The sequence below is a fragment of the Pantoea sp. X-Soil-ISGK-275 genome (assembly GCF_059730795.1).
In genome coordinates, this window is record NZ_AP035976.1 from 632539 (window position 1) to 1093911 (window position 461373).

The window sequence follows — 461373 nt, forward strand, 5'->3', positions numbered from 1 at the left end:
CCACGTGGCTGGCAAGATCCGAGGCGAGGAACATCACGTTAGCAACGATCTCCTGCGGTTTAGCGATCTTACGCAGCGGGATCCCCAGCTTGTACTGATCCGGGAAACCATTAATCATCTCCTGCTCGGCTTCTGGCGTATGCCACAGGCTGCGTTGCATATCGGTATCGGTGGAACCTGGCGAGACGATATTGCAGCGTACGCCGAACGGCGCCATTTCCAAACCCACGGTCAGACACAAGCTGCGCAGTGCGGCCTTGGACGCGCCATAAGCGGACATCCCAAGACGTGGCGCATGTGCCGCATTGGACGCGATGGTGACAATCGCGCCCGCACGCTGCTGGCGAAACACCGGCAAGGTTTGCTGGAACATGTTGAACGCGCCGCCGGCATTCACCGCCAGACACGCTTGCCAATCTTCAAACGCCAGTTCATCGGTGCTGCCAATACGCAAGATGCCGGCACCGTTCACCAGCACATCCAGACGTGGCTGGTCCGCCAGCAAACGCTGACAAACCGCTTTCACCTCGGCGGCGTTCGCGACATCCAATACCTGCGTGTTGAACGGATAGTCGGCTTGATCGAAACGCAGATCGAAGCCGATAACCTGCGCACCTGCCTGATGGAAGCTCAGCGCGGTGTGATAACCAATCCCTTTGCCCGCGCCGGTCACCCAGACAATCTTTCCGCTAAAGTCGAACGTCGCACTCATTTAGTCGGCACCCTTGATAACAGCGTCCACCAGCCATTGATGGTCGGATTTTTTGCCAGACTGACGAAGTCGATATCGCTGTGCACCTGACGCCAGCACGCCGCCAGCGCCATTACGCGTACCGAATCCAGACCGTAATCGATTAGGTTCTCGTCATCTTCCGGCACATCGTCATCTTCCAGCAGCGGCAGAATCAGCGCACGCAGATCGTCTTTGCTCAACGGCAGCGGCATCAGATCGGCGGTCATCACCACTTTACCGCTGCGACCCGCAGTGTAAGTCAGCGCCATCATGTGCTCTTCACGCGTGAAGTCAGCCAGCGCATCCGCCACCATAAACGGCTGGATGTTACGCATAAAGGCGTCAGTCGCGGTGGTCAGGCAGCCGATATGTGCGTACACGCCGGTGATGATCAGCTGATCGCGGCCCATCTCCTGCAGGATCGATTCCAGCGGTGAGCGCACGAAGGCGCTGTAACGCCATTTGGTCAGAACCTGGTCGTCCTGATCCGGTGCCAGCGCATCAACGATCTTCTGTTGATCGGGATGTTTGTTCAGGCCCGGTCCCCACATGTCGTTAAGCAGCGCACGATCGGCATCGCTCTGCTCGTTCGGCTGGGCGGTGTAGAACACCGGAATGCCCTGCGCTTTGCAGTAAGCACGCAGGCGAGCGATGTTTTCCACCACCTGATTAACCAGCGGGCTGTTTTCGCCCCAGAAATTGAGGAAATAAGCCTGCATATCGTGAATCAGCAGCGCGGCACGCTGAGGTTCCACCGCCCACTTCACTTTATTGGTTGGCAGTTCAGTCGCTGCAGGCAGCGCGTAAGCGTTCAGTTTTGGAATAGCCATTACAATCTCCGGAACAGGTCAGGCTTGCGCTTGTTGATCGGCAAGCTGTTGGCGTAAACGTTTTTTATCCACCTTGCCGACAGGCGTCAGCGGCAGGGCATCTACGCAGGTAATACGGTCAGGTAATTTGAACTCGGCTACGCCCAGTTCACGCAGGTGACGACGCAGCGCCACTGCTTTAATCGGTTGGCTGGCGACAATAAAGGCGCAGCTCTTTTCACCCATCAGTTCGTCGTTCATTGACACCAGCGCGGCGTGGATCACATCCGGATGGCGCTGCAGCAGGTTTTCGATCTCTTCTGCGGCGATCTTCTCGCCACCGCGATTGATCTGATCCTTTTCGCGCCCTTGCACGGTGATGTAGCCCTGAGCGTCGATCTCAATCAGATCGCCCGAACAGTAATACCCGTTGGCGTCGAAGCTGGCGGCGTTATGTTCCGGGCTCTTGTAGTAGCCTCGGAAGGTGTAAGGGCCGCGCGTCATCAGGCGGCCGATGGTGCCGGTTGGCAACGCGTTGCCATGTTCATCGGCGACCCACACTTCATCATCTTCAGAGATCGGGCGGCCTTGCGTGGTGAGAATGATGTTCTCATCGTCGCCAAAGCGGGTGTAGTTCACCAGACCTTCAGCCATGCCGAACACCTGCTGCAGCTGACAGCCAATTTCACGCTGAATACGTGCCGCCAGGGTTTCGCCCAGTTTGGCACCGCCCACCTGAATACGCTGCAGCGAGGCCAGCTGTGTATTGCTGCCCCATTCCTGAATCGCCTGTAACCACAAGCTCACCGCCGGCGGCACCAAACCGGTATCGGTGACCTGATGCTTCTCGATCAGCGGGAAGCAGAGCGTGGCGCTGGGATCGGCGGCCAGAATCACCTGACCACCGGCATAAAACACGCCGAGCGAACCCGGTGAGCTCATGGCGAAGTTATGCGGTGCGGGCAGGGCGATGAGATAGCGCGTATCGGCGGTGACTTCACAGATCTCATCACTGGCGCGAATGCTGTAGTAATAGTCGTTGTGGGTGCGCGGAATCAGCTTCGGCGTGCCGGTGCTGCCGCCAGAGAGCTGGAAAAACGCCACTTCATCGGCGGCGGTTGGCGTGGCGACGAAATCACCCGCAGCTTCCGCCATCAAGGATTCCAGCGTGTTTTCCGGCTGGTTGTCATTGCGCAGAATCACCTGCTGCAGTGAAGGCTGCGCATCGCATAGCGTGCTGATAAAGCTATCGTCAGCAAACAGCGCGTGAGTGCGATCGGCAATCAGCAGCTTAGGTTCGATCTGCGCCGCATAGGCGCTCAGCTCGGTACGCTGATGGCTGAACAGCGCAAATACCGACGCCACGCCGAGCTTAAACAGCGCAAATACCGTGACATAAAAATCAGCCACGTTGCCAAGCTGCACCAGCGCCGTATCGCCGTTTTGCAGGCCACGACGCTGCAGCGCGGCGGCCAGATTGCTGCTCAGCACATCCATTTCGCGATAGCTGATCTGACGATCGCCATCAATCACCGCGATGGCATCATTGTGCTGATGACGCACCAGAATGTCGGTCATCGGCACATCCAGCCAGTAACCTTTTTCACGGTAGCGCGCAGCCAGATCGTCCGGCCAGCGAGTATAGGGAATGCTCATGCTCTTTCCTTTATTGCAGTCCAAAGGCGCGCAACATGGTGTCCAGCTTCACGCCGGTTTCACGCCACTCTGATTCGGGTTGGGAGTCGGCGACAATGCCCGCGCCAGCAAACAGGCGCACGCGCGTACCCTGCACGGTGCCGCAGCGGATGGTGACCACCCATTCGCCATTGCCTTGGCTATCGCACCAGCCGACGATGCCGCCAAACAGCTGGCGATCAAAAGGTTCCAGCTGCTGAATCAGCTGCTGCGCGCGCTGATGTGGGAAGCCGCTCAACGCTGGCGTGGGATGCAACAGGCAAGCCAGCGACAGCGCATTTTCGCGCTCATCCTGCACTTCACCGTCGATCTGCGTGGCGAGATGCCACAGCGTGGCGGTGGTGATCAGCGATGGAATGGTTGGCACCGACAGCAAACGGCTGCGCGGCTGCAGGGTGTCGCGCATCGCATCGGTCACCAGTTTGTGTTCATGACGATCTTTGCCGGAGTCCATCAGCGTATCGCCCGCAGCACGATCCTGTTGAGCATCCTCATGATTACGCCGCGCCGAGCCCGCCAGCGGACAAGAGCTAAAATCGCGCCCCTGTTTGCGCAGCATCAGCTCCGGACTGGCGCCAATCAGCGCACCGCCTTGCGGCAGCGGCAGATGGAAATGGTAGCTGTTGGGGTTCTGCGCAATCACGCGCTGCATCAGTGCGGCGGTATCAACCGGCTGTTCGGTGACGATATCCATCAGACGCGACAGCACCACTTTATCCAGATCGCCGCGCTGCGTGGCCGCCACCGCATCGGCCACCATGGTGGTAAATACGTCGTGGTCCGGTATCGCTGCGCGACGACGCACCTGCGGCAGATCGCTGACGTTTTGCGGCAGCGCGCTTTGCAGGTCGGCGCGGTTAAACGTCTGATAGGTTTCAGGAATAAACAGCGCAGCCGGTTGGCTGACGTCAAACGGGATCGCGCCGACCAGAATCGGATTGTCGATGCCCTGTTTTTTTGCCGCCGCAAAATGCTGACGCAGCTGTTGTTGGAAATCACCGTCCAGCGACGCGGCGTCTGCTACCGGCGCGGTAATGGTGGTATAGCATCCTTGCGTTGCCAAACTACGCCACGGCGAGGTAAAGAGGAAACCACGGCTTAGCGCGGAATAATCCTTCAGCCAGGCATTTTCAAACGTGGAAGATTCCACCATAATTTTCACCTATAAATGATAAGATTATTAAGAATGATTATCATTTTTATTATGGGCCTGTAACCTACGTCGATTGGGCAAAGGTGTCAATCCATTCGCGGGATTTCAGCTGCGTTTAAACGTAATCAGGCGCTGACGCTAAGCAGGGCAATATGCTAAAAAGTGGACCAAAACTTATGAATAAATGCGGTTTTTGGGGCATTGCAGCCCTTATATGTGTTTTCCAGATTTTCACCAGCATCGCCCACGCTGAACAAGGTTGGCCGCGCACCGTGCAGGGCGCCAACGGGTCAATCACTCTTGATCACGCGCCGCAGCGCATTGTCTCGACCAGCGTCACGCTGACCGGCTCGCTGCTGGCCATTGATGCACCGGTCATCGCGTCCGGCGCAACCGCACCAAACAGTCGTCTTGCCGACGATCAGGGTTTCTTCCGTCAGTGGAGCGATGTTGCCAAAAAGCAGCATCTGCAACGTCTGTACATCGGTGAACCCAATGCCGAAGCGGTTGCTGCGCAAGCGCCGGATCTGATCATCGTCAGCGCTACCGGCAACGATTCTGCTATTAAACTCGCCGAACAGTTCTCGGCTATTGCACCGACGCTGGTGGTCAATTACGACGACAAAAGCTGGCAGGATGTTGTGACGCTGTTAGGCCAGGCTTCAGGTCACGAAGCGCAGGCGGCGCAGCGCATTAAAGCTTTCGACGATCGCGAAGCGGCACTGAAAAAAGCCATCACGCTGCCACCGCAACCGGTTTCCGCCATGGTGTGGAACGGCGGCGGACGCGCGGTCAATCTGTGGACCGCAGCCTCGGCGCAGGGCAAGCTGCTGGAACAACTTGGCTTCACCCTGGCAACGCCACCGGCGACGGTTGAGCAGGGACACAGCATGGGGCAGCGCAAAGATATCATTCAGCTGTCGGGCGAAAGCGTTGCCAGCGGCTTGAACGGTAAAACCTTCCTGCTGTTTGCCGCTGACGATAAAACCACGCAATCGGTGCTGAGCAATCCATTCCTCGCGCAAAACGCTGCCGTGCAGAACAAACAGGTGTACGAGCTGGGCGTCGATTCGTTCCGTCTCGATTACTACAGCGCCAGTAATCTGCTGGCGCGTCTGGAAAAGCTGTTCGTTAAATCATGATGCCTGTTCCGCCAGCTCCGGTGCTGGCGGGTGGTAACGACGTAAACGGCCCATCACCAACCACATCGCTATGCCCAGTAGCGCCGCCGCAAAGCCAAACACGGCGGCGGCCTGCGGTGGCAGCAGCCATGAACCCATTGCGCCAATCACCGCCGCACCAATCGCATCGCCGGTCACGTTCTGCGCGGTCCACAAGCCGTTGATACGGCCTAACAGATGATCCGGCGTTAATGCCTGAATCATCGCGTACTGCACCAGACTGTTGATGGCGCTGAAGTAGCCGAAGGCGACTAAACAGGCGAGTGCCAGCGGCAGATTCGGCATCAGGCTAAACAAACCCAGCGCGATAAACGCCGCAATCGCGCTGCCGAGCACCAGCTGTCCGGGACGCGCGGCGTGTTTCAGTCTACCGCTGGTGAATGCGCCGATAGCCGCACCAAGCGGCACGGCAGCGTACATCAGGCCAAGCTGGTCCGCGCTTACTGACCAATGCGGCGCGAGGGATGGATAGAGCACGCGCACCGCGCTGGCCAGCGTCACTAATGCGCCAATCAGCGCCACCATGCCGACAATCGGGCTGGCGAAAAGAAACTGCACGCCAGCGGCGAGGGATTTCAGCGGATGTTCACGCGGCTGCGGCGGAGGCGGCAACGTCGGCAATTTCAGCAGCGTTAACACGGTAAGCAAAGTGCCGAAGGCGGCGAAGGCGTAGTTCCAGGTTATGCCGCCATGCGCAATCACCAGACCGGCAATCGCTGGCGATAAAATCGAGCCGAAGCGCACCGTCAACATGGTGATCGCGCCCGCCTGCATAATGTTTTCCCTGCCGACCAGCGCGGGCGTCGCCGCCAGCAGCGCGGTCACGCCAATCGCGCCGAAAAAGCCATCCCAGAAACCGAGCAGATAAACCGCGATCAAAGAGGGTTCTGGCAGCGCGGCGTTGGTGGCCAGCGCGATAAAACCTAAGCCGCAGGTGGATCGGGCAAACAGAATCAGCTTTTTGCGTTCATGGCGATCCGCCAATACGCCGCCGGTGAGCAGGCCGATAAACATGCCCGCAGCGGCCAGCGTCACCGCCAATCCCACCAGCAGCGGTGAATTTGTCAGGTGCTGAATCTGCACCGGCACCGCCACGGCGAGCATGCCGAGTGCGACAATCGAGATAAAACGCGCGATAAACACCGCGCGAAAAGCCGGATGGGTTTTCAGCAGCGAGAGATCGATAAAGTGGGAAGATTTGTTCATGTGTTCGCCTTATTGCACCAATTTTCCTCATCGTCCGCGAGGCGAGTCATGGTAACATAGCTAAACGCGAGTAATAACGATAACCATTATCAAGTTACATCGCGCATGCGACGACGTTGAACAGTGAAGGTTTAGAACGCTATGCGCCAGATTCGTGCATTAGCAGGCTCAGGGATTCTGCTCTTGCTCCTCATCGCGCTCAGCTTAATGCTGGGGGAAAAATCGATACCGCTTCCCGATGTTTATCATTCGCTTACCACCTCCTGTAACAGCGCGGAGTGCGTCATTGTGCGTGACGCGCGCCTGCCGCGTACGCTGGCCGGTTTGCTGGCGGGCGTGGCGCTGGGTCTCGCCGGCGCGTTAATGCAGAGCCTGACGCGCAATCCGCTGGCCGATCCCGGCATCCTTGGCGTTAACGCCGGAGCCGGTTTCGCGGTGGTGATTGGCATTGCGCTGTTCGGTGCGGACTCGCCGGTGGATTGGCTCGGCTTCGCCTTTGGCGGCGCGCTGCTGGCTTCAGTGCTGGTAGCGATGACCGGCGCGATTGGCGGCGGGCGCGTCAATCCGGTGCGTCTGACGCTGGCGGGCGTGGCGCTGGGCGCGGTGCTGGATGGATTAACTTCTGGCCTGTCGCTGCTTAATCCTGACATCTACGATCATCTGCGCTTCTGGCACAGCGGCTCGCTGGATATTCGCAACTTCTCCACGCTACGCACGCTGTTCCCGGCGGTGCTGATCGGCAGCGTGGTGGCCATTGCGCTGTCGCAGGCGCTGAACAGTTTGAGTATGGGCGGCGACATGGCGACCGCGCTCGGTACGCGGGTGGCGCGCACCCAACTGCTTGGCCTGCTGGCGATTGCGCTGCTGTGCGGCGCAGCCACGGCGGCGGTAGGCCCAATTGCGTTTGTTTGTTTGATGACACCGCACTTTGCTCGCTGGCTGGTGGGCAACGATCACCGCTGGATGCTGCCCGCTACCGCGCTGATCACGCCGATTCTGCTGCTTGCCGCAGATATCCTTGGCCGCCTGCTGGTGGCGGGCGAGCTGCGGGTTTCCATCGTTACGGCGATGCTCGGTGCGCCGATGCTGATTGTGCTGGTGCGCCGTAAATTGGGCCGGGGTGCACTATGACGCGTCGTCTCTGGCTTCATACGCTTTGGCTGCTGTGCGCCTGCGGTCTGCTGGCCTGGCTGGCGATGACGCGCGGCGCATTGCAGATTAGCGGGGAACAAATCGGACAAATTCTGCTCGGGCAGGGCGCCAGCAACGTCAAGCTGATCGTGCTGGAGTGGCGTTTGCCGCGCGTGCTGATGGCGCTGTTGATTGGTGCGGCGTTAGGCATCAGCGGCGCGATTTTCCAGTCTCTGCTGCGTAATCCGCTCGGCAGCCCGGATATTCTCGGTTTCAACACCGGCGCTTACAGCGGCGTGCTGGTGGCGCTGGTATTGTTCAATCAAAGCGTCACGGCGATGACCGGCGCAGCGTTGATTGGCGGTATCGCCACGGCGGCGCTGGTCTATCTGTTTGCCTGGCGCAACGGCGTGGAGACCTTCCGCCTGATTATCGTCGGCATCAGCGTGCGAGCGCTGCTGATGGCGTTGAATTCATGGCTGATTATCAGCGCTTCGCTGGAGTCGGCGCTGAGTGCGGGCTTGTGGAGCGCCGGATCGCTTAACGGCATCACCTGGGCGAAAACGCCGCCGGTGATTGCGGTGCTGCTGCTGGCGTTACTGCTGATGGCGCTGCTGGCGCGGCGTATGCGGTTGCTGGAGATGGGCGATGATACCGCCTGCGCGCTCGGCGTACCGGTGGAGCGCAGCCGCCTGTGGCTGATGCTGATTGGCGTGGTGCTGACGGCGGCGTCCACTGCGCTGGTCGGGCCGATTTCGTTTGTCGCGCTACTGGCGCCGCAGATTGCCCGTCGTCTCGGCGGCGGCGTCAAAGGTGCGTTGCCGCTGGCGGCGCTGTGCGGCGCGCTGCTGCTGATAGCCGCAGACTTCGCCGCCCAGCATCTGTTCCTGCCTTATCAATTACCGGTTGGCGTGATTACCGTCATTCTCGGTGGACTTTATCTGATTGCTTTACTGGTGCGGGAGGCGCGACGCCAATGACCGAGATCCCTTCACGTCTGCGCGGCGATGACCTGACGCTGGGCTACGACAAAAAGGTGGTGGCAGAGAATCTGTCGGTGGCGATTCCGCAAGGTGAGCTGACGGTGATTATCGGCCCCAACGCCTGCGGCAAATCGACGCTGCTGCGTACGCTGAGTCGCCTGCATACGCCGCTGAAAGGTGAGGTGTTGCTGGATGGCGCGGCCATTGCCAGCTATCCCACCAAAGAGGTGGCGCGGCGTCTGGGCCTGCTGCCGCAAAGTTCCAACGCGCCGGCGGGCATTAGCGTCACCGAGCTGGTGGCGCGCGGACGCTATCCGCATCAGGCGCTGTTTGGGCGCTGGCGTGCGGAAGATGAAGCAGCGGTGCAGAACGCGATGCGCGCCACCGGCGTGGCTGATTTGGCGCAGCAGTCGGTGGATACGTTATCGGGCGGTCAGCGCCAGCGCGTGTGGATTGCCATGGTTTTGGCGCAGGAAACGCCGCTGCTGCTGCTGGATGAACCGACCACCTGGCTGGATATCACCCATCAAATTGAGCTGCTGGAATTGATGCAGGATCTTAATCAACAGCATGGTCGTACGCTGGTGGTGGTGCTGCACGATCTTAATCATGCCTGCCGCTATGCCACGCATTTGATCGCCATGCGTTATGGCAAGATCGTTGCCGAAGGGAAGCCGTCGGAGATCGTGACGCCCGCGTTGATCGAGCAGGTGTATGGCTTACGCTGCGTGATTGTGGAAGACCCGGTGGCGCATACGCCGATGATTGTGCCGCTGGGGCGCGGGAGTAGTTAAAGACAGTGCGCGCTGGCCCTCATCCCAACCTTCTCCCGCAAGCGGGAGAAGGAGCAGATTAGTTCCCTCTCCCGCTTGCGGGAGAGGGCTAGGGTGAGGGAAAGAGCGCTATTGCAACAACCGCTGCAACAACGGCCCAATCTGCTCAAACATCTGCGGTGAAATGATCTCCACGTGGGCGCAATCCATCGGCCACACTTCCAGTTCACCGACATACGGCGCCCAGGCGCGGCGCGCATCTTGTCCTGGCTGCTGCGTCTGTTCGGCGAGGAACAGCGTGGCGCGCCCGTTGAAACGCGCGCTGCGTGCCGTTGCCAGCAGGCGCACCGAACTGGCGTAGTTGGCTTCGATGGTATCGAACATTGCACGCATCTCTTCACCGGCCTGATGGCGCTGCGCGGCGATAAACTGCTCGCGCTCGCGATTGACCTCTTCAAGTACCGCCGGATCCAGCACGTTCTCGCCGCGTTTCTCATCCCAGTTTTGCGTTTCCGGCGGCCAGGTATCCAGCAGGCCGAGGAACGCCACTTCTTCACCTGCCGCTTCCAGCCGTGCCGCGATGCCTTGTGCCAACGTTCCGCCCAGCGAATAGCCGAGGAAATAGTAAGGTCCGTGCGGCTGCAGCTCGCGCAGGGTTTGCAGATGGGCATCGCACACTTCATCCAGATGCGCGCTTTGGTTCAGCGGACTGTTGATATCCGGCGACTGAATGCCGACCAGCGACCAACGCTTTTCGAGATACCGTTGCAGGATGCTGAACTGCCAGGCAAAACCCGACGCGGGATGGAAGCAGAACAGCGTCGGTCCGTTGCTCTGACGCAGCGGCAGCACCGCTTCAAAACCGGCTTGCTGGTGTGATTGCGTATCACTGAGCAGCGTTGCCAGTTTCTCCACCGTCGAGGCCACCATGATTTGCCCCACCGAAACCGGCTGTTGCAGTTCACGGCGCAGCTGCGCCGCTAAGCGCATCGCCAGCAGCGAATGGCCGCCGAGGGCGAAAAAGTCATCCTGCGCGCTGATTTGCTCGCGTGCCAGCAACTGACAGAAAGCATTGGCTAAGGTGGTTTCCAGCCCGGCGTGCGGGGCGCGACCTGCGCTGACGCCAGCGGATTGCGGCAACGGCAGCGCTTTGCGATCGAGTTTGCCGTTGTTGCTGAGCGGGAAGGCATCGAGCTGCACAATCGCCACCGGCATCATATGCGCAGGCAGGCGTTGCGCCAGCGCCTGACGCAGCGCGTCGCTATCAACCGGCTGCTCTGCAATCACGTAAGCGACCAGCTGACGCGCATCACCTTGCGCCGCCGAACCGCCGAGTACCACCGCGTGCGTGACCGCCTGTTCAATGCCGGGCTGCGCGCTGAGCACATGATCGATTTCATTCAGTTCGATGCGCTGACCGCGAATCTTCAGCTGATCGTCGCTGCGGCCAAGATATTCCACCGCGCCGTTATCCAGCCAGCGCGCCACGTCGCCGGTGAGATACATGCGCTCGCCAGGCATGAAAGGATCGGCGATAAAGCGGCTGGCGGTGAGATCGGGACGGCCAAGATAGCCCTGCGCCAGCTGCACGCCGGTTAGATAAAGATCGCCCGCCACGCCTGGCGGCACCGGCTGCATGCGGGCATCGAGGATGCGCAGGCCGGTATTCCACACCGGGAATCCAATCGGCACGCTGGCGCCTTCGACGGCGGCCAGGGTATCACCAAACGCCGGATACCAGCTGACATCCACCGCCGCTTCGGTTGGGCCATACAGATTGTGCAGCGGCACCCGCGTCAGTTTTTCCCACTCGCGTGATAAATCCGTCGGCAGCGCTTCACCGCTGCAGAACACGTTGCGCAGACTGGCGCAGCAGGCAATCGCCGGTTGATCATCCAGCGCCGCGACAAAGGCCGCCAGCATCGAGGGGACGAAGTGCGTGGTGGTGACTTGGTAGCGGGCGAACAGCTGCTGCAACGCTTCCGGGTCGCGATGGGCTTCTGGCGGTGCCATCACCAACTGCGCACCGACCAGCAGCGGCCAGAAGAATTCCCACACTGAGACGTCGAAGCTGCTCGGGGTTTTCTGTAGCACCACATCATCGGCTTGCAGCGGATAGCGATCCTGCATCCACAACAGGCGATTGACGATGGCTTCATGTCCCACCAGCACGCCTTTAGGGCGACCGGTCGAACCTGAAGTGTAAATGATGTAGGCGCCATCCTGCGGCGTCGGTGCGCTGGCCGGCTGCGGCGCATGCGGGTTGTTATACAGCACATCAAAATGCAGCTGATTGACCGATGCGATAGCGCTGAAGCGCGCGCGAAGCGCCGCGCAGGTGATCAGCGTTTTCGGCGCGGCGTCTTCCAGCATCAGCTGCAAACGGTCATCCGGATAACCGGTATCAAGCGGCAAATAGGCGGCCCCAAGCGAAACAATCGCCTGCAGCGCCAGCGAGAGTTGCACCGAACGCGGCAGCGCCACGGCGACAATATCGCCACGCTGCACGCCGGCGGCGCTGAGATCGGCGGCCAGCGCAAACACCTGCTGCTGCATTTCGCGATAGCTAAGCTGATGTTGCGCATCGGCTAGCGCCGGGGCATCGGGCGTGCGTGCTGCCTGCTGCGCTAACAGGGATGCCAGGGTTTCTGCTGGCAGCGGATAGGCGGTTTGGTTGATCGCGGCAATCTGCGCATGCTCTTCGGCGGTCAGCAGATCGAGCTCGCCGCACGGCCGTTGCGGTTGTTGCGCCAGCTGATTGAGCAGCAGAGCAAAACGGCTGGCGTGACGCTGCAAAGTTTGTTCGCTGTAGCGTTCGGCATTCGCCAATAGCTCCAGCGTCAGTTCACCGTGCTCGCTGATATAAATGGCGATCTCCAGATCGCGCACCGGCCCGGACGCCAGTTGATGTGTTATGCCTTCCACGCCAGCGAAATCGAGTTGGTAATCAAACATCTTCAGATTGATCACCGGTCCGTACAGTGGATCGCCATCGCCGAGGCGGCCGAGATCGCGCTGCACCTGCTCAGCGTCATAGCGCTGATGACGACGCATCTTTTTCACTTCACCCGCCAGCTGGGCGGCGAGCGCGCCGATCGGCTGCGCGGGATCGTAATGGATTGCCATCGGCAATACGTTGATCACCGGACCGGTGGCGCACAAGGCGGCCGAGCCGATGCGGCGCATAAAGATGAAGCCAGCGGCAAAGTCGTTTTGCCCGCTGAGACGCGCCAGCCACAGCGCCACCAGCGCAAAGGCGAGATCGGCCGCGCTGGCGTGCGGTTGCTGCTGCACCAGCGTCTGGAAAGTGCTGCGATCCAGCGTAACGCTATGGCGCAGCAGATCGGTGCTGGCATGTTGTCCGGCGAGCGGCAGCGGCGAGAGCGAAGCCGGTGAAGGCAGCGCCGCGCCTTTTTCGCGCCAGAACTGGCTGTCACGTACAAAGGAGGAGGATTCGCGATAGCGCTGATACTCGTCCACCACTTCGCTAAACGGAATAAACGGCGTCGGTTCAGCATCTTGCTGGCGTACGGCTGCGGTATAGAGATTGGCGATGCGGCGCGTTAGCGCGGTAAAGCTGAAGCCATCCACTACCAAATGGTGATAGCGCTGATACCAGAACCAATGCTGATCGTCGAGACGGAACAGGCGGTGATGCCACAGTTTTGCGCCGCTTAATACGCGCAGATCGCCATTCATGTCGTCACGCATCAGCGCACGCGCTGTGGCGGGCGCATCGGCCTCAGCACGCAAATCGACAATCTGCGGCAGGCTAAAGGAGTGTGGCTGCGGCCACTGCAACGCTTCGCCTTCCACTTCGCCAAATGCCATGTTCAGCGTGTCGGCTTCCTGCATGCCCGCGACGATCGACTGGGCCAACAGGGCGCTATCAATCTCACCGCGCAGTTCGACAAAGTGCGCCACCGCGTATGCGTTGTGGTGCGGTGACAGCTGATCGGCAATCCAGATGCCGGGCTGTGCCGCGACTAACGGCAAGGTTTTTTGGTCGGTTTGCGTATTCATCAGGGATTCGGACATGGATGCTCCGGTTTGCTCCACAGCGCTTGCAAGCCATTCAGCAGGCCGCCGCGCCAACAGAGCGCGTCATGGCCGCCTTCCACCGGCTGGTAATTTACCTGATAGCCGGCAGCACTAAGCTGCTGTTTAAGTTGTTGATTAGCTTGCAGAATCAAGCCTTCGCGTTTGCCGGCTTCGAGCCAGAAACGCAGCGGTTGGCGCGGCGCGAGACCGCTATCCAGCGCCTGCAGCAACCAGCCGTGTGGATTGCCGCGTTCCGGCCACCAGAAGGATCCGGACAAGCTGAGCGCGTTGCCGAAAGTTTCTGGCCAGTGCAGCGCGGCAAACACCGACGCCAGGCCGCCAAAGCTTTGTCCGGCGACGATGGTGCTGTCCGCCTGCTGGCGATAAGGCGTTGATTGTGCGATTTGCGGTAACAGTTCTTGCTGAATGGCTTGCCAAAACTGCGCGTTGCACGGCAGCTCGCGGCTGCGGTGTTCGCTGTCGATGATGTCGATAAACAGATATACCGCTGGCGGCAAAGAACCGGCATCGGTGAGCTGCTGCAGCGGTCCGGCAATCGGCATGCTGTGCGCCCAAAATTGCCCGTCGAGCATGATGGCCAGCGGACGCTGCGCGGGGTTGGCCTCGCCGGTGGTGTGAATCCACACCTTGCGGCTGTTGCCCAAGAGCGCGCTATCCCATTGCTGTTGTTGCAGTTCAATGGCTGGCGCTGTGCCGTGATCCACCGCTTGCCACAGCTGTTGATTGGGTGCTTGCGGCAGATGCAGCGGCGATACGCCCATGCCGCGACCACCGGACCAGCCACGTAAGCGATTCAACGGATCGGCCTGCGCCGTCGGGAATTTGTCGCGCCACCAGTTGCGCAATGTAGACATCTCGGCAACGCCGGTGAAGTCGGTGGCCTGATCATCGGGCATCAAACAGTAACTGCCGCGCCAGTTGGCGGGCAACGAAGTCTGCCAATACCAGACGTTGGTGCCCGCCACGCGCATTAACGACTGCGGCGGGCGGCGCTGGTGGTGATCGGTCACGCCGGTAATGTTGATCCACACGCGCTGGGTCGACGATTGCGTTTCATCGCCTTGCGGGTCACGCCAGAAGAAGGTGACCTGACATTGGCCATCGTCTGCTAACTCAATGCGGGGAATGCCTTGGGATTGTTGCGCCTGCCACCAGGCTTCACTGCCGGTTACATCATTTCGCCAGGTCATAGGGCTGCCAGTCGGTGTTTACGCGGAGATTTACATAAGCTTGATGAATAATACTATTGATAATAATTTGCATTTGCAATAGGGTGACTGCGCTCAAAAATGAGCACGCCTGTTCCGCCTGATGCTTACCGTTCGGTAAGGTTGCGCTACGGATGGTTTGAAGGGTCTGGAACTGGGCGCGATATGGACAGGGATCTTCTCACCGGCTCGCCAGTTAAGCATCCAACGGCTTTTCGCTGGCCATCCAGGAACGTATAAAATGAAAAATTACTCACGCTTATCATTAGCCATTCTGATTGAACTGGGGCTCAGCGCCTCACTGCTCTCCAGCAGCGCCTGGGCAGCAGAGACTTCTTCCAGCAAAACCTCAGCCAGCACCACTGACGCACCATCAATGGACGGCGGCACCTTGATGGTCACCGCGCAGCAGCAGAACCTGCAAGCGCCGGGCGTCTCAACCATTACCGCCGACGAAATCAAAAAGCATCCGCCAGCACGCGATGTATCTGAAATTATCCGTACCATGCCTGGCGTTAACCTGACCGGCAACTCCACCAGCGGCCAGCGCGGTAACAATCGCCAGATCGATATTCGTGGCATGGGCCCGGAAAACACCCTGATCATGGTAGACGGCATGCCGATCACCAGCCGCAATTCGGTGCGCCTCGGCTGGCGTGGTGAACGTGATACGCGTGGCGATACCAACTGGGTGCCGCCGGAGATGATCGATCACATCGACGTGATTCGCGGACCGGCAGCGGTGCGTTACGGCAACGGTGCAGCGGGCGGCGTGGTGAATATCATCACTAAGAAACAGACCGATCAGCAGTGGCACGGTTCCTGGAACACCTATTTCAACGTGCCGGAACATAAAGCGGAAGGCGCGACCAAGCGCACCAACTTCAGTCTCGAAGGGCCGCTTGGCGATGATTTCAACTTCCGTTTGTACGGCGGTTTAGCCAAAACCCAGGCCGATGCCTATGACATCAACGAAGGTCATGCGGCGGCGCGCACCGGCACCTATGCGGGCAGCTATCCGGCGGGTCGTGAAGGCTCGGTTAATAAAGATATCAATGCCTTGCTGAGCTGGGCGTTTGCGCCGATGCAGACGCTGGAGCTGCAGGGCGGTTTCAGCCGTCAGGGCAATCTGTATGCGGGTGACACGCAGAACACCAACACCAGCGCGCTGGTGAAAAGCCTGTACGGTGACGAAACTAACCGCCTGTACCGCCAGAACATCTCATTGAAATGGACCGGCGCATGGGATAACGGCGCCAGCACCAACACCTACGCGCGCTACGAGAAAACCCGTAACTCGCGCCTCAATGAAGGTTTGGCGGGCGGCACCGAAGGCATCTTCTCCAACAGCGATTTCAACACCATCCAACTGGATGATGTGCTGCTGCATAGCGAAGTCAGCATTCCGTTTGAACTGCTGTTTAACCAAACCGCGACGCTGGGTACCGAATGGAACCAGCAGCGCATGAAAGACGGTTCTTCCAACACGCAGGCGGCGAACTACGGTTCGGTGCCGGGCATCGATAACACCGGCCGCAGCCCGTATTCCCAGGCAGAGATTTTCTCGCTGTTTGCGGAAGACAACATGGAGCTGACCGACAGCACCATGCTGACGCCAAGCCTGCGTTTCGATCACCACTCGATTGTTGGCAATAACTGGAGCCCGTCGCTCAACCTGTCGCAAGGTTTGGGCGATGACTTCACGCTGAAGATGGGGATTGGACGCGCTTACAAAGCGCCGAGCCTGTATCAAACCAATCCAAACTACTTGTTGTACAGCAATGGCCAGGGTTGTGCGGCCAGCACCGGCGCTTGTTACCTGCAAGGTAACAGCGACCTGAAAGCAGAAAATAGCATCAACAAAGAGATTGGTCTGGAGTGGAAACACGAAGGTTATCAGGCCGGTTTGACCTGGTTCCGCAACGATTATCGTAACAAGATCGAAGCCGGTTACTCGCCAGTCAGCAAAGCGTCCAATGGCACCACCGATATTTATAAGTGGGAAAACGTACCGAAAGCGGTGGTGGAAGGGCTGGAAGGTACCGTCAACGTGCCGTTCTCCGACAGCGTGACGTGGAACAACAACTTCACTTATATGCTGCAGAGTAAGAACAAAGAGACCGGCGATCGTTTATCGGTGATTCCGGAGTACACGCTGAACTCGACGCTGAGCTGGCAGGCGACGCAGGATCTTTCACTGCAAACCACGCTGACCTGGTACGGCACGCAGACGCCGAAGAAGTATGATTATAAAGGGAATCTTTCTACCGGCAGCGCAACGGATAAAGTGAGTCCTTACTCAATTATCGGCATGAGCGGTACGTACGATATCAACAAGTACGCCAGCGTCACGGTGGGAATCGATAACCTGTTCGATAAACGCCACTATCGCGAAGGTAATGCGCAAACCACCGGTAACGCCAACACCAACTCTTATCTGTATGGTGCCGGCGCCAATACCTACAACGAATCCGGTCGTACTTACTTTATGAGCCTGAATACCCACTTCTAACGGCGTTTAGCCAATTAGTTGATGCGGTAAATAGCAGCGGGCAATCAGCCCGCTGCGATCTTCACGATTGACCAATTCCAGTCTGCCGCGATGCATCTGCACGATGCGCAGCACGATATTCAAACCCAAACCGCTGCCGCCATAACGCTGATCGCGACGACGAAACGCCTGCGTGAGCTCTTCCGCCGCGGCGGCGTCAATGCCCGGACCTTGATCCCACACTTCGATAATCACCTGCTGCTGATCCTGCTGCATCTTCACCGCGACTTCGCTGCCTTCCGGGCTGTAACGCGAGGCGTTTTCCAGCAGATTGCGCAGCATCAGTCGCAGCAGCACCGCTTCGCCTTGCTGCGGCACATCGTTATTCTGCGGCCAGTGCAGGATTTGCTGACGCTGTTGGTACAACTCGGCCATTTCTGGCTTCAGCGGCTGCATGATGTCTTGTTGCCACTGCAACTGCTGATAGTGACCGCCCGCCAGCGCTTGTCCGGCGCGCGATAACATTAAAAGCTGTTCCACGGTGTGCATCAGCTGATCGATGCGTTCAATGAGCATCTCGCTCTGCGGCACGTTCTGCTGGTGGAGCAGCTCGAGGTGCAGGCGCAACCCGGCCAGCGGCGTACGCAACTCGTGCGCGGCGTCGGCGGTGAACAGGCGTTCCTGCTGCAAGGTGTGATCGAGGCGTGAAAACAGTTGGTTGATCGAGGTGGTTACCGCCACGATCTCATCCATTTCGGAGTAGATCGGTAACGGCGTCAGATTATCCGCTGAACGATGCGCCAGGCTGTCCTGCAGCGATTTCAGCGGACGAATAATCCAGTTAATCGCCCAAAATGACAGCAGCAAGGTGAGGGCGACCATCACTAATGAAGGCAGCAGCAACGAGGCAATCGCCTCACGGATCTCGTTTTCCACGCGATCGTTACGCGCCTGCGCCGAGAGCGTTTCATTGACCAAAAAACTGATCTGCTCGCGGCTTTCATGCCACAGCCAGATGGCGCTCATCACCTGACAGGTGAGGAGAATCAGCGCCAGCATGATCAGTAATCGCTGACGCATGCTGTTCATTCGCGGATTTCCAGACGGTAACCGACGCCGCGCACGGTTTTGATGCGATCTTTCCCTAGCTTGCGACGTAAATTGTGGATGTGAACTTCGAGGGTATTGGAGCCGGGATCGTCATTCCAGCTGTAGAGATCCTGCTGCAGCGTTTCGCGATGCACGTTTTGCCCCACGCGCATCAGTAAGCGGGTGAGCAACGCGAACTCTTTTGGCGTGATCTCCAGAGGGATCGCTTCCAGCAAAACCTGCTGTGAACTGAGATTGAGCGTCAAATCGCCCTGTTGCAGCAGGTTATCGCTGTGGCCCTGATAACGGCGAATCAGCGCTCGCACGCGTGCCTGTAACTCAACCAGCGCAAACGGCTTCACCAGATAATCATCAGCGCCGGCATCCAGACCATCAACGCGATCCTCCAGCGCATCGCGCGCTGTAAGGATCAATACCGGCACCGCAATGCCGTCGCGTCGCCACTGACGCAGCAGTGAAGCACCATCGCGATCCGGCAAGCCGAGATCGAGCACAATCAGGCTATATTGCCCGCTACGCAGCAGCGCATTGCTCTCTGCAGCCGTGCTGGCGCAGTCGATGGCGTAGCCCTGCGAGGTTAGTGCCTGCGCGAGGCCCGATTGCAATAGTGCATCATCTTCAACAATTAGCAGTTTCATCAGTTGTTCTTGTTGATATCCGTATAGAGGCGGCTCTCAAAACGTACCAGCGGAATGCGGCGCGTTTTCTGATCTTCCGGCGGCACAGCATAGCCGGACAGGAACTGGACAAAGGCGACGCGCGCGCCGCTGGAGGTGGTGATGAATCCTGCCAGATTATAGACGCCCTGCAGCGAACCGGTTTTCGCCGATACTTTGCCATCCAGTCCTGCTTCGTGCAGACCACCGCGATATTGCAGCGTGCCGTCGTAACCGGCCAGCGGCAGCATCGAAATGTAATTCAGCGTCGAATCATTTTTCGCAATGTATTGCAGCACTTGCATCATGGTATCTGGCGCGATCAGGTCATGGCGCGACAGCCCGGAACCATCAACCTGAATGCTGTTACCGAGATCGACACCGGCTTTTTCGCGCAGAATGCGACGTACCGCATCCGAACCCGCGCGGAAGGTGCCCGGCACGTTGAAGTAGTGATGGCCGATGGTGCGGAACACGGTATCGGCGATCATGTTGTCTGACTTCTTCAGCATGGTGTGCAGCAGCGTGTGCAGCGGTGCAGATTGCGTCGAAGCCAACACGGTGCCCGGCGATGTCACTTGTGCCTGGCGAATCAGATGACCACTGTAATCAATATCGGCGGCGCGCAGCTCGGCTTTAAGAATCTCACCGGCCCACGCAGCCCCATCCTGCACGGCAAAGGCCAGCGGCAGCGGCTCTGAACGTTGGCGCATGCAGCCGGTTAAGGTGTAGCGATTGAGCTCGCCTGGCACCACATCCAGCTCGCAATATTGCCCATCACCGCTGTTGCGACCAATGGTGCGCACCTGACTAAACATGTGCGCCGGATAATAGGAAGCGATACGCACAAAGGCGTTTTCGCCCGGCGTGTTGGCGCTATACAGCGAAACCGAGAAACAGTTTTTATCGACGATTGCTGCGCCCGGCGGCGCACTGAAGCACTGCGTCAGATCGTTCCACGGCCAGCCTGGCGCCATATCGTGGCTGGCGAATACCGAGGTGTCGATCACCAAGTTGCCCTTGATATGCGTGATGCCCTGCTTTTTCAGCGCGGCAACCATGTTGCGCAGATCCTGGCGACCCAGCGTGGGATCGCCGCCAAAACGTGCCACTAAATCGCCATTCAAGGTGCCATCGTTAACCGCACCTTTGGTCTCCATGGTGGTCTGGAAACGGAAATCGGGCCCGAGTTCTAACAAAGCCGCCAGCGCTGTCACCACTTTCATGGTGCTGGCCGGTAACGCCATCTGTTTGCCGTGATAATCGATTATCGGGGTGGATGCGCCCACTTTTTGTACCATCAGCGCCAGGTTTGCGCCGTCTGGCAAATACTGCATGTATTCATCAACGGGGGCTGCTTGTGCCTGCAGCATAAACGCACAGGTTAATCCGGTAACAAGTCGTGAAAATCGCATAATCTCGCGGTAACTGACGGGTGAGGGCGTCAATACTACGTCCCCGGACGGTGCAAAGTAAACGATGACCCACAGGGAACTCTAGGGTAAAATACGTATCAAAATGCAAAACCGATCCTGACCCGGAAAGCTTTCCCGGTCAGGCTTCTTTTGCTTGTGAAAAGAGGTAACGCGCCGCAGAAGCTGTTTTCTGCTGTCACCGGTCAGGATGACGCCGTTAACCAGGATAGATGACGAGGAGCCAAAATGAATCAGATTCCGATGACGTTGAAAGGCGCTGAGAAGCTACGCGAAGAACTGAACGAACTGAAATCCGTGAAGCGTCCGCGCATTATCGCCTCCATCGCCACAGCCCGTGAGCACGGCGATTTGAAAGAGAATGCCGAATATCATGCGGCTCGCGAAGAACAGGGTTTCTGCGAGGGTCGTATTCAGGAGATCGAAGCCAAGCTTTCCAATGCGCAAGTCATTGATGTAACTGCCATGCCAAAAACCGGTCGCGTGATTTTTGGCGCTACCGTGACCATCCTCAATGTGGATACGGATGAAGAGTTCACCTATCGCATCGTGGGTGACGATGAAGCTGACTTCAAACAGAACCTGATTTCAGTGAATTCGCCGATGGCGCGTGGATTGGTTGGAAAATCAGCAGACGATGTCGCGATTGTGAAAACCCCGGGCGGGGATGTGGAATATGAAGTCCTGAAGGTGGAATACCTTTAAGATATTGCTACGCTTTGCAATATGTCGCTGCATTTTGTAAAGAAAGGAAAAAGGCCGCATTGCGGCCTTTTATCACATGCAGGAGCGTGGCACTTTCTTTGCCCGTCGCCGCCTTTAAAGGCATGATTAACGCGGAAGAGTAATTTTACGCTCTTTGGCAGGGCGATACAGCACCAGCGTGTTGCCGATTACCTGTACGTTGCCTGCTTTAGTCTCACGCACGATAGCGTCCACGATCAGCTGCTTAGTTTCACGATCTTCCGAGGCAATTTTTACCTTGATCAATTCGTGATGCTCGAGCGCCAGTTCGATTTCGGCGAGCACGCCTTCGGTCAGGCCATTACCGCCCAGCATGACAACCGGCTTAAGCGGATGGGCAAGGCCTTTCAGGTGCTGTTTTTGTTTGGTACTCAGATTCATCGTATTTTTTGCTTACTCAGGGATTGAAAACGGTTCATTCTACCGCCATCTCGGGTATATCGCCAAATCAACGCGACCATTGCGTGCTGATTTATCGCTACGATGACGATTTAATTGGAAAAATTATGACGGGTAAAAAGCGTTCGGCCAGTTCCAGTCGCTGGCTACAGGAACACTTTAGCGATAAATATGTGCTGCAGGCACAGAAAAAAGGGTTACGTTCGCGTGCCTGGTTTAAACTTGAAGAAATTCAGCAGGGTGACAAGATTTTCAAACCCGGGATGACAGTTGTTGATCTCGGTGCGGCACCCGGCGGTTGGTCGCAATATGTGGTTCAGCTTATCGGATCAAGTGGTCGTATCATCGCCTGCGATCTGTTACCAATGGATCCGATTGTCGGCGTTGATTTTTTGCAGGGCGATTTTCGAGATGAGGCGGTACTTAACGCCTTACTCGAGCGCGTAGGCGACCAAAAGGTGCAGGTGGTGATGTCTGATATGGCACCCAACATGAGCGGTACACCTGCGGTTGATATTCCACGTTCGATGTATTTGGTAGAATTGGCGCTGGAAATGTGTCGGGATATCCTGGCCCCAGGCGGCAGTTTTGTCGTGAAAGTGTTTCAGGGAGATGGCTTCGATGAATACCTGCGGGAAATTCGCTCCCTGTTTACGAAAGTGAAAATTCGTAAGCCGGACGCTTCGCGATTACGTTCGCGCGAAGTGTACATTGTGGCGACGGGGCGCAAACTTTAGCCCGAATTGCCGGAATCAAAGCAAGACGACCAATGCGTTTACTCTGATGTGTAATTCTGAGTTTCAGGGTAAACAAGCAAAATCATCCGCACTGCGATTCCAGGTATGAAGGAACTATAGTACCCTACGCTGTCTGTTAACATCGTTGTAATATGAGGTTAATCCCTTGAGTGACATGGCGAAAAACCTGATTCTCTGGTTAGTCATCGCGGTCGTGCTGATGTCTGTATTCCAGAGCTTTGGGCCCAGCGAGTCGAATGGCCGTAGGGTTGATTATTCAACTTTCCTATCGGAAGTGAACCAAGATCAGGTCCGCGAGGCACGAATTAACGGGCGTGAGATTAACGTTGTCAAAAAAGACAGCAATAAATACACCACCTATATCCCCGTCAACGATCCTAAGTTACTCGATAACCTGTTGACCAAAAACGTCAAAGTAGTTGGCGAACCGCCTGAAGAACCAAGCCTGCTGGCTTCCATCTTCATCTCATGGTTCCCAATGCTGCTGCTGATTGGCGTGTGGATCTTCTTTATGCGGCAGATGCAGGGCGGCGGCGGCAAGGGCGCGATGTCCTTCGGCAAGAGCAAAGCCCGCATGCTGACCGAAGATCAGATCAAAACCACTTTTGCTGACGTGGCCGGTTGTGATGAGGCCAAAGAAGAAGTGGGTGAGCTGGTAGAGTATCTGCGTGAGCCGAGCCGTTTCCAGAAACTGGGCGGTAAAATCCCGAAAGGCGTCCTGATGGTCGGCCCTCCGGGTACCGGTAAAACGCTGCTGGCGAAAGCGATTGCTGGCGAAGCGAAAGTGCCTTTCTTTACTATTTCCGGTTCTGACTTCGTTGAAATGTTTGTCGGCGTTGGTGCATCTCGTGTGCGTGACATGTTCGAACAAGCCAAGAAAGCTGCGCCATGCATCATCTTTATCGATGAAATCGATGCAGTTGGCCGTCAGCGTGGCGCCGGTTTAGGCGGTGGTCACGATGAACGTGAACAAACGCTGAACCAGATGCTGGTTGAGATGGATGGCTTTGAAGGTAATGAAGGCATCATCGTAATCGCGGCAACTAACCGTCCTGACGTACTTGACCCAGCGCTGCTGCGTCCAGGCCGCTTTGACCGTCAGGTTGTTGTCGGTCTGCCAGATGTGCGTGGTCGTGAGCAGATTCTGAAAGTCCATATGCGTCGTGTGCCGCTGGCCACCGACATGGATCCTTCAGTTATCGCACGTGGTACGCCTGGCTTCTCCGGTGCGGATTTGGCTAACCTGGTTAACGAAGCTGCGCTGTTTGCTGCTCGCGGCAACAAGCGTGTGGTTTCAATGGTTGAGTTTGAAAAAGCCAAAGACAAAATCATGATGGGTGCAGAACGTCGCTCCATGGTGATGACCGAAGAGCAGAAAGAATCGACGGCCTATCACGAAGCGGGTCACGCGATCGTCGGTACGCTGGTTCCGGGTTACGATCCGGTGCACAAGGTCACCATCATCCCCCGTGGTCGTGCTCTGGGTGTGGCGTTCTTCTTGCCAGTAGGCGATGAGATCAGCGCCAACCGTCAGAAGCTGGAAAGCCGTATTTCTGTGGCTTACGGCGGACGTCTGGCGGAAGAAATCATTTATGGTCCGGACTATGTTTCTACCGGTGCTTCATCTGACATCAAAATGGCAACCAGCGTAGCACGCAACATGGTTACGCAGTGGGGCTTCTCTGAGAAGCTGGGTCCATTGCTTTACGCTGAAGAAGAGGGTGAAGTGTTCCTCGGTCGTTCAGTGGCGAAAGCAAAACACATGTCAGATGAAACGGCGCGCATTATCGATCAGGAAGTTAAACACCTTATCGATACCAACTATCAGCGTGCACGCCGTATTCTGAATGAAAACATGGACATCCTTCACGCGATGAAAGACGCGCTGATGAAGTATGAGACCATTGATGCACCGCAAATCAGCGATCTGATGGCACGCCGCGAAGTGCGTCCACCAGCAGGCTGGGAAGAGGCGAAAGTTGCTGTGGGTAACGGCGACTCTACCCAGGCTCCACGTCCTGTTGATGACCCGAAAACACCGGGTTCAGACAAGATCATGTGATAGCGTTCTGGCGGGATACGTTGCTCACCGCCAGATTTGCAGCCGCAATACTTGTTACAATGCAAACCCCGGCAAGTCCGGGGTTTTTTACATTCTGCGATTCAGTGATTTCTCAAGGAGATTCTCGCCATGAAGTTGTTCGCCCGTGATTCCCATCTCGATCTCTCTTTTCCCCATGTGATGGGTATTTTGAATGTCACGCCGGACTCTTTCTCTGATGGTGGAAGCCACAACACGCTGGTCGATGCGCTGACGCACACCAATGAAATGGTGAATGCCGGTGCCACCATCATTGATGTGGGCGGTGAATCAACGCGTCCGGGCGCTGATGAAGTTAGCGTAGAAGAAGAGCTGGCACGCGTTATTCCGGTGGTGGAAGCCATCGCGCAGCGTTTTGAGGTGTGGATTTCCGTGGATACTTCCAAACCAGAAGTGATCCGTGAAGCGGCGCGAGTGGGTGCTCACATTATCAATGACATTCGCTCACTGTCTGAACCGGGCGCGCTGGCAGCGGCAGCAGAAACCGGTTTGCCGGTGTGTTTGATGCATATGCAAGGTGAACCGCGCACCATGCAGCAGGCACCGGAATATAGCCATATCGTGAACGAAGTGGACGCTTACTTCGCTGCGCAGATTGCGCGATGTGAAGCAGCCGGTATCAAAAAAGATAATCTGCTGCTCGATCCTGGCTTCGGTTTCGGTAAGAATCTCAGCCACAACTATGAACTGCTGGCCAATCTGAGTCATTTCCAACATTACGGCTTACCGCTGTTGGTCGGGATGTCGCGGAAGTCGATGGTTGGTCAGTTGCTAAATGTCGGTCCGGCGCAGCGCCTGACCGGAAGCCTCAGCTGTGCGGTGATTGCCGCCATGCAAGGGGCGCAAATTATTCGCGTGCATGATGTGAAAGAGACTGTCGAAGCGATGCGCGTCGTCGAAGCGACACGGAGAGCAAAAGGATAAAGGCATGAGTAATCGTAAATATTTCGGTACAGATGGTATTCGCGGCAAAGTCGGTGAAGCACCGATTACCCCTGATTTTGTTCTCAAGTTGGGTTGGGCGGCCGGTAAGGTGCTGGCGCGTCAGGGTTCACGCAAAGTATTGATTGGTAAAGATACGCGAATTTCAGGCTATATGCTGGAATCGGCATTGGAAGCGGGGCTAGCGGCGGCGGGATTGTCGGCGGCCTTCACCGGGCCGATGCCGACGCCTGCTATTGCTTATCTGACACGCACTTTTCGCGCTGAAGCCGGCATCGTGATTTCGGCTTCGCATAATCCCTTCGACGACAATGGCATCAAATTCTTCTCTGCTGAAGGCACCAAGCTGCCGGATGAAGTCGAAGAAGCCATTGAGCTGGAGATGGAAAAGCCGATCACCTGTGTGGAGTCAGCTGAACTGGGCCGCGCCAGTCGCATTGTCGATGCCGCAGGTCGTTACATCGAATTCTGCAAAGGGACTTTTCCCAGCGAGCTGAGCCTGAATGGGCTGAAGATTGTGGTCGATTGCGCTAACGGTGCGACTTACCACATTGCGCCGAATGTGCTGCGTGAGCTGGGTGCGACTGTGATTGCGATCGGCGTGCAGCCGGATGGCATGAACATTAACAAAGATTGCGGTGCGACCGATCTGCGTCTGCTGCAGCATCGCGTGTTGGAAGAGAAGGCCGATCTCGGACTGGCTTACGACGGCGATGGCGACCGCATCATGATGGTTGACCATTTAGGTCATAAAGTCGATGGCGATCAGATTCTCTACATCATTGCACGCGAAGGGCTGCGTCAGGGCCAACTGCGCGGCGGCGTGGTCGGCACGCTGATGAGCAACATGGGTCTGGAGCTGGCGCTGAAACAGCTGGGCATTCCATTTACTCGTGCGAAAGTGGGCGACCGCTATGTGCTGGAAAAAATGCAGGAGAAGGGCTGGCGTTTAGGCGCGGAAAACTCCGGTCACGTCATTCTGCTGGATAAAACCACCACCGGCGACGGCATTGTGGCAAGTTTGCAAGTGCTCACTGCAATCGTGCGCAACCATATGACGCTTCACGATCTGTGCAGCGGCATGAAAATGCTGCCGCAGATTTTGGTCAATGTGCGTTTCGCTGGCGAGCACGATCCGTTGGAAAGCGAGAGCGTGAAAGCGGTGACCGCAGAAGCAGAAAAAACGCTGGCGGGGCGCGGTCGTGTGCTGCTGCGCAAATCCGGCACAGAGCCACTGATTCGTGTGATGGTAGAAGGCGAAGATGAGGCGCAGGTCAGCGCGCTGGCGCACAAAATCGCGGATGCAGTAAAAGCGGTTTAAGTTGTTTCAGGCGGAGAGGTTTTGTACTTTCCGCCTGCAAAATCACCGGGATGGTGCTTTTTTCCGCAATCGAAAGCGATGGTGAAAATTGCACTTGCAGAGGTATGTGCCTTTGGTTAGTATTCACACCCGCTTCTGATGGGTGATGACGAGACTCCCCATCGATATTGGTTGAAGCTTTAACTGTGCAGATAACGCGCAAGGAAACAGGTTGATTATGTACGAAGCTCTGTTAGTTGTTTTCCTTATTGTAGCGATTGGCCTCGTCGGTTTGATCATGCTGCAGCAAGGCAAAGGCGCTGATATGGGAGCCTCATTCGGTGCGGGCGCTTCTGGTACGCTGTTCGGTTCAAATGGGTCTGGCAACTTTATGACTCGCATGACCGCAGTACTGGCTACGCTGTTCTTCATCATCAGCTTGGTTCTGGGTAACCTGAACAGTAATAAAACAGCCAAAGGTAGCGAGTGGGATAACCTCACTGCGCCGGCGCAGTCTGAACAGCAGACTCAGCCAGCTAAACCGGCAACGCCGGGCAATGATATCCCGCAGTAAGATCGTCAACGCTGTAGTGCGATAAAACAACGTCGCAGTCTAGTGATGTACCGAGGTGGTGAAATTGGTAGACACGCTACCTTGAGGTGGTAGTGCTCGAAAGGGCTTACGGGTTCAAGTCCCGTCCTCGGTACCAAATCTCAGTTTAACTTGCATTTTTTGCAAGGTCGGCGTATTATTCGCCACGTTTTCGGACGCGGGGTGGAGCAGCCTGGTAGCTCGTCGGGCTCATAACCCGAAGGTCGTCGGTTCAAATCCGGCCCCCGCAACCACTTTCCCTTAGAGTTCTTTTTCAAATATACTGTATGCATCGACGGACGCAATCTCAGTGATTTTTGAAAAAAATTCTTTTGGATTGTGCTCCGAAGCCGCTATGCGGCGTACAGGGTCCAGTCACAAAAAGCCCCGAATATTCGGGGTTTTTTGTTATCAGGAAATCGAAACACTGGGCTATAGGCCCTTTTTTTATGTCTTGGGGGTGGGCTTGTCCACATTAGAGCAAAAATTGACAGAGTTGATCTCTGCTCCAGTAGAAGCGCTTGGCTACGAATTAGTCGGTATTGAGTTTATTCGTGGTCGCACATCAACCCTGCGCATCTATATTGATAGTGAAGAGGGTATCAATGTTGATGATTGCGCCGATGTTAGCCACCAGGTTAGCGCAGTAATGGATGTGGAAGATCCAATTACCGTGGCTTACAACCTTGAAGTTTCCTCGCCGGGTCTCGAACGTCCTCTTTTCACTGCTGAACACTATGCACGTTTTGCCGGTGACGAGGTGAGCCTGGTACTACGCATGGCCGTACAAAACCGCCGTAAATGGCAGGGTATCATTAAGTCTGTTGAAGGCGAGATGATCACGGTGACCGTTGAGGGTAACGATGAAGTGTTCGCGCTGAGCAACATTCAGAAAGCGAACCTGGTCCCCCACTTTTAAAAGTCCGGATTGAGGCTAACCAGGATGAACAAAGAGATCTTAGCTGTAGTAGAAGCCGTTTCTAACGAAAAAGCCCTGCCGCGTGAGAAAATCTTCGAAGCGCTGGAGAGCGCTTTGGCCACTGCGACCAAAAAGAAGTATGAGCAAGAGATCGAAGTGCGTGTCAGCATCGATCGCCGCAGCGGCGATTTCGACACCTTCCGTCGCTGGCAGATTGTGGAAGAAGTCACGCAGCCGACTCGCGAGATCACGCTGGATGCAGCTCGTTATGAAGACGAAGCGTTCAATCTGGGCGAATTTGTCGAAGATCAGATTGAATCTGTCACCTTCGACCGTATCACCACCCAAACTGCTAAGCAGGTTATCGTACAAAAAGTACGTGAAGCTGAGCGCGCGATGGTGGTTGATCAGTTCCGTCAACACGAAGGCGAAATCATCACCGGCGTGGTGAAGAAAGTGAACCGTGACAACATTTCACTGGACCTCGGCAGCAATGCTGAAGCCGTGATTGTGCGTGAAGACATGCTGCCGCGTGAAAACTTCCGTCCAGGTGACCGTATCCGCGGTGTGCTGTACGCCGTTCGCCCTGAAGCGCGTGGCGCGCAGCTGTTTGTCACCCGCTCGAAGCCAGAGATGCTGATCGAATTGTTCCGCATTGAGGTGCCAGAAATTGGCGAAGAAGTTATCGAGATCAAAGCGGCAGCGCGCGATCCGGGTTCACGCGCCAAAATCGCGGTGAAAACCAACGATAAACGTATTGATCCAGTGGGCGCTTGCGTCGGTATGCGCGGTGCGCGTGTCCAGGCGGTTTCGAGCGAGCTGGGTGGCGAGCGTATCGACATTGTGCTGTGGGACGACAACCCGGCGCAGTTCGTTATCAACGCCATGGCGCCAGCCGATGTGGCGTCAATTGTGGTGGATGAAGACAATCACACCATGGATATCGCTGTTGAAGCCGGCAATCTGGCTCAGGCGATCGGCCGTAATGGCCAAAACGTGCGTCTGGCTTCCCAACTGAGCGGTTGGGAACTGAACGTGATGACCGTCGATGATCTGCAGGCCAAGCACCAAGCTGAAGCCCATGCAGCGATCGATATGTTCACCAAACATCTCGACATCGACGAAGAGTTCGCCACCATTCTGGTGGAAGAGGGCTTCTCTTCGCTGGAAGAATTGGCTTATGTGCCAATCAACGAGCTGCTGGAAATCGACGGCCTCGATGAAGAGACCATTGAAGCCCTGCGTGAACGAGCAAAAAATGCGTTAACTACCCTGGCATTAGCGAAAGAAGAGAGCCTTGGTAATCAGGAGCCCGCTGAGGATCTTCTGAATCTTGAGGGCTTGGATCGTGCGCTGGCGTATCGCCTGGCGGCGAAAGGCGTTTGCACGCTGGAAGATCTCGCTGAGCAAGGTGTTGACGATCTGACAGATATTGAAGGGCTGGATGACGAGAAAGCCGGTGCGCTGATTATGGCTGCACGTAATATCTGCTGGTTCGGCGATGACGCGTAATAACAGGAAGGAACAGCATGACAGATGTAACCGTAAAATCGCTGGCCGCCGAAATTCAGACCCCGGTCGATCGCCTGGTACAGCAATTTGCTGATGCAGGGATCCGTAAGTCTGAGAACGATGCGGTGTCCCAGCAAGAGAAAGAAACCTTACTGTCTCACCTAAATCGTGAGCACGGTCAGACCGGTTCAAGCAAGCTGACTTTGCAGCGCAAGACGCGCAGCACCTTGAATATTCCCGTCACCGGGGGTAAAAGTAAGTCGGTACAAATTGAAGTCCGCAAAAAGCGCACATACGTGAAAGGCGATGCAGAGTCTGAGCAAGCTCAGGCAGAAGCGGAAGCCGAGGCGCAGCGTGAAGCGGAAGAGCAGGCGCGTCGCGAGGCGGAAGAACAAGCCCGTCGCGAAGCTGAACAGAAAGCGCAACGTGAAGCCGAAGATAAAGCCAAGCGCGAAGCCGCTGACAAGGCCAAACGTGAAGCAGCGGAAAAAGAGAAATTGACTAATCAACCTACCGACGTAGTAGCCAAGGCTGCGCAGTCTGATAAAGCCCGTCGTGAAGCAGAAGCTGCCGAACTGAAACGTAAAGCAGAAGAAGAAGCACGCCGTAAGCTGGAAGAAGATGCGCGCCGCGTGGCTGAAGAAGCCCGCCGCCTGGCTGAAGAAAAAGCCGCTGAATGGGCCAAACCTGAAGAAGAGGATAAAGGCGACTATCACGTCACTACCTCAACTCACGCCCGTCAGGCAGAAGACGAGAACGATCGCCAGGTAGAAGCTGGCCGTGCACGTGCTCGCACTACCAAAGCTGCTCGCCCGGTGAAGAAAGGCAACAAGCATTCTGAAGCCAAAACCGATCGCGAAGAAGCGCGTGCGCAGGTTCGTGGCGGCAAAGGTGGCAAACATCGTAAGCCAAGCACCCTGCAGCAGGGCTTCAACAAGCCAGCTCAGGCTGTTAACCGCGATGTTGTCATCGGTGAAACCATCACCGTTGCTGAACTGGCCAACAAAATGGCGATTAAAGGTTCTCTGGTCGTTAAAGCGATGATGAAGATGGGCGCCATGGCGACCATCAACCAGGTTATCGATCAAGAAACCGCTCAGATGGTCGCGGAAGAGATGGGTCACAAAGTGATCCTGCGCCGCGAGAATGAGCTGGAAGAAGCGGTAATGGACGATCGTGATACCGATGCTGCGCAAGAGTCTCGTGCTCCGGTCGTTACCATCATGGGTCACGTTGACCACGGTAAAACCTCTCTGCTTGACTACATTCGTTCAACGAAAGTGGCATCAGGCGAAGCGGGCGGTATTACCCAGCATATCGGTGCTTACCACGTTGAAACTGACAACGGTATGATCACCTTCCTCGATACCCCGGGACACGCCGCGTTTACCGCAATGCGTGCTCGTGGTGCGCAGGCCACGGATATCGTTATCCTGGTTGTGGCTGCAGACGATGGCGTGATGCCTCAGACCGTTGAAGCTATCCAGCATGCGAAAGCAGCCGGTGTGCCAGTGGTTGTTGCGGTCAACAAAATCGATAAGCCAGATGCTGATCCAGACCGCGTTAAGAACGAACTGACCCAATACGGAATTCTTCCGGAAGAGTGGGGCGGTGAGAACATGTTCGTTAACGTCTCTGCTAAAGCCGGTACCGGTATTGACGACCTGTTGAATGCGATTCTGCTGCAAGCAGAAGTACTGGAACTCTCAGCTATCCGTGAAGGTATGGCGAGCGGCGTGGTAATTGAATCGTTCCTCGACAAAGGTCGTGGTCCGGTTGCTACCGTGCTGGTACGTGAAGGTACGCTGAACAAAGGCGATATCGTGCTGTGCGGCTTCGAATACGGCCGTGTACGTGCGATGCGTGACGAACTGGGTCGTGAAGTACTGGAAGCGGGTCCATCCATTCCAGTGGAAATCCTGGGTCTGTCCGGTGTGCCGGCAGCAGGTGATGAAGCGACTGTCGTACGTGATGAGAAGAAAGCGCGTGAAGTTGCACTGTATCGTCAGGGCAAATTCCGTGAAGTTAAGCTGGCGCGTCAGCAGAAGTCTAAGTTGGAGAACATGTTCGCCAACATGACTGAAGGCGAAGTGTCTGAGCTGAACATCGTACTGAAATCTGACGTACAGGGTTCTGTCGAAGCGATCTCTGATTCGCTGCTGAAACTCTCTACCGACGAAGTGAAAGTGCGCATCATCGGTTCAGGCGTAGGTGGTATCACCGAAACCGACGCAACCCTGGCTGCAGCATCCAACGCTATCATCCTCGGCTTCAACGTGCGTGCTGATGCATCTGCTCGCCGCGTGATTGACGCTGAAAACGTTGACCTGCGTTACTACTCCGTCATCTATAATCTGATCGACGAAGTGAAAGCAGCGATGAGCGGTATGCTGGCGCCAGAGTTCAAACAGCAGATTATCGGTCTGGCTGCGGTACGTGACGTGTTCAAATCACCGAAGTTTGGTGCCATCGCGGGCTGTATGGTCACCGAAGGTAACATCAAACGTCACAACCCAATCCGCGTTCTGCGTGACAACGTGGTTATCTATGAAGGCGAGCTGGAATCTCTGCGCCGCTTCAAAGATGACGTTAACGAAGTTCGTAACGGCATGGAATGTGGTATCGGCGTGAAGAACTACAACGACGTTCGCGTTGGCGATATGATCGAAGTGTTCGAAGTGATTGAAATTAAACGCACCATCGATTGATCATCATTTGATGTGTTGCAATTTGGGAGGCCTCTGGCCTCCCGAATTATTTGGGAGAAAGAAATAATGGCAAAAGAATTTGGCCGCCCACAGCGCGTTTCTCAGGAGTTGCAGAAAGAGATTGCAATCATCCTGCAGCGCGAAATTAAAGATCCACGTCTCGGTATGATGGTGACAGTTTCGGGCGTTGAAGTGTCGCGCGATCTCGCCTATGCCAAGGTGTTTGTGACCTTTTTGAATGACAAAGATGAAGAAGCGGTACAAAACGGCCTGAAGGCGCTGAAAGAAGCTTCTGGCTATATCCGTACGCTGGTAGGCAAAGCGATGCGCTTGCGTATCGTGCCGGAGCTGACCTTCTTCTACGACAACTCGCTGATCGAAGGTATGCGCATGTCGAACCTGGTCAGCAACGTCATTAAGAGCGATGTTGAGCGCCGTGGCGATAGCCCGGCGGAAGATGACAAGGAGGACTAATGAGTCGTCCTCGTCGTCGCGGTCGCGACGTCCACGGTGTGTTTCTGTTGGATAAGCATCAAGGCGCATCTTCCAATGATGTGCTGCAGAAAGTAAAACGTCTGTTCAATGCGAACAAAGCGGGCCACACCGGCGCCCTCGATCCGCTGGCGACCGGCATGCTGCCGGTTTGCCTCGGCGAAGCCACCAAGTTTTCGCAGTATCTGCTCGATTCTGACAAGCGCTATCGCGTCATTGCTCGCCTGGGTGAACGCACCGATACGTCTGATGCCGACGGTAATATTGTTGAGACGCGTCCGATTACTTTTGATCAGGCAGCACTGGATGCGGCGCTGGACTATTTTCGTGGCGACACCATGCAGGTGCCGACCATGTTCTCCGCGCTGAAGTATCAGGGACGCAAACTGTACGAGTACGCTCGTGAAGGCATTACCGTGCCGCGTGAAGCGCGCCCGATCAAAGTGTTTGAGCTGCAGTTTATTCGCTGGGAAGGGGATGAGCTGGAGTTGGAGATTCACGTCTCTAAAGGCACTTACATCCGCACTATCATCGATGATCTCGGTGAGCGGCTTGGCTGCGGTGCGCACGTTATCATGCTGCGTCGTCTGCAAGTGGCGCGTTATCCGATCGAAAGAATGGTGACGCTCGAGCAGCTGCAGGACGTGGCGGCTACCGTCAACATGGCGGAAACGCCAGATTACAGCGCGCTTGATGCGCTATTGCTGCCGATGGACAGCCCGGCAGAAGAGTTCCCGATTGTGAATTTGCTGCCCGCGGTGGCGGCGTATTTCAAACAGGGTATGCCGGTTCAGGTGGCGGATGCGCCGGAACAAGGATTGGTGCGCGTGACTGAAGGTGATGAGCACAAATTCATTGGTATGGCCGAAATTGCCGAGGATGGGCGCGTGGCGCCGCGTCGTCTGGTGGTAGAATTTCCTGCGTAATCAATCCTCTCGCATTTGACCTAACGGCGCATTTGCGTTGCTATCAGGCGAAGAGTAGAATGGCGCGGCTTTAAAAGCGGGCTGCTGAATTAGAGATCGGCACCCATACATTCATTATTTACTGGAGTTTATTATGTCTCTAAGCGTAGAAGCTAAAGCAGAGATCGTTGCTAAATACGGTCGTGGTACCAACGACAGCGGTTCAACTGAAGTTCAGGTTGCTCTGCTGACTGCTCAGATTAACCACCTGCAGGGTCACTTCTCTGAGCACAAGAAAGATCACCACAGCCGTCGCGGTCTGCTGCGCATGGTATCTCAGCGTCGTAAGCTGCTGGACTACCTGAAGCGTAAAGACGTTGCTCGCTACACCGGTCTGATCGAAAGCCTGGGTCTGCGTCGCTAAGTCTGAAGAATCTGATCAAGGGTGTAGCGCATGCACAATGCAAAAAAACGCATCTGACGATCAGATTTGTGCGAGTTTCGCGAAAAGGGGGCCTTTATGGCCCCTTTTTTCGAGCAATCCGCAGCAATCCGGACCAAACTCATGTATTGTTGCAGAGAGTGATCTTTGCTTGCAGAGGTTCGCGCGGCTAATGAGAGGCTTTACCGCATGGGCGGTTAAGGTTGTCATTAGTCGCGAGGATGCAACTGAAGATCGGTAATCCCCGGCGCGCCAGAATGGGCTGCGCCCCTGAATTTAAGGACTTAAATTTTGCTGAACCCGATCGTACGCAAATTCCAATATGGTCAGCATACCGTCACGCTGGAAACCGGCATGATGGCGCGCCAGGCTACCGCTGCAGTAATGGTGAGCATGGATGACACTGCTGTATTCGTTACCGTTGTTGGCCAGAAAAAAACGAAACCAGGTCAGGATTTCTTCCCGCTGACGGTTAACTATCAGGAGCGTACTTACGCTGCTGGTCGTATCCCGGGTAGCTTCTTCCGTCGTGAAGGCCGTCCAAGCGAAGGCGAAACCCTGATCTCACGCCTGATTGACCGTCCAGTTCGTCCGCTGTTCCCGGAAGGCTTCATTAACGAAGTTCAGGTTATTGCGACCGTGGTTTCTGTTAACCCACAGGTTAACCCAGACATCGTTGCGATGATCGGTGCATCTGCTGCATTGGCTCTGTCTGGCCTGCCGTTCAATGGTCCAATCGGCGCAGCGCGCGTCGGTTATATCAATGACCAGTACGTACTGAACCCAACTGCTGATGAAATCAACGAATCACGTCTGAACCTGGTTGTTGCCGGTACCCAGAACGCGGTGCTGATGGTGGAATCAGAAGCTGACATCCTGACTGAAGAGCAGATGCTGGGCGCTGTGGTATATGGTCACGACCAGCAGCAGATCGTTATCGAAAACATCAATGCACTGGTTGCCGAAGCCGGCAAACCACGTTGGGATTGGCAGCCACTGCCAACGAACGATGCACTGATCGCACGCATTACTGCACTGGCAGAAGCGGGCATCAGCGATGCCTATCGCATCACTGATAAGCAAGAGCGTTACACTCAGGTTGGCGCAGTGAAAGACGCGACCATCGCGGCACTGCAGGCTGAAGATGAAACGCTGGATGCTGGCGATATCGCTGACATCGTACACGACCTTGAGAAGAGCGTTGTTCGTAGCCGCATCATTCGTGGCGAACCGCGTATCGATGGCCGTGAGAAAGACATGATTCGTGGTCTGGACGTGCGCACTGGCGTACTGCCACGTACGCACGGTTCATCACTGTTCACCCGTGGTGAAACGCAGGCGCTGGTTACCGCAACGCTGGGTACCGCACGTGATGCGCAGAATCTGGATGAGTTGATGGGCGAGCGTACTGATAGCTTCCTGTTCCACTACAACTTCCCTCCATACTGCGTGGGCGAAACCGGTATGGTTGGCTCACCGAAGCGTCGTGAGATTGGTCATGGTCGTCTGGCAAAGCGTGGCGTGCTGGCAGTCATGCCTAAGCAAGCTGACTTCCCATACACCGTGCGTGTGGTTTCAGAAATCACCGAATCTAACGGTTCTTCTTCAATGGCTTCCGTGTGCGGTGCTTCTCTGGCACTGATGGACGCTGGTGTACCGATCAAAGCAGCCGTAGCCGGTATTGCGATGGGTCTGGTGAAAGAAGCCGACAACTTTGTGGTTCTGTCTGACATCCTGGGTGACGAAGATCACCTTGGTGACATGGACTTCAAAGTAGCAGGTAGCCGCGATGGTATTACTGCGCTGCAGATGGATATCAAAATCGAAGGCATCACCCGCGAAATCATGCAGGTTGCTCTGAACCAAGCTAAAGGTGCGCGTCTGCACATCCTGAACGTGATGGAACAGGCAATCAGCACGCCGCGTCAGGAAATCTCTGAATTCGCGCCGCGCATTTACACCATCAAAATCAGTTCAGACAAGATCAAAGATGTCATCGGTAAAGGCGGCTCGGTTATCCGTGCGCTGACCGAAGAAACCGGCACCACCATCGAAATCGAAGATGACGGCACCGTGAAGATCGCTGCAACTGATAGCCTGAAAGCCAAAGAAGCCATTCGTCGTATCGAAGAGATCACTGCTGAGATCGAAGTTGGCCGCATTTACTCAGGTAAAGTGACACGTATCGTTGATTTCGGTGCCTTTGTGGCAATCGGCGGCGGTAAAGAAGGTTTGGTTCACATCTCTCAGATCGCCGATAAGCGCGTAGAGAAAGTAACCGACTATCTGCAGATGGGCCAGGAAGTTCCAGTGAAAGTCATGGAAGTGGACCGTCAGGGCCGTGTACGCCTGAGCATCAAAGAAGCGACAGAGCAGAAACCAGCGGAAGAAGTTGCTACCGCTGCATCTGATGCATCTGACGCCGAGTAAGCGTTTACCGATTTACCTCTCCCTGCTTTGCGGGGAGAGGTGTTTAGATCATCGCGAGGGCGGGAATCCTTGTGCACAGCAGGAGGATGACAGGATGGTTGTCCCAATGTTTGTATTCGGGAGTGGGAAATGAAGCCTTTTTTGCGCTGGTGTTTTGTTGCGACAGCTATCACGCTGGCAGGATGCAGCAACTCCAATTGGCGTAAGAACGAAGTTCTGGCAGTACCTTTGCAGCCCACACTGCAGCAAGAGGTGATCCTGGCGCGCATGGAACAAATTCTTGCCAGTCGTGCCCTGACCGATGATGAACGCGCACAGCTATTATATGAGCGCGGAGTGTTGTATGATAGTTTGGGTCTGAGGGCACTAGCGCGGAACGATTTTTCGCAAGCGCTGTCTATAAGACCAGATATGCCTGAGGTATTTAATTATCTCGGTATATACTTAACGCAGGCAGGCAATTTTGATGCTGCCTATGAAGCGTTTGATTCTGTACTTGAGCTTGATCCAACTTACAACTATGCGCATTTAAACCGTGGTATCGCCCTCTATTACGGCGGTCGATACAAGTTAGCGCAAGATGATCTGCTGGCGTTTTATCAAGACGATCCTAACGATCCATTCCGCAGCCTTTGGCTCTATCTCGTTGAAAGCGATCTGGATGCCGACAAGGCAAAAGTTACGCTGAGACAGCGTCATGACAAAGCGGTTCGTGATCAATGGGGATGGAATATTGTCGAGTTCTACCTTGGCGACATCAGTGAAAAAACGCTGATGGAACGTCTCAAGGCGGACGCAACGGATAACACCTCGCTCGCTGAACATCTCAGTGAAACCAACTTCTATTTAGGTAAGTACTACCTAAGTCTGGGGGAGAAGGACGACGCGAAAGCGTTGTTCAAACTGGCGGTGGCCAACAACGTAAACAACTTTGTTGAGCACCGATACGCATTGTTGGAACTGGCGCAACTCGGCCAGACACAAGACGATTTATCAGAATCTGACCAGCAATAGCTGACGAACTTTTATTGCCTGAATTCCTGTAAAGTCATCATCTTCAGAGATGAGGGCTTTTCTGTTCGTCAAAACTTCTAATTTGAGCCGGTTCACACTTTTTGATGAAAATTACTGAAAGTTTTCACGACGAGTTATGTAGACTGGCCGCCGCAATCTAAGAGGCACGTGTACTACATGACTGATATTCAAACCACTTTTGCTGACCTTGGCCTGAACGCCGACATCCTCGAATCACTGAACGGTATGGGCTACGTAAAGCCTTCTCCAATCCAGGCTGAGTGTATTCCTCACCTGCTGGCTGGCCGTGACGTGTTGGGTATGGCGCAGACCGGTAGTGGTAAAACCGCGGCTTTCTCACTGCCGCTGCTAAACAACATTGATCCTACTGTTAAAGCACCGCAAATTTTGGTGCTGGCACCGACCCGCGAATTGGCGGTACAGGTTGCTGAAGCCGTCACAGAATTCTCTAAACACATGCGTGGCATTAACGTTGTAGCCCTGTACGGTGGCCAACGTTATGACGTACAGCTGCGCGCACTGCGTCAGGGACCACAAGTTGTTGTGGGTACGCCTGGTCGTCTGCTGGATCACCTGAAGCGTGGCACGTTAGATCTGTCTAACCTGCGCGGTCTGGTGCTGGACGAAGCTGATGAAATGCTGCGTATGGGCTTCATCGAAGACGTTGAAACCATCATGGCGCAGATTCCAGACGGTCATCAGACCGCGCTGTTCTCAGCAACCATGCCAGAAGCGATTCGTCGTATTACTAAGCGCTTCATGAAAGATCCACAGGAAGTGCGCATCCAGTCAAGCCTGACTACGCGCCCAGACATTTCTCAGTCTTACTGGACCGCTTACGGCCGTAAAACTGACGCGCTGGTTCGCTTCCTGGAAGCAGAAGATTTCGATGCAGCTATCATCTTCGTGCGTACCAAAAATGCCACGCTGGAAGTGGCCGAAGCGCTGGAGCGCAGCGGTTACAACAGCGCAGCACTGAACGGTGACATGAACCAGGCACTGCGTGAGCAGACGCTGGAGCGTTTGAAAGATGGTCGTCTCGACATCCTGATCGCGACCGACGTTGCTGCACGTGGTCTGGACGTTGAGCGTATCAGCCTGGTCGTAAACTTTGATATCCCAATGGATGCAGAGTCTTACGTTCACCGTATCGGTCGTACCGGCCGTGCAGGTCGTGCAGGTCGTGCGCTGCTGTTCGTTGAGAACCGCGAGCGTCGTCTGCTGCGCAACATCGAACGCACCATGAAGCTGACCATTCCAGAAGTTGAGCTGCCAAACGCAGAACTGCTGGGTGAGCGCCGTCTGGCTAAGTTCGCAGCTAAAGTACAGCAGCAGCTGGAAAGCAGCGATCTGGACCAGTACCGCGCACTGCTGAGCAAAATGCAGCCGGGCGAAGATCTGGATATCGAAACGCTGGCCGCAGCACTGCTGAAAATGGCTCAGGGCGAACGTCCACTGATTCTGCCACCAGAAGCACCGCGTCCAGCGCGTCGTGAGTTCAGCGATCGTCCTGACCGTGGTGAGCGTCGCGATTCACGTGATTCTCGTGGTCCACGCGAAAGCCGTGACAGCCGCGATGGCGATCGTCCACGTCGTGAACGTCGTGACGTTGGCGAAATGCAGCTGTACCGCATCGAAGTAGGCCGCGATGATGGTGTTGAAGTTCGTCACATCGTGGGCGCGATCGCTAACGAAGGCGACATCAGCAGCCGTTACATCGGTAACATCAAGCTGTTCGGCACTCACTCAACTATCGAGCTGCCGAAAGGCATGCCGGGCGAAGTACTGCAGCACTTCACGCGTACGCGTATTCTGAACAAGCCGATGAATATGCAGCTGATGGGTGATGCACCAGTGCACGAGCGTAGCGAACGTCGTCCATCTGCTGGCGGCGAACGTCGTGGCAATGGCGCACCGCGCGGTGAGGGTGCTCCACGTGGCGAAGGCGCTCCACGTCGCTTCTCCGAGCGTCGTGAAGGTGGCCGCGAAGGCGGACGCTTCAGCCGTGAAGGTGGCCGTGGCCCACGTCCAGAAGGCGCAGCTGCACCACGTCGTCGTGACGCATAAGCGTTAAACGCTGAAAGTAAAAAGGGACGCTGATGCGTCCCTTTTTTATGCCTGTGGAAAGTAAAGTTTACACGCCGCCGGCAATCAGCACGCGTTCACCACTAACATATGCCGCCTCTTCCGATGCCAGAAACAGCGCGACTTGCGCCACATCTTCCGGCAAGCCAAAGCGTCCAAGTGGGGTAGCGGCAATCAGCTGTGCTTTCAACTCCGGATGCATCTTCTTCACCGCCAGCAAACCTTCGGTCAAAATAATGCCGGGTGCTAACGCATTGACGCGAATATTGCGTGGCCCAAGCTCGCGTGCGAGGCCTTGCGTTAAGGTATCGATCGCGCCTTTAGTTGCCGCCCACAGCACCGAACCGGGCGTGCTGCGTTGGCTATTTAAGGCGCTTAGATTGATGATGGAACCGCCGCGTGCGGGGAAATGTTTTGCCGCCTGCTGACACACCAGCAAGGTGCCCAGCAGATTCACATTCAGCTGCTGCTGCATTTCGCTGATGCTAAGGTCGGCAAAGTCACCGTGGTGAAAAATGCCGGCGTTATTCACTACAATATCGGGTACGCCAAACTGCTCAATGCTGCTAGCGAACAGGCGCTGCACATCGGCCTCGCGTGAGATATCAGCCTGGACGGCAATGGCGTCGCTACCCAGCGCCTGGATGTCGGTCACCACATCCGCCGCACCCACTTCGTCCTGAAGATAATTCACCACCACCCGAGCACCGGCCGCCGCGAAAGTCATGGCGATAGCGGCACCAATGCCTTTCGAAGCGCCCGTCACCAGCGCAATTTTGCCTTCAAGTGTTTTCATCGTGTCTCTCCACCTGAGATTTCGGGGAAGATAAAGCATGCGCTGTCCATACAATCGGGCGGTAGCGCAATCCTGCAAGCTTCTTGCACGATCCTGCAAATCTGCTGCTCAAGGACTAGGCGCAAAGCCAGCGACAAGCGAGAATATCAACTCAGTGATTTCTTATCGCGGAGCGCAGAACGCATGATTCATCAGGAACAATGGCAGCAGTTGGTGGCAATCATTGCCCGCCACGCGCCGCAGGATGGTCGTCACTATTGCCCAATCGATTTTCTCTCTTTCGGCCGCAGCTCTCAGCCCACCAGTTTGGCGCATGTGGCGACCTGGGCCAGTTTTGCCCTGATCGCGCAGGGGCAAAAAGCGCTGCGCATGGGCGATGAAGTGATGCATTACGGGCCGGGCGATTTACTGCTGGTGACGCTCGATATGCCGGTGCAATCCTGCGTGGTCATGGCGACGCCAGAGAAGCCGAATCTCGGCGTGGGCATCACCATCAACGAAACGCGTCTGATGCGTTATCTGGAACACTTTCCACACCATCATCTCGGCAGCACGGCGGTTAGCGAGCGCGGTATCGCCGTGCATAAAGTTGCGCCGCCGTTGGTGGATGCAGTGATGCGTTTGGTGGCGTTGCTGGATCATCCGCAGGACATTGCCGCGCTGGCACCGTTAATTGAGCAGGAGATTTTCTATCGTCTGCTGACCGGGCCAGAAGGACCGCGCATTCTCAACATGGCGTTGACGGAGCGGCCAGGCAACAAAGTGGCGCGTGCCGCACGCTGGCTACGGGAAAACTTTCACCATCCATTGAAAATGGATCATCTGGCGAGCAGCGTGGGAATGAGTATTTCGTCGCTGCATCATCACTTTAAAGCGGTAACGGCGATGACGCCGATGCAGTATCAAAAGCAGCTACGGCTCAACGAAGCGCGGCGTTTGATGTTGATTGAGAAGCTGGATGCCGGAACGGCGGGTTATCGGGTGGGTTATCAAAGTGCTTCGCAGTTCAGTCGCGAATACAGCCGTTTTCACGGCCAGTCACCGGCGCGTGACGCGCGAACCATTGCGGTGGGTGCAGAGTGGGTGAACCCACCGCAATGAGGTTTACAGCGTGCGTGCCGCTTCCATTGCCAGCGCGAAGGAGCGCAGACGCGCCTGCGAATCGTAAATCTGGCCGTTAACCATAATTTCATCCGCCTGGGTTTCACGCATCAACGCGGCGAGGCCGCTGCGCACTTTATCGCTATCGCCGACAATCGACATGCTCAGCGCCTGCTGCACGCCATATTGCTCGGACGGTGACCACAGATTATCCATGTTCTCCACCGGCGCGGGCAGCGGACCCGGTTTGCCGCGACGCAGATTAATAAACTGCTGCTGCATCGAGGTGAACAGGAAGCGCGCATCACGCTCGCTGTCGGCCGCCACCACGTTGACGCACACCATCGCATACGGCTTCGCCAGACGCGCCGAAGGTTTGAATTTCTCACGGTAAATATGCAGCGCCTGGAACAGCAGATCGGGCGCGAAATGCGAGGCAAACGCAAACGGCAAACCAAGCTGTGCGGCCAATTGCGCGCTATACAAACTGGAACCGAGCAGCCACACCGGAATTTTCAATCCTAAACCCGGTACCGGTTGAACTGGCGGATGTTCACCCTCTTCGGCGTCAAACCAGCGAATCAGTTCAGAAACATCTTCCGGGAAGCTATCTGCCTGGGCGCTGGAAAGATGACGGCGCAACGCCAGCATGGTGCGTTGGTCCGAACCGGGCGCGCGGCCCAGTCCCAAATCGATACGGCCAGGATAGAGTGATTCGAGGGTACCAAACTGTTCGGCGATCACCAGCGGCGCATGGTTGGGCAGCATGATACCGCCTGAGCCGAGGCGCAGCGTTTCGGTATTGGCGGCTAAATAGCCGATCAGTACTGCGGTCGCGGCGCTGGCAATCCCCGTCATATTATGGTGTTCAGCCAGCCAGTAGCGGTGGAAACCTAGCGCTTCAGATTGACGGGCCAGCGCCAGCGAATTATGGAACGCATCGCGTGCAGCGGAACCTTGTGGAATAGGCGCCAGATCCAACACGGACAGGCGAACAGTTTTTTTCTCAGACATGGGCACTCCAAATAGGGATGGCGCAGGTGTTTAGTCGGACCTGCGCTTGTGAGTATTACTCATCGTTACCCATATTAAAACTGCTAATAACCGCAGGAATATAGCCGGAATGTGCCTTTACCGCTCGCCTTCAAGCGCCATCCCGGCCAGGCGACGCCAATATCCGTTGCAGTCGCTGCCGCGCGCCATCATCAGCGGGGCCTGACCGGCTTCGTTGGCGCGGAAGCGATCCACTTCGGCGAGCGTGCTTTCGCCCTGTGGCGACAGACGCACAATGTCGATCCAGTTATGCATGCCGCTCAAATCATTGCCGAGGTTGTAGCAATAGCCGCTCATGGTCTGAATACCATTGAGGACAAACACCTGCTGGCCTTCCTGTGAAAGCACGCGGCGGCCAGTGGGATAATTGATGCAGCAGGTTTGGCAATCATCTTTGCCACGATTCTCGGCGCGTGCGGTAAAGCAGCGCGCTGACAACGCCAGCGGCAGATGGCCATAACCAAGCACTTCCACCTCAAATTGCTGGCGCACACCCGCCGCATCGCACTGTTGCAGCAACTGAATCAGCCAGTCGCGGGACATCTCCACTGGAATGCACCAGCGCGTCATGCCTTCTTGCAGTAACAGTTGCAGCGTTTGCGCGTTATACACGTTGAGGGTTGGTCCGGCGACAAACGGCAATTTGCGCTCTGCTACCATGTTCACGGTGCCGATGTCATTGGCTTCCAGCAGAAACTCACCGTTCTCGACATAGCGTCGCAGCTCCTTAACTTCCGAGGGTGACTGCAGCAGTGCCAGCGTACTCAGCACCACTTGCTTACCTTGCAGCGCCAGCATGCGCGCAATCTCCATCCATTGATTAAACGACGTCGCGCGTCTCTTGCTGCACACCGCTTCGCCGAGATAGATGATTTCGGCACTGCTCTCGGCGGCGCGTTGATAAAAGGTTTCCAGCGTTTCTGTTGGCCAGTACCACAGCACCGGCCCGATGGCGTATTTCATGCGATCTCCTTATTGCCAGTCGCGGTGATAAGCACCGAGCGTGGTTTGGCTGCCTTCTGATAACTCGCCCAGCGCCTGCATCCAGGGGGCCTGCACGACATACTGCTCAGGCGATGCCATGCAGCGATCGATGGCCTGACGCCACACTTTTGCCACCTGCGCCACATACGCCGGGCTGCGCTGACGGCCTTCAATTTTCACCGAGGCAATGTTGGCGCGCAGCAGTTCAGGCAGCAGCGACAAGGTGTTCAGGCTGGTGGGTTCTTCCAGTACATGATAGCGCTGGTTATCCACTTCATAACGGCCCTTGCACAATGTGGGATAGCCCGCACTCTCGTCGGGCGCGTAGCGATCAATCAGCACTTCATTCAGGCGTGATTCCATGCCCTTGGGCGTCTGTTGCCAGCGGACAAATTTCGCTGGCGAGCATGCGCCTGCGCTGTTAGGCGACTCGCCGGTCAGCCAGGATGAGAGATAGCAGCGGCCTTCGGCCATAATGCACAGACTACCGAAGGCGAACACTTCCAGCGGCACCGGCGTTTCTCGCGCCAGCTGTTTGACCTGATGCATCGAGAGCACGCGCGGCAGCACAACGCGGCTAAGTTGAAAGTGACGATGATAAAAATGAATGGCCTGCAGATTGGTGGCGGAGGCTTGTACCGAAAGATGACGCTCAACCTGCGGGTAGCGCTTGGCCGCGTACTCCAGCGTGGCAATATCCGCCAGAATCAGCGCATCCGCGCCGTTCTGAGCGGCAACATCAATCGCGCTTTGCCAGCGATTCATCCCATCAGGATGGGCGAAGGTGTTGATGGCCACATGCAGTTTGCGGCGATGCTGATGCAGATAGCGCGCGGCTTCAGCCAGTTTCTTATCGGTAAAATTGAGGCCAGCAAAGTGGCGGGCATTGGTATCGTCTTTCAGGCCGACATACACCGCATCAGCACCATGCTCCACCGCCGATTTCAGCGCAGGCAAATTCCCCGCCGGACACAGCAGTTCCATAGATTTTCCTCCCCGGATTCTGAAGCCGAAGAGTGTAAATAACTGACCGGACAGCAATGTTGATTTAAGGCAGTGAAAGCGGCATTGATGATCGGGAGTGAAGCTTTTTCGTCCAGACAGGTGGCGATTTCCTTGATCTCAGTGGAGGCGACGTCGGTCAGATGTGGCAAAATAGATGAAATTTTCTGAAGGGAATATCGATAATGTTTGCGCGCTTACGCGGTCTGATTGTGGAAAAAGGCCCAGAATTCCTTGCTTTACCCGTTTCCATTACCCCTTTCCCGCTAAAAAAAGCTATTCTGCAACAACTCCTAAACTGGCAATTTCGTCATGCTTTGTCCGAAGGTGAGTTAGACTTTCTGGAAGGGCGTTATCTGGGGATCGAGGTTGCCGATGTGAATCTGCGCTGGATCACCACCCTGCAAGCAGGGCGCCTGACCGTTTCGCGCGACACCGAGGCTGATGTCTGGTTTCGTGGTGAAGCCAACGATCTGTTGCTGGTGGCAGCACGCAAAGCGGATCCCGATATGTTGTTCTTTCAACGCCGTTTGGTGATTGAAGGTGACACGGAGCTGGGACTTGAGGTGAAAAACCTAATGGATGCCATTGAACTGGATGCCATGCCCACGCCATTACGCACGGGATTGCAGCAGCTCGCTGCTTTTATTGAGGCAGGAATGAAACAGGACGCGAAGGCCGCTGAGGCGCGCGCGGGGATCTCATGTTGATTCGTACTGAAATTGGCGTTGATGCAGCAGGCATCGATAGCCTGTTAAAGCGCAGTTTTGCTACCGCTGCCGAAGCGGAACTGATACAGCAACTGCGCGAAGATGGCTTGCTGACTCTTGGTGTCGTTGCCACGGATGATGAAGGTCAGGTGCTGGGTTATGCCGCTTTCAGTCCGGTGACCCTGCAAGGAGAAGACCGCAACTGGGTAGCGTTGGCGCCGCTCGCCGTGGATGAATCGGTGCGCAAACAGGGCCTTGCTAAACAGCTGGTGTATGAAGGATTGGATTCACTTAATGAGTTCAGCTACAGCGCCGTGGTGGTGTTGGGCGATCCTGAGTTCTACAATCCACTCGGCTTTGAACCGGCGGCACGTCATGGTTTGCACTGTCGTTGGTTAGGCAGCGAAGCGGCCTTTCAGGTGTACAAACTGGCAGACGATGCGTTCGTCGGTGCAGAAGGGCTGATCGAATTCGCCGAACCGTTTAATCGTTTCGACTAAACCAGGCTACTAAGCAGGGCGGCTGCTGCGCAACCAGCAGCAGCTTTTGCGCGCGGCTAAGCTGCTTCACCTGATACTCAAGGCGTGACGCGGCAGCGCGATCGCCGGCATCGCAATGAAACACCAGCGTTAAGGGGCCTTTGCCACGCAGCGAACGCGCGCCGCGTCCTAGCTGATGCTGTTGCAGGCGACGATTAACATCGGTGGTGATGCCGGTATACAGCATGCCTGCGGCGGTTTGTAGCAGATAGAGCTGCCAGCCTTGTTCCATCATACTCATCTCGAAAATTAGCTGGCAGGCAGTGTAGCGCGCTTCAGGCCGCATCGCTATTCGCCGCACGGAGTCCGATTTTGTCCGACCATGCTCATCTGATTCGTTATTTAAAAAAACAGCATGTGCTGTCGTTATCTGCCAGCCACGGCGACGATCTGTGGTGCGCCAACTGCTTCTATGTGTTTGATGCCGCAAACATGGCGTTCTGGCTGATGACCGAGCCGGATACGCGCCATGGCGCATTAATCCAGGCAAATCCTCACGTGGCGGGCACGGTAAATGGCCAGCCGAAAAGCGTGTTGTTGATCAAAGGCGTGCAGTATCGCGGCGTAATCCAGCTGTTAAATGGAGAGCGGGAAACGCTGGCGCGTCACGCCTATCAGAAGCGTTTTCCGGTGGCGAAGAAAGTCACTGCGCCGCTGTGGGAAATCGTGCTCGACGAAGTGAAGATGACCGACAATGCGCTGGGCTTTGGCAAGAAGATTGTCTGGAGCCGGCCGTAGGGTCGCCATTTATGAACTGAACCCCATAACCTGGACCGTTTAGTTAAAGCGCTGCGTAATGCTGAGTCCTGTACGCTACCGGACTCAGCCCACCCAGCCCCATTTTTATCCGCTTAGTATTCCAGAAGTGGATATAGTCTCCGATGTCCTTCTCCAGCTCCTCTACGTCACGGTATTTCTTCAGGTAAAACATTTCCGACTTCAGATGACCGAAGAAGTTTTCCATCACCGCGTTGTCCAGGCAGTTTCCTCTGCGCGACATGCTCTGTTTTATCCCGTTTTCCGCCAGGCGCCGCTGATACTCCGGCATCTGATACTGCCAGCCCTGATCGCTGTGAAGAAGCGGACGCTGCTCGCCCGTCAGATGCTGTAAGGCTCTGCTCAGCATACCGTTTATCATCGGCATCAGCGGCTTACGCGCCGTTTCCCAGCCCACGATTTCGCCGTTATACAGGTCCAGAACCGGGGACAGGTAGCATTTTTCACCCGCAACGCTGAACTCCGTTACGTCCGTTACCCACTTCTCGTTCGGTGCCTGTGCCCGGAAGTTGCGCTGCAGCACGTTGCCGGCTGTCCGCCCCTCGGGCCCGCGACAGGACCGGTATCTCTTCTTTCTTACCGGCGACTGCAGACCCAGCGCCGACATCAGCTTCAGCACGGTTTTCCCGCTCAGCGCCCAGCCGTGCTGCCTGAGCAGGCAGCCCATGCGCCGGTAGCCATAAACACTGCGATGCTCCTCTGACAGCCTGACGATAAGCGCCTTCACCTCTGCGTACTTATCCGCTGCCTGCTGGCGGGCAAGCTGATAAAAAAAAGTGCTTTTTGGCAGCCGCGATACGCTCAGCAGCACCGGCAGGCGATGCCGCGTGCGCAGCAGCGTCACGGCTGCGGCTTTTTCTCCCGCTCCCGGCGCTTTTTTTCCAGGATAATCTCCTGCATGACCTTCAGATAGTCGTTTTCGGCACGCAGGTATTCGAGCTCCTTAAGCAGCTCTTCCGGCGTCATTGACCCGACTGGTTTTGGTGATTTTTCTTTGCCTGACATTGGTGTTCTCCGCGTGCTGTTTTCGGGCGGGAAAGCATAGTGACCTTTAAGGCTGTACTGGCGGACCCAGGATTCAACCGTTTTGTGTGAGCTGATATTAAAACGCGCCGCAACCGCAGCGTATGACTCACCGGTATGAGCCAGAGCATAATGCGCCACCTGGACCCTGAAGTCAGAAGAATAACGCCGGTGCCCGCGGGGAAGCAAAGCCTGCTCACCGTGATGCTGATAGCGCGCAACCCAGCGGCGGAGGTTAGTAGGGGCAATGCTGAAGTGCTTAGCCGTTCCATCAATACCGGCATGGCCGCTAAGAAAATAGTGAATGGCCGAGAGTTTAAATTCGATGGGATATTTTGTTGTCATAGAGCTGCACCTTCATGGAGTGACCCCATTCCCGTAGACATTCGCTGTCCTCACGACGAGGCCTTTTCGAAGGCCTCTGGACTGACGCCTCCCAGGTGGCTGTGGCGTCGGGTCCGGTTGTAGAACACTTCGATATAATCAAAGATATCAGCCCGGGCCATGTCCCGGGTTCTATAGATCCGCTTTCTGATGCGCTCTTTTTTTAGCGAACTGAAGAAGGATTCTGCCACTGCATTATCCCAGCAGTTGCCGCGCCGGCTCATGCTGGGTGACAGGTTATTAGCCTGGCAGAACCGTCGCCAGTCATCGCTGCCATACTGGCTTCCCTGGTCGCTGTGTACGATAACGGTTTCCTCAGGCCTTCGTCGCCAGACGGCCATCAGAAGAGCATCCAGCGCCAGTTCGCGCGACAGTGAGGGTTTCATTGACCAGCCCACCACATTGCGGGCAAACAGGTCTATGACCACGGCCAGATACAGCCAGCCCTGCCAGGTCCGTATGTAGGTAATATCCGTTACCCAGACCTGGTTCGGTTTAACGACTGTGAACTCCCGCTGTACCCGGTTAGGCGCGATGACTGACGGACGTCCCCGTGCTCCTCGCGGGATTTTATAGCCATGTACGGCCTTGATTCTGTTCTGCCGCATAATTTTCGCTACCCTGTTTTTACTGCATACCTCCCCGATTTCTCGCAGGTCACTGTGGACCCGCCGGTATCCATAAACGCCGCCACTCAGGGTATAAGAGTCGCGGATAAGCGTCAGCAGCCGCTGATTATCCTGCTCTCCAGTTGATACCGGGCAGTGGAGCCAGACGTAAAAACCGGAACGGGCAACCTTCAGAACCCGACACATCAGTGTGATCGACCAGACCTGACGGTGATCGTTGATGAAGCGGTACTTTAGTCGGGCTCCCTTGCAAAGTACCGCGCCGCCTTTTTCAGGATATCCCGCTCCTCCTCAGTTCGCTTGAGTTGCGCTTTCAACCGGAGGATCTCCGTCCGGGCATCCAGCAGATCCTGCGCCTGGTGCCCGCTGGCATCAGGTTTTATAGAGCGGATCCATTTATAAAGGCTGTGTTGCGAGACGCCCAGGCGTTCAGATACGTCGGCGACGGAATAGCCCCGCTCGGTGATCTGGCGGACTGCTTCTTCTTTAAACTCAGGGGTAAATCGTGGTGTGCCCATAGACTCCTCCTATGCTCAAAATATAGGGCAGATTTGTCTATGGGCTCGGGGTCACTCCATCAATGTCAGATTATGGTCCAACATTTGGGGTGCAGTTCATTTATGGCGACCTCAATGCGGGAAAAGATCAGGCCGCGTTCAAAATCCGCAGCGATTCGCGATTAAACGCGGGCAGGTCTTCAGGCGTGCGGCTGGTGACTAACTTGTCATCAACCACCACTTCTTTATCGTAAAAATCCGCACCCGCATTACGCAGATCGATAGCGATGGCTTTTACGCTGGTCATTTTGCGGTCGCGCACGCCATTCGCGCTGATCAGCAACTGTGGGCCGTGGCAAATGGCAAACACCGGCTTGCCGCTGGCGACAAACTCTTTAGTGAAGTTGATGAAGCGATCGTCACCGCGCAGAGCATCGGGAGAGTGTCCGCCGGGCAGCAGCAGCGCATCGAACTCGGCTGCATTCACATCATCAATAGACTTGTCGATGTTGACTTCAGCTTTACCCTGTTTACCTTTGACGATGTTTCCGGCCTTAAACTCGATGGTAACCACTTCGTGGCCTGCCTGAGTGTAAGCCTCCGCCGGTGAGGTAAACTCTGAGTCTTCAAATTCATCGGTAATCAGTACCGCTATTTTCTTGCTCATCTTTTTTCCTCCTTGTTGATCACGAACCTTATGTTCGTTGCACTTCTAACCCAACAAGCCTGGTAGCCATGTCGCAAAACGCAAGCCAGTCGGCAATTCTCACGGGAGGTAAATTTCCGTCCCGGATCAAGTTTAGGCGATTTCCACATGGCGGAATGAAATGACCTGAATAACACTAAGGCCTATCCGCCGCGTATCTCAACGCGGCATCGTTATTCAGTTGAATACGGAATTTTGTGATGACCCAACTCTCTTCTCACTTCCCAGCGACACGCTTCGCCTGGTGGAAACCGCTGCTGTTCCTCGCCGTGGTGGTAATCGGTCTGTGGTATGTCAAATGGCAGCCTTATTACGGCAAAGCCTTTACTGCCGCCGAAACGCACTCAATAGGTAAATCAATTTTGGCCAATGCGGCGGACTCACCGTGGCGCGCAGCGCTCGATTACGCCATGGTCTATTTCCTCGCCGTGTGGAAAGCGGCGGTGCTCGGCGTGATCCTCGGATCGCTGGTGCAGGTGCTGATTCCACGCGCCTGGCTGCTGCGTCTGATGGGCAGCTCGCGCTTTGGCTCGACGCTAATGGGCACTGGATTAGGTTTGCCAGGCATGATGTGCAGCTGCTGTGCCGCGCCGGTGACCGCTGGCTTGCGTCAGTCGCAGGTTTCCAGCGGCGCGGCAATGGCGTTTTGGCTGGCGAATCCGCTGCTCAATCCTGCCACGCTGATTTTTATGGGTTTTGTGCTCAGCTGGAATTTTGCGGCGATTCGGCTGGTGGCGGGTTTAATGATGGTATTGGGCATCGCGTGGCTGGTGCAGCGTAGTGTGCCGGATCAGACCGTTGCCGCGCCCATTATCCCGGCACGCGATGAGCAACCGTTTCTGACGCGCTGGCTGTGGGTAATGTGGCGGCTGTTCTGCAACACCATTCCGTTGTATATCATCGCGGTATTGTTGCTCGGTGCCGCCCGCGTTTGGCTATTCCCGCACGCGGATGGCGCGGTGGGCAACACGCTGTTTTGGGTGATGTTGATGGCGATTGCTGGCTGCCTGTTTGTGATTCCCACCGCGGCGGAAATCCCGATTGTGCAGACCATGATGCTGGCGGGCATGGGCGTTGCACCCGCGCTGGCGTTGTTAGTCACGCTGCCCGCCGTGAGTGTGCCGTCGTTATTGATGTTGCATCGCGCCTTTCCCGCACGGGCGCTGTGGATCGCGCTGATCGGCGTGGCAGGCAGCGGCATGCTGCTCGGCGTGCTCGCCTTGTGGCTGGCGTAGCCACCAAATCTTCTGATTGCGGCTGCCGCGCCACAGCAGCCGCGCATCTTTTTCCGCTTCGATAAAACGCCCGTCAATCAGCACATCAATTTCATCCACCACTTCGCGCTGCGCCGCACTGAGTTCCGCCATTTCGTAGCCGGTCCACAGCCAGATATCCTTATCCGGACATTCACGTCGCACGCGTTTCACCAGGCGACGCACATGCGGCACGTTATGCGGATGCAGCGGATCGCCGCCGCTCAGCGACAAGCCCTGACGCGGAATGCGCCGATCGTTAAGATCGGCGATCAGCTGCTCTTCCATCTCCAGCGTAAAAGGTACGCCGGAATCCAGGCGCCACGTGCTTTGGTTATAGCAGCCGCGACACTGATGTTCGCAGCCCGCGACAAACAGTGTGCAGCGCGTGCCGGGCCCGTTAACGATATCAACCGGATAATAGCCGTGGATGCGCATCATCCCAGCTTTCCTGTCTCCAGATGTTTAACGCGCCGCTGCACTTCTTGCTGTTTACCGGCGTTAAACGGACGCGCATCCGGGCTGCCGAGATAGCCGCACACGCGGCGCGTCACCGACACGCGCGCTGGATCGTGATTACCGCAGCATGGGCAGGTGAACCCTTTGCTGGTGCAACTGAACTCGCCGCTAAAGCCGCATTCGTAGCACTCATCAATCGGCGTGTTGGTGCCGTAATAGGGCACGCGGTGATAGCTGTAATCCCAGACGTCTTCCAGCGCTTTGAGGTTGTGCTGGATGTTGGGATATTCGCCGTAACAGATGAATCCGCCGTTAGCGATGGCGGGATAGGGCGCTTCAAAGTCGATCTTGTCGTAGGGATTGACCTTCTTCTCAACGTCGAGATGGAAGCTGTTGGTGTAATACCCTTTATCGGTCACGCCCGCCACCACGCCAAATTCGGCGGCATCGAGGCGACAGAAGCGGTCGCACAAATTCTCGCTCGGCGTGCTGTACAAGCTGAAGCCGTAGCCGGTTTCCGCTTTCCAGGCATCCACCGCGTTACGCAGATGGGTAACAATCGCCACACCTTTTGCCCGCAAGTATTCGGCGTCATACGGATGTAATTCGTTGCCGCTCAGCGCATTCAGCGTCTCATGCAGGCCGATATAGCCAAGGGAAATCGAGGCGCGGCCGTTGCGGAAAATGGTGCCCACTTCGTCATCCGCTTTTAGCCGCACGCCACAGGCACCTTCCATATACAGAATCGGCGCCACGCGCGCTTTGGTTTTTTCCAGCCGGGCGATACGCGTCATTAAGGCCCGTTTCGCCAGCGCCAGACGTTCATCCAGCAAGCGCCAGAACTGCGCTTCATCGCCTTTGGCTTGCAGCGCGATACGCGGCAGATTGAGGCTGATGACGCCGATATTGTTGCGGCCTTCGTGAATCTGCTCGCCGTTCTCCTCGTAGACGCCAAGGAAACTGCGGCAGCCCATCGGCGTTTTAAACGAACCGGTCACTTCCACCACTTTTTCGTAGTTGAGGATATCCGGATACATGCGCTTGCTGGCACACTCTAGCGCCAGCTGTTTGATATCGTAGTTAATTTCTCCAGGCCGACGATTCACGCCTTCACGGATAGCAAACACCAGTTTCGGGAACACCGCCGTTTTATGATTTTTACCCAGTCCGGCAATGCGGTTACGCAGAATGGATTGCTGGATCAGGCGCGCCGCCCAGTCGGTGCCGAGGCCAAAGCCAAAGGTGACAAACGGCGTCTGGCCATTGGCGGTGTGCAGCGTGTTCACTTCATACTCCAGCGACTGAAACGCGTCGTAGCACTCTTTCTCGGTGCGCACGCGCGCATAGGCTTCGGCATCGGGAATTTGCCACTCTTGCGCTACCGCGCGGTGTTTCTCCAGGCTGAGCGTGACGAACGGTGCCAGCACTTCATCAATGCGGTTGATGGTGGTGCCGCCATAAATGTGGCTGGCGACCTGCGCGATGATCTGCGCGGTGACCGCTGTGGCGGTGGCGATCGATTTGGGCGGCTCAATCTCGGCATTGCCCATCTTGAAACCGTTGGTCAGCATGCCGTGTAGATCGATCAGCATGCAGTTAAACATCGGGAAGAACGGGGAATAGTCGAGATCGTGATAGTGGATGTCGCCGCGCTCATGCGCCAGCACCACATCGCGTGGCAACAGTTGCTGCTGAGCGTAATGTTTGGCGACGATGCCGGCCAGCAGGTCACGTTGGGTTGGGATCACTTTGCTGTCTTTATTGGCGTTTTCATTGAGCAGCGCCGCGTTGGTTTGCTCCACTAAACCGCGAATGGCGTGATGCAGTTTACCGCGTTGCTCGCGTGCTAAATCGCGGTCATGGCGATATTCGATATAGGCGCGTGCCAGCTGCGGCCAGCGTCCGCTCATCAGCGTCTCTTCCACCGCGCACTGAATATCACGAATATCCACTTCGGCCTGTTCAGCCAGCTGCTGGCTAACCTGCGCCGCCACTTGCGCGCACCATGCCGTATCATCGATTTGTGCCGCACGCGCGGCCGCGCTTACTGCTGCCTCGATCCGCTGCGCATCAAACGGCACTCTGCAGCCGTCACGCTTAATCACCACCGTCGCCATTTCTTCTCCATGAAACTATATGTAGATAATTTTAAGGAGTGTAATCGCTATATATGGTGTTTACGCGCAAATTAATCGCAGGCGGTTTGACCTACAGCAAGGAAGCCACAACCAAGATTGAAAGCCGCGCAATGGTTAATCTGGCTAAACTACAAAAGTTTTAACCTGCCTTGATTTCAGTTTACGGCCACTTGCTTTGCAAAGCGAAACAGGTTTAATGGGCCTTTTGCCCATTTTGGTCCGCTGTTTCATTTACAAGGATGCCCAGATGCTATTGCAGAGAACCTTGCTTGCCTGTTGTTTATCCATGACTTTTTCCACCTTCGCCGCGCCCGCCGGGGATTTACCGCTGATGCCGTGGCCACAAAGCGTGGTGCAACCAAGCGGCGGCGGGGCGTATGCGTTAACGCCGCAGCTCACCTTGCATATCTCGGGCGATCATCTGGAAGGTGCTGAATCGCGCTGGCGTGCACGCATTGCGCGGCAAACCGGCTGGCCGCTGCTGCCAGCTAGCGCATCCAGCGATCATCCCAGCATTCAGGTGCAAATCGCGCAGGCGGTTGATCCGATCCCGCAGCCGGACAGCGACGAAAGTTATCATCTGCTGGTTAACAGCGACGGCGTATTACTGAAAGCCAACACGCGCTTTGGTGCGATGCGCGGCATGGAAACCGTGCTACAGCTGATTGAAAACACGGAAAAAGGCACCGAAATTCCCTACGTCACCATTGACGATAAACCGCGCTTTCCGTGGCGCGGTGTGCTGATTGATTCGGCGCGCCATTTCCTGCCGATTGAAACCGTGAAGCGGCAAATCGACGGCATCGCGGCCGCGCGCATGAACGTGTTTCACTGGCACTTAACTGACGATCAAGGTTGGCGTTTTGCCTCCAGCCACTATCCGCAGCTGCAAGAGAAAGCCAGCGACGGTCTGTACTACACGCAGCAGCAGATGCGCGATGTGGTGCGCTATGCCACGCAGCGCGGCGTGCGCGTGGTACCGGAAATCGATCTGCCAGGCCATGCCTCGGCGATCGCGGTGGCGATGCCGGAATTAATGAGCGCGCCGGGCCCGTATCAGATGGAGCGCGGCTGGGGTGTATTTAAGCCGCTGCTCGATCCCAGCAACGACGCGGTGTTCCGCTTTATCGACACCTTAATGGGCGAAGTCACGGCGATCTTCCCCGATCCCTACATTCACATCGGCGGCGATGAGGTCGATCCAACTCAGTGGAATGATTCCACGCGTATTCAGCAATTTATGCGCGACCACGGCCTGAAAGATTCGCATGCGCTGCAAGCCTGGTTTAACCAGCGCGTTGAGAAAATCCTCGAAGCGCATCAGCGCCGCATGATCGGTTGGGATGAGGTTTACCATCCTGATCTGCCAAAAAGCATTCTGATTCAATCGTGGCAAGGACAGGATGCGTTGGGTACCGTGGCGAAAAACGACTTCCGTGGCATTCTCTCCACCGGTTTCTATCTCGATCAGCCGCAAACCGCCGCCTATCACTATCGCAATGAACCCTGGCCGCAAGGGCTTAACGGTGCGGATCAGGTGCAAGCCGGTGAGCAGACGCAGAGCTGGCAATTCACCATGCCGCGTCTGAAAGGCAGCGCGCTGAAAGGCAGCTTTACGCTGGTTGAAGGGAAAAACGGCTGGCGCGGCTTTATCGATTTCAGCGGCAAAGCACGTCGCATGGTCAGCGATATCCGCTGGCTGTCGCCAACGCAGCTGACCTTCAGCGTCGATACGTGGATGGGGCCGTTCCAGCCGATGGTGACGCTGACGCAAGACAAGCTGACCGGTTATATGCTGGTGGGCAACGTGCGTTATCCCACGGAAGGCAGCAAACTGGCACAAGTGCCAGCTGGTATTGCGCCATCGCTGCCGACGCCGCAACAGCTGCAAAACAACCTGATTGGCGGTGAAGCGGCGCTGTGGGCGGAGAACGTAAATAGCCGGGTGATTGATACACGCCTGTGGCCGCGCGCCTTTGTGGTGGCTGAGCGGTTATGGTCGGCGAAGGATGTCACCGACAGCGATAACATGTATCAACGCCTGAGCGCGGTGGATCGCTGGGGCACCATTTCTGTCGGTCTGCAGCAGCATCAGCAGGCTGAAGTGCAGATGATGCGACTGGCGAACAGCAGCGACATCACGCCGCTGCGCATATTGGCCGAAGTGCTGGAACCGGCGCAGTACTACACGCGCCAGCATCTGAAATTCCAGGCAGGGCATTACGACTATTTTGAACCGCTCAATCGTTTGGCGGATGTGCTACCTGCCGAGAGCAACGCGGTGCGTTTGCTGGATAAGCAGGTTGATCGCGTGATCGCCAATCGCGCCGATCATGCGGCGGCGCATGCTATTCGTCAGCAACTGCAGCGCTGGCAGAACAACAGCGATGCGGTGATGCCACTGATTCTGGGTAGCTATCAGCTCAAGCCGCTACAGCAGCAGGTGCAGCAAGTGGCGGAACTGAGTCGGATGGGGCTGGATTTGGTCAACGCGCTGGAGCGTAATCAGGCGTATGGCGCAGGCGAAGTGGCGCAGATGCATACGCAATTGGATGCGGCAGCGCAGGTGCAAGATGAAACGGTGCTGGCGCTGGTGCGACCGCTGGAGAAGTTGTTGCGATCGTTTAAATAGGTATTGTGCTGGCTGTCCCCCTCCTCGGTCCTCCCCCATAAATGGGGGAGGAAGATGCTGCCACATGTCAGTGTGGGAGCTGCATGTGGCAGCATCTCCTTCCCCCGCTTGCGGGGGAAGGCCGGGATGGGGGACAGCCAGCACCAACCAAATCAACGACGAACCGCAATCGCCTCGATCTCAATCTTCACATCTTTCGGCAGACGCGCCACTTCCACGCAAGAACGCGCAGGGAAGCTGGCGTTATGCTCGGTGAAGAACGCTTCGTAAGTTGCGTTCACCGTGGCGAAGTCATTCAGATCCTTCACAAACACGGTAGTTTTCACGATATCGCCCACTTTCAGGCCTGCGGCTTCGACAATCGCCTTCACATTTTCCAGTGACTGACGTGCCTGCGCAGAAACATCGTCGGCAACGGCGCCAGTGGCGGGATCAACCGGGATCTGGCCTGACGTGATGATCATACTGCCGAGATCCACGCCCTGCACGTAAGGGCCAATCGCTGCGGGTGCGTTTGAAGTACTGATTTCGCGAGACATTATTTCTCCTTGAAAGTGCGCGGCCGACCGATGTCCGCCGCGAAATGAATCGTCCCATTATAGGGACGACGCAGGCGATTACCAGTGACCGAGCACCACGTGGCGCGCGAACTCTTTCTCGCAATATTTGCATTTCAGATGAACATCATCTTCGCGCTTTTTCACCGCAAAGCTGGTGAACACCGGCTCGTTGCGGCTGATGCAGTTGCTGTTCGGACAGGTCAGCACGCGGTCAATACGATCTGGCAAGGTGGGGGCGATCTTCGCGACCACTTCGTATTCGTCAATGCGGTTCACAGTCGCGAGCGGCGCATACACCGCCAGCTGATTGATCTGATCGTCGGTCAGAAAAGTGTTTTCGATTTTGATCAGATCTTTGCGGCCCATCTCGCCCGACGGCAAGTTGAGGCCGATGGTGATGCGCTGATCGGTTTCGGTCAAACGAAACAGCGACAGTAACTTAAAGCCGACCTGCGCCGGGATATGGTCAATCACCGTGCCGCGTTTAATCGCTTCAACCTGCAATTTATTATCGTGTGTCATCGCTTTGCTCCTTACAGTGCCAGTTCGCGATTCAGTACCAGCGCCAGCAGTGCCTGGCGAGCGAAGATGCCATTTCCAGCCTGCTGAAAATACCAGGCGTGCGGCGTGCTATCCACGTCGGTGGTTATCTCGTCGATACGCGGCAGCGGATGCAGCACTTTCATGTTGTCGCGCGCACCGGCTAAATCGGCGGCGCGCAGGATGAACTGCGCTTTGACGTTGGCGTATTCCGACGGATCGAGGCGCTCTTTCTGCACGCGCGTCATATACAGAATGTCGAGTTCAGGCATCACTTCTTCGATGGTGTCGTGGCGCGACCAGGCAATGTTCTGCTCATCCAGCATATCGGTGATATACGACGGCATCGCCAGCGCATCCGGCGCGATAAAGAAGAAGCGGTTGCCATCAAACTTCGCCAGCGCCTGCGTCAGTGAATGCACGGTGCGGCCATATTTCAGATCGCCGACCATCGCCACATTCAGGTTATCGAGGCGATTTTGCGTTTCGCGGATGGTGAAGAGATCGAGCAGCGTTTGCGTCGGATGCTGGTTGGCACCGTCACCGGCGTTGAGAATCGGAATGCCGCCGGAGAATTCCGTCGCCAGACGCGCCGCGCCTTCCTGCGGATGACGCATCACGATGGCATCGACGTAAGTACCAATCACCGAAATGGTATCGGCGAGGGTTTCGCCTTTCTTGCCGAGCGAGGTATTGCTGCCATCGGCGAAGCCCACCACCGATGCGCCGAGACGATGCATCGCGGTTTCAAAAGACAAGCGCGTGCGCGTTGAAGCCTCAAAGAAGCAGCTGGCGATCACGTTGTGTTTCAGCAACTCCGGCTGGGGATTGGCTTTCAACTGGGCGGCGGTGTGCAGCACCAGCTCCAGCTCGTCGCGGTTGAGATCGTTGATGGAAATAATGTGCTTGCGATATAGCGGGTTGGCCATAGCGTTCTCCTCTGCGCTGCCGGATTGCGGACAAAAAAAAGCCCCTGCTTAAGGGGCTTTTTTTACGATCGATTGATGACGGAAAGAAACAGATGCGCCGCCCGCTGTCAGGCGTCGTTGAGCGTCAAATTGTGCGCTGCGCTGTTGCATGTTTCCTCCGGCAAATTGGGCCGCATTATACGCATTCACTGATTTGCATCAAGCAAATATCGTGCGCGAGGTAAACGTTTGCGGCGCGACCAATCATAGCTTGCCGAGTGTCGCCACCATCACCGCTTTAATGGTGTGCATGCGGTTTTCAGCCTGATCGAACACGATGCTGTGCGCCGATTCAAACACCTCATTACTCACTTCCATGCCATCCTGCAAACCGTACTGCTCGGCCATTTGCCGGCCCAGCGTGGTTTTGTCGTCATGGAAGGCCGGCAAGCAGTGCAGGAACTTCACCTGCGGGTTGCCGGTCAGTGCCAGCATCGCGCTGTTCACCTGATAAGGACGCAGCAGGGCGATGCGCTCTTCCCACACCGATTTGGCTTCGCCCATCGACACCCACACATCCGTGTAAATGAAGTCGGCACCTTGCACGCCTTCGGCGATCTCTTCGGTCAGGGTGATTTTGCCACCGGTTTGCTGCGCGACCACGCGGCATTGATCCACCAGTTCCGCTTCTGGCCAGCAGCCTTTTGGTGCCACCAAACGCAGATCCAGGCCGACCAGCGCAGCGGCTTCCAGCATGCTGTTGCCCATGTTGTTGCGCGCATCGCCGACGTAAACCAGCGTCATTGCATTCAGCGATTTGCCTGGCAGATGTTCCTGCATTGTCAGCAGATCGGCCAGCAGCTGCGTGGGATGGAATTCAGTCGTCAGGCCGTTCCACACCGGCACGCCAGCGAATTCCGCTAAGGTTTCAACCAGTTCCTGGCCGTAGCCGCGATATTGAATACCGTCATACATGCGTCCCAACACGCGCGCGGTGTCCTTCATCGACTCTTTATGGCCGATTTGGCTGCCACTTGGACCGAGATAGGTAACGTTAGCGCCCTGATCGTAAGCGGCAACTTCGAAAGAGCATCGGGTACGAGTCGAGTCTTTTTCGAAGATGAGCGCGATGTTTTTGCCTTTCAGGTATTGCGTTTCGCTGGCATTTTTCTTTGCGTGTTTTAATTCACCTGCCAGGCTCAGCAGAGAATCGATTTCGGCTGGGGTGAAATCCAGCAATCTCAGGAAATGTCTTTGATGTAGCTGACTCATACAGCGCTCCGGGTGCCCACATTAAAATGAATTAAAATTCAATCTAACCGTATGAATATGCATTTTCAACCCCAGCGTTAAGAAACTTGTTGTTTTGTGTAGTGGCGCGCGAGGCAGTGTGGGAAAATAATGGTATTCAGCCGAATATTTGAGGACACACCCATGGCATATGAAGCATTGCTGGAAGAACAGCGCGAAGAGACGCGACTGATCATTGAAGAGCTGCTGGAAGACGGCAGCGATCCAGATGCGCTTTACACTATTGAGCATCATCTCTCCTGCAACAACTTCGACTCGCTGGAGAAGGTCGCGGTTGATGCCTTCAAACTGGGCTACGAAGTGAGCGAGCCAGAAGAGCTGGAGCTGGAAGACGGTACCACCGTGATGTGTGTGGATATCCTGAGCGAAGGCGCGTTGAAGCCTGAGTTGATTGATGCGCAGGTTGAGCAACTGGTTAATCTGGCAGGCAGCTACAACGTCGATTACGACGGTTGGGGCACCTACTTTGAAGATCCTGATGCTGAAGATGAAGACGACGATGGCGAGTTCATCGACGATGAAGAAGATAACGGTGTGCGTCACTAAGCATTAATGGGCGGCGCTCGCCGCCCTGAAACGTTTCCCCGTAACACAAAAGACTGCCCATGAATTACGCTCCGCTATTAGAACCAATCTATCAATTCCTGCATTGCCGCACGCCACAAGCGTGGATTGATGAAGCGCGCAAGCCGGAAAATCTGACGTTGTTGCTCACCGATCACATGGTTTGCGAATTGAAGGCCGCGCAAACGGCGGTGTTTATCATCCGTAAATACGTGGCGGATAAGCCGAGTGGTGATGCCATTCTGGCGTGGCTCAAGCCGTATGAAGATTTTATCTACCGCGACGAGCAGGACGGTAACTTCATCAATGCCCACAAGAATCTGACCAAAAGTATTATCGTGCGCAACGAACTGCCGTGGGCCGACGATCTGGTGGAGATGATGGTGCTGCTGGTGAAAGAGGAGCTGCATCACTTCTATCAGGTGTGGGAAATCATGCAGTCGCGCGGTTTGCCGTATCGCAAAATCACCGCCAGCCGCTATGCCAAAGGGTTGATTCGCGAAATTCGCACTTACGAGCCGGAAGCGCTGGTGGATAAGCTGATTTGCGGGGCGTACATCGAAGCGCGTTCCTGCGAGCGTTTCGCCAGCCTGGCGCCGTATCTGGATGAGCAGCTGGAGAAGTTCTATATTTCGCTGCTGCGCTCAGAAGCGCGTCACTATCAGGATTACCTGAAGCTGGCGCAGCAGATTTCGCCGAAGGACATTGCGCCGCGGGTGCAGGTTTTTGGTGAAACAGAAGCGCGCTTAATCAGTGAGCCGGATGGCGAGTTACGCTTTCATAGTGGGGTGCCGGCGGTTTAGGTTTGTGCGCGCTGTCCCCCTCCTCGGTCCTCCCCCATAAATGGGGGAGGAAGATGCTGCCACATGCCAGTGATGAAGCTGCATGTGGCAGCATCTCCTTCCCCCGCTTGCGGGGGAAGGCCGGGATGGGGGCAGCGAGCACATCACAGCCAGCAATCAAATCATAACACCTTCAGCATCCGCACTTCACAATCCACATGCCCGGTACAACCCATCGCGCTATCAATCAGCTCAAACCCCAATGACTCATACAACTTAATCGCACGCGTCAAACTGCCGGTGGTTTCCAGATAGCAGCGCTGAAAACCCCGTTGACGGGCAAATTCCATGGCGCGCAGCGCCAAATCGCGCGCCAACCCTAAGCCGCGCACCTGCGGCAGGAAATACATCTTCTGCAGCTCGCAGATATCCGGCGCGCTGCAGGCCAGTGGAGCAACGCCGCCGCCGCCCACCACCACACCGTCATGTTCCACAATCCAGTAGGCGCTGTTGGCTTCGCTGTAGAGTTCGAACAGGCGATCGAGATGGGGATCGGACACGGTGTAGCCTTTGTCCGGCGTCAGGCCAAATTCAGCTGACACATCACGGATCACCTGTGCGATCAGCGCGTTATCGGCAGCGGTAATGGGGCGCACCTTTAAATTGATGGAGGCGTCGGTGGTCATCATTATCTTCCGGTATAAAAAAGCCGGGCAGTGCCCGGCTTCGATGAAGCAGTTGGACTGAAGCGCTTACAATGCCGCAATCACGCCCTGCTGTTCAAACAGTTTTGCTTTTGATTGCTCAAGCTCAGCCACGCGCTCACGCTCTTTCGCGACAACCGCTTCCGGCGCACGTGACACAAAGCCTTCGTTCGCCAGCTTGGTCTGGATCTTCTCAATTTCGACATCAAGTTTCACCAGCTCTTTCGCCAGACGCTCCAGCTCGGCTTCTTTGTTGACCAGATCCGCCATCGGGATCAGCAACTCAGCGCCTTCAACAATCTTGGTGACCGAAACCGGGCCTTTCTCGCCCGCAGGCAGAATGGTCAGACTTTCCAGACGCGCCAGACGCGACAGGAAGGTGCGGTTCTCTTCTACGCGACGCTGAGCGGCGGCAGAGCAGTCACGCAGCAGCACGTCGAGCGGCTTGCTTGGTGCGATGTTCATCTCAGCACGGATATTACGCACCGCGACGATCGCCTGCTTCATCCACTCGATATCGGCCTGCGCCTCGGCATCCTCTTTCGCCGTGTCATACTGCGGGAACGGTTGCAGCATGATGGTATCGTGGTCGATGTTTTTCAGGCCTTTCACACGCTGCCAGATGGTTTCGGTGATGTAAGGAATGATTGGATGCGCCAGACGCAGCAGCGCTTCCAGCACGGTGACCAGCGTATTACGCGTACCGCGCAGTTCCGCTTCGCTATCGCTGGTCATCACCGGCTTGGTCAGCTCCAGATACCAGTCACAGAACTGGTTCCAGGTGAAGTCGTACAGAATGTTGGCCGCGATATCAAAGCGATAGCTATCCAGCGCTTCGCGATAAGCTTTCACGCTGCGGTTGAATTCGCTCAGGATCCAGCGATCCGCCAGCGACAGCTTCATTTCGCCGCCGTTTTGGCCGCAATCCTGCTCTTCGGTATTCATCAGCACGAAGCGGCTGGCGTTCCACAGCTTGTTACAGAAGTTGCGGTAACCTTCGAGGCGCTTCATATCCCAGTTGATATCACGACCGGTAGACGCCAGCGCGGCGAGGGTAAAGCGCAGCGCATCGGTACCTGAAGGCACGATGCCGTCCGGGAATTGCTTCTCGGTACGTTTGCGGATTTTCTCAGCCAGCTGCGGCTGCATCATGTTGCCGGTACGCTTCTCCAGCAGATCTTCCAGCGAAATACCGTCAATCATATCCAGCGGATCGATGACGTTGCCTTTCGACTTGGACATCTTCTGGCCTTCTTCATCACGGATCAAACCGGTCATGTAGACGGTTTTGAACGGCACTTGTGGCTTGCCGTTTTCATCTTTAATGAAGTGCATGGTCAGCATGATCATGCGCGCAATCCAGAAGAAGATGATGTCGAAGCCGCTCACCAACACGCTGGTTGGATGGAAGGTACGCAGCGCTTCGGTGTTCTCTGGCCAGCCCAGCGTCGAGAAGGTCCAAAGACCGGACGAGAACCAGGTGTCCAGCACGTCGTCGTCCTGGCGCAGCGCCACGTCGGCGGCCAGATTGTTTTCCTGACGTACTTCATCTTCGGTGCGGCCAACGTAGACGTTGCCGTCGTTGTCGTACCATGCTGGGATGCGATGTCCCCACCACAGCTGACGTGAAATACACCAATCCTGAATGTCGCGCATCCATGAGAAGTACATATTTTCGTACTGCTTCGGCACAAACTGGATGTCGCCGTTTTCTACCGCTTCAACGGCGACTTTCGCCAGCGGTGCGGTGCGTACATACCATTGGTCGGTCAGCATTGGCTCGATCACCACGCCGCCGCGATCGCCGTAAGGCACGGTAAGGTCGTGCGGTTTGATCTCTTCCAGCAGGCCGATCTCATCAACGGCAGCCACAATCGCTTTACGCGCGGCGAAACGCTCCATCTTCTGGAACTGTGCCGGGATGTCGTCGGCGCACTCGTCGCTGACTTCGCCATTGGTGTCGAACACTTCCGCGCGCTCGCGGATATCGCCATCAAAGGTCAGAATGTTGATCATCGGCAGCTTATGACGACGACCCACTTCGTAGTCGTTGAAGTCATGCGCTGGGGTGATCTTCACGCAGCCGGTGCCTTTTTCCATATCAGCGTGTTCATCGCCAACGATCGGAATGCGACGGTTCACCAGCGGCAGGATCAGCTCTTTGCCGATCAGATCTTTATAGCGCGGATCTTCCGGGTTAACTGCCACGCCAGTATCGCCCAGCAGGGTTTCCGGACGCGTGGTCGCCACCACCAGATAATCTTTGCCTTCCGCGGTTTTCACGCCGTCAGCCAGCGGATAGCGGATGTGCCACATCGAGCCTTTGCTCTCGCGGTTTTCCACTTCCAAATCGGAGATGGCGGTACGCAGTTTTGGATCCCAGTTCACCAGGCGCTTGCCACGGTAAATCAGGTTCTCTTTGTACAGGCGGACAAACACTTCGCGCACTGCGTTGGACAGACCTTCATCCATGGTGAAGCGCTCGCGCTCCCAGTCAACCGAGTTGCCGAGACGACGCATCTGGCGCGTAATGGTGCCGCCAGATTCCGCTTTCCACTGCCAGATTTTGTCGATGAACGCATCGCGGCCGTAATCCTGGCGCGTTTTGCCCTCTTCAGCGGCGATTTTACGTTCTACCACCATCTGCGTGGCGATACCGGCGTGATCGGTACCGGCCTGCCACAAGGTATTTTTACCCTGCATGCGCTGGTAGCGAATCATGGTATCCATGATGGTCTGCTGGAAAGCGTGACCCATATGCAAGCTGCCGGTGACGTTCGGCGGCGGGATCATGATGCAAAAGCTTTCCTGGCTGGTATCGCCATTCGGTTTAAAGTAGCCCTGCTGTTCCCAGTGCTCGTAGAGCGGCTGCTCGATATCTTGCGGGTTATATGTCTTTTCCATTTCTACACTGTCGTTTGCGGCGAGGGTGGCGTCGCCGTATTCAATTGGAAACCAACGCTGCGATAGGCTTTATAGCGATCGCGCGCCAGTTGTTTTAGGGATTCTTCATAAGGAACGAAGTCTATCACTTCATGGAAACCAGTAGCAAAATCTGCGAACTGTGGCAGAAGGCTGATCAGCAGATCGCGCGGTGAACTGCCGCGACGCTGCGGCCAGGCCAGCTCAACCGGTGCGCCGTAGCGCGGGCCTTCACCGGCCAGGTTGTGCGGCACAAAGGCGTTGGCCGGGAGCTGCCAGAGCGCTTCATCCAGCCGATTGGCTTGTTCTTCGTTTTCGCAGGCAATCAGGATGCGTTTGCCGTCACGCCAGCGTGTTTCGGCAAGAGAGCAAACTAAAGCCTCGATGGCGGTTAAGCCGTCGCTGGCGCTCTCAGACTCCATCACATAGAAAGTGGCGTTTTTCATGGGATCCTTTGGATGAGAAGGGGGGGCTGGGTGCTTGCTGTCCCCCACCTCGGTCCTCCCCCACAAGTGGGGGAGGAAGATGCTGCCCTATGTTAGTTGTGAATTCGCATGTAGCAGCGTCTCCTTCCCCCACTTGTGGGGGAAGGCCGGGATGGGGGACAGCCATCACCAAATCAATCGTCGCCGTTCAACCCTGCGCGATTCAGCAGGAACTGCGACAGCAGCGGTACTGGACGACCGGTTGCGCCTTTGGCTTTACCGGAACGCCATGCGGTACCGGCGATATCCAGATGCGCCCAGTTAAACTTACGCGCGAAGCGCGCGAGGAAGCAGGCCGCCGTAATCGCACCGCCAGGACGGCCGCCAATGTTCGCCATATCCGCAAAATTGGATTCCAGCTGCTCCTGATACTCATCCGCCATCGGCAGACGCCAGGCGCGGTCGCCAGACTGCTCAGATGCGCTGATCAGCTCATGCGCCAGCGGATTGTGGTTCGACATCAAACCGCTGACATGATGACCCAGCGCAATCACGCAGGCGCCGGTCAGCGTGGCGACGTCAATCACCACTTCTGGCTCGAAGCGTTCGACGTAGGTCAGCGCATCGCACAGCACCAGACGGCCTTCGGCATCGGTATTCAGCACTTCAACGGTTTGGCCTGACATGGTGGTTAACACGTCACCCGGACGCATTGATTTGCCATCAGGCATGTTCTCACAACCCACCAGCACGCCCACCACGTTCAGCGGCAGATTCAGTTCCGCCACCATACGCATTACGCCGTACACCGACGCCGCGCCGCACATGTCGTACTTCATCTCATCCATCGCGTCGGCGGGTTTGATCGAGATACCGCCGGAATCGAAGGTTAACCCTTTGCCGACCAGCACAATTGGACGTGCTTCCGGATCGTTGTTGCCTTTGTACTCAATCACCGACATCAGCGATTCATTGTGGGAACCGGCACCGACCGCCAGATAGGCGTTCATACCCAACTCTTTCATCTGCTGTTCGCCGATGACGCGGGTTGTTACATTTTTGCTGTACGCATCCGCCAGCTGACGCGCCTGCGACGCCAGATACGCGGCGTTACAAATATTTGGCGGCATATTGCTGAGGTCTTTTGCGGCTTTCACACCGGCAGCCACAGCTAAACCGTGTTGAATAGCACGTTCACCGCTGGTGAGTTCACGGCGGGTAGGCACGTTGAACACCAGCTTACGCAGCGGACGGCGCGGCTCGACTTTGTTGCTTTTCAGCTGATCAAAGTTATAGAGCGCTTCTTTCGAGGTTTCGACCGCCTGACGCACTTTCCAGTAGGTATTGCGGCCTTTCACGTGCAGTTCAGTCAGGAAGCACACGGCTTCCATCGAGCCGGTATCATTCAAGGTATTGATTGTCTTTTGAATCACCTGCTTGTACTGGCGCTCATCCAGCTCGCGCTCTTTACCGCAGCCGATCAGCAGGATGCGTTCGGAGAGGATATTTGGCACATGGTGCAGCAGCAGCGTTTGGCCCACTTTTCCTTCCAGTTCACCGCGGCGCAGCAGGGCGCTGATGTAGCCATCGCTGATTTTATCCAGCTGCTCAGCAATGGGTGACAAACGGCGCGGTTCGAAAACGCCAACAACAATGCAGGCGCTACGCTGTTTTTCCGGGCTACCGCTTTTTACACTGAACTCCATGCACTCTCCTGAATCTTAAAGACAACGGCCTAAGCTGTCGTTAGAATGTAGCGCGCTCGTAACTCATTAATTCGTTACGACGCCATGACAATTCAACGCCGGTAGTCATAATGAGTGGTGGTGACAAGTATGTTGTTTTTTCACCACGCTAACGCGTTCGTCATACTATTTTAGCTACGATGACGGCCATTGATGAAGAAAAATGGCTGATAAGCGTTGAAACTAGCGATTTTCCTGCAAAAAGACAAGTTATCACAGGCGTACTAAGCGTGATCATCATTAGATATCTGGTTCGGGAAACGCTCAAAAGCCAGCTGGCTATCCTCTTCATCCTGCTACTTATCTTCTTTTGCCAGAAGTTAGTGCGGATTTTGGGAGCTGCGGTGGATGGCGAAATTCCAACAAACTTAGTTCTGACATTGTTAGGACTTGGCGTGCCTGAAATGGCACAACTTATCCTGCCCCTAAGCCTGTTTCTGGCGATTTTAATGACCCTTGGGCGGCTGTACACCGAAAGTGAAATCACGGTGATGCATGCCTGCGGCCTGGGGAAAAGTGTGCTGATCAAAGCCGCGATGATCCTGATGCTGTTCACATCAATTGTGGCGGCGGTCAACGTCATTTGGTTAGGGCCATGGTCCTCACGTTATCAGCAGGAAGTGACGCAAAACGCCAAAGCCAACCCAGGCGCGGCGGCGCTGGCGGCTGGACAGTTCCAGACCTCCAGCGACGGCAATGCGGTGCTGTTTGTTGAAAATGTGAAGGGCAACCATTTCGGTAATGTATTCCTGGCGCAGTTGCGTCCGAAAGGCAATGCACGTCCATCGGTGGTGCTGGCTGATAGCGGTCACATGGAGCAGCACAAAGATGGCTCGCAAGTGGTAACGCTGGACAAAGGCACGCGTTTTGAAGGCACCGCCTTGCTGCGTGACTTCCGCATTACCGACTTCGTCAACTATCAGGCGGTTATAGGCTACAAAGAGGCCACGCTCGATCCGAACGATGCCGATCAGGCGGATATCAGCACGCTGTTCCAGACCAAAACCCCGCAGTTCCAGGCGGAGTTACATTGGCGCTTAACGCTGGTGTTCGCGGTGCTGATTATGGCGCTGATGGTGGTGCCGCTCAGTGTGGTTAACCCGCGTCAGGGCCGTGTGCTGTCGATGCTGCCGGCCATGCTGCTGTACCTGATCTTCTTCTTGCTGCAGAGTTCTCTGCGCTCCAACGCCGCGAAAGGCCGCTTCGATCCGGCCATCTGGATGTGGGTGGTGAACTTCTCCTATCTGGCGCTGGCGGTGCTGCTGAACCTGTGGGATACCGTGCCGATGCGTCGCATCCGTGCGCGCTTTAGCCGTGGAGGATCGGTCTGATGTTTAAGGTTCTTGACCGCTATATCGGCAAAACCATCTTCAACACCATCATGCTGACGCTGTTCATGCTGGTGTCGCTGTCGGGCATTATCAAGTTCGTCGATCAGCTGCGTAAAACCGGGCAGGGCGCCTATACCGCGCTGGACGCCGGTTACTACACGCTGCTCAGCGTACCGAAGGATATTGAAATATTCTTCCCGATGGCGGCGCTGCTGGGCGCATTGCTAGGTTTGGGCACGCTGGCGCAGCGTAGCGAACTGGTGGTGATGCAGGCATCGGGCTTTACCCGCATGCAGGTGGCGCTGGCGGTGATGAAAACGGCGATTCCGCTGGTGCTGTTAACCATGGCGGTGGGCGAATTCGTTGCGCCGCAGGGCGAACAGATGGCGCGTAACTACCGTGCGCAGCAGCTGTACGGCGGCTCGCTGGTCTCGACGCAAAACGGCCTGTGGGCGAAGGACGGCAACGATTTCATTTACATCGAGCGCATCAAAGGTGATAACGAAATTGATGGCGTCAGCATCTACAAGTTCAGCGATCAGCGTCGTTTACTGAGTGTTCGCTATGCGGCGAGTGCCACCTGGAATGCGGATAAAAAGCTGTGGGCGCTGTCGCAGGTCGATGAATCGGATCTGCAAGACGCGAAACAGATTACCGGCTCGCAAACGCTGAGCGGCGAATGGAAAACCAACCTGACGCCCGATAAGCTCGGCGTGGTGGCGCTGGATCCGGACGCGCTGTCGATCACCGGCCTGTATAACTACAGTAAATATCTCAAGCAGAGCGGCCAGGTTTCAGGGCGCTACCAGCTGAATATGTGGAGCAAAATCTTCCAGCCGCTGTCGGTGGCGGTGATGATGTTGATGGCGCTGTCGTTTATCTTTGGTCCGCTGCGTAGCGTATCAATGGGCGTGCGCGTGGTGACGGGGATCAGTTTTGGCTTCCTGTTCTACGTGCTGGACCAGATCTTTGGTCCGCTGAGTCTGGTCTACGGTTTGCCGCCGATTCTGGGTGCGATTTTGCCAAGCGGCGCGTTCTTCGCCATCAGCTTGTTCCTGCTGATGAAACGCCGGTAATGTTGAGCGGTCGCCATAAATGGCGACCCTACAACACACATACACTCCGTAGGGTCGCCATTTATGGCGACCTTTTTAATGCAACTGCTCGATCCACCCCGGCACCTGCGACAACAAATACAAAATCAGCCCAATCGTCCCGCCAACCAGCGTGCCATTAATGCGGATAAACTGCAGGTCGCGGCCAATATTCAGCTCAATTTGCTGCGACATATCGCGCGCATCCCAGCTTTTCACCGTATCGCTAATATGGCGCGTCAGGAAGGCAGCAAACTCCGGCGCCACGCTACGTGCAGCGTCTTCGAGATGCTGATTCATAGAAGCGCGCAGCGCTTCATCGGCCGCAAGGGTTTCACCCAGCCACAGTGCCGCCAGCCGAACGCGCTCCTGCACCCGCGAATCTTCGCTGTTCAGATCGTCTTTCAGCCAGCCACGTAAATCCTGCCACAGCTCGCCAATATAGCGATTGAACGACTCATCTTCCTTCAGCCAGCTCTTGATGGTTTCGGCGCGTTCCGCCATCTCAGGATCGCTTTTCAGCCGTTCAATCAGGCGCTGCACCGCGCGGTCAAAGCCGAGACGTAACTCATGTCCCTGGTCGAGCGCCACCTGATCGAGTATCGAATCCACCGCATTCGCCACCAAATCGGCGCTGTGCTCGCCCAGCCATTCGGTCGGCAGCATTTTGGCTTTGATCGGATGCTCGCGCTTCAGCCAGCGCACAATCTGAGCGGCGATAAACTCGCGCGTACCAGGCTTGTGCAGTAGGCGCAGCAGCTGTTGTACCGCCGCATCCAGCAGCTCCTGATGGCGATTATTTTTCGTCAGGCTATCCAGCAGCAGCGCGCTGGATTGGGTGAGATCAATCTTATCCAGTGCGCGATGCACTGCACGGCGCAGAAAACGCTGAATGCGTTGATCATCGGTGAGATCGAGAAAACCGCGCATCACCTGCAACAGATGGCGGCCAATGCGATCGGCGTTGCCCGGCGTGTTCAGCCACTGCGCCAGCATCTGCGAGGGATCGTGGCGGCGAATCAGCGCCAGCAGCGAATCGGTATCAAGGAATTTCTCCTGCACAAAGCGACCCAGATTCTCGCCAATGCGATCTTTATTGCGCGGAATAATCGCCGTATGACGCGAGATAAAGGGCACCGGCACGCGGCGGAACAGCGCCACCACCGCGAACCAGTCGGCTAATGCACCGACCATCGCCGCTTCGGCAATCGCCTTCAGCCCGAGTACCCAAAAGTTGGGGGGCAAAAACAGCGTTACCACAAAAGTCGCTGCCGCTATCAGCAGCAGCGACAGCGCCAGACGTTTGCTGCGCTTGAGTTGTTGAAATTTATCCATAGCTCCTTAAATACCCTAAATAATTCGAGTTGCAGGAAGACATGCAGCCAACGCACCTGCGGCTTGAAGTATGACGGGTATTAGCGACGACGTCCGCCAAGAAGGCTGCCAAGTACACCACGAATGATCTGATTGGTGACCTGGCGCGCGGCACTTTTTGCCACGCTCTGCACCACGCCGTCACGCTTGCCGCCGCGCGGGCCGGTGCTGCCGAACAATATCTCCTTCAGGCCGCCGAGAATGCCATCATCGACGGCAACATTGTTGCCTTTGGCTTCCGGTGCATTGGCTTGCTGCGTGGTGGCCTGCACGCCTTTTTGCAGCATTTCGAATGCCGATTCACGATCCACTTCCGTGTCGTATTTACCGTACAGCGGCGAGTTGTTAATCAGGCCGTTACGTTCATCCTGGCTTACCGGCCCCATGCGCGAGCCGGGCGCAATCACCATCGCCCGCTGCACCATCGATGGACTGCCTTTTTCATCGAGGAAGGAGATCAGTGCTTCGCCAGTGCCGAGCGCCTGAATCGCCTCGACGGTATCAAACGCCGGATTGGCGCGCATGGTTTCGGCGGCACTTTTTACCGCTTTCTGATCTTTCGGCGTAAAGGCGCGCAGCGCGTGCTGCACGCGGTTGCCAAGCTGGCCCAGCACGTTGTCGGGAATATCGGCGGGATTCTGCGTAACGAAATAGACGCCAACGCCTTTCGAGCGGATCAGGCGAATCACCTGTTCCACTTTCTCCAGCAGCACCGGTGGCGCGTCGGTAAACAGCAGATGCGCTTCGTCGAAGAAGAACACCATTTTCGGCTTATCGAGATCGCCAGCTTCGGGCAAGTGCTCATACAGCTCGGCCAGCAGCCACAGCAGGCTGGTGGCGTAAAGTTTCGGCATTTGATAGAGCTTTTCCGCCGAGAGGATGTTGATAAAGCCTTTGCCGTTGCTGTCGCAGCGCATCCAGTCGCGGATATCCAGCATCGGCTCGCCAAAGAAGTGCTCGGCACCTTGCTGCTCCAGCGCCAGCAATCCGCGCTGAATCGCCCCAACGGACGCGCTGTTGATATTGCCGTATTGCGTCTGGAAGGCCTTGGCGTTGTCGCCGATGTACTGCGTCATGGCGCGCAGATCTTTGAAATCCAGCAGCAACAAGCCCTGATCGTCGGCGATGCGGAAGATGATTTGCAGTACGCCGGATTGCACCTCGTTGAGGTTGAGCAGACGCGCCAGCAGCAGCGGGCCGAGATCGGATACCGTGGCGCGCACCGGATGGCCTTGCTGACCAAAAATATCCCACACCATCACCGGATTTTTCTGCGCCTGCCAGTCGGTAACGCCAATCTTCGCCAGACGCGCCAGCAGCTTCTCCGCACCTTGACCCGCAGCGGAAATGCCGGTGAGATCGCCTTTCACATCGGCCATGAACACCGGCACGCCGATATCGGAGAAGGATTCTGCCAGCTTTTGCAGCGTGACGGTTTTACCGGTGCCGGTAGCGCCGGTGATCAAACCGTGGCGGTTGGCCATGTTGGAGAGAAGATGCAGTTGAACGTCAGGCGTTTGGGCAATCAGTAACGGAGTGGTCATGATTTTTTCGCTCTCAGGCAATAGGTTATGCCAGAAAGGATAGCAAGCGGCGCGCGAGGAGGGAGGAGGATTGTGCCGAAAAAGGCGTAATTATGTGCCTGCTGTCCCCCATCCCTGCCTTCCCCCATAAATGGGGGAAGGAGATGCTGCCACATGCAGCTTCAGTACTGACATGTGGCAGCATCTTCCTCCCCCATTCATGGGGGAGGACCGAGGAGGGGGAATGCGAGCACGCTCTAAACTACTTCTGCACCGAATCAAAAAACAGCAAACTCACGCCAATCCCTTGCTGCACATGATTCACGTTATTCCGCACCGCCACCTGCTGTGCGCCTTGCAGCGTCACTACGAACGGTGAGTTCTGTTGCACGGTTTTCTGCAACTCGGTATAGAGCGCGCGGCGCTTAACGGCATCGCTCTCACCGGCGGCAGCGCGGGTTTTCGCGCTCAGATCCGGAATATCCCAGCCGACGCGCCACGCCAGGGTTTTGGAACCGCCCGGCACGTTATACGCAAAGGCGCTGGCGTTGGTGTTCGGATCGACATAGTCCGCGCCCCAATAGATGAAGATCGACTGGAAATCGCGACCGCGCATTTTGCTCCACAGCTCGGATTCCGCCACCGGCTGCAACTCAATCTGCACATCGGCTTTGGCGAAGCTGGCCTGCAGCGCCTGTGCTACGTCAATGTAGGGCGGTTGATTGATCACCGTCAGCGCAAACTTCGTCCCTGGCTTGATGCCGCCTTTGGCTAAAATCGCTTTGGCTTTCGCCACATCGTAGTGGAACGGCTGATCTTCCAGCGCGCCGTCAAAGCCCTGCGGCAGGAAGCTCTGATGAATGCGGTACTGACCTTTCAGCAAATCCTTCGAGATGGTGTTGTAGTCTACCAACCAGCGCGCGGCTTGCCACAGCGCCGGATTGCCTAATGCCGGTTGTGCTTTGTCTTTGGTATTGAAACCGAGGTAGTAAACCAGGCTAGATGGGAAGGCTTCAATGCGCAGGTTCTTGTCGCTCTTCAGCGCATCAATCTGATCCGGGCCAAGCTGATACGCCACATCGACATCGCCTTGCTGAATCAGCAGACGACGCGCACCGGCATCCGCCACGCCTTTAAGCAGAATGCGTTTCAGCTTCGGCTGCGGATTAGCTTGTTGGTTGGCGCTCAGCACCAGCGCCTGCTGCGGCACATATTGCTGAAGGATAAATGCGCCGCTGCCGGCGGAGTTGGTGTGCAGCCAGCCGTTGCCGAGATCGTTATTAGCGACGTGTTGCTGCACGGTTTTGCTATCCACCACCGAGGCCACCGGCGCGGTCAGCAGGCGCAGCGCCAGGTTCTGACCAATCTGCGCTGGCCACTGAATCTCCAGCTGATGGTCATTCAGCACTTTAAACTGGCTGGCGATGTTTTCATTGGTCCAGCCAAATTCGGCGAGAATGAAAGAGGGCGCTTTGTTGAGCTGTACCGCGCGCGTCAGTGAGAAGATCACATCCTGCGCCGTCACCGGATTGCCGCTGGAGAAGTGTGCGTCGGGTTGGATGTTGAACACTAAGCTGTGCGGCGTGCTGCCTTGTTGCCAGTGGGTGGCCAGCAGCGGAGCCAGTTTCTGTGGATCATTACGATCCGCCTCCACTAACGTTTGGTAGATGTTGTGCTGCACGCTGTTACTGACGGTTTCGAAGCTTTCAGCGGGGTCGAAGCTAATAATGCCGTCGAGCGGGACGGCGACGACAAGGGTATCTTTCGGTGTGGCGGCGTGCAGTGCAAAGCTGCTGCCCCATAAAGCGACGAGTAAAATCAGTGAGCGCATTATTATTGTCCTGAGTGATAGATAAATTCACTCTATCTCTGCCGTCGCGTTGGCAAAATGCCGGTTTGTTCTGAGCTGTGCCGGAAAATAACAATTGATTACCTTGAGGTATTATTGCGTTTATTTGTGCGCGACTTGTCATTTTCGCGAAATAGATCGTTCATATGCTGGTCAATAAAGTAAATAGGATGTTATAAATGAGAATAATTCTCTGGTATGGAAGTATGATTTTTTTTCATTGATTCATTTGTGCGATTATTTCTTCGCGCGATAATACCTGGTCAAATGCCCACTAATTAGTGCCAATATCCCATCAAATGTACGGTTAAAACCGTGTTTTTCGCCTCGAAAGCCTTTTACCTAGCCTTAACCTAAATTCAACATGATGATTGAATTTCATCTAAACACATCCTTAATTGAATTTTTACATTCAGAAATACCTATATCCCTAAGATTGCCAGGTTATTTACCGATTTATAAAGCTATTAACAAAAATAATTATCTTTCTTAGCAAGTGAGAGTCGTCGCGCCATGCTTCTAAATAAACCGACCACCAGACGTAAGTTTTTACTTGGGTCGCTTCTGGCTTTGCCATTAAGTGACCTGGTATTTAAGGGATTGACTGCGGCGCAAGCTGCGGAAATGGCAGCACCTGAGCTCGCCGACTATAAACCGATCTTTTTCAGTGCCGATGAGTGGCAATTTATTCTGGCCGCAGCCGATCGTCTGATTCCCGCCGGCGGCAAAGGTAAAGCGCCAGGTGCACTGGAAACCAACGTACCGATCTTTATCGATCAGCAGTTACACAGCCCGGAGTTTGGGGCAGAGATCTACATGCAAGGTCCTTTCAACGTGCATGCGCCTGCCACCATGGGTTATCAAATCCCGTTCACGCCACAGCAGATGTACCAAACCGGTATCAAGCTGGTGAATCAATGGACGCAAAGCAACTTCCAGAAACCGTTCCATGCGCTGTCACTGGAAGAGAAAGATGCGGTCCTCACCAAAGTGAACAAAAACGACGGTATCGACTTCGCCGCGCTGGGCGAAGAGAACCTGAAAGCCTCGCAGTTCTTCAGCCAGCTGCTCTCAGATACCAAACACGGCTACCTCGCTGACCCGATGTACGGCGGCAACAAAGGCATGAAAGCCTGGATTGCCATCGGCTTCCCGGGCGCACGCGCCAGCTTTACCGAATGGGTGAAGCAGCACAACGTGCCGTATCCGCTGGGACCGGTCAGCCTCTTGGGTGAAAGCGCGTAAGCACACCCCCGTTTTTGGTATGTGAGACAGGATTAACATGGCACAGATTACAAAGAAAGAAGTCGACGTCGTCGTTTGCGGCCTCGGTTGGGCCGGCTCGTTGATGAGCATCGAACTGGCGATGGCGGGACTCGAAGTACGCGCATTAGAGCGCGGCGGCGAGCGTGATTACCCGGATTTCGCTTACCCGAAACCGGCTGATGAATACGCCTACAACGTGCGTAACAAAGTGTTCGCCACGCCGAAAGAAGTGGCAGTCACCGTGCGTTACAACAGCAGCCAGACGGCGTTGCCCACCCGTAAATGGGGCGCGTTTGCGCCGGGTACCGGCGTCGGCGGCGCGGGTATGCACTGGACGGCGGTACTGATTCGTCCTACCCCAACCGATATCAAGCTGAAAACCTACGTCGATGAGGCCTACAAGCCAGGCATCCTGCAGGAAGATATGCGCGTGATGGACTTCCCGTTCAGCTGGGAAGAGATCGAGCCGTATTACTACAAGTTTGAGCTGATCTGCGGTCAATCGGGTAATACCGGCAACCTGCGCGGCCAGATTCTGCCGGGCGGCGATCCGTTTGAAGGCCCACGCTCTGAACCTTATCCGCTGCCTGCGCTGGAAGACACGCTGAACAACGTGATGTTCAAAGAGGCGGCCACCAAACTCGGCTATCATCCGTTCCCTAACCCTTCTGCCTGCGTATCGCGCGCGTGGAAAAACCCGTATGGCAACCAGATCGCGCCGTGCAACTACTGCGGCTACTGCTCCAAATATCCGTGCCTAAATTACTCAAAAGCCTCACCCCAAACTGCGGTGATGGATGCGCTGAAGCGCATGCCAAACTTCTCTTACGAAGTGCACGCCGAAGTGGTGAAAGTGGTGCTGCACGACGACCAGAAAACCGCCAAGGGCGTGATTTACTACGATGTGGACGGCAACGAAGTGTTCCAGCCAGCGAAGATCGTGGTGCTCTCCAGCTTCCAGCTCTACAACGTGCGCCTGATGCTGCTTTCCGGTATCGGCAAGCCGTATAACCCAATCACCGAAGAAGGTGTGGTAGGGCGTAACTACGCGTTCCTGTCGAACGGCGGCGCAACCCTGTTCTTCAAAGACAAAAACTTCAACTCTTACGCCACCGCAGGCGCCACCGGCCAGATGTTCAACGACATCTCGCCAGGCAACTTCGACGGTCCGGGCCTCGGCTTCCTGGGCGGCGCCAAGATCCACAGTTCACAGGCCACCGGTACGCCAATGGCCGCTGCGTTGCCGAAAGGCACACCGAGCTGGGGCATGGGTTACAAGGAAGGTCTGGAGGAGTGGTACAACCATTCCATGAAGATCAGCATCACCACCACGTGCCAGTCGTACCGTGATATCTATCTGGATCTGGATCCAAACTACACCGACCATCGCGGTCAGCCGTTGCTGCGTATGACGTTCAACTGGAAAGAGAACGAACTGAAGCTGCAACAGCACCTGAAAGGCATCGTCGGCAACATCGCCAAAGAGCTGAACCCAGACAGCATGAGCATGAGCTTCCTGCCAATGGGCGCGGACTTTGACCTCACCAAATACGTCTCGACCCACAACGTGGGCGGCGCGGTGATGGGCGATAACCCGAAAACCTCTGCATTGAACAAGTACCTGCAGAGCTGGGATGTTCATAACGTGTTTGTGCCGGGCGGCAACGCCTTCCCGCAAAACTTCCAGGCGAACCCGACCGATACCATCGGCGCGATCACCTTGATGGCGGCACAAGCGATTAAAGAACATTATCTGAAAAATCCCGGTCCACTGGTACAGGCATAAGCGCATGAAATTAAAATCATTGTTAATCGCCAACGCCGTGCTGCTGGGCAGCTTTGCAGTGCAGGCACACGCGGAAGATGAAGCTCAATTGATCAAGCAGGGTGAATACCTGTCGCGTCTCGGTGACTGTATGGCGTGCCATACCGTTTCTGGTAAAGGGGATTACGCCGGTGGTTTGGCGATAGAGTCGAATCTCGGCACCATTTACTCCACCAATATCACGCCGGACAAAGAGCACGGCATCGGCAACTACAGCGAGCAGCAGTTCTCGGACGCGGTGCGCAAAGGCGTGTTGCCGAACGGGTCGCGTCTCTATCCGGCGATGCCGTATCCGGATTACGCCAAAATCTCCGATGCCGATATGCACGCGCTGTATGTCTACTTTATGAAAGGCGTGAAGCCGAGCAGCGAGCAGCCGCCGGAAACCGATCTCAGCTTCCCGTTCAGCCAGCGCTGGGGCATGCGTTTCTGGAACTGGGCGTTCACCTCTGACAAGCCATTCCAGCCGATTGGTGGCGCGTCAGAAGAGGTTAATCGCGGTGCGTACATCGTGGAAAGCCTCGGTCACTGCGGCAGCTGCCATACGCCACGCGGCCTCGGTATGAACGAGAAAGCGCTGGATAGCGGCGACGATCAGTTCCTTGCTGGTGGCAGCCTGAATAACTGGGATGTGCCGTCACTGCGTGGTTTGCCGCGCTGGAGCGAGCAGGAGATCGTTGATTATCTGCAAACCGGTCGTAACGACAAAGCAGCGGTGGGCGGAGAGATGAAGTCGGTAATTGAGCATTCGAGCTCGCACATGACCGATGCTGACCTGAAAGCGATTGCCTCCTATCTGAAGTTCATTGGCGGCAACCCGGCGTTGCAGGCATACGACGTGAAGAAACAGCAAGCGACGGAAGCGAAACTGACTGCCGCGAAAGGCTTGTCGGAAGGTGAGCGTCTGTATATCGACAACTGCGGCGCTTGCCACTTTGTCACTGGTAAAGGCGCGCCGGGGATCTTCCCGGAGCTGGATCAGGCGACGATCGTCAATGCCAAAGATCCCAGCGGTTTGATCCACACCATTCTGGCCGGTGCGCAGCAGCCATCGACTGAGAAGGCGCCATCAACGCTGGCGATGCCAGGTTTTGCTAAGCGTCTGGATGATGATCAAGTGGCCAAACTGGCGACCTTCATTCGTCAGGGCTGGAGCAACAATGCGCCAGCGGTGACGAAAGATCAGGTAGCAGAAGTACGTAAGACGTTGAAGTAAAACCGTAGGGTCGCCATTCATGGCGACCTTTTTTTCATCTCACGATATCAATGATAATTGTGAATCACTTCTAACACGCCGTTAATCACGAACTGCACGCCCATACACACCAGCAAAAAGCCCATCAAACGTGAAATCGCTTCGATCCCACCTTTACCAACCAGCTTCATGATGGCACCCGAACAACGCAGTGAAATCCACAGAATCACCGACACGGTCAGAAATATCAGCACCGGCGCAACGGCAACCACCCACGCCGGGAAATCCACACCCGATTTGACCGTCGACGCGGAACTGATGATCATCGCAATGGTGCCAGGACCCGCGGTGCTCGGCATCGCCAGCGGCACAAACGCGATGTTGACGCTTTCGCGATTGCTATCGGTCGCGTCCAGCTCATCCTGCTTATGCTCGGCTTCGACCGAATGCCCCACCGGTTTGGCCGGAAACAGCATGCGAAAACCGATAAACGCCACAATCAGCCCGCCCGCCATGCGCAGGCCGGGAATTGAGATACCAAAGGTGTGCAGCACTGCGCTGCCGGCGTACCACGCCACCATCATAATCAGGAACACGTAGATCGAGGCCTGCATCGCCTGACGATTACGCTCCTGGAAATTCATCTCTCCGGCCAGGCCGAGAAACAGCGCCACGGTGGTCAGCGGATTGGCGAGCGGCAAAATCACCACCAAACCCAGCCCGATGGCTTTGAACAACTCCAGCATGAAATGTCCTCAGAATTCCTGGTCGCCATAAATGGCGACCCTACAAAAAACGGCAACGCCCAAACGTAGGGTCGACATTTATGGCGACCGTGTCAGACGCCGCACCTACCCGAACATCAATGCTTCGGCGTATCCAGTGCCTCGATCAACTCGGGGAAGAAATCCTGCAGCAGTTCTGGTGTCATCAGCTCGGGATAATTGATCAAATGCTCACGAATGCGCTCATTCACATCGGGCAGCAAACGCTGAGCGGCGTCTTGCGCGCTGATCTTCTTCTGCTTCATCAGGCGCAGCACGTCATCCGGCAGATTGTCTTCATCTTCGACTTCATCCACACCTTCGAGATCGTCCAGCTCATCCAGCAGATCCATCAACGCTTCAATCTGTGGCGTGCGTGACTGGTATTCGGATGGCTGCTCGCTCTCCAGATAACGCAGCAGCGCGCGCACCGGTGAACCATCGGGTTCGGCAGGCGGTTCGTTGGCGAACCAGGTCAAGAGATCGTGCTGCGTGACCTGATGGACGTGATAACCGTTATCCACCAACTCATCGGCGAGGATATCGGCGGTATCGTGCTCAATCAGGCAAATGTGGGTGCGATTAGGTGTGAACTGCTCCAGCCACTGATAAATCTCTTCAATTACGCTGTCGTCGTAAATAAAGGTTTGGCTGAGATAGCTATCATCCTGCTGGTGAACACAGATGTGAATCTGGTCGGGATCGAAGTAAATCGCAATGTTGATGCCTTTCATGTGCGCTGTCCTGTGTGGTGCAAAATCTCACTATAGCCTCAGGCAGCGCAGATGAACATGGTGGTGCCAGCAGCATGGGCTACTGGCGGTAAAAATTAACGTAAATCAGCACGATCCAACCCATAAGCGCTGTCCAGTGCGCCCGGCGTCATCTGCGACAGCACCATCAGGCGGTTCCAGGTGTTGATCACCGCGATGCAGAATGTCAGCTCGCTGGTCTCTACTTCAGAGAAGTGCGCGCGCACCTCGTTGTACAGCGTTTCGTCGATGCCGTGATCGCCCAGACGCGTCAGCGCTTCGGTCAGCGCCAGCGCCGCTTTCTCTTTGGCGGTGAACAGCGGCGATTCGCGCCAGATCGCCACGTGATGCAGACGCAACTCGCGCTCGCCGTGCAGTTTGGCCTCTTTCACATGCATATCGACGCAGAATGCGCATTGGTTGAGCTGCGAGGCGCGCAGATCGACCAGATGCTTCAGTGAGGTTTCTAATGAAACATTACTGACGTTCATAGAGAGATCGGACATGGTTTTGACCAGTGTCGGAACGGTTTTGAAGTGGTTAACGCGTGCAGTCATGTTTTTATCCTCAGGTCAGTCGTTTTTCAATGCGAAGGTAATGCGGGCATCTTAAACTTCCATGTCTGAGTGAAAAGGGTCAAAAAACGTGAAAACAGATAGGACATGGCGTGGGATATAAAGAGATTTATGCGCGATATCGCCAGCAAATTCTTGCAGGGCAGCTGAAGCCGGGCGACCGCGTCCCGGCGATCCGTACGCTGGCGAGTGAGTTGCAAGTGGCGCGAAAAACGGTGGAAGCTGCTTATGAAATCCTGATCGGCGAAGGCTATTTTGTCAGTCAGGGCGCGAAAGGCACGCGTGTTAATCCCGAACTGATTCTGCCGGAAACAACCGGAAAAACGGCAGTGCCTGCGCCGTCAGTGAGCGCGTTAATCCAGCGCGAGAGCAAAGGCGAGCTGCGGCTTGGCATCCCGGCACTGGATGCGTTTCCACATAAAAAGTGGCTGCTGATTTCCGGCAAAGCAGCGCGAACCCTGCGTGCGGATGAGATGATTTTGCCGCCAATTATGGGTTATCAGCCGCTGCGTGAAGCCATCGCCAGCTATCTGAATATATCGCGTGGGCTCAACTGCCAGCCGGAACAGATCTTTATCACCAGTGGTTATCGCGCCAACCTGCGACTGATTCTGGCGGTGCTGGCGCAGCCGAGCGACAAAGTGATGTTTGAAGATCCCGGCTACTTCTTCGGACAAAAACTGCTGAAGCGCATCGCGCCGAATCTGCATTACGTGCCAGTCGATCGGCAAGGTATGGATGTGGATTATCTGCTGCGCTATCACGCCGATGCGCGTTTCGCCATCGTCACGCCCACGCATCACAGCCCGCTGGCGGTAACCTTATCGCTACCGCGCAAGCATCAGCTGCTGGAGTGGGCGCAGCACAACGATAGCTGGATCATTGAAGATGATTACGACGGCGAGTTTCACTACACGCGCAAAGTGATTCCGGCGCTGAAAAGTCTCGATGTGCACGACCGGGTGATTTACACCGGCACTTTCAGCAAAACCATGATGCCGGCGATGCGCGTGGGTTATTTGGTGATGCCAAAAGAGACCATCGCGCGCTTTAGCGAGCTGGGCGAAATCCTCGAAACCGGCATGTCGCTGCTGCCGCAAAAGATTCTGGCGCAGTTCCTGAGCGAAGGGCATTTCTATCGCCACATTAAAAAGATGCGCACGCTTTATCAGCAGCGACGCCGCATGATGCTGGATGCCTTGCAGGCGTGTTTCCCGGATGTGTTTGATTTTGAACTGACCGATGGCGGCATGCACATTGTCGCCTTCCTGCCACGCGGCACGCAGGACGCGGCGTTGGCGGCGATTTGGCAGCGGCATCAGCTGCGCGTCTTGCCGCTTTCCGGCTGGTATATGCAGACGCAGAAACGTTATGGCCTGGTGATTGGCTATACCAATATTCGATCGGTGGAGCAGGCGCGGGAGTTGTTGCAGAGAACGGTGCAGGAGACGCGAGCGTTATTGGGTTAAAGAAAAGGCGCGAGGGACAGCTCGCGCCTTGATACCGGCGCGTCCTTACATGCCGATATATTTTTTGCCTTGCTTCAGAACCACGTCGCAGGCTTTGGTTTTCAGCTTCTCACCCATCGGCGAGTTGCTCAGACTCTGCAAGTTCAGCTGCTGACCGTTGCCGGTGTTGAGCAAGCCTTGCAAACCCTGCTGATAATCGGTTTTCTGCTCTTGCGCGGTGGTGCTGTTCAGGCCGAGTTTGCTCAATACCTGATCTTTCACCGACTTCACGTTGTTATCCACCACGTTGTGCTGCACGCAATACGACATCACGCCTGCAGCGTTGGTCATGCTGTTGGAACTCACCGCTTTATCGCCGCCGTTCAGCAGGCCGGTGAGCGATGAGAGCGACATGCCGCCGTTCTGCGTGGTGCTGGTGTTGCTGGTGCTGTTGTTCTGCTGCGACAGCTGCGATGCCGCGCTGCTCAGCTGATCCTGCCAACTTGCCGCGGATGCGCTCCCCGCAACCATGGCTGCCGCGATGCCCCATCCCCAAATCATGCCTTGTAATTTCATCTCAACCTCGTTGTCTTTTATGTTCTGACTGCGTCAGTTTTGGTTAAGAGAGGTTTGACTGCTGAAAGTTCCAGTTAAGCGGGCGGATTGGGGAAAATTGGGACCGTTCTGGGTTTTTGTTTTTGTAATTCGGTTAGTGGGATTGACGGTATAACAAGCAGTTATCTGCGAAACGCTGTTTTTTTCAACGCTTAGCGCACATCCCTAACGATTCCGGTTGCGCACTCTGCTCGTAACGGTATAATCCCCAACGTTTTCCGCATCCTCTTCAGTGCCGAAGTGGCGAAATCGGTAGACGCAGTTGATTCAAAATCAACCGTAGAGATACGTGCCGGTTCGAGTCCGGCCTTCGGCACCATCGATTGATGCAAAATTAAGTCGCTTACGAGCGGCTTTTTTTGTGTCTGAAATTCGGCTTATTTCCTCAGTCTCGCATAATCACTTCTGCCTTAAGATCCTGTTAAGAACTCTTCGTATAATAGCGACCATCAACGTAAACCAAGAGTTCACCATGAAAAACACCCTGATTTCCCTTTCGATTCTTTTCTCTGCCTTGACTGTAACTTCTGTACAGGCTGCCAACCCAGCCATCGGCTGCGCCGCCAAAAAACAGGATATCCAGCAAGAGCTGGCGATGGCGCGTGAGCATGGCAATCCAGCGCGCATCGCGGGTCTGGAGAAAGCGTTGCGTGAAGCTAGCGAACATTGCACCGACAGCGGCTTACTCAAAGCGCGCCAGGAAAAAGTGGCTGAGAAGCAGCTGAAAGTGCAGGAGCGTGAGCAAGATTTACAAGAAGCGCAGGCCAAAGGCCGCAGCGACAAAATTGCGAAGCAGCAGCGTAAACTGGCCGGCGCGCGTGAAGAGCTGAAACAAGCACAGGACGCTTTGACGCAATAAACCGGGCGTCCCGCCCAGAAAATTCGCGCTTTGTCTCAACATTCCCCCGCAGAGATTTTTTTCATCCAACTTTCGGGATTGCATGGCAGAATGGCGCTCCGGTGAAATCAGTGGAGTGCAGAAGCGATGACAGTTGAAATTGAGCAGCGTATCTACGAGCTGGTGAGACGTTACGACGGCGTTTACCTGTTCAAGCAGAAGACGCTGACGCCGCAAATTGATATCGATAGCGATCTCAACTTCGAACGTGAAGAAGCGGCTGCGCTGATGGATGAGTTCTTCGGCGAGTTCAGCGTTGATCGCGGCGGATTTGTCATCGAAACCTACTATCCCGATGAGCCCTCGCTGGCGCAGATTCTCAATCCATTTAATAAGCGTGAAGTGCCGGTGGTGCCCGATTTCACGCTGGGAATGTTGATTGAATCGGCGAAAGCGGGGCGCTGGCTGTACGAGTAACCGCAGGCTCAGCGCCGAGCCTGCTACCTTTCACCGCTTCACATGCACGCCAAAGCCGCTCTCTTCGGCTACACACTCCGCTTTTAGCGTCAGCGCAGGAATTTCATAGTCGCCGCCGTTTTGCTGACGGTAGGCAATTGGCGCAGTTTCTGCCAACGTATCCAGCCTTGTGGCCAGCGCATCGCACCAGCCAGAAAATCGTTCTGCTGCCGACTTTTGTACCCGATAGAAAACCAGCGGCGGCAGCACGCTAAAGCCGGGATAAAACAGCATGCCGTGCTGAATCGGGAACAGCAGATCGTTCATCGGGCCGTTAATGCCGCGCGGACTGTAATGCGATTCCCATCCGCTTGTCGTCACCACCAGCATCGCGCGTTTGCCGCTGAGATTGCCTTCGCCGTAGCGATCGCCCCAATGCTGTTCGTTGTGCTCGCCTACGCCGTAGGCAAAACCGTTGGCGTAAACGCGGTCAAACCAGCCTTTCATGATGGCGGGCATCGAAAACCACCACAGCGGAAACTGGAAAATCACCGTATCGGACCAGCGCAATTTTTCCTGCTCGGCGGCGATATCCGCAGCCTGAAGCTGATGATCGTAGGCGAAGCGTGAATCCACTGTCGCATCGTAATGGTCGCCCACTAACGGGGCGCGTGTGTCATCAGCATCGAGCTGCGCTTTCCACTGCATCGCATAGAGATCAGAAACCTGCACCTGATGTCCGGCCTTCTCTAAATGCTGCACGGCAAAGTCTTTGAGTGAACCGCTCAGCGAACGCGGTTCCGGATGGGCATACACAATCAGTACATTCATGGGCTTAATCCTGTGAGATGAAAACCACTGCAGATTATGTCGACGCTGGATATAGTAGAAATCAATTGCTGATATCTCAGGTATAGACAGAGTGAATATCAACTCGCTGGATTTAAATTTGCTGCAGACGCTCAACGTGCTGCTAACCGAACTCAATGTCACGCGCGCGGCGCAGCGTCTTCATCTTTCGCAGCCTTCGGTTAGCGCTCAGTTGGCGCGATTGCGAAGGCATTTTGACGATCCGCTGTTGTTGCCCGGACCGCGCGGCATGTTGCCCACAGCGCGCGCAGAAGCGTTACGTGAGCCGCTGCGGCTGGCGTTTGAGGCGGTGGAGCAAGCAGTCGCGCCGCCCGATACCTTTAATCCGGCCAATGCCGAAGTCACCTGGCGCATCGCTGCCACCGATTACACGTCGTCGGCGTTGGTGCTGCCCGCGCTCAACCTGATGCGCGCTGCTGCACCGCAGAGTCGTATGGCGATTCTGGCGCTCAATCCGCCGCTGATAGCGCAGCAGTTGGAAAAAGGTGAGCTGGATGTGGTGTTTCACACTGGCGATAACGCGCCGCTGACGCTGCATCAACGCAAACTGTTCAGCGAGCGCTATGTGCTGGCGGGGCGATGCGAACACCCGCAATTACAACGTCCGCCGACGCTGGATCAATTCTGCCAGCTGGAATTTGTCATGGTGTCGCCGGATGGCGGCGGCTTCAGCGCCGCCACCGATCATGCGCTGGCGAAGCTGGGACGTTCACGCCGCGTGGTGTTGTCGGTGCCGCACTTCTTGTTTATGCAGGAGACGCTGGCGAACAGCGATTTGGTCGCGGTGCTGCCTGAGCGGTTGGTGCGTCATACTTCACACCTTGCGGTTGTCGATTTGCCGCTGGAGGTGCCGGGCTTTGATATCTTGCTGTTATGGCATGAACGTCTGCACCGCGACCCGGCTCAGCAGTGGCTGCGACAGCAGATTGTGGCGGCGCTGATCCTTTCTTAATCAACGTGAACAACCGCGAGTTTTTCCGGCATTTCAGGCGGCTCTATTCTGCTTAGCATTTCGTTAGCGACATTAAAATAATCGCATCCTGCCCAAATGGCCTTACTACCGATGATATAAACTCGGTTCTGCGCACGCGTTACTGCAACGTTTAACAAATTGGGTTTTGAAGATGCCCATTTTTCTCCGCCAGAATTATTAGCCGATAAACCAAGCACAATAATGACATTTTTCTCTTCTTTTCCCTGAAAGGTATGAACGGTGCCCACCCTATCATCAATCCAACGGTTGATATCCTTGATGCCTTTTAGTTCCTGACTCAATAAGGATTTAAGTTGGTTTTTAATCTGTTTAAAAGGCGAAATAATATAGACGTCCGGCAGCGCACCATGATGTTCAAACCAGTCATTAATCATCATGAGGACTTTTTTTCCCTGTGCGGGAACGTAATGTTTTCCTTTCACTTCACCACAAACATCTAACCAGCCGCTCTCTCCCCAAAGATTATTGTCAGTTGGCCAACGCTTGTCCCGACCATGTAGCATTTTATTGTTGTAAGCAATCTTGTTGGCGATACTGAACATGGGCTCATCACAGCGTCGATGGACGCGCAGCGGACTACCGAGCCAGTTCTCATTAGATATTTGTGCTGAACCATAGGGGTTCACTCTATCTGCAAGATTTTGTACTGACTGAGTTGTTGGAGACCACTCACGCCAATCATCGGCAAAGGCGCGTTGAGCAAGAGCTTCAACGAAGGCAGGAGGAATTGTAAAAACGGGCTCAATCTGTAAGGGGTCTCCCACCACAACAGCACGTTTCGCGCGCCATAATGCTCCAGCCGCTTGTTGAGGTGTTGCCTGCCCAGCTTCATCAATAAATAACCATCCAATATCACCGGCACCTAAATGCATAAACTGACGATGAACGGATGCAAATGTAGAAGAAACTACCGGCACAATCATAAAAAGAAGTTGCCACAAAGCGAGGCAGGCTTTGGTTTCTTGTACACCACCATTTATGGCGTCGCTGACGGAGAATATAACTTTAAGTAAGTTGCACTCTTTATAAGCCTCTTTCAGCCATGATTGATGTAAATCCAGGGCGCATGCTGAAAGCTGACTACGGGCTGCATTTAATATTGCGCCATGGCCGAAAGAGGTACGCTGAATGTCCTCAGCTTCGATATTGATTTCATCTGCGGCAAAAATGGTGTCTTGATACTTAATCTGCAATGCTAAACAATGTTTATGTTTAGCATCCAATTCATCTTGGATTTGACTTAAACGTTGCTCCGCCAGTTGTAACGCGGCAATGGTAGAATTTAATCTGTTTTTTAATCCAGTAATGATGGCTTTAACCCGGAAAATTTTTCTGAATTTTAAGGTTAACCAATGCGGTTCACGCTCTGCACATCGCGTAATTCGGGCGTTGAGCATAAACCTTCGTAAACGTAGTTTTTGTATTTTTATCTGCTGTTGATGGTAATAATTGGAAAGATCGTTAAGATCTTCAAGTTGCTGAAGTTCCTGAATGATAGAATGATGTTTTTGTTGAGCGTCAATGAAAGCTTTTTTAGCTGCTGCGAAGCTCGCTATGTCTTTATTTTTTAGTGATTCAAATAGGTGTCTATATTCATCAGCTGGTGGTGAAGTCACAGCTTTCGTATGATTATGTGTAAACACTCGCTCTTTAAAGCGATCGCGATTCTTTTTCTTTCCCAAAGCTACAGCAATCAATCCCCAACAATCATCATCTGGGGCAAGCGGTTTGATAAGAAAAGTTTTTTCTGGCTGTTTTTCGCTATTTTTTAGAGGTCGTGAAAATGCCGCGAGTTTTCGCGCAGCTGATTTAAAATAATCATGATGTTGCCACTCATCTCCAAGGCTTTTTAGCTGAGGTAGTTCGCGTGAGATATTTTCGACAGCAGCATTATTGCTTGAAGCTACCACCATTTCATAGCCACAAAGTTCAGGGCGAAGACAGGGTATCTTGCGCGTGTTGCCATTGACGCTAATGCTGATTGAGCCAGAAAAAACATCCTCAACCCGATTATAATTCGCAAGAATGGCAGCGCGCTTAACGATATTGTTTGCAATGATATCACGAAGTAGAGTTGTTTTACCCGTACCTGGTGGACCATTAACTGAATAAAGTCCTTGATGAGTAAGTTCTTGCTCAAGAGTATTAATAGCAAACTGCTGCATTAAACTCATGTTGTGTTTTCTATCTGAAAGCCAGCGTCCAGCAGGAAGTTGGGCTAGTCGTAATTTCTCAATCAATAGCGTCCTTCCTGCCGGTAGAAGTAAATCTACGTTTTTCTTACGACTGCCGGTCAGATAGCGTCCTAATGGTGAGTCAATATCAAGTTTATTTCGCTTGATATCTTCTATTATCCGCTCAATATCACGTATGTAGAAGCTATTTAATATACTGATCTCATTTGAATTATCTGAAGCGGAAGTCAGCGGAAAATCAGAATCGTTTGATAATGCCAGTTCAGTCTCGTCACTAAGTTTTGAAAGTAAAGATGGATCTAGCTGAGCTGAAATATTGAGTTTATTGGGTTTTGTTTCACTTAATTTAATGAATAGTGCAGGCGTAGGGGTTTGAGGAGAAAAAGTAGTCCACTGCGCCATTGATTTTAAAAATTCAATTATTTCAAATGTGGTTAAAATAGGTGGTAATTGATGTTTTGTTTTTATATTGTCAGCGGTGGTGACAATTTCATTAAAACGCTGCTGTAATTTTTTTGTATCGACTTCATAGGCATCAAAGTTCAGTCGTTCTAATCCACCTGTAGATATCTGACCTAATGCCCAGGTCACCGTTGAAAACTCAAAACTCTCGCTATCAATAACACCATTATGATCAAGCTTACATTTTATCGAGCATGTACGACCTTCATTGCCGAGCGCGTCATTCTCTATGTCACTTTGTTTATAAATAAAAGGCTTTGCTTGCTGAAATATTTCGTCACGTTCAAAGATGCCAAAAAAGAGCTCGTAACGATATTTTTTTTCAGGTGAATAATCACTTCCTGCACGCCTGATTTGCTGAGGTTCAATCCAGGGAAGTGATGTATTATGCTGTAATTCCTCCATGCTCAGTTGAATTACGCCATCCGCATTATTTTCAAGATCTTTAATGTCAGTTGATTCGAAAAACTCTATTTTGTGCCAATAATCCAGAATACGTATAGCTTGCTGGGTGGGCAACATTTTGCTTTGATCGTCCATGAAACTTTAATCCTCTGAATGTTTACCTGCTGATTCTTATACTACCGCTTTGAATGCTTGGCATTCAATGATTGGCTCATCGGTGGAATGGTTAAAGATGAACGATCGAATAGCTGCCGATTCATTAGCCATCCACATGACCTCAAAAATTCACTTCTCCCGCGTCACAAAAATCATCACACTAGCCACCTTTACCATTATGGAGAGATGGCATGATTACCCGATTGCTGCTGGCGATGTCGCTACTTGCCAGCCTGAGTGCGCCGCTGTTGGCAGATCAAGACGGCGTCTCCTTTAGCCACAAAGACTGGGAACTGGCCTGCGACAATACGCTGACCTGTCGTGCCGCCGGTTACAGCGCCGAAGAGGGCGCGGGCGGCTCGGTGCTGCTGGTGCGTGCCGGAGGTCCCAATGCGGTGACGCACGGTCGCGTGGTGCTGGCCGATACCGGCGATGATGATTCTAAAGTGGTGAACAACTTAGCGTTGTGGATTGATGACCGTGCGCTGGGCGACGTGGCGAAAGCCGATAACGACGAATGGACGCTGACCGATGAACAAACTCAGGCGCTGATCAACGGTATCAAAGGCAACGGCAAAGTGGAGTTTCGCGGTGGTGAAGAGCCTTTTGATCTCTCCAGTAATGGCGCGTTTGCGGTGCTGCTGAAAATGGATGATGCGCAAGGTCGTCTTAGCACGCCGGGCGCGCTGGTGCGTAAAGGCAACAAGCCGGAAAACAGCGTACCGGCAGCGGTGGCGATGCCGGTGATTCAGCAGGTAAAAGTGGTGAAGGCCGATGCGCGTCCGTTGACGGCCGATGAGCTGACGCTGTTGAAGCCGAAGCTGATTGCCTCGCTCACCGATGACGACAGCTGCGACAATCTGGCACCGTCCGACGATCAGCCAGAAGAGGGCGCGGAGCCGCTGACCTTAACGCCGGTCGATGATGCGCACGTGCTGATCGCCGCATTGTGCTGGCGCGGGGCGTATAACGAAGGTTATGGCTATTGGCTGATCGATAAAGCGTTGCAGGGCACACCGCAGCTGGTGACGGATTCCGGCTCTGATTACAGCGAAGGTGTGATCTCTGAAGCACAGAAAGGGCGCGGCATCGGCGACTGCTGGAGCACAGCGGCGTGGGTGTGGGATGGCAAAGCGTTCGAGCAGAGTAGCGATGCGACCACCGGCATGTGCCGTGCGATTCGCGCGGGTGGCGCATGGCAGTTGCCAACCTGGGTGACCGAGGTGAAAGCGGCATCGCTGCCGTAAGGGGCGCAGTTATGCGCATCTCGTTGGCAGGTCGCCACGAATGGCGACCCTACAAATGGTGCTCCTACTTGCCGCAGCACTGCTTATATTTTTTACCGCTGCCGCATGGGCAAGGATCGTTGCGGCCGGTTTTCTCGCCGGCAAAGTGCGGCAGTTGAGGCTCTGGATCGGGCTGCGCCATGCGCTGTTCCTGCCAGTATTCATGCAGCTCCAGCGCCGCAGGGCGAATCGCCTCGATGCTGGCTTCAAACTCGTCCGGTGTGAAGGCTTCGCGCTTCGCCAGGTGATCTTCGCTGCCGTGCAAGGCAATCGCCTCCATCATCGGCTGCAGTGATTCGGGCAGCAGCGACCAATCTGCATCCAGCGCCACGCCGCGCAAATAGCCGTAGCACCAATCTTCCACCACGGTGAATTCCTGGCCTTCCATCTCTTGCGTGCCAAACAGCGGATCGAACTGCTCTGGGAATTCGGCCAGGCGTTCGGCGATGTCGTTGAGATGCTGGAACGTCAGCGTCATAAAGCGATCCATCTCGCGCTCATTCGACCATTTTGGAATGTGCTTTTTGCCGCCCCACATCGCCACCAGCCACTCGCTCGGTTCGATGTCGTTCGGGCCGGAGAGTAGCGCTGTCAGCATGCCGTCCAGCTCAGCGGTATCCACCACCGAGTGCTCGTTGCCGTATTTCTCCAGCATATCTTCCAGCCAGTTCAGCTCTTTTTCAGTTAACGGACCCTGGTTCATACGGCATCTCCTGCTTTCATTGATGGGCAATGCCCAAAGTTAATTGGCGGCGATTATAGCGGGAAGCGGGCGCGATTTATCGCTTTTTGCATATCGATTGCTGAACCTCTCCTAAAAAGGATTCGCCATAACTTATCACGCAACAGTATTGGCTGCTTTTGCCGACAGATGGCAGCGTAAAGGCAGAGTTTTTCTGCATAAAGGATGCAAATTATGGCCAGCACATTGCCGGTACTGGATCTAGCCCTGCTGGAACTGCCGGATGCGGAGCAGGCGCAATACCTTGCCGAACTGCGCGAAACCGCGCGTGACGTCGGTTTCTTCTATCTGGTGAATCATGGCATCAATCCGCAGCTATTGCAGAACGTGCAAAGCATCACGCGCGCGTTCTTTGCGTTGCCGGATGAAGAGAAACAGCGTGTTTCGATGATTCATTCGCCGCATTTTCGCGGCTACAACCGTGCGGGCGTGGAATACACCCGTGAGCAGCGCGATCAGCGTGAGCAATTTGATATCGGTGCAGAGCGTGCCGCGCTGACGCTGCAGCCAGACGATCCGGCATGGAAGCAGCTGCAAGGGCCCAATTTGTGGCCGCAGGCGCTGCCGCAGCTGCGTCCGGTGATTCACGCGTGGCAGCAGGCGATGACTGACGTGGCGTTGCGTTTACTGCGCGCCTTCGCCAAATCCCTGGCGCTGCCGCCGGACGCTTTTGATGCGCTGTACGGCACGCATCCCAACGAACATGTGAAGCTGATTCGCTATCCGGGGCAGGATGCCGCTGCCAGCCAGCAAGGTGTTGGCGCGCATAAAGATTCCGGCTTTTTGACCTTTCTGTTGCAGGACGATCAGCCTGGGTTGCAGGTTGAAGTCACGCCGGATCAGTGGGTTGATGCGCTGCCGAAAGCGGGCGCTTTTGTGGTGAACATCGGCGAACTGCTGGAAATCGCTACCAAAGGTTATCTGCGCGCCACTGTGCATCGCGTGGTATCGCCGCCGATAAACCAGCAGCGCATTTCCATCGCTTTTTTCCTCGGCGCACAGCTCGATGCCGAAGTGCCGCTGTATCAGCTACCGCCGCAGCTGGCGGCAGAAGCGCGCGGGCCCACCAGCGATCCCAGCAATCCGCTGCTGCGTGAAGTGGGTTGGAACTATCTCAAAGGACGTTTGCGATCGCATCGCGACGTGGCGCAGCGTTATTACGCTGACACTCTCAATCGCGTTAAATCATAAGAAACTAAGGGAAGCAGATGAATAAAAAGGTGATAGCGGCGTTAGCGATGGTTTCGGTGTTCAGCAGTTACGCGTCGGCGGCCGCGCTGCGCGTAGCGGCAGATGCCGTGCCGCACAGCGAAATCCTCAACCACATTAAACAGACCGACAAGAAGCTCGATCTCAAGGTGATTGAACTCAACGGCAACCTCAACGCCAACGAATTGCTGGCACGCGGTGACGTCGATGCCAACTACTTCCAGCATGTGCCTTACCTGCGCGATCAGGAAAAAGCGCTGGGCGAGAAATTTTCTGTGGTCGCCACCGTGCATATTGAGCCGCTTGGCATCTACTCGCACAAAGTGAAATCACTGAAAGATCTGCCTGATGGCGCGCAAGTGGCCGTGCCGAATAATGTCACCAATCTCAGCCGCGCACTTTATCTGTTGCAGGCCAATGGGTTGATCAAATTGAAGAGCAATAGCGCCAATACGCTGGTGACTTCCGCAGACATTACTGACAATCCGCACCATCTGAAAATTATCGAAGTGGAAGCGCCGCAGCTGCCGCGCGCGCTGGATGATGCGCAGTTGGCGATCATCAATGGCAACTACGCGTTGCAGGCCGGTTTAGTGCCGTCGAAGGATGCGCTGGCGCTGGAACAAGCGAAGGATAATCCGTATGCCAACGTGCTGGTCACCACGCCGAAACTGGCGCACGATCCGCGTATTCTGGAACTAGCGAAAGATCTGGAGTCAAAGCAAACCGCTGAATTTATTAACCAGCACTATCAAGGATCGGTTATTCCCGTTAATCAATAATCCCCGCCGCCACCTGTTTTTGGCAGGTGGCGCTGACTTTCTTCTGTGTTATATTTCGCCACCAACACCCGTCGCACCCACTATAAAACATAAAAATTCGCTCAATCCATTGCCATGATTATCTTTGCCAGGAATAAACGGGTGCTGTGCCATCGTTTAATAACATGCATCATTCTGTTGGGCATGAGCGTATTGCTCAGCGCCTGCGGCACCTTGTCGCAAACCTCCGCGCCCGTCAGCGATAAAGTCTATCTTTCGCACGCGACCTTTAATGAAAACGTCGATGACATCGTGCGCCATTACATGCAGCAAAAGCAGGTTTCCGGCATCAGCATCGCCATCATCCATCAACGCAGCCAGCCTAAATTTTACAGTTTTGGCGTCACCGATGCGGTGCACCGTTATCCCATCACGCCAGATACCTTATTTGCGCTCGGCTCGCTGAGTAAAGGTATCACCGCTGAGGTGATTATTGAGCTGGTGGATCGCGGCGAACTGCACTGGAACGACACGCTCGCGACGCTTTTGCCGCCCAACGTGCCGCTGAGCGCTGATGCCAAACGCATCACGCTGTTGCAACTGGTGACGCACACCTCGGGCTTGCCGCGCCAGGATATGGATTTACCGATGTTCATGAAATTTATGGGCTATCTGCGTAGCGGCGAGAACTTTTACGGCAACCTCGACAGCGACGCAGTGCTGGATTATCTGGCCGACTTTGACGCGCCCGCGCATCCCAGCGCGCGCTATTCTAATCTCGGCTATGCGCTGTTGGGCTACATCCTCAAACATCGCTTCCATCAGGACATCGAAACGCTGGCGCAGCGCAATCTGTTTCAGCCGCTGGGCATGACCAGCAGCAGCTTCAAGCCGCAGCGTCTGCGCGGTTATCCGTGGCGTGCACTCGGCCATGCGGGCGATCAGCCTAAGCTGATTCCTCGCGGGCAAATTACGCCGGATTGGGCGTTTAACAACAATATGGTGGCGGCCGCCAGCCTCTACAGCAACGCGCGCGATTTGATTCGCTATCTGGATGCGCATCTGCATGACGGCGCGGGCGCTTCGCTCAACGCGGCCTTTGCGCAGGTTAATCACGGCTACGAGCAGCACGGCAATCAGGCACAAAATATCGCCTGGGTAACCGACAGTTACGGCGATCAGCAGATCACCTATCAGGTGGGTTATATCGGCGGCTACTCGAGTTTTATTGGCTTTGATAAGCAGAACGGCAATGCGATTGTGGTGCTGCAGAACGCGTTTAACTGGAGTAACTATCTGGGCATCGCGTTATTGATGGATCTGGCGCAGAAAGCGCACGACAAAAACTAACATGGTTGCTTGCAATTTTACTGCGCCAAAAAATGCCTGAGCTGAGGTATGCTGAGCAGCGAAATTTGACGCGCTAAGCGCGCCGGGGGAACCTTCTGCGTGCTTAACTTGTCAGTTAAATGGACAGTTAATAATTAACCAGAGTGGAAATCACCCATGCGCAGGACACACGTCAATCTTCTTTCTGCAGGAATTTTTCTGGGCGCTTTAAGCCTTGCTCCGGCCGCGCTGGCTGAAGGCGAGCAAACAGACGCCGTACCGATGCCGCCCCAAGTGCAGCAAACCGCACCCGATGCCCAAACCCAGGCGCCAGCCGCAGACCCGCAAACGCAGGCTCCGGCAGCCGATGCGCCAGCCAGCAATGAACCGGCTGAATCCAGCGGCGATGTCGCGCCAATTCGCCCACCGCAAAGCGGTGATGCGGCTGCACCAAACAACTACGATCTGACCACCATCATCATCGACTACAAAGAGTACAAAGTGGGCGATGTGGTGCCAGATGAGTACCGTAAAAAGCAGTACACCATTGTTGAGTGGAAGCCACGCCATCTGCCTGCGCCGCAGCCAGGCACGCACTGGGCTTACATCAATGCCAACTACATCCTGATCACCGATGACAGCGGTAAGATCGTGATGGGTAAATCAGGCGAAATCTTCTTCCGCGGTTAATTCCCGCGCAGCAGACGCGCTAACTGCGCGACCCCCGCCGTAATCTGGCTGGTGCTGGTGTTACCGTAACCCAGCACCAGCCCTTGTTGCTTCTGCTCACCCGAATAAAATCCCGACAGCGCGCCCGGCGCGTAGCCGCTCTGGATCAGCCGATCCACCAACCGCATATCGTTTTGATCCGCTTCCAGTGATAACACCAGATGCATGCCGCATTCGCCGCCCAGCAACGGAACCTGATCGCCAAACGTATGCTGCAAAGCCTGCCGCAAAGTTGCCTGCCGTTGGCGGTACAGACGGCGCATTTTGCTCAGATGACGGCTAAAATCACCGCTGCGTAAAAACAGCGCCAGCGCCTGCTGCTCGGGACGATTGCCGCCGCGCAGCAGTTCATGTAGCGCAGGGCGCAGCGGCGTGACCAGCTGCGGCGGCAACACCATAAATCCAAGGCGCAACGCGGGAAACAACGTTTTGCTGAACGAGCCAACGTAGATCACCGGCGTTGGTTGCGTCATGCCCTGCATAGCGGCGATCGGCTCGCCGCTGTAGCGAAAATCGCTGTCGTAATCATCTTCGATAATCCACGTTTGCTGTTGCCGGGCGGCCGCCATCAGTGCCAGACGACGCGGTGCGCTCATGATCACGCCGGTGGGATATTGGTGCGTTGGCGTGGTGTAAATCAGGCGCGGCGCACGCTGTTGCCAGTCCTGTGGCTGCGGCGCCAGCCCTTGCGCATCAATCGCTACTGGTTCAATACGCATATCTCCCAACCGCATCGCCGCTTTCGCGCCGCGATACCCTGGCTCCTCCACCCAACCAATGTCGCCTGGGCTGCTGAGCAGCGCCACGCACAGCGTCAATGCCTGCTGTGCGCCTTCGGTAATCACGATTTGTTCGGGCGTACAGCGCACGCCGCGCGCCAATGCCAGATGCTGCGCCAGCGCTTCACGCAGTGTGCGTTCACCGAGCGGATCGCCGTAACCCAGCAGTTGCTGCGGCTGATGCAGCATCACGCGGTTCAGCGCCCGTCGCCACTGAGCCAGCGGGAAATGTGCCAGCGAAGGCACGCCGGGGCGCAGCGCCATCTCCTGACTGAAGCTGCGATGGCTGGATCGCAGCTGAGCGATGCGCGGCGACAAGGTGATTTCGCTGCTGGTGTGCGGCTGATTTTCCTGCGGTAGCTGCGCCATATTGCTGATGCGACTGCCCTGGCGATCGCTCAGCAAAAAGCCTTCCGCCTGCAGCTGCGCCCAGACGGCGATCACAGTATTGCGTGAAACCGCGAGATCCAGCGCCAGCTGGCGTGTCGCGGGCAAACGCGTACCGGCGGCGAGTTTGCCCGTCAGAATCGCCTGCCTGATACGTTGAAACAGTTGCTGTTGCAGCGTTAACTTGCCGTTGGTTTCCAGCGGGGCCAGCAATAATCGATGTAGCTCAATATCACTCATGTACGCAGTTCCGTGGATCCATCAATTTCATGCATTGTGGCGCTTTTTAACACGCCAGCAAAGTGGCACTCTGCATTTCTGGTCCTGACTGATAAAGGAATTGAGGAATGCCGCAACACACCAACGCTTACGGACAACCGGTAGGATTTCCGCTGCCAGATTGGCAACCCCGCGCCTGGCCGAGCTATGAAACCTTCACCGGTGACTATTGCCGCCTGGAACCTCTGAGTGCCGAGCGCCATGGCCGCGAACTGTATGCTGCCTATGCGCTGGCTGCAGATGGGCGTGACTGGACCTATATGTTCGCCGAACCTTTTGCCGATGAAGCAGCCTATGTTGCCTATGCGCGCAAGCTGGAAAATGGGCGCGATCCCATGCATTTCGCGGTGATCGATCCAGTGAGTAATCGTGCGGTTGGCAGCCTGGCGTTGATGCGCATTGATGCGACAAACGGATCGGTGGAGATCGGCCACGTCGCCTTCTCGCCGCTGCTGAAGCAAACGCGCATGGCCACCGAAGCGCACTATCTGCTGATCCGCTACGCCTTTGAGCAGTTGGGCTATCGTCGCTACGAGTGGAAATGCGACAGCTGCAATCAGCCATCACGCAACGCGGCGCTGCGTTTAGGGTTTCAGTTTGAAGGCACCTTCCGGCAGGCGATTGTCTATAAAGGCCGCAGCCGTGATACCTGCTGGTTCTCGATTATCGACAGCGACTGGCCGCAGGTGAAACAAGGCTTCGAACGCTGGCTGGCGGCAGAGAACTTTACGGTGGAAGGGGCGCAACGCGAAAAACTGGAGGCGCTGCGTTCGTAGGCTGCGCATCCATGCGCACCGGGTCGCCATAAATGGCGACCCTACGTTAGGTTTGCGGAATTATTTTTATATCCACCATGCCGATCCCCAGTTTGCGCGGATCCTGGCCGATGATATTGCCGACATTCGACTCCTGCGGCTCCGGCGGCGCAATGATCAAATTACGGCTGCCGGTTGGATTGGTGAAATGCAGCGTGGTGGTGGAGAACTCATCTCCCAAATTCAGTTGCTGCTCTTCATCGCCAACGCGCACGGGAATCGGTCGATGCGCATTCGGACCAAAAGCCCGCGCGGTGATTACCACATCAAAGCGTTCAGGCAGCGGATCGGTATACTCAATATTCACTTCCGGTGCCAGATTGGCATTCGACCAGCGTCCCCACGCTTCCGGACGTGATATCCCTTTAAAACTCTTCACGCTATTTGGCGCGCCGGGCACTGTTAACAGGAAGCTGTCGGCGTTGTAACGAATTGCATTGTCTTCGATGCGTATTTGCTGTTCGTTGAGCTGGAAGGTTGCCGCACTGACTTCTGCTTTCGGGAAGCTGACTTTACCTTTCCACTGCGCTTTATCGATGCGGGTTACGCTGGGTTTGGCGCCCATTTGTCCCATCGACACGCACAAATCGCTCGACAGCGCTAACTCTGGCTGCCACAGGCGCGCCATCTTAAAGCAGCGATCGACCCAAACGAACTTGTCGGCGGCAGCAAAACTCGCCAGCTGATAACGCAGCGGTTCGGAGTATTCCCCTTCCGGCAGCGGTTCGACATGTTTGTCGGAGACGCGGAACAGAATTGGTAACTTGAAGGTCGCGCCAGAGAAGCTGAGGGTGTTTTTCTGTTGATCGACGGTGAAGCTATCCATCTTGCTGGGGAAATTCCACAGCTGAATAATGTCCGCTTTCCACGATGTGACGCGCTTTGCCATGTCGTCGAACTCGGTGGACAGCGATTTCGAAGAGAGGCCGCTGCGACCGAGCCCAATCGCGTTATCGCCGCCGAGAATATCCAGCACCGTGGCGCCGTTATCCAGCGTGCTGCGTTTGCCATCGAGCACTTCCGCCTGTGGCTGATCGCCACGAATCACCATAAACAGGTCATGGCGCGGTTGCTTGATCAGATATTGATGCGCGGTGTTGTTCATCGCCAGATGATCGGAGGTCACCACGATGATGGTGTTTTTAAACCACGGTGAGGCTTTGATGCGCTCAATCAGACGCGCCACATGCTCCTGCGAGCAGGCGACCGCGCTAAAGGATTGGTTTGGTTTGCCATCATAGCTGTAGCTTTTGCGCTGGCAGCTGCGCGAGATAAAACCATCCGGGTGATGGGTGTCGACGGTAAGGGTGAACAATGCGAAGCGTTTTTGCGCGCGCGACAGCTCCTCGTATTTCTCAAACACCTCGTCCATTACGGTGTCATCGTAGTAGCCCCAGTTATTACGATAGCTGGGATCGGCAACGCGACTTTTCAGCTCCTGCGAGCCATACATGTTGGCCGCATCAAAACCATGCGACAGCAGGAATGTGTCTTTACCGGCGAAGCGTAAATCGGCGCCCTGAATAAACCAGTTTTCGTAGCCTGAGTTTTTCAGGATGTCGCCCAGACAAATATTTTGCGGATAGAAGCTGGAGAGCGAAGCCGAGGCATTGCCGTCAAAAGGCGCAAACAGCGGGATGCCGCACTGTGAAGCTACCATGCCGGCAATGGTGTAATCGGTGCCGGGCAGCTGTTCGGTTTGGCTGAAATCGATGCTGTTCTCTTTTTCCCGGCTGAGTTCCGGGGCCAGACCAGGAAATGCCTGCTGATCGAAATAGGTCCGTTCAAGACTTTCGCCATAAATGTAGACCAGATTGAGCTTGGGCTCGGCGATCACCTTATTGGGCGTTTTGAAGTAGGTTTCGAAATCCGAATCGGCGAGGCGTGAATGTGAGGCAATCAGCTCTTTTACCTGGCGGAACGCGGGCGTGGTTTGTACCGAACCTGCGGCACAGGCAATCGCCAGCAAACTCCAGCCGAGGTGATGCGGCCGCTTACGGCGGCGCAGTAACCACGAAAGCAGGCAAAACAGCGAGAACAGCGCGATGATCAGTCCGATGGCCGGCACCACATATTTGCTCACGCCCGCGCCGGTCAGGCTGTTGGTCAGCGTATACAGCACTGCGTCATTAATGCCATCGCCGGTAAAATAGTTGCTGGCGACCAGCGTGACGTTAAGCACGATAAACAGCGTGAGCAGCAGCAGGATCAGACTAAACCAAAATTTATTTCGCCCGGCTTTAGAGGAGTAGACCGCAATCGCGGCCAAAAAGAGTACAACCGAAACCAATTCGGACAACGTTAGATCCTCATGTTGAATGAATACGCAATCCGTGCGCCAACGACCCTCTGTGGGGATTTTGCGTCAATCTATATTGGGTGTCACAGGGCTGCAACACATCCAACCAGATTTGTGCGATGCATTCCGATTCGTTTAAGGCGGGTTAAGGCTAACTGTGGTTTCGCCTGGCAGCAACGGACGCGCTGCTGCCAGTGAGGGCAGAGAAGGGAGATTAGAGTTTTCCAGTGAGGTATTGCGCTTCGCCGTCGGCAAAGCTCCAGTCGCCTTTACTGTTGGTGATAAAACTAATCATCAAATCTGTGCCCTGAACGCCGCAACTTTCCAGCAGTTCGCGCGCTAACTCTGCCATAAACAGGCACTTCTGTTCTTCACTTCTCGGGCTGGTATACACGCGCACCATCACCAGATTGTCGGTTCGCGCAAAGCCTAAGCCGGTATCCTGAAAGACCATCTGATAACCTTTGTTTTCATGAACAATCTGATAACGATCGCGGGCCGGGACTTTAAATGCGGTTAAAACCGCGCGATGTGCGGCATCCAGCAAAGTGCGGATTTCTGATTCTGAACGGCCCTGAATAACGTCGAATGTCAGTAACGGCATAAATAAACCCTCGTTTTTGCTCACATGAAAAGAGTAGGATGTGGCTCTATGCTGCCGCTTGCTGCCGGAAAGAAAAAGCGCGCTGGTTGAAATGATTATTTATTATTTTGAACAATCGATATGAAAGAAATTAAAACAGATAGCCTTTGGGTCCATTTGCACTGGTTAACCGTGCTGGCTGAGCTCGGCAGTTTTACGCGCGCGGCGGAACGATTAGACGTCAGCAAAGCGGCGATGAGTCAGAAGATTAAAGAGCTGGAAAAGATGGCGGGTGTGGCGTTAGTACAGCGCACCACGCGCAGCGTGCGGCTGACCTCCGCCGGTGAAAAGCTGGTGGATGAGCTGCGCGATCCCTTTGCGCATATCGCGCAGAGCTTTTTCAGCGTACGTGATGAAGCGGGGCCGGTGCGTGGCATGGTACGCGTGACTGCGCCAGTGGCGTTTGCGCGTCAGCAGCTGGTGCCGATCATCGGCGATTTCTTGCGCGACTATCCGCAGGTGCGCTTGCAGCTGGACGTCACCGATCGTCTGGTGTCGCTCGGCAGTGAAGGCTTTGATCTGGCGATTCGCCATAGCGATAGCCTGCCGGAAACGCATGTTGCGCTGCCGCTGTGTGAAACCCGCGCGCTGCTGGTGGCGTCGCCGGCGTATCTGGCGCAGAACGGTTTGCCGGATTCACCGCAGGCGTTGCAGCAGCACAATTGTCTTTATTACCCGCGCGGACTCGAGTCGCCGCAGTGGCGTTTTCGATTAGCGGACGGCGGCAGCGAAACCGTGCAGGTAAAGATTCAGGGTAATTTTGCCACCAACAACAGCGAGTCGATCCGGGATGCGGCATTGCAAGGTTTGGGCATTGCGATGCTGCCGGACTTCAGCGCCAGCGCGGCATTAGCCAGCGGTACGCTGCAGCAGGTGCTGACGCAGTGGCAAGCGGTGGATGCCTTCGCCGATCGGTTGTGGGTGGTACGCCCGTATGCCGCTCAGGTGCCACGGGCGGTGACCACCTTTATCCAATGGTTACGCGCGCGCTTTGTTGATGGGTGAAGCCAGCGCGATCGGCGCAGGCGTTTGCATCATCTGGCCCAACAAACTGCTGCGGTTGTAATGGCCGAGCCGCAGGTTGAAGTCGAGGTGCAGCTGCTCATTGCCGCTGAGTTTTATTACCGGTGGTGGCGTGAGTGGACGCTGATGAAACAGCACTGCATGGGCAAACGCCTCGCTCTTCCAGCCGCTTAAACGCTGATAGTAATAGGCGTTAGCCTCGCATTTGCGCAGGTAGAGATTCACCCGGCGATGTTCGCGCATGGCGATCTGCTGCGCCAGTGAACCTAATTGCTGCTCCGGCTGCGCAATCTTCTGCGTCAGCAGGGAATAATCATCGCGCTTGGTCAATTCACTGAAGTAATTCTGTTCGCCGAGATGTTTGATCGGCGCGTAATGTTTTTGCCATTCGCGGATAAACGGATTATTGGCAGTCGCCGCCAGGAACCAGCTCTCAATCACTGGCGCGAGATAGTTGACGGTGGCGTTTTCGTGGTAATAACCAATCACATCCATACGGCGTTCCTGATGCGCGCGATGCACCCAGGAGAGATCTTCAAATAATAAGGTGCTGCAATCAATGGCAATGCCGCCATAGCGCAACAGCAATTCCAGGCGAATCACTTCGCTTCTTTGCTGGGCGGTTAATTGGCTTGAGGTGAAGATAAAATCCGGTAAAACTTCTTTTACCGTTAAACGATTTAATAAATGGATTTCATGGTCGGGATTATCCTGACGAATATTTTTAATATTTAACGCCAGTGATTTCGGTAAATATTCATTATCCCAATACATCCAGACTTTCTTTGGAATCTCTGGCAGATCTTTTTCGCCAGAAAGTAACACGATATTGTCCTCTTCGCTGGGATCGTATTCCGGCGCACAGAGCGCAGTATACTGTTTTTTCTGCAGGAAAGTCTGGCTGGTAAACGCGAGTCTTTTCCAGTTATGCCAGAGGGTTAACGCTGGCTGAAGGCGTTTTTTATTCATGATGCACCTGATTATTGTGATTATGGTGGCAAGGCGTCCCTGATCAGCGGCGCTGAGCGCTCTTGATTGTCCTTTAGGCTGTGTGTAAAAAAAAGTACTCTCCTATGCTTAATAAAACATTCTGTGCGATGCGGCTATCACTTTTTGATCCTTTCAGATAAACCGGAAAATTAAGGATCCGTTAAGCTTTAAATTAACGATAAATAATTGCGTGAATTGTTGGTGATTCTATTTTATCTCATTAAGACTATTCCTAATAAAATAAGCGTGGCATGGCGTAAGTCGCGGGTGAGATTAAAAAGTGCGCGTGAGATCACGTGTTAACCTGGCTGCATTTTTCGCTGGTCTGCCGGGAAAATCCCACCCTGAGTGAGGGTTAGCTACGCTTAAAGCAGGTGATCAACTAAAGGAGACACTATGCAGCGACACAACCGTGGATTATTGGCTGTCGATAAGCAGGGCAATCGCGTGCTGTTTCTCAATCCCGAAACCTTTGCCGTTGAGCAAGCGTTAAATGCCTTTCCGCCGCGTCCACACGAGCTTCTGATGCTGCCACAGCTGGAAAAAGCGTACGTGCCGATCTACGGCGACGGCATTCACGGCGACAATCCGCATCCTGGCCACAAAGTGGCGATCATCGATTTGCGCCTTCGGCAGATCAGCGGTTTTATCGATCTGTCGCCGTTAAAGGCACCGCACAGCGGCCAGTTAGGACGTGACGGCAAAGTTTATCTCTGCTGTGAAAACAGCGCGGTGGTGGCGGTGATTGATCCGGTTAGCGATCGCGTGGAGAAAACTATTCAGCTGCCTTCGCACAATGCGCACCGACTTACCTTGTCGCCCAGCGGCCGCAAGCTGTTTACCGAAAATGAAGAGGACGCCAGCATTACCGTGGTGGATCTGTGTGAGGCGGAAGGGCGGATTATCGACAACATCCTGATGCCCGGCCCGATTTCCGGTATCGCCGCCTCGCCTAAACATCCTTATCTGGTGGCGAGCGCTGCCGATGCCCCGCTGCTGTATGTGGTGGATCGGCAAAGTCATCGCATCCGCCAGCGCCTGGCCTTGCCGGGCCATCAGCAACCCTGTCAGGTGGTGCGCTTCAGTGGCAACGGCGAGCGGCTGGTGGCGATTGGCGATCAAGAACCGGTGGTGACGCTGTTTGACGATCTGCTCAATCCGCTCGGCGATATTCAGGTTGGCAATAAGCCGATGGATGGCTGCTTCAGTGAGGATAATCGCAGCTTGCTGATTGCGAATGAGGGCGACGGTTCGCTCAGCCTGATTGATCTGCAGCAGATGAAGGTGATTGCCACGCCGCAAGCCGGTACCGGTTGTGAGGTGCTGAGCTACTTCCAACTTAAATGAATGGACGATGATAAATCGCACTGCTCCAGTGGCGGCTGCTGGCATGTTTTTCGGCCTGCCAGCCGCGCTTGCGTAACTCGCGCGCAATCAGCTTGTTCATGATGCCGTGACCAACTAACAACACCGTGCCTTGCTGCGACAGCGCCACCAGTTTATCTGCCGCCAGACGGGCGCGTTGACGTGCATGCTGCACCGATTCGACATGGCCGGCATAGCCGCACAGCCACAACAAACGTAATAGCGCCAGCCAGACGTTGAGCGGCAGATGCAAACGCTCAAAAGGCAACGTCGGTATCGCCACTTCGCTAAAAACCTCATCCACCGCGTGCGGCTGTAAACCCAGACGCGTTAATGACGAACGGGCGCGCGGCAGCGGGCTGGTGGCGATCACACTCGCGAGGCGCGCAATGGTTTGACTGCGCGGCGGCGGGGAGTCGCAAATATCAGCCTGATCGTAACCTTCACACCAGTCGGCCAGCGCCCGAGCCGTGAAGCGCCCAGTGACCGGATGATCGGGTTTACCGTGTCGCATAAGAATAATGGTCATAGCGCTCCTGTAATATTGCTCCAGTGTAATGCAGAGGTTGAGCAACTCGCGCATCCATGACGGGATTTAAGAGTATTGCCTGCTTGTCATTAAACCTTAACTGAACTGTGCGAAAAACAGCGCGATGAAGCGTTAGCCTGCGCCGTTAAATGGTAAGCAATAATCGTCAATCAAGCTTCAATAAGACAATTCTTGCGCCATGCATTAGATGTAATGTCATGATTTGACGCCATTTTTGCCTTGTTTTCATGAGTTATAGTGAAGTTTATCTAATAAATTTCTCTATTATCACTTGATTTATCTACGCGCGTAGATAGACTGTATCCACAGTGATAACTCACGGTGCCAGAGACGAAGTTGGCCTTGAGATGACCCAGTTACATTTGCCTCACTAATGCGATCGATGAAAATTACATCGGCGGGAACAGGCGAAGAAGCGAATTCCAACACCAGGGAATTCATTACTGATTTTTCATCCAGGTTTGCCTACTGAACGTCGCCACCGGGGAGTTCCGCTTGTTGCAAGGGAACTGACCCACGGAAGGGCGTTTGCTGTTTTTACCTCATTCAGGGATTGGGTTATGACGGTTTCGCAACAAAGCTCACTGACATCCTCCTCAGCTGCCGATGCGCGGCTTGAAACATCCTCCGGCCGTAAAGATTTCTGGCGCGCCACGTTCTCCTGCTGGCTTGGCACCGCGATGGAATATGCGGATTTTGCGCTCTATGGCCTCGCCGCCGGCATTATTTTTGGTGACGTCTTCTTCCCGGAAGCTACGCCGGCTATCGCCTTACTCTCGAGTTTTGCCACCTGGTCGGTGGGCTTTATTGCCCGCCCGATTGGTGCCTTGCTGTTCGGCTGGATCGGCGATCGCAAGGGCCGCAAAACGGTGATGATCTCAACCATCATTCTGATGGGCGCCTCCACAACACTCATTGGTTTGATTCCTTCCTATGCCAGCATTGGCGTCTGGGCTCCCGCATGTTTGGTGCTGCTGCGGTTTACCCAAGGTTTGGGGGCGGGCGCTGAGTTGTCCGGCGGTACGGTGATGCTGGGCGAATATGCCCCGGTTGAACGTCGTGGATTGGTGTCGTCGGTGATTGCGCTGGGCTCAAACAGCGGCACGCTGATTGCGTCGCTGGTCTGGCTGGCAGTGATCCAGATGGACAAAGAGAGCTTGCTGTCGTGGGGCTGGCGTATTCCGTTCCTCAGCAGCGCGCTGATTGCGGTGGTGGCGTTGTGGATTCGTCGCAACCTACGTGAAACGCCGGTGTTTGAACGTCAGCAGGCGGAATTGCAGGCCGAACGTAACGCCACGCTGGCGCAGGCGAAAGAAGAAGTGGATACGCGCAGCTTCTGGCGCCGCACCCGCGCCTTCTGGACCATGGTCGGTTTACGTATCGGCGAAAACGGCCCTTCTTATCTGGCGCAGGGCTTCATTGTCGGTTACGTCGCCAAAGTGCTGATGCTCGACAAATCGGTGCCCACCACAGCGGTGTTCATCGCCTCTTTACTTGGTTTCCTGATCATTCCGTTTGCTGGCTGGCTGTCGGATCGCTTTGGTCGCCGCATTACCTATCGCTGCTTCTGCTTATTGCTGATGTTCTACGCCTGGCCTGCCTTTAGCCTGATGGACAGCCGCGATCCAGCGATTGTGATGGCGGTCATTGTGGTCGGTATGGCGCTGGCATCGCTGGGTATTTTCGGCGTGCAGGCGGCGTGGGGCGTCGAGATGTTTGGCGCGAAGCGTCGTTACACCAAGATGGCGGTAGCGAAAGAGCTGGGATCTATCCTTTCAGGAGGTACCGCGCCATTAGTGGCGGCGGCGCTGCTGTCGTTTACCGGACACTGGTGGCCGATTGCGGTTTACTTCACGGCGATGGCCAGCATCGGTTTTCTCACCACTTTCGTGGCGCCGGAAACGCGCGGACGCGATCTTAATCTGCCGGAAGATGCCATCTGACCAGCAGGATCGCGTAAATCAAAACCCCCATTGGCCGGCGATTCCGGCCAATGGCATTTACGCAGGGGCAAAGGAATGGCGAAATCTCCAACCGGAAACGTCACGCGCACCGACGTGGCAAAAATCGCCGGCACCTCGGTGGCGGTGGTCAGTTACGTGATCAATAACGGCCCGCGACCGGTGGCAGAAGCCACGCGTCAGCGCGTGCTGGAGGCGATCAAGCAGACCGGCTATCGCCCTAATGCGGTGGCGCGCGCGCTGGCTTCGGGCAGCACCAAAACCTTTGGTTTAGTGGTGCCGAACATCGGTAATCCCTTTGTTGCTTCGATGGCGCACATGCTGTTGCAGGAGTCGATGAATCACGGCCACGTCATGCTGCTGGGTGATGCCGGTGACGATCGCAAACGCGAGCTGGAGATTATTCAGGGCCTGTTAAATCGTCAGGTTGATGGCCTGTTTTACAACAGCGTCGATCGCCATCCCTATATTGATGTGATTCAGGTCAGTGGTACGCCGCTGGTGATGCTGGATCGCATTGAGCCGCGTCCGGGCGTCAGCATGCTGCGCGTTAATGAGCGTGAAGCGGCGTGTCAGGTAACGTCGCATTTGCTCAGCCACGGTTATCAGCAGGTAGGCATGATCAGCGGTCCGCTAGACATGCTTAACGCGCAGGATCGTATTCAGGGCTGGCGCGATGCGCTGGCGCAGAAAGGATTGCTGGCGGATGAGGCGATGATTTTTCCGGCCAGCTACACGCGGCAGGGCGGTTACGACGCCGCGCAGCGCATGGTGGCCAGCGGTCGTGTGCCGCGTGCACTGTTTACCAGTAACGAAGGCCAGGCGATTGGCTGCATTCGTGCGCTGTCAGAGCATGGACTGCGCGTGCCGCAGGATGTCGCGCTGGTGTGTTTTAACGGTACCGATCAGTCGGCGTTTCATGTGCCGACGCTCACCACCGTTCGTCAGCCGCTGCGTGATATGGCGCGCAGTGCGATTGCCATGCTCAAAAATTGGGATGGCGATGCGAAGCTGGCGGAATTCCCTCACCATTTAGAAATCGGTGAGTCCTGTGGCTGCCAGCTTACTCAACAACAATAAAACTATAACACTATGAAAAGATTGATTATCGATTGTGATCCGGGAAACGGTATAGCGGGCGCTAACACCGACGACGGCCTTGCGCTGGCGTTAGCATTGGCTTCAAAGTCGCTGTCGCTGGAACTGATTACCACCGTCACCGGCAACACGCCGAGCGCGGTGGGTGCGCAGGTCGCCAAAGATCTGCTACAGCGATTGGGACGCAACATTCCGGTGGTGCAGGGCGCTTTGCAGGCACTGCGCGAAGATCCTGCGCCGTGGCGTGCGCGTCTTGACCACGTTGCCGATGAAAAGCTCGGGGAACTGTGGCGCGGCGTGCGTCAGCCGCAGCGTATTCCGGCGGATGGGCATGATGCGGCTGGCGTAATGGGCCAACTGATTTGTGACAACCCCGGCGAGTTTACGCTGGTGGCGATCGGTCCGCTGACCAACGTGGCGCTGGCGCTGCAGCGTTATCCGCAAATGGCAGAATCGGTGGCAGAGATTGTGATTATGGGCGGCGTGTTTGCGCTGGATGATTACATCAAAGACACCAATTTTGGCCTCGATCCGGAAGCGGCGCATCAGGTACTGCACAGCGGCGCCACCATCACGCTGGTACCAATGGACGCCACCACGCAAACCTTGCTGACGCAGCAGGATCTCACGCGGCTTACCGCCAACGATCATCCATTGCCACAGTTTGTGCGCGAGACGTTACGCCCATGGATCGATTATTCGGTTCGCACCCGTCATTTGCCAGGCTGCTGGATTCATGATGCGCTGGTGGTCGCCTGGTTGCTGAATCAGCGTGTCGCCGACGGCGTGGATTACTATGTGGATATTGAGCTGCGTCCCGGCGCCACGCGCGGCAAAAGCTGGCGTTATCGCACGCCGCTGCGTCTGGATATCGGCGTGCCACCGCAAACTGGCGCGTTGGTGCATGTAATTCAAACCGTCAATAACGCGCTGCTGCTGGAGATGATCGAAAAGGCGTTTAATCAGTTGTAGCGTCCGTCATTGTAGGGTCGTCATTTATGGCGACCTTCCTCTTCAACATGAAACGCTTTTTTACACCGCGAATCACTCGCTGACAATTCCCGCCACAGCCCGCCTTTCTGACATGCTATATACAAACAGTTAACATAATAGTAACCCGTGAAATTATTCGCGCGGTAACTTCTACTATAAATCCGGCCATCGATCCGGAAGCTAATCAGACAGGATACCGACATGTTCAACTGGACTGCGACCCAGCGCAACGTGGCTTTTGCCAGTTTCGCGAGCTGGACGCTGGATGCGTTCGACTTCTTCATCTTAGTGTTTGTCCTCAGCGATCTTGCCCAGTATTTCCATACCAGCGTCTCCGATGTTTCCCTCGCCATCATGCTCACGCTCGCCGTGCGCCCGATCGGCGCGCTGCTGTTTGGTCGGCTGGCGGAGAAATATGGCCGCCGACCGATTCTGATGCTCAATATCGTGATGTTCTCGGCGTTTGAACTGCTTTCGGCATGGTCGCCCACCTTCACGGCGTTCCTTGGTTTCCGCGTGATTTACGGCGTGGCGATGGGCGGCATTTGGGGCGTGGCGTCGTCGCTGGCGCTGGAAACCATTCCGGATCGCTCGCGCGGCTTGATGTCCGGCATCTTCCAGGCCGGTTATCCGTGCGGCTATCTGCTGGCGTCGGTGATTTTTGGTTTGTTCTTCGAAACGGTCGGCTGGCGCGGTATGTTCCTGATTGGCGCGTTGCCGATTCTGCTGCTGCCGTTTATCTACTTCAAAGTGCCGGAATCGCCGGTGTGGCTGGCGGCGCGCGAGCGCAAAGAGAGCAATGCGCTGCTGCCGATTATTCGGCAGCACTGGAAAATCTGTATTTATATGGTGCTGCTGATGGCCTGCTTTAACTTCTTCAGCCACGGTACGCAGGATCTCTATCCCACCTTCCTGAAAGTGCAGCATCAGTTCGATCCGCACACCGTCAGCATCATTGCTATCAGCTACAACATCGCGGCGATGCTAGGCGGCATCACCTTTGGTGCATTGTCCGAGCGGATTGGTCGCAAGCGCGCAATTATTCTGGCGTCGTTCCTCGCGCTGCCGGTGCTGCCGCTGTGGGCCTTCTCCAGCGGTTCATGGATGATCGGTATCGGCGCGTTTCTGATGCAGTTTATGGTGCAGGGCGCTTGGGGCGTGGTGCCGACTTATCTCACCGAACTGGTGCCCGCTAATGCGCGCGCGGTGCTGCCGGGCTTTGTTTATCAGCTGGGGAATTTGATCGCCTCAGTGAATGCGACGGTGCAGTCACGTATCGCCGAAGCACACGGCGGCAATTACGGTTTGGGGATGGCGATTGTCGCCGGAACGGTGGCGGTGCTGATTTGCGTGTTGGTGGCGTTTGGTCGGGAGACGCGCGGCATCGAAATCTCCGGTGCCCCCGCGCGCGAGTCGCATTAAAGCGCCTCGCAGACGTCAACCCATTTCGCCGCAGTGAGTTCTGCCATGCGCTGCGGCGAAATGCGCACCGCGCTATGAATCGATCCGGCTGCCGGCAGCACTTCGTCAAAGCTGCGCAGCGACACATCACAATAAATGGTCAGCGGATTTTCCAGCCCAAACGGGCAAACGCCGCCGACCGGATGTCCGGTCCAGTTCACCACTTCATCCACGCTTAACATGCGCGCCTTGGCGCCGAGTGCGGCTTTTAGCTTGCGATTATCGAGGCGCACATCGCCGCGCGTGACGATCAGCACGATGGCATCTTTCACTTTCAGCGACAGGGTTTTGGCGATTTGCCCAGGCTGAACGCCATGAACGCGTGCGGCCAGCTCAACGGTGGCGGTGCTTTCCGGCATCTCGATGATGTCGATATCCGGTGCATGTTCGGCAAAGAAGTGCCGTACCGACTCCAGGCTCATTGTTATCTCCGGTAAAAACAGAGCCAAAAAAATGCCATAAGCCTGGAAAAGTGTAAACGGGAGAAAAGGAGAATCTGTAACAGAATGCGCGGGTGCTACACCGCTTTTAACGTGCAGTTACCACAACGTTCTACATCGGGGATGCGATAGCGCTGGCAGCAGCTGCGTCGCTCCATTTCGCCATTGCGCGGGATCATGGTGCGATACAGCGGGTTATCGCTGCCATCGAGCAGTGACTGAGTGAAAAATAGCGCCTGCTCTAACTGCAAAATCGTCTCTTCCGGCAACTGGTTTTTCAACTCGCCAAGGAACCAGTAAAACGAAAAGCCCATGTTGTTCCAAATGAGCTTTGCATTGATATCACCGTGCTGTGTCATGCCATTCACTGCCGGCATCAGGCATTGCTGAATCAGGCGATCGATACGCTGCTGGCCATTGAAGTAGCGCGCATCCTCATCTTCCTGCACATCCAGCCAGAACGCGCACGGATGGCCGTTTTCGTGGAACTCAACGTGAATCAGATGCGGCGAGCAGTTCAGCGCGCGTGGTTCCTGCAATAACGCCATCATCAGCGGTGGCAGCAGCAGACCAAAATACCATTGCGCCCACAGCGACTGCAGCGGCTTAGCTTCCTGCTGCACATCGGGATGATCGCGATAGAGATAGTCGCTGTAGCGCTGCGTCAGGCGGCGATAGTGAAGCGGACTTGACCACTCGGCCAGCGTTAAGGTCCCGGCGGGTGCCGGCTGGCCGAGCTTGAGGTTGTCCAGCATGTAGCTGCTTTGTTCGCGCATCAGATCTTCCAGCGCGCTCGCTAAGCTGCGATCGCTCTGCATAAAGATCAGCGGATGTTCGCTAAAGCGATGATCCTGACGCGTGATGATGGCCATGCCGGTCCTGAGTGATAACGGGAATCGAGAGACAAATGATAATCGTTCCCGTCGTTTTGAACAACATTTCTGCACACACGGCAAAGCTTGACGAGGTAAGCGTAGGGTCGTTATTCATGGCAACCAACAAAACCTTACGCCAGGTTGTCACTCGCCTGGGTCAATTTCGGCAAATCTTCCCACGCTAAAATGGTGTTACGTCCCTGATTTTTCGCCACATACAGTGCGCGATCGGCATTGGCCACCGCCTGATCAAAATCCTCATCGAAGATGGGCGCAATCCCCGCGCTGATGGTGACGTGTGTCGACACTTTCTCATTAAAGCGATGCGGAATTTCCAAATCCACCACGTACTGACGAATGCGCTCCGCCAGTTTCATCGCAATCGAGGCGTTCACGTTGGTCATCAGCACCAGAAACTCTTCGCCGCCGTAGCGCGTCACCACATCGCGCGATCGTACCGCGTCGCGGATTGCCACGGATACACGCGCTAGCGCCTGATCGCCCATCGCATGGCCGTAATTGTCGTTGTAAGCTTTGAAATGGTCGATATCCAGCAGCAGCACAAAGTGGCTGCCGGCGTGGTTTTCCATAATGGTATCAAGGCGGTTCTTTAATCCACGGCGGTTGTACAAGCCGGTAAGCGGATCGAGCATGCTCAAATCGCTAAAACTCTCTTTTTCCTCATACAGCTGGCTCACCAGCCGACGGGTAAAGGTATCAAAGCGACGACGCATTAAATGGTGCAGTGAAAAGCCGATTAACGGCAGCGTAATGGTGAATAAGATCATCATTAAATGCTGACCATCATCCAATAACAGCACGGTTAATACCGGCGGCGTGATGTGTAAACAAAATGCGATCAAATAATCACTCAGCGCAATGGCACTGATAAAGAAAACGCTTAACAGGCTGATAATTAAAAAGCTGCCATCAAAATAGTAAACCAGATGATATCTGTGGTTAATATGCCACGCCCACAGCGCACCCAATATAAAAGCGACAGGATTTAGTAGCGGTAATTTATGTTTTGACGCCATTAAACAAATAACCAGCAGCGTAGCGCTGAAGCCCGCCACAATGGCCACCGGCAGCGAGCGTATTGGGCTGTCGCTGCCTAAAATCGGCAGCAGGCAAAAAAGCGAAACGGCGACATTAAGAAACAGAAATAGCATCAGCGACAGCCGATATTTACTCTGTTTCAACTCATCATAAGATTGTAATTTCATTATTATTCTCGTGACAGCCCTGATATATCAAAGCGCTACCCGTAAGTAATAGTTTACCTACCCGGATAGAGAGCACGTTATTGTTGTGTTAGCGATATTGTTATCGGCGGCAATTTAGCATTTTCCAGTAATTCTGTCATCCGGCATGGCTTGCGACAAAAAATTCGCTGCAGGATGAGAAATATTATCATATGATAATGCGAATATTTATCATCTGAGGGTTGCGCAATGATCATGGCGATAATGGCCGCCTGCGGACTGTGGGGCGTGAGCTGGATAATGGGTAAACGTCTGGATAGCGGCTGGGGCGTGTTATTACCCTGCGCAGCGATGCCGGTTTTTGCGTTATGGGAACCGAGTTTCAGTCAATGGCGGATAGTGATGATTGTGGCGCTGCTGCTGACCGTGGTGATGCTGTTTCATCATCGTCTGCGTCACTATCTGTTGCTGCCGTCTTGCCTGGCATTGGCGGGTGGATTAGCAGCGGTGTCGGTCAATTTCCACGTCATCTGATCAAAACGCATAAACGACAACATCACGCTGAGAGCGTGAAGTTCGTTGAAATCTTTTTGGGAATTTACTGCTCGAAAGGAGTGACAACTGTTGGTGCGAAGGGAGGGACTTGAACCCTCACGTCCGTAAGAACACTAACACCTGAAGCTAGCGCGTCTACCAATTCCGCCACCATCGCATCTTAGTTGTCTGTTTATATCGTCGCATTGGTGCGAAGGGAGGGACTTGAACCCTCACGTCCGTAAGAACACTAACACCTGAAGCTAGCGCGTCTACCAATTCCGCCACCATCGCTCAGTGCGCAGATATAAACTGTGTGATTTTAGTTTGGTGCGAAGGGAGGGACTTGAACCCTCACGTCCGTAAGAACACTAACACCTGAAGCTAGCGCGTCTACCAATTCCGCCACCATCGCAAACTAACAACACCCTAAAGTATTGCTAACCACGGAGGCGCATTTTAGAGATTTTACTCATTGCGTCAACACATATTTCGCGACGGCAAAACGATCGCTGTAAAAAGCAACGTTTCTGCCGCCGCGCTTGAATTAACGCGTTTTGGCACCGCGACCGTAGACGGCGCGATAGACTTTGAAGCGTCCGGTTTGCGCCAGCACTTCGTGATTGCCGAAGGTTTCATCGAGAATTTGCGGATACGGCAGGAAAGCGTTAGCCACGATACGCAGTTCGCCGCCGCTGTTCAGATGCTTAAGCGCACCGCGAATCAGCGTGTTGGCCGCTTCAAGGCTGGTTTGCAGGCCATCGTGGAACGGCGGGTTGGAGATGATCATGTCAAAACGGCCGGTAACGTCAGAGAACACGTTACTGGCAAACACTTCACCTTCCAATTCGTTGGCGGCCAGCGTGGCTTTACTCGCTTCAATCGCAGCAGCATGCACATCACACAGCCACAGACGCACGCGCGGCGACACTTTCGCCATCACGGTCGCCAACACGCCGCTGCCACAACCGATATCCAACACTTTGCCACGGAAGTGCGGCGTCAGCGTGGAGAGCAGCAAATCGCTGCCGATATCCAGACCATCGCGGCTGAATACGCCCGGCAAGGTATGGATGGTGAGATCCTCGAGCTGATAGGTATTGCCGTAGCTGCTGGCATCAAAAGTCGGCTGCTTATCGAGACGACCGTGATACAGGCCGCAACGACGCGCGCTGTCGACTTTCTCCAGCGTTGCCCACTCTTCCAGCATGCCTTCGGCGCTGCGCACGCCGCTGCGGTTTTCACCCACCACGAAGATATCGCAGCCAACCGGCAGCAGAGAGAGCAGGTTTTGCAGCTGGTACTGCGCTTCGGGTTTGTTCTTCGACCAGTAATAAACCAGCGTATCGCAGCCTTCAACATCGGCAGCGGTTGCGACCATGCTGTAAACCGCACGTTCACCAAGGCGGTGGCTGAGGTTCTGCCAGTGATGATATTGCTGGGTATGCACGCGGCTCGACGCGGTTTCTAGCTGGGCGGGCAGGTCATCCTGCAAGTCGCCAGCGAACAATACGTGGCGGGCGGTAAATTCATCACTGTGGCGCAGAATCACTTCGCTGGCCGGGGTAAAAGCAGACATGGAACGCTCCTGTTAAATCAGAGCGTGGATTATAGTGCTTTGTTGGCGCATGTTCGATGGGTTTGCTAGCATAGCGTCGCATTCTGGCAGCATAACGGGTAATAGCATGAGCACAAGGCGCGACTGGCTTCTACAGCAAATGGGGATTACGCAGTATCAGCTGCGGCGTCCGCGCGTGCTGCAAGGGGAAATTGCCGTCACGCTTTTGCCCGACACACGTTTGGTTCTGGTGGCCGAACAGGCACCGACGCTACAAGAACCGCTGATTCGCGACGTGCTGCGCGCGTTAAACCTTCAACCCGCGCAGGTGATGGCGTTAACGCCAGACCAGCTGCAAATGCTGCCGGAGCAGGTCGACTGCGCTGGCTGGCTGCTGGGCGTCGAGAGCGAACATCCCTTTAACGGCATTACCTTTAACACCGCCGTTTTCAATGAACTGATCAGCAGCGGCGCTGCAAAACGCGCCCTGTGGCAACAAATGTGTAACCATGACAGCCATCTCTTTAGTCACCCCTGAAGACCAGCCGCAGCTGCTGGCGATTGAGCGCCGCGCGCATGCCTTTCCGTGGGGCGAGCAGACGTTTAGCAGCAATCAAGGCGATCGTTTTGTTAATTTCCGTATTGATGTTGAAGGTAAGCTGGCCGGATTCGCCATCACCCAGGTGGTGCTGGATGAAGCCTCGCTGTTCAACATTGCGGTGGATCCCGATTTCCAGCGTCGCGGCCTGGCGCGCCAGCTGTTGCAGCATCTGATTGCTGAGCTCGAGCAGCGCGACGTCATGACACTGTGGCTCGAAGTGCGCGCCTCAAACACGCCGGCGATTGCGTTGTATGAGCAGCTGGATTTCCATCAGGTGAGCGTACGCCCCAACTATTATCCCACTGCCAGCGGACGAGAAGATGCCATCATTATGGCGCTAACCCTTTAAGGAGCACCATGCTAAACGATTGGGACTGCATCCTGTTTGATGCAGACGACACGCTTTTCCATTTCGATGCTTATGCCGGTTTGCAGCGCATGTTTGCCCGCTATGACGTGCAATTTTCCGCGCAGGATTACACCGATTATCAGGCGATCAACAAGCCGCTGTGGGTCGATTACCAGAACGGCACCATTTCCGCGTTGCAGCTGCAAACGCGCCGCTTCACCTTGTGGGGCGAAAAGCTCAGCGTCGCGCCGGAAGTGCTCAACAGCGATTTCCTCAGCGCGATGGCCGATATCTGCCTGCCGCTGGAAGGCGCAGCGCATCTGCTGGAGACGCTGAAAGGCAAGGTGAAGATCGCCATCATCACCAACGGTTTCACCGCGCTACAACAGGCGCGCCTTGAGCGCACCGGTTTCCGCGATGTGTTTGATGCGTTGGTGATTTCTGAAGAAGTTGGCGTACCGAAACCTGACGTGGCGATCTTCGACCATACGCTGGCCTTGTTGGGCAATCCGGATCGCAGCCGCGTGCTGATGGTCGGCGATACGCCGGAATCGGATATTCTCGGCGGCATGAATGCCGGTCTCAAGACTTGCTGGATCGATCACGGTACGCGTCCGTTACCCGATCACATCACGCCGACCTGGCAAGTAAAGACGCTGGCCGAGCTGGAAGCGATTCTGACCAAAGATTAAAAGTATCTATTCACCGTTATCATTGTGATGATGCTAAAAAGCCCGCTGTGCGGGCTTTTTTGTGCAAAAAATCTATTCAAGTATCTATTCACGAATCTATTCACGAATCTATTCATGAAGGTGCTGAGGAGGAAACGGAGAGATCGTTAACGCTCTTTTTCTGTCTCTGATATTGCCGTCTGCGTCTCTTCTTCCTCTTTCTCTTTATCCTCTTTCACCGTGCGGCTCGCCGTTAGCAGGAACGGCGATTGCTGCCAGCGGGTGCGGCGGTCACGCAGCAGGGTGCGCGTCAGGATAATGCCGATGGCCAGCGCCAGTAACATCATCAGGCGCAGGATGTTGGTGGTGTTATCCACCTGACGCGATTCCGTAACCAGCACGTGGGTATCCAGCGTGACGCGCAGAAAACCTTGCGGGCCATCTTTGCCTTCCAGCGGCTGCACAATTTGATGGTTAAAGTAGCTACCGGCGCGTTTGCCATCCAGCGACAGGCGATCGCGCACATTAATGCTTTCGCCGCTGTGCGCCACCAGGCTGCCATCATCGGCGTAAACGGAGGCATCAAGAATACGGCTGTTATCGGTCATCTGATTGAGGATCGCGGCAATCTGCGTGCGGTTATCGTCGCTGTTATCCATCAACGGTTTAAGGCTAAACGCCACCTGTTTAGTCAGCGTGCGCGCCAGTTCTTCCACTTGTTCAGAGCGTGCCATTTGATGGCCGAGGCTAAACCAGGATGCACCTTGCATCAGAACCACTAACAGAGCCAGCGAGATAAGAACAATCACCGTGCGATGCAGGCGAAATTTCAGTGCGGTTTTAACCATCAGAAACCCGTGTGATGTAACAGCAGAAAGGCTGGCAATTATGTTGCCAGAACCCGCGCAGACAAGGTAGCCTCTTGCGTGGTTTTGTTGTCCCTACAGGAGCTGTAATGCCAAATCGTCTTACCTGGTGCGATCTGCCCGCCGATGTTTCACTTTGGCCGGGTTTACCCCTTTCCCTCAGCGGTGATGAAGTGATGCCGCTGGATTACCGTGCCGGTCGGACTGGCTGGTTGCTGTATGGGCGCGGGCTCGATAAACAAAAACTCACCGATTATCAGCATAAGCTGGGTGCGGCGATGGTGATCGTCAGCGCCTGGAATGTCGATGAGTATCAGGTGATACGTCTGGCAGGCTCGCTGACGCCGCGCGCCAGCAAACTGGCGCATGAAGCCGGTTTTGATGTCGCGCCGCTCGGCAAAATCCCGCATCTGAAAACCCCTGGCTTGCTGGTGATGGACATGGATTCCACCGCGATCCAGATTGAGTGCATCGATGAGATCGCCAAGCTGGCGGGCTGCGGTGAGCAGGTGGCGGAAGTTACCGAACGCGCCATGCGTGGCGAGCTGGATTTCAAAGCCAGCCTGCGCGAGCGCGTCGGCACTTTAGCGGGCGCGGATGCCAATATCCTGATGCAGGTGCGCGACGCGCTGCCGCTGATGCCAGGCTTAACCACGCTGGTGCAGAAACTGCAGGCGCTGGGCTGGCAGGTGGCGATCGCCTCGGGCGGCTTCACCTTCTACGCCGACTATTTGCGCCAGACGCTGCATTTAGCTGCGGCGGTGGCCAACGAGCTGGAAATTCGCGACGGCAAGCTGACCGGCCAGGTGCTGGGACAGATTGTCGATGCCCAATTTAAAGCCGATACCCTGAACGATCTTGCCGAGCGCTTTAATATTGCCCCGGAACAGACCGTGGCGATTGGCGATGGTGCCAACGATCTGCCGATGATTAAAACGGCGGCGCTGGGTATCGCCTATCATGCTAAACCTAAAGTGAATGAGCAGACGGAAATCATCATCCGCCATGCTGACCTGATGGGCGTGTTCTGCATCCTGACCGGCAGCCTGATTCACGAAGAGCGTTAACTGAGGATTTGATTTGGCCAAAGCGGCAAAACGCGCCTTCGTTTGTAACGAATGCGGCGCTGATTATCCGCGCTGGCAGGGGCAATGCAGCGCCTGCCATGCGTGGAACACCATCACCGAGGTGCGCATTGCCGCCTCGCCTGCGGCGGCGCGTAACGAGCGTCTGAGCGGTTATGCCGGCGGCAACGCGGGCGTGAGCCGCGTGCAGAAGCTTTCAGAGATCAGCCTCGAAGCCCTGCCGCGTTTCTCTACCAGTTTCAAAGAGTTCGATCGCGTATTGGGCGGCGGCGTGGTGCCGGGCAGCGCCATCTTGATTGGTGGTAATCCGGGCGCCGGTAAATCGACGCTGCTGCTGCAGGTCATGTGCAAGCTGGCGGAAGGGATGAAAACCCTGTATGTCACCGGCGAAGAATCACTGCAACAGGTGGCGATGCGCGCCCATCGTCTGGGATTACCCACCGAAAACCTCAACATGTTGTCGGAAACCAGCATCGAGCAGATCTGTCTGATCGCCGAGCAGGAGCAGCCGAAACTGATGGTGATCGACTCGATCCAGGTGATGCACATGGCGGAGATCCAATCCTCGCCCGGCAGCGTGGCGCAGGTGCGTGAAACGGCGGCGTACCTGACGCGCTTCGCCAAAACGCGCGGCGTGGCGATCATTATGGTCGGTCACGTCACCAAAGACGGTTCGCTGGCCGGTCCGAAGGTGCTGGAACACTGTATCGACTGTTCGGTGATGCTGGATGGCGACGCCGATTCCCGTTTCCGTACCTTGCGCAGTCATAAAAACCGCTTTGGCGCGGTGAATGAGCTGGGCGTGTTTGCCATGACCGAACAAGGCATGCGCGAAGTCAGCAATCCTTCAGCCATCTTCCTGTCACGCGGTGATGAGATCACCTCGGGCAGTTCGGTAATGGTGCTGTGGGAAGGCACGCGTCCGCTGCTGGTCGAGATTCAGGCGCTGGTGGACCATTCGATGATGGGCAATCCACGCCGCGTCGCGGTTGGGCTGGAGCAGAATCGCCTGGCGATCCTGTTAGCGGTGCTGCATCGCCATGGCGGCTTGCAGATGGCGGATCAGGATGTGTTTGTTAACGTGGTCGGCGGCGTAAAAGTCACCGAAACCAGCGTCGATTTGGCGCTGCTGATGGCGATGGTATCGAGCTTCCGCGATCGTCCGCTGCCGCAGGATCTGGTTATCTTTGGCGAAGTGGGCCTTGCCGGCGAAATTCGCCCGGTGCCGAGCGGTCAGGAGCGGATTTCCGAAGCGGCGAAGCACGGTTTCAAGCGCGCCATCGTTCCGGCCGGTAATGCACCGAAGAAACCGGTAGAAGGGATGAAGGTGTACAGCGCGAAGAAGCTGGCGGATGCGTTAGCGATTCTGGATGAGTTGTAAGTTTTCCCGGTCGGCATTCATGCCGACCCTACATTTGTAGGGTGCGCATTTATGCGCACCGTCTTAAAGGCCGCACCGCCCTTTATTCCACGCAGGAGGCACGCAATGTCATCATTTGACTACCTGAAAACAGCCATTCGCCAGCAAGGCCACACGCTGCAGCAGGTTGCCGACGCCAGCGGAATGACCAAAGGCTACTTAAGCCAGCTGCTCAACGCCAAAATCAAAAGCCCGAGCGCGCAGAAGCTGGAAGCGCTGCACCGTTTTCTTGGCCTGGAATTTCCGCGCCGTGATAAAACCGTGGGTGTGGTGTTCGGTAAATTTTATCCGCTGCATACCGGCCATATTTATCTGATCCAGCGCGCCTGCAGTCAGGTCGATGAACTGCATATCATCATGGGCCACGACGATCCGCGCGATCGTGAACTGTTTGAAAACAGCGCCATGTCGCAGCAGCCGACCATCAGCGATCGGTTACGCTGGTTACTACAAACCTTCAAATATCAGAAAAATATCCGCATCCATTCGTTCGACGAAGAGGGCATTGAACCGTATCCGCACGGCTGGGATGTGTGGAGCGGCGGCGTTAAAACCTTTCTGGCTGAGCAGGGCATCGAACCAAATTGTGTCTACACCAGTGAAGAACCCGATGCCGCGATGTATGAGCAGCACCTTAGCATTCCGGCGGTGGTGATCGATCCTAATCGATCCTTTATGAACATCAGCGGCGGCCAGATTCGTCAGGATCCGTTCCGCTACTGGGAATACATCCCAACCGAAGTGAAGCCGTTCTTCGTGCGCACCGTGGCGGTGCTGGGCGGCGAGTCGAGCGGCAAATCAACGCTGGTGAACAAGCTGGCGAATATCTTCAACACCACCAGCGCATGGGAATATGGCCGCGATTATGTTTTCTCGCACCTCGGTGGCGACGAGATGGCGCTGCAATATTCCGACTACGACAAAATCGCGCTGGGCCAGGCGCAGTACATCGACTTCGCGGTGAAGTACGCCAGTAAAGTCGCCTTTATCGATACCGATTTCATCACCACGCAGGCGTTTTGCCTCAAGTATGAAGGACGCGAGCACCCGTTTGTGCAGGCGTTGATTGATGAGTACCGTTTCGACCTGGTGATCTTGCTGGAAAATAACGTGCCCTGGGTGGCGGATGGATTGCGCAGCCTCGGCAGCTCCATGGATCGCCGCGAATTCCAGACCATGTTGATCACCATGCTGCGTGAAAACAATATCGAGTTTGTTCACGTTAAAGAAGATGACTACGACACGCGCTTCCTGCGCTGCGTCGAGTTAGTGAAGCAGATGCTGGGCAGTTGATTCAGCCATAAAAAAAGGCGCCATGCGGCGCCTTTTTCACAGCAAAAGCCTTACTTCGCCATACGCTTGTACTTGATACGTTTCGGCTCCAGCGCGTCGGCGCCGAGGGTACGTTTCTTGTACTCTTCGTACTCGGTAAAGTTACCTTCGAAGAACTCCACCTTGCCTTCATCTTGATAATCGATGATGTGGGTGGCGATACGGTCGAGGAACCAACGGTCATGCGAGATCACCATGGCACAGCCTGGGAATTCCAGCAGGGCGTTTTCCAGCGCGCGCAGGGTTTCGATGTCGAGGTCGTTGGTGGGTTCATCGAGCAGCAACAGGTTGCCGCCGACTTGCAGCAGCTTGGCGAGGTGCAGACGACCGCGCTCACCACCTGACAATTCACCAACGCGTTTGCCCTGATCGGTGCCTTTGAAGTTGAAGCGACCAACGTAAGCACGGCTTGGCATCTCGGTGTTGCCCACGCGCATAATATCCTGACCGCCAGACACTTCTTCAAACACGGTTTTGGAGTTGTCCATCGCGTCACGGAACTGATCAACCGATGCCAGCTTGACGGTTTCGCCCAGCTCGATGGTGCCGGAATCCGGTTGCTCCTGACCTGACATCATGCGGAACAACGTTGATTTACCCGCGCCGTTCGGACCGATGATACCGACAATCGCACCTTTCGGTACCGAGAAGGTCAGATCGTCGATCAGCACGCGATCGCCATACGATTTCTTCAGGTTGGTCACTTCCAGCACTTTGTCGCCGAGGCGTGCGCCAGGTGGAATGAAGAGTTCGTTGGTTTCGTTACGCTTCTGGTAATCGGTGTTGTTCAGCTCTTCAAAGCGTGCCAGACGGGCTTTGCCCTTGGACTGACGGCCTTTCGCGCCTTGACGCACCCACTCCAGCTCTTTCTCGATAGATTTGCGACGCGCCGCTTCAGAAGACGCTTCCTGAGCCAGACGCTGATCTTTCTGCTCCAGCCAGGAAGAGTAGTTACCTTCCCACGGAATACCTTCGCCGCGGTCCAGCTCCAGAATCCAGCCAGCCACGTTATCCAGGAAGTAACGGTCGTGCGTGATCGCCACAACGGTGCCTTCGAAGTCGTGCAGGAAGCGCTCGAGCCACGCCACGGATTCGGCATCCAGGTGGTTGGTTGGTTCGTCGAGCAGCAGCATGTCTGGCTTTTCCAGCAGCAGACGGCACAGCGCCACGCGACGGCGCTCACCACCAGAAAGGGTCGCGATTTTGGCATCCCAGTCTGGCAGACGCATCGCATCAGCCGCACGGTTCAGTTGGGTATCGAGGTTGTGACCATCATGCGCCTGGATCACTTCTTCCAGACGACCCTGTTCAGCGGCCAGCTTATCGAAGTCCGCATCGGGATCGGCATACAGCGCATACACTTCGTCGAGACGCTTCAGCGCGCCAACCACTTCGGAAACTGCTTCTTCAACGGATTCACGCACGGTGTGCTCCGGGTTCAGCTGCGGTTCCTGCGGCAGATAACCCACGTTGATGCCCGGCTGCGGGCGTGCTTCCCCTTCAATATCGGTATCGATACCGGCCATGATGCGCAGCAGCGTCGATTTACCCGAGCCGTTGAGGCCGAGTACACCGATTTTTGCTCCAGGGAAGAAGCTAAGAGAAATATTCTTCAGGATGTGACGCTTCGGCGGAACGACCTTGCCGACGCGATGCATGCTATAGACGAATTGAGCCACGTTGGATTGAGCCTTTTGGTCTGTGAGTTATGGACTTCAGATGCAGAAGTTTAGCTGTTTTCACCTTTTATTCATACCCATCATACATCGGCTTGCCGCGGTCTTTATCGGTCACCATAAATGGCGACCCTACAACACATCTGCACGCTTTTGTAGGGTCGCGATTTATGGTGACCACATGCAATATCATCAACTTATGGCAAACGCAGCGGGATGTTTTGTTGCGCCAGCCAGCTCTTTAGCACCGGTTCGGGCGCGCTATCGCTGACCAGCAAATCAAAACGACGCAGTTCACCAATGCGCGCCGGCAGCACTTTGCCAAATTTACTGCTGTCCGCCACCAGCACGCGCTGACGTGCGCGCAGCATCGCGTGGTGCTTCATCGCCAGCTCGTTAATGTTGTAGCAGGTTGCGCCCTGTTCCTGATCGATGCCTGCCGCTGAAATAAACGCCAGCGTCGGGCAGAGATCGTCGAGGATCGAATGCGCGCCAATCGGCGTGAACAGCGCGTTGTCGGCGTGGAACTCGCCGCCGCTCAGGATCACATTGCAGGCCGGTTTCTCTTTCAGCGCCAGGAAAGTGTTCATCGCGCAACAGATGGCGGTGAACGGCAAGGTGTCAGGGATCGCATCCACGATGTAGGGCAGCGTGGTGCCGCAATCAAAAAACACCGTGTCATTTTCACTGATCAGATCCGCAGCAGCCTGCGCCAGGCGCTGCTTGCGTGCGGCGTTCTGACCGTGCTGATCGGAGATGAAGTAGTGCCCGGCGTGGCTTTTGGGATCGCTAACGATATAGCCGCCCAGCAGCACTACGGTTGAAGCCGGTTCGGTGAGATCGCGGCGGATAGTCATTTCCGACACGCCCAGCAGCTGCGCCGCGTCTTTCAGATGCAGTTTATCGGTGCGTTTCAGCGCCTGAGCCAACTTGTGAATACGTTCGTCGCGCCGGGTTTCCATGATCATCTCTGCGTAATTAATCCTGAAGTCGAAGTAGCCTGGTCAAAAATCACGATAAATCTCACATATTTTAATGATTTGCGACGTATTCAGCAGGCCAGTTTTCAATCTTACCTGTAATGAGATCGGCCCGCAAACCTCACGCAGTGCCGCCAATGTGTTGCCCTCTAGCCGCTTCGCTCGCCGCCAGGTTGCCTGCCCAATGTTGTTGCGTTGTTAGAATAATAACATTCATTTCCATGAATGAATGGCTGTTTATCGGCTTTTTATCAGGGTGTCGAGGTGTGAAATTTATCACATAATTAACTTTATTAACCTGATATTGTTATTTTAATAACATTATAAAGCTAAAAATTCACCGGGAGAAAACAATGGATATTGCGGTTATTGGGTCAAATATGGTGGACCTCATTACCTATACCAATCAGTTGCCGAAAGCGGGCGAAACGCTGGAAGCACCTGATTTTGCTATCGGCTGTGGCGGCAAAGGTGCTAATCAGGCCGTGGCGGCGGCGAAGATGGGCGCCAGCGTGATGATGGTGAGCAAAGTCGGCGACGATCTGTTTGCGCCGAATACCGTGGCCAATCTGCAACAGCAGGGCGTGGATACCCGTTTTGTCACCACCGAGCCAGGCACCTCCAGCGGCGTGGCGCCGATCTTCGTTGACGATCAGTCGCAGAACCGCATTCTGATTATCAAAGGTGCCAACCAGCAGCTGAAACCGGCGGATATTGATGCCGCCGCCGAGGCGCTGAAAAGCTGCCAGCTGATCATTCTGCAACTGGAAATCCCGCTGGAAACCGTTTACTACGCCATTGATTTTGCCCGTCAGCACGACATCAAAGTGATCCTCAATCCGGCACCGGCGGTAGCGGATCTCAATATCGAATACGCCTGCAAATGCGACTTTTTCATGCCGAATGAAACCGAGCTGGAGATCCTCACCGGTATGCCGGTCACCACCGATGAAGAGGTGAAGCTGGCGGGGCAATCGCTGCTTAAACGTGGGCTGAAAAACCTGATCATCACGCTGGGCGGACGCGGTTCGCTGTGGATGTCTGGCGACAATGTGCATCAGGTTGCACCCACGGCGGTAAAAGCGGTGGACACCAGCGGCGCGGGCGATGCCTTTATCGGCTGCTTCGCCCACGCGCTGGTGAAAAGCGGCGATATTCCGGCCGCGATGGCGCAAGCCTCTGCTTATGCCGCCTGCAGCGTGACCGGTCGCGGCACGCAGCGCTCCTATCCCGACGCGGAAACCTTCCAGCGTTTTCTCAACGTTCACTGAGGTCGAGTTATGCAACCGAACATTGTTCAGCAATCTGATGGCTATCTGAATAAAACGCCGCTGTTCCAGTTCATTTTGCTCTCGTGCCTGTTCCCCTTGTGGGGCTGTGCGGCGAGTCTGAACGACATCCTGATCACCCAGTTCAAAAGCGTGTTCGCCTTAAGCGATTTCGCCAGCGCGCTGGTGCAGAGTGCATTCTACGGCGGCTATTTCCTGATCGCCATTCCGGCCTCGCTGGTGATTCGCAAAGCCACCTATAAACTGGCGATTTTGCTGGGACTGGCGCTGTATATCGTGGGCTGCGTGTTGTTCTATCCCGCTTCGCACATGGCGACCTATACCATGTTCCTGGCAGCGATTTTCGCCATCGCCATCGGTTTGAGCTTCCTTGAAACCGCCGCCAATACCTATAGCTCGATGATTGGTCATCGCGATCACGCCACGCTGCGCCTCAATATCAGCCAGACGTTCTATCCAGTCGGTGCATTAATGGGGATCGTGCTGGGCAAATATCTGGTGTTCCAGGAGGGCGACAGTCTGGAAAGTCAGCTGGCGGGCATGAACGCGGAACAGGCGCATGCGTTCCGTCTCACCATGCTCGAGCATACGCTGGAACCCTACAAATATCTGGTGATGGTTTTGGTGGTGGTGATGCTGCTGTTCCTGTTCACCCGCTATCCGCGCTGTAAGCCGGAAAGCAGTGAAAAATCCCTGCCGTCGCTCGGCGAGACCTTCCGCTATCTGGCGGCGAATCGTCACTTCAAACGCGGCATTGTGGCGCAGTTCCTGTATGTCGGCATGCAGGTGGCGGTGTGGTCGTTCACCATTCGTCTGGCGCTGACGCTTGGCGCGATCAATGAGCGTCATGCCTCTAACTTCATGATTTATAGCTTCATCGGTTTCTTTATCGGTAAATTTATCGCCAACTTCCTGATGACGCGCTTCCGTGCGGAGAAAGTGTTGATTGCCTACTCGCTGCTGGGTGTTCTCGCGCTGGCGTATGTGATGTTTGTGCCGAACTTTAGTGCCGTGTATGCCGCGATCTTTGTCAGCGCGCTGTTTGGTCCATGCTGGGCGACGATCTATGCCGGTACGCTGGCGACTGTCGATAATAAATACACCGAAGTGGCGGGCGCGTTTATCGTGATGTCGATTGTCGGTGCCGCCTTTATTCCTGCGATTCAGGGCTTCGTCTCCGATCATCTGGGATCCATGCAGCTGGCGTTCGGCGTTTCGCTGTTGTGCTTCGCCTGGGTCGGTTACTTCTTCTGGGGCGAGCTGCGCCATAAAAAGCAGGCGGAAGCAGCGGGTCGTTTAGTCGAGGAGATGCCATGAAAACCCGTTTACCATTACGTCGTGAGCAGTTTCACGAGACGCCCGCCACGCTGCTGCGTAACGAAACGTTCCACGTCGAGCTGTTTCGCTATCCCGCCGGCGTGGAAGCGGTGCGCATCAGCAACCCACGCGGCACGGTGATCGTGCTGCCGTTTTACGGTCAGATGGTGTGGGACGCCAACTTTGACGGCCATTCGCTGACCATGGGCCACAGCTTTAAGCAGCCGCTGCCCGGCAGTTCGATCATTGATACCTACGGCTGTTTTGCTTTCCACTCCGGACTGCTGGCCAACGGTTGCCCGGCAGAGGATGACGATCATCCGTTGCACGGCGAAATGGCCTGCGCACGCATGGACAGTGCATGGATGGTGCTGGAGGAGGATCGCGTGTCGCTGGAGGGCGAAACCGAGTATGTGAAGGGCTTCGGCCATCACTATCTTGCCGCACCGGCGGTGCGGCTTGAGGCCAATGCAGCGCGCCTGCACATTGAGATGAACGTCACCAACCTGGCTGGTGCGCCGATGCCGCTGCAGTATATGTGTCATCTGAACAGCGCCTGGCTGGATCAAGGCCGTTTCCAGCAGTCGATCCCGACCGATGCTTTCCAGTTGCGCAGTTCGATCCCGGCACACGTGAAGCCTACACCGCAGTGGCGCGCGTATACCGATCGGCTGTCGCGCGATCCGCAGGCGTTTCAGCAGCTGGATCAACCTGAGATGTGCGATCCGGAGATCGTGTTCTTTGCGGACGATCTCCAGCAGTACGGCGATGAGATGCAGTTCGAACTGCACTCACCGCAGGGATTTGCCCTGATGACGCGCTTCTCCAGCCAGCAATTCCCGCACGCCACGCGCTGGATGCTGCACAACCGCGATCAGCAGGTCGCTGCCTATGTGCTGCCGTCAACCTGCCGCCCGGAAGGTTTCAAAGCTGCGCAGCGCGCCGGCACGCTGATTGAGCTGGCACCTGGCGAACAGCGCCATTTCAGCGTTGAAACCGGTATTTTGTAGGGGCGCCATTTATGGCGACCTGGTTTCCAGGTGCGCATGAATGCGCACCCTACGAAAATGATGCAACTAAATCGCCACCAACCCGCGCACGCCGTCAGCTTCCATTGCGGAGCCAGCACCCCGCTGCACGATCTCGCCGCGCGACATCACCAGATAACTGTCGGCCAGTTCGGCGGCGAAATCGTAAAACTGCTCGACGAGCAGAATCGCCATATCGCCGCGCTGCGCCAGCTGGCGGATCACCGCACCGATCTCCTTGATCACCGACGGCTGGATCCCTTCGGTCGGTTCATCGAGGATCAACAGCTTTGGTGAACAGGCGAGGGCGCGGCCAATCGCCAATTGCTGCTGTTGTCCGCCCGACAGATCGCCGCCGCGTCGTGCTTTCATCTCACGTAGCACCGGGAACAGTTGATAGATCTCCTCCGGCACCGCTTTGGCCTGTGCGCCAGAAAAACGCGCCAGCCCCATCAGCAGATTCTCTTCCACCGTCAGGCGCGGGAAAATTTCGCGCCCTTGCGGCACATAAGCGATACCCGCCTGCACGCGCTGGTGTGGCTTGCGGCTGTTGATCACGTTATCCTGCCAGCGAATCTCGCCGGACTTGGCCGGAATTAGCCCCATCAAACATTTCAGCAGCGTGGTTTTGCCCACGCCGTTGCGTCCCAGCAGGCAGGTAATTTCACCCGGTTTCGCCTCAAACGACAGCCCGCGCAGAATGTGGCTGCCGCCGTAATATTGATTCAGTTCCGCGACTTGCAGCATGTTAGCGCCCCAGATAAACGTCGATAACCCGATCGTCCGCCTGCACTTCGCGTAACGATCCCTCAGCCAAAACCTGGCCCTGATGCAGCACGGTGACGTGATCGGCAATGGTTTCAACAAAGCCCATGTCATGCTCAACCACCATCAGCGAATGCTTACCGGCGAGGCTGCGAAACAGCTCGGCGGTGTACTCGGTTTCGGCGTCGGTCATGCCGGCCGCCGGTTCATCCAGCAGCAGCAGATGCGGGTCCTGCACCAGCAACATGCCGATCTCCAGAAACTGTTTCTGACCGTGCGACAGCAAACCGGCTTTGCGCTGGCGTTCACCGCCCAGCCGCAGCAGTTTCAGCACCTCATCAATGCGATCCTGCTGCTCGCCGTTCAGCCGCGCACGCAGGCTGGCCCATACCGATTTGTCATATTTCAGCGCGATTTCCAGATTCTCAAACACCGTCAGCGCTTCGAAAACCGTGGGTTTCTGGAATTTGCGTCCAATACCGGCACGCGCGATCTCCACCGGCGACATTTTGCTGAGATCGGTATCCTGGTCGTAGATCACCTGGCCATTATCCGGCCGGGTTTTACCGGTGATCACATCCATCAGCGTGGTTTTTCCCGCGCCGTTGGGGCCGATCACGCAGCGCAATTCGCCGACGCCGATCTTCAGCGAGAGATCGGTTAGCGCGCGGAAACCGTCGAATGACACGTTGATCTTCTCCAGCTGCAATACTGGATCGGTTTGTTCACGATGACGATCCGAGGGATGAGGTTGGGTAAAAAGTTGTTCAGTCATCACGCCTCCGGCGCAGCAGGCCAATCACGCCACGCGGCAGGAACAGCGTGACCAGGATAAACATCAGGCCAAGGAAGAACAGCCAATATTCCGGGAAGGCGACGGTAAACCAGCTTTTGGCCCCGTTGACGATGGCGGCACCGAGCAGCGGACCAATCAAGGTGCCGCGTCCGCCCAGCGCCACCCAAATCGCCGCCTCAATCGAGTTGGTCGGCGACATCTCGCTGGGATTGATAATGCCGACCTGCGGCACATAGAGCGCGCCCGCCAGCCCGCACAGCACCGCCGAAAGCGTCCAGACAAACAGCTTGAAGCCTTTGGGATCGTAACCGACGAACATCAGCCGGTTCTCCGCATCGCGCACGGCGGTCAGCACGCGGCCAAACTTGCTGCGTGCCAGCGCGAAGCCAATGCCGAGGCTCACCAGCAACAGCAGCACCGTGGCGACAAACAGCCCGATGCGCGTGCCGGGCGCTGTGACGTTAAAGCCAAGCAGCGTGGTAAAGCCGGTAAAACCGTTGTTGCCGCCGAAGCCGGTTTCGTTGCGGAAAAACAGCAGCATGCCGGCGTAAGTCAGCGCCTGCGTCATGATCGAGAAGTAGACGCCTTTGATTTTCGAGCGGAAGGCGAAGAAGCCAAACACCAGCGCCAGCAAACCCGGCACCAGCATGATCAGGCACAGCGCCCAGGCAAAATGTTGCGTGCCTGCCCAGAACCACGGCAACTCACTCCACGAAAGGAACGACATAAACGCGGGTAAGCCGTCGCCGGAGGCCTGACGCATTAAGTACATGCCCATCGCATAACCACCGAGCGCGAAGAACAGGCCGTGACCCAGCGACAGCAGCCCGGCGTATCCCCACACCAAATCGAGCGCCACCGCGACCACGGCGTAACAGAGAATCTTGCCGACCAGCGTCAGCGTGTAGGTGGAGATCGCCAGCGGATGCGTGGCGGGCAGCAGGGCGCAGAACGGCAGCATCAGCAGCAGCGCAGTGATCACCACGCCAAGGCTGATGGTCAGGCGCGGCGCTTTGCGCGCGATGGTTAACGTCATTGGCTGGCTCATCAGTCAATCACCCTCCCTTTGAAGGCAAACAGGCCCTGCGGACGTTTCTGGATAAACAGCACGATCAGCACGAGGATGAGGATTTTGCCGAGCACTGCGCCAATCTGCGGCTCCAGCACTTTGTTAAGAATGCCGAGGCCAAAGGCCGCCACCACGGTGCCCGCCAACTGGCCGACGCCGCCCAACACCACCACAAGGAAGGAGTCGATGATGTAGCCTTGACCGAGCTCCGGCCCGACGTTGCCAAGCTGCGACAGCGCCACGCCGCCGAGTCCGGCAATGCCAGAGCCGAGGCCAAACGCCAGCATATCGATGCGTCCGGTCGGCACGCCGCAGCAGTCGGCCATCGCGCGGTTCTGCGTCACGGCTCGCACGCTTAGGCCGAGGCGGGTTTTATTCAGCAGCAGCCAGGTGAGGCCCAGCACGGCAAACACAAACAGGATCACCGCGATACGGTTGTACGGCAGCACCAGATTGGGCAGCAGCTGCAGCCCGCCGGAGAGCCAGCCTGGGTTCGCCACCTCCAGGTTCTGCGCGCCAAACAGCATACGCACCAGCTGAATCAGCATCAGGCTGATGCCCCAGGTTGCGAGCAGCGTTTCCAGCGGACGTCCGTACAGATGGCGGATGATGGTGCGCTCCAGCAACATGCCCATGCAGGCGGTAACCAGAAACGCCACCGGCAGCGCCAGCAGCGGATACCACGCCAGCCACTGCGGTGCGAACTGCTGGAACAGGCTTTGCACAAACCAGGTCGCGTAGGCGCCCAGCATCAGCATTTCGCCATGCGCCATGTTGATCACGCCGAGCAGGCCGTAGGTGATGGCCAGGCCCAGCGCCGCTAATAACAAGATCGATCCCAGCGATAAGCCGGTAAACGCCTGGCCAAGCAGATCGCCCCACATCAGGCGCTGTTTAATCTGCTTCAGGCTGGCTGCGGCGGCGTCACGCACGCGGGCATCGGATTCATTGCTGGCTTGGATTAAGCGCGTGAGGCTGGCCTGAATATTGGGGTCGCTGGATTCGCCGAGCAGTTTGACGGCTTTGAGGCGCAGCGCCGCATCCGGGCTGGCGAGTTGCAGATTGGCCGCTGCCATGAGTAGCACGTCGTGCACTTTCGCGTCTTTTTCCTGCGCGAGACGCTGTTCAATCAGCGGCAGCATATCGGCGACGCCATCGTTTTGCAGTTGTTGTGCGGCACGTAAACGGATCGCGGCATCGTCACTCACCAGCTGGTGGGCGGCGAGGGCGCTGGCGATCAGCACGCGCAGGCGGTTATTCATAAACAGCTTTTTGGTGTCGCCGCTGGGTTGTTGCGCGCTGTCGAGCGGCTGCAGCGTCTCGCCCTGTTTGCTGAACGGCTGCTGCTTTTGGTCGATGACCACGGTTTCATTGCGCAGCGCCTGCAGCAGCGGCAGGCGATTAGCCTGCGGTGCAGCGGCCCACTGCTGGAGCAGCGTGGCTTGTTGCGTGCGGCTGGCGGCCGCGAAGTCTGCGCCATCGCCCGCCTGGGCGAGCCAGGGCAGCAGTAACAGCAGACAGCAGAGATAACGGCGGATTGTCATGGTTCTGGCCCTATTTGAAAGGTGCGGGCTGATGCCCTCACCCTAGCCCTCTCCCACGGGGAGAGGGGACTGATCGAGCGAGCTTACATATTGCAGCGTCTCCCTCTCCCTGTGGGAGAGGGCCGGGGTGAGGGCATCAAACCGCACCTCACCCAAAAAATTACTGCGTTGATTTCACCGGATGATCAGGCTTCTTATCGTTACCCGCGATGTACGGGCTCCACGGCTGGGCGCGCACCGGTTGCTCGGTCTGCCACACCACGTTGAACTGACCGTTCTCTTCCACTTCGCCAATCATCACTGGCTTGTGCAGGTGATGGTTGGTTTTATCCATGGTCAGGGTGAAACCGTCTGGCGCTTTGAAGGTTTGTCCCGCCATCGCCGCGCGCACTTTATCCACATCGGTGGTGCCCGCTTTCTCTACCGCCTGCGCCCACATATGCAGGCCAACGTAGGTCGCTTCCATCGGATCGTTGGTCACCACGGTGTTAGCGTTCGGCAAGTTGTGCGCCTTGGCGTATGCGCGGTAATCCGCGACAAATTTGGCGTTGGTTGGGTTATCCACCGACTCGAAGTAGTTCCACGCCGCTAACTGTCCGACCAGCGGTTTGGTATCGATACCGCGCAATTCTTCCTCGCCGACCGAGAAGGCGATCACTGGAATATCCGTGGCTTTGATGCCCTGGTTGGCCAGCTCTTTGTAGAACGGCACGTTGGAGTCGCCGTTGATGGTGGAGATCACCGCCGTTTTGCCACCGGCAGAGAACTTCTTAATGTTGGAGACGATGGTCTGATAATCGCTGTAACCAAACGGCGTATAGACCTCTTCGATGTCTTTATCCTGTACGCCTTTGGTGTGCAGGAAGGCGCGCAGAATCTTGTTGGTGGTGCGCGGATAGACGTAGTCGGTGCCCAGCAGGAAGAAGCGTTTTGCGCTGCCGCCATCTTCACTCATCAGGTATTCCACCGCCGGAATCGCCTGCTGGTTCGGCGCGGCGCCGGTGTAGAATACGTTCGGTGACATCTCTTCGCCTTCGTACTGCACCGGATAGAACAGCAGGCCGTTCAGCTCCTCAAACACCGGCAGCACCGATTTACGCGATACCGAGGTCCAGCAGCCGAACACCGCCGCCACTTTGTCCTGGGTCAGCAGCTGGCGCGCTTTCTCAGCAAACAGCGGCCAGTTGGAGGCCGGATCGACCACCACCGGTTCCAGCTTTTTGCCCAGCACGCCGCCTTTGGCGTTGATCTCATCGATAGTCATCAGCGCCACATCCTTCAGCGGCGTTTCGGAGATCGCCATGGTGCCGGAGAGCGAGGACATAATGCCGACCTTGATGGTGTCAGCAGCCTGCGCCGCAAAGGCAAAGCCCATGCTGGCCACAGAGGCAGAGAGCGCGAAAGCCTTGAGCAACGAACGTCTTTTCATCAGTAAACCCCTCACGATGTTTGTATTGTTATTCAATGGGTTGAAGTCGAGCCTGCTGTAACATATGCAATGTGATCTTTCTGACCTCTGCCTTACTGACGGCGATGTGGTCGGTTAAAATGCGCTGCGCCTCCTCGGTTTGTTGCTGGAAAATCGCCCGTAAAATCTGGGCGTGCTCGCGGTATGTCGCCTCCATTCGGTCGTCACGGGTAAAATCGAGACGGCGAATGATGCGGATTTTTTCGGTCAGTTCGGCGTGGATGCGCGCCATCTCCTGATTGCCAGCGGCGGCCACCAGCGCCATGTGAAAAGCTTCATCCTGCGCCGAAACCGCTTTGCCATCGGCCAGCGGCGGCGCATCGATCCAGAAGCTTTTCAGCGCGGTCAGCATGTCAATGCACTGCGGTGCGGGCAGCGCGCACAGGCGGCGCACCGCTTCGCACTCCAGCACGGTGCGAAAGTCGTACAGCTCTTCGAAATATTCGAAGTCGAACGGCTTCACCTGCCAGCCGCTGCGGAACCACACTTCGACATAGCCCTCGCGCTCCAGCCAGAACAGCGCCTGACGCACCGGCGTGCGGCTCACTTCCAGCCGATCGGCGATTTCGTTTTCGCTGAAGCGGTCGCCCGGCATCAGTCGGAACTCAAAAATGTCCTGCTTCAGCGCCTGATAAACCTTCTCGGCCAGCGCTTCCGGGCGACCTTTGCTACGAGGGCTTGTGTTCATGCCAACTCCTTATTCCAGCCACAGCAGGGCATCGCCCGGACTCACCGGACGTCCTGCCTGGCAGGCAATGCGTTTCACCGTGCCCGCCTGCGGTGCGACAATCGCCAGTTCCATTTTCATCGCTTCCACGATGATCAGCGTTTGACCGGCTTCCACCACATCGCCCGGCTGCACCAGCACTTTCCAGATGTTGCCGTTCATATCGGCGCACACTGCCAGCGCATCGTCGTCGGCTTCAGCCACCACCAAGGTTTCCTCGCTGGTGAGCGGCGCGTTCTGCTCTTCCTGCGCCCACAGCGTCACTTCCTGTTCAAAGGCGGCAGACTGACGCTGACGGAAATCGCTGATCGACGCGGCGTTTTCCGCGAGGAATTGGTGATGGGCGGCGAAGTCGAATACGGTTTCTTCGATGCGCACCGTGGCGCGGCCTTCGCGGAAGTCATCGCGCAGCTGCGTCAGTTCGTCTTCCGTTACCGGGTAGAAGCGCACCTGATCGAAGAAGTGCAGCAGCCACGGCTCGTCGGCCGCGAACTGATCGTTTTTGAGGAATTTGTTCCAAATCGGCAGCGTGCGGCCCACCAGTTGATAACCGCCAGGTGAATCCATGCCATAGATGCACATGTACATGCCGCCAATGCCGACCGTGCCTTCGGCGGTAAAGGTGCGCGCCGGGCTGTATTTGGAGCTCAGCAGGCGATGGCGTGGATCGATCGGTACCGCGCACGGCGCGCCGAGATAGACATCGCCAAGGCCGAGAATCAGATAGCTGGCATCAAAAATGGTGTCGCGCACCGCTTCACGACTCGCTAAACCATTAATACGCTGGATAAAATCGACGTTATTTGGCAGCCACGGTGCGCTGGCACGTACGGTTTCTTGATAGCGTTCGACCGCGCCGAGCGTAGCGCTGTCTTCGAAGGCCATCGGCATCCAGACAATGCGTGACGGTACTTTCAGCTGGCTGACATCGCCGAGCCCGGCTTCCAGTTCCAGCAGCAGCTGCATCAGCTGTTTCTGGCTGAGAATCAGGCTGTCGTAGCGCACCTGCAAAGAGCGCACGCCCGGCGACAACTCTTCCACGCCCGGCACTGCGCGTTCACGCAGCGCATTCATCAGCAGATGCACGCGCAGACGCAGCGCCAAATCCAGTACGTTATCGCCGTACTCAATCAGCACATATTTGTCGCCCGCCTGGCGATAAACCGCCGCTGGCGTGGTTGCCGTGGCAGGGATCGCCGCCAGCAAGGTGGCGGAACCGATAGCGCTGGCCGCTAAAGAGGGCACGGCAAAGGCTGGCGCGTGGCTGCTGCGCAGGGTGGCTACGCTGTGCGCCTGGGCTTTTTCCAGCGCCACCGCTTCGTCGGCGCTGATCGGGTGGAAGCGGATTTTATCGCCCGGTTTCACCTGGCCAACTTTCCACAACTCAGCTTTGGCGATGGTTACCGGGCAGACGAAGCCGCCGAGACTTGGGCCGTCGTGCGTCAGGATCACCGGGAAGTCGCCGGTGAAGTTCACCGCGCCGATGGCGTATTCGCAGTCATGCACGTTTGAGGGATGCAGACCGGCTTCGCCACCGTTGGCGCGCGTCCACGTTGGTTTCGGGCCTACCAAACGCACGCCGAGGCGGTTGGAGTTGTAGTGCACCTGCCAGTCGCTGGCAAAGAACTCATCAATCGCCGCCTGGGTGAAGAAATCCGGTGCGCCGTGCGGTCCATATAGCACGCCGATGCGCCATTCCGTACCGTAATGCGGCACCAGCGCATGATCGAGCGCCTGCGGTGCGCTAACCGGCGCGGGCGTGGTGCAGGCGGCGAGCTGCGGCTGAGAGATTGGCAGCATGTCGGCGACGCGCAAGGTGCGTCCGGCGTGGCCGCCAAACTGGCCGAGCGAGAAGGTGGAGCGGCTGCCGAGATATTCCGGTACGTCGAACCCGTTGCGCACCGCTAAATAGGTGCGACAGCCACTCTGCGCGCGGCCCAGCGTCAGCGTTTGTCCCGCTTTGACGCTGACGGGCTGCCAGTAGGCGATGCTTTCGCCATCGACGTCGGCTGGGCAATCGGCGCCTGTTAAGGCAATTACCGCATCGCTGTGGAAGCGCAGTGTGGGGCCTTGCAGAGTGAATTCCATACCGGCGGCGCTGTCGTGGTTACCGACAATGCGGTTGGCGAGGCGGAAGGCGAAATCGTCCATTGGGCCGGACGGCGGCACGCCGATATCCCAGTAGCCGAGGCGGCCAGGGAAATCCTGAATGCTGCTGAAGGTGCCGGGTTGCAGCACTTCAAGCACGCTGGCAGCTGGCGTGAAGCTATCAAGAAAGCGCGTCCACACCTTGCCGCTGCGGAAGGCGTCGGTGGCGACGATCTGGCGCAGATAATCAAGGTTAGTAGCGATGCCATGCAATTGGGTGGCGGCCAGCGCCTGCTGCATCTTTTCCAGTGCCGCTTCGCGCGTGTCGGCATGCACGATCAGCTTGGCGACCATCGGATCGTAATACGCCGAGACTTCGCTGCCGGTATCGATCCAGCCATCGACGCGCACATCATCCGGAAAACAGACGCCGGTCAACACGCCCGGACTTGGCTGGAAGTTTTTCAGCGGATCTTCAGCGTAGATACGTACTTCAATCGATGCGCCTTGCGGAGCCTGTTGCAGGCGCGCCCAGTCGATGGCATCACCAGCGGCCACTTTCAACATGCACTCAACGAGGTCGAGGCCGGTGACGCATTCGGTGACCGGATGCTCAACCTGCAGGCGAGTATTCACTTCGAGGAAGTAGAAGGCATTCTGTTCGGCGTCGTAGATGTATTCCACCGTTCCGGCGCTGCGATAGTTCACCAGTTCGCCGAGGCGAACGGCGGAAGAGAGCAGCGCTTCACGCGTTGCCTGCGGCAGATTCGGTGCCGGCGTTTCTTCCACCACTTTCTGGTTGCGGCGCTGCAGCGAGCAGTCGCGTTCGCCGAGCGCGATGACTTTGCCGCTGCCGTCGCCAAAAATCTGCACTTCAACGTGGCGCGCGCGGTCGATGCAGCGTTCTAAAAACACGCCCGCATCGCTGAAGAACTGCTCGCCCAGACGGCGCACGCTTTCCCACGCATTGCCCAGCGCATCGGCGTCGGCGCAGCGCGTCAGGCCAATGCCGCCGCCGCCCGCGGTGCTTTTCAGCATCACCGGATAACCGATGGTGTCGGCGGCGCTCAAGGCTTCATCCAGCGAACTCAGCAGCGGCGTGCCCGGCGTCATCGGCACGCCCGCGCTGGCGGCTAACTCACGCGCGCGGTGTTTCAGGCCAAATTCGCCAATCTGCTGCGCGGTCGGGCCGACAAAAGCGATGCCGGCTTTTTCACAGGCATCGGCAAACGGCAGGCTTTCTGACAGGAAACCGTAGCCCGGCCAGATGGCTTCCGCGCCGGTTTCCTGTGCGGCGGCGAGGATTTTATCGATGCGTAAATAGCTGTCGCTGGCTTTGTCGCCGCCGAGGGCGATGGCGACATCAGCGTCTTTGACGTGGCGCGCGTTGCGATCGGCATCGGAATAGACGGCAACGCTTTTCACGCCGAGGCGTTTTAAGGTGCGGATGGCGCGGCAGGCGATTTCGCCACGGTTAGCAATCAGAACGGTGCTGAACATGCTTATTTACTCCCCTGAGAAGCCAGCCAGTTGCGCCAGCCGCCAAATTCGGTAATTTCCAGCGCCTGTGACAGCACGGCCGGTTCACAGATAAAGCCTTTGACGATGCGTCCGTCGGCCAGCGTCAACGAGCCAATGCCGAGCGGGGCCGGGATTTCCGCCACGAACTCGCCAAAGCGCGCCAGCGGGATATCCCACAGTTCCACGGTGATCGCCGCACCGCTTTCACCACGCAGCAGGCCCGGCTTCTTAATCGGGCCATCGAGCAGGGCGAACAGGCGGTAATTGCTGGCGGTTTGCGTCTCTTCGACTAACACCGCCTGGCGTGTAGTGAGCTGGAAGTTGAGCGGCATGCCGGTGAGGTGCGCGCCCACCACCGCCACGCGGACGTGATCGGCAGACACTGGCAATGCGCTTTGCTGAGCAGGCTGCGCTTTGCCGGTGGCGCCGAGCGGCAGCGCCATCTGCTGTTGCCAGCGCACACCAAAACCGGCCAGCGCGCGATCCTGCCAGGCAGGCGCAATCAGCGTGATGCCGGCAGGCAAACCATCGGCGCGGAAGGGCGCAGGCAGCGCCAGCGCGCTGAGATCGGCGAGGTTGGTGAAGTTGGTGTAGGTGCCGAACTGCGAGTTGTAATGCACCGGCTCCTGCTGCATTTCGGCCAGCGTATGGATGGTTGGCGAGGTAGGCACCACCAGCGCATCGAACTGCGCCAGCGTTTGCTGAATCTGGCGCGTCAGTTCGGCGCGCAGGTATTCCGCCTGATAGGCTTCGACCGCAGTGTATTTCAGGCCGCTGCTGACGATGCCGTACACCACCGGATCCATCTCTTCCGGACGATTGATCATTTCGCCCACCGCCACGGTGCGCTCGGCAACCCACGGACCGTAATAGAGCTGCTCGGCGAGTTGATGGAACAGGGAAAAGTCGATCGGATGTAGCGTTGCGCCGCCAGCCTGCAATTGCTCCAGCGCCGCCAGCCACGCCGCTTCGGCCTGTTTGTCGCCGAAGAACTCGGGCGTGGCGGGAATGGCGAAATCGGGCTGCGCTTTGAAGCTGGCTGGCGCGGTGTGCGGATTGCTGCGCGAATAGGCATCACCCGCGTCATAGCCGCCCGCTGCGGTTGCCACCGCAAAGGCATCTTCGACCGTTAACGCGAACACGGAAATGGTGTCATTGAGGCGGCAAGCCGGCACCACGCCGCTGGCAGAGAACCAGCCTTTGGTCGGTTTGAGGCCAACAATGTTGTTGAAACCGGCGGGCACGCGGCCCGAACCGGCGGTGTCGGTGCCGAGCGAGAAGCCCACCAAACCGCGCGCCAGCACCGAAGCCGAACCTGAGCTGGAGCCGCCGCTGACGTAATCAGGATTGAAGGTGTTGCTCACCGCACCAAACGGCGAACGCGTGCCGACTAAACCGGTGGCGTATTGATCGAGGTTGGTTTTACCAATCACCACCGCGCCCGCTGCTTTGAGCTGCGCGACGACAAAGGCATCGGCTTCGGCGGTGTAAGTGAAGGCCGGGCAGGCAGCGCTGGTCGGCCAGCCAGCGACATCGATATTATCTTTTACCGCAAACGGCACGCCAAACAGCGGCAGTGCGGCTGGGTTACGCTGATAACTCGCCAGCAGCGGTTCAATTTGTGCCTGCAGCTGCGCGGGCGTGGCGAGATAGAGCCAGGCGTTATCCTGCGCGTCGATTGCGTCGAGATGGGCCGCCAGCAAGGCGGTAATTTGTTGTGGATCCTGTTGGTAACTGCGTTGCCAATCCTGGAGCGTAAAGCCAAAGGTCGATGCCATGAGTGAATTCCAACTGGTATACAAGATGGAATTCAACAGAGCAAAGCGCGTGCCATTTTTGTAAGCGAATGAATGTGTTTAATTTATTGATGTGTAATAAGTTTTTCTGATGATAAATTGCACAATGGCGGCGCAAAGGCTGCGCAATGGCGGTGCGCGAGCGTAAATTTTGTGAAGAACATGGCAAGAGACGGTTGGCCTGGTTAGCATGAAGGATGTCTGGCATGAGCTGGATCGCAGCACTGAGAGGAGAGCGTAATGGAGAAGTGGCGTTACTGGATGCTAGGGATCTGTCTGGTCAGCACGGCCAGCAGCGTATGGGCCGATTCGCTGGATCAGCAGCGACAGCGCTATGCGCAAATCAAGCAAGCCTGGGATAACAAACAGATGGACCAGGTGACGCAGCTGATGCCGACGCTGCAGGATTATCCGCTCTACCCGTATCTGCAATATCGCCTGCTGGCGCAGGACCTCGATCAAGAGACGCCGCTGGCGGTGAAGAACTTTATTCAACAGTATCCCACGCTGCCACCGGCGCGCTCGCTCTCCACGCGCTTTGTGAATGTGCTGGCGAACCGTCAGGATTGGCAGGGCGTGCTCAGCTTCAGCCCGGATGAACCCAAGCCGGTGCAGGCGCGCTGTAACTGGTATTACGCCAAGTGGGCCACTGGCCAGCAGCAGGCGGCATTTGCCGGTGCGAAAGAGATTTGGCTGCGCGGCACCGCATTGCCGAACGACTGCGACAAACTGTTCTCGGTATGGCAGGCCAGCGGGCAACTCTCGCCGATTACCATCCTCGAGCGCATTCGTCTGGCGATGAAAGCCGGTAATGACAGTCTGGTGAATTACCTGGCGAAAATGCTGCCGGCGGATTATCAAACCACCGCCAGCGCGCTGATTGCGCTGCAGCAGAATCCGCAAACCGTTACCACCTTTGCCAGCACCATGGGGCCAACCGATTTCACCCGCATGGCGACCAGCTACGCCTTCGCCCGCGTGGCGCGTGAGGATATGGATAACGCGCGCATGATGATCCCGCAGCTGGTGCAGGCGCAGAAGATGAGCCAGGCCGATGAGCAGGATCTGAAAGAGACTGTGGTGTGGCGCATGATGGGCGCGGATCTCACCAGCGAGCAGGCACGCTGGCGTGATGCGGTGGTGATGAACAGCGAATCCACCGCGCTGGTGGAGCGCCGCGTGCGTCTTGCGCTGAGCCAGAACGATCGTCGTGGTCTCAATACCTGGATCGCGCGTTTGCCGGTGGAAGCCAAAGAGAAGGATGAGTGGCAATACTGGCAGGCCGATCTGCTGATTTCGCAGGGCCGCAAAGAGGAAGCCAACGATATTCTGCGTAAGCTGATGCAGGCGCGCGGCTTCTATCCGATGGTCGCGGCGCAGCGCTTGGGCGTGGAGTATCCGTTGCAGGTCGATAAGGCACCAGCAGCCGACAGCAGCGTGACGCAAGGCGCGGAAATGGCACGCGTGCGCGAGCTGATGTATTGGGGATTGGATAACCTGGCGCGCAGTGAATGGGCTAATCTGATCTCCAGCAAAACCCGTTCGCAGCAGCAGATGCTGGCGCGTTACGCCAACGAGCAGGATTGGTGGGATCTCAGCGTGCAGGCCACCATCACCGCGAAAATGTGGGATAGCCTAAAAGAGCGCTTCCCGCTGGCGTGGCAAAACCTGTATCAGCAATACACCAGCGACAAAGGCATTCCGCAGAGTTATGCGATGGCGATTTCGCGTCAGGAGAGCGCGTGGAACCCAAAAGCGCGTTCACCGGTGGGCGCCAGCGGATTGATGCAGGTGATGCCTGGCACAGCGACGCATACCGTGAAGATGTATAACATTCCCGGCTATGTGAACAGCAGCCAGCTGCTGGATCCGCAGACCAATATCCAGATCGGGACGCAGTATCTGGAGTACGTCTATCAGCAGTTTGGTCAGAACCGCATCTTCTCTTCGGCCGCCTATAATGCCGGTCCGGGACGCGTGCGCAGCTGGCAGAAAACCAGCGGCGGTAATCTGGATGCGGTGGCGTTTATCGAAACCATTCCGTTCTCAGAAACGCGTGGCTACGTGAAAAACGTGTTGGCCTACGATGCCTATTACCGCTACTTCATGGGCAAGCCGGACAAGATTCTCGCCGACAGTGAGTGGAATCGCCAGTATTGACTGTGCTATGCTTCCGTACTCGTTAATGAGTACGGAAGCCCTTCATGAGCCAACCCCTTTCTTCCCAGCCGGAATCGGCTCAGCCTGTTGAAGATAACTGGCTGCGTTTTATCGAACTGATGCAAAACGCGTTTGCCGATGGCGTAGCGCTGCCCTTATTACAACTGATGATGACGCCGGATGAACGTGAATCCTACGGGACGCGTTTGCGCATTATTGAAGAGTTGATGAGCGGCGAGATGAGCCAGCGTGAACTGAAGAATGAGTTAGGCGTGGGCATTGCCACCATTACACGTGGCTCCAACAGTCTGAAAGAGGCGCCGCCAGAGCTAAAACGCTGGCTGGAAGCGCGTCTCGGCCGCGATTAACGCTGGCTGTACAGCGGATGCGTGAACGGACACAGCGCCAGAATCAACGCCTGATGGTAGACGCTGGAGCGGCTCAGCAGGCCGTGAGTTAAGGCTCCAATCGCGCCGCCTTTATGTTTGATATTTTCCACGCCGGTTAAGCGTGCCATCTCATCACCCAACTCATGCCCGGCAGCTAAGCCTGTCACGACAATCGGCGGCAGCGTAAAGCTGGCCGAACGTGATTCCCCGCGCTGCTGCGCGTTTTCAATCACCATCCACGCAAAGGCGCAATCGCCTTCAATGCCCGCTTCAATCGCCACCCAGTAATCGGCCTGTGGACGCGCCTGACGCGCGTTCTCTACCCGCTGGCGTGCGCCAGTTCGCGTTTCAACATCACTAAGTGGCTGGGCTGAGACGCCGCTCTCGACCTCAACCCCTTCGATGTGGCAGGATCCTTCGCCGAAAACGTCGTTGAACGCCTGAGCAATCGCGCGAATTTTTGCCGGGTTGATGGTGGCTGCGACAACATGGTACATAATTGTTTGAACCCTCGAGGCAAATTTGTCGCAGTATAACGGAAATTAAGCATGCTACAGGTCTATCTTGTTCGTCACGGTGAAACGGTATGGAATGCGGCCCGACGCATTCAGGGGCAGTCTGACAGCCCGTTAACGGAAAAAGGTGAGCAGCAGGCGCATCAGGTGGGCGAGCGGGTGAAATCGCTGGGCATTACTCACGTGATAGCCAGCGATTTGGGACGTACGCGGCGTACGGCAGAGATTATCGCCGACGCGTGTGGCTGCACCGTTACGCTCGATGCGCGTCTGCGTGAGCTGAATATGGGCTGCCTGGAACAACGTCCACTCGACGGCTTAACCGAAGAAGAGGAAAACTGGCGTAAAACGCTGGTGGATGGCACTACGGCTGGGCGTATTCCGGGTGGCGAATCGATGGCGGAAATGGCAGCGCGTATGCACGAAGCGCTGAATGCGCTGCTCGAGCTGCCTGCCGGTAGCCGTCCGCTGATTGTCAGCCACGGCATGGCGCTGGGCGTGCTGGTCAGCACCATTCTCGGTTTGCCTGCGCATGCGGAGCGTCGTTTACGTCTGCGTAACTGCTCGATTTCACGCGTGGATCATCAGCAGAGCGCGTGGCTGGCGGCCGGTTGGGTGGTTGAGACGGCGGGGGATGTGTCGCATCTGGATGCGCCTGCGCTGGATGAGTTGCAGCGCTGATCGGATGTGATGAATAAAGAGGTCGCCATGAATGGCGACCCTAGGAACGGATTAATGGTTCTGTGGGCGAATCGGAATCAGGTATTCGCAGCGGATTTCCGTTGGCGGCTCGCTCCGCTTCTTACCACCGTGCGTGAAGAAACGCTCGATGTCCTGTCCCTGACGACGCACTAATCCCAGCGTCGGCATGCAGGTGCCGTACAGCAGCAGGATGAATTCACCCAGCGCGCTGCGCGCACCGTTGTAGGTGAACTGAACATAATCGCCCGCTTCCAACACCACGCTCTGATTCGACTGCATGCTTTTTGCCAGCTGATCGGCAGGCACCGCAGTGGTGTAGAGAATCTCCTGCTCATCATCCTTTTCCTGGCTGGCACGCACCTGATGCAGGCCGTACAGCACCGGCGGCACCGTGTCGGTTTCCAGCAGGAACTGTTTCCAGAAATGCATGCGCATCTCATCGCGGTAGCTGGAAATCTGCTCCAGCGTGCAGGAGTAACTCTGCGTTTGGCCGACCAGCACTGTTTCAGGCAGCGTAACAAACTGCGCTTCCGGAATGCTGTTATCGTCGAGGCGAATCGGTGGGCGAATGCCGAACGAGTTCCACTCCGACGAGCGACGATACCAGGCAGGCGTTTGATTGAACTGCTTTTTAAACGCACGGGTAAAGGTCTGCTGCGAGTCGAAGCGATATTGTAAAGCGATGTCGAGGATGGGGCGGCTGGTCAGGCGTAATGCCACCGCGGCTTTCGACAGCCGACGCGCGCGAATATACGCACCAATCGCGTGGCTGGTTACTTCCTTGAACATCCGCTGCAGATGCCACTTGGAATAGCCTGCTTTCTGCGCAACGTGATCTAATGAAAGCGGTTGATCCAGATGGCTCTCCAGCCAGACAAGCAAATCGCGAATGATACCGGCTTGGTCCATAAAACATCCTCATAACTCTCTGGTGGCGCAACTATGAAGTCGTCGAATAATAGCACGAAATGCACAAAAGCGTGGGGGCGGTTTGCTAATCGAGTGTGCTAAGTCAATGCGGGTTATAACCCGTTTAGATTTGGTTCTGTGTTCGATTGACAGTACATTACATTCTCATCTATTCGATTGGCAATGGTAACTCAATGACAATAGCTCGTATTCTTATAATCACGTTGGCAACATATGCATTCAGTGCTGGCGTTCAGGCCGAAGAGATCGGCTCAGTTGACACGGTGTTCAAGATATTCGGCCCCGATCATAAGATCGTGGTGGAAGCCTTCGATGACCCGGACGTAAAAAATGTAACCTGTTATATCAGCCGGGCAAAAACCGGCGGTATCAAAGGGGGATTAGGTTTGGCGGAAGACACGTCCGACGCGGCCATCTCCTGTCAACAGGTGGGACCGGTAGAGCTTAGCGAGAAAATCGCACAAGGCAAGGCACAAGGTGAAGTGGTATTCAAAAAGCGCACATCGCTGGTGTTTAAGAAGCTGCAGGTGGTGCGCTTCTTTGACCAGAAACGTCATGCGCTGGTGTACCTAAGCTATTCCGACAAAGTGGTGGATGGATCGCCGAAAAATGCGCTGAGCGCCGTGCCGATTATGCCGTGGCATTAATGCAGACATAAAAAAACGCCCTGACGGGCGTTTTTTCTTTTAACTCTTAATCCTGCAATTCGCCGCAGAAGCGGTAACCTTCGCCGTGAATAGTGGCAATGATTTCTGGCGTATCTGGCGTGGATTCGAAATGCTTACGGATGCGGCGGATGGTGACATCCACGGTACGGTCATGCGGCTTCAGCTCACGGCCGGTCATCTTCTTCAGTAAGTCACCACGCGTCTGGATTTTGCCAGGATTTTCACAGAAGTGCAGCATGGCACGGAATTCACTGCGCGGCAGCTTGTACTGGTCGCCATTCGGGCTGATCAGTGAGCGGCTGTTGATATCCAGCTCCCAACCATTAAAGCGATAGCTTTCAACCGTACGTCGCTCTTCGCTTGGCATCGCCAGATTCATGGTACGCGACAGCAAGTTGCGTGCACGAATCGTCAACTCACGCGGATTGAACGGTTTGGTGATGTAATCATCGGCACCGATTTCCAGACCGAGGATTTTATCCACTTCATTATCACGGCCGGTCAGGAACATCAGCGCGACGTTTGCTTGTTCACGCAGTTCGCGTGCCAGCAGCAAACCGTTTTTACCTGGCAGGTTGATATCCATAATCACCAGGTTGACGTCATTTTCCGTCAAAACCTGATGCATCTCGGCGCCGTCGGTGGCTTCATAGACCACGTAACCTTCTGCCTCAAAGATACTTTTGAGGGTGTTACGCGTGACCAGTTCGTCTTCAACGATAAGAATGTGCGGGGTCTGCATGTTTCGCTACCTAAAATTTGCCAACAAATCGAAAACAGGGCGTACGTCGGTTACGCTATTTTGCTGCAACCGGTATACGAAATAATCTTCGGAATACACCATCCATCTACGTCAACTTCAGTGTTAGCTCAGCCAGTCAGGATGGATATTTGCACGCCCCGAGGATATCGGACAGGCGCTCATCCTAACCGTATTAACAGCAACCTAACAGCACCAACAACAACCGATAAGCATAAAAACAACGCTTCGTTGACTTATATCAAATGCAAGTGTAGCACGTTAACACTTTTATGAAAAACTTCTCCAGGATTGCTAGTTTAGCTCACAAAATGCAGCATTTTTGCTACATTTATCCCTTATACAACCAAAACTAAAACACGCAGGAAATTATATTTCAATGATATGAAAGAAAAGGGTTTTATATTAAATAGGCCATATAATTTTGCTTATGCCTGCTAATTTCCACTACAGCTGGATTTATCCCGCTTTTAACATCGTTAACATCTTATTTTCTCTGTTAGCCGCAGTTGGTATTTTCTCTCCTGCATGCCAACATAATGCGAGTTGTTAACAGTTCGATGGAAAAATCATGCATTTCCCCTTAATCCTTGTCTCTCCCGCCCGTCCGGAAAATATCGGAGCGGCTGCCCGCGCCATGAAAACCATGGGTTTTACCGAACTGCGCATTGTGGCCAGCGATGCCTGGCAAGATCCGGCAGCACGCCGCGTGGCGCACGGCGCCGGTGAGATTCTCGATAACGTCAAAACCTACGCCACGCTGAGCGAGGCGCTAAAAGATGTTGATTTTTCCGTGGCAACTACCGCGCGCAGCCGTGCGAAATTCCGCTATTACGCCACGCCTGCGCAGGTTGAAAACATCCTGCAGGAGAAGCGCCAATGGCTGAGCCGCATCGCGCTGGTGTTTGGCCGTGAAGACAGTGGCTTAACCAATGAAGAACTGGAGCTGGTCGATCTGTTGACCGGCATCCCGATGGCCAATGATTATCCGTCGCTGAATCTCGGTCAGGCGGTGATGGTGTATTGCTATCAACTGTCAGCGCTCAATCAGATAGCGGCTGAGACTGCAGAAGTGGCGAACGAGCACCAACTGCAGGCATTGCGCCAGCGCTTCCACCAGTTGCTGGTTAAGCTGGATGTGAGTGATGACGTCAAAATGGCCGACTGGATCGATCAGCGTATCGGCCTGCTGGAACAGCGTGACAGCGCCATGCTGCATCGTTTGTTACATGACGTAGAAAAAAAACTTATAGATAATTGCTCGGATAAATCCTGAGTTGCTAGTGACTGATGCGGGAATCCGCCGCATCTCTTGAACGATCGCAATAATTTTTGCTTTATCAAGCGCAGCACTGCGCAGCGCCAGGGATGGCGCGGCTAAGACAAATTCGTTGACTTAACGTGCGCTTTGCTTTACTTCTGGAAGGCGACGGACAAGACAAAGACAGACAGAAAAAAATCTAAATGCGTAAACTCAGCCTGAACACCACAATTATTATTACCACCACCATTACCACAGGTAACGGTGCGGGCTGACGCATACAGGAAAAACAAAGAAAAAAGCCCGCACCTAAACAGTGCGGGCTTTTTTTTCGGCAAAAATTCAGGAGAGCTTTAACTATGCGAGTGCTGAAATTCGGCGGAACCTCAGTAGCCAATGCGGAACGTTTTCTCCGTGTGGCGGATATTCTGGAAAGCAATGCACAACAGGGACAGGTTGCGACCGTTCTCTCTGCACCAGCAAAAATTACCAATCATCTGGTGGCGATGATTGAGAAAACCATCAGCGGCCTCGACACCTTGCCGAATATCAGTGATGCCGAACGTATTTTTGCCGACCTGCTGCAAGGCTTGCGTGACGCGCAGCCGGGCTTTGATTACGACGGACTGAAAACCCGCGTTGAGCTGGAGTTTGCGCAGCTGAAACAGGTGCTGCACGGCATCAGCCTGCTGGGCCAATGCCCGGACGCCGTTAATGCCTCCATCATCTGTCGTGGCGAGAAGCTATCGATTGCGATTATGGAAGCGCTGCTGCAGGCGCGCGGCCACAAAGTCACCGTGATCGATCCGGTAGAGAAGTTGCTGGCGATTGGTCATTACCTCGAATCCACCGTTGATATCGCCGAATCCACGCGCCGCATCGCCGCCAGCCAGATCCCGGCCGATCACTTTATCCTGATGGCCGGTTTCACCGCCGGGAACGAGAAGGGCGAACTGGTGGTGCTGGGCCGTAACGGCTCTGATTATTCCGCTGCGGTGTTGGCTGCGTGTTTGCGCGCTGACTGTTGTGAAATCTGGACCGATGTTGACGGCGTTTATACCTGCGACCCGCGTCAGGTGCCGGATGCGCGCTTACTGAAATCGATGTCGTATCAGGAGGCAATGGAGCTCTCCTACTTCGGCGCCAAAGTCTTGCATCCGCGTACCATCGCGCCCATCGCCCAGTTCCAGATTCCTTGCCTGATCAAAAACACCGCTAACCCGCAAGCGCCGGGCACCTTAATTGGTGGCGAAGGCGAGTTGGATGAAAATCCGGTGAAAGGCATTACTAACCTGAATAACATGGCGATGTTCAACGTGTCAGGTCCGGGCATGAAAGGCATGGTCGGCATGGCGGCGCGCGTTTTCGCGGCGATGTCACGCACCGGCATTTCAGTGGTACTGATCACCCAATCCTCTTCGGAATACAGCATCAGCTTCTGCGTACCGCAAAGCGAGCAGGCGCGTGCGCGTCGCGTGCTGGAAGAGGAGTTCTATCTCGAGCTGAAAGATGGCTTACTCGATCCGCTGGACGTGCTGGAACAGCTGGCGGTGATCTCGGTGGTCGGCGATGGCATGCGCACGCTGCGCGGCATCTCGGCCAAATTCTTCTCGGCGCTGGCGCGTGCCAATATCAACATCGTGGCGATTGCGCAGGGTTCTTCTGAGCGTTCCATCTCGGTGGTAGTGAGCAACGACGAAGTCACTACCGGCGTGCGGGTGGTGCATCAGATGTTGTTCGCCACCGATCAGGTAATCGAAGTGTTCGTGGTTGGCGTTGGCGGTGTCGGCGCGGCATTGCTGGATCAGCTGCATCGCCAGCAGACATGGCTGAAACAGAAGCATATCGATCTGCGTGTGTGTGGTATCGCTAACTCGCGTGCGCTGTTAACCAACGTGCACGGTATCGATCTTAGCAACTGGAAGGCAGAACTGAACGAAGCCAAAGAGCCGTTCAATCTCGGTCGCCTGATGCGTTTGGTGAAGGAGTATCATCTGCTGAACCCGGTGATCGTCGATTGTACTTCCAGCCAAGCGGTTGCCGATCAGTATGCCGATTTCCTCGCCGAAGGTTTCCACGTCGTCACGCCGAACAAAAAGGCCAACACCTCGTCGTGGAACTACTACCAGCAGATGCGTGCAGCGGCAGCGAAATCGCGCCGTAAATTCCTGTACGACACCAACGTTGGCGCCGGTTTGCCGGTGATCGAAAACCTGCAAAACCTGATGAACGCCGGTGATGAACTGATCAAGTTCTCCGGTATTCTCTCTGGCTCGCTCTCCTTTATCTTCGGCAAGCTTGATGAAGGCGTTTCGCTGTCTGAAGCGACCAAAATGGCGCGAAAAATGGGCTTTACCGAGCCAGATCCGCGTGACGATCTTTCTGGTACCGATGTGGCGCGTAAGCTGCTGATTTTGGCACGTGAAGCGGGACATCAGCTGGAACTCAGCGATATCGAAATCGAACCGCTGCTGCCTGCCAGCCTGACCGAGATCGCCGACGTTGAGCAGTTTATGGAACGTCTGCCGGAACTGGATAACGCCTTTGCCGCGCGCGTTGCCAAAGCGCGTGACGAAGGTAAAGTATTACGCTTCGTCGGCGCGATTGAAGAGGGCGGCGTTTGCAAAGTGAAGATTGATGCTGTGGACGGCAACGATCCGCTGTACAAAGTGAAAAATGGTGAGAATGCGCTGGCATTCTACAGCCGCTACTATCAGCCAATCCCGCTGGTTCTGCGTGGATATGGTGCAGGGAATGATGTCACAGCAGCAGGCGTGTTTGCGGACCTGCTGCGTACGCTGTCGTGGAAGTTGGGAGTTTGATGATGGTAAAAATTTATGCACCGGCCTCGATAGGTAACGTCAGCGTCGGCTTTGATGTGCTGGGCGCGGCGGTTTCGCCGGTGGATGGTACCTTGTTGGGTGACTGTGTTTCCGTCGAAGCCGCCGACAGCTTTAGTCTGGTGAACTCCGGGCGCTTTGTTAGCAAACTGCCGACCAATCCGCAGGAGAACATCGTTTATCAGTGCTGGGAGCGTTTTTGCCAGGCGATTGGTAAGCAAGTTCCGGTGGCGATGACGCTGGAAAAGAATATGCCGATCGGTTCCGGACTCGGTTCAAGCGCCTGTTCGGTGGTTGCTGGCTTGATGGCGATGAATGAATTCTGCGGCAAACCGCTCAACGATACCGAACTGCTGGCGCTGATGGGCGAGCTGGAAGGGCGTATTTCCGGCAGCGTACACTTTGATAACGTTGCACCGTGCTTCCTTGGCGGCGTGCAACTGATGATTGAAGAGAACGGCATTATCAGTCAGGACGTGCCGTGCTTTGACGAATGGCTGTGGGTGATGGCGTATCCGGGGATTAAAGTCTCCACCGCCGAAGCGCGCGCCATTCTGCCGGCACAGTACCGTAAAGAGGATGCCATCAAGCACGGTCGCCTGCTGGCGGGCTTTATTCACGCCTGTCATACGCGTCAGCCTGGGCTTGCGGCTAAACTTATGCAGGATGTTATCGCCGAGCCGTATCGCACCAAACTGCTGCCAGGCTTCGCCGATGCGCGTAAAGCGGCGCAGGATATTGGCGCGCTGGCCTGCGGTATTTCGGGTTCCGGCCCGACACTTTTCGCTGTTTGCAACGAGATGGCAACGGCACAGCGGATGGCGGACTGGCTAAGCCAGCACTATCTGCAGAATGAAGAAGGTTTCGTCCACATCTGCCGTCTTGATACGGCTGGCGCACGTAAATTGGGATAACGCATGAAACTCTACAACCTTAAGGATCACAACGAGCAGGTTAGTTTTGCTCAGGCCGTGAAACAGGGCCTTGGCTCGCAGCAAGGGCTGTTTTTCCCGCTCGAACTGCCGGAATTCGAACTGACCGATATCGATGCCATGCTGGAGATGGATTTCGTCAGCCGCAGCAGCAAAATTCTCTCTGCCTATATTGGTGATGAAATTGCCGCGCATCAGCTGGCCGAGCGCGTGAAAAACGCCTTTGCTTTCCCGGCACCAGTGGCGAAGGTCAGCGATGATGTGGCTTGCCTCGAGCTATTCCACGGTCCAACGCTGGCGTTCAAAGACTTCGGCGGCCGCTTTATGGCGCAGATGCTCTCCTATGTGAGCGGTGCGGATGAGCAGATCACCATTCTGACCGCCACGTCCGGCGATACCGGCGCAGCGGTGGCGCATGCCTTCTACGGCATGGAAAACGTGCGCGTGGTGATTCTCTATCCACAGGGCAAAATCAGCCCGCTGCAGGAGAAACTGTTCTGTACGCTGGGCGGCAACATCGAAACCATCGCGGTTGAAGGCGATTTCGATGCGTGTCAGGCGTTGGTGAAACAGGCGTTTGATGATGAAGAACTGAAGAAGGCGATTGGCCTGAACTCGGCGAACTCGATCAACATCAGCCGTCTGCTGGCGCAGATTTGCTACTACTTTGAAGCGGTAGCGCAGCTGCCACAAGAGAAGCGCAATCAGCTGGTGGTCTCGGTGCCGAGCGGCAACTTTGGTGACTTAACGGCTGGCTTGCTGGCGAAATCACTCGGTCTGCCGATCAAGCGCTTTATCGCGGCGACCAATGCGAACGATACCGTGCCACGCTTCCTCGGCAACGGCGCATGGCAGCCAAACGCCACGGTAGCAACGCTGTCGAACGCCATGGATGTCAGCCAGCCAAACAACTGGCCGCGCGTGGAAGAGCTGTTCCGCCGCAAAACCTGGCGCTTGACCGATCTGGCGTATGGCGCGGTATCTGATGAAACCACCAAATCCACCATGCGCGAGCTGGCTGAGATTGGCTACATCTCTGAACCGCATGCAGCGATTGCTTATCGTCTGCTGCGCGACAACCTGCAGGAGGGCGAATATGGCCTGTTCCTCGGCACTGCGCATCCGGCGAAGTTCAAAGAGAGCGTGGACGAGATTTTAGGTCAGGATCTGCCGCTGCCGAAAGAGCTGGCCGAGCGCGCCGACTTGCCACTGCTGTCGCACAATCTGAAAGGCGATTTCGCTGAACTGCGCGCGTTTTTGCTGAAGTAAGTGCTGACTGGGGTCAGTGCTCGCTGTCCCCCATCCCGGCCTTCCCCCGCAAGCGGGGGAAGGAGATGCTGCCACACGCAGCTCCCCAACTATCATATCGCAGCATCTTCCTCCCCCATTTATGGGGGAGGACCGAGGAGGGGGACAGCGCTCGCTGAACTATTTCTGCTCGCGGCGCTTAAACACCAATTCGTTCTCGCTGCTTTCCGCCCCATCAAGAAAATACCCATCCACATCGAATTTCTTCAGCTGCGCTGGCTTGGTCAGGCGGTTCTGAATCACATAGCGGCTCATCAAACCGCGCGCTTTCTTGGCGTAGAAGCTGATGACTTTGAACTTGCCGTTCTTCTCATCCAGGAACACCGGCTTGATCAACTCGGCGTTGAGTTTCTTCGGCTTGATGGCTTTGAAATATTCATCGGATGCCAGATTGATCAGCACGTCATCACCTTGCTCAGCAATCGCCTCGTTTAACTTCTCGGTCAGCAAATCGCCCCAGAAACCATAAAGATCTTTGCCAGCCGGATTGGCCAGCTTGATGCCCATTTCAAGGCGATAAGGTTGCATCAAATCAAGCGGACGCAGCAGACCGTATAATCCGGACAACATGCGCAGGTGCTGCTGGGCAAAATCGAAATCGTTGTCACTAAAGGTTTCGGCCTGCAAACCGGTATACACATCGCCTTTGAACGCCAGAATCGCCTGACGCGCATTCTCCAGCGAGAAGGGCGGCTGCCATTGGTTAAAACGATCGGCATTCAGGTGCGCCAGCTTGTCGCTGATACCCATCAGTGAACTGATCTGCGACGGTGAAAGATCGCGCGCAACGTCAATTAATTGGTGTGATTTTTCTAACAGCGCCGGTTGGGTAAAACGTTGTGTCGCCAGCGGGCTTTCATAGTCCAGTGTCTTCGCTGGCGAGATAACCATCAGCATCGTGTACGTCCTCTTTGACCCGCAGGTTAATCAGGGAATTGAAGGGAAAAATGTCGCAAAGAGTGTAGCAAAAAAGCGGCATGGATCGGCTAATCGCTCACATTTGTTAGCGCTATCGTAAAGGGCACTTCGTGGTGTTGCGCCGTCACTTGTGCGTGATATTATCGCAACAGCCTTTTACACCCTGACAGTCAACCTAAGAGAAAGAGAACCATGACGGACAAACTTACTTCCTTGCGTCAGCTGACTACTGTGGTCGCCGACACCGGTGATATCGCGGCAATGAAGCTTTACCAGCCGCAAGATGCGACCACCAACCCTTCTTTGATTCTCAACGCCGCTCAAATCCCTGAATACCGCAAACTGATCGACGAAGCCATTACCTGGGCGCGTCAGCAGAGCAGCAACAAAGAAGAACAACTGGCGCTGGTATCAGACAAGCTGGCCGTCAACATTGGTCTGGAAATTCTCAAACTGATTCCAGGTCGCATCTCGACAGAAGTGGATGCGCGCCTCTCTTACGACACTGAAGCGAGCATCGCTAAAGCGCGTAGCCTGATCAAACTGTACAACGATGCGGGCATTAGCAATGACCGTATCCTGATCAAACTGGCGTCAACCTGGCAGGGTATCCGTGCTGCTGAGCAGCTGGAAAAAGAAGGCATCAACTGTAACCTGACGCTGCTGTTCTCCTTCGCGCAGGCGCGTGCGTGTGCCGAAGCCGGCGTGTTCCTGATCTCTCCATTCGTTGGCCGTATCCTCGACTGGTACAAGCAGAACACCGATAAGAAAGAGTACGCAGCACACGAAGATCCAGGCGTGGTATCTGTGGCTGAAATCTACAACTACTACAAGCAACACGGCTATGAAACCGTGGTGATGGGCGCGAGCTTCCGTAACGTTGGCGAAATCATTGAGCTGGCGGGCTGCGACCGTCTGACCATCTCTCCAGGCCTGCTGAAAGAGCTGGCTGAGAGCGAAGGTACCGTTGAGCGTAAACTGAGCTACACCGGCGAAGTGAAAGCGCGTCCAGCGAAGATGACTGAAGCTGAGTTCTTCTGGCAGCATAACCAGGATCCAATGGCGGTGACCAAACTGGCTGAAGGTATCCGCAACTTTGCCATCGATCAGGGCAAACTTGAGAAGATGATCGCCGAACTGCTGTAAGGTGATTGGCCGTGGCGGCGACAGGCTGCCACGGTTTTACGTTTTTCCCGCACTTCCTGTATTATCCTTTTACTTCCCACGTCATTTGCTGCCTTGCAGCCAACCACAGCGATAACTCTATGGATACTTTACGAATTGGATTAATTTCCGTTTCCGATCGTGCTGCTAACGGCATCTATCAGGATCAGGGCATTCCGGCGTTAGAGAGCTGGCTCGCCGCCGCGCTGGCGACGCCGTTTGAAATCGAAACGCGTCTGGTGCCGGATGAGCAACCCATGATTGAGCAGGCGATCTGCGAGCTGGTCGATGAGCTGTTCTGCAATTTGGTGCTCACCACCGGCGGTACCGGGCCTGCGCGACGTGATGTAACGCCAGATGCCACGCTGGCGGTCGCCGACCGTGAAATGCCAGGCTTCGGCGAGCAGATGCGTCAAATCAGCCTGCAATTTGTGCCGACCGCCATTTTGTCGCGTCAGGTTGGCGTGATTCGCAAGCAGTCGCTAATCCTCAATCTGCCGGGTCAGCCGAAATCCATTAAAGAGACGCTGGAAGGACTAAAAGCGGAAGATGGAACGGTGAAGGTGCCGGGAATTTTTGCTGCTGTACCTTATTGTTTACAGCTGCTGGAAGGGCCCTATGTGGAAACACATGCCGATGTGGTAGCAGCTTTTCGCCCCAAAAGCGCCCGTCGTGAGACAAATGACTAAAAATCGGCATTTTCAGGCATAAAATCCAGCGGCACTGGTGTGGCAAAATATTGACGGTATAGTAATCCAATCTTTACATAAGTTGTTTTGCCTCTGGATACCGCTGGATTATGGATACGCACGCAACGCGTCGACTCAATGGACAGGATTACAAAACCCTGTCGCTGGCCGCCCTTGGTGGGGCGCTGGAATTCTACGACTTCATTATCTTCGTCTTCTTTGCCGCCGTGATCGGCGAGCTGTTCTTCCCGCCTGATATCCCCGAATGGCTGCGTCAGGTGCAGACCTTCGCCATCTTTGCTGCCGGTTATCTGGCGCGTCCGTTAGGCGGCATCATCATGGCGCACTTTGGTGACAAGGTTGGGCGTAAGAAGATGTTCAGCCTCAGCATTCTGTTGATGGCGCTGCCGACGTTAGCAATGGGTGCATTGCCCACTTATGCCAGCATCGGCATCGCTGCGCCGCTGTTGATGTTGCTGATGCGCGTGCTGCAAGGCGCGGCTATTGGCGGTGAAGTGCCAGGCGCGTGGGTGTTTGTCGCCGAACATGTGCCCGAAAAACGCATCGGTTTTGCCTGCGGCACGCTGACGGCGGGCTTAACCGCCGGCATTCTGCTCGGTTCGCTGGTGGCAACGGTTTTGAATACCACGCTGTCGCCTGCTGCGATTCGCGATCACGGCTGGCGCATTCCCTTCTTCCTCGGCGGGGTGTTTGGCCTGCTGGCGATGTATCTGCGTCGCTGGCTGCATGAAACGCCGGTGTTCCAGCAGATGCAGCAGCGCAAAGCGCTGGCAGAAAAAATGCCGCTGCAAACCATCCTAGCCAGTCATAAGCGCGGCATTGTGATTTCGATGCTGCTGACCTGGCTGCTGTCGGCCTGCATTGTTGTGGTGATTTTGATGGCGCCAACGCTGATGCAGAAACAGCACGGCATTCCTGCCGCGCTCAGTCTGCAAGCCAACAGCTTCGCCACCATTATGCTGCTGCTGGGTTGCGTTATCGCCGGATGGCTGGTGGATCGTTTTGGTGCGGCGCGATCGCTGATGGTTGGTTCATTACTGCTGGCGATCGGCAGCTGGAACTTCTTCCATCAACTGGGCAGCACGCCGGAAATGCTGTTTATCTGGTATGGCTTAGCGGGCCTGAGCGTTGGCGTGGTAGGCGTGGTGCCGTTTGTTATGGTGCGCGCGTTTCCGGCGGCAGTGCGCTTTACCGGCATCTCGTTCTCTTACAATGTTGCTTACGCGATTTTTGGTGGCCTGACGCCAATTAGCGTGACGCTGATGATGAGCCTGACGCCAATGGCACCGGCCTGGTATGTGCTGGCGCTGGCGGTGATTGGCTTTATGGTGGGCATCTGGCTGTGGCGCGATAGCCGTCAGCAGCATGCGCAGTTGGATATGTCGCTGCACTCGTCATAATGCAAAAAGCGGAGCCAAGCAGCTCCGCTTTTTCATTTGTTACTCGCCAATCGGCAATACCGTACGACCAAACTTCTCATTCAACACTTCGCCCATCGCCAGATAGAACGCGCTCGATCCGCAAATGATGCCAACCCAGCCAGCAAAGCGCAGCAGCCCCGCGTTATTAGTCAGGTGGCCGATAGCCAGCAGCGCAAACAGCAGCGTCAGGCTGGCGAAGATGAACTGCAGCATTTTCGTTGAGTTGAGCGTGCCGACGAACAGGAACGCGGTGAACACGCCCCACAGCGCGAGATAGGCGCCAAGGAAGTGGCCGTCGGCTGCCTCTGCCAGCCCCAGTTTCGGCAGCAGCAGAATCGCCACTAACGTTAACCAGAAGCTGCCGTAAGAGGTAAAGGCGGTCAGCCCGAAGGTGTTGCCTTTCTTATACTCCAGCAGCCCGGCAAAAATTTGCGCGATGCCGCCGTAGAAAATACCCATCGCCAGGATGATCACATCCATCGCAAACAGGCCAGTGTTGTGTAAGTTGAGCAGGATGGTGGTCATACCGAATCCCATCAGGCCCAACGGGGCGGGATTCGCCAGCGTGGTATTGCTCATAATTCCTCAGAAGCAGCGTTGAAGATGTTGTTAGTGTTTTACCCCCGCGCAAACCGCTGGTGGCGCGAGGCGCTGCATAATAAGCGGCCTCTTTTTGGCCAACTTTGATCTGAATCGACCAGAGAATGAAATTTTTTTTAGTTTTAACCCTTGATGCGCATCGAACCGGCCCCATTTACTTGTCATCGAGCGTTGTGAGGCAGCAAAAAAAGCCTGCTTCAGCAGTTGAAAGTGGTCAGTTTGACCGCATCTCTGTTTCACAACCCTAATTGGCAAAGAATTTAAGTGGGAGATGTTTAGATGGGTAAGATTATTGGTATTGACTTGGGTACAACCAACTCATGTGTTGCAGTTATGGATGGTGGTAAAGCACGCGTGCTGGAAAACGCCGAAGGCGACCGCACCACGCCGTCGATCATTGCGTATGCACAGGATGGCGAAACTCTGGTTGGTTCACCGGCTAAACGTCAGTCTGTGACCAACCCGCAGAATACCCTGTTTGCGATTAAGCGCCTGATTGGCCGTCGCTTCCAGGACGAAGAAGTACAGCGTGATATCAAAATCATGCCGTACAAAATCATCGGCGCGGATAATGGCGACGCATGGCTGGACGTGAAAGGCCAGAAAATGGCACCGCCGCAGATCTCTGCTGAAGTGCTGAAAAAGATGAAGAAAACCGCGGAAGATTTCCTCGGTGAAGCAGTCACTGAAGCGGTTATCACCGTTCCAGCTTACTTCAACGATGCGCAGCGTCAGGCGACCAAAGACGCCGGCCGTATCGCGGGTCTGGAAGTAAAACGTATCATCAACGAACCAACCGCAGCTGCACTGGCTTACGGTCTAGATAAAGGTCAGGGCAACCGCACCATCGCGGTATACGACCTGGGCGGCGGTACTTTCGATATCTCAATCATTGAGATCGACGACGTTGATGGCGAGAAAACCTTTGAAGTTCTGGCAACCAACGGTGATACCCACTTGGGTGGTGAAGACTTCGATAGCCGTCTGATTAACTATCTGGTGGCCGAATTTAAGAAAGATCAGGGCATCGATCTGCACAACGATCCGCTGGCCATGCAGCGTCTGAAAGAAGCGGCAGAGAAAGCCAAAATCGAGCTCTCTTCAGCCCAGCAGACTGACGTTAACCTGCCGTATATCACGGCGGATGCGACCGGTCCTAAGCACCTGAACATCAAAGTAACGCGTGCGAAACTGGAATCACTGGTTGAGGATTTGGTTTCTCGCTCAATCGAGCCGTTGAAAGTGGCTCTGCAAGATGCGGGTCTGTCTGTTTCAGACATCAACGACGTGATCCTGGTAGGCGGTCAAACGCGTATGCCAATGGTTCAGGCTAAAGTGACTGAGTTCTTCGGTAAAGAGCCACGTAAAGACGTGAACCCGGATGAAGCAGTAGCTGTTGGTGCTGCGGTTCAGGGTGGCGTGTTGGCGGGTGAAGTGAAAGACGTTCTGCTGCTGGACGTAACTCCGCTGTCACTGGGTATCGAAACCATGGGCGGCGTGATGACGTCGCTGATCAGCAAGAACACCACCATCCCAACCAAACACAGCCAAGTGTTCTCGACTGCTGAAGATAACCAGTCTGCCGTGACCATTCACGTGCTGCAGGGTGAGCGTAAGCGTTCAGGCGATAACAAATCACTGGGCCAGTTCAACCTCGACGGTATCCAGGCTGCACCGCGCGGTATGCCGCAGATCGAAGTCACCTTCGATATTGATGCGGATGGTATCCTGCACGTGTCGGCGAAAGACAAAAACAGCGGTAAAGAGCAGAAGATCACCATCAAGGCTTCTTCTGGTCTGAATGAAGAAGAGATCGAAAAAATGGTGCGTGACGCGGAAGCGAACGCCGAGTCTGACCGCAAGTTCGAAGAGCTGGTTCAGACCCGTAACCAGGGCGATCAGATTTCGCACAGCACCCGTAAGCAACTGGACGAAGCGGGCGACAAACTGTCTGCAGACGACAAAGCACCAATCGAAGCGGCGTTGACCGAGCTGAACACCGCGCTGAAAGGCGAAGACAAAGCGGAAATCGAAGCCAAAATGCAGGCATTGATGGAAGTGTCCAGCAAACTGATGGAGCTGGCACAGCAGCAGGGTCAGGCAGCTGATGCAGGCGATGCTTCTGCACAGAAAGAAGACGACGTTGTCGACGCTGAGTTCGAAGAAGTTAAAGACAAAAAATAATTGCCCCTGACCGGGCGCGATGGCTGGCCTGACAGCCGTTGAAACCAGCACGGGCGTAGGAGATCTCTCCACGCCCGTGCGATCATGTTAAGGGCAGAACAAATATGGCTAAGAGTGATTTATACGAGATCTTAGGCGTCTCTAAATCCGCAGATGAGCGTGAAATCAAAAAGGCTTACAAGCGCCTGGCGATGAAATACCATCCGGACCGTAATCCGGACAATAAAGAAGCCGAAGCAAAGTTTAAAGAAATTAAGGAAGCCTACGAAATTCTGACCGACGCACAGAAGCGTGCGGCTTACGACCAATATGGTCATGCAGCCTTTGAACAAGGTGGCATGGGCGGCGGTGGCGGCTTCGGCGGCGGCGGTGCTGACTTCAGCGATATCTTTGGCGACGTATTTGGCGATATTTTTGGTGGTGGCCGCCGTCAGCGTGCCTCACGTGGCGCCGATTTACGCTACAACATGGAGCTAGCGCTGGAAGAAGCGGTACGCGGCGTGACCAAAGAGATCCGCATTCCAACTCTGGAAGAGTGCGATGTCTGCCACGGCAGCGGCGCGAAAGCGGGGACCAAACCGCAGACCTGTCATACTTGTCATGGCGCAGGCCAGGTGCAGATGCGTCAGGGCTTCTTCACCGTGCAGCAGGCGTGTCCGACCTGTCACGGTCGCGGTTCAGTGATAAAGGATCCGTGCAATGCTTGTCATGGACACGGTCGTGTTGAGCGCAGTAAAACCCTGTCGGTGAAAATCCCTGCAGGCGTGGATACCGGCGATCGCATTCGTCTGACCGGCGAAGGAGAAGCGGGCGAACACGGCGCACCAGCGGGCGATCTGTACGTTCAGGTTTCGGTGAAAAAACACCCGATCTTCGAGCGTGAAGATAACAACCTGTATTGCGAAGTGCCGATTAATTTCGCGATGGCAGCATTGGGTGGCGAGATTGAAGTGCCAACGCTTGATGGCCGCGTGAACCTGAAAGTGCCTTCTGAAACGCAAACCGGCAAGCTGTTCCGCATGCGCGGTAAAGGCGTGAAATCGGTGCGTGGCGGTGTGGTGGGTGATTTGCTGTGTCGTGTGGTGGTGGAAACGCCAGTCAGCCTCAACGACAAACAGAAAGCGTTGCTGCGCGAACTGGAAGAGAGTTTTGGTGGCCCGAGCGGCGAGAAAAACAGTCCGCGCTCCAAAAGTTTCCTCGACGGTGTGAAGAAGTTCTTTGACGATTTAACGCGTTAATTTCATCAGTTATGCAGTCACTAAGCGGAGAGGAAACTCTCCGCTTTTTTTATGTTTTGCCGCTAAACGGTCGCTCCTGATGTAAGCTCAACCTGCCTTGCGTGTGATATGAGCAGAAATGCCCTCATAATGCATCGGCATTGCCGAGCAATTAACGAGATATAAGCTGCTTTTAACGAGGTGTCTGAATCGCTACACTTCTCAGCCAAAATGTCTCTACTCAGGAGGAGTTGTGAACAAACCCCGTTCTATTCGAAGCTTGCTGAAAAGCTTTATCGCCAGTGACGCCAGCAACGGCATGGTGCTGATTTTGGCGGCCGTTGCGGCGATGATTTTGGCGAACAGCGCAGAAACCGCTCAAGGTTATCAATCGTTTCTTGCCGAGCCGGTGCAAATTCGCTTTGGCGCATTAGACATCAGCAAAAACCTGCTGCTGTGGATCAACGATGCCATGATGGCGCTGTTTTTCCTGGTGATTGGTTTGGAAGTGAAACGTGAGTTGATCACCGGTGAACTCGCCAGCCGCGATCGCGCTATTTTCCCGGTGATTGCGGCAATTGGCGGCATGGTTATGCCGGGACTGATTTTCCTGATGCTCAATCATGGCGATCCTATTGCACGTAACGGCTGGGCAATTCCTACCGCGACCGATATCGCCTTTGCTTTGGGCGTGCTGGCGCTGCTAGGCAGCCGCGTGCCGACCGCGCTGAAAGTGTTCCTGATGGCGCTGGCGATTATTGATGATCTTGGCGCTATCGTGATCATCGCGCTGTTCTACACCAGCGATCTTTCGGTGTTGTCGTTGAGCGTGGCGGCGGGTGCGATTGTGCTGCTGGCGATTCTCAATCGTTGCGGCGTGCGTAACATTGCCATCTATATGTTGGTCGGCATTGTGCTGTGGACGGCGGTGCTCAAATCGGGTGTGCACGCAACGTTAGCGGGCGTGATTGTTGGCTTCTTTGTGCCGCTGGAAGAGAAGAACGGTCATTCTCCGGCCGAGCATCTGGCGCATGGTTTGATGCCGTGGGTCAACTGGCTGATTCTGCCGCTGTTCGCTTTCGCTAACGCCGGCATCTCGCTGAGCGGCATTACCTTTATGGATGCGCTGTCGCCAGAGCCGCTGGGCATCATTCTCGGCTTACTGATTGGTAAACCGTTGGGCATCACGTTGTTCTGCTGGCTGGCAGTGAAGTGGCGGCTGGCGGTACTACCGGGAGGCACCACCCTACGCGATATCATGGCGATTGGTGTGCTGTGCGGTATCGGCTTTACTATGTCGATCTTTATTAGTTCGCTGGCGTTTGATGCCGCCCACGAGCAACTGGTGACCTTCTCCAAACTGGGGATTCTCAGTGGCTCGCTGCTTTCGGCGATCATTGGTTACACGCTGCTGCGCATCAAACTGCGTTAAAAGAGGAAGGAGGCGAAAGCCTCCTTTTTTTGCCGATGAATCAGCTCAATTTTAATCATCTCTACTATTTCTGGCAGGTGTGTAAAACCGGCTCGGTGGTGCGTGCGGCGGATGTGCTGTGCCTGGCACCACAGACGGTTACTGGCCAGATTAAATCGCTGGAAGAGCAACTCGGCGGCGTGCTGTTTCGCCGTCAGGGACGCGGTTTGGTGCCCAATGAGCTTGGGCAACTGGTGTTCCGCTATGCCGATCGCATGTTCATGCTGAGTCAGGAGATGCTCGATATCGTTAACTACCGCAAAGAGTCGCATCTGCTGTTTGATGTAGGCGTGGCGGATGCGCTGTCAAAGCAACTGGTGAGTAAGGTGCTGGAGGCGGCAGTGGTGGCTGAAGAGAGAATCCATTTACGCTGTTTTGAATCAACGCATGAGATGCTGCTGGAACAGCTGAGCCAACACAAGCTGGATATGATCCTTTCCGATTGCCCGATTGATTCCACTCAGCAGGAAGGGCTGTTTTCGGTCAAGCTGGGCGAGTGTCCCATCAGCTTCTGGTGCAACACACCGTTACCGACGCTGCCGTTTCCTGCCAGCCTGGAAGAGCGGCGTTTGCTGATTCCGGGGCGTCGCTCGATGCTGGGCCGCAAACTGCTGAACTGGATTCACAGCCAGGGCTTACAGGTGGAGATTCTGGGTGAGTTTGATGATGCGGCCTTAATGAAGGCATTTGGTGCGCTGAACAACGCGATATTTGTGGCTCCCACACTGTATGGTGACGAGATTTACCGGGATGACGCCATCAAAGAGATTGGACGGTTGGATGCGGTGATGGAGGAGTATCACGTGATCTTTGCCGAACGGATGATTCAGCATCCGGCGGTACAGCGGATCTGCCATCGCGACTTCAGTGCGCTGTTTACCCCTGAATTGCAGGCATAAAAAAACCGGCTAAGCGCCGGTTCTTTTTTACAAAGCGATAAACAGACAGGCGATTAAGCCAGTTTGTTGATCTGTGCAGTCAGGTTTGCTTTATGACGTGCAGCTTTGTTTTTGTGGATCAGACCTTTAGCAGCCTGACGGTCCACGAGTGGTTGCATTTCGTTGAATGCGTTCTGCGCAGCAGCTTTGTCGCCTGTTGCGATAGCCGCGTATACTTTCTTGATGAAAGTACGCATCATTGAACGGTTGCTTGCGTTATGCTTGCGACGTTTCTCAGATGTTACGGCGCGTTTCTTAGCTGATTTGATATTAGCCAAGGTCCAACTCCCAAATGTGATCTATATGGACAAATCAAAGGCCGAGGACTATGCCTTTTGCGCCTTCTTATGTCAATGGATTTGTGCAAATAAGCGTCGTTTTAAAAACAACACTCGATTACGTAATTGATGGCGCAGGATTCTACCAGCAACGCGGCGTTGAATACAGTATTTCGCAGCAAAAATCTTCAGATCCTTACTAAGCAACTGGCTAGGCGTGGAATAAGCCGCGCCAGAAGCAGGAAAGGCACGTATACGGGTTAACCTAAACGCCATTCAAGGGTATAATCCGCCGATTTCCACCGGTTTGAGTCAGCCATGAAGTTTATCCGCGGTATTTATAATCTGAAAGAGCAGCATCGCGGCTGCGTCCTGACCATTGGTAATTTCGACGGCGTACATCGCGGCCACCAGGCTTTGATGGCTGAATTAATTGCTGAGGGACGAAAACGCAATCTGCCGGTGGTGGTGATGGTATTTGAGCCACAACCGCTTGAGCTGTTTGCCGGCGATAAAGCCCCGGCGCGCCTTACGCGTTTGCGTGAAAAGCTGAAATACCTCGAACAAGCGGGCGTTGATGCCGTACTTTGCCTACGTTTTGATCGTCGCTTCGCTGCGCATTCGGCGCAGAGTTTTATTTCCGAATTGCTGGTGGACAAGCTCAACGTCAAGTTTCTGGCCGTCGGCGATGATTTCCGCTTCGGCGCTGGTCGCCAGGGGGATTTCCTGTTATTACAGAAGGCCGGTGCGGAGTATGGCTTTGAGGTCATCAGCACCCAAACTTATTGCGATAGCGGCAAGCGCATCAGCAGCACCGCCGTTCGTCAGGCGCTGGCGCAGGATGATTTTGCGCAAGCCGAAGCGCTGCTGGGCCATCCGTTCAGCATCTCAGGTCGCGTAGTGCATGGCGATGCACTCGGGCGCACCATCGGTTTCCCAACGGCTAATCTCCCTTTGCGTCGCACCGTTACGCCGGTTAAAGGCGTGTTTGCAGTGGAAGTGTTGGGCCTCGGCGATCAGCCGCTGCCTGGCGTGGCCAATATTGGTACGCGCCCAACGGTAAAAGGTTTACGTCAGCAGCTTGAAGTTCACCTGCTCGACACAAATATGAATCTCTATGGGCGTCACATTGAAGTGGTGCTGAAACAGAAGATTCGCGATGAACAGCGTTTCGCTTCGCTGGACGCGCTGAAAGAACAAATTGCGAAAGATGTGGTGACGGCCCGCCAATTCTTTGGGCTAAAAACACCGGTTTAATGACCGAAATACGGAATCGAGAATCTGATGAGTGACTATAAATCTACCCTGAATTTGCCGGAAACGGGGTTCCCGATGCGTGGCGATCTGGCCAAGCGTGAACCGGGAATGCTGCAACGTTGGTATGATGACAACCTGTACGGCATCATCCGCGAAGCCAAGAAAGGGAAAAAAACCTTTATTTTGCATGATGGCCCTCCTTATGCGAACGGCAGCATTCATATTGGTCACTCTGTTAACAAGATTCTGAAAGACATTATCGTTAAGTCGAAAGGCATGGCGGGCTACGACTCGCCGTACGTTCCCGGTTGGGACTGCCACGGTTTGCCGATTGAGCACAAAGTTGAGCAGATGATTGGTAAGCCGGGCGAGAAAGTCAGCGCGGCTGAATTCCGTGCCGCTTGCCGCCAATACGCGGCAGAGCAGGTTGAAGGTCAGAAAAATGACTTCATCCGTCTCGGCGTGCTGGGCGACTGGGATCGTCCTTACCTGACGATGAACTTCCAGACCGAAGCCAACATCATTCGTGCGCTGGGTAAAATCATCGGCAACGGCCATCTGCACAAAGGCGCGAAGCCGGTGCACTGGTGCATGGATTGCCGCTCGGCGCTGGCTGAAGCGGAAGTGGAGTATTACGACAAAACTTCACCATCCATCGACGTGATGTTCAATGCCGTTGATGCTGATGCAGTGCGCGCGAAGTTTGGTGTTGCCGCGTCAGAAGGCCCGGTTTCACTGGTGATCTGGACCACCACGCCGTGGACCATGCCAGCCAACCGCGGTATCTCGCTGCATCCGGAATTTGAATATCAGCTGCTGCAGATCGAAGGTCGCAGCCTGATCCTCGCCAAAGAGATGGTTGAGAGCGTGATGAAGCGCGCCGGCATCAGTGACTGGAAAGTGCTGGGCGAATGCAACGGCGCGGCGCTGGAGCTGCAACTGTTCCAGCATCCGTTCCTCGAGCAAATCCAATCCAAAGTGGTGCTGGGTGAGCACGTGACGCTGGAAGCCGGTACCGGTGCGGTACATACCGCGCCAGGCCATGGTCCGGATGACTATGTTATCGGTCAGAAATACGGTCTGGAAACCGCCAATCCGGTGGGTCCGGATGGCACGTATCTGCCAGGCACCTATCCTACGCTTGATGGCATAAACGTCTTTAAAGCCAACGACATGATCGTTGAGCTGCTGAAAGAGAAGGGCGCGCTGCTGCACGTTGAGAAACTGCTGCACAGCTACCCGCACTGCTGGCGTCACAAAACGCCGATCATCTTCCGTGCCACGCCACAATGGTTCATCAGCATGGATCAGAAAGGCCTGCGTGCGCAGTCGCTGAAAGAGATCAAAGGCGTGCAGTGGATCCCGGATTGGGGTCAGGCGCGTATCGAAGCGATGGTGGCGAACCGTCCTGACTGGTGTATCTCACGTCAGCGTACGTGGGGCGTGCCGATGGCGCTGTTTGTGCATAAAGAGAGCGAGCAGCTGCATCCGGATACGCTGGAGCTGATGGAGAAAGTCGCCAAACTGGTTGAGCAGGACGGCATCCAGGCGTGGTGGGATCTCGATCCGCGCGATCTGATGGGCGACGACGCTGACCATTACGTTAAAGTGCCAGACACCTTAGACGTGTGGTTCGACTCCGGATCAACCAGCTACGCGGTAGTGGATGCGCGTCCGGAATTCGGTGGTCATACGCCGGATATGTATCTGGAAGGTTCGGATCAGCATCGCGGCTGGTTCATGTCTTCTCTGATGATCTCCACAGCGATGAAAGGCAAAGCGCCTTATCGTCAGGTACTGACGCACGGTTTCACCGTGGATGGTCAGGGCCGCAAGATGTCGAAATCGATCGGCAACACCGTGGCGCCGCAGGATGTCATGGATAAGCTGGGCGCGGATATTCTGCGTCTGTGGGTCGCCTCTACCGATTACTCCGGTGAGATGGCGGTCTCCGACGAAATCCTCAAGCGTGCCGCAGACAGCTATCGTCGTATCCGTAACACCGCGCGTTTCCTGCTGGCTAACCTCGCGGGCTTCAACCCGGCGACCGATTGCGTCAAGCCGGAAGAGATGGTGGTGGTGGATCGCTGGGCGGTTGGCCGTGCGCTGGCAGCGCAGCAGGATATCGTGCACTCCTACGAAAACTACGATTTCCACGAAGTGGTGCAGCGTCTGATGCACTTCTGCTCTATCGAAATGGGCTCGTTCTATCTCGATGTGATCAAAGATCGTCAGTACACCGCGAAAGGCGACAGCCTGGCGCGTCGCAGCTGCCAAACCGCGCTGTGGCATATCGTTGAAGCGCTGGTGCGCTGGATGGCGCCAATCATGTCCTTCACCGCAGACGAAATCTGGGGCTACCTGCCGGGCGAGCGCGCGAAATACGTGTTCACTGAAGAGTGGTACCAGGGTCTGTTTGGTCTGGCGGATAACGAAGCGCTGAACGACGCCTATTGGGATGATCTGCTGAAAGTGCGCGGCGAAGTGAACAAGGTCATCGAGCAAGCGCGAAGCGACAAACGCATCGGTGGCGCGCTGGAAGCCACGGTCACGCTGTATGCGGATGCCGAGCTGGCCGCTAAGCTGCAGGCGTTGGGCGATGAGCTGCGTTTCGTGCTGTTAACTTCAGGCGCAACCGTGGCGGATTACGCCACTGCCAGCGATGAAGCGCAGCAGAGCGAACTGTTCAAAGGTCTGAAAATCGCGCTGCACAAAGCAGAAGGCGAGAAATGTCCGCGCTGCTGGCATTACACTACAGACGTTGGCCAGAATCCTGAGCACGCTGCGGTATGTGGCCGTTGCTACACTAACGTGTCCGGAAACGGCGAGCAGCGGAAATTTGCCTGATGAGTAAAGCTATTTCTTCGACGGGTTTGCGCTGGCTTTGGCTGGTGCTGGTGGTGATCGCCATCGATTTTGGCAGCAAAATGTGGGTTATGGATAACATGATGCTGCATGAAACGCAGCCGCTGATGCCGTTCCTGAATCTGTTCTACGCGCACAACTATGGCGCGGCGTTCAGCTTCCTGGCGGACAAAGGCGGCTGGCAGCGCTGGTTCTTTGCCGGCATCGCCATTGCTATCGTCCTGGCACTGTTGGTGATGATGTATCGCAACGCTGCCAGCAACAAATTAACCAATATTGCCTACGCGCTGATTATCGGCGGGGCGTTGGGTAACCTGTTTGACCGTTCGTATCACGGCTTTGTGGTCGATTTTATCGACTTCTATGTTGGTGACTGGCACTTCGCGACCTTCAACATCGCCGACTGTGCCATCTGTATCGGCGCGGCGCTGGTGGTGCTGGAAGGTTTTCTCAGCCCGAACGGCAAACCGGCAAAAGATAAAGGGTAAAAAATGAGTGAGTCTGTTCAGCGCGATAGCGCGTTGCTGGTGCATTTTACGCTGAAGCTGGAAGATGGCTCGACGGCCGAATCCACGCGCGCCAACGGCAAACCTGCGCTGTTCTGTCTGGGCGATGGCAGCCTTTCAGCCGCGCTGGAACAGCAACTTCTGGGGCGTAAAGTGGGCGACAAGCACGCCTTTACCCTCGAGCCGGAGGATGCCTTCGGCGGCACCAGCCCGGATCTGGTTCAGTACTTTTCGCGTCGTGACTTTAACGACGCGGGCGAGCCGGAAGTCGGTGCCATCATGCTGTTCAGCGGCCGTGGCGGTAGCGAAATGCCGGGCGTGATCCGTGAAGTTTCCGGCGACTCCATCACCGTAGATTTCAACCATCCGCTGGCGGGTCAGCGCATTCAGTTTGATATTGAAGTGCTGGAGATTGATCCGGCGCTGGAGGCCAACGATGCAAATCCTGTTAGCTAACCCACGCGGTTTCTGCGCAGGCGTTGATCGCGCCATCAGCATCGTCGAGCGCGCGCTGGAGATGTACGGCGCGCCCATCTACGTGCGTCATGAAGTGGTGCATAACCGCTACGTGGTGAGCAGCTTGCGCGAACGTGGAGCGATCTTTATTGAGGAGATCGCTGAAGTGCCGGATAACGCCATTCTGATCTTCTCCGCACACGGCGTATCGCAAGCGGTTCGCGCCGAAGCCAAAGCGCGTAACCTCACCATGCTGTTTGATGCTACCTGTCCGCTGGTGACCAAAGTGCATATGGAAGTGGCGCGCGCCAGCCGTAAAGGTGTCGAAGCGATTCTCATTGGTCACGCGGGGCATCCGGAAGTGGAAGGCACCATGGGCCAGTACAGCAATCCCAACGGCGGCATGTATCTGGTGGAATCACCGGAAGATGTGTTCAAGCTGAACGTCAAAGATGAGAGCAACCTGTGCTTTATGACCCAGACCACGCTGTCAGTCGATGATACTTCGGACGTGATTGATGCACTGCGTCAGCGCTTCCCGGCGATTATCGGTCCTCGTAAAGATGACATCTGCTACGCCACCACCAACCGTCAGGAAGCCGTTCGCGTGCTGGCGCGAGATGCTGAAGTGGTGCTGGTCGTGGGATCGAAAAACTCTTCTAACTCGAACCGTCTGGCCGAACTGGCGCAGCGTGCCGGTAAACTGGCGAAGCTGATCGATTCGGCTGATGACATTCAGGAAGAGTGGGTCAAAGATAAGCAGATCATCGGTGTTACCGCGGGCGCTTCTGCTCCTGACATTCTGGTGCAGCAGGTGATCCAGCGTCTGCGTGAGCTCGGCGGTGAAGCGGCGATTGAGCTGATTGGCCGTGAAGAGAACATCGTGTTTGAAGTACCGAAAGAGCTGCGCGTCGATGTGCGTAACGTGCAGTAAGCGGTTCATACCGCAATAAAATCAGGCCGACATTGTTCGGCCTTTTCTTTGCCTGTCGCAGCCAGAAATCCGACTTCCAGCACGCGGGATTGCTTTTACTGATAATGTTTCGCGGCTGGCATAAAATTCTTATATCCCTTTATTATTGTGGCGTGACGGTTATCTGACCGTTAACCTGTTTACGCTTTACATGCATAGATTTGTATCAGGAATGAATAATTATGAGTGAAATCCGCATTGCTATCGTTGGTGCGCCGGGTCGCATGGGACGCAATTTGATTCAGGCCGCACAGCAGGCGGAAGGTGTTGCGCTCGGCGCGGCACTGGCGCGTAGCGATTCGTCATTGCTGGGCGTTGATGCTGGCGAACTGGCGGGCATCGGCAAAACGGGCGTGATTGTCTCTGACGATCTGCAAAAGGTGGTTAACGACTTCGATATCCTGATCGATTTCACCCGTCCGGAAGGCACGCTGGAGTATCTGGCGTTTTGTCGCCAGCACAACAAAGCGATGGTGATCGGCACCACCGGTTTTGATGAAGCCGGTAAAGCGGCGATTCGCGCGGCAGCCGAAGAGATTGGCATCGTGTTCGCTGCCAATTTCAGCGTGGGCGTCAATCTGGTGCTGAATCTGCTGCAGCAGGCGGCGAAGGTAATGGGCGACTACGCGGATATTGAAATCGTTGAAGCGCACCATCGTCATAAAGTTGATGCACCATCAGGTACAGCGCTGGCGATGGGCGAGGCGATTGCCGATGCCATGAAGTGGAATCTGGATGAGCACGCGGTATATGCCCGTGAAGGTCATACCGGTGAGCGTAAAGCGCAAACCATCGGATTTGCTACCGTGCGCGCCGGCGATATCGTGGGTGAACATACAGCGATGTTTGCAGATATTGGTGAGCGTGTAGAGATTACCCACAAGGCTTCCAGCCGTATGACCTTTGCAAATGGTGCAGTTAAGGCGGCAAGTTGGTTAAAGAACAAGAAATCCGGCCTTTATGATATGCGTGATGTGCTGGATTTATCGATGTTGTGAGTGTTGTGAACCATCGTGATGTGGTTATTTCAATCGGTAAGACTTTGATTGACGAGGGCAATGTGATCATTGCCCTTTATTTTATCTATAAATGGATGCTTTGTTTGTTTTTTACTGCGAAGTGCTTATTTATCGTGATTGGTGAGCGTTTATCAGGCTTGCAATGGCTAATTTTGACCATTTGGTCAAAAATTTATACGCGCCAGCATCACTTTGCTATCATCGCCGTCAGGCAACCGATTATTTTTCCGAGTTATCTCACTCTTTTGTCGCCTTTCACCGTTTTTAACATTCAGTTGCCCGAAATATACAAAAAAATAACCACATGTTGTAGACAAGGTGCGGGGCGATCATTAGAATGCGCGCAATTTGCCAAAATTCGAGTACTCAGGCGGGTTTTGCATTGATTCTGGCACTGCTTTTGAATTAATATGCAAATATTGTGACTGTTTATTCCCTGGAGGATGTTTTGATTAAGTCAGCGCTCTTGGTTCTGGAAGACGGAACCCAATTCCACGGTCGGGCCATCGGGGCTACGGGGTCGGCAGTGGGAGAAGTTGTTTTCAACACTTCAATGACCGGTTATCAAGAAATCCTCACTGATCCTTCCTATTCCCGCCAAATCGTTACCCTCACTTATCCCCATATCGGCAATGTTGGCGTTAACGCCGCCGATGAAGAATCCAGCCAAATCCATGCTCAAGGCCTCGTTATTCGCGATCTGCCGCTGATTACCAGCAACTTCCGCAGTGAAGAAAGTCTGTCAGCTTACCTGCAGCGCAATAACATCGTTGGCATCGCCGATATCGACACGCGCAAACTGACCCGTTTGCTGCGCGAGAAGGGCGCACAGAGCGGCTGCATTATTGCGGGTGATAATCCGGATGCCGCACTGGCGCTGCAGAAAGCGCAGGCGTTCCCGGGCTTGAAAGGCATGGACTTGGCGAAAGAAGTGACCACCGCTGAAACCTACGCGTGGCAGCAAGGTAGCTGGACACTGGAAGGTGACCTGCCGGAACAGAAAACGGCGGAAGAGCTGCCGTTCCATGTGGTGGCGTACGATTACGGCGCTAAGCGCAACATCCTGCGCATGCTAGTGGATCGCGGCTGCCGCCTGACGGTAGTACCGGCGCAAACCCCGGCGGAAGAGGTTCTTGCACTCAATCCAGACGGTATTTTCCTGTCGAACGGTCCTGGCGACCCGGAGCCGTGCGACTACGCGATTAACGCCATTCAGGCGTTCCTGAAAACCGATGTTCCGGTATTCGGTATCTGCCTTGGCCATCAGCTGTTAGCGCTGGCGAGCGGTGCCAAAACTATCAAGATGAAACTCGGCCACCACGGCGGCAACCATCCGGTGAAAGATCTCGACAACAATACCGTGATGATCACCGCGCAGAACCACGGTTTTGCGGTGGATGACAGCCAGTTGCCGGCCAATCTGCGCGTGACGCATGTGTCGCTGTTCGACCAAACCGTGCAGGGCATTCATCGCACTGACAAACCGGCCTTCAGCTTCCAGGGACACCCGGAAGCGAGCCCAGGCCCGCACGATGCGGCGCCACTGTTCGATCACTTTATCGAACTGATCGAAGCATACCGTTCTAACGCGAAGTAATCAGGAGCCCACGATGCCAAAACGTACAGACATAAAATCCATCCTGATTCTTGGTGCTGGCCCGATCGTTATCGGCCAGGCATGTGAATTTGACTACTCCGGTGCGCAGGCGTGTAAAGCGCTGCGCGAAGAGGGCTACCGCGTCATTCTGGTTAACTCGAACCCGGCAACCATTATGACCGACCCGGAAATGGCTGATGCGACTTACATCGAGCCGATTCACTGGGAAGTGGTACGCAAGATTATCGAAAAAGAGCGTCCGGATGCGGTGCTGCCAACCATGGGTGGTCAGACAGCGCTGAACTGTGCGCTGGAGCTGGAGCGTCAGGGCGTGCTGGCTGAGTTCGGCGTCACCATGATTGGTGCAACTGCCGATGCCATTGATAAAGCCGAAGACCGTCGTCGCTTCGACGTGGCGATGAAGAGCATTGGTCTGGGCACCGCACGTTCCGGTATCGCGCACACCATGGAAGAAGCGCTGGCGGTGGCCGAAGACGTTGGCTTCCCGTGCATCATTCGCCCTTCCTTTACCATGGGCGGCACCGGCGGCGGTATCGCTTATAACCGTGAAGAGTTCGAAGAGATTTGCGAACGCGGTCTCGACTTGTCGCCAACCAATGAGCTGCTGATTGATGAGTCGCTGATTGGCTGGAAAGAGTACGAGATGGAAGTGGTGCGTGATAAAAACGACAACTGCATCATCGTCTGCTCGATCGAAAACTTCGATGCGATGGGTATTCACACCGGTGACTCCATCACCGTAGCGCCGGCGCAAACCCTGACTGACAAAGAATACCAAATCATGCGTAACGCCTCGCTGGCGGTGCTGCGTGAAATCGGTGTCGAAACTGGCGGTTCGAACGTCCAGTTCTCGGTGAACCCGAAAGATGGCCGCATGATCGTCATCGAAATGAACCCGCGCGTATCGCGTTCGTCAGCGCTGGCTTCGAAAGCGACCGGCTTCCCGATTGCCAAAGTGGCGGCGAAACTGGCGGTGGGCTTCACCCTCGATGAGCTGATGAACGACATTACCGGCGGCTTAACGCCAGCGTCGTTCGAACCTTCTATCGACTACGTCGTTACCAAGATTCCTCGCTTCAACTTCGAGAAGTTCGCCGGTGCCAACGATCGTCTGACAACGCAGATGAAATCAGTGGGCGAAGTGATGGCGATTGGCCGTACCTTCCAGGAATCGATGCAGAAAGCGCTGCGCGGTCTGGAAGTCGGTGCCAACGGTTTCGATCCGAAAGTCAGCCTTGACGATCCCGAAGCGTTAACGCGCATTCGTCGCGAACTGAAAGATGCTGGTTCTGACCGTATCTGGTACATCGCTGATGCATTCCGTGCAGGTATGTCGGTTGATGGCGTGTTCAACCTCACCAACATCGATCGCTGGTTCCTGGTGCAGATTGAAGAGCTGGTGCGTCTGGAAGAGCAGGTTGAGCGCGAAGGTGTGAACTCGCTGAATGCGGAATTCCTGCGTGCGCTGAAGCGTAAAGGTTTTGCTGATGTCCGTCTGGCCGCGCTGGCGGGCGTATCAGAAGGCGAAATCCGTAAGCTGCGTCAGCAATTTAACCTGCATCCGGTTTATAAACGCGTTGATACCTGCGCGGCTGAATTCGCCACCGACACCGCTTATATGTACTCAACCTACGAGGATGAGTGCGAAGCCAATCCAAACCAGGATCGTGAAAAAATCATGATTCTGGGTGGTGGTCCAAACCGTATCGGCCAGGGCATCGAGTTTGATTACTGCTGCGTGCATGCGGCGCTGGCGCTGCGTGAAGACGGTTATGAGACCATCATGGTCAACTGTAACCCGGAAACCGTATCAACCGATTACGACACTTCGGATCGCCTCTACTTCGAGCCGGTCACGCTGGAGGACGTGCTGGAAATCGTACGTATCGAGAAGCCGAAAGGCGTCATCGTACAGTACGGCGGCCAGACGCCGCTGAAACTGGCACGCGCGCTGGAAGCGGCTGGCGTTCCGGTGATTGGTACCAGCCCGGACTCGATTGACCGTGCAGAAGACCGCGAGCGTTTCCAGCAGGCGGTTGATCGCCTGAGCCTGAAGCAACCGGCGAACGCCACCGTTGCCACGCTGGAGCAGGCCGTTGAGAAAGCGGCTGGTATCGGCTATCCGCTGGTGGTGCGTCCTTCTTATGTGCTGGGCGGCCGCGCGATGGAAATCGTCTACGACGAAATCGACCTGAAGCGTTACTTCCAGACGGCGGTATCGGTCTCTAACGATGCGCCAGTGTTGCTGGATCGCTTCCTCGATGATGCGGTTGAAGTGGATGTCGATGCAATTTGCGACGGCGAACGCGTGCTGATTGGCGGCATTATGGAGCACATCGAGCAGGCGGGCGTGCACTCCGGTGACTCCGCATGTTCACTGCCGGCCTACACGCTGAGCACCGAAATCCAGAACGTGATGCGTCAGCAGGTGGAAAAACTGGCCTTCGAGCTGAATGTACGTGGCTTGATGAACGTGCAGTTCGCGGTGAAGGACAATGAAGTTTACCTGATTGAGGTGAACCCACGCGCCGCGCGTACCGTACCGTTCGTGTCGAAAGCCACTGGCGTGGCGCTGGCGAAGGTTGCCGCGCGCGTGATGGCCGGTAAAACGCTGGCTGAGCAGGGCGTCACCAAAGAAGTGATTCCACCGTATTACTCGGTGAAAGAAGTGGTGCTGCCGTTCAACAAGTTCCCAGGCGTTGACCCTATCCTCGGCCCAGAAATGCGCTCAACCGGTGAAGTGATGGGCGTTGGTCGCACCTTCGCTGAAGCCTTCGCCAAAGCGATGCTGGGTGCGCAGAGCAACATGAAGAAAACCGGTCGCGCGTTGCTGTCAGTGCGTGAAGGCGATAAGAAACGTATCGTCGACCTGGCGGCAAAACTGCAAAAGTTTGGTTTCGAGCTGGATGCGACGCACGGTACCGCAGTGGTGCTGGGTGAAGCGGGCATCAATCCACGTCTGGTGAACAAGGTGCATGAAGGTCGTCCGCACATTCAGGACCGTCTGAAAAACGGTGAATATACCTACATCGTCAACACCACGGCGGGGCGTCAGGCAATTGAAGACTCCAAGCTGATTCGTCGTAGCGCGCTGCAGTACAAAGTGCATTACGACACCACGCTGAACGGCGGCTTTGCCACGGCGATGGCGCTGAACGCAGATCCGACTGAGCAAGTGATTTCGGTGCAGGAAATGCACGCGCAAATTAAATAATCACTCGTTTGATAGTCATAAAGCGGCTCCTGCGGGAGCCGTTTTTTTTGCCTATTACCTGTAGCCGAATATCCTTATCTGTAAAAATCCTATTGATTTGACATATGTTTTATCAGTTGATGCGGAAAGACTTACACCTCGGAATATCCGCACAAATTTATAAATAAGATCCCAGTGAGCGCACCGTACTATTTCGCTCGCTCATCAATAGAGCGCTCACCTTAACTGGGATATAAAAAATGCAAATGCGTGCTTTCACTCTCAGCGCTATTGCTGCGTTACTCGCAGCGGCGCCACTCGCCAGCCAGGCGGAAATTACTTTACTCAAGCAGGAACCACAGGCGGGCGATCCGCTGAGCCGTCTCGACTTCAAAGTGGGCGGCAGTATTCGTCCGCAATACCTGCATCAGAATGGCGTCAACGACAAGTCGTACAAACGTAATGGCTATGACGGCGGATCACGTTTCCGTTTTACCGCCAATTATTACCTGTTCGACGACGTAAGCTGGGTGGGTTACTACGAGCTGGGCGTTAACTTCCCAGCCTGGTGGGGTTGGGACAATCATCATGCGGATGGTGCGAATAACACCTCGCGTCGCCAACTCTATACCGGCTTCAAAAGCGCCACCCTGGGTGAACTCTACTTTGGTCAGCAGAACAGCGTTTACTACGATGTAGTGGGTGCGAAAACCGATATCTGGGATTACGACATGCTGGCCCAGGCGCCGGGCAACGGTATCAATGGCGACTACGACGGCTCGTACCGTTCGCGCAAAATGCTGAAGTACAAAAACACCTTCGGCGATGCGGATGTGTATGCATCTTACCTGTTTGAAGATAACGAATTCCTGCCAGGCAATGGCCTGCGCTATAAGCGTAAAGGCGGCGGTTCGCTAGGCGTGAACTACCACATCACCAAAGATTTGGCATGGGGCACCGCGTGGAACTACACCCGCGCCGATATCCGCAATCCAAACAATGGCGACAGCAAACGCTATGACCAGAATATCTATGGCACTGCGCTCAGCTGGACACCGGATAACTGGACGCTGTCAGCCGGTGCCGGTTGGTATGAGAACTTCTCACCAACCAAACGCAACACCGTTAACAACTACTTCGCGGATGACGCGTGGGGCATCGAATACTTTGCTGGCTACAAATTCCCAATTGGTCAGTATGCGGTGAAATCCATCCAGCCTTACTTCATGGGCGACCGTCTGGAGTTCGTCAACGGACGTGACTACAAACGTATCGATAACGGCGTTGGCGTGAGTGCACAGCTGGATTACGGCTTCCGTGTCGATTACGAATATGTCATCACCTCCAGCACAGACAAGTCACTGGGCAACGTGAACCTGGTGCGTCTGCGCTACGATTTCTAAAGCGTCTCAACGGCTCCTGCGGGAGCCGTTTTCTTTTGTCGCACAGAGTGCGCTTTTCTTTACACTGCGATACCGATAATGCGACGTTTCGCGCGGAGTTGTGCCGCCTCGTCAGCAATTTCTGGCTCCTCGCCCCGCTATTGCCGGGAAAGTCGGTGTAAAACTCTGTCCAATAACAAAAGTGCGGTGGCATCGGAGCTTTACGCAAATAGCGGGGTCGGCCTATCGACGAAAGTTTCGCCTTTACGTATGATGGCGCCAATTTTTTCCAGTAGGTCTTTTAACATGATTAGTCTGATCGCGGCACTGGCAGCGGACCGCATTATTGGTATGGAAAACGCCATGCCATGGAACCTGCCAGCAGATTTGGCGTGGTTCAAACGTAATACCTTGAATAAGCCGGTGATTATGGGTCGTCTGACCTTTGAATCGATTGGCCGTCCGCTTCCTGGCCGCTTGAACATTGTGGTCAGCAGCCAGCCGGGCAATCACGAAGGCGTTACCTGGGTGACATCGCTGGAAGAGGCGGTAAAAGCGGCAGGTGATGTTGAAGAAATGATGGTGATTGGTGGTGGACGCGTTTACGAGCAGATGCTGGCTCGCGCGGATCGTCTTTATCTGACTCATATCGATGCGGAAGTGGAAGGGGATACGCAGTTCCCGGATTACGAGCCGGACGAGTGGCAGTCAACCTTCAGCGAATTCCACGATGCCGATGAGCAGAACTCGCACAGCTACTGCTTCGAGATCCTCGATCGCCGCACGTAGGGTTGCTATTTACCGCGACCAATAAAAAACCCCGCTTCAGCGGGGTTTTTTATTTACGGCGTATCACTTAACGGCGGATGCGCACTCACCGCGCTCTCGGCCATCGCCTGCTCTCGATTGGATGCCTGCACGTAATATTGTTTGGTTTCCCAATGCAGCAGCGTCAATGTTCCGCCCCAGCAGCAGCCAGTATCCAGCCCAATCACATGTTCCGGCGTGCCTTTACCTTCCAGCGATGCCCAGTGACCAAAGATCTGCGTATAGTCGCTGTCGATTTTGCCCGGTACGTTAAACCACGGCTTAAGCGGTGGCGGAGCCGATTCTGGCGACTCTTTGCAGATCATATCCAGCTGGCCATTCGGGAAGCAGAAGCGCATGCGCGTCAGCGCATTGGTGCTAAAGCGCAGTCGTGCCAGGCCGCTCAGCTCCGGCGTCCAGTTGTTTGGCATGTCGCCGTACATCGCATCAAGAAACAGCGGATAGCTGTCGCTGGAAAGCACCGCTTCCACTTCACGCGCGCACAGCTGCGCTGTCTCCAGATCCCACTGTGGCGTAATGCCTGAATGCGCCATCAACAGTTTCTTCTCTTCATCCACCTGCAACAGCGGCTGACGACGTAACCAGTTGATCAACTCATCGGCATCATCGGCTTCCAGCAGCGGCGTCAGGCGATCTTTCGGTTTATTGCGGCTGATACCGGCAAATACCGCCAGCAAATGCAGGTCGTGATTACCCAGCACCAGACGCACGCAATCACCCAGCGATTTCACATAGCGCAGCACATCGAGCGAGCCGGGGCCACGCGCCACCAAATCGCCGGTAAGCCACAAGGTGTCCTGCTGCGGATCGAAATCAACCTGCGCTAATAGCGCACGAAGCTCGTCATAACAGCCATGAACATCGCCAATCAGGTATGTACTCATTGTCAGTCCGATTAAAACGCGCCGCCCGGACGGGCCGGGCGGAAGGGATTAGTGAATGTGGGTTTGCACCGCGAGTCGGAACACCGGAATCTCGACGTGGAACTCTTCGCCCGCATCATCGACCATCACATAGTGACCTTGCATGGTGCCCATCGGCGTCTCCAGAATCGCGCCGCTGGTGTACTGATACTCGCCGCCGGCAGCAATGTGCGGCTGATCGCCGACCACGCCTTCACCTTGCACTTCAGTCTCGCGACCGTTGCCGTTAGTGATCAGCCAATAGCGGCTGCGCAGCTGTACGTTGCTGCGCCCTAAATTGCGAATGGTGATGGTGTAGGCAAACACGTAACGATCCTCATCGGGCAAGGATTGCGATTCCACATACTGACTATGCACATGGATACAGACGCGGGCCAGTTCACTCATGCACTCAACTCTCCGGAGTTTCAGCCTGATGCTTGCTCAACCAGTTTGCCAGTTGGCAATATTGCGCCACAGAGACGTTCTCTGCACGCAGCGAGGCATCGATTTCTAATTGATCCAGCGCACCAGCCGCAAACATATGAGCCAGGCTGTTGCGCAGCGTTTTACGGCGTTTACCAAAGGCTTCGGTGGTAATGCGGCTCAGCAGACGAATATCGCTAACCGGATGCTGCGGTTGCATATACGGCACTAAACGCACCACGGCCGATTCCACTTTCGGTGCCGGCGTGAACGATTCTGGTGGTACTTCGAGCACAGGAATCACCTGGCAATAGTACTGCGCCATCACGCTCAAACGACCGTAAGCTTTGCTGCCCGGACCGGCGACTAAACGATTCACCACTTCTTTCTGCAGCATGAAGTGCATATCTTTAATCGAACCAGTATAGCTGAAAAGGTGGAACATCAGCGGCGTCGAGATGTTGTACGGCAGGTTGCCGAACACGCGCAGCGGCTGGCCTTTCTCTTGCGCCAGCGCAGAGAAATCAAAGGTCATCGCATCCTGCTGGAAAATGGTCAGCTTTGGACCGAGGAACGGGTGCGTTTGCAGACGCGCGGCAAGGTCGCGGTCCAGCTCGACTACGGTCAACTCATCCAGACGTTCGCCTACCGGCTCAGTTAATGCGCCAAGGCCGGGGCCGATTTCCACGATAGCTTCACCTTTTTGCGGGTGAATGGCGGAGACAATGCTATCGATAATGTACTGATCGTTCAGGAAGTTCTGCCCGAAACGTTTACGGGCGTAATGCCCCTGATGGACGCGATTATTCATTACTGCTCTTGATCATAGTGATGGCGAGATTAAGCGCCGTGATAAAGCTGCCCGGTTCTGCCTGGCCGAGACCGGCTAATTCAAGCGCGGTGCCGTGATCGACAGAAGTCCGGATAAAGGGCAGGCCAAGTGTGATATTCACCGCGCGGCCAAACCCCTGAAATTTTAGCACCGGTAAGCCCTGGTCGTGATACATCGCCAGAACCGCATCGGCATGTTGCAGGTATTTCGGCTGGAACAGCGTATCGGCTGGCAGAGGTCCGGTGAGCTGGATGCCTTGCTGGCGCAGTTCGTTGAGAGCCGGAATGATGGTATCAATCTCTTCGCGGCCCATATGGCCGCTTTCGCCGGCGTGCGGATTGAGGCCGCAGACGAAGATATGGGGATTGGGTAAACCAAATTTCTGCTGCAGATCACGATGTAAAATGGTGATAACTTCATGCAGCGTGTCGCGGGTAATCGCGGCAGAAACATCTTTCAGCGGCAGATGCGTGGTGGCCAATGCTACGCGCAACTCTTCCGTTGCCAGCATCATCACTACTAAATCGCCACCGGCGCGATCGGCAAAAAACTCAGTATGACCGGTAAACGGAATGCCGGCATCATTGATCACGCCTTTATGCACCGGACCGGTAATCAGCGCGGCAAATTCGCCGTTCAGACAGCCGTCACAGGCGCGCGCCAGCGTTTCCAGTACATAGTGGCTGTTCGCAACGTTGAGTTCACCGGCAGTCACCGGTTTAGCGGTATCGACCTGCAGCAGCGTTAGCGTGCCGGCCTGCTGCGGTTGTGCTACTGCAGGTTGATAATCACGCAGCGTCAGCGGCAAACCCAATAAAGCAGCGCGACGGCGCAAAAGCTCGCCGTCGCCGCAGACCACCAATTCAACTGGCCAGTTTTGCTGCGCCAGTTGAACGGTGAGGTCGGGACCAATCCCGGCGGGTTCGCCGGGCGTGATCACCACACGATAATTACTGACCATTGTTATCGAGAATCTTCACGTAAGCACTGGCGCGCTGTTCCTGCATCCAGGTTTGCGCTTCTTCCGCGAATTTACGATTAAACAGCATGCGATAGGCGCGCTCTTTCTGCGCGGCATCGGTCTTATCAACCTGGCGCGTATCCATCAACTGAATCAAGTGCCAGCCAAAGGAAGAGTGAACCGGCTGACTAACCTGGCCTTTCTGCAGTTTCAGCAAGGCATCGCGGAATGCCGGATCGTAAATCTCCGGAGATGCCCAGCCAAGATCGCCACCCTGGTTCGCCGAACCCGGATCGTCTGAGAACTCTTTGGCCGCTGCTGCGAAAGTGGTTTTACCACTTTTAATGTCGGCCGCGATCTGTTCGATCTTCGCCTGCGCCTGCGCGTCAGTCAGGATCGGTGACGGCTTCAGCAGAATGTGACGCGCATGCACTTCCGTTACAGAGATGCTTTTGCTTTCGCCGCGCAGGTCGTTCACCTTCAGGATGTGGAAGCCGACACCTGAACGGATTGGACCGACGATATCGCCTTTCTTCGCGGTGCTCAGCGCCTGCGAGAACAGCGTTGGCAACTCTTCGATTTTGCCCCAGCCCATGTTGCCGCCTTTCAGCGCCTGCGGATCGGCCGAGTAAGTTACTGCCAGCTTGCCGAAATCGGCGCCGCCTTTCAGCTGAGCAACCAGTTGGCGAGCCAGCGTTTCCTGGTCGTCAACCTGCTGCTGCGTCGGGTTTTCTGACAGCGGCAGCAAAATCTGGCTGATATTCAGTTCAGTACCTTGCGTGTTCTGCGCGCCGACCTGCGAAGCCAACGTATCCACTTCCTGCGGCAGGATAGTGACGCGGCGACGCACTTCGTTGTTACGCACCTCGGCAATCGTCATCTCTTTACGGATCTGTGCACGGTAGACGTTGTAGTTCATACCGTCGTAGGCCAGACGGCTACGCAGTTGATCGAGACTCATGCGGTTTTGTGCGGCAATGTTCTGAATCGCCTGATCCAGTTGCTGATCGTTAATCTGCACGCCCGCTCTTTCACCCATTTGCAGAATGATGGCATCCATGACCTGGCGCTCAAGGATTTGATGACGCAAAGTTTTGTCATCCGGGAGTTGCTGGTTTGCCTGCTGCGCCTGTGATTTCACGGTGCGCATCATGTTATCAACGTCACTTTCCAGTACCACGCCGTTGTTCACGACGGCGGCAACTTTATCAACCACTTGTGGGGCTGCGAACGCAGTGTTAGCGGTAATCGCTACACCAAGAATCAGCATTCTCCAGTTCTTCATACTTTATCCATTGTTGTTTCCGCACTGCGGGAGAGCCTGTCAAACATCACAACATCAGAAAGCGCGCTGGTAAGGAATGATGCCCTGACGCAGCATTTCATTGGTGCCTAAGCCATAGTTAGAACTCAGACCACGCAGCTCAATGTTGAATGAGATTTGGTTGTCATACTTACTGTCGTTGTTTTCCCAACCGTTGATCTTGCGTTCGTAACCCAGACGAATGGCATAGCAGCAGGAGCTGTACTGCAGGCCGACCAGCTGTTCAGCTGGACGACTGTTGCGGGTATCGTAGTAATAACCGCCCACCAGTGACCATGCGTCCGCAATTGGCCAGCTGGCAGTGCCGCCCACTTGTGAAATCCCGTTTTTGTAGATCGGGTTAGTCACCAGGCTTGAGTTGTTCAGCGCCTGCGCCACGTATTCCGGGCTGCTGTAGCGATAGCTCAGCTGCACCATACGATCGGCATCCTGACGATACTCAAGCACGGCATTACCTTGCGCGACGTTATCAAGGCGGGTGTCATACTGCAGACCGCCACGCGCCCCCCAGCGATCGCTGATTTTCCAGTAAGTGTCACCGGCCCAAACCAGGCTGCCAGTGTCATCTTCTTTGTTCGTCTGGTTTACACCGGTACGAGACGGGGTAAACGAGTAGATTTGACCCACAGAAACATTAAAACGTTCAACAAGATCGTTATCATAAATACGCGTGGTCACGCCAGTCGCCACTTCGTTAGCCGAAGCGATACGATCCAGACCGCTGTAGGTACGATCGCGGAACAGGCCGGTATAGTCAGTTTGCAGCAGCGTAGAGTCGTACGGATAGATATCGCTCTGGTTACGATATGGGACATAAAGGTACTGAACACGCGGTTCCAGCGTTTGCGTGTAGCCTTGTTGCCAATCCATATCACGGTCAAAAACCAGGCGACCGTCCACTTTAAATTGTGGCAGGGTGCGGTTAACTGAATTTCTTAGTTGGTTGTCGCCAGTTCTATTAACCGATGTGTTGTAGTAATCAACATCATCTTGCTGATAATGGGTCGCCAGGAATTTTGCTTCGGTATCCAGGCTTGCCCAACCATTAGACAGGGGGAGATCGAGCGTTGGCTCAACATGCAAACGCGTTGCTTCCGGCATGCGGCTATCAACGTTGGTGAATTTCACTGCCTGGGCAAAAATACGTCCATCAAACGGCCCCATATCGTTCTGATAGAAGTTCAGATCGAGTTGTGGCATCGCACGATAGATGTTTCTGTTGCTGGTACTTCCGAAGACCTGGAAATCTTTCGTTGAAAGCGTTGCATCCCAATTGGTGTCGGCGTACCCCAGACTGAATTTTTGTGTCGCATAGCCATCGGTGGAGCTGTAGTACTTCGAGTCGAGATCGTTGAAGTAATACGGGTCGCTTACCTTGGTATAATCGGCGCTGAAACGCCAATGCTGTTCATATACACCTGCATGACGCCAGTAAAATAACCAGCGGTCATCACTGGAATCATTCGATACCAAAGGACGCGCGCTTTTATCTTTGTTGTATTGCTTATCTGAGGGGAGATAATCCAACTCCATCAAGCCCGCACCAAACACCGTTAAATAGCGGAATTCGTTCTGCAACTGCAGACCACGCTTTTCCATATAGTGCGGCGTGATAGTGGCATCGGCCTGCGGCGCGATGTTCCAGTAATACGGCAGCATGAATTCGAAGCCATTATTACTGCCGTATTTCGCATTCGGGATCAGGAAGCCCGAGCGGCGACGATCGCCAATCGGTAACTGAAGATAAGGGCTGTAGAATACCGGCACATTGCCGAGCTTAAAGCGGGCGTTCCAGATCTCCGCGACTTCTTCTTCGCGGTCCTGAATCACTTCGGAGCCGACCACGCTCCAGCTGTTGGACCCCGGCAAACAGGAGGTAAAGCTGCCGTTTTCCAGAATCGTGTAGCGATTATTACCGCGCAGCTTCATCTGATCGGCATCGCCGCGGCCCTGGCGGCCAACCATCTGATAATCACCGTTCCACACGTTAGTGTCTTTGGTGTTCAGATTCGACCAGGCTTTCGGACCTTTGAGGATGACCTGATTGTCGTCATAGTGCACATTACCCAGCGCATCCACGGTACGAACCGGCGTGGTTTGGCCATCTTGCTGACGCTGATGCAACTGCATTTCGTCGGCGCGCAGGCGGCTGTTGCCCTGCTGCACGTCGACATTACCGGTGAACACCGCATCATTCGGATAGTTGCCTTTAGCCGAATCAGAATGGATGGTGACCGGCAGCGAGTTGGCGTCGCCATTGACCAGCGGGCGGTTGTAACTCGGCACGCCCAGCATGCACTGCGACATCAGATCGTCGGCGAGTGATGACTGGCTATAAAGCGCTGCACCAATCATGGTAGCCAGCAAGGTAGGTATACGTTTTTTCATACGCGGTTTCGATAATTCCATGAAAACTGGCATCATGCCGACAATCCGGTCAGAGACTAACTTACTGCCCGGCGTTGCGCCAGTGTTAATCCTTGTCTGTCCGCGTTGCCGTTAGGCGCTGAGATAAATGACAGGTATGATAATGCAATTTTCAGCCGCAAGCATGGCGAATTGAGGAGTTTATGCGCTACTGGGGAAAAGTAATTGGTCTGGCGCTCGGGATATTTTCCGGGGCAGGCTTTTGGGGCATTGTACTGGGTCTGATCATTGGTCACATGTTTGACAAAGTGCGCAGCGTAAAAGGACAGGGCTACTTCGCCAATAACCAGGCGCGCCAAACGCTGTTTTTCAGTACCACCTTCCAGGTGATGGGCCATTTGACCAAGTCAAAAGGGCGCGTCACCGAAGCGGATATCCAGATTGCTTCCTTATTTATGGATCGTATGCAGCTGCATGGCGATGCACGCACTGCTGCGCAACGTGCGTTCCGTGAAGGCAAGCAGAGCGACTATCCGCTGCGTAGTAAATTGCGCGAACTGCGCAGCGCCTGCTTTGGCCGATTTGATCTGATTCGGATGTTTCTGGAAATCCAAATCCAGGCCGCCTTTGCCGATGGTTCACTGCATCCCAACGAACGTCAGGTGTTGTATGTGATCGCCGAAGAGCTCGGCATTTCACGCGCGCAGTTCGATCAATTCCTGCGCATGATGGAAGGCGGTCAGCAATTTGGCGGCGGCGGTTCTTCACGTGGCGGCGCCTATCAGCAGGCGCAACGCGGTCCAACGCTGGAAGATGCCTGCAGCGTGTTGGGCGTGAAAAGCAGCGATGATGGTACCACCATCAAGCGCGCATACCGCAAGTTGATGAGCGAGCATCACCCTGACAAGCTGGTAGCGAAAGGTTTACCGCCGGAGATGATGGAGATGGCGAAGCAAAAAGCGCAGGAGATTCAGGCGGCTTACGATTTGATTCGTAAGGAGAAGGGGTTTAAGTAATTTTATTGTTGTCCCCCATCCCGGCCTTCCCCCGTAAACGGGGGAAGGAGATGCTGCCACATGTAGTTCCAACACTGATATATTGCAGCATCTTCCTCCCCCATTTATGGGGGAGGACCGAGGAGGGGGACAGCAAGCTACATCACTAAAATTCCGCCGGCTGCCTGAACGTCATGCTGTTGCCAAACGCCGGATGTGTGATCGTCAGCGACTCCGCATGCAGCTGCAAACGCGGCGCCATTGCCAGCGCCTCTTCATGCGCATAAAAGCGGTCGCCAAGAATCGGATGCCCCAGCGCCAGCAGATGCACGCGCAGCTGGTGTGAGCGTCCGGTAATGGGCTTGAGCTTGACGCGCGCACTGTTCGTCGCTTCATACTCCAGCACCTGATACTCGGTTTGCGCCGCTTTGCCGTTCTCAAAACACACCATCTGCTTAGGCCGATTCGGCCAGTCGCAAATCAGCGGCAGATCGATTAAACCCTCCTCTGCCGCTGGATGGCCCCACACGCGCGCCACATAGTATTTAGAGGGCTCGCGTTCACGGAACTGGCGCTTGAGCTCACGCTCAGCCGCTTTATTCAGGGCCACGACGATCACGCCGCTGGTGGCCATATCAAGACGATGCACCGATTCCGCCTGCGGGAAATCACGCTGGATACGCGTCATCACGCTATCCTTGTGCTCCTCCAGACGGCCCGGCACCGACAGCAACCCGCTCGGTTTATTCACCACCATAATGTGCTCGTCCTGATACAGAATATGCAGCCAGGGTTCGAGCGGCGGGTTGTAAGCTTCCATCAGCATGAGGTCGCGGTCCTGAACATTATTGGTGCGTGACAACGATCAGGCGCAGCGCATCAAGACGCCAGCCGGCATCGCCCAGGCTTTCCAATACCTGTTCGCGATTGCTTTCCAGCGCTTCAACCTCATCATCACGGATGTTGGGGTTAACCGCGCGCAGCGCTTCGAGGCGTGACAGCTCAGCGCCGAGCTTCTCTTCGGCTTCCACTTTCGCTGCTGCGATAATCGCCTGCGCTTCTGGCACGATCGCTTTCTCCGCCTGGGTCAGAATCTCATGCACATCTTGCTGCACTGCATTCACCAGCTTGCTGCCGGTATGGCGATTCACCGCATTCAGCTGACGGTTAAAGCTTTCGAACTCCACTTTGCCCGCCAGATTATTACCCGCACGATCCATCAGCAAACGCACCGGCGTTGGCGGCAGGAAGCGGGTGAGCTGCAGGCTTTTTGGCGCTTGCGCTTCAACCACATAGATCATCTCGACCAGCAGCGTACCGACCGGCAGCGCCTTGTTCTTCAGCAGCGACAGCGCACAGCTGCCGGTATCGCCCGAAAGAATCAGGTCAAGACCGTTGAGGATCAGCGGATGTTCCCAGGTAATAAACTGAGTATCTTCGCGCGACAGCGCCTGGTTGCGGTTAAAGGTCACGGTGCAACCCTCTTCCGGCAGGCCAGGGAAATCAGGCACCAGCATGTGATCGGATGGTGTCAACACGATCAGGCTATCGCTGCGGTCTTCCTGATTGATACCGACGATATCGAACAGGTTCAGTGCAAAGTTAACCAGATCGGTATCGTTGTCCTGCTCGCCGATGGCATTCGCCAGCTCCTGAGCCGCATCTCCGCCATTGGAGTTCAGTTCCAGCAGGCGATCGCGGCCCTGTTCCAGCTGTGATTTCAGCGCATCGTGCTGCTTACGGCTCTCGCTGACGAACTCATCAAGCCCCTGCGGATTTTCCGGCGCGGCAAGATATTCAATCAGCTGATTGTACTCTTTGTCATAAATGGCGCGGCCGGTTGGGCAGGTGTGTTCAAACGCGTCCAGCCCTTCGTGATACCAACGCAGCAGCACCGCCTGCGCAGTTTTTTCCAGCCACGGCACCAGAATCTGGATGTCATGCATTTGTCCGATACGATCGAGACGACCAATACGCTGCTCCAGCAGATCCGGGTTGAACGGCAGGTCGAACATCACCAAACGGCTGGCGAACTGGAAGTTACGGCCTTCAGAACCGATTTCGGAACACAGTAACACCTGCGCGCCATCCTCTTCGGAGGCGAAGAAGGCCGCTGCGCGGTCGCGTTCGATAATCGACAAACCTTCGTGGAACACGGCGGCACGGATGCCTTCGCGCTCACGTAAGACCTGTTCCAGCTGCAGCGCGGTCGCCGCTTTGGCGCAGATCACCAGCACCTTCTCTTTGCGGTTGCTGGTGAGGTAACCCATCAGCCACTCAACGCGCGGATCGAAGTTCCACCACGTGCCGCTATCGCCTTCAAATTCCTGATAAATCTGCTCGGGATACAGCATGTCACGCGCGCGCTCTTCTGCGCTTTTGCGTGTGCCCATGATGCCGGAGACTTTAATCGCGGTTTGATACTGCGCGGGCAGCGGCAGACGAATCTGGTGCAGCTCACGTTTCGGGAAGCCTTTCACGCCGTTACGGGTATTACGGAACAGCACGCGGCTGGTGCCGTGGCGATCCATCAGCATTGAGACCAGCTCTTTACGCGCATCTTCTTTGCCATCGCGATCGCTGTTCGCCACTTGCAGCAGTGGCTCGATATCCTGTTCACCGATCAGATCGTTGATCAGGTTCATCTCATCTTTGCTGATGGCGTGATCGGCCAGCAGCGAGCTCACCGCATCGGCCACCGGACGATAATGTTGCTGCTCTTCGACAAATTGGCCGAAATCGTGGAAACGGTTCGGGTCAAGCAGGCGCAGACGCGCAAAGTGGCTCTCTAAGCCCAGTTGCTCTGGCGTTGCAGTCAGCAGCAGTACGCCCGCAGTTTTCTCTGCCAGCTGCTCGATAACCTGATATTCACGGCTCGGTGCGTCTTCGCTCCATGCCAGATGGTGCGCTTCATCGACCACCAGCAGATCCCACTCGGCATCGGCCAGCAGTTCAAGACGCTGCTTGTTACGGCGCACAAAATCGAGCGAACAGATAATCAGCTGCTCGGTTTCAAAGGCGTTGTCGCTGTCGTGCTGCGCTTCGGTGTAGCGATCGTCATCAAACAGCGCAAAGCGCAGGTTGAAGCGACGCAGCATTTCCACCAGCCACTGATGTTGCAGCGTTTCCGGCACCACAATCAGCACGCGCTCGGCACGACCGGCCAACAGCTGTTGCTGGATGATCATCCCGGCCTCAATGGTTTTACCCAAGCCCACTTCATCCGCCAGCAGCACGCGCGGCGCGTGGCGACGGCCGACATCGTGAGCGATGTGCAGCTGATGCGGAATCAAATTGGTGCGCATCCCGCGCAGGCCGCTGATCGGCAGGCGGTATTGCTCGCTGTGATATTTACGTGCGCGGAAACGCAGCGCAAAGCGGTCCATGCGGTCGAGCTGACCGGCGAACAGGCGATCCTGCGGCTTGCTGAACACCAGTTTGCTGTCCAGCATCACTTCGCGCATGACGACGCCGGTTTCTTCGGTGTCGAGACGCGTGCCGATGTAAGTCATTAAATCGTTTTCGTTGCGGACTTCATCGACGCACATCTGCCAGCCTTCGTAGCTGGTGATGGTGTCACCCGGATTGAAAATCACACGAGTAACCGGAGAATCATTTCGGGCATACAGGCGGTTTTCGCCGGTTGCCGGAAAAAGCATGGTGATCATGCGCGTATCGATCGCGACCACCGTGCCCAATCCCAGTTCACTTTCCGTATCACTAATCCAGCGCTGACCCAGTGTAAAAACCATATATTTTTTGCTCGACTCTCTGACATGCCATAAAGAAGTTCACCTGTACTCAGGCAATACCCAACCGCCAAACGGGTGTTTGGTCAGATTGTGTGTGCGGTGAGAATCAGGAAGGGCGCTATGGTACTGGATGGCAAGGCATTCGTCACCTGTCAAAAAAGCCCCAGCTGTCCAGTAATGAGTGTAGCAAAGTCATCACCGACGAAGGGTAAAATGCCGTCAGCCACCGGCTGCAGCTGTTTGGTGACGTAATGATCGTAGTCGAGAGGCGTATTCCGCGCCTCAAGCGGTTCCGGGCCGGCTGTTGCCATTACATAGCGAATAGAGCCGCCATTTTGATACTGCAACGGGCGCTGCAGCTTACGGTTGTGCTCATCGGCGAGGCGCGCAGCGCGCACGTGTGGCGGCACATTGCGCTCGTAATCTTTCAGCGCACGGCGCAGGCGTTTTTTATACACCAGCTGATCGTCGAGTTCACCGGCCAGCAGCTGCGCCACCGTTTCCCGAATGTAATCCTGCCATGGCTCGCCACGGAAAATGCGGCTATAGAGAGTTTGCTGGAACTGCTGCGCCAGCGGCGTCCAGTCGGTGCGCACCGATTCGAGGCCTTTAAACACCAGCCGCTCACCGCTATCGCTGCGAATCATACCGGCATAACGCTTTTTGCTGCCCTGTTCGGCACCGCGAATGGTTGGCATCAGAAAACGGCTGAAGTGGGTTTCATACTCCAGCTCCAGCGCGCTCGCCAGCCCATAAGTCGATTGCAGATGCTGCTGCCACCAGCCATTAACCTGTTCAGCCAGGTGACGACCAATCGCCGTCGCCTCCGCTTCACTGCGCGCGCCTTTCAGCCAGACGAAGGTGGAATCGGTATCGCCGTAAATCACATCAAAGCCTTCCGCTTCAATCAGTTCGCGCGTTTGTTGCATGATAGCGTGGCCGCGCAGGGTAATGGATGACGCGAGGCGCGGATCGAAGAAGCGACAGGCGCTGGTGCCGAGCACGCCATAAAAAGCATTCATGATGATTTTCAGCGCCTGCGACAGCGGTTTGTTGTTGTCGCGCTTGGCGGATTCACGCCCTTGCCAAATCTGTTCCACTATTGCCGGTAAGCAGTGGGTTTGGCGGGAAAAACGTGCGTTGCGAAAACCTGGCACCGAATCGGTATCATCCGGATGCGCCAGGCCTTCCACCAGCCCAACGGGATCGATGAGGAAGGTGCGAATAATTGAGGGATAGAGGCTTTTGTAATCCAGCACCAGCACCGAATCGTACAGGCCGGGCCGCGAATCCATCACGTAGCCGCCGGGGCTGGCTTCCGGCGCTACTTCACCGAGATTCGGCGCCACGAAACCGGCGCGATGCATACGCGGGATATAGAGATGACCAAAAGCCGCCACCGAACCGCCGTGGCGATCCACCGCTAAACCGTTTACCGTGGCACGTTCCAGCAGGAACGGCATGATGGCGGTGTGCTGGAAGATACGCGTCACCAGCTCGCAATCTTTGAGGTTATATTTCGCCAGCGCCGGCTTATCGTTGGCAAAGCGCCAGTTGATCTCCTCCATGCGATCCCACGGATTGTCGATGGCTTTGCCTTCGCCCAGCAGCTGGCGCGATACCGCTTCAAGGCTGAAAGAGGGGAAATCCCAGAAGGCAGATTTGAGCGCGTCGATGCCATCAATAATCAAGCGGCCCGTCGCCTGTGCGAAGAATACGCCGGGTTTGAAGCCGTGCTCGCGCCACTCCAGCGCCTGCTTGTGACGTCCTAAACGCAGCGGAATGCCGTAACGATCGGCGTGTTTCTGCAATACGCGCAAGTCGAACTGCACCACGTTCCAGCCGATAATCACATCCGGTTCATGCCGCTCAAACCACGCGTTGAGCTGCTCAAGCAGCTGCGGGCGGCTATCAACATAAATCAGCTCAAAATCGAGCGTGCTGGCATCGCCATTGGGCGGGCCAAGCATGTAAACCTGGCGCTGGCCGCAGCCTTCCAGCCCGATGCAGTAGAGTTCGCCATGCTGCGTGGTTTCGATATCCAGCGATACCCATTTCAGCTGCGGACGGTAATCAGGATGTGGCTTCAGGCGCGCGTTGACCACGCTGTCGCCGCGCGTTTCACCGCTAAACCACACCGGCGCAGTGATAAAGCGCTCCATCAAATAGCGTTCGGGTGGACGAATATCCGCTTCATACACCGGAATACCGTTTTCACGCAGGCGCTTTTCCAGATTTTGCAGCTGGCGATTGCTGCGACAATAGAGGCCAAACACCGGGCGGCGGCGGAAATCCTTCAGCGCCAGCGTTTGCAGGCGTGTGTGTCGCTCATCGCGGATCAGCGCTTCGGTTTGCGTGCGAAACTCCTCGGGAACAAACGCAACGGATTCCTGAGCAGGCAGCACCAGCCGCTGCGGGCCGCTGTCGGTTGCCAGCCATAGCACCACTTCGCTGCCGGTCGGCGTATCTCGCCAATGTCGGGTAAGCAGAAAACCTGCGCGCGGATCGGTCACGTGAACTCCAGAGGATGAATTGCAGTGAGTATAACATGGATGTTTATACAGTGTCCCGCAGGCGAAATTGTCACCACTTTGTCAACATCGTCCTACAATTCTTGCCTTGACGGTGGCGCAATGGCTCTGGACAATCCAGCCTCTATATTCCGCAGAGGATATTTATGGAAGCCTGGATTCAACACCTGTTTTCGCAATCGCTGGAGTACGCGCTGATCGCCGTTGCGCTGGTGACTTTCCTTGAGTCGCTGGCCTTCGTGGGATTGCTGTTGCCGGGCACGGTATTAATGGCCAGCCTTGGGGCGCTGGTCGGCAGTGGACAAATTGGGCTTTACCCGGCGTGGGCGGCAGGTTTTGCTGGCTGCCTGATCGGGGATTGGGTTTCGTATGGCATCGGCTGGAAGTTTCAGGGGCCGCTGCATCGTTGGAAATACATACAAAAATACAAAGGCTTGCTCGATAAAACTGAACATGCGCTGCATCAGCACAGCATGCTTACCATTTTGGTAGGGCGTTTTGTTGGGCCGACGCGTCCGCTGATTCCGCTGGCGGCCGGCATGCTGGAACTGCCGGTGCGCAAGTTCCTGCCGCCTAACCTGATTGGCTGCATTCTCTGGCCACCCGCTTATTTGATGCCGGGCATTCTGGCGGGCGTGGCGATTGACGTGCCGCAGGCCGCGCAGGGCGGCAGCTTTAAGTGGTTGCTGTTGCTGGTGGCGTTGCTGCTGTGGATCGGTGGCTGGTTGCTGTGGCGCTGGTGGCGCAGCGGCAAAACCGTCGATTGGGCAACGAAATATCTGCCGACTGCGCGCCTGCGCTGGCTGGCTCCTCTAATGGCGGCAATGGGTCTGGGCGCGTTTATCGCTATCCAGTTCCATCCAATGATGCCGATCTTCCGCCACCTGCTGTGGAAAGTCTTCTTCGCTTAACGCGACGTCACGCCAAGGATGGCGGCCGCCTCACTTTCACCACGCACCAAACTTTCAGTGCTGCCATCCCAATAGATGCGCCCATCGACGATCACCAAACTGCGCGGCGCAATTTGCTGAGCATCTTCCAGACTGTGCGACACCATCAACAAGGTGATGTTGCGGCTTTCGCATACCGAACGAACCAGCTGCAGCATCTCGTTGCGCAGCGCCGGATCCAGCGCTGAGAAGGGTTCGTCCAGCAGCAAAATTGGCTGATTGCGCAGCAGGCAACGCGCCAGTGCCACGCGCTGACGCTGGCCGCCGGAAAGCTCGCCAGGCAAACGCGTGAGCATTGCCTGCAGGCCAGTTTGCTCGGCGATGTCTACGACTTGCTGCTGCTGTTCGCGCGTCAGTTTCAGGCCCGGATGTAAACCCAACGCCATGTTTTGCTGCACCGTGAGATGCGGAAAAAGGTTGTTCTCCTGGAACAGCATGGAAACTGGCCGCGCCGACGGCACGCTGTGAGTATGATCGATGCCGTTCATCACCAGCGCGCCTTGATTGATTGGCAAAAAGCCGCCAATCAGACTCAGCAAGGTACTTTTCCCCGCGCCGCTCGGACCGAGGATCGCCAAACGTTCACCTGCCTGCGCCGCAAAACTGAAGCGCATCGGCAGATGCTGATAAAGGTAAGTGAGGTTATTCAGTGTCAGCATGGCGACCCGGTAATTTTTCCATCAGAGTAAAGAGTAACAAGCAGAGGAGCAGCAATAGCAATGCGGTGACGGCGCCGTCCGCACCGCGATAGGCGCCAATCTGCTGGAACAGATAGAAGGGCAGCGTGCGGAAATCGGCGCTACCAAACAGTGCGACGACGCCGAAATCGCCAATCGACAGCACGCAGGCAAACGCCAGCGCCTGAGCAATGGGACGTTTCAACGCGCGCAGCTCAATCAGCCGCAAACGGTTGAAACCGGAGATGCCGAGTGAAGCGCAGAGCTGGCTGTAACGGGCGCTGATATCGCGCATCGGATTCTCCAGCACTTTCATGGCGTAAGGGATGGCGATCAGGGCGTTAGTGAAGATCACCAAACCATCGGCGCGCTGCGGCAGACCTACGGTGGCGTTGAACAGCAGGAAGAAACCGCTCGCCAGCACAATGCCCGGCATCGCCAGAATCAGCATGCCGCTCATCTCCATCGCCTGCGCCGCTATCACGTTCTGGCGCTGTCGCAGTTCGCGGCTGCTCCACAGCAGCATCATGGTCAGCACCACGCAAAGCAGGCCAGCACCGATAGCGATGCGCAGCGAGGTAAAGGTGGCTTGCCACAGCGCCGCTTGTTGCAGTGCACCGGCGACGCCGCCGCGCAAACCATCGACGATTACCGCCGCCAGCGGCGGTAACAGCAGCAGCAGCGCCAGGCCAATCAATACAGTATCGTTGGTGCGCGCCTGCCATGAATCCTGCGGATCGCGCCAGCCGCGAATGCTCTGGCTGCCGGTGGGAATGGCTTTACTGAAGCGCTGGCTCAATAGCACCAACAGCAAACAGCAGCCGAGCTGTAACAGCGCCAGCAGCGCCGCGCGGCCCGGATCGTAATCGAAATTTAGCGCCTGATAGATCGCCAGTTCCAGCGTGGTCGCTTGTGGTCCGCCGCCCAGCGCCAGCACCGTGGCGAAGCTGGCGAAACAGAGCATAAAGATCAGCGCTGCCGTCGGCAGAATCTGACGGCGCAGCCACGGCCATTCCAGCCAGCGAAACAGATTCCAGCCGCGCAGGCCGAGCTGGGCGGCGACTTGCCGCTGCTCGCCGGGAATACTCTCCAGCGCCTGTAACAGCAGGCGCGTCGCCAGCGGCAAGTTAAAGAAGACGTGCGCCAGCAGAATGCCCTGCAGGCCATACGGCGAAAAGTGGTAGTCAAAGCCAATGGCCGCGCACAGTTGCGCCAGCCAGCCGCTGCGACCGTAGACGCTGAGCAAGCCAAACACCGCCACCAGCACCGGCAGCACCAGCGTCATGGCGCATAAGCGCAGCAACAGGTTGCGACCGGGAAAACGGCGGCGATAGAGCGCGCGCGCCAGCAAGATTGCGGGCAGCACTGAGAGCAACGCCGACAGTAGCGCCTGCTCGAACGAGAACAGCAGCACATGATGCAGATAACTGTCGTTGAGCAGCGCGCGCCAGTCGGTGGCCGGCGCAACCATCACCAATGCGCCAAACGCCAGCAGCGCCACCGCGCACAGCAACAGCGCGACGGCGCTACCGGGAATTAACCAGCCGGACATTAACGGCTAACGGCGCTTTGCCATGCGCTGATCCACGCGGCGCGATGGTCGGCCACTTCGGCTGGCGTGTATTGCAACGCCTTGGCGGGCACCTGCAAAGCTTGATAACCAGCTGGCAGATCGCTTTTGATCACCGGATACATCCAGTTGCCAGTGGGAATGGTCTGCTGGAAAGCCGGAGAAACCATAAACTGCATGAACTGCTGCGCCAGCTTGGGCTGTTTGCTGCTGGCGAGCTGCGCGGCCACTTCCACCTGCAAATAGTGGCCTTCGCTAAATTCGGCCGCAGCGTAGTTCTCTTTCTTCTCTTCGATAATGTGATAAGCCGGAGAAGTGGTGTAGCTCAACACCAGATCGCCTTCGCCCTTCAGGAACAGGCCGTAAGCTTCACTCCAGCCTTTGGTGACGGTAACGGTTTTTTGTGCCAGCTTCTGCCACGCGTCAGGCGCGTTGTCGCCATAAACTTTTTGCATCCACAGCAGCAGGCCAAGACCCGGCGTGCTGGTGCGCGGATCTTCATAAATCACACGCCATTTTTCCGGGCTTTCAACCATCTCTTTCAGGCTTTTCGGCGGATTCTTCAGTTTGTTTTTATCGTAGACGAAGGCGAAGTAGCCATAATCGAATGGAATGAAGGTGTCGCTGTGCCAGCCATCTGGCAACGTTAATACTTTGGTATCAACGCTGCTTTTGGCAAATAGCCCGGTTTTCTCCGCTGCCTGCACCAGATTGTTATCCAGCCCCAGCACCACATCGGCTTTGCTATTTTTGCCTTCCATGCGTACGCGATTAAGCAGCGATACGCCATCTTCCAGCGCTACGTACTTCAGTTCGCAGCCGCACTGCGCTTCAAAGGCTTTTTTTACCGCTGGACCGGGGCCCCAATCGGCAGAAAACGAATCGTAGGTGTAAACGGTGAGAACCGGTTTGGCAGCGAAAGCCGGTGCCGCAACCAGCAGCAACACAGGCAGAACTTTGTTTAACACTTTGCGCTCCTTGAGGAGAAGATAAGGTCGAGTCGCAAAGGATCTGAGGAGTGAGGCATCTCAAATCCCTACGCCGGTATTAGCCGGATCAGGTTCGACGGGTTTCTCTCAGCCCTGATTTCAAGGCACCCCGTTGAGAACGGCTCATTCTAGACATTTATATGACAGCGCGAAAGGATCACAGCTCCGGCGGCGCAAACCAGGCCGATTTGAAGTCAAACCAGCCAAGCGTATTGAGGCGCACGCCACGCATACTGCGCTGCCCTTCCAGCAGCAGCCAGTGATGGAACAGCGGATGCAGATAGTCGCTGTCGATCAGCTGCTTACTCCATTCCGCCAACGGTAAATCCTTTTGCCGCCAGCGTGCGGCATCGGCTTGCCAGTCAATGGGGATGCAGTGATGCATCAACGGCAGCTCAAACAGTTGGGCGAACAGCGCGTACTCGAGCGGCAGGGTAAAGTTAACGCTGCCGAGCCAGATGTCACTTTCACCTTCGCCCTCGAACCACTCTTCGTAGCTCACAACGCGGGTGATCAGCTCAACACCTTGCTGCGCCAGCAGCGGTCGCAGCGCGTTGGCGATACCTTCATGCTCAACGTGATGGCTGTACCAGCTCAGCGTCAGCTGGGTTAAACCTGCTGGCTTGTCGGCGGACGTGAGATCGCGGCGATGGTGCCAGCGCGGCAGCAAGCCATAAGCGGGGAACCAGTAACGCTGATAGCCGACGCCAGCATGATTCAGTAAGGCGATCGGATTAAACAGATAACTCACCCAGCGGCGGAAATGCGCATCGCGGCCCAATTCGGAGCGCTGATCGTAAAGCAGGAAGTAGCAGCCTTCCTCCAGACGACTTTCTTCCGATTTTTCGTCAGCGGTTTCGCCCTGCAGTTTGACTCCGGCATACACCAGCTCATCACTGATTTCCGGCAGCACCCAAATCGACACATCGTCAATCAGCGCGCGATAGCCAAAGTAATCATCGAAGGCGGCGATCTTCAGCTGCGTTTGCTGATTGCGCACCACGCTGTACGGGCCGGTGCCAATTGGCTGTCGCGCAAACTGGCGCAGCGTTGGCCATTCGCGCGGCAGAATCATCGCGCTGACGCTGGCCAGCAGCCACGGTAACCAATCGTCCGGCTGGCTCAGATGGATATCCAGCGTCCAGGGCGCGGGCGAATCCAGTTTACTGATGTGAGAAAACAGCGGCTGGCTGCGCACGCGTTCCAGCGAAGCAATCACATCCGCCATTTCCAGTTCACGGCCATGATGAAAACGTATCGCCGGGCGCAGGAAGAAGCGCCACTGCAGCGGCGAGGTTTGCTGCCAGTGATGGGCGATATCCGGTTCGATTTCCCCCTTTTCCTCATTTATGCGCATCAGGCCGTTGAAAATTTGCCGCGCCAGATGGGTTTCCGAACGGCGCAGCGGTGAACCGGGCAGCAGATTGGGCAGCGGGCGATAATAGAGCACACGCAGGATATGTTTGCCCTGGCGGAAGCTACGACCTAAATGTGCCGCGATCATCTGGCGCACCTGATTTTTATCGCCCACCAGTTGCACTAACTGTTCGATGCGATCCTGCTCAAGTAGATCCTCAGCACGCTGCTGCTGAAGCGCCAGGCCGGTATAGCAGAAACTCAGCATCGAGCGCTTGCCGCGTCCCGCTTCCGCCTGCCAAATCAGCCAGCCTTCGCTCTGCATGGCATTGAGCAGGTTGCGCATATGGCGACGCGAGCAGTGCAGCAGATCGGCCAGCTCGTTGAGCGTGGTTTCCTGATCCTGCCCCTGACAGCTTTGCCATAAGCGGATGAATTGCTGCTGCAAACGTGAAGAAGACATAAAAGGGGAACTCCTTGTCAGAATCGCTCAGTTTTTCCTGCCTCATATTAGAGGCATACTGCCCGGCAATGGAAGAGCGGGAGGCATTCAGCAATGAATGGCGCTCTGCCAGCGGTTCCACCGACGTGGAACCTCTTTCTGAGTAGGGTGCATTTTCACCGCCAGCAGCGCTTTATCTGCTGGCTTTTTACGTTTTGCTGTAGAATCTTCTACCCTCATTTCTCTACCTATTTTTTTATTCGCAAAGGGATTTCTGCATGAAATCGCTGTTAACGCGTCAACGTCGCATCAATCCGGTCTATCTCTCGTTTATGGCGGTGTCGTTTATGACTGGCGTGGCCGGTGCGCTGCAGGCGCCGACACTCAGCCTGTTTCTGACGCGTGAAGTGCAGGTGAGTCCGTTCTGGGTCGGCTTGTTCTTTACCATCAATGCGATCGCCGGGATTGTGATTAGCCTGCTGATGGCGAAACGCTCCGATAACCAGGGCGATCGCCGCAACCTGATTCTGTTTTGCTGCCTGATGGCGACGCTGAATGCGCTGCTGTTTGCCTTCAATCGCCACTATTTAACGCTGGTAACGCTAGGCGTGTTTTTGTCGGCGCTGGCCAGCGTGTCGATTCCGCAGGTGTTTGCGCTCGCGCGCGAATATGCCGATCAGTCGGCGCGTGAAGTGGTGATGTTCAGCTCGGTGATGCGCGCGCAGCTGTCGCTGGCGTGGGTGATTGGGCCGCCGCTGTCGTTTGCGCTGGCACTCAACTACGGCTTTGTGACGCTGTTTTGCGTGGCGGCGGGGATTTTCCTGCTGAGCATGCTGCTGATCTGGCGCACCTTGCCCTCGGTGCCGCGCGTGGTGGCATCGCCTGAAGCGGTACTGACGCAGCTCAGCCCGTGGAAAGACAGTCAGGTGCGGTTGCTGTTTATCGCCTCCGTCACCATGTGGGCGTGCAACACCATGTATATCATTGATATGCCGCTGTATATCAGCGCCACGCTTGGCCTGCCGGAGAAGCTGGCGGGACTGCTAATGGGCACCGCCGCCGGGCTGGAGATTCCAATCATGCTACTGGCCGGGCATTACGCGCGGCGCACCGGCAAACGCAAACTGATGCTGCTGGCGCTGGTGGCGGCGATTGTGTTTTATCTCGGATTGGTGATGTTCCAGTCGCGTACTGCGTTGATGGTGTTGCAACTGTTTAACGCTGCCTTTATCGGCATCATCGCCGGGATTGGCATGCTGTGGTTCCAGGATTTAATGCCGGGCCGCGCGGGTGCGGCGACGACGCTGTTCACCACCTCGATTTCCACCGGCATGATTATCGCCGGCATCATTCAGGGCACCATGAGCGAGCGCTTTGGTCATGAGTCGGTTTACTGGCTGGCGTTGGGGCTGGCGGTGCTGGCCTTGGGATTGGCGTCGCGCGTGCGGGATGTATAAAGGATAAGGGCGACATCACGTCGCCCTTGTTGCCTTAGCGTAAGAACGCGGGCTGATTGGTTTCGTAGCTGGAGATTGACGCTTCGTGTTGCAGCGTCAGGCCAATGCTGTCGAGACCGTTGATCATGCAGTGACGGCGGAAGCTGTCGATTTCGAAGCTATACGTCTTATCGCCTGCCGTAACAGTTTGCGCTTCCAGATCCACGGTGAAGCTCACGCCCGGCTGCGCGGCAACCAGTTTGAACATCTCATCCACTTCTTCATCGCTCAACTTCACCGGCAGCAGCTGGTTGTTAAAGCTGTTGCCATAGAAGATGTCGGCGAAGCTTGGCGCGATCACCACGTGGAAACCGAAATCGGTCAGCGCCCACGGCGCATGCTCGCGCGATGAGCCGCAGCCAAAGTTCTCACGCGCCAGCAAAATACTGGTGCCTTTGAACTCGGGTTTGTTCAGCACAAAGCTGGCCGTTGGCACAGTGCCCGCATCATCTTCAAAACGCCAGTCGTGGAACAGGTGCGCGCCAAAACCGGTGCGCGTCACTTTCTGCAGGAACTGCTTAGGAATGATGGCATCAGTGTCGACGTTGGCCGCATCCAATGGCGCCACAATTCCGCTGTGTTGAGTAAATTTGTTCGCCATGGTTTACGCTCCCTGAGTCAATTCACGAATATCGGCAAAACGACCGGTCACGGCAGCCGCAGCGGCCATCGCCGGGCTCACCAGGTGCGTACGTCCACCGCGGCCCTGACGGCCTTCAAAGTTACGGTTGCTGGTTGATGCGCAACGTTCGCCTGGATTCAGGCGGTCATTGTTCATTGCCAGACACATCGAGCAACCCGGCAAACGCCATTCAAAACCGGCTTCGAGGAAGATTTTGTCCAGGCCTTCGGCTTCGGCTTGTGCTTTCACCGGACCGGAACCTGGCACCACCATCGCTACCACGCCCGGCGCCACTTTGCGGCCTTTGGCAATCGCGGCAGCGGCGCGCAGATCTTCAATACGTGAGTTGGTGCAGGAACCGATAAACACTTTATCGATCGCCACGTCAGTCAGTTTGATGCCTGGCTGCAGATCCATATACGCCAGCGCTTTCTCTGCAGAAGCGCGCTCGACCGGATCGGCAAAGGATTGTGGATTCGGGATCGCTTGATCGACCGCCATTACCTGGCCTGGATTGGTGCCCCAGGTCACTTGCGGAGCGATATCTTCGGCATGCAGCGTGACGATGCTGTCGAATTTGGCATCGCTGTCGGACTTCAGCGTGCGCCAGTAAGCCACCGCTTGTTCCCACTGCTCGCCCTTCGGCGCGAATTGCTTGTCTTTGAGGTAAGCGAAAGTGGTGTCATCCGGCGCGACCAGGCCCGCTTTGGCACCCATTTCAATCGCCATGTTACACAGCGTCATGCGGCCTTCCATGCTCAGCGCTTCAATTGCTGGGCCACAGAATTCGACAACGTGACCGGTACCGCCAGCGCTGCCGGTTTTGCCGATGATCGCCAACACGATGTCTTTGGCAGTGATGCCCGGCGCAGCTTCGCCCAGCACTTCAATCTTCATGGTTTTCGCGCGGCCCTGTTTCAGGGTTTGCGTGGCAAACACGTGCTCAACTTCGGAAGTACCGATACCGAAAGCCAGTGAACCAAACGCGCCGTGGGTGGCGGTGTGGGAATCGCCGCACACAATGGTCATGCCCGGCAAGGTCATGCCTTGCTCTGGCCCAATCACGTGCACGATGCCCTGGAACGGGTGATTCAGGTCATACAGCTGAATGCCGAACTCAGCACAGTTTTTCATCAGCTCTTGCATCTGAATGCGCGCCATCTCGCCAGACGCGTTGATATCTTTGGTCTGCGTCGAAACGTTGTGATCCATGGTGGCGAAGGTTTTCGACGGCTGGCGCACCTTGCGGCCGTGCGCGCGCAGGCCATCAAAGGCCTGCGGTGACGTCACTTCATGGATCAGATGGCGATCGATATAGAGTAACGGCGTTTCGTTAGGCGTTTCATGGACGACATGTGCATCAAATAACTTCTGGTATAAGCTTTTCATTTTATTATTTTTCCTCGGCGATGAAACCGGCAATGATGCTGCCCATCTCATCTGTGCTCACGGCCTTGCCGTCACCGGCCAAATCACGGGTACGATAACCCGCTTCCAACGCGCGGCTGACAGCGCGTTCAATGCTTGCGGCTGCTTCATCCGCATTCAGGCTGTAACGCAGCAGCAGTGACAGCGACAGAATCTGCGCAATCGGGTTGGCAATGTTCTGACCGGCGATATCCGGTGCGGAACCGCCCGCTGGCTCAAACAGGCCAAAACCTTCTTCGTTCAGGCTGGCAGAAGGCAGCAAGCCCATCGAACCGGTAATCATCGCGCATTCGTCTGACAGGATGTCGCCAAACAGGTTAGAACACAGCAGCACGTCAAACTGTGATGGATCTTTAATCAGCTGCATGGTGGCGTTATCGATGTACATGTGGCTCAACTGCACATCCGGATAATCTTTTGCCACTTCGTTGACAATCTCGCGCCACATCACGGAAGTCTGCAACACGTTGGCTTTGTCGATTGAGGTGACGATGTTGCGGCGTTTACGCGCTGATTCAAAGGCGATACGCGCGATGCGCTCGATTTCGAAACGGTGATAAACCTCAGTATCGAACGCGCGCTCATGTGGGCCGCTGCCTTCGCGGCCTTTCGGCTGACCGAAGTAGATGCCGCCGGTCAATTCACGCACGCACAGGATGTCGAAACCGCGCTCGGCGATATCGCTGCGCAGCGGGCAGAACGCTTCCAGACCTTTATACAGTGCCGCAGGGCGCAAGTTGCTGAACAGCTTGAAGTGCTTACGCAGCGGCAACAGCGCGCCGCGCTCAGGTTGCTGTGCAGGTGGCAGATGTTCCCACTTCGGGCCACCTACCGAACCAAACAGAATCGCATCCGCTTGCTCTGCGCCGGCAACGGTAGCCGGTGGCAGCGGTTCACCATGACGATCGATGGCGATACCGCCAACATCATATTCGCTGGTGGTGATACGCATGTCGAAACGCGTACGAATTGCATCGAGAACTTTCATGGCCTGCGCCATCACTTCCGGACCAATTCCGTCGCCTGGCAATACCGCGATATGAGAAGACTTAGACATAGTTACACCGTTTCCTTCTGATCTTTAAATTTACGCTGCAGTTCTTTTTCCACCTGCTTAGCACGCCAAATGTTGTTCAACGCGTTCACCATCGCTTTCGCCGATGATTCGACGATATCGGTCGCCAGGCCAACGCCGTGGAATTTACGACCGTTGTAGTTGACCACGATATCGACCTGACCCAGCGCGTTCTCGCCGTGGCCTTTTGCCGTCAACTTGTAGTTGATCAGTTCGGCTTCAAAGCCGGTGATGCGGTTGATCGCCTGATAAACCGCATCAACCGGACCGTTACCGGTTGCGGCGTCCGCTTTGGTCTCTTCACCGCAGCCTAACTGCACGGAAGCCGTTGCTGTCACGCTGGAGCCGGTCTGCACGTTGAATTCGTTCAGCTGGAAATATTCTGGCTCTTCGTTCTGCTTGTTGATGAAGGCCAACGCTTCCAGGTCGTAGTCGAAGACTTGACCTTTCTTGTCGGCCAGCTTCAGGAAGGCGTCGTACAAGGTGTCGAGGTTGTAATCAGACTCTTTGTAGCCCATCTCTTCCATGCGGTGTTTCACCGCTGCGCGGCCAGAACGGGAAGTCAGGTTCAGCTGGATTTTGTGCAGGCCGATAGATTCTGGCGTCAGGATTTCGTAGTTTTCGCGGTTCTTCAGCACGCCATCCTGGTGAATACCGGAAGAGTGGGCGAAGGCGTTAGAACCGACCACCGCTTTGTTGGCTGGAATCGGCATGTTGCAGATTTGGCTCACGGTTTGGCTGGTGCGGTAGATTTCCTGATGATTAATGTTGGTGTGGACGTTCATGATCTGCTGGCGGGTTTTGATCGCCATGATCACTTCTTCCAGCGCACAGTTACCGGCGCGCTCGCCTAAACCGTTCAACGTACCTTCAACCTGACGCGCACCGGCCAATACTGCGGCGATGGCGTTGCCGGTCGCCATACCCAAATCGTCATGGGTATGAACGGACAAGATGGCTTTATCGATGTTAGGAACGCGAGCCACCAATTGGCCAATGATGTTGGCGTATTCGCCTGGCAAGGTGTAGCCGACGGTGTCCGGGATGTTGATGGTGGTTGCACCGGCATTAATCGCGGCTTCAACCATGCGGCACAAATCGTCGATTGGTGTACGACCGCCATCTTCACAGGAGAATTCAACGTCGTCGGTGTAGTTGCGGGCGCGTTTAATCATACGCACCGCGCGTTCAATCACTTCCGGCAGCGTGCTACGCAATTTGGTCGCGATGTGCATCGGCGAGGTTGCGATGAAGGTGTGAATACGGAACGCATCAGCCACACGCAGTGATTCGTATGCGGCGTCAATGTCCTTCTCAACGCAGCGTGCCAGTCCGCAAACGCGGCTGTTTTTGATGGTACGAGCGATGGTCTGAACGGATTCAAAATCGCCTGGAGAGGAAACGGGGAAGCCCACTTCCATCACATCCACGCCCATACGTTCCAACGCCAGAGCGATTTGCAGTTTTTCTTTAACACTCAGGCTGGCCTGTAAAGCCTGTTCGCCATCACGCAGAGTGGTATCGAAAATAATAACTTGCTGGCTCATCGTAATCTTCCTTATGCATTAACGTTGCCGGTGCTACGAGCATAAAAAAACCCGCGCATTGGCGCGGGTTTCTTAAACTTCAACAGGTTCGAATCAGTTATTGATTCCGCCCACGAGTCTACCGCGCAAACTGGATGCGTTTAGTAGTAGACCGAGTAGGCGGAAAGAATGAAACATGATTCAAACCTCGTAAATTTTTTGGATGCACATATTGGTACTGGAATTGAGGTGTGAAGTCAACCTTAAGTGCAAGGGTATTTCTGTAACGTAAGAAGGGCGATGTGCTGTGATTTTTCAGCTGCGCAGAGCAATGGCATTAATTAGTAACAGGAGAAGTGATTCCATCCACTTAAAAAATCGTTTAGAAAATAGAATTTATTTTAAATCATTGATAATTAATTAGTTATGTCGGAAATGCGCATTGCTGATAAAACAAGATTAGGCTTGTTGTTAAGAAGAATATGATGTGTTCGGACCGTTTTATAGATAATCACGCCAGAAAGTAATTATCACAAAAGATTGTGGACTGAGTGGTCAGGCAATATGAAAATCATATTTCTTAGAACACGCTGCAAATAATCTCTAAACCAGCATTTTCCTCTGTGGTTATGAAGAAGCATTAGTTTAATCCTCGCAGGCAATAATCACGCATCAGTGCCTTTATTGCCGGTTCGGGCGCGACGTGGCGTCCTGGCGTTTGCAGGCCGGGTTGTCTGCGGTTATGGTAATCGACCTACTCTCATATAATTAACTCAAGTAGATTCCCTGTACCTGGAAGGCGGAAAGAACGCCGCCTTCTGAGCATAAACATAAGGTTTTGATCTTAATTGGCGATCGGGGCCGGATATCAGTGGCGTGCGGGAAACGCGAACGTCAGTGGATTCAGTCCCTCAAGCCTGGAGGCAGAAAATGGAGATGTTGTCAGGAGCCGAAATGGTCGTCCGTTCGTTAATCGATCAGGGCGTTAAGCAGGTATTCGGTTATCCGGGCGGAGCGGTGCTCGATATTTACGATGCGCTGCAAACGGTCGGTGGTATTGACCACGTATTGGTCCGCCATGAACAAGGCGCGGTACACATGGCCGATGGCCTTGCGCGTGCGACCGGTGAAGTGGGTGTGGTGCTGGTGACTTCCGGTCCGGGCGCCACCAACGCGATTACCGGTATTGCAACCGCCTACATGGATTCAATCCCGATGGTGATTCTGTCGGGTCAGGTGCCTTCGTCACTGATTGGTTACGATGCGTTCCAGGAGTGCGACATGGTCGGTATCTCCCGCCCGGTGGTGAAGCACAGCTTCCTGGTGAAAAACGCCGAAGAGATCCCAACCGTGCTGAAAAAGGCCTTCTGGCTGGCTGCCAGCGGTCGCCCTGGGCCGGTGGTTATCGATCTGCCAAAAGATATCCTGAACCCAGCGAACAAACTGCCATACGTCTGGCCGGAAACCGTGAGCATGCGCTCATACAATCCGACCATTCAGGGCCACAAAGGACAGATCAAGCGCGCGCTGCAAACGTTACTGGCTGCGCACAAGCCGGTGATTTACGCCGGCGGCGGGGCGATTATGTCGGGCTGCGAAGCAGAATTGCTGCAGCTGGCTGAGCAACTGAATATTCCGGTGACAACCTCGCTGATGGGCTTGGGCGTGTTCCCTGGCACGCATCGTCAGTGTATCGGCATGCTGGGTATGCACGGTACTTACGAAGCCAACATGACCATGCACAATGCCGATCTGATTTTCGGTATTGGCGTGCGCTTCGACGACCGCACCACCAACAATCTGGCGAAGTACTGCCCGAACGCCACCATTATGCATATCGATGTCGATCCGACGTCGATCTCCAAAACGGTCAGCGCGGACATTCCGATTGTCGGCGATGCGAAGCAGACGCTGGCGCAGATGTTAGAGCTGCTGGCGCAAAGCGATGCGAAGCAGGAGCTTGATAGCCTGCGCGACTGGTGGCAGACCATTGAAGGCTGGCGTGGCCGCAAGTGTCTGGAATTCGATCGCACCACTGACAAAATCAAGCCGCAGGCTGTCATCGAAACCATCTGTCGTTTGACCAAAGGCGAAGCTTACATCACCTCTGACGTCGGTCAGCATCAGATGTTTGCCGCACTTTATTACCAGTTCGACAAGCCGCGTCGCTGGATCAACTCCGGCGGCTTGGGCACCATGGGCTTCGGCTTGCCTGCTGCGCTGGGCGTGAAGATGGCGCTGCCGGATGAAACGGTTATCTGCGTGACCGGCGATGGCAGTATCCAGATGAACATTCAGGAGCTATCGACCGCGCTGCAGTACGATTTACCGGTGCTGGTATTGAACCTCAACAACGGCTTCCTCGGCATGGTTAAGCAGTGGCAGGACATGATTTACTCCGGTCGCCACTCGCAGTCTTACATGCAATCGCTGCCTGACTTCGTGCGTCTGGCCGAAGCTTATGGTCATGTGGGGATCTCCATTGCGCATCCTGCGGAACTGGAAGAGAAGCTGCAGCTGGCACTGGATACGCTGGCGAAAGGCCGTTTGGTGTTTGTGGATGTGAATATTGACGGCAGCGAGCACGTTTATCCGATGCAAATTCGTGGTGGTTCGATGGATGAGATGTGGTTGAGCAAAACGGAGAGGACTTAATTATGCGTCGTATTTTATCGGTTCTGCTGGAAAACGAATCCGGCGCATTGTCCCGCGTAGTGGGACTGTTCTCTCAACGTGGTTACAACATCGAAAGCCTTACTGTCGCACCAACCGATGATCCGACCTTGTCACGCATGACGATTCAAACGGTCGGCGATGAGAAAGTGCTGGAGCAGATCGAGAAGCAGTTGCACAAGCTGGTGGACGTGTTACGTGTCAGCGAGCTGGGGCAGGGCGCTTACGTTGAGCGTGAAATCATGCTGGTGAAAATCCAGGCCAGCGGTTACGGCCGTGAAGAAGTGAAGCGCAGTGCGGAAATTTTCCGTGGTCAGATTATCGATGTCACGCCAACGCTTTACACGGTTCAGCTGGCAGGCACCAGTGATAAACTCGACGCGTTTCTTAACACCGTTCGCGACGTAGCAGAAATTGTTGAAGTGGCTCGTTCAGGAATCGTGGGTGTGTCGCGTGGCGATCGTGTAATGCGTTAATCACCTTAAGTAACGATTTTATCTGATTCTAACCCGGCGAAAAGCCGGGTTTTTTTATTTTATGCGCTTATCCAGGATGAGAGAGAAAAGCGGTTGCTCGGCGTAGTGTTCTGCGGTTAGATGTTACAAATGTTTTACCCATAGCTACTCTGCGGATATTTTCGCCAGCGCTGGCTTATCAGAATTAAGGTGTCACCGTGAAACTGGATGAAATTGCGCGCCTGGCAGGCGTGTCGCGCACCACGGCCAGCTATGTAATCAATGGCAAAGCGCGGCAGTATCGTGTCAGCGAGAAAACCGTCGAGAAAGTGATGGCGGTGGTGCGTGAACACAACTATCACCCGAATGCCGTCGCGGCAGGGCTGCGTGCCGGACGCACGCGTTCAATTGGTCTGGTGATCCCTGATTTGGAAAACACCAGCTACACGCGCATTGCCAACTATCTGGAACGTCAGGCGCGTCAGCGCGGTTATCAGCTTTTGATTGCCTGCTCGGAAGATCAGCCGGACAATGAAATGCGCTGCATCGAGCATCTGTTGCAGCGTCAGGTTGATGCCATCATCGTTTCGACTTCACTGCCGCCAGAGCATCCGTTCTATCAGCGTTGGATCAACGATCCTTTACCGATTATCGCGCTGGACCGTGCGCTGGATCGTGAACACTTTACCAGCGTGGTGGGTGCCGATCAGGATGATGCGCAGGCATTGGCGGCTGAGTTGCGTCAGCTATCGGTGAAAAACGTGCTGTTCCTTGGGGCGCTGCCGGAATTGTCGGTGAGTTTCCTGCGTGAACTCGGCTTCCGCGATGCGTGGAAAGACGACGAACGGCCCATTGATTACATTTACTGCAACAGTTTTGATCGTGCCGCCGCAGCAACGCTGTTTGAGAAGTACCTCGACGATCATCCGATGCCGGAGGCGCTGTTTACCACGTCGTTTGGGCTGCTGCAGGGCGTAATGGACGTTACCTTGAAGCGTGATGGCCGCTTGCCAACCGATCTGGCGATTGCCACCTTTGGCGACCACGAATTGCTGGACTTCCTTGAGTGTCCGGTGCTGGCGGTGGGTCAGCGTCATCGCGACGTGGCTGAGCGCGTGCTGGAACTGGTTTTGGCCTCGCTGGATGAACCGCGTAAACCGAAACCGGGTTTAACCCGCATTCGTCGTAATTTATTCCGCCGCGGACAATTAAGCCGCCGCGTTAAATGAAATGCTGGGCAGTTCACTGCCCAGTGTTAATTTAACCTGCAGCTATTTCCTGCAAACCTTACGGCGTAAATAAGCGTAAATAATCGCCACTCCAGCTAACAATTTAACCCTGCTGACTTTTCTTAACTGTTTACATCTTCAGCAGCGTGTCTTAGCAGAGCTGGCGCGATGATGCTGGGCTTCCTTTCAGAAATCCCCTAAAATGCCGCCGTCGTCGCAGATTGCAGGGCAAATATAATTCCGCGTAAAAGCGCTTTATTTTTCACCATTTTTCATTGTGCGAAAATTTTTATTCAATTATTCATCAGGTTAATTTTTTATTTTGCGAATCCATGTCGATTAATTCCCTCTCTGATTAATTTCACCCGATGTAAATAGTGATATTCACTTGCCGTTGCGGCTTGACAAGGATTTCATCGGCTCCGTAAACTCGTTTCGTGGTAAAAAGTGGGATAAAGTGGTGAAAACGGGTGATTGAGGGGTAAGGCTGGCATGTTCCGTGGAGCAACGTTAGTCAATCTCGACAGCAAAGGGCGATTAGCAGTACCAACGCGCTATCGTGAATTGCTTGTCGCAGAGTCTCAGGGGCAAATGGTATGCACCATTGACCTCCACCAGTCATGCCTACTGCTTTATACCCTGCCCGAATGGGAAATCATTGAGAAAAAGCTGTCTCGCTTATCCAGCATGAATCCCGCCGAGCGTCGCGTACAGCGATTGCTGTTGGGACATGCCAGTGAATGCCAGATGGATAATGCGGGTCGTTTGTTGTTGGCGAACACGTTACGTCAACACGCCGGCCTGACCAAAGAAGTGATGCTGGTTGGACAGTTCAACAAGTTTGAGCTGTGGGATGAACAGACCTGGTATCAACAAGTTAAGGATGATATTGACACAGAACAGTCGGCTCAGGAGCCTTTATCTGAGCGGTTGCAGGACTTGTCGCTATAGCTATGCAGGAAAATTTCAAACACACCACAGTGCTGCTGGATGAGGCGGTAAACGGCCTCAATATCAGGGAAGACGGCATTTATATCGATGGCACTTTTGGTCGCGGCGGTCACTCGCGCTTAATCCTTTCTCAGCTTGGCGAGAAAGGGCAACTGATAGCGATTGATCGCGATCCGCAAGCGATAGCCGCAGCCGCTGAGATAAAGGATCCGCGTTTCTCGATCGTGCATGGGCCGTTTTCGGCCTTGGCGGAATATGTCGAAGAGCGTGGGCTGACCGGCAAGATCGATGGCGTTTTGCTCGATCTGGGCGTCTCTTCACCACAGCTGGATGATGCCGAACGCGGCTTTTCCTTTATGCGTGATGGGCCGCTGGATATGCGTATGGACCCAACGCGCGGGCAATCAGCCGCTGAATGGCTGATGAGCGCGGAAGAGGCGGATATCGCTTTCGTGATCAAAACCTACGGTGAAGAGCGTTTCGGTAAGCGTATTGCGCGCGCCATCGTTGAGCGCAACCGCGAACAGCCGATGACGCGCACCAAAGAGCTGGCAACGGTGATTGCCGCCGCGATGCCCGTCAAAGACAAATTTAAGCATCCGGCAACGCGTACTTTCCAGGCGATTCGTATCTGGATCAACAGCGAGCTGGAAGAGATTGATACTGCGTTGAAAGGGGCATTATCGGTTCTCGCACCCGGCGGCAGGTTGTCGATTATCAGTTTCCACTCACTGGAAGATCGCTTAGTGAAGCGCTTTATGCGCGATCAGAGCCGCGGTCCGCAGGTGCCAGCAGGGATTCCGATGACCGAGTCGCAGCTCAAAGCTTTAGGCGGACGTGAACTGAAAACGCTGGGCAAGCTGATTCCTGGTGAAGCCGAAGTGAATGAAAACCCACGAGCGCGTAGTTCGGTGTTGCGTATCGCGGAGCGAACGGCGTCATGATTGGTAACGAGCGCCACAGCTTACCCGGTGTTATTGGTGGGGACTTGCTGCGATTTGGCAAGATTCCAATGCTGTTGTTGGCTGCGGTGCTGGTGTCTTCGGTAATGGTGGTGACCACTACGCACAAGACGCGCCTGTTAACGGCGCAGCGTGAACAGCTGGTGCTGGAGCGTGATGCGCTCGATATCGAATGGCGCAACCTGATTCTTGAAGAGAACGCACTGGGCGATCATAGCCGCGTAGAGCGAATAGCAACCGATAAACTGCAAATGCAGCATGTTGATCCTTCGCAGGAAAATATTGTGGTGCAGAAATAAGGAATCGCAGAACTTAATGAGTGGCGCAGGCAAAACGCTGAAGTTAAAAAAACAAGAAGATAAGGCCAGCTTTGTAAGCTGGCGCTTTGCGTTACTGTGCGGGTGCATTTTATTGGCGCTAGGCGGACTGCTGTCGCGCGTAGCATGGCTGCAGGTGATCAACCCTGACAAGCTGGTGAAAGAGGGCGATTTGCGTTCGCTGCGCGTGCAATCGGTGCCAACCGCGCGCGGGATGATCAGCGATCGTGCTGGTCGTCCACTGGCGGTGAGCGTGCCGGTAAATGCGATCTGGGCCGATCCGAAAGAGCTGACCGAGCACGGTGGCGTCTCACTGGATAGCCGCTGGAAGGCGCTGTCGGATGCGTTATCGATTCCGCTTGATCAACTCGCTGCACGCATCAACGCCAACCCGAAAGGGCGCTTTGTCTATCTGGCGCGCCAGGTGAATCCGGCGATTGGCGAGTACGTGAAAAAGCTTAAGCTGCCGGGCATCTATCTGCGTGAAGAGTCGCGCCGCTACTATCCGGCGGGCCAGGTTACCGCGCACCTGATTGGTTTCACCAACATTGATGGTCAGGGCATCGAAGGCATCGAAAAGAGCTTCGACAAATGGCTGACTGGCGCACCGGGCGAACGTACGGTGCGTAAAGACCGCAATGGCCGCGTCATCGAAGATATCTCTTCGGTAGACAGCCGCGCCGCACACAACCTGACGCTGAGCATTGATGAACGTTTGCAGGCGCTGGTGTACCGTGAACTGAATAACGCCGTAGCGTTCAACAAAGCCGAATCAGGCACCGCCGTGCTGGTGGATGTGAACACCGGCGAAGTGCTGGCGATGGCGAACAGCCCCGCTTACAACCCTAATAATCTCAGCAACACGCCGAAAGACGTCATGCGTAACCGCGCCATTACCGACATCTTCGAGCCCGGTTCCACCGTGAAACCGATGGTGGTGATGACGGCTTTACAGCGCGGTGTGGTGAAAGAGAACAGCGTACTGAACACCGTGCCGTACCGCGTCAATGGTCATGAGATCAAAGACGTGGCGCGCTACAACGAATTGACCCTTACCGGGGTTTTACAGAAGTCGAGTAACGTCGGGGTTTCACGTTTGGCGTTAGCGATGCCCTCCTCAGCACTCGTAGATACTTACGCGCGCTTTGGGCTGGGTAAACCGACCAATTTGGGGCTGGTCGGGGAAAGTAGTGGCTTATACCCTCAAAAACAACGGTGGTCTGACATAGAGAGGGCCACCTTCTCTTTCGGCTACGGGCTAATGGTAACGCCGTTACAGTTAGCGCGAGTCTACGCAACCATTGGCAGCTACGGCATCAATCGCCCGCTGTCGATCACCAAAGTTGACCCGCCGGTAGCGGGTGAACGCGTTTTCCAGGAAGACCTGGTGAAAACGGTGATGCACATGATGGAAAGCGTTGCGTTGCCTGGCGGCGGTGGGGTTAAAGCCGCCATCAAGGGCTATCGCATTGCCATCAAAACTGGTACCGCCAAGAAGGTTGGGCCGGATGGACGTTACGTCAACAAATACATTGCTTATACCGCAGGCGTTGCGCCTGCCAGCCGTCCTCGTTTTGCGCTGGTGGTGGTGATCAACGATCCCCAGGCCGGTAAATATTATGGTGGTGCGGTTTCAGCACCGGTGTTTGGTGCCATCATGGGCGGCGTGTTGCGTACCATGAATATCGAACCTGATGCGCTGCCGACAGTTGATAAGAACGAGTTGGTGAAGAATAGAAGTGAGGAATCAAGTGACAGATCGTAACCTGCGCGACTTACTGGCCCCGTGGGTGCCGGGTGCGCCGGCGCGTCCACTCCGTGACATGACACTAGATAGCCGCGCTGCGGCTTCTGGCGATCTGTTTATCGCCGTGGCGGGCCATCATGCTGATGGACGTCGTTTTATTCCGCAGGCTATTGCACAAGGCGTGGCGGCAGTGATTGCCGAAGCTGAAGGTGAAGCCAGCGATGGAGATGTCCGTGAGATGCATGGCGTCCCGGTTATCTATCTGGCGCAGTTGCAGCAGCGTCTCTCTGCACTGGCCGGGCGCTTTTATCAGCAGCCTGCTAGCAAACTGAAATTAATCGGTGTTACCGGCACCAACGGTAAAACCACCACCACGCAACTGATGGCGCAGTGGGCCAACTTGCTGGGTGAAACCGGCGCAGTAATGGGCACGGTCGGCAATGGCCTTTACGGTCAACTGGTGGCCACCGAAAACACCACCGGTTCTGCGGTGGACGTGCAGCATGTGCTGAATGATTTAGTCGGGCAGGGCGCAACCCTGACGGCGATGGAAGTCTCCTCACACGGTTTGGTGCAGCATCGTGTTGCAGCCTTGCCGTTTGCGGCTGCGGTGTTTACTAACCTAAGCCGCGATCACCTCGATTATCACGGTGATATGCAGAGCTATGAATCCGCTAAATGGTTACTGTTCTCTGAGCATCAAGTCGCTGAAGCCATCATCAACGCTGATGATGAAGTGGGCCGTCGCTGGCTGGCAAAATTGCCGGATGCGGTAGCGGTCACCATGGAAGACAATCTGCAATCGGGCTGTCATGGTCGCTGGCTCAAAGCCACCGCGGTGGATTATCACGATGGCGGTGCGCACATCCGGTTCAGCTCCAGTTGGGGCAACGGCGAGTTTGATAGCCGCCTGATGGGCGCTTTCAACGTGAGCAACCTGTTGCTGGCGCTGGCTACGCTGCTGGCGCTGGACTATCCGCTTGATGCGCTGGTCGCCACGGCACCGCAGCTGCAGCCGGTGTGTGGTCGCATGGAAGTGTTTACTGCGCCAGATAAACCTACTGTGGTTGTCGATTACGCTCACACGCCAGATGCGCTGGAAAAAGCGCTTGAAGCGGCGCGTCTGCACTGTAAAGGCCAGCTGTGGTGCGTGTTTGGCTGCGGTGGCGATCGTGACAAAGGCAAACGTCCATTGATGGGCGCGATTGCTGAGCAGTTCTCCGACATCGTGGTGATCACCGACGATAATCCGCGCAGCGAAGAGCCGATGGCGATTGTGAATGACATTCTCACCGGCTTGCTCGATCCGGGCCGTGCGCGCGTGGTTTCCGGTCGTGCGCAGGCGGTCACCAATGCCGTGATGCAAGCTGGCGCCGATGACATCGTATTGGTGGCCGGAAAAGGCCACGAAGATTATCAAATCATTGGCAACCGCCGTCTGGATTACTCCGATCGCGACACCGTCGCCCGTTTGTTGGAGGTGATGGCATGATTCCCGTTTCGCTCAACACGCTGGCCGAAATCAGCGGCGGCCAACTGCACGGCGCGGACTTAACCATTGCCGATGTCACCACCGATACACGTAAAGTCACCGCCGGCAGCCTGTTTGTGGCGCTGGTGGGTGAACGTTTTGATGCTCATGATTTCGCTAACGATGCCATTGCCAACGGCGCGCAGGCGCTGCTGGTAAGTAAGCTGCTGAAGGTTACTGTACCGCAGGTGGTTGTCGCTGATACGCGCATTGCTTTCGGGCAACTCGCTGCGTGGGTACGCCAACAGGCGAAAGCGCGCGTGGTTGCTTTAACCGGTTCATCCGGTAAAACCTCGGTCAAAGAGATGACCGCCGCGATTCTGCGCCAGTGTGGCGAAACGCTCTACACCGCAGGCAACCTGAACAACGATTTCGGTGTGCCGATGACGCTGCTGCGTCTCACTAAAGAACATGCTTACGCCGTGATCGAGCTGGGTGCCAACCATCAAGGCGAAATTGCTTACACCACCGATCTGGTGCGCCCGGAAACCGCGTTAGTCAATAACCTGGCCGCCGCTCATCTGGAAGGCTTTGGTTCACTGGCCGGTGTGGCGAAAGCCAAAGGCGAGATTTTTGGCGGCTTACCGGTACACGGTACCGCGATCGTCAACGCCGACAGCAACGATCTTGCTAACTGGCAATCACAGTTTGTGGATAAAACCCTGTGGCGCTTCTCGCCGCAGCCATTGGCTGATGCTGAGTTCCGCGCCAGCGAAATCGTGCTGCGTGCCGATGCCACCCTGTTCACGCTGCATACGCCACGCGGTGATATTGCCGTGGAATTACCGCTGCCAGGCCGTCATAACATCGCGAATGCGTTAGCCGCTGCAGCGCTCGCATTGTCAGTAGATGCGCCGCTGACGGCGATTAAAGTTGGCCTTAAAACGTTACAGGCGGTTCCTGGTCGACTGTTCCCGATTCGTCTGGCGGCCAATCAATTGCTGCTGGATGACAGCTACAACGCCAACGTCGGTTCGATGACGGCTGCCGCGCAGGTGCTGGGCGATATGCCGGGTTACCGTGTGATGGTGGTGGGCGATATGGCTGAGCTGGGGGAGGAAGCCGAGTTGTGCCATCGGCAGGTGGGCGATGCGGCCAAAGCAGCAGGCATTGATTGCGTGCTGAGCACCGGAACCCTAAGCCAGTTGATTGGCGAAAGCAGTGGCAAAGGCGAGCATTTCGCCACGAAAACCGCGCTGACTGAACGTTTACGCACATTGCTGTCCGAACATCAGGACATCACTATTTTGGTTAAAGGTTCACGTAGTGCCGCCATGGAGCAGGTAGTACAGAGCTTACAGGAGAAAGGAACATGCTAGTCTGGCTGGCCGAACATCTGGTCGCATTTTATTCCGGCTTTAACGTCTTCTCGTACCTGACGTTTCGCGCCATTGTCAGCCTGCTGACCGCTTTGTTCATTTCTCTGTGGATGGGCCCGCGCCTGATTGCCTGGCTGCAGAAACTGCAGATTGGCCAGGTGGTGCGTAATGATGGTCCAGAGTCACACTTCAGCAAACGTGGTACGCCAACCATGGGCGGCGTGATGATCCTCACCTCTATCACCATTTCGGTGCTGATGTGGGCCTATCCATCCAATCCATACGTCTGGTGCGTGCTGGTGGTGTTGGTTGGTTTTGGCATCATCGGCTTTGTGGATGACTATCGCAAAGTGGTGCGCAAAGACACTAAAGGCCTGATCGCGCGCTGGAAATACTTCTGGATGTCAGTGATTTCGCTGGCCGTTGCATTCGCGCTGTTTATCGCCGGTAAAGATACGCCTGCGACGCAGCTGGTGGTGCCGTTCTTTAAAGACATCATGCCGCAACTTGGCCTGTTCTACGTGGTGCTGGCCTACTTCGTGATTGTTGGTACTGGCAACGCGGTTAACTTAACGGACGGCCTTGATGGCTTAGCCATCATGCCAACGGTATTCGTGGCAGCAGGTTTTGCGCTGGTGGCTTGGGCAACCGGTAACGTCAAGTTTGCCGAATATCTGCATATTCCTTATTTACGCCACGCGGGCGAGTTAGTGATTGTCTGCACCGCGATTGTCGGAGCCGGACTCGGATTTTTGTGGTTCAACACCTATCCAGCGCAAGTGTTCATGGGCGATGTCGGCTCACTGGCGCTGGGTGGCGCGCTCGGCACTATCGCCGTGCTACTGCGCCAGGAATTCTTGCTGTTGATCATGGGCGGCGTGTTTGTGGTCGAAACGCTGTCGGTGATTCTGCAGGTGGGATCGTTCAAGCTGCGCGGTCAACGTATTTTCCGCATGGCGCCGATTCACCATCACTATGAATTGAAAGGCTGGCCGGAGCCGCGCGTCATCGTGCGCTTCTGGATTATTTCGCTGATGCTGGTGCTGATTGGCCTGGCAACGCTGAAGGTACGTTAATCATGGCTGACTATCGGGGCAGAAAAGTCGTCATCATAGGATTAGGCATTACTGGCCTCTCCTGTGTTGATTTCTTCCTCGCGCAAGGCGTTACGCCACGCGTGATGGATACCCGTGTCTCGCCACCGGGGCTGGACAAGCTGCCAGCCTCGGTGGAGCGCTATGTTGGCGGTATTAATAGCGATTGGCTGCTGGCGTCCGATCTGATTATCGCTAGCCCAGGCATCGCGCTGGCGCATCCTGCTTTGAGCGAAGCCGCCGATGCCGGGATTGAAATCATCGGCGATATCGAGCTGTTCTGCCGTGAAGCGCAGGCACCAATTGTGGCGATTACCGGTTCGAACGGCAAAAGCACCGTGACGACGCTGGTGGGTGAAATGGCGCGTGCCGCAGGGTGGCAGGTAGGCGTGGGCGGCAACATCGGTTTGCCGGCGCTAACGCTATTGAAATCGCCAGCACAGCTCTATGTGCTCGAACTCTCCAGCTTCCAGCTGGAAACCACTCACAGCCTGAAAGCGGCCGCGGCGACGATCCTCAATCTCACCGAGGATCATATGGATCGCTATCCGCTCGGCATGCAGCAATATCGTGCCGCCAAGCTGCGTATTTACGAAAACGCCAGCGTCTGCGTAGTGAACGCTGACGATGGCATGACCATGCCGGTGCGCGGTGTGGATCAGCGCTGCGTGAGCTTCGGCATCAACCTTGGCGATTATCATCTCAATCAGCAGCAAGGCAGCACCTGGCTGCGGGCGAAGGGCGAGAAAGTCCTGAACACCGATGAGATGACGCTGGTAGGTCAACATAATTACACCAACGCGCTGGCAGCGCTGGCATTGGCCGACGCGGTGAACATCCCGCGCGCTTCCAGCCTGAAAGCCTTAACCACCTTTACCGGCCTTGCGCACCGCTTCCAGCTGGTGCATGAAGCCAACGGCGTGCGCTGGATCAACGATTCCAAAGCCACCAACGTTGGCAGCACCGAAGCGGCGCTGAACGGCCTGAAGGTAAAAGGCACGTTGTGGCTGCTGCTGGGCGGCGACGGCAAATCGGCTGACTTCAGCCCGCTGGCGCGCTATCTGCAAGGCGACAACGTGAAGCTGTTCTGTTTTGGTCGCGATGGCGATGCGTTAGCGGCACTGCGTCCGGAGATTGCCACGCGCACAGAAACCATGCAGCAGGCGATGACGCAAATTGCCGCACAGGTAAAAGCCGGCGATATGGTGCTGTTATCACCGGCCTGCGCCAGCCTTGACCAGTTCCGTAATTTTGAACAGCGCGGCGATCAGTTCGCGCAACTGGCGAAGGAGTTGAGCTGATGCGCATTCCTGGAGCCGGTATCGCCAATTATCTGTCAGTGCGCCTGCGCGATTGGGTGATGGGCGCGCGCGACAGTGATGATGCGCCGGTGGTCCTGTACGATCGCACGCTGCTGTGGCTGACCTTTGGGCTGGCGCTGATCGGTTTTGTGATGGTGACGTCGGCGTCAATGCCGGTTGGTCAACGTCTGAACGAAGATCCGTTCTACTTTGCCAAGCGTGATGCATTCTATATCGCTTTGGCGTTCGGCATGGCGCTGGTGACCTTGCGCATCCCGATGGATTTCTGGCAGCGCTACAGCAACGTGATGCTGATGGTATCCGTGGTGATGCTGCTGATCGTCTTGGTCGTGGGTAGCTCGGTGAACGGCGCATCGCGCTGGATTGCCCTTGGCCCGCTGCGTATTCAGCCGGCTGAGCTCTCGAAGTTGACGCTGTTCTGCTATCTCGCCAGCTATCTGGTGCGCAAAGTAGAAGAGGTGCGTAACAACTTCTGGGGCTTCTGTAAGCCGATGGGCGTGATGGTGGTGCTGGCCGTGCTGCTACTGGCGCAGCCGGACCTCGGTACCGTGGTCGTGCTGTTTGTTACCACGCTGGCGATGCTGTTCCTCGCCGGGGCGAAAATGTGGCAGTTCCTGGCGATCATCGGCTCCGGCATTTTCGCCGTGGTGCTGCTGATCATCGCGGAACCGTACCGTATGCGCCGTGTAACGTCCTTCTGGAACCCGTGGGAAGATCCGTTCGGTAGCGGCTACCAGCTGACGCAATCCTTGATGGCATTTGGACGCGGTGAGTTCTGGGGACAGGGCTTAGGCAACTCGGTGCAGAAACTGGAATATCTGCCGGAAGCACATACCGACTTTATCTTCTCCATCATCGGTGAAGAGTTGGGTTATGTCGGTGTGGTTTTAGCGCTGTTGATGGTATTCTTCGTCGCTTTTCGCGCGATGTCGATTGGTCGCCGTGCTCTGGAGATCGATCAGCGCTTCTCAGGCTTCCTCGCTTGCTCGATTGGCGTGTGGTTTAGCTTCCAGGCGCTGGTTAACGTCGGTGCGGCGGCGGGCATGCTGCCGACCAAAGGTCTGACATTGCCGCTGATCAGTTACGGTGGTTCGAGTCTGATCATCATGTCGACCGCCATCGTGTTTTTATTGCGCATAGATTATGAAACGCGTCTGGCGAAAGCGCAGGCGTTTACCCGAGGTGCTCGATGAGTGGCAAACGGCTGATGGTCATGGCAGGCGGTACTGGCGGACACGTGTTCCCCGGTCTGGCCGTTGCCCATCACCTGATGGAACAAGGCTGGCAGGTGCGCTGGCTGGGAACCGCTGACCGAATGGAAGCGGATTTGGTACCAAAACACGGCATTGAAATTGATTTTATACGCATCAGCGGTTTACGCGGTAAAGGCGTGAAAGCGCAGTTGCTGGCACCGGTGCGCATCTTCAATGCCTGGCGCCAGGCGCGTCGCATCATGAAGAGCTGGCAGCCGGATGTGGTGCTGGGCATGGGCGGCTATGTTTCAGGTCCCGGTGGTTTAGCCGCGTGGAGCTGCGGTATCCCGGTGGTGCTGCATGAGCAGAACGGCATTGCCGGCCTGACCAATAAGTGGCTGGCGAAAATCGCCACCAAAGTGATGCAGGCGTTTCCCGGTGCGTTTCCAAATGCTGAAGTGGTTGGCAATCCGGTGCGTACCGATGTGTTAGCGCTGCCGTTACCGGCAGAACGTCTGAGCGCACGTTCCGGCCCGATTCGCGTGCTGGTGGTCGGCGGCAGCCAGGGCGCGCGTATCCTCAACCAGACCGTGCCACAAGTAGCCGCAGAGTTGGGTGAAGCCATTACGGTTTGGCATCAAACCGGGAAAGGCGGACTGGAAACCGTGCAGCAGGCTTACCGCGCAGCGGGCCAGCCGCAGCACAAAGTCACCGAGTTTATCGATGACATGGCCGAAGCTTACGCCTGGGCCGATGTGGTGGTGTGCCGTTCGGGTGCATTGACGGTGAGCGAAGTGGCCGCCGCAGGTTTACCGGCGATTTTCGTGCCGTTTCAGCACAAAGATCGTCAGCAGTACTGGAATGCGTTGCCGCTGGAAAAAGCGGGCGCAGCCAAAATTTTCGAGCAGCCGCAATTTACCGCAGCTGTGGTAGCGGACACGCTGCGTCACTGGGATCGCACCACATTGTTGGCGATGGCAGAAAAAGCCCGTCAGGTCGCGATTCCCGATGCAACCGAGCGGGTTGCAAATGAAGTGGCGCGCGTCGCGAAGTAATTAATCGGCCAGTTGATTTGGCCCGTACCTTTAGCAGGTGCAAACGGGAAAAACAGGTAATTGAAACAGATGAATACACAACAATTGGCAAAACTGCGTTCTATTGTGCCCGAGATGCGTCGCGTCCGGCACATTCACTTTGTCGGCATCGGTGGTGCTGGCATGGGCGGTATTGCCGAGGTGTTGGCGAACGAAGGCTATCACATTAGCGGTTCTGATCTGGCACCGAACGCGGTGACACAGCATCTGGCAGCGCTGGGCGCGACGATTTATTTCAACCATCGTCCGGAAAACGTCACCGATGCCAGCGTTGTCGTAGTGTCGACAGCCGTTGCGCAGGATAACCCTGAGCTGGTTGCCGCACGTGAGCAGCGTATCCCCGTCATTCGTCGTGCTGAGATGTTGGCAGAACTGATGCGTTTCCGTCACGGCATTGCCGTTGCCGGTACGCACGGTAAAACCACCACCACCGCGATGGTGACCAGCATTTACGCGGAAGGCGGACTGGATCCGACCTTCGTTAACGGCGGATTGGTTAAGGCCGCAGGTACGCATGCGCGCCTGGGCAGCAGCCGTTACCTGATTGCAGAAGCCGATGAAAGTGATGCGTCCTTCCTGCATCTGCAGCCGATGGTGGCGATTGTCACCAACATCGAAGCCGATCACATGGACACCTATCAGGGTGATTTTGAGAACCTGAAGCAGACGTTCATTAACTTCCTGCACAACCTGCCGTTCTACGGACGCGCGGTAATGTGCGTGGATGACGCGGTGATTCGTGACCTGATTCCGCGTGTAGGCCGCCAGGTAACAACCTACGGCTTCAGCGACGACGCAGATGTGCGTATCGAGAATTATGAGCAGCGTGGTGCACAAGGGCACTTCACCATCATCCGTCAGGATAAGCCGGTGCTGAAAGTGACGCTGAACGCGCCGGGCCGTCATAACGCGCTGAACGCGGCTGCCGCGGTAGCTGTCGCCAGCGAAGAAGGCATTGAAGATAACGCGATTCTGGCCGCGCTGGAGAGCTTCCAGGGCACCGGACGCCGCTTTGACGTGCTGGGTGAGTTCGATACCGCCGCCGTTAACGGTAACCCAGGCAGCGCGATGCTGGTCGATGATTACGGCCATCATCCTACCGAAGTGGATGTCACCATCAAAGCCGCACGTGCGGGCTGGCCTGACAAGAAGCTGGTGATGGTGTTCCAGCCACATCGTTATACGCGTACGCGTGACCTGTTTGATGATTTCGCTAATGTGCTGTCGCAGGTGGATGTGTTGCTGATGCTGGATGTCTATCCGGCGGGTGAAGCCGCGATTCCCGGCGCTGACAGCCGTTCGCTGTGCCGTGCGATTCGTAACCGTGGCAAGGTTGATCCGATTCTGGTTTCTGAGCATGACGCGCTGCCAGACGCGCTGGCGCCGTTGCTGTCGGGCGATGATCTGGTGATCGTGCAGGGCGCAGGCAACATCGGCAAGATTGCCCGCAAGCTGGCCGAAAACGCATTGCAGCCTGCCGTTAAGTCGGAGGCGCGCCATGACTGAGAAGGTTGCAGTATTGATGGGCGGCACTTCGGCAGAGCGTGACGTGTCGCTGATGTCCGGTGCGGCGGTGCTAGCCGGACTGCGTGAAATGGGCATTGATGCGCATGCAGTCGATACGCGTGATGTGTCAGTGCTGGATCTGAAACAGCAGGGCTTCGCTAAAGCGTTTATTGCTTTGCACGGCCGCGGTGGTGAAGACGGCACGCTGCAAGCGGTGCTGGAGTTCCTGCAACTGCCCTATACCGGCAGCGGCGTGATGGCTTCCGCCATCACCATGGACAAACTACGCAGCAAATTGTTGTGGCAGGGCAGGGGATTACCCTCAGGCAAATTTGTCTGGCTGACGCGTCAGCAGCATGAGCAAGGTTTAGACGCGGATACCACCGCCGCCATTGAGGCGCTGGGCTTACCGCTGTTTGTGAAGCCAAGCTGCGAAGGTTCTAGCGTGGGTATTAGCCGCGTGAACCATGCGGATGCCTTACCCGCAGCGCTTGAAGAAGCTTTTCGTCATGATGATGACGTACTGATCGAAGCGTTTTTGAGCGGCGCGGAGTACACCGTGGGCATCGTAGGTGAGCAAATTCTGCCTTCTATCAGAATTAAAACCGCCAGCGAGTTCTATGACTATGAAGCTAAATACATTTCTGACGATACTGAATACTTCTGCCCGAGCGGATTAAGCGCCGAGCAGGAAGCAGAATTGCAGACGTTGGTGTGGTCAGCCTGGCGCGCATTGGGTTGCAGCGGCTGGGGGCGTGTCGACGTGATGGCTGACGGTGAGGGCAACTTCCAGTTGCTGGAAGTGAATACTTCGCCGGGCATGACCAGCCACAGCTTAGTGCCGATGGCAGCGAAGCAAGCGGGATACAGCTTCCCGCAGCTGGTAGCGCGTATTCTGGAGCTGGCTGACTGATATGTCTCAGGCGGCGATACGAGTACGCAATCGCGAACCTCAGGAGCGGACACGCTCCGGGCGTAGCAACGGTGCGCGACTGTTTGGCATGGTGTTCCTGCTGATTGTGCTGGGCATTATGGTGGCGGGCGGCCTCGTGGTGCTGAAGTGGATGAATGACGCGTCACGCTTGCCGTTATCGAAGCTGGTGGTGACCGGGCAAACCCACTACACCACGCATGACGATATTCGCCAGGCCATTTTATCGCTTGGCGCGCCGGGGACCTTCATGTCGCAGAACGTGGATATCATCCAGCAGCAGATTGAGCGTTTACCCTGGATTAAGCAGGTCAGTGTACGCAAGCAGTGGCCTGATGAGCTGAAGATAAATCTGGTGGAGTACGTTCCCGTGGCACGTTGGAACGACTCACACATGGTGGACGCCGATGGCGTCTCCTTCAGCGTACCGGCCAGTCACGTTGGCAAAGAAGCGTTGCCAATGCTGTACGGCCCGGAAGGTAGTGAAAACGAGGTGTTAGCTGGCTATCACACCATGAGTGATGTGTTAAAGGCTAATAAGTTTACCCTGAAGGTCGCGTCGATGACGGCGCGGCGCTCGTGGCAATTAGTGACCAGTGACGATGTGCGCATCGAATTAGGTCGCAGCGATACCATGAAGCGTCTGAACCGTTTTATTGAGCTTTATCCGGATTTGCAGCAGCAGGGCCAGAGTCAGAACCAGCGCATCACGTATGTTGATTTGCGCTACGATTCGGGCGCCGCCGTCGGTTGGGCCGCTGCACCGATAGAGCCACAGGACAGTAATCAGCAACAGAACCAGGCACAGGCTAAACCACAATGATCAAGGCAACGGACAGAAAACTGGTAGTAGGACTCGAAATTGGCACCGCGAAGGTGTCCGCCCTGGTTGGGGAAATTCTGCCCGATGGTATGGTCAATATTATTGGGGTGGGCAGTTGCCCGTCTCGCGGCATGGATAAAGGCGGCGTAAACGATCTGGAATCGGTGGTGAAATGCGTACAACGTGCCATCGATCAGGCTGAATTGATGGCGGATTGCCAGATTTCATCGGTCTACCTTGCTTTATCGGGCAAACATATCAGTTGCCAGAACGAAATCGGGATGGTTCCGATTTCGGAAGAGGAAGTGACTCAGGATGATGTAGAGAACGTGGTGCATACGGCGAAATCCGTTCGCGTACGTGACGAGCATCGTATCCTGCATGTCATTCCGCAGGAATATGCCATCGATTATCAGGAAGGCATTAAGAATCCAGTGGGACTTTCCGGCGTGCGTATGCAGGCGAAAGTACATTTGATCACCTGCCACAACGATATGGCAAAAAATATTGTCAAAGCAGTTGAACGTTGTGGCCTGAAAGTTGACCAACTGATTTTTGCTGGCCTGGCATCCAGTTTCTCAGTGTTAACAGAAGATGAACGTGAGCTGGGCGTCTGTGTTGTTGATATCGGTGGCGGTACAATGGATATCGCTGTCTATACTGGCGGTGCACTGCGTCATACCAAAGTGATCCCGTATGCCGGGAACGTGGTAACCAGCGATATCGCCTACGCTTTTGGTACGCCGCCGACCGACGCAGAAGCGATTAAAGTGCGTCATGGTTGCGCATTGGGCTCGATTGTCGGCAAAGACGAAAATGTCGAAGTGCCGAGCGTAGGTGGACGTCCACCGCGTAGCCTGCAGCGTCAAACGCTGGCTGAAGTGATCGAGCCGCGTTACACCGAACTGTTGAATCTGGTCAACGACGAGATTCTGCAATTACAGGAGCAGCTGCGCCAGCAAGGCGTGAAACACCATCTGGCAGCCGGTATCGTGCTGACCGGTGGTGCGGCGCAGATTGAAGGTTTGGCAGCCTGCGCACAGCGCGTGTTCCACACGCAAGTGCGCATCGGACAGCCGCTTAACATCACCGGCCTGACAGATTATGCGCAGGAGCCGTATTACTCTACGGCAGTTGGCCTGCTGCATTACGGCAAAGAGTCACACATGAACGGTGATGCAGAAACGGAAAAACGCGCTTCAGTGGGCAACTGGTTTAAACGAATCAACAGCTGGCTGAAGAAAGAATTTTAATTTTTGAAAAAGGAGATCATGCTGGCAATGTTTATGATCTCCAGGCGACAGGCACATAACGGAGAGAAATCATGTTTGAACCTATGGAATTAACCAATGACGCGGTGATTAAAGTCATCGGCGTCGGCGGTGGCGGTGGCAACGCCGTAGAGCACATGGTACGCGAGCGTATCGAAGGTGTGGAATTCTTCGCTGTAAACACCGACGCGCAAGCGTTGCGTAAGACAGCGGTCGGCCAGACGATCCAGATCGGGACCAATATCACTAAAGGTCTTGGTGCAGGTGCGAACCCAGAAGTGGGTCGTAACTCTGCAGAAGAGGATCGCGAAGCACTGCGTGCTGCGCTGGATGGTGCAGACATGGTGTTCATCGCAGCAGGCATGGGCGGCGGTACCGGTACCGGTGCAGCGCCAGTTGTAGCTGAAGTGGCAAAAGATTTGGGTATCCTGACTGTTGCGGTGGTGACTAAGCCATTCAACTTTGAAGGCAAAAAGCGTATGGCTTTTGCTGAGCAGGGTATCGCGGAACTGTCTAAGCATGTCGATTCACTGATCACTATTCCAAACGACAAGCTGCTGAAAGTTCTGGGTCGCGGTATTTCTCTGTTGGATGCGTTCGGCGCAGCTAACGACGTATTGAAAGGCGCAGTACAGGGTATCGCTGAACTGATTACGCGTCCTGGCCTGATGAACGTCGACTTCGCGGACGTGCGTACCGTGATGTCAGAAATGGGTTACGCCATGATGGGTTCCGGCGTGGCATGCGGTGAAGACCGTGCAGAAGAAGCGGCAGAAATGGCGATCTCTTCTCCACTGTTGGAAGACATCGATCTGTCTGGCGCGCGCGGCGTGCTGGTCAACATCACTGCGGGCTTCGATCTGCGTCTTGATGAGTTCGAAACCGTGGGTAACACCATCCGCGCCTTCGCTTCTGACAACGCAACCGTGGTTATCGGTACTTCTCTGGATCCAGAGATGAACGATGAACTGCGTGTGACTGTGGTGGCAACCGGCATCGGCATGGATAAGCGCCCTGAAATCACGCTGGTGACCAATAAACCGGCCACTCAGCCAGTGATGGATCATCGCTACCAGCAGCACGGCATGGCGCCGCTGCCGCAGGAGCAGAAACCGGCTGCGAAAGTGGTGAATGACCAACCGACTGCATCCAGTAAAGAACCCGATTACCTTGATATTCCAGCCTTCTTGCGTAAGCAGGCAGACTAAGAATATCCCGAGAATTGGGATTCTCCGCTCTTTGTGCTAAAGTATTCGCCCGCTGGTAATTTATACTGGCGGTCGGACAGGTAATATTGCGAGATAAAGCGATGATCAAACAAAGGACATTAAAACGTATTGTTCAGGCGACTGGTGTCGGTTTACATACCGGCAAGAAAGTCACACTGACGTTACGCCCTGCGTCGGCTAACACCGGGGTCATCTATCGTCGCACTGACTTGAATCCACCGGTAGATTTCCCGGCTGATGCAAAATATGTGCGCGACACCATGCTGAGTACTTGCCTGGTGAATGATGAAGGCGTGCGTATTTCAACAGTTGAACACCTGAACGCCGCATTGGCGGGCTTGGGCATCGACAACATTATTGTTGAAGTTGATGCACCGGAAATCCCGATTATGGATGGCAGTGCCGCACCTTTTGTCTATCTGCTCATGGACGCAGGCATCGAAGAGCTGAACAGCGCGAAGAAATTCGTACGCGTTAAGCAAACGGTGCGTGTGGAAGATGGCGATAAGTGGGCCGAGATCAAACCGTATAACGGTTTTTCACTCGACTTCACTATCGACTTCAAACATCCAGCGATCGACTCAAGCTCGCAGCGTTACCAGCTCAACTTCTCGGCTGAGAACTTTGTTCGCCAAATCAGCCGTGCGCGCACTTTTGGCTTTATGCGTGAAATCGAATATCTGCAGTCTAAAGGCCTGTGCCTGGGCGGTAGTTTAGATTGTGCGATTGGCCTCGATGATTTCCGCGTATTAAACGAAGACGGTCTGCGCTTTGAAGACGAATTTGTTCGTCATAAAATGCTCGATGCGATCGGCGATCTGTTCATGTGCGGCCACAACGTTATTGGCGCGTTTACCGCCTTTAAATCTGGCCATGCGTTGAACAACAAGTTGCTGCAAGCGGTTCTGGCTAATCAGGAAGCCTGGGAATGGGCGACCTTCGAAGATGAAGCAGAACTGCCACTGGCATTCAAAGCACCAAATTTAGTTCTGGCGTAAGCCAGACATAAAACGGCAGGTTTCGCTGACACCCTCTCCGGTCAGTTGAACCTGCCGTTTTTTATTGCCTCGCTTTTAATCCTGCCAAACCGATCTCAATTCGCTGTTGTGACTGGCGAAACCCTGTACAAAAAAACGTGAATTCCGCCGAAGCCCCTCTAATGACTGGTGTCGAATCCCCACATAAGTGCTATCATCTGGCGCTCATATAAGCTGGGTAACGCTAATTCTGGCGACCGCTTTATCACTTTATTCAATGCATTGTGGACGGATTGTGATCGGGATTTTCTCACGCTGGCGACAATTAGGTAGACGCTATTTCTGGCCACATCTCCTGTTGGGGATGGTGGCGGCCAGTTTAGGCTTGCCTGCCTGCGCGCAAAGTGCTGAGCCCAAAGCAAATGATTCGCCGATCAGTAGCCTGTTTGTCGGCAATGTTGTCCACTTTGATCATCTGATTCGTCTGCAGGAAAGCGTGCGTCGACCGAATTTCAACGTCGATTACTGGCACCAGCATGCGATTCGCACGGTTATTCGCCACCTTTCGTTTAGCATGACGCCGCCCGCTCAGGCGGAAGCCGATCAAGCTGTGCCGCTGGCGGCACAAAAGCTAGCGTTGATTGGTTCGCTTCAGGCGCTGCTGACTTCTCACGCGCAAGCGCTGACTGTTGTTGAGCCGCAACAAAACCTGCGTAACAACGAACCACAAATCCATTCTTCTGCTGATTGGCAGGCTGCTATTCATGGCATCCGCGCCGGGCCTTTCATTGCTTAACTGCTAACGTTTTTTCCACATCCTGTATCAGATTTTGCAGTCCGTGAGATCACGACTGAATTGAGAAAAATTTATCATGTTAATCAAATTGTTAACTAAAGTATTTGGCAGCAGCAACGATCGTACTCTGCGCCGTATGCGTAAAATCGTAGATGTCATCAATAAGATGGAGCCGGATTTCGTTAAGCTCTCTGACGATGAACTGAAAGCGAAAACTGACCTGTTCCGTGAGCGCCTGAAAAAAGGCGAAAGCCTTGAGAGCCTGATTCCTGAAGCCTTTGCTACCGTACGTGAAGCGAGTAAGCGCGTCTTCGGTATGCGTCACTTTGATGTGCAGCTGATTGGCGGCATGGTGCTCAACGAGCGCTGCATCGCAGAGATGCGTACCGGTGAAGGTAAAACCCTGACTGCGACCTTGCCCGCTTACCTGAACGCATTAAGCGGCAAAGGCGTGCACGTGGTTACCGTCAACGACTATCTGGCGCAGCGTGATGCTGAAAATAACCGTGCACTGTTTGAATTCCTTGGCCTGACCATCGGTATCAACTTGCCAAACATGCCAGCCGTGGCGAAGCGTGCAGCTTATGCCGCTGACATCACCTACGGCACCAATAACGAATATGGCTTCGACTACCTGCGCGACAATATGGCGTTCAGCCCGGAAGAGCGCGTGCAGCGTAAATTGCATTACGCATTGGTGGATGAGGTCGACTCAATCCTGATCGATGAAGCGCGTACGCCACTGATCATCTCTGGCCCGGCTGAAGACAGTTCTGAACTGTATACCAAAGTTAACAAGATCATCCCGCATCTGGTGCGTCAGGAAAAAGAAGACTCTGAAACCTTCCAGGGCGAAGGCGATTTCTGGGTCGATGAAAAAGCGCGCCAGGCGCACATGAGCGAGCGCGGTCTGGTAAAAGTTGAAGAGTTACTGGTTAGCCAAAACATCATGGTAGAAGGCGAGTCGCTCTACTCACCGACCAATATCATGTTGATGCACCACGTTACTGCGGCGCTGCGTGCTCATGCACTCTTCACTCGCGATGTTGATTACATCGTTAAAGATGGCGAAGTGATCATCGTTGATGAGCACACCGGCCGTACCATGCAAGGTCGCCGTTGGTCAGATGGTTTGCATCAGGCGGTTGAAGCGAAAGAAGGCGTGGAAATCCAGAATGAAAACCAGACGCTGGCTTCCATCACCTTCCAGAACTACTTCCGTATCTACGAGAAACTGGCCGGTATGACCGGTACTGCAGATACCGAAGCATTTGAATTCAGCTCCATCTATAAGCTCGACACTATCGTGGTGCCAACTAACCGTCCGATGGTGCGTAAAGATATGGCCGATCTGGTCTACATGACCGAGAAAGAGAAGATCGACGCCATTATTGAAGACATCCGTGCCTGTACCGCCAAAGGGCAGCCGGTGTTGGTGGGGACCATTTCGATTGAAAAATCGGAAGTCGTGTCCAACGAACTGACACGCGCTGGCATCAAACATAGCGTACTGAATGCCAAATTCCACGCCAGCGAAGCGGATATCGTTGCCCAGGCGGGGCAACCTGCAGCGGTTACTATCGCAACCAACATGGCGGGTCGTGGTACCGATATCGTGCTGGGCGGTAGCTGGCAGGCTGAGCTCGCCGCAATGGACGAGCCAACTGAAGAGCAGATTCAGGCGATGAAAGAGGCATGGAAGCTGCGTCACGATGCGGTACTGGCTGCGGGCGGTCTGCACATCATTGGTACTGAGCGTCACGAATCTCGCCGTATTGATAACCAGCTGCGTGGTCGTGCGGGTCGTCAGGGTGATGCCGGTTCTTCACGCTTCTACCTGTCGATGGAAGATGCATTGATGCGCATCTTCGCTTCTGATCGCGTATCTAACATGATGCGTAAACTGGGCATGAAGCCAGGCGAAGCGATTGAGCATCCATGGGTGACCAAAGCGATTGCCAATGCTCAGCGTAAAGTGGAAAGCCGTAACTTCGATATTCGTAAACAGCTGCTGGAATACGATGATGTTGCCAACGATCAGCGTCGCGCCATCTACAGCCAGCGTAACGAACTGCTGGATGTGTCTGATGTGTCTGAAACCATCAACAGCATCCGCGAAGATGTCTACAAAACTACTATTGATACCTACATTCCGCCGCAGTCACTGGAAGAGATGTGGGATGTTGCCGGTCTCGAAGAGCGTCTGCGTAACGACTTCGATCTCAATCTGCCTATTGCTGAATGGTTGGATAAAGAGCCCGATCTTCATGAAGAGACGCTGCGCGAACGTATCATGACCCACGCGGCGGAAAGCTACGCGGCTAAGGAAGAAGTGGTAGGCGAAGAGATGATGCGCAACTTCGAGAAAGGCGTGATGCTGCAAACGCTGGATTCGCTGTGGAAAGAGCATCTGGCGGCGATGGATTATCTGCGTCAGGGGATTCATCTGCGTGGTTATGCGCAGAAAGATCCGAAGCAGGAATACAAGCGTGAATCCTTCTCTATGTTTGCGGCGATGCTGGAATCACTGAAATACGAAGTGATCAGCACCCTAAGCAAAGTTCAGGTGCGTATGCCAGAAGAAGTGGAAGCGATGGAGCAGCAGCGCCGTGAAGAAGCAGAGCGTTTAGCGCAGCAGCAACAGCTGAGCCACGTTGATGATGCCACCGCCGCAGCCGAAGCGTTAGTCGCACAAGGCGGAGAGCGTAAAGTAGGGCGTAACGATCTTTGCCCATGTGGTTCTGGCAAAAAATACAAACAGTGCCACGGTCGTCTGGCCTGATAAAAAAGGAGCCTTCGGGCTCCTTTTTTTTCGCTTACGATTTAGCGAGTTATCGCCATTAGTTTCTCTTCATTTAGGCGCACGCCATGATACGGCAGCGTCACCAGCAGACCATCCGGCAAGCCAGCTCGCTTCAACAGCGCTCGGCTTTGGAACAGTAGCTGATGGTAATTGTTATCGCTGATACTTGGATAGCTCTCATTCCACACCGTGGCAATAATCTGACGCTTGGAGGTAATCCGTAGCAGCAGGCAGGAGAAAAATCGTTTTTGCGCTTCATTCAACGAAATAACTTTGTGTTCAGGCCACCATGTTAAGGTGTTCTGAGCGCTGTCTAACGTCAGGATGTCATGAAATACCAGATGGCGTAGGGCATGTAATTGTTCCGGCGTATTTTGCGCCAGAAACGTTGTTTCTTTGAATTCCATAGGTAATCGGGTTTGGCAGAAGAAAGTGGCTGCGAGTATTCCCAACATTCCCGGTTGCGATCATTACGACATGTCTTAATCACTGGCTTTTGTGCGGCGCGGGACGTCACTTTCCTCTCAACGGTTAACATCACTCCATGTCTGATTTACACTCAGCGCTCATTTATTAAAAGCGGAATCCAGCTTATGAAACACCTGCAGGTTGCGGTGGGCATCATTCGCAATACAGAACGTCAAATCTTCCTTGCCCAGCGTGCGGCTAGCTCCTATATGGCGAATAAATGGGAGTTTCCTGGCGGAAAAATTGAACAAGATGAATCTGCCGAGCAGGCGCTCAAGCGTGAGTTGATGGAAGAAACCGGTATTGAAGTCACATCGGCAAGCGCAATTGGTCAGGCCGATCACAGTTATGAAGATCTGCGCGTTACGCTGCATTTCTTTCTGGTTGAAGGCTGGAACGGCGAACCTTATGGCCGCGAAGGTCAGCCACAGCGTTGGGTCGAACAGCAGGATTTGGTCGCGGATGAATTTCCGCCTGCGAACCATGAACTGATCAGCCGATTAGTGGCTGGCGAGATTTAAGTGAAGGGGCAGTAGGCCCCTTACTTTTACTGCTGTTCTTCGCTCCAGTCATCGCTGTCCATCTGGTCACCGCTGCTGGGAATGCGTTTCTCTTCTGCTGCCCATTCACCTAAATCAATCAGCTGGCAACGTTTACTGCAGAATGGCCGCCACGGGCTCAATTCATCCCAAATCACATCGCGACGACAGTTGGGGCAAGGTACGGTAATCATCTCTTCCGGCATAACTTCCTCTAACAACAAGCTAATTCAAAATTCAGTCGTGCGGGTACTTCTCCGCGTTCGCTGTCTAAGGGCAGGAAACGAATCGCATAACGGCTTTTGTGGCCCGATACTTGCGGATACAGCGCGTCTTCCAGCGTTAATTGCAGGCGCAGCAAATCAGATCCTTCGGCGTTATCCTGATAAAAGCCGTTGAGGCTGGTTTGATGACGAAAGATGCCAGACTGTCGCACTAAATCGAGGATCATCGTCAAACTATTACGCAGCGGATTCAGTGATTCCAGCCAGCCATTGACCTGAACATCTCGCACCGCTTGTTCCTGATGCAGCCAGATATGCAGGCTTGGAAGATCGAAACTGCAGCAGCCGCCAGGAATGCTCAAACGCTGACGCACCAGAGCAACCAGTCGATCTTCTCGTAACTGTTGGCCCATGCGCGGTGCCGCCATCAGTTCGCTTGAGTATTGCTTCAACTGCTGACGCAAATTATTCACGCGCAGTTCGTCAATGCCCGGCACATCCAGCCATGCGCGTAATTTTTGCTGTTGGCGCTCCAGTTCTTTAAGCAATTCAGTGCGCATATCGCCGCGCTCAAAAATATCCAGCAAATCACTGAGGATGCGGAACACGCCAAGTGCTGATACCGAACCGCTAACCGGCACCGTTTCATGCAACTGATCAATCAGATATTCGACGCGCAGCCAGGTACGCATCTTCTCATTCAAAGGGTGTTCAAACAGAACCACTGTGCTCATGATGTTAATCCTTTCCGGTTGCTGCCAGGCGCAGATAGCGCTGGTGAAGCTCAGCAACGCGCGGTAGCACCTGCTCAGGTGTACCGCTGTTATCAATGATGTCATCCGCACAGGCTATGCGCTGTTCGCGACTGGCCTGTGCGGCAAGAATATTTTTCGCCTGACTCAGCGAAATGCCATCCCGCTGTTGTGTGCGTTGCAACTGCGTGGCGGTATCCACATCCACTACCAACACGCGATCGGCCTGATGCTGTAAGCCGTTTTCGACCAACAGCGGCACCACCCAAAGCACATAAGGTGAAGTAGCCAGTAACTTTAATTGTTGCGTGCGGGCATTAATGAGTGGATGAAGCAATTGATTGAGCCAGTTTTTCTCTTGCGGCTGCTTGAAAATAATTTCACGAAGCCGTGCACGATAGAGTGTGCCTTCTGCCGTGAGAATGGTGTCTCCATGACGCTGAGCAATCGCCTTTAAGGCCGGCGTTCCAGGCTCAACAACTTCTCTGGCAATGACGTCAGCGTCAATAATATCAACGCCTAGCGCTGCGAAAGCGTTGGCAATAGTGGTTTTACCACTGCCAATGCCGCCGGTGAGCGCAACGGTATAAGGCATAACGTTCTCGCAAAATTTATATCGTGAGCGGCGATTAACCACAGCAAGATGAGAGCATGATCACAATCAATTTTCTCAGCTAAATTTAAGGGATTGTAGCCTAAATAAAGTGAAATTCGCAGTCTTGTCGCGGAACGAATGGCGCGTATGATAACGACACTGGAGCCGTGAGCGCTACCCGAACCGCGGTTCGTCGTCACTAACCAGGATAATCAGCTATGCGCATTGAAGAAGATCTAAAACTGGGCTTTAAAGATGTTTTGATCCGCCCAAAACGTTCCACGTTGAAAAGTCGTTCCGAGGTTGAACTGGAACGCACCTTCACCTTTAAACACTCAGGCTTGAACTGGAGTGGCATTCCGATTATTGCCGCCAACATGGATACCGTCGGCACTTTCACGATGGCTGAAGCTCTGGCGAGTTTTAACGTATTGACCGCAGTGCATAAACACTACAGCGTGCAAGAGTGGCAGGCATTTGTGCAGCGCGTGCCAGCGGCGGTGCTGAGTCATGTGATGGTCTCATCCGGTACCTCCGAATCAGATTTCACCAAATTATCCGCCATTCTTGCGTTATCACCGCAGCTTAACTTTATCTGCATCGACGTTGCTAACGGCTACTCTGAACACTTTGTTCAGTTCCTGCTGCGCGTACGTGAAAGCTTCCCAGGTAAAACCATCTGTGCAGGCAACGTTGTCACCGGTGAAATGGTGGAAGAGCTGATTTTGTCTGGCGCAGACATTGTCAAAGTGGGGATCGGTCCTGGCTCGGTTTGCACAACACGCGTGAAGACCGGCGTTGGCTATCCTCAGCTTTCAGCCGTTATTGAGTGCGCTGATGCGGCACACGGCTTAGGCGGACAGATCGTTAGCGACGGCGGCTGCTCGGTTCCAGGTGACATTGCCAAAGCTTTCGGTGGTGGCGCAGACTTCACTATGCTCGGCGGCATGCTTGCGGCTCATGATGAGTGTGAAGGAACCGTTGTTGAAGATCACGGCGAGAAATTTATGCTGTTCTACGGTATGAGCTCCGAATCTGCCATGAAACGCCACGTTGGCGGTGTGGCGCAATACCGTGCGGCGGAAGGCAAAACCGTGCGCTTGCCGGTGCGCGGCCCGGTTGAGGAGACGGTTAAAGATATCCTCGGTGGCTTACGCTCAGCTTGCACCTACGTCGGTGCGGAACGATTGAAAGAGCTGACGAAACGCACCACCTTTATCCGCGTTGCTGAACAAGAGAACCGCGTGTTCACGCGCTGATCTCAGACATCGGGCGCGCATCGCGCGTGCCCGTTAGCGAATTGCATCGCCAAGACCAAATACCGGCAGATACATCGCAATCACTAACGTGCCAACAATTCCGCCAATTACCACCATCATCATCGGTTCCAGCGATGCCGCCAGAGCATCAGCGCGCGCTAACGTTTGTGCTTCATGCCATTCCGCCAGACGCGCCAGCATCACATCCAGCGCACCCGCCTCTTCGCCAACCCGAATTAGCTGGGCACAAAGGGGAGTGAACAGCTGATGTTGTTGCAGCGCCTGATGCAGCGGCGCACCCGCAGCAATGTGCTGCTGCAACTGAATGATGGCATCGCGCCACAACCGGGAAACCAGCGTCACCTCAACCGCCTGCAGACTTTGCAGCAGGGTTAAACCGGATTGCTGCGTAAGTTGCAGGATGGCGTATATCTGGCTGAGCTGCCCGCCGCGCCACAGCGGTGATAACAGCGGCATGCGCAGCAGCCATTGATGTACGCGCTTTTGCCACGCTACTGAACGATGATAAGTTTGCTGCACAATCCCGATAAATACGGCGCATATCAGCGACAGCGGCAGTGCAGCTTTTTGCAGTAGTTCTGAGAGCGACATCACTGCGGCAGTAAAAGCGGGCAGCGGTGCATCAAAGCTGGCATAGACGGAGACAAACTCCGGCAAAACAAACAGTAGCATGCCAGCACTGACCGCCAGCGCCACCAGCAAGATAAACAGCGGATAACGCAGCGCCTTGACCACTTTCTGCCGTAAGTATTGCTGTTTACTTTGCTGCTGTGCCAACTGGCAACAGCACTCATCGAGCTGGCCGGTTAACTCACCCACTTGCATCAAAGCAGGAAACAATGGTGGAAAGATCTGCGGCCACTCCTGCAAGGCTTGCGAGAAGGGCTCACCGGCGATAACGCGGCGCTGCAATCCCTTAAGTAATACCCGCCAACCGGCATGGGGATGGCCTTCTGCCAACAGAATCAAACTTTCCGCCAGCGGCAAACCGGCCTTCAGCAGCGTCGCCAGTTGCCGCACCAGGTCGATTTTCTGCTGCCACTTCCAGTCGCGCGAACGCCAGCATTTTCCACGCTGCCAGCTCACCGGCAGCATGCCGCGATCGGAGAGTTGATTGAGCAACGCATCCTGGCTGGCGTTAAGTGATTCGCCTTCCTGCAGCACGCCCATGGTATCGAGCGCCTGCCAGCGGAAATGATAGAGATTAGCCATCGCCCAATCCCACCACGCGCTGCATCTCTTCAAAAGACGTATCGCCGCGACTAACCGCTTCCAGCCCCGCAGCCAGCAAGGTTTTCATTCCCTGTTCATTTGCCAGCGTGAGCAGATGTTCCAGCGGCATATCTGCCGAAATAGCATTCTGCAATTTGCTGGTTACCGGCAAGATTTCAAACAGCGCCAGCCGCCCGTAATAGCCGGAGAAGCAGTGATCGCAGCCGGGCGCTCGCCAGGTTTGCAGCGTGCCCGGCCAGAGTTCGGCCGGCAGATGGGCGATAGCTTGTCCCGGCTGGCGGCAATGCACGCACAGGCGTCTGACCAGACGCTGCGCCACCACTAACTGCAAAGCGGGACCCAGCAAATAGCCGGGAATATCCATCTGGCGTAGGCGCGTCAGTGTTTCGGCGGTTGAGTTGGTATGCAGTGTGGAAAGCACCAAATGGCCGGTCTGCGCGGCTTTGACGGCAATGCTTGCCGTCTCGGCATCACGGATTTCCCCCACCATAATCACATCGGGATCCTGGCGCAGCAGGGCGCGCAGTACACGGTTGAAATCGAGCCCGCTGCGCGGTTGGATCTGCGTTTGATTGATGCCATCCAGCGGAATCTCAACCGGATCTTCCACGCTGCATACATTCTTTTCCGGCACGTTCAGCGCGCTTAATCCGCTATAGAGCGTGAAGGTTTTACCGCTGCCGGTGGGACCGGTGACCAGAATCAAACCTTGCGGTTTCGCCAGCGCACTTTTCAGCAAGCGCAGTTGGGCGGCGGGCATGCCGAGTTTATCGAGCGTGATGGCGCTGTTTTCACTTAGCAGCAGCCGTACCACGGCTTTTTCACCCTGGCTTACCGGCAGTGTTGAAAGACGAAACGCTGCCAGTTTGTCGTCTATTTCCAGCGTAAATTGTCCGTCCTGCGGTAGACGCCGTTCGGCGATGTCCAATCCACCGAGGATTTTCAGGCGCGCCAGGATTGCAGCGGGTTGTGCTTCTGAGGGCTGAGGCAGTTTGTGCAACACGCCATCGATGCGCAGGCGCACCCGTAATCCCTGGCGCTGCGGTTCGAAATGCACATCTGAGGCTCGGCGCTGAATGGCCTGACGCAAAATCTGATCGACCGCGTTAATCGCTGACTCAGCGCTGGCGTGTTCTCGCGGTGCTGCGGCGGCATCCGGTTCGTGCAGTAACTGCTCAAGGCGTGCTGCAGGCCAGCACTCGACATCCACCTTGCACTGGCTAGCGAACTGTAACGCCTCCAGCAGCAGTGGATCGGGCGTGTCGGCTACCGCTACGCGCAATAGCGTGGCGTCGTGATGCAGTATCACTGCCTGATAACGTGCGCACAACGCATGCAGCGCACTATTAGGATTGTCCATCAGTTGGCATCCTTATCAGCAAAGCGGAACTGCTCGAGGCAGCTATCGCGCAGGCTGCTGTTATCGCTGGTGCAACTGCGTTGCCAGCTCAACGTGCCATCGGTTGCGCTCCAGATTGGCAGCATTTCAACCGTCAATCCGCTGAGACTTTCCTGGCCGGTCAGGTTGATGGTTCCATTAACGACGCTGAGCGTCGCCACATAGCGCGAACCTTTGGCCACCGGAATACCGCGTTGTCCTGCCTGACACTGCGCCGGTCCGCCACGTTCAATGGCGCAGAGTTCTACGGCTGTTTTGTACGACACCATGGTTTGCAGCATGTCGGTGAGTGCTGCGCGTTGCAGGTAGTTTTGATAGGCCGGTAAACCGATGGCGCTGAGAATGGCGACGATGCCAATCACAATCATTAATTCGATGAGGGTAAAACCGCGTTGTCTGTCCATAGTGAGGCTCCTTGTTGTGGAGCCGCTACGGTAGAAAAGGGCAAGGGAAAGCGGAAGTCAGGCCTGGGCGAGGCTGGAAAGCATCACGCAGAGAATCGTCAGGATTACAGCGCAGATAACAGCGTTTTGGAAGCCATCTCGCATATCTGCCGCGCTAACCGGCGGCAGACGCAGAGCATCAAAGTTCGCGAAAACGCATCGACAGATCCAGCGCACGCACATGCTTGGTCAGCGCGCCAACAGAGACATAATCAACGCCGGTCTGCGCAATTTGCGGCAGCGTGGTTTCGGTTACGTTGCCAGAGACTTCCAGCAAAGCTCGCTTGTTAGTTAGCGCAACCGCTGCATGCATCATCTCAAGGCTGAAGTTATCGAGCATGATGATGTCCGCTCCGGCATCGATGGCATCCTGCAGTTCCGTCAGCGATTCGACTTCAACTTCTACCGGCACATCGGGCGACAGCCAAAGCGCTTTTTCTACGGCGTTACGTACCGAGCCGCTGGCGATAATGTGGTTCTCTTTGATAAGAAAAGCATCCGACAGGCCTAAACGGTGGTTGTTACCGCCACCGCACAGCACTGCATATTTCAACGCGGTACGCAGGCCTGGCAAGGTCTTGCGCGTATCAAGCAACTGAGTTTCGCTGCCCGCCAGCAGGGCGACATAACGGCTGACCTCGGTGGCCACGCCGGACAGTGTTTGCACGAAATTGAGCGCGGTGCGCTCTGCGGTTAACAGCAGTCGCGCCGGACCGGTAAGCTCGAACAGCAGCTGATCGGCAACCAGTGTTTGACCATCTTCAACATGCCAGGTAAGAGTGACTTTATTGCCAAGCTGGATAAAGACTTCTTCCACCCAACGTTTACCACAAAAAACACCGGCTTCACGGGTGATGACTTTTGCCACCGCCTGTTTTTCTGCCGGCAGCAGCAACGCGGTGATATCGCGATCCGCGTCCACTTCGCCGCCTAAATCCTCCTGAAGCGCCCGGGCAACGGCTTCGGGGATATCCTGTTCAATACGTTTAATCAGTTCCTGACGGCGATGATCGGGATCGTAACGACGCGTTGCCATGGTTTTGCCACTCCACAAGACGAGATTTTGTGCGCTCACCTTAGCCTGATTTATCGGTCATTGCCAGTTGCTGGTGGTGAAATGTTTAGTATCCTGAACTCACCTGCGCGGCGCATTAAGTCGCAAGCCTGTTGAGTGAAACATGTTATTCTCAGCCTGATTTTGCTTAGGATTTAACAGCATGAAACTGGAAGAGGGCTGGATTACCAGCGCGCGTAAAGTACCTTCACCACACTTCAATCAGCGTCCAAATGATGAAGTGCCCTCGCTGTTGGTGATTCACAACATCAGCTTACCGCCCGGTGAGTTTGGCGGGCCGTGGATCGATCGGTTGTTTACCGGCACGTTGCCTGCCGATGCGCATCCCTATTTTGCGGACATCGCCCATTTACGCGTGGCGGCGCACTGTTTAATCCGCCGCGACGGCGAGCTGGTGCAATACGTCTCTTTCGATCAGCGCGCCTGGCATGCCGGTGTGTCGCAGTTTGAAGGGCGCGAAAGCTGCAACGATTTTTCCATGGGCATTGAACTGGAAGGCACCGACACGCTGCCCTATACCGATGCGCAGTATGCGACATTGCAACAGGTGACTCACCTGCTGTTGCAGCACTATCCGTTGACGCCTGCGCGCATCACCGGCCATAGCGATATCGCACCAGAGCGGAAAACCGATCCCGGTTCCTCTTTTGACTGGTTGCGCTATAAAGAATCCATCAGGCAGGAGAATCCCTGAGACAGCAGGAGCGGGTATGACGTTGTTTAGCTTGTTATTAGTTTTAGGTTGGGAACGCCTGTTTAAGTTGGGTGAGCATTGGCAACTGGATCATCGGCTTGAGCCGCTGTTTCGTGGCCGCCAGCGTTTTTCCCTGCTGCGCACGCTGATGATGACAGTGATAGCGATGCTGATCGTTTGGCTGGTGGTGTGGAGCCTGAAAGGCATTCTGTTTGGCGTGGCGCAACTGTTGTTCTGGATTGTGGTGGGATTACTGTGTATCGGCGCGGGTTCGGTGCGACTGCACTATCACAGCTATCTCAAAGCGGCGAGTCATGACGATGAAGCGGCGCATCAGGCGATGGCGGCCGAACTGACGCTGATTCACGGTGTGCCGGTCGAGTGCAGCGAGCGCGAATTCCTGCGAGAACTGCAAAACGCGCTGATTTGGATTAACTTCCGCTTCTATCTTGCGCCGCTGTTCTGGTTTGTGGTCGGTGGACCTTACGGCCCGGTGCTGCTGGTGGGTTATGCGTTCCTGCGCGCCTGGCAGAGCTGGCTGGCTAAGCATCATTCGCCGCTGGAGCGCTCGCAGTCAGGCGTTGATCGTCTGCTGCATGTGCTGGACTGGATCCCGGTGCGTTTGGCCGGCGTGGCTTATGCGTTGCTCGGCCACGGCGAACGTGCGTTACCCGCCTGGTTTGCCGCGTTGGGCGATCTGCATCGCCCGCAATATCAGGTGCTGACCAGTCTGGCGCAATTCTCGCTGGCACGCGATCCGCATATGGATAAAGTCGAAACGCCACGGGTTGCGGTGGCGTTGGCAAAGCGCATCTCTCTGGTGCTGGTGGTGGTGGTCGCGCTGTTGACGATCTACGGCACGCTGGTGTGATCGGCGGGCGGCACGCCGAAATCCGGAGTGCCGTCTTCGCGCCAGTCGAAGTATTTCAAACGCGTATGGCGATTCGGATCCCACAGCGGATCGCCCTCGATTTCGGTGTAATTGCGCGCGTGATACACCAGCACCGCTCTTCCCGTTTCATCTACCGTAAAGCTGTTGTGTCCTGGTCCGTATTGCTGATTATCCCAGCTGGTGGCAAATACCGGCCGCGCGGACTTATGCCAGGCGCTGATGTTGAGCGGATCGGCTAACACATCAATGCTTAATATTCCCAGGCAATAATTTTCATCAGTTGCGCTGGCGGAATAGGTAACAAACAGCTTGTCGCCATGCTGAATTACCGCCGGTCCTTCGTTGACGCTGAATCCCGCGCACTCCCATTCATACTCCGGTCGGCTCAACATCAGCGGGGCGCTTTTCAACGTCCACGGATTGAGCAACTCGGCAAGATACAGGTTGGAATTTCCGGGAATCGCCGGATCTTTTTGCGCCCACAGATACCAGTGTTTGCCTTGATGCTGGAAGTAGGTGGCATCCAGTGAGAAAGAGTCGATGGGCGTATGCACGCGACGACAAGGTTGCCAGTTACCGCTCAGCGGATCGGCATCGTTGCACACCAGCGCATACATGCGGTGCTGAAACAGGCCATCTTTTATCGCACGCGTCGGTGCGGCGGCGAAATAGATTACCCATTGCCCGTTGATATGATGCAGCTCCGGCGCCCAGATCAGCGCGCTAAACGGGCCGGTATCCGGTTTGTGCCACACCGTTACCGCTTCTGCCTCAATCAGGCCAGCCAGCGTCGAGGCATAGCGAATCTCCAGTCGGTCATATTCCGGCACCGAGGCGATAAAATAGTAGCCATCGGCATGACGCAGAATAAAGGGATCGGCGCGTTGAGTAATAAAAGGATTGGGCCAGCTCATTTGATCTCTCCAGGTTGCGCAGTCGCAGAGGACGCGATAGGGGATTCGTGGTGTGAATGGGCACGGCGCAGCGCCAGATCGGCCTGAATCGTACGCATTAAGTTGCGATCCACTTTCATTAAACGCACTACGCCGGCGGTGATCAGATATCCGACGCCCGGAATCACCGTGAACAGCAGCATGATGCCATTGATGGCGTTGGGTGCCTGCTGTTTTGCGCCCGCATCGTAACCGTAAATTGACAGCAGGAAACCGACCATCGCCCCTGCAACCGCCAATCCCACTTTGAGGAAGAACAGGTTGCCGGAGAAGCTCATGCCGGTGATGCGTTTGCCGGTTTTCCATTCGCCGTAATCATCCACGTCGGCCATTAGCGACCAATGCAGCGGCGACGGAATTTGATGCAGGATATTCAGCAGGAAGTAGGCGATCACCACCGCAACCGTGGCGTGCGGATCAATCCAATAGAAGCCGCAGGAGAACAGCGCCAGCGCGATGTTGGTCCAGAAGAACACCTTGAGCTTGCACCAGCGATCGGTGAGGATTTTCGCCAGCGTGCTGCCGCACATCATGCCGATCACGCCAAGGCTGATAAACAGCGTGGCAAAGTGCGTTGATTGCCCCATCACCCAGGTGACGTAATACATGGTGGCGGCCATGCGGATGAAACCGGGGCAGACGTTGCAGAAGGTCAGCAGCAGAATGCGCACCCACTGATCGTTTTTCCATACGTCGCGCAGGTCTTGTTTCAAATCATCGTTGCTTGGCGTGGCAGGTCGAATGCGCTCGCGCACCGTGGCAAAGCAGAACAGGAACATCACCAAACCAATCAGCGCCAGCACGCTCATCGCCAGTTGATAGCCGCGCGCTTTGTTGTCGCCGCCAAACCATTCGGCCATCGGCAGCAGCGAAAGTGAGAGGATCAGCGTGGCAATGCCCACCATCACAAAGCGATAAGACTGACAGGAAACGCGCTCACCCGGATCGTTGGTAATCACGCCGCCCAGCGAGCAGTAAGGAATGTTGATGGCGGTGTAAGTGAGTGACATCAGGAAGTAGGTGACAAATGCCCAGATGACCTTGTTGTCGTAACTCCACTCCGGTGTGGTGAACATCAATACGCTAAACAGCACGTAAGGCACGGAAACCCACAGCAGCCACGGGCGGAAACGGCCCCAGCGGCTTTGCGTGCGGTCGGCAATCGCGCCCATGATCGGATCGGTAACCGCATCGAGTACGCGCACCGAGAGCAACAGCGTGCCGACCAGTGCCGGGGCTAAACCGAATACATCAGTGTAGAAATAATTGAGGAACAGCATGATGGCACCGCCAATCATGTTGCATCCGGCATCGCCCATACCATATCCCAGTTTCTCTCTGAACGAGAGGGCTGCTCCTTTCATTGATCGTCTCCAGCGATATGATGAGCAGGAATTATCTGTGCAAAATCAGTTATCTGCTGGGGAGCAAATGGTCGGGTAGATGGACAAAACGCGCGGGCGGGGAAAAGTGTGAGCCAGATCAGAAGTGCTGCCCGGCATCAGCGTGCCGGGCAGAGAACAACATTACGCTTTCTGTAGTTTGTTCTTGATGGTGTAACCGATAGCCAGAATCACCAGCCAAACCGGAATCAGCCAGACCGAAATCGCCATACCCGGCGTCATCAGCATGATCACCAGCACACCGGCGAGGAACACCAGGCAGATCCAGTTACCCAGCGGATAGAGCACCGCTTTAAAGCGCGTGGTCACACCTTGCTGGTCTTTCTTCTTACGGAATTTCAGGTGCGCAAGGCTGATCATCGCCCAGTTGATCACCAGCGCAGAGACCACCAGCGCCATCAGCAGGCCAAAGGCTTCGCCCGGCATCAGGTAGTTGATCAGGACACACAGCAGGGTCGCTACGGCTGAGACCAGAATGGTCGCGACCGGCACGCCACGGCTGTCAACTTTCAGCAGTGCTTTCGGCGCGTTGCCCTGTTGCGCCAGGCCGAACAGCATGCGGCTGTTGCAGTAAACGCAGCTGTTGTAGACCGACAGCGCCGCCGTCAGGATCACCACGTTCAGCGCGTTGGCCACAAAAGCATCGCCCAGCTCATGGAAGATCAGCACGAACGGGCTGGTATCCGCCGTTACGCGCGTCCACGGCAGCAGCGACAGCAGCACCGCCAGTGAACCGATATAGAAAATCAGGATACGCCACAGCACCTGATTGGTGGCTTTCGGAATGCTCTCTTGTGGATTGTCGGCTTCTGCGGCAGTGATGCCCACCAGCTCTAAACCACCAAAGGAGAACATGATGATCGCCATCATCATCACCAATCCGGTCATACCGTGTGGCATGAAGCCGCCCTGATTCCACAGATTGCTGACGCTCGCTTGTGGGCCGCCGTTGCCGCTAAACAGCAACCAGCCACCAAACAGGATCATGCCGATGACCGCGACCACTTTGATAATCGCGAACCAGAACTCCATTTCACCAAACACTTTTACGTTGGTCAGGTTGATAGCGTTGATCAGCACAAAGAAGATGGCAGCCGTGGCCCAGGTGGGGAAATCTGGCCACCAGAACTGCACGTATTTACCGACGGCGGTCAACTCAGCCATCGCCACCAGCACATACAGCACCCAGTAGTTCCAGCCAGAGGCGAAACCGGCGAAGTTGCCCCAGTATTTGTAGGCGAAGTGGCTGAAGCTGCCGGCAACCGGCTCTTCAACCACCATTTCGCCCAGCTGGCGCATAATCAGAAAGGCAATAAAACCGGCGATCGCGTAACCGAGAATCACGGCAGGACCGGCCGATTTAATCACTGATGCGCTGCCCAGAAACAGACCAGTACCTACGGCTCCGCCCAGCGCAATCAGCTGAATATGGCGATTCTTTAAGCCGCGATGCAGCGTGTCGCCATGCTGTTGTTCCATACAAACCTCGTGATGTTGTTATTGTGCACCTGCAGTGCGCGCACTGTAAGGCTGTTTACCCTAATGTATTCTTTTCTTTACGGTATCTGGCGTGCTGTGTGCATGCATGAGCTACCACGGCGTTCAGAATAGTGATAAGCGCGCCGCTTTGCACCTGCTTTTGCTTTTTGTGCTGAGAGATGACTGAAAAAGCAGCAGCATCCTCTGCGCGCCCGTCACATTATTTCTGCCATGAAAAAAGCGTGAACACGAATAGCTTTCGCTTATGGTTATGCACCATTTACTCCGCTAACTCAGTGTAAGGTTTGGTAAAAACACAATTATTTAACATTTGCCACAGGCCAACATTTTCCTTCTTTATTCCGGTAAGTTAGTGCAGCGCCATTGGCATAGTCCCCGGAAGTGTGAAGCCCGCCATATAGACACAAGGTGAATACTTTGTTACTTTACCGGCACCATTTTTCAATTGGTATTACCAATTTACTCCGGACGTTTGGCTGATAAGAAGGGAAGATGGCCTACAGTAAAATTCGCCAACCCAAGCTCTCCGATGCGATTGAGCAGCAGCTGGAATCCCTCATTATGGAAGGGACGCTCCAGCCGGGTGAAAAACTGCTCCCTGAGCGTGAACTGGCGAAACAGTTTGATGTCTCACGTCCATCCCTGCGCGAAGCAATTCAGAGCCTGGAAGCCAAAGGCCTGCTGCTACGTCGTCAGGGTGGCGGCACCTTCGTCCAAAAAAATCTCTGGCAAAGCCTGAGCGACCCGCTGGTCGGTCTGCTTGCTGAACATCCAGAATCTCAGTTTGACCTGCTGGAAACCCGCCACGCGCTGGAAGGCGTTGCTGCTTATTATGCGGCACTGCGGGGAACCGATGAAGATCTGCAGCGCATCCGTGACTGCCATCTTAACATTCAGCAGGCACAGGACAGCGGCGATCTCGACGCAGAGGCCGATGCAGTAATGAAGTATCAGATCGCTGTCACAGAAGCGGCCCATAATGTGGTGCTGCTGCATCTGCTGCGTTCCATGGGCCCTATGCTGGAACAAAACGTCCGTCAGAATTTTGAATTGCTCTACGCTCGTCGGGAAATGCTGGCGAAAGTGAGCGGTCACCGCGCCAGTATCTACGAGGCGATTGTGGCGCGTGAGCCAGAACAGGCACGCGAGGCATCCCATCGTCACCTGGCGTTCATTGAGGAAATCTTGCTGGATAGAAGTCGGGAGCAGAGTCGTCGTGAACGCTCCCTGCGTCGTTTACAGCAACGTAAGGAATAACGCACGGCAACGAACGTGCGGAAAACACGACGGGCCTGTCTTCTTGTGCTGTGAACCAGAAGCAAAGCACAAGCAGACAGGCTCCTGATAATTTCAACGTATTAGACACAGATAAGGAATACACCCCATGTCAGAACGTTTACAGAATGACGTGGATCCGATCGAAACTCGTGATTGGCTACAAGCGATCGAATCGGTCATCCGTGAAGAAGGTGTTGAGCGCGCGCAGTATCTGATTGATCAGGTAATGAGTGCAGCACGCAAAGGTGGCGTGAAAGTTGCCGCAGGTTCCTCTGCAATCAGCAACTACATTAACTCTATTGCTGTTGAAGATGAGCCGGAGTATCCGGGCAACACCTCTCTTGAACGTCGTATCCGTTCCGCAATTCGTTGGAACGCCATCATGTCGGTGCTGCGTGCGTCGAAGAAAGATCTGGAGCTGGGCGGCCATATGTCCTCTTTCCAATCTTCCGCGACCATTTATGAAGTGTGCTTTAACCACTTCTTCCGCGCACGTAGCGACAAAGACGGCGGCGATCTGGTCTTCTTCCAGGGTCACATTTCTCCAGGTATCTACGCGCGCGCCTTCCTTGAAGGTCGTCTGAGCGAAGATCAAATGAACAACTTCCGTCAGGAAGTGCAGGGCAAAGGTCTCTCTTCTTACCCGCACCCGAAACTGATGCCTGACTTCTGGCAGTTCCCAACCGTTTCTATGGGCCTGGGTCCATTGAACGCGATCTATCAGGCGAAATTCCTGAAGTATCTGGAACACCGTGGTCTGAAAGACACCTCAGCACAAACCGTTTACGCCTTCCTCGGTGATGGCGAGATGGATGAGCCGGAATCCAAAGGTGCGATCACCATCGCCACCCGTGAGAAGCTGGACAACCTGGTGTTCATCATCAACTGTAACCTGCAGCGTCTGGATGGCCCGGTCACCGGTAACGGTAAGATCATCAACGAGCTGGAAGGCATCTTTGCCGGTGCTGGCTGGAACGTGATCAAAGTGATTTGGGGCGGTCGTTGGGATGAACTGCTGCGTCAGGACACCAGCGGTAAGCTTATCCAGCTGATGAACGAAACCGTGGATGGCGATTACCAGACCTTCAAATCCCGTAACGGCGCGTACGTGCGTGAGCACTTCTTCGGTAAATATCCGGAAACCGCAGCACTGGTAAAAGACTGGTCAGACGAAGAGATCTTCGCGCTGAACCGCGGCGGCCACGATCCGAAGAAAGTCTATGCTGCACTGAAAAAAGCGCAGGACACCAAAGGTCAGCCAACGCTGATTCTGGCACATACCATTAAAGGTTATGGTATGGGTGACACTGCCGAAGGTAAAAACATCGCGCACCAGGTGAAGAAGATGAACATGGATGGCGTTCGCTACATCCGCGATCGCTTCAATGTGCCGGTTGCCGACGACAAAATCGAAGAGCTGCCATACGTCACCTTCGAGAAAGGTTCTGAAGAGTACAACTATCTGCACGGCCAGCGTGAGAAGTTGGGCGGCTACCTGCCAACGCGTCAGGCGGAGTTCAGCGAGAAGCTGGAAATGCCTACGCTGGAAGAGTTCCGTCCGTTATTGGAAGAGCAGAACAAAGAGATCTCTACCACCATCGCCTTTGTGCGTGCCCTGAACGTGATGCTGAAGAACAAGTCGATCAAAGATCGTCTGGTTCCGATCCTCGCGGATGAAGCGCGTACCTTCGGTATGGAAGGTCTGTTCCGTCAGATCGGTATCTACAGCCCGAACGGTCAGCAGTACACCCCGCAGGACCGCGAGCAGGTTGCTTACTATAAAGAAGACGAGAAAGGCCAGATTCTGCAGGAAGGGATCAACGAGCTGGGCGCAGGTTCATCCTGGCTGGCTGCGGCGACCTCTTACAGCACCAACAACCTGCCGATGATTCCCTTCTACATCTATTACTCGATGTTTGGCTTCCAGCGCATCGGCGATCTGATGTGGTTGGCCGGCGATATGCAGGCACGCGGCTTCCTGGTTGGTGGTACTTCAGGTCGTACTACCCTGAACGGCGAAGGTCTGCAGCACGAAGATGGTCACAGCCACATTCAGTCGCTGACTATCCCGAACTGTATCTCTTACGATCCGTCTTACGCGTACGAAATTGCGGTCATCATGCAAGACGGTCTGGTGCGTATGTACGGCGAAGCGCAGGAAAATATCTACTACTACATCACCACGCTGAACGAAAACTACCACATGCCTGCGATGCCGCAGGGTGCGGAAGAGGGTATCCGCAAGGGTATCTACAAGCTGGAAACCGTAGACGGAAGCAAAGGCAAAGTGCAGCTGCTGGGTTCAGGTTCGATTCTGCGTCACGTGCGTGAAGCCGCACAGATCCTGGCGAAAGATTACGGCATCGGTTCTGACGTCTACAGCGTGACCTCGTTCACCGAGCTGGCGCGTGATGGTCAGGATTGTGAGCGCTGGAACATGCTGCATCCAACAGAAACCCCGCGCGTTCCGTACATCGCTCAGGTGATGAACGAAGCACCGGCCGTCGCGTCAACCGACTACATGAAGCTGTTCGCAGAACAGGTTCGCAGCTACGTGCCTTCCAGCGATTATCGCGTGTTGGGTACTGATGGCTTCGGTCGTTCCGACAGCCGTGAAAACCTGCGTCACCACTTTGAAGTGGATGCATCGTATGTGGTTGTGGCTGCGCTGGGTGAGCTGGCTAAACGCGGCGAAATCGATAAGAAAGTGGTGGCAGAAGCAATCACCAAGTTCAATATCGACGCCGATAAAGTTAACCCGCGTCTGGCTTAAGAGGTAAGAGAGTAATGGCTATCGAAATTAACGTACCAGACATCGGGGCAGACGAAGTTGAAGTCACCGAAATCCTGGTCAAGGTGGGCGACAAAGTTGAAGCTGAACAGTCGCTGATCACCGTGGAAGGCGATAAAGCCTCCATGGAAGTGCCTTCGCCACAGGCAGGCGTGGTTAAAGAGATCAAAATCTCTACCGGTGACAAAGTAGAAACCGGCAAACTGATCATGATTTTTGACGCTGAAGGTGCCGCAGAAGCGGCGCCAGCGCCAGCCGAAGAGAAGAAAGCGGAAGCCGCTCCTGCTCCAGCAGCCGCTGCTGCTGCGGTCAGCAAAGAGGTCAACGTACCGGACATCGGCGGCGACGAAGTTGAAGTCACCGAGATCCTGGTCAAAGTTGGCGACAAAGTTGCTGCTGAGCAGTCGCTGATCACCGTTGAAGGCGACAAAGCCTCAATGGAAGTCCCAGCACCGTTCGCGGGCGTGGTGAAAGAGATCAAAATTGCCACCGGCGATAAAGTGAACACCGGCTCGCTGATCATGGTGTTCGAAGCAGAAGGCGCAGCGCCAGCCGCTGCCGCTCCAGCAGCCAAACAGGAAGCCGCACCCGCTGCAGCTCCTGCGGCTTCTGGCGCCAAAGACGTCAACGTGCCGGACATTGGTGGCGACGAAGTTGAAGTCACCGAGATCCTGGTGAAAGTGGGCGACAAAGTCGCTGCTGAGCAATCACTGATCGTGGTTGAAGGTGACAAAGCCTCAATGGAAGTGCCTGCACCGTTCGCCGGTACCGTGAAAGAGCTGAAAGTGGCGACTGGCGATAAAGTCAGCACCGGTAAGCTGATCATGGTGTTCGAAGTGGAAGGCGCGGCACCAGCTGCGGCGCCTGCCGCTAAGCAGGAAGCAGCTCCAGCGGCAGAAGCAGCGAAACCTGCAGCGGCTCCAGCAGCAGCGAAAGCGGATGCAAAAGGCGAGTTCGCTGAGAACGACGCTTACGTACACGCTACGCCGGTGATTCGTCGCCTGGCGCGCGAGTTCGGTGTGAATCTGGCGAAAGTCAAAGGCACCGGCCGTAAAGGTCGCATCCTGAAAGAAGACGTGCAGACTTACGTTAAAGACGCGGTGAAACGCGCTGAAGCGGCTCCGGCTGCAGCAGCCAGCGGCGGAAGCCTGCCAGGTCTGTTGCCTTGGCCGAAAGTGGACTTCAGCAAGTTCGGCGAAATCGAAGAAGTGGAACTGGGCCGTATCCAGAAAATCTCGGGTGCTAACCTGAGCCGTAACTGGGTGGTTATCCCGCACGTTACGCACTTCGACAAAACCGATATCACCGATCTGGAAGCGTTCCGCAAACAGCAGAATGCCGAAGCTGAGAAACGCAAACTTGATGTGAAATTCACACCAGTGGTGTTCATCATGAAAGCCGTTGCCGCTGCGCTTGAGCAGATGCCACGCTTCAACAGTTCACTGTCTGAAGATGCACAGAAACTGACGCTGAAGAAATACATCAACATCGGTGTGGCGGTTGATACGCCAAACGGTCTGGTGGTTCCAGTGTTCAAAGATGTGAACAAGAAAGGCATCACTGAACTGTCTCGCGAGCTGATGGCGATTTCCAAGAAAGCGCGTGATGGCAAGCTGACCGCTGGCGATATGCAGGGCGGTTGCTTCACCATCTCCAGCCTTGGCGGCCTGGGCACCACGCACTTCGCGCCAATCGTCAACGCGCCGGAAGTGGCTATCCTCGGTGTTTCCAAGTCAGCGATGGAGCCGGTGTGGAACGGTAAAGAGTTTGAGCCGCGTCTGATGATGCCGATCTCACTCTCCTTCGACCACCGCGTGATCGACGGTGCTGATGGTGCGCGCTTTATCACCATCATCAACAACACACTGTCCGACATTCGCCGTCTGGTGATGTGAAGTTAATCAAGGCCGGCGAAAGCCGGCCTTGTTGTAAGCATTCAATGTTGCCGCGGTTGGCAGTTTGTTAACAATTCTGTAAACTCTCGCGGTGAAATGTCCCGGCGGATATAGGGCATTAGAGCTTGGGAAAAGCTTTCTCCTGACTGCCGGTAATCAAACAAGAGGTCATGATGAGTACAGAGATTAAAACTCAAGTCGTGGTACTTGGGGCAGGTCCTGCAGGTTACTCTGCAGCCTTCCGTTGCGCTGATTTAGGTCTGGAAACCGTAATCGTTGAGCGTTACAGCACCCTCGGCGGTGTTTGTCTGAACGTAGGCTGTATCCCGTCAAAAGCGCTGCTGCACGTCGCCAAAGTGATCGACGAAGCAAAAGCCCTGGAAGAGCACGGTATCGTGTTTGGCCAGCCGCAAACTGACATCGACAAAATTCGTTCGTGGAAAGAGAAGGTTATTAACCAGCTCACTGGCGGCCTCGCAGGCATGGCGAAAGGTCGTAAAGTGAAAGTGGTTACTGGCCTCGGCAAATTCACCGGTGCTAACACGCTGGTGGTTGAAGGTGAAGGTGGCGCAACCACCATTAACTTCGATAACGCGATCATCGCGGCCGGTTCTCGTCCAATCGAACTGCCATTCATTCCGCACAACGATCCGCGCGTGTGGGACTCTACCGATGCGCTGGAACTGAAAGAAGTGCCGAAGCGTCTGCTGGTAATGGGCGGCGGTATCATCGGTCTGGAAATGGCCACCGTTTATAAAGCGCTGGGTTCAGAGATCGACGTGGTTGAGATGTTTGACCAGGTGATCCCGGCTGCCGATAAAGACGTGGTGAAAGTCTTCACCAAGCGTATCAGCAAGAAATTCAACCTGATGCTGGAAACCAAAGTTACCGCTGTTGAAGCGAAAGACGACGGTATCTACGTTTCGATGGAAGGCAAAAAAGCCCCGGTCGATGCACAGCGTTACGACGCGGTGCTGGTGGCGATTGGCCGCGTACCGAACGGTAAAGGCCTTGATGCTGGTAAAGCAGGCGTGGAAGTGGACGATCGCGGCTTCATCCGCGTCGACAAGCAGATGCGCACCAACGTACCGCACATCTATGCTATCGGCGACATCGTGGGTCAGCCAATGCTGGCGCACAAAGGTGTGCACGAAGGCCACGTCGCGGCGGAAGTGATCTCGGGCCTGAAGCACTACTTCGACCCGAAAGTGATCCCATCCATTGCTTACACCGAGCCAGAAGTTGCCTGGGTGGGTCTGACCGAGAAAGAAGCCAAAGAGAAAGGCATCAGCTACGAAGTCTCCACCTTCCCGTGGGCAGCTTCAGGCCGTGCTATCGCGTCTGATTGTGCGGACGGCATGACCAAGCTGATTTTCGACAAAGAAACACACCGTGTTATCGGTGGTGCGATTGTCGGTACCAACGGCGGCGAGCTGCTGGGTGAAATCGGTCTGGCGATTGAAATGGGCTGTGATGCCGAAGATATCGCTCTGACCATTCACGCGCACCCGACGCTGCATGAGTCTGTCGGCCTGGCTGCCGAAGTGTTCGAAGGTAGCATCACTGACCTGCCGAATCCAAAAGCGAAAAAGAAATAAGTTTCCGCTTTGAATAAATTAACGGCTCCTTTAAGGGGCCGTTTTTTATTAGTGGTTCTATTTAAATAAACAAGTAAAAAAGGCGCGTGAGCTAACACATGCGCAATGCCGGAATAGCGGGAGCGAACCCCCGCTAGTGAAGTTTTACTGTTGTGCTTCGTAAGCCATAACAGCCGATAATTCAGCAGTGAATATCCGTAATCGTAACTCGCAGAGTGAACTGCGATTAACCAGACACAATCCTAATAGAATGAGCCCGCTGATAATCAGCTTGCTGAATATAGACTTCATAGTCACGTTCCTCTTGATTTAGCACGAGCAAGCGACTACCCTGACATTTCTCACGTGTAGGGAAGTGCGCTTGCCCGTGCGGTTAATGAAAGTTAACTGCACGGTTTCCGCTCTCCACAACCTACCTCAATAATTTCTGACTTAAGGCAGATTGCCTCAAGCGCCCGCAGGCAGTCTACGCCAAACTTCTTTTATTTCACCTTAATTTTTAAATTATTTATAATTAATGGATTTATATATTATCTAACCATTTAAATAGAATGCGTAATGGGTGTTTTTAAATAAAGGTTAATTTCTTTAAGCCAATCAATAAAATGCCTCAGTGGCGCGGAAAGATATTTACGACTCGGATAATAGAGCCAGAATCCTTCTTCTAACTGAGTGAAGTCCGCCAGTATTTCCACTAACTCACCGCGAATTAAATCTTCCCGCACCGTACCTTCATGCAGAAAGGCAATGCCCACGCCCGCACGCGCTGCCTGTAATATCCGCTCATTGTTATCCAGCACCAGCGACCCTTTTACCGCCACTTCCTGTTTGCGGCCATCCTGCCAGAATTCCCAGCGATAACGTCGTCCACTGGGAAAGCGTCGCTCAATGCAGGGAAACTGCAGCAGCTCAGCGGGTTGCTGTGGCGCCATGCTGCGCAATACGCCGCGTGGATCGCTGCGCAAGTCGTTGAGCTTGTCCACCGCTTGTGACAGATCGGCAAGCGCAGGCAAAGGGCGTTCTCCGGCTTCGGTGAGCGGCACTTTGCGTGTGGTGCGATTAAGCAGCCGCACACCCAAACGCGCTTCGAAATGGCGCATCGCGTGGCTCAGACTGGAGGGCGTGATGGCCGATCTGGTGCGGGAAGGGAAGGTGAGGTATCTCGGTTTGTCCGAGGTTTCATCCGCTACCTTGCGCTGCGCGCATGCGGTGCATCCGATTTCGGCGCTGCAAAGCGAATATTCGCTGTGGTCACGCGATCCGGAGCAAGACGTCCTCGCTACCTGCCGTGAACTGAACGTCGGCTTTGTACCGTATAGCCCGTTGGGACGCGGCTTCCTCACCGGGAAATTCCCCGCCACCACAACCCTGGCGGAAGATGACTTCCGTCGTTCACTGCCGCGTTTTCAGCAGGATGCGCAGGCGCATAACCAAAAGTTAGTGAATCAGCTCACTGAGATGGCCGCAGGTTATGACGCAACCCCCGCTCAGCTGGCGTTGGCGTGGGTGCTGGCCAAAGGCGAGTTTATTGTGCCGATTCCCGGTGCCAGCAAAATTGCCCATCTGGAACAGAACTGCGCCGCCGCCGATTTAGCATTACGCCCGGCGGATGTCGCCACGCTGGATGAGGTGTTTAGCGAGAAAAACATTCTGGGCAAGCGCTATAACAACAGCGAGTTTGTGCTGGTCGATCGTTAAAACTCTTCTCCGAAAATGAGAACAAGCAGGCTTTCAAAGCCTGCTTTTTTATGTGATCCCGCTCAATTTGCAGATGAAGCTGCTAAAAAATGCACGAATGTTGCTTTTTTGTAAACAGATTAACAATCAGGCGAAATGCTGCTATGCTGCCCCACGCGGAACCGGGCACCTCACCCTACTGTTCGACAGCATCAAGGGGTGCACCGGAAAGCTATACAATGAGAGCGAGGAGAACGTCGTGCTAGAAGAATACCGTAAGCACGTTGCCGAGCGTGCTGCCCAGGGAATCGTACCTAAGCCGTTAGATGCTTCCCAGATGGCCGCGCTGGTTGAACTGCTAAAAAACCCGCCAGCGGGTGAAGAAGAATTCCTTACCGACCTGTTGGTCAATCGTGTTCCACCAGGTGTTGATGAAGCGGCGTATGTCAAAGCCGGTTTCCTGGCAGCTGTCACTAAGGGCGAAGCCCACTCTCCTCTGGTTACTCGCGAAAAAGCCGTTGAGCTGCTGGGCACCATGCAGGGCGGTTATAACATCCATGCGCTGATTGAAGCGTTAGAAGATGAAGCCTTAGCCCCCATCGCTGCCGAAGCCCTGTCTCACACGCTGCTGATGTTCGATAACTTCTACGATGTCGAAGAGAAAGCCAAAGCGGGTAACCCACACGCGAAAAAAATTATCCAGTCCTGGGCCGATGCCGAATGGTTCCTGAAGCGTCCAAAACTGGCTGAAAAAATCACTACCACCGTGTTCAAAGTGACCGGCGAAACCAACACCGACGACCTCTCTCCGGCGCCGGATGCATGGTCACGTCCGGATATTCCACTGCACGCGCTGGCAATGCTGAAAAACGCCCGTGAAGGCATCGAACCCGACGATGCGGGTAACATTGGCCCGATCAAACAGATCGAAGCACTGCAAACCAAAGGCTTCCCGCTGACCTATGTCGGCGACGTGGTCGGTACCGGTTCTTCGCGTAAATCTGCCACCAACTCGGTGCTGTGGTTTATGGGCGACGATATCCCTTACGTGCCAAACAAAAAGGGCGGCGGTCTGTGCCTCGGCGGTAAAATCGCTCCCATCTTCTTCAACACCATGGAAGATGCGGGTGCCTTGCCAATTGAGCTTGACGTAGATCGTCTGAATATGGGCGATGTCATCGACGTTTACCCATACAAAGGTGAAGTGCGCAATCACGAGACGGATGAAGTGCTGGCGACCTTCGAGCTGAAGACCGACGTGCTGCTGGACGAAGTCCGTGCTGGCGGTCGTATTCCGCTGATCATCGGTCGTGGCCTGACCACCAAAGCGCGCGAGTCATTGGGTCTGCCGCACAGCGATGTGTTCGTGCAAGCCAAAGATGTTGCCGCCAGCACCCGTGGTTACTCACTGGCGCAGAAAATGGTTGGCCGGGCGTGCGGCGTAGACGGTGTCCGTCCGGGCGCGTACTGCGAACCAAAAATGACTTCAGTCGGTTCTCAGGACACCACCGGTCCAATGACCCGTGATGAACTGAAAGACCTGGCGTGCCTCGGCTTCTCAGCTGACCTGGTGATGCAGTCATTCTGTCACACCGCCGCCTATCCGAAGCCGGTTGACGTGACCACCCACCATACGCTGCCAGACTTCATCATGAACCGTGGCGGCGTCTCGCTGCGTCCGGGTGATGGCGTTATCCACAGCTGGCTGAACCGTATGCTGTTGCCCGATACCGTTGGTACCGGCGGTGACTCACACACCCGTTTCCCAATTGGTATTTCCTTCCCGGCAGGTTCTGGTCTGGTAGCGTTTGCTGCTGCGACCGGCGTAATGCCGCTGGACATGCCGGAATCGGTACTGGTGCGCTTCAAAGGCGAAATGCAGCCGGGCATCACCCTGCGCGATCTGGTACACGCGATTCCGCTGTACGCGATCAAAGCGGGCCTGCTGACCGTTGAGAAGAAAGGTAAGAAAAACATCTTCTCTGGCCGCGTGCTGGAAATCGAAGGTCTGCCGAAACTGAAAGTTGAGCAGGCATTTGAGCTGACCGATGCCTCGGCTGAGCGTTCTGCTGCTGGCTGCACCATCAAGCTGGATAAAGAGCCGATCATCGAGTATCTGAACTCGAACATCGTGCTGCTGAAGTGGATGATCTCGGAAGGCTACGGCGATCGTCGTACGCTGGAGCGCCGCATTGAAGGCATGCAGAAATGGCTGGCCGATCCGCAACTGCTGGAAGGCGATGCGGATGCGGAATACGCGGCGGTGATCGATATCGATCTGGCCGAGATTAAAGAGCCGATTCTGTGCGCACCGAACGATCCAGACGACGCGCGTTGGTTGTCTGACGTGCAGGGCGAGAAGATCGACGAAGTGTTTATCGGTTCGTGCATGACCAACATTGGTCACTTCCGCGCGGCCGGTAAACTGCTGGATGCCCATAAAGGCCAGCTGCCAACCCGCTTGTGGGTTGCGCCGCCAACCAAAATGGACGCCGCACAGCTGACCGAAGAGGGCTACTACAGCGTCTTCGGTAAGAGCGGTGCGCGTATCGAGATTCCGGGCTGTTCACTGTGCATGGGTAACCAGGCGCGTGTGGCGGACGGCGCGACGGTGGTTTCCACCTCAACCCGTAACTTCCCGAACCGTCTGGGTACCGGCGCGAACGTCTTCCTGGCGTCAGCTGAACTGGCGGCGGTCGCTTCGCTGCTTGGCAAGCTGCCAACGCCGGACGAGTATCAGCAGTTCATGCTGCAGGTTGATAAGACCGCGGCTGACACTTATCGCTATCTCAACTTTGATCAGCTGGGACAATATACTGAAAAAGCGGATAGCGTGATCTTCCAGACTGCCGTTTAATCGGCTATCGGGATGAACAAGGGGACGATGAAAATCGTCCCTTTTTTTATGCCCTTTTTTCCGCTGACATCTCCAGGCATAATGCGAGCGCGATCCCACTTTATTCAGCGTGCTGCGCACAAAATGCACTAACACGGTGCCGCACGGCGCGTCATCAGTATGAGGCAAACCCATGGAGTACGAATTTCTGCGTGATTTGACCGGTCAGGTCAAAGTGCGTATGTCGATGGACCACGAAGCAGTGGGGCACTGGTTCAACGAAGAGGTCAACGACAATCTGCCGTTGCTGGATGAGGTTGAGGCCGCCGCCCGGCAGGTGAAAGGCACTATTAATCACTGGCAGCGCGTTGGACATGAATACACGCTGTGGCTGGATGAAGAAGAGGTGATGATTCGTGCCAACCAGCTGGCGCTGGAAGATGACGGCATGGAAGAGGGCATGACCTATTACGACGAAGAGAGCCTCTCTTTCTGCGGCGTTGAAGATTTTCTCGCGGTGATTGCCGCTTATCGGCTGTTTATCGCCGGTAAATAACCTAGGGTCGCCATGCATGGCGACCCAGCCGATTACCGTGCCGCGCCGCTTGCAACAGAATGTGAATGTGAAACCTGCTCCTCATCGACGATAGGTTCAACTTTACCCATCAGGAACAGATAGTTAATGATGCCAATCACCACTAACACCGCTGAGAACACCAGCGCCCAGGTAAAATGACCTGTTGCGCCAACAATCGCGCCGGTAATAATCGGTCCCACCGCGCCGCCCATGTTTGAAACGGTATTCTGCAGGCCCGCGACAATCGACACGCTGTTTTGCGGTGCAACATCACCCGGCAAAGCCCACACTTGTGATGCCGCTACAGTGGTGCCGGATTTGGCGATACACAGCAGCAGCACGGTCATAAACACCGAATCGGTGAACGGAGCAAAGCCGATGCACAGCGCCATCAGCAGGCCGATGGTGAGGAAAAGTTTGCGTGTGGCGGTTAGCGACAGCACTTTGTTATGCACCATGCGATCCGATGCCCAACCCGCCAGCACTTCAATCACCATGCCGCAGATCAGCGGCAGCGCGGCTACCATCCCCATTTTGAGGAAATCCATGCCTTTATCTTTCACCAGATAGGTCGGCAGCCAGGTGATAAAGAAATAAGAGGTGTAGTTGATGGTGAAGAAGCCAATGCACATCGCCCAGATATTGCGGTAGCGCAGCAGTTTGTACCACTTCATCGGACGCACGCTTTTATCGCCGTGCTTCTGCGCCTGGCCGTCACGGATGAAGCGCACTTCTTCTTTACTGATCGACTTATGATCTTCCGGGTTTTCAGAGTAGATAAAGTACCAGGCAATCACCCAGAACAAGCCGAGCGCACCAATGGCGAGGAAGGTCAGACGCCAGTCGAACAGGGCGATCATAAAGACAATCAACGGCATGGCCACCGCACCACCAAACTTGGAGGCGCTGTCAAACAGGCCAGAAACCGTGGCGCGTTCACGATCCGGGAACCAGCGCGCGGTAATACCGGCGTTGCTGGGATAGGCGGCGGCTTCACCGACGCCGAGGGCTAAACGCAGCGCCAGCAGCGATTTAAAACCGGTTGCGAGGCCCATCGCCATGGTCGCGATTGACCACCAGCCGACGGCGATGCCGAGACCTTTTTTCTGACCGAAGCGATCGGCGAACCAGCCCGCCGGGATCTGCAATAGCGCATACGACCAGAAGAACGCCGCCATGATGAAGCCCATCATTTCAGGATTGATATCGAGCTCTTTGATCAGATGCGGTGCCGCTGCCGAGAGCACGGTGCGGTCAATGTAGTTAATGGCGATGGCCAGCCACATCAGGCCAGCAATCCACCAACGGATACGACTCGAGCGCGCAGAGTTAGTCATAATAATTATCCACTCGAAAAAGGGTTACAGAGAAAGGCGGCGTGTTATTCCAGCCCGTTCATCACGTTGATTGGGCGTTCGCCCTGTTGGATGCACTGCACAATTTGCGACACGCAACGTTCACCAATCGCACTGATTGCACCGTCGGTGTAACCGGCAATGTGCGCAGTGGGAATGAAGTTGCCGAGCGTGAACAGCGGATGCTCGCTCAGTGGTTCCTGCACAAACACATCGGCCGCCGCACCGGCAATCACGTTATCCAGCAGCGCCTGATAAAGATCCTGCTCGTTCACCACGCCGCCGCGTGAGGCATTAATCAGGAAGGCATTTTTCTTCATGCGTTTGAGGCGCGCGGCATCAAACAGATTGTGCGTTTTGTCGGTAAGCGGCATGTGCAGAGTGATGAAATCGCTGGTTGCGGTCAGCTGATCCAGCGTGACGAATTCGATGCCGTGCTCGGCAGCAAACTGCTCATCGGGATAAAAATCGAACGCGATCACCCGCATGTTGAAGCCTTTGGCGCGCAGCGCAACCTGCTTGCCAATATTACCCAGCCCGATGATGCCCAGCGTTTTGCCGTAGACGTCGGTGGCAAAAATTCGCGGCCAGCTACCCGCGCGAGTTTCGATGGCGGCTTGAGTGATTTGACGCGCGCTGTTGAGGATCAACGCAAAAGCGAAATCGGCAACCGCGTGTTTGTTGGCATCGGGCACATTGGTGACGTAAATACCGCGTGCGCGCGTCGCTTCCAGATTGATGTTGTCGACGCCAACGCCGTGCTTACAGACGATTTTCAGCTGCGGCGCTAACGCCAGCAGTTCTTGGTTGATGTCGGTAAAGGCCACGATCATCGCCACGGTGTTAGCCAGATGCGGCTCAAGTGCGCTTAGCGGCGCATCGGCGGGCAGCATGATCAGCTCAAAACCGTGCTGCTGCAGCGTTGCTATCGGCGTCGCGTCATATTTCGCAAACGACGGTGAAGTGCAGATGACTTTCATAATTCTTCCCGATGTTGAAAAAAACAGATAACAGCCGGTGCCAGGGTCGCCATTGATGACGACCTGGCTGGCTACTCACCTGAAAATTACTGCAAATACTGATTCACAATCTGGCGGATCTTCTGCTCTTCTTCGGCAGAGAAACTCACCGCGTAGCGGCTGTCGCCAACCTCAAAGCCCAGCAGCGTCACCGCTTTTTTTACTGCGGCGGGAGAGAAGCCCACGCTATACAGATCGGTGCGCAGACCGGTGACATTCTCCTGCGCCAGGCGCGAACCTTCGATATCGCCGGCATGAAAGCGTGCCCAAATCGCATTGATCTCTTTAGGCGCCACGTTAGCGAGACCCGAAATACAGGCCGAGCAACCGTCGACAAAGCCCTGATGAATCAACGAATCCGGGCCGTTCAGCACATCAAAACTGTCGATTCCTACAGCCGCTTGCAGGAAGCCGCTCAGGCTTTCATAGCTGCCGGCGCTGTCTTTGATGCCGATGATGTTCGGGTGCGCGGCCAGCGTGCGTACGGTTTCTGGCTGCAGCGTGTTGCCGGTGCGTGCCGGAATGTTGTAGAGGAACAGCGGCACGTCGATGGCGTCGGCCACCGCGCGATAGTGGGCAATCAGCTCTTCCTGTTTCAGTGGCACGAAATAGGGCGTGATCACCGAAACCGCATCCACGCCCAGCTTCGCCACTTGTTTCCCAAGGCGAATGGTTTCACGCGTGGAGATCTCGCCAATGTGCGCCACCACCGGCGCGCTGCCGTTCACTTCATCAACGCAGGTTTGCGTCACCGCCAGCTTCTCCTGTTCGTTCAGCACGAAGAATTCGCCGTTGGTGCCGCCGCAGAAGATGCCGTTGCCAGCGCTTAACTGACGTTTAACCTGTTCGCGTTGGGCGGCTGGATTGAATGCGCCGTCGCGATCGAAAGTAGTGACGATGGCGGTTAACACGCCCTGAATTTTCTTGCTCATGTTGTCCTCGATAATCCTTAGTGATTCAAAGCCGGAAACAGCGTCAGGTAGACGTTGCGTACGTCATCAGCATCCACTTTCATCGGCACATTCTTCATCAGGCGCTGCACGTCGAGCGCGGCTTCCACCAGATACGGCAGATGATCCGGGCCGATACCCAGCTCTTCCAGGCTGGCGGGCAGCTTCAGGCGTTTCACCAGCGCGGCAAAGTACGCCACCAGCGCGTGGGATTTAGCTTCGTCGTCCAGCGAGGTATCGGCATCCGGTAGCAAATCGTAAACCTGAGCGAATTTGCTCACCGCCGCCGGACGCACAAAGCGCATGCAGGGTGCGAGCAGAATGGCATTGGCGACGCCGTGCGGCAGGTGATATTTGCCGCCCAGCGGATAAGACATCGCATGTACCAGATGCGTACCGGCATGCGCAATCGATGCGCCACCGTAATAAGACGCCCACAGCATATTCAGGCTCGCTTCAAGGTTATCCGGCTCAGCGAGGGTGGTTTCGAGGCTGGCAAACAGCTTTTTCATGCCGATCAGCGCATAGTTATCGCTCACCGGATTCGACACGGTAGCGGTAAAGCACTCGATTAAATGGCACAGCGCATCGATACCGGTTGAAGAGGCGATGTGCGGTGGCATGCTGGTGGTGAGCTCTGGCACCAGCGCGACATAATCTGGCAGCATCACCGGCGAGATTATGCCGACTTTGGTCTCTTTCTCAGGGATTGCCAGAATCGCATTGGGCGTGGCTTCTGAGCCGGTACCTGCGGTAGTGGGGATCAGCAGCGAAGTGGTGCGCGTCTGCGGCTTTTCACCCGCCAGCAGCGCGTCCAGTGTTGGCGCGCCTTCAACACACAGAATCGACAGCAGCTTGGCGACGTCCAGTACGCTGCCACCGCCGACGCCAATCACCAAATCCACATCAGTACTCGGCAGCGCGGCGACAATGGCCGCCACATCGTGCTGGCTGGGCTCTGGCGGCACCGTATTGACGATGCTCAGGCTGGCAATCTGCTGCTTCAGCTGGGCGATTAGCGTCTGCACCGCCGGAATGCCTTCGATATTCTTATCGGTCACCAGCAGCGCTTTTTCTTTACCTTGCAGTAAATAGCTGAGGTCATTAAGCGCCTGAAAGCCACTGATCACGGTGCTGTTGATATTCATCTCTTACCCTTACGTTTTTTGCGCTGAATGATTAAGTTTGCTCATGCAGCGCGAGGTCTATCACTACAGTGCCTAATTTTATAGGACAAATTGATTTCGATTAATTTGATCTTGCTCACATATAATCAATCATGATTGAATATAATCATTGCAGCACGACAGCGGCCGGAACAGGAGAGAGCATGACTTTACCGCCATGGAAAACGCCAGTCCTGGTGATTGCCGATGATTTTACCGGCGCCAATGACGCGGGCAGCGGGCTGGCACAAGCCGGGGCGCGAGTGCATGTGCTGTTTGATAGCAGCACGCCGCATGACGCTGATGTCGCCGATGTGCTGGTCATCAGCACCGATAGCCGTGCGCTCAGCGAACAGGAAGCGGCCCGGCGCACGCGGGCGGCGATTGAGCAACATCAGGCCATCGCTAATGACGGTTGGTTGTTCAAGAAGATTGATTCCACGCTGCGCGGCAATCCCGGCGCGGAAATCGCCGCCGCAATGCAGGCCAGCGGCAAAACATTAGCCTTAGTGGTGCCGGCGGTGCCGAAGCTTGGACGCACCACGCGGGCGGGGGAAGTGTGGATCCACCAGCAACGTCTGATCGACAGCGAATTCGCCAGCGATCCTAAAACGCCGGTCACCAGCGGCCATGTGCTGACGCGATTGCAGATGCAGAGCGCCTTGCCGGGTGAAACCCTCGATCTCGCCACGCTGCGTGGCGACCAGCTGGCGCAGGTGCTGGCCAGCAAGCAAGGTTTGCTGGTGGTGGATATCGAGCAGGACGCCGACATTGCCTTATTAATGGCTGCGGCAGCCACGCTGGAGACGCGTCCATTGCTGGCCGGTGCGTCCGGGCTCAGCGATGCGCTTGGCGCGATGCTGGCGGCGCGTCAGCCGCGTCCGGTGCTGGCGGTGGTTGGCTCGATGAGCGCGATTGCGCAGCAGCAGATTACGTGCCTCGCCAGCCAGCGCGACATCCGCGTTATCGATATTGATATCCGCCAGCTTTTTGCCCAACCGGCCTGGCCGCAGGCTGAACAGTGGCAGCAGGCGATGCAGCAGGCGCTGCACGACGGCGCGCATTGCGTGGTGCGCACTACGCAACATGCCGATCAGCGCCACGAGATCGAGCAGTTGTGCCAACAGCATCAGGTTTCACGTCAGCTATTGGGCGAGCGCATCTGCCAGTTTCTCGCGCAGTTAACCCGCCGCGTGTGCCGCAGGGCGCAGCCTGCCGGGCTGTATCTCTCTGGCGGTGATGTGGCGATTGCCGTGGCGCAGGCGTTTGGCGCGAGCGGTTTCCAGATTCAGGGCCTTGTGGCGGGCTGCGTGCCGTACGGGGTTTTGCTTAACAGTGAATTACACCTGCCGGTGATGACCAAAGCAGGTGGCTTTGGTGACGAAAACACCCTGGTAGAAGCCATTCGTTTTATTGAGGAGAAGTCGAGTGAGTAAAATTATTGCGATTACCATGGGCGATCCGGCGGGCATTGGCCCGGAGATCATCATTAAAGCGCTGGCAGAAGGTGAGTTAGCGGGCGTGCCTGCGGTGGTGGTGGGTTGCGCCAACACGCTGCGTCGGGTAATGGGACTCAATGTCACGCCGCAGGCTGAACTGCGCGTGCTCGACCAGGTCAAGGATGCGCACTTCGCGCCCGGCATCATCAACGTGATTGATGAGCCGCTGGCGGATGCCGCCGCGCTGCAGCCCGGCGTGGTGCAGAAAGAGGCGGGCGATTTGGCCTGGCGCTGCGTGAAACGCGCCACCGAACTGGCGCTGGCTGGCGAGGTGCAGGCGATTGCCACCGCACCGTTAAATAAAGAGGCGCTGCACTCGGCGGGACATATTTATCCCGGCCACACCGAACTGCTGGCGCAGCTGACCAACACCAAAAATTACGCCATGGTGCTCTACACCGATAAGCTGAAAGTGATTCATGTCACCACGCATATTGCGCTGCGCAAGTTCCTCGATACCTTAAACGGCGAGCGCATTCAGACGGTGATCGGCATGGCCGATGGCTTCCTGCGCCGCGTCGGTTTCGACAAGCCGCGCATCGCCGTGGCGGGCGTCAATCCACATGCCGGTGAAAATGGTCTGTTTGGCGATGAAGAGATCACTATCGTCGCGCCTGCTATCAAAGCGATGAAAGCGCAGGGCATCGACGTCAGCGGCCCGTGCCCGCCTGATACCGTGTTCCTGCAGTGTCAGGAAGGGCAGTACGATATGGTGGTGGCGATGTACCACGATCAAGGACACATCCCGCTGAAACTATTAGGTTTTTATGATGGTGTGAATATCACCGCTGGCTTGCCGTTTATCCGCACTTCAGCGGACCACGGCACCGCATTTGATATCGCCTGGACAGGTAAAGCGAACTCTGCGAGCATGGCGATCTCCATTAAACTCGCGATGCAGCTTGCATAGGGAAATATGAAGGGACAAAGCCGTCTCGACCAGATTATGGACTATCTGAAGAGCCATAATTTGGTCACTGTTGAACAACTGGTGAGCGCTATTTCCGCCTCGCCAGCGACGATCCGCCGCGATCTGATCAAGCTGGATAAAGAGGGCGTTATTAGCCGCAGCCACGGCGGCGTTACGCTGAATCGCTTTATCCCTAATCAGCCGACCACGCTGGAGAAGATGCAGCGCAACCTCGCCGAGAAGCAGGCCATCGCGCAGTTTGCCGCCAGCTACGTGCAATCGGGTGATGCGGTGGTATTGGATGCCGGTACGACCATGCTGGAGCTGGCGCGCCAGCTGACGCACCTCAAGCTGCGGGTGATCACTGCCGATCTGCACATCGCGCTGTTTCTGTCCGAGTTTAAGCAAATCGAAACCACCATTATTGGTGGACGCATTGATGATTCCAGCCAGTCATGTATTGGTGAACATGGACGCCGCCTGCTACGCAGCATCAATCCCGACATCGCCTTTGTCAGCTGCAACTCGTGGAGCATCGAACGCGGGATTACCACGCCAATCGAAGATAAAGCCGGATTGAAGATGGATCTGCTGGCTAATGCGCGCCGCCGCGTTCTGCTGGCGGACAGCAGCAAGTACGGTTCATGGTCACTGTATTGCGCCGCGCCGATTGATAGCCTGACCGATGTGGTGACGGATGCGCGTCTGGATGAAGCGGTGTGCCGCGATCTGCGCGAGCGTGGTATTGGATTGGAGTTAACGGTTTAGATTCAGATTGGGATTGTGCTGGCTGTCCCCCATCCCGGCCTTCCCCCGCCAGCGGGGGAAGGAGACGCTGCCACATGCAACCCTCGAACTGACATATTGCAGCATCTTCCTCCCCCACTTGTGGGGGAGGACCGAGGTGGGGGACAGCGAGCACCAACCGAGGAGGGGGACTGCGGGCACCAACCGAGTCAGCGTACAGCGGGCACTCAGAATTACTTAACGTAAGCCAGCAAACTCAGCGAATCGCGCGCCAGCGACTTACACTTCTTGTCGTTGGTAATGGCGATACCGCTCAAATCCTTGTAGCTCTCTTCGCCCAGCGACTTCATGTTGTAATTGCTGTAGTTGCTTAAATCCCAACGGTTTTGTTGGGCGAAAAACACCAGCGCTTTACGAATCTGAGCGTCCGGCAAATCCTGATAGCCACAATCGTTCTTGAGATAAACGAACACGGCGGTGAGGTCTGCCAGATCTTCTGCTTCGGATTCGCTCAGGGCAAAACTGGTGGAGGAGAAGCCAAGGAGTCCCGCCAGCAGCAGGATCTTGATGCTTTTCGTCATAATGATTCTCAACAAGGGACAATTTATTGACGTTAGCACAGTTATTGCCGGTATTCCGCTAAATTTGCCCTTTCGGGCCATTCCCACCATTTTTATCAGCGCATTCTGTTTCAGGACTTGACCCTCCCGCAGGGTAAAGGTTTACGCTGTGCCCTTATTCACGACAAGGATAAGAATATGCAACGTCGTCATTTTCTAAAGTTGACTGCCGCACTCAGCGCCGCCGGTGCGCTGCCGCTATGGAGCCGCTCACTAATGGCCGCCACGCGCCCATTATTGCCGATTCCCTCTATTTTGCAGCCTGATGCACGCGGGCAATACACCTTAACCGCCATGACCGGCAGCAGCCAATGGAATGGCAAAGCGGTGCCAACCTGGGGATACAACGGTGGCTTGCTCGGGCCTGCGCTGCGTCTGCAACGTGAAAAAGCGGTTACGGTGAATATCCATAATCAGCTGCCAGAAGCCACCACCTTGCACTGGCATGGGCTGGAAATTCCCGGCGACGTCGATGGCGGCCCGCAAGGGATTATTGCACCCGGTGCAACGCGTCAGGTGAGTTTCACCCCTGATCAACCCGCCGCGACCTGCTGGTTCCATCCGCATCTACACGGTAAAACCGGTTATCAGGTGGCGCAAGGTCTGGCCGGTTTGGTGCTGCTGGAGGATGAAGCGTCCGGCAAATTGCGTCTGCCAATGCAATGGGGCGAAGATGATGTGCCGCTGATTTTCCAGGATAAGCAGTTGAATAAAGCGGGAACGCAACTCGATTATCAGCTCGATATCATGCGTGCCGCCGTCGGCTGGTTCGGCGATATGATGCTGACCAACGGCGTGCAATATCCGCAGCATGCGGTGCCGCGCGGCTGGCTGCGTCTCCGTTTACTCAATGGTTGTAACGCGCGTTCGCTGCATATCGCCACCAGCGATCAACGTCCGCTGTATGTGATCGGCAGCGACGGCGGTTTGCTGGCCGAACCGGTGAAAGTGGAGAGCTTGCCGCTGCTGCCGGGCGAGCGTTTTGAAGTGCTGGTGGATACGTCAGATGGCAAAGCCTTTGACGTGGTGACGTTGCCAGTCACGCAAATGGGCATGACGCTGGCACCGTTCGATCAACCGCTGCCGCTGGTCAACATTCTGCCGCTGCGCGTGCTGGCCAGCGGCACGTTGCCGGACAAGCTGGTGGATCTGCCACCGATTCCTGCCACCGAAGGTCTGCAAAGCCGCTGGCTGCAGCTGATGATGGATCCGCAGCTTGATCAGCAAGGCATGCAGGCGTTGATGGATCGCTACGGCGATAAAGCCATGGGTGAGATGAAAATGGATCATGGCAATATGGATATGAGTCACAGCGCCAAGCCGATGGATCATGGCGACATGGCGATGGATCACGGCAGCCACGGTAAAACCGCCGCCTACGATTTCCACAACGGCAACAAGATCAACGGTCAGGCATTTAACATGACCAAGCCGATGTTCAATGTCGAATTGGGCAAGCTGGAGAAGTGGACGATTTCCGGTGAAGGCGATCACATGCTGCATCCGTTCCACATTCACGGCACGCAGTTCCGCATCCTGTCAGAAAACGGCAAGCCGCCAGCGCCGCATCGCGCCGGCTGGAAAGACATGGTTAGCGTTAACGGTTGGCGCAGCGAAGTGCTGGTGCGCTTCAACTATGTCGCTAACGCCGACAATGCCTACATGGCGCATTGTCATCTGCTGGAACATGAAGATACCGGCATGATGCTCGGTTTTAGCGTCAGTTAACCGAGGCTTCCAGCGCCAGGCGCATATCCTCAATCAAGTCGTCAGGATGTTCGATACCAATCGACAAGCGCACGGTCGCGTCGGTGATGCCAATGCGTTGCCGCACATCCTGCGGCACGCCCGAATGGGTGGTGCTGGCAGGATGGCTGGCGAGCGATTCGGTGCCGCCGAGGCTCACCGCCAGCTTGAACAGTTCCAGCGCATTGAGGAAACGGAACGCCGCCGCTTGCCCGCCACGAATATCAAACGAGAAGGTTGAGCCCGCGCCGCTGCACTGGCGCTGATACGTTTTGCCCGCCGGACTTTCAGCCGCCAGATACGGCAGCCAATGCAGTTTTTCCACCTGCGGATGATCGCGTAAAAACGCCGCCACTTTTTCGGCATTGCTGGTGGCTTTCTCCATGCGCAGCGACAGCGTTTCCAGCGAGCGACCAATCATCCAGCTGGAGTGCGGATCCAGTTGCGTGCCGATGGCGCTGCGCAGCGAACGCACTTTGCCGACCAGCGCTTTGCTCCCCAGTACCGCACCGGCAATCAGATCCGAATGGCCGCCGACATATTTGGTCAGTGAATAGAGCGACAAATCCGCGCCATGCTGCAACGGACGTTGAAACAGCGGGCCGAGCAACGTGTTATCGCAGGCGAGAATCGGCCGCGATCCTTGCTGCTGCGCAATCACATCCGCTACCTGCTGCATCAACTGAATATCCACCAAACTGTTGGTCGGATTGGCGGGCGTCTCAATCAGAATCAGCGCCACGCGTCCGCGCTGCCACGCCAGTTTCGCCGCTTCATGCACTTTATCTTCGTCGGTGCCATCGCTGAATCCCACTGCTTTGATCTCTAAATCGTGCAGCGTTTTGCTCAACAGCGTTTCGGTGCCGCCATACAGCGGCTGGGAATGCAGAATCACTTCACCCGGACGCGCAAATGTCAGCAGCGTGGTGGCAATGGCCGACATGCCGGAAGAGAACAGCGCCGCGCTTTCCGCGCCTTCGTACACCGCCAGCCGATCCTCCACGATTTCGCTGTTGGGATGGTTGAAGCGCGAGTAGACCAGCCCGCCAGTTTTGCCTTCTGGCGGTTGTTTGCGTCCGGCGACGAAATCGAAAAAGTCCTGTCCCTCTTCGGCGCTGTTAAACACAAAGGTGGAGGTGAGAAATACCGGTGGTTTCACCGCGCCTTCCGATAACTGCGGATCGTAACCGTAATTCAGCATCTGCGTTTCCGGGTGCAACGCGCGCGTACCAATCGTGGTTTTTTTACTGGATGAAGCGGTCATAGGAACTCCAGAACTCGGCGGTGAAAGGGCGGACAGGTTCCTACAGTTAACGCCAGTGCGATAAATTTCGCCACGGAATCGTTTGCGTTCTGTGCGCGGCGTTAGACGCTGGCTCGACTATGATAGACTTCGTGGCTTTCCAAAAACCGTAACTGGACGCATGCAATGAAACATACCGTCGACGTGATGATCTCCGAGCAAGAGATCGCAACCCGAATTGCCGAACTGGGCAAGCAGATTAACGAGCACTACCGCGACAGCGGCAGCGAAATGGTGCTGGTGGGTTTGCTGCGCGGCTCCTTTATGTTTATGGCCGATCTGTGCCGCGCCATCGAGGTGCCGCATGAAGTCGACTTTATGACTGCGTCAAGCTACGGCAGCGGTATGTCGAGCAGCCGCGATGTGAAAATCCTCAAAGATCTCGATGAAGATATTCGTGGCAAAGATGTGCTGATCGTGGAAGACATCATCGATTCCGGCAACACGCTGAGCAAAGTGCGTGAGATTCTGCGCCTGCGCGAGCCAAAGTCACTGGCGATTTGTACTTTGCTGGATAAGCCCGAGCGCCGCGAAGTGGACGTCACCGTCGAATACGTGGGCTTCACCATTCCCGATGAGTTCGTGGTGGGCTTTGGTATTGATTACGCTCAGCGCTATCGCCATCTGCCGTATATCGGCAAAGTTATCCCGACCGGTGAATAACCGCACAATCGTCCAAGGCTAATCTCCCCCGCCTGCGATACACTGCGCAGCCCGTGAGTCAACGACTTAGGGGCTGGCTTCACTCTCTGCTAAACTCCATTGATTTCTTAATGTTAATGACCGCGACATCGTTCGTGCGCATTACCATTTTCATAGGCCTTTGATGTCTCTACAACAAGGTATGGATTCGCAATGACATATGCACTGGAAATTTCCGGGCTGACCAAAACCTATCCCGGCGGCGTTCAGGCGCTGAAAGGACTCGATCTCAACGTGGAAGCCGGCGATTTTTACGCTCTGCTGGGGCCAAACGGCGCCGGAAAATCCACCACCATCGGTATTATCAGCTCGTTAGTGAATAAAACCGGCGGTAGCGTGCGCGTGTTTGGCTATGACCTGCAAAAAGACGTGGTCAACGCCAAGCGTCAGCTCGGGCTGGTGCCGCAGGAGTTCAACTTCAACCCGTTTGAAACCGTGATGCAGATTGTGGTCAATCAGGCCGGTTACTACGGCGTTGAACGTGCCGAAGCCAATAAACGCGCGGAAAAATACCTCAATCAGCTCGATCTGTGGGGCAAACGCAACGAACGTGCGCGCATGCTTTCGGGCGGTATGAAGCGTCGTCTGATGATCGCGCGTGCGCTGATGCATGAGCCGAAGCTGCTGATCCTCGACGAACCGACCGCGGGCGTGGATATCGAACTGCGCCGTTCGATGTGGAGTTTCCTGAAAGAGCTGAATATCAAAGGCACCACCATCATCCTCACCACGCACTATCTGGAAGAGGCGGAGATGCTGTGCCGCAACATTGGCATTATTCAGAGCGGCGAGCTGGTGGAAAACACCTCAATGAAGGGATTGCTCTCTAAGCTGCAATCCGAAACCTTTATTCTTGATCTGGCACCGCGCAGCCCGCTGCCGCAGCTGGAGGGCTTCCAGTATCGTCTGGTCGATACCTCTACGCTGGAAGTGGAAGTGATGCGCGAGCAAGGTCTCAACAGCGTGTTCAGCCAGCTGAGCGCGCAGGGCGTGCAGGTGCTGAGCATGCGCAATAAAGCGAACCGCCTTGAGGAGCTGTTCGTCAGCCTGACACAGGGAAAAACAGGAGTGAAAGCATGACGCACTTGTATTGGGTGGCGCTCAAGAGCATCTGGAGCAAAGAGATTAACCGCTTCGCCCGGATCTGGATTCAGACGCTGGTGCCGCCGGTGATCACCATGACGCTCTACTTCATCATCTTCGGCAACCTGATTGGTTCACGCATCGGCGATATGCACGGTTTCAGCTACATGCAGTTTATCGTGCCGGGCCTGATCATGATGGCGGTGATCACCAACGCTTACGCCAACGTGGCGTCATCGTTCTTTAGCGCCAAGTTCCAGCGCAACATCGAAGAGCTGCTGGTGGCGCCGGTACCAACCCACATCATCATCGCCGGTTATGTCGGCGGCGGCGTGGCGCGCGGCGTGTGCGTGGGGATTTTGGTGACCGCGATTTCGCTGTTCTTCGTGCCGTTCCACGTGCATTCGTGGTCGATGGTAGCGGTGACGCTGCTGCTGACGGCGATTCTGTTCTCGCTGGCGGGCCTGCTGAATGCGGTATTTGCGCGCACTTTTGACGATATCAGCCTGATTCCGACCTTCGTGCTGACGCCGTTAACCTACCTCGGCGGCGTGTTCTATTCGCTGACGTTGCTGCCACCGTTCTGGCAAGCGGTGTCGAAGCTGAATCCGGTGGTGTATATGATCAGCGGCTTCCGTTACGGTTTCCTCGGCATTAACGATGTGCCGTTGGTGTTTACCCTGTCGGTGCTGATCGCCTTTATCGTGGTGTTTTATGTGTTGGTGTATTCGTTGATTCAGCGTGGCAGAGGATTGCGGACGTAAAAAAACAAGGGCGCGGTATAAAAACCGCGCCCTTGTTATATCAGGCGACCTGAACCGGTAACGCTTTGGCGAGGCGCTTCATTTCGTTATCGCCTTCAAAGTAGGCGACTTTCGGCTGCCAGCTGCGCGCGACTTCATCTTCTACCTGCACGTAAGAGCAGATGATCATGATATCGCCGGCGCAGGCGCAACGCGCGGCGGCACCGTTGACTGAGATAATCTTCGAGCCACGTTCAGCGGCAATCGCGTAGGTGGAAAAACGCTGACCGTTGGTGACGTTGTAGATGTCGATGGCTTCGTATTGCAGAATGCCAGAGGCGTCGAGGAAATCCTGGTCAATGGCGCAGGAACCTTCGTAATGCAAATCTGCCTGAGTGACTTTAACGCGATGCAGTTTGCCTTGAAGTACGGTGCGAATCATAACTGTCTAACCTTGTTAAGCTGCCAATAAACGACGGAAAACTACTCCGTCAGATCCACTTGCTGATTATCAATCAGACGCGCATTACCAAGCCATGCGGCCATCAGAATCACCGCGCGCTGGCTGTCCACGTTGAGCGCTTGTAAGGTTTCGGCATCGCAAATCGCCAGTCCATCCGGACGGAAACCCTTCTCACGCAACGCCACTTCCGCGTGCTCAATAATTTCTTCGACATGGCGCTCGCCGTTGCTCAGACGTTCGGCCATGCTGTTCATCACCTGGCTGAGACCGGCGGCGATGTTACGCTCGTCGGCGGTGAGATAGCCATTGCGCGAACTCAGCGCCAGGCCATCTTTCGCGCGCACCGTTGGCACGCCCACAATCTCGATATCGAAGCCCATATCCGCCACCATCTTGCGGATGATTGCCAGCTGCTGAAAATCCTTCTCGCCAAAGCAGGCGATGTCAGGCTGCACCAGATTAAACAGTTTGCTGACGATGGTAGAGACGCCACGGAAATGTCCTGGACGGCTGGCCCCTTCCAGCAGCGATGATAAACCCGGCACTTCCACGAAGGTTTGGCTATCAAGGCCTTTTGGATAGACATCCGCGGGCGCGGGGGCGAACACCAGATCCACGCTATGACGATTCAGCTTCTCACAATCGTCCTGCAGCGTGCGCGGATAGCGCGCCAGATCGTCGGGACGATCAAACTGCATCGGGTTAACGAAAATCGAGACCACCACAACGTCGGCGCGCTCGCGCGCTTCATCGACCAACGTCAGATGACCGTCGTGCAGGTTGCCCATGGTGGGCACCAGCGCGATACGTTTGCCTGCCTGACGCCAGCGACGAATTTCACGACGCAGCATCGGCAGTGTTTCAATGATCAGCACTGCAAATCTCCTGATTTACTGGAAACTGTGTTCAGCGGCAGGGTAGCGGCCCGCTTCAACGTCGGCGATATATTGGCGAATCGCCGCGCGAATGTCGCCGGTTTCAGCGAGGAAATTTTTGGCAAATTTGGGAATGTGGCCGCCGGTAATGCCAAAGGCGTCGTGCATCACAAGAATCTGACCGTCAGTGACGTTGCCCGCACCGATGCCGATCACCGGCACCGACAGCGCTTTGGTGACGCGCTCCGCCAGCGCCACCGGCACGCACTCCAGCACCAGCAGCTGCATACCGGCGGCTTCCAGCGCTAGCGCATCGGCCAGCAGACGTTCAGCGGCAGCTTCATCGCGGCCCTGCACTTTATAGCCACCGAAGATGTTCACCGATTGCGGCGTCAGGCCTAAGTGGCCGCACACTGGCACGGCGCGCTCGGTGAGCATATGCACGGTTTCCGCCAGCCACTCGCCACCTTCCAGCTTCACCATATTGGCGCCCGCGCGCATCAGCTGTGCGGCGTTAGTGAACGTCTGTTCCGGCGTGGCGTAACTCATAAACGGCAGATCGGCCATCAGCAGCGCCAGCGGCGCGCCACGGCGCACGGCGGCGGTGTGATAGGCGATATCGTCCACGGTGACCGGCAAGGTCGATTCGTGGCCCTGCACGGTCATGCCGAGCGAATCACCAATCAGCATCACCTGAATGCCTTCATCGGCAAACAGGCGGGCAAAACTGAAGTCGTACGCCGTCAGCGTGGCAAATTTGCGGCCGCTGGTTTTGAGTTGGCGTAAATGGGAGAGGGTTGTTGGTTTCATCACACGCTCCAGAGTTTTCTGATGCGCGCAGTGTACTACGGCTTACTCAGACCACAAACGGATAGCGCTGCGATTAAGCCGGGCGAGAATGGCGGACAAGGCTTGCCCGTTCGGCAGCGACAATTGCGGGGCAATCTCCAGCAGCGGCACCAGCATAAAGGCGCGATTGTGCATGTCGTAATGCGGCACGGTCAGACGCGGCGTGGAAATGGTTTCGCTGCCAAACAGCATGATATCGAGATCCAGCGTGCGCGGTCCCCAGCGTTCGGCTTTGCGCACGCGACCGTGCTCCAGCTCAATGCGCTGGGTATGATCGAGCAGCGCATCGGCCTCCAGTGCAGTTTCCAGCGCCACCACCGCATTAAGGTAATCGGGTTGATCCGGCGGACCGTACGGCGGTGTGCGATACAGCGATGACGTGGCGATGCGCGAAGTGTGCGGAATGGCGTCTAGCGCGGCCAACGCTGCATCAACCTGATGCAGCGGATCGGCCAGATTACTGCCTAAAGCGAGGTAAACGCGGGTCATTGCGGGCTGTTAGTGCGCGGCCCGGTTGGACGGCGACGCGGACGGCGCGGTTTGCGGCGCGGTGCCGGATCGTCGCCCAGCGTGGTCATCATGGTTTTCTGCTGCACCGGTGCCGCCGCCTGGAACTCGCCCCACCAATGCGTCAGCTTTTGCAGCTCAGGATTGTTTTCCACGTCGGCACGCAGCGCCATCAAATCGTAAGCGGCACGGAACTTAGGATGCTCCATCAGCTTCCACGCACGCTTGCCGTGACGACGCGACATGCGCAGCTGCAGCTGCCAGATATCACGAATCAGCGTTGTGATACGTTTTGGAATCGCCAGCGCGCGGCAGGCTTCGTCCAGCGTTTCGTTCATCGACAGGGCGAAAGCATCGTAATAGGTCAGGCCGCTTTCCTGCGCAATGCGTTCGGCGGATTCCAGCTGCGGATACCAGAACATCGCGGCAAACAGGAAGGCCGGATTGACGCGCATATCATTCTGAATGCGGGTGTCGGTATTTTTCAGTACCTGCGCCACCATACGTTCCATCAGGCTGTCGCTTTCGGCGGTGAAACCGCGCGTCAGCGTTGGGAACAGCGGCTGGAACAGCTGATATTCACGCATCATCTGATAGGTGCGGTAGCCGTAACCGGCCTGCAGCAGCTTGAGCGACTCTTCAAACATACGCGCTGGCGGAATGTCATTCAGCAGCGTCGCCAGACGCGGGATTGGCTCGGCAGTTTCAGCCGCGATACGCATCTGCAGCTTGGCGGCGAAGCGCACCACGCGCAGCATCCGCACCGGATCTTCGCGATAGCGGGTTTCCGGATCGCCAATCATGCGAATGATGCCTTCGTGCAGATCGTGCAAGCCACCGACGTAATCACGTACGGTGAAATCGGCCACGCTGTAATAGAGGCTGTTAATGGTGAGATCGCGGCGCTGGGCATCGTCTTCAATGCTGCCGAAAATGTTGTCACGCAGCAGCATGCCGTTTTGGCCGCGCTGCGAGCTGTTGCGATCTTCTTCGCTCTCTTCATGATGATGGCCACGGAAGGTGGCGACTTCGATCACTTCCGGACCGAACATCACATGCGCCAGACGAAAACGACGACCCACCAAACGGCAGTTGCGGAACAGCTTACGCATCTGTTCAGGCGTGGCGTTGGTGGTGATATCAAAGTCTTTCGGCTTGCTGCCGAGCAGCAAATCGCGCACGCCGCCGCCCACCAGGTAGGCTTCGAATCCGGCTTTGTTCAGGCGATAGAGCACTTTGAGGGCGTTTTCGCTGATATCTTTGCGTGAGATGTTGTGGCTTTCTCGTGGAATGACAGTCATCTGACCAGGACTTTCAGCTTCCACCTCTTCAGGCGCCTCCTCATCACGCTTGAGGACTCTCCGGCAAAAATTAGCGACTCGGGTAAAAATGGGACACCTCGACAGTGAGAAAAAGGGTGTTAATAAAATCAGCGGCTAATCATAGCCTGTTGAGAACCATTTAGGAATGGTGATGTCGTTTCATCCTCTTTGAGACCGTTCTGCAACGGAATCAGGCGGATATTCCACTGCGCCACCGCCTGTTTCAACAGGCTTTCCAGCGATTCATCCTGCCAGCCTGGTGAAACCGGCTGGCCAAGAAAGCGCAAGGCTTGCACCAATAGCGGCCGCGCATCACCATCGGGCAGCGCCGGCGCATGATTCTGCTTGGAAAGCTTATGGCCATCGCGATTGACCGCCAGCGGCAAATGCAGATAATCCGGCACTGGCCAGGCAAACTGCTGATACAAGGCAATCTGGCGTACCGTTGGCTCAATCAAATCCGCGCCGCGCACGATCTCCGTCACGCCCTGAAAATGGTCATCGACCACCACCGCGAGGTTGTAGGCAAACAGCCCATCACGGCGATGGATAATAAAATCTTCCTGCGCCAGCTGCGGTTCGGCCTGCAAATGGCCGCGCAGGCGATCGTTAAAGCCGTTAACCGGCGCATGTTGACGCAGGCGCAGCGCGGCGTTGTCAGGCGGCAACTGCAAATCGCGGCAGTGACCATCATAAAAGCCGCCCAACTGCTGGATGCGGCTGCGCGTGCAGGTGCAGAAGTAACTTTGACGATGCGTTTGCAGCCAGCTCAGCGCGGCGCGATAGGCGTCGTGGCGCTGTGACTGCCACAAAACCTCGCCATCCCAATGCAGACCATAATGTTCCAGCTGCTGCAAAATACGCGTTGCGGCACCGGGAACTTCACGTGGGGGATCGATATCTTCAATGCGCACCAGCCAGCGTCCCTGTTGCGCGCGCGCGCTCAGGTAACTGCCTAATGCAGCAATCAGCGAACCAAAATGGAGGTCACCCGAAGGAGAGGGGGCGAAACGCCCAATGCAGAGTGAAGGATTCATAACGAAGTGTACCGCACGTCGGGAAAACAGGGATTTTCCCGGCTGTGCGGTAGCAATTTGCTCACGGCCATTAGCCAGCCATCTGCTTCTCGCGGATTTCTGCCAGCGTTTTGCAGTCAATGCAGAGATCGGCAGTCGGACGCGCTTCAAGGCGGCGAATACCAATTTCTACACCGCAGGAGTCGCAGTAACCGAAATCGTCGTCATCCACTTTCTTGAGCGTTTTCTCAATCTTTTTAATGAGTTTGCGCTCACGATCGCGGTTACGCAATTCCAGGCTGAACTCTTCTTCCTGCGCGGCACGGTCGACCGGATCCGGGAAGTTAGCAGCTTCGTCCTGCATATGTGACACAGTGCGATCTACTTCATCCCGAAGTTGGTTGCGCCAGGCTTCCAGAATTTTACGGAAATGGCCTAGCTGGGCGTCGTTCATATACTCTTCGCCCGGTTTCACCTGATAAGGCTCAACTCCAGCGATGGCGAGGATACTCAGGGACGATGTTTTACGGTTTTGCCCTTCTTGCATGTTGTTTCTCCTGGATAACACGCACTTCCCTAAATACGTCAAGTTGCATGTGCGTTGACTGTGTGCCTACAACCCGAACGATTTAGGGCTTATCGATTCCCATAAAGGGAAAAAAACAGGCCGCTATAAATAGCAGAAGCAATCAAGGTTGGCAATTATTCCTGACCACTACTTGACAAGCCTCTGAACAATCGCGTATTCAGCGCCTCGCCCAGAACATTCCTATCACACCAAATTGCTATAAATATTACAACGCTACGTTAATCGGATGCGTCAGTAATATCTTTAACGGTGAAATTTGAGCTTGATACGCCAAAACTTCCACACCACAACGCTGCGCCTGTTCCAGTAGTTCTGCGTAGTGCACGTCGATATGGCGTGCCGGGGAAACGTCCTCAATCCCCGTATGCAAAACTGCGAACAACAAAACGGCTCGATGACCTTCTGCCACGATAGAGCTCAATTCGCGCAGATGTTTCTGTCCACGAGCCGTCACCGCATCCGGAAAATAGCCTTTACCTGCTTGTAAAAGGGTGACGGACTTGACTTCAATATAGCAGTTCGATCGGCCATCCGCTTGCAGCAGGAAATCAATTCGGCTTTTTTCCGTGCCGTATTTCACTTCAGGCTGGCAGCGGCTGTAAGCGGATAATTCCGGAATGGTATCGAGCGTCAGCGCTTCGCGCACCAGCTGATTAGCGCGCAGCGTATTGACGCAGATCCAGTGGCCTTGCTGGGTCTCGGTGAGCTCCCAACTGTGCGGATATTTTCGCGTGGCACTGTTGGAGGTTGAATACCACACGGTATCGCCCGGCGTGGCGCAGCCGGTCATCGCGCCGGTATTGGCGCAGTGAAGGGTCAGCGTTTCACCTTCTGGCGTAACCACATCGGCTAAAAAGCGTTTGTAACGGGCGATCAAGCGGGCGGGTTTGAGTGGCGGATCGAACTCCATTTACTCTCCTGGGGATGATAGTAGCGGCCAGCGGGCCAGCGCCTGATAACGCGTGCGGCCACGCGTGACGTTCGAAGCGAACAGCGCAAAATGGCGGATATCGGCGCGCCAGTGAAAGCCGCGCGGCGGTAGCGCGATCTGCGGTGCTGCGTGGCGCAACAGCGTGACGTGCGGATGAAACGGCTGCGGGCTCTGCGCGCAGCCATGCCGCGCCGCTTGCGCACGCAGCAGGCTGGCGAGTTGCAGTAATCCGCGCGGCGCACGCTGGCAGCCGAGCCACACCACGCCGGGACGCGGCCAGTGGCCGGCATCATCCAAATCGAGGGGAAAACCCGGCTGTTCGATGCGTGAGGCCAGCAGTTGCAGCTTACGTGAGGTCTCATCGCTGACCTCGCCGAGAAACGCCAGCGTCAGGTGCAGGTTGGCCGCCGCCACCGGTTTCCCGGCTTCGGCAGCAAAATTATCCGCGCGCCACTGTACCAGCTGTTGCTGGAGCGGAGCGGGCAGTTCAAGAGCAAAAAACAGACGTTGCGTTGCCAGTTTGGCCTCCGGTAATCCGCGCCTCAGAGTGCTACAATGCGCGCCATCTTAGCACAGGCATTTTGGGAGTTGAGTTTGAGTGAGTTACCGGTAATCGAGGTGCTGCCTGCGTTGCTGGCCGCGCTGGCGCAGTCGCCGCAGGTGTTGCTGGCGGCGCCGACCGGCGCAGGTAAATCCACCTGGCTGCCGTTACAGCTGCTAAAACACGCCCAATTGTCCGGCCGCATCATCATGCTGGAGCCGCGTCGACTGGCGGCGCGCAACGTGGCGCAGCGTCTGGCGGAACTGCTTGGCGAGCAGCCGGGCGGCACCGTTGGCTATCGCATGCGCGGTGAAAACTGCTGCGGTGCCAACACGCGCCTCGAAGTGGTGACAGAAGGCATTTTGACGCGCATGTTGCAGCGCGATCCAATGCTGGAAGGCGTCTCGCTGGTGATCCTCGATGAATTCCACGAACGCAGCCTGCAGGCCGATCTTGCGCTGGCGCTGCTGCTCGATGTGCAGCAAGGATTGCGCGACGATCTAAAAATCCTGCTGATGTCGGCCACGCTCGACAACCAGCGTTTGCGTCAGCTGCTGCCGGATGCGCCTTTTATCATCTCAGAAGGACGCAGCTTCCCTGTCACGCGCCGCTATGTTTCGCTCAACAACCAGCAACGTTTTGAGGAAGCGGTAGCACGCGAGGTGGCACAACTGCTGCGCGACGAGTCAGGATCGCTGCTGCTGTTCCTGCCGGGCGTAGCAGAAATCGAAAGAGTGAAGCGCGAGCTGGAAGCGCGGGTCGGTGACGAGGTGGATCTCTCTCCTTTATATGGCGCGCTGTCGCTGGAAGTGCAACGCCGTGCCATCCTGCCGTCTCCGGCGGGGCGCCGCAAAGTGGTGCTGGCGACCAACATCGCCGAAACCAGTTTGACCATCGAAGGTATCCGATTAGTGGTCGATAGTGCGCTGGAGCGCTCGGCGCAGTTTGACGTGCGCAGCGGCGTGACGCGGCTGCAAACGCAGCGCATCAGCCAGGCATCAATGACCCAGCGTGCCGGACGTGCCGGGCGATTAGAACCGGGCATCTGCCTGCATTTGCTGCCGCAAGAGCAGGCGCTGCGCGCAGCAGCGCAGAGCGAACCGGAAATTCTCCAGAGCGATTTGACCTCGCTGCAGATCGATCTGCTGCAATGGGGTTGTCAGGATGCGACGCAGCTGACCTGGCTTGATGCGCCGCCGCCGCGCAACTTGCGTGCGGCGTGCGAGCGGTTAACGCAGCTCGGCGCGCTGGAGAATCACCAACTTAACGCACGCGGTCGCAAGATGGCGGCGCTGGGCAGCGATCCGCGCCTAAGCGCGATTCTGGTGGCCGCCGGGCAAAACAACGATGCCATCGCCAGCGCCGCGCTGTTGGTGGCGATTCTGGAAGATCCTCCACGCAGTGGCAGCGTTGATTTGCGTGATGCGCTTAATCATCCGCAGTCGCACTGGCAGCGCCGTGCGCGTCAGTGGCAGAAACGCCTCAACGCCAGTGGCGGCAGCATTAATCCCGACTTATTCCCGCAGCTGCTGGCCGCCGGTTTTGCCGATCGTCTGGCGCAGCGTCGTGGCGACAGTGCGCGTTATCAGCTGGCGAATGGCATTGGCGCGATGCTCAACGAACAAGATGGTTTGAGCCGCTATGAGTGGCTGATTGCGCCGACGCTGTTGCAGGGCGCCAGCGCCGCTGATGCGCGCATGTTGCTGGCGCTGCCGGTGGATATCGACGCGTTACGCCGCGCGTCTCCAACATTAGTTGAGCAGCGCACCGACGTGGAGTGGGACGAGGAGAAAGGCACCATGCGCGCGTGGAAGCGCGAACTCATTGGTGCGCTGGTCCTGAAAGCACAGCCGCAGGCGCGTCCGGAAGCGGAAATATTGCATCCGGCGATGCTGCGCTGGATCCGTGAAAAAGGATTGTCGGTGCTGGGCTGGAAAGAAGACGCTGAGCAGCTACGCTTGCGGGTGCATTGTGCCACGCAGTGGTTGCCGGAAGAGGCGTGGCCGCCGCTGGACGATGAGAGCCTGCTCGATACGCTTGAAAGCTGGCTGTTGCCGGAGATGATTGCGGTGCGCGATCTGAAAGGATTGCAGAGCATCAATCTTGTCAGCGCATTATTACATTTGCTGACATGGTCACAACGTCAGCGGCTGGATACTGTGCTGCCAACTCATTACACTGTGCCGACCGGAAGCCGCCTGCCGATCCGCTACGATGCCGAGAAGCCACCCGCGCTGGCGGTGCGGATTCAGGAGATGTTTGGCGAAGCACAGAATCCGGCGGTGGCCGATGGCCGCGTACCGCTGGTATTAGAGCTGCTCTCGCCCGCGCACCGTCCGTTGCAGATCACCCGCGACCTCGCGGCGTTCTGGCGCGGTGCCTATCCCGAAGTGCAGAAAGAGATGAAAGGGCGCTATCCAAAGCATCCGTGGCCGGACGATCCGGCCAACGCCTTACCCACAAGGCGGACCAAGAAATTTTCATCGTGAAACGCTGTGGATCGAATTCAGAGGGTTCTGCCATGCGCAGCACGAGAAAGCAGTTAGAGTAACGGCCGCCGCCGTAGTAATGCCTGGAGAATAAAAGCATGTCTGGGAACGATCGCGAACCTATTGGGCGCAAAGGAAAAGCGCCAAAGCCGCCGCGCAGCACTGCGCGTCGGGGTCGCCGCAGGGAACTTGATGATGATATCGATCAGGACGATTTTGATGAAGAAGATGAGGAGAGTGGACCGGTGCCACCAAAAAGTAAAAAACGTCCGCCACGCGGCAAACGTCGCTGGTTAGGCTGGTTGATTAAACTCTTCCTGGTCTTTGTGGTAGTGATGGCCGCCTGGGGCGTCTATCTCGACTCGGAAATCCGCAGCCGCATCGACGGTAAAGTGTGGCAACTGCCGGCCGCCGTTTATGGCCGCATGGTTAACCTCGAACCGGGCATGTCGTACGACAAAAAAGAGATGATTGCGCTGCTGGAAGGCACGCAGTATCGCGAAGTGTCGCGCATCACCCGTCCGGGCGAGTTTAGCGTCAAAGGCAACACCATTGACCTGCTGCGTCGTCCGTTTGATTTCCCGGACAGCAAAGAAGGGCAGATCAACGCGCGTCTGACGTTTAGCAACGATGAGCTGAGCGAGATTAAAAACCTCGATACCGGCCGTGATTTTGGCTTCTTCCGCCTCGATCCGCGCCTGATCACCATGTTGCAGTCGCCGAACGGTGAACAGCGTCTGTTCGTGCCGCGCGCCGGTTTCCCGGATCTGCTGGTTAGCACCTTGATCGCCACCGAAGACCGTCACTTCTACGAACACGACGGCATTAGCCCGTATTCGATTGGTCGAGCGTTCCTCGCCAACATCACCGCCGGTAAAGCGGTGCAGGGCGGCAGTACGCTGACGCAGCAGCTGGTGAAAAACCTGTTCCTCACCAACGAGCGTTCGCTGTGGCGTAAAGCACGTGAAGCCTATATGGCGGTGATCATGGATGCGCGCTACAGCAAAGATCGCATCCTCGAGCTGTATCTCAATGAGGTGTATCTCGGCCAGACCGGTAACGATCAGATCCGCGGCTTCCCGCTGGCGAGTCTGTATTACTTTGGTCGTCCGGTGGATGAGCTGAGCCTCGATCAGCAGGCGATGCTGGTTGGCATGGTGAAAGGCGCGTCGCTGTACAATCCGTGGCGTAATCCGAAACTGGCGCTGGAGCGACGTAACCTGGTGCTGCGTTTGTTGCAGCAGCAGAACGTCATCGATCAGGAACTGTATGACATGTTGTCGGCGCGTCCGCTGGGCGTGCAGCCTAAAGGCGGCGTGATCACGCCACAGCCGGCGTTTATGCAGATGGTGCGTAACGAGCTGCAGGCTAAGCTCGGCGACAAAATGAAAGATCTCTCTGGCGTGAAGATTTTCACCACGCTGGATGCGATCTCGCAGGATGCCGCTGAGAAAGCGGTGGTGGAAGGCATTCCTACGCTGAAAAAACAGCGGGGACTGAAAGATCTGGAAACCGCGATGGTGGTGGTTGACCGCTTCAGTGGTGAAGTGCGCGCCATGGTTGGCGGTGCCGATCCGCAGTTTGCCGGTTACAACCGCGCATTGCAGGCGCGTCGTTCGATTGGCTCGCTGGCAAAACCGGCGACCTATCTCACCGCGCTGAGTCAGCCGAACAGCTATCGCCTCAACAGCTGGATCGCCGATGAGCCGATTGCGCTGAAACAGCCGAATGGCACCATCTGGAAACCGATGAATGACGATCGTCGTTTCAGCGGCAAAGTGATGCTGGTGGATGCGTTGACCAACTCGATGAACGTGCCAACCGTCAACCTCGGTATGACGCTGGGACTGGATGCGGTGGTCGATACCTGGAACAAACTCGGCGTGCCGAAAGATCAGCTGCATCCGGTACCATCCATGCTGCTGGGTGCACTGAATCTGACGCCGATTGAAGTAGCGCAGGCGTTCCAGTCGATTGCCAGCGGCGGTAACCGCGCTGAGTTGTCGGCGGTGCGTTCAGTGATTGCCGAGGATGGCACGGTGCTGTATCAGAGCTATCCGCAGGCGCAGCGCGTCGAACCAGCGCAGGCCGCGTATCTCACGCTCTACACCATGCAGCAGGTCGCCGATCACGGTACCGCGCGTGCGCTGGGTGCGCGATATCCGAAAGCGCATCTGGCGGGCAAAACCGGTACCACCAATGACCTGATCGACAGCTGGTTCGCCGGTGTCGATGGCAAAGAAGTGGCGATTACCTGGGTTGGTCGTGATAACAACCAAACCTCGAAACTGTACGGTGCCAGCGGTGCGATGCAGCTTTATCGTCGTTATCTCGACAACCAGGCGCCGATGCCGCTGGTGCTGACGCCGCCGGAAGATATCACGCAGATGAACGTCGATTCTGCCGGTAACTTCGTTTGCGGTAGCGGCAGCAGCACATGGCGTTCGCTGCCGGTGTGGTCGCTGGATCCGAATGCGCTGTGTCAGCAGCAGCAACAGCAGGTTCAGCAGCAACAGCAGCAGTTGCAGCAGCAACAAGAGCAGCAGCAACAGCAGCAACAGCCACAGAATGAGCAGAAAGATTCTGACGGCGTCGCGGGTTGGATTAAGGATATGTTCGGCAGCAAATAACTTGCCGAAAAATACAAAGGGCGCTGCGGCGCCCTTTTTCATTGGGATAGGTGGTCAGCGGGGCTGGTTCTTGCAGTTACTTTTACGAATATCAATAACCATACCAGTGCTTTGCGTCACCAGAACTTCCAGGCTTTTTACTGCAACGTCTCGCGCATGTAACAGTGAGTCTGCCGGTTCCTCGCCAAAATTAACGGTTCTCATTGGCGTTGCGGTACGCTCAGGATTAATGCAGTTCACTTTGACCTTATCCTCAATCCACTCTTCCGCCAGCGCCTGAGTCAAATTGACTACCGCAGCTTTTGCAGAGGAGTAAAGGGCATAAAAGGCCCGTCCGCGCGTATAGGAACTGGATGTAAAATTCAATAACATGCCGGAATTACTGGTTAAGCGCTCTTTTGCCGCAATCGCCACGTTTACGGCCCCGAGATAATTAATGTTAATCAGCGCCATAACTTCATGCTGAGTCAGCGTGGAGAGCGGTTTCTTAATTAATACACCTGCAGTGTTGACGATATAATCAATATTGCCATGCTCGGCAATGATGTTATTTAAATAGTTTTTAATGCTGTCGAGCTGAGTGATATCGATATCATTATGTGAACGGCTGGCAATATGCACTTTGGCCCCGCATAGCGTGGCAACTTTCATCATCTCCAGACCAATTCCACTACCGCCACCAAAAATAACCATATGCTTATCGCGCAGGAAATCGAGACTGGCAGTATTCAATGAATGTGAGCTTTTCTCCTGCAGCAATTTCTCTGCGATATAGAGGTCAAGTGGATGGGTGATTTTGATATTGTTTTCATCTCCCTCAACGGTAATAACACGCGTTTCAGGCAGCATATTACGCAGCACGCCGCAGTCGCAGGTAAACGTAAACTTACCTATGGCCGCCGCTTTCTCATAAGCCTGGCGAATTTTCTCCAGACGAAATGCTTGAGGTGTCTGGCCACGACGCATGCTGGCACGATGAGGAATATGGGCAATGCAGCCATCATCGTGTACTTCTACTAAGGTATCTGCTGAGGGGATCACCACATCTACGGCGTCAAAGGATTCCAGGGCATCTACGCATTTGCGAATGATTGCGTCGCTAATTAATGGCCGCACGGCATCATGCAGTAAGATTTTGCATTGACCGTCATAGTCGCTAAGGGTTTTCAGTGCGGAATATGTCGAGTCAAAACGTTCTTTACCGCCGTTCACCACTTTACTCACTTTATGCCACTGATTTTTAGCCACCAGTTCCCACATAAAATCGATGTGCTCATTTTGCGAGACAATAATAATCTCATCAATGTCGACCGACGTTTCAAAACGCTCGATGGTATATTCAATCACCGCACGACCCGCCAACTTAGCAAATTGTTTCGGCTTGTCGCTGCCAAAGCGGGTGCCTGTACCGCCAGAAAGTATTATGGCTACATTTTTCATTTTTTATTCCGCCGCTTGCGGTCTGAGTGATGAACAAATAATTTCAGCGATCTTCTCGCCCGCCGTTTTCTTTTCTATCTGCAGTTCCTCTTGCAGCACCTGTTCCCGGCGCATTTTCATTGCATCGCGCCCCGCGACAATGTTGTCAACAAAGGTGAAAATATCCTCTTCGCACCAGGCAACGTCGTAGGCGTCATAAATGAAATCTGCAGTGCGGTTTAAACCGTGGCAGGTTTCGTGGGTGAGATAGAGGATGGGTTTTTTCGACGGCAGATATTCCAGCAGGAAAGAGCCGGCGTCTGCGATGAGTGCATCGGAACGCGCAAAAGTATGGGTGTAATCATGCCCGTGATCCCACTCCAGATTGGCGTGCTGCTGCGCCGTGCTAAGTAATTGCTGATAAAGGCTACGTGCCGATGAGTTGGCTTCATTTATCCACTGGCTTAGCAGCGGATGAGGGCGAATGATCAGATGAATATTCTGACGCTCAATCAGCTTCAGGATCGCGCTGCCGTAAAGGTTGAAAGTGGTGTACATCTTCTGATCGCCCGGCAGCACGAAATGCGGTGTCCACAGGAAAGTGGTTACTGTGCGTGGCTGCGGCTTATCTGAAAGAGGGAAACGACGTTGATAGTGGTCAAATTTAGGATGGCCAGTAACGTGTACATGGCGATTTCCTGCCTGACATTGCAGTGCAAACTCAGCTTTATGTTTTTCTGAACGGGCAAATATCCACGTCGCCAGATTCTGACAGAGCAAATTATACTGATACACCATACTTTCAGCGCCAATTCCGGTGTCGAGCGCGTAAGGGATATAAGCGATCTTCACGCCGCGCTCATGCAAGTAGTCGCTGCGGAAGGCTTCGGGTCGCGCTTCGTCGTAAGGGTTTTGCAGGAACACCACATCCGGCTGACGCGCCTCCAACTGATAATCTTCAAACCCGATATAGTCGAGCCCTCTTTCACGCAGAATTTCACGCTGAATATCGCCATTAACATCGCTGGCCTTCCAGTTCAGGTAAGGCACCACCACGATGCGGCAATCGAAGACGGGATTGGCCTGCATCGCCTCAATTACCGATTCAAAATTTGTCCAACCCGGCGGCCACTGGAAGTAAAAATCGACCTTAATTGGACCGGTAGTGGAGGGCGTGAATTTGGCGGGCGCAACAATTTGACTCAACGGCTTTCTGAAGAGTGCGCGGTAATCTACCGTTCTATTTTCGATATCGCTTTTGTCGAGCCGTTGTGCGCCGGCGTTGGGGAACACGCCCAGCCACAGATCCTGCTGCATCAGGCTATTCCAGTGCACATCAAGGGCATATTGCGCCTGCGCGCCACCTTGCAATTGTGCCTGCAGCGCTGCGCGATAGTTTTCAATCAGCGTGGCGTAATAGCGGAGATTGGCGATATACGCGCAGGCGCACCACGCGAAGTTGGCGCGTACGATATAGTCCACGCTTTTCAACGGCGTGACGCGGCGATAATTGGCCGCCAGAAAAGCCACTTGCCAGTTGATTTGCGGCAGGGCGGCAAAGTAGCGGTTGAGATTGTCATAATTCGCCTGGTTTTCATCAAAGCTGAAGTCATCTTCCAGAATCAGCACCCGCTCCCAGCCGTTATCGCGTGCCATCTCCAGCGCGGCAATATGCGATTGCGTGCAGCCGATGTAGCCCTTTTCATGCTTGATCGCATTCAGACGAACGATTTTTTCAGCGGTTAGACCTAACTTTTTAAGCTGTTTAGTGATGCGGGTTAATCGGTCTTTGCGTTTCTTCAAATTGATGAAGATAACGCGATCAACAATGTTCCAGTTTATAGCGGCCATGACGATGTCTTTAGAAAGAGAATGCATGACATAAGCAATTAGCGGGCCAATTCTTAAATAAATGATTTTATTTATTATTTTTAATTAATGGCTCAATCGGGATGAAATGAATTTCCGCTTTGCGGCAGTGTAATTTCCCGATTGGTGGCCTGCGCTCGCTTCATCGCTAATTTATTATTCGCGATCATGAATATGCGCGATCTGGCTGTAAACGCCGCGCTAACGGCCATTAGACGTTGCGAATGTGGAGATATTTCGCCTAAAATCCGTGCGTCATAATAATCATTCTCGTTTGTATTCGCCTGCATCGACTTTTTTCGAGAGACCTCACTTATGAATACGCGAAACACCAATCCTTGTTTTTTCCGCCCGCGTTCGCTGGCTTGGCTTATTTCACTGACTCTGGGTACGTTCAGCGTGCAGGCGTTGGCAGAAGATACCGTGGTTGTCAGCGCCGATGGTGGCAGCGGCGTGGCGCAAGAGAATGCATGGGGCCCGTCGCCAACCATCGCGGCCAAACGCAGCGCCACCGGCACCAAAACCGATACGCCGATTGAGAAGAACCCGCAGTCGATCTCTGTGGTCACGCAGGAAGAGATGGCGATGAAAAACGTCACCAGCGTGAAAGGGGCTTTCAACTATACGCCTGGCGTATTGACCGGCAACCGCGGTAGCTCCAATGTCATCGATGCGCTTTCTATTCGCGGCTTCAGCGAAACCAACACCAATCAATATCTTGATGGCCTGAAACTGCAGGGCGATAACTACTCTGAGTTTGCTATCGATCCCTATTTCCTCGAGCGCGCCGAGCTGCTGCGCGGTCCGGTTTCAGTGCTGTACGGCAAGAGCAATCCGGGCGGCGTGGTGTCGCTGGTGAGTAAGCGTCCTACGCAGGAGACGCTGCGTGAAGTGCAGTTCCAGATGGGCACCAATAATCAGTTCTCCACCGGTTTCGACTTCGGCGGCTCGCTGGATGATGACGGCGTTTACAGCTATCGCCTGACCGGCCTCGCGCGCAGCGCTGATGCGCAGCAGGAGATGAACAAAGAGAAGCGTTACACCATTGCGCCATCGTTCAGCTGGCGTCCGGATGAGAATACGCGTTTTGATCTGCTGACCTATTTCCAGAACGAACCGGAAACCGGCTATTACGGCTGGTTGCCGCGTCAGGGCACCGTGGTGGGCATCACGCGTCCTGACGGCAGCAGTTACAAGCTGCCGACCAACTTTGATGAAGGCGAAGACAGCAACAAGATTTCGCGCAACACCAAGATGGTGGGTTACAACTTCGAGCACAGCTTCAACGATACCTGGACGGTGCGACAGAATCTGCGCTATGCGGATCTGAGAACGGATTATCGCAGTATTTATGGCAATGGTTTCATTCCCGCTACACAGCAAATCACCCGCGGTTCAGCGGTTTCTAATGAAAAGCTGAATCAGTTTGCGTTGGATAACCAGGTTCAAGCTAAATTTGCCACCGGTGCCGTGGATCATACTTTGCTGATGGGCGTGGATTATCAGCGTACCCGCAATGATATTGATGCTGCCTTTGGTAGCGCCGCACCGATCAGTGCAATCAATCCGCAATATGGCAATGACGCGGTTATCGGTACGCCATTCCCGTATCAATATCTAAACCGTCAGGAACAAACTGGCCTCTACTCCCAGGATCAAATGGAGTGGAACCGTTGGGTGCTGACATTAGGCGGTCGCTATGATTACGCGATGACCTCGGCATTGAACCGTAACGGTAATACAGAAGAGAAAAACCACGATCAGGCCTTCACCTGGCGCGGTGGTTTGAATTACGTATTTGATAACGGCATCGCGCCGTATTTCAGCTATAGCGAATCGTTTATTCCTACAGCGGGTACCACATCCAGCGGCCAAACATTCGATCCTTCACGCGCTAAGCAGTACGAAGCCGGTGTGAAATATGTGCCAAAAGATCGTCCGATTGTTATCACGGGTGCGGTCTATCAGCTCACGAAAACGAAGAACCTCACAGCCGATCCCAATAGTCTGCAATTCAGCGTGCAAGGTGGTGAAATTCGTTCACGCGGCGTGGAGTTAGAAGCCAAAGCGGCGATAAATGCCAATATCAACCTGACAGCCGCTTACTCTTATACCGATGCCGAATATACGCATGACACCTTACTGAAAGGCAAAACGCCGGTGCAGGTGCCGAAGCATATGGCATCGATATGGAGTGATTACACCTTCCACGAAACTGCGCTTTCAGGCGTAACGCTGGGTGCAGGTGTACGTTATGTCGGCGAAAGCAAAGGTATCTACAGCGCCAATGACCCGGCGAACGAGAACCAAAACTTTGACGTCGCCGGTTACACCACCGTTGATGCCGCGCTGAAATACGATCTCGCACGCTTTGGCATGCCGGGCTCCACCATCGGCGTTAACGTCAATAATCTGTTCGATCGTGAATATGTCGCCAGCTGCTACCGCGACTACGCCTGCTACTGGGGCGCTGAGCGTCAGATTGTCGGTACTGCGACTTTCCGCTTCTGATCACGTTACGTAGGTCGCCATTAATGGCGACCCTACCGATTAACCAGGGATTATCATGCAGCATCCGCACCACGCAGAAACCACCTTCAGGCTGGATAACGTCAGTTTTCGTGTGCCAGGCCGCACGCTGCTGCATCCGCTGTCTCTTACTTTTGCACCGGGCAAAGTCACCGCGCTGATTGGTCATAATGGTTCCGGCAAATCCACGCTGCTGAAAATGCTCGGTCGTCACCATGCGGCGAGTGAAGGGCGCGTGTTGCTGAATGAGGACGCGGTAGATAACTGGGGCAGCAAAGATTTTGCGCGTCAGGTGGCGTATTTGCCGCAGCAACTGCCCGCGGCGGAAGGCATGACGGTGCGCGAGCTGGTGGCGATTGGCCGCTATCCGTGGCACGGCGCGCTGGGCCGCTATGGTCAGGAAGATCGCGATCGGGTAGAAGAGGCGATTACGCTGGTGGGATTAAAGCCTTTTGCCGGGCGTCTGGTGGATAGCCTTTCTGGCGGCGAGCGCCAGCGTGCCTGGCTGGCGATGCTGGTGGCGCAGAACAGTCGCTGTCTGCTGCTGGACGAACCGACGTCGGCGCTGGATATCGCCCATCAGGTTGATGTGCTGGCGCTGATTCAGCGTCTCAGCCGCGAACGTGGGCTGACGGTGATTGCGGTGCTGCACGATCTCAACATGGCGGCGCGCTATTGCGATCGTTTGGTGGCGCTGCGCGGTGGCGAAGTGATTGCCGAAGGCGGCCCTGAGGTGATCATGCAGGCCGATGTGCTGGGCAACATTTACGGTATTCCGATGGGCATTTTGCCGCATCCGCTGGGCGGCGCGCCCGTCAGTTTCGTTTATTAAGGCCTCGCCATGTTCGACATTTCTCGCCGCCGCCTGCTGACGGCGCTGGCGCTTTCCCCCTTGATGTCCGCGTTGCCGCTGCGTGCCGCCGTGCCGGATGCGCAGCGCATTCTGGCGCTGGAGTGGCTGCCAGTGGAGCTGCTGATGGCGCTCGGCGTGACGCCACTCGGCGTGGCCGACATGCACAACTACAACATTTGGGTCGGCGATCCGCAGCTGCCGTCCGGCGTTATCGATCTCGGTCTGCGCACCGAACCCAATCTGGAGCTGATGACGCAGCTCGAACCTTCGCTCATTCTGCACTCCAATGGTTACGGCCCGGCGCTGGATAAGCTGCAGCGCATCGCGCCGACCATGGGTTTTGACCTTAATAGCGGCGACGGCAAACCGCTCAGCACCGCGCGTCACTCGCTGCAGGCGCTCGGCGCGCGTCTTGGCCGTGAAGCGCAGGCCGTGCAGCATCTGCAGTATGTGGATGAGCAGCTGGCGGCGGCGCGTGAACGCCTCAAGCCGTGGGCCGATCGTCCGGTGCTGCTGATGTCACTGATGGATAGCCGCCATGCGATTACCTTCGGTAAAAACAGCCTGTTTCTCGAGGTGATGGAGATCCTTGGCTTGAGCAATGCCTGGCAGGGTGAAACCAACTTCTGGGGCAGCGCGGTTGTTGGGCTGGAGCGGCTGGCGGAAGTAGGTGATGTGCAGGTGATCTGCTTCGATCACGATAACGATCGCGATATGCAGCAAGTGATGGCTACCGCGCTGTGGCAGGCGCTGCCGTTTGTGCGCGCGCAGCGTTTCCAGCGCGTGCCGGCGGTGTGGTATTACGGCGCGACCTATTCGGCGCTGAAATTTGTCCGCGTGCTGGAACACGCGCTGGAGTCGCACTGATGCGCAATCGTCTTTTTCCCGTCGCGCTGCTGAGTGCAGTCTTTCTGCTGGCGCTGGCCTTAACTTTTATCAATTTGCGTCAGGCGCTGCCAGGCGATCAGTGGTCTCAGGCGTTTTTCGCGCCTGACATCAACAACATCCAGCAAGTGGTGTTTCATCACAGCTTGCTGTCGCGTCTGGCGCTGTCGCTGCTGGTTGGCGCGGGCCTTGCCCTCGCCGGTTTGCTGTTTCAACAGGTGCTGCGTAATCCGCTGGCGGAACCCACCACGCTGGGCGTGTCGTCCGGCGCTCAGCTGGGGATTACCGTCGCGACGTTATGGCATTTGCCGGGCGGCGAGCTCACGCAGCAGTTTGCGGCGATGGGCGGCGCGGTGCTGGTCGGCATTCTGGTATTCGGCGTGGCCTGGGGCAAACGTTTGTCGCCAGTGACGCTGATTCTGGCTGGGCTGGTATTGAGTTTGTACGCCGGTTCGGTGAATCAAATCTTCGCTATCTTCAATCACGATCAGCTGCAAAACATGTTCCTGTGGAGCACCGGCGCACTCAATCAGCTGGATGGACACAACGTGGCCCAGCTGTGGCCGCGTCTGCTGCTGGCGTTTGTGGTGGCGCTGGCGCTGCTGCGCCCGCTGACGTTGATGGGGCTCGATGATGGCGTAGCGAAAAATCTCGGTCTGGCGCTGTCGGCGGCGCGTATTGCCGCGCTGGCGCTGGCGATTTTGCTTAGCGCGCAGTTGGTCAATGTTGCGGGCATCATCGGCTTTATCGGCCTGTTTGCGCCGCTGCTGGCGAAGATGCTCGGTGGACGTCGCCTGATTAGCCGCATGATGCTGGCCCCGTTGATTGGTGCGCTGCTGCTGTGGCTGGCCGATCAGTGCGTGCTGTGGCTCACCAGCCACTGGCGCGAAGTCTCGACCGGCACGGCGACCGCGCTGATCGGCGTGCCGATTCTGCTGTGGCTGTTGCCGCGCTTGCGTACCGGATCGGTGCCACCGGCGCTCAATCAGGGCGATAGCGTGCCGGCTGAGCGGCAGAACGTCTTGCGCTGGTGTCTGATTGGATTACTGGTTCTGGGCATATTCAGCTGGGTTGGCATTACCTTTGGTCGTGATGCGCAGGGCTTTACGTGGGTGGGCGGCGATATGCTGCATCAACTGCTGCCGTGGCGCGCACCGCGCGTATTGGCCGCGCTGATTGTCGGCATGATGCTCGGCGTGGCAGGTGCGCTGATCCAGCGTCTCACCGGCAATCCGATGGCGAGCCCTGAAGTGCTGGGCATCAGCTCGGGTGCGGCGTGTGGCGTGGTGGTGATGATGTTCTTTGTGCCGGGGGATGCGGTAGCCTGGCTGTTGCCTGCCGGTGCGCTGGGTGCGGCATTGACGCTGATGATTATTATGCTGGTGGCGAGTCGCGGCGGCTTCTCGCCAGAACGCATGTTGCTGGCGGGCATGGCGCTCAACAGCGCGTTCGTCACTATTTTGATGGTGCTGCTGGCCAGCGGCGATCCGCGCATGGGCGGCTTGCTGAGCAGGATTTCCGGTTCAACCTACAACATCAATATGCAGCAAGCGGTGCAAAGCGCGGTGGTGGGTTTGGTGCTGATTGCGCTGGCACCGCTGGCGAGTCGCTGGCTAACGTTGTTGCCACTCGGCAGCGCCACTGCGCGTTCAGCGGGTATGGCGTTGACCACCTCGCGCCTTAGCTTGCTGTTGCTGGCTGCGGCATTGACCGCCACGGCCACGTTAACTATTGGGCCGCTGAGCTTTATTGGGCTGATGGCGCCGCATATCGTGCGCATGCTTGGGTTCCGCCGTGCGTTACCGCAGGTGTTGATGGCCGGTTTGTTGGGCGGCGGTTTGATGATTTTCGCCGACTGGTGCGGCAGGATGCTGGCGTTCCCGGATCAAATTCCAGCCGGGTTGATGGCGACCTTCTTTGGTGCGCCGTATTTTATTTGGCTGTTGCGGCGGGCATAGCAGAAGGGCGCCATGTGGCGCCCTTCTTATTTTACAGTTTCGCGAAGCTGCGTCGTGCGGCATCGATGGTGCGCTGAATATCTTCTTTACTGTGCGCCAGCGACATAAAGCCGGCTTCGAAAGCGGATGGCGCGAGGTAAACGCCTTCTTCCAGCATCAGGTGGAAGAAACGCTTGAAGCGTTCCACATCACACTGAGTCACGTCCTGATAGCCGGTGACTTCATCGGCGTCGGTGAAGAAAATCCCGAACATGCCGCCAACGTGGTTGATCACCAGCGGAATGTTTTCGGCCTTCGCCGCGTCCAGCAAGCCTTGCGCTAACTGCGTGGTCAAATCGGTCAGCGTGCTATGCGTACCCGGCTGCGCAATCTGCGACAGACATGCAAAGCCCGCCGCCATGGCAATCGGGTTACCGGACAAGGTACCGGCCTGATAAACCGGACCGGTTGGCGCCAGCGCATCCATCACCTCGCGACGACCACCAAAAGCACCAACCGGCATGCCGCCACCGATGATTTTACCGAGGCAGGTCAGGTCTGGCGTCACGTCGTAATAGGCCTGAGCACCGCCCAACGCGACACGGAAGCCGGTCATTACTTCGTCGATGATCAGCAGCGCGCCGAATTCGTCACACAGCGCACGCAGGCCCGGCAGGAAGTCTGGCTGCGGTGGAATGCAGTTCATGTTGCCCGCCACCGGCTCAACGATGATGCAGGCGATATCCTCAGGATATTGCTCGAAAGCCGCACGCACGGTGCTGAGATCGTTGTAGGTGCAGGTCAGCGTGTGTTTAGCGAAATCGGCCGGTACGCCCGGCGAGTTTGGCTGTCCCAGCGTCAGCGCGCCGGAACCGGCTTTTACCAGCAGGCAATCGGCATGGCCGTGATAGCAGCCCTCGAACTTGATGATTTTGTCGCGATGGGTGAAGCCGCGCGCCAGGCGAATGGCGCTCATGGTGGCTTCGGTGCCAGAGTTAACCATGCGCACCATGTCCATGCTTGGCACCAGCTCGCACACCAGCTCGGCCATTTTCACTTCCATCTCGGTCGGCGCGCCGAAGCTCAGACCGCGCGCGGCGGCTTCAATTACCGCGTTACGGATGTTGGCGTTGTTGTGACCCAGCACCATCGGGCCCCACGAACCGACATAATCGATATAGCCTTTGCCGTCGGCGTCATACAGATACGCACCGTCAGCGCGTTCGATGAACAGCGGCACACCGCCCACACCGGTAAATGCACGTACCGGGGAGTTCACACCGCCGGGGATCAGGCGTTGCGCTGCGGCATACAGGTTTTCTGACTTACTCATTGTTCTGCTCCTGCTGTTCGGGAAAAAATCTGGCGCCATTCTACGGGAATAACGGCTTGCGCTAAAGTTTAGGGTATATACTTTCCTGCGCAGGCGGCGGCACGCAGTGTCAAGCTTGAGACTTGATTGCACTGGACGGCTGGCAGATAATAGCGAAATTAAGGTCGTTTTCTGACCTCGACGTTTACCCGGAGTAAAAGATGAGTGACGACTTAGCAGCGCTGCCTTTGCAATTCACTGATGCAGCAGCAAAAAAAGTGAAAAACCTGATTTCTGATGAAGAGAATCCCGCGCTGAAATTGCGCGTCTATATTACCGGCGGCGGTTGCAGCGGTTTCCAGTACGGCTTCACCTTTGACGATCAAATGAATGACGGCGACATGACCATCGAGAAACAAGGTGTGGCGCTGGTGGTGGATCCGATGAGCCTGCAATATCTGGTGGGCGGTTCCGTGGATTACACCGAAGGCCTGGAAGGTTCACGTTTTATCGTGACCAACCCGAATGCCAAAACCACCTGCGGTTGTGGTTCTTCCTTCAGCATCTAATACTGCTCTGGCTGCCGTTCTGGTAGCCAGATTCTTACCACTCTATTGTCACTAAACGCGCGGATTCACGGCGCGTGGCATCGCGTTTTAACACACGTTCGGTAATGCGCGGCTGCGCGCTGAAGTGGCGTCCACAATCCACGGTGGGCAGAGTGTGTTCATTCTGGCGTGAGATATCGCAACGCGAGAATAACGTTAAGGTGACGGCGATAGAGCCGGTCGACGTGGCCGCACTCAGTGGTGCAGCGATCACGAGCCCTATGGCCAGCAGCAGTGCTCTGGTCATGAATAGTTCCTGGTGAAGACAAAATTGCGCTAAGCGCTAAAAATGGGCACAGAGCATACGTGGCCGCTGCGCCTTGTATTATGATTTACGACAATTTCTGCCGGATCTTTAATCTTTAATCTTTAATGGTGCTTTTTTTCGACGGATGTAAATCTGCACACAGCTGTTTCGCTGCCAGCAGCATGCGAGGCCCCGGACGGCTCAGCCAGTCGTCATTAATGGCGATCACCGGCACATCCAGCTGCGGCTGCCAGAATTTGGTAATGCTGGCGGCGTGTGCGGCGTTACCGCCAATCACAATCGCCTGCGGATGCCGCATCAATACCTGTTCGCGGCTCACCTGCGGCCAACTGACGCTGCTATCGGCAAAAATATTCCTGCCGCCGCACAGCTCAATCATTTGGTTTTGCATGGTGTTACGCGCAGCAGTAAACAGCGGTTGCTGACCAAACTGCAAAAACAGCGCGATCGGCGTACTGTGCTGATACTGTTTACGCAGCGCCGCTTCCTGCGCGCGCAATGCCTGCGCCGCGTCAATCGCTCGCTGCGGCTGCGGACTCCAGCGCTGTAACGCCGCCAGCGCATCGATCATTTGATCAATGGTTTGCGGATCGATCCACTCAACCTTTATCCCGAAACGCTGCAGCTGTTCGATTTGCCGCTGCGGATTACCGCCACGCCACGCCAGCACCACATCCGGTTTGAGCTGCAGAATGCGTTCCACTTTGATGCCTTGCCAGTTCGCCACCTGCTCCAGCGCGTTGGCCTGCGCGGGATAATCAGAGAAGGCGCTGACGGCCAGCGGCGTAATGCCCGCGGCGAAGGCCAGTTCGGTCAGATGGGGCGAAAGCGTAATAACGCGCGGCGCGGCGGCGAACAGGCTGTTGCACAGCAGCAACAGCCCGAGCAGCAGGATTTTAGCCACGCGCCAGCTGAACCAGCAGGTTTTCTACCATCAGCGAAGACTGTTTTGCCGCAACGCTGAGGAACTCGTCGAAGCTGAGGTGTGATTCCTGATCGGCGATATCAGAAATCGCGCGCACCACCACAAACGGCACCTTGAATTGATGGCAAACGTGACCAATCGCGGTCGCTTCCATCTCCACCGCGATCGCCTGCGGGAAGGTGGTGCGGATGCGCGTCAGCGGTGCCGCGCCGTTGATAAACGCATCGCCGCTCACGACCAAACCGCGTACCGCGTTGAGGTCGAGCTGCTTGATAACCCGCTCAGCGGCGACAATCAGCTTGTCATCTGCCACGAAAGCTGCGGGGCAACCGGCCATTTGGCCGGGCTCGTAGCCGAAGGCGGTGACGTCGGCGTCGTGATAGCGCACTTCATCGGACACCACGATATCGCCCACTTTCAGCGTTGACGCTAATCCGCCAGCGGAACCGGTGTTGATCACCACATCCGGTTTGCACAGCTCGAGCAACAAGGTGGTGCCGAGCGCGGCAGCCACTTTACCGATGCCTGATTTCAGCAGCGCCACTTCAACACCGTTCAGCGTGCCGGTATAAATTTCGCAGCCGGCCAGCGTCAGTGTCTGGCGGTTTTCGATTTTGTCACGCAGCAGAGTAACTTCCTGCTCCATCGCGCCAATAATGCCTACTTTCATAAGAATCTCGCTAATTTAATGGATGTAACCCGCAAAAGTGAGGCATAGTCTAACATGGCTGATTGAGGAAGAATTCACGAAAAAATAAGGGGTAATTATGGCGGCGATTAATTTCAGGAAGAAGATCAGTTTCACCCGCCCTTATACCAGCCGCAAAGATCCCGAAGGGGAATACTTTATTACCCGCCACTTTGAAAGCGATCGCGGACGTATTATTAACTCCGCCGCGATTCGTCGTCTGCAACAGAAAACCCAGGTATTCCCGCTAGAGCGCAACGCGGCGGTGCGTTCGCGTTTGACGCACTCGCTGGAAGTGCAGCAAACCGGGCGCTATATCACCAAAGAGATTCTGCAAGCGCTGAAAACGCAGGGCGGCGGGCTGGTGAATTATGGACTGGATGAGTTCGAAGGTGCTTTCGAAAGCCTGATTGAGATGGCCTGTTTGCTGCACGATGTTGGCAATCCGCCGTTTGGTCACTTTGGTGAGGCGGCGATCAATGACTGGTTCGACGATAATCTGCCTGCCGAGCTGGTCGATCCGCTGGTGGCGGGCGTTGCCGATGAATCAGAGCGATCTGCTTTTGACCAATTAAATGCAATGATTCGTCAAGATTTATGCCATTTCGAAGGCAACGCTCAGGCGATTCGTTTGGTGCACACGCTGCTGCAACTCAATCTCAGCTATGCGCAGGTCGCCTGTATTTTGAAATATACCGCGCCCGCATGGTGGCAAGGCGATAAACCGGCTGAATTTAGCGTATTAATGAAAAAACCGGGTTTCTATTTATCTGAGCGTGAATATGTGGCTGAGTTACGCGAGGCAACAAATATAAAAGAGCACCATCGTTTTCCGCTCACCTGGATAATGGAAGCCGCCGACGATATCTCATATTGCATTGCCGATTTGGATGATGCTGTAGAAAAAGATATCTTCCATGTTGAAACGCTGTATAAGCATTTACTTGATGCCTGGGGCACGGTAAAAACCGGCGATGTATTCAGCCGCACCATCGGCGATGCCTGGAAAGAGGCTAATCAGAAAAAACGTCGCAGTATCAGCGATCAATTCTTTATGTCATTGCGGGTTAACGTGCAAAACGTGCTGGTTAGCCATGCGGTTAAGCGTTTCATCGACAACTTACCGGCTATTTTCGAAGGCAATTTTAATCACGCCTTACTGGAAGATGATGGCGAAGAAGGACGCTTGCTGAAACTGTTCAAAACGGTGGCGCGTCAGCAGGTATTTAATCATCCGGAAGTTGAACAACTGGAATTGCAGGGTTATCGGGTGATTAAAGGTCTGCTCGAAATATATCAGTCATTGCTGCTGCTGGATTACGAGCAATTTACCACCTTGATGAAGGAGGATTTTCTGGCAAAGCATCCGATTGAAACCCGGCTGTTTCATAAGCTTTCCGGTAAACATCGCAAAGCCTATCAGCAACACATGCGTTCATTAATTGTTGAGCATAAATATCAGCGCTTGTTGTGGGAACGTTATTATCGTGCGCGTTTAATTCAGGACTACATTAGCGGGATGACGGACAATTATGCCTGGGACGAATATCGTCGTTTAATGGCGGTTGAATAAACGCAGAATTGTAAAGACGAAGAACAATTTTTTACCTTTGCCTAAAACTTTATTAGGAACTTCGCGCTAAAAACTTAATCTCATCATCACGACCACAGCAATGGTCTGGCCGTAATTCTTAGAGAGACACAGATAAATGAAAAAAAACACAATTATGCTGGCGTTGGCGCTGAGTTTCGGCGCGACGGCGTTGAGCCCTGTGAGTGTATTCGCCGCAGAGACCGCTTCTTCTTCCAGTCAGCAGTTGCCAAGCCTGGCACCGATGCTGGAAAAAGTCATGCCGTCCGTGGTGAGTATCAGCGTGGAAGGTACGACGACGGTTAAAACACCGCGCATGCCACAGCAGTTCCAGCAGTTCTTTGGTGATAATTCTCCGTTCTGTCAGGACGGTTCACCGTTCCAGAGTTCGCCAATGTGCCAAAATGGCGCGGGCGGTGACGGCGGCGGCGCGGATGGCGGTGCTAACGCGCAGAAACAGCAGTTCCGTGCGCTCGGTTCCGGCGTGGTGATTAACGCGGATAAAGGCTATGTGGTGACCAACAACCACGTGGTGGATAACGCGACCAAAATTCAGGTTCAGCTCAGCGATGGCCGTCGTTACGACGCCAAAGTGATCGGTAAAGATCCGCAGTCAGATATCGCGCTGATTCAGCTGCAGGATGCGAAAAACCTCACCGCAATCAAAATTGCCGATTCTGACAACCTGCGCGTCGGTGATTACACCGTGGCGATCGGTAACCCGTACGGCCTCGGCGAAACCGTGACCTCGGGGATTGTTTCAGCGCTGGGCCGTAGCGGTCTAAACGTTGAAAACTATGAAAACTTCATCCAGACCGATGCGGCGATCAACCGGGGTAACTCCGGCGGCGCGTTGGTTAACCTTAACGGTGAGCTGATCGGGATTAACACCGCGATTCTGGCACCGGACGGCGGTAACATCGGTATCGGCTTTGCGATCCCAAGTTCAATGGTGAAAAACCTGACCGCGCAGATGGTTGAATACGGCCAGGTGAAACGCGGCGAGCTGGGTATTATGGGCACCGAGCTCAACTCTGAGCTGGCGAAAGCGATGAAAGTCGATGCGCAGCGCGGCGCCTTTGTTAGCCAGGTGCTGCCGAATTCCGCTGCGGCGAAAGCCGGCGTGAAAGCGGGTGACGTAGTGGTGTCGATGAACGGTAAAGCGCTGACCAGCTTCGCGGCGCTGCGTGCCGAAGTCGGCTCGCTGCCGGTCGGCACCAAGCTGCAGCTGGGTCTGCTGCGCGAAGGTAAACCGGTGAATGTCACGGTTGAACTGCAGCAGAGTTCGCAGGATAAAGTGCAGTCCGCCACTATTTACACCGGCATTGAAGGTGCCGATCTCAGCAATATCGATACTAACGGCCAGAAAGGCGTGCGTGTCGATAGCGTGAAGCCGGGCAGCGCAGCGGCGCGTATCGGTCTGAAGAAAGGTGACGTGATTCTGGGCGTGAACCAGCAAGCCGTGGCTAACCTTGGCGAGCTGCGTAAAGTGCTTGATACCAAACCTTCGGTGCTGGCACTGAACGTACAGCGCGGTGACAGCAGCCTTTATCTGCTGATGCAGTAAGGTTCAGGTTGTTGAAACAGGCGAGCCTCGGCTCGCCTTTTTTGTGTCTGTGCAAATGTCCGGTACTGAATGTGACGCTTACCGCAAATCCCGCATAATCCCCACGGCTATGTGCAGTTGCACAATGTCAGCGCCGTAACGGATGCGTATTCTGTCTGTTCGTCCTTATCTCCGGAGTGTTTGATGGCCACCTATCATCTCGATGCGCGACTGGCTCAGGATATTGTTGCCCGCACCATGCAAATTATTGATAGCAATGTCAACGTGATGGATGCGCGCGGTCGCATCATCGGCAGTGGCGATCGTGAACGTATTGGCGAATTGCACGAAGGCGCGCTGCTGGTGCTGTCACAAGGCCGCGTGGTGGACATCGACGAAGCGGTAGCAAAACACCTGCACGGCGTGCGTCCCGGCATTAATTTGCCGCTGCGTATTGATGGCGACATCGTTGGCGTGATCGGTTTGACCGGCCAACCTGCAACGCTGCGTCACTATGGCGAGCTGGTGTGTATGACCGCTGAAATGATGCTGGAGCAGGCGCGGTTGCTGCATATGCTGGCGCAGGACAGCCGCTTGCGTGAAGAATTGGTGCTGAATCTGGTGCGCAGCGAAACCTTATCGCCAGCGCTGAGCGAATGGGCGCAGCGGCTCGGCATCGATCTCAATCAACCGCGCGTGGTAGCGGTGGTGGAAGTGGACAGCGGCCAGCTTGGCGTCGATAGTGCCATGTCCGAGCTGCAGCAGTTGCAAACACTGCTGACCACGCCGGAGCGTGACAACCTGATTGCGATTGTTTCACTCACCGAAATGGTGGTGCTGAAACCGGCACTGAATGCGCATGGCCGCTACGATCAGGACGATCATCGCCGCCGCGTGGATCAACTGCTGCAACGCATGAAAGAGAGTGGACAGGTGCGGATGCGTATCGCGCTCGGCAACTACTTTACCGGTCCCGGCAGCATCGCACGTTCGTACCGTACCGCGCGCACCACCATGATGGTGGGCAAACAGCGCATGCCGGAACAGCGCAGCTATTTTTATCAGGATCTGGTGCTGCCGGTGCTGCTCGACAGTTTACGCGGCGGCTGGCAGGCCAACGAACTGGCGCGCCCGCTGGCGAAGCTGAAAAGTATGGATAACAATGGCTTGCTGCGACGCACGTTGGTGGCGTGGTTCAGTCATAACGTACAACCGAGCGCTACGGCGCGCGCGCTGTTTATTCACCGCAACACGCTGGAGTATCGCCTCAATCGAATTTCCGAGCTTACCGGACTCGATCTGGGCAACTTTGACGATCGTTTGCTGCTGTATGTGGCGCTCCAACTGGATGAGCAGAGTTAATGAGGAACTTGTGGATTGCGTTGCTGTGGCTGTATAGCGCGCTAGGTGTGGCTAACGATCCGGCTTTTCTCTCTTTAAACGATCTTCAGCGGGTTAAGCAGCAGTTGGCACAACATCAGGCGGCGCCGCCCACGCTCGATGCCTGGCATCAGTTAAAGCAGCAGGCGGATAACGCGCTGAAGCACCCCAATCCCAGTGTCACTGACAAAGGAATGCTGCCACCGAGCGGCTCGAAGCAGGATTATTTAAGCCTGAGCGCCTATTGGTGGCCGGATGCTAGCAGCGCCGACGGCTTGCCGTGGCAGCGTCGCGACGGTGTAGTGAATCCCGCCAGTAAGAATGATCAAAGTGATGGCGTGCGGCTGGCGCGCTTTACCGCTGATTTTCAGGCACTGACGTTGGCCTGGTATTTCTCTGGCGATCAACGTTATGCCGATAAAGCGCTGGCGATGATGCGCCACTGGTTTATCGATCCCACCAGCCGCATGCATCCGAATCTAAACTTTGCGCAGGGTATTCCGGGCCGATCCGCAGGTCGCCATGATGGCGTGCTGGATGGACGCTACTTTGCCACGCGCGTGGTGGATGCGCTAACTTTGCTGCGTAATGCGCCCGGTTGGCAGCCAGCCGATCAGCAGGCGATGCAGTTATGGTTTAGCGAGTATCTGCACTGGCTATGGCACAATCCGTTAGCGCTGCAAGAAGCGGCGGCGGCGAATAATCATGGCAGTTGGTACTGCACGCAGGTGGCGGGAATTGCGTGGTATCTGGGCGATCGTGAGACGGTTAAAGCGATGGTGGAATTGGCGCGCAGTAAAATTGCGCTGCAAATCCGTGCCGATGGCAGCCAGCCTGCAGAGTTAGCGCGCACGCGATCCTTCCATTACAGCTACTTCAATCTGCAGGCGCTGACGGCATTGGCGCAGTTGGCTGGTAAAGCTGGATTGGGTGATTTGTGGCATAGCAGGCAACAGCAAAGCGGCTCATTGCTGGATGCGCTCGACATGGTGGCGCCGTACAGCGATGCCAGTAAAGTCTGGCCGTGGAAAAACCGCGATCGGGTGAGCCAACGCATCATTCCCTTGCTTTCAATGGCCGACAACAGTTTGCAGCAGCCGCGTTATCAGCAGTGGATCAGGCAGACGCATTGGAAAGATCAAAACAGCGGGGCGGTGATGCAGGCACAGCGCGATACTTGGCTGCTTTCGTTGCCTTATCAGCAGCCATAAAAAAGGCCAGCATTCGCTGGCCTTTTTTCAAATGCGAACCATTATTTATTGCGGGTCAGCTGATCGAGGTCTGATTCGATCTCGGCGATCTTGTTAGAAACCACGCTTTCCAGATGGCGCAGATCCGCCAGAATTTTACGCTTCAGATCCACTTCAACCTGGTCGCGCTGGCAAATCTGGTCCAGCTCATCGATCACGTAACGCAGGTTCGGGCTGATTTCCTGCACTTCTTTGTAACCCTGGCTGGTGTGATCGGCGACGACGGTTTTGCGCTGGCGTGGGTATTTGAATTTCACGCTTTTCGCGAAGAATTCACCTTTGTCTTTGCGGAAGTAGATTTTAAGAATGTCGTTGTTAGCTTCCTGACGCAGGCTATAACGGTCGATGTCTTCAGGAGAGCTGATACCTAAGCTTTTCAGGTTGTCGTACATAGCGTTTATATTCCATCTAAGAGTGGGTGAGCGCGCAGGACTATCATCATCATTCGGGATGCAGCTGAAACACGGCAACCGGAACGCTTACGGCATACTTAATCAACTGTAGACACAAAAACCGGGATGAACAGTGCGCGACCGGAGTTAACTTGGCGCGGATTATGAACTGTTTGAAAAATAAACGCACGTGTTAATTCGCGGCGCGAAACAGGTAATTCAGGCGGGAGTGTAAACAAATAATTACGGGCCCGTAGCCAGGCCCGTTGGGAAGATTTACAGGCAGGAAAAGCTTAGTCGATGCTGCGCAGCAATTCGTTAATACCTGTTTTGCTAAGGGTTTTAGCGTCAACTTTCTTCACGATCACCGCGCAATACAGGCTGTAGCTACCGTCTTTTGATGGCAGGTTGCCTGAAACCACTACCGAACCCGCCGGTACGCGACCGTAATGCACTTCGCCGGTTTCGCGGTCAAAGATTTTGGTGCTCTGGCCGATGTAAACGCCCATTGAGATCACTGAACCTTCTTCAACAATCACGCCTTCAACGATTTCTGAGCGCGCGCCGATGAAGCAGTTATCTTCGATGATGGTTGGATTCGCCTGCAGCGGCTCCAGCACGCCACCGATGCCCACGCCGCCTGACAGGTGGACGTTTTTGCCGATCTGCGCGCAAGAACCTACGGTCGCCCAGGTATCAACCATGGTGCCTTCATCAACGTAAGCGCCGATGTTGACGTAAGAAGGCATCAGCACGGTGTTACGCGCGATGAATGCGCCCTGACGCACAGCAGCCGGTGGCACTACGCGGAAACCAGCGTTTTTGAAACGTGCTTCATCCCAGCCCGCAAACTTCATTGGCACTTTGTCGTAGAAGCGGGTTTCAGAACCTTCCATGACCTGGTTGTCGTTGATGCGGAATGACAACAGCACCGCTTTCTTCAGCCACTGATGCGTTACCCACTCACCGTTGATCTTTTCAGACACGCGCAGTTCACCGCTATCCAGCAGGCCGATAACCTGGGTGATAGCATCGCGGGTCGCGCTGTCTACGCCAGATGGCGTGATGTCGGCGCGGCGCTCAAAGGCAGATTCGATAACGCTCTGTAACTGTTGCATATTTATTTCCTGATTCTGTCATAACGGATGTCCGTAAATTCGGACATGATTAATATGTCTACCCTAAATCATTCAAGCTGCAGGAAGGCGGCGACGCAGCGAGAGCCTGGGAGCATACATCAGTATGTGACCAGGTCGAGCGAGGAAAGCCAACGCCCCTGCGGTTTGAATGATGACGGGTAGATCACAGTTTATCGTTTGGATTAAGGGCCTCTGTCAACCTCTGTTGCAACACATTGCGCATTTCCACCCCAAGCGCACGCCGCTCACTATCGGCGAGGATGAAAAGATCTTCCACCCGTTCACCAATTGTACTGATGCGTGCGCCATGCAGCGACACGCCCAAATCGGCAAATACTTCACCCACGCGCGCCAGCAAGCCGGGCTGATCGAGCGCGACCAATTCCAGATAGCTGCGGCGGTCGGTGTGCGTCGGCAGGAAATTGACTTCGGTATCGACACTGAAATGCTTGAGGCGCGCGGACTGACGGCGCGTGCGCGGCGGCACCCATTCGTTTTGCGTGATGGCTTGTTCCAGCGCCTGAATGATCAGCGGATGGCGATCGGCGGCCAGCGGGCTGCCATCTGGCTCCAGCACAATAAAGGTGTCCATTGCCATGCCATCGCGGCTGGTAAAGATCTGCGCATCATGCACGCTGAGATTGCGGCGATCCAACTCGCCGGCCACCGCGGCAAACAGGTGCGGACGATCCGGGCTCCAGATAAAGATCTCGGTACCGCCGCGTGTGGCCTGCGGGCTGACCAGCACCAGCGGTTTGTTGAGATCGTGGTGAATCAAATGGCGCGCATGCCAGGCGAGCTGATTCGGCGTGTGGCGCAGGAAATAGTCGGCGCGGCAACGGCTCCAGATATGGTGCAAACGCTCTTCGTCGAGGTTTTCCATGCGCAGCAGCGCCAGTGCTTGCAAGCGATGATGACGTACGCGTTCGCGCAGATCCGGGCTGTTTTCCATGCCGCGGCGCAGCTGTTTTTCGGTGGCGAAGAACAGCTCGCGCAACAGGCTCTGCTTCCAGCTATTCCACAAGCTTTCATTGGTGGCGCAGATATCGGAAACCGTCAGGCACGCCAGATAGCGCAGACGGTTTTCGTTCTGCATCACTTCGGCGAACTGCTGAATGACAGTCGGATCCTGAATGTCGCGGCGCTGCGCGGTCACTGACATCAATAAATGATGGCGAACCAGCCAGGCAACCAGCTGGGTTTCGCGGGAGTTGAGGCCATGTAATTCGGCGAAGTCGAGCGCATCCTGCGCGCCGAGAATTGAGTGATCGCCGTTGCGGCCTTTGGCGATATCGTGCAGCAGCGCGGCCATCAGCAACAGTTCCGGTTGCGGCAGGCGCGGCCAGAGTTCAACGCACAGCGGATGCATCGGGCGCGTGGCTTCGTCGGCAAAACTTTCCAGCTTTTGCAGCACGCGAATGGTGTGCTCATCCACCGTGTAAGCGTGGAACAGATCGAACTGCATCTGGCCGACGATGTTGCCCCACAGCGGCGTATACGCCCACAACACGCTGTGACGATGCATCGGCACCAGCGCGCGCTTTACCGCACCCGGATGGCGCAGAATCGCCATAAAGGTTTCACGCGCTTCAGGAATCTGGCACAGCGGCTGTTTAAGATGGCGACGCGCATAGCGCAGCTGCCGCAGCGTGGTGGAGTAGATGCCTTTGATGTTTTCGTTACGCACCATCACGTAGAACATCCGCAGGATGGCTTGCGGCTCACGCTCAAACAGCGTGAGATCGCGCAGGTCGATCAGGTCACCGCGAATCTGGAAATCGTCATCAATGTTGCGCGGCTTTTCGGTGGTCGACAGCGCCAGAATCGCTTCATCGAACAGCTGCAGCAGCATCTGATTGAGTTCGCCGATGCGGCGCGTGACGCGGTAGAAGTCCTTCATCATGCGCTCAACCGGCTCGTTGACTTCGCCCAGATAGTTGAGGCGCTGAGCGACGGTCAGCTGGCGATCGAACAGCAGGCGGTTGTCATAACGTGTCAGCGTTAAGTGCAGCGCAAAACGAATGCGCCACAAAAATTCCTGACACTCATTGATTTCATTGCGTTCCGCTTCGGTAATAAAGCCGAATCCGACCATTTCATCCATGGTGGTGGCGCCAAAGTGACGGCGCGCCACCCATTGCAGCGTGTGAATGTCGCGCAGGCCGCCGGGGCTGCTTTTGATATCCGGTTCGAGGTTATAACTGGTGCCGTGATAACGCTGGTGGCGCTCCTGCTGCTCTTCAATTTTGGCGGCGAAGAAGCGTGACGACGGCCAGAAGCCATCGCTGAAGATGTTCTTTTGCAGTTCAAGAAACAGCGCTACATCGCCGGTGAGCATGCGCGATTCGATCAGGTTGGTGGCGACCGTAAGATCGGATAAGCCTTCCAGCAGGCACTCTTCCAGCGTACGTACGCTGTGACCGACTTCCAGCTTCAAATCCCACATCAGCGTTAGCAGCTCGCTGGTGCGCTGCGCGGCCGCGTCATCCAGCGGCTGGCGGCTGAGGATCAGCACATCAATATCGGAGAGCGGATGCAGTTCGCCGCGACCATAGCCGCCAACGGCAACCAGCGCGATCTCCTTCATCTGGTCGAAACCAAAGAAGCGCCACAGGCGACGCAATAAGCGGTCGATAAACAGCGTGCGCGCATCAATCAGGGATTCGATATCGGTGCCCGCATCAAATGCGATACCCAGATGCTGCTGGAATTGCTCGAGATACTGTTTGAGCTTGTCGCGCGTCAGGGCGTCATCGGGCCAGCTGGCGGGGGAATCGGTCAGGCCTTTGTGTACTGCTTCGGTCACGCTACCACTCATCAACATGCCTCTTCATTACGCACATAAAAAAGGCCAGCTATAAGCCGGCCTGGTACTGTCAGCGAGATGATTACGCGACGTTTTCGAGCACCGCTGGAATGGTGTCGTCTTCACGCAGCGTCAGAATCTCACAGCCGTTTTCTGTCACCACAATAGTATGCTCATACTGCGCGGACAAGCTGCGATCTTTGGTTTTCACGGTCCAGCCATCCTTCATGGTGCGGATGCGGTAATCACCGGCATTGACCATTGGTTCGATGGTGAAGGTCATGCCCGCTTGCAACACCACGCCGCTGTCATCCGCGTCGTAATGCAGGACCTGCGGTTCTTCATGGAAACCTTTGCCGATGCCGTGACCGCAATATTCGCGCACCACGGAGAAATCTTGCGCTTCGACATACTGCTGAATCGCGCGGCCCAGCTCACGCAGACGAATACCTGGTTTCACCAAACGCAACGCGATATAAAGACTTTCCTGAGTAACGCGACACAGGCGCTCGCCCTGAATGGTCGCTTTACCGACGATGAACATTTTTGAGGTATCGCCGTGATACTCATCTTTGATCACCGTGACATCGACGTTCACCACGTCGCCATCTTTCAGCACGCGATCGTCACTCGGAATACCGTGACAGACCACTTCATTCACCGAAATACACACCGATTTCGGGAAGCCGTGATAGCCGAGGCAGGCGGAAATCGCCTGCTGCTTCTGCGTGATGTGTTCGTGGCAGAGACGATCCAGTTCACCGGTGGTGACGCCAGGCACCACGTGCGGTGCAATCATCTCCAGCACTTCAGCGGCAAGACGGCCCGCCACGCGCATTTTTTCGATTTCTTCAGGGGTTTTAATTGAAATAGCCATTAAATTAATCCGCAATCGTCGAAATTTTCGACAATAATGAGTTCTGTGGCAGTCATGTTAGCAGCCAGCAAAAGGGCTGCCAAATGGCGATTGTCTGCGCCTGCGGCGCTCAACTACTATTGGCGTATTCCTGCGCATTGTGGTATAAAGCGCGCCGACGATTCTCTGTCACCGACGTTTGGCTGGCAGGAAACGCATAAAACTCATTATGTGTACTAAAACACACATGTATCGACACATACGCCGGGGTGCCTTGAAAGAGGTCGGTCGTATGGGATACATGGAGGCCCAACCCCAAATCAAACTTTAGAGGTAATCATGGCAACTGTTTCAATGCGCGACATGCTCAAGGCTGGTGTTCACTTTGGTCACCAGACCCGTTACTGGAACCCGAAAATGAAGCCATTCATCTTCGGCGCACGTAACAAGGTTCACATCATCAACCTCGAGCAGACTGTGCCAATGTTCAACGACGCCTTGGCTGAGTTGAAAAAGATCTCTTCCCGTAAAGGTAAGATTCTGATCGTTGGTACTAAGCGCGCTGCTGCCGAAGCGGTAAAAGAGTCAGCTCTGAGCTGCGACCAGTTCTTCGTAAACCACCGCTGGTTGGGTGGCATGCTGACTAACTGGAAAACCGTTCGTCAGTCAATCAAACGCCTGAAAGATCTTGAGTCTCAGTCTCAGGACGGTACTTTCGACAAACTGACCAAGAAAGAAGCGCTGATGCGCACTCGCGAACTGGCCAAGCTGGAAAACAGCCTGGGCGGTATCAAAGATATGGGCGGTCTGCCGGATGCACTGTTCGTTGTTGACGCTGATCACGAGCACATCGCTATCAAAGAAGCAAACAACCTGGGTATCCCAGTATTTGCTATCGTTGATACCAACTCTGATCCAGACGGCGTTGACTTCGTTATCCCAGGTAACGACGATGCGATCCGTGCTGTAAGCCTGTACCTGACTGCCGTTGCCACTACCGTGCGCGAAGGCCGTTCACAGGATCTGGCTGAGCAGGCTGAAGAAGCTGCTGAAGCTTAATAAGGTTCGCTCTTTCTAAGAGCCCTTAGACATCAGATGTTATCTGTTAAGGGGGCCGTTCAGGCCCCTTTATTTTATCTAAGTCTGTCACGCTCACTGCAGAGCGAGCGGGGCAGAGTAAATTTTCCGCAACAAGTTTCTGACAGTGTGTGAGCACACAGAGACGAATCGAGGATTCTGGAATGGCTGATATTACCGCTGCATTGGTAAAAGAACTGCGTGAGCGTACTGGCGCAGGCATGATGGACTGCAAAAAAGCGCTGACCGAAGCGAACGGCGACATCGAGCTGGCGATTGAGAACATGCGCAAATCTGGCGCAATCAAAGCCGCTAAGAAAGCAGGCAACGTTGCTGCTGATGGCGTGATCAAAACCAAAATCGCTGACGGCTTCGCGGCGATCCTGGAAGTAAACTGCCAGACCGACTTCGTTGCTAAAGATGGCGGTTTCCTGGCGTTTGTTGAAAAGGTTCTGGATGCAGCTGTCGCTGGCAAAGTTACCGATGTGGAAGTTCTGAAAGCGCAGTTCGAAGAAGAACGCGTAGCGCTGGTTGCGAAAATCGGTGAGAACATCAACATCCGTCGTGTTGCTATCCTGGAAGGCGCTGAGCTGAACAGCTATCAGCATGGCGCACGTATCGGTGTGGTTGTTTCTACCACCGGTGCTGACGAAGAACTGAGCAAGCAAGTTGCTATGCACATCGCTGCAAGCAAGCCAGAATTCGTTAAGCCAGAAAACGTGTCTGCAGACGTGGTTGAGAAAGAGTACCAGGTTCAGCTGGACATCGCCATGCAGTCTGGCAAGCCAAAAGAAATCGCAGAGAAAATGGTTGAAGGCCGCATGAAGAAATTCACCGGCGAAGTTTCTCTGACCGGCCAGGCTTTCGTTATCGATCCAAGCAAAACCGTTGGCCAGGCGTTGAAAGAGAAAAACGCTGACGTCATCAACTTCATCCGCTTCGAAGTGGGTGAAGGCATTGAGAAAGTTGAAGCTGACTTCGCAGCAGAAGTTGCTGCAATGTCCAAACAGTCTTAATGGTCCGAAAGAACCGCCACAAGGCGGTTCTTTTTTGTCTGCGATTTAGTGCAGCACTTTCAGTCTCATCCCAATAGCTTTTCTCGCGGGCTTTGCGGATGATCGACCAGATTTTACTTCTCCTTTTCATCATATCTTCCAGGAAGAACTGACCATGGCGACCAACGCAAAACCTGTATATCAACGTATCCTGCTAAAACTGAGTGGCGAAGCACTGCAAGGTGCCGAAGGTTTTGGCATCGACGCGAGCGTGCTTGACCGCATGGCGCAAGAGGTTAAAGAGCTGGTTGAATTGGGCATTCAGGTGGGTGTGGTTATTGGTGGCGGTAACTTGTTCCGCGGCGCAGGTCTGGCCCAGGCGGGCATGAACCGTGTGGTCGGCGACCATATGGGCATGCTGGCAACAGTAATGAATGGCCTGGCAATGCGTGATGCGCTGCACCGTGCGTATGTCAATGCGCGCCTGATGTCAGCGATTCCGCTGAACGGCGTGTGTGATAACTACAGCTGGGCAGAAGCGATCAGTCTGCTGCGCAATAACCGCGTCGTGATCTTCGCGGCCGGTACCGGCAACCCGTTCTTTACCACTGACTCTGCAGCTTGCCTGCGCGGCATCGAAATCGAAGCCGACGTGGTACTGAAAGCCACCAAAGTAGACGGCGTCTACTCTGAAGATCCGGTGAAAAACCCGGATGCCACGCTGTATGACCAACTGAGCTATGCAGAAGTGTTGGATAAAGAGCTCAAAGTGATGGATCTCGCCGCCTTTACGCTGGCGCGTGACCATAAACTGCCTATCCGCGTCTTCAACATGAACAAGCCAGGCGCATTGCGTCGCGTCGTGATGGGTGAAAAAGAAGGCACCCTGATTACGCATTAATACCCGACGCACGTTAAAATAAGGTATATTCTTTTGCCGCGATGCTCTGGCATCGCGCAGCAATTAGGATGATCGATGTTTATCGATACCGCTTCCGGTTAGCCCGGAAATGGCCAGGTCAACCGAATTCAAGGGTTTCAACGTGATTAACGACATTAAAAAAGATGCAGACACGCGCATGGAAAAATGTGTGGATGCATTTAAAAACAACATCAGCAAAATCCGCACCGGCCGTGCTTCGCCTTCACTGCTCGACGGCATTGTGGTTCCTTATTACGGTACACCTACGCCGCTGCGTCAGTTGGCTAGCGTGACGGTAGAGGATTCACGTACGTTGAAAATCAACGTATTTGATCGCTCGCTGAGCGCTGCTGTTGAGAAAGCGATTATGACGTCTGATTTGGGTCTGAACCCAAGCTCAGCCGGTAGCGATATTCGTGTACCGCTGCCAGCGCTGACCGAAGAGCGTCGTAAAGATCTGATCAAGATCGTACGTGGCGAAGCTGAGCAGGGCCGTGTCTCTGTACGTAACGTCCGCCGTGACGCGAACGACAAGATCAAAGCGCTGCTGAAAGACAAAGAGATCAGCGAAGACGACGAACGTCGTACGCAGGATGAGATCCAGAAAATGACCGATGCGCACATCAAGAGTGTTGATGCGGCATTGGCCGATAAAGAAAAGGAACTGATGGACTTCTAATTCCATCAACTGCTTTTCAAAACGCCGTTCAGAGACGTGTTCGACTCTGGCGGCGTTTTACATTGTGTCCGGCGCTGTTGCGGGCACCCTCCACGACTTCACAGGGATAGCATGATGAAGCGATTAACTCTGCTGGGTTCGACCGGCTCCATTGGTACCAGCACGCTGGCGGTGATTGCCGCAAATCCTGAACTTTATCAGGTGACCGCGCTAGTGGCCGGCCAGAATGTGGCGTTGATGGCCGAGCAATGCCTGCAATTCCAGCCGCGCTATGCTGCGATGTCCGACGAGAAATCTGCCCAAGCGCTGCGTGAGCGACTGAAAGCACTCAACGTTAATACCGAAGTGCTCTCCGGCGTTCAGGCTGCCTGCGAACTGGCCGCGCTGGATGATGTGGATCAGGTGATGGCGGCGATTGTTGGCGCCTCAGGTTTACAGCCTACCATGGCCGCCATTCGTGCCGGCAAAACCGTGCTGCTGGCCAACAAAGAATCGCTTGTCACATGCGGCCGTCTGTTTATGGAGGCGGTACGCCAACATCAGGTGCAATTGCTACCCGTCGATAGTGAGCACAACGCCATTTTTCAGAGTTTACCCGCTTCCATACAGCATCAGTTGGGGTACGCTGATCTACGGGGGAACGGCATCGAGTCGATTCTCCTTACGGGATCGGGTGGTCCTTTTCGTGACACGCCATTAGCCGATTTAGCCGGTATGTCGCCGGATCAGGCCTGTGCGCATCCGAACTGGTCAATGGGGCGTAAAATCTCCGTTGATTCGGCCACCATGATGAATAAAGGTCTTGAATACATTGAAGCCCGCTGGCTGTTTAATGCGACTGACGCGCAGATGGAGGTGATCCTGCATCCGCAGTCGGTTATCCATTCGATGGTGCGTTATTGCGACGGCAGCGTGCTGGCGCAACTGGGCTCTCCGGATATGCGGACGCCTATCGCGCACAGCATGGCATGGCCAGCACGTATCTCTGCGGGCGTAACGCCGCTCGACTTCACTCGCATGAAGTCGTTGACGTTTGCCGAGCCGGACTACGAGCGCTATCCCTGCCTGAAGCTTGCGATTGATGCCTGTGCCACAGGTCAGGCCGCGACGACCTCGCTGAACGCAGCGAATGAAGTGGCGGTGGCAGCTTTTCTGCAGCACCAGATTCGCTTTACCGATATCGCTGCCATCAACAGCGAAGTGCTGGCGTCCCTGAGCTGTCAGGAGCCGGGCAGCATTGACGAGGTGATGGAGATTGATCGGTTAGCGCGCGTGCGTGCCAATGAATTGTTGCCGCGCTTTCGTTTAGCAGGTTGATAGTTCCCGCTATTTGTTCGCTCTGGGTGAAAATGGTATAGTCGCTCGCTCGCGTTTCACAGCCCGACATTGTTTCGATGTCATCTGGCGTGTTTGCCGGAGTTTGCTGCAGGCGCAATGTATTCAGAAACCACAGCATTTCTGATGAAAGGAATTATTACGCGTTATGTCGTCCAACAATCACAACACAATCGATGACGAGTCGTACTGCACGCCACGTCACGTGGCCATCATTATGGATGGTAATGGTCGCTGGGCAAAAAATCAGGGCAAACTGCGTATTTCAGGCCACAAAGCCGGGGTAAAATCAGTACGCCGGGCTGTCAGCTTTGCGGTTAGCCATAAACTGGAAGCGCTCACGCTTTATGCGTTCAGCAGTGAAAACTGGAGCCGTCCGATTCAGGAAGTGACAGCATTAATGGAGTTGTTTGTCTGGGCGCTCGACAGCGAAGTCAAAAGCCTGCACAAGCACAATGTGCGTCTGCGCATTATTGGTGATATCAGTCGTTTCAATAACCGTATTCAGGAACGTATTCGCCGCGCCGAGGAACTGACTCAGCAAAATAATGGACTGACCCTTAACATTGCTGCCAACTATGGCGGCCGTTGGGATATTATCCAGGGTGCCAGAAAATTGGCCGAACAGGTTCAGGAAGGTTTACTGCGTCCTGACCAGATTACCGAAGAAAGCCTGGCTCCGTATCTGTGTATGCAGGAGCTGGCGCCAGTGGATTTAGTGATAAGGACCGGGGGAGAGCATCGGATTAGCAACTTCCTGCTGTGGCAAATCGCCTATGCTGAGTTTTGGTTTACCGATGTTCTTTGGCCTGATTTTGATGAAAACGTTTTTGAAGGTGCACTGAATGCATTCTCTACGCGGGAGCGACGCTATGGCGGTACTGCACCAGGCGGCGCCTAAGCAATTTGGGGGTAACCTTTGCTGAAGTCTCGTCTGATTACCGCGTTAATTTTGATTCCGCTGGTGATCGCTGCACTGTTCTGGTTACCCCTGTCCGGTTTTGCGATTATCACTATCATCATCTGCATGCTTGCCGCCTGGGAATGGGGGCAGTTTGCCGGCATGAAAACGCGTCAGCAACGTATCTGGCTCGCCGTGCTATGCGGTCTGTTGCTGTCCGCGATGCTTTTTACTCTTGAACCCTATCAACGCAATCTGCACCAATTTCAGATGGAAGGCTCGCTCTGGGCATCGCTGGTGTGGTGGATTGCCGCGCTCATCTTAGTACTGTTCTATCCTGCCTCTGCTGCCTTGTGGCGTCATTCGCGTGCGCTGCGCCTGCTGTTTGGCCTGCTCACCTTGATTCCCTTCTTCTGGGGGATGATGGCGCTGCGTCAGTATCATTACGATACCGATCATTTCGCCGGCGCATGGTGGCTGCTGTTCGTGATGTTCCTCGTCTGGGGCGCAGATTCTGGTGCTTACATGTTTGGCCGTCTGTTTGGCAAACATAAGCTGGCTCCGAAAGTCTCTCCGGGTAAAACCTGGGAAGGTTTCTTCGGCGGCCTGTTGTCATCTGCCATCATCGCCTGGCTGTTTGCCCTGCTGGCACCGCTTTCGGTTCCGCCGGGCACGCTGATTATCTGCGCGGTGATTGCCACGCTGGCATCGGTATTGGGCGACCTGACAGAAAGTATGTTCAAGCGTGAAGCGGGCATTAAAGACAGCGGTAACTTGATTCCGGGGCACGGTGGTATTCTCGATCGTATTGATAGCCTGACTGCTGCGGTGCCGGTGTTTGCCTGCCTGCTGCTGTTGGTGTTCCGCACCCTCTGAGGATAGCCGACGATGTTGAGTATACTCTGGAGTTTTGCCGCCTTTATCGTGGCGCTTGGCGTGCTGATTACCGTGCACGAGTTTGGCCATTTCTGGGTGGCGCGCCGCTGCGGTGTCAAAGTTGAACGTTTCTCGATTGGCTTTGGTAAAGCGCTGTGGCGTCGCAGCGATCGTCAGGGCACCGAATATGTCATCGCGCTGATTCCGCTCGGCGGCTACGTCAAAATGCTCGACGAACGCGTTGAGAGCGTTCCCGCCGAACTGCGTCACCAAGCCTTCAATAATAAAACCGTGCTGCAACGTGCGTCGATTATCGCAGCCGGTCCTATCGCTAATTTCATCTTCGCCATCTTTGCTTATTGGGTCGTGTTTATTCACGGCGTGCCAGGTGTGCGCCCCGTAGTTGGTGAAATTCTGAACGGTTCCGTCGCTGCTGAAGCGCAAATTAGCTCCGGCATGGAACTTAAAGCGGTAGATGGTATCGAAACGCCTGATTGGGATGCTGTGCGTATGGCGCTGATCGGTAAAATCGGCGACAGCGATGCCACGCTTACCGTCTCGCAATTTGGCGAAGAAGCTACGCAGCAAAAGCAATTAAATTTGCGCGATTGGCAATTTGAGCCTGATAAACAGGATCCGGTGGTCGCTTTAGGTATTCGTCCACGTGGGCCGCAGATTGAAACGACCTTAGCTGAAGTTCAGGCAAACTCACCGGCAAGCAATGCTGGTTTGCAAGCGGGCGATAGGATCGTTAAAGTCGATGGTCAGCCATTGTCACAGTGGCAGGCTTTTGCGGCACAGGTGCGGGATAATCCGGGCAAAAACATGGCGCTAGATATTGAGCGCAACGGCGAACCTGTGGCGTTGACACTAACGCCGGAAGCGAAACCGGGCAAGGAAGCGGAAGGCTTCGCGGGTGTCATTCCGCGTGTGATTCCGCTGCCTGATGAGTACAAAACGGTAAGGCAGTATGGGCCTTTTGCGGCGATCGGCGAAGCCAGTGTAAAAACCTGGCAGCTGATGAAGCTAACGGTCTCCATGCTGGGCAAGTTGATAATCGGGGATGTGAAGCTGAATAACCTGAGCGGGCCGATTTCGATCGCGCAGGGTGCCGGGTTATCAGCAGAGTACGGGGTGATTTATTACCTGATGTTCCTGGCGCTTATCAGCGTCAACCTGGGCATCATTAACCTGTTCCCTCTGCCGGTTTTAGATGGTGGTCATCTGCTCTTTCTGGCGATCGAAAAGATCAAAGGTGGACCGGTGTCCGAGCGAGTTCAGGACTTTAGTTATCGCATTGGCTCAATCTTGCTAGTGCTGTTAATGGGGCTTGCACTTTTCAATGATTTCTCTCGTTTGTAATAGCTGGAACGCATACAGACGCGGGATGTGTTAGGAAAACGCATAACAACGATGGCGATGAAAAAGTTGCTCATAGCGTCGCTGCTGTTTAGCAGCGCCACCGTTTACGGTGCAGACGATTTCGTAGTGAAGGACATTCATTTCGAAGGTCTCCAGCGAGTCGCCGTCGGCGCGGCTCTGCTCAGCATGCCGGTTCGTGTCGGTGATACGGTGAATGACGATGACGTCAGAAACACCATTCGCTCACTGTTCGCCACCGGTAACTTTGAAGATGTGCAGGTTCTGCGTGACGGTACCACCCTGATTGTTCAGGTGAAAGAGCGTCCGACCATTGCCAACATCACTTTCTCCGGCAACAAAGCGGTGAAAGAAGATCAGCTGAAACAGAACCTCGAAGCGTCTGGCGTGCGCGTTGGCGAAGCGCTGGACCGCACCACGCTCTCTTCAATCGAGAAGGGCCTGGAAGACTTCTATTACAGCGTCGGTAAATACACCGCCAGCGTCAAAGCCATTGCTACGCCGCTGCCGCGCAACCGTGTGGATCTGAAATTCGTCTTCCAGGAAGGCGTTTCAGCACAGATCCAGCAGATCAACATCGTCGGCAATAAAGCATTTAGCTCTGACGAACTGATCTCGCGCTTCTCACTGCGTGATGAAGTGCCATGGTGGAACGTGGTGGGCGATCGCAAATACCAGAAGCAAAAGTTAGCGGGCGATCTCGAAACCCTGCGCAGCTTCTATCTGGATCGCGGTTATGCGCGTTTCAACATCGATTCCACGCAGGTGAGCCTGACGCCAGATAAGAAAGGCATCTACATCACCGTGAACATCAACGAAGGCGATCAGTACAAGATTGCCGGCGTGATCGTAAACGGCAGCATGGCGGGCCATTCTGCTGAAATCGAAAAGATGACCAGAATTCCAGCGGGTGAGCTGTATAACGGCACCAAAGTCACCCAAATGGAAGATGACATCAAGAAATTGCTGGGCCGCTACGGTTACGCCTATCCGCGCGTAATGACCCAGCCAGAAATTAATGATGCTGACAAAACCGTCAAGCTGCATATCAACGTGGATGCGGGCAACCGTTACTACGTGCGTAAAGTGCGCTTTGAAGGTAACGACACCTCAAAAGATTCCGTGTTGCGCCGTGAAATGCGCCAGATGGAAGGTGCCTGGTTGGGCAGTGATCTCGTCGATCAGGGTAAAGAGCGTCTGAATCGTACCGGTTACTTCGAAACCGTGGATGTGGATACGCAGCGCGTTCCAGGTGCACCAGACCAGGTTGATGTGGTCTACAAGGTGAAAGAGCGTAACACCGGCACCTTCAACTTTGGTGTTGGTTACGGTACTGAAAGTGGCGTGAGCTTCCAGGTGGGTGTGACCCAGGAAAACTGGCTCGGCACCGGCAACACCGTTGGCATTAGCGGCACTAAAAACGATTACCAGACCTATGCTGAGTTCTCATTGACCGATCCGTACTTCACGGTCGACGGTGTGAGCCTTGGCGGTCGTTTGTTCTATAACGACTTTAAAGCCGATGACGCGGATCTGTCTGACTATACCAACAAAAGTTATGGTCTTGACGGTACGCTTGGCTTCCCGGTCAACGAAAACAACACCCTGCGTGTTGGTTTAGGTTACGTGCATAACGACCTCTCCAACATGCGTCCACAGGTGGCGATGTGGCGTTATCTGGATTCAGTCGGTCGTCATCAAGGCTTGAATGATGATGGTGATTTCTCTGCAGATGATTTCACCTTCAACTACGGTTGGACCTATAACACCTTAGACCGCGGCTTCTTCCCAACGCGCGGTAACCGTACCAACCTGAACGGTAAAGTGACGATTCCAGGCTCTGATAACGCGTTCTACAAAGCGACATTGGATAGCCAGCAATATGTGCCGCTGAACCGCGACGGTACATGGGTAGTATTAGGCCGTGGCCGTGTTGGATATGGTGACGGACTTAATGGTAAAGAGATGCCGTTCTATGAGAACTTCTACGGCGGTGGCTCGAGCACAGTGCGTGGCTTCCAGTCCAATACCATTGGTCCTAAAGCTGCGTATCTGAACGATGGCTCATCAACCTGTAATCTCTCAGATCCAAACGGCGTCTGTAAGTCGGATGATGCGGTTGGTGGTAACGCCATGGCGATTGCCAGCCTTGAGCTGATCACGCCAACGCCGTTCCTGAGCGAGAAGTATGCGAATTCCGTGCGTACTTCGGTGTTTATGGATGCCGGTACCGTTTGGGATACCAAATGGCAGAACACCGCGGAAACACGCGCGGCGGGTGTGCCAGATTACAGCGATCCTAATAACATTCGCGTCTCTGCCGGTGTGGCACTGCAGTGGATGTCACCGTTAGGACCGCTGGTATTCTCATACGCCCAGCCGATGAAGAAAGTCGAGGGAGACAAGTCAGAGCAATTCCAGTTTAACATTGGTAAAACCTGGTAAGGCTCTGAGCAGGGAAGTGAAAATACCGTCTTGCACGCGTGCTGCCTGATAATGCGGCACGCTGCAAACACACACGTTGAGGTAAGGAGTTTATAGTGAAAAAGTTGTTCTGTGCTGCTGCTCTGGGTGTTGCGTTAGCTGCTTCTGCGGGTGCCCAAGCGGCTGATAAAGTTGCCGTCGTGAACCTGAGCCAGGTTTTCCAGCAGTCTCCGCAGCGTGCTGCTGTTGCTAAACAGCTTGAAGGTGAATTCCAGAGCCGCGCCTCTGAGCTCCAGTCTCAGCAGCAGAAGATCCAGCAAGAAATTCAGGATCTGCAGCGTAATGCATCGACCATGAAAGCGAGCGACCGCACCAAGAAAGAGAAGCAAATCTCTTCTGAGCGTGCTGCCTTTGAACAAAAAGCACAGGCTTTTGACAAAGACAACCAAACTCGTCAGATGCAGGAGCGTAACAAGCTGCTGGCTAAAATCCAGACCGCTGTTCAGTCTGTAGCGAAAAGCGAAGGTTACGATCTGGTTCTGGACTCTCAGGCCGTGCTGTACTCCTCTTCTGATGCTAAAGACATCACTGCTGACGTTGTAAAACAGGTTAAATAATTGATGTCATCAATTCGACTGGCTGATTTAGCCCAGCAGTTGGATGCAGAATTGCACGGAGATGGCGATATCGTCATCTCCGGCATTGCTTCTATGCAATCCGCCACAACTGGCCAAATCACTTTTCTTGCAAACAGCCGCTACCGCGAGCAGCTCGCTACTATCCAGGCTTCAGCCGTGGTGCTGACGGAAGCGGATCTGGAGTGGTGTAAAACGGCCGCCCTGGTGGTGAAAAATCCTTACTTAACTTATGCCCGCATGGCACAACTGCTGGACACCACGCCGCAGCCCGCGCAGAATATCGCGCCCAGTGCGGTGATCGATGCAACGGCTAAGCTGGGTAAGAATGTTTCGGTAGGCGCAAATGCGGTGATCGAGTCCGGCGTAGAGCTGGGTGACGACGTCGTTATTGGCGCAGGATGTTTTGTTGGTAAGCAGACGCGTATCGGTCGCGGCTCACGTTTGTGGGCTAACGTCACGATTTATCACGAAATTCAGATTGGTCAGGATTGTCTGATTCAGTCGGGCACCGTTATTGGTGCTGATGGTTTCGGCTATGCTAACGATCGCGGCAATTGGGTGAAAATCCCGCAGTTGGGTACCGTAGTGATTGGTGATCGGGTAGAAATTGGTGCCTGTACCACCATCGATCGCGGCGCGCTGGATAACACTCTGATCGGCAATGGTGTTATCATAGACAACCAGTGTCAGATTGCGCACAACGTCGTGATTGGTGATAACACCGCAGTTGCGGGTGGTGTGATCATGGCGGGTAGTCTGAAGATTGGACGTTACTGTATGATTGGCGGCGCCAGCGTCATTAACGGCCATATGGAAATCTGTGACAAAGTGACCGTAACGGGCATGGGCATGGTAATGCGCCCCATCACAGAGCCAGGCGTGTATTCGTCGGGTATTCCACTGCAACCCAACAAAACCTGGCGTAAAACAGCAGCGCTGGTGATGAACATCGATGAAATAAGCAAACGCTTAAAAGCCATCGAACGTAAGGTCGGCAAAGACGACTAAACGCATCCCACGCTACTCGCTTTCATAACAAGAAGTGTACTTTCTGCCACCTTCGGCTAACCCGAGAATGGCAGCAGGTATCGTAAGAAAGCGAAACGCCCCGAACTAATTTGCGGCCTGCGGAAGATCATTTTGATCGGTGCAGGCCGTGTTATTGTTGCCATCAGATTTTTTAGGACAGGAAGAGTATTTTGACTACTGAAACGCATACTCTGAAAATTGAAGAGATTTTAGAACTGCTGCCACACCGCTATCCTTTCTTGCTGGTTGATCGCGTGCTGGATTTTGAAGAGCATAAATATCTGCGCGCGGTGAAGAACGTTTCTGTTAACGAACCGTTTTTCCAGGGACATTTCCCTGGTAAGCCGATTTTCCCAGGCGTTCTGATTCTGGAAGCGATGGCGCAAGCGACCGGCATTCTGGCGTTCAAAAGCGTTGGAAAACTGGAACCAGGCGAACTCTATTACTTCGCTGGTATCGATGAAGCCCGTTTCAAACGTCCGGTTGTGCCGGGCGATCAGATGATCATGGAAGTGACCTTCGAGAAAACCCGTCGTGGCCTGACGCGCTTTAAAGGCGTGGCGACCGTGGACGGCAAAATTGTCTGTGAAGCGACCATGATGTGTGCCCGTAGCCGGGAGGCATAATAAGTGATTGATTCAACCGCCAATATCCATCCCAGTTCTGTCATTGAAGAGGGTGCCGTGATCGGCGCCAATGTTCACATCGGTCCGTTCTGCTTTATCGGTGCCAATGTGGAAATTGGTGAAGGAACGGTACTCAAATCGCACGTGGTGGTGAACGGCCATACGCGTATCGGCAAAGACAATCAGATCTACCAGTTCGCTTCCATTGGTGAAGTGAACCAAGACCTGAAATATGCGGGCGAACCAACGCGCGTTGAAATTGGCGATCGCAACCGCATCCGCGAGAGCGTCACCATTCATCGTGGCACCACGCAGGGCGGCAATGTGACCAAAGTCGGCAGCGATAACCTGCTGATGGTGAATGCTCACATCGCGCATGACTGCGTGATCGGTAATCGCTGCATCTTTGCTAACAATGCCACGCTGGGCGGTCACGTCACCGTTGATGATTTTGCCATTATCGGCGGTATGACGGCTGTACATCAGTGGTGCACCATTGGTGCTCACGTGATGGTTGGCGGTTGTTCAGGCGTCGCGCAGGATGTACCGCCTTATGTTATTGCGCAGGGCAACCACGCAACGCCATACGGTATCAACATCGAAGGTCTTAAGCGTCGCGGCTTTAGCAAAGAAGCGCTGCATGCCATTCGCAACGCGTACAAACTGCTGTACCGCAGCGGCAAAACGCTGGATGAAGTGAAACCAGAGATTGAAGAGCTGGCGAAACAACACAGCGAAGTGCAGCCTTTCTATGACTTCTTTGCCCGTTCAACGCGTGGATTGATTCGTTAATCCATGTCAGCGCGTCCCCTCACGATTGCCCTGGTCGCCGGAGAAACCTCCGGCGATATTCTTGGTGCAGGTCTCATCCGGGCGTTAAAAGCGCGCCATCCCAATGCGCGCTTTGTGGGCGTGGCCGGTCCGCTGATGCAGGCCGAAGGCTGCGAAGCCTGGTATGAGATGGAAGAGCTGGCGGTGATGGGCATCGTCGAAGTGCTGGGACGCCTGCGGCGTCTGCTGAAGATTCGTCGTGACCTGACGCAGCGCTTCACCGAACTCAAGCCGGATGTGTTTGTGGGCATTGATGCGCCAGATTTCAACATCACGTTGGAAGGAAGCCTCAAGCGCACGGGCATTCGCACCATTCATTACGTTAGCCCTTCCGTTTGGGCGTGGCGTCAAAAGCGCGTTTTCAAAATCGGCCGCAACACCAATCTGGTGCTAGCATTCCTGCCGTTTGAAAAAGCGTTCTACGATCGTTTTAACGTGCCATGCCGCTTTATCGGCCACACCATGGCTGATGCGATGCCTCTACAGCCCGATAAGCTGGCGGCTCGCCGCGAGTTAGGCATCGCTGAAGAGGCGATTTGCCTTGGCTTGTTGCCGGGCAGTCGTGGTGCGGAAGTGGAAATGCTCAGCGCCGATTTCCTGCGCGCCGCGCAGCTGCTGCGTCAGCGCTATCCAGCGCTGGAAATCGTGGTGCCGCTGGTGAACGCCAAACGCCGCGAGCAGTTTGAACAGATCAAAGCGCAAGTTGCGCCTGAACTGCCGATGCATTTGCTGGATGGCAAAGGTCGTCAGGCGATGCTGGCCAGCGATGCCGCTATTCTTGCATCTGGCACCGCCGCGCTGGAGTGCATGCTGGCGAAATGCCCGATGGTGGTTGGCTATCGTATGAAGCCGTCGACCTTCTGGCTGGCAAAACGTTTGGTAAAAACGCCGTACGTTTCCCTGCCAAATCTGTTAGCCGGTCGCGAGCTGGTAAAAGAGTTGCTGCAGGACGAGTGTCAGCCCGAAGCGTTAGCTGCGGCGCTGGATCCGCTACTGCACGCGGGCCCTGAGCGCGACGCGCTGCTGAAAACCTTCACCGAACTGCATCAACAGATTCGCTGGAATGCCGATGAGCAGGCGGCGGATGCGGTACTGGAGATCATCAATGGCTGAATTTATCTATCCCAACGCGCAGCTGATTGCTGGCGTTGATGAGGTCGGACGCGGTCCGCTGGTTGGCGCAGTGGTGACGGCGGCGGTGATCCTTGATCCCGCCAACCCGATTGTCGGACTGGCCGACTCGAAAAAGCTCTCCGAGAAGCGTCGTCTGGCGCTGTATGACGAGATCAAAGAGAAGGCGCTGGCCTGGAGTCTTGGTCGAGCCGAGCCAGAAGAGATCGATCAGCTCAATATTCTGCACGCCACCATGCTGGCGATGCAGCGCGCGGTCGCGGGTTTGCACATTGCGCCGGACTTCGTCCTGATCGATGGTAACCGTTGTCCCTCGCTGCCGATGCCCTCGCAGGCGGTGGTAAAGGGCGATAGCCTGGTGAAAGAGATCAGTGCTGCTTCGATCATTGCCAAAGTCACGCGCGATCGTGAAATGGCCGAACTGGATCTGCTGTTCCCGCAATATGGTTTTGCGCAGCACAAAGGTTATCCAACCGCGCTGCACATGGAAAAGCTGACGCAGCACGGCGCCACACCTCATCATCGTCGCAGCTTTGCGCCGGTGCGTAACGCCTTGATTGATGCTGACGTGCTGGCAGCCCGCCAGCCAACTACGCTTTAATAGCCTGACACTGTTTTAACCGGAAACTGATATGGCTGAACCTCGTTTTATACATCTGCGCGTCCACAGCGATTACTCCATGGTTGATGGTCTGGCGAAAACCGGACCCTTAGTCAAGAAGGCGGCTGCGCTGGGCATGCCGGCGATCGCCATTACCGACTACATCAATCTGTGCGGGCTGGTGCGTTTTTACGGTAGTGCGCACGGCGCGGGGATCAAGCCGATTGTCGGTGCTGATTTTCAGGTTGCCAGTGAATTAATGGGCGATGAGCTGACGCAGTTAACGCTGCTGGCGGCCAATAACACCGGTTATCAAAACCTGACCTTGCTGATTTCACGTGCCTATCAGCGCGGTTACGGCATTGCGGGCCCCATCATCGATCGCGACTGGCTGCTGGAACTGGGCGAAGGCCTGATTCTGCTGTCGGGCGGACGTCGTGGCGATGTGGGCCGCAGTCTGCTGCGCGGCAATAGCGCGATGGTCGCGCAGTGTTTGAGCTTCTATCAGGAACACTTCCCGAATCGCTATTACCTCGAATTGATGCGCACCGGTCGCGCCGATGAAGAAGCCTATCTGCATGCCGCCGTCGAGCTGGCAATTGCCGAAGGTATTCCCGTTGTTGCCACCAACGAAGTGTGCTTCCTCAATGAAGAAGATTTTGATGCGCATGAAATCCGTGTGGCGATTCATGACGGCTACACGCTGGACGATCCCAAGCGTCCGCGCAATTACAGTCCTCAGCAATATATGCGCAGTGAAGAGGAGATGTGCGAGCTGTTCTCGGACATCCCGGAAGCGCTGGAAAATAGCGTAGAGATTGCTAAGCGCTGTAACGTGACAGTGCGCCTCGGCGAGTACTTCCTGCCGCAGTTCCCCACCGGTGATATGAGCACCGAAGACTTCCTCGTGGCGAAGTCGCGCGAAGGTCTGGAAGAGCGTATGGAATTCCTCTTCCCGGATGCGGCGGTGCGCGCTGAAAAACGCGTGGAATATGATGAACGTCTGGAGATTGAACTCACCGTTATCAACCAGATGGGCTTTCCCGGCTACTTCCTGATCGTTATGGAGTTTATCCAGTGGTCGAAGGACAACGGCATTCCCGTCGGTCCAGGCCGTGGTTCGGGTGCCGGTTCATTAGTGGCATATGCGCTAAAAATTACCGATATCGATCCGCTGGAATTTGACTTGCTGTTTGAACGTTTCCTGAACCCGGAACGTGTCTCAATGCCTGATTTCGACGTCGACTTCTGCATGGAGAAACGCGATCAGGTGATCGATCACGTGGCCGATATGTATGGACGTGATGCGGTATCGCAGATCATTACGTTCGGTACCATGGCAGCGAAAGCGGTTATTCGCGATGTGGGACGTGTACTCGGCCATCCGTACGGTTTTGTTGATCGTATCTCTAAGCTGATCCCGCCGGATCCAGGCATGACGCTGGAGAAAGCCTTCCTGGCTGAACCGCAGCTGCCGGAGATCTACGAGGCAGATGAAGAGGTGAAAGCGCTGATCGACATGGCGCGCAAACTGGAAGGTGTCACGCGTAACGCCGGTAAACACGCCGGTGGTGTGGTGATCTCGCCAACCAAAATCACCGATTTTGCGCCGCTGTACTGTGATGAGAACGGGCAGTTCCCGGTTACCCAGTTTGATAAGAATGACGTGGAATATGCCGGATTGGTGAAGTTTGACTTCCTCGGCCTGCGTACGCTCACCATCATCGACTGGGCGCTGAAGATGATTAACCCGCGCCGTGAAAAGCAGGGTTTGCCACCCATTGATATCGCCGCTATCCCGCTTGACGACAAAAAAAGTTTCGACATGCTACAGCGCTCGGAAACCACTGCGGTGTTCCAGCTTGAATCGCGCGGCATGAAAGATTTGATCAAACGTCTGAAGCCTGACTGCTTCGAAGATATGATCGCACTGGTGGCGCTGTTCCGTCCGGGACCATTGCAATCGGGCATGGTAGATAACTTCATCGACCGTAAGCACGGCCGCGAAGAGATTTCTTATCCGGATATTCAGTGGCAGCACGAAACCCTGAAACCGGTGCTGGAGCCGACCTACGGCATCATTCTGTATCAGGAACAGGTGATGCAGATCGCGCAGGTGCTGTCGGGCTATACGCTGGGCGGCGCAGACATGTTGCGTCGTGCGATGGGTAAAAAGAAACCCGAAGAGATGGCGAAGCAGCGTTCGGTGTTCCAGGACGGTGCAGAGAAGATGGGTGTCGACGGCGAACTGTCGATGAAAATCTTCGATCTGGTAGAGAAATTCGCCGGCTATGGCTTTAACAAGTCACACTCCGCTGCTTACGCATTGGTTTCCTATCAAACGCTGTGGCTGAAAGCGCACTATCCGGCAGAGTTCATGGCGGCCGTAATGACCGCTGATATGGATAACACCGAGAAAGTGGTTGGCTTGGTCGACGAATGCTGGCGTATGGGCCTCAAAGTGCTGCCGCCAGATATCAACTCAGGTTTGTATCCGTTCCATGTCAATGACGATGGCGAGATCGTTTACGGCATCGGCGCGATCAAAGGCGTGGGTGAAGGCCCGATCGAAGCGATCCTGGAAGCGCGTAACGAAGGCGGTTACTTCAAAGAGCTGTTTGATCTCTGCGCGCGCACCGACACCAAAAAGATCAACCGTCGCGTGATGGAAAAACTGATCATGTCAGGCGCGTTCGATCGTCTCGGCCCGCATCGTGCGGCCTTGATGAGTGCACTTGGCGACGCCTTAAAAGCGGCCGATCAGCATGCCAAAGCCGAAGCCATCGGCCAGGCCGATATGTTTGGCGTGCTGGCGGAAGAGCCGGAGCAGGTGGAGAAATCCTATGCCAGCATCACGCCGTGGCCGGAACAAATTCAACTGGATGGCGAACGTGAGACCTTAGGTCTCTATCTTACCGGCCATCCAATTAATCAGTATTTGAAAGAAATTGAGCGTTACGTCGGCGGCATGCGCCTGAAAGACATGCATCCGACAGATCGTGGTAAAGTAACCGTCGCGGCGGGGCTGGTGATTGCCGCCCGCGTGATGGTCACTAAACGCGGCAACCGAATTGGTATTTGTACGATTGACGATCGTTCTGGTCGTCTTGAAGTGATGTTATTTACCGATGCGTTAGATAAATACCAGCAGTTGCTGGAGAAGGACCGTATCCTGATCGTCAGTGGACAGGTCAGCTTTGATGACTTTAGCGGTGGCCTTAAAATGACCGCTCGGGAAGTTATGGACATCGACGAAGCGCGGGAAAAATACGCGCGCGGACTTGCTATCTCGCTGACGGACAGGCAAATTGATGACCAGCTTTTAAACCGTCTCCGCCAGTCTCTGGAGCCTCATCGCTCCGGGACCATTCCGGTGCATCTCTACTATCAGAGAGCCGATGCGCGAGCGAAGCTACGCTTTGGTGCAGCGTGGCGTATTTCGCCCAGCGATCGTTTACTCAACGATTTGCGGTCGTTAGTAGGATCGGAGCAGGTGGAACTGGAGTTTGACTAAAACAGGAACATTATGAGTCTTAATTACCTGGATTTTGAACAGCCAATCGCAGAGCTTGAAGCGAAAATCGACTCGTTGAAATCGATTGGCCGTTCGGATGAGAAACACGATATTAATTTGGATGAGGAAGTGCAGCGTCTGCGCGAAAAAAGCGTCGAGCTGACCCGTAAAATCTTCTCCGATTTAGGCGCATGGCAAGTGGCGCAACTCGCGCGTCATCCGCTGCGTCCTTATACACTGGACTATATCCGCAACGCGTTTGATGATTTCGACGAACTGGCGGGCGATCGTGCTTATGCCGATGATAAAGCGATTGTCGGCGGTATTGCCCGTCTCGACGGTCGTCCAGTGATGATCATTGGTCATCAGAAAGGTCGCGAAACCAAAGAGAAAATCCGTCGTAACTTCGGTATGCCGGCACCAGAAGGCTACCGCAAAGCGCTGCGTCTGATGGAAATGGCTGAACGCTTTAAGATGCCGCTGATCACCTTCATCGACACGCCGGGTGCTTATCCGGGCGTGGGTGCAGAAGAGCGCGGTCAGTCTGAAGCGATCGCCCGCAACCTGCGTGAAATGTCTGGCCTGAAAATTCCGGTGATTTGTACCGTAATCGGCGAAGGCGGTTCCGGTGGCGCGCTGGCTATTGGCGTGGGTGACAAAGTAAACATGCTGCAGTACAGCACCTATTCGGTGATTTCACCGGAAGGTTGTGCATCAATCCTGTGGAAAAGCGCCGACAAAGCACCGTTGGCGGCGGAAGCGATGGGTATCACCGCTGAGCGTCTGAAAGAGCTGAAGCTGATCGATTCCATCATTCCTGAACCGTTGGGCGGCGCGCATCGTCAACCGGTAGATATGGCGGCTTCTCTTAAGCAGCAACTGCTGGCGGATCTGGCCGATCTCGATGTGCTGAGCACCGAAGAGTTGCTCAACCGTCGCTATCAGCGCCTGATGAACTACGGCTACGCTTGATACATCAAACTGAAGCAAGAAGCGGACCTCGGTCCGCTTTTTTTACGCCTGCTAATCGATAATTTCGCATTGGTCGCCATAAATGGCGACCCTACAAAACCGCATCGTTTTCCGTAGGGTCGCCATTCATGGCGACCTTTTCTGGCCTAAGCACCCAACCCAAAGCGCGATGAACCTCAACAGCAGAGCATTCCAGGTTTATCCGCGCGCGCTTTTCGCTATCCTTATTCAGTGCCACAACACCACAGGAGGTGAGCATTGAATATTATTGCGATCATGGGACCGCACGGCGCTTTCTACAAAGATGAGCCTATTCGCGAACTGGATGCTGCCCTTAAGCTGCAAGGCTTCCAAACCGTTTACCCCAATAATGCCAGCGACCTGCTGAAGTTGATTGAACACAATCCGCGTATCTGCGGAGTGATTTTTGACTGGGACGATTACAGTCTGGCGCTGTGTAGCGACATCAATCAGCTCAATGAATATCTGCCGCTGTATGCCTTCATCAACACCCATTCGCAAATGGATGTCAGCATCAACGAGATGCGTATGGCGCTGCACTTCTTCGAATATGCCTTGAGCGCCGCCGATGACATCGCGCTGCATATTCGTCAGTACACCGATGAGTACATCGACAACATCACGCCGCCGCTGACCAAGGCCTTGTTCACCTACGTCAAAGAGGGCAAATACACCTTCTGCACGCCGGGCCACATGGGCGGCAGCGCCTTCCAGAAAAGCCCGGTGGGCAGCCTGTTTTATGACTTCTTCGGCTCGAACACTTTAAAAGCGGATGTCTCGATCTCGGTAACGGAACTGGGTTCGTTGCTTGATCACACCGGCCCGCATCTGGAAGCGGAGGAGTACGTCGCGCGCACCTTTGGGGCTGAGCAAAGCTACATGGTGACCAACGGCACCTCGACCTCGAACAAAATCGTCGGCATGTATGCGGCGCCAGCGGGCAGCACCGTGCTGATTGACCGCAACTGCCATAAATCGCTGACCCATTTGCTGATGATGAGCGACATCATCCCGATCTGGCTCAAACCGACGCGCAACGCGTTGGGCATTCTGGGCGGCATTCCGCAGCGCGAGTTTACGCGTGACAGCATCCAACTAAAGGTCAATGCTACGCCACGCGCCAGCTGGCCGGTGCATGCGGTGATCACCAACTCAACCTACGATGGCCTGCTGTATAACACGCAATTCATCAAACAGACGCTGGATGTGCCATCTATCCACTTTGATTCTGCGTGGGTGCCGTACACCAATTTCCATCCAATTTATGCCGGCAAAAGCGGCATGAGCGGCGATCGGATTTCCGGCAAAGTGATCTATGAAACGCAATCGACACACAAACTGCTGGCGGCGTTCTCGCAGGCTTCGCTGATTCACATCAAAGGCGATTACGACGAGCACACCTTCAACGAAGCCTACATGATGCACACCACCACCTCGCCGAGCTACGCGATTGTCTCGTCGATTGAAACCGCGGCGGCGATGCTGCGCGGCAATCCGGGTAAGCGACTGATCAACCGCTCGGTTGAACGTGCGCTGCATTTCCGTCGTGAGATTCAGCGCTTGCGTGAAGAGTGCGACGGCTGGTTCTTTGATATCTGGCAGCCGGAACAGATCGATCAAGCCGAATGCTGGCCGATCCAGCCGGGCGAAGAGGATTGGCACGGTTTCACTCATGCCGACCGTGATCATATGTATCTCGATCCGATCAAAGTCACCATTCTGACGCCGGGCATGAGCGAGCTGGGCAAGATGGCGGAAGAGGGCATTCCAGCCGCGCTGGTGGCTAAGTTCCTCGATCAGCGCGGTATCGTGGTGGAGAAAACCGGGCCGTACAATTTGCTGTTCCTGTTCAGCATCGGCATTGATAAAACCAAAGCGATGAGCGTGCTGCGTGGTCTGACGGAGTTTAAGCGCGCATACGATCTCAACCTGCGGGTGAAAAACATGCTGCCGGATCTTTACGCTGAGGATCCCGACTTCTACCGCAACATGCGCATCCAAACGCTGGCGCAGGGCATTCATCAGTTGATCCTGCAACACGATCTGCCGCGCCTGATGTTGAAAGCGTTCGATGTTCTGCCGGAGATGAAGATGACGCCGCATCAGGCGTTTCAGCGCCAGGTGAAAGGTCAGGTGGAAACGGTGGACATTCGCGAGCTGGTGGGGCGCATTTCGGCCAACATGATTCTGCCGTACCCACCAGGCGTGCCGGTGGTAATGCCGGGCGAGATGATTACGGAACAGAGCCGTTCCGTGCTCGATTTTCTGCTGATGCTTTGCACTATTGGTCGACACTATCCCGGCTTCGAAACTGATATTCACGGTGCAACACTGACGGAAGAGGGACGTTATCTGGTGCGCGTATTGCGTGAAGATGACGAAGGCTAACTTAGGACAATCACCTCTTTCCAACGCCGCTTGTGCCACGTAGGGTAAGCGGCTTATGTCAAAACCGGAGTCGCTATGCTGCAAATAAAACAGATCCACCACATCGCCATTATTGCTACCGATTATCAGCGCAGTAAGGCGTTTTATTGTGATGTGCTGGGTTTTGAATTGTTGGGTGAATATTACCGCGCCGAGCGCGACTCGTGGAAAGGCGATCTGGGTCTGAACGGGGTTTACACCATCGAGCTGTTCTCTTTTCCCTCGCCGCCGCCACGCGTCAGTGGCCCGGAAGCCTGCGGCCTGCGCCATCTGGCGTTTTGCGTTGAGGATGTTGAGCAGTCAATTGCGGCGCTGGCGGAGAAGGGCGTGACGTGCGAGCCGATTCGTATCGATGCGTTAACCGGTAAAGCCTGCACTTTCTTCCCCGATCCGGATGGTTTGCCGCTGGAGCTGTATCAGGCGTAAACTAGCGTCCGCCGCGAGCCGCAATTCGGTGGCTCGCCCGGACGGAACGCGCTCATGTCTTTATCTCATCTTGCTTCGCTGCTGACACCCGACGCTGGCTATGTGCTGGCGTTCAGCGGCGGACTCGATTCCACCGTGCTGCTGCATCAATTGGTCTGCTGCCAACGTCAGCAGCCAGCGCTGCGCGTGCGCGCGTTACACGTCCATCATGGTCTCAGCCCGAATGCCGATAGCTGGGCGCTGCATTGCCAGTACCTTTGCCAGCAGTGGCAGATTCCCTGTGAAGTGCTGCATGTGCAGGTTGATGGTCGCGCCAACGGCATTGAAGCGGCCGCCCGCGAGGCGCGCTATCAGGCGCTGTTTCAGCAGCTGCAACCCGGTGAGCACTTACTTACCGCTCAGCACCTCGACGACCAGGCGGAAACGCTGCTGCTGGCGTTAAAACGCGGCAGCGGACCGGCGGGTTTGGCCGCGATGCCGCCGCAGCGCAGCGTTGGCGCACATCGGCATCTGCGTCCCTTGCTCGACGTTAGCCGTCAGCAGCTGGAAAACTATGCTGCCGAACATCAGCTGCGCTGGATTGAAGATGAAAGCAACGCCGATAGCCGCTATGACCGCAACTTCCTGCGTCAGCAGGTGCTGCCGCTGCTGCAGGCGCGCTGGCCACACTTCAGCGCCGCCAGCGCGCGCAGCGCCGCGCTGTGTGGTGAGCAAGAGCAACTGCTCGACGAGTTGCTGGCTGAACAGCTAGGGCAGCTTAGCGATGCGCAGGGCGCGCTACACTTCCCGCAGTTAATGAACATGAGCGAAGCGCGACGTCATGCGCTGTTGCGTCGCTGGATTGCCCAACAGGGCGGCGCGATGCCTTCGCGCGAGGCGCTGAAACGCATCACCGATGAAGTCATCAACAGCCGTGAAGATGCTAAACCCTGTTTGCGCTTCAGCACTTTTGAGCTGCGCCGCTATCGGCAGAAACTCTATTGGTTAACGCCACAGCCTTCACTTAGTCAGCACTCGCTAACCTGGCAAGACCGCACGCAGCCGCTCGATTTACCGGCCGGTTTAGGTTCGCTGCAGGCAAATGCGTGGATTGCCGAGCTGCGTCAGCCTGCAGCGGATGAAGCCATCATAGTCCGCTTCCAGGCGCAGGGTTATTATCACTTGCAAGGGCGCGCAGGTGGCCGCGAGATGAAGAAGCTATGGCAAGAGTTGGGCGTTGCGCCCTGGCTGCGCGAACGTATCCCGTTGATTTACTTTAACCAGACGCTAATTAGCGCGCCGGGGCTGTTTATTACCCGTGAAGGCGCAGCCAGCAATGAGCAAGGCTGGCAGGCGATCTGGTTACCACAACAATAAAATGGAGAGCAATGATGAAACTTTGGATGGCAGCGACGTTATTCGCTGCGGCGCTGCCGGCGTTGGCCGACGGCGATGTCAATGCAGGCGCGCAAAAAGCGGCAAGCTGCATGGCGTGTCACGGTGCCGAGGGCAAAAGCGCGGTGCCGCTCTATCCCAATCTGGCCGGGCAACATGGGCCTTATCTGCTGCATTCACTGCAAGCTTATAAAAAAGGCGAGCGGAGCGGTGGCCAGGCGGAAGTGATGAAAGCGTTTGTGGCAGGATTGAGCGATCAGGATATGGCAGACTTATCGGCGTATTACAGTTCGTTAAAGCCTTAAACGAGGTGGGCGGGATGTGATTCCCGCCCGAGAGAGGTTTTACTCGTCTTCGCTAACGACGACGGTGCCCAGCTCCGGATGGGTGAAGCTGGCGATGTGGTCGAGCCGCACTTCGCGGGTCTCGCCTGAGAGATCGACGGCAAGGTACTCAACATTTTTACGTGAGACCATGTCCACGGCTTTCGCCTTGAGCTGATCGCCGTTTTTAAGCTCTAACGACAGCGTCCAGTTTTTTTGGCAGGCGAGTTCGAGGTTGTCGTAATCATCGCAGTTGATGGGTTTATAGGCTTCATTCGTCAACATAGTCGCTCACCAATAAGTTTGCAGCGGCATACGCTGCTTGTTCCCTGAGAGAAGAGTTTAGCGCAGAATCAGCGGCAATATCGTTGAGAGCCTTCAACGCACAACCTATGGCGTCTGGCACATACCCAAGGTCGCCGCTACCAATTTCGGCATACTTCTGGCGAACTAACTCACAATACTTTTGCACATACACCTCCTCAGCAGAGTTGATACTCTGGATGATAGGCGACTATATCACAGGAATTTCATGGAAATCAGCCCGGTCGTCACGGGAATGATGCAAGGAAATGGGCAAAAGTGACATTTCGCGCTGGTCTCATGCACGCAGCGTGCGCACAAAAGGTTAAGTTGATGAACAGGTTATTACACGACGCAACGTCGAGCCAAACGGCAGGTGACAGATGATTGTGCTGTCTCGAACGGTTTCACTTGCAGATAATGAAGTGGAACTCAGTGCCATCCGTGCGCAAGGTGCCGGTGGCCAGCATGTGAATAAAACCTCCACGGCGATTCACGTGCGGTTTGATATTCATGCATCGTCGCTGCCGCCGTTCTATAAAGAGCGACTGCTGGCGGCCAGCCATCATTTGATCACTGCAGAAGGCGTGGTGATCATCAAAGCGCAGGAGCATCGCAGCCAGGAAATGAATCGGGAAGCGGCCGTGCAGCGGCTGATTAATCTGATTCAGGAGTTAACCACGGTGGAAAAAGTGCGGCGCGCGACCAAACCCACGCACGGCTCTAAAGTGAGGCGGCTGGAGGGTAAAACCCGGCGCAGTAACGTGAAGGCGATGCGCGGAAAGGTGCAATAAAAAACGCCTCCGGCTGGAGGCGTTTTAGCGTTACTTGTTCAGGGCTTTCGCCAGGAAGTCGACGATGTCATGTTGCTTAATCATCTGCTTCTCGCTGGCGGTACGCGCCTTGTACTCGATCTCTTCGTTATCGAGATTACGATCGCCAATCACGATGGTGTGCGGCACACCGATCAGCTCCATATCGGCGAACATCACGCCTGGGCGCTCTTTACGGTCATCCAGAATCACGTCAATGCCTTTGGCTCGCAGCGTGTTGTACAGCTCTTCAGCCAACTGCTGCACACGGAAAGACTTGTGCATGTTCATTGGCAGGATTGCCACTTCAAACGGTGCCAATGCCGCAGGCCAGATGATACCGCGCTCGTCGTTGTTCTGCTCAATCGCAGCCGCCACAACGCGCGTGATACCGATACCGTAGCAGCCCATGGTCATTACCTGGTTACGACCATCTTCGCCTTGTACTGCCGCTTTCATCGCTTCGGAGTACTTGGTACCCAACTGGAAGATGTGACCCACTTCGATACCGCGTTTAATCTGCAGCGTGCCTTTGCCGTCTGGGCTTGGATCGCCTTCCACCACGTTACGGATATCTTCCACACGTGGTTCTGGCAGATCGCGCCCCCAGTTGATGCCGCTCAAATGCTTGCCATCAATGTTCGCACCGGCGCAGAAGTCGCTGATTTTCGCCACGGTACGATCGGCGATCACTGGCATGGTCAAACCGACCGGGCCGAGTGAGCCTGGACCGGCACCGAGCAGCGCGCGAATCTGTTCTTCGCTCGCCATTTCCAGCGGTTCAGCGACGATATCCAGCTTCTCGGCTTTGATCTCGTTCAGCTGATGATCGCCGCGCAGCAGCAGGGCAACCAGCGTGTGGCCGCTCTCTTCGGTGGCTTTGACGAACAGCGTCTTGACGGTTTTCTCAATCGGCAGCTGATGTTGCTCAACCAGCTCAGCGATAGTCTTGGCGTTTGGCGTATCGAACTGCGTCATGGCGGTTGTTGCCTGCGGACGCTCGCCAGCCGGCGCTACGGCTTCGGCTTTCTCAATGTTGGCCGCATAATCGGATTCGCTGGAGAAGATCACGTCATCTTCACCGCTCAGCGCTAACACCTGGAATTCATGTGATGCGCTGCCGCCGATAGAACCGGTGTCAGCTTGTACGGCGCGGAAATCCAGACCCATACGGCTGAAGCTCTGGCTATATGCGCGGTACATCGCGTCGTAGGTTTCCTGCAACGATTCCTGCGTGGTGTGGAACGAGTAAGCATCTTTCATGATGAACTCGCGTGAACGCATCACACCAAAGCGCGGACGCACTTCATCACGGAATTTGGTCTGGATCTGATACAGATTAATCGGCAACTGCTTATAAGAGCTCAGTTCGTTGCGGATCAGATCGGTGACCACTTCTTCGTGGGTTGGACCCAGCACAAAGGGACGTTCGTGACGGTCTTTAATGCGCAGCAGTTCCGGGCCGTACTGCTCCCAACGGCCACTCTCTTCCCACAGATCGGCAGGCTGAACCACCGGCATGGAGATCTCAATCGCACCGGCGTTGTTCATCTCTTCACGCACGATGTTTTCAACTTTTCGCAGCACGCGAATACCGGTCGGCAGCCAGGTATAAAGACCAGAAGCCAGTTTGCGGATCATGCCGGCGCGCAGCATCAGCTGGTGGCTGATCACTTCTGCATCGGAAGGTGTCTCCTTCAGAGTGGAGAGCAGATATTGAGTAGTACGCATTGATTACGATTCCAGTTATACGGAAGGAGACTGACAAAATTTTTCTGGCGGCTAGTGTACCAGCGAGAACAATCACTCAAAAGCGCGTTTTAACGGGGATCGAGGGCGATCACCTCGGTTCCTGCCGCATCAATGCGCCAGCGCACGTTAAAGTCGAGTAGCCAGGCGGCATATTCACGATCTTCGGTCTCACCTTTACGGTAAGCCGGACGCGGATCCTGCGCTAGCACCTCACTGATGAAACGCGCTAACTGCGGGTAGGTTTTCTGCTGCTGTTGGAGCTGGCTCTGCGCCAGCAGCGAAAAGCGTACCGGCATGCTGGCATCAGGCGCCGCCTGCGCAAACCCGGCGCGCGCGTCTGGCAGCGCTTCGGCAAATGGCAGATAAGGTTTGATATCCACCACCGGCGTGCCATCGACTAAATCGAGGCTGCCGAGCTGCAAGATCACCTGCTGCTTCTCGCAGCGAATGCCTTTTAACTCAACCAGCGACATGCCGACAGGATTGGGGCGAAAGGTTGATCGAGTGGCAAACACGCCCATACGCGTATTGCCGCCGAGGCGCGGTGGGCGTACGGTCGGACGCCAGCCACCTTCCAGGGTTTGGTGAAACACAAACAGCACCCACAAATGACTGAATTCTTCGAGCCCGCGCACCGCTTCCGGCTGATTATAAGGCGGCAGCAGATGCAGCTCGCCGCCGCCATCCTGCACCAGACCGGGCTGGCGCGGGACGGCAAACTTCTCTTTCCACGGCGAACGAATTACGCCGATTTGCGCGAAGGCAAACTCACTCATTGATTCGAGACTTTCAGTGCAGAGCCCTGGCAAATGGCCTGGCGATAGCATCCCGGCGTGCTGGTGACAATTTCGCACTTATGCAGCAGGACGGCGTTGGCTTTCATGCCGGCCGCTCGGATCTGCAGGCGCTTGCGCGCGGTGTTGATGTTAGGTGGCGAATCCTGGCTGCTGCTCTGGCAATCTTCAGCGGACACTTCGCCCAAATCGCGGAACGGGTTGCTGACCAGATCGGCCGCATCGGTGTAGATCTTCACCGGCGCAGGACGTGGAGTCGGTTTGCGTTCTGGCTCGCTGGATGCCTGTTGCGGGCGAGAAGGAGCACTGCTTATCGGGTGATATTCACGCACACACCCGGCTAGCATCAATGCCAACAAGCAGAGCGGTAAAAAACGCATGGCAACATCCTCAAGTAATAAAAAGTGGCGTTATTGAAACAAGGACGACAATAAATAACAAGTCAGGTGCAATTTATGGCAAAAGAAAGGGCGGCCTAAGCCGCCCTGTAAGGCATGAAAGGTGAAAATTACCAGCCTTTCACTGCGCCGCCGTTGAAGATCTTGTTGGCCGCTTCAGACACTTCGTCTGACTGGTAAGCCTCAACAAACTTCTTCACGTTCTCAGCGTCTTTGTTGTCTTCACGGGTCACGATCAGGTTCACGTAAGGTGAATCTTTGTCTTCCACGAAGATGCCATCTTTCGCTGGCGTCAGACCAATCTGGCTAGCGTAAGTGGTGTTGATCACCGCCAGAGCGATCTGCTGATCGTCAAGTGAACGTGGCAGCTGCGGCGCTTCCAGCTCAACAATCTTCAGTTTTTTCGGGTTCTCAGTGATATCCAGTGAAGTTGGCAGCAGACCAACGCCATCTTTCAGTTTGATCAGGCCCACTTTCTGCAGCAGCAGCAGAGAACGTCCCAGGTTGGTTGGATCGTTGGGGATGGCGATCTGTGAACCGTCCTGCAGATCATCCAGTGATTTGATTTTCTTCGAGTAGCCCGCGATTGGGTAAACGAAGGTGTTCGCCACCGCAGTCAGCTTGTAGCCACGATCTTTGATCTGCTGATCCAGATACGGTTTGTGCTGGAAGGCGTTAGCGTCGATATCACCTTTGCTCAGCGCTTCGTTTGGCAACACGTAATCGTTAAAGGTTACCAGCTCAACGTCGAGGCCATATTTCTCTTTCGCCACTTTCACCGCGGTTTCAGCAACCTGCTGCTCAGCACCGACAATCACACCCACTTTAATGTGGTTTGGATCTTTTGCTTTCTGATCGCATCCTGCCAGCGCAATTGCGCCAATCAGAGCACCCACAGCGGCAATCTTTTTAAATGTAAAAGACATATCCCTTCCTTAATAGAGGACTATTGATGTTGCTTGCTTACTTATGGGACACAGCACGTACGATGCGGTCGCCACAGAATTGGATTAAATAGACCAGCACAACCAGCAGAACCAGCACGGTGTTCATTACAGTCGCGTTATAGCCGATGTAACCGTATTGGTAGCCAATCTGACCCAAACCGCCAGCGCCAACCGCTCCGCCCATTGCGGAGTAGCCAACCAGGGTAATCAGGGTAATTGTAGCGGCATTCACCAGACCTGGCAGCGCTTCCGGCAGCAGGACTTTGCGCACGATCTGCAGCGGCGTGGCGCCCATGGCGCGTGATGCTTCGATCAAACCGGTTGGCAGCTCCAGCAGGGCGTTTTCCACCATACGTGCAATAAACGGCGCGGCACCCACGGTCAACGGCACGATAGCAGCTTGCAGGCCAATCGAAGTGCCGACGATGGCGCGGGTGAACGGAATCATCCACACCAGCAGGATAATGAACGGAATTGATCGGAAGATATTCACCAGCGCCGACAGCACGCGATAAAGCACGTTGTTGGCCAGAATCTGGCCGGGACGCGTCACATACAGCAGCACGCCCACCGGAAGACCGAGGACAAAACCAAAGAAACCAGAGACAAAGGTCATCATCAGCGTTTCCCAGACGCCGCGCGTCAGTAACCACATCATCGCTTCAGACATAACCCAACACCTCTACTTTCACATGATTTTCTTTCAGCCAGGCAATGGCGGCTTGTGTATCTGTTTCGCTGCCATCCATCTCAGCCAGCATGATGCCGAACTTCACGCCACCGGCGTAATCCATCTGCGCACTGATAATGTTGTTATTGACGTTGAAGCGACGGGCCGCTTCAGACAGCAGCGGAGCATCAACCGATTTGCCGGTGAACTCCAGACGCAGCAGCGGCACACTTTCGGCTGTTGCCTGAGACGCCATGCGTTGCTGGTAATCGTCGGGGATATCAAGATGCAGCGTTGACTGAATGAATTGCTGCGCCAGTGGTGTTTTAGGATGCGAGAACACTTCGCTCACGCTGTCTTTCTCTATTAACTCACCGTTGCTGATGACCGCAACCTGATCGCAGATGCGTTTCACCACATCCATTTCATGCGTGATCAATAGGATGGTAATGCCGAGACGGCGGTTAATGTCATTCAGCAGCTCCAGAATCGAACGCGTGGTGGCAGGATCCAGTGCGCTGGTGGCTTCATCACACAGCAGCACTTTTGGATTGCTTGCCAGTGCACGGGCAATCGCGACACGCTGCTTTTGTCCGCCAGAAAGATTCGCTGGCCAGCTATCATGCTTGTCGGATAATCCCACTAAATCCAGCAATTCGCTAACACGCTTCTTTATCTGTTCACGTGAAAGATTACCCAACTCCAATGGCAGCGCCACGTTGCCGGAGACGGTGCGGGAGTTCATCAGGTTAAAGTGCTGGAAAATCATGCCAATCTGGCGGCGTGCCAGCGTCAATTGACCAGAGGAAAGCGTGGTTAGCTCCTGGCCATCTACCAGCACGCGTCCAGAGGTTGGGCGCTCCAGCAGATTGACGCAGCGAATCAGTGTACTTTTACCGGCACCAGATGAACCGATGACGCCATAAATCTGTCCAGCAGGCACGTGCAGGCTGACGTTCGACAGCGCCTGAATGGTGCGTGAACCTTGCTGGAACACTTTGGTGATATTCTCAAGTTTAATCATTAGTTTATTTATTATCGTGTTGCATAGTCCGTGGTGTATCGGGCTTCACTCAGCAGGGCTGTGCGAAATTTGGATGGATGTTAAGGCATCCAGACGGCTAAATCAATGGAAGTCATTCAAACTGCCATTCTCTCGCTATACGCAATCATGCGATACTTAGCGACACATTTTCAGCAGGAGTTTCTACGTGGCGAACAAAGTCCCGGCTATTTTTCTTGATCGTGATGGCACATTGAATGTCGATCACGGCTATGTTCATGAAATCGATAATTTCGAATTTATTGATGGCACCATCGAAGCGCTGCAGTCGCTGAAGAAGATGGGCTATGCGCTGGTACTGGTGACGAACCAGTCGGGGATTGCGCGTGGCATGTTTACCGAAGATCAGTTTATGCAGCTCACCGAATGGATGGATTGGTCGCTGGCCGATCGCGATGTTGATCTGGATGGCATCTATTTCTGTCCGCATCTGCCTGATGCCACAGTAGAAGCGTATCGCCAGCAGTGTGATTGTCGCAAGCCGCAGCCGGGCATGTTGCTCTCCGCGCAGCAGCATCTGGATATCGATATGGCTTCTTCTTATATGGTAGGCGACAAAATAGAAGATATGCAGGCGGCGTTAGCAGCGGGTGTGGGCACGAAAGTGCTGGTACGTAGCGGCAAGCCGGTAACGCCGGAAGGTGAAGCGGCAGCGGATTGGGTGATTAATAGTCTGGCAGAGCTGCCTGCACGCATTAAAAAGGCCTAAAAACGGGCCTTTTGCGCAAATTTCAAGCGAACAGCAAAAAACTTGAAATTTGCACTTGTCAGCTCCGAATAACTCCCTATAATGCGCCACCACTGAGACGGCAAAGCGGCAACGCAGACGGCTCAGCAGGGAGTGAAGAAATTCATCCCGCCGGATGAAAACGCTGAAAAAAGTGTTTGACTCCGAAGGAGAGTAGCGTAGTATACGCCACCTCGCGACAGACGGTTCAGCCGCTGCTCGCAACGCTCTTTAACAATTTATCAGACAATCTGTGTGGGCACTCGCAGGATTGATATCAGCGTCTCCGGACGCAACAAAATATCAAAGCCTCACGAGTGAACACATAATGAAATTCATTATGACGTTTTACAGATGAGCACCGCTGAACTTGTTTCAGCAAATCAAACTTAAATTGAAGAGTTTGATCATGGCTCAGATTGAACGCTGGCGGCAGGCCTAACACATGCAAGTCGAACGGTAGCACAGAGAGCTTGCTCTCGGGTGACGAGTGGCGGACGGGTGAGTAATGTCTGGGAAACTGCCCGATGGAGGGGGATAACTACTGGAAACGGTAGCTAATACCGCATAACGTCGCAAGACCAAAGTGGGGGACCTTCGGGCCTCACACCATCGGATGTGCCCAGATGGGATTAGCTAGTAGGTGGGGTAATGGCTCACCTAGGCGACGATCCCTAGCTGGTCTGAGAGGATGACCAGCCACACTGGAACTGAGACACGGTCCAGACTCCTACGGGAGGCAGCAGTGGGGAATATTGCACAATGGGCGCAAGCCTGATGCAGCCATGCCGCGTGTATGAAGAAGGCCTTCGGGTTGTAAAGTACTTTCAGCGGGGAGGAAGGCGGTGGAGTTAATAGCTTCACCGATTGACGTTACCCGCAGAAGAAGCACCGGCTAACTCCGTGCCAGCAGCCGCGGTAATACGGAGGGTGCAAGCGTTAATCGGAATTACTGGGCGTAAAGCGCACGCAGGCGGTCTGTCAAGTCGGATGTGAAATCCCCGGGCTTAACCTGGGAACTGCATTCGAAACTGGCAGGCTAGAGTCTTGTAGAGGGGGGTAGAATTCCAGGTGTAGCGGTGAAATGCGTAGAGATCTGGAGGAATACCGGTGGCGAAGGCGGCCCCCTGGACAAAGACTGACGCTCAGGTGCGAAAGCGTGGGGAGCAAACAGGATTAGATACCCTGGTAGTCCACGCCGTAAACGATGTCGACTTGGAGGTTGTTCCCTTGAGGAGTGGCTTCCGGAGCTAACGCGTTAAGTCGACCGCCTGGGGAGTACGGCCGCAAGGTTAAAACTCAAATGAATTGACGGGGGCCCGCACAAGCGGTGGAGCATGTGGTTTAATTCGATGCAACGCGAAGAACCTTACCTACTCTTGACATCCAGAGAACTTAGCAGAGATGCTTTGGTGCCTTCGGGAACTCTGAGACAGGTGCTGCATGGCTGTCGTCAGCTCGTGTTGTGAAATGTTGGGTTAAGTCCCGCAACGAGCGCAACCCTTATCCTTTGTTGCCAGCGGTCCGGCCGGGAACTCAAAGGAGACTGCCAGTGATAAACTGGAGGAAGGTGGGGATGACGTCAAGTCATCATGGCCCTTACGAGTAGGGCTACACACGTGCTACAATGGCGCATACAAAGAGAAGCGACCTCGCGAGAGCAAGCGGACCTCATAAAGTGCGTCGTAGTCCGGATCGGAGTCTGCAACTCGACTCCGTGAAGTCGGAATCGCTAGTAATCGTAGATCAGAATGCTACGGTGAATACGTTCCCGGGCCTTGTACACACCGCCCGTCACACCATGGGAGTGGGTTGCAAAAGAAGTAGGTAGCTTAACCTTCGGGAGGGCGCTTACCACTTTGTGATTCATGACTGGGGTGAAGTCGTAACAAGGTAACCGTAGGGGAACCTGCGGTTGGATCACCTCCTTACCTGAAGATACCTTCCCGCGCAGTGCTCACACAGATTGTCTGATAAAAAGTAATGAGCAAGACGGCTGCGAAGTCGTGACACTACCCGTGTCCCCTTCGTCTAGAGGCCTAGGACACCGCCCTTTCACGGCGGTAACAGGGGTTCGAATCCCCTAGGGGACGCCACTTGCTTGGTGACAGGTGAAAGGTGTCTCCACGAAGTATCTCAAAACTGACTTAACCGTCATGTTTGAGATATTGCTCTTTAACAATCCGGAACAAGCTGAAAATTGAAACGACGTGTTGGTTCATTTCTCCGTAATAAGAAATGAATAACAACATGTTCGAGTCTCTCAATGCCTGCAGTCCGCAGCGTTGCAAAACGCCTGTGGGTTGTGAGGTTAAGCGACTAAGCGTACACGGTGGATGCCCTGGCAGTCAGAGGCGATGAAGGACGTGCTAATCTGCGTAAAGCGTCGGTAAGGTGATATGAACCGCTACAGCCGACGATGTCCGAATGGGGAAACCCGGTGCACTCAGTGCATCATCGCAACATGAATACATAGTGTTGCGAGGCGAACCTGGGGAACTGAAACATCTAAGTACCCAGAGGAAAAGAAATCAACCGAGATTCCCCCAGTAGCGGCGAGCGAACGGGGAACAGCCCAGAACCTGAATCAGTTTGTGCGTTAGTGGAAGCGTCTGGAAAGTCGCGCGATACCGGGTGACAGCCCCGTACACGAAAGTGCACATTCTGTGAGTTCGAAGAGTAGGGCGGGACACGTGGTATCCTGTCTGAATATGGGGGGACCATCCTCCAAGGCTAAATACTCCTGACTGACCGATAGTGAACCAGTACCGTGAGGGAAAGGCGAAAAGAACCCCGGCGAGGGGAGTGAAACAGAACCTGAAACCGTGTACGTACAAGCAGTGGGAGCCTCTTTATGGGGTGACTGCGTACCTTTTGTATAATGGGTCAGCGACTTATATTCTGTAGCAAGGTTAACCGTATAGGGGAGCCGCAGGGAAACCGAGTCTTAACTGGGCGTTAAGTTGCAGGGTATAGACCCGAAACCCGGTGATCTAGCCATGGGCAGGTTGAAGGTTGGGTAACACTAACTGGAGGACCGAACCGACTAATGTTGAAAAATTAGCGGATGACTTGTGGCTGGGGGTGAAAGGCCAATCAAACCGGGAGATAGCTGGTTCTCCCCGAAAGCTATTTAGGTAGCGCCTCGTGAACTCATCTTCGGGGGTAGAGCACTGTTTCGGCTAGGGGGCCATCCCGGCTTACCAACCCGATGCAAACTGCGAATACCGAAGAATGTTATCACGGGAGACACACGGCGGGTGCTAACGTCCGTCGTGAAGAGGGAAACAACCCAGACCGCCAGCTAAGGTCCCAAAGTCATGGTTAAGTGGGAAACGATGTGGGAAGGCACAGACAGCCAGGATGTTGGCTTAGAAGCAGCCATCATTTAAAGAAAGCGTAATAGCTCACTGGTCGAGTCGGCCTGCGCGGAAGATGTAACGGGGCTAAACCATGCACCGAAGCTGCGGCAGCGACACTATGTGTTGTTGGGTAGGGGAGCGTTCTGTAAGCCGTTGAAGGTGGCCTGTGAGGGTTGCTGGAGGTATCAGAAGTGCGAATGCTGACATAAGTAACGATAAAGCGGGTGAAAAGCCCGCTCGCCGGAAGACCAAGGGTTCCTGTTCAACGTTAATCGGAGCAGGGTGAGTCGACCCCTAAGGCGAGGCTGAAAAGCGTAGTCGATGGGAAGCAGGTTAATATTCCTGCACTTGGTGTTACTGCGAAGGGGGGACGGAGAAGGCTAGGTTATCCGGGCGACGGTTGTCCCGGTTTAAGCGTGTAGGCTGATATCTTTGGTAAATCCGGGATATCTTAAGGCTGAGGCGTGACGACGAGCCACCACGGTGGTGAAGTAACTGATGCCCTGCTTCCAGGAAAAGCCTCTAAGCTCCAGGTAACACGAAATCGTACCCCAAACCGACACAGGTGGTCAGGTAGAGAATACCAAGGCGCTTGAGAGAACTCGGGTGAAGGAACTAGGCAAAATGGTGCCGTAACTTCGGGAGAAGGCACGCTGGCGCGTAGGTGAAGGGACTTGCTCCCGGAGCTGAAGCCAGTCGAAGATACCAGCTGGCTGCAACTGTTTATTAAAAACACAGCACTGTGCAAACACGAAAGTGGACGTATACGGTGTGACGCCTGCCCGGTGCCGGAAGGTTAATTGATGGGGTTATCCGCAAGGAGAAGCTCTTGATCGAAGCCCCGGTAAACGGCGGCCGTAACTATAACGGTCCTAAGGTAGCGAAATTCCTTGTCGGGTAAGTTCCGACCTGCACGAATGGCGTAATGATGGCCAGGCTGTCTCCACCCGAGACTCAGTGAAATTGAAATCGCTGTGAAGATGCAGTGTACCCGCGGCAAGACGGAAAGACCCCGTGAACCTTTACTATAGCTTGACACTGAACATTGAGCCTTGATGTGTAGGATAGGTGGGAGGCTTTGAAGCGTGGACGCCAGTCTGCGTGGAGCCAACCTTGAAATACCACCCTTTAATGTTTGATGTTCTAACGTAGGCCCGTAATCCGGGCTGCGGACAGTGTCTGGTGGGTAGTTTGACTGGGGCGGTCTCCTCCCAAAGAGTAACGGAGGAGCACGAAGGTTGGCTAATCCTGGTCGGACATCAGGAGGTTAGTGCAATGGCATAAGCCAGCTTGACTGCGAGAGTGACGGCTCGAGCAGGTGCGAAAGCAGGTCATAGTGATCCGGTGGTTCTGAATGGAAGGGCCATCGCTCAACGGATAAAAGGTACTCCGGGGATAACAGGCTGATACCGCCCAAGAGTTCATATCGACGGCGGTGTTTGGCACCTCGATGTCGGCTCATCACATCCTGGGGCTGAAGTAGGTCCCAAGGGTACGGCTGTTCGCCGTTTAAAGTGGTACGCGAGCTGGGTTTAGAACGTCGTGAGACAGTTCGGTCCCTATCTGCCGTGGGCGCTGGAGAATTGAGGGGGGTTGCTCCTAGTACGAGAGGACCGGAGTGAACGCACCACTGGTGTTCGGGTTGTCATGCCAATGGCACTGCCCGGTAGCTAAGTGCGGAAAAGATAAGTGCTGAAAGCATCTAAGCACGAAACTTGCCCCGAGATGAGTTCTCCCTGACTCCTTGAGAGTCCTGAAGGGACGTTGAAGACTACGACGTTGATAGGCCGGATGTGTAAGCGCAGCGATGCGTTGAGCTAACCGGTACTAATGACCCGTGAGGCTTAACCTTACAACGCCAGAGGCGTTTTGGTCTGAGAGACCGGTATTTTCAGCTTGTTTTACGGATTAAAGATTTAGCGGAAGCGGATGTTATTCGTTTTTGCGCAAAGAATTTGCCTGGCGGCTTTAGCGCGGTGGTCCCACCTGACCCCATGCCGAACTCAGAAGTGAAACGCCGTAGCGCCGATGGTAGTGTGGGGTCTCCCCATGCGAGAGTAGGGAACTGCCAGGCATCAAATTAAGACCCGTTATCGGGTCGTGACCTTCCCGGTGACGCGGAAAGGGCGAAACACCTGAAATCAGAACGATTGTCTGATATCAGTACAGAATCGGTGGAGCGGTAGTTCAGTTGGTTAGAATACCTGCCTGTCACGCAGGGGGTCGCGGGTTCGAGCCCCGTCCGTTCCGCCACTTAATTGATAAGCCCTGACTGCAAAGTCAGGGCTTTTTCATGTCTGTAATTCCGCTAATATTGTTGATAAAAAATCAAAATTCTTCTGCTTATAAGCGGATTTTTCATCAACAATAAACCTGCCAGAATATTTCCCATCGAACACAACGCTATCCGATGAGGAAATCATGACAATCCCCGCCTTTGGTTTAGGTACTTTCCGTCTGCAAGACGATGTTGTAATCCTTTCAGTTAAAACAGCTTTGGAACTTGGCTATCGCACAATTGATACCGCGCAAATCTATGAAAATGAAGCAGCTGTGGGTCAGGCGATCACTGAAAGTGGCGTAGCACGTGGCGACTTGTTCGTTACCACCAAAATCTGGATTGAGAATCTTTCGGCTGAGAAGTTGATTCCCAGCTTGGAAGAGAGCCTGGCAAAACTGCGCACCGACTATGTCGATCTCACCTTGATCCACTGGCCTTCTCCAGAAGGGGCGATATCGGTGAAAGAGAGCATGTTGGCATTGATGGCAGCAAAAGAAGCAGGCCTGACGCGTCAGATTGGTATCTCAAACTTCCCAATCGCCTTGATGCAAGAGGCGATTGACGCGGTTGGTGCGGAAAATATTGCCACTAACCAGATTGAGCTGCATCCTTTCCTGCAGAACCGGCAGGTGGTTGAATTTGCTCAAAAGAATGATCTTCACATCACTTCTTACATGACGCTGGCTTATGGCGACGCGCTGAAAGATCAGGTAATCAACGCAATTGCACAGAAGCACAAAGCCACTCCAGCTCAGGTGGTTCTGGCATGGGCGATGACGTTAGGTTACGCGGTGATCCCGTCATCTACCAAACGTGAAAACCTGGCGAGCAACATGGCAGCAGTTGATCTGCATTTAGATGATCAAGATATGGCAAATATTGCCGCGCTGGATCGTCAGCAGCGTTTAGTAAGTCCTGAAGGTCTGGCACCAAACTGGGATTAATCGCGACTTACCTCTTCAGCCCTGCACTCGCCAGGGCTGATCTTTAACCCATTCACTTAGAAAATCGATAAACGCCCGAACGCGCTGACTAACTCCCAGGTCACTGTAATAGACCGCATTAAAAGGCATTTCAACTGGTACGCGCTGTTCAGCTAACAGTTCAATAAAAGTGCCATCCGCTATCTCTTTATCCACCATAAAATCTGATAAACACGCGATACCTTGATCGCCTAGCACTAGCTGTTTGAGCGTTTCGCCGCTGTTAGATGACATACCCGGCGTGATGTCATAAAGCTCGCCACCTTCATCTGTGACAGGCCAGCGATTTAAGCGTGGCGTTTCAACAAAGCCGAGGCATTCATGCAGCGCCAAATCAGCTGCCGATACCGGTACGCCATATTTCGCCAGATAAGCCGGCGTGGCCACTAATTTGCGATAACTAATAAAGAGCAGACGAGCGCGCAACGTAGAATCTGTCAAATTGCCGGCGCGAATCGCCACATCGACTTTGCGTTCGATGAGATTAATAAAGCTCTCCGAAGAGACCAGCGATAGCGTGACGTCTGGATAGCGCTCACGAAAAGGTTTAATCATTGGCAGCAACAGATGCAGAATCACGGGCGTAGCTGCATCGATGCGCAGCACGCCCTGAGGCGCCAGCTGCCGCTCAATCAGCTCGCTCTCGGCAGTCGACATCTCCTGCATCAACTTTTGCACGCGGCGAAAATAGTGCTCGCCTTCATGAGTAAGTGCTAGCTGACGCGTAGTACGCGTTAAGAGCGAGACACCCAGCTTATTTTCCAGCTTTTTAACCGTGCGACTTACCGCTGAATTGGCCATCTGCAACTGTGCTGCTGCACGACTAAAGCTGCCGCTCTCCACCACAGCGATAAACACCTTAAGCTCATCGGACGATGCCTTCATTATCCCTCCAAAAGCAAAAGTCAATTCTCACTTTGCATCTTTTTGTCATTAAAGCATGAGGCAATACTAACGGCCATCAAAACTTCATGGGAGTTAATCATGCCACTCTCTATTTATGCTCTGGGCGTTGCCGGTGATGACTGCTTTGACCAGTAAGTTAGCGCGTAAGCAATTATTAATGGGTTTGATGGTGCTCTTCACCGTTGGCAACCTGGTTGCCTGGCTGTGTCATTGCTGGGCGTCATTGCTCTGGTGGCAAGCCAACTGCTTATCCCGCGTAATATTGCTCAGCCGCTGGCAACAACATTCGCCCAGCAAGCGCGTGTGATGATCAATCCACGTCTGCTGCTGATTTATGCGATTACCGCGCTGGGTTATGGTGTGTCGGTCGCCATTGGTAATATCTGGGGCGGCAAGCTGGCCGACCGCCGTGGCGCGTACCTGCTTTGACACTGTTCTTTATGGCGCTGGCCATTCTGCTGATGGTGTTCCAGTTCACCGCCAGCATGCACTTTATGTCAGTGGCGACAGTATTAGTGATGGGCATCTTCGCCTTTGCCAACGCGCCGGGTTTGCAGGTTTACGTGGTGCAGAAAGCTGAACACTATGCGCCAGGCGCGGGAGATGTTGCATCAGGCCTCAATACTGCAGCCTTCAATATCGGTATCGTTCTGAGTTCCACTTTAGGTGGTTATATTGTCGAGCATTATGGACTGGCGCAAACGCCGTGGGTTGGCGCCGTGATTGTGCTCGGCGCGCTGCTGCTGGTGCGAGTGAGTGGTCAACTCGACAAACCTCAAACGGCGATAGCGATGGAATAGCACGCGCAAAAGCCTGCCAATTGGCAGGCTTTTGCATTGGTATGCTGTGAGGCGAATTCCGACAATCAAGAACACCAATTGAAACCCCGCGCTAAAATCCCTATAACAGTCAGGTGAAGTACGAGTCGTAAACCAGTCAGGCGGGAAAGTGCGGAAAAAAACTTATTCAATGCGTTATGTAGCAGGACAGCCAGCAGAGCGGATCTTTCCGCCGGGGGCAATGCTGCATCTTGGGCAGGCATTACCGCCTGGCGCACCTTTGCCAGCCGATCCCACACTGCGAGTCTTAGTCTGGAATATCTTCAAGCAACAGCGCGCAGACTGGATGTCGGTGCTGCAAGGTTTTGGCAAAGACGCCCACCTTGTTCTATTGCAGGAGGCGCAAGCCACGCCCGAACTGGTCAAATTCGCCACCAGTAACTATCTCGCGGCCGATCAGGTCCCTGCCTTTGTCTTACCGCAACATCCTTCAGGCGTCATGACATTGGCCTCAGCGCATCCTGTTTACTGCTGTCCATTACGCGAGCGAGAGCCGCTGTTGCGTTTAGCTAAATCTGCACTGGTTACCGCATATCCGTTGCCCACGGGCGAAATGCTGATGGTGGTGAACATTCACGCGGTCAATTTCAGCCTGGGTGTCGATGTCTACAGTAAACAGCTCGGGCCGATTGGCGAACAGATTCAGCATCATCGCGGTCCGGTGATCATGGCGGGGGATTTTAACGCCTGGAGCCGCCAGCGTATGAATGCGCTGTATCGCTTTGCGCGGGAGATGTCACTGCGTGAAGTGAACTTCACCGATGACCATCGTCGTAAAGCCTTCGGTCGCCCACTGGATTTCGTTTTCTATCGTGATATGAAGGTCAGTGAGGCCTCAGTGCTGGTGACGCGCGCCTCAGACCACAATCCGCTGCTGGTTGAGTTCAACTCTCTCTACGGTATCGAGCGTTAAGCCAATACGCTCTAGCTCCCATCTAGCAACAATCGAACTCATACTGCTAAGGGTAAGTTAGTGCCTGAACAGGCGATATGCAGAATTCAGCGGAAGCAGAAAATGAAAAAGGCTGACAAATGTCAGCCTTTTCGGGGCATTAGGTATCAGGTGTTGCGCTATTATTCACAAACAGCGTGAGCTTGTCGCCCGGCTGAATGTCTTTAGCGTCACTGTTCCAGCGCATAACGTCTTTGGTATTCACACCGTGACGTTTTGCAATACTGGCAAAAGAATCACCCTTACGTACACGGTAGGTGATGCTGTTGCCGTTATCAGCCAATTGCGTGCTCGCTTTGCCGCTCACGGTCAGAGTCTGACCGGTACGAACAGAAGCGCTGCGCAGATTGTTCTGCTGTTTCAGTGCACTGACGCTTACGCCAAGCTTGCTGGCAATACCAGACAAGGTGTCGCCTTTGCGTACCGTGTAGCTGTTTCCTGCCGCGCTGACTTTCGCCATCTCGGTAGGCTGCACGGAAGCGATATCACCGGAAGCCAGTGAATCGCGCAACTTAGCAACGTTGGACTTCGGCACCATTATATAGTGCGGTCCATTTGGCGCTGTGGCTCCGTTTTTATAACCGGCATTAAATGTCTTCAGCTTGCTGAGAGACATACCGGCCATATCGGCGGCCTGCGTCAGTTCAATCTGCTGTCCCACCTCTACTCGAGCTAATGCACGGCTCTCATTCGGGGTCGGCAATTTGATACCGTAACGCTTGTTGTTCTTGAGAATCTCACTCAAGGCCAACATTTTAGGTACGTAAACCGTAGTCTCGCGTGGCAGCGATAAATTCCAGAAATCAGTCGGCTTACCGCGCGCCTTATTCTGTTTCATCGCTTTCAGCACACGTCCTTCACCGCTGTTGTAGGCGGCGATGGTCAGTAACCAGTCACCGTCAAACATACCGTTCAGACGCTGCATCATATCCAGCGCGACTTTGGTCGAGGCCACCACATCGCGGCGTCCGTCGTACCATTGGTTCTGTTTCAAACCATAGTTTTTGCCCGTTTGTGCAACAATCTGCCAGATGCCGGCGGCATTCGCAGAAGATGTTGCGTGTGGGTCAAAAGCGCTCTCCACTATGGGTAGCAGTACCAGTTCCATCGGCATTTTACGTTTCTGTATCTGCTCGACTATCCAGTACATGTACGGCTCTGCCCGTAATGTTACATCGTGGAGATAGCTCTTATTTTTTAAAAATTTTGTTTTTTGTTCGCGGATCCGGCTGTTTTCCGGAATCCCCATCTTCAACTCGTCACTAATGTGATTCCAGAGATCAGTATCTTCTGCGAGGCTTGTTCCATCATCCTGCCATCGCGGCGATAACAATCGATCTCCGTACTTTCCATTTTCACCTTGACCAGCTGAAGACAGACTCTGTGCATGCTGTACGGGGATATTGGCGTCATTCCTTGATGCCTGACATCCTACCAGCAAGACCGAGGCGAGTAAGATCGCTTTAGCCTTCATGTGTGTGTCAATAGTTCGCTTAAAAGACGAGCAACTATACGTGACGGTCCACCACAACACAACCTCAAATATCAAAAGCGGTCTTTCTTCTCGCGTAGATCGGCGAAAGTTTGCCATAACGCTGACGATGAGACATTAGTGCCTAAAGCCTGTTGTAAATCAGTGTCTTGCGTGCGTAAAAATAAATTTATTTCCCGCTCCAGGGCCAGTTTTGTCGGTAAAGTAATGCGGTTTTCTGCGCGTAAGTCCTTAATTTGCTGATACCTTGCCAAAATTTTAGGGTCATGGGGCAGAATAGCCGCAGCAAACTTCATATTGGATAAAGTGTACTCATGCGCACAGCAAACAAGCGTATCTGCAGGGAGTTGATTAAGTTTTTGAAATGATTTGAACATTTGTTCCGCAGTGCCTTCAAGTAAACGCCCGCAGCCACCGGAAAACATCGTGTCTCCACAGAAAAGATAAGGGGCGCTGAAATATGAGATATGTCCTAAAGTGTGACCGGGTGTTGCGATGACACGGAAAGTTAGCCCAAGGACGGCAAATTCATCGCCTTCGGCCACAATACGCTTTGCTCCTTTATCTGCCGTTTCCTGAGGACCGAAAACCATCAAATCGGGATAGTGCTGCAGCAGTTCATCCACGCCGCCGACGTGATCGTGATGATGATGCGTCAGCAAAATCGCCACAGGTTGCCAATGATTGGCCCTGATTTTATCCAGCACGGGCTGTGCTTCGCCGGGATCGACAATCAAACACTTATTGTCATCGTCTGTCAGTGTCCAGATGTAGTTATCCTGCAATGCGGGAATGCTGGTAAGATTCATAAACACCTCTCAGGTCGTAGAAAAAGGAAAATGGTAGAGCATGAAGCCGGCTAAAACACGCCAAATCCTGACTGCACCGCGCTCCTGGCGCGATATGCCAATGGGAGACTATTTTCGCGATGCGCTCACTCAGCAACTGCAGCCTTATCTCGGCAAGCTGTATGGCTTCCATATGCTTAAAATTGGCAGCCTCAGCGCAGAAATCAACACCAGCCAGTGTGCCATATCGCATCAGGTGAATGTGGGCATTGAGGGCGATGAGTTACAGGTTATCGCCAATAACACGCAATTACCCTTTGAATCTAAATCCGTTGATGCCTGTTTGCTGGCGCACACGCTGGCGTGGAGTCAGGATCCGCACCGCGTGCTGCGCGAAGTCGATCGGGTATTGATCGATGATGGCTGGATGATCATCAGCGGCTTCAATCCTTTCAGTCTATTAGGGATCAGCAAAGGCATTCCGGGGTTACACTCGCGCGCGCCGTGGAGTGGACGCATGTTCAGCCAGGTGCGGCTGCTCGACTGGCTGAGCCTGCTGAATTATGAAGTGGTGTACCGCACGCGTTTTCAGGTGGTGCCGTGGCATCGGCAGGGCGGCAGGGTGATCAGCGCGCATTTACCGGCGCTCGGTTGTTTGAACATTGTGGTGGCACGTAAACGCACGTTCCCGTTAACGCCCACCAAAATGAAGAAGAATCTCAGTCAAAGCCAGCTACGGCAAACGGTTAACGTTACGCGCCAGTTTCGTGAAGTGAAGGATCAGGATTCAACCTGATAACCGATATCATCCTGAGTAGGATTTCCCGCCGCGCTGCGCGCCAGTTCGTCGCAGCGTTCGTTCTCCGGATGCCCCGCGTGACCTTTTACCCATTCCCACTTAATTTCATGGTTGCTGAGCGCTACATCGAGGCGTTTCCACAGATCGACATTTTTCACCGGTTTTTTATCGGCGGTTTTCCAGCCGCGCTTCTTCCAGTTGTGGATCCAGCTGGTGATGCCCTGACGAACATATTGGCTGTCGGTGCTAAGCACCACCTCACACGGCTGTTTTAACGCTTCAAGCGCCACGATAGCCGCCATCATTTCCATGCGATTGTTGGTGGTGAGGCGATAACCCGTACTGAACTCTTTTTCATGCGCGCCATAACGTAAAATGGCGCCGTAGCCGCCGGGACCGGGATTGCCCAGGCAAGATCCATCGGTGAATATTTCTACCTGTTTGCGCATCTCTGGTAGACTTCCTTCTGACAAAACGCCAAGTCTGACATAAAACGAGTCCTATGAGCACTGCAAATAACCGCCAGATCGTCCTCGATACCGAAACCACCGGCATGAACATGATCGGTGTGCATTATGAAGGACATCGCATCATTGAAATTGGTGCGGTTGAGGTGATCAACCGTCGCCTGACCGGCAACAACTTCCACATGTATCTGAAGCCCGATCGGCTGGTGGATCCGGAAGCGTTCGGCGTTCACGGTATCGCCGATGAATTCCTACTCGATAAGCCGATGTTTGCGGATATCGCCGACGAATTTCTCGAGTACATCCGTGGCGCGGAACTGGTGATCCATAACGCATCGTTCGATATCGGCTTTATGGATTACGAATTCGGCATGCTGAAGCGGGATATCGGCAAAACCGACACCTTCTGCCAGATCACCGATAGCCTGGCGATGGCACGTAAGATGTATCCCGGCAAGCGCAACAGCCTCGATGCATTGTGCAACCGTTATGAGATAGACAACAGCAAGCGTACGCTGCACGGCGCACTGCTCGATGCCGAGATTCTGGCCGAAGTGTTCCTGATGATGACCGGCGGTCAAACCTCGCTGGCCTTTTCACTCGATGGCGAGCAGAACAATCAGGGCGGCGGTGAGAATATTCAGCGCATTGTGCGTCCGAGTTCAGGTTTGCGCGTGGTCAGCGCCAGTGATGAAGAGATTATTGCGCATGAAGGTCGTTTGGATTTAGTGCAGAAGAAGGGCGGTAGCTGCCTGTGGCGTGTGTAAAAACGGCTGATTTTGCGTGGAAAATCGACGTTAAGCTGAAAAAAACGCCAAACGAAACATTCCCACATAAAAAGCGTTGACGGGTACGAGAGCTGCAATTAATATGCGCCTCGTTCTCGACGGGGAACAAAGCGCGGAGCGGTAGTTCAGTTGGTTAGAATACCTGCCTGTCACGCAGGGGGTCGCGGGTTCGAGCCCCGTCCGTTCCGCCAATCTATTTAAAGAAGCCGATGCAGAAATGCATCGGCTTTTTGCTTTTTCCAAACCGGCGTAGGGTCGCCATTCATGGCGACCATTACCAACTTAATCCTCCTGCACCGCCACCGTCGCGCGATACGCCGCCACAGACTCTTCGCGATCAGCACGCGCCAGCCAGCGATAGCAGCCTGCACCCAGCGCCACGCCAATAAACCAGCTAAAGTTCGCCACCGCATGCAGTGAAGGAATAAAGCTGATCACCAGACAAATGCCCACCGACGGCAGCAGCGCAGCAATTGCTTTCGGGTTGAAGCCGCCGTGATACCAGTAACGGCCTTTCGGCGTGTCATCAAACAGATCATCAACGTAGACTTTGCTGCGTTTAATCAGATAGAAATCAGCAATCAGGATGCCGAACAGCGGCCCAATAAACGAGCCGAGCACATCCAGCGTGTAGTGAATCAGTTCTGGCGACTGGAACAGGTTCCACGGCGTCAGTAACACCGATCCGACCGCAGCTATCATGCCACCAGTGCGGAAGCTGATTTTCTGTGGTGAGCAGTTAGAGAAGTCGAACGCTGGCGAGACAAAGTTCGCCACGATGTTAATGCCGATAGTGGCGATAATCATGGTCAGCAGGCCAATCGCCACCGCCACGTCGTTACCCACCATGCTGACGGTTTCAATCGGATCGGTGATCATTCTGCCGAACAGTGATTGCGTACCCGACACGATTACCACGGTCACAATTGAGAACAGCAGGAAGTTGAACGGTAAGCCCCAGCGGTTGCCGCGACGAATTTCGCCCATGCTTTTGCCATAGCGTGAGAAGTCACCAAAATTCAACAGCGGACCGGAGAAGTAGGAGACCACCAGCGCGGTGGCGGTGATCATCTGCCAGGTTTGCTCGCCGGTGCTCAACTGCTTGCTGGCCAGCGTGAAGGAGATACCGTCAAAACCGGTTTTGTATACAATCCAGCCCGCCAGCGCCACCATCACCACATACACCGCCGGACCGGCGACATCGATAAAGCGTTTGATCGCGCTCATGCCGTGCCAGAACACCATCGCCTGCAGCAACCACATCACGCCGAAACAGCACCAGCCCAGCTGTGATAAGCCGAGCCAGCTGCTTTGCGTCATGCTGCTCAGGGTGGGGAAGAACTTCAGCAGCACCAGCATCAGCGCGTTGGCCGCCAGATAAGTCTGGATGCCGTACCACGCGAAAGCGATCAGCCCGCGAATAATCGCCGGGATATTCGCGCCGAACACACCAAAGGCCTGGCGCGAAATTACCGCGTAGGGCACGCCCGCCATCTGGCTCGGTTTGGCCACCAGATTGGCACATAGCTGCACAATGCAGATGCCCACTAACAAGCACAGCAGCACCTGCCAGCTCGCCAGTCCAAGGGTAAAGAAGCTGGCGGCCACCACATAGCCGCCCATGCTGTGCACGTCCGACATCCAGAAAGAAAAGATGTTGTACCACGACCAGTTCTGGTCGCGCGTCGGCGCCAGATCTTCATTACACAGGCGTGGACTGTATTGCGCGTTGGCTTCAGAGGCCACCGCAGAGGTCACTTCAGAATGATTTGGCATGAAACCTGCTCCTCTCTACATCATGGAATAATAATCACAGCGTGAAACGGTATTGCAGGATCCAGGCCAGAATTGATTTCTTGTATACAAAAATTTAATTTCACGTATACGATGTGCAACACACAGTCACTTACCGGAGCAGGTAATGAAGAGTGAAACAGGCCAGAAAACGGCTGCCGATCTGAACGATCGCGATGAACCTATCTATCAGGCGCTGCTGACCGCCATCGTTGAGCATCAGTTGCCGCCGGGCAGTAAATTGCCGGAAGAAGCGTTATCAGAGGTCTTCGGCGTGAGCCGCACCGGCATCCGCAAGGTGCTGCAACGCCTCGCCGCGGTGCAAATGATCACCTTGTCGCCCCGACGTGGTGCACAGGTGGCGACGCCGGGCGTTGATGAAGCCCGCGACATCTTTGCCACCCGCAGTTTATTAGAATGCGCCAATCTGCCGGCGGTGCTGAGCCACGTGCAGGCGCCACACTTAGCGGCACTCGGCGTGCTAATTGAAGAAGAGCAGCAAGCACACGACCAGCACGATGGTGCCGCCGCGATTCGTCTCTCGGCCGCTTTTCATATTCAGCTGCAAGCGATCTCCGGAAACGAAGTGCTCACCGATATGGTGACGCGCCTGACGCAGCGTTCGTCGCTGGTCATTGCCGCTTACGGTGCACCGTGGCAGCGCGGCTGCCGTTGCGATCATCACGATCGGCTGGTGGATCTGCTGCGGCAAAAAGATCTGCCGGCGCTGACGGCGGCGCTGCAGCATCACTTCGAACACATTGTTGCCAGCCTGCACTTTGAGCGCAGCGGCGAAACCTTGCCTGATTTCACCCGATTATTTGCCGGTAACAAAGGAGCGGCATCATGAGCCTGATTCAGGTTATCAATCCCAACACCAGCTTAGCGATGACGGAAACCATTGGCGCCGCCGCGCGCGCCGTCGCCGCACCGGGCACCGAGATTCTGGCGGTGTGTCCAACGCACGGTGTAGAGTCGATTGAAGGCCATTTTGATGAAGCCATCGCGGCAATTGGTGTGCTGGAGCAGGTGAAGCGCGGCAAAGCGCAAGGCGTGAGCGGTCATATCATTGCCTGCTTCGGCGATCCGGGATTGCTGGCGGCGCGTGAACTGGCGAGCGGACCGGTGATTGGCATCGCGGAAGCGGCCATGCACACCGCCACGCTGGTGGCGACGCGCTTTTCGATTGTCACCACCTTGCCGCGTACGCTGGTGATAGCGCGCCATCTGCTGCAGCAATATGGCTTCACTCACCATTGTGCTGCGCTGCACGTCATCGATCTGCCGGTGCTGGCGCTAGAAGACGGCAGCGGCGTGGCGCAGGAGAAAGTCCGTCAGCGCTGCATGCAGGCCAAACGTGAAGATGGCAGCGGTGCGATTGTATTGGGCTGCGGCGGCATGGCCACGCTGGCGCAGGATCTCACCAAAGAGCTGGGCATGCCGGTGATCGACGGCGTCAGCGCCGCAGTAAAAATGGTGGAGTCGCTGGTGGCGTTAGGCTTTGGCACCAGCAAGCACGGCGATCTCGATTATCCCCTCGAAAAACCGCTCAGTGGAGCCTTTCAGCACCTAAACTAACCACTGGTTGAGCGACAGGAACTTACAGAATGAATGATGTATCTGGAAAGAAAGAGTACAGCTTCAACAAAAACTATCCACGCGATCTGATCGGCTATGCCGGCAACCCGCCGCATGCGCAGTGGCCGGGCAAAGCGCGCGTCGCGGTGCAGTTTGTTCTTAATTACGAAGAGGGTGCCGAGAACAACGTGTTGCATGGCGACGCCGGTTCCGAGCAGTTTCTTTCCGATATTATCGGTGCGGCCAGCTACGCCGATCGTCATATGTCGATGGATTCGCTGTATGAATACGGCTCGCGTGCCGGTTTCTGGCGTATTCACAATGAGTTTCAAAAGCGCGGTTTGCCGCTAACGGTATTTGGCGTGGCGATGGCGCTGGCGCGGCAACCGGAGATCGTCGAAGCGATTAAAGCGGCGGATTATGACGTGGTGAGTCACGGCTGGCGCTGGATCCACTATCAGGCGATGGATGCCAAAACCGAGCGCCAGCACATGCAACAGGCGGTGGACGTGTTAACCGATCTGTTCGGCAAAGCGCCAACCGGCTGGTACACCGGCCGCGACAGCCCAAACACCCGACGTTTGGTGGTTGAGCAGGGCGGCTTTAGCTATGACAGCGACTATTACGGCGACGATTTACCGTTCTGGACGCAGGTCACTTGTCAGGACGGCACGGTCAAACCGCATCTCATCATCCCTTACACGCTGGAGTGCAACGACATGCGCTTCGCCTCGCCGCAGGGCTTCAACACGGCGGAGCAGTTCTTTACCTATCTGCGCGACACCTTTGATGTGCTGTACGAAGAGGGCGAAACCGCACCGAAGATGATGTCGATTGGCATGCACTGTCGTTTGCTGGGACGTCCGGGAAAATTCCGTGGCTTGCAGCGCTTCCTCGATCACATTCAGCAGCATGAAGATGTGTGGGTGTGTACGCGGCAGCAGATCGCCGATCACTGGATCGAAACGCATCCGGCACCGAGCGCTTAGCCCCTCATCCCAACCTTCTCCCGCCCCGATTCAACAAATCGCACCACCTAATCATTCCCTCTCCCGCCTGCGGGAGAGGGCTAGGGTGAGGGACAAACCGCACCCAACTTAACTCATCAAACTCACCTGCGCCGCGACAATCCGCCAGCCGCACGGCAATCGCACCCATGTCTGCTGCTGGCGTCCAATCTTCTCGACACCTTCACGCGTAAACTCGGTGCTGCACACCGCATAGTCATCGCCAAAAGTGGTAATCACCGTATTACGTAACTCGCGCTCCAACCCTTTCGACGTACGCGCCGCGCGAAAAGCGCGAATCTCATCAATGCCATACAGATTCTCGCCCGCGCCCAAACGCACGGTGCGTTTGTCGTGCCAGAACAGTTCATCCAGCACTTCAACGTCATTGCTGATCAGCGCCTGCTCGTAGCGGCAAAAGGCGGCGGTAACTTCGGCGAGCACTGCCGGGCGATCGATATGTTCAGGTGTCATCTTCAGGCGTCCATTAAGGTGGTTTGTGGCAGCGTCAGCCCTTGCTGTTGCAGCGCCCAGGCGGCGCGAAGTGCCAGATGTTCTTTAAACGGTGCGGCGATCAGCTGTAAACCAATCGGCAAGCCGCTGGTGGTTTGCAGCGGCACGGTGCAGACCGGTAAGCCGAGGAACGAAATCGGCTGGGTCAGCATGCCCATGCTGGCGCGTGTCGGTAAATGCTGGCCGTTGATGTGAATGGTTTCCTGGCCGATGGTGGTGGCGGTGCAGGGCGTGGCGGGCGCAATCAGCACATCGAACTGCTCAAACAGCGGCAGCACCTGCTGCTGGAAGTGACGGCGGAAACGCTGCGCCTGCACGTACCACGCCGAGGGCAGCATCGCACCGGCCAGCAAGCGTTCACGCGAGTTGGGCTCGAACTGCTCGGGCTGCGTGCGCAGCATCGGCAAGTAGTGATTTCCGCCTTCTGCGGCGGTCATGATAAAGGCCGCCGAACGGGCGATCTCTGCATTCGGTAAGGTTACTTCGTCGATGGCCTGCAGCGCCTTAGCCGCAACGGCCACGGCGGCACGCGCGTCACCGCTGCACCAGGTTGAGAAGAAGCCGCCGAGTACCGCGCTGCGCACGCCTTCTGCGCCCTTGCTTAGTCCCGTGCTGACTGGCGCAACGGGCTGCGCGGCCTGGAAGGCATCGCTGGCATCGGCACCTTGCAAGGTGTCGTACACCAGGCTCAAATCTTCAACCGAACGGGCGAATGGGCCGATGTGATCGAGGCTGGCGACAAACGGATGGCTGCCGCTACGCGACAGGCGGCCAAAGGTCGGTTTCAGACCGAAGATGCCGCACAGCGAAGCCGGCACGCGGATTGAGCCGTTGGTGTCGGTGCCGAGCGAGAAGTGCACTAAACCCGCCGCCACCGCCGCTGCCGAACCGCCGGACGATCCGCCCGCTACGCGGGTTAAATCGCGCGGATTGTGCGTCGCGCCGTAATGGGTGTTTTCGGTGGTAAAGCCGTACGCGTAGGCATCCATATTCAGCATGCCGGAGAGCAGCGCGCCAGACTGACGCAGTTTGCTCACCGCCCATGCATCCTCGCGTGCCGCCGCGCGTTCGCTGAACATGCTGGCTCCGGCTAAGGTGCTGTGTCCGGCGACATCAAACAGGTTTTTCACCGCGTAAGGTATGCCAGCCAATGGCGGCAAGGTTTCGCCGCGCTGGCGCTGTTGATCAATCTGATCGGCTTCGCGCAGCATGCGCTGGCCGGTGACTTCGGTCCAGGCGTTGATCGCCGGATTATGTTGTTCAATCGCCGCTAGCGTATGTTGTGCGATATCGCGGGCGCTGATCTCGCCCTGGCTCAGCGCCTGTTGCAAAGCGTTAATCGATAAAGACGACAGTTTCATGGATGAAAGACTCCCGCCACTTCCAGCCGATCGTCGAGCGGCAGCGCCATCAGCGGCTCGGCCATCGCGGCGATGCGGTTGAACTGTGTCAGCAGCTCGGTGCGACGCGCATCATCCAGCTCCAGCGCCAGAATCTGCTCCATTTGGGCGATATAGGTGGCCCAGTCCGGTTGTGAACTCATCAATAATCTCCGTTAGAAACCGGCGGCACTGCCGTTGCTGCGCGGATCGAACGCGCCTTCCAGCATGCCGTTGTTGTGTCTGACGATCGCGCCTGCATGGCCGACCACTTCACTGAAATCGGGCAGCAGTTCAACCTCATGGCCGAGTGCGCGCAGCTGCTGCACCGTTTCCGGTGCGATGCGCGCTTCGAGCTTAAGCGAATCGGATGATTGTCCCCACGTGCGACCCAGCAGCCAGCGCGGTGCGCTCACCGCCTGTTGCAGCGGACGCCCCTGAATCACGTGACGGGTGAATATCGCTGCCTGGGTTTGTGGTTGACCGTCGCCGCCCATCGAACCGTACACCATGGTGCGACCATCTTTGAGGCGCGCGGCGGCGGGATTAAGCGTGTGGAACGGCTGTTTGCCCGGCTGCAGCGCCAGCAAATGGTCGGGTTGCAGGCTGAAAGCCGCACCGCGGTTTTGCCAGGTGATGCCGGTGCCAGGCAGCACCACGCCGCTGCCGAATTCGTGATAGACGCTCTGGATAAACGAAACGGCCAGCCCGCTGCTGTCCATCACGCCCATCCACACGGTATCGCCCGGTCCGCGTCCTGTGCCCCACGCAGCGGCTTGGTGATCATCCACCTGCGCCGCCAGCGTGCTGAGATGTTCAGCATCCAGCAGGCTCTGCACATCAATGTCGATGTGGCGCGGATCGGTGATGTGCTTGTCGCGCAGCGCAAAGGCTTTTTTGGTGGCTTCGACGATGCGGTGCACGGTTTGTGCTTCATTGGCGTCAGCCATATTGAGCCGATCGGTAATGCCGAGGATCGCCAGCGACACCAAACCCTGCGTTGGTGGCGTCATGTTCCAGATATCGCCTTCACTGTGCGCCAGATGCAGCGGCGTGCAGCGGCGGGCTTTATGCGTCTGCAAATCTTCCAGCGTGATTGGCATCCCCAGCGCGCTCATTTCGCGCGCCAGATGGTGCGCCAGTTCACCGCGATAAAAACTCTCGAGTCCGTGATCGCACAGCATGCTGAGTGTGTTCGCCAGCGCCGGTTGGGTGAAGCGGCTGCCTGCAATTGGCACGCTGCCGTCCGGTAAAAAGGTGGCGGCAAAACCGGGTTGATGCTGCAACTCGTGCTGTTTGGCGGCGGTAGCGGCGGCCTGCGAGGCGGTGACCGGAATGCCGTCGGCGGCATAGCGAATCGCATCGCGCAGCAAGCGGGTTAATGGCAGCGGCGTAGCGCCGAGTTCCTGCGCCAGCTTCAACGCTTCCTGCCAACCGCTCACGGTGCCCGCAACGGTTAAGGCGGCTTTGGGTCCGCGATGCGGAATATGCGTTTCGCCGTGATAGAAATCGAGATGTGCCAGTGAACCGGCCGCGCCGCTGGCGTCAATGGCGATGGGATCGCCGTTTGGCGGTACCACCAGCCAGAAGCCGTCGCCGCCCAAACCGTTCATGTGCGGGTAAACCACGGCGATAGTGGCAGCGGCGGCCACCATCGCTTCCAGCGCATTGCCGCCTTCGCGCAGCACCGCTAAGGCGCTTTCGCTGGCGAGATGATGTGGCGTAACGGCCATGCCTAACGGCGCCATGTTGCTCTGTATCATAGTGAACTCTTTTTCTGGGTACGTGGTTAATAGGAAGCAAGAGCTGTTCCAGTTTTGGTCGGACACCAATCTGGATCGATTTATGCTAGCTTGTGGTGAAACGAAAGTTACAGGACCGATGATGAAACAACTTGATGAACGCCTTCGTAGTCACTATCCGCAACTGTCGCCGCAGGAGCAGCGCATTGCCGACTTCGTGTTTGACCATTTTGATGACCTGATCAGCTACAACAGCGCCGAGCTGGCGCGGCTGAGCGGTGTGTCGAAGGCGACGGTTAGCCGTTTGTTCAAGCGTCTCGGTTACGAGAAATATAAGGACATGCGCGACGAGCTGCGCATCCTGCGCCAGAGCGGCATGCCGCTCACCGACAACCGCGATGCGGTGCAGGGCAACACCTTGTTGTCGCGCCACTATAAGCAGGAGATGGCCAACCTGACGCAGTGGGTCAACAGCATCGATCCACAGCAGTTTGGCGAGGTGATTAGCGCGCTGGGCGCGGCAAAACGGGTATTTATCATCGGCATGCGTAACGCCTATCCGGTGGCGCTGCACCTGCGTCAGCAGCTGATGCAGGCGCGTCCACAGGTGCATGTGCTGCCGCAGCCGGGTCAGACGCTGGGCGAAGAGCTAGTGGATATCACGCCCGACGATATCGTGGTGGTGATGGCGTTTCGCCGCCGACCACGCATTATTCGTCCGCTGATGCAGCAACTGCAGCAGAACAACATTCCCGTGCTGGCGCTGTGTGAGCCGCAGGCGCAGGGCATTATCACGCTGGCGCGCTGGCAGCTTTGCGCACCGCTCGACAGCGTTTCAGCCTTTGATAGCTACGCCTCCGCCATGAGTCTGGTTAACCTGCTGGCGAATGCGTTGCTGCATGAAATGTTGTCGCAGGGCCGTCAGCGCATCCATCAAATTGCCGATCTTTATCAACATCTCGACGAGCTGGAACACCGATAACGGGCGCCATCATGGTGCAATGCACTGTTTTTGATCGTTAATTCTAACGGGCGCGATGCCCGTTTTTGCTGCCTTCAACGCGGTAAATCCACGTTTTTTTCCCTTTCTTCTCCCGGCACTGCGGTTGGCACATTAGTTGCAGAATGATTCACTAAGAATCTTTTGTTTCACGTAAACTCACCGGGGTGCATAATGAAAAAAGTATTATTAGCGGTAGCGGGCGCGGCATTGCTGATGGCGCAGGTCGGGAGTGCGATGGCCGATCAGCTGCAGGATATCCAGAAGCGCGGCGTGATCCGCGTGGCGGTTCCGCAGGATTTCCCGCCGTTCGGTTCCGTGGGTACTGACCTGCAACCGCAGGGCTACGATATCGATATGGCGAAGTATCTCGCCAAACAGATGAAACTGAAGTTGCAGCTGGTGCCGGTTTCCAGCGCCAACCGCGTGCCGTATCTGCAGACCGATAAAGTCGATCTGGTGATCTCCAGCATGGGCAAGAACGCCGAGCGCGAAAAAGTGATCGATTTTACCCAAGCGTATGCGCCGTTCTTCCTTGGCGTATTTGGCCCGAAAGGTGAAACCCTGAAAGATGCGGCCGCGCTGAGCGGCAAATCCATCGGCGTCACGCGCGGTGCGGTAGAAGACATGGTGTTAAGCGATATCGCGCCGAAAGATGCCCAGGTGAAGCGTTATGAAGATAACAACACCACGCTGTCGGCTTATCTGTCGGGACAAGTGCAGTACGTTGCCACCGGTAACCTGGTTGTCGCCGCCATTGCGCGTCAGAACGCCGCGAAAGCACCGGTTGCCCAGTTCATGCTGAAAGATTCACCGTGCTACATCGGCCTGAAAAAAGATGAGCCGGCGCTAAAAGAGAAAGTGAATGCGCTGATTGAGCAGGGCATCAAAGACGGCACGCTCAACAAGCTGTCGGAAGAGTGGCTGAAAGCGCCGTTGCCAGCCAACCTCGGCGCATAAAGCATGGCGCAACTTAACTTTGCCGATCTCTGGCCGCACTGGCCAGAGTTGCTGGCCGGATTGTGGGTCACGGTTCAGATCACCGTGCTCGCCACCGTAGGCGGCGTCAGCCTCGGGATTCTCGGCGCGGCGCTGCGCAGCGGTAAACCGAGCTGGGCGAGCCGCATCTGGGGCGTGTATGTCGAGCTGATCCGCAATACGCCGTTTGTGGTGCAGCTGTTTTTTATCGTCTTTGGTTTGCCCAATCTGGGTCTGAAACTGACGGCGGGCGAAGCGGCGCTGCTGGCGATGTTGATTAACCTTGGCGCGTACAGCACCGAAATTATTCGCGCCGGGATTCAGGTGACGCCGCGCGGCCAGTGGGAAGCGGGGCGCGTGCTGGGATTAACCCGCACGCAAACCTTTATCCGCGTGGTGCTGCCGCCGTCGCTGCAGCGCATTTATCCGGCGCTGGTCAGCCAATGCATCATTGTGATGCTGGGTTCATCGGTGGTGTCGCAGGTGTCGTACGAAGAGTTGACCTTTGCCGCCAACCTGATTCAGTCGCGCACCTTTTTGAGTTTTGAAGTCTATTTCGTGACCACGCTGATCTATCTGGCGTTGTCGATCGCCATGCGCCAACTGCTGCTGGCGCTGGGACGTAAATGGTTGGGAGCGCAGCCGGCATGATGACGCAATTTACCGACTGGGACATCCTGCGCAACCTGCTGCTGGCAGCGCGCTGGACAATTTTACTCTCGCTGGTGGCGTTTTTTGGCGGCACGCTGGTGACCTTACCGCTGCTGTTTATGCGCCTGTTGAAACGCAAATGGCCGATGCGCCTGGTGCGCGCGTACACCGAGCTGTTTCAGGGCACGCCGCTGCTGATGCAGCTGTTCCTCGCCTTCTTCGGCGTCGGCTTGTTCGGCATCGATGTGGCGCCATGGACCGCCGCCTCGCTGGCCTTAACGCTCTACACCAGCGCGTTTCTGGTGGATATCTGGTACGGCAGTATTCGCGCCCTGCCAAAAGGGCAGTGGGAAGCGTCGCGCTGTCTCGGCCTGACCTTTGGTCAAACGCTGTTTCGCGTGGTGGCGCCGCAGGCGATTCGTATCGCTATCGCGCCGACGGTTGGATTTGCCGTGCAGGTGATTAAAGGCACCGCGCTGGCTTCGATTATCGGTTTCGTCGAGCTCACCAAAGCCGGCACCATTTTGAATAACGTGACGTATGAGCCGTTCAAGGTGTTTGGCCTGGTGGCGCTCGGTTACTTCCTGATGTGTTATCCGCTGTCGCGTTACAGCCAGTACCTGGAGAAAAAATTCAATGCCGCTCATCACCATTAATCAGGTACAGAAGTACTACGGCGACAACCACGTCTTGAAAGGTGTCGATCTTGATGTCGATCACGGCGAAGTGATCTCGATTATCGGCCGCAGCGGATCGGGCAAAAGCACCTTGCTGCGCTGCATGAACGGGCTGGAAGGCTATCAGGAAGGCAGCATCAAACTCGGCGGCATGACGATTACCGACCGCGAATCGCAGGCGCGTGAAATCAGCCGTTCGGTCGGCATGGTGTTCCAGAACTTCAATCTGTTCCCGCACATGACGGCGCTGGAAAACGTGATGCTGGCACCGCGCCGCGTACTGAAGAAAAGCGAAGCCGGATGCCGTGAACTGGCGACGCAGATGCTGGAAAAAGTCGGCCTTGGTGAGCGCATCAATTACTACCCGGCCAATCTGTCTGGCGGTCAACAGCAGCGCGTGGCGATCGCCCGTGCGCTGGCGATGCAGCCCAAAGTTTTACTCTGTGATGAGATCACCTCCGCGCTCGATCCCGAGCTGGTCGGCGAAGTGCTGAAAGTGCTGGAGCAGCTGGCCGCCGAAGGCATGACGCTGATTCTCGTCACCCATGAAATGAACTTCGCCCGCGACGTGGGCGATCGCGTGGTCTTTATGCATCAGGGGCGCGTCTGGGAGCAGGGCGACAGCAAAACGCTGTTCGCCAATCCGCAAACCGCGGAGCTGAAGCAATTTATCTCCACGGTCCGCCTCTAAGTTTTCTTTAAGGAATACAACATGGATATCAGCCAATTTTCGCAAATTAATCCGCCACAGCGTCTGCTGATGGGACCGGGCCCGATCAACGCCGATCCGCGCGTGCTGCGCGCCATGTCGAGCCAGCTGATTGGCCAGTACGATCCGGCGATGACACACTACATGAACGAAGTGATGGCGCTGTACCGTGGCGTATTCCGCACTGAAAACCGCTGGACCATGCTGATCGACGGCACTTCACGCGCCGGTATCGAAGCGATCCTGCTGTCGGCGATCCGTCCGGGCGACAAAGTGCTGGTGCCAGTGTTTGGCCGTTTCGGTCATTTGCTGTGTGAAATCGCCCGCCGCTGCCGCGCGGAAGTGCACACCATCGAAGTGCCGTGGGGCGAAGTGTTTACGCCGGATCAAATCGAAGATGCGATCAAAAAAGTACAGCCGCGTCTGCTGCTGACGGTGCAGGGCGATACCTCGACCACCATGCTGCAGCCGCTGGAAGAGCTGGGCGCGATCTGCCAGAAATATGGCGTGCTGTTTTACACCGATGCCACCGCATCACTCGGCGGTAATGCGCTGGAAACCGATGCATGGGGCCTGGATGCGGTATCGGCTGGCATGCAGAAGTGCCTCGGCGGACCGTCCGGCACCTCGCCAATCACGCTGAGCCCGCAGATGGAAGCGGTAATCCGCAAACGTAAATGCGTGGAAGAGGGCATCCGCACCGCCGATCATCAGGATGGCGATGACGAGATGATCTACTCCAACTATTTCGATCTCGGCATGATCATGGATTACTGGGGCCCGGAGCGCCTCAATCACCACACCGAAGCCACCACCGCGCTGTTTGGCGCGCGTGAATGTGCGCGTCTGATGATGCAGGAAGGATTAGATAACGGCATCGCGCGCCATAAGCTGCACGGCGATGCGCTGCTGAAAGGCATTCAGGGCATGGGCCTCGAAACCTTCGGCGATCTGCAACACAAAATGAATAACGTGCTCGGCGTGGTGATCCCGCAGGGCGTGAATGGCGATCAGGTGCGCAAACTGGTGCTGGAAGATTTCGGTATCGAGATCGGTACTTCGTTTGGTCCGTTGCACGGCAAAGTGTGGCGCATTGGCACCATGGGTTATAACGCGCGTAAAGATTGCGTGATGATGACGTTAAGCGCGCTGGAAGCGGTGCTGAATCATGTTGGTTTCCGCACCACGCAAGGCGCAGCGATGCAGGCGGCGTGGGATCTTTACGGGAGCCACGCATGAATAAAAGCCTGATGACCGCCAGCGAGGCGCAGATCGCCGCCGCTCGCGTCATGGCGCGCTGTGATGCGCTGGCTGAGATCAGCGAAAGCGAAGATGGCCTGACGCGTGTTTATCTGTCGCCGGAACAGCTGCGTGCTAACGCGCGCGTCGGCGAATGGATGCAGGCCGCGGGCATGACGACCTGGCAGGATGCGGTGGGCAACATTTGCGGTCGCTACGAAGCGGCGCAGCCGGGCGCGCAGGCGCTGCTGCTTGGTTCGCATCTGGATACGGTGCGTAACGCCGGTCGCTACGACGGCATGCTCGGCGTGTTAAGCGCCATCGAAACCGTGCAGTGGCTGCACGATCGGCAGCAGCGTTTGCCGCTGGCGATTGAGATTGTCGGCTTCGGCGACGAAGAGGGCACGCGCTTCGGCATTACGCTGCTCGGCAGCCGTGGCTTGACCGGCAGCTGGCCGGAAAGCTGGGTGACGCACCCGGATGGCAACGGCATCACGGTGGCGGAAGCGATGCAGGATGTCGGTTTCGATGCGGCGAAAATTCTCGACGCGGCGCGTGATGTCAATGAGGTCGCCGCCTATCTGGAGCTGCATATCGAACAAGGTCCGTGCCTTGAGCAGGAAGATTTGGCGTTGGGTGTGGTGACGGCAATCAACGGCGCGCGTCGTCTGAATTGCAGTTTTATCGGTGAAGCCGGCCATGCGGGCACCGTGCCAATGACGCATCGCAAAGATGCGCTGGCCGCCGCCGCCGAGTGGATGGTGTTTATTGAACACACCACGCAGGAGCACGATCCGCAGCTGGTGGCGACCGTCGGCACGCTGAGCTGCTTGCCGGGCGCGGTCAACGTGATCCCTGGCGAAGTGCAGCTGTCGCTCGACGTGCGCGGTCCGCAGGATGAGCCGCTGGAACGTTTGCTCTCCACGCTGCTGACGCAGGCGCAGGCGATTGCGCTGCGTCGCGGCTTAACCTTCAGTTCCAACGTGTATTACCAGATTGCCGCCACCGCTTGTGATGCGCGCTTGCAGCAGGCGCTGAGCCACGCGGTGGAAACCGTGCAAGGGCGCAGCCTGTCGCTGCCGAGCGGCGCCGGACACGATGCAATTGCTATCGCCGAGCGCTGGCCGGTTGGCATGCTGTTTGTGCGCAACCATCGCGGCATCAGCCATCATCCGGCGGAATCGGTACAAACCGCTGATGTGGCGCTGGGCGTGCAGGCGTATCTGCAGGCGGTTTGCGACATTGCACGCGCTAAGGAATAAAGATGGATTTGGTCAGTTTTAATCAGTTGTCACCCGAAGCCGCGCAGGCGGCGATTGCCCACTGCGTAGCGATTCCCGGCTGGCAACAGGCGCTGGTGGCGGCGCGGCCCTATGCCGACGTTGCGGCGTTACAGGCCGAAGCAGATCGCCTGGCGCAGCGGTGGCAAGCCGCTGATCTAGAGCAGGCGCTGAGTGCCCATCCGCGCATCGGCGACAAAGTGGCAGGCGCGGATAAAGAAGCCACGCTGTCGCGCAGTGAGCAGTCGGCGATGCAGCAGGCGAACGGCGCGCTGCAATTGGCGATGCTGGCGGGCAATCAAACCTATGAGCAGCGGTTTGGCCGGGTGTTTCTTATTCGCGCCAAAGGGCGCAGCGGCGGAGAGATGCTTGCGGAATTGCAGCGTCGGCTTAACAACGATGTAGCGAGTGAACAGCGTGAAGCGCTGGCGCAGCTGCGAGAAATTACCCTGTTGCGGCTGAAGGAGAGCATCACATGAGCACCATTACGACGCATATTCTCGATACCGCGCTGGGCAAACCGGCGATTGGCGTGGCGGTTTCGCTCGAGCAAAACAGCCCAGAAGGCTGGCTGCCGCTGGTGGAAGGCAAAACCGACAGCGACGGACGCATCAAAGATCTGACGCCCGAACCGCTGGCGCCGGGGCATTACCGTTTGACGGCAGAGATCGGCGACTATTTTGCTGCCGAAGGGCGCGATGCGCTTTACGTGAGCGCGCAAATCGATTTCGTGATTGGTGCCACAGGCAGCCATTATCATCTGCCATTTCTCATCTCGCCGTGGTCGTGGTCGACCTATCGCGGCAGCTGATTGTAGGGTCGCCATTCATGGCGACCTGTTTTTGCGAAGCGCATCACGCGCTGCGCTTGAAAGCCAGCAACTATCAAAACCTTCGGTTCATCCAAATATATTCCTGGCGAAAGTGCGGCTAATCTTAGTCGCATAATAGAAAGCAATATGAAGCCAATGGAGCCGATAAACATGAGCACGCACGACAATAACGATAATGCAGCAGCCGCAGGCAAGTGCCCCTTTCATCACGGGGCGTCTGAAGAGAAAAGTGTTCTGGCGCGTGGCGCCGGTGGCGGGACATCCAACCGCGATTGGTGGCCCAATATGTTACGCGTCGATCTGTTAAACCAACATTCCAACCGTTCCAACCCGCTCAGTGACAACTTCAACTACCGCGACGAATTCAGCAAGCTGGATTACTCCGCATTAAAAGCCGATATCCGCGCACTTCTCACCGATTCGCAATCCTGGTGGCCAGCCGACTGGGGCAGCTATATTGGGCTGTTCATTCGCATGGCGTGGCACAGCGCGGGTACTTATCGCACCATTGATGGTCGTGGCGGTTCAGGTCGCGGTCAGCAGCGTTTTGCGCCGCTGAACTCGTGGCCGGATAACGTCAGCCTCGATAAAGCGCGTCGCCTGCTGTGGCCGGTGAAGCAGAAGTACGGTCAGAAAATTTCCTGGGCCGATCTCTATATCCTGGCGGGTAACGTCTCGCTGGAAAACGCCGGCTTCCGCACCTTCGGCTTTGGTGCCGGTCGTGAAGACGTGTGGGAACCGGATATGGATGTGGACTGGGGCCACGAAACCGAATGGCTGGCGCATCGCCATCCAGAAGCGCTTGCCAATGCTCCGCTGGGCGCCACCGAAATGGGCCTGATTTACGTCAACCCGGAAGGTCCGGAAGCCAGCGGCGATCCGAAATCAGCGGCGCCAGCGATTCGTGCCACCTTCGGCAACATGGGCATGAACGACGAAGAGATCGTGGCGCTGATTGCTGGTGGTCATACCTTGGGTAAAACCCACGGCGCGGCAGAAGCCAGCCATGTTGGCGTGGATCCGGAAGAGTCACCGATTGAAGCGCAGGGCCTTGGCTGGACCAGCAGCTACGGCAGCGGCGTGGGTAAAGATGCCATCACTTCAGGTCTGGAAGTGGTGTGGACGCAAACCCCAACGCAGTGGAGCAACTACTTCTTCGAGAACCTGTTCAAATACGAATGGGTGCAGACGCACAGCCCAGCGGGCGCAATCCAGTTCGAAGCGGTTGATGCGGAAGCGATTATCCCGGATCCGTTTGATCCGGAGAAAAAACGTAAACCCACCATGCTGGTAACCGATCTGACGCTGCGTTTTGACGAAGAGTTCGGCAAGATTTCGCGCCGCTTCCTCAACGATCCGCAGGCGTTCAATGAAGCCTTTGCCCGCGCGTGGTTCAAACTGACGCACCGCGATATGGGACCAAAAGCGCGTTACATCGGTCCGGAAGTGCCGAAGGAAGATCTGCTGTGGCAGGATCCATTACCGCAGGCGATTCATCAGCCAACGCCGGCTGATATCAGCGAGATTAAAGCGCGCATTGCTGCTTCAGGTTTGAGCGTCAGCCAGCTGGTTTCTGTGGCCTGGGCTTCGGCCTCAACCTTCCGTGGTGGCGATAAACGTGGCGGCGCTAACGGCGCGCGTCTGGCGTTAGCGCCACAAAAAGATTGGGCGGTGAATGCCAGCGTAATCAACGATGTGCTGCCAACCTTGCAGAAAATTCAGCAGGAATCAGGCAAAGCGTCGCTGGCCGATGTGATTGTGCTGGCGGGTAGCGTAGGTATCGAACTGGCCGCTTCAGCCGCTGGCGTGGCAACGCAAGTGCCGTTTACGCCGGGCCGTGTGGATGCGCGTCAGGATCAAACCGACGTTGAGTCATTCAACTTCCTGCAGCCGCTGGCCGATGGTTTCCGCAACTATCGTCGCAGCCCGAAAGGTTCTTCAACCGAAACACTGCTGTTAGATAAAGCACAGCAGCTGACGCTGAGCGCGCCAGAATTGACGGTGCTGATTGGTGGTCTGCGTGTTCTCGGCACTAACTTCGACGGCGGCCAGCACGGCGTGTTCACCGATCGCGTTGGCGTACTGAGCAATGACTTCTTCGTCAATCTGCTCGACATGCGCACCGCGTGGAAAGCCACCGACGAGAGCGAAGAGCTGTTTGAAGGTCGCGATCGTCTGAATGGTGAAGTTAAGTTCAGCGCCACACGTGCCGACTTAGTGTTTGGATCGAACGCTATCCTGCGTGCGCTGGCCGAGGTATACGCCAGCAGCGATGCGAAGCAGAAGTTCGTCACCGACTTCGTCGCCGCATGGACCAAAGTGATGAATCTGGATCGCTTCGAGCTGTAATCTAAAAAAGCCGCAGCGGACTCTCTGCTGCGGCTTAAACTTTTAATCTTCGCGAAATGCTTCGAAGGGCAGGTTAAAGCGTTTAGCCAGCGCGGCTTTGTGTTTGTCTGTCAACGAACGTTCTCCTTTCAAAATTCGGTTCACATAAGAACGCTGACCAATTTCATTCACAAAGGATGACTGGTTGAGGTTGTGTTGATCCATTAACACTCGCAGTAACGCTACACCACCAGGCAATGCGGTGATACGCGCGTTGAACGCAGCAAACTCCGGTGCACTATCTTCATATTTCGCCACTTTATCGGTGAGCATTTCAATCAGCGGGTGATCAGGTTGATGTTCAATCAGATACTCCACCAGTTCTAACGCCTGTTCATAATCAGCTTTCGAGTTACTTCCGCCCAGCAACGGGACGACTTTAATCAAATTGTTGCTGGCCTTGATGGCTTCGGCGATCATTCTTTTTTCTCCCGATAATGCTTTACCCATTTGTCATACTCGGCATGCGTTACAACATGTTTAATGAAGATTCGTTGGGCTATAAAATCAGCAAAAAACATCACTCTGAGATTATTTCCACCTACATTAATCACCCACCATTTCGCCCGGTATTTCATTCGGTCAAGACTTGGAAAATAGGCTCTGAGCGCATCTGGATCGGCAAAATCGTTGCCATTTAAAGTTCTGTAAGTGGCATCCAATGCTGCTGCATCATTTGGAAATCTCCGTGTCGCTTCTGTGAACACTTTCCTTGAGATAACGTGCATCATTCCCTCGACATGTTCCAACATGGAAACATCATAGCGCAACAATACCTTGTTTCCAACCAGGAAACATGATTTTGAGGGGTTTAAATAGGTGAGAGGATTTGCCGCGCACCGTCACGCGGCAAGGAGGTTACTTCAGCGTATAACCATCCGCATCGCGCCACGCTGGGAAGCGTTCACGGTAGGCTTGCAGCTCTTCGAGAGACAACTCCGCATCAAGACGCGCACGCGCAAAAGGCTCACCGCTTGCAAGAATCTCACCCAGCGGCGAAATAATTCGGCTGTCGCCACTGTATTGATGTTGATTGCCATCGCTGCCGACACGGTTGCAACCGGCGATGTAAGCTTGATTTTCAATCGCACGGGCTAACAGTAGCGACTGCCAGTGCAGCGCACGCGGAGCCGGCCAGTTGGCGACATACAGCGCCAGATCGTAGTCGTTGTGATTGCGCGAAAACACCGGGAAGCGCAGGTCGTAGCAAATTTGCGGCAGAATACGCCAGCCGCGCCACTCAAACACTTCGCGCGTTTCACCCGCCACATAGTGCTGATGTTCATTGGCCATGCGGAACAGATGACGCTTGTCGTACTGATGCAGCGTGCCGTTCGGCTCGACCAGCAAGAAGCGGTTCACCGCGCCTTTTTCCGTCTGGATTGCCGCACTGCCGCCGACTAGCGCGTTGCTGGTTTGCGCGTGCGCGTGTAGCCAGGCGACAACTTCATCCTGCGGCAGCGAACTTTCGGCGGCTTCCATAGCAAAACCGGTGGTGAACATCTCCGGCAGCAGAATGATGTCGCGACCTTCGATGCCTTTCAGCACGCCATCAAAATGACGCAGGTTGGCTGCGCCATCCATCCAGCTTAGAGTTTCCTGCAGAACGGTAATTTTCAAAGCTGACATAAGCGCTCCGCTGCGGCGTCGAGCGTCGCTTCCTGTTTGGCAAAGCACAGGCGAATCAACTTGTGCGGGAAGGGTTCGGCGCAGAAAACCGACAGCGGAATCGCCGCCACACCGACTTCTTTGGTCAGCATCTGGCAGAAACTCACGTCATCCAGATCGGAAATCGCGCTGTAATCCACCAGCAGGAAGTAAGTGCCTTCACACGGCAGCACTTTGAAACGGCTGGCGGAGAGCTTCTGAATAAAGCGATCGCGGCGCGCCCGGTAGAATTCTGGCAGTTCACGATAGTGCTCTGGCTCCTGACGCAGCATATCGGCAATCGCTAGCTGCGCCGGCGTGTTCACCGAGAAGGTCAGATACTGATGCACTTTGCGGATCTCAGCGCTGATCGCCGCCGGTGCAATGCAGTAACCCACTTTCCAGCCGGTCATGTGGAAGGTTTTGCCAAATGACGATACCGCAATCGAACGCTGACGCAGTTCAGCATGCGCCAGCACGCTGGCGTGGCCCTCTGCGGCGAAACAGATGTGCTCGTACACTTCATCGCTCAGCACATAGATTTCCTGCTCGGCAATCGCCTGCCACAGTTCAGCGTAATCGCTTTTGCGCCACACGGTGGCGGAAGGGTTGTGCGGCGTATTCAGAATCACCAGGCGCGTTTTGGCGCTTAGCAGGCTGCGGAATTCTGACCAGTCAACGCGGAAGCCCGGCGGCTGGAGCGCGATGCGTTTCAGCACGCCGCCCGCCAGTTGCACGGCAGGCGCGTAGCTGTCATAGCTGGGATCGAAGCAGATCACTTCATCGCCCGGACGCACCAGCGCGGTAATCGCGGCGTAAAGCGCTTCGGTGGCACCGGCGGTGACGGTGACGTCGCTGTTGACGTCAGGCGTGTGGCCGTAAAGCTCAGCTGTTTTCGCCACAATCGCTTCGCGCAGTGGCAGCGTGCCAATCATCGGTGCATATTGGTTCGCGCCCTGACTCACGTGATAAGCCAGACGCTGCTGCAAATAGCGTGGACCGTCAAAATCGGGGAAGCCTTGCGAAAGGTTGATGGCGTTGTGCTGCTGCGCTAACGCGCTCATTTGCGTAAAGATGGTGGTGCCGAGCGCCGGTAATTTGCTCTCGGGGATCAGGTTGTGCTGCGTCATTGTTTTGTGGCCTTAAGCGCGAATGTCGTTGCGGAGAAACCCTGTGTTGCTGCCACTATAAACAGGATGTTAATATTTGGCAATCGAGACGCTTAGACGTCTAAACTAACCTGCGGAGCCTGCATATCGCTATGACGGATTTTCTTCCACTGGAACATTTAGTGGCCGCCTGCCACTGGATTGGTGGCAAAGGCTGGGCACCCGCGACCGGCGGTAATATGTCGGTGCGGCAGGACGCGGAGTATTGTCTGCTGAGTGCGTCCGGCAAAGATAAAGGCAGCCTGACGCGTGATGATTTTATCCAGGTTGAGATCGCCACCAACGCGGTGCCATCGGGGCGCACGCCATCGGCGGAAACCGGCCTGCATACTTTGATTTATCGTCTTTTTCCGCAGGCGGGCGCGGTGCTGCATACGCATACGGTTAACTCGACGGTGCTGTCGCGGGTGGAGAAGGGCGATGCATTGCTGCTCAGCGGCTATGAGATGCAGAAAACCCTGGCCGGGCAGCAGACGCACCTAAATACCGTTGCCATCCCCTTGTTCGATAACGATCAGGACGTTTCGGCACTGGCGCAGCGCATCGAAGCTTTTGCCGCCGATACGCCGCTGCAATATGGTTTTCTGCTGCGCGGCCACGGTTTGACCTGCTGGGGCAAGGACGTGAACGAAGCGCGTCGCCATCTGGAAGGTTTGGAATTCCTGTTTGAATGTGAACTGCAACGTCGCCTGCTGGAGGCCAAATGATTCGCGCCATTGTTACCGATATTGAAGGCACCACTAGCGATATCCAGTTTGTGCATCAGGTGTTATTCCCTTATGCGCGCCAGCATTTAGCAGCGTACGTGCGGGAATATCACGCAGATGAAAACGTCGCCGCCGCACTTAACGCGGTGCGTGAAGAGTCCGCTGCGCCTCAGGCCTCGCTGGAGGAGCTGATTACCACGCTCACGAATTATATCGATGAGGATCGCAAATCGCCGGGCCTTAAAGCCTTGCAGGGCATGATTTGGCGCGCCGGCTACGTGGAAGGCCAGTTTACCGGTCACCTTTATCCCGACGTTCTGCCGGCTTTTGAGCGCTGGCAGCAGCAGGGGATTGGCCTGTATGTTTATTCCTCGGGATCGGTCGCCGCGCAAAAACTGTTATTTGGCTACAGCGATGAAGGTGATTTAACCTCGCTGTTTAGCGGCTATTTTGATACCGGCGTCGGCGCGAAACGTGAGGCGCAATCGTATCGCAATATCGCCGAAAAAATCGGCCTTGCGCCTGCGTCATTGCTGTTCCTGTCAGATATTCATCAGGAGCTGGATGCAGCAGCGGATGCGGGCTGGCATACCGTGCAGTTAATTCGTGGCGAGGCGGATAACGCCAGTCGTCATCACCAGGTCACCGATTTTTCCCAGATTAAACCGGAGTCGATTTAACATGAGTGCATTGACCATTTTTACCGATACCGAAGCCCATCAACCGGTGTGGCACAGCACCGATGCCGAAGCGATTCGCGATCGTCTCAACGCGAAAAACGTGTGCTTTGAACGCTGGGAAGCCGATCGCGATCTGGGTGCGAATCCCGATGCAGAGACGGTGATCAAAGCCTATCAACATGCGATTGATCGTCTGGTGGCCGAGAAGGGTTATCAGAGCTGGGATGTGCTGAGCATGCGGGCGGATAATCCGCAGAAAGAGGTGCTGCGCACCAGGTTCCTCAACGAACACACGCATAGCGAAGATGAAGTACGCTTCTTTGTTGAAGGTTCAGGGCTGTTCTGCTTGCATCTGGATGGCGAGGTGTATCAGATTTTGTGTGAGAAGAATGATCTGATCTCAGTGCCTGCTGGCACAGCGCACTGGTTTGATATGGGTTCTGAGCCGCACTTTACCGCAATCCGTATTTTCGATAATCAGGAAGGTTGGGTGGCGAATTTCACCGGCGACAAGATTGCCGATGCGTATCCGCGCTTAGCGTGATTGTAGGGTCGTCATTCATGACGACCTTTTTTCTCAACCGCACATTACCCATTACCCTACGGCTGAAAAATCCCTTCCTTTACCTGCGCTGGCGTCACCACGCCAGTATCCAGCACCCAACCGCTAATCAACGCCGCTGGCGTCACATCAAAGGCCGGGTTATAAACCGCCGCATTCTGCGGTGCCCACTGCACGCTACCAAAGCTGCCTGATACGCCGGTCACTTCGCTGGCGGCGCGCTGCTCAATAGGGATGGCATCGCCGTTCGGACATTGCCGATCCAGCGTGGTGTGCGGTGCGGCGACGTAGAACGGAATGCGGTGATAGTGCGCCAGCACGGCCAGGCTATAGGTACCAATTTTGTTCGCGACATCACCGTTCGCCGCGATACGATCCGCGCCGACCCAAATAGCATCGACCACGCCGCGCGCCATTAAACTGGCGGCCATCGAATCGGTAATCAGCTGATAAGGAATGTTTAGCTCACCCAGCTCCCATGCGGTTAAGCGACCACCTTGCAGCAGCGGTCGTGTCTCATCCACCCAGACATTTTTCACCAGACCTTGTTGATGAGCGTAGGAGATGACGCCGAGCGCCGTGCCGACGCCCGCAGTCGCCAGCCCGCCGGTATTGCAGTGCGTCAGCAGTTGGCTGCCCGGTTTCACCAGCGTGCTGCCCGCGCGCGCGATGTTGTCACACAGTTGCTTATCTTCGGACACCAGACGCAGCGCTTCGCTGCTCAGCGCTGCAACGAAATCACTTTCGGCCAACGCCACTTTCATGCGATCCAGATTATTCATCAGGTTCACGGCCGTTGGGCGCGCTGCGCGAAGCACCTCCAGCGCTGCCGCTAATTCCGTGCGCGCTGCGCCTTGCTCGCCCAGCAGCGCCAGCAGCAAACTGGCTGATAGACCAATCAGCGGCGCACCGCGCACGCGCAAGGCGTGAATATGTTCAACCAACTGCGCGACACTGTGCGCAGGCAGCCAGTTTTGTTGCTGTGGCAGCGCTTGCTGGTCAAGGATCCACAGTTGATTATCGCGGACCTCAAGGCTGGTGGTACGAAGTGTTTGCATGGTGTGAAATCCCTGTTGCGTTAATGCTGGCTATTGTGCCAACATGCGTAACGGATGTATAGACGTCTGAACGGCTTATTACTATCGATAATCGAGGAACAGGCAATGTCGCAATACCGTACGTTCAATGCTGCCGATGCTGTGGAATATGCGAAACAATTTGGCGGCGTGGACGATCCGTCTGCGCTGGTGTGCGCCGAAGAGATCGGTGATGGCAACCTTAACCTGGTGTTTAAGATTTTCGATAATCAAGGCCGCAGCCGTGTGGTGGTGAAGCAGGCATTGCCGTATGTGCGCTGCGTCGGCGAATCCTGGCCGTTGACGCTGGATCGCGCGCGTCTCGAAGCGCAGACGTTGATTGAACACTACAAACACTGTCCGCAGCACACCGTCAATGTCACCCATTACGATGCCGAACTGGCGGTGATGGTGATGGAAGATCTCTCCAGCCATCGTATCTGGCGCAGCGAACTGGTGAAGGGCGCTTATTACCCACAGGCCGGTCGCCAACTCGGCGAGTATCTGGCGCAGACGCTGTTCCATACCTCCGATTTCTTCCTGCATCCGCATAAGAAAAAAGCCGAAGTGGCGCGTTTCATTAATCCGGAAATGTGCGAAATCACCGAAGATTTATTTTTCAACGATCCGTTTATCGATCATGAGCGCAACAAATATCCTGCGGAGCTGGAATCGCTGGTGGTCAGCCTGCGTAGCGACGATGCGCTAAAAATCGCCGTGGCCGGTCTCAAGCATCGCTTCTTCGCTGATGCGGAAGCCTTGCTGCATGGCGATGTGCACAGCGGTTCGATCTTTGTCGCCGATGGCAGCCTGAAAGTGATTGATGCGGAGTTCGGTTACTTTGGGCCGATTGGTTTTGACGTTGGCAGCGCGATTGGCAATTTGCTGATTAATTACTGCTGCCTGCCGGGCCTGCTGGCACCGCGTGAGGCGGCAGAAGGGCGTGAACGTCGTTTGAGCGATGTACAGGAAGTGTGCAATCAATTTGCCAGCCGCTTTTTGGAATTGGCGAAAGAGAAAACCCGCGATGTGGCGCTGGCTTATCCCGGTTATGCCGAATCCTTCCTGCGCAAAGTGTGGCGCGATACCTTGGGTTATTGCGGTACTGAGTTGATCCGCCGCACGGTGGGGATGTCTCACGTTGCGGACTTCAAACAGATCGAAGATCAGACCATGCGCACCGAGTGTATTCGCAGCTGTATCACGCTAGGACGCACGCTGATTCTGGCTGCCGATCATATTGCCGATGTGGATGCGCTGATTGCGCGGATTCGTCAGGCGGGTTGATGCTGGTGTCGGGAAATCAAGCAGGGGCTGCAGAATAACCGGCTGACGCTGCGCAGCAAAAAACCGGAGAAGGTGCGTCAGGAGCTGTGGGGCGTGCTGCTTGCGTATAATCTGGTGAGATATCAGATGATAAAAATGGCGTCGACGCTTAAGGGATACTGGCCTAATCAGCTGAGCTTCAGCGAGTCTGCGGCCTGGGTAATGAAGCTGCTCTGGACGCTTGAGGGCGCGTTACCGGGGCGGATCCCGGAACTGGTGAAAAATGTGGGCGCGATGGCGCAGATAGTCAAACTGCCAGGGCGACGGGAGAGGTCGTTCCCGAGAGTGGTGAAAGAGAGGCCCTGGAAGTACCCGACAGCCAAAAGAAAAAATGCCAGTCAGGCTTAACTGACTGGCATTAGCCCCGTTTCCGGGGCTTTTATTTATTTCACGTTTAAGCTGGATTTTTTAGCTTCATAACGATGTATTCAACACCCGGCTCATTCGGTAACAGCTGAAGGGACGATTCAATGACAGTAATTTTCCCTGCGTTGATGTCATCCAGGCGGCCACGCACAATCTTATCGGTGTGAACGTTTAAGTCGATGCTAAAAACATCAGGGCTTGCGATCATTTTGTCACGTTCAGACTGTGGCAAGGCATAAAATTCTTCGAAGTTCATTGGAAAAACTTTATTTGCTGAGTGAAAGTTAATTACTAACGGATTACGCAGAAGGACGTTCGTTCCATGCGTCCGTGTACTGGATATTACCATCCACAATACGCCAAGTGATTTTTTCATACTGCAGGCTGACGCTTTCCGTGTGGTTCAGCTTGTCATTGCCCGACAGTTTTGTGTTGGCCACGCCGCAGTTAACGCCGGTGACTTTCACGTTTTCCATCAGCACGGTGTAATAGCACACCTCTTGGCCCGCATCGCTGATGTTGTAGAAACGAATTTCGGCGCTTTTCAACGTCTGGCCGGTGGCCGCTGCTTTATAGAGATAAGGCGTTGAGCTATCCACCTCTTTCTCGATCATCATTGATGAATGCTGGCGCGTGCCGGTTATTTTGCCGTTAGCGGTGTCTACCGGCAGGTTAATACCGTGGCTCAGGCCGATAATTTCAATGCTGCCTTCACGTTCGTGAACATCGACAGAACCTCTAATATCCGCGCCACCATCGTCTTTAAGCCACATATACGGAGGAATTGGCATTTATTTGCTCCTTATTTTTTTGATTAACTTCATTGTTAAAATGTAAATAACAACCGTGATGGGAATCACTGTGCATACGGACATGTAGAAATAGATGTCGTAAAAACGATCCGCTCCAATCTCTTCATTCCCGTAGATCATTTGGCCGATTTTCAAGGCTAATTGTTCGTTAAACCATAACTCTGGCGGGCCCAGAGTACGGGCGACAACGAGCATCAGCGCGAGAAAACAAGCGACTTTGGCCGCTCTACGGGCAAGTGTTTGAATAACCACCGGCAACCACCTCAATGTATCCGCGCGCCATTAAATTTTTCATGCAAGGAACCGGGATCGGCGCTGTTCTCAGAAGGGCATTACGAATTAGCGCATAGTCTGAATTAAGGTGGAGAGTTATACATCCTTCAGATACGCGGCCGGGATGGAGGCGAAATAATCCGCGTTTGACTTCATTAATCCACGTTTCATCATCAATGCTCAGATCGTCACGATATAAAGCAAACCATTCGTCGCGATCAAATTCAGCACCGTTAAAAACGCGGTTATATAAATCCTGTGACTTTGCCTTAGCCCATCAAAGCAGGCCACCCCTCCCACGCTCAACAATCCAGTATTTACCCGGTGGGATAGGCCCAACGTTTGGGACGGCCATACATGCAGGAATATTTCTGTAGGCACCTTTCCCGGAAAACGCCATGAAGACGCCCACGCCATACAGATTCAACGGCACGAAATCTGCGCCGTTCAAAATCATCTTACCGATAATTGGCATCGTTAATCCCTAACCTTTAATCCATGTAGTAACTGAGGTTTATGTTACATCCCTCAGATTGTCAGAACCAGAAATAATTAGAGTTGGTAATCAATACAGCTTTTACGATCACGCTTTGCTATTGGCGTTGTTAAAACAACAACGAGAGACATAGAATCTCAACGAACAACCCCCCCCTTTGGCGCAAGACGTGCGACACAAACAGGATATTCGTTATGTCGCAGACGCTAACCGATCAGGATTTTAAGAACGCCGCCACCAAACTCAGCTGCAGTGAAGCCGCCGTGCGCGCCGTCGCCGAAGTAGAGAGCTCCGGTATCGGGAAATCAAGCAGGGGCTGCAGAATAACCGGCTGACGCTGCGCAGCAAAAAACCGGAGAAGGTGCGTCAGGAGCTGTGGGGCGTGCTGCTTGCGTATAATCTGGTGAGATATCAGATGATAAAAATGGCGTCGACGCTTAAGGGATACTGGCCTAATCAGCTGAGCTTCAGCGAGTCTGCGGCCTGGGTAATGAAGCTGCTCTGGACGCTTGAGGGCGCGTTACCGGGGCGGATCCCGGAACTGGTGAAAAATGTGGGCGCGATGGCGCAGATAGTCAAACTGCCGGGGCGACGGGAGAGGTCGTTCCCGAGAGTGGTGAAAGAGAGGCCCTGGAAGTACCCGACAGCCAAAAGAAAAAATGCCAGTCAGGCTTAACTGACTGGCATTACTCCCTGCGGAGGCTTTTGTGTTTTATGCGGCTTCACTGGCTCGCGAATTGGTTTTCGTCTGCGGCTTTGGCACCGCCAGCGCTTCCGGCGCAAAATCATCGACGTTAATCGCTTTCAGGCGGCTGGCTTCAGCACGGATCAGCACCTGCGCTTCATTCTCATCAATCCAGCCCTCTTTCAAACCACGCTGCGCCAGCGCATCCAGACGGGTGAACGACAGGTGTTTTTTCTGCTGCTGGCACAGACGATCGTGAATCACTTCGGCGGCCATCACATCCTGCAGCGCCTGCTCCAGCTGACCCGCCGGATTATGTGCGCTTGGTGCCAGATACTGACCACGGCCCAAACGGGTGCGCGTCGCGGAAGGTAATTGCAGCAGTTTCGCCAGTTTGTGATCCAGTTTATCGGACGGTGCCGGGCAGTGATGACCACCGGCGAAAATCACCATTCGCAGCGCACCGGCCACCATGCGGTTCGGGAAGTTGCGCAGCAAATCATCCATCGCCACTTCGGCCTGATGCAGCGCATCCTGCACGCCCCAATGCACCAGCGGCAAATCAGCTTCGTTGCGGCCTTCATCCTCATAACGTTTCAAGGTAGCCGACGCCAGATACATCTGGCTCAACACATCGCCGAGACGCGCCGAGATGCGTTCACGACGTTTCAGGCTGCCGCCCAGCACCGCCATCGACACATCTGACAGCAGCGCGAGGTTGGCGCTTAAACGGTTGATATGCTGATAGTAGCGGCGCGTGGCGTCGCGGGTTGGCGTGGCGCTGGTGCGACCGCCGGTTAAGCCCAGCCACAGGCTGCGCACTTTATTGCTGCCAACATGGCCGATATGGCTGAACAGCGCGCGATCAAAAGTTACTAGATCGTTTTTCGCTGCGGCGTTCATCTCTTCCAGCACCCACGGATGGCAACGGATGGCGCCCTGGCCGAAGATGATCATGCTGCGTGTGAGGATGTTAGCGCCTTCTACGGTGATGGCGATCGGGGCGCCCTGATAAGCACGCGCCAGGAAGTTGTTTTCGCCCAGCATAATGCCTTTACCGCCAGCGATATCCATGGCGTCGATAATGGCGCGCTGACCGCGATGGGTGCAGTGATACTTCACAATCGCCGACAGCACCGCTGGTTTTTCACCGAGCATAATGCCGCTGGTGATCAGCGTCGCGGCAGCATCCATCACATAGGCGTTACCGGCAATGCGCGCCAGCGGCTCTTCGATCCCTTCCATTTTACCGATAGAGACTTTGAACTGACGGCGGATGTGCGCATACGCACCGGTTGCCAGCGCAATGCTTTTCAGGCTGCCGGTTGAGTTCGAAGGCAGCGTAATGCCGCGACCCACTGACAGACACTCCACCAGCATGCGCCAGCCTTGACCGGCCATTGACGGGCCGCCGATAATGAAATCGATGGGCACGAAGATGTCTTTACCGCGCGTTGGACCATTCTGGAACGGCACGTTAAGCGGGAAGTGGCGCTGGCCAATCTCTACGCCAGGCGTGTGCGTTGGGATCAGCGCACAGGTAATACCGAGCTCTTCGGTATCGCCCAGCAGGTGATCCGGATCAGAGAGTTTGAACGCCAGGCCTAACACGGTGGCAATCGGTGCCAGCGTGATATAGCGTTTGTTCCAGGTGAGGCGCATGCCCAGCACTTGCTGACCTTGCCATTCACCCATGCACACCACGCCGGTATCAGGAATGGCGCCCGCATCCGAACCCGCTTCCGGGCTGGTCAACGCAAAGCACGGGATCTCATCTCCGCGCGCCAGACGTGGCAGATAATGATCTTTCTGCTCATCGGTACCGTAATGTTGCAGCAGTTCGCCTGGACCGAGTGAGTTGGGTACGCCAACGGTGATGGCCAGAATGCCAGAGACGCCCGCCAGTTTCTGTAGCACACGCGCCTGCGCATAAGCGGAGAATTCGAGGCCGCCATACTCTTTCTTAATGATCATGGCGAAGAAGCGATGCTGTTTCAGATACGCCCACAACTCCGGCGGCATATCGGCCATTTCATGGGTGATCTCGAAGTCATTCGCCATGCGGCACGCTTCTTCCACCGGGCCATCAATAAAGGCTTGCTCCTCTTCGGTCAGGCGTGGCTGCGGGTAGTTATGCAGCTTCTGCCAGTCCGGTTTGCCGCGGAACAGATCCCCTTCCCACCAGGTGGTGCCGGCGTCGATCGCCTCTTTTTCGGTGCGTGACATCGGCGGCATCACTTTCTGGAAGCTGTGCAGCGCCGGCTTCGAGAACATGCTGCGGCGCATCACTGGCAGGTTGAACGGCAGCAGGATGATCGCCAGCGGCAGCAGCATCCACGGTGTCCACACGTCAGCGGCCGCCAGCGCGCCGGTCCACAGCAGCAGAATCACGCTGCTCAGCTGAAGAGAAATTTGGTGGTAGAACAACACGCTAAGCAGGATTAGCGTCGCAACGATTGAGGCAACCAACATAATGAACCACTCCATAAGTAGTAAGAGGTCTGACCTGTTATGGGTGTAGGTTTAGAATATGGGGCAAAATTTATCAATCTGTTTACATCGCAATTACAACACATCTCACAAATTCGTTGCACGATGCGCAACAACTGCCAAACTTCCTCAAAGCGCCGCGCTTTTACTGGATGCAGGCGCTTTGCGGCGTAGTCCCATTCCGTTAAACTTGCCGGGTCAATCTTTCCTCTAAAGGACATCCCTATGTATCAGGACATTATTCGCTCAGAGCTCAATGAAGCAGCCGATACGCTTAACAACTTCCTGAGTGACGACGCTAACATTCACGCGATTCAGCGCGCTGCAGTTTTGCTGGCCGACAGCTTTAAAGCGGGCGGTAAGGTGCTCTCCTGCGGCAACGGCGGCTCGCACTGCGATGCCATGCATTTTGCTGAAGAGCTGACTGGGCGCTATCGTGAAAACCGTCCTGGCTACCCGGCGATTGCCATTTCTGATGTCAGCCATCTCTCCTGCGTCAGCAACGATTTTGGCTACGACTATGTATTCTCACGCTATATCGAAGCGGTAGGTCGCGAAGGCGATGTGCTGCTGGGGCTTTCTACTTCCGGGAACTCTGCCAACATCATCAAAGCCGTAGAAGCTGCGCGCGCGAAAGGCATGAAAGTAATTACTCTGACCGGCAAAGATGGCGGCAAGATGGCAGGTTCAGCGGATATCGAAATTCGTGTGCCGCACTTTGGCTATGCCGACCGCATTCAGGAGATCCACATCAAAGTGATCCATATCCTGATGCTGTTGATTGAAAAAGAGATGGTTAAGTCATGATGCGTTCCTCTCGCCGCGTGCGAGAGGATCTAACTTAAGGCGGTTGCTATGTGCGAATTGCTCGGGATGAGCGCCAATGTCCCCACGGACATCTGTTTCAGTTTTACCGGTCTGGTGCAGCGTGGCGGTGGAACCGGGCCGCACAAAGATGGTTGGGGCATCACGTTCTACGAAGGAAAAGGGTGCCGCACCTTCAAAGATCCGCAGCCGAGCTTTAATTCGCCGATTGCCCGTTTGGTGCAGGAATACCCGATCAAATCGCATTCGGTGGTGGCGCATATCCGCCAGGCGAATCGCGGTGAAGTGTCGCTGGAAAATACCCATCCGTTCACGCGTGAGCTTTGGGGCCGCAACTGGACCTACGCACACAATGGTCAGCTCAAAGGCTATCGTCAGCTGGAAACCGGGCCGTTCCGTCCGATTGGCGAAACCGATAGCGAAAAAGCGTTCTGCTGGATGCTGCACAAACTGACCGAGCGCTATCCACGCACGCCGGGCAACTGGCCGGCGGTGTTCCGCTACATTGCCGAGCTGGCAGCGGAAATGCGTGAGAAGGGCGTGTTTAACATGCTGTTATCGGATGGGCGCTACCTGATGGCGTTTTGTTCGACCAATCTCTACTGGATTACGCGCCGTGCGCCGTTTGGCAAAGCCACGTTGCTTGATCAGGATGTGGAAATTGATTTTCAGCAGCAAACGACACCGCAAGATGTGGTGACGGTGATTGCCACGCAACCGCTGACAGGCAATGAAACCTGGCACCGGATAGTGCCAGGCGAGTGGGCGTTATTTTGCCTGGGTGAGCGCCAGGAATGATTTCGAAGCAGCATCCGGTGTAGAGATCACCGGTGTGCTGTTCACCGCATATTGGCCGGTGGCCGTCACATTCACCGTTGGCGGCACGCGGTACTTGGCAAAGTACGCATAGCCCGGCTGCAGTTCACGCCAGAAGTTAATGTACGTCGAGTATTTATGACGTTGCATATTGCTGTCGGTCATGCGGAATGGATAGATGTTGACCTGAATTTCCTGCTGGCCATTGCGCAGCGCGGCATTGGTGTAGGTGAAGATCTCATCCATTGACGCATTGGTCATCGCGTAGCAACCAATCGATACGCAATCACCGTGAATCATTAAATAATTGCCGTCATAACCTTTAGCGCGATCGTATTGATTCGGGAAACCGGTATTAATAGCGCGATAGAAACGGCTATCCGGTTTCAACTGATTCAGCTTGACGTTATAAAAGCCTTCCGGACTTTTGAAATCGCCCTGACGACGTTTAGGTCCTAAACCGCCAGAGAAATTACAGATGCGATAGCTGTCCAGCAGACGATATTCATTACCGATTTTGCCGTACAGTTCCAGCGTACGCTCTTCCTTGAAAATCTGAATAAAAACGGGGGTGCCAATTAGTTGTTTCTTTAACTCTTTGCTCACCGGAGCCAGCGGTTGCGTCGGCTCGGGGTTAATTGCCCAGCTAAGGACCGGCATAAGAATCATCGCAAGCGTTAATGCGATTCTGCCCATTCTGTAGATACCTTGAATTGAAGAGAGACGATGACGCTAAGCGTCCGGGTATTGCATTATCGGAAATATCCGCTATCGCAGCGCAACATTAACATTGTCTGGCTTTTAATCAAGCCAGTGTCCGAGAAAATGGCGCGTTCCTAAAAGGAATACGACCACTAATTTGTAAACTTTAATTAGATGGACAAAAAAAATCGCCTTTTTACGCTTGGCTTCAAAACGATTTAATCCTGACGAGTAATAAGACATGTCTTGGGTGTTGAAAACGATGGCGTATCTATACTGCGCCAGTCATTTTCAACAGGTAAAAAACTCATGGATCTCGTCACTCGCCCGTCCCTTTATCAGGTGGAAAACCTGCACTACATGTTGTCGTCCGGTCCTGACATGATCAATGCACACTTACGCAGCGGCAAAGCATGGGAGCCAACAACGCTGCAAATTGCACAATTGCTGATTGAAGGTATTGAGCGTCCGGTATTGGTCGATGTGGGGGCGAACTTAGGTGCCTGGTCGGTACCGATGGGCGATCATATTCGCACTAAAGGTGGCATCTTGTATGCCTTTGAACCGCAACGCCAGGTGTACTATCAACTGTGTGCCAATCTGTTCAGCAATCAGCTGTTTCACTGTCATGCTATGCAGATGGCAATTGGTGATGTCAATGGGGAAATTGACGTTCCGGTATTGGATATGCAAAACGAAGTGAATGTTGGGGCGCTGTCGCTGGATGCTGATATTCGTGCGCAGCAGAAGATGCTCAGCACTGACATCACCACGTGTGAATCCGTGCGCATTGCTACCATCGATAGCCTGAAATTGCCCGCGGCGCACCTGGTTAAAATCGATGTCGAAGGGCTCGAATTGGAGGTGCTTAAAGGTGCACGTCTGTGGCTGGGGAGCTCAGGTTATCCCGCCATTTTGTTCGAAGTCTGGGGCGATTATCTGCCAGGCCTGATCCCCAAACGTAATCGTCTGCTCAATTTGCTAAAGCGTGCTTTAGGCTATGAAGTCGATATGTTCGGTGAACTCGGTATCGCTCAGCACCCGCAAAATAAACGTCTTGAGATAAAGAGAACCGATAAGGGCATGGAGATTCGTCGCCTGTTTTAATCTTGCTTTTTAGCATTGCCAATACTTTTGCATCTGTACAAATATCCAGTACTATATTGAGGTCTCGATTGATACTGGATTAGTGGCAAACGTGAAAATCATTCATGTCGATATGGACTGCTTTTACGCAGCAGTGGAAATGCGCGATGATCCGTCATTGCGCGATATCCCCATTGCGATTGGCGGCAGCCGTGAACGGCGTGGCGTGATCAGCACCGCGAACTATCCAGCACGTAAATATGGCGTGCGTAGCGCGATGCCAACCGGCATGGCGTTGAAACTTTGTCCGCATCTGCGGCTGCTGCCTGGCCGCTTTGATGCGTATAAAGAAGCCTCGCACCAAATCCGCGACATCTTTTCGCGTTACACTTCGTTGATTGAACCGCTTTCACTCGATGAAGCTTATCTGGATGTGACAGATAGCCTGCACTGCCATGGTTCGGCCACATTAATGGCGCAGGCAATTCGTGCCGATATTCTGCGTGAAACCGGGTTAACCGCTTCCGCCGGGATCGCGCCGATCAAGTTCCTCGCCAAGATCGCTTCCGATCTCAACAAACCCAACGGGCAATTTGTGATTACACCTGATGCAATGTCCGATTTTTTACTGACGCTGCCGCTAAGCAAAATTCCTGGCGTGGGTAAAGTGGCGACCAAAAAGTTGGAAGAGATGGGATTGCGCACCTGCGCCGATGTGCAACGTGCCGATCTGGCTTTGCTGCTTAAACGTTTTGGCAAGTTTGGCCGTATCTTGTGGGAGCGCAGCAATGGCGTGGATGAGCGCAATGTGGTGGTCGAGCGCGAACGCAAATCGCTCGGCGTTGAGCGCACACTGATGGAAGATATTCACAGCTGGGAACAGTGTCTGGAGATTATTGATTTTCTCTATGCCGAGCTGGATCGTCGCTTAACCGCCATCAAGCCGGATAAGCAGATCGCCCGGCAAGGGGTGAAACTCAAATTCAATGATTTCCAGCAAACCACGCAGGAGCACGTCTGGCCGGTGCTTAATAAGGACGACATGATCGCGGTTGCGCGCCAGGCATGGGATGAACGCCGAGCTGGGCGCGGCGTACGACTGGTGGGATTGCATGTCACGATGGTGGATCCGCAACTGGAACGGCAGTTGGTATTGGGGTTGTGAGATTGTGCGCGCCTGAAAGCAAAACGCGCCGATGGGTTCCCTCTCCCACTTGTGGGAGAGGGTTAGGGTGAGGGAAAACTACTTCTTACCGTACTTCGCTTCCAGCGTCGCAAACCACGGCGCAATGAAATCGCTGTTCTCGCCCCAGCCTGGAATGATCTTATTCAGCGACGCCACATTGACCGCGCCTTGCTGGCTGTTCAGCTGCTGCTGGGAAATTGATGACGCTTTAAACTCGTAAGTCGCCGGTGTGGTTTCGCCTGCAATCTTGTTCGCTACCAAACGCATATTCACCGCGCCAATGGTTTTTGGATCCACCGCCACGGTTTGCACCCAAGGACTGTTTTTCTCGTGCATCAACTGCAGATCCTGATTGGATACGTCGATGCTATACAGTTTGATCTCGGTACGGCCATTCTCCTGCAGGGCTTTATATGCGCCCTGGCTAAAGGCATCCCATGCCCCCCAAATTGCATCAATCTTACCTTTCGGGTATTTCGCCAGAATTGCGCCAATCTTATTGGCGGTGTCGCCTTGCACGTCAGAGGAAACGGCACCAATGGTTTCCAATTGATGGATGCCTGGATTCTCCTTGAGCACTTTTTCATACACTACCTGACGACGCTCCATCGGTGGGAAACCTGCCACCCACAGCTTGACGATATTGGCTTTGCCGTTGAAATCTTTAACGATCTGTCCCAGCGATTCCTGAGCCAAAGAAGCATCATCCTGCGCCGTCACGGTGACGTCTTCTACCGGTGTATTAACCGGCGTATCAAACACCGACAGCTTGATGCCCGCAGCGGCGATACGCTGCACCAGCGCAGTCGAATAGGGATCTTTACCGTGCGACAGAATAATGCCGTCATATTTCTGGCTAATCGCCTGGTTAACGAAATCCTGGAAACGCGCATCGTCGCCATTGCTGAGGAAAGTGCTGACCTTAAAGCCCAGCTGGCGGCCTTGCTGAATCGCACCGGCAACAAACTGCGTGGTGTTATCGTCGGAGCCCAGGTTGCGAATGATGGCGATACGTACCGGGCCTTCATGGTTAGCGATAACCGCAGGCACAGTGGCATCGGCGAAGGCGGCGCTGGCGTTGAGCAGGCTAACCGCCAGCAGCGAACGGGTAATTTTTTTCATTATGATCTCTTTCTGATTAAACGCGCCTTAACGGCGCTGGATGTAAGTCATCGCCAGCGCCAGCGCCAGTACCAGACCTTTAATAATGTCCATCGCGTAATAGGGCACCGACAACATCACCAGCCCGTTCTGCAACACACCAAGAATGATCGCGCCCACCAAGGTACCCAGCGCATTGGGTTTACCCGAACCGGCCAGCGAGAAGCCGATCCACGCCGCGGCTACGGCATCCATCAGATAACCGCCGCCGGCATTCACCTGCGAAGAGCCGATACGTGACGCCAGCAGAATACCGCCCAGACCAGCCAGCAGAGAGGCCAGCACATACGCCAATACGCGATAGCGCGTGGTGCGAATGCCGGAGAGACGCGCCGCTTCAGGATTGCCGCCCAGCGCATACATACGACGGCCATGCTTGGTCAGCGACAGCGCCAGCTGCGCCACAATGGTGACCACCAGCATGATAATGACGATGGTCGGCACCTGGCCGAGCAGGCCAAAGGTTGCAGGAATGGTGCCTTCGGCCATGTCGCCGCTCGGCAGCACCATATTCTCGGTAATGGAGCCGCCAAAGCTGTAGGTCATCGCCACGCCCTGAATCACAAACAGCGTGGCGAGGGTGGCGAGCATGTCGGGAATGCGCAGCACCACAATCAGGAAGCTGTTGAACAAGCCAACCAGGGTGCACAGCAACAATGTGATGATAATGGCTTCAGTGGTGCCAAAGCCGTGCCAGACGAACAGCGAAATCACCAGCGCGTTGGCCAGCGAGGCGGTGGATCCCACCGACAAATCAAAGCCGCCCACTGTCAACGAAATCGACACGCCAATCGCAATCACCGTGACGATGGCGATGGAACGCAATATGTTGATGATGTTGGTCGGCTCGAGGAAGCTGTCCGAAGCGAGACCAAATGCGGCAATCAGAATCACCACCGTCAGCAACATGCCCCACTTATAGAGGAAATCAAACAGCTGATGGCGCAGAGAAGGCTGCGGGTTTAGGGATAGTTCTTTGCTGCTCACGCAGGTGTTCCTCCGGTGGAATAAAGCAAAAGTGCCTCTTCTGTGGCTGTTGTGCCCTCCATCTCTGCCACAATGCGCCCATCCCAGAGCACACAAATTCGGTCGCATAGACTGACCAATTCAGAAAACTCGCCCGAAGCATAAATGATGCCTTTGCCTTCGCGCGCTAAGCCATCGATCAGCGTGAACAGATCGGTTTTGGCTTTGATATCGACGCCTTTCGTCGGCTCATCAAAAATCAGCACATCGGCGTTGTTGCGCAGCCATTTGCCAATCGCCACTTTCTGCTGGTTGCCACCCGACAGGCGACGCAGAATTTGCCCCGGTCCGGTGGTGCGTACATTCAGGCGCTGAATTACCTCTTCCGCCCAACGCCACGCCTGACGATGACCAAACAGGCTCCAGCGCGAGAAGCTATTATCTGCGCTGATGCTCAGGTTCATGCTCACCGGTTCATCGATGAAAATGCCCTCTTTGCGGCGCTCTTCCGGCACCAGCGCCATGCGGTTTTCTACTGAATCATGCGGTGAACGCGGTCGCCACGGTTTGCCGTGCAGTTCACCCTGCGTCACACGGCTTTTGCTGGCACCAAACAGCGCTTTGCACAGCTCGGTTTTACCGGCGCCCGCCAGACCAGCGATGCCAAGGATTTCGCCTTTATGCAGACGCAGCGAAATATCCTGCAGTAACCGATCGTCATGTAAGCCTTCCACCGACAGCAGCAGCGGCTGTGGCGTTCGGGCGCGGCGCGGGGGAAAGACATCGTCGAGCCGATGTCCCAACATTTTCTCCACGATCTGCTCGCCGCTCAGCGCCGCCATCGGGCTGCTTTCGATCAGACGACCATCGCGCAGCACCGTTAAGCGGTCGCAAATTGCTTTCAGTTCGTGAATGCGGTGCGAGATGAACACCACGCCAATGCCGCTGGATTGCAAGCGGCGCACCACGGTAAACAGGCGCTCGCTCTCATGCTGGTCGAGTGGCGCGGTGGGTTCATCCAGGATCAGGAAGCGGCAGTGATGGGAGAGGGCGCGCGCCAGCAGGATTTGCTGTTTCTCCGCCAGCGAGCAGCGCTCCACTAAACGATTAACGTCAATGTTCACTTCCAACTGCGCCAGTAAAGTACGCGCCTGGCGGCGAATCTCGCGCCAGTTATAGGCGTGACCCGGTTCGGCTAAACGATCGAGCAGAATGTTTTCTGCCACGCTGAGCTGTGGCACCAGCGCCACATCCACTTCCTGCTGCACCAGATGAATGCCGAGCTTTTTGGCATCGCGCGGTGAACGAATATTTACCGGCACATCATCCAGCAGAATCTCACCGCTGTAATGATCGTGTGCGCCAGCCAGCACCGCCATCAGCGTGGATTTACCGGCACCGTTAGCGCCGGTTAACGCGTGCACCGAGCCGCCTTCGGTCAGAAAATCCACCTGCGCTAGCGCGGCGAAACCGCCAAAGGCAATGGAGATATTACGCATCTCCAGGCGGTTGATTGCACTCATTGAGCCGGGCCTTTAATTAGTTGAGTTGGGGGCATTTTTTCCCGAACCATCACGCTGGGCAACGAACGAAAGGGCATAAGCTAGCACGGAATGTTATTAGCCATCCAGACATCTGGATATACCGATAGCTAAAACTGGCGGGCGAGTCAGCGCTGGTGAAATGCGCGGGTGGTAAGACAACTCTTAGAGGATTGTGCTGGCGATTGGCATGGCATTAAAAAGGCGGTCACCCTAAATGGCGACCCTACGACAGTTTTGTAGGGTCGCCATTTAGGGTGACCAAACAATCTTGACCCGCAGGCATAAAAAAACCAGGCCGCAGCCTGGTTGTCATCATCGCGTAAACTTTACGCTTTTTCTGGCACCACGCTGAGCAGCGCGGTCAGCAGTTTCCAGTACAGACCCACGCTTTCGATGTGAACCTGTTCATCCGGCGAATGCGGGCCGGTGATGGTTGGGCCAATCGAAACCATATCCATGTTCGGATACGGCTTCTTGAACAGACCGCACTCCAGACCGGCGTGAATCACCTGAATGTTGGGCGTTTTGCCAAACAGCGCTTCGTAGGTTTTACGCGTCAGCGCCATTACCGGTGAATCGGCATCAGGCTGCCAGCCCGGATAACCGCCTTTAGGTGCGCTTTTCGCCCCGGCCAGATCGGCCAGCGAGGTCAGCACTTCAACCACCCAATCTTTGCCGGTATCGATCAGTGAACGAATCAGGCAGATGATTTCGGCATTGCTCTGATCCATAGTCACCACGCCAACGTTGAGCGAGGTTTCCACCACGCCTTTCGCTACGTCGGAGTTACGGATTACGCCGTTTGGTGTGGCGTTGAGCAGGTTGAGGAAACGATCGCGGCTGTCAGCGTTCAGCGCCCGGCCTTGATGCGCCAGCGACTCAGCGACGACGGCGATGTTCTTCTCTTTCATGCCCAGTTCGTTCAGCAGCGTTGCCTGGAAATGGGCCGCAGCCGATTTCAGTTCGTCAACTTTATGGCTGTCGATCGCCAGCGTAGCGAAAGCTTCACGCGGGATGGCGTTACGCAGCGTACCGCCGGTGAATTCGATCAGACGCACATCGAGTTCACGCGCGTGCAGCGCGAGGAAGCGTGCCAGCAGTTTGTTGGCGTTGCCCAAACCATGATGAATGTCGGCACCGGAGTGACCGCCTTTCAGGCCTTTCAGCGTCAGCTTCAGGGTTTCATAGCCCGCAGGAATCGCTTCACGCGTCAGCGGCAGGGTGGTGATGAAGTCGATACCACCGGCGCAACCCATGTAGATCTCACCTTCCTCTTCCGAGTCGGTGTTGATCAGAATGTCGGCCTGCAGCCAGTTCGGCTGTAAACCAAAGGCGCCGTCCATACCCGATTCCTCGGTCATGGTCAGCAGCACTTCAATCGGGCCATGGATCAGGCTGTTATCAGCCAGCACCGCCAGCGCAGACGCCATACCAATGCCGTTATCTGCGCCCAGCGTGGTGCCGCGCGCTTTCACCCATTCGCCATCAACGTACGGCTGAATCGGATCTTTGGTGAAGTCGTGCACCGTGTCATTGTTCTTCTGCGGCACCATATCAAGGTGCGCCTGCAGCGCCACCGGCGTGCGTTTTTCCATACCGGCGGTCGCGGGTTTACGAATCAGGATGTTGCCAACCTGATCGCGCTCAACCCAAAAACCTTGCTCTTTTGCCCAGCCGACAACGTATTCGGCCAGTGCTTCTTCGTGGTAAGAAGGGTGCGGAATGGAACAGATTTTGGCAAAAATATCCCACAGCGGTTGGGGTGAAAGTTGCGACAATTCAGACACCATGCATCTCCTGTGTCAGCGTGGCGGACAGACCGCACGCACGCGGGTTTCCAGTAAAAATCGTCGTCAGAGCATCTGACGTGATGGGCCTGAGAATATCACTGTTTCTCGCCGGGTGCGTAATCAGGCGCGCTAAAAACCTGCAACCAGTAAGACAGATGCTGGTTTTTGAGGCGTCAGATCCTTATAATCTCGCGCAACCTTTTCCCCCTTGCATATTTTTTAAGCCAAGTTTCTTGGCCGGGATTCCTTTATATGAGCGAAAAATACGTCGTAACCTGGGACATGTTGCAAATCCATGCCCGTAAACTGGCCCAGCGCCTGCTTCCTGTGGAACAGTGGAAAGGTATCATCGCGGTAAGCCGTGGTGGTCTGGTTCCGGCATCGCTGCTGGCGCGTGAACTCGGTATTCGCTATGTCGATACCGTGTGCATCTCCAGCTACGATCACGATCATCAGCGCGAAATGAAAGTGCTGAAGCGTGCTGAAGGCGACGGTGAAGGCTTCATCGTCATTGACGACCTGGTGGATACCGGCGGCACCGCGCAGGCGATTCGCGATATGTATCCAAAAGCGCGTTTCTGCACCATCTTCGCCAAGCCAGCTGGCCGCGCGCTGGTGGACGACTACATTGTCGATATCCCGCAGAACACCTGGATCGAGCAGCCGTGGGACATGGGCGTGGTCTACATCCCGCCAATCGTCAAAGGCGCCTGATTGATGCATCGCAAACAACGCCCGGTTATGCCGGGCGTTGTGCTTTCTGCGCCTCGCGCGCGTATCACGGGTGCAGTACACTCTTAGCCATCGCCACGTTGTTGGCAGGAGAATAGCTGAGATGTCTGATAAAAACCTGAGCGAAGAACTGTTCAAACCGCGTTTTAAACACCCGGAAACCTCCTCATTAGTGCACCGCCAGCATCACGCCGCCGTGCAGGTGCATAACGCCCTCGAAGGCGATACGCAGCGCGGCTGGTATCGCATGCTGAACAAGTTGCTGTGGACGTGGCGCGGGTTGTCGCCGCAGGAGATCAGCGAAGTGCTGGCGCGTATTGCGGTGAGCGAGTTTGAGCGCACCAATGAAGCCCTGCTCGATACTGTGATTGGTTATCGCGGTGGCAACTGGAATTACGAGTGGTCGAAGCAGGCAGCCATCTGGCAGCAGCGCGCGTTAGAAAGCGAGAACCATGACGACGCCGGTCAGCATTGGTTACACGCCGCCAATCTGTTCAGCCTCGCGGCTTATCCTTATATTAAAGGCGATGAGCTGGCGGATCAGGCGCAGGTGCTGGCCAATCGCGCCTACGAAGAGGCCACGCAGCGTCTGCCGGGCGAACTGAAATCCCTGACCTTCCCCATGAGCGGCGGGAGTCCGGTAATCGGCTTCCTGCACATGCCAGCGCAGGCCGAAGCGCCATATCCCACGGTGCTGCTGTGCGGTGGGCTTGATTCGCTGCAAAGCGATCACTATCGCCTGTTCCATGACTATCTCGCGCCGCGCGGTATCGCCATGCTGACGCTGGATATGCCGTCGGTAGGCTTCAGCAGCAAATGGATGCTCAATCAGGACACCAGCCAGGTGCATCAGCAGGTGCTGCGTGAACTGAGCAATGTGCCGTGGATCGATCACACACGCGTGGCGCTGCTGGGCTACCGTTTCGGTGCCAACGTGGCGACGCGTCTGGCTTATCTGGAAGTGCCGCGAGTCCGCGCGGTAGCGACTTTGGGTGCGATGGTGCACAGCGTGTTTGTCGATGCGCAGCAACAGCAGCAGCTGCCGGATATGTATATGGATATGCTGGCGAGCCGCCTCGGTATGTCGTCAACTTCGGACAGCAATCTGCGCATTGAGCTCAATCGTTATTCCCTGAAGGTGCAAGGCCTACTTGGTCGCCGCACGTCAACGCCGATGCTGGCGGCTTATTGGCCGGATGATATTTTCGGTCCGGAAGCGGACGCGCAGTTAATCGCTAACTCCTCCTCGCAGGGCAAGACGCTGGCGATTCCTGCCAAGCCGGTTTTTGCCAGTTTTGACAAAGCGCTGAATCAAATTTGTGACTGGCTGGCAAAACAGTTGAAAAGCTAGCTGGCGAAATCCCTGAACTCTGCTACTACTTATATCCGGGATTTTCCATTTTTAGGTTTAATGGAAAGCTGGAAGTGCAATTTAAAGGGTTAAGGGAAAAGAGATGACATTACCGAGTGGTCACCCCCGTAGTCGCCTGCTTAAGCGCTTCACCGAATTGGGGCCGTATATCCGTGAAGGCAAATGCGAAGAGACACGCTTCTTCTTCGATTGCCTGGCAGCGTGTGTCAATGTTAAGCCTGCACCAGAGCTACGTGAGTTTTGGGGCTGGTGGATGACGCTGGAAGCCTATGAAGATCACTTCACTTACGAATATCATTTTGGCCTGTTTGATAAAGCGGGTGATTGGGGCACGGCAACCATCAAAGGCAAAGAGAACAATGCCAAAGTGGAAAGCACGCTGCGTAATTTCCATGAGCGCTTGAAAGCGATGCTGCTGGAACAGAAACTCGATCTGCGTCCGGCGGAAGGCTTTAAAGAAGAGCCGGTGAAATTGAGCGCCTAATCAGTATTTAAGGGTTTAAACAGGAAAGAGCCGGTGATGAGCCGGCTCTTTTTTTATAGACACAGCGAGGGTACAGCTTACTGCTTAGAACTGATACGTCAGGCCAACCGCCACAACGTCATCGTTGTTCAGGTTCAGCTTGTTGTTGTCATCCAGCTGGTTGATTTTGTAATCCACGAAGGTCGACATGTTTTTATTGAAGTAGTAAGTCATGCCCACGTCGATGTATTTAACCAGATCCTCGTCACCGATCCCTTCGATGTCTTTGCCTTTGGTCTGGATATAGCCGAGGGACGGACGCAGGCCGAAGTCGAACTGATACTGCGCGACCACTTCGAAGTTCTGCGCTTTGTTAGCAAAACCACGCGTGCCGATTGGCGTCATGTTGCGGGTTTCGGTGTAGATAGAAGCCAGGTAGATGCTGTTAGCATCGTATTTGATACCCGCGCCCCATGATTCCGCTTTATCACCGCTACCCAGCGCTTGCAGCTGCTGCTGGTTAGTACGGTCAGAAGAGGTGATGGCAGACATCAGGCTGATGCCGGTGTCAGCGATGGTGTAACCCAGTGACGCACCGTAACCGTCGCCGTTCTGGCGCGAAGTATCGGTGATGCTGCCACGGGCGTTGGCGCTGGTGGCGTCGTTTTTGCCCTGATATTGCAGCGCGAAGCGCAGGCCATCAACCAGACCAAAGAAGTTGCTGTTGCGGTAAGTGGCCACGCCAGTTGCACGCGCAGTCATGAAGTTATCGGTACGCGCCGTGCCGTCACCGCCGAACTCTGGGAATACGTCAGTCCAGGCTTCTACGTCGTAAAGTACGCCGTAGTTACGACCGTAGTCGAATGAACCGTATTGACCGAATTTCAGACCAGCAAAGCCCAGACGGGTTTTGTTGCCAGCGTTGGCGTCTGAACCTTCAGAGTTGTTCACGTTGTACTGATATTCCCACTGACCGTAACCGGTCATCAGGTCATTAATCTGCGTCTGGCCTTTGAAACCGATACGCACGTAAGATTTGTCGCCGTCGCTTGACGCGTTATCGCTGAAGTAGTGTTCAGCTTTAACACGGCCGTAGAAGTCCAGTTTATTACCGTCTTTGTTATACACTTCTGCGGCGTTTGCGGTGGAAGCCAGTGCCAGCGCTGATACAACTAATGCCAGTGTGCTCTTCTTCATTTTGCTATCAATCCCAATGAGTAAAATTTGTTGTACCCGTGAAAGGTTTTGTAAAACACGGAACTTTTTACCGGGTGGTGATGAACGTTTTATGACAGTTTTTCGGATTTCTTGTTAATCGCGAACTTTTGGTCTACCGCATTGTCAGGGGATTTTTGTGCTTTTCCCCTTGCTGTTGTTGGCTTCCTTGCTCACTCCTGATAAAACGTCCCTTCGCAGATTTTTTTCTTACATGGCAGGAAAAACATGAGTGGCAGTCAGACCCTTGTGGTCAAGTTGGGAACTAGTGTCCTCACCGGCGGTTCGCGTCGGTTGAATCGGGCGCACATGGTGGAGTTGGTTCGTCAGTGTGCGCAGTTGCACGCGGCAGGCCATCGCATTGTTATCGTCACCTCTGGCGCAATCGCTGCCGGACGCGAACACCTTGGTTACCCCGAACTGCCACCTACCATCGCCTCAAAGCAGCTGCTGGCTGCGGTGGGGCAGAGCCGTTTGATCCAGCTGTGGGAACAACTGTTCTCGATTTACGGCATTCACATCGGGCAGATGCTGCTGACGCGCGCCGATATGGAGGACCGTGAACGTTTTCTCTACGCGCGTGACATGCTGCGTGCGCTGCTCGACAACCACATCGTGCCGGTGATTAACGAGAACGATGCGGTGGCGACTGCCGAAATTAAAGTGGGCGACAATGACAATCTGTCGGCGCTGGCGGCTATGCTCGGTGGCGCAGATAAACTGCTGCTGCTGACCGATCAGCAAGGGCTGTTCACCGCCGATCCGCGTACCAATCCGGAAGCGGAGTTGATCAGCGACGTGCAACAGATTGACGATGCGTTACGCACCCTCGCGGGCGGCAGCGTATCCGGCTTGGGAACCGGCGGCATGGCAACCAAACTGCAGGCGGCGGACGTCGCTTGCCGCGCCGGCATTGATGTGATCATCGCCGCCGGCAGCCGTCCGGACGTGATCAGCGATGTGCTGCATGGCAAACCGGTCGGCACGCGTTTCCACGCGCAGCAGTCGCCGCTGGAGAACCGTAAGCGCTGGATCTTCGGCGCACCGCCGGCAGGCGAAATCACCATTGATGATGGCGCGCTGGCCGCGATGCTGGAGCGCGGCAGTTCGCTGCTGCCAAAAGGCATCCGTGACGTGCAGGGCAATTTCTCGCGCGGTGAAGTAATCCGTATTCGCAATCTGCAAGGGCGCGATATCGCCCACGGCGTCACGCGTTATAACAGCGATGCCATGCGCATGATTGCCGGTCATCACAGCCAGGAAATCGGCGAGATCCTCGGTTACGAATATGGCCCGGTAGCGGTGCACCGCGACGACATGATCGTCAGTTAAGGAGCGGATGATGTTAGAAGAGATGGGTAAAGCGGCGCGTGCTGCGTCGTACAAACTGGCGGAACTCTCCACCGAACAAAAAAATCAGGTGCTGCTGAGCATCGCCGATCGTCTGGAAGCGGAAAGCGCGGACATTCTGTCGGCCAACGAGCAGGATCTGGCGGATGCGCGCCAAAACGGCATGAGCGAAGCGCTGCTCGATCGCCTGACGCTCAACCCGCAGCGCCTGAAAGGCATTGCCGATGACGTGCGTCAGGTGTGTCGCCTGGCGGATCCGGTTGGTCAGCTGATTGACGGCGGCCAGCTCGATAGCGGCTTGCGCATCGAACGTCGTCGCGTGCCGCTCGGCGTGGTTGGCGTGATTTACGAAGCGCGCCCCAACGTGACTGTTGATGTGGCATCGCTGTGCCTGAAAACCGGTAACGCGGCGATTCTGCGCGGCGGCAAAGAGACTTATCGCACCAACGCCGCCACGGTGCGCGTGATCCAGAATGCGCTGACCCAGCACGGTTTACCGGCGGGGGCGGTGCAGGCGATTGAAAACCCGGATCGCGAGCTGGTGAATCAGCTGCTGAAGCTCGATCGCTACGTCGATATGCTGATCCCCCGCGGCGGCGCGGGTTTGCACAAGCTGTGCCGTGAAAACTCCACCATTCCGGTGATCACCGGCGGCATCGGCGTGTGCCATCTCTATCTTGATGAAACCATGGAGACTGAGGCCGCGCTGGAAGTGATCGTTAATGCCAAGAAGCAGCGTCCAAGCGCCTGCAATTCGCTGGAAACGCTGCTGATCCATCGCGGTCAGGCGGACAACTTCATTCCGGCTTTCCTGCAACGTATGGCGCAAGAGAAGATTGCGCTGCACGCCGACGAAAATGTGCTGGCGCTGCTGCAAAACGGTGCTGTCGAGGTGGTGGCGGTGCAAGCAGAAAATTATGATGACGAATGGTTGTCCAACGATCTGAACGTTAAGCTGGTGGCGGATATCGATGAAGCCATCGCGCATATACGTGAACACGGCACGCAGCACTCTGATGGCATTCTGACGCGCAGCATTGGCAACGCCAATCGCTTCGTCAACCAGGTTGACTCATCGGCGGTATACGTTAACGCCAGCACGCGCTTCACCGACGGCGGCCAGTTTGGTCTGGGTGCCGAAGTGGCGGTGAGCACGCAGAAGCTGCACGCGCGCGGTCCAATGGGACTTGAAGCGTTGACCACCTACAAATGGATAGGTTGGGGCGACGATACGCTGCGTCGTTAATGTTCGCCTCTGCATGACAATGGGCACCGAAAACGGTGCCCATTTTTTTTGCTTTCGATCCACTCATTCCAAGAGCTTTTTGATTTATTTCTGTCATCTATGGCGGGCTCGCGGCTTTTCACCCATTTTTTCCTTTAGATGCTGGTCTTATAGTTACAGAACAATCCTGAAAACTCCTGACAGAACAAGCGATATAGCACTGAACACTGGTTTCGGCCTAAGCGAAAGCGATAATGATTGTCCAGCTTCATTGATAAAAGCGGTTGGGTAGTAAACTGCCGGTAATATAAAATGAACTGGTAGCAAAAATGAAAATAACATTCAGTCTTTTACTGAAGGCAGATTATTAACTGATGGTTAAAAAAGAGAGTACGAGACAAGCATTCACTGCCAGGCTGATTGCCGCATGCGAAAGCGCGGGAATTGTCGGACATGGACGAAACAAACAGGTTGCGCTTGCGCTGCAAGAAAGGGGATGCAAGATCTCAACGCCGGGGGTGTGGAAATGGTTTAACGGACAATCGATACCTGATGATAATAATTTACTGGCGCTTAGCCAGTTACTCGACGTGCGCGTTGAGTGGCTGCAATTTGGCATGGAAAAACCGGCCGCGTTGCTGACGCAGCGCAGTTTAGTCGATCCACAGCAGCTGTTTCGCGTTGAGAGTTTGGATATCGGCCAGCACGGCGTGCGCAGTAGTTCTACGCGCGATGAACTGGTGGAGACCATTCAAGCCATTGAATATGGGTTGGAAGAGGCGCGGGTGCTGTTTAACGGCCGCCCGGCCGAGAATATTCGCCTCATCGCACTCAACAGCGATTCGATGGCCGGCACCTTCGCGCCGCGCGATCAGCTGTTTGTCGATATCAGCGTGCATCGCTTCGACGGCGATGGCATTTATCTTTTCACGCTTGACGATCAGCTCTATCTCAAACGCCTGCAACTTCAGCACAAAAAGGTCGCGGTAATCTCCGATAATAAGCGCTATGAAACCTGGTATCTCACGCTGGAAGAAGCCAGGACGCTGCAAGTGGTGGCGCGGGTGATCATGAGCCAGGCGCGGGATTATCAAATACTGGGCTGATCACAAAACGCCAGATTGCGACAAAAAAATATTTTGGCTGAAATCATAAATTTAACTGCTGGTAAATAAAAAATTAACCATTGGTGTTTGCCAATGCATTAGAACCTGTTAATAATTTGAGCATGGATGGACAACATATCTGCTCACGGATGAGCCCGCTCTTAAACAATTGAGGCGCTGCACAAGCGCGATACATACCATCCAAAGTTAGTGAACTTTGGGATGGGGTGGATACGCACTTTGCAGCGTTGTCAGTTGCCCTCTGTTTTTCACTCTCCTCTACTTCACCCTGGCCGCGAATGCAGCCGGGCGAGTTGACGTCGAGTATTTTCCGGAGGAACAGCGAACGCGTCGGCATCAGCCGCATCGCCATGCCTGCCACCCCATCGCCTAAGACTCATTAACAGGAGGAGTTATGGCGATTATCCAATATGGGAAGTCAGTATTTACCGGCAATGCACGCACACGCCGCCATCGGCGACGTCAATCCCTCAGCCGCCTTAAGCGCAGCATCGATAGCGCACTCGGCATCGAATACGAAAATGTCACCCTACGTACTGCTGAACGCATCTGCCAGCGCCAGACGCTGTCGCGCGTGGATTGCGCCGTGTTAGCGCCTGCCCGCGTTCAGCAGGCGCAAGCGAGCGTCGATAACTGCTGTTTGCCCCACGTTTACTTGTACGCCGTGCGCTAAACCTGCATCACTTTCCCCAGTTTTAAACGGAACGTTCCATTGTTGCTCACTGTTTAACCATTCTTGAGCGTTTCGCTTACCAAACAACGCGCTCAATGCTGTAAACGATCAGCGGAATTTATGTTTTTTTGCTGTTTTGCGCAGCCATTTTCGGACTGTTGCGCCCGTCAAAGAGGAATTTCTATGAGCCAGATTATTGCCATCCTGAATTTCGAAGAGGGTTACCGCGAAGCGCCTTATCTCGACACACTGGGTTTTCCCACGGTCGCGGGCGGCATTCGCATCGGCCCAAAAGGTGCCTCGCTCAGCAACTACATCTTCCAGGTGCCGCGTCCGGTGGGCGATGTGTGGAAGCAGTGCATTGTTGAGGGCAAGGTGCAGCAGATGCATCAACGTGCGCTGGTGCAGCAGGCACTGGCCAAATGCAATGAAGCGCGCTGCGATGTGCTGATCAGCATGGGCTATCAGCTGGGTATTGATGGATTGGCGATGTTTCGCAGCATGCTCACCGCGATTACTCAGGGCGACTTCAATAGTGCGGCGAACGCGATGCTCGATAGCCTGTGGGCGCGTCAAACCTCGGGCCGCGCACGGCGCCATGCCGAAGTGATGCGCAGTGGCACCTATGACATCTATCGGGGACTGCTATGAATCTGAAATTGCTGATTTTTATTATTGCGGTGCTGCTGGTGATTATTGTGGTGCTGATCATGCAGCGTTTCACCACGCTGGAGTTCGTCAAACATGCGCGGCTGTTATTCAAAACCTGGTCGGTGTGGCTGGCGTCGCTCGGTTCGATGCTTAGCGCATGGGTGCAATCGTTTCCCAGCGCTGCGCTTGATGCCTGGAACAGCATGCCGCCCGATGTGAAAGAGATTCTGCCGCACAACTATTTGGGGCTGATTGGGGCCTTTATGGTGGCGATGGGCGTTATTGCTCAGTTCGTCCGCCAGAAAGGCCTTAACCAGCAGAAAATCGCCATGGAGGAAAAAGCATGACAATTCTCACCACATTGCTCGGCGGCAGCTGGCATTGGCTGGCCGCGCTGGCGGGCGTGATTGCCGCGCTGGTCGCCAGCTACTTCGGTGGCAAGAAAATCGGCAAGGTACAGCAAGCATCCAAATCCGCCGTCGAGCGCGCCGATAAAGCTGCGGCGCAAGCGGTAGCGGTTAACCAGCAGCAGCAACAGCTGCGCGAGGAGGCCAAACGTGTGGAAGCCAGCAACCTTAATCTTGATGACGCTGCTGCTCGCGACAAGTTGCAGCAGTCGAAATACCACCAGCCCTGAAGCTCCCGCCGTCATCGACTCAGCCTGCACCCTTTTTTCCCCGATTTACACCCACGGCAATGACGCCGAGCGCATGGACGTTCGCACCGTGCGCGCCATCAACAATCACAACGATCTTTGGGATCAGCACTGCGGCCAACCGGCTCACTAACGCTGCTCACTTGCATTTGCATTACCTACCCGAAAAGCCGAGGAGGCTAAAATGATCGAAGTTAACTCTTACGCAGAACTGCGCACCACTGTTCCGGCCAAAAACGGCGATCTGGCATTCTTACGTCGCTACAACGCGGACTCCACTTTCCACGGTGGCGGTGATTTCACCGGTTTTATCGGCACCACAACGGCGGTCGAAGATGGCGGTACGCTGGTGATCGGTAACGGTTTTTACTGGAAACGCGTGATTAACGATCCGTCGGAGATCAACGTGTATCACTTCGGTGCCAAAGGCGATGGTTACGCCAACGATACCGACGCCTTTAACCGCATGCTAGCGTGGACGCAAAGCTATTCGGGCAATATCACCGCGTTGCCGGTGCGTTTCCCTGGCGGTAAATTCCTGATCAGCCCGATCGACATCAGCGGCACCGAGCGCGCCTTCTTTGGTTTGCAAGGCGATGATGTGGAGCTGGGTTCGTTGCCGCGTACCACCATTATTTCCGACAAAAGTGCCAACACGGTGTTCAAGGTGAAGGCGCGTCGTACCTCAATTCGAGGAATCGCGTGGAACGGCCAGGCATCGGCCGATATCACCACCAACAAAAGCACCATCACCTCCGATATGTGCAGCAACGTGCAGCCGTTCTTCGAAAACACCTGCATCGAAGGCACCACCGTCAATATCTACTGTTTCCGCGCGCAGAATAACGGCGGTACGGTGATTAAAGTGCTGGATACCCTCGACAGTAAATTCGACCAGATTTACACCCTGTATACCTACGCGCGCGTGTTTGATGTTGGCTGGTCAAACTCGCCGAAAGGCGCGTGGGATCACTCCACGGCGATTGAGCTGTGTAACTGTAACTTCCAGACCGGTTACGGCGACGCCACGCTCTACATGCCGCGTGTGACGCAGGGAATTATTCGTAACGTGTGGATCGAGCACACGCGTAATCCGGGCGATCTCTCTGACGGCGGCTGGACGGTGGATACGCTGAACATTGAGGATTGCGGCACGCCGTTGAACCTCAACAATGCGCGCGTGGTGATCCGCCAGCTCAACCTGCAATCCGGCGCGAAACTCAGCCTGGATGCTGCCGCCGGACGTTGGTTGTCCACCTTTGAATATGGCTATCGTCGCGACGAAAACTACGGCACCTTTATGACCGGATCGCTGCGCGCCGGCTATTACAGTGGCTACAAAATTACCAATAACACCGATACCGATAACTGGTATCGCGTCGGACAGCTGTTCTTCCCGAACGCCAACCAGCAGTGGGTAATGGAGTTTATTGGTAAAGCGGATGCGACTCAGCCCACCGGCACAGCGGGTTCGCCGGTCAACGTGGCGGCGACCGGTAAAACCTGGGTCAATCTGCAGCGCCTGGAAACAGTGTGGGCCGATGCCTATCACATGGGGCAACCTGCGGTGCTGGATATTCGCTACAGCCGCGTCGGCACCACCTATGCGGCGGTGTGGGTAAAACTGCGCGCCAACAGTGGCGATACCATGCTGAACCTGAAATGTACCGGTCCAACGCGTTTCGATACCGGTTCCTGCTCGCTGTTCCAGCAGGACTTCTCGGTGGTGACCGATACCACCAAAATGGGCGGCTTCAAGCCGGCGGCACGTTTTGGTCTGCATAACGGATTGGCGGGAATTGGGGCGAACGAGAAAGGGGTGCTAACTGTCGCTACGGCAGCCGGCACACCGACCAACAAAACGGCGCCGACGGGCTTTGTGCTGGTCAACATTAACGGTGTCGATCGTAAACTTCCTTATTACGATTGAGGGCTGGCATCTTTTTGGCGAGGCTTCGGCCTCGTTTTTTTTTTGCAAAAATTGTTTGAAAAGTGTTCGGTGATGAATAAGGTCGCCATAAATGACGACCCTACGGTTATATGGAGAGGTTTTCGTAGGGTCGCCATATATGGCGACCTGGTTGAACATTACCCTTTCGGGAAGATCCACACATGGTTTTCCGGCAACGCCAGATGGCAGTGCTGCGGATCGCGCACCTCGGTGCCGTAGGCGCGAATCACAAAATCATCGCCTGAGGTGCGGAACAAATATTCCCAGCGATCGCCGAGGTACATGCTGGTGAGCAGCGGCAGTTCCAGCTGGTTTTCGCCTGGCCCCTCAACCAGTTTCACGCGCTCGACGCGGATCACCGCCGTGGCATCCTGACCGCTTTGCACACTTGCGCCTGCCAATCCCCACAACGCCCAGCCTTTGCCCTCGATGCGCGCTTTGCCGTCGCGCAACTCGGTGATTTTGCCGTGCAGCCGATTGTTGCTGCCCATGAACTCGGCGGTGAACAGGGTTTTTGGCGAGCCGTACATCTCCTGCGGCGTGCCTTGCTGTTCGATTTTGCCGTTATTGAGCAGCAAGATACGGTCGGAAATCGCCATCGCCTCATTCTGATCGTGCGTCACCATTAACGCCGATAATCCCAGCTTGATAATCAACTCGCGCAGGAACACGCGCGCCTCTTCGCGCAGTTTGGCGTCGAGGTTCGACAATGGTTCATCCAGCAGGATCACCGGCGGGTTGTACACCAGCGCACGGCCAATCGCTACACGCTGCTGCTGACCGCCAGAAAGCTGGTGCGGATGGCGTTTGCCAAGGTGGCCGAGGCCAAGCTGGTTCAACACATCCTGCACGCGTTGGGTGATCTCTGCCGCCGCCACTTTGCGCAGCTTCAGCGGATAGGCCACGTTCTCAAATACGGTTTTGTGCGGCCACAGCGCGTAAGACTGGAACACCAATCCCAGATTACGTTCTTCCGCTGGGATCTCACTGCGCGGCGTTCCGGCGTAAACCGTATTGTTGCCAATCACAATGGTGCCTTGAGTGGGTTTCTCCAGCCCAGCGACCGCGCGCAGCAGCGTGGTTTTGCCGCTGCCAGACGGACCAAGCAAGGAAACCACTTCGCCGCGCTGCAAATTCATCGACACGCCTTTCAGCACCGGATTGTCGCCGTACGTTAAGTGCAGGTTCTCGACCGATAATTCAATCATGTAATTTGACTCCAAATCGCAGGGCAATACCCAATCCGACCACGACCAGCAGGATGTTAATAAAGGAGAGTGCGGCAACGATATCAATCGCGCCCGCCGCCCACAGGGAAACCAGCATTGAGCCGATGGTTTCCGTGCCGGGCGAAAGCAGATACACGCCGGTGGAATATTCGCGCTCGAAAATCAGGAACATCAGCAGCCATGAACCAATCAGGCCGTAGCGGGATAACGGAATGGTGACGTGACGCGTAATCTGTCCGCGTGTGGCGCCGGTGCTGCGCGCCGCCTCTTCCAGTTCTGGACCCACTTGTAACAGCGTTGAGGAGATCAGGCGCAGACCATACGCCATCCACACCACGGTGTAGGCCAGCCACACGCTGAAGATGGTGCTGCGCAGCGAACGCAGCCAGACGATCAGGTGATCGCGCAGCCACTGCGACCAGACGAAATCCGATAGCCAGCCCGATTTGAGCGAGTTATCCAGCCACATCGGCAGGAACAGGAACACCCAGAGAAACGCCAGACCGGCCAGCAAACCCGGCACCGCACGCGGCACCAGCACGCTGTAATCAAGGAAGCGCGTGGTGTTATCGGGTTTTCGGTGCATGGCGATACCGATAAACAGATAACAACCCACCGCCAGCGCACCGCCGATCACGCCAATTGCCATTGAGTTGACGATTGCGCGCAGCAGGTTGGGCTGCGCCCAGATGGTCTGGAAGGTCTTGATCGACAGCTCATCCCAGATCGAAACGCCAACGCCCCAGTTAGAGATAAACGCACGCAGCACCACGCCCAGCAGCGGTACGCCAATGGTCACCGTCAGCCAGAACGCCACGACTGCGCCCGCCACCCAGCGCCATTTACCCAGCGGCAGCGCACGCGCCTGCGAGGCTTTACCTTTCACGGTGACAAAGCGATTGGCGGTGCGCATCAGGCGGCGTTGCAGCATCACCAGCGGAATGGTGATACAAATCAGCACCACCGCCACCGCAGCCATCAGGTGATAGGACGGCGTACCGAGTTTATTGGTCAGCTGATAGAGATAGGTGGCCAGCACCATGTTGCCTTCGGGATCGCCCAGCACCAGCATCAGGCCGAATACTTCCAGCCCAAGGAAGAACAGCAGCACGATGGCATACAGAATTGACGGGCGTACCATCGGCAAACTCACCGCCGTCATCACCTGCAACGGCGAAGCACCCGAAATACGCGCCGCTTCTTCCACATCCGATCCCACGCTGCGCAGGGCAGAAGAGATATACAGATAGGCGTGCGGGACGTGCGTCAGGCCAGCGATCACCACGATGCTCGACATGTCGTAGATATTCCACGGCACGAACCCGAGCAGTGATTGCGCCCACAGCGAGAAGAATCCCACCGGGCCCGCCGCCACCACATATCCAAAGCCCAGCACCATCGGCGAGACAAAAATTGGCACGAGGATCAGCGGCTCAATGATGCGTCTGCCGGGTAAATCGGTTCGCACCATCAGGAACGCCAGAATACCGCCCAGCGGAATGGCGATGATCACCAGCCCAAAGGCGAGAATAAATCCGCTGCGCAGCGCTTTGTAGAAGTCGGGATCGGTGAAAATAAATGCAAACGATTCCAGGCTCCACTCTTTCGACGGCGCAAAGAACGGCGCGGACAAGAAACTTTGTATGACGATAAACGACAGCGGGACGTAGATAACCAGCGCGGTTATCAGCACCACAACGCCGCGCGGCAGGCTTTGCCACTTTCTATGCAATGCACGCATATTGAGACCCTGAATGGCGAAATCAGATAAGAGAAAGCTGAGCGCGGCGCAGTCGCCGCGCTTCATAACGGCGGTTATTTACCGGCGGCTTCGCGCCACTGTTTGATGTAATCCAGACGTTTTTTCGGTTGCAGATATTCCAGCAGGCTTTCATCAACCGGGATCGGTTTCAGCGCGTTGCCCAACATTTTGGTCATGCCATCAATGTCGTTTTTGCCTTCAATATCGTTGCGCAGGGAAGGGATGTCGGACTGATTCGCCAGAATGCTTTGTCCTTTCTCAGACAGCACGTAATCGAGCCACAGTTTGGCGGCATGGCTGTTTTGCGCTTGCGAGCTGATGAACGAAACGCGTGATAGCACCAGCGTGTAATCCTTCGGATAAGAGATGCCCAGCGACGGATCGGTTTTAGCGCGCGCTTCGGCGTAAGAACCGAGGATGTTGAAGCCGATCAGGTTTTCACCGGATGAGACCCTTTCCATCATGGTGCCGGTGGAAGACTGCACGGCTAAACCGCCTTTCGCCACGTCGGCCAGGGTTTTGAAGTAGTTGGGATCGGCTTTGTAATCCTGCACTGAAAGCATGAAACCCAGTCCCGATTTCTCAATATCGTAGGTAGTGACTTTGCTCTTGAATTTGTCGGTCTGGCTGGCGATCAGCTTGGCCAGCGCGGTGTGTGAATCGGGCACATCACCCGCCGGGATCAGGCGCTTGTTATAGATGAACACCACCGGTTCGTAGGTGGTGCCGTAGGCTTTGTTGTTCCACACCGCCCACTTCGGCAGCTGCGCCAGTTCAGGGGATTTGTACTCCTGCGCGTAGTCGGTCGCCAGCTTCAGACCGGTATCCATAGAGGAGCTCCACACCACGTCGCCGCTGGTGCCGCCCGAGGCTTGTTCGCTGATAAAACGGTTGTACAGCTCGGTGCTGTTCATATCGTTATATTCAACTTTGATGCCGGGATAGGTGGCTTCGAAGCCCTTGATCAGCGGACCGGCAGCTTTGATGTCGGTGGTGGAGTAAACCACCACTTTGCCTTCTTTAGTGGCGGCATCAATCACGCTTTGATAATCCGCTGGATAGCCTTGCGGCGGGGCAGCAACCGCTGACATAGAGACAAAAACAGTTGCAGCAATCAGAGACAGAGGGAAAGTGTTCGACATTATAATTAACCTTTTAGTTACATTTGAGGAACTAAAGGTCAACATAGCCTATCGACTTTTCCAAACAAGAGGTGACGGATTGTTATCTTCACGAAGTGTGATTGTTGGCGTCGTTTAGGCAATTAACACCATAAAAACCACGACAGGCCGCGCGCGCGATCTGCGCCAGATCACAGGATTTTGCGGTACAGCCGTCGCGGATGGCCGATGTTGCCGTACTGCATTTCGACGCCAATAAAACCGATCTCGACGCAATATTCCAGGTAGCGACGACCGGTGGTTTTACTGATGCCAACGCGCTCAACCACCTGTTCAACTGACCAGCTACTTTCCGGCGCAGCGCTAAAAAAGCTCTTCACCCGATCCAGCGTAATGGTTTCAATCCCTTTGGTCGAAGGCGCTGACGGCGCATCACTGGTTGGCAGATTAAACAGCTTATCCAGCGCCTGCTGATCAACGTTTTTCATCTGGCGCATGGTCTGCACCAGCAGCATAAAGCGTTCCAGCGATGCGCGCAGGCGATGGAAAAACACCGGTTTCAGCAGGTAGTCGAATGCACCGCTGCGCATCGCATGGCTACAGGTTTGCATGTCGCTGGCGGCGGTGATGAAGATCACCGAGCACTCAAAGCGCTTTAGCAGCGGATCGTCAATCAACGTCACGCCCTGACCATCCGGCAAATAGTTATCGAGCAGCAGCAGTCGTGGCTGATGTAATGTAATCAGCTCACGCGCCTGCGCCAGCGTAGCGGCAATACCGACCACGCGCAGATGAAAGTTCTGCTCAATATATTCACGATGCAGATCGGCCAGATGCGGCTCATCTTCCACAATCACCACATCAAGCGGCTTAGCATTATTCATGAGAAAGTCCTATTAACGCGGCGGGCGGGAACGGGATAAACACCGAGAAAATGGTGCCCTGTGGTGAATTCTCGCTGATCTCAATGCTGCCGCCCGCCTGCTGTACATAACCCGCCGCCAGATAAAGGCCGATGCCGTGTTCTGCACCAAGCATATCGTCGCCGCTGTTGGATTTACTGGTGACGCCTTGCTCAAACAAGTGCGGTTTAATGCTGTCATCAATGCCGCAACCCTGATCGGCCACTTCGATTAACAGCTCCTGATTACGACCGGAAATATATAACTCAACCGGTGTCGCGGGCGTTCTGGCGTTGAGCGTGGCGTCCACCGCGTTATCCAGCAGATTGCCGATCACCGACATCAACGCCGTTTCACTCAGCGCGGCAGGAATGCGACTCAACTGGCAGGCGGGGTCAAATTTCAGCTCGACGCCTTTTTCCCGCGCGCTGACATATTTCCCCAGCAGCAGCCCACAAAGCGCGGGCGAGGTGAAGCGCGCCGAGACAAAATCCAGCACCTGCTGCGCGCCAGCAGATTGCGCGTGGATGTAGCGCATCGCATCGTCGTAGCGCTGCATCTGCAGCAGGCCGACCAGCGTGGCGGTCCAGTTCAGCTGTTCATGACGCATGATGCGCAGATTGTCCGCGTAGCGTTTCACCTGGCTGAGTTGGCTACTTAGCGTGTTGATGTCGTTTTTATCGCGGAAGCTGCACACCCAGCCGCCTGGCTCGCCGGGTTCCAGCTCAATCGCCACTCGGTTAACAATCACCTGACGCTGATTGAGCACGGTGACGTGATCATGGGTTTTCACCTCATGCTGGCTTAAAAACGTCGGATGGATTTGCAGCACCTGATCCAGCGGTTTCCCCAGCAGTTCACTCTCACTCTGCTGGATATCCAGCAACTCGCGCGCAGCGCGGTTGATAAGAATCAGCTGCCGTTCCGCATTCACCGCAAACACCCCTTCATACATCGCTTCCAGCAGCGCTTTTTGTTGCAGCACCAGCAGGGCGATATCTTTCGGCTCCAGCCAGAACATCTGTTTTTTCAGATTGCGGCTAAACATCCACGAAAAGATAAACAGCAGCAGCAACAGCGCCACACCATACAGGCTGGCCTGCCACAGTAAGCTGACATTGATATTGGCAATATAGGAGGTGAGATAACCCACCGAGACAATGCCAATCACCTGATGCTGCGTATTAAAGATCGGTGCCTTGCTGCGCAGCGACACGCCGATGCCGCCTTTGCGCACCGAAATAATGGTTTTGCCCTGCAGCACCTCCGCATTGTCGCCGCCAATCATCGGTAAATTGAGGCGCTCCGGTGATTCCGAATGGTAGAGATGCTGTTCCTGCGTGTCGCCAATCACGATGTAGCTGGCATCGCTTTGGTTGCGCAGCGGCTGGATCAACGCCGCGATACCGGCGATATCGCGGCGCGCCACTTTCTCCGCCAGACCGGGCATCAACGCAATCTCACTGGCCTGCACCCGCGCGCGCTGCCCCAAATCGTGATGCAGTTGACGATCGATGAAATGGAACAGAATGGTGCCCAGCAAGGCGAGTAGCAGGCAGGAAAACAGCACCAGCGACAGGAAGAGTTTTACCTGAAAAGATAATCTGCGTTTCATACAACCTGCAGTAAAGAGAAACTGGAGAGAGGCATGGCTGGAGACTAGCACGCGAAAATGCGCGCAGTGACAGGCTATCAGCAAAGTTGTGAGCTGGCTTCAATCCCGGCGCGGCTTAGGCGCTGGTTTCTGTTGGCACGATGTTAGCGATATTCCCATCTTATTCCTGGTCATCGCCTGCTGCGGCGCTAATCAATCAATAAAAAACCCATTCACCACGGCTAATCAATGCGCCGCTATTTAATCCCTCCTTTCTCTGAGTAAATTCCGTTTTAACCCGGCAGCCATTGACCTTATAACCCCGAGTGGTGAGAATGCCGGGAAAAGTTTTGAATTAGATCGCAAATTTTGGGCATCAAGCCTCTTGCAGTACGGCTGCGATAGCCGTACTGAATTAACGCCACTTGCACTTATCGGCGCGCGAATAACGCGCCAGCTTAATTAAAGTGCAGGGCATACAGCAAATATCGTTAATGTCGTGACGTTCGTTGAGAAGGCCCGTCTTTGGATGCACCTTCTCAGCCCCGGTCGGCATTTCTTGTTTTTGGTGATGAGCACGATAAAGACGCCAGCGTTTTTTAAGGTTCATTACCAGACAGGTAAAAATTTAATTTAAGTACGTCATGATTGGCGTGGTAATGGCGTTAAGCCAAATTACCGAAAGAAAAAACGTAACTGGCTGAAAATTAACTGAACTCTTATGAGCGCAGCGCAGCCTCTTTACGCCAAAAATAGGGGTTTCACTGTGGTCAGTATACAGGTAGCTGCAAGCCTGGGGCGGTAGCCTGCCTGGTTTAGCTGATGAAAACAGAATGAAATTGCACGATTTATTTGGCGATTATCTTATTTAGCGAACTTTTTACAGAGAATTAAAGGCCAGTTTTATTTGACCTGAGGAAACTCTGAAATAGACAAGCAACAAATGTTAAGCCGGGCGCAAGCAACGCGCAGTGTGAATCACTGCAATGTTCATAGATTACTTTTTTCGCCCGCAACTTTTACTCCGACAGAGTCCAGAGGTTATATGCAAAATCCCGTTAACGACGTTTTAATCAGCGTCATCGTGCCGGTGTATAACGCCGCGGCGTATCTGGAACGATGCATTGATAGCCTGCTTCAGCAGGAAGAGAGCCGTTATGAAGTGATATTTATTAACGACGGCTCCAGCGATAACTCGCTCACGCTATTACAGAGCTACGCCCATTACCCACATTTTCATATCATCGACCAAGCCAATGGCGGCGTCTCGTCGGCGCGTAATCAGGGCATTCGTGCCTCGCGCGGCAAACTGCTGTGCTTTTTAGACGCCGATGATTTTCTGCCAGCCAGCGCGTTTGCCACCTATGTGCGGCTGATGCAAAACAACATTGCGATGGTGGGTGGCGAATCGCAGCACTTCACGCCGCAAGGCGAGCCGCTCGATTTCCCGGCCAACACGACTGACACGCGCCAGCTGACCGCTTCGGCGGCGATCAACGATCTGCTCTATTTCAATCCGCGTCACGGTATCTGCGACAAGGTGTTTCGTGGCGATGTGATTCGTCAGCATCAGCTCAGTTTTAACGAAGAGATTTATAACTTCGAAGATCTGCTGTTCGTGATCAATTACCTGCATCTGCAACAGGATCGTCAGGTGATCTTCACCCAGCAGGTGGTTTATCACTATGTGGAATCTACCAACTCCGCCACGCGATCGGCGCTACGGGAAAAGCATTTCTCCTTTGCGCGTTCATTTAATGGCATGCAGGCGTTTTTATCCGCGCAGCATAGCCGCTGTTATTACCATCTCTATTTAAAAGTCACCTCATCTTATATCTATAAAGCGCTGCACAGCGACGGATTCAGCCGCGCCTTTATTGATGAATATATTTCGCTCTACCGTCGCAGCTTTAAGTCCTATTTCACATCAGGATTAATGTTCAATCCGTGGAGCCTGTACTTTGCGCTGTTTTTTGTCAGTCCACGACTGGTATCGCGTCTGCGCCGCCTGGCACAGAAATAAACGCTGAGGTTAAGTTGTGAAAGATAAATTAAAAAACTCCATGTGGATGATCGCTGAAAAGCTGATTGCAGTATTCGGCCTGATATTTGTCACCTCCTATGTGGCGAAATACGTTGGGCCAACCACTTTCGGCATTATCTCGATCTCGATGCTGGTATTTCAGTTCATCCAGAGCATCGCGCTAATGGGCAGCGATGTGATTCTGCTGAAACGCTTATCGCAAAATCATCACTCTGGCATGCGCTTAATGATGGCGACCTTTCTGCTGGTGTTGTTGATTTACGGCGTGCTGGCGGCCAGCGGCATGTTGATTATGGGCGAAGAGTGGAGCGCTGAAGCGCTGGTGTTTATCTGCGCCGCGGCGATTGCCTGCCTGTTTTCTTCGCTGGACCTGGTCAATATTTACAACGAGGCGATGCTCAATGCGCGCCTGAATGTGATCGCTAATCTGGCAGGATTGGCTATCAGTTTAACCGTGCGCTTCTTTATTTCTTATTACGGACTGGATCCGCAGCTATTATCGATTCCTATCGTGCTGGCGACCTTTATTCCGTTTGCCATCAAGCTGGCGATATTCCTGAAATATCACCGTCAGGTGCCGATTCCGGCACTGCGCCAGATGAAGAAATATTCACGCTATATGGTGGCGTCGGGTATTTCACTGGTGTTTTCCGTGATTGCGGTGGCGATTTATACCCGCGTTAATCAAATCAGCGTGTCGTATTTCCTTGGCGTAAAAGAGGCGGGGATTTTTTCCGTCGCGCTGACGCTCGCCACCGCGTGGGTATTTTTACCCAATGCGTTGCTGGCTTCCTTTTTCCCGGCGTTCTTTGCCGAGCGTGACGATCGGCAATCGATTATCAAAGCGCAGAAATTACATCTGCTGGTGATTGGTGTCTCTTCGCTGGTGATTCTGGCGATTTGGTTATTGTCCGGATGGTTTATCCGGGACTTCTACGGTGCGGAGTATCTCGATGCGGTCGCGCCAACGCTGTTACTCAGCGTCGGTGCGATGTGCGCGGTACTGAGCAGCGTGATGGATCGTTTCATTATTAAGTACAACGGATATCGCTATTTAGTGAAGAAAACCTTCGTGGTGTTATTAATTTGCGTGGCCTCTTCTTTAATTTTGGTTCCTAACTTCGGTTTAAATGGCGCGGCCATGAGCGTGGTATTAACCGAATTTTTATCGTTCTCCCTGCTTAATTACTTTTTCCCTGATCAACCGGTAATGCGTATTCACCAAATCTTTATCAACCCCAGGAAACTATGGCTGTTATTTAACAATATCAAAACCTCAGAAAGTAAAGAGAGTTTATCATGAATGAAAAACCACTATTTAGTCTTATCATTCCCGTCTATAACTCACAAAAAACCATTAAACGTACCTTGCTGAGCGTGCTTAAACAGACGTTCAGCAGTTACGAAGTGATTGTAGTTAATGACGGCAGCAGCGATTCAACCGCAAATATTCTGCAGGAGTTTAGCGCTTATTCGCAGGTCACGGTGATTCACCAAATAAATGCCGGTGTCAGCGCTGCTCGAAACAGCGGAATGCAGCAGGCCTGCGGTGAATATGTGTTATTCCTCGATGCGGATGATTGGGTGGACGATAACTTCCTGATGATCTTCAAACAGAATCTCGATGCCTGGCCAGCGGAGTCTGTCGATTTGATGGTGGGAAACCTCAACGACAACCGCGTAGGAAAAGTGTCGCAGGCGGGCTTCTTCAGCAACGAGGACATTCCTTATGTGCTCGGTGAGCTGGAGATGAGTGATAACATCGGTTATCTGCATAACAAATGTTATCGCCGTCAGATTATTGAGGAGCTGAACCTGCGCTTTTTGGAGGGTATCTCCATGAGCGAGGATTTGTTGTTTAACCTTAAATTCTTCAGTTGTATTAGCAATTTCCTTGTCACACCGGGCGCTGCTTATCATTATGAAGATGTGGAGGGTTCATTATCGAAGCGTAAAGTGCAATACAGTGAACTGAAAGTGCGTAAACAGTTTCTCACTGCACTGTATGATTCGATCATCAGTAAATATCAGTCCAGCAATCTCGATTATTTCCTCAAGGGCATTTCCAAACGTGTACTCGCGTTGGATATGCAAATCGTGACGGCGATGTATCACTCTTCGTTTTCACCTGCGGATATAGCCCAGGAAATTAATGAAATAAAGCGGGGTAAATACTCAAAAGGTATTTTCATTCTGCTGAATAAAAATGAAAAATTGAAGTACATGATTATGAATTTGAATACACTTACAGCGTACTATTTTCTTTATGCACTCTACAGGATGCGCGCATTCTGATTTGAAATTCTCCCGGTGTTAGTCTCTGGACGCATTTGCTGTACAGAGGCTAGTTGCCGGGGGAGTTTCACCCGATGTTCTCAGCTTTACCCGTGGCAACAGCCCAGCGTTGCCACACCTTTCCACTTTCCTCCCGTCTTTCTGCACACTCTCCATTTCTCCTTCTTGCACTCATCCCGCGTCTCATGTCAAATAGCGCCCCATGCAATCGATTGCGCGCATGTTCCGTGCATTTAGTGCGGCGCAAAACATCAGGATGCGTGAATTTCATCTCATGAAGCGTCATCCTTTGCGTTCCGGCCGGGCGGAGCAGCCTACGCCATGATGAGCAGTCATCCTTGTGGCTGCGTGTTGATAAAGCTTGAAATTCTGGAGAGACAGATGGACAACTCACAAACCGGTACGCTTGGCACCGTAGAAACGGCGGCTAAGGGCTGGCGTAAGAGTGATACCGTGTGGATGCTGGGTCTGTACGGTACGGCGATTGGTGCGGGCGTGCTTTTTCTACCGATTAACGCTGGTGCAGGCGGGCTGATTCCGCTGATTATCATGGCGATTCTTGCCTTCCCAATGACCTATTACGCGCACCGCGCGTTAACGCGCTTTGTCCTCTCCGGTAAAAATCCCGGCGAAGACATTACCGAAGTGGTGGAAGAGCACTTCGGCGTGGGCGCGGGTAAGGTCATCACTTTGCTCTACTTCTTTGCCATCTATCCGATCCTGCTGATGTACAGCGTGGCGATCACCAATACCGTCGATAGCTTTATCGTGCATCAGCTGGGGCTGGTTTCGCCACCGCGCGTGCTGCTGTCGCTGATTCTGATCATCGGCATGATGACGGTGGTGCGTTTTGGCGAGCAGATGATTGTGAAAGCGATGAGCGTGCTGGTGTTTCCGTTTGTGGCGGTGCTGATGCTGCTGGCGGCTTATCTGGTGCCGCACTGGCATGGCGCGGCGCTGGAAACCTTATCGTTAAACGCGAATGTAAGCGGCCACGGCATTCTGATGACGCTATGGTTAGCGATTCCGGTGATGGTGTTCTCCTTTAACCATTCGCCGATCATCTCCTCTTTTGCCGTTGCCAAGCGCGATGAGTACGGCGCAGGCGCGGAGAAGAAGTGTTCGCGCATTCTGGCGAACGCCCATCTACTTATGGTGGTGACGGTGATGTTCTTTGTGTTCAGCTGCGTGCTGAGCTTGTCGCCCGCCGATCTGCAGGCGGCGAAAGATCAGAACATCACTATTCTGTCTTACTTAGCCAACCACTTTAATGTGCCGATGATTGCGTGGATGGGGCCGATTGTTGCGATGGTGGCGATCACCAAATCGTTTCTCGGGCATTATCTGGGTGCGCGTGAAGGGTTTAACGGCATGGTGGTGAAGTCACTGCGCAGTCGCGGAAAAACCGTTACGCCGCAGCGCCTGAATCGCCTGACCACCGCGTTTATGCTGCTGACCACCTGGCTGGTGGCGACACTTAACCCCAGTATTCTGGGCATGATTGAAACGCTGGGCGGGCCGATCATTGCGATGATTCTGTTCCTGATGCCGATGTACGCCATCCAGAAAGTGCCGGCGATGCGTCAGTACAGCGGGAAGATCAGTAACGTGTTTGTGGTGATTGTCGGCGTGCTGGCGATTTCGTCGATTGCGTATTCGCTAGTGAGTTAGCATTGTAGGGGCGCCATTAATGGCGCTCAGTTAAGTATTGAGCGACTTTCGTTCGCCAGTTGCTGAGGCAGTTGCAGCACCTTCGTGCGGCGACCGAGCAGAGAGCGCCTGGCCGCGCCCTCTGCACTCCCGGGCCTTGCGCCAGCCCAACCCGCCGCTGCGCGGTACCTTCACTCATTCACGATTCCTGACGGACCGGTGGCGATTCGCTCCTGCTCAGCGCCACCTCTCGCCGCATCCATGCGGCTCGCCCTGGAATCCCTCATTCGCTCAGCGGTTTGGGATGTCGCCTCAACACCGTCGCTGTAGCAGTCGTGCGTATTCTTAACTCAAAATCGCTATAAATCCCGTAGGGTTGCCATTCATGGCAACCTGTTTATCTTTACACCGCCGCCGTTTTAAACACACTCATTGACTGCGCCAGACGATCGGCCTGTTCCTGCAACGCCTGCGACGCCGCTGAGGCTTCCTGCACCAACGCGGCGTTCTGCTGCGTTACCGCTTCCATCTGCGTAATCGCCGAGTTGATCTCGCTGATCCCGCTGCTCTGCTCGCTGCTGGCAATGGTGATTTCGCTCATGATATCCGCCACGCTTTTCACGCTGTTAACCACTTCACCAATGGTTGAACCGGCGTGCGTCACCAGACGACTGCCTTCATCCACCTGCGCCACTGAGTCCTCGATCAACACCTTAATCTCTTTCGCCGCAGACGCCGAACGTGCCGCCAGATTACGCACTTCGGTGGCCACCACGGCGAAGCCACGGCCTTGTTCACCTGCACGTGCGGCTTCAACGGCGGCGTTAAGGGAAAGAATGTTGGTTTGGAAAGCGATAGAGTCGATTACGCTGATAATATCAACGATCTTCTTCGAAGAGAGCGTAATCGCTTCCATCTTCTCGATCACCTGTTCCATCACTACGCCGCCTTGCTTCGCCACGTTGGAGGTATTGGCCACCAGCTGATTGGCTTCACGCGCGTTCTCGGCGTTGTGCTTGACGGTGGCGGTCATCTGTTCCATCGCTGACGCGGTCTCTTCCAGCGAGCTGGCCTGCTGTTCGGTACGCGATGAGAGATCGATGTTGCCGCTGGAGATCTGATTTGATGCCACGGCGATTGTATCGGAGCCGGCGCGCACATCGGAAACGATGGTCAGCAAGTTGTCGTTCATCGCCTGCAGCGCCTGCATCAGCACCGCCGTTTCATCTTTGCCGCTCACTTCTATATGTGAACTCAGATCGCCTGCCGCCACTTTCCCGGCGATTTCCACCGCTTCATTCAGCGGACGCACAATCGATCGCGTCAGCATAAAGCCCAACACGATGGCGGCGGCAATGGCGATGGCGGAGAAGATCAGCGTCATCTCAATGGCTGATGAGCCGTTATCAATAATTTTTGCGCCTTCCTGCTCCAGCTGTTGTGACTGTGAGTTGGCAAACGCCACGGCGCTATCAAGAAAGGCATTCTGCGTGCTGGTGATCGATTTTAAAACATAGGTACTGGCGGCTTCGGCATCGCCCGCATGCACCAGATCCAGCAGCGTTTTCTTCTCGGCTTCAAACTTGTCGCTGGCGGCCAGCAGCCCAGCAATTTTCTTTTTACCCACTTCAGTCACCTGCACCGCTTTGATTTTATTCATCGCGCTGTTGGTTTTGTCAGTGGCGTCCGCTAATTGCTGATAACGTTTGACGTTATTTTCCGGACGCGTGGTATCAATCACGATGCCGCGCAGATATTTGATCTGTTCGTTCACGCCGTCGCGCACGTCAAAGCCAAGACGGACTTTCATATAGCGATCTTCAACGATCGAGGTAATGCCGGTTTTGATGTTGTTAATTTTGGTTATCGACGTGACGCCGACGATGATTAACAGTGCCACCACCAGACCAAAGGCGATGCCCAGACGGACGCCGACCTTCATATTTTTTAAGCTCAACATTGGATCTCCCCGTAATGCCAAAAATTGATGTTTTCAAGACGGACAAGCAGGCAAGGTGCCCACTTCAGGTTGATGTTTTGTAAGGTGAAAATCGTTGCGCAGCGTGACAAAGCTGGTATGGCAGCACCGGCGCAAGCGCTATCAGTTATCGGTTGTTAATGTTTTAACTTTAATTTTTTAGAGGTACGTCACAGTTTGGTTAATGACGTTAACCTTGGGTTTTGGCTGGGCGGAAATGCCAAGGATTTTGTAGGGTGCGCATTGATGGACACTTGGTTAACTGGTCGCGATGAATGGCGTAATGCTTGTTAGTTAAGCCAACGATGAGTGCGCAGGCCGGGGCCACTTTTGGTCTGGCTGTCCTCGCGCCGCTTACGCGGTACCTTCACTTCGCTCGTCTGCCTGACGGACCGGCGTAGACGGGACATCCTTGTCCCGGCTCCGCCTTTCGCCCGCGTCCTGCGGGCTCTCCTGGCTTCCTCACTTCGTTCAGCGCTGCGGATTGCCTGCCCAAAAGCGTCCCCGGCCTGCTTCCAAGCTTCAGTGTGTGTTGCTGAAAAGGGCTCATAAGTTAGATGCGCTGACGCGTCTGCTGCGGCAAAAGGGCTATTCGCAGCGCTGAGGCTTTTACGTTGGGCCAGGAGCCTCACGCATGGATGCGTGAGGCAGTTCGGGGCCGGCCAGGACGGCCGATCCGCGAACGGTCCGTCGGCACGACGTGGAAGCCGAAGGCATCGCGCTAGCGGCGCGAGGACGGCCCGTGACGCAGCAGATGTGTCAGAGCCCGCTACCTATTCAAAGCAAAATGTTTTCTTAACTGACAAGCATTACGCCATGAAGGGTGGCGTTACGATAATTAACGCGGCTTTTTCAGCACGCCGTGAATCACATTCGACAGCTCGTTGATTTCGAATTTCGCCACGTAACCATCGGCACCGACTTTACGCACGTGATCTTCGTTGGCGCTGCCGGAGAGCGATGAGTGAATCACCACCGGAATCTGACGCAGATTGTTATCGCGCTTGATGTTGCGCGTTAAGGTAAAGCCATCCATTTCCGGCATTTCGAGATCGGTCAGCACCAGCGCGATCTTGTCGTGGATCGATTCACCGTTGGCTGCGGCTTCTTTCTGCATCTCGTTAATTTTGATCCAGGCTTCAAGACCGGTGTTGTGCATAATCGCCGGGATGCCCATGCTTTTCAGGCCTTGCTCCAGCAGCTGACGCGCCACTTTGGAATCTTCCGCCACAATCGCTACCTGACCTGGCTTCAGATTGAAGTCTTTGGCGGTCTCTGCGCTCGGCTCAACGCCGCGCACGGAAGGAATGATGTCATACAGAATCTGCTCAACGTCCAGCACCATCGCCAGATTGTTGCTCTGACCATCGGTATCCAGACAAGCGATGCTGGTGATGTTGCGGCTACCGATGCCCGCTTCAGCGGTATGCACCTGGCTCCAGTCGAGACGCACAATGTTCTCCACCGATTCCACGGCAAACGCCTGAGTGCTGCGCGCATATTCGGTCACCAGCAGCAGGTTAAGGCCGGTTTCCGGTTTGCAACCGGTCACGGCAGGCAGATCGATAACCGGAATAAACTGGCCGCGAATACTCGCCATGCCGAGCAGCGGCGATTGCATGCCCGCAGCGCGGGTGATGGTTGGCATCGGCACGATTTCACGCAGTTTAAACACGTTGATGCCGTACAGCTCAGATTTGCCTTTCAGCTGATCGGAACCCAGTCGGAACAACAGCAGTTCGAATTTATTGGAAAGCGCAAGGTTGGCGCGTTCATCGATCTCTTTCTGAAAATTATCCATCATGGCCTCGGAGCAGATCTGGGCTGGGTAAAGGGCAGGGCAATATCGCCGTGATTAACTTATCGGCAGAAGAGAAAAAAAATGAAGGGGAGATAACGGAAATTTTAGCGTGAGAGCGATCGCCCTCACGCGGGTACGATTTATTTCAACAGAATGGCGCGCACGCTTTTACCTTTGATCTTGCCCTCTTTCAGCTTGATCAGCGCTTTCTTCGCCTGAGCGGCGTCGATAGCAACATAGGCGTGCGTGGCCGTCATATCGATCTTGCCGATCTGATCGCCGCTGAAACCGGCTTCGCCGGTCAAGGCACCCAGAATATCGCCGGGACGGATTTTGGCTTTGCGGCCACCATCAATGCACAGCGTCATTTTGGTCGCCGGCAGCGATTTGGCGCTGGTGCCTTTCAGCGTGCTGGAGGAAACCCAGTTAAGCTTCTGCTGCAGATACTCTTCCAGCGCATTGGCGCGCACCATTTCATCGGGGGCGACAAAGCTCACCGCCAGACCTTTCTCACCCGCACGACCGGTGCGGCCGATACGGTGAATGTGCACTTCCGGATCCCACGCCAGCTGGAAATTCACCACCAGCGCCAGCGATTTGATATCCAGGCCGCGCGCGGCGACATCGGTGGCGATCAATACGCGGATGCTGCCGTTGGCGAAGCGAATCAGCACGCGCTCACGATCGCGCTGCTCGAGATCGCCATGCAGCGCTAACGCACTAATATCACGTTCGTTGAGCGCGGCGGCCACGTCGTCACACTCGCGCTTGGTGTTACAGAACACCACGCAGGAGGCCGGTTGCTGCTGGCTGAGCAGCGCGCCGAGTAGGCTGTGACGCTCTTTGGCACTGGCTTCAATAAACTGCTGCTCAATGGTTGGTAACTCGGTTTTGTCTTCGGTGGCGACCGCCAGCGCATCGCGCTGAAAACGCTGGCTGAGGCTGGCGATGGTATCCGGCCAGGTCGCAGAGAACAGCAGCGTCTGGCGCGTTTCCGGCGTAAAGCCGATGATCGCTTCCATATCGTCGCGGAAGCCCATCTCCAGCATGCGATCGGCTTCATCCAGCACCAGCGTTTGCAGCTGGCTGAGATCGAGGTTGTCGCGCTTCAGGTGATCGAGCAAACGGCCCGGCGTGCCGACCACAATGTGGGGCGCATGCACTAAGGAATCGCGCTGCGCGCTCATTGGCTGGCCGCCGCACAGCGTCAGAATTTTGATATTGCGCGTAAAACGCGCCAGCTGGCGCAGCACGTTACTGACCTGATCGGCCAGTTCACGCGTCGGGCACAGAATCAGCGCCTGGGTGTGGAACTGGCTGTTGTCGATGCGGTTCAGCAAGCCCACGCCAAAGGCGGCGGTTTTGCCACTGCCGGTTTTCGCCTGCGCACGCACGTCGCGCCCTTCCAGAATCGCGGGCAGGGAAGCAGCCTGAATCGGCGTCATGGCGTCGAAACCCATCTCGCGCAGGTTATCGAGTTGGCTGGCGGGCAGTTGCGTCAGGGTAGAAAAAGCAGTCACGGGAAAGTCTCTAATTGCGGGTAGGATTGCGGCGGTCAGTCTGGCAGAAAGGGGCGTGATCGGCAATGGCAAAAGCGCCGCTGGTTCCTACTTGAAATCAGTAAGCGTTATACCAGACTTGTCTCTTTTTTAGGCATTCAATGGTGCGAAGTTCTAATGCTTTTAAGGTTGATTTAATCCTGAGAAGTTGCGTTAAAAAAAGACATCTTTAACGAAAAGGGAGAATTAGCGTTGTGAAACAACTGTTATCACGTCTTTTGGCACCCTTTTTAGAGGTGTCTCGCTAATGAATGGCTGCGGTTAGGTAAAATTCTGATTAAAACGAATGGCTGATTTGCTTTATATTTAGCGCGCCATTTGGCTAATTATTAAAAACCCATAATATTTCAGAGGTCATTTTGAGTCATTCTGTCCAGGGACAAAACGAAGACATTCTGAAAATCGTCGGCCGCGCCGTGTTAACGCTGCATGTGCATGGAGAAACCTTATCCTCGGATAAAGTGAGTTCCATGATTGCCTGTTACGCGGAAGAAGAGCCTGTCCGTGACGATGAAAACCAGCGGCTGTACGCGTTGGCGATTCAGATGCTTTCGTAAAATCCAGCACTCATCGGGCGTGCGCATGCCGCCCTGTTTATGTCGTACGTAAAGCCTCCTTGCGGAGGCTTTTTTGTTGGGGTGGTGCGGCCATTGAGATGGTCGCCATGTAAACGGTGCGTGCATTGAGACGGTCGCCATGAATGGCGACCCTACGGGTAACATCAGGCGCTGAATACGGGCAACCCGCGGTGGAAGGTGGCGCGTACCGGGGAGATGCGGGCGACGGCTTCGGCGGAGCAGCTGGCCTCGACCAGCATCATGCTGGCTTCATCGTTGACCTTCGGCCATTGTCGCTCGCCCTGATTCGACAGCGGCAAAATCCCGCCGGTGGCGATATGCAGCGCGCGGCTCAAGCCAAACTCATCGGAACCGCGATACAGCTGCGCGTACAAATTGGCTTTTTCCAGCATGCTGCCGGTGCCAAACGGTGACCAGTGGTCGATCACGCTGTCGGTACCGGTCATCACCGTGATGCCCGCCGCCTGCAACTGCGGCAGCGGCATGGTCAGTTTGCCAATTGGAATGGTCGAGGCCACGCTCATCTGCTGTTCGGCCATGCCGGCGATCATCTGATCCAGCGCTTTGCCTTCCAGCGTGCCAAGCGCAAAGCCGTGGCTCAGCGTCACTTTGCCCTTGAGCTGCGGGTTTTTCGCGATGGTATCGATCATGTACTGAATCGCCGCCACGCCGGATGGCGAGGTTTCATGCAGATGGATATCCACGCCGCGCTGGAAATCAAGGGCGATCTGGAACATCGCATCCAGCGACGCCTGCATCGCGCCATCCACGTTGGTGGGATCGAGCCCGCCGACAAACTGCACACCCATCTGCATCGCTTCACGCATCAAGCCATCAACCTTCGAGTGCAGCAAACCGTGCTGCGGGAAGGCAACGATTTCACACGGGAATTCCGGATGATTCGCCAGCGCCAGCTTGAGGTGCTCAAGGCTTTTCAGGCCGCTAACCGGATCGATGTTGCAGTGGCTGCGCGCTTCGGTGGTGCCTTTGCTGTGCAGCAAACCAATGATCGCTTCCGCTCGCGCCTGCGAGGTCGGCAGCAGTTGCGGGATCAGCACCTGTTCGCGCGCAATCATATCCATGATGGTTTTGCCCTGGCGCGGACGCGGCGCTTCCCACGGGCCACCGTAAAAGGTTTTATCGAGATGGATATGCATGTCGCGGGTGCGCGGCAGCAGCAGGGCGCCGTTGGCATCCCATTGTGGCAAGGCGGCGTTGCGCGCTTTGCCTGCGGCATCGATTGCCGCAAAAGTGCCGTCTTTGATGGTGATGTCGTACAGCGCGGTGCGCGTGGCGATCACCTCTTTACCGTCGCGCTCAAAGCCCTCTTCGAGGCGTACGTTGAGTAGTTGATAATGCGCAACGCGCGGCGGTGGCGTGTGCGGCTGCGGGCTGTTGGCGAGTAGCGGTGAAGCGGGCGCGGCGTAGCTGATACCGGCGGCCAGCAGGCTACCGGCGGCGGTCAGGCTAAGGAATTCGCGACGACTGGGAGAGGTCAGTTGCATCAGAGGTTCCATCAAATGAGAAACGCTTAATCTGGCAAAACTCAACGCAGCGCGCTGCGATATTTGCCACTGGTTAGCAGTGGAAAAATCACTGCCATTGCAACTGACAAAAGGTTACCAGCGCGGCGGCTAACGCCTGCTGTAGATCGTCCTGCGGCGCACGGCAAAACAGCGCCAGTTCAAAATGGTTGATGCTGGGCAAACCATCGGCTTCACCTAATACGCGATGTTCAGGCAAGCGGCAGCTGGCGGGCAGCAGCGTTAAGCCCAATCCGGCGGCGCTGGCGCTGGCGAGCGCCACCAAACTGGCGCTGCTGTAGCTAATGCGCCAGCTGCGGCCAAGGCTATCCAGCGTCTGCGCCATCTCTTCACGATACAAACCGAGCTGCGGGAACACCACCAGCGGCACCGGCGTTTGCTCAAAACAGGGATGTGCGGCACTGTCTAGCCACAGCAGCGGTTCGGGGCGCGCAGCCAGCGGACGTTCGCCGCCTGGCTGCTTGATAAGCATGATATCCAGCTCCTCGCGCTGCCAGGCGCGATGGAGATCGACATACATGCCGCTCATCACATCGAGGCGCAGTTGCGGATGTTCGCGGCTAAATTCGGCCAGCAAGCCGGCGGTCGGCGCGGCGAAATCTTCCGGCACGCCGAGGCGCAACACGCCGTCACGCCATTTATCGCTCAGCACGTCGTGCGCTTCGCCGTTCAGCGCGATGATTCGGCGCGCATAGCCCAGCAGCTTCTCGCCCTCTTCGGTGAGCGCCACCTGATGCGACGTGCGCTGCAGCAGCGGTTTGCCGATCATCTCTTCCAGCCGACGTACCTGCTGGCTGACGGTGGATTGCGACAGATGCACGCGATCGGCGGCGCGGGTAAAGCTGGCGGTTTCGCACACCGCCACAAAACTCAGCAGTTGCTGCGGGGTAAACATCGGCTGACGATTCATTTTTCCACTGGTTGTTATGGTGTTATTTCATTTCCAAATAGTAACGACTGCTGCGATGCTGACAACCTCTTTGCAGCAGGATTGTGTATGAATCGACATTATGACGGATTAACACTCGGCGCTTTGGTGTTGGCTGGGCTGAATATGCGACCGTTACTCACTTCTATTAGTCCATTACTCGGCCAGCTTCGCCAGACGATGGGACTCTCTTCACTGGCGGCCTCGCTGCTGCCTGCGGTACCGATGGTGATGATGGGCGCGGTCGCGCTGCTGAGCGCTTCGCTGATGCAGCGTGTGCCGCTGCAACGCTTACTGCTGGCCGGATTGACGCTGTTGCTGCTGGCGCTGGCGGCGCGAGGCGTGATCCACAGCGGCAGCTGGCTGGTGGTTAGCGCGCTGTTCGGCGGCCTCGGCGTGGGCGTGGTGCAGATGGCGATGCCGGGCCTGATTCGTCAGCGCTTTGCGCAGCGCAGCGCGCCAGTCACCGGATTATGGGCCGGCGCGTTGATGGGCGGCGGCGGTTTGGGGGCAGCGTTATCGCCGTGGCTCAGCGATCATTTTGGCTGGTCGCTGGCGCTGACCGGCTGGGCGCTGCCGGTACTGCTGGCGATTGGATTGTGGCTTTACGTGCGCGTGCCCACCGCCGCCAGCACGGAAAACGTTGCGCTGCCGTCGCTGTGGCGCACGCCACGCGCTTGGACGCTGGCGATCAGTTTTGGCCTGGTGAACGGCGGTTACGCCACCTGTGTTGCCTGGCTGCCGGATGCTTATCATCATCTTGGCTGGTCGGCACAGGCTGGCGGATCGCTGCTTGGCGCGATGATTCTCTGTCAGGTTGCGGGTGCGCTGCTGATGCCACTGCTGGCGCGCAAGGCGGATCGGCGTCCGCAGCTGATTATCAGCCTGGTTTGCCAGCTGATCGGCATGAGCGGTTTTCTGTTTGCCCCGCTGTTCGCACCGTGGTTATGGGCGGCGATTGCCGGATTTGGACTGGGCGCGGCGTTTCCGCTGGCGATGGTGCTGGCGCTCGATCACCTGCCGCATCCGCAGGCCGGTGCGCGGCTGGTGGCGTTTATGCAGGGCGCAGGTTTTATCATCGCGGGTTGCATGCCGTTTATTGCCGGTCAGATGCAGGCGTTGACCCACAGTTTCTCCAGCGTCTGGTTGATGCAGACGGCGGTGACGGTTGGGCTGATCGTGCTGAATCTGCGCTTTCACCCGCGCAGTTATGGTCGGGCCTTTGGCCGGACTACGGCCTAATTGGTCCTACCGCATGGCGCAATTGTGGCCGCGTCGTCACATAACATGAAAAATCCCGCCCGTTTCGTTGCATCGAAATAACAAAGCATTAACCATTCTCCTCCACGAAGTCCGCCACGCTGCATTTTGGTCCTACCAATTTAGCGTGGCGGGTGTGTATCACACAGGATAATGCGATGACGGAAAACACGCTGCGGGCGCGGCTCTGCGCCTGGATTACAGAGCACCAGCTGGAGCCGGGCATGCGGCTGCCGTCCGAACGCGCGCTGGCGGCGGAGTTTGGTTCGTCGCGTTCGTCACTGCGCGAGGCGATCCAGCAACTGATCAGCAGCGGCGTGTTAATCAGTAAACGCGGTGGCGGCACCTGGCTGCGTCAGCCGCCGCAGCCGTGGTCGGAACAGCGTATCGTTGAGCCAATTCGTCAGCTGCTGGCGGAGGATCCTGATTATCGCTATGACATTCTTGAAGCGCGCCACGCGATAGAAGCCAGCACCGCGTGGCATGCTGCGTTGCGCGCCACCGAATCGGATAAAGAGAAGCTGAGCTTCGCCTTTGATGCGCTGCTGAAGATTAAGCACAGCGACGATGCCGATCTCGCGGCGCAGGCCGATCTGCGTTTTCATCTCGCCATCGCCGAAGCCTCGCATAACGTGGTGCTGCTGCAGACCATGCGCGGATTTTTCGATCTGCTGCAATCTTCGGTGCTGCACAGTCGCCAGCGCATGTATACCCAACCGGTGATTTTCAATCGTCTTAACGAACAGCATCAGGCGATATTTGATGCGGTGATGGCCGGTAACGCGGAAGCGGCGCGCCAGGCAGCGATGGATCACCTCGGTTTTGTTCACACCACCATGAAAACCCTGCATGAAGATGAGGCGCGCCAGGCGCGCATTACGCGTCTGCCGGGCCACCCATGACCTCAGCACAAGGAAAATAAGGGATGATCATTTCTGCTGCCAGTGACTATCGCGCCGCGGCGCAACGCATCTTGCCACCGTTCTTGTTTCACTATCTGGATGGCGGCGCCTACGCCGAGCACACGCTGAAGCGCAATGTCGCCGATCTCTCCGACGTGGCGCTGCGCCAGCGTGTGTTGAAAAACATGTCGGAGTTGAGCCTTGAAACCAAACTGTTCAACGAAACGCTATCGATGCCGGTGGCATTAGCGCCGGTCGGCTTATGCGGCATGTATGCGCGACGTGGCGAAGTGCAGGCGGCGCGCGCGGCGGCGCTGAAAGGGATTCCGTTTACGCTCTCCACCGTGTCGGTTTGCCCCATCGAAGAAGTGGCGCCGGCCATCAATCGTCCGATGTGGTTCCAGCTCTACGTGCTGCGCGATCGCGGTTTTATGCGCAATGCGCTGGAGCGCGCCAAAGCCGCTGGCTGTACCACGCTGGTGTTCACCGTCGATATGCCGACGCCGGGCGCACGCTACCGTGATGCGCACTCCGGCATGAGCGGCCCCAATGCGCCGCTGCGTCGTTACTGGCAGGCGGCAACGCATCCGCAATGGGCGTGGGACGTCGGTTTACATGGCCGTCCGCACGATCTCGGCAATATCTCCACCTATCTCGGCAAACCGACCGGGCTGGAAGATTACATCGGCTGGCTGGCGAACAATTTCGATCCGTCGATTTCCTGGAAAGATCTGGAGTGGATTCGTGAATTCTGGGATGGCCCGATGGTGATTAAAGGCATTCTCGACGCGGAAGATGCGCGCGATGCGGTGCGTTTTGGTGCCGATGGCATTGTGGTGTCGAATCACGGCGGGCGTCAGCTGGACGGCGTGCTGTCGTCGGCGCGCGCGTTGCCGGCAATTGCCGATGCGGTGAAAGGCGATATTACCCTTCTCGCCGACAGCGGGATTCGCAGCGGGTTGGATGTGGTGCGGATGATCGCCCTCGGTGCCGACAGCGTGCTGCTGGGACGCGCGTTTGTCTATGCGCTGGCAACGCACGGTCAGCGCGGCGTTGAAAATCTGCTCAACCTGATTGAGAAAGAGATGAAAGTGGCGATGACGCTGACCGGCGCGAAATCGATCAAAGAGATTACCCAGGCTTCACTGGTGCAGGCTAACGCGCTGTTGAGCGAGGCGGGCTTGAGTCCGGCGCGTCCACGCGCGGTGAGCTAATCCAGCAGAATGAGTCATGTTGTCTATACTCAATAGCTGTCGAACATAACAGGAGGAATGACATGACCATTCATAAGAAAGGATCGGCCCATTGGGAAGGCGACATTAAAGGCAAAGGTACGGTGAGTACGGAAAGCGGCGTGTTGAGCAATCAACCTTACGGTTTCAATACCCGTTTTGAAGGCGAGAAGGGCACCAACCCGGAAGAGCTGATTGGTGCCGCACATGCCGCGTGTTTCTCCATGGCATTGTCATTGATGTTGGGCAATGAAGGGCATCCGCCTACAAGCATTGATACCACCGCTGATGTGTCGCTGGATAAAAAGGGCGACGGGTTTGCCATTACCAAAATCGCGCTGACCAGCGCCATCGTATTGCCGGGTATTGATGAGGCGAAGTTTGATGAGATTATCCAGAAAGCCAAAGCGGGCTGCCCGGTCTCTCAGGTACTGAATGCTGAAATCACGCTCGACTACACGCTGAATAAATAATCGCCCAAATGGGTGACCAGCGTTAGAATCAACGGTGCGCCTTAGGGCGCATCGTTGCTTTCTGTCGTCTGGAGGATGCGTGGCAAAAAAACTGGCTGCAACCAAACACTGGAAAATGATCGTGGTGCTGTTGTGCATCTGCGGTGCGCTGATGCTGATTCGCTGGGCGGCGATGATATGGGGATGAAGGAGTGGATCAGCAGTCACAAGCTTGGTGTGTTAGTAATGGTGATTTTGGTACTGGAGTTACTGCATTATCTGCTCACGGCGTCGTGGTTCCCATGGCAGATCGGCTAATCAATCAGGCAAATTCACCGTCTGTCTGGCGTACGTTACGCACGCTGCTGCGCGCAATGCGATAGGCCTTGCGTGGATCGCCTGCCACGAACTCAAAAGTGGGCGAGAAATAGAATGGCAGCCAGCCGCCGAAGCCGCTCTCCCATTCCCAACGTACGGGGCAGGGCCAGAGAATGCCATCATACAAAATGTAGTAAACCCAGCGTCCGTTTGGACGACGGGGGCGAGATGTTTTCATTGGATTCACAACGGTGATAGTGAAAAGCAGCTTATATTTTGAACGCTACAACCCGTTCTTGCAATGCCGTTTGGCTACTATTTGCGCAACTTTAATAAAGCTGGCACCGAATTAACGGTGCACTTCGCCACAAAGTAAGACCACGTTTGGCCGCACTTTATGGATGCGATCGGCCATTTGCTCACAGGCCACTTTGGTCGGATAGATTCGCTCCGAAACCGGTAAGGCATCACAGGCATCATGCCCACACGCGCTCACTAACAAAACAAAACCAATCAGCATAATCAGACTCCTTTAACACCTTCTCGCTGGTACGGAATGTGTGGCTGGTCGTTCCCTTTTTTTGATCCAGTATAGCTAAACGCCTTGAGAGTCAATTATCACCCTGAGCGGCTTTCGTGTCCGGCTCGCAAGATTATACGCATCGCGGTGCGCAACCGTAGCTCAATCTGGGCTAAACTATGCGGCCCTGATAAAAACGATGAGTGAGTTAACATGTCGAACGAAATTGCCCAGCCAGCCAGCAACCCCAAACAAGCCGCCCTACAGCTGGTGATTGAACTGGTGCGCGCCGGAAAACTGAGCCCGCTGCAAGGTGATGCTTCTAACATGATTTCGATCTACGAGCAGTTCAAAAACCATTTCGAAGCGGAAAAAGCGTAATTTTTTTGCCAGCGGTCGCCATGAATGGCGACCCTACGCTGGCTCATCTGCGTGGGTGCGATCGTACGCTTCCTGCGCGCGTTCCAGTGATGGACCATGCTCCAGCGCCCAGTCATACAGCGCGATAAACGGTTGTTGCAGCGTCTGCGCCAGTGGCGTCAGGCTGTATTCCACACCGATTGGCGCTGTGTTTAACACTTCACGATTCACCAGCCCATTGCGCTCCAGCCGCTTTAACGCATCCGCCAACGCTTTATGGGTGATGCCATCCAACCGACGACGAATCTCGTTAAAACGCGACGGCTTAGTACAAAGCACGGTGAGAATTAAAATCGACCATTTATTGGTGATGTGCTCCAGCACCGGCCGGGTTTTTCCTACATCTCTCAAGCTGTTACCGTCGATCTCCGCCATGGCGATATACTCCGCGATATCTGGTATAAATAAAGTGCGTAATTGTTATTAAGTATAAAATATATACCATCGGCTTTCTACCCAAACAGGAGAGAGCAGATGAGCAGACTGGATAACAAAGTGGCGGTGGTTTTGGGCGGCGCAAAGGGAATTGGTCTGGCGATCAGCCAGCGTTTTGCCAGTGAAGGCGCGACAACCTGGTTTACCTCGCGCCGCGATGAAGAGTTACAGGCCGCCAGCAGCAGCATCAACGGCAACGCGCATCCGCTGCGTGCCGATGTGAGCCAGCAGAGCGAACTAACGCGCATTATCGAGACGATCAGGCGCGAATCCGGCCAGCTGGATGTGTTGGTGATCAACGCTGGCATGGCGGAGTACGCCACCATTGATGAGATTAGCGCCGGGCATTTTGACCAAATCTTCGGCCTCAATGTGCGCTCGCCGGTGTTTGCCCTGCAGGCAGCATTGCCGCTGCTGAAGCCCGGCGCCAGCGTGGTATTGATGGGTTCAATTGCCGATGTGATTGGCACTCAGGGTTACGGCGTTTACAGCGCCAGCAAAGCCGCGCTGCGATCTTTTGCCCGCACCTGGACGCGCGAGCTCTCCGCGCGCGGCATCCGTATAAACGTGGTGGCGCCTGGCCCGATCGATACCGATATGATGCAGGCGGCTTCTGAAGAGGTGCGCAACGGCATTACCAGCACCATTCCGCTCAGTAGAATGGGTAAACCCGAAGAAGTGGCCAACGTCGCGCTGTTCCTCGCCAGTGACGAGAGCAGCTACATTGCGGGCGCAGAAATCTGTGTGGATGGCGGTTTGACGCAGGTATAAGCATCATAAATAGCCATCTCAGGATGGCTGTTTTGCTTTGGTCAGGCGAAATACCAGGCCGGCAGGATAGCGATCAGGTTATTCAGCGTGTGCAGGAAAATCGGCAGCGCCAGGCTGTTACTGCGCAAACGCGCATAGCACAACAGCAGGGAAAACAGCGTTAAGGCGACCAGCGTTTCCCAGTGCACATATTGAGTGTGCATCACGGCGAACAGCAGGGAAGTGAGTAGCATGCAGGCAAAACGACTTCTCGGCGCCCACAGCAGAAAACCTTGCAGTAAAAATCCCCGGAACAGCACTTCTTCAAATACTGGCGCCAGCAAGACGGCGGTGAGCAGCAGAATCAGCATCGAGCTGCGCCCCTGCTGCGATTGCGCAATCAGCCAGCCTTCCGGTTGCAGAAACTGCGTCTGCGCCACCATCAATGCAAACAGCAAACCGATAAACAGCAGCGCCTGCATCGGACGCACATACCCCAGCGGAATATCGCTGCGACGCTGACAGTAAAAACGGTACAGCGGATAGATCACCGCAAACTCCACCAGGCAAAGCACTGGCATCAGCAAGCCGTTGGTGCGCAGCATCCCGTAATTGGGAAACAGCGTAACCAACATGGTCACAAGGTAATAGACCACAAAGCTACCCACGTAAAACAGCGTCAACGTAACTTTGTCGGATTGGGTGTCCATAGGCGACTCAGCGAGCAGAGGAGAGCGCATAGTAGCAACGCCGATCATCGCTGTCGAGGTGGCGTGCTGCACATTTGCGCTGCTCAAATATTCCACCAACAAGACTAAATCTGCGGCACTCGGGGCCGATAACCTTTCAAACCCTTACAGGGTGGAGATGTGCGCAGTCTGCGTTGTCATCCGCCTTTTTTGCTGCCTGTATTTCGCGAGCATTGCGCATGAATTCTGAGTTTCACCGGCACGCGGCACTGGCCGCCAGGGCCAACATGGAAGCACACACGGTACGGGTAACGCGGCGCAGCCTGCGCACCTTGTCCTCGCTGCTGTTTGGCGTGCTGCTTCTCTCTGTGGTGATGGTGCTGGTTATCGCCCATCGACAAAATATCGACGCCATCCAGCAGGATGCCAATTTGCTGCGTCAGGCGTGGCAGCAACAGCAGCAGGAGATGATCGTCGATGCGCGCGATTATGCTAACTGGGGCGAAGGCTGGAAAAACCTGCATCTGACAATCAATAAAGTCTGGGCGTGGGACGAAGAGAACTTTGGTCCGGGATTCTACAAGGAGTATCACTACGACGGCGTGTTCGTGGTGGATGGCAAGGGGAAAACCCGTTACGCGGTAATTCGCGGCAAATTATCCGATGTCACGTTAGAAAGCTGGTTAGGCGCACAAAGTGACCTTTTGGTGAGCACGGCACGTACGCTGCATGATGCCGTGGCACGCAATGCAAAGGTGGAGAATCATCCGGCCATTCTGGTGGCCGCGCCGATTACGCCGGGCAAAGTGCCGGATTTGCCGACCATTCCCGGCCCTGCTTCGGTGATGGTGTTCGTTAACATCTTTACCCCAGACAAGCTGCTCTCGTTGGGCAAATCTCTGAATGTGATTGAGCCGCGCATCGCCAGCGATTTAAACGATGCGCTGTTTGAACCTCGGCTGGTTGAGCCGGTGCTGCAGGGCGAGCCGTTGGTGTTACGCTGGCAGCCAAAAAATCCAGGTTTCGGCGTGATCTGGCTGATGATGCCGCTGCTGCTGTTCACCGCGCTGGCGGTGGCGCTGGTGACGCGTCGCGTGCTGCGTCATGCGCTGCACAATGCGGTGATCTCCGATCGGCGTTTTGAAATGCTGGCGATCAGTCAGCGTGAGTTAGCCAACAGCGAAGAGCGTTTTCGCGATCTGGCGGAAGCCGCCTCGGACTGGATTTGGGAAATCGACGATCAGGGCCGTCTCTGCTATCTCTCCTCGCGCTTTGCGGCGGTGACCGGCCATGAAGTGAAAAGCTGGATGGGGCGTCCGCTCGATCAACTGCTGAGCCATCCCAGCCATTCGCTGGTCTCCTGGCTGATGCGCCAGGGCGAAGAGGTGCAGCATGTGCCGTTGCGCTGCCAGTTTATGTCGGCCAACGGCGAGCGCCGCATTGGGCAGTTAATGGCGAAAGCCATTCGGCGTAACGGCCTGCGCTCGGGTTTTCGCGGCACGGTGTCGGATATCACCCACGAAGTGGACGCCGAAGCGCGCATTCAGTTTCTGTCACGTCATGACATGCTGACTGGCCTCGCGAACCGCATGCAGCTGCAGGAGTATTTAACCGCGTATCTGGAGAGCGTTAGCGAGGATGATCCGCTGTTTGTTATCAGTTTCGATCTCGATCAGTTCAAACCGATCAACGATACGTGGGGCCATGCGGTCGGCGATGAAGTGCTGAATGAGATCTCGAAACGGCTGAAAAGCCTGCTGGCGCCGAATGAACTGGCGGCCCGGCTCGGCGGCGATGCCTTTATTTTGCTGCTGCGCGAAAGCACGCGCGCTGGCGTAGAATACCGCTGTCGTGCGCTGCAGCGCATGGTGCATCAACCGATCATCAGCGGCTCGCATCAGATCAGCCTTACCGCCAGCATGGGCATCGTTTCGGCACCGCAGGATGCTGCGCATCCGGAAGCGCTGTTACGCCTGGCCGATATTGCGCTGGCTCAGGCGCGCAGTGCCGGACGCGATCAGTGGGTGTGGTACTCCAGCGATATGGCCAACCATCTGCAGTCAAAACGCGACATGGTGCAGGCAATTGAAGCGGCGCTGCACAATCACGCCTTCACGCTGCATTATCAGCCGCGCTATCAGCTACAAAGTGGACAACTGGCCGGCGCGGAAGCGCTGATTCGCTGGCAGATAGCCGACGATCAGTGGATCACGCCCGATCGTTTTATCCCTTTAGCGGAAGAGAACGGCCTGATTGCGGCGATCAGCGATTGGGTGCTGATGCGTGCTTGCGTAGACGCCCGCGACTGGGGCGATCAGCGCTATGTTTCCGTCAACATTTCGCCGGTGGAGTTTCGTAATAACGATCTGGTGCAGCGCGTGGCGCATGCGCTGGAGGTGAGTGGATTACCGGCTACGCGGCTGGAACTGGAGATCACCGAAAACGTCACTTTTGAAAATCCGGATCGCGCGCTGGAAATCATGCAAGGACTGCGCGCGCTTGGCGTGCGGCTGACGGTGGATGATTTTGGTACCGGCTATGCGGCGTTGGGTTATCTGAAAACCTTCCCGTTCAACGGTCTGAAGATCGATCGTTCATGGATGAAGGAGTTCCCTGAATCGCAGCAGGCACAATCGGTAGTGGCGGGGATAGTCGGCCTGGCACGCGCGTTTGCGCTGACCATTACCGCAGAAGGGATTGAAACCGAAGCACAGCTGAAAGAGCTAAAAGCGCTGTCGTGCGAGGAAGGGCAGGGATATTTCCTGGGCCGTCCCATGCCGCTGGCGGCGTTTAATGCGCGGTTGCAGGAAGAAGTTACATCGTAGGGTCGCCATGTATGGCGACCCTCGTGTGAAACCGCTTAACGCACTCTGATCGCAACAAACGTCATCAGCGCCGCGAAGCCAACAAAAATCACCAGTTCCATAACGCCTCCTAACTAAGAAAATTCTTAGTTAATTGTAGTGTTCCGACGCCTGATGTTCAGACAGTGCGTGCGATTAATCCTAACTTTTGAGAGGAAGATCGTGCTTTAAAGCGAAATTACGCGACCAATCTGCTGTAAATATTTCCGCTTCACGGTCACGCTTTGCTACTCTCAAAAACCGGTTGTCTATTAATCCAGGAGGAGAAACTTGTGACCCATTATGGAAAAGCGCTACTGGTAACGGCCTTATTTGCCCTCAGCGCCTGCCAGTCCGCCAGCAAACCTGACAGCAGCGCTGCTGCCAGCCACGATCCGGAAACCGATCAGTGCGGCGCATCGCAATATCAAAACTACGTTGGTCAGCCATTATCAACGCTCGATAGCAAACGCTTCGCGGTGCCGGTGCGTGCCATTCCGTGGAATTCAGCGGTAACGATGGATTTCAATCTGCGTCGGGTGAATTTCGCGGCAGATCAAAGCGGTAAGATTTCCCGGGTGTACTGCGGATAACACCAAAACGACATTGCATTGTCATCTGGCTGTCACAGCGCCGGGCGAGGATAACTGCGCACTACGGAGATTTCCTCGTCACTCTCGAATATGCAATGCTCGTCTTATTTCTTCCCGCTTCGGCGGGAATTTTTTTATCTTTCGGCCTGTAAGGCTGATAGAGGAGCGATGATGAAAAAGAGTGCAAAACTGCTGCTGTTAACGCTGATGTTAAGCCCGCTGGCGCAGGCATCGAGCGAAGCGGCTTGGCAGCAAAACGACAAGAACATGCAGCAAAGCTGTCTCAAGGCCAGCGGCCTGAAGTCAGTGAAAGTGGTCGGTAAGCCGATCCAGTATGATGACAACGTGGGCTTTGATGCGCTGCTGCTGGAAGGTCGCTATCCGCAAAAGCACATGAAAAATCAGGTCGGGCGCGAACTCTGCCTGTACCAGCGTCAGAGCGGTAAGGCGTTTGTCAGCGAAGCCGACCATCTGCGTACAGTAAAATAAGGGCGTGGGCCGCTAGTTCTGCGGCCCCGATTCCAGCAGTTTTGCCAGTAAGTTGCGATAGCTTTGCAGCTGCTGTTCATCCCCTTCAAATTCCAGCTTATCAATCACGCGCGCAATAATCGCTTTGCTGGTGGCAGGCTGTCCGTCATCCATCAGTTCGCGCATGATCGCCGCCAACATGTCACTCTCATGCGGTGCATGCCAGGCTGGGCTATTGAAATAGTCGGTAATCGCCCGACTGGCGCTGTTTGGCTGGGTTCTCATAGCTGACCTCCGCAGAGACAACGATGCCCACCGCCGGATAATGGCAGCATGGGGAAATAAAGGTTAATCATGCGGACTGTCCAGAACAGACAGCGCGTCGCCAGTGAAGACTGGTGGTTTTTTAAACATAGATGCGGTGTAGAATAATGTCAGTAACGTGTAGACATATTTTTTCACGTTTGCCTGCAGTCGCGATGCGCTTATCTTGCGGCAAGCATTGTTTCAGCACATTAAGACACTAAAAAACGGCCCTCAGGCATGATTTGCTGTGAGCAGAATCACGCTCGACAGTGTAAAACTGCGTTTTTTCGCCCATGCCATGTTTTGCCGTCCGGTAATGTTATGAGATTGTTAGACTGAACCCTCGTTTCATTCTTCTGATGCCCACGCCCATGTTACGCTCCATCGAGTCCTGGAAAGTTAATCTGATATCCGTCTGGTTTGGCTGCTTTTTTACCGGCCTCGCCATCAGTCAGATCATTCCCTTCCTGCCGCTGTACGTTGAAGAGCTCGGGATTCGTGGCGATAACGCGCTCAGCGTCTGGTCTGGACTCACCTTCAGCGTCACCTTCATTGTCTCTGCCGCCGTCGCGCCGTTGTGGGGCAGCTTGGCCGACCGTAAAGGGCGCAAGCTGATGCTGCTGCGCGCCTCGTTCGGCATGGGCGCGGTGATTCTGCTGCAGGCGTTTGTCACTCAGGCGTGGCAACTGTTGCTGCTGCGCGCGCTGATGGGCCTTACTTCCGGTTATATTCCCAATGCGATGGCGCTGGTGGCGGCGCAGGTACCGCGCGAACGCAGCGGCTGGGCGCTGAGTTGTGTCTCCACCGGGCAGATCAGCGGCGTGATCCTCGGGCCGATGATTGGCGGTTTGCTGGCGGACTGGCTCGGCTTGCGCATGGTGTTTATCGTCACGGCGGTGCTGCTGATGGTGAGCTTCCTCGTCACCCTGTTCCTGATAAAAGAGACCGGTTATACGCCGGTCAGCAAGCAGGACAAGTTGAGCGGGCGCGAAGTGTTTCGCAGCCTCGACAATCCGCGCTTAATGATCTGCCTGTTCTTCACCACCATGGTGATTCAGATGTGCAACGGCTCGGTGAATCCGATCCTGACGCTGTTTGTGCGCGAGCTGGCACCCAATGCGCAGAACATCGCGTTTCTCAGCGGGGTGATTGCCGCGCTGCCGGGCGTATCGGCGCTGATCTCCGCGCCACGGCTGGGTAAACTCGGCGATCGCATTGGTACGCAGCGCATTCTGATCGCCACTATGATTGTGTCGTTGCTGCTGCTGGTGGCAATGTCGTTTGTCACCAGCGCGACGCAGTTGGGCGTGCTGCGTTTCCTGCTGGGATTTGCCGATGGCGCGATGATGCCGGCGGTGCAAACGCTGCTGGTACGGCATTCACGCGATAACGTCACCGGGCGTATTTTCGGCTACAACCAATCGTTTATGTATCTGGGGAATGTGGCGGGACCGCTGCTGGGCGCGGCGGTATCGGCGGCAACCGGCTATCGCTGGGTGTTCTTCGCCACGGCGATGGTGGTGTTGGTCAACGTGATCTTCCTGCGCCGCTTCTATCGTCGCCCGAAAACCACGCTGACTCCCCCTTTGAGCCAGCGTGAAAGTGTGGAAAAACCTACTGACGCAACATCAGCGCGTAATGCCAGCGCTGCTGAGAAAGCAAAAACTCCGGGCTAACGCTGGGACTCCATGAATCGTCACCGCCGACGCCCATGTGGAAGCCGTCGAGGTGCAGCCAGCAACCCTCTTCTGGCTGCAATAAGTGGCGATGCGAGGTTTCACGCAGCTGTTCAAGGCTGTAGCGACTGAGCGAGAAGGCGAAGTCGCCGCTGACCTGCAAGCTATTGCTCTGTAACTGACGCGTGCCGCAGCGCAAGCCATTCTCACCGGGGAACACATACGCGGTGCTGAGTGCCGCCAGCGGCAGCTGCCAGCGTGAGAACTGCGCCGCCAGCTGGCGATCCGGATAGTTCTCGTGCGGGCCCAAACCAAGCCAGCTCACCTGCTGCGGTGACTTGACCAGTTGGCCGCGCAGCCCGATGCGTGCCGGCGGCGGCAGACCGGCGGCCTGTTCCACATTGACGCTGATGGACAACTCACCGTTCGCGCTGATTTGATAGCGTTTGTGACTGGTAAAAGCCAGTTGGCCGTTGGCGTGCCATTGATGCCAGGTTTCAATCAGCACGCTGTGTTTCAGGCTATCGACCTGCATATCCACCAACACCGCTTGCAACTCATCGTAACCCGCACGTTTCCAGCGCTCGACCCACGCATTAGGATCAACATTCGCGGCTTCGCTGGTGCCGATATCATTATCAATCGGTGCACGAATAAAGCACTCCTGCAATGGCGTCAGCAGCGTTTCTTCATCATCGACAAACCATTGCACCATCTCGCCGCTGCGGCGCGAGAAGTGCCAGCGCTGCTGCGGCAGCACCACCGCCACCAGATCGTGATTGGCGATCAGTTCCGGCGCGGTAGCACCGTTCTCTACAACGCGCACCGGCAGCGCAGCGGGCAGCGGCCACTGATCCCAGGCAACGCGCGCATCCGCTTCGGACCACGGCGTGGCGTTGACCTGATGCACCGCGAGATTCAGCCATGCGTTGCCCTGCAAATCGTCACTGGTCGGCAGCGTAAACGTCTGGCTGCCTTGTGCGGCGAGTTCGAGCGGCAGTTCTCCGCTGGCGATGGCAACGCCATCCTGCTCAATCGACCAGCGCAGTACCTCGTTATCGCTGCGGCGGAACAGATATTCGCTGCTGACGGTAAAGCGATACGGCTGGTTAGCGTCACGCTGGAACTGGAAGAACTGCTGCGCGCGCTGGGCTTCAAACAGCGCCGGATGGGGTGAGCGGTCGGCAAAAACCAGCCCATTCATGCAGAACTGGCGATCGTTCGGCGTATCACCAAAATCCCCGCCGTAGGCTTGCCAGGCTTCGCCGTTGTCGTCGTAGCGCGTCAGGCTTTGATCAACCCAATCCCAGACGAAGCCGCCCTGCAAGCGCGGGAACTGGCGGAACGCCTGCCAGTATTTTGCGAAACCGCCAAAGCTGTTGCCCATCGCGTGCGCGTATTCGCACAGGATCAGTGGACGCGTTTCGCCCGGCAGACCAATCCACTTTTTCAGCGACCACTTGGGTACCGCCGGGAAAGGCTGATCCTGATCGACGCGCGCGTACATCGGGCAGACGATATCGGTGGCGGCCGTGTTGGCGCCGCCGCCTTCGTACTGCACCGGACGCGTTGGATCGCTGCTTTTCACCCATTGATAGAGCGCATCATGGGTGCTGCCGTGACCGGATTCGTTGCCCAATGACCAGATAATGATGCAGGCATGATTGCGATCGCGCTGCACCATGCGCGTGACGCGCTCGCTGTAGGCGGCGAACCAGCGCGGGTCGTTGGAGAGACGGTTCATCGGCTGCATGCCGTGCGTTTCGATATTAGCTTCATCCACTACATACAAACCGTATTGATCGCACAGGCGATACCACAGCGGATGATTAGGGTAGTGCGCGCAGCGCACGGCGTTGAAGTTGTGGCGCTTCATCAGCTCGATATCGCGGCGCATGCTGGCTTCATCCACCACCTGACCGTTTTCCGGGTGATGTTCATGGCGGTTCACACCGCGAATCAGCAGCGGCTTGCCGTTCAGGCACAGTTGCCCTTTTTCAATGCTGACGCGGCGGAAACCAACGTCATACGCTTCGGCTTCGAGCACCTTGCCATTTTCATCCAGCAGCGTCACCACCGCGCGATAGAGATGTGGCGTTTCGGCGCTCCACAGCAGCGGCTGATTGACTGGCAAAACCAGCAGGGCGCGTTCGGGATAATGTCCGCGCTCGTCGATGATGTCGCTGCCAGGCACCTGTTCCTGCTCGCCAAGGCAGCTGTCGCCGCGCCACAGGCTGACGCGCAAGCGGCATTGTGCGGGCTGACGATCGCCAGCATGGATTTTGACGCTAACGCGCAGATCGCCGCGCAGGTATTCCGGGCTCAGTGCGGTTTCAATCTGCACATCGGCCAGTTGCGTCTCGGGTTTGTGCAGCAAGCTGACATCGCGGAAGATGCCGCTCATGCGCCACATATCCTGATCTTCCAGATAGCTGCCATCGCTCCAGCGCAGCACCATCACGGCTAAACGGTTCTGGCCGGGCTGCAGCGCGTTGCTGAGATCAAATTCGGCGGGCAGGCGACTGTCCTGCGAATAGCCGATCCACTGGCCGTTACACCACAGGAAGAAGGCCGAATTCACGCCATCGAAGATAATGCGCGTCTGGCCCTGTTGCAGCCAGTTCGCATCGACTTTGAATGTGAGCGAGTAACATCCAGTGGGATTCTGTTGCGGCACCAAAGGCGGCGTGACCGGAATCGGATACTGCACGTTGGTATAAATCGGCGCGTCAAAACCGTGCAGCTGCCAGTTAGCGGGCACCGGCAGCGCATCGGCGCCGGGCAGATCCTGCAGCAGCCAGCTTTGCGGCACCGCTTCAGGCTGCGTGAAGTAGCTGAAAGTCCATTGGCCATTTAATGACTGGCGCGAAGGCGAAGGGCGATCGTCGCGCGCGCTGGTTTCATCGCGCCAGCTGGCAAACGGCGGATGCGCATCCAGCCGATTAAGGCTGGTGATCACCGGGTTTTCCCAGTCACGACGCGCCAGAATTTCACTCAGGGATACAGCAGATAAGCTCATGATGAGATCTCATTTATTGTAATGCGCTCACATTGCGCGAAATTGCACCGGCTGTAAAGCGTTCGACAGCAATTTTGCGTAGCGCGTTGGCATCAATCGATGCCGCCTGTGTGATGTTTTTGCCACTTTAGTGCCAGTGAATTGTTAAGCGTGGTGAGCAGAGATGAATAGCGCCGTGTTGCGGAGAATTCTGTATTGTCGCGCCCGATGCGGCCTCATACACTCAGCCCGATTTCACCATTCCGAGGTAATTATGGTCCGTATTATTAAAATCGCCGCAGTTGTGGCACTGGTCACCGCGCTGAGCGGTTGTATTTTTCCCCCTCCGGGCGGCGGCGGTTGGGGCGGCGGTCATGGTGGCGGCGGTCCGGGACGCGGCTTCGAAGGCCCACGTTAATACCCGTCATACTTCAAGCTGCAGGTGCGTTGGCTGCGTGCATTCACCTTCAGTCACTTACTAAAGTAAGCTCCTGAGGATGATTGCACTTGCCGCCTTCCTGCAACTCGAATTATTTAGGGTATAGGTTAGCGAAACGTTTCAATAAATCTTTAAACGCCTGGTGAAACGTTTCGCTATTACATATTGAAATCTAGCCGGTTTTTTTATTCTGCCGTTTGGCTGTTTTTTTCTGAAAACCCTTAAAAATCCTTGTTGTTTTATTCAGCGCAATGATAACGTCTGTTTTTCTTCTCTCATTGAGCTTGTCGCATGAAAAACCTGATTGCGGAACTCCTTCTAAAGCTGGCTGAAAAAGAAGAAGAGTCTAAAGAATTAGTGGTACAGGTTGAGGCGTTAGAAATCGTGTTAACCGCGATGCTGCGTAAACTGAATCCCGAACAATTTCACGACATTGAGGCCGCTATTAAATTAGCCATGCCGCCCGTCGCCCCCGCTGCTGAAACGCCCGATACCACCCTGCTGCGTAATTACGTAGAGAAGTTGCTGCATCATCCCCGCGTTTAACGGCTATCGCCTGTTTTTTCAGGTGAATGTCATTATCGATTTCTCGTATTTGCTTATTCCGTGCCATGCTTAGGTGGCAATAATGCTATGGAGAATCCGGTAATGAAATCGTGTCTTTTGGCAATAATGACAGCAGGCTTGCTGATTGCAGGCGGAGCAAGTGCGGCTGAGAAAACTGCACAGCAGGAAAAAATGACCATGTGTAACCAGAGCGCCGGTACACAAAATCTGAAAGGCGATGCGCGTAAAAGCTTTATGAGTGACTGTCTGAAAAAAGACAGCAAAATGGGCAATATGACGCCGCAACAAATGAAGATGAAAACCTGTAATGCTGATGCGGGCGATAAAAAGCTCACCGGCGATGCACGTAAAACGTTTATGAGTTCGTGCCTGAAGAAAAGCTGATTTAATTAATGGTTAGCTCCGTTTTATTAAATCTAATCTGCGTGAAAAGTAATAAGGGTTCATGTTTGGCGTGAACCCTTTTTTATTGCTGTAAGCTGCAGCGCAGTGGTATTCAATTTCACTTATCACGTCAGAGGAAAAACTCATATCAGGATCCTCATCACAAAATTGCGCCGATAACGCTGCCAGGATACTTTAGTCCTAAACGATGACTAATTATTCTGAACGCCTAATCCCCGCGAAGCCGGACCGTTCGTTGGGCAGCCTTTACCCGTGGAGTCTGCTATGAATGTGCTTGATTATGCTGTGATGGCGCTTTATGCGCTGCTGATTGTGGCTATAACCCTGTGGGCGATGCGCAAGGTGGGCAGCACGCGTGATTTCTTTGCCGCCAGCGGCAAAATGCCGTGGTGGCTGTCGGGCGTGTCGCATCATATGTCGGGCTACAGCGCGGCGGTGTTTGTCGCCTATGCGGCGGTGGCCTACAACATGGGCATCACCATCTACTTTTGGTGGGCGTTTCCCATCGCTATCGCGGTGTTGATCGGTTCTCGCCTGTTCGCGCCGCGCTGGGCGCGCTTGCGCATCTACATGAACATCGAATCGCCAATGGAATATCTCGCCACGCGCTACAACCTGCCCACGCAAATGGTGCTGGCGTGGAGCGGGGTGCTGCTGAAAACCTTTGACGTCGGCGCAAAGTGGGCGGCGATTGCGGTGATTATTAACGTTTTCACCGGACTCGATCCGCTGATTGGCATCTGTGTTTCCGGCGCGCTGAGTTTGTTTTACACCGTGATGGGCGGATTGTGGGCCGATGCCTGCAACGACTTCGGTCAGTTCGTGGTGCAGTTTGTCGCCGCGATTGTGATGGTGGTCGCCGTGGCGGCGCATCTCGGCGGTTTTGCTGAGCTGTTCACCATCTGGCAGAAGCTGCCGTCAACCCACACGCAGATCATTCAGGAGCCGTACAGCATCGGCTTTATTCTCGCTTATTTTGTCATCTACACGCTGAGCTACAACGGCGGCACCTGGAATCTGGCGCAGCGCTTTATTGCCGCGCCCGCTGGACGCGATGCGCGCAAAGCGGCGCGCCTCTCTGCCGCGCTCTATCTGATCTGGCCGCTGATTCTGTTCTGGCCGATGTGGGCGGCGCCGTTGCTGTTTCCTAATCTTAGCGATCCGTCGCGATCCTATTCGATGATGGCGATGGAACTGCTGCCGAATGGCTTGGTCGGTTTGGTGCTGGTGGCGATGTTTACTCACACGCTGTCTATGACCTCTTCGGATGCCAACGCCATTACTGCCGTGGTGACGCGCGATATCCTGCCCGGCATGCTACCGAAACGCTTTCAGCGCGGTAAAAGCTCGCTGCTGGTGGCGCGGCTCACCGCTTTTCTCTTCATTATCACCACGCTGGTGATTGCCATGAACGCCAGCCACTTCGGCGGCGTGCTGTCGCTGCTGATCATCTGGTTTGGCGGCTTAGTCGGCCCGATCTCCATTCCCATGCTGCTGGGTTTGCTGCCGGCGTTTCGTCGCAGCGGCAGCGCCGCCGCACTGGTGAGTTGGGCGATTGGCGTCGGCACTTTCTTCTGCGTGAAATTTATCTTTACCGATGTCAGCACCGCCACCGTGGTGGCCGCGCCGGTGATGTCTTCACTGGTGCTGTTTGTGGTGATGGGCTGGTTGCGCCGCGCGCCGGTGCGTCCGGAAGTGGATCAGCTGCTCAATGCACTCAATCAGGATCAGGATACGCCCGCCGCACAACGCTGGGCGCAAAAAAGCAACGTCTCTCAGGAGGGATAACATGACGCTACTACAACAGGGAACCCGAGATCGCTTACGCATCAAACGTTTTGCCAGCCGCGCAGCATTAGGTGCGGATGCGGCGCAGGATGTGGCTGCGTTTCTGCGTCAACGGCTGAGTGAACAGCGTGGGGTGCGCATGGTGTTTGCCGCCGCGCCCTCGCAAAACGAGTTTCTCGCCGCGCTGGTGGCGGCAAAGGATATCGACTGGTCGCGCATTCACGCCTTCCATATGGATGAGTACATCGGGCTGGATGCGCATGCGCCGCAGCGTTTTAGCCACTTTTTACGCCAGAAACTTTTTGATGTGGTGCAGCCCGGCGAAGTTCATCTGATCCCCTCTTGCGGCGATTCTGCAGAAATTTGTGCGGATTACGCTAAAAAACTTAATGCCGCACCGATTGATGCGGTGTGCCTCGGTATTGGCGAGAACGGCCATTTAGCCTTCAACGATCCGCCGGTGGCCGACTTCAGCGATCCTTTCACTGTGAAAGTAGTGCCACTGGATGATGCCTGCCGCCAGCAGCAGGTCAACGATGGCTGTTTCGCCACTTTCGCTGCGGTGCCAACGCATGCCGTGACGCTAACGATTCCCGCATTAATGAGTGGCGCGCGACTGTTCTGCATGGTGCCGGGCGCCACTAAACGCGCGGCGGTGCGGGCAACGCTTGAGGATGCGATCTCCAGCGCCTGTCCGGCGACGTGTCTGCGCCAGCATGCCAACTGCACGCTCTATACCGACAGCGATGCTTGCCCGGAGGTGATGTTTGACTAACCTCATTTTGCGCGGCCGCGATTACCGTACGTTGCAACCGATTGAGCTGGAGATTGAGCACGGCATCATCATCGATGTGCGCGCGCTAAGCGGGCTGGAAGAGGAGATTATCCTCGCACCGGGCTTGGTCGATCTGCAGGTCAATGGCTTTCAGGGCGTCGATTTCAACCACTTTCCCTTCAGCGAAGAGGATGTGCTGCACGCCACGCGCGCGCTGTGGCAGCAGGGCGTCACCAGCTTTCTGCCGACGGTGATCACCGCCATGCCGGAGGAGATTGCGCAGGCGATGCAGCGACTCGCCAGCGCCTGCCAGCATCATCCTGACGTGGCGCGCGCCGTACCCGGTTTTCATCTGGAAGGACCGTTTTTGTCGCCTGAAGATGGGCCGCGCGGTGCGCATCCGCGTGAAGCGATTCGCGCACCGGATATCGCGCTGTTCGACAGCTGGCAGCACGCGGCGCAGCAGCATATTCGCCTATTGACGCTGTCACCGGAATGGCCGCACAGCGATGCGCTGATCAAGCATTGTGTGGCGCAGCATGTGCGCGTCGCCATTGGGCACACTTCCGCCACGCCACAGCAAATTCATGCGGCGGTTGACGCGGGTGCCACGCTCTCCACCCATCTCGGCAACGGCGCGCATCTGCAACTGCCGCGCCACCCCAATTACATCTGGCAGCAGCTGGCTGAAGATGCGCTGACGGCTACCTTGATTGCCGATGGCGATCACCTGCCGGCGGACGTGCTGAAAGTGTTCCTGCGTGCCAAAGGCGAGCAGGCGCTGCTGGTCAGTGACGTCACTTCTTTTGCCGGGCAGCCGCCGGGCATCTATGACACGGCGATTGGTGGCCGCGTGCAGCTCAGCGCCAGCGGACGCCTGAGCATCGCCGATGCACCGCAACTGCTGGCGGGATCGGCGCGGGGTTTACTTGATGGCGTGAGTTTCCTGTTGCGTCAGCAATTGGCGACGCTGGCGCAGGCAATCGAGATGGCTTCCATACGACCGGCCCGCCAGCTCAATCTGCCGCAGCAGCAAGGTTTAGCCTGCGGCGCACCCGCCGATGTGTTGCTGCTTGCTGCTCAGCCGGATGGCAGCGTGGCATTACGCAGTTGTGTGAAGCAAGGCGCTGCAGTGTGGAGTGAAAACGCAGATTATCTTTAGCCATTAAACAACGACTTAACTCTCGCTGCGCTTTGTTGTTGCGGACAAATCACCATGCTTTGCCAGGCTTACTCTTTGTAGGGATTTGCTGTTTACATCAAAAACCAGAAGAAAGGAGGCCTAACGTGAGCTATCAAACTGTCGTAGAACTCAAGTCGCTGGCGCAGCGCAAACCCACCAAATTTACCGTCGGCGACACCGATGTGGTGTTAATTCGTGATGATGAGCGTGTGCAGGCGTTTCAGGCCAAATGTCCGCACGCCGGTGCGCCGTTAGAGCAGGGCGCGGTGTGTGGCGACAAGCTGATCTGTCCGTGGCACAAAGCGGTATTTCAGCTGCAGGATGGGCAGATGTGCGAGCCGCTGGCGCTGGCCAATCTCAAGCGTTATCCGGTGCGCATCGAACAAGGCAAAGTGCTGGTTAGTCCGCAGGCGATGTCGCCCGCCAGTGCGCCTTCTGCACAAGACGAGACGCCGGTTTGCGTGATTCTGGGTTCTGGCGCGGCGGGCAGCGCGGCGATCTGGACGCTACGCGATGCAGGTTTTAGCGGGCACATCGTGCTGATTGAGCGGGAATCGGCTGCGCCTTACGATCGCACCGCGCTGAGCAAATTTGTGCCGTCAGGCAAAATGGCGATTGAAGATGTACCGAAGCTGCTGAAGCAGGATGTGCTGGGCACGGTGGAGCGGATTCAGGGCGATGTCGAGCAGCTCAAAGCGCTTGAGCAAACGCTGATCCTCAAAGGCGGCCAGCAGGTGAAGTTTGACCAACTGCTGATTGCCAGCGGCAGCGTGCCGCAAGCGCTGGATATACCGGGTAAAGATCTCGACGGCGTGCATCTGCTGCGCTCGCTCAATCAGGCCGATGAACTGCTAAAGGAAGTCGATAAGACCGAGCAGTTGGTGATTATCGGCAACAGCTTTATTGGCATGGAGATGGCGGGATCGCTGCGTAATCGTGATGTTGATGTCACGGTGATTGCGCGCCATCCGCTGCCGTTTGCTCAACAGTTTGGCGAAGAGATTGGCCGCCATTTTTATGATCTGCATCGCAGTAACGGCGTGAAGTTTGTCGAAGGCGATCCGGTGGCGCTGGAAGGCGAGGGCAAAGTAAATGCCGTGCGCCTGAAGAGTGGCAAAAAAGTCGATGCCAGTGTGGTGCTGTTTGGTACAGGCGTGGTGCCGGCGACAACATTCATCCACGATCTGCCGCTGGAAGAGGATGGCAGTTTGCTCACCGACAGCCAGCTGCGCGTAGCCGATAACATCTGGGTGGCCGGCGATATCGCCAGTTATCCGTCGGTGCAGGGCCCACAACGTATTGAGCACTATCGCGTGGCGCATCAGCAAGGGCGCATCGCGGCGCTGAATATGTTAGGAAAACAGATTCTGTATGACCGCGTGCCGTTCTTCTGGACCGCGCATTACGGGACGCGTTATGAGTATTTGGGGCATGCGGAAGAGTGGGATGATTACCGGCTGCTGGGATCGCTGCAGAATAAGCAGTTTATCGCTTTCTATTGTCAGGAAGGGATGATTGCGGCGGTGTGTTCTGCCGGGCTGTATACGCTGACGGCAGCGCTGGTGCAGGAGATGCAGCAGCCCATGACGCTGGCGCAGGGTATTGCGTTGTATGAGGCGTACTCTGCGGCCTGATGCCCTCACCCCGGCCCTCTCCCACAGGGAGAGGGAGACGCACGATCAATTCCCTCTCCCTGTGGGAGATGCTGCCATATGCTCTATTGGTTCCCTCTCCCGCTTGCGGGAGAGGGTTAGGGTGAGGGGCAAGCCGCACCGATCACTGCTTACTCAACGTCTCTGACTTCGCCATACATTGCTGCATCGCGTTCATCACCGCAGCGCGGAAGCCTTTCTCTTCCAGCACTTTCACCGCTTCAATGGTTGTGCCGCCTGGCGAGCACACCATATCCTTCAGCTCGCCCGGATGCTTGCCGGTTTCCAGCACCATCTGCGCCGAGCCTTTGACCGCCTGCGCCGCGAACTGATACGCCTGCGCACGCGGCATGCCGCCGAGCACCGCGGCATCGGCCATCGCTTCGATAAACATAAACACATACGCTGGCGCTGAGCCGCTGACGCCGACCACCGCGTGAATCAGGTATTCATTCACCACCGCCGCTTTGCCGAAGCTTTCGAAAATGCCCACCACTTCATCCACTTCATGCGCTTCCACCAGCACGTTTGGCGTCACCGAGGTCATGCCTTCGTTCACCAGCGAGGGCGTGTTGGGCATCACGCGGATGATTTTGCGATCGTGGCCGAGCACCGACGCCAGAGAATCCAGCGTTACGCCGGCCGCAATCGAGACCACCAGCACATCTTTCTTCAGCTGGCCGGCAAGATCTTTCAGCACTTTGAGAATCACATTGGGTTTCACCGCGCCAAACAGGATATCCACTTCGCGCGCCAGACTTTCCACACTCTCTGCGGCGGTAACGCCATATTGCTGCGCCATCGCCTGATTAGTGGCGGGCTTGCGGTCGAATACCCAGATATTGGCGGGGGCGATCTGCCCGCTGTTAACCAGTCCGCTAATAATGGCTTTCGCCATATTGCCGCAGCCGACAAACCCGATTTTCTTCTCCAGCATCGCTTTATCCTCTAAGTGGTTCATTTTCTGTGGGGGTAAGCTTACGTCAGCAGGGATTAATAACAAGGCGGGCGGCCAGCAAAAACAGTTGCGATTCTGCCGCAGCACGGCAAGATCAGCCTCATTGCCGGTTAAGAAGGATTCATCATGTCGATTTGGGTTGATGCGGATGCCTGTCCCAATGTCATCAAAGAAGTGCTGTACCGCGCGGCCGAGCGCGCCAAAATTACCGTGACCTTTGTCGCCAACCAGCCGCTGCGCGTGCCGCCGTCGCCGTGGCTGAAAACGCTGCAGGTCGCAGCGGGGTTCGACGTGGCGGATAACGAGATTGTGAAACGGGTGCAGCCCGGCGAGTTGGTGATCACCGGCGATATTCCGCTGGCGGCGGAAGTACTGGAGAAGGGCGCAGCGGCGTTGAATCCGCGCGGAGAACGTTACTCGACAGACACCATTCGTCAGCGCTTAACCATGCGTGACTTCATGGAGACGATGCGCGCTAGCGGAATTCAGAGTGGCGGACCATCGACCTTAAGCCAACGCGACCGCCAACTGTTTGCTAACGAACTCGATAAGTGGTTACGTCAGCGCTAATCAGACGAAGCTGTCATCGTCATCGTAGTCGCCGCCAAAATCGCCGAAATCATTGTTATCCGCAACGTTGTTATCCCAACCCGAATTATCGTTGTTGAGGAACGCGTTGTTGCTGTCGTTGCCGTTAAAGGTATCGAGGCTGTTATCCACCTGCGGCAACGCCGGTTCGTTGATGATGTTAACGATCTCTTCCGGCTGTGAATGGTGGAACATGCTGGTCAGCATATCCGCCATCACCACGCCGCCCGCCACGCCAACGGCCGTTTGCAACGCGCCGCCGAGGAAGCCAGTGCCGCGTGCCGCCGGTGCGGCATATTGCTGCTGTGGTGGTGGCGCATACTGCTGTTGCGGCTGCGGCGGTGGATTCCCCCACGCTGGTTGCTGTTGCGCTGCCGGGCGCGATCCGCCGCCAAACAGGCTGGAGAGAAAACCGCCGCTGCTCTGCTGCGGTGCCTGTTGCTGCTGCGCCTGCGCCAGACGATTTTCCAGATCCGTAACCTGCGCATTGAGCTTTTTCAGCGCCGCTTCCTGAATCAGGATCGCCTGCGACATGTAATAAGGCGCGCCGGGCTGATTCTGTAAATGCTGTTTGATTAACTGCTCTGCGCCAGCATCACGCGGGCCGCTTTGCGTCTCAGCCTGTTTCAGGCGGCTGAACAGGTTTTCAATCAGTTGTTGTTCTTCGCTTTGCATGGGGAACCCTCCTTTAAGGTATGCCTCATATATGAGGGCGCGACTCAAGAAAGTAAATCAGCGGCCTGGTAAGGAAATGTTGGCCGCTGTTACATTTGGCCCGATGCACGATTCATGCATTGTTTTTCGCTGGCTTTTCAAACGGCTAGCTTAAGATGTGACTGAAATACGCGTAAATCGTGCCTCGCGGGTGGCTGATAAAATAAAATCCAGGTATTATGCGACGCATTATTGACCTGATGACGTTGCCCGCGCGGCACATTACGGCGGAGGATGAGCCCGGATGTCATTACCCATCTATCTGATCGGCGCACGCGGTTGCGGTAAAACCACTGTTGGCAAGGCGCTGTCGCAAGCGCTGGGCTATGCCTTTAACGATACCGATCACTATCTGCAACTCACTACGCAACGCAGCGTGGCAGAGATTGTGGCGTCTGAAGGGTGGGATAGTTTCCGCGCCCGCGAAACGGAATCGCTGCGTGCGGTCACCGCGCCGAATACGGTCATCGCCACTGGCGGCGGCATGGTGCTGGCTGAAGTGAATTGTCGCTTTATGCGCGAACACGGTCAGGTGATTTGGCTGAATGCGCCCTCGGAAGTGCTGGCCGATCGTCTGGAACATCAGCCGGAAGCAGCGCAGCGTCCTACGTTAACCGGCCGCCCGATTGCCGAAGAGATGGGCGATATCCTGCGTGAGCGTGCCCATCTGTATCGTCAAACCGCGCATCATGAAGTCAACGCGATGCAATCGCCCGATCGCGTGGTTGAGCACATTCTGCAATCGCTCTCTCTGGCGCGCGCCAGCTAAACCCTCAGATTTCTCTCTGTTTTTTTGCAGCGATTCTCCGTTGTCTATACTTAGCGTTAGGCAGAGGATCACCGCTGTCTGTGGACAACTGATAGAAGAGGGAAAACTATGCCAACTAAACCACCCTATCCGCGCGTCGCGCGTATTGTCGCCGTTGAAAAAGGTTCGGCGGATCAAACCGTCACCTGGTATGAATTGCGTGCTGACCATCCCAAACCCGATACGTTAATTAGCGAACACAAAACCGAAGCCGAAGCGCAAGATGCCAAAGAGCGCTATGAGGACGCCGGTAAAGATTAACTTTACCCGTCATATTCCAAGCTGCAGGTGCGTTGGCTGCATGTGTTCACCCCAGTCACTTACCTAAGTAAGCTCCTGGGGATTCACACATTTGCCGCCTTCCTGCACCAAGAGTAGGCCCCATGAGGGGACTTGAACTATTTAGGGTAAAGAATCTCCGCCGAAAAACTGCAATATTCCAAAAAAGTTACACACTTTCCTGCTGAATATTTAACTCACCTGATTACGTCATTTATTTCCCACTTCACGCCGTATTTAATTCTGCCTTAAATTTCCTCAGAAACGTCCGGCTTAAAATTTGCGCTTGACCGCAAAAGCGTAGCGCTTTATTTTCTGGTTATTGATAGAGGAACTCAGTTCCATATAGTGAAACCGACACCATGACCACACTCGAAAATGCCTCCGCCGTACTGAAGCTGTTTCAGCGATTTGGCGTGACGCAGGGCCATCCCGGCTTAACCTTTACCGAGGTGGTGGATGCGTTGGGGTTGCCGAAAAGTACGGTATCGCGCCTGCTGGCAACCATGGAAAGTGAAGGCTTACTTGAGCGTGACGCTGAGAGCCGCTGCTTCCAGATTGGTCGTGTGCTGCTGTCGGTGGCAGGTCACTATCTGTCGACACCGCTGGTGGATAGCGCGTCGGCGCCGATGGCGCGTCTGGCCGCCAGCAGCGGCTGCATGGGCTATATCTCGGTGCTGGATGGCGATGATGTGCTGGTGATGCGCATGTATCACGGCCGTTTCTTCACCCAACTGGTGACGCCGCCGGGCACGCGCGTTTCATTAACCGGCACCTCGACCGGACGCGTGCTGCTGGCGCAGCTCAGTGATGAAGAAGTCCGCGATCGTTTTGCCAGCAACTGGCAGGCGGCTTCGATGAATTCGCCGCTGAGCGTGGATGCCTTATGCCAGGAGTTAGCTGTGATTCGCCAGCAAGGCTGGGCACTGGCGCGCAATGAGACGCTGCCAGGCATCAGCTCGTTAGCGGTTGCGGTAACCAATAAACATCGCGGTGAAAGTGCCGCGCTTTGTCTCTCGTTTTTATCGCAAGAAGCGGCGCCCGGTTATCCGGAGATGCTGCTCAGCGAACTACGCGCAACGGCTGCACTGATGGCCGAAAAGTACGGCGCATAATCCTGTCTGAACAGGAAACCCTATTTTAAGTTTTGAAGGCGTTTATTCGCGCCACACCAGGGAAATAGCAGGTCTTCGGACCTGCTTATTTCAATAATCAGGGAACGATTAATATAAAAACGTTGATGTCCCGCGTGTCGGGCGCTGCGAATTAACGCGTTTTCTACAGGGTGAAAATACGGGGATCTTATGCGTCAAAATAATCCAATAAAAAGTGTTGGCGTTGCCTTAATGCTGGTTCTGCTGTCCGTTGCAGGCGCCATCATTGGGGTTCAGCTTATTACCACTATTGGGGTAACACCCAATACCTCTATTATCGGCGCGCTGTTTGCCATATTGCTGGCGCGTATTCCACTGCAATGGTTTCGTCGCTATCGCTCCATTGAAGTCCAAAACCTTGCGCAAACCGCCATCTCTTCTGCCACCTTTGGTGCCGCCAACAGCCTGTTGATGCCCATCGCGGTGCCGTGGGCGTTGGGCGAGCCGCAGCTGGTGCTGCCGCTGTTTGTCGGCGTCAGCGCGGCGATGCTGCTCGATGCTTATTTACTCTATCGCCTGTTTGATACGCGCGTCTTCCCGGCCAGCAATGCCTGGCCGCCGGGTGTGGCAGCAGCCGAAGCGATCAAAGCCGGTGATAAAGGCGGTCGTCAGGCATGGTTGCTGGTGGTGGGCATTGTTGGCGGCATCGTCGGTTCGATGCTGAAGATTCCCATGTCGGCATTTGGTACCGCGTTTATCGGCAATATCTGGGCGCTGAGCATGCTCGGTATTGGTTTCCTGCTGCGTGCTTACGCGCAACCGGTTGCTGGTATCGATATCAACGCGCTCTATATTCCGCACGGCGTGATGGTCGGTGCCGGTTTGGTGGCGTTGATTCAGGTGGTGCAGGTGATTCGCAGCCGCCGCAATGATCAGGTCAACGTCAGCCGTAGCGACAGCGAAGTGAAACGGTCGCTGGGTTTCGGCACCGTCGGTTACATCGTTATCTCTACGCTGCTGGCGCTGGCGGGCGGCTTGTGGAGCCAGATGGGCCTGCCGATGCTGGTGCTGTTTATCCTCTACGCCGCCTTTGCTGCTTTCGTGCATGAACTGATTGTTGGTATCGCCGCGATGCACTCCGGCTGGTTCCCGGCCTTTGCGGTGGCACTGATCACCCTGATTCTCGGCATTCTGCTCGGCTTCCCGCCGCTGGCGTTGTGCCTGCTGTGCGGCTTTACCGCCGCCACCGGTCCGGCGTTTGCCGATATGGGTTATGACCTGAAAGCGGGTTTTATCCTGCGCGGCAACGGTGCTGATGTGCAGCAAGAGCTGTGGGGTCGCCGCATTCAGCTGATCGCCGCGATGATCGCCTTTGTGATCTGTATTCCCGTGGTGTGGTACGCGCATACGATTTTCTTTGCCGAGAATCTGCTGCCGCCGGTGGCGCGCGTCTATGCCAAAACCATTCAGGCCGGCGCCGAGCCGGGTATCGCTGGAAATCTGCTGATGTGGGCGATTCCGGGCGCCATCATCCAGCTGATCGGCGGACCGAAGCGTCAGCTTGGTGTGTTGCTGGCGACCGGTTTATTGATCAACAACGCCGCGGCGGGTTGGGCGGTGATGGTGGGCATCGCGCTGCGCATTATCATCCTGCGCGTGTGGGGCGAGCGTGGACGTTCACCGATGGAGGTGATGGCCGCTGGATTTATCGCCGGCGACGCGCTCTACAGCTTCTTCCATTCACTTTTTGCCAGCGGCACTAAAAAATAATCCAGGGAATTTATTATGAGTTTACAGCAGACACTGCAGGTCTTTGAGTTACTCGATAGCGCCTACATTGATGGCCAACAGGTGGTTGATCTGTTCGCGGGCTATCCGGGCGTCACCGCCAGCACGAAACGCGTCAGCGGGCCCAAAGGGCGGACCGATTTCGTCCGCATCGACATTCCCGGCGCGCAGGGCAAAAGCAACGGCGGCAACGCACCAACGCTGGGCATCATTGGGCGTCTCGGCGGTATCGGTGCGCGTCCAACGCGTATTGGGATGGTGTCAGACGCCGATGGCGCAGTCGCGGCGGTGAGCAGTGCGCTGAAGCTGGCGCAGATGCAAACCAAAGGCGACGTGCTGGCCGGTGATGTGATCATCACGACCCACATCTGCCCGGATGCGCCAACCCGTCCGCACGAACCGGTCGATTTCATGGATTCGCCGTGCGACGACATCACCATGAATGACAACGAAGTGATTGCGGGCGTCGATGCGATTCTGTCGATCGATACCACCAAAGGTAACCGCATTCTCAATCACAAAGGCTACGCGCTGTCGCCGACGGTGAAAGAGGGTTACATCCTGCGCGTGTCAGAAGATCTGCTGCGCATCATGGAGATGACCAGCGGCAAACCGGCGGTCACCTTCCCGATCACCACGCAGGACATCACGCCATACGGCAACGGGGTTTATCACCTCAACAGTATTTTGCAGCCTTCCACCGCGACGGATGTGCCGGTGGTCGGCGTGGCGATCTGCGCCGAATCGGTGGTGCCGGGCTGCGGCACCGGCGCGAGCCACGAAGTGGATATCGCCTTAGCGGTGAAGTTTGCGGTGGAAGTGGCGAAAGAGTTCGGGCGTGAAACCTGTCACTTCTACGACGCGCAAGAGTACGCTCTGCTGCTCTCTTTGTATGGTAGTCTCAGCCATCTGCGCAACCGGAAAGCCTGATGATGACTATCTCCCTGGTCACACTGACGATTGGTCAATCACCGCGCAGCGACATTCTGCCGTTGCTGCTGGAACATCTGCCTGCCGATCAGGTGGCGCATGCCGGTTTACTCGACGGTTTGACGCTGACCGACGTCGAGCAGCAGTATGCGCCCGCGCCGGGCGAAACGGTGCTGGTGTCGCGCATGATCAGCGGCGAGCAGGTGCGCCTGTCGGGACCAAAAGTGGAGCAGGGACTGCAACGTAAGATCAACGCGCTGGAAGAGCAGGGCTACGACACCATTCTGCTGCTGTGCACCGGCGAATTTGGCACGCTGAAAACGCAATCTGCCTTGCTGCTGGAGCCGGATCGCATCATCCCGCCGCTGGTGCGCGCGATTGTGCAACAACATAAAGTTGGCATTGTGGTGCCGGTAGCAGAACAGATTGCCGAGCAGGCCAACAAGTGGCGCAATCTGGATACGCCGCCGTGCTTTGCCGTCGCCAGTCCCTATCTGGCGGAGCAGGCCGATTTGGTGGAAGCGGGATTGTCGCTGCAGGAGCAGGGCGCGGATGTGGTGGTACTGGATTGCATCGGCTATCACCAGAAGCACCGTGATTTCCTGCAGAAAATGCTGGGCATTCCGGTACTGTTGTCGAACGTGCTGGTCGCCAAGCTGGCGGCAGAATTGATCGTCTAATGCGGAGAGATCACAAGTTGCGATCTGTGGCGCTAATTCGCGTGACAGATCAGCGAGTTCCTTAGTAATCTGCCAGTCACGATAATGTGCTGTGAGGAAGTAATATGCTCAATACAAGTGAGTATTTCGACGGAAAAGTGAAATCCATTGGTTTCGACAGCGTGACCATTGGCCGTGCCAGCGTTGGCGTGATGGCGGAAGGTGAATACACCTTCGGCACCAACCAACCGGAAGAGATGACGGTAGTAAGCGGCGCGCTGAAAGTGCTGCTGCCGGGTGAAACCAAGTGGAAATGGTACGAAGCTGGCGCCGTGTTCAGCGTGCCAGGCCAGAGCGAATTCCATCTGCAGGTGGCCGAGCCTTCGTCTTATCTGTGCCGCTACCTCTAAACTCAACCTTTAGAACATCTTAAACCTGCGACTCTCTGTGAAGCGCAGGTTTTTTTATTGCTGAGTAATAGGTGCGCATGAATGCGCACCCTACGAAAATCCGCGCAGGTCTGTCGTAGGGTCGCCATTCATGACGACCAGGTTCGAGGGAGATTAACGCTTCGCTTCGCCGCCTAACGCTTCTACTAAATTGCTGATCAACGCAGCCAGTTCGCTGGTCATCAGAATGAAATCGGCATCGAAACGCTGGGCGAAATCATCGCGGTCAATGTCATCATTCTGCTCACGCAGCGTGTCGCTAAACTTCAAACGCTTCACTGAAGCATCATCGGCGATGACGAACTGAATGCGTTCCTGCCAGTCGAGCGCCAGTTTGGTGACCACTTTACCGGCTTCAATGTGCGTGGCGATCTCGTCAGAAATCAGGTCCTGCTTCTTACAGCGGATCACGCCGCCATCTTCCAGCATCGCTTTCAGTTCGGCTTCATCCATCAAGGCAAAACCGGCTGGCAGCTCACCAGAGCGCACCCATTCGGTCAGCGTCAGCTCGATCGGATTCTCCAGCGTTAAAGGAACGACCGGCAGCGAACCGAGGCTTTTACGCAGCAGCGCCAGCGTATCTTCGGCCTTCTTGGCGCTGGCGCAATCGACGATGATCAGGTTGTTAACGGTGTCGATCCACATATACGTCTGGCTGAAACGGCTAAACGCGCGCGGCAGCAGGCTGTGCAGCACTTCATCTTTCAGCGAGTCTTTCTCAGTCTTCTTCAGCTTGCGGCTCTGTTCCGCTTCCAGCTTGTCGATTTTGGCTTCCAGCGCCTGCTTCACCACCGGCGACGGCAGAATTTTCTGCTCGGTGCGCGCGCAAATCACCATCTGACCATTGATTTCATGCGTCAGCGCGTCGCTGCGGTTGCCCATCGGTGAAACCCAGCCGGTTTTCGCCATATCCTGGCTGCCGCACGGCGAAAAGGTGAAGGCGTCGAGCTGCTTTTCCAGATCGTCTGCGGACAGCGGAATGTCACGATTCAGACGATAAACCATCATATTTTTAAACCACAACATCGGAATTCCTTACCGTGGGTGCGATCGGGCGCACAAGTCTCTAAGTCAGCGCGCATGATAGCGAAACATCGGATGGGTTTCATTGCCTTTCCCGATTCAGCCTTCTACTGTATTTGTCACCAGAACGAATAATGAGGAATAAATCGTGCGCATCGGGATTGATTTAGGCGGTACCAAAATTGAAGTGATTGCACTGTCTGATCAGGGTCAGGAGCTGTTCCGTCATCGCGTTAACACGCCGCGTGACGACTACGCTGCCACGGTTCAGGCGATTGTCGATTTAGTGCTGCTGGCAGAGGAGAAAACCGGGCAGCAGGGCACGGTCGGCATCGGCATCCCCGGCACGATTTCGCCCTATACGCAGCGGGTGAAAAACGCCAACTCCACCTGGCTGAACGGTCAGCCGCTGGATAAGGATTTAGCGCAGGCGCTGAATCGTGACGTGCGCATTGCCAATGACGCGAATTGTCTGGCGGTTTCCGAAGCGGTAGATGGCGCGGGCGCGGGTCAGCCGCTGGTGTTTGCGGTGATAATTGGCACCGGATCGGGCGCGGGCGTAGCGATTGGCGGTGAGTCGCGCATTGGTGGTAACGGCAATGCCGGTGAGTGGGGCCACAATCCGCTGCCGTGGATGGACGAAGATGAACTGCGCCATCGCGCCGAAGTGCCCTGTTATTGCGGCTTGCAGGGCTGCATTGAGACCTTTGTATCGGGTACCGGTTTTGCAATCGATTATCAGCGTCTGAGCGGTAAAGCGCTGAAAGGTGCGGAGATCATCAAGCTGATTGAGCAGCAGGATCCGGTGGCGGAGCTGGCGATGAATCGCTACGAAATGCGTCTGGCGAAATCGCTGGCGCAGGTGGTGAATCTGCTTGATCCCGATGTGATTGTGCTGGGCGGCGGCATGAGTAATAACGATCGCCTGTATCAAACCGTGCCGGCCCTGATGAAGCAGTGGGTGTTTGGCCGCGAGTGTGAAACACCGGTGCTAAAGGCGGTGCACGGGGATTCGAGCGGCGTGCGTGGGGCAGCGTGGTTGTGGCCGTTGAAAGGGTAGTTTCTTTTACGCACCTCTGTATGTGCTCGCTTTCCCCCTCCTCGGTTTGTGCCTGCTGTCCCCCTCCTCGGTCCTCCCCCATAAATGGGGGAGGAAGATGCTGCTATATGTGAGTTTGGAGGCTGCATGTGGCAGCGTCTCCTTCCCCCGCTTGCGGGGGAAGGCCGGGATGGGGGACAGCCAGCACTAACCCACTTACTCACCCACTAACATCGAATCCTGCGGTGCGTTATCGCGCTGGGCTTTGGTCGCCAGGAAGTAGACATATCCCACCGCCATAATCGCCACAAACAGGCCGCCAATCACCGGGTTAAACCACAGCATCGCCACCAGACACACCAGCGACAGCACCAGCGCAATGCCGGGCACAATTGGGTAGCCCGGCGCACGGAAGCTGCGTTCCATCTCTGGCGCAGTGCGGCGCAGTTTAAACAGGCTCAGCATGCTCATCAGATACATCACAATCGCGCCGAATACCGCCATGGTGATCATCGCGGCGGTCAGCGTCATGCCTTGCAGATTGATAAAGCCATCGCTGTAGATGGCAGCGATACCAATCAAACCCCCGGCGATAATCGCGCGGTGCGGCGTCTGGAAGCGCGACAGCTTGGCCAAACTCTGTGGCAGATAGCCGGCGCGGGCGAGGGCGAAGAACTGGCGCGAATAGCCGAGAATAATGCCGTGGAAGCTGGCAATCAGCCCAAATAGACCAATCCACACTAGCATGTGCATCCAGTTGGAGTTTTCACCAACAATCATCTTCATTGCCTGCGGCAGCGGATCGTTGATGTCCGACAGCTTGCGCCAGTCGCCAGCGCCACCGGCCAGCAGCATCACGCCAATCGCCAGCACTACCAGCGTCAGAATGCCGGTGATGTAGGCTTTGGGAATGGTGCGCTTCGGATCTTTGGCCTCTTCGGCCGCCATCGCCGCGCCCTCAATCGCCAGGAAGAACCAGATGGCGAACGGAATCGCGGCGAAGATGCCCGACATCGCCGGCATGCCGAAGTGATCGCTGCCCGCCCAGCCGTTCGCGGCAAAGTTGGCGATGCTGAAGCCTGGCGACACCACGCCCATAAACACCAGCAGCTCCAGAACCGCCAGCACCGTGACCACCAATTCGAACATCGCCGCCAATTTAACGCCGAGAATGTTCAGCGTCATGAAGACGATATAGGCGCCGACTGCGGCGGTTTTCGGATTGAGATCGGGATATTGCACGTTGAGGTAAGCGCCAATCGCCATGGCAATCGCCGGCGGTGCGAATACGAACTCAATCAGCGTGGCGAGGCCCGCGATCAAGCCGCCGGTTTCACCGAACGCGCGGCGGCTGTAGGCAAATGGGCCGCCGGCATGCGGAATCGCGGTGGTCAGTTCGGTGAAGCTGAAAATAAAACAGGTATACATGGTAGCGATCATCGCGGTGGTGATGAGAAATCCCAGCGTGCCCGCCACGCCCCATCCGTAACTCCAGCCAAAATATTCCCCGGAAATCACCAGTCCAACCGCAATGCCCCACAAATGCAGGGTACCAAGCGTGGGTTTGAGCTTATTCGTCATCGTCTTTTCCCCGTCGTCATTGTTGGTGCGGCAGCTTCACCGCGCTTTTTTATCTTTGCGCTACAGTGAAGTGATAATGCCGCTGGCTGGCGCGGGAAAACTTGACGCGGGCGCAGTGAGTTTTGTCCTCCACGGTCAACTCTGAGGCAAGAAAAGTGCCAGATGCACGCTGCGGTCAACTTTGGGTTGTCTGCGGTCAAGCAGTCAGGACGACGTCATCCCATGCTGATACCACTTGCTTGATGCTGGAGATTGATGAATGAGTGCCGAACAATCCGATACCTTAACCGATGCTGAAATCATCCTGCTGGCGCATCAGGCGCTGGCCAGTTACCCCGCGGCACTGCGCGGCGAACTGAAGCTGCTGTGCCGCTCGGAAAATGCCACCTTCCTGTTGCAGGCGGCGGGCAAACGCTACGCGCTGCGTCTGCATCGTCCTCACTATCACAGCAAAGCGGACATTCAGAGCGAGCTGCTGTGGCTGGATGCGCTGCGCGACATCGGCATCATGGTGCCGCAGGCGATCCCGGCCAGCGATGGCGCAACCGTGCTGACGCTGCCGATGACAAATGGCGCAGAGCGTTATGCGGTACTGTTCCACTGGATCGAGGGTGACATGCCCACCACCGATGTCGATCCCAAAGCGTTTCAGCAGCTTGGTCACATCACCGCGCGTCTGCATCAGCACAGCCGCAGCTGGCAGAAACCGGCAGGTTTCCAGCGCATTATCTGGGATCACCACACCATGGTCAGCGATCAAAGCCATTGGGGACGCTGGCAGGATGCGCCGAACCTCAATCCGGCCGATCACGGCATCGTCGCCGAAGCGGTGGCGCGCGTCGGGCAAGAGCTACAAGGCTTCGGCAAAGAGGCGGATCGTTATGGTTTGATCCACGCCGATCTGCGTCTGACCAATCTGCTGCTGCATAAAGGCGAAACGCGGGTGATCGACTTTGATGACTGCGGGCTCGGCTGGTATCTGCACGATCTGGCGGCGGCGATCAGTTTCGTTGAGCATCATCCGCGCGCCGCCGAATGGGTGGATAACTGGATCCTCGGTTACGAAAAAGTGGCGCACATCAGCGATCAAGAGATGGCGCTGGTGCCGACACTGCTGATCCAGCGTCGCATTCAGATGACCGCGTGGATGGGATCGCACGCGGAAACGGAAATGGCGCTGAGTCTCGGGCCGCGCTGGGCCGATCACTCGGTGCGTCTCTGCCGACGTTATCTGGAAACCAATCAGCTGCCGGTCGGCGTCTGATGCACCAGCAGTGAGCAGCTTTGCGCTGTTGCGGCGCAATTGAGGTCGCCATGAATGGCGACCCTACGACGAAATCCGCAAATCACTCGCCTGGTACGAAAATTGCTGGAATCCTCCACCTGTTTCACATGCGCCACACGCAGAGGTTCCGATGCAATCACTCATCACACCCACTGAAGCCTTCAGCGCTTTGTCCGTCAGCGCCAGCAACCGCGGCGTGTTGGCAGCGGCCGCCACCGGACTGAGCGGGTTTATCACTGACAAAGGCGGCGATGTCGATCGCATCTTTGGCATCAGCGGCATTAACTCCGAACTGTTGGCGAGCCCCACGCTGAGCCTGGGTTTGGTGAACTACTGCCGCGTGATGGAAGAAGCGGCGCGTCATTCCGGTTTTGATAACTTCGGTTTGCATTACGGCAAGCAGTTCAAACCGCAGTCATTAGGCTTGATTGGGTATATCGGCCTCTGTTCGCCGACGCTGGAGCAGGCGCTGCACAACGTGGTGAATGCCTTTCCATGGCATCAGCACGACACGCTGACGCGGCTGGTGGACAAAGGCGAGTGCTGGCGGCTCGATTATCAGGTGCGCCACGGCGCGATCCTGTCACGACGTCAGGATGCGGAGCTAACGCTCGGCATGTTCCTCAACTTGATCCGTCATGTCGCCGGCAAAAACTGGGCGCCGCGCGAAGTGCACTTCGAACATCCGCGCCCGGAGCAGTGGCACGAGCACTGCAAAGTGTTCGATGCGCCGGTGTGGTTTGATCAACCCTTCAACTCGTTGTTGATCCCGAAACGCGATCTGCTGCGCAGCATGCCGGAGCAGGATCCGATGCTGCTGATGGTTATGCAGGATGCCATTCGCCGCCTGAACAGTTCTGCCAGCCTGCAGAGCGTGGTGGAACAGGCGCGATCGCAGGTGAATTTGTCACTGATGCAGGGCGAACCAGTGCTGGAAGAAATTGCCGAAAAAATGGGCTTGTCGAGCTGGTCGCTGCAACGGCGGCTGCGCGAAGAGGGCATCAGTTTTACCGCGCTGGTGGACAAAGTGCGCTGCGAGATGGCAACGCACTATCTGCAACAGAAGCAGCTGCCGATTTCAGAGATGGCGCTGCTGCTCGGTTACTCCGAAGTCAGCGCCTTTTCCCGCGCCTTCCGCCGCTGGTTTGGCATCAGCCCGCGCCAGTGGCGCCAGGATGGCTCGGCGTCGCCGGGGCAAAACCGAACCACGCTGGCTGGTTAATCTCTGGCGGCGGCGGTAAATCTTTGCTTTGACCAATCAACTGCCAGGCGCGCAGGCACAGCGTTTCGTCGCCTTGCGTCTGCGTCACCGCGTAGCGCCCGCTGTTTTGCCACTCGAGCCGCACCAGACATTGCTGACCGGCATAACGCCGCGCATCGCGGAAATGCTGGTTGAGCTGATGCTGCATCTCATCAGCCCATTTGCAGGATGCGCTGCCCGGCGCACTCTGCGGCTGGCACAGGTTGACGATGCTATCCTGTTGCTTTGGCTGAGAATGCTGACAAGCGCTAAGCGCCACCACAATCATTAACCCGCCCAATAATCCCGCCATTCGATTAATTAAATTCATTAATGTGCCTGTATTTTCACTAAAGATCCTTCCCCTCACTGCCGACAGTCTACAGACCGACTCAACCAATGCTATGGCATTACTCTGACTGTCGGCAGAACCAGAATTTGCCGCAGCCTCGCGGCTTTATCCCCTTTTGATTCATGGATTAGAAATGCAGAAAAAATATGCCCTTGCGGCACTCTCCTTGTTAAGCGTCACGCTGCTCAGCGGCTGCGCAACCGAATCGTCACGCGCCATTGAAGCGCCACAGGTGCGTGCGGCCAGCCAGCCCGCCTATCAGGGCGTGCGCAGCCCGATTGCGGTTGGCCAGTTTGATAACCGCTCCTCGTACATGAACGGCATCTTCTCTGATGGCGTTGATCGTCTTGGCAATCAGTCGAAAACCATTTTGGTCACCCACCTGCAGCAGACCAATCGCTTCAACGTGCTGGATCGCAGCAACCTGAAAGAGTTGCACCAGGAAGCGGGCTTTAAGAAGAGCGAACAGAACATCAAAGGTGCGACTTACATCATCACCGGCGATATCACTGAATTTGGCCGCAAAGAAGTGGGCGATCAGCAGCTGTGGGGTATTTTGGGACGCGGTAAGAGCCAGGTCGCCTATGCCAAAGTCAACCTGAATGTAGTTGATGTCACCACCTC

At 55.4% G+C, this 461373-nt stretch carries 408 protein-coding genes, 9 tRNA genes, 3 rRNA genes, 6 pseudogenes, 1 riboswitch and 1 other annotated feature (2 of these 428 cut by a window edge); of the genes and pseudogenes, 247 read left to right on the forward strand and 179 right to left on the reverse strand.

Annotated features, from left to right (window positions below):
* The 4 genes in view from dhbA to AC6I8A_RS02865 are tightly spaced (at most 18 nt apart) and all read right to left on the reverse strand, a layout consistent with a single transcriptional unit that may run on beyond the window.
* Positions 1-712, reverse strand: partial view of a 2,3-dihydro-2,3-dihydroxybenzoate dehydrogenase gene (gene dhbA, locus AC6I8A_RS02850; RefSeq protein WP_497818009.1) — the 5' portion only. It extends 47 nt beyond the left edge of the window; only the first 712 of its 759 coding nucleotides appear in the window; its start codon is at positions 710-712; the stop codon falls past the left edge of the window.
* Positions 709-1563: an isochorismatase family protein gene (locus AC6I8A_RS02855; RefSeq protein ID WP_497818010.1), complete on the reverse strand. Its 855-nt coding sequence runs from the start codon at positions 1561-1563 to the stop codon at positions 709-711. The genes dhbA and AC6I8A_RS02855 overlap by 4 nt, the downstream gene beginning before the upstream one ends.
* Positions 1564-1581: 18 nt before the next feature.
* The gene (locus AC6I8A_RS02860; protein ID WP_497818011.1) at positions 1582-3198 is read right to left on the reverse strand and encodes a (2,3-dihydroxybenzoyl)adenylate synthase; all 1617 of its coding nucleotides are present in this window, start codon (positions 3196-3198) and stop codon (positions 1582-1584) included.
* 10 nt (positions 3199-3208) lie between these two features.
* Positions 3209-4390, reverse strand: coding sequence for an isochorismate synthase (locus AC6I8A_RS02865; RefSeq protein ID WP_436332611.1), 1182 nt, complete (start codon positions 4388-4390; stop codon positions 3209-3211).
* Positions 4391-4566: 176 nt separating this feature from the next.
* Here AC6I8A_RS02865 and fepB point away from each other — a divergent pair, with 176 nt between their 5' ends.
* Positions 4567-5532, forward strand: a complete 966-nt coding sequence (fepB, locus tag AC6I8A_RS02870) for a Fe2+-enterobactin ABC transporter substrate-binding protein (protein ID WP_479486549.1) — start codon at positions 4567-4569, stop codon at positions 5530-5532.
* Here fepB and entS read toward each other — a convergent pair.
* On the reverse strand, positions 5527-6777 hold the full coding sequence (gene entS, locus AC6I8A_RS02875; RefSeq protein WP_497818012.1) for an enterobactin transporter EntS: 1251 nt from the start codon (positions 6775-6777) through the stop codon (positions 5527-5529). The two genes, fepB and entS, sit on opposite strands and share 6 nt — an antisense overlap.
* A gap of 141 nt (positions 6778-6918) precedes the next feature.
* On the opposite strand from entS, the gene fepD reads away from it, so the two are divergent.
* Genes fepD through AC6I8A_RS02890 form a run of 3 tightly spaced genes read left to right on the forward strand, consistent with a single transcriptional unit; the run spans position 6919 to position 9685 of the window.
* Positions 6919-7908, forward strand: a complete 990-nt coding sequence (gene fepD / locus AC6I8A_RS02880; protein WP_497818013.1) for a Fe(3+)-siderophore ABC transporter permease — start codon at positions 6919-6921, stop codon at positions 7906-7908.
* Positions 7905-8888, forward strand: a complete 984-nt coding sequence (fepG, locus tag AC6I8A_RS02885) for an iron-enterobactin ABC transporter permease (RefSeq protein ID WP_293796265.1) — start codon at positions 7905-7907, stop codon at positions 8886-8888. Before fepD ends, fepG begins: the two co-directional genes overlap by 4 nt.
* On the forward strand, positions 8885-9685 hold the full coding sequence (locus tag AC6I8A_RS02890; protein WP_293796263.1) for an ATP-binding cassette domain-containing protein: 801 nt from the start codon (positions 8885-8887) through the stop codon (positions 9683-9685). Before fepG ends, AC6I8A_RS02890 begins: the two co-directional genes overlap by 4 nt.
* Before the next feature lie 108 nt (positions 9686-9793).
* Here the strand turns inward: AC6I8A_RS02890 and AC6I8A_RS02895 are convergent, their stop codons facing one another.
* Together AC6I8A_RS02895 and fes are read right to left on the reverse strand one after the other, a co-directional pair.
* A complete protein-coding gene (locus AC6I8A_RS02895; RefSeq protein WP_497818014.1) occupies positions 9794-13702 on the reverse strand; it encodes an enterobactin synthase subunit F in 3909 nt (1302 codons plus the stop codon).
* Positions 13687-14916, reverse strand: coding sequence for an enterochelin esterase (gene fes / locus AC6I8A_RS02900; RefSeq protein WP_497818015.1), 1230 nt, complete (start codon positions 14914-14916; stop codon positions 13687-13689). Before fes ends, AC6I8A_RS02895 begins: the two co-directional genes overlap by 16 nt.
* Positions 14917-15175: 259 nt before the next feature.
* Between fes and AC6I8A_RS02905 the strand changes: the two genes are divergently transcribed.
* The gene (locus tag AC6I8A_RS02905; protein ID WP_479486558.1) at positions 15176-17446 is read left to right on the forward strand and encodes a TonB-dependent siderophore receptor; all 2271 of its coding nucleotides are present in this window, start codon (positions 15176-15178) and stop codon (positions 17444-17446) included.
* A 6-nt stretch (positions 17447-17452) separates the two neighbouring features.
* Here the strand turns inward: AC6I8A_RS02905 and pmrB are convergent, their stop codons facing one another.
* The 3 genes from pmrB to dacB are packed head-to-tail and all read right to left on the reverse strand — an operon-like array spanning position 17453 to position 20606.
* Positions 17453-18514: a two-component system sensor histidine kinase PmrB gene (pmrB, locus tag AC6I8A_RS02910; RefSeq protein WP_265300854.1), complete on the reverse strand. Its 1062-nt coding sequence runs from the start codon at positions 18512-18514 to the stop codon at positions 17453-17455.
* Positions 18511-19173: a two-component system response regulator PmrA gene (gene pmrA, locus AC6I8A_RS02915; protein WP_061718248.1), complete on the reverse strand. Its 663-nt coding sequence runs from the start codon at positions 19171-19173 to the stop codon at positions 18511-18513. Before pmrA ends, pmrB begins: the two co-directional genes overlap by 4 nt.
* Positions 19173-20606 carry a serine-type D-Ala-D-Ala carboxypeptidase gene (gene dacB / locus AC6I8A_RS02920; protein ID WP_497818016.1) on the reverse strand — a complete coding sequence of 478 codons (1434 nt, stop codon included), beginning with the start codon at positions 20604-20606 and terminating at the stop codon, positions 19173-19175. The genes pmrA and dacB overlap by 1 nt, the downstream gene beginning before the upstream one ends.
* A 246-nt stretch (positions 20607-20852) precedes the next feature.
* Here dacB and greA point away from each other — a divergent pair, with 246 nt between their 5' ends.
* Entirely contained in the window at positions 20853-21329 is a 477-nt protein-coding gene (gene greA, locus AC6I8A_RS02925) for a transcription elongation factor GreA (protein WP_008104312.1), read from the forward strand.
* A 126-nt stretch (positions 21330-21455) separates the two neighbouring features.
* Here greA and yhbY read toward each other — a convergent pair whose 3' ends face one another.
* Positions 21456-21749 carry a ribosome assembly RNA-binding protein YhbY gene (gene yhbY, locus AC6I8A_RS02930; RefSeq protein WP_007886683.1) on the reverse strand — a complete coding sequence of 98 codons (294 nt, stop codon included), beginning with the start codon at positions 21747-21749 and terminating at the stop codon, positions 21456-21458.
* 125 nt (positions 21750-21874) lie between these two features.
* Between yhbY and rlmE the strand changes: the two genes are divergently transcribed.
* The 17 genes from rlmE to AC6I8A_RS03015 all read left to right on the forward strand — a co-directional run bounded on the left by rlmE (position 21875) and on the right by AC6I8A_RS03015 (position 39970).
* Positions 21875-22504, forward strand: a complete 630-nt coding sequence (gene rlmE / locus AC6I8A_RS02935; RefSeq protein WP_007886684.1) for a 23S rRNA (uridine(2552)-2'-O)-methyltransferase RlmE — start codon at positions 21875-21877, stop codon at positions 22502-22504.
* Positions 22505-22679: 175 nt separating this feature from the next.
* Positions 22680-24587, forward strand: a complete 1908-nt coding sequence (ftsH, locus tag AC6I8A_RS02940) for an ATP-dependent zinc metalloprotease FtsH (RefSeq protein ID WP_036620266.1) — start codon at positions 22680-22682, stop codon at positions 24585-24587.
* Between the two features lie 129 nt (positions 24588-24716).
* Positions 24717-25550, forward strand: a complete 834-nt coding sequence (gene folP / locus AC6I8A_RS02945; RefSeq protein WP_479490207.1) for a dihydropteroate synthase — start codon at positions 24717-24719, stop codon at positions 25548-25550.
* Positions 25551-25554: 4 nt separating this feature from the next.
* Complete coding sequence (glmM, locus tag AC6I8A_RS02950) at positions 25555-26889, forward strand: phosphoglucosamine mutase (protein ID WP_008104307.1); 1335 nt, start codon at positions 25555-25557, stop codon at positions 26887-26889.
* Between the two features lie 217 nt (positions 26890-27106).
* Positions 27107-27442 carry a preprotein translocase subunit SecG gene (secG, locus tag AC6I8A_RS02955; RefSeq protein ID WP_007886689.1) on the forward strand — a complete coding sequence of 112 codons (336 nt, stop codon included), beginning with the start codon at positions 27107-27109 and terminating at the stop codon, positions 27440-27442.
* A 49-nt stretch (positions 27443-27491) separates the two neighbouring features.
* Positions 27492-27578 (forward strand) — tRNA-Leu (locus tag AC6I8A_RS02960).
* Positions 27579-27637: 59 nt separating this feature from the next.
* Positions 27638-27714: transfer RNA gene (locus AC6I8A_RS02965), tRNA-Met, on the forward strand.
* Between the two features lie 212 nt (positions 27715-27926).
* Positions 27927-28379 (forward strand): ribosome maturation factor RimP, encoded by a 453-nt coding sequence (rimP, locus tag AC6I8A_RS02970; RefSeq protein ID WP_036620302.1) that lies wholly within the window; start codon positions 27927-27929, stop codon positions 28377-28379.
* 24 nt (positions 28380-28403) lie between these two features.
* Positions 28404-29891, forward strand: coding sequence for a transcription termination factor NusA (gene nusA, locus AC6I8A_RS02975; protein WP_008104302.1), 1488 nt, complete (start codon positions 28404-28406; stop codon positions 29889-29891).
* A gap of 17 nt (positions 29892-29908) precedes the next feature.
* On the forward strand, positions 29909-32599 hold the full coding sequence (gene infB / locus AC6I8A_RS02980; RefSeq protein WP_256698284.1) for a translation initiation factor IF-2: 2691 nt from the start codon (positions 29909-29911) through the stop codon (positions 32597-32599).
* A 66-nt stretch (positions 32600-32665) separates the two neighbouring features.
* Positions 32666-33073: a 30S ribosome-binding factor RbfA gene (gene rbfA / locus AC6I8A_RS02985; protein WP_007886693.1), complete on the forward strand. Its 408-nt coding sequence runs from the start codon at positions 32666-32668 to the stop codon at positions 33071-33073.
* Positions 33073-34017: a tRNA pseudouridine(55) synthase TruB gene (gene truB / locus AC6I8A_RS02990; protein ID WP_293796694.1), complete on the forward strand. Its 945-nt coding sequence runs from the start codon at positions 33073-33075 to the stop codon at positions 34015-34017. Before rbfA ends, truB begins: the two co-directional genes overlap by 1 nt.
* A 133-nt stretch (positions 34018-34150) precedes the next feature.
* Positions 34151-34420 carry a 30S ribosomal protein S15 gene (rpsO, locus tag AC6I8A_RS02995; RefSeq protein ID WP_036620269.1) on the forward strand — a complete coding sequence of 90 codons (270 nt, stop codon included), beginning with the start codon at positions 34151-34153 and terminating at the stop codon, positions 34418-34420.
* A gap of 309 nt (positions 34421-34729) precedes the next feature.
* Positions 34730-36868 (forward strand): polyribonucleotide nucleotidyltransferase, encoded by a 2139-nt coding sequence (gene pnp / locus AC6I8A_RS03000; protein WP_497818017.1) that lies wholly within the window; start codon positions 34730-34732, stop codon positions 36866-36868.
* 129 nt (positions 36869-36997) lie between these two features.
* Entirely contained in the window at positions 36998-37882 is an 885-nt protein-coding gene (nlpI, locus tag AC6I8A_RS03005; protein WP_497818018.1) for a lipoprotein NlpI, read from the forward strand.
* Positions 37883-37986: 104 nt separating this feature from the next.
* A complete protein-coding gene (gene yrbN, locus AC6I8A_RS03010; protein WP_139810663.1) occupies positions 37987-38043 on the forward strand; it encodes a protein YrbN in 57 nt (18 codons plus the stop codon).
* Between the two features lie 16 nt (positions 38044-38059).
* Positions 38060-39970 (forward strand): DEAD/DEAH family ATP-dependent RNA helicase, encoded by a 1911-nt coding sequence (locus AC6I8A_RS03015; protein ID WP_008104286.1) that lies wholly within the window; start codon positions 38060-38062, stop codon positions 39968-39970.
* Between the two features lie 67 nt (positions 39971-40037).
* Here AC6I8A_RS03015 and AC6I8A_RS03020 read toward each other — a convergent pair whose 3' ends face one another.
* On the reverse strand, positions 40038-40784 hold the full coding sequence (locus tag AC6I8A_RS03020) for an SDR family NAD(P)-dependent oxidoreductase (protein WP_497818019.1): 747 nt from the start codon (positions 40782-40784) through the stop codon (positions 40038-40040).
* 183 nt (positions 40785-40967) lie between these two features.
* On the opposite strand from AC6I8A_RS03020, the gene AC6I8A_RS03025 reads away from it, so the two are divergent.
* Positions 40968-41885, forward strand: coding sequence for an AraC family transcriptional regulator (locus tag AC6I8A_RS03025; protein ID WP_265300877.1), 918 nt, complete (start codon positions 40968-40970; stop codon positions 41883-41885).
* A gap of 3 nt (positions 41886-41888) precedes the next feature.
* Here the strand turns inward: AC6I8A_RS03025 and AC6I8A_RS03030 are convergent, their stop codons facing one another.
* The 3 genes from AC6I8A_RS03030 to ubiU all read right to left on the reverse strand — a co-directional run bounded on the left by AC6I8A_RS03030 (position 41889) and on the right by ubiU (position 44906).
* On the reverse strand, positions 41889-42899 hold the full coding sequence (locus AC6I8A_RS03030; protein WP_265300879.1) for a luciferase-like monooxygenase: 1011 nt from the start codon (positions 42897-42899) through the stop codon (positions 41889-41891).
* Positions 42900-43016: 117 nt separating this feature from the next.
* Positions 43017-43901, reverse strand: coding sequence for a U32 family peptidase (locus tag AC6I8A_RS03035; protein WP_497818020.1), 885 nt, complete (start codon positions 43899-43901; stop codon positions 43017-43019).
* A 9-nt stretch (positions 43902-43910) separates the two neighbouring features.
* Entirely contained in the window at positions 43911-44906 is a 996-nt protein-coding gene (gene ubiU, locus AC6I8A_RS03040) for a ubiquinone anaerobic biosynthesis protein UbiU (protein ID WP_479486568.1), read from the reverse strand.
* A 203-nt stretch (positions 44907-45109) separates the two neighbouring features.
* Here ubiU and ubiT point away from each other — a divergent pair, with 203 nt between their 5' ends.
* Positions 45110-45634 (forward strand): ubiquinone anaerobic biosynthesis accessory factor UbiT, encoded by a 525-nt coding sequence (gene ubiT / locus AC6I8A_RS03045; protein ID WP_036648365.1) that lies wholly within the window; start codon positions 45110-45112, stop codon positions 45632-45634.
* The gene (locus AC6I8A_RS03050) at positions 45628-46134 is read left to right on the forward strand and encodes a GNAT family N-acetyltransferase (protein WP_061718238.1); all 507 of its coding nucleotides are present in this window, start codon (positions 45628-45630) and stop codon (positions 46132-46134) included. The genes ubiT and AC6I8A_RS03050 overlap by 7 nt, the downstream gene beginning before the upstream one ends.
* On the opposite strand, the gene AC6I8A_RS03055 is transcribed toward AC6I8A_RS03050, so the two are convergent.
* Positions 46118-46405, reverse strand: coding sequence for a GIY-YIG nuclease family protein (locus tag AC6I8A_RS03055; RefSeq protein ID WP_061718453.1), 288 nt, complete (start codon positions 46403-46405; stop codon positions 46118-46120). The genes AC6I8A_RS03050 and AC6I8A_RS03055 overlap by 17 nt on opposite strands.
* 80 nt (positions 46406-46485) lie before the next feature.
* Here AC6I8A_RS03055 and AC6I8A_RS03060 point away from each other — a divergent pair, with 80 nt between their 5' ends.
* Complete coding sequence (locus AC6I8A_RS03060) at positions 46486-46911, forward strand: YhbP family protein (RefSeq protein WP_265300887.1); 426 nt, start codon at positions 46486-46488, stop codon at positions 46909-46911.
* Between the two features lie 43 nt (positions 46912-46954).
* On the opposite strand, the gene AC6I8A_RS03065 is transcribed toward AC6I8A_RS03060, so the two are convergent.
* The 3 genes from AC6I8A_RS03065 to AC6I8A_RS03075 form a co-directional block, all read right to left on the reverse strand.
* Positions 46955-48318, reverse strand: a protein-coding gene (locus AC6I8A_RS03065; protein ID WP_497817907.1) for an IS3 family transposase whose coding sequence is annotated in 2 segments (ribosomal slippage) — positions 46955-47823 and positions 47823-48318 — 1365 coding nt in all. Because the reading frame shifts where the segments join, the coding sequence is not laid out codon by codon here.
* A gap of 50 nt (positions 48319-48368) precedes the next feature.
* A protein-coding gene (locus AC6I8A_RS03070) for an IS3 family transposase (protein ID WP_256698600.1) occupies positions 48369-49504 on the reverse strand; the annotation gives its coding sequence in 2 pieces (ribosomal slippage) (positions 48369-49249 and positions 49249-49504; 1137 coding nt in all).
* A gap of 127 nt (positions 49505-49631) precedes the next feature.
* Positions 49632-50150, reverse strand: coding sequence for a type 1 glutamine amidotransferase domain-containing protein (locus AC6I8A_RS03075; protein ID WP_256698297.1), 519 nt, complete (start codon positions 50148-50150; stop codon positions 49632-49634).
* Positions 50151-50389: 239 nt separating this feature from the next.
* Between AC6I8A_RS03075 and AC6I8A_RS03080 the strand changes: the two genes are divergently transcribed.
* Positions 50390-51424, forward strand: coding sequence for a permease (locus AC6I8A_RS03080; RefSeq protein ID WP_256698298.1), 1035 nt, complete (start codon positions 50390-50392; stop codon positions 51422-51424).
* On the opposite strand, the gene nrdG is transcribed toward AC6I8A_RS03080, so the two are convergent.
* Both nrdG and nrdD read right to left on the reverse strand, forming a co-directional pair.
* Positions 51317-51883, reverse strand: a complete 567-nt coding sequence (gene nrdG, locus AC6I8A_RS03085; RefSeq protein WP_256698299.1) for an anaerobic ribonucleoside-triphosphate reductase-activating protein — start codon at positions 51881-51883, stop codon at positions 51317-51319. The genes AC6I8A_RS03080 and nrdG overlap by 108 nt on opposite strands.
* A complete protein-coding gene (gene nrdD, locus AC6I8A_RS03090; protein WP_497818021.1) occupies positions 51880-54018 on the reverse strand; it encodes an anaerobic ribonucleoside-triphosphate reductase in 2139 nt (712 codons plus the stop codon). The genes nrdG and nrdD overlap by 4 nt, the downstream gene beginning before the upstream one ends.
* 268 nt (positions 54019-54286) lie before the next feature.
* Between nrdD and AC6I8A_RS03095 the strand changes: the two genes are divergently transcribed.
* Positions 54287-56671, forward strand: a complete 2385-nt coding sequence (locus tag AC6I8A_RS03095; protein WP_265300893.1) for a beta-N-acetylhexosaminidase — start codon at positions 54287-54289, stop codon at positions 56669-56671.
* A gap of 152 nt (positions 56672-56823) precedes the next feature.
* On the opposite strand, the gene ridA is transcribed toward AC6I8A_RS03095, so the two are convergent.
* From ridA to argF, 4 genes are all read right to left on the reverse strand, one after another.
* Positions 56824-57210, reverse strand: coding sequence for a 2-iminobutanoate/2-iminopropanoate deaminase (ridA, locus tag AC6I8A_RS03100; RefSeq protein ID WP_061718232.1), 387 nt, complete (start codon positions 57208-57210; stop codon positions 56824-56826).
* Positions 57211-57288: 78 nt separating this feature from the next.
* Entirely contained in the window at positions 57289-57753 is a 465-nt protein-coding gene (gene pyrI / locus AC6I8A_RS03105; RefSeq protein ID WP_007886734.1) for an aspartate carbamoyltransferase regulatory subunit, read from the reverse strand.
* Positions 57754-57764: 11 nt separating this feature from the next.
* Positions 57765-58700: an aspartate carbamoyltransferase gene (gene pyrB / locus AC6I8A_RS03110; RefSeq protein WP_008104258.1), complete on the reverse strand. Its 936-nt coding sequence runs from the start codon at positions 58698-58700 to the stop codon at positions 57765-57767.
* 243 nt (positions 58701-58943) lie between these two features.
* The gene (argF, locus tag AC6I8A_RS03115; RefSeq protein ID WP_497818022.1) at positions 58944-59951 is read right to left on the reverse strand and encodes an ornithine carbamoyltransferase; all 1008 of its coding nucleotides are present in this window, start codon (positions 59949-59951) and stop codon (positions 58944-58946) included.
* A 162-nt stretch (positions 59952-60113) separates the two neighbouring features.
* Between argF and rraB the strand changes: the two genes are divergently transcribed.
* Both rraB and miaE read left to right on the forward strand, forming a co-directional pair.
* A complete protein-coding gene (gene rraB, locus AC6I8A_RS03120) occupies positions 60114-60536 on the forward strand; it encodes a ribonuclease E inhibitor RraB (protein WP_008104254.1) in 423 nt (140 codons plus the stop codon).
* 59 nt (positions 60537-60595) lie between these two features.
* Positions 60596-61357 carry a tRNA isopentenyl-2-thiomethyl-A-37 hydroxylase MiaE gene (gene miaE, locus AC6I8A_RS03125; protein ID WP_256698303.1) on the forward strand — a complete coding sequence of 254 codons (762 nt, stop codon included), beginning with the start codon at positions 60596-60598 and terminating at the stop codon, positions 61355-61357.
* A 161-nt stretch (positions 61358-61518) separates the two neighbouring features.
* Here the strand turns inward: miaE and AC6I8A_RS03130 are convergent, their stop codons facing one another.
* The 4 genes from AC6I8A_RS03130 to pepA all read right to left on the reverse strand — a co-directional run bounded on the left by AC6I8A_RS03130 (position 61519) and on the right by pepA (position 67093).
* Entirely contained in the window at positions 61519-62022 is a 504-nt protein-coding gene (locus AC6I8A_RS03130; RefSeq protein ID WP_497818931.1) for a GNAT family N-acetyltransferase, read from the reverse strand.
* A 66-nt stretch (positions 62023-62088) separates the two neighbouring features.
* A complete protein-coding gene (locus AC6I8A_RS03135) occupies positions 62089-64944 on the reverse strand; it encodes a valine--tRNA ligase (RefSeq protein ID WP_497818023.1) in 2856 nt (951 codons plus the stop codon).
* Between the two features lie 2 nt (positions 64945-64946).
* Positions 64947-65408 (reverse strand): DNA polymerase III subunit chi, encoded by a 462-nt coding sequence (locus AC6I8A_RS03140; protein ID WP_008104246.1) that lies wholly within the window; start codon positions 65406-65408, stop codon positions 64947-64949.
* Between the two features lie 173 nt (positions 65409-65581).
* Entirely contained in the window at positions 65582-67093 is a 1512-nt protein-coding gene (pepA, locus tag AC6I8A_RS03145; RefSeq protein WP_256698304.1) for a leucyl aminopeptidase, read from the reverse strand.
* A gap of 269 nt (positions 67094-67362) precedes the next feature.
* Here pepA and lptF point away from each other — a divergent pair, with 269 nt between their 5' ends.
* Together lptF and lptG are read left to right on the forward strand one after the other, a co-directional pair.
* Positions 67363-68463, forward strand: coding sequence for an LPS export ABC transporter permease LptF (gene lptF, locus AC6I8A_RS03150; RefSeq protein WP_436332598.1), 1101 nt, complete (start codon positions 67363-67365; stop codon positions 68461-68463).
* Complete coding sequence (lptG, locus tag AC6I8A_RS03155) at positions 68463-69539, forward strand: LPS export ABC transporter permease LptG (protein WP_008104239.1); 1077 nt, start codon at positions 68463-68465, stop codon at positions 69537-69539. The genes lptF and lptG overlap by 1 nt, the downstream gene beginning before the upstream one ends.
* Before the next feature lie 75 nt (positions 69540-69614).
* Here the strand turns inward: lptG and AC6I8A_RS03160 are convergent, their stop codons facing one another.
* The 3 genes from AC6I8A_RS03160 to AC6I8A_RS03170 all read right to left on the reverse strand — a co-directional run bounded on the left by AC6I8A_RS03160 (position 69615) and on the right by AC6I8A_RS03170 (position 74285).
* On the reverse strand, positions 69615-70892 hold the full coding sequence (locus AC6I8A_RS03160) for a DUF445 domain-containing protein (RefSeq protein WP_497818024.1): 1278 nt from the start codon (positions 70890-70892) through the stop codon (positions 69615-69617).
* Between the two features lie 80 nt (positions 70893-70972).
* On the reverse strand, positions 70973-72475 hold the full coding sequence (locus AC6I8A_RS03165) for a helicase HerA-like C-terminal domain-containing protein (protein ID WP_497818025.1): 1503 nt from the start codon (positions 72473-72475) through the stop codon (positions 70973-70975).
* Positions 72476-72716: 241 nt separating this feature from the next.
* Positions 72717-74285: an ABC transporter substrate-binding protein gene (locus AC6I8A_RS03170; protein WP_436332595.1), complete on the reverse strand. Its 1569-nt coding sequence runs from the start codon at positions 74283-74285 to the stop codon at positions 72717-72719.
* A gap of 531 nt (positions 74286-74816) precedes the next feature.
* On the opposite strand from AC6I8A_RS03170, the gene AC6I8A_RS03175 reads away from it, so the two are divergent.
* The 3 genes from AC6I8A_RS03175 to AC6I8A_RS03185 are packed head-to-tail and all read left to right on the forward strand — an operon-like array spanning position 74817 to position 78610.
* Complete coding sequence (locus AC6I8A_RS03175; RefSeq protein ID WP_256698309.1) at positions 74817-75548, forward strand: gluconate 2-dehydrogenase subunit 3 family protein; 732 nt, start codon at positions 74817-74819, stop codon at positions 75546-75548.
* Between the two features lie 37 nt (positions 75549-75585).
* On the forward strand, positions 75586-77355 hold the full coding sequence (locus AC6I8A_RS03180) for a GMC family oxidoreductase (protein ID WP_497818026.1): 1770 nt from the start codon (positions 75586-75588) through the stop codon (positions 77353-77355).
* 4 nt (positions 77356-77359) lie between these two features.
* Positions 77360-78610, forward strand: coding sequence for a c-type cytochrome (locus AC6I8A_RS03185; RefSeq protein WP_008104225.1), 1251 nt, complete (start codon positions 77360-77362; stop codon positions 78608-78610).
* 47 nt (positions 78611-78657) lie between these two features.
* Here the strand turns inward: AC6I8A_RS03185 and AC6I8A_RS03190 are convergent, their stop codons facing one another.
* From AC6I8A_RS03190 to AC6I8A_RS03200, 3 genes are all read right to left on the reverse strand, one after another.
* Positions 78658-79335 (reverse strand): MarC family NAAT transporter, encoded by a 678-nt coding sequence (locus tag AC6I8A_RS03190; protein ID WP_265300919.1) that lies wholly within the window; start codon positions 79333-79335, stop codon positions 78658-78660.
* A gap of 116 nt (positions 79336-79451) precedes the next feature.
* Entirely contained in the window at positions 79452-80087 is a 636-nt protein-coding gene (locus AC6I8A_RS03195) for a hypothetical protein (RefSeq protein ID WP_256698312.1), read from the reverse strand.
* A gap of 95 nt (positions 80088-80182) precedes the next feature.
* Positions 80183-80662 carry a carboxymuconolactone decarboxylase family protein gene (locus AC6I8A_RS03200; RefSeq protein ID WP_479486581.1) on the reverse strand — a complete coding sequence of 160 codons (480 nt, stop codon included), beginning with the start codon at positions 80660-80662 and terminating at the stop codon, positions 80183-80185.
* Between the two features lie 110 nt (positions 80663-80772).
* Here AC6I8A_RS03200 and pdxR (AC6I8A_RS03205) point away from each other — a divergent pair, with 110 nt between their 5' ends.
* Positions 80773-82149: a MocR-like pyridoxine biosynthesis transcription factor PdxR gene (gene pdxR / locus AC6I8A_RS03205; protein ID WP_497818027.1), complete on the forward strand. Its 1377-nt coding sequence runs from the start codon at positions 80773-80775 to the stop codon at positions 82147-82149.
* 45 nt (positions 82150-82194) lie between these two features.
* Here the strand turns inward: pdxR (AC6I8A_RS03205) and AC6I8A_RS03210 are convergent, their stop codons facing one another.
* A complete protein-coding gene (locus AC6I8A_RS03210; protein ID WP_265300939.1) occupies positions 82195-82704 on the reverse strand; it encodes a YjjA family protein in 510 nt (169 codons plus the stop codon).
* A gap of 273 nt (positions 82705-82977) precedes the next feature.
* Between AC6I8A_RS03210 and AC6I8A_RS03215 the strand changes: the two genes are divergently transcribed.
* The 3 genes from AC6I8A_RS03215 to AC6I8A_RS03225 all read left to right on the forward strand — a co-directional run bounded on the left by AC6I8A_RS03215 (position 82978) and on the right by AC6I8A_RS03225 (position 84058).
* A tRNA-Leu gene (locus AC6I8A_RS03215) sits at positions 82978-83062 on the forward strand.
* 153 nt (positions 83063-83215) lie between these two features.
* Positions 83216-83602: a DUF1090 domain-containing protein gene (locus AC6I8A_RS03220; protein WP_497818028.1), complete on the forward strand. Its 387-nt coding sequence runs from the start codon at positions 83216-83218 to the stop codon at positions 83600-83602.
* 126 nt (positions 83603-83728) lie between these two features.
* Positions 83729-84058: a DUF1493 family protein gene (locus AC6I8A_RS03225; protein ID WP_008107769.1), complete on the forward strand. Its 330-nt coding sequence runs from the start codon at positions 83729-83731 to the stop codon at positions 84056-84058.
* A gap of 30 nt (positions 84059-84088) precedes the next feature.
* Here the strand turns inward: AC6I8A_RS03225 and AC6I8A_RS03230 are convergent, their stop codons facing one another.
* Positions 84089-84868 carry an NAD(P)H-dependent oxidoreductase gene (locus AC6I8A_RS03230; protein WP_497818029.1) on the reverse strand — a complete coding sequence of 260 codons (780 nt, stop codon included), beginning with the start codon at positions 84866-84868 and terminating at the stop codon, positions 84089-84091.
* A gap of 91 nt (positions 84869-84959) precedes the next feature.
* Here AC6I8A_RS03230 and AC6I8A_RS03235 point away from each other — a divergent pair, with 91 nt between their 5' ends.
* The gene (locus AC6I8A_RS03235) at positions 84960-85859 is read left to right on the forward strand and encodes a LysR family transcriptional regulator (protein WP_293797977.1); all 900 of its coding nucleotides are present in this window, start codon (positions 84960-84962) and stop codon (positions 85857-85859) included.
* Here AC6I8A_RS03235 and AC6I8A_RS03240 read toward each other — a convergent pair.
* Positions 85856-89098, reverse strand: a complete 3243-nt coding sequence (locus AC6I8A_RS03240) for a DEAD/DEAH box helicase (RefSeq protein WP_256698329.1) — start codon at positions 89096-89098, stop codon at positions 85856-85858. The genes AC6I8A_RS03235 and AC6I8A_RS03240 overlap by 4 nt on opposite strands.
* A 212-nt stretch (positions 89099-89310) precedes the next feature.
* On the opposite strand from AC6I8A_RS03240, the gene AC6I8A_RS03245 reads away from it, so the two are divergent.
* Positions 89311-90366 (forward strand): DUF1176 domain-containing protein, encoded by a 1056-nt coding sequence (locus AC6I8A_RS03245; protein WP_497818030.1) that lies wholly within the window; start codon positions 89311-89313, stop codon positions 90364-90366.
* A gap of 64 nt (positions 90367-90430) precedes the next feature.
* On the opposite strand, the gene AC6I8A_RS03250 is transcribed toward AC6I8A_RS03245, so the two are convergent.
* Positions 90431-91108 (reverse strand): YecA/YgfB family protein, encoded by a 678-nt coding sequence (locus AC6I8A_RS03250; protein ID WP_154154382.1) that lies wholly within the window; start codon positions 91106-91108, stop codon positions 90431-90433.
* 210 nt (positions 91109-91318) lie between these two features.
* On the opposite strand from AC6I8A_RS03250, the gene AC6I8A_RS03255 reads away from it, so the two are divergent.
* The 4 genes from AC6I8A_RS03255 to AC6I8A_RS03270 all read left to right on the forward strand — a co-directional run bounded on the left by AC6I8A_RS03255 (position 91319) and on the right by AC6I8A_RS03270 (position 95136).
* The gene (locus tag AC6I8A_RS03255; RefSeq protein ID WP_293798015.1) at positions 91319-92338 is read left to right on the forward strand and encodes an isopenicillin N synthase family dioxygenase; all 1020 of its coding nucleotides are present in this window, start codon (positions 91319-91321) and stop codon (positions 92336-92338) included.
* Between the two features lie 17 nt (positions 92339-92355).
* Positions 92356-93138, forward strand: coding sequence for a MetQ/NlpA family ABC transporter substrate-binding protein (locus AC6I8A_RS03260; protein ID WP_256698332.1), 783 nt, complete (start codon positions 92356-92358; stop codon positions 93136-93138).
* Between the two features lie 183 nt (positions 93139-93321).
* A complete protein-coding gene (locus AC6I8A_RS03265; protein ID WP_497818031.1) occupies positions 93322-94467 on the forward strand; it encodes a serine hydrolase domain-containing protein in 1146 nt (381 codons plus the stop codon).
* A gap of 156 nt (positions 94468-94623) precedes the next feature.
* Positions 94624-95136 carry an RcnB family protein gene (locus AC6I8A_RS03270; RefSeq protein ID WP_154193090.1) on the forward strand — a complete coding sequence of 171 codons (513 nt, stop codon included), beginning with the start codon at positions 94624-94626 and terminating at the stop codon, positions 95134-95136.
* On the opposite strand, the gene pdxR (AC6I8A_RS03275) is transcribed toward AC6I8A_RS03270, so the two are convergent.
* Positions 95133-96581 (reverse strand): MocR-like pyridoxine biosynthesis transcription factor PdxR, encoded by a 1449-nt coding sequence (pdxR, locus tag AC6I8A_RS03275; protein WP_293797967.1) that lies wholly within the window; start codon positions 96579-96581, stop codon positions 95133-95135. The genes AC6I8A_RS03270 and pdxR (AC6I8A_RS03275) overlap by 4 nt on opposite strands.
* A 107-nt stretch (positions 96582-96688) precedes the next feature.
* Here pdxR (AC6I8A_RS03275) and AC6I8A_RS03280 point away from each other — a divergent pair, with 107 nt between their 5' ends.
* Positions 96689-97396, forward strand: a complete 708-nt coding sequence (locus AC6I8A_RS03280; protein ID WP_497818032.1) for a GNAT family N-acetyltransferase — start codon at positions 96689-96691, stop codon at positions 97394-97396.
* Between the two features lie 46 nt (positions 97397-97442).
* Here the strand turns inward: AC6I8A_RS03280 and opgB are convergent, their stop codons facing one another.
* Entirely contained in the window at positions 97443-99734 is a 2292-nt protein-coding gene (opgB, locus tag AC6I8A_RS03285; protein WP_497818033.1) for a phosphatidylglycerol--membrane-oligosaccharide glycerophosphotransferase, read from the reverse strand.
* A 214-nt stretch (positions 99735-99948) separates the two neighbouring features.
* Positions 99949-100338: a tautomerase family protein gene (locus AC6I8A_RS03290; protein ID WP_497818034.1), complete on the reverse strand. Its 390-nt coding sequence runs from the start codon at positions 100336-100338 to the stop codon at positions 99949-99951.
* Between the two features lie 120 nt (positions 100339-100458).
* Here AC6I8A_RS03290 and AC6I8A_RS03295 point away from each other — a divergent pair, with 120 nt between their 5' ends.
* Positions 100459-101382, forward strand: a complete 924-nt coding sequence (locus AC6I8A_RS03295; RefSeq protein ID WP_436333423.1) for a LysR family transcriptional regulator — start codon at positions 100459-100461, stop codon at positions 101380-101382.
* On the opposite strand, the gene AC6I8A_RS03300 is transcribed toward AC6I8A_RS03295, so the two are convergent.
* Positions 101356-102369: a glycosyltransferase family 32 protein gene (locus tag AC6I8A_RS03300; RefSeq protein ID WP_497818035.1), complete on the reverse strand. Its 1014-nt coding sequence runs from the start codon at positions 102367-102369 to the stop codon at positions 101356-101358. The genes AC6I8A_RS03295 and AC6I8A_RS03300 overlap by 27 nt on opposite strands.
* A 417-nt stretch (positions 102370-102786) precedes the next feature.
* Between AC6I8A_RS03300 and AC6I8A_RS03305 the strand changes: the two genes are divergently transcribed.
* A complete protein-coding gene (locus AC6I8A_RS03305; RefSeq protein ID WP_479490183.1) occupies positions 102787-103737 on the forward strand; it encodes a YncE family protein in 951 nt (316 codons plus the stop codon).
* Here the strand turns inward: AC6I8A_RS03305 and AC6I8A_RS03310 are convergent.
* Positions 103730-104284 carry a histidine phosphatase family protein gene (locus tag AC6I8A_RS03310; protein ID WP_265301046.1) on the reverse strand — a complete coding sequence of 185 codons (555 nt, stop codon included), beginning with the start codon at positions 104282-104284 and terminating at the stop codon, positions 103730-103732. The genes AC6I8A_RS03305 and AC6I8A_RS03310 overlap by 8 nt on opposite strands.
* A 581-nt stretch (positions 104285-104865) precedes the next feature.
* Here AC6I8A_RS03310 and AC6I8A_RS03315 point away from each other — a divergent pair.
* From AC6I8A_RS03315 to AC6I8A_RS03330, 4 genes are all read left to right on the forward strand, one after another.
* Entirely contained in the window at positions 104866-106248 is a 1383-nt protein-coding gene (locus AC6I8A_RS03315) for an MFS transporter (RefSeq protein ID WP_497818036.1), read from the forward strand.
* Positions 106249-106323: 75 nt separating this feature from the next.
* Complete coding sequence (locus AC6I8A_RS03320) at positions 106324-107346, forward strand: LacI family DNA-binding transcriptional regulator (RefSeq protein ID WP_497818037.1); 1023 nt, start codon at positions 106324-106326, stop codon at positions 107344-107346.
* A gap of 12 nt (positions 107347-107358) precedes the next feature.
* Entirely contained in the window at positions 107359-108336 is a 978-nt protein-coding gene (locus tag AC6I8A_RS03325) for a nucleoside hydrolase (protein ID WP_497818038.1), read from the forward strand.
* A gap of 222 nt (positions 108337-108558) precedes the next feature.
* On the forward strand, positions 108559-109779 hold the full coding sequence (locus AC6I8A_RS03330) for an MFS transporter (protein ID WP_265301053.1): 1221 nt from the start codon (positions 108559-108561) through the stop codon (positions 109777-109779).
* On the opposite strand, the gene AC6I8A_RS03335 is transcribed toward AC6I8A_RS03330, so the two are convergent.
* The 3 genes from AC6I8A_RS03335 to AC6I8A_RS03345 form a co-directional block, all read right to left on the reverse strand.
* Entirely contained in the window at positions 109776-110240 is a 465-nt protein-coding gene (locus tag AC6I8A_RS03335; protein WP_497818039.1) for a YbaK/EbsC family protein, read from the reverse strand. The two genes, AC6I8A_RS03330 and AC6I8A_RS03335, sit on opposite strands and share 4 nt — an antisense overlap.
* Positions 110241-110335: 95 nt before the next feature.
* Positions 110336-111130: a siderophore-iron reductase FhuF gene (gene fhuF / locus AC6I8A_RS03340; RefSeq protein WP_436333431.1), complete on the reverse strand. Its 795-nt coding sequence runs from the start codon at positions 111128-111130 to the stop codon at positions 110336-110338.
* Between the two features lie 134 nt (positions 111131-111264).
* Positions 111265-112359 carry a GGDEF domain-containing protein gene (locus AC6I8A_RS03345; RefSeq protein ID WP_256698344.1) on the reverse strand — a complete coding sequence of 365 codons (1095 nt, stop codon included), beginning with the start codon at positions 112357-112359 and terminating at the stop codon, positions 111265-111267.
* Between the two features lie 228 nt (positions 112360-112587).
* On the opposite strand from AC6I8A_RS03345, the gene AC6I8A_RS03350 reads away from it, so the two are divergent.
* Entirely contained in the window at positions 112588-112872 is a 285-nt protein-coding gene (locus AC6I8A_RS03350) for a DUF1435 domain-containing protein (protein ID WP_154181769.1), read from the forward strand.
* Positions 112873-112963: 91 nt separating this feature from the next.
* Here the strand turns inward: AC6I8A_RS03350 and AC6I8A_RS03355 are convergent.
* The 4 genes from AC6I8A_RS03355 to rsmC form a co-directional block, all read right to left on the reverse strand.
* A tRNA-Leu gene (locus tag AC6I8A_RS03355) sits at positions 112964-113050 on the reverse strand.
* Positions 113051-113079: 29 nt separating this feature from the next.
* Positions 113080-113166, reverse strand: a tRNA-Leu gene (locus tag AC6I8A_RS03360).
* A 34-nt stretch (positions 113167-113200) separates the two neighbouring features.
* Positions 113201-113287 (reverse strand) — tRNA-Leu (locus AC6I8A_RS03365).
* 132 nt (positions 113288-113419) lie between these two features.
* Positions 113420-114451 (reverse strand): 16S rRNA (guanine(1207)-N(2))-methyltransferase RsmC, encoded by a 1032-nt coding sequence (gene rsmC / locus AC6I8A_RS03370; RefSeq protein ID WP_008101784.1) that lies wholly within the window; start codon positions 114449-114451, stop codon positions 113420-113422.
* 106 nt (positions 114452-114557) lie between these two features.
* Here rsmC and AC6I8A_RS03375 point away from each other — a divergent pair, with 106 nt between their 5' ends.
* The 3 genes from AC6I8A_RS03375 to yjjG are packed head-to-tail and all read left to right on the forward strand — an operon-like array spanning position 114558 to position 116072.
* Positions 114558-114968: a DNA polymerase III subunit psi gene (locus AC6I8A_RS03375; RefSeq protein ID WP_036647611.1), complete on the forward strand. Its 411-nt coding sequence runs from the start codon at positions 114558-114560 to the stop codon at positions 114966-114968.
* Positions 114940-115380, forward strand: coding sequence for a ribosomal protein S18-alanine N-acetyltransferase (gene rimI / locus AC6I8A_RS03380; protein WP_497818040.1), 441 nt, complete (start codon positions 114940-114942; stop codon positions 115378-115380). Before AC6I8A_RS03375 ends, rimI begins: the two co-directional genes overlap by 29 nt.
* 8 nt (positions 115381-115388) lie before the next feature.
* Positions 115389-116072 carry a pyrimidine 5'-nucleotidase gene (gene yjjG, locus AC6I8A_RS03385; RefSeq protein ID WP_256698346.1) on the forward strand — a complete coding sequence of 228 codons (684 nt, stop codon included), beginning with the start codon at positions 115389-115391 and terminating at the stop codon, positions 116070-116072.
* Between the two features lie 146 nt (positions 116073-116218).
* Here yjjG and AC6I8A_RS03390 read toward each other — a convergent pair whose 3' ends face one another.
* A complete protein-coding gene (locus AC6I8A_RS03390; RefSeq protein WP_256698348.1) occupies positions 116219-116899 on the reverse strand; it encodes a YtjB family periplasmic protein in 681 nt (226 codons plus the stop codon).
* 107 nt (positions 116900-117006) lie between these two features.
* On the opposite strand from AC6I8A_RS03390, the gene serB reads away from it, so the two are divergent.
* The 3 genes from serB (at position 117007) to nadR (ending at position 120715) form a co-directional block, all read left to right on the forward strand.
* Positions 117007-117984 carry a phosphoserine phosphatase gene (serB, locus tag AC6I8A_RS03395; protein ID WP_061718180.1) on the forward strand — a complete coding sequence of 326 codons (978 nt, stop codon included), beginning with the start codon at positions 117007-117009 and terminating at the stop codon, positions 117982-117984.
* A gap of 13 nt (positions 117985-117997) precedes the next feature.
* Complete coding sequence (gene radA / locus AC6I8A_RS03400) at positions 117998-119383, forward strand: DNA repair protein RadA (protein WP_007886867.1); 1386 nt, start codon at positions 117998-118000, stop codon at positions 119381-119383.
* A gap of 105 nt (positions 119384-119488) precedes the next feature.
* Positions 119489-120715 carry a multifunctional transcriptional regulator/nicotinamide-nucleotide adenylyltransferase/ribosylnicotinamide kinase NadR gene (gene nadR / locus AC6I8A_RS03405; protein WP_497818041.1) on the forward strand — a complete coding sequence of 409 codons (1227 nt, stop codon included), beginning with the start codon at positions 119489-119491 and terminating at the stop codon, positions 120713-120715.
* Positions 120716-120765: 50 nt separating this feature from the next.
* Here the strand turns inward: nadR and ettA are convergent, their stop codons facing one another.
* Together ettA and deoR are read right to left on the reverse strand one after the other, a co-directional pair.
* Positions 120766-122433: an energy-dependent translational throttle protein EttA gene (gene ettA, locus AC6I8A_RS03410; protein WP_097095007.1), complete on the reverse strand. Its 1668-nt coding sequence runs from the start codon at positions 122431-122433 to the stop codon at positions 120766-120768.
* A gap of 194 nt (positions 122434-122627) precedes the next feature.
* The gene (gene deoR / locus AC6I8A_RS03415; RefSeq protein WP_312184446.1) at positions 122628-123392 is read right to left on the reverse strand and encodes a DNA-binding transcriptional repressor DeoR; all 765 of its coding nucleotides are present in this window, start codon (positions 123390-123392) and stop codon (positions 122628-122630) included.
* Between the two features lie 371 nt (positions 123393-123763).
* On the opposite strand from deoR, the gene rbsK reads away from it, so the two are divergent.
* From rbsK to AC6I8A_RS03430, 3 genes are read left to right on the forward strand one after another with little or no spacing between them, the layout of a single operon-like run.
* Positions 123764-124681: a ribokinase gene (gene rbsK, locus AC6I8A_RS03420; protein ID WP_497818042.1), complete on the forward strand. Its 918-nt coding sequence runs from the start codon at positions 123764-123766 to the stop codon at positions 124679-124681.
* 9 nt (positions 124682-124690) lie between these two features.
* A complete protein-coding gene (gene fucP, locus AC6I8A_RS03425; RefSeq protein ID WP_479490178.1) occupies positions 124691-126016 on the forward strand; it encodes an L-fucose:H+ symporter permease in 1326 nt (441 codons plus the stop codon).
* On the forward strand, positions 126013-127026 hold the full coding sequence (locus AC6I8A_RS03430) for an aldose 1-epimerase family protein (RefSeq protein WP_265301086.1): 1014 nt from the start codon (positions 126013-126015) through the stop codon (positions 127024-127026). Before fucP ends, AC6I8A_RS03430 begins: the two co-directional genes overlap by 4 nt.
* Positions 127027-127092: 66 nt before the next feature.
* Here the strand turns inward: AC6I8A_RS03430 and urtE are convergent, their stop codons facing one another.
* The 8 genes from urtE to atzF form a co-directional block, all read right to left on the reverse strand.
* Positions 127093-127791 carry an urea ABC transporter ATP-binding subunit UrtE gene (urtE, locus tag AC6I8A_RS03435; protein ID WP_137385120.1) on the reverse strand — a complete coding sequence of 233 codons (699 nt, stop codon included), beginning with the start codon at positions 127789-127791 and terminating at the stop codon, positions 127093-127095.
* 1 nt (position 127792) lies between these two features.
* Positions 127793-128584: an urea ABC transporter ATP-binding protein UrtD gene (urtD, locus tag AC6I8A_RS03440; RefSeq protein ID WP_497818043.1), complete on the reverse strand. Its 792-nt coding sequence runs from the start codon at positions 128582-128584 to the stop codon at positions 127793-127795.
* Positions 128577-129653 carry an urea ABC transporter permease subunit UrtC gene (gene urtC / locus AC6I8A_RS03445; protein WP_265301091.1) on the reverse strand — a complete coding sequence of 359 codons (1077 nt, stop codon included), beginning with the start codon at positions 129651-129653 and terminating at the stop codon, positions 128577-128579. Before urtC ends, urtD begins: the two co-directional genes overlap by 8 nt.
* Positions 129653-131218, reverse strand: a complete 1566-nt coding sequence (urtB, locus tag AC6I8A_RS03450; protein ID WP_265301093.1) for an urea ABC transporter permease subunit UrtB — start codon at positions 131216-131218, stop codon at positions 129653-129655. Before urtB ends, urtC begins: the two co-directional genes overlap by 1 nt.
* Positions 131219-131378: 160 nt before the next feature.
* Positions 131379-132647, reverse strand: a complete 1269-nt coding sequence (gene urtA, locus AC6I8A_RS03455) for an urea ABC transporter substrate-binding protein (protein ID WP_256698356.1) — start codon at positions 132645-132647, stop codon at positions 131379-131381.
* 28 nt (positions 132648-132675) lie between these two features.
* Entirely contained in the window at positions 132676-133374 is a 699-nt protein-coding gene (locus AC6I8A_RS03460) for a GntR family transcriptional regulator (protein ID WP_256698357.1), read from the reverse strand.
* A gap of 9 nt (positions 133375-133383) precedes the next feature.
* A complete protein-coding gene (uca, locus tag AC6I8A_RS03465; RefSeq protein ID WP_497818044.1) occupies positions 133384-137001 on the reverse strand; it encodes an urea carboxylase in 3618 nt (1205 codons plus the stop codon).
* Positions 137002-137003: 2 nt separating this feature from the next.
* A complete protein-coding gene (gene atzF / locus AC6I8A_RS03470; RefSeq protein ID WP_265301100.1) occupies positions 137004-138800 on the reverse strand; it encodes an allophanate hydrolase in 1797 nt (598 codons plus the stop codon).
* A 258-nt stretch (positions 138801-139058) separates the two neighbouring features.
* Here atzF and sltY point away from each other — a divergent pair, with 258 nt between their 5' ends.
* Positions 139059-140978, forward strand: a complete 1920-nt coding sequence (sltY, locus tag AC6I8A_RS03475) for a murein transglycosylase (RefSeq protein ID WP_293797885.1) — start codon at positions 139059-139061, stop codon at positions 140976-140978.
* Positions 140979-141022: 44 nt separating this feature from the next.
* Positions 141023-141346, forward strand: a complete 324-nt coding sequence (trpR, locus tag AC6I8A_RS03480) for a trp operon repressor (protein WP_008108696.1) — start codon at positions 141023-141025, stop codon at positions 141344-141346.
* Here the strand turns inward: trpR and yjjX are convergent.
* Positions 141343-141864 (reverse strand): inosine/xanthosine triphosphatase, encoded by a 522-nt coding sequence (gene yjjX, locus AC6I8A_RS03485; RefSeq protein ID WP_479490170.1) that lies wholly within the window; start codon positions 141862-141864, stop codon positions 141343-141345. The genes trpR and yjjX overlap by 4 nt on opposite strands.
* 51 nt (positions 141865-141915) lie before the next feature.
* Here yjjX and gpmB point away from each other — a divergent pair, with 51 nt between their 5' ends.
* Positions 141916-142563, forward strand: a complete 648-nt coding sequence (gpmB, locus tag AC6I8A_RS03490) for a 2,3-diphosphoglycerate-dependent phosphoglycerate mutase GpmB (RefSeq protein WP_061718168.1) — start codon at positions 141916-141918, stop codon at positions 142561-142563.
* A gap of 51 nt (positions 142564-142614) precedes the next feature.
* On the opposite strand, the gene robA is transcribed toward gpmB, so the two are convergent.
* Positions 142615-143493 (reverse strand): MDR efflux pump AcrAB transcriptional activator RobA, encoded by an 879-nt coding sequence (gene robA / locus AC6I8A_RS03495; protein ID WP_256698362.1) that lies wholly within the window; start codon positions 143491-143493, stop codon positions 142615-142617.
* Between the two features lie 194 nt (positions 143494-143687).
* On the opposite strand from robA, the gene creA reads away from it, so the two are divergent.
* Entirely contained in the window at positions 143688-144161 is a 474-nt protein-coding gene (gene creA / locus AC6I8A_RS03500) for a protein CreA (protein ID WP_256698363.1), read from the forward strand.
* A 46-nt stretch (positions 144162-144207) separates the two neighbouring features.
* On the opposite strand, the gene arcA is transcribed toward creA, so the two are convergent.
* On the reverse strand, positions 144208-144924 hold the full coding sequence (gene arcA / locus AC6I8A_RS03505; protein WP_008108686.1) for a two-component system response regulator ArcA: 717 nt from the start codon (positions 144922-144924) through the stop codon (positions 144208-144210).
* A 589-nt stretch (positions 144925-145513) separates the two neighbouring features.
* Here arcA and AC6I8A_RS03510 point away from each other — a divergent pair.
* The 5 genes from AC6I8A_RS03510 to thrC all read left to right on the forward strand — a co-directional run bounded on the left by AC6I8A_RS03510 (position 145514) and on the right by thrC (position 151244).
* The gene (locus tag AC6I8A_RS03510; RefSeq protein ID WP_479486609.1) at positions 145514-146218 is read left to right on the forward strand and encodes a tRNA/rRNA methyltransferase; all 705 of its coding nucleotides are present in this window, start codon (positions 145514-145516) and stop codon (positions 146216-146218) included.
* A gap of 188 nt (positions 146219-146406) precedes the next feature.
* Complete coding sequence (thrL, locus tag AC6I8A_RS03515; protein ID WP_071531027.1) at positions 146407-146478, forward strand: thr operon leader peptide; 72 nt, start codon at positions 146407-146409, stop codon at positions 146476-146478.
* Positions 146414-146536, forward strand: a sequence feature (Thr leader region). Its footprint overlaps the gene before it by 65 nt.
* Before the next feature lie 26 nt (positions 146537-146562).
* A complete protein-coding gene (gene thrA / locus AC6I8A_RS03520) occupies positions 146563-149025 on the forward strand; it encodes a bifunctional aspartate kinase/homoserine dehydrogenase I (protein WP_497818045.1) in 2463 nt (820 codons plus the stop codon).
* Positions 149026-149027: 2 nt separating this feature from the next.
* Positions 149028-149957, forward strand: coding sequence for a homoserine kinase (gene thrB / locus AC6I8A_RS03525; RefSeq protein WP_008108677.1), 930 nt, complete (start codon positions 149028-149030; stop codon positions 149955-149957).
* A gap of 3 nt (positions 149958-149960) precedes the next feature.
* Positions 149961-151244: a threonine synthase gene (gene thrC, locus AC6I8A_RS03530; RefSeq protein WP_154154288.1), complete on the forward strand. Its 1284-nt coding sequence runs from the start codon at positions 149961-149963 to the stop codon at positions 151242-151244.
* Positions 151245-151403: 159 nt separating this feature from the next.
* Here the strand turns inward: thrC and yaaA are convergent, their stop codons facing one another.
* Positions 151404-152180, reverse strand: a complete 777-nt coding sequence (yaaA, locus tag AC6I8A_RS03535; protein ID WP_256698365.1) for a peroxide stress protein YaaA — start codon at positions 152178-152180, stop codon at positions 151404-151406.
* A 213-nt stretch (positions 152181-152393) separates the two neighbouring features.
* Between yaaA and tal the strand changes: the two genes are divergently transcribed.
* The 3 genes from tal (at position 152394) to AC6I8A_RS03550 (ending at position 155475) form a co-directional block, all read left to right on the forward strand.
* Positions 152394-153347 carry a transaldolase gene (gene tal / locus AC6I8A_RS03540; RefSeq protein WP_061718163.1) on the forward strand — a complete coding sequence of 318 codons (954 nt, stop codon included), beginning with the start codon at positions 152394-152396 and terminating at the stop codon, positions 153345-153347.
* Positions 153348-153466: 119 nt separating this feature from the next.
* Positions 153467-154054 (forward strand): molybdopterin adenylyltransferase, encoded by a 588-nt coding sequence (gene mog, locus AC6I8A_RS03545; protein ID WP_154154282.1) that lies wholly within the window; start codon positions 153467-153469, stop codon positions 154052-154054.
* A gap of 110 nt (positions 154055-154164) precedes the next feature.
* Positions 154165-155475, forward strand: a complete 1311-nt coding sequence (locus AC6I8A_RS03550) for an MFS transporter (RefSeq protein WP_265301119.1) — start codon at positions 154165-154167, stop codon at positions 155473-155475.
* A 39-nt stretch (positions 155476-155514) separates the two neighbouring features.
* Here AC6I8A_RS03550 and satP read toward each other — a convergent pair whose 3' ends face one another.
* Positions 155515-156075, reverse strand: a complete 561-nt coding sequence (gene satP, locus AC6I8A_RS03555) for an acetate uptake transporter (protein WP_497818046.1) — start codon at positions 156073-156075, stop codon at positions 155515-155517.
* A gap of 300 nt (positions 156076-156375) precedes the next feature.
* Here satP and dnaK point away from each other — a divergent pair, with 300 nt between their 5' ends.
* The 4 genes from dnaK (at position 156376) to nhaR (ending at position 161867) form a co-directional block, all read left to right on the forward strand.
* Positions 156376-158280: a molecular chaperone DnaK gene (dnaK, locus tag AC6I8A_RS03560; protein WP_256695562.1), complete on the forward strand. Its 1905-nt coding sequence runs from the start codon at positions 156376-156378 to the stop codon at positions 158278-158280.
* Positions 158281-158384: 104 nt separating this feature from the next.
* A complete protein-coding gene (gene dnaJ / locus AC6I8A_RS03565) occupies positions 158385-159518 on the forward strand; it encodes a molecular chaperone DnaJ (protein ID WP_497818047.1) in 1134 nt (377 codons plus the stop codon).
* A gap of 232 nt (positions 159519-159750) precedes the next feature.
* A complete protein-coding gene (gene nhaA / locus AC6I8A_RS03570; RefSeq protein ID WP_256695565.1) occupies positions 159751-160929 on the forward strand; it encodes a Na+/H+ antiporter NhaA in 1179 nt (392 codons plus the stop codon).
* A gap of 35 nt (positions 160930-160964) precedes the next feature.
* Positions 160965-161867 carry a transcriptional activator NhaR gene (gene nhaR / locus AC6I8A_RS03575; protein WP_265301129.1) on the forward strand — a complete coding sequence of 301 codons (903 nt, stop codon included), beginning with the start codon at positions 160965-160967 and terminating at the stop codon, positions 161865-161867.
* 53 nt (positions 161868-161920) lie between these two features.
* Here the strand turns inward: nhaR and rpsT are convergent, their stop codons facing one another.
* The gene (rpsT, locus tag AC6I8A_RS03580; RefSeq protein WP_036619798.1) at positions 161921-162184 is read right to left on the reverse strand and encodes a 30S ribosomal protein S20; all 264 of its coding nucleotides are present in this window, start codon (positions 162182-162184) and stop codon (positions 161921-161923) included.
* A 318-nt stretch (positions 162185-162502) separates the two neighbouring features.
* On the opposite strand from rpsT, the gene ribF reads away from it, so the two are divergent.
* From ribF to folA, 11 genes are all read left to right on the forward strand, one after another.
* Positions 162503-163441, forward strand: a complete 939-nt coding sequence (gene ribF / locus AC6I8A_RS03585) for a bifunctional riboflavin kinase/FAD synthetase (RefSeq protein ID WP_256695569.1) — start codon at positions 162503-162505, stop codon at positions 163439-163441.
* 27 nt (positions 163442-163468) lie between these two features.
* Positions 163469-166288, forward strand: coding sequence for an isoleucine--tRNA ligase (gene ileS, locus AC6I8A_RS03590; RefSeq protein ID WP_497818048.1), 2820 nt, complete (start codon positions 163469-163471; stop codon positions 166286-166288).
* Positions 166288-166794, forward strand: coding sequence for a signal peptidase II (gene lspA, locus AC6I8A_RS03595; protein WP_256695572.1), 507 nt, complete (start codon positions 166288-166290; stop codon positions 166792-166794). Before ileS ends, lspA begins: the two co-directional genes overlap by 1 nt.
* 3 nt (positions 166795-166797) lie before the next feature.
* Complete coding sequence (gene fkpB / locus AC6I8A_RS03600) at positions 166798-167268, forward strand: FKBP-type peptidyl-prolyl cis-trans isomerase (RefSeq protein ID WP_008108656.1); 471 nt, start codon at positions 166798-166800, stop codon at positions 167266-167268.
* Positions 167249-168202 carry a 4-hydroxy-3-methylbut-2-enyl diphosphate reductase gene (gene ispH / locus AC6I8A_RS03605; protein WP_008108655.1) on the forward strand — a complete coding sequence of 318 codons (954 nt, stop codon included), beginning with the start codon at positions 167249-167251 and terminating at the stop codon, positions 168200-168202. Before fkpB ends, ispH begins: the two co-directional genes overlap by 20 nt.
* Before the next feature lie 221 nt (positions 168203-168423).
* The gene (gene dapB, locus AC6I8A_RS03610; RefSeq protein ID WP_436332310.1) at positions 168424-169239 is read left to right on the forward strand and encodes a 4-hydroxy-tetrahydrodipicolinate reductase; all 816 of its coding nucleotides are present in this window, start codon (positions 168424-168426) and stop codon (positions 169237-169239) included.
* A gap of 5 nt (positions 169240-169244) precedes the next feature.
* Positions 169245-169646, forward strand: a complete 402-nt coding sequence (locus AC6I8A_RS03615) for a hypothetical protein (RefSeq protein WP_497818049.1) — start codon at positions 169245-169247, stop codon at positions 169644-169646.
* A 62-nt stretch (positions 169647-169708) separates the two neighbouring features.
* The gene (gene carA / locus AC6I8A_RS03620; RefSeq protein ID WP_256695575.1) at positions 169709-170857 is read left to right on the forward strand and encodes a glutamine-hydrolyzing carbamoyl-phosphate synthase small subunit; all 1149 of its coding nucleotides are present in this window, start codon (positions 169709-169711) and stop codon (positions 170855-170857) included.
* A 13-nt stretch (positions 170858-170870) separates the two neighbouring features.
* Complete coding sequence (carB, locus tag AC6I8A_RS03625; protein ID WP_497818050.1) at positions 170871-174092, forward strand: carbamoyl-phosphate synthase large subunit; 3222 nt, start codon at positions 170871-170873, stop codon at positions 174090-174092.
* Positions 174093-174331: 239 nt separating this feature from the next.
* The gene (locus AC6I8A_RS03630) at positions 174332-175474 is read left to right on the forward strand and encodes a porin (RefSeq protein ID WP_497818051.1); all 1143 of its coding nucleotides are present in this window, start codon (positions 174332-174334) and stop codon (positions 175472-175474) included.
* A gap of 285 nt (positions 175475-175759) precedes the next feature.
* Entirely contained in the window at positions 175760-176242 is a 483-nt protein-coding gene (gene folA, locus AC6I8A_RS03635) for a type 3 dihydrofolate reductase (RefSeq protein ID WP_137385137.1), read from the forward strand.
* Between the two features lie 53 nt (positions 176243-176295).
* Here the strand turns inward: folA and apaH are convergent, their stop codons facing one another.
* Genes apaH through lptD form a run of 6 tightly spaced genes read right to left on the reverse strand, consistent with a single transcriptional unit; the run spans position 176296 to position 183114 of the window.
* Complete coding sequence (gene apaH, locus AC6I8A_RS03640) at positions 176296-177165, reverse strand: bis(5'-nucleosyl)-tetraphosphatase (symmetrical) ApaH (protein WP_497818052.1); 870 nt, start codon at positions 177163-177165, stop codon at positions 176296-176298.
* 48 nt (positions 177166-177213) lie between these two features.
* The gene (gene apaG, locus AC6I8A_RS03645) at positions 177214-177591 is read right to left on the reverse strand and encodes a Co2+/Mg2+ efflux facilitator ApaG/CorD (RefSeq protein ID WP_497818053.1); all 378 of its coding nucleotides are present in this window, start codon (positions 177589-177591) and stop codon (positions 177214-177216) included.
* Positions 177592-177595: 4 nt separating this feature from the next.
* Positions 177596-178420 (reverse strand): 16S rRNA (adenine(1518)-N(6)/adenine(1519)-N(6))-dimethyltransferase RsmA, encoded by an 825-nt coding sequence (gene rsmA / locus AC6I8A_RS03650; protein ID WP_061718142.1) that lies wholly within the window; start codon positions 178418-178420, stop codon positions 177596-177598.
* Positions 178413-179402, reverse strand: a complete 990-nt coding sequence (gene pdxA, locus AC6I8A_RS03655) for a 4-hydroxythreonine-4-phosphate dehydrogenase PdxA (RefSeq protein ID WP_256695578.1) — start codon at positions 179400-179402, stop codon at positions 178413-178415. Before pdxA ends, rsmA begins: the two co-directional genes overlap by 8 nt.
* Positions 179392-180687 carry a peptidylprolyl isomerase SurA gene (surA, locus tag AC6I8A_RS03660; RefSeq protein ID WP_256695579.1) on the reverse strand — a complete coding sequence of 432 codons (1296 nt, stop codon included), beginning with the start codon at positions 180685-180687 and terminating at the stop codon, positions 179392-179394. The genes pdxA and surA overlap by 11 nt, the downstream gene beginning before the upstream one ends.
* A 54-nt stretch (positions 180688-180741) precedes the next feature.
* Positions 180742-183114, reverse strand: coding sequence for an LPS assembly protein LptD (gene lptD, locus AC6I8A_RS03665; RefSeq protein ID WP_256695580.1), 2373 nt, complete (start codon positions 183112-183114; stop codon positions 180742-180744).
* Positions 183115-183296: 182 nt separating this feature from the next.
* On the opposite strand from lptD, the gene djlA reads away from it, so the two are divergent.
* Complete coding sequence (djlA, locus tag AC6I8A_RS03670) at positions 183297-184109, forward strand: co-chaperone DjlA (RefSeq protein WP_061718138.1); 813 nt, start codon at positions 183297-183299, stop codon at positions 184107-184109.
* Positions 184110-184254: 145 nt separating this feature from the next.
* Here djlA and rluA read toward each other — a convergent pair whose 3' ends face one another.
* The 3 genes from rluA to polB all read right to left on the reverse strand — a co-directional run bounded on the left by rluA (position 184255) and on the right by polB (position 190353).
* A complete protein-coding gene (gene rluA / locus AC6I8A_RS03675; protein ID WP_154154246.1) occupies positions 184255-184914 on the reverse strand; it encodes a bifunctional tRNA pseudouridine(32) synthase/23S rRNA pseudouridine(746) synthase RluA in 660 nt (219 codons plus the stop codon).
* Positions 184915-184933: 19 nt separating this feature from the next.
* Positions 184934-187840, reverse strand: a complete 2907-nt coding sequence (gene rapA / locus AC6I8A_RS03680) for an RNA polymerase-associated protein RapA (protein WP_154154243.1) — start codon at positions 187838-187840, stop codon at positions 184934-184936.
* A gap of 152 nt (positions 187841-187992) precedes the next feature.
* Positions 187993-190353 (reverse strand): DNA polymerase II, encoded by a 2361-nt coding sequence (gene polB, locus AC6I8A_RS03685; RefSeq protein WP_497818054.1) that lies wholly within the window; start codon positions 190351-190353, stop codon positions 187993-187995.
* A gap of 164 nt (positions 190354-190517) precedes the next feature.
* Here polB and AC6I8A_RS03690 point away from each other — a divergent pair, with 164 nt between their 5' ends.
* A complete protein-coding gene (locus tag AC6I8A_RS03690) occupies positions 190518-191282 on the forward strand; it encodes a DedA family protein (protein WP_265301161.1) in 765 nt (254 codons plus the stop codon).
* On the opposite strand, the gene thiQ is transcribed toward AC6I8A_RS03690, so the two are convergent.
* The 4 genes from thiQ to sgrR form a co-directional block, all read right to left on the reverse strand.
* A complete protein-coding gene (gene thiQ / locus AC6I8A_RS03695; RefSeq protein ID WP_265301163.1) occupies positions 191279-191980 on the reverse strand; it encodes a thiamine ABC transporter ATP-binding protein ThiQ in 702 nt (233 codons plus the stop codon). The genes AC6I8A_RS03690 and thiQ overlap by 4 nt on opposite strands.
* On the reverse strand, positions 191964-193550 hold the full coding sequence (gene thiP / locus AC6I8A_RS03700; protein ID WP_497818055.1) for a thiamine/thiamine pyrophosphate ABC transporter permease ThiP: 1587 nt from the start codon (positions 193548-193550) through the stop codon (positions 191964-191966). The genes thiQ and thiP overlap by 17 nt, the downstream gene beginning before the upstream one ends.
* Positions 193550-194536, reverse strand: coding sequence for a thiamine ABC transporter substrate binding subunit (gene thiB / locus AC6I8A_RS03705; RefSeq protein WP_497818056.1), 987 nt, complete (start codon positions 194534-194536; stop codon positions 193550-193552). The genes thiP and thiB overlap by 1 nt, the downstream gene beginning before the upstream one ends.
* A 47-nt stretch (positions 194537-194583) precedes the next feature.
* A riboswitch (TPP riboswitch) is annotated at positions 194584-194679 on the reverse strand.
* 35 nt (positions 194680-194714) lie between these two features.
* A complete protein-coding gene (sgrR, locus tag AC6I8A_RS03710; protein ID WP_293797826.1) occupies positions 194715-196376 on the reverse strand; it encodes an HTH-type transcriptional regulator SgrR in 1662 nt (553 codons plus the stop codon).
* 257 nt (positions 196377-196633) lie between these two features.
* Here sgrR and AC6I8A_RS03715 point away from each other — a divergent pair, with 257 nt between their 5' ends.
* Positions 196634-197812 (forward strand): MFS transporter, encoded by a 1179-nt coding sequence (locus AC6I8A_RS03715; RefSeq protein WP_256695591.1) that lies wholly within the window; start codon positions 196634-196636, stop codon positions 197810-197812.
* Positions 197813-197846: 34 nt separating this feature from the next.
* Here the strand turns inward: AC6I8A_RS03715 and leuD are convergent, their stop codons facing one another.
* The 5 genes from leuD to leuL form a co-directional block, all read right to left on the reverse strand.
* Complete coding sequence (gene leuD / locus AC6I8A_RS03720) at positions 197847-198452, reverse strand: 3-isopropylmalate dehydratase small subunit (protein WP_008108627.1); 606 nt, start codon at positions 198450-198452, stop codon at positions 197847-197849.
* A gap of 3 nt (positions 198453-198455) precedes the next feature.
* Complete coding sequence (gene leuC / locus AC6I8A_RS03725; protein WP_256695593.1) at positions 198456-199862, reverse strand: 3-isopropylmalate dehydratase large subunit; 1407 nt, start codon at positions 199860-199862, stop codon at positions 198456-198458.
* 4 nt (positions 199863-199866) lie between these two features.
* Complete coding sequence (gene leuB / locus AC6I8A_RS03730; RefSeq protein ID WP_008108624.1) at positions 199867-200958, reverse strand: 3-isopropylmalate dehydrogenase; 1092 nt, start codon at positions 200956-200958, stop codon at positions 199867-199869.
* A gap of 2 nt (positions 200959-200960) precedes the next feature.
* Positions 200961-202523, reverse strand: coding sequence for a 2-isopropylmalate synthase (gene leuA, locus AC6I8A_RS03735; protein WP_436332324.1), 1563 nt, complete (start codon positions 202521-202523; stop codon positions 200961-200963).
* A gap of 93 nt (positions 202524-202616) precedes the next feature.
* Positions 202617-202700 carry a leu operon leader peptide gene (gene leuL, locus AC6I8A_RS03740; protein ID WP_099686952.1) on the reverse strand — a complete coding sequence of 28 codons (84 nt, stop codon included), beginning with the start codon at positions 202698-202700 and terminating at the stop codon, positions 202617-202619.
* Positions 202701-203432: 732 nt separating this feature from the next.
* On the opposite strand from leuL, the gene ilvI reads away from it, so the two are divergent.
* From ilvI to secA, 21 genes are all read left to right on the forward strand, one after another.
* Positions 203433-205157: an acetolactate synthase 3 large subunit gene (gene ilvI, locus AC6I8A_RS03745; RefSeq protein WP_497818057.1), complete on the forward strand. Its 1725-nt coding sequence runs from the start codon at positions 203433-203435 to the stop codon at positions 205155-205157.
* A gap of 2 nt (positions 205158-205159) precedes the next feature.
* Complete coding sequence (gene ilvN, locus AC6I8A_RS03750) at positions 205160-205651, forward strand: acetolactate synthase small subunit (protein WP_008108620.1); 492 nt, start codon at positions 205160-205162, stop codon at positions 205649-205651.
* Between the two features lie 197 nt (positions 205652-205848).
* On the forward strand, positions 205849-206859 hold the full coding sequence (gene cra / locus AC6I8A_RS03755; RefSeq protein ID WP_265301182.1) for a catabolite repressor/activator: 1011 nt from the start codon (positions 205849-205851) through the stop codon (positions 206857-206859).
* Positions 206860-207351: 492 nt separating this feature from the next.
* Complete coding sequence (gene mraZ, locus AC6I8A_RS03760) at positions 207352-207810, forward strand: division/cell wall cluster transcriptional repressor MraZ (protein ID WP_265301184.1); 459 nt, start codon at positions 207352-207354, stop codon at positions 207808-207810.
* Positions 207811-207812: 2 nt separating this feature from the next.
* A complete protein-coding gene (rsmH, locus tag AC6I8A_RS03765) occupies positions 207813-208754 on the forward strand; it encodes a 16S rRNA (cytosine(1402)-N(4))-methyltransferase RsmH (RefSeq protein WP_265301186.1) in 942 nt (313 codons plus the stop codon).
* On the forward strand, positions 208751-209071 hold the full coding sequence (gene ftsL, locus AC6I8A_RS03770; protein WP_256695601.1) for a cell division protein FtsL: 321 nt from the start codon (positions 208751-208753) through the stop codon (positions 209069-209071). The genes rsmH and ftsL overlap by 4 nt, the downstream gene beginning before the upstream one ends.
* Positions 209072-209087: 16 nt before the next feature.
* Positions 209088-210854 (forward strand): peptidoglycan glycosyltransferase FtsI, encoded by a 1767-nt coding sequence (locus tag AC6I8A_RS03775; protein WP_008108616.1) that lies wholly within the window; start codon positions 209088-209090, stop codon positions 210852-210854.
* Complete coding sequence (gene murE / locus AC6I8A_RS03780; protein ID WP_497818058.1) at positions 210841-212328, forward strand: UDP-N-acetylmuramoyl-L-alanyl-D-glutamate--2,6-diaminopimelate ligase; 1488 nt, start codon at positions 210841-210843, stop codon at positions 212326-212328. The genes AC6I8A_RS03775 and murE overlap by 14 nt, the downstream gene beginning before the upstream one ends.
* On the forward strand, positions 212325-213686 hold the full coding sequence (gene murF, locus AC6I8A_RS03785; protein ID WP_436332328.1) for a UDP-N-acetylmuramoyl-tripeptide--D-alanyl-D-alanine ligase: 1362 nt from the start codon (positions 212325-212327) through the stop codon (positions 213684-213686). Before murE ends, murF begins: the two co-directional genes overlap by 4 nt.
* Positions 213680-214762, forward strand: a complete 1083-nt coding sequence (gene mraY / locus AC6I8A_RS03790; protein WP_008108613.1) for a phospho-N-acetylmuramoyl-pentapeptide-transferase — start codon at positions 213680-213682, stop codon at positions 214760-214762. The genes murF and mraY overlap by 7 nt, the downstream gene beginning before the upstream one ends.
* A 2-nt stretch (positions 214763-214764) precedes the next feature.
* Positions 214765-216081, forward strand: a complete 1317-nt coding sequence (murD, locus tag AC6I8A_RS03795; protein WP_293797812.1) for a UDP-N-acetylmuramoyl-L-alanine--D-glutamate ligase — start codon at positions 214765-214767, stop codon at positions 216079-216081.
* Positions 216081-217295: a cell division protein FtsW gene (ftsW, locus tag AC6I8A_RS03800; RefSeq protein WP_256695606.1), complete on the forward strand. Its 1215-nt coding sequence runs from the start codon at positions 216081-216083 to the stop codon at positions 217293-217295. Before murD ends, ftsW begins: the two co-directional genes overlap by 1 nt.
* On the forward strand, positions 217292-218350 hold the full coding sequence (gene murG / locus AC6I8A_RS03805; protein ID WP_154181787.1) for an undecaprenyldiphospho-muramoylpentapeptide beta-N-acetylglucosaminyltransferase: 1059 nt from the start codon (positions 217292-217294) through the stop codon (positions 218348-218350). Before ftsW ends, murG begins: the two co-directional genes overlap by 4 nt.
* Before the next feature lie 69 nt (positions 218351-218419).
* Positions 218420-219895 (forward strand): UDP-N-acetylmuramate--L-alanine ligase, encoded by a 1476-nt coding sequence (gene murC / locus AC6I8A_RS03810; protein ID WP_497818059.1) that lies wholly within the window; start codon positions 218420-218422, stop codon positions 219893-219895.
* Complete coding sequence (locus AC6I8A_RS03815; RefSeq protein ID WP_154181788.1) at positions 219888-220808, forward strand: D-alanine--D-alanine ligase; 921 nt, start codon at positions 219888-219890, stop codon at positions 220806-220808. Before murC ends, AC6I8A_RS03815 begins: the two co-directional genes overlap by 8 nt.
* 1 nt (position 220809) lies before the next feature.
* Positions 220810-221649: a cell division protein FtsQ gene (ftsQ, locus tag AC6I8A_RS03820; RefSeq protein WP_154192991.1), complete on the forward strand. Its 840-nt coding sequence runs from the start codon at positions 220810-220812 to the stop codon at positions 221647-221649.
* Positions 221646-222902: a cell division protein FtsA gene (ftsA, locus tag AC6I8A_RS03825; protein WP_007888634.1), complete on the forward strand. Its 1257-nt coding sequence runs from the start codon at positions 221646-221648 to the stop codon at positions 222900-222902. Before ftsQ ends, ftsA begins: the two co-directional genes overlap by 4 nt.
* A gap of 71 nt (positions 222903-222973) precedes the next feature.
* On the forward strand, positions 222974-224128 hold the full coding sequence (gene ftsZ / locus AC6I8A_RS03830; protein WP_256695609.1) for a cell division protein FtsZ: 1155 nt from the start codon (positions 222974-222976) through the stop codon (positions 224126-224128).
* 101 nt (positions 224129-224229) lie between these two features.
* Positions 224230-225147 (forward strand): UDP-3-O-acyl-N-acetylglucosamine deacetylase, encoded by a 918-nt coding sequence (gene lpxC, locus AC6I8A_RS03835; protein ID WP_497818060.1) that lies wholly within the window; start codon positions 224230-224232, stop codon positions 225145-225147.
* Positions 225148-225421: 274 nt separating this feature from the next.
* Positions 225422-225922, forward strand: coding sequence for a secA translation cis-regulator SecM (gene secM, locus AC6I8A_RS03840; protein ID WP_256695611.1), 501 nt, complete (start codon positions 225422-225424; stop codon positions 225920-225922).
* 76 nt (positions 225923-225998) lie between these two features.
* On the forward strand, positions 225999-228704 hold the full coding sequence (secA, locus tag AC6I8A_RS03845) for a preprotein translocase subunit SecA (RefSeq protein WP_436332333.1): 2706 nt from the start codon (positions 225999-226001) through the stop codon (positions 228702-228704).
* Positions 228705-228745: 41 nt separating this feature from the next.
* Here secA and AC6I8A_RS03850 read toward each other — a convergent pair whose 3' ends face one another.
* A complete protein-coding gene (locus tag AC6I8A_RS03850; protein WP_008108595.1) occupies positions 228746-229132 on the reverse strand; it encodes a winged helix-turn-helix domain-containing protein in 387 nt (128 codons plus the stop codon).
* Between the two features lie 186 nt (positions 229133-229318).
* On the opposite strand from AC6I8A_RS03850, the gene mutT reads away from it, so the two are divergent.
* On the forward strand, positions 229319-229714 hold the full coding sequence (gene mutT / locus AC6I8A_RS03855; protein ID WP_101762107.1) for an 8-oxo-dGTP diphosphatase MutT: 396 nt from the start codon (positions 229319-229321) through the stop codon (positions 229712-229714).
* A gap of 26 nt (positions 229715-229740) precedes the next feature.
* Here mutT and yacG read toward each other — a convergent pair whose 3' ends face one another.
* Genes yacG through coaE form a run of 3 tightly spaced genes read right to left on the reverse strand, consistent with a single transcriptional unit; the run spans position 229741 to position 231303 of the window.
* Positions 229741-229938 carry a DNA gyrase inhibitor YacG gene (gene yacG, locus AC6I8A_RS03860; protein ID WP_064737573.1) on the reverse strand — a complete coding sequence of 66 codons (198 nt, stop codon included), beginning with the start codon at positions 229936-229938 and terminating at the stop codon, positions 229741-229743.
* An 8-nt stretch (positions 229939-229946) separates the two neighbouring features.
* Positions 229947-230690: a cell division protein ZapD gene (gene zapD / locus AC6I8A_RS03865; protein WP_061718118.1), complete on the reverse strand. Its 744-nt coding sequence runs from the start codon at positions 230688-230690 to the stop codon at positions 229947-229949.
* A gap of 4 nt (positions 230691-230694) precedes the next feature.
* Positions 230695-231303, reverse strand: coding sequence for a dephospho-CoA kinase (gene coaE / locus AC6I8A_RS03870; protein ID WP_293794279.1), 609 nt, complete (start codon positions 231301-231303; stop codon positions 230695-230697).
* Between the two features lie 218 nt (positions 231304-231521).
* Here coaE and AC6I8A_RS03875 point away from each other — a divergent pair, with 218 nt between their 5' ends.
* Positions 231522-232562 (forward strand): GMP reductase, encoded by a 1041-nt coding sequence (locus AC6I8A_RS03875; protein ID WP_265301211.1) that lies wholly within the window; start codon positions 231522-231524, stop codon positions 232560-232562.
* A gap of 33 nt (positions 232563-232595) precedes the next feature.
* Here the strand turns inward: AC6I8A_RS03875 and hofC are convergent, their stop codons facing one another.
* From hofC to nadC, 4 genes are all read right to left on the reverse strand, one after another.
* Positions 232596-233795, reverse strand: coding sequence for a protein transport protein HofC (gene hofC, locus AC6I8A_RS03880; RefSeq protein ID WP_265301213.1), 1200 nt, complete (start codon positions 233793-233795; stop codon positions 232596-232598).
* Complete coding sequence (gspE, locus tag AC6I8A_RS03885; RefSeq protein ID WP_497818061.1) at positions 233788-235176, reverse strand: type II secretion system protein GspE; 1389 nt, start codon at positions 235174-235176, stop codon at positions 233788-233790. Before gspE ends, hofC begins: the two co-directional genes overlap by 8 nt.
* Positions 235176-235619: a prepilin peptidase-dependent pilin gene (ppdD, locus tag AC6I8A_RS03890; RefSeq protein ID WP_154154180.1), complete on the reverse strand. Its 444-nt coding sequence runs from the start codon at positions 235617-235619 to the stop codon at positions 235176-235178. The genes gspE and ppdD overlap by 1 nt, the downstream gene beginning before the upstream one ends.
* Positions 235620-235797: 178 nt before the next feature.
* Entirely contained in the window at positions 235798-236694 is an 897-nt protein-coding gene (gene nadC, locus AC6I8A_RS03895; protein WP_256695619.1) for a carboxylating nicotinate-nucleotide diphosphorylase, read from the reverse strand.
* A 181-nt stretch (positions 236695-236875) separates the two neighbouring features.
* Between nadC and ampD the strand changes: the two genes are divergently transcribed.
* On the forward strand, positions 236876-237427 hold the full coding sequence (gene ampD / locus AC6I8A_RS03900) for a 1,6-anhydro-N-acetylmuramyl-L-alanine amidase AmpD (RefSeq protein WP_008108575.1): 552 nt from the start codon (positions 236876-236878) through the stop codon (positions 237425-237427).
* A 16-nt stretch (positions 237428-237443) separates the two neighbouring features.
* Positions 237444-238298 carry a beta-lactamase regulator AmpE gene (gene ampE, locus AC6I8A_RS03905; RefSeq protein ID WP_008108573.1) on the forward strand — a complete coding sequence of 285 codons (855 nt, stop codon included), beginning with the start codon at positions 237444-237446 and terminating at the stop codon, positions 238296-238298.
* Here ampE and AC6I8A_RS03910 read toward each other — a convergent pair.
* From AC6I8A_RS03910 to aroP, 3 genes are all read right to left on the reverse strand, one after another.
* Complete coding sequence (locus AC6I8A_RS03910; RefSeq protein WP_265301221.1) at positions 238280-239233, reverse strand: glycoside hydrolase family 43 protein; 954 nt, start codon at positions 239231-239233, stop codon at positions 238280-238282. The two genes, ampE and AC6I8A_RS03910, sit on opposite strands and share 19 nt — an antisense overlap.
* On the reverse strand, positions 239230-240636 hold the full coding sequence (locus AC6I8A_RS03915) for a glycoside-pentoside-hexuronide (GPH):cation symporter (protein WP_256695622.1): 1407 nt from the start codon (positions 240634-240636) through the stop codon (positions 239230-239232). Before AC6I8A_RS03915 ends, AC6I8A_RS03910 begins: the two co-directional genes overlap by 4 nt.
* 162 nt (positions 240637-240798) lie before the next feature.
* On the reverse strand, positions 240799-242154 hold the full coding sequence (aroP, locus tag AC6I8A_RS03920) for an aromatic amino acid transporter AroP (protein ID WP_265301225.1): 1356 nt from the start codon (positions 242152-242154) through the stop codon (positions 240799-240801).
* Between the two features lie 513 nt (positions 242155-242667).
* Here aroP and pdhR point away from each other — a divergent pair.
* The 4 genes from pdhR (at position 242668) to lpdA (ending at position 249737) form a co-directional block, all read left to right on the forward strand.
* Positions 242668-243432: a pyruvate dehydrogenase complex transcriptional repressor PdhR gene (gene pdhR / locus AC6I8A_RS03925; RefSeq protein WP_256695625.1), complete on the forward strand. Its 765-nt coding sequence runs from the start codon at positions 242668-242670 to the stop codon at positions 243430-243432.
* Positions 243433-243559: 127 nt separating this feature from the next.
* Positions 243560-246226 carry a pyruvate dehydrogenase (acetyl-transferring), homodimeric type gene (gene aceE, locus AC6I8A_RS03930; protein ID WP_265301228.1) on the forward strand — a complete coding sequence of 889 codons (2667 nt, stop codon included), beginning with the start codon at positions 243560-243562 and terminating at the stop codon, positions 246224-246226.
* A gap of 14 nt (positions 246227-246240) precedes the next feature.
* Complete coding sequence (gene aceF, locus AC6I8A_RS03935) at positions 246241-248139, forward strand: pyruvate dehydrogenase complex dihydrolipoyllysine-residue acetyltransferase (RefSeq protein WP_256695627.1); 1899 nt, start codon at positions 246241-246243, stop codon at positions 248137-248139.
* A gap of 173 nt (positions 248140-248312) precedes the next feature.
* On the forward strand, positions 248313-249737 hold the full coding sequence (gene lpdA, locus AC6I8A_RS03940) for a dihydrolipoyl dehydrogenase (RefSeq protein ID WP_265301230.1): 1425 nt from the start codon (positions 248313-248315) through the stop codon (positions 249735-249737).
* Positions 249738-249881: 144 nt separating this feature from the next.
* Here lpdA and AC6I8A_RS03945 read toward each other — a convergent pair whose 3' ends face one another.
* Complete coding sequence (locus AC6I8A_RS03945; RefSeq protein WP_137385164.1) at positions 249882-250028, reverse strand: Hok/Gef family protein; 147 nt, start codon at positions 250026-250028, stop codon at positions 249882-249884.
* Between the two features lie 251 nt (positions 250029-250279).
* On the reverse strand, positions 250280-250957 hold the full coding sequence (locus AC6I8A_RS03950) for a LysR substrate-binding domain-containing protein (RefSeq protein WP_372340030.1): 678 nt from the start codon (positions 250955-250957) through the stop codon (positions 250280-250282).
* Between AC6I8A_RS03950 and AC6I8A_RS03955 the strand changes: the two are divergent.
* The 3 genes and pseudogenes from AC6I8A_RS03955 to yacL all read left to right on the forward strand — a co-directional run.
* Positions 250857-251435: pseudogene (locus tag AC6I8A_RS03955) on the forward strand (aldo/keto reductase); the annotation flags it as partial. The gene AC6I8A_RS03950 and the pseudogene AC6I8A_RS03955 overlap by 101 nt on opposite strands.
* Before the next feature lie 238 nt (positions 251436-251673).
* The gene (gene acnB / locus AC6I8A_RS03960; protein WP_085982361.1) at positions 251674-254271 is read left to right on the forward strand and encodes a bifunctional aconitate hydratase 2/2-methylisocitrate dehydratase; all 2598 of its coding nucleotides are present in this window, start codon (positions 251674-251676) and stop codon (positions 254269-254271) included.
* 172 nt (positions 254272-254443) lie between these two features.
* On the forward strand, positions 254444-254806 hold the full coding sequence (gene yacL, locus AC6I8A_RS03965; RefSeq protein ID WP_497818062.1) for a protein YacL: 363 nt from the start codon (positions 254444-254446) through the stop codon (positions 254804-254806).
* Between the two features lie 32 nt (positions 254807-254838).
* Here the strand turns inward: yacL and AC6I8A_RS03970 are convergent, their stop codons facing one another.
* From AC6I8A_RS03970 to AC6I8A_RS03985, 4 genes are all read right to left on the reverse strand, one after another.
* Positions 254839-256164: an MFS transporter gene (locus tag AC6I8A_RS03970; protein ID WP_497818063.1), complete on the reverse strand. Its 1326-nt coding sequence runs from the start codon at positions 256162-256164 to the stop codon at positions 254839-254841.
* A gap of 44 nt (positions 256165-256208) precedes the next feature.
* Positions 256209-257162 carry a phosphoglycerate dehydrogenase gene (locus tag AC6I8A_RS03975; protein ID WP_293794251.1) on the reverse strand — a complete coding sequence of 318 codons (954 nt, stop codon included), beginning with the start codon at positions 257160-257162 and terminating at the stop codon, positions 256209-256211.
* Between the two features lie 86 nt (positions 257163-257248).
* Positions 257249-258133: a dihydrodipicolinate synthase family protein gene (locus AC6I8A_RS03980; RefSeq protein ID WP_256695632.1), complete on the reverse strand. Its 885-nt coding sequence runs from the start codon at positions 258131-258133 to the stop codon at positions 257249-257251.
* Between the two features lie 17 nt (positions 258134-258150).
* A complete protein-coding gene (locus AC6I8A_RS03985; RefSeq protein ID WP_497818064.1) occupies positions 258151-259299 on the reverse strand; it encodes an iron-containing alcohol dehydrogenase in 1149 nt (382 codons plus the stop codon).
* Between the two features lie 182 nt (positions 259300-259481).
* Here AC6I8A_RS03985 and dtnK point away from each other — a divergent pair, with 182 nt between their 5' ends.
* From dtnK to AC6I8A_RS04000, 3 genes are read left to right on the forward strand one after another with little or no spacing between them, the layout of a single operon-like run.
* Positions 259482-260753, forward strand: a complete 1272-nt coding sequence (dtnK, locus tag AC6I8A_RS03990) for a D-threonate kinase (protein WP_256695634.1) — start codon at positions 259482-259484, stop codon at positions 260751-260753.
* On the forward strand, positions 260746-261726 hold the full coding sequence (locus AC6I8A_RS03995) for a D-threonate 4-phosphate dehydrogenase (RefSeq protein WP_256695635.1): 981 nt from the start codon (positions 260746-260748) through the stop codon (positions 261724-261726). Before dtnK ends, AC6I8A_RS03995 begins: the two co-directional genes overlap by 8 nt.
* Positions 261727-261732: 6 nt before the next feature.
* Positions 261733-262494, forward strand: coding sequence for a DeoR/GlpR family DNA-binding transcription regulator (locus AC6I8A_RS04000; RefSeq protein WP_497818065.1), 762 nt, complete (start codon positions 261733-261735; stop codon positions 262492-262494).
* Between the two features lie 212 nt (positions 262495-262706).
* Here AC6I8A_RS04000 and AC6I8A_RS04005 read toward each other — a convergent pair whose 3' ends face one another.
* Complete coding sequence (locus AC6I8A_RS04005) at positions 262707-263054, reverse strand: YacC family pilotin-like protein (protein ID WP_007888732.1); 348 nt, start codon at positions 263052-263054, stop codon at positions 262707-262709.
* Positions 263055-263231: 177 nt separating this feature from the next.
* Here AC6I8A_RS04005 and cueO point away from each other — a divergent pair, with 177 nt between their 5' ends.
* Complete coding sequence (cueO, locus tag AC6I8A_RS04010; RefSeq protein ID WP_497818066.1) at positions 263232-264821, forward strand: multicopper oxidase CueO; 1590 nt, start codon at positions 263232-263234, stop codon at positions 264819-264821.
* On the opposite strand, the gene AC6I8A_RS04015 is transcribed toward cueO, so the two are convergent.
* On the reverse strand, positions 264814-266103 hold the full coding sequence (locus tag AC6I8A_RS04015; RefSeq protein ID WP_436332340.1) for a cystathionine gamma-synthase family protein: 1290 nt from the start codon (positions 266101-266103) through the stop codon (positions 264814-264816). The genes cueO and AC6I8A_RS04015 overlap by 8 nt on opposite strands.
* 165 nt (positions 266104-266268) lie before the next feature.
* Between AC6I8A_RS04015 and hpt the strand changes: the two genes are divergently transcribed.
* The 3 genes from hpt to AC6I8A_RS04030 all read left to right on the forward strand — a co-directional run bounded on the left by hpt (position 266269) and on the right by AC6I8A_RS04030 (position 268691).
* The gene (hpt, locus tag AC6I8A_RS04020) at positions 266269-266805 is read left to right on the forward strand and encodes a hypoxanthine phosphoribosyltransferase (protein WP_497818067.1); all 537 of its coding nucleotides are present in this window, start codon (positions 266269-266271) and stop codon (positions 266803-266805) included.
* A 192-nt stretch (positions 266806-266997) separates the two neighbouring features.
* A complete protein-coding gene (locus AC6I8A_RS04025; RefSeq protein WP_008108526.1) occupies positions 266998-267924 on the forward strand; it encodes an ABC transporter ATP-binding protein in 927 nt (308 codons plus the stop codon).
* A complete protein-coding gene (locus AC6I8A_RS04030; protein WP_256695638.1) occupies positions 267921-268691 on the forward strand; it encodes an ABC transporter permease in 771 nt (256 codons plus the stop codon). Before AC6I8A_RS04025 ends, AC6I8A_RS04030 begins: the two co-directional genes overlap by 4 nt.
* Positions 268692-268731: 40 nt before the next feature.
* On the opposite strand, the gene panD is transcribed toward AC6I8A_RS04030, so the two are convergent.
* The 9 genes from panD to thpR all read right to left on the reverse strand — a co-directional run bounded on the left by panD (position 268732) and on the right by thpR (position 275741).
* Positions 268732-269112 (reverse strand): aspartate 1-decarboxylase, encoded by a 381-nt coding sequence (panD, locus tag AC6I8A_RS04035; protein WP_007888760.1) that lies wholly within the window; start codon positions 269110-269112, stop codon positions 268732-268734.
* 41 nt (positions 269113-269153) lie between these two features.
* A complete protein-coding gene (panC, locus tag AC6I8A_RS04040) occupies positions 269154-270008 on the reverse strand; it encodes a pantoate--beta-alanine ligase (protein WP_256695639.1) in 855 nt (284 codons plus the stop codon).
* Positions 270009-270023: 15 nt separating this feature from the next.
* On the reverse strand, positions 270024-270818 hold the full coding sequence (gene panB / locus AC6I8A_RS04045; protein ID WP_497818068.1) for a 3-methyl-2-oxobutanoate hydroxymethyltransferase: 795 nt from the start codon (positions 270816-270818) through the stop codon (positions 270024-270026).
* 42 nt (positions 270819-270860) lie between these two features.
* Complete coding sequence (gene folK / locus AC6I8A_RS04050; RefSeq protein ID WP_497818069.1) at positions 270861-271346, reverse strand: 2-amino-4-hydroxy-6-hydroxymethyldihydropteridine diphosphokinase; 486 nt, start codon at positions 271344-271346, stop codon at positions 270861-270863.
* Positions 271343-272755, reverse strand: coding sequence for a polynucleotide adenylyltransferase PcnB (pcnB, locus tag AC6I8A_RS04055; protein WP_217646662.1), 1413 nt, complete (start codon positions 272753-272755; stop codon positions 271343-271345). The genes folK and pcnB overlap by 4 nt, the downstream gene beginning before the upstream one ends.
* A 38-nt stretch (positions 272756-272793) precedes the next feature.
* Positions 272794-273723: a tRNA glutamyl-Q(34) synthetase GluQRS gene (gene gluQRS, locus AC6I8A_RS04060; protein ID WP_293794231.1), complete on the reverse strand. Its 930-nt coding sequence runs from the start codon at positions 273721-273723 to the stop codon at positions 272794-272796.
* A gap of 70 nt (positions 273724-273793) precedes the next feature.
* A complete protein-coding gene (dksA, locus tag AC6I8A_RS04065; protein WP_007888770.1) occupies positions 273794-274249 on the reverse strand; it encodes an RNA polymerase-binding protein DksA in 456 nt (151 codons plus the stop codon).
* Positions 274250-274496: 247 nt separating this feature from the next.
* On the reverse strand, positions 274497-275201 hold the full coding sequence (sfsA, locus tag AC6I8A_RS04070; protein ID WP_479486649.1) for a DNA/RNA nuclease SfsA: 705 nt from the start codon (positions 275199-275201) through the stop codon (positions 274497-274499).
* Entirely contained in the window at positions 275202-275741 is a 540-nt protein-coding gene (gene thpR, locus AC6I8A_RS04075; protein ID WP_293794295.1) for an RNA 2',3'-cyclic phosphodiesterase, read from the reverse strand. It abuts the gene before it with no gap.
* 36 nt (positions 275742-275777) lie between these two features.
* On the opposite strand from thpR, the gene hrpB reads away from it, so the two are divergent.
* Entirely contained in the window at positions 275778-278252 is a 2475-nt protein-coding gene (hrpB, locus tag AC6I8A_RS04080; protein WP_497818070.1) for an ATP-dependent helicase HrpB, read from the forward strand.
* Positions 278253-278350: 98 nt separating this feature from the next.
* Positions 278351-280882: a bifunctional glycosyl transferase/transpeptidase gene (gene mrcB, locus AC6I8A_RS04085; protein ID WP_293794228.1), complete on the forward strand. Its 2532-nt coding sequence runs from the start codon at positions 278351-278353 to the stop codon at positions 280880-280882.
* Positions 280883-280936: 54 nt separating this feature from the next.
* Here mrcB and AC6I8A_RS04090 read toward each other — a convergent pair whose 3' ends face one another.
* Together AC6I8A_RS04090 and AC6I8A_RS04095 are read right to left on the reverse strand one after the other, a co-directional pair.
* A complete protein-coding gene (locus AC6I8A_RS04090) occupies positions 280937-282322 on the reverse strand; it encodes a D-ribitol-5-phosphate cytidylyltransferase (protein WP_497818071.1) in 1386 nt (461 codons plus the stop codon).
* A gap of 3 nt (positions 282323-282325) precedes the next feature.
* Complete coding sequence (locus tag AC6I8A_RS04095) at positions 282326-284152, reverse strand: glycosyltransferase family 25 protein (protein WP_265301261.1); 1827 nt, start codon at positions 284150-284152, stop codon at positions 282326-282328.
* Positions 284153-284485: 333 nt separating this feature from the next.
* Between AC6I8A_RS04095 and fhuA the strand changes: the two genes are divergently transcribed.
* The 4 genes from fhuA to fhuB are packed head-to-tail and all read left to right on the forward strand — an operon-like array spanning position 284486 to position 290395.
* On the forward strand, positions 284486-286681 hold the full coding sequence (gene fhuA / locus AC6I8A_RS04100; protein WP_265301262.1) for a ferrichrome porin FhuA: 2196 nt from the start codon (positions 284486-284488) through the stop codon (positions 286679-286681).
* A 55-nt stretch (positions 286682-286736) separates the two neighbouring features.
* Complete coding sequence (gene fhuC / locus AC6I8A_RS04105) at positions 286737-287531, forward strand: Fe3+-hydroxamate ABC transporter ATP-binding protein FhuC (RefSeq protein WP_007888799.1); 795 nt, start codon at positions 286737-286739, stop codon at positions 287529-287531.
* 9 nt (positions 287532-287540) lie between these two features.
* Positions 287541-288419, forward strand: coding sequence for a Fe(3+)-hydroxamate ABC transporter substrate-binding protein FhuD (gene fhuD / locus AC6I8A_RS04110; protein WP_265301265.1), 879 nt, complete (start codon positions 287541-287543; stop codon positions 288417-288419).
* Positions 288419-290395 carry a Fe(3+)-hydroxamate ABC transporter permease FhuB gene (fhuB, locus tag AC6I8A_RS04115; RefSeq protein ID WP_497818072.1) on the forward strand — a complete coding sequence of 659 codons (1977 nt, stop codon included), beginning with the start codon at positions 288419-288421 and terminating at the stop codon, positions 290393-290395. Before fhuD ends, fhuB begins: the two co-directional genes overlap by 1 nt.
* 31 nt (positions 290396-290426) lie before the next feature.
* Here fhuB and hemL read toward each other — a convergent pair whose 3' ends face one another.
* Positions 290427-291707, reverse strand: a complete 1281-nt coding sequence (hemL, locus tag AC6I8A_RS04120) for a glutamate-1-semialdehyde 2,1-aminomutase (RefSeq protein WP_265301269.1) — start codon at positions 291705-291707, stop codon at positions 290427-290429.
* Positions 291708-291907: 200 nt separating this feature from the next.
* Between hemL and erpA the strand changes: the two genes are divergently transcribed.
* A complete protein-coding gene (erpA, locus tag AC6I8A_RS04125; protein WP_256695652.1) occupies positions 291908-292255 on the forward strand; it encodes an iron-sulfur cluster insertion protein ErpA in 348 nt (115 codons plus the stop codon).
* A gap of 34 nt (positions 292256-292289) precedes the next feature.
* On the opposite strand, the gene AC6I8A_RS04130 is transcribed toward erpA, so the two are convergent.
* The 3 genes from AC6I8A_RS04130 to mtnN all read right to left on the reverse strand — a co-directional run bounded on the left by AC6I8A_RS04130 (position 292290) and on the right by mtnN (position 294157).
* Positions 292290-292541 carry a hypothetical protein gene (locus AC6I8A_RS04130; protein ID WP_008108497.1) on the reverse strand — a complete coding sequence of 84 codons (252 nt, stop codon included), beginning with the start codon at positions 292539-292541 and terminating at the stop codon, positions 292290-292292.
* A 115-nt stretch (positions 292542-292656) separates the two neighbouring features.
* A complete protein-coding gene (gene btuF, locus AC6I8A_RS04135) occupies positions 292657-293466 on the reverse strand; it encodes a vitamin B12 ABC transporter substrate-binding protein BtuF (protein ID WP_497818073.1) in 810 nt (269 codons plus the stop codon).
* Positions 293459-294157 carry a 5'-methylthioadenosine/S-adenosylhomocysteine nucleosidase gene (gene mtnN, locus AC6I8A_RS04140; protein WP_497818074.1) on the reverse strand — a complete coding sequence of 233 codons (699 nt, stop codon included), beginning with the start codon at positions 294155-294157 and terminating at the stop codon, positions 293459-293461. The genes btuF and mtnN overlap by 8 nt, the downstream gene beginning before the upstream one ends.
* Positions 294158-294254: 97 nt before the next feature.
* Between mtnN and dgt the strand changes: the two genes are divergently transcribed.
* The 4 genes from dgt (at position 294255) to AC6I8A_RS04160 (ending at position 299903) form a co-directional block, all read left to right on the forward strand.
* Positions 294255-295748 (forward strand): dGTPase, encoded by a 1494-nt coding sequence (gene dgt / locus AC6I8A_RS04145; RefSeq protein ID WP_497818075.1) that lies wholly within the window; start codon positions 294255-294257, stop codon positions 295746-295748.
* 136 nt (positions 295749-295884) lie between these two features.
* The gene (degP, locus tag AC6I8A_RS04150; protein WP_008108493.1) at positions 295885-297333 is read left to right on the forward strand and encodes a serine endoprotease DegP; all 1449 of its coding nucleotides are present in this window, start codon (positions 295885-295887) and stop codon (positions 297331-297333) included.
* 183 nt (positions 297334-297516) lie between these two features.
* The gene (locus AC6I8A_RS04155) at positions 297517-298674 is read left to right on the forward strand and encodes a CdaR family transcriptional regulator (RefSeq protein WP_061718082.1); all 1158 of its coding nucleotides are present in this window, start codon (positions 297517-297519) and stop codon (positions 298672-298674) included.
* Positions 298674-299903, forward strand: a complete 1230-nt coding sequence (locus AC6I8A_RS04160; protein ID WP_497818076.1) for an alginate lyase family protein — start codon at positions 298674-298676, stop codon at positions 299901-299903. The genes AC6I8A_RS04155 and AC6I8A_RS04160 overlap by 1 nt, the downstream gene beginning before the upstream one ends.
* Before the next feature lie 41 nt (positions 299904-299944).
* Here AC6I8A_RS04160 and AC6I8A_RS04165 read toward each other — a convergent pair whose 3' ends face one another.
* The 4 genes from AC6I8A_RS04165 to map form a co-directional block, all read right to left on the reverse strand.
* A complete protein-coding gene (locus tag AC6I8A_RS04165) occupies positions 299945-300334 on the reverse strand; it encodes a DUF3461 family protein (protein ID WP_008108490.1) in 390 nt (129 codons plus the stop codon).
* A 293-nt stretch (positions 300335-300627) separates the two neighbouring features.
* Positions 300628-301452 (reverse strand): 2,3,4,5-tetrahydropyridine-2,6-dicarboxylate N-succinyltransferase, encoded by an 825-nt coding sequence (dapD, locus tag AC6I8A_RS04170; RefSeq protein ID WP_256695661.1) that lies wholly within the window; start codon positions 301450-301452, stop codon positions 300628-300630.
* A 184-nt stretch (positions 301453-301636) separates the two neighbouring features.
* Entirely contained in the window at positions 301637-304291 is a 2655-nt protein-coding gene (glnD, locus tag AC6I8A_RS04175; protein WP_008108488.1) for a bifunctional uridylyltransferase/uridylyl-removing protein GlnD, read from the reverse strand.
* A 70-nt stretch (positions 304292-304361) separates the two neighbouring features.
* On the reverse strand, positions 304362-305156 hold the full coding sequence (gene map / locus AC6I8A_RS04180; protein ID WP_008108487.1) for a type I methionyl aminopeptidase: 795 nt from the start codon (positions 305154-305156) through the stop codon (positions 304362-304364).
* A gap of 318 nt (positions 305157-305474) precedes the next feature.
* Between map and rpsB the strand changes: the two genes are divergently transcribed.
* The 21 genes from rpsB to AC6I8A_RS04285 all read left to right on the forward strand — a co-directional run bounded on the left by rpsB (position 305475) and on the right by AC6I8A_RS04285 (position 329619).
* The gene (gene rpsB / locus AC6I8A_RS04185) at positions 305475-306194 is read left to right on the forward strand and encodes a 30S ribosomal protein S2 (protein WP_007893898.1); all 720 of its coding nucleotides are present in this window, start codon (positions 305475-305477) and stop codon (positions 306192-306194) included.
* A 182-nt stretch (positions 306195-306376) separates the two neighbouring features.
* A complete protein-coding gene (tsf, locus tag AC6I8A_RS04190) occupies positions 306377-307228 on the forward strand; it encodes a translation elongation factor Ts (protein ID WP_256695662.1) in 852 nt (283 codons plus the stop codon).
* Positions 307229-307382: 154 nt separating this feature from the next.
* On the forward strand, positions 307383-308108 hold the full coding sequence (pyrH, locus tag AC6I8A_RS04195) for a UMP kinase (RefSeq protein WP_007893903.1): 726 nt from the start codon (positions 307383-307385) through the stop codon (positions 308106-308108).
* 142 nt (positions 308109-308250) lie between these two features.
* Positions 308251-308808, forward strand: coding sequence for a ribosome recycling factor (gene frr, locus AC6I8A_RS04200; protein WP_036649587.1), 558 nt, complete (start codon positions 308251-308253; stop codon positions 308806-308808).
* 114 nt (positions 308809-308922) lie between these two features.
* Positions 308923-310125, forward strand: coding sequence for a 1-deoxy-D-xylulose-5-phosphate reductoisomerase (ispC, locus tag AC6I8A_RS04205; protein ID WP_196761366.1), 1203 nt, complete (start codon positions 308923-308925; stop codon positions 310123-310125).
* A gap of 166 nt (positions 310126-310291) precedes the next feature.
* Positions 310292-311044, forward strand: coding sequence for a (2E,6E)-farnesyl-diphosphate-specific ditrans,polycis-undecaprenyl-diphosphate synthase (gene ispU / locus AC6I8A_RS04210; protein WP_007893909.1), 753 nt, complete (start codon positions 310292-310294; stop codon positions 311042-311044).
* Positions 311045-311062: 18 nt separating this feature from the next.
* Positions 311063-311920: a phosphatidate cytidylyltransferase gene (gene cdsA, locus AC6I8A_RS04215; protein WP_497818077.1), complete on the forward strand. Its 858-nt coding sequence runs from the start codon at positions 311063-311065 to the stop codon at positions 311918-311920.
* Between the two features lie 12 nt (positions 311921-311932).
* On the forward strand, positions 311933-313282 hold the full coding sequence (gene rseP, locus AC6I8A_RS04220) for a sigma E protease regulator RseP (protein ID WP_479486664.1): 1350 nt from the start codon (positions 311933-311935) through the stop codon (positions 313280-313282).
* Between the two features lie 51 nt (positions 313283-313333).
* On the forward strand, positions 313334-315745 hold the full coding sequence (gene bamA, locus AC6I8A_RS04225) for an outer membrane protein assembly factor BamA (protein ID WP_008108479.1): 2412 nt from the start codon (positions 313334-313336) through the stop codon (positions 315743-315745).
* 95 nt (positions 315746-315840) lie between these two features.
* Positions 315841-316341 carry an OmpH family outer membrane protein gene (locus tag AC6I8A_RS04230; RefSeq protein WP_497818078.1) on the forward strand — a complete coding sequence of 167 codons (501 nt, stop codon included), beginning with the start codon at positions 315841-315843 and terminating at the stop codon, positions 316339-316341.
* 3 nt (positions 316342-316344) lie between these two features.
* Positions 316345-317370, forward strand: coding sequence for a UDP-3-O-(3-hydroxymyristoyl)glucosamine N-acyltransferase (lpxD, locus tag AC6I8A_RS04235; protein ID WP_008108477.1), 1026 nt, complete (start codon positions 316345-316347; stop codon positions 317368-317370).
* Between the two features lie 191 nt (positions 317371-317561).
* Entirely contained in the window at positions 317562-318017 is a 456-nt protein-coding gene (gene fabZ / locus AC6I8A_RS04240) for a 3-hydroxyacyl-ACP dehydratase FabZ (RefSeq protein ID WP_007893924.1), read from the forward strand.
* 3 nt (positions 318018-318020) lie between these two features.
* The gene (lpxA, locus tag AC6I8A_RS04245) at positions 318021-318809 is read left to right on the forward strand and encodes an acyl-ACP--UDP-N-acetylglucosamine O-acyltransferase (RefSeq protein ID WP_101762042.1); all 789 of its coding nucleotides are present in this window, start codon (positions 318021-318023) and stop codon (positions 318807-318809) included.
* 3 nt (positions 318810-318812) lie between these two features.
* Entirely contained in the window at positions 318813-319961 is a 1149-nt protein-coding gene (lpxB, locus tag AC6I8A_RS04250; RefSeq protein WP_293797491.1) for a lipid-A-disaccharide synthase, read from the forward strand.
* Positions 319954-320580 carry a ribonuclease HII gene (gene rnhB, locus AC6I8A_RS04255; RefSeq protein ID WP_265301304.1) on the forward strand — a complete coding sequence of 209 codons (627 nt, stop codon included), beginning with the start codon at positions 319954-319956 and terminating at the stop codon, positions 320578-320580. The genes lpxB and rnhB overlap by 8 nt, the downstream gene beginning before the upstream one ends.
* Positions 320581-320611: 31 nt before the next feature.
* Positions 320612-324094 (forward strand): DNA polymerase III subunit alpha, encoded by a 3483-nt coding sequence (dnaE, locus tag AC6I8A_RS04260; protein WP_265301306.1) that lies wholly within the window; start codon positions 320612-320614, stop codon positions 324092-324094.
* A 12-nt stretch (positions 324095-324106) separates the two neighbouring features.
* Complete coding sequence (accA, locus tag AC6I8A_RS04265; protein ID WP_101762038.1) at positions 324107-325066, forward strand: acetyl-CoA carboxylase carboxyl transferase subunit alpha; 960 nt, start codon at positions 324107-324109, stop codon at positions 325064-325066.
* Positions 325067-325324: 258 nt separating this feature from the next.
* Positions 325325-327475, forward strand: a complete 2151-nt coding sequence (locus tag AC6I8A_RS04270) for a lysine decarboxylase LdcC (RefSeq protein WP_479486665.1) — start codon at positions 325325-325327, stop codon at positions 327473-327475.
* 75 nt (positions 327476-327550) lie between these two features.
* Positions 327551-327940, forward strand: coding sequence for a VOC family protein (locus AC6I8A_RS04275; protein WP_008108470.1), 390 nt, complete (start codon positions 327551-327553; stop codon positions 327938-327940).
* Positions 327941-327994: 54 nt separating this feature from the next.
* The gene (gene tilS, locus AC6I8A_RS04280) at positions 327995-329296 is read left to right on the forward strand and encodes a tRNA lysidine(34) synthetase TilS (protein WP_479490133.1); all 1302 of its coding nucleotides are present in this window, start codon (positions 327995-327997) and stop codon (positions 329294-329296) included.
* A gap of 14 nt (positions 329297-329310) precedes the next feature.
* The gene (locus AC6I8A_RS04285; RefSeq protein ID WP_293797512.1) at positions 329311-329619 is read left to right on the forward strand and encodes a c-type cytochrome; all 309 of its coding nucleotides are present in this window, start codon (positions 329311-329313) and stop codon (positions 329617-329619) included.
* Positions 329620-329658: 39 nt separating this feature from the next.
* Here AC6I8A_RS04285 and rof read toward each other — a convergent pair whose 3' ends face one another.
* A complete protein-coding gene (gene rof / locus AC6I8A_RS04290; RefSeq protein ID WP_008108461.1) occupies positions 329659-329922 on the reverse strand; it encodes a Rho-binding antiterminator in 264 nt (87 codons plus the stop codon).
* Positions 329909-330109 (reverse strand): YaeP family protein, encoded by a 201-nt coding sequence (locus AC6I8A_RS04295; protein ID WP_036622231.1) that lies wholly within the window; start codon positions 330107-330109, stop codon positions 329909-329911. The genes rof and AC6I8A_RS04295 overlap by 14 nt, the downstream gene beginning before the upstream one ends.
* A gap of 214 nt (positions 330110-330323) precedes the next feature.
* Here AC6I8A_RS04295 and arfB point away from each other — a divergent pair, with 214 nt between their 5' ends.
* Positions 330324-330734: an alternative ribosome rescue aminoacyl-tRNA hydrolase ArfB gene (gene arfB / locus AC6I8A_RS04300; protein WP_497818079.1), complete on the forward strand. Its 411-nt coding sequence runs from the start codon at positions 330324-330326 to the stop codon at positions 330732-330734.
* A gap of 30 nt (positions 330735-330764) precedes the next feature.
* Here arfB and proS read toward each other — a convergent pair whose 3' ends face one another.
* The 6 genes from proS to metN form a co-directional block, all read right to left on the reverse strand.
* Positions 330765-332483 (reverse strand): proline--tRNA ligase, encoded by a 1719-nt coding sequence (gene proS, locus AC6I8A_RS04305; protein ID WP_265301317.1) that lies wholly within the window; start codon positions 332481-332483, stop codon positions 330765-330767.
* Positions 332484-332572: 89 nt separating this feature from the next.
* Complete coding sequence (gene tsaA, locus AC6I8A_RS04310; RefSeq protein WP_256695672.1) at positions 332573-333280, reverse strand: tRNA (N6-threonylcarbamoyladenosine(37)-N6)-methyltransferase TrmO; 708 nt, start codon at positions 333278-333280, stop codon at positions 332573-332575.
* Positions 333277-333678 carry an envelope stress sensor lipoprotein RcsF gene (rcsF, locus tag AC6I8A_RS04315; RefSeq protein ID WP_497818080.1) on the reverse strand — a complete coding sequence of 134 codons (402 nt, stop codon included), beginning with the start codon at positions 333676-333678 and terminating at the stop codon, positions 333277-333279. The genes tsaA and rcsF overlap by 4 nt, the downstream gene beginning before the upstream one ends.
* 128 nt (positions 333679-333806) lie before the next feature.
* Positions 333807-334622: a MetQ/NlpA family lipoprotein gene (locus AC6I8A_RS04320; RefSeq protein ID WP_265301321.1), complete on the reverse strand. Its 816-nt coding sequence runs from the start codon at positions 334620-334622 to the stop codon at positions 333807-333809.
* Between the two features lie 37 nt (positions 334623-334659).
* Positions 334660-335313, reverse strand: a complete 654-nt coding sequence (locus AC6I8A_RS04325; protein WP_256695676.1) for a methionine ABC transporter permease MetI — start codon at positions 335311-335313, stop codon at positions 334660-334662.
* The gene (gene metN, locus AC6I8A_RS04330; RefSeq protein ID WP_497818081.1) at positions 335306-336337 is read right to left on the reverse strand and encodes a methionine ABC transporter ATP-binding protein MetN; all 1032 of its coding nucleotides are present in this window, start codon (positions 336335-336337) and stop codon (positions 335306-335308) included. The genes AC6I8A_RS04325 and metN overlap by 8 nt, the downstream gene beginning before the upstream one ends.
* 187 nt (positions 336338-336524) lie before the next feature.
* Here metN and gmhB point away from each other — a divergent pair, with 187 nt between their 5' ends.
* The 7 genes from gmhB to dkgB all read left to right on the forward strand — a co-directional run bounded on the left by gmhB (position 336525) and on the right by dkgB (position 343690).
* Positions 336525-337085 (forward strand): D-glycero-beta-D-manno-heptose 1,7-bisphosphate 7-phosphatase, encoded by a 561-nt coding sequence (gmhB, locus tag AC6I8A_RS04335; RefSeq protein WP_293797509.1) that lies wholly within the window; start codon positions 336525-336527, stop codon positions 337083-337085.
* Between the two features lie 409 nt (positions 337086-337494).
* A 16S ribosomal RNA gene (locus AC6I8A_RS04340) occupies positions 337495-339034 on the forward strand.
* Positions 339035-339123: 89 nt separating this feature from the next.
* A tRNA-Glu gene (locus tag AC6I8A_RS04345) sits at positions 339124-339199 on the forward strand.
* Between the two features lie 213 nt (positions 339200-339412).
* Positions 339413-342317: ribosomal RNA gene (locus tag AC6I8A_RS04350) — 23S ribosomal RNA — on the forward strand.
* Positions 342318-342423: 106 nt separating this feature from the next.
* Positions 342424-342539 (forward strand): 5S ribosomal RNA (gene rrf, locus AC6I8A_RS04355).
* Together the 16S, 23S and 5S rRNA genes with 2 tRNA genes alongside form the textbook arrangement of a ribosomal RNA operon.
* Positions 342540-342641: 102 nt before the next feature.
* Positions 342642-342718: transfer RNA gene (locus AC6I8A_RS04360), tRNA-Asp, on the forward strand.
* A gap of 168 nt (positions 342719-342886) precedes the next feature.
* Positions 342887-343690: a 2,5-didehydrogluconate reductase DkgB gene (dkgB, locus tag AC6I8A_RS04365; protein WP_497818082.1), complete on the forward strand. Its 804-nt coding sequence runs from the start codon at positions 342887-342889 to the stop codon at positions 343688-343690.
* A gap of 15 nt (positions 343691-343705) precedes the next feature.
* On the opposite strand, the gene yafC is transcribed toward dkgB, so the two are convergent.
* A complete protein-coding gene (yafC, locus tag AC6I8A_RS04370; protein WP_479490129.1) occupies positions 343706-344614 on the reverse strand; it encodes a DNA-binding transcriptional regulator YafC in 909 nt (302 codons plus the stop codon).
* 183 nt (positions 344615-344797) lie between these two features.
* Here yafC and AC6I8A_RS04375 point away from each other — a divergent pair.
* Together AC6I8A_RS04375 and AC6I8A_RS04380 are read left to right on the forward strand one after the other, a co-directional pair.
* A pseudogene (locus tag AC6I8A_RS04375) lies at positions 344798-345435 on the forward strand (MFS transporter); the annotation flags it as partial.
* A 148-nt stretch (positions 345436-345583) separates the two neighbouring features.
* Complete coding sequence (locus AC6I8A_RS04380; RefSeq protein ID WP_008105211.1) at positions 345584-346387, forward strand: endonuclease/exonuclease/phosphatase family protein; 804 nt, start codon at positions 345584-345586, stop codon at positions 346385-346387.
* A 139-nt stretch (positions 346388-346526) separates the two neighbouring features.
* On the opposite strand, the gene mltD is transcribed toward AC6I8A_RS04380, so the two are convergent.
* Both mltD and gloB read right to left on the reverse strand, forming a co-directional pair.
* Positions 346527-347900 carry a murein transglycosylase D gene (mltD, locus tag AC6I8A_RS04385; protein WP_036648534.1) on the reverse strand — a complete coding sequence of 458 codons (1374 nt, stop codon included), beginning with the start codon at positions 347898-347900 and terminating at the stop codon, positions 346527-346529.
* A gap of 71 nt (positions 347901-347971) precedes the next feature.
* Entirely contained in the window at positions 347972-348727 is a 756-nt protein-coding gene (gene gloB, locus AC6I8A_RS04390) for a hydroxyacylglutathione hydrolase (RefSeq protein ID WP_497818083.1), read from the reverse strand.
* A gap of 40 nt (positions 348728-348767) precedes the next feature.
* Here gloB and AC6I8A_RS04395 point away from each other — a divergent pair, with 40 nt between their 5' ends.
* Complete coding sequence (locus AC6I8A_RS04395; RefSeq protein ID WP_008105214.1) at positions 348768-349502, forward strand: class I SAM-dependent methyltransferase; 735 nt, start codon at positions 348768-348770, stop codon at positions 349500-349502.
* Here AC6I8A_RS04395 and rnhA read toward each other — a convergent pair.
* Positions 349487-350054: pseudogene (gene rnhA / locus AC6I8A_RS04400) on the reverse strand (ribonuclease HI). The gene AC6I8A_RS04395 and the pseudogene rnhA sit on opposite strands and share 16 nt — an antisense overlap.
* Here rnhA and dnaQ point away from each other — a divergent pair.
* Positions 350008-350739: a DNA polymerase III subunit epsilon gene (gene dnaQ, locus AC6I8A_RS04405; RefSeq protein ID WP_256695681.1), complete on the forward strand. Its 732-nt coding sequence runs from the start codon at positions 350008-350010 to the stop codon at positions 350737-350739. The pseudogene rnhA and the gene dnaQ sit on opposite strands and share 47 nt — an antisense overlap.
* A gap of 135 nt (positions 350740-350874) precedes the next feature.
* Positions 350875-350951 (forward strand) — tRNA-Asp (locus AC6I8A_RS04410).
* 91 nt (positions 350952-351042) lie between these two features.
* On the opposite strand, the gene AC6I8A_RS04415 is transcribed toward AC6I8A_RS04410, so the two are convergent.
* The gene (locus AC6I8A_RS04415) at positions 351043-352536 is read right to left on the reverse strand and encodes an NCS1 family nucleobase:cation symporter-1 (protein WP_497818084.1); all 1494 of its coding nucleotides are present in this window, start codon (positions 352534-352536) and stop codon (positions 351043-351045) included.
* A 145-nt stretch (positions 352537-352681) separates the two neighbouring features.
* On the opposite strand from AC6I8A_RS04415, the gene AC6I8A_RS04420 reads away from it, so the two are divergent.
* The 3 genes from AC6I8A_RS04420 to puuE are packed head-to-tail and all read left to right on the forward strand — an operon-like array spanning position 352682 to position 355121.
* Entirely contained in the window at positions 352682-353404 is a 723-nt protein-coding gene (locus tag AC6I8A_RS04420; protein WP_265299970.1) for a GntR family transcriptional regulator, read from the forward strand.
* On the forward strand, positions 353401-354132 hold the full coding sequence (hpxA, locus tag AC6I8A_RS04425) for an allantoin racemase (protein ID WP_497818085.1): 732 nt from the start codon (positions 353401-353403) through the stop codon (positions 354130-354132). Before AC6I8A_RS04420 ends, hpxA begins: the two co-directional genes overlap by 4 nt.
* Before the next feature lie 29 nt (positions 354133-354161).
* Positions 354162-355121 (forward strand): allantoinase PuuE, encoded by a 960-nt coding sequence (puuE, locus tag AC6I8A_RS04430; protein WP_497818086.1) that lies wholly within the window; start codon positions 354162-354164, stop codon positions 355119-355121.
* A gap of 108 nt (positions 355122-355229) precedes the next feature.
* On the opposite strand, the gene hpxZ is transcribed toward puuE, so the two are convergent.
* The 4 genes from hpxZ to AC6I8A_RS04450 are packed head-to-tail and all read right to left on the reverse strand — an operon-like array spanning position 355230 to position 358794.
* On the reverse strand, positions 355230-355613 hold the full coding sequence (gene hpxZ, locus AC6I8A_RS04435) for an oxalurate catabolism protein HpxZ (protein WP_497818087.1): 384 nt from the start codon (positions 355611-355613) through the stop codon (positions 355230-355232).
* 2 nt (positions 355614-355615) lie between these two features.
* Entirely contained in the window at positions 355616-357013 is a 1398-nt protein-coding gene (locus AC6I8A_RS04440) for an AtzE family amidohydrolase (RefSeq protein ID WP_479486677.1), read from the reverse strand.
* The gene (gene hpxX / locus AC6I8A_RS04445; RefSeq protein ID WP_293793548.1) at positions 357010-357195 is read right to left on the reverse strand and encodes an oxalurate catabolism protein HpxX; all 186 of its coding nucleotides are present in this window, start codon (positions 357193-357195) and stop codon (positions 357010-357012) included. Before hpxX ends, AC6I8A_RS04440 begins: the two co-directional genes overlap by 4 nt.
* 12 nt (positions 357196-357207) lie before the next feature.
* Positions 357208-358794, reverse strand: coding sequence for a gamma-glutamyltransferase family protein (locus tag AC6I8A_RS04450; RefSeq protein WP_497818088.1), 1587 nt, complete (start codon positions 358792-358794; stop codon positions 357208-357210).
* Positions 358795-358915: 121 nt separating this feature from the next.
* Here AC6I8A_RS04450 and hpxU point away from each other — a divergent pair, with 121 nt between their 5' ends.
* The 10 genes from hpxU (at position 358916) to katG (ending at position 368488) form a co-directional block, all read left to right on the forward strand.
* Positions 358916-359755, forward strand: a complete 840-nt coding sequence (gene hpxU / locus AC6I8A_RS04455) for a MurR/RpiR family transcriptional regulator HpxU (RefSeq protein WP_256698372.1) — start codon at positions 358916-358918, stop codon at positions 359753-359755.
* 192 nt (positions 359756-359947) lie between these two features.
* Complete coding sequence (locus AC6I8A_RS04460) at positions 359948-360733, forward strand: transporter substrate-binding domain-containing protein (protein ID WP_008105226.1); 786 nt, start codon at positions 359948-359950, stop codon at positions 360731-360733.
* A gap of 3 nt (positions 360734-360736) precedes the next feature.
* Positions 360737-361402 (forward strand): amino acid ABC transporter permease, encoded by a 666-nt coding sequence (locus AC6I8A_RS04465; protein ID WP_497818089.1) that lies wholly within the window; start codon positions 360737-360739, stop codon positions 361400-361402.
* Positions 361402-362058, forward strand: coding sequence for an amino acid ABC transporter permease (locus tag AC6I8A_RS04470; protein WP_097097590.1), 657 nt, complete (start codon positions 361402-361404; stop codon positions 362056-362058). The genes AC6I8A_RS04465 and AC6I8A_RS04470 overlap by 1 nt, the downstream gene beginning before the upstream one ends.
* Positions 362039-362770, forward strand: coding sequence for an amino acid ABC transporter ATP-binding protein (locus AC6I8A_RS04475; RefSeq protein WP_497818090.1), 732 nt, complete (start codon positions 362039-362041; stop codon positions 362768-362770). The genes AC6I8A_RS04470 and AC6I8A_RS04475 overlap by 20 nt, the downstream gene beginning before the upstream one ends.
* Before the next feature lie 21 nt (positions 362771-362791).
* Positions 362792-364027, forward strand: a complete 1236-nt coding sequence (locus AC6I8A_RS04480; protein WP_497818091.1) for a pyridoxal-phosphate-dependent aminotransferase family protein — start codon at positions 362792-362794, stop codon at positions 364025-364027.
* On the forward strand, positions 364024-365289 hold the full coding sequence (hpxK, locus tag AC6I8A_RS04485; protein ID WP_497818092.1) for an allantoate amidohydrolase: 1266 nt from the start codon (positions 364024-364026) through the stop codon (positions 365287-365289). The genes AC6I8A_RS04480 and hpxK overlap by 4 nt, the downstream gene beginning before the upstream one ends.
* 2 nt (positions 365290-365291) lie before the next feature.
* Complete coding sequence (uraD, locus tag AC6I8A_RS04490; RefSeq protein WP_497818093.1) at positions 365292-365786, forward strand: 2-oxo-4-hydroxy-4-carboxy-5-ureidoimidazoline decarboxylase; 495 nt, start codon at positions 365292-365294, stop codon at positions 365784-365786.
* Positions 365783-366118: a hydroxyisourate hydrolase gene (gene uraH, locus AC6I8A_RS04495; protein WP_008105232.1), complete on the forward strand. Its 336-nt coding sequence runs from the start codon at positions 365783-365785 to the stop codon at positions 366116-366118. Before uraD ends, uraH begins: the two co-directional genes overlap by 4 nt.
* A gap of 171 nt (positions 366119-366289) precedes the next feature.
* A complete protein-coding gene (katG, locus tag AC6I8A_RS04500) occupies positions 366290-368488 on the forward strand; it encodes a catalase/peroxidase HPI (RefSeq protein WP_154195080.1) in 2199 nt (732 codons plus the stop codon).
* A 42-nt stretch (positions 368489-368530) separates the two neighbouring features.
* Here katG and AC6I8A_RS04505 read toward each other — a convergent pair whose 3' ends face one another.
* The 4 genes from AC6I8A_RS04505 to AC6I8A_RS04520 all read right to left on the reverse strand — a co-directional run bounded on the left by AC6I8A_RS04505 (position 368531) and on the right by AC6I8A_RS04520 (position 371304).
* Positions 368531-368947, reverse strand: coding sequence for a helix-turn-helix domain-containing protein (locus AC6I8A_RS04505; protein WP_256695694.1), 417 nt, complete (start codon positions 368945-368947; stop codon positions 368531-368533).
* Positions 368944-369255, reverse strand: coding sequence for a type II toxin-antitoxin system HigB family toxin (locus AC6I8A_RS04510; protein ID WP_256698373.1), 312 nt, complete (start codon positions 369253-369255; stop codon positions 368944-368946). The genes AC6I8A_RS04505 and AC6I8A_RS04510 overlap by 4 nt, the downstream gene beginning before the upstream one ends.
* A gap of 130 nt (positions 369256-369385) precedes the next feature.
* Complete coding sequence (locus tag AC6I8A_RS04515) at positions 369386-370156, reverse strand: amidohydrolase (RefSeq protein WP_479486686.1); 771 nt, start codon at positions 370154-370156, stop codon at positions 369386-369388.
* Positions 370144-371304, reverse strand: coding sequence for a pyridoxal phosphate-dependent aminotransferase (locus AC6I8A_RS04520; RefSeq protein ID WP_497818094.1), 1161 nt, complete (start codon positions 371302-371304; stop codon positions 370144-370146). The genes AC6I8A_RS04515 and AC6I8A_RS04520 overlap by 13 nt, the downstream gene beginning before the upstream one ends.
* 131 nt (positions 371305-371435) lie before the next feature.
* On the opposite strand from AC6I8A_RS04520, the gene AC6I8A_RS04525 reads away from it, so the two are divergent.
* Genes AC6I8A_RS04525 through AC6I8A_RS04535 form a run of 3 tightly spaced genes read left to right on the forward strand, consistent with a single transcriptional unit; the run spans position 371436 to position 373274 of the window.
* Positions 371436-372050, forward strand: a complete 615-nt coding sequence (locus tag AC6I8A_RS04525; protein ID WP_293793527.1) for a methylthioribulose 1-phosphate dehydratase — start codon at positions 371436-371438, stop codon at positions 372048-372050.
* Positions 372047-372730, forward strand: coding sequence for an acireductone synthase (gene mtnC, locus AC6I8A_RS04530; protein ID WP_265299937.1), 684 nt, complete (start codon positions 372047-372049; stop codon positions 372728-372730). The genes AC6I8A_RS04525 and mtnC overlap by 4 nt, the downstream gene beginning before the upstream one ends.
* A 1-nt stretch (position 372731) precedes the next feature.
* Positions 372732-373274, forward strand: coding sequence for a 1,2-dihydroxy-3-keto-5-methylthiopentene dioxygenase (locus AC6I8A_RS04535; protein WP_497818095.1), 543 nt, complete (start codon positions 372732-372734; stop codon positions 373272-373274).
* 56 nt (positions 373275-373330) lie between these two features.
* On the opposite strand, the gene mtnA is transcribed toward AC6I8A_RS04535, so the two are convergent.
* Positions 373331-374350: an S-methyl-5-thioribose-1-phosphate isomerase gene (gene mtnA / locus AC6I8A_RS04540; protein WP_265299932.1), complete on the reverse strand. Its 1020-nt coding sequence runs from the start codon at positions 374348-374350 to the stop codon at positions 373331-373333.
* A gap of 105 nt (positions 374351-374455) precedes the next feature.
* On the opposite strand from mtnA, the gene mtnK reads away from it, so the two are divergent.
* Positions 374456-375655 carry an S-methyl-5-thioribose kinase gene (gene mtnK, locus AC6I8A_RS04545; protein ID WP_497818096.1) on the forward strand — a complete coding sequence of 400 codons (1200 nt, stop codon included), beginning with the start codon at positions 374456-374458 and terminating at the stop codon, positions 375653-375655.
* 9 nt (positions 375656-375664) lie between these two features.
* A pseudogene (locus AC6I8A_RS04550) lies at positions 375665-376042 on the forward strand (IS4 family transposase); the annotation flags it as partial.
* 46 nt (positions 376043-376088) lie between these two features.
* On the opposite strand, the gene AC6I8A_RS04555 reads toward AC6I8A_RS04550, so the two are convergent.
* The 4 genes and pseudogenes from AC6I8A_RS04555 to AC6I8A_RS04570 form a co-directional block, all read right to left on the reverse strand.
* Positions 376089-376316, reverse strand: coding sequence for a hypothetical protein (locus AC6I8A_RS04555; RefSeq protein WP_256695703.1), 228 nt, complete (start codon positions 376314-376316; stop codon positions 376089-376091).
* A gap of 43 nt (positions 376317-376359) precedes the next feature.
* Positions 376360-376851: an Hcp family type VI secretion system effector gene (locus AC6I8A_RS04560; protein WP_101762526.1), complete on the reverse strand. Its 492-nt coding sequence runs from the start codon at positions 376849-376851 to the stop codon at positions 376360-376362.
* Positions 376852-377124, reverse strand: a complete 273-nt coding sequence (locus AC6I8A_RS04565; RefSeq protein WP_256695705.1) for a hypothetical protein — start codon at positions 377122-377124, stop codon at positions 376852-376854.
* Positions 377099-377620 (reverse strand): annotated as a pseudogene (locus AC6I8A_RS04570) (DUF2778 domain-containing protein). The gene AC6I8A_RS04565 and the pseudogene AC6I8A_RS04570 overlap by 26 nt, the downstream one beginning before the upstream one ends.
* Positions 377621-377835: 215 nt before the next feature.
* On the opposite strand from AC6I8A_RS04570, the gene AC6I8A_RS04575 reads away from it, so the two are divergent.
* Positions 377836-377976, forward strand: a complete 141-nt coding sequence (locus tag AC6I8A_RS04575; protein ID WP_256695706.1) for a hypothetical protein — start codon at positions 377836-377838, stop codon at positions 377974-377976.
* Positions 377928-378317, forward strand: a pseudogene (locus AC6I8A_RS04580) (IS4 family transposase); the annotation flags it as partial. The gene AC6I8A_RS04575 and the pseudogene AC6I8A_RS04580, both read left to right, overlap by 49 nt.
* A 36-nt stretch (positions 378318-378353) precedes the next feature.
* On the opposite strand, the gene fadE reads toward AC6I8A_RS04580, so the two are convergent.
* Complete coding sequence (gene fadE / locus AC6I8A_RS04585; protein WP_497818097.1) at positions 378354-380798, reverse strand: acyl-CoA dehydrogenase FadE; 2445 nt, start codon at positions 380796-380798, stop codon at positions 378354-378356.
* Positions 380799-381041: 243 nt separating this feature from the next.
* Here fadE and lpcA point away from each other — a divergent pair, with 243 nt between their 5' ends.
* Both lpcA and AC6I8A_RS04595 read left to right on the forward strand, forming a co-directional pair.
* A complete protein-coding gene (gene lpcA, locus AC6I8A_RS04590; protein WP_256695708.1) occupies positions 381042-381623 on the forward strand; it encodes a D-sedoheptulose 7-phosphate isomerase in 582 nt (193 codons plus the stop codon).
* A gap of 48 nt (positions 381624-381671) precedes the next feature.
* Positions 381672-382439 carry a class II glutamine amidotransferase gene (locus tag AC6I8A_RS04595; RefSeq protein ID WP_479486693.1) on the forward strand — a complete coding sequence of 256 codons (768 nt, stop codon included), beginning with the start codon at positions 381672-381674 and terminating at the stop codon, positions 382437-382439.
* Here the strand turns inward: AC6I8A_RS04595 and dpaA are convergent.
* The gene (gene dpaA, locus AC6I8A_RS04600; protein WP_154153769.1) at positions 382410-383153 is read right to left on the reverse strand and encodes a peptidoglycan meso-diaminopimelic acid protein amidase; all 744 of its coding nucleotides are present in this window, start codon (positions 383151-383153) and stop codon (positions 382410-382412) included. The two genes, AC6I8A_RS04595 and dpaA, sit on opposite strands and share 30 nt — an antisense overlap.
* A 315-nt stretch (positions 383154-383468) precedes the next feature.
* Here dpaA and AC6I8A_RS04605 point away from each other — a divergent pair, with 315 nt between their 5' ends.
* Both AC6I8A_RS04605 and dinB read left to right on the forward strand, forming a co-directional pair.
* A complete protein-coding gene (locus AC6I8A_RS04605) occupies positions 383469-384266 on the forward strand; it encodes an FkbM family methyltransferase (RefSeq protein WP_256695710.1) in 798 nt (265 codons plus the stop codon).
* A 91-nt stretch (positions 384267-384357) separates the two neighbouring features.
* Positions 384358-385410: a DNA polymerase IV gene (gene dinB / locus AC6I8A_RS04610; RefSeq protein ID WP_265299917.1), complete on the forward strand. Its 1053-nt coding sequence runs from the start codon at positions 384358-384360 to the stop codon at positions 385408-385410.
* Between the two features lie 78 nt (positions 385411-385488).
* Here the strand turns inward: dinB and AC6I8A_RS04615 are convergent, their stop codons facing one another.
* The 4 genes from AC6I8A_RS04615 to pepD all read right to left on the reverse strand — a co-directional run bounded on the left by AC6I8A_RS04615 (position 385489) and on the right by pepD (position 390889).
* Complete coding sequence (locus AC6I8A_RS04615) at positions 385489-386553, reverse strand: sugar ABC transporter substrate-binding protein (protein ID WP_497818098.1); 1065 nt, start codon at positions 386551-386553, stop codon at positions 385489-385491.
* Positions 386554-386580: 27 nt separating this feature from the next.
* Positions 386581-387579 (reverse strand): ABC transporter permease, encoded by a 999-nt coding sequence (locus tag AC6I8A_RS04620; protein WP_256695713.1) that lies wholly within the window; start codon positions 387577-387579, stop codon positions 386581-386583.
* Positions 387576-389081 carry a sugar ABC transporter ATP-binding protein gene (locus tag AC6I8A_RS04625; protein WP_497818099.1) on the reverse strand — a complete coding sequence of 502 codons (1506 nt, stop codon included), beginning with the start codon at positions 389079-389081 and terminating at the stop codon, positions 387576-387578. Before AC6I8A_RS04625 ends, AC6I8A_RS04620 begins: the two co-directional genes overlap by 4 nt.
* Before the next feature lie 347 nt (positions 389082-389428).
* Positions 389429-390889, reverse strand: a complete 1461-nt coding sequence (pepD, locus tag AC6I8A_RS04630; RefSeq protein ID WP_497818932.1) for a beta-Ala-His dipeptidase — start codon at positions 390887-390889, stop codon at positions 389429-389431.
* Between the two features lie 255 nt (positions 390890-391144).
* On the opposite strand from pepD, the gene gpt reads away from it, so the two are divergent.
* The 3 genes from gpt to crl all read left to right on the forward strand — a co-directional run bounded on the left by gpt (position 391145) and on the right by crl (position 393480).
* Positions 391145-391606, forward strand: coding sequence for a xanthine phosphoribosyltransferase (gpt, locus tag AC6I8A_RS04635; protein WP_008108942.1), 462 nt, complete (start codon positions 391145-391147; stop codon positions 391604-391606).
* Positions 391607-391727: 121 nt separating this feature from the next.
* Entirely contained in the window at positions 391728-392975 is a 1248-nt protein-coding gene (gene frsA, locus AC6I8A_RS04640) for an esterase FrsA (protein ID WP_497818100.1), read from the forward strand.
* A 103-nt stretch (positions 392976-393078) separates the two neighbouring features.
* Positions 393079-393480: a sigma factor-binding protein Crl gene (gene crl, locus AC6I8A_RS04645; protein WP_256695716.1), complete on the forward strand. Its 402-nt coding sequence runs from the start codon at positions 393079-393081 to the stop codon at positions 393478-393480.
* Between the two features lie 84 nt (positions 393481-393564).
* Here crl and ompC read toward each other — a convergent pair whose 3' ends face one another.
* On the reverse strand, positions 393565-394656 hold the full coding sequence (ompC, locus tag AC6I8A_RS04650) for a porin OmpC (RefSeq protein ID WP_176973048.1): 1092 nt from the start codon (positions 394654-394656) through the stop codon (positions 393565-393567).
* 246 nt (positions 394657-394902) lie between these two features.
* Here ompC and proB point away from each other — a divergent pair, with 246 nt between their 5' ends.
* The 3 genes from proB to AC6I8A_RS04665 all read left to right on the forward strand — a co-directional run bounded on the left by proB (position 394903) and on the right by AC6I8A_RS04665 (position 398355).
* The gene (gene proB, locus AC6I8A_RS04655; RefSeq protein ID WP_256695717.1) at positions 394903-396006 is read left to right on the forward strand and encodes a glutamate 5-kinase; all 1104 of its coding nucleotides are present in this window, start codon (positions 394903-394905) and stop codon (positions 396004-396006) included.
* A gap of 10 nt (positions 396007-396016) precedes the next feature.
* Positions 396017-397270 carry a glutamate-5-semialdehyde dehydrogenase gene (gene proA, locus AC6I8A_RS04660; RefSeq protein ID WP_256698374.1) on the forward strand — a complete coding sequence of 418 codons (1254 nt, stop codon included), beginning with the start codon at positions 396017-396019 and terminating at the stop codon, positions 397268-397270.
* Positions 397271-397623: 353 nt separating this feature from the next.
* Positions 397624-398355, forward strand: a complete 732-nt coding sequence (locus tag AC6I8A_RS04665) for a S24 family peptidase (protein ID WP_305961163.1) — start codon at positions 397624-397626, stop codon at positions 398353-398355.
* 73 nt (positions 398356-398428) lie between these two features.
* On the opposite strand, the gene AC6I8A_RS04670 is transcribed toward AC6I8A_RS04665, so the two are convergent.
* Entirely contained in the window at positions 398429-398728 is a 300-nt protein-coding gene (locus AC6I8A_RS04670) for a hypothetical protein (RefSeq protein WP_256695719.1), read from the reverse strand.
* Positions 398729-398770: 42 nt separating this feature from the next.
* Here AC6I8A_RS04670 and AC6I8A_RS04675 point away from each other — a divergent pair, with 42 nt between their 5' ends.
* The 5 genes from AC6I8A_RS04675 to AC6I8A_RS04695 all read left to right on the forward strand — a co-directional run bounded on the left by AC6I8A_RS04675 (position 398771) and on the right by AC6I8A_RS04695 (position 402285).
* Positions 398771-399049, forward strand: coding sequence for a transcriptional antitermination N peptide (locus AC6I8A_RS04675; RefSeq protein WP_256695720.1), 279 nt, complete (start codon positions 398771-398773; stop codon positions 399047-399049).
* Between the two features lie 183 nt (positions 399050-399232).
* Positions 399233-399700: a lysozyme family protein gene (locus tag AC6I8A_RS04680; RefSeq protein ID WP_256695721.1), complete on the forward strand. Its 468-nt coding sequence runs from the start codon at positions 399233-399235 to the stop codon at positions 399698-399700.
* On the forward strand, positions 399697-400047 hold the full coding sequence (locus AC6I8A_RS04685) for a DUF7940 domain-containing protein (protein WP_008108960.1): 351 nt from the start codon (positions 399697-399699) through the stop codon (positions 400045-400047). The genes AC6I8A_RS04680 and AC6I8A_RS04685 overlap by 4 nt, the downstream gene beginning before the upstream one ends.
* Entirely contained in the window at positions 400044-400337 is a 294-nt protein-coding gene (locus tag AC6I8A_RS04690) for a hypothetical protein (RefSeq protein ID WP_256695722.1), read from the forward strand. The genes AC6I8A_RS04685 and AC6I8A_RS04690 overlap by 4 nt, the downstream gene beginning before the upstream one ends.
* A 202-nt stretch (positions 400338-400539) precedes the next feature.
* Positions 400540-402285 carry a putative phage tail protein gene (locus AC6I8A_RS04695; RefSeq protein ID WP_312184103.1) on the forward strand — a complete coding sequence of 582 codons (1746 nt, stop codon included), beginning with the start codon at positions 400540-400542 and terminating at the stop codon, positions 402283-402285.
* A 158-nt stretch (positions 402286-402443) separates the two neighbouring features.
* Here AC6I8A_RS04695 and AC6I8A_RS04700 read toward each other — a convergent pair whose 3' ends face one another.
* The 5 genes from AC6I8A_RS04700 to AC6I8A_RS04720 all read right to left on the reverse strand — a co-directional run bounded on the left by AC6I8A_RS04700 (position 402444) and on the right by AC6I8A_RS04720 (position 408935).
* On the reverse strand, positions 402444-403514 hold the full coding sequence (locus tag AC6I8A_RS04700; protein WP_497818101.1) for an ABC transporter ATP-binding protein: 1071 nt from the start codon (positions 403512-403514) through the stop codon (positions 402444-402446).
* A complete protein-coding gene (locus AC6I8A_RS04705) occupies positions 403507-405276 on the reverse strand; it encodes an ABC transporter permease (protein WP_293792280.1) in 1770 nt (589 codons plus the stop codon). The genes AC6I8A_RS04700 and AC6I8A_RS04705 overlap by 8 nt, the downstream gene beginning before the upstream one ends.
* Before the next feature lie 74 nt (positions 405277-405350).
* Positions 405351-406439 carry an ABC transporter substrate-binding protein gene (locus AC6I8A_RS04710; RefSeq protein WP_497818102.1) on the reverse strand — a complete coding sequence of 363 codons (1089 nt, stop codon included), beginning with the start codon at positions 406437-406439 and terminating at the stop codon, positions 405351-405353.
* Between the two features lie 170 nt (positions 406440-406609).
* A complete protein-coding gene (locus AC6I8A_RS04715) occupies positions 406610-407302 on the reverse strand; it encodes a response regulator (protein ID WP_497818103.1) in 693 nt (230 codons plus the stop codon).
* Positions 407295-408935, reverse strand: coding sequence for an ATP-binding protein (locus AC6I8A_RS04720; protein ID WP_497818104.1), 1641 nt, complete (start codon positions 408933-408935; stop codon positions 407295-407297). The genes AC6I8A_RS04715 and AC6I8A_RS04720 overlap by 8 nt, the downstream gene beginning before the upstream one ends.
* 1024 nt (positions 408936-409959) lie before the next feature.
* On the opposite strand from AC6I8A_RS04720, the gene AC6I8A_RS04725 reads away from it, so the two are divergent.
* From AC6I8A_RS04725 to AC6I8A_RS04740, 4 genes are all read left to right on the forward strand, one after another.
* The gene (locus AC6I8A_RS04725; RefSeq protein WP_497818105.1) at positions 409960-410937 is read left to right on the forward strand and encodes a glycosyltransferase family 2 protein; all 978 of its coding nucleotides are present in this window, start codon (positions 409960-409962) and stop codon (positions 410935-410937) included.
* 16 nt (positions 410938-410953) lie between these two features.
* Positions 410954-412261 (forward strand): oligosaccharide flippase family protein, encoded by a 1308-nt coding sequence (locus AC6I8A_RS04730; protein WP_497818106.1) that lies wholly within the window; start codon positions 410954-410956, stop codon positions 412259-412261.
* Positions 412258-413253 carry a glycosyltransferase family 2 protein gene (locus tag AC6I8A_RS04735; protein ID WP_293792270.1) on the forward strand — a complete coding sequence of 332 codons (996 nt, stop codon included), beginning with the start codon at positions 412258-412260 and terminating at the stop codon, positions 413251-413253. Before AC6I8A_RS04730 ends, AC6I8A_RS04735 begins: the two co-directional genes overlap by 4 nt.
* A 381-nt stretch (positions 413254-413634) precedes the next feature.
* Entirely contained in the window at positions 413635-414924 is a 1290-nt protein-coding gene (locus tag AC6I8A_RS04740; protein WP_256695732.1) for an HAAAP family serine/threonine permease, read from the forward strand.
* A gap of 382 nt (positions 414925-415306) precedes the next feature.
* Here the strand turns inward: AC6I8A_RS04740 and AC6I8A_RS04745 are convergent, their stop codons facing one another.
* From AC6I8A_RS04745 to dbpA, 3 genes are all read right to left on the reverse strand, one after another.
* Positions 415307-416863, reverse strand: coding sequence for a methyl-accepting chemotaxis protein (locus tag AC6I8A_RS04745; RefSeq protein ID WP_497818107.1), 1557 nt, complete (start codon positions 416861-416863; stop codon positions 415307-415309).
* 856 nt (positions 416864-417719) lie between these two features.
* On the reverse strand, positions 417720-418682 hold the full coding sequence (locus AC6I8A_RS04750; RefSeq protein WP_008105989.1) for a chemotaxis protein: 963 nt from the start codon (positions 418680-418682) through the stop codon (positions 417720-417722).
* A gap of 140 nt (positions 418683-418822) precedes the next feature.
* Complete coding sequence (gene dbpA / locus AC6I8A_RS04755; RefSeq protein ID WP_008105991.1) at positions 418823-420202, reverse strand: ATP-dependent RNA helicase DbpA; 1380 nt, start codon at positions 420200-420202, stop codon at positions 418823-418825.
* A gap of 398 nt (positions 420203-420600) precedes the next feature.
* On the opposite strand from dbpA, the gene AC6I8A_RS04760 reads away from it, so the two are divergent.
* Complete coding sequence (locus AC6I8A_RS04760) at positions 420601-420798, forward strand: hypothetical protein (RefSeq protein WP_256695734.1); 198 nt, start codon at positions 420601-420603, stop codon at positions 420796-420798.
* Positions 420799-420962: 164 nt separating this feature from the next.
* On the opposite strand, the gene AC6I8A_RS04765 is transcribed toward AC6I8A_RS04760, so the two are convergent.
* Both AC6I8A_RS04765 and AC6I8A_RS04770 read right to left on the reverse strand, forming a co-directional pair.
* Positions 420963-422324 carry an amidohydrolase family protein gene (locus AC6I8A_RS04765; protein WP_497818108.1) on the reverse strand — a complete coding sequence of 454 codons (1362 nt, stop codon included), beginning with the start codon at positions 422322-422324 and terminating at the stop codon, positions 420963-420965.
* Positions 422325-422412: 88 nt separating this feature from the next.
* Entirely contained in the window at positions 422413-423273 is an 861-nt protein-coding gene (locus AC6I8A_RS04770; RefSeq protein WP_479490101.1) for a LysR family transcriptional regulator, read from the reverse strand.
* An 87-nt stretch (positions 423274-423360) separates the two neighbouring features.
* Between AC6I8A_RS04770 and AC6I8A_RS04775 the strand changes: the two genes are divergently transcribed.
* The 5 genes from AC6I8A_RS04775 to yniD all read left to right on the forward strand — a co-directional run bounded on the left by AC6I8A_RS04775 (position 423361) and on the right by yniD (position 427345).
* Entirely contained in the window at positions 423361-424533 is a 1173-nt protein-coding gene (locus AC6I8A_RS04775) for a cyanate transporter (protein ID WP_293791627.1), read from the forward strand.
* A 176-nt stretch (positions 424534-424709) separates the two neighbouring features.
* Positions 424710-425453 carry a transcriptional regulator LldR gene (gene lldR / locus AC6I8A_RS04780; protein WP_293791628.1) on the forward strand — a complete coding sequence of 248 codons (744 nt, stop codon included), beginning with the start codon at positions 424710-424712 and terminating at the stop codon, positions 425451-425453.
* A 23-nt stretch (positions 425454-425476) separates the two neighbouring features.
* Positions 425477-426667, forward strand: coding sequence for an FMN-dependent L-lactate dehydrogenase LldD (lldD, locus tag AC6I8A_RS04785; protein ID WP_192236739.1), 1191 nt, complete (start codon positions 425477-425479; stop codon positions 426665-426667).
* 62 nt (positions 426668-426729) lie between these two features.
* Entirely contained in the window at positions 426730-427158 is a 429-nt protein-coding gene (locus AC6I8A_RS04790) for an OsmC family protein (RefSeq protein ID WP_154183140.1), read from the forward strand.
* A 79-nt stretch (positions 427159-427237) separates the two neighbouring features.
* Positions 427238-427345 carry a small membrane protein YniD gene (gene yniD, locus AC6I8A_RS04795; protein WP_021507251.1) on the forward strand — a complete coding sequence of 36 codons (108 nt, stop codon included), beginning with the start codon at positions 427238-427240 and terminating at the stop codon, positions 427343-427345.
* A 114-nt stretch (positions 427346-427459) separates the two neighbouring features.
* Here yniD and AC6I8A_RS04800 read toward each other — a convergent pair whose 3' ends face one another.
* Both AC6I8A_RS04800 and AC6I8A_RS04805 read right to left on the reverse strand, forming a co-directional pair.
* Complete coding sequence (locus tag AC6I8A_RS04800) at positions 427460-427693, reverse strand: hypothetical protein (protein WP_008106011.1); 234 nt, start codon at positions 427691-427693, stop codon at positions 427460-427462.
* A 111-nt stretch (positions 427694-427804) separates the two neighbouring features.
* Positions 427805-427975, reverse strand: a complete 171-nt coding sequence (locus AC6I8A_RS04805) for a hypothetical protein (RefSeq protein WP_007887091.1) — start codon at positions 427973-427975, stop codon at positions 427805-427807.
* 213 nt (positions 427976-428188) lie between these two features.
* Between AC6I8A_RS04805 and AC6I8A_RS04810 the strand changes: the two genes are divergently transcribed.
* Positions 428189-428356 carry a hypothetical protein gene (locus AC6I8A_RS04810; protein ID WP_008106014.1) on the forward strand — a complete coding sequence of 56 codons (168 nt, stop codon included), beginning with the start codon at positions 428189-428191 and terminating at the stop codon, positions 428354-428356.
* Positions 428357-428389: 33 nt separating this feature from the next.
* Here the strand turns inward: AC6I8A_RS04810 and AC6I8A_RS04815 are convergent, their stop codons facing one another.
* Entirely contained in the window at positions 428390-428770 is a 381-nt protein-coding gene (locus AC6I8A_RS04815; protein WP_265299867.1) for a winged helix-turn-helix transcriptional regulator, read from the reverse strand.
* Between the two features lie 99 nt (positions 428771-428869).
* Here AC6I8A_RS04815 and AC6I8A_RS04820 point away from each other — a divergent pair, with 99 nt between their 5' ends.
* A complete protein-coding gene (locus AC6I8A_RS04820) occupies positions 428870-429601 on the forward strand; it encodes an SDR family NAD(P)-dependent oxidoreductase (protein ID WP_312184723.1) in 732 nt (243 codons plus the stop codon).
* A gap of 41 nt (positions 429602-429642) precedes the next feature.
* On the opposite strand, the gene AC6I8A_RS04825 is transcribed toward AC6I8A_RS04820, so the two are convergent.
* The gene (locus AC6I8A_RS04825) at positions 429643-430290 is read right to left on the reverse strand and encodes a CPBP family intramembrane glutamic endopeptidase (RefSeq protein ID WP_008106020.1); all 648 of its coding nucleotides are present in this window, start codon (positions 430288-430290) and stop codon (positions 429643-429645) included.
* A gap of 218 nt (positions 430291-430508) precedes the next feature.
* Here AC6I8A_RS04825 and AC6I8A_RS04830 point away from each other — a divergent pair, with 218 nt between their 5' ends.
* The 3 genes from AC6I8A_RS04830 (at position 430509) to AC6I8A_RS04840 (ending at position 434194) form a co-directional block, all read left to right on the forward strand.
* Positions 430509-433094 carry a bifunctional diguanylate cyclase/phosphodiesterase gene (locus tag AC6I8A_RS04830; RefSeq protein WP_479490098.1) on the forward strand — a complete coding sequence of 862 codons (2586 nt, stop codon included), beginning with the start codon at positions 430509-430511 and terminating at the stop codon, positions 433092-433094.
* A gap of 311 nt (positions 433095-433405) precedes the next feature.
* Positions 433406-433705, forward strand: coding sequence for an I78 family peptidase inhibitor (locus tag AC6I8A_RS04835; protein ID WP_265299862.1), 300 nt, complete (start codon positions 433406-433408; stop codon positions 433703-433705).
* Between the two features lie 171 nt (positions 433706-433876).
* The gene (locus AC6I8A_RS04840; RefSeq protein ID WP_479490097.1) at positions 433877-434194 is read left to right on the forward strand and encodes a hypothetical protein; all 318 of its coding nucleotides are present in this window, start codon (positions 433877-433879) and stop codon (positions 434192-434194) included.
* A gap of 12 nt (positions 434195-434206) precedes the next feature.
* Here the strand turns inward: AC6I8A_RS04840 and AC6I8A_RS04845 are convergent, their stop codons facing one another.
* The gene (locus AC6I8A_RS04845; RefSeq protein ID WP_008106027.1) at positions 434207-434458 is read right to left on the reverse strand and encodes a biofilm development regulator YmgB/AriR family protein; all 252 of its coding nucleotides are present in this window, start codon (positions 434456-434458) and stop codon (positions 434207-434209) included.
* Positions 434459-434850: 392 nt separating this feature from the next.
* Between AC6I8A_RS04845 and AC6I8A_RS04850 the strand changes: the two genes are divergently transcribed.
* On the forward strand, positions 434851-436155 hold the full coding sequence (locus AC6I8A_RS04850; RefSeq protein WP_497818109.1) for a multidrug efflux MFS transporter: 1305 nt from the start codon (positions 434851-434853) through the stop codon (positions 436153-436155).
* Here AC6I8A_RS04850 and AC6I8A_RS04855 read toward each other — a convergent pair.
* Positions 436094-439174 carry a beta-galactosidase gene (locus AC6I8A_RS04855; RefSeq protein ID WP_497818110.1) on the reverse strand — a complete coding sequence of 1027 codons (3081 nt, stop codon included), beginning with the start codon at positions 439172-439174 and terminating at the stop codon, positions 436094-436096. The two genes, AC6I8A_RS04850 and AC6I8A_RS04855, sit on opposite strands and share 62 nt — an antisense overlap.
* Before the next feature lie 253 nt (positions 439175-439427).
* Between AC6I8A_RS04855 and AC6I8A_RS04860 the strand changes: the two genes are divergently transcribed.
* The 7 genes from AC6I8A_RS04860 (at position 439428) to AC6I8A_RS04890 (ending at position 445944) form a co-directional block, all read left to right on the forward strand.
* On the forward strand, positions 439428-439571 hold the full coding sequence (locus tag AC6I8A_RS04860; protein WP_196761357.1) for a hypothetical protein: 144 nt from the start codon (positions 439428-439430) through the stop codon (positions 439569-439571).
* A 312-nt stretch (positions 439572-439883) separates the two neighbouring features.
* On the forward strand, positions 439884-440138 hold the full coding sequence (iraP, locus tag AC6I8A_RS04865) for an anti-adapter protein IraP (RefSeq protein ID WP_256695747.1): 255 nt from the start codon (positions 439884-439886) through the stop codon (positions 440136-440138).
* Between the two features lie 102 nt (positions 440139-440240).
* Positions 440241-440543 carry a PsiF family protein gene (locus AC6I8A_RS04870; protein WP_008106038.1) on the forward strand — a complete coding sequence of 101 codons (303 nt, stop codon included), beginning with the start codon at positions 440241-440243 and terminating at the stop codon, positions 440541-440543.
* A gap of 285 nt (positions 440544-440828) precedes the next feature.
* Positions 440829-442352 carry a sodium:solute symporter family protein gene (locus AC6I8A_RS04875; protein WP_497818111.1) on the forward strand — a complete coding sequence of 508 codons (1524 nt, stop codon included), beginning with the start codon at positions 440829-440831 and terminating at the stop codon, positions 442350-442352.
* A 1-nt stretch (position 442353) separates the two neighbouring features.
* Entirely contained in the window at positions 442354-443127 is a 774-nt protein-coding gene (locus AC6I8A_RS04880) for a glucosamine-6-phosphate deaminase (RefSeq protein WP_497818112.1), read from the forward strand.
* A complete protein-coding gene (locus AC6I8A_RS04885; protein ID WP_497818113.1) occupies positions 443120-444289 on the forward strand; it encodes an N-acetylglucosamine-6-phosphate deacetylase in 1170 nt (389 codons plus the stop codon). The genes AC6I8A_RS04880 and AC6I8A_RS04885 overlap by 8 nt, the downstream gene beginning before the upstream one ends.
* A gap of 125 nt (positions 444290-444414) precedes the next feature.
* Positions 444415-445944 (forward strand): FAD-dependent oxidoreductase, encoded by a 1530-nt coding sequence (locus AC6I8A_RS04890; RefSeq protein ID WP_497818114.1) that lies wholly within the window; start codon positions 444415-444417, stop codon positions 445942-445944.
* A gap of 142 nt (positions 445945-446086) precedes the next feature.
* On the opposite strand, the gene proC is transcribed toward AC6I8A_RS04890, so the two are convergent.
* Positions 446087-446899, reverse strand: coding sequence for a pyrroline-5-carboxylate reductase (gene proC, locus AC6I8A_RS04895; RefSeq protein ID WP_256698376.1), 813 nt, complete (start codon positions 446897-446899; stop codon positions 446087-446089).
* Positions 446900-447046: 147 nt separating this feature from the next.
* On the opposite strand from proC, the gene AC6I8A_RS04900 reads away from it, so the two are divergent.
* Positions 447047-447490, forward strand: coding sequence for a YaiI/YqxD family protein (locus AC6I8A_RS04900; protein WP_293791661.1), 444 nt, complete (start codon positions 447047-447049; stop codon positions 447488-447490).
* Here the strand turns inward: AC6I8A_RS04900 and AC6I8A_RS04905 are convergent, their stop codons facing one another.
* Positions 447491-448183, reverse strand: coding sequence for a DUF2076 domain-containing protein (locus AC6I8A_RS04905; protein ID WP_179451729.1), 693 nt, complete (start codon positions 448181-448183; stop codon positions 447491-447493). It abuts the gene before it with no gap.
* Positions 448184-448466: 283 nt separating this feature from the next.
* Between AC6I8A_RS04905 and aroL the strand changes: the two genes are divergently transcribed.
* The 7 genes from aroL (at position 448467) to ppnP (ending at position 454190) form a co-directional block, all read left to right on the forward strand.
* Positions 448467-448991, forward strand: a complete 525-nt coding sequence (aroL, locus tag AC6I8A_RS04910; RefSeq protein ID WP_256695752.1) for a shikimate kinase AroL — start codon at positions 448467-448469, stop codon at positions 448989-448991.
* A 108-nt stretch (positions 448992-449099) separates the two neighbouring features.
* Entirely contained in the window at positions 449100-449291 is a 192-nt protein-coding gene (locus AC6I8A_RS04915) for a YaiA family protein (protein ID WP_008106056.1), read from the forward strand.
* Positions 449292-449671: 380 nt separating this feature from the next.
* Positions 449672-450424, forward strand: a complete 753-nt coding sequence (locus AC6I8A_RS04920) for an IclR family transcriptional regulator (RefSeq protein WP_154153678.1) — start codon at positions 449672-449674, stop codon at positions 450422-450424.
* Between the two features lie 189 nt (positions 450425-450613).
* A complete protein-coding gene (locus AC6I8A_RS04925) occupies positions 450614-452173 on the forward strand; it encodes an OPT/YSL family transporter (RefSeq protein ID WP_497818115.1) in 1560 nt (519 codons plus the stop codon).
* Between the two features lie 15 nt (positions 452174-452188).
* Complete coding sequence (locus tag AC6I8A_RS04930) at positions 452189-453121, forward strand: DUF1177 domain-containing protein (protein WP_265299833.1); 933 nt, start codon at positions 452189-452191, stop codon at positions 453119-453121.
* Between the two features lie 2 nt (positions 453122-453123).
* Entirely contained in the window at positions 453124-453801 is a 678-nt protein-coding gene (locus AC6I8A_RS04935; RefSeq protein WP_265299996.1) for an AroM family protein, read from the forward strand.
* Positions 453802-453905: 104 nt separating this feature from the next.
* The gene (gene ppnP, locus AC6I8A_RS04940) at positions 453906-454190 is read left to right on the forward strand and encodes a pyrimidine/purine nucleoside phosphorylase (RefSeq protein ID WP_497818116.1); all 285 of its coding nucleotides are present in this window, start codon (positions 453906-453908) and stop codon (positions 454188-454190) included.
* Positions 454191-454343: 153 nt separating this feature from the next.
* Here the strand turns inward: ppnP and rdgC are convergent, their stop codons facing one another.
* Entirely contained in the window at positions 454344-455255 is a 912-nt protein-coding gene (gene rdgC, locus AC6I8A_RS04945; protein WP_265299830.1) for a recombination-associated protein RdgC, read from the reverse strand.
* A 145-nt stretch (positions 455256-455400) separates the two neighbouring features.
* On the opposite strand from rdgC, the gene mak reads away from it, so the two are divergent.
* Complete coding sequence (gene mak / locus AC6I8A_RS04950; RefSeq protein WP_110867766.1) at positions 455401-456312, forward strand: fructokinase; 912 nt, start codon at positions 455401-455403, stop codon at positions 456310-456312.
* A 195-nt stretch (positions 456313-456507) separates the two neighbouring features.
* Here the strand turns inward: mak and eat are convergent, their stop codons facing one another.
* The gene (gene eat / locus AC6I8A_RS04955; protein ID WP_061717487.1) at positions 456508-457872 is read right to left on the reverse strand and encodes an ethanolamine permease; all 1365 of its coding nucleotides are present in this window, start codon (positions 457870-457872) and stop codon (positions 456508-456510) included.
* Between the two features lie 259 nt (positions 457873-458131).
* On the opposite strand from eat, the gene AC6I8A_RS04960 reads away from it, so the two are divergent.
* On the forward strand, positions 458132-459136 hold the full coding sequence (locus AC6I8A_RS04960) for a phosphotransferase enzyme family protein (RefSeq protein WP_497818117.1): 1005 nt from the start codon (positions 458132-458134) through the stop codon (positions 459134-459136).
* A 151-nt stretch (positions 459137-459287) separates the two neighbouring features.
* On the forward strand, positions 459288-460379 hold the full coding sequence (qhpR, locus tag AC6I8A_RS04965) for an AraC-like transcriptional regulator QhpR (protein ID WP_061717485.1): 1092 nt from the start codon (positions 459288-459290) through the stop codon (positions 460377-460379).
* On the opposite strand, the gene AC6I8A_RS04970 is transcribed toward qhpR, so the two are convergent.
* The gene (locus AC6I8A_RS04970; protein WP_256695761.1) at positions 460309-460728 is read right to left on the reverse strand and encodes a cell envelope integrity TolA family protein; all 420 of its coding nucleotides are present in this window, start codon (positions 460726-460728) and stop codon (positions 460309-460311) included. The two genes, qhpR and AC6I8A_RS04970, sit on opposite strands and share 71 nt — an antisense overlap.
* A 154-nt stretch (positions 460729-460882) precedes the next feature.
* Here AC6I8A_RS04970 and AC6I8A_RS04975 point away from each other — a divergent pair, with 154 nt between their 5' ends.
* Positions 460883-461373, forward strand: the 5' portion of a protein-coding gene (locus tag AC6I8A_RS04975; RefSeq protein WP_497818118.1) for a CsgG/HfaB family protein. 187 nt of this gene lie beyond the right edge of the window; only the first 491 of its 678 coding nucleotides appear in the window; it begins with the start codon at positions 460883-460885; the stop codon falls past the right edge of the window.

Coding starts and splice junctions, on each gene's coding strand:
- AC6I8A_RS02855 (WP_497818010.1), bottom strand. CDS start 1,563: ATGGCTATTCCAAAACTGAACGCTTACGCGCTGCCTGCAGCGACTGAA.
- AC6I8A_RS02860 (WP_497818011.1), bottom strand. CDS start 3,198: ATGAGCATTCCCTATACTCGCTGGCCGGACGATCTGGCTGCGCGCTAC.
- AC6I8A_RS02865 (WP_436332611.1), bottom strand. CDS start 4,390: ATGGTGGAATCTTCCACGTTTGAAAATGCCTGGCTGAAGGATTATTCC.
- fepB (WP_479486549.1), top strand. CDS start 4,567: ATGAATAAATGCGGTTTTTGGGGCATTGCAGCCCTTATATGTGTTTTC.
- entS (WP_497818012.1), bottom strand. CDS start 6,777: ATGAACAAATCTTCCCACTTTATCGATCTCTCGCTGCTGAAAACCCAT.
- fepD (WP_497818013.1), top strand. CDS start 6,919: ATGCGCCAGATTCGTGCATTAGCAGGCTCAGGGATTCTGCTCTTGCTC.
- fepG (WP_293796265.1), top strand. CDS start 7,905: ATGACGCGTCGTCTCTGGCTTCATACGCTTTGGCTGCTGTGCGCCTGC.
- AC6I8A_RS02890 (WP_293796263.1), top strand. CDS start 8,885: ATGACCGAGATCCCTTCACGTCTGCGCGGCGATGACCTGACGCTGGGC.
- AC6I8A_RS02895 (WP_497818014.1), bottom strand. CDS start 13,702: ATGTCCGAATCCCTGATGAATACGCAAACCGACCAAAAAACCTTGCCG.
- fes (WP_497818015.1), bottom strand. CDS start 14,916: ATGACCTGGCGAAATGATGTAACCGGCAGTGAAGCCTGGTGGCAGGCG.
- AC6I8A_RS02905 (WP_479486558.1), top strand. CDS start 15,176: ATGAAAAATTACTCACGCTTATCATTAGCCATTCTGATTGAACTGGGG.
- pmrB (WP_265300854.1), bottom strand. CDS start 18,514: ATGAACAGCATGCGTCAGCGATTACTGATCATGCTGGCGCTGATTCTC.
- pmrA (WP_061718248.1), bottom strand. CDS start 19,173: ATGAAACTGCTAATTGTTGAAGATGATGCACTATTGCAATCGGGCCTC.
- dacB (WP_497818016.1), bottom strand. CDS start 20,606: ATGCGATTTTCACGACTTGTTACCGGATTAACCTGTGCGTTTATGCTG.
- greA (WP_008104312.1), top strand. CDS start 20,853: ATGAATCAGATTCCGATGACGTTGAAAGGCGCTGAGAAGCTACGCGAA.
- yhbY (WP_007886683.1), bottom strand. CDS start 21,749: ATGAATCTGAGTACCAAACAAAAACAGCACCTGAAAGGCCTTGCCCAT.
- rlmE (WP_007886684.1), top strand. CDS start 21,875: ATGACGGGTAAAAAGCGTTCGGCCAGTTCCAGTCGCTGGCTACAGGAA.
- ftsH (WP_036620266.1), top strand. CDS start 22,680: ATGGCGAAAAACCTGATTCTCTGGTTAGTCATCGCGGTCGTGCTGATG.
- folP (WP_479490207.1), top strand. CDS start 24,717: ATGAAGTTGTTCGCCCGTGATTCCCATCTCGATCTCTCTTTTCCCCAT.
- glmM (WP_008104307.1), top strand. CDS start 25,555: ATGAGTAATCGTAAATATTTCGGTACAGATGGTATTCGCGGCAAAGTC.
- secG (WP_007886689.1), top strand. CDS start 27,107: ATGTACGAAGCTCTGTTAGTTGTTTTCCTTATTGTAGCGATTGGCCTC.
- nusA (WP_008104302.1), top strand. CDS start 28,404: ATGAACAAAGAGATCTTAGCTGTAGTAGAAGCCGTTTCTAACGAAAAA.
- infB (WP_256698284.1), top strand. CDS start 29,909: ATGACAGATGTAACCGTAAAATCGCTGGCCGCCGAAATTCAGACCCCG.
- rbfA (WP_007886693.1), top strand. CDS start 32,666: ATGGCAAAAGAATTTGGCCGCCCACAGCGCGTTTCTCAGGAGTTGCAG.
- truB (WP_293796694.1), top strand. CDS start 33,073: ATGAGTCGTCCTCGTCGTCGCGGTCGCGACGTCCACGGTGTGTTTCTG.
- rpsO (WP_036620269.1), top strand. CDS start 34,151: ATGTCTCTAAGCGTAGAAGCTAAAGCAGAGATCGTTGCTAAATACGGT.
- nlpI (WP_497818018.1), top strand. CDS start 36,998: ATGAAGCCTTTTTTGCGCTGGTGTTTTGTTGCGACAGCTATCACGCTG.
- AC6I8A_RS03015 (WP_008104286.1), top strand. CDS start 38,060: ATGACTGATATTCAAACCACTTTTGCTGACCTTGGCCTGAACGCCGAC.
- AC6I8A_RS03020 (WP_497818019.1), bottom strand. CDS start 40,784: ATGAAAACACTTGAAGGCAAAATTGCGCTGGTGACGGGCGCTTCGAAA.
- AC6I8A_RS03025 (WP_265300877.1), top strand. CDS start 40,968: ATGATTCATCAGGAACAATGGCAGCAGTTGGTGGCAATCATTGCCCGC.
- AC6I8A_RS03030 (WP_265300879.1), bottom strand. CDS start 42,899: ATGTCTGAGAAAAAAACTGTTCGCCTGTCCGTGTTGGATCTGGCGCCT.
- AC6I8A_RS03035 (WP_497818020.1), bottom strand. CDS start 43,901: ATGAAATACGCCATCGGGCCGGTGCTGTGGTACTGGCCAACAGAAACG.
- ubiU (WP_479486568.1), bottom strand. CDS start 44,906: ATGGAACTGCTGTGTCCGGCGGGGAATTTGCCTGCGCTGAAATCGGCG.
- ubiT (WP_036648365.1), top strand. CDS start 45,110: ATGTTTGCGCGCTTACGCGGTCTGATTGTGGAAAAAGGCCCAGAATTC.
- AC6I8A_RS03050 (WP_061718238.1), top strand. CDS start 45,628: ATGTTGATTCGTACTGAAATTGGCGTTGATGCAGCAGGCATCGATAGC.
- AC6I8A_RS03055 (WP_061718453.1), bottom strand. CDS start 46,405: ATGGAACAAGGCTGGCAGCTCTATCTGCTACAAACCGCCGCAGGCATG.
- AC6I8A_RS03075 (WP_256698297.1), bottom strand. CDS start 50,150: ATGAGCAAGAAAATAGCGGTACTGATTACCGATGAATTTGAAGACTCA.
- AC6I8A_RS03080 (WP_256698298.1), top strand. CDS start 50,390: ATGACCCAACTCTCTTCTCACTTCCCAGCGACACGCTTCGCCTGGTGG.
- nrdG (WP_256698299.1), bottom strand. CDS start 51,883: ATGATGCGCATCCACGGCTATTATCCGGTTGATATCGTTAACGGGCCC.
- nrdD (WP_497818021.1), bottom strand. CDS start 54,018: ATGGCGACGGTGGTGATTAAGCGTGACGGCTGCAGAGTGCCGTTTGAT.
- AC6I8A_RS03095 (WP_265300893.1), top strand. CDS start 54,287: ATGCTATTGCAGAGAACCTTGCTTGCCTGTTGTTTATCCATGACTTTT.
- ridA (WP_061718232.1), bottom strand. CDS start 57,210: ATGTCTCGCGAAATCAGTACTTCAAACGCACCCGCAGCGATTGGCCCT.
- pyrI (WP_007886734.1), bottom strand. CDS start 57,753: ATGACACACGATAATAAATTGCAGGTTGAAGCGATTAAACGCGGCACG.
- pyrB (WP_008104258.1), bottom strand. CDS start 58,700: ATGGCCAACCCGCTATATCGCAAGCACATTATTTCCATCAACGATCTC.
- argF (WP_497818022.1), bottom strand. CDS start 59,951: ATGAGTCAGCTACATCAAAGACATTTCCTGAGATTGCTGGATTTCACC.
- rraB (WP_008104254.1), top strand. CDS start 60,114: ATGGCATATGAAGCATTGCTGGAAGAACAGCGCGAAGAGACGCGACTG.
- miaE (WP_256698303.1), top strand. CDS start 60,596: ATGAATTACGCTCCGCTATTAGAACCAATCTATCAATTCCTGCATTGC.
- AC6I8A_RS03130 (WP_497818931.1), bottom strand. CDS start 62,022: ATGACCACCGACGCCTCCATCAATTTAAAGGTGCGCCCCATTACCGCT.
- AC6I8A_RS03135 (WP_497818023.1), bottom strand. CDS start 64,944: ATGGAAAAGACATATAACCCGCAAGATATCGAGCAGCCGCTCTACGAG.
- AC6I8A_RS03140 (WP_008104246.1), bottom strand. CDS start 65,408: ATGAAAAACGCCACTTTCTATGTGATGGAGTCTGAGAGCGCCAGCGAC.
- pepA (WP_256698304.1), bottom strand. CDS start 67,093: ATGGAGTTCAGTGTAAAAAGCGGTAGCCCGGAAAAACAGCGTAGCGCC.
- lptG (WP_008104239.1), top strand. CDS start 68,463: ATGTTTAAGGTTCTTGACCGCTATATCGGCAAAACCATCTTCAACACC.
- AC6I8A_RS03160 (WP_497818024.1), bottom strand. CDS start 70,892: ATGGATAAATTTCAACAACTCAAGCGCAGCAAACGTCTGGCGCTGTCG.
- AC6I8A_RS03165 (WP_497818025.1), bottom strand. CDS start 72,475: ATGACCACTCCGTTACTGATTGCCCAAACGCCTGACGTTCAACTGCAT.
- AC6I8A_RS03170 (WP_436332595.1), bottom strand. CDS start 74,285: ATGCGCTCACTGATTTTACTCGTCGCTTTATGGGGCAGCAGCTTTGCA.
- AC6I8A_RS03175 (WP_256698309.1), top strand. CDS start 74,817: ATGCTTCTAAATAAACCGACCACCAGACGTAAGTTTTTACTTGGGTCG.
- AC6I8A_RS03180 (WP_497818026.1), top strand. CDS start 75,586: ATGGCACAGATTACAAAGAAAGAAGTCGACGTCGTCGTTTGCGGCCTC.
- AC6I8A_RS03185 (WP_008104225.1), top strand. CDS start 77,360: ATGAAATTAAAATCATTGTTAATCGCCAACGCCGTGCTGCTGGGCAGC.
- AC6I8A_RS03190 (WP_265300919.1), bottom strand. CDS start 79,335: ATGCTGGAGTTGTTCAAAGCCATCGGGCTGGGTTTGGTGGTGATTTTG.
- AC6I8A_RS03195 (WP_256698312.1), bottom strand. CDS start 80,087: ATGAAAGGCATCAACATTGCGATTTACTTCGATCCCGACCAGATTCAC.
- AC6I8A_RS03200 (WP_479486581.1), bottom strand. CDS start 80,662: ATGACTGCACGCGTTAACCACTTCAAAACCGTTCCGACACTGGTCAAA.
- AC6I8A_RS03210 (WP_265300939.1), bottom strand. CDS start 82,704: ATGAAATTACAAGGCATGATTTGGGGATGGGGCATCGCGGCAGCCATG.
- AC6I8A_RS03220 (WP_497818028.1), top strand. CDS start 83,216: ATGAAAAACACCCTGATTTCCCTTTCGATTCTTTTCTCTGCCTTGACT.
- AC6I8A_RS03225 (WP_008107769.1), top strand. CDS start 83,729: ATGACAGTTGAAATTGAGCAGCGTATCTACGAGCTGGTGAGACGTTAC.
- AC6I8A_RS03230 (WP_497818029.1), bottom strand. CDS start 84,868: ATGAATGTACTGATTGTGTATGCCCATCCGGAACCGCGTTCGCTGAGC.
- AC6I8A_RS03240 (WP_256698329.1), bottom strand. CDS start 89,098: ATGGACGATCAAAGCAAAATGTTGCCCACCCAGCAAGCTATACGTATT.
- AC6I8A_RS03245 (WP_497818030.1), top strand. CDS start 89,311: ATGATTACCCGATTGCTGCTGGCGATGTCGCTACTTGCCAGCCTGAGT.
- AC6I8A_RS03250 (WP_154154382.1), bottom strand. CDS start 91,108: ATGAACCAGGGTCCGTTAACTGAAAAAGAGCTGAACTGGCTGGAAGAT.
- AC6I8A_RS03260 (WP_256698332.1), top strand. CDS start 92,356: ATGAATAAAAAGGTGATAGCGGCGTTAGCGATGGTTTCGGTGTTCAGC.
- AC6I8A_RS03265 (WP_497818031.1), top strand. CDS start 93,322: ATGAGCGTATTGCTCAGCGCCTGCGGCACCTTGTCGCAAACCTCCGCG.
- AC6I8A_RS03270 (WP_154193090.1), top strand. CDS start 94,624: ATGCGCAGGACACACGTCAATCTTCTTTCTGCAGGAATTTTTCTGGGC.
- pdxR (WP_293797967.1), bottom strand. CDS start 96,581: ATGAGTGATATTGAGCTACATCGATTATTGCTGGCCCCGCTGGAAACC.
- AC6I8A_RS03280 (WP_497818032.1), top strand. CDS start 96,689: ATGCCGCAACACACCAACGCTTACGGACAACCGGTAGGATTTCCGCTG.
- AC6I8A_RS03290 (WP_497818034.1), bottom strand. CDS start 100,338: ATGCCGTTACTGACATTCGACGTTATTCAGGGCCGTTCAGAATCAGAA.
- AC6I8A_RS03295 (WP_436333423.1), top strand. CDS start 100,459: ATGAAAGAAATTAAAACAGATAGCCTTTGGGTCCATTTGCACTGGTTA.
- AC6I8A_RS03300 (WP_497818035.1), bottom strand. CDS start 102,369: ATGAATAAAAAACGCCTTCAGCCAGCGTTAACCCTCTGGCATAACTGG.
- AC6I8A_RS03305 (WP_479490183.1), top strand. CDS start 102,787: ATGCAGCGACACAACCGTGGATTATTGGCTGTCGATAAGCAGGGCAAT.
- AC6I8A_RS03310 (WP_265301046.1), bottom strand. CDS start 104,284: ATGACCATTATTCTTATGCGACACGGTAAACCCGATCATCCGGTCACT.
- AC6I8A_RS03315 (WP_497818036.1), top strand. CDS start 104,866: ATGACGGTTTCGCAACAAAGCTCACTGACATCCTCCTCAGCTGCCGAT.
- AC6I8A_RS03320 (WP_497818037.1), top strand. CDS start 106,324: ATGGCGAAATCTCCAACCGGAAACGTCACGCGCACCGACGTGGCAAAA.
- AC6I8A_RS03325 (WP_497818038.1), top strand. CDS start 107,359: ATGAAAAGATTGATTATCGATTGTGATCCGGGAAACGGTATAGCGGGC.
- AC6I8A_RS03330 (WP_265301053.1), top strand. CDS start 108,559: ATGTTCAACTGGACTGCGACCCAGCGCAACGTGGCTTTTGCCAGTTTC.
- AC6I8A_RS03335 (WP_497818039.1), bottom strand. CDS start 110,240: ATGAGCCTGGAGTCGGTACGGCACTTCTTTGCCGAACATGCACCGGAT.
- fhuF (WP_436333431.1), bottom strand. CDS start 111,130: ATGGCCATCATCACGCGTCAGGATCATCGCTTTAGCGAACATCCGCTG.
- AC6I8A_RS03345 (WP_256698344.1), bottom strand. CDS start 112,359: ATGAAATTACAATCTTATGATGAGTTGAAACAGAGTAAATATCGGCTG.
- AC6I8A_RS03350 (WP_154181769.1), top strand. CDS start 112,588: ATGATCATGGCGATAATGGCCGCCTGCGGACTGTGGGGCGTGAGCTGG.
- rsmC (WP_008101784.1), bottom strand. CDS start 114,451: ATGTCTGCTTTTACCCCGGCCAGCGAAGTGATTCTGCGCCACAGTGAT.
- AC6I8A_RS03375 (WP_036647611.1), top strand. CDS start 114,558: ATGAGCACAAGGCGCGACTGGCTTCTACAGCAAATGGGGATTACGCAG.
- rimI (WP_497818040.1), top strand. CDS start 114,940: ATGACAGCCATCTCTTTAGTCACCCCTGAAGACCAGCCGCAGCTGCTG.
- yjjG (WP_256698346.1), top strand. CDS start 115,389: ATGCTAAACGATTGGGACTGCATCCTGTTTGATGCAGACGACACGCTT.
- AC6I8A_RS03390 (WP_256698348.1), bottom strand. CDS start 116,899: ATGGTTAAAACCGCACTGAAATTTCGCCTGCATCGCACGGTGATTGTT.
- serB (WP_061718180.1), top strand. CDS start 117,007: ATGCCAAATCGTCTTACCTGGTGCGATCTGCCCGCCGATGTTTCACTT.
- nadR (WP_497818041.1), top strand. CDS start 119,489: ATGTCATCATTTGACTACCTGAAAACAGCCATTCGCCAGCAAGGCCAC.
- deoR (WP_312184446.1), bottom strand. CDS start 123,392: ATGGAAACCCGGCGCGACGAACGTATTCACAAGTTGGCTCAGGCGCTG.
- rbsK (WP_497818042.1), top strand. CDS start 123,764: ATGGATATTGCGGTTATTGGGTCAAATATGGTGGACCTCATTACCTAT.
- fucP (WP_479490178.1), top strand. CDS start 124,691: ATGCAACCGAACATTGTTCAGCAATCTGATGGCTATCTGAATAAAACG.
- AC6I8A_RS03430 (WP_265301086.1), top strand. CDS start 126,013: ATGAAAACCCGTTTACCATTACGTCGTGAGCAGTTTCACGAGACGCCC.
- urtE (WP_137385120.1), bottom strand. CDS start 127,791: ATGCTGCAAGTCGCGGAACTGAATCAATATTACGGCGGCAGCCACATT.
- urtD (WP_497818043.1), bottom strand. CDS start 128,584: ATGACTGAACAACTTTTTACCCAACCTCATCCCTCGGATCGTCATCGT.
- urtC (WP_265301091.1), bottom strand. CDS start 129,653: ATGAGCCAGCCAATGACGTTAACCATCGCGCGCAAAGCGCCGCGCCTG.
- urtB (WP_265301093.1), bottom strand. CDS start 131,218: ATGACAATCCGCCGTTATCTCTGCTGTCTGCTGTTACTGCTGCCCTGG.
- urtA (WP_256698356.1), bottom strand. CDS start 132,647: ATGAAAAGACGTTCGTTGCTCAAGGCTTTCGCGCTCTCTGCCTCTGTG.
- AC6I8A_RS03460 (WP_256698357.1), bottom strand. CDS start 133,374: ATGAACACAAGCCCTCGTAGCAAAGGTCGCCCGGAAGCGCTGGCCGAG.
- uca (WP_497818044.1), bottom strand. CDS start 137,001: ATGTTCAGCACCGTTCTGATTGCTAACCGTGGCGAAATCGCCTGCCGC.
- atzF (WP_265301100.1), bottom strand. CDS start 138,800: ATGGCATCGACCTTTGGCTTTACGCTCCAGGATTGGCAACGCAGTTAC.
- sltY (WP_293797885.1), top strand. CDS start 139,059: ATGGAGAAGTGGCGTTACTGGATGCTAGGGATCTGTCTGGTCAGCACG.
- trpR (WP_008108696.1), top strand. CDS start 141,023: ATGAGCCAACCCCTTTCTTCCCAGCCGGAATCGGCTCAGCCTGTTGAA.
- yjjX (WP_479490170.1), bottom strand. CDS start 141,864: ATGTACCATGTTGTCGCAGCCACCATCAACCCGGCAAAAATTCGCGCG.
- gpmB (WP_061718168.1), top strand. CDS start 141,916: ATGCTACAGGTCTATCTTGTTCGTCACGGTGAAACGGTATGGAATGCG.
- robA (WP_256698362.1), bottom strand. CDS start 143,493: ATGGACCAAGCCGGTATCATTCGCGATTTGCTTGTCTGGCTGGAGAGC.
- creA (WP_256698363.1), top strand. CDS start 143,688: ATGACAATAGCTCGTATTCTTATAATCACGTTGGCAACATATGCATTC.
- arcA (WP_008108686.1), bottom strand. CDS start 144,924: ATGCAGACCCCGCACATTCTTATCGTTGAAGACGAACTGGTCACGCGT.
- AC6I8A_RS03510 (WP_479486609.1), top strand. CDS start 145,514: ATGCATTTCCCCTTAATCCTTGTCTCTCCCGCCCGTCCGGAAAATATC.
- thrA (WP_497818045.1), top strand. CDS start 146,563: ATGCGAGTGCTGAAATTCGGCGGAACCTCAGTAGCCAATGCGGAACGT.
- thrB (WP_008108677.1), top strand. CDS start 149,028: ATGGTAAAAATTTATGCACCGGCCTCGATAGGTAACGTCAGCGTCGGC.
- thrC (WP_154154288.1), top strand. CDS start 149,961: ATGAAACTCTACAACCTTAAGGATCACAACGAGCAGGTTAGTTTTGCT.
- yaaA (WP_256698365.1), bottom strand. CDS start 152,180: ATGCTGATGGTTATCTCGCCAGCGAAGACACTGGACTATGAAAGCCCG.
- tal (WP_061718163.1), top strand. CDS start 152,394: ATGACGGACAAACTTACTTCCTTGCGTCAGCTGACTACTGTGGTCGCC.
- mog (WP_154154282.1), top strand. CDS start 153,467: ATGGATACTTTACGAATTGGATTAATTTCCGTTTCCGATCGTGCTGCT.
- AC6I8A_RS03550 (WP_265301119.1), top strand. CDS start 154,165: ATGGATACGCACGCAACGCGTCGACTCAATGGACAGGATTACAAAACC.
- satP (WP_497818046.1), bottom strand. CDS start 156,075: ATGAGCAATACCACGCTGGCGAATCCCGCCCCGTTGGGCCTGATGGGA.
- dnaK (WP_256695562.1), top strand. CDS start 156,376: ATGGGTAAGATTATTGGTATTGACTTGGGTACAACCAACTCATGTGTT.
- dnaJ (WP_497818047.1), top strand. CDS start 158,385: ATGGCTAAGAGTGATTTATACGAGATCTTAGGCGTCTCTAAATCCGCA.
- nhaR (WP_265301129.1), top strand. CDS start 160,965: ATGAATCAGCTCAATTTTAATCATCTCTACTATTTCTGGCAGGTGTGT.
- ribF (WP_256695569.1), top strand. CDS start 162,503: ATGAAGTTTATCCGCGGTATTTATAATCTGAAAGAGCAGCATCGCGGC.
- ileS (WP_497818048.1), top strand. CDS start 163,469: ATGAGTGACTATAAATCTACCCTGAATTTGCCGGAAACGGGGTTCCCG.
- lspA (WP_256695572.1), top strand. CDS start 166,288: ATGAGTAAAGCTATTTCTTCGACGGGTTTGCGCTGGCTTTGGCTGGTG.
- fkpB (WP_008108656.1), top strand. CDS start 166,798: ATGAGTGAGTCTGTTCAGCGCGATAGCGCGTTGCTGGTGCATTTTACG.
- ispH (WP_008108655.1), top strand. CDS start 167,249: ATGCAAATCCTGTTAGCTAACCCACGCGGTTTCTGCGCAGGCGTTGAT.
- dapB (WP_436332310.1), top strand. CDS start 168,424: ATGAGTGAAATCCGCATTGCTATCGTTGGTGCGCCGGGTCGCATGGGA.
- carB (WP_497818050.1), top strand. CDS start 170,871: ATGCCAAAACGTACAGACATAAAATCCATCCTGATTCTTGGTGCTGGC.
- AC6I8A_RS03630 (WP_497818051.1), top strand. CDS start 174,332: ATGCAAATGCGTGCTTTCACTCTCAGCGCTATTGCTGCGTTACTCGCA.
- folA (WP_137385137.1), top strand. CDS start 175,760: ATGATTAGTCTGATCGCGGCACTGGCAGCGGACCGCATTATTGGTATG.
- apaH (WP_497818052.1), bottom strand. CDS start 177,165: ATGAGTACATACCTGATTGGCGATGTTCATGGCTGTTATGACGAGCTT.
- apaG (WP_497818053.1), bottom strand. CDS start 177,591: ATGAGTGAACTGGCCCGCGTCTGTATCCATGTGCATAGTCAGTATGTG.
- rsmA (WP_061718142.1), bottom strand. CDS start 178,420: ATGAATAATCGCGTCCATCAGGGGCATTACGCCCGTAAACGTTTCGGG.
- pdxA (WP_256695578.1), bottom strand. CDS start 179,402: ATGGTCAGTAATTATCGTGTGGTGATCACGCCCGGCGAACCCGCCGGG.
- surA (WP_256695579.1), bottom strand. CDS start 180,687: ATGAAGAACTGGAGAATGCTGATTCTTGGTGTAGCGATTACCGCTAAC.
- lptD (WP_256695580.1), bottom strand. CDS start 183,114: ATGAAAAAACGTATACCTACCTTGCTGGCTACCATGATTGGTGCAGCG.
- djlA (WP_061718138.1), top strand. CDS start 183,297: ATGCGCTACTGGGGAAAAGTAATTGGTCTGGCGCTCGGGATATTTTCC.
- rluA (WP_154154246.1), bottom strand. CDS start 184,914: ATGCTGATGGAAGCTTACAACCCGCCGCTCGAACCCTGGCTGCATATT.
- rapA (WP_154154243.1), bottom strand. CDS start 187,840: ATGGTTTTTACACTGGGTCAGCGCTGGATTAGTGATACGGAAAGTGAA.
- AC6I8A_RS03690 (WP_265301161.1), top strand. CDS start 190,518: ATGGAAGCCTGGATTCAACACCTGTTTTCGCAATCGCTGGAGTACGCG.
- thiQ (WP_265301163.1), bottom strand. CDS start 191,980: ATGCTGACACTGAATAACCTCACTTACCTTTATCAGCATCTGCCGATG.
- thiP (WP_497818055.1), bottom strand. CDS start 193,550: ATGTCCGGCTGGTTAATTCCCGGTAGCGCCGTCGCGCTGTTGCTGTGC.
- sgrR (WP_293797826.1), bottom strand. CDS start 196,376: ATGTCTTCTTCACGTTTGCAGCAGCAATTCATCCGCTTATGGCAAAGC.
- AC6I8A_RS03715 (WP_256695591.1), top strand. CDS start 196,634: ATGAAATCGCTGTTAACGCGTCAACGTCGCATCAATCCGGTCTATCTC.
- leuD (WP_008108627.1), bottom strand. CDS start 198,452: ATGGCGAACAAATTTACTCAACACAGCGGAATTGTGGCGCCATTGGAT.
- leuC (WP_256695593.1), bottom strand. CDS start 199,862: ATGAAAAGCTTATACCAGAAGTTATTTGATGCACATGTCGTCCATGAA.
- leuB (WP_008108624.1), bottom strand. CDS start 200,958: ATGTCTAAGTCTTCTCATATCGCGGTATTGCCAGGCGACGGAATTGGT.
- leuA (WP_436332324.1), bottom strand. CDS start 202,523: ATGAGCCAGCAAGTTATTATTTTCGATACCACTCTGCGTGATGGCGAA.
- leuL (WP_099686952.1), bottom strand. CDS start 202,700: ATGTTTCATTCTTTCCGCCTACTCGGTCTACTACTAAACGCATCCAGT.
- ilvI (WP_497818057.1), top strand. CDS start 203,433: ATGGAGATGTTGTCAGGAGCCGAAATGGTCGTCCGTTCGTTAATCGAT.
- ilvN (WP_008108620.1), top strand. CDS start 205,160: ATGCGTCGTATTTTATCGGTTCTGCTGGAAAACGAATCCGGCGCATTG.
- mraZ (WP_265301184.1), top strand. CDS start 207,352: ATGTTCCGTGGAGCAACGTTAGTCAATCTCGACAGCAAAGGGCGATTA.
- rsmH (WP_265301186.1), top strand. CDS start 207,813: ATGCAGGAAAATTTCAAACACACCACAGTGCTGCTGGATGAGGCGGTA.
- ftsL (WP_256695601.1), top strand. CDS start 208,751: ATGATTGGTAACGAGCGCCACAGCTTACCCGGTGTTATTGGTGGGGAC.
- AC6I8A_RS03775 (WP_008108616.1), top strand. CDS start 209,088: ATGAGTGGCGCAGGCAAAACGCTGAAGTTAAAAAAACAAGAAGATAAG.
- murF (WP_436332328.1), top strand. CDS start 212,325: ATGATTCCCGTTTCGCTCAACACGCTGGCCGAAATCAGCGGCGGCCAA.
- mraY (WP_008108613.1), top strand. CDS start 213,680: ATGCTAGTCTGGCTGGCCGAACATCTGGTCGCATTTTATTCCGGCTTT.
- murD (WP_293797812.1), top strand. CDS start 214,765: ATGGCTGACTATCGGGGCAGAAAAGTCGTCATCATAGGATTAGGCATT.
- ftsW (WP_256695606.1), top strand. CDS start 216,081: ATGCGCATTCCTGGAGCCGGTATCGCCAATTATCTGTCAGTGCGCCTG.
- murG (WP_154181787.1), top strand. CDS start 217,292: ATGAGTGGCAAACGGCTGATGGTCATGGCAGGCGGTACTGGCGGACAC.
- murC (WP_497818059.1), top strand. CDS start 218,420: ATGAATACACAACAATTGGCAAAACTGCGTTCTATTGTGCCCGAGATG.
- AC6I8A_RS03815 (WP_154181788.1), top strand. CDS start 219,888: ATGACTGAGAAGGTTGCAGTATTGATGGGCGGCACTTCGGCAGAGCGT.
- ftsQ (WP_154192991.1), top strand. CDS start 220,810: ATGTCTCAGGCGGCGATACGAGTACGCAATCGCGAACCTCAGGAGCGG.
- ftsA (WP_007888634.1), top strand. CDS start 221,646: ATGATCAAGGCAACGGACAGAAAACTGGTAGTAGGACTCGAAATTGGC.
- ftsZ (WP_256695609.1), top strand. CDS start 222,974: ATGTTTGAACCTATGGAATTAACCAATGACGCGGTGATTAAAGTCATC.
- lpxC (WP_497818060.1), top strand. CDS start 224,230: ATGATCAAACAAAGGACATTAAAACGTATTGTTCAGGCGACTGGTGTC.
- secA (WP_436332333.1), top strand. CDS start 225,999: ATGTTAATCAAATTGTTAACTAAAGTATTTGGCAGCAGCAACGATCGT.
- AC6I8A_RS03850 (WP_008108595.1), bottom strand. CDS start 229,132: ATGGAATTCAAAGAAACAACGTTTCTGGCGCAAAATACGCCGGAACAA.
- mutT (WP_101762107.1), top strand. CDS start 229,319: ATGAAACACCTGCAGGTTGCGGTGGGCATCATTCGCAATACAGAACGT.
- yacG (WP_064737573.1), bottom strand. CDS start 229,938: ATGCCGGAAGAGATGATTACCGTACCTTGCCCCAACTGTCGTCGCGAT.
- zapD (WP_061718118.1), bottom strand. CDS start 230,690: ATGAGCACAGTGGTTCTGTTTGAACACCCTTTGAATGAGAAGATGCGT.
- coaE (WP_293794279.1), bottom strand. CDS start 231,303: ATGCCTTATACCGTTGCGCTCACCGGCGGCATTGGCAGTGGTAAAACC.
- AC6I8A_RS03875 (WP_265301211.1), top strand. CDS start 231,522: ATGCGCATTGAAGAAGATCTAAAACTGGGCTTTAAAGATGTTTTGATC.
- hofC (WP_265301213.1), bottom strand. CDS start 233,795: ATGGCTAATCTCTATCATTTCCGCTGGCAGGCGCTCGATACCATGGGC.
- gspE (WP_497818061.1), bottom strand. CDS start 235,176: ATGGACAATCCTAATAGTGCGCTGCATGCGTTGTGCGCACGTTATCAG.
- ppdD (WP_154154180.1), bottom strand. CDS start 235,619: ATGGACAGACAACGCGGTTTTACCCTCATCGAATTAATGATTGTGATT.
- nadC (WP_256695619.1), bottom strand. CDS start 236,694: ATGGCAACGCGTCGTTACGATCCCGATCATCGCCGTCAGGAACTGATT.
- ampD (WP_008108575.1), top strand. CDS start 236,876: ATGAAACTGGAAGAGGGCTGGATTACCAGCGCGCGTAAAGTACCTTCA.
- ampE (WP_008108573.1), top strand. CDS start 237,444: ATGACGTTGTTTAGCTTGTTATTAGTTTTAGGTTGGGAACGCCTGTTT.
- AC6I8A_RS03910 (WP_265301221.1), bottom strand. CDS start 239,233: ATGAGCTGGCCCAATCCTTTTATTACTCAACGCGCCGATCCCTTTATT.
- AC6I8A_RS03915 (WP_256695622.1), bottom strand. CDS start 240,636: ATGAAAGGAGCAGCCCTCTCGTTCAGAGAGAAACTGGGATATGGTATG.
- aroP (WP_265301225.1), bottom strand. CDS start 242,154: ATGGAACAACAGCATGGCGACACGCTGCATCGCGGCTTAAAGAATCGC.
- pdhR (WP_256695625.1), top strand. CDS start 242,668: ATGGCCTACAGTAAAATTCGCCAACCCAAGCTCTCCGATGCGATTGAG.
- aceE (WP_265301228.1), top strand. CDS start 243,560: ATGTCAGAACGTTTACAGAATGACGTGGATCCGATCGAAACTCGTGAT.
- aceF (WP_256695627.1), top strand. CDS start 246,241: ATGGCTATCGAAATTAACGTACCAGACATCGGGGCAGACGAAGTTGAA.
- lpdA (WP_265301230.1), top strand. CDS start 248,313: ATGAGTACAGAGATTAAAACTCAAGTCGTGGTACTTGGGGCAGGTCCT.
- AC6I8A_RS03945 (WP_137385164.1), bottom strand. CDS start 250,028: ATGAAGTCTATATTCAGCAAGCTGATTATCAGCGGGCTCATTCTATTA.
- yacL (WP_497818062.1), top strand. CDS start 254,444: ATGGAGTACGAATTTCTGCGTGATTTGACCGGTCAGGTCAAAGTGCGT.
- AC6I8A_RS03970 (WP_497818063.1), bottom strand. CDS start 256,164: ATGACTAACTCTGCGCGCTCGAGTCGTATCCGTTGGTGGATTGCTGGC.
- AC6I8A_RS03975 (WP_293794251.1), bottom strand. CDS start 257,162: ATGAAAGTCATCTGCACTTCACCGTCGTTTGCGAAATATGACGCGACG.
- AC6I8A_RS03980 (WP_256695632.1), bottom strand. CDS start 258,133: ATGAGCAAGAAAATTCAGGGCGTGTTAACCGCCATCGTCACTACTTTC.
- AC6I8A_RS03985 (WP_497818064.1), bottom strand. CDS start 259,299: ATGAATATCAACAGCACCGTGATCAGTGGCTTTCAGGCGCTTAATGAC.
- dtnK (WP_256695634.1), top strand. CDS start 259,482: ATGACTTTACCGCCATGGAAAACGCCAGTCCTGGTGATTGCCGATGAT.
- AC6I8A_RS04000 (WP_497818065.1), top strand. CDS start 261,733: ATGAAGGGACAAAGCCGTCTCGACCAGATTATGGACTATCTGAAGAGC.
- AC6I8A_RS04005 (WP_007888732.1), bottom strand. CDS start 263,054: ATGACGAAAAGCATCAAGATCCTGCTGCTGGCGGGACTCCTTGGCTTC.
- cueO (WP_497818066.1), top strand. CDS start 263,232: ATGCAACGTCGTCATTTTCTAAAGTTGACTGCCGCACTCAGCGCCGCC.
- AC6I8A_RS04015 (WP_436332340.1), bottom strand. CDS start 266,103: ATGACCGCTTCATCCAGTAAAAAAACCACGATTGGTACGCGCGCGTTG.
- hpt (WP_497818067.1), top strand. CDS start 266,269: ATGAAACATACCGTCGACGTGATGATCTCCGAGCAAGAGATCGCAACC.
- AC6I8A_RS04025 (WP_008108526.1), top strand. CDS start 266,998: ATGACATATGCACTGGAAATTTCCGGGCTGACCAAAACCTATCCCGGC.
- AC6I8A_RS04030 (WP_256695638.1), top strand. CDS start 267,921: ATGACGCACTTGTATTGGGTGGCGCTCAAGAGCATCTGGAGCAAAGAG.
- panD (WP_007888760.1), bottom strand. CDS start 269,112: ATGATTCGCACCGTACTTCAAGGCAAACTGCATCGCGTTAAAGTCACT.
- panB (WP_497818068.1), bottom strand. CDS start 270,818: ATGAAACCAACAACCCTCTCCCATTTACGCCAACTCAAAACCAGCGGC.
- folK (WP_497818069.1), bottom strand. CDS start 271,346: ATGACCCGCGTTTACCTCGCTTTAGGCAGTAATCTGGCCGATCCGCTG.
- gluQRS (WP_293794231.1), bottom strand. CDS start 273,723: ATGAATCCTTCACTCTGCATTGGGCGTTTCGCCCCCTCTCCTTCGGGT.
- dksA (WP_007888770.1), bottom strand. CDS start 274,249: ATGCAAGAAGGGCAAAACCGTAAAACATCGTCCCTGAGTATCCTCGCC.
- sfsA (WP_479486649.1), bottom strand. CDS start 275,201: ATGGAGTTCGATCCGCCACTCAAACCCGCCCGCTTGATCGCCCGTTAC.
- hrpB (WP_497818070.1), top strand. CDS start 275,778: ATGCGCGCCATCTTAGCACAGGCATTTTGGGAGTTGAGTTTGAGTGAG.
- mrcB (WP_293794228.1), top strand. CDS start 278,351: ATGTCTGGGAACGATCGCGAACCTATTGGGCGCAAAGGAAAAGCGCCA.
- AC6I8A_RS04090 (WP_497818071.1), bottom strand. CDS start 282,322: ATGAAAAATGTAGCCATAATACTTTCTGGCGGTACAGGCACCCGCTTT.
- AC6I8A_RS04095 (WP_265301261.1), bottom strand. CDS start 284,152: ATGGCCGCTATAAACTGGAACATTGTTGATCGCGTTATCTTCATCAAT.
- fhuA (WP_265301262.1), top strand. CDS start 284,486: ATGAATACGCGAAACACCAATCCTTGTTTTTTCCGCCCGCGTTCGCTG.
- fhuC (WP_007888799.1), top strand. CDS start 286,737: ATGCAGCATCCGCACCACGCAGAAACCACCTTCAGGCTGGATAACGTC.
- fhuD (WP_265301265.1), top strand. CDS start 287,541: ATGTTCGACATTTCTCGCCGCCGCCTGCTGACGGCGCTGGCGCTTTCC.
- fhuB (WP_497818072.1), top strand. CDS start 288,419: ATGCGCAATCGTCTTTTTCCCGTCGCGCTGCTGAGTGCAGTCTTTCTG.
- hemL (WP_265301269.1), bottom strand. CDS start 291,707: ATGAGTAAGTCAGAAAACCTGTATGCCGCAGCGCAACGCCTGATCCCC.
- erpA (WP_256695652.1), top strand. CDS start 291,908: ATGAGTGACGACTTAGCAGCGCTGCCTTTGCAATTCACTGATGCAGCA.
- AC6I8A_RS04130 (WP_008108497.1), bottom strand. CDS start 292,541: ATGACCAGAGCACTGCTGCTGGCCATAGGGCTCGTGATCGCTGCACCA.
- mtnN (WP_497818074.1), bottom strand. CDS start 294,157: ATGAAAGTAGGCATTATTGGCGCGATGGAGCAGGAAGTTACTCTGCTG.
- dgt (WP_497818075.1), top strand. CDS start 294,255: ATGGCGGCGATTAATTTCAGGAAGAAGATCAGTTTCACCCGCCCTTAT.
- degP (WP_008108493.1), top strand. CDS start 295,885: ATGAAAAAAAACACAATTATGCTGGCGTTGGCGCTGAGTTTCGGCGCG.
- AC6I8A_RS04155 (WP_061718082.1), top strand. CDS start 297,517: ATGGCCACCTATCATCTCGATGCGCGACTGGCTCAGGATATTGTTGCC.
- AC6I8A_RS04160 (WP_497818076.1), top strand. CDS start 298,674: ATGAGGAACTTGTGGATTGCGTTGCTGTGGCTGTATAGCGCGCTAGGT.
- AC6I8A_RS04165 (WP_008108490.1), bottom strand. CDS start 300,334: ATGTACGACAACCTGAAAAGCTTAGGTATCAGCTCTCCTGAAGACATC.
- dapD (WP_256695661.1), bottom strand. CDS start 301,452: ATGCAACAGTTACAGAGCGTTATCGAATCTGCCTTTGAGCGCCGCGCC.
- glnD (WP_008108488.1), bottom strand. CDS start 304,291: ATGAGTGGTAGCGTGACCGAAGCAGTACACAAAGGCCTGACCGATTCC.
- map (WP_008108487.1), bottom strand. CDS start 305,156: ATGGCTATTTCAATTAAAACCCCTGAAGAAATCGAAAAAATGCGCGTG.
- rpsB (WP_007893898.1), top strand. CDS start 305,475: ATGGCAACTGTTTCAATGCGCGACATGCTCAAGGCTGGTGTTCACTTT.
- tsf (WP_256695662.1), top strand. CDS start 306,377: ATGGCTGATATTACCGCTGCATTGGTAAAAGAACTGCGTGAGCGTACT.
- pyrH (WP_007893903.1), top strand. CDS start 307,383: ATGGCGACCAACGCAAAACCTGTATATCAACGTATCCTGCTAAAACTG.
- ispC (WP_196761366.1), top strand. CDS start 308,923: ATGAAGCGATTAACTCTGCTGGGTTCGACCGGCTCCATTGGTACCAGC.
- ispU (WP_007893909.1), top strand. CDS start 310,292: ATGTCGTCCAACAATCACAACACAATCGATGACGAGTCGTACTGCACG.
- rseP (WP_479486664.1), top strand. CDS start 311,933: ATGTTGAGTATACTCTGGAGTTTTGCCGCCTTTATCGTGGCGCTTGGC.
- bamA (WP_008108479.1), top strand. CDS start 313,334: ATGGCGATGAAAAAGTTGCTCATAGCGTCGCTGCTGTTTAGCAGCGCC.
- lpxD (WP_008108477.1), top strand. CDS start 316,345: ATGTCATCAATTCGACTGGCTGATTTAGCCCAGCAGTTGGATGCAGAA.
- lpxB (WP_293797491.1), top strand. CDS start 318,813: ATGTCAGCGCGTCCCCTCACGATTGCCCTGGTCGCCGGAGAAACCTCC.
- rnhB (WP_265301304.1), top strand. CDS start 319,954: ATGGCTGAATTTATCTATCCCAACGCGCAGCTGATTGCTGGCGTTGAT.
- dnaE (WP_265301306.1), top strand. CDS start 320,612: ATGGCTGAACCTCGTTTTATACATCTGCGCGTCCACAGCGATTACTCC.
- accA (WP_101762038.1), top strand. CDS start 324,107: ATGAGTCTTAATTACCTGGATTTTGAACAGCCAATCGCAGAGCTTGAA.
- AC6I8A_RS04275 (WP_008108470.1), top strand. CDS start 327,551: ATGCTGCAAATAAAACAGATCCACCACATCGCCATTATTGCTACCGAT.
- tilS (WP_479490133.1), top strand. CDS start 327,995: ATGTCTTTATCTCATCTTGCTTCGCTGCTGACACCCGACGCTGGCTAT.
- AC6I8A_RS04285 (WP_293797512.1), top strand. CDS start 329,311: ATGAAACTTTGGATGGCAGCGACGTTATTCGCTGCGGCGCTGCCGGCG.
- rof (WP_008108461.1), bottom strand. CDS start 329,922: ATGTTGACGAATGAAGCCTATAAACCCATCAACTGCGATGATTACGAC.
- arfB (WP_497818079.1), top strand. CDS start 330,324: ATGATTGTGCTGTCTCGAACGGTTTCACTTGCAGATAATGAAGTGGAA.
- proS (WP_265301317.1), bottom strand. CDS start 332,483: ATGCGTACTACTCAATATCTGCTCTCCACTCTGAAGGAGACACCTTCC.
- tsaA (WP_256695672.1), bottom strand. CDS start 333,280: ATGAGTGAGTTTGCCTTCGCGCAAATCGGCGTAATTCGTTCGCCGTGG.
- rcsF (WP_497818080.1), bottom strand. CDS start 333,678: ATGCGTTTTTTACCGCTCTGCTTGTTGGCATTGATGCTAGCCGGGTGT.
- AC6I8A_RS04320 (WP_265301321.1), bottom strand. CDS start 334,622: ATGTCTTTTACATTTAAAAAGATTGCCGCTGTGGGTGCTCTGATTGGC.
- AC6I8A_RS04325 (WP_256695676.1), bottom strand. CDS start 335,313: ATGTCTGAAGCGATGATGTGGTTACTGACGCGCGGCGTCTGGGAAACG.
- metN (WP_497818081.1), bottom strand. CDS start 336,337: ATGATTAAACTTGAGAATATCACCAAAGTGTTCCAGCAAGGTTCACGC.
- dkgB (WP_497818082.1), top strand. CDS start 342,887: ATGACAATCCCCGCCTTTGGTTTAGGTACTTTCCGTCTGCAAGACGAT.
- yafC (WP_479490129.1), bottom strand. CDS start 344,614: ATGAAGGCATCGTCCGATGAGCTTAAGGTGTTTATCGCTGTGGTGGAG.
- mltD (WP_036648534.1), bottom strand. CDS start 347,900: ATGAAGGCTAAAGCGATCTTACTCGCCTCGGTCTTGCTGGTAGGATGT.
- gloB (WP_497818083.1), bottom strand. CDS start 348,727: ATGAATCTTACCAGCATTCCCGCATTGCAGGATAACTACATCTGGACA.
- AC6I8A_RS04395 (WP_008105214.1), top strand. CDS start 348,768: ATGAAGCCGGCTAAAACACGCCAAATCCTGACTGCACCGCGCTCCTGG.
- dnaQ (WP_256695681.1), top strand. CDS start 350,008: ATGAGCACTGCAAATAACCGCCAGATCGTCCTCGATACCGAAACCACC.
- AC6I8A_RS04415 (WP_497818084.1), bottom strand. CDS start 352,536: ATGCCAAATCATTCTGAAGTGACCTCTGCGGTGGCCTCTGAAGCCAAC.
- AC6I8A_RS04420 (WP_265299970.1), top strand. CDS start 352,682: ATGAAGAGTGAAACAGGCCAGAAAACGGCTGCCGATCTGAACGATCGC.
- hpxA (WP_497818085.1), top strand. CDS start 353,401: ATGAGCCTGATTCAGGTTATCAATCCCAACACCAGCTTAGCGATGACG.
- puuE (WP_497818086.1), top strand. CDS start 354,162: ATGAATGATGTATCTGGAAAGAAAGAGTACAGCTTCAACAAAAACTAT.
- hpxZ (WP_497818087.1), bottom strand. CDS start 355,613: ATGACACCTGAACATATCGATCGCCCGGCAGTGCTCGCCGAAGTTACC.
- AC6I8A_RS04440 (WP_479486677.1), bottom strand. CDS start 357,013: ATGAAACTGTCGTCTTTATCGATTAACGCTTTGCAACAGGCGCTGAGC.
- hpxX (WP_293793548.1), bottom strand. CDS start 357,195: ATGAGTTCACAACCGGACTGGGCCACCTATATCGCCCAAATGGAGCAG.
- AC6I8A_RS04450 (WP_497818088.1), bottom strand. CDS start 358,794: ATGATACAGAGCAACATGGCGCCGTTAGGCATGGCCGTTACGCCACAT.
- hpxU (WP_256698372.1), top strand. CDS start 358,916: ATGAAACAACTTGATGAACGCCTTCGTAGTCACTATCCGCAACTGTCG.
- AC6I8A_RS04460 (WP_008105226.1), top strand. CDS start 359,948: ATGAAAAAAGTATTATTAGCGGTAGCGGGCGCGGCATTGCTGATGGCG.
- AC6I8A_RS04465 (WP_497818089.1), top strand. CDS start 360,737: ATGGCGCAACTTAACTTTGCCGATCTCTGGCCGCACTGGCCAGAGTTG.
- AC6I8A_RS04470 (WP_097097590.1), top strand. CDS start 361,402: ATGACGCAATTTACCGACTGGGACATCCTGCGCAACCTGCTGCTGGCA.
- AC6I8A_RS04475 (WP_497818090.1), top strand. CDS start 362,039: ATGCCGCTCATCACCATTAATCAGGTACAGAAGTACTACGGCGACAAC.
- AC6I8A_RS04480 (WP_497818091.1), top strand. CDS start 362,792: ATGGATATCAGCCAATTTTCGCAAATTAATCCGCCACAGCGTCTGCTG.
- hpxK (WP_497818092.1), top strand. CDS start 364,024: ATGAATAAAAGCCTGATGACCGCCAGCGAGGCGCAGATCGCCGCCGCT.
- uraD (WP_497818093.1), top strand. CDS start 365,292: ATGGATTTGGTCAGTTTTAATCAGTTGTCACCCGAAGCCGCGCAGGCG.
- uraH (WP_008105232.1), top strand. CDS start 365,783: ATGAGCACCATTACGACGCATATTCTCGATACCGCGCTGGGCAAACCG.
- katG (WP_154195080.1), top strand. CDS start 366,290: ATGAGCACGCACGACAATAACGATAATGCAGCAGCCGCAGGCAAGTGC.
- AC6I8A_RS04505 (WP_256695694.1), bottom strand. CDS start 368,947: ATGATCGCCGAAGCCATCAAGGCCAGCAACAATTTGATTAAAGTCGTC.
- AC6I8A_RS04510 (WP_256698373.1), bottom strand. CDS start 369,255: ATGCACGTTATCTCAAGGAAAGTGTTCACAGAAGCGACACGGAGATTT.
- AC6I8A_RS04515 (WP_479486686.1), bottom strand. CDS start 370,156: ATGTCAGCTTTGAAAATTACCGTTCTGCAGGAAACTCTAAGCTGGATG.
- AC6I8A_RS04520 (WP_497818094.1), bottom strand. CDS start 371,304: ATGACGCAGCACAACCTGATCCCCGAGAGCAAATTACCGGCGCTCGGC.
- AC6I8A_RS04525 (WP_293793527.1), top strand. CDS start 371,436: ATGACGGATTTTCTTCCACTGGAACATTTAGTGGCCGCCTGCCACTGG.
- mtnC (WP_265299937.1), top strand. CDS start 372,047: ATGATTCGCGCCATTGTTACCGATATTGAAGGCACCACTAGCGATATC.
- AC6I8A_RS04535 (WP_497818095.1), top strand. CDS start 372,732: ATGAGTGCATTGACCATTTTTACCGATACCGAAGCCCATCAACCGGTG.
- mtnA (WP_265299932.1), bottom strand. CDS start 374,350: ATGCAAACACTTCGTACCACCAGCCTTGAGGTCCGCGATAATCAACTG.
- mtnK (WP_497818096.1), top strand. CDS start 374,456: ATGTCGCAATACCGTACGTTCAATGCTGCCGATGCTGTGGAATATGCG.
- AC6I8A_RS04555 (WP_256695703.1), bottom strand. CDS start 376,316: ATGAACTTCGAAGAATTTTATGCCTTGCCACAGTCTGAACGTGACAAA.
- AC6I8A_RS04560 (WP_101762526.1), bottom strand. CDS start 376,851: ATGCCAATTCCTCCGTATATGTGGCTTAAAGACGATGGTGGCGCGGAT.
- AC6I8A_RS04575 (WP_256695706.1), top strand. CDS start 377,836: ATGTCGCAGACGCTAACCGATCAGGATTTTAAGAACGCCGCCACCAAA.
- fadE (WP_497818097.1), bottom strand. CDS start 380,798: ATGTTGGTTGCCTCAATCGTTGCGACGCTAATCCTGCTTAGCGTGTTG.
- lpcA (WP_256695708.1), top strand. CDS start 381,042: ATGTATCAGGACATTATTCGCTCAGAGCTCAATGAAGCAGCCGATACG.
- AC6I8A_RS04595 (WP_479486693.1), top strand. CDS start 381,672: ATGTGCGAATTGCTCGGGATGAGCGCCAATGTCCCCACGGACATCTGT.
- dpaA (WP_154153769.1), bottom strand. CDS start 383,153: ATGGGCAGAATCGCATTAACGCTTGCGATGATTCTTATGCCGGTCCTT.
- AC6I8A_RS04605 (WP_256695710.1), top strand. CDS start 383,469: ATGGATCTCGTCACTCGCCCGTCCCTTTATCAGGTGGAAAACCTGCAC.
- AC6I8A_RS04615 (WP_497818098.1), bottom strand. CDS start 386,553: ATGAAAAAAATTACCCGTTCGCTGCTGGCGGTTAGCCTGCTCAACGCC.
- AC6I8A_RS04625 (WP_497818099.1), bottom strand. CDS start 389,081: ATGAGTGCAATCAACCGCCTGGAGATGCGTAATATCTCCATTGCCTTT.
- gpt (WP_008108942.1), top strand. CDS start 391,145: ATGAGCGAAAAATACGTCGTAACCTGGGACATGTTGCAAATCCATGCC.
- frsA (WP_497818100.1), top strand. CDS start 391,728: ATGTCTGATAAAAACCTGAGCGAAGAACTGTTCAAACCGCGTTTTAAA.
- crl (WP_256695716.1), top strand. CDS start 393,079: ATGACATTACCGAGTGGTCACCCCCGTAGTCGCCTGCTTAAGCGCTTC.
- ompC (WP_176973048.1), bottom strand. CDS start 394,656: ATGAAGAAGAGCACACTGGCATTAGTTGTATCAGCGCTGGCACTGGCT.
- proB (WP_256695717.1), top strand. CDS start 394,903: ATGAGTGGCAGTCAGACCCTTGTGGTCAAGTTGGGAACTAGTGTCCTC.
- proA (WP_256698374.1), top strand. CDS start 396,017: ATGTTAGAAGAGATGGGTAAAGCGGCGCGTGCTGCGTCGTACAAACTG.
- AC6I8A_RS04665 (WP_305961163.1), top strand. CDS start 397,624: ATGGTTAAAAAAGAGAGTACGAGACAAGCATTCACTGCCAGGCTGATT.
- AC6I8A_RS04670 (WP_256695719.1), bottom strand. CDS start 398,728: ATGGCGATGCGGCTGATGCCGACGCGTTCGCTGTTCCTCCGGAAAATA.
- AC6I8A_RS04675 (WP_256695720.1), top strand. CDS start 398,771: ATGGCGATTATCCAATATGGGAAGTCAGTATTTACCGGCAATGCACGC.
- AC6I8A_RS04680 (WP_256695721.1), top strand. CDS start 399,233: ATGAGCCAGATTATTGCCATCCTGAATTTCGAAGAGGGTTACCGCGAA.
- AC6I8A_RS04685 (WP_008108960.1), top strand. CDS start 399,697: ATGAATCTGAAATTGCTGATTTTTATTATTGCGGTGCTGCTGGTGATT.
- AC6I8A_RS04690 (WP_256695722.1), top strand. CDS start 400,044: ATGACAATTCTCACCACATTGCTCGGCGGCAGCTGGCATTGGCTGGCC.
- AC6I8A_RS04695 (WP_312184103.1), top strand. CDS start 400,540: ATGATCGAAGTTAACTCTTACGCAGAACTGCGCACCACTGTTCCGGCC.
- AC6I8A_RS04700 (WP_497818101.1), bottom strand. CDS start 403,514: ATGATTGAATTATCGGTCGAGAACCTGCACTTAACGTACGGCGACAAT.
- AC6I8A_RS04705 (WP_293792280.1), bottom strand. CDS start 405,276: ATGCGTGCATTGCATAGAAAGTGGCAAAGCCTGCCGCGCGGCGTTGTG.
- AC6I8A_RS04710 (WP_497818102.1), bottom strand. CDS start 406,439: ATGTCGAACACTTTCCCTCTGTCTCTGATTGCTGCAACTGTTTTTGTC.
- AC6I8A_RS04715 (WP_497818103.1), bottom strand. CDS start 407,302: ATGAATAATGCTAAGCCGCTTGATGTGGTGATTGTGGAAGATGAGCCG.
- AC6I8A_RS04720 (WP_497818104.1), bottom strand. CDS start 408,935: ATGAAACGCAGATTATCTTTTCAGGTAAAACTCTTCCTGTCGCTGGTG.
- AC6I8A_RS04725 (WP_497818105.1), top strand. CDS start 409,960: ATGCAAAATCCCGTTAACGACGTTTTAATCAGCGTCATCGTGCCGGTG.
- AC6I8A_RS04735 (WP_293792270.1), top strand. CDS start 412,258: ATGAATGAAAAACCACTATTTAGTCTTATCATTCCCGTCTATAACTCA.
- AC6I8A_RS04740 (WP_256695732.1), top strand. CDS start 413,635: ATGGACAACTCACAAACCGGTACGCTTGGCACCGTAGAAACGGCGGCT.
- AC6I8A_RS04745 (WP_497818107.1), bottom strand. CDS start 416,863: ATGTTGAGCTTAAAAAATATGAAGGTCGGCGTCCGTCTGGGCATCGCC.
- AC6I8A_RS04750 (WP_008105989.1), bottom strand. CDS start 418,682: ATGGATAATTTTCAGAAAGAGATCGATGAACGCGCCAACCTTGCGCTT.
- AC6I8A_RS04765 (WP_497818108.1), bottom strand. CDS start 422,324: ATGCAACTGACCTCTCCCAGTCGTCGCGAATTCCTTAGCCTGACCGCC.
- AC6I8A_RS04770 (WP_479490101.1), bottom strand. CDS start 423,273: ATGAATCGTCAGCCGATGTTTACCCCGCAGCAACTGCTGAGTTTTGTG.
- AC6I8A_RS04775 (WP_293791627.1), top strand. CDS start 423,361: ATGAATCGACATTATGACGGATTAACACTCGGCGCTTTGGTGTTGGCT.
- lldR (WP_293791628.1), top strand. CDS start 424,710: ATGACGGAAAACACGCTGCGGGCGCGGCTCTGCGCCTGGATTACAGAG.
- lldD (WP_192236739.1), top strand. CDS start 425,477: ATGATCATTTCTGCTGCCAGTGACTATCGCGCCGCGGCGCAACGCATC.
- AC6I8A_RS04790 (WP_154183140.1), top strand. CDS start 426,730: ATGACCATTCATAAGAAAGGATCGGCCCATTGGGAAGGCGACATTAAA.
- AC6I8A_RS04800 (WP_008106011.1), bottom strand. CDS start 427,693: ATGAAAACATCTCGCCCCCGTCGTCCAAACGGACGCTGGGTTTACTAC.
- AC6I8A_RS04805 (WP_007887091.1), bottom strand. CDS start 427,975: ATGCTGATTGGTTTTGTTTTGTTAGTGAGCGCGTGTGGGCATGATGCC.
- AC6I8A_RS04810 (WP_008106014.1), top strand. CDS start 428,189: ATGTCGAACGAAATTGCCCAGCCAGCCAGCAACCCCAAACAAGCCGCC.
- AC6I8A_RS04815 (WP_265299867.1), bottom strand. CDS start 428,770: ATGGCGGAGATCGACGGTAACAGCTTGAGAGATGTAGGAAAAACCCGG.
- AC6I8A_RS04820 (WP_312184723.1), top strand. CDS start 428,870: ATGAGCAGACTGGATAACAAAGTGGCGGTGGTTTTGGGCGGCGCAAAG.
- AC6I8A_RS04825 (WP_008106020.1), bottom strand. CDS start 430,290: ATGGACACCCAATCCGACAAAGTTACGTTGACGCTGTTTTACGTGGGT.
- AC6I8A_RS04830 (WP_479490098.1), top strand. CDS start 430,509: ATGAATTCTGAGTTTCACCGGCACGCGGCACTGGCCGCCAGGGCCAAC.
- AC6I8A_RS04840 (WP_479490097.1), top strand. CDS start 433,877: ATGAAAAAGAGTGCAAAACTGCTGCTGTTAACGCTGATGTTAAGCCCG.
- AC6I8A_RS04845 (WP_008106027.1), bottom strand. CDS start 434,458: ATGAGAACCCAGCCAAACAGCGCCAGTCGGGCGATTACCGACTATTTC.
- AC6I8A_RS04850 (WP_497818109.1), top strand. CDS start 434,851: ATGTTACGCTCCATCGAGTCCTGGAAAGTTAATCTGATATCCGTCTGG.
- AC6I8A_RS04855 (WP_497818110.1), bottom strand. CDS start 439,174: ATGAGCTTATCTGCTGTATCCCTGAGTGAAATTCTGGCGCGTCGTGAC.
- AC6I8A_RS04860 (WP_196761357.1), top strand. CDS start 439,428: ATGGTCCGTATTATTAAAATCGCCGCAGTTGTGGCACTGGTCACCGCG.
- iraP (WP_256695747.1), top strand. CDS start 439,884: ATGAAAAACCTGATTGCGGAACTCCTTCTAAAGCTGGCTGAAAAAGAA.
- AC6I8A_RS04870 (WP_008106038.1), top strand. CDS start 440,241: ATGAAATCGTGTCTTTTGGCAATAATGACAGCAGGCTTGCTGATTGCA.
- AC6I8A_RS04875 (WP_497818111.1), top strand. CDS start 440,829: ATGAATGTGCTTGATTATGCTGTGATGGCGCTTTATGCGCTGCTGATT.
- AC6I8A_RS04880 (WP_497818112.1), top strand. CDS start 442,354: ATGACGCTACTACAACAGGGAACCCGAGATCGCTTACGCATCAAACGT.
- proC (WP_256698376.1), bottom strand. CDS start 446,899: ATGCTGGAGAAGAAAATCGGGTTTGTCGGCTGCGGCAATATGGCGAAA.
- AC6I8A_RS04900 (WP_293791661.1), top strand. CDS start 447,047: ATGTCGATTTGGGTTGATGCGGATGCCTGTCCCAATGTCATCAAAGAA.
- AC6I8A_RS04905 (WP_179451729.1), bottom strand. CDS start 448,183: ATGCAAAGCGAAGAACAACAACTGATTGAAAACCTGTTCAGCCGCCTG.
- aroL (WP_256695752.1), top strand. CDS start 448,467: ATGTCATTACCCATCTATCTGATCGGCGCACGCGGTTGCGGTAAAACC.
- AC6I8A_RS04915 (WP_008106056.1), top strand. CDS start 449,100: ATGCCAACTAAACCACCCTATCCGCGCGTCGCGCGTATTGTCGCCGTT.
- AC6I8A_RS04920 (WP_154153678.1), top strand. CDS start 449,672: ATGACCACACTCGAAAATGCCTCCGCCGTACTGAAGCTGTTTCAGCGA.
- AC6I8A_RS04925 (WP_497818115.1), top strand. CDS start 450,614: ATGCGTCAAAATAATCCAATAAAAAGTGTTGGCGTTGCCTTAATGCTG.
- AC6I8A_RS04930 (WP_265299833.1), top strand. CDS start 452,189: ATGAGTTTACAGCAGACACTGCAGGTCTTTGAGTTACTCGATAGCGCC.
- AC6I8A_RS04935 (WP_265299996.1), top strand. CDS start 453,124: ATGACTATCTCCCTGGTCACACTGACGATTGGTCAATCACCGCGCAGC.
- ppnP (WP_497818116.1), top strand. CDS start 453,906: ATGCTCAATACAAGTGAGTATTTCGACGGAAAAGTGAAATCCATTGGT.
- rdgC (WP_265299830.1), bottom strand. CDS start 455,255: ATGTTGTGGTTTAAAAATATGATGGTTTATCGTCTGAATCGTGACATT.
- eat (WP_061717487.1), bottom strand. CDS start 457,872: ATGACGAATAAGCTCAAACCCACGCTTGGTACCCTGCATTTGTGGGGC.
- AC6I8A_RS04960 (WP_497818117.1), top strand. CDS start 458,132: ATGAGTGCCGAACAATCCGATACCTTAACCGATGCTGAAATCATCCTG.
- qhpR (WP_061717485.1), top strand. CDS start 459,288: ATGCAATCACTCATCACACCCACTGAAGCCTTCAGCGCTTTGTCCGTC.
- AC6I8A_RS04970 (WP_256695761.1), bottom strand. CDS start 460,728: ATGAATTTAATTAATCGAATGGCGGGATTATTGGGCGGGTTAATGATT.